315 protein-coding genes and 1 pseudogene are annotated in these 373,825 nt (G+C 62.0%); 152 read left to right on the top strand and 164 right to left on the bottom strand.

What is annotated here, in order from left to right; genetic code table 11:
- Positions 1-609: 609 nt before the first annotated feature.
- The 3 genes from glmS to glmM form a co-directional block, all read right to left on the bottom strand.
- The gene (glmS, locus tag WKV53_RS18725; protein WP_341406313.1) at positions 610-2,451 is read right to left on the bottom strand and encodes a glutamine--fructose-6-phosphate transaminase (isomerizing); all 1,842 of its coding nucleotides are present in this window, start codon (positions 2,449-2,451) and stop codon (positions 610-612) included.
- A 21-nt stretch (positions 2,452-2,472) separates the two neighbouring features.
- Positions 2,473-3,291: a DapH/DapD/GlmU-related protein gene (locus tag WKV53_RS18720; protein ID WP_341406312.1), complete on the bottom strand. Its 819-nt coding sequence runs from the start codon at positions 3,289-3,291 to the stop codon at positions 2,473-2,475.
- Positions 3,292-3,890: 599 nt separating this feature from the next.
- Complete coding sequence (gene glmM, locus WKV53_RS18715; RefSeq protein WP_341406311.1) at positions 3,891-5,246, bottom strand: phosphoglucosamine mutase; 1,356 nt, start codon at positions 5,244-5,246, stop codon at positions 3,891-3,893.
- Positions 5,247-5,521: 275 nt separating this feature from the next.
- On the opposite strand from glmM, the gene tal reads away from it, so the two are divergent.
- On the top strand, positions 5,522-6,481 hold the full coding sequence (gene tal / locus WKV53_RS18710) for a transaldolase (protein ID WP_341406310.1): 960 nt from the start codon (positions 5,522-5,524) through the stop codon (positions 6,479-6,481).
- Between the two features lie 134 nt (positions 6,482-6,615).
- Positions 6,616-7,497, top strand: coding sequence for a sugar phosphate isomerase/epimerase family protein (locus WKV53_RS18705; RefSeq protein WP_341406309.1), 882 nt, complete (start codon positions 6,616-6,618; stop codon positions 7,495-7,497).
- A 277-nt stretch (positions 7,498-7,774) separates the two neighbouring features.
- Here WKV53_RS18705 and WKV53_RS18700 read toward each other — a convergent pair whose 3' ends face one another.
- The 7 genes from WKV53_RS18700 to WKV53_RS18670 all read right to left on the bottom strand — a co-directional run bounded on the left by WKV53_RS18700 (position 7,775) and on the right by WKV53_RS18670 (position 27,952).
- Complete coding sequence (locus WKV53_RS18700; protein WP_341406308.1) at positions 7,775-8,605, bottom strand: hypothetical protein; 831 nt, start codon at positions 8,603-8,605, stop codon at positions 7,775-7,777.
- A 97-nt stretch (positions 8,606-8,702) separates the two neighbouring features.
- The gene (locus tag WKV53_RS18695; protein WP_341406307.1) at positions 8,703-9,209 is read right to left on the bottom strand and encodes a hypothetical protein; all 507 of its coding nucleotides are present in this window, start codon (positions 9,207-9,209) and stop codon (positions 8,703-8,705) included.
- A 160-nt stretch (positions 9,210-9,369) separates the two neighbouring features.
- Positions 9,370-11,505, bottom strand: coding sequence for a glycoside hydrolase family 32 protein (locus WKV53_RS18690; RefSeq protein WP_341406306.1), 2,136 nt, complete (start codon positions 11,503-11,505; stop codon positions 9,370-9,372).
- A 144-nt stretch (positions 11,506-11,649) separates the two neighbouring features.
- Positions 11,650-15,861, bottom strand: coding sequence for an alpha-amylase family glycosyl hydrolase (locus WKV53_RS18685; protein ID WP_341406305.1), 4,212 nt, complete (start codon positions 15,859-15,861; stop codon positions 11,650-11,652).
- 144 nt (positions 15,862-16,005) lie between these two features.
- Positions 16,006-21,483: a sialate O-acetylesterase gene (locus tag WKV53_RS18680; protein WP_341406304.1), complete on the bottom strand. Its 5,478-nt coding sequence runs from the start codon at positions 21,481-21,483 to the stop codon at positions 16,006-16,008.
- Between the two features lie 170 nt (positions 21,484-21,653).
- Complete coding sequence (locus tag WKV53_RS18675) at positions 21,654-25,307, bottom strand: LamG-like jellyroll fold domain-containing protein (protein ID WP_341406303.1); 3,654 nt, start codon at positions 25,305-25,307, stop codon at positions 21,654-21,656.
- 161 nt (positions 25,308-25,468) lie between these two features.
- The gene (locus tag WKV53_RS18670; protein WP_341406302.1) at positions 25,469-27,952 is read right to left on the bottom strand and encodes a glycoside hydrolase family 127 protein; all 2,484 of its coding nucleotides are present in this window, start codon (positions 27,950-27,952) and stop codon (positions 25,469-25,471) included.
- Positions 27,953-28,180: 228 nt separating this feature from the next.
- Between WKV53_RS18670 and WKV53_RS18665 the strand changes: the two genes are divergently transcribed.
- The gene (locus tag WKV53_RS18665; RefSeq protein WP_341406301.1) at positions 28,181-28,894 is read left to right on the top strand and encodes a S1 family peptidase; all 714 of its coding nucleotides are present in this window, start codon (positions 28,181-28,183) and stop codon (positions 28,892-28,894) included.
- Between the two features lie 18 nt (positions 28,895-28,912).
- Here WKV53_RS18665 and WKV53_RS18660 read toward each other — a convergent pair whose 3' ends face one another.
- Positions 28,913-29,389 (bottom strand): SixA phosphatase family protein, encoded by a 477-nt coding sequence (locus tag WKV53_RS18660; protein ID WP_341406300.1) that lies wholly within the window; start codon positions 29,387-29,389, stop codon positions 28,913-28,915.
- An 11-nt stretch (positions 29,390-29,400) separates the two neighbouring features.
- Positions 29,401-30,147, bottom strand: a complete 747-nt coding sequence (gene fabG, locus WKV53_RS18655) for a 3-oxoacyl-[acyl-carrier-protein] reductase (RefSeq protein WP_341406299.1) — start codon at positions 30,145-30,147, stop codon at positions 29,401-29,403.
- Between the two features lie 97 nt (positions 30,148-30,244).
- Here fabG and WKV53_RS18650 point away from each other — a divergent pair, with 97 nt between their 5' ends.
- Entirely contained in the window at positions 30,245-30,832 is a 588-nt protein-coding gene (locus WKV53_RS18650; RefSeq protein WP_341406298.1) for a TPM domain-containing protein, read from the top strand.
- A gap of 70 nt (positions 30,833-30,902) precedes the next feature.
- On the opposite strand, the gene WKV53_RS18645 is transcribed toward WKV53_RS18650, so the two are convergent.
- Positions 30,903-31,919, bottom strand: coding sequence for a DNA polymerase III delta subunit-related protein (locus WKV53_RS18645; RefSeq protein WP_341406297.1), 1,017 nt, complete (start codon positions 31,917-31,919; stop codon positions 30,903-30,905).
- A 149-nt stretch (positions 31,920-32,068) separates the two neighbouring features.
- Between WKV53_RS18645 and WKV53_RS18640 the strand changes: the two genes are divergently transcribed.
- The gene (locus tag WKV53_RS18640) at positions 32,069-34,102 is read left to right on the top strand and encodes a sensor histidine kinase (RefSeq protein WP_341406296.1); all 2,034 of its coding nucleotides are present in this window, start codon (positions 32,069-32,071) and stop codon (positions 34,100-34,102) included.
- Positions 34,095-34,751 (top strand): response regulator, encoded by a 657-nt coding sequence (locus tag WKV53_RS18635; protein ID WP_341406295.1) that lies wholly within the window; start codon positions 34,095-34,097, stop codon positions 34,749-34,751. The genes WKV53_RS18640 and WKV53_RS18635 overlap by 8 nt, the downstream gene beginning before the upstream one ends.
- Positions 34,752-35,868: 1,117 nt before the next feature.
- Here the strand turns inward: WKV53_RS18635 and WKV53_RS18630 are convergent.
- Positions 35,869-36,282 carry a hypothetical protein gene (locus tag WKV53_RS18630; protein ID WP_341406294.1) on the bottom strand — a complete coding sequence of 138 codons (414 nt, stop codon included), beginning with the start codon at positions 36,280-36,282 and terminating at the stop codon, positions 35,869-35,871.
- A 303-nt stretch (positions 36,283-36,585) separates the two neighbouring features.
- Here WKV53_RS18630 and WKV53_RS18625 point away from each other — a divergent pair, with 303 nt between their 5' ends.
- The gene (locus WKV53_RS18625) at positions 36,586-37,143 is read left to right on the top strand and encodes a dihydrofolate reductase family protein (protein ID WP_341406293.1); all 558 of its coding nucleotides are present in this window, start codon (positions 36,586-36,588) and stop codon (positions 37,141-37,143) included.
- A 719-nt stretch (positions 37,144-37,862) separates the two neighbouring features.
- Here the strand turns inward: WKV53_RS18625 and WKV53_RS18620 are convergent.
- The 4 genes from WKV53_RS18620 to WKV53_RS18605 all read right to left on the bottom strand — a co-directional run bounded on the left by WKV53_RS18620 (position 37,863) and on the right by WKV53_RS18605 (position 45,342).
- Positions 37,863-42,014: a PVC-type heme-binding CxxCH protein gene (locus WKV53_RS18620; protein ID WP_341406292.1), complete on the bottom strand. Its 4,152-nt coding sequence runs from the start codon at positions 42,012-42,014 to the stop codon at positions 37,863-37,865.
- Positions 42,015-42,057: 43 nt separating this feature from the next.
- Entirely contained in the window at positions 42,058-43,269 is a 1,212-nt protein-coding gene (locus WKV53_RS18615) for a Tm-1-like ATP-binding domain-containing protein (RefSeq protein WP_341406291.1), read from the bottom strand.
- Between the two features lie 15 nt (positions 43,270-43,284).
- Entirely contained in the window at positions 43,285-44,154 is an 870-nt protein-coding gene (locus WKV53_RS18610) for a phosphoenolpyruvate hydrolase family protein (RefSeq protein WP_341406290.1), read from the bottom strand.
- Positions 44,155-44,250: 96 nt separating this feature from the next.
- Positions 44,251-45,342, bottom strand: a complete 1,092-nt coding sequence (locus WKV53_RS18605; protein WP_341406289.1) for a DUF2891 domain-containing protein — start codon at positions 45,340-45,342, stop codon at positions 44,251-44,253.
- Between the two features lie 484 nt (positions 45,343-45,826).
- Between WKV53_RS18605 and WKV53_RS18600 the strand changes: the two genes are divergently transcribed.
- Both WKV53_RS18600 and WKV53_RS18595 read left to right on the top strand, forming a co-directional pair.
- Positions 45,827-49,327 (top strand): hypothetical protein, encoded by a 3,501-nt coding sequence (locus tag WKV53_RS18600; RefSeq protein WP_341406288.1) that lies wholly within the window; start codon positions 45,827-45,829, stop codon positions 49,325-49,327.
- Positions 49,317-50,075, top strand: coding sequence for a hypothetical protein (locus WKV53_RS18595; RefSeq protein ID WP_341406287.1), 759 nt, complete (start codon positions 49,317-49,319; stop codon positions 50,073-50,075). The genes WKV53_RS18600 and WKV53_RS18595 overlap by 11 nt, the downstream gene beginning before the upstream one ends.
- A gap of 74 nt (positions 50,076-50,149) precedes the next feature.
- Here WKV53_RS18595 and WKV53_RS18590 read toward each other — a convergent pair whose 3' ends face one another.
- Entirely contained in the window at positions 50,150-50,791 is a 642-nt protein-coding gene (locus WKV53_RS18590; protein WP_341406286.1) for a hypothetical protein, read from the bottom strand.
- A gap of 116 nt (positions 50,792-50,907) precedes the next feature.
- On the opposite strand from WKV53_RS18590, the gene WKV53_RS18585 reads away from it, so the two are divergent.
- From WKV53_RS18585 to WKV53_RS18575, 3 genes are all read left to right on the top strand, one after another.
- On the top strand, positions 50,908-52,272 hold the full coding sequence (locus WKV53_RS18585) for a hypothetical protein (protein ID WP_341406285.1): 1,365 nt from the start codon (positions 50,908-50,910) through the stop codon (positions 52,270-52,272).
- Between the two features lie 41 nt (positions 52,273-52,313).
- Complete coding sequence (locus WKV53_RS18580) at positions 52,314-53,066, top strand: 7-carboxy-7-deazaguanine synthase QueE (RefSeq protein ID WP_341406284.1); 753 nt, start codon at positions 52,314-52,316, stop codon at positions 53,064-53,066.
- Between the two features lie 61 nt (positions 53,067-53,127).
- Positions 53,128-53,550, top strand: coding sequence for a hypothetical protein (locus WKV53_RS18575; protein ID WP_341406283.1), 423 nt, complete (start codon positions 53,128-53,130; stop codon positions 53,548-53,550).
- Between the two features lie 85 nt (positions 53,551-53,635).
- Here the strand turns inward: WKV53_RS18575 and WKV53_RS18570 are convergent, their stop codons facing one another.
- The 5 genes from WKV53_RS18570 to aat form a co-directional block, all read right to left on the bottom strand.
- Complete coding sequence (locus WKV53_RS18570; RefSeq protein WP_341406282.1) at positions 53,636-57,514, bottom strand: FtsK/SpoIIIE domain-containing protein; 3,879 nt, start codon at positions 57,512-57,514, stop codon at positions 53,636-53,638.
- Positions 57,498-57,710, bottom strand: coding sequence for a hypothetical protein (locus WKV53_RS18565; RefSeq protein WP_341406281.1), 213 nt, complete (start codon positions 57,708-57,710; stop codon positions 57,498-57,500). The genes WKV53_RS18570 and WKV53_RS18565 overlap by 17 nt, the downstream gene beginning before the upstream one ends.
- Positions 57,707-58,240, bottom strand: coding sequence for a hypothetical protein (locus WKV53_RS18560; protein ID WP_341406280.1), 534 nt, complete (start codon positions 58,238-58,240; stop codon positions 57,707-57,709). Before WKV53_RS18560 ends, WKV53_RS18565 begins: the two co-directional genes overlap by 4 nt.
- Before the next feature lie 3 nt (positions 58,241-58,243).
- Positions 58,244-58,516, bottom strand: coding sequence for a WXG100 family type VII secretion target (locus tag WKV53_RS18555; RefSeq protein ID WP_341406279.1), 273 nt, complete (start codon positions 58,514-58,516; stop codon positions 58,244-58,246).
- A 140-nt stretch (positions 58,517-58,656) separates the two neighbouring features.
- Positions 58,657-59,304 carry a leucyl/phenylalanyl-tRNA--protein transferase gene (gene aat, locus WKV53_RS18550; protein ID WP_341406278.1) on the bottom strand — a complete coding sequence of 216 codons (648 nt, stop codon included), beginning with the start codon at positions 59,302-59,304 and terminating at the stop codon, positions 58,657-58,659.
- A gap of 106 nt (positions 59,305-59,410) precedes the next feature.
- Between aat and WKV53_RS18545 the strand changes: the two genes are divergently transcribed.
- From WKV53_RS18545 to WKV53_RS18520, 6 genes are read left to right on the top strand one after another with little or no spacing between them, the layout of a single operon-like run.
- Positions 59,411-60,187, top strand: coding sequence for an Hsp33 family molecular chaperone HslO (locus WKV53_RS18545; protein ID WP_341406277.1), 777 nt, complete (start codon positions 59,411-59,413; stop codon positions 60,185-60,187).
- Between the two features lie 59 nt (positions 60,188-60,246).
- Positions 60,247-61,077, top strand: coding sequence for a hypothetical protein (locus WKV53_RS18540; RefSeq protein WP_341406276.1), 831 nt, complete (start codon positions 60,247-60,249; stop codon positions 61,075-61,077).
- A 2-nt stretch (positions 61,078-61,079) separates the two neighbouring features.
- Positions 61,080-61,973, top strand: a complete 894-nt coding sequence (locus WKV53_RS18535) for a glucosyl-3-phosphoglycerate synthase (RefSeq protein ID WP_341406275.1) — start codon at positions 61,080-61,082, stop codon at positions 61,971-61,973.
- On the top strand, positions 61,970-62,416 hold the full coding sequence (locus WKV53_RS18530) for a GNAT family N-acetyltransferase (protein WP_341406274.1): 447 nt from the start codon (positions 61,970-61,972) through the stop codon (positions 62,414-62,416). The genes WKV53_RS18535 and WKV53_RS18530 overlap by 4 nt, the downstream gene beginning before the upstream one ends.
- Positions 62,413-63,882 (top strand): glycosyltransferase family protein, encoded by a 1,470-nt coding sequence (locus tag WKV53_RS18525; RefSeq protein WP_341406273.1) that lies wholly within the window; start codon positions 62,413-62,415, stop codon positions 63,880-63,882. The genes WKV53_RS18530 and WKV53_RS18525 overlap by 4 nt, the downstream gene beginning before the upstream one ends.
- Positions 63,879-64,553, top strand: a complete 675-nt coding sequence (locus tag WKV53_RS18520) for an HAD family hydrolase (RefSeq protein WP_341406272.1) — start codon at positions 63,879-63,881, stop codon at positions 64,551-64,553. Before WKV53_RS18525 ends, WKV53_RS18520 begins: the two co-directional genes overlap by 4 nt.
- A gap of 294 nt (positions 64,554-64,847) precedes the next feature.
- On the opposite strand, the gene WKV53_RS18515 is transcribed toward WKV53_RS18520, so the two are convergent.
- The 4 genes from WKV53_RS18515 to WKV53_RS18500 are packed head-to-tail and all read right to left on the bottom strand — an operon-like array spanning position 64,848 to position 68,808.
- Positions 64,848-66,647, bottom strand: coding sequence for a sulfurtransferase (locus WKV53_RS18515; protein WP_341406271.1), 1,800 nt, complete (start codon positions 66,645-66,647; stop codon positions 64,848-64,850).
- A 60-nt stretch (positions 66,648-66,707) separates the two neighbouring features.
- A complete protein-coding gene (locus WKV53_RS18510) occupies positions 66,708-67,991 on the bottom strand; it encodes an RNA polymerase sigma factor (protein ID WP_341406270.1) in 1,284 nt (427 codons plus the stop codon).
- Positions 67,991-68,392 carry a YciI family protein gene (locus tag WKV53_RS18505; RefSeq protein ID WP_341406269.1) on the bottom strand — a complete coding sequence of 134 codons (402 nt, stop codon included), beginning with the start codon at positions 68,390-68,392 and terminating at the stop codon, positions 67,991-67,993. The genes WKV53_RS18510 and WKV53_RS18505 overlap by 1 nt, the downstream gene beginning before the upstream one ends.
- A gap of 29 nt (positions 68,393-68,421) precedes the next feature.
- A complete protein-coding gene (locus tag WKV53_RS18500) occupies positions 68,422-68,808 on the bottom strand; it encodes a DUF1428 domain-containing protein (protein ID WP_341406268.1) in 387 nt (128 codons plus the stop codon).
- 142 nt (positions 68,809-68,950) lie between these two features.
- On the opposite strand from WKV53_RS18500, the gene WKV53_RS18495 reads away from it, so the two are divergent.
- From WKV53_RS18495 to WKV53_RS18485, 3 genes are all read left to right on the top strand, one after another.
- The gene (locus tag WKV53_RS18495; protein ID WP_341406267.1) at positions 68,951-70,300 is read left to right on the top strand and encodes an NCS2 family permease; all 1,350 of its coding nucleotides are present in this window, start codon (positions 68,951-68,953) and stop codon (positions 70,298-70,300) included.
- Between the two features lie 70 nt (positions 70,301-70,370).
- The gene (locus WKV53_RS18490) at positions 70,371-71,462 is read left to right on the top strand and encodes a class I SAM-dependent methyltransferase (protein WP_341406266.1); all 1,092 of its coding nucleotides are present in this window, start codon (positions 70,371-70,373) and stop codon (positions 71,460-71,462) included.
- Between the two features lie 19 nt (positions 71,463-71,481).
- Complete coding sequence (locus WKV53_RS18485; protein ID WP_341406265.1) at positions 71,482-71,955, top strand: hypothetical protein; 474 nt, start codon at positions 71,482-71,484, stop codon at positions 71,953-71,955.
- Positions 71,956-72,057: 102 nt separating this feature from the next.
- On the opposite strand, the gene WKV53_RS18480 is transcribed toward WKV53_RS18485, so the two are convergent.
- Positions 72,058-72,369, bottom strand: a complete 312-nt coding sequence (locus WKV53_RS18480; RefSeq protein WP_341406264.1) for an outer membrane protein assembly factor BamB family protein — start codon at positions 72,367-72,369, stop codon at positions 72,058-72,060.
- A 90-nt stretch (positions 72,370-72,459) separates the two neighbouring features.
- Here WKV53_RS18480 and WKV53_RS18475 point away from each other — a divergent pair, with 90 nt between their 5' ends.
- From WKV53_RS18475 to WKV53_RS18425, 11 genes are all read left to right on the top strand, one after another.
- A complete protein-coding gene (locus WKV53_RS18475) occupies positions 72,460-73,236 on the top strand; it encodes a hypothetical protein (RefSeq protein WP_341406263.1) in 777 nt (258 codons plus the stop codon).
- 69 nt (positions 73,237-73,305) lie between these two features.
- Complete coding sequence (locus WKV53_RS18470) at positions 73,306-74,517, top strand: efflux RND transporter periplasmic adaptor subunit (protein WP_341406262.1); 1,212 nt, start codon at positions 73,306-73,308, stop codon at positions 74,515-74,517.
- The gene (locus tag WKV53_RS18465; protein ID WP_341406261.1) at positions 74,514-75,200 is read left to right on the top strand and encodes an ABC transporter ATP-binding protein; all 687 of its coding nucleotides are present in this window, start codon (positions 74,514-74,516) and stop codon (positions 75,198-75,200) included. Before WKV53_RS18470 ends, WKV53_RS18465 begins: the two co-directional genes overlap by 4 nt.
- Positions 75,197-76,348, top strand: coding sequence for an ABC transporter permease (locus WKV53_RS18460; protein ID WP_341406260.1), 1,152 nt, complete (start codon positions 75,197-75,199; stop codon positions 76,346-76,348). The genes WKV53_RS18465 and WKV53_RS18460 overlap by 4 nt, the downstream gene beginning before the upstream one ends.
- A 20-nt stretch (positions 76,349-76,368) precedes the next feature.
- Positions 76,369-77,556, top strand: a complete 1,188-nt coding sequence (locus WKV53_RS18455) for an ABC transporter permease (RefSeq protein WP_341406259.1) — start codon at positions 76,369-76,371, stop codon at positions 77,554-77,556.
- Between the two features lie 76 nt (positions 77,557-77,632).
- Complete coding sequence (locus WKV53_RS18450; RefSeq protein ID WP_341406258.1) at positions 77,633-78,307, top strand: RNA polymerase sigma factor; 675 nt, start codon at positions 77,633-77,635, stop codon at positions 78,305-78,307.
- Complete coding sequence (locus WKV53_RS18445; protein WP_341406257.1) at positions 78,288-78,896, top strand: anti-sigma factor family protein; 609 nt, start codon at positions 78,288-78,290, stop codon at positions 78,894-78,896. Before WKV53_RS18450 ends, WKV53_RS18445 begins: the two co-directional genes overlap by 20 nt.
- Positions 78,893-79,408: a hypothetical protein gene (locus tag WKV53_RS18440; protein ID WP_341406256.1), complete on the top strand. Its 516-nt coding sequence runs from the start codon at positions 78,893-78,895 to the stop codon at positions 79,406-79,408. Before WKV53_RS18445 ends, WKV53_RS18440 begins: the two co-directional genes overlap by 4 nt.
- A 7-nt stretch (positions 79,409-79,415) precedes the next feature.
- Positions 79,416-80,120: a DUF1573 domain-containing protein gene (locus WKV53_RS18435; protein ID WP_341406255.1), complete on the top strand. Its 705-nt coding sequence runs from the start codon at positions 79,416-79,418 to the stop codon at positions 80,118-80,120.
- Between the two features lie 49 nt (positions 80,121-80,169).
- A complete protein-coding gene (locus WKV53_RS18430; protein WP_341406254.1) occupies positions 80,170-80,883 on the top strand; it encodes a DUF1573 domain-containing protein in 714 nt (237 codons plus the stop codon).
- Positions 80,880-81,350: a rhodanese-like domain-containing protein gene (locus tag WKV53_RS18425; protein WP_341406253.1), complete on the top strand. Its 471-nt coding sequence runs from the start codon at positions 80,880-80,882 to the stop codon at positions 81,348-81,350. Before WKV53_RS18430 ends, WKV53_RS18425 begins: the two co-directional genes overlap by 4 nt.
- Here the strand turns inward: WKV53_RS18425 and WKV53_RS18420 are convergent.
- The 7 genes from WKV53_RS18420 to WKV53_RS18390 all read right to left on the bottom strand — a co-directional run bounded on the left by WKV53_RS18420 (position 81,325) and on the right by WKV53_RS18390 (position 88,768).
- A complete protein-coding gene (locus WKV53_RS18420) occupies positions 81,325-82,560 on the bottom strand; it encodes a hypothetical protein (protein ID WP_341406252.1) in 1,236 nt (411 codons plus the stop codon). The genes WKV53_RS18425 and WKV53_RS18420 overlap by 26 nt on opposite strands.
- A gap of 80 nt (positions 82,561-82,640) precedes the next feature.
- The gene (locus WKV53_RS18415; protein WP_341406251.1) at positions 82,641-83,750 is read right to left on the bottom strand and encodes a type IV pilus twitching motility protein PilT; all 1,110 of its coding nucleotides are present in this window, start codon (positions 83,748-83,750) and stop codon (positions 82,641-82,643) included.
- Between the two features lie 18 nt (positions 83,751-83,768).
- Positions 83,769-84,854: a type IV pilus twitching motility protein PilT gene (locus tag WKV53_RS18410; protein WP_341406250.1), complete on the bottom strand. Its 1,086-nt coding sequence runs from the start codon at positions 84,852-84,854 to the stop codon at positions 83,769-83,771.
- Positions 84,855-84,913: 59 nt separating this feature from the next.
- Positions 84,914-85,282 (bottom strand): hypothetical protein, encoded by a 369-nt coding sequence (locus tag WKV53_RS18405; RefSeq protein ID WP_341406249.1) that lies wholly within the window; start codon positions 85,280-85,282, stop codon positions 84,914-84,916.
- Entirely contained in the window at positions 85,246-85,641 is a 396-nt protein-coding gene (locus WKV53_RS18400; protein WP_341406248.1) for a phage holin family protein, read from the bottom strand. Before WKV53_RS18400 ends, WKV53_RS18405 begins: the two co-directional genes overlap by 37 nt.
- Before the next feature lie 69 nt (positions 85,642-85,710).
- Positions 85,711-86,142: an ElaB/YgaM/YqjD family protein gene (locus tag WKV53_RS18395; RefSeq protein WP_341406247.1), complete on the bottom strand. Its 432-nt coding sequence runs from the start codon at positions 86,140-86,142 to the stop codon at positions 85,711-85,713.
- Between the two features lie 112 nt (positions 86,143-86,254).
- A complete protein-coding gene (locus WKV53_RS18390) occupies positions 86,255-88,768 on the bottom strand; it encodes an AsmA-like C-terminal region-containing protein (protein WP_341406246.1) in 2,514 nt (837 codons plus the stop codon).
- 111 nt (positions 88,769-88,879) lie between these two features.
- On the opposite strand from WKV53_RS18390, the gene WKV53_RS18385 reads away from it, so the two are divergent.
- From WKV53_RS18385 to WKV53_RS18375, 3 genes are all read left to right on the top strand, one after another.
- Positions 88,880-89,638: an MBL fold metallo-hydrolase gene (locus WKV53_RS18385; RefSeq protein WP_341406245.1), complete on the top strand. Its 759-nt coding sequence runs from the start codon at positions 88,880-88,882 to the stop codon at positions 89,636-89,638.
- A gap of 92 nt (positions 89,639-89,730) precedes the next feature.
- Positions 89,731-91,203, top strand: coding sequence for a sulfatase family protein (locus tag WKV53_RS18380; RefSeq protein WP_341406244.1), 1,473 nt, complete (start codon positions 89,731-89,733; stop codon positions 91,201-91,203).
- Positions 91,204-91,382: 179 nt separating this feature from the next.
- Positions 91,383-91,691 (top strand): zinc-ribbon domain containing protein, encoded by a 309-nt coding sequence (locus WKV53_RS18375; RefSeq protein WP_341406243.1) that lies wholly within the window; start codon positions 91,383-91,385, stop codon positions 91,689-91,691.
- A gap of 42 nt (positions 91,692-91,733) precedes the next feature.
- On the opposite strand, the gene WKV53_RS18370 is transcribed toward WKV53_RS18375, so the two are convergent.
- The 3 genes from WKV53_RS18370 to thiH all read right to left on the bottom strand — a co-directional run bounded on the left by WKV53_RS18370 (position 91,734) and on the right by thiH (position 95,024).
- Positions 91,734-93,599, bottom strand: coding sequence for a hypothetical protein (locus WKV53_RS18370; protein WP_341406242.1), 1,866 nt, complete (start codon positions 93,597-93,599; stop codon positions 91,734-91,736).
- 91 nt (positions 93,600-93,690) lie between these two features.
- Positions 93,691-93,894 (bottom strand): sulfur carrier protein ThiS, encoded by a 204-nt coding sequence (gene thiS / locus WKV53_RS18365; RefSeq protein WP_341406241.1) that lies wholly within the window; start codon positions 93,892-93,894, stop codon positions 93,691-93,693.
- Positions 93,891-95,024 (bottom strand): 2-iminoacetate synthase ThiH, encoded by a 1,134-nt coding sequence (thiH, locus tag WKV53_RS18360; protein WP_341406240.1) that lies wholly within the window; start codon positions 95,022-95,024, stop codon positions 93,891-93,893. The genes thiS and thiH overlap by 4 nt, the downstream gene beginning before the upstream one ends.
- Before the next feature lie 158 nt (positions 95,025-95,182).
- Here thiH and WKV53_RS18355 point away from each other — a divergent pair, with 158 nt between their 5' ends.
- The 5 genes from WKV53_RS18355 to WKV53_RS18335 all read left to right on the top strand — a co-directional run bounded on the left by WKV53_RS18355 (position 95,183) and on the right by WKV53_RS18335 (position 98,912).
- The gene (locus WKV53_RS18355; RefSeq protein WP_341406239.1) at positions 95,183-96,028 is read left to right on the top strand and encodes a hypothetical protein; all 846 of its coding nucleotides are present in this window, start codon (positions 95,183-95,185) and stop codon (positions 96,026-96,028) included.
- A gap of 93 nt (positions 96,029-96,121) precedes the next feature.
- Positions 96,122-96,361, top strand: coding sequence for an acyl carrier protein (locus WKV53_RS18350; protein WP_264488781.1), 240 nt, complete (start codon positions 96,122-96,124; stop codon positions 96,359-96,361).
- Between the two features lie 98 nt (positions 96,362-96,459).
- A complete protein-coding gene (locus tag WKV53_RS18345) occupies positions 96,460-96,996 on the top strand; it encodes a hypothetical protein (protein ID WP_341406238.1) in 537 nt (178 codons plus the stop codon).
- Positions 96,997-97,011: 15 nt separating this feature from the next.
- Positions 97,012-97,923 (top strand): LysM peptidoglycan-binding domain-containing protein, encoded by a 912-nt coding sequence (locus WKV53_RS18340; protein ID WP_341406237.1) that lies wholly within the window; start codon positions 97,012-97,014, stop codon positions 97,921-97,923.
- Between the two features lie 35 nt (positions 97,924-97,958).
- On the top strand, positions 97,959-98,912 hold the full coding sequence (locus WKV53_RS18335; protein ID WP_341406236.1) for an acetyl-CoA carboxylase carboxyltransferase subunit alpha: 954 nt from the start codon (positions 97,959-97,961) through the stop codon (positions 98,910-98,912).
- Positions 98,913-99,048: 136 nt separating this feature from the next.
- On the opposite strand, the gene WKV53_RS18330 is transcribed toward WKV53_RS18335, so the two are convergent.
- A complete protein-coding gene (locus WKV53_RS18330; protein WP_341406235.1) occupies positions 99,049-99,576 on the bottom strand; it encodes an NUDIX hydrolase in 528 nt (175 codons plus the stop codon).
- A gap of 58 nt (positions 99,577-99,634) precedes the next feature.
- Here WKV53_RS18330 and WKV53_RS18325 point away from each other — a divergent pair, with 58 nt between their 5' ends.
- Positions 99,635-100,828 carry a 3-dehydroquinate synthase gene (locus WKV53_RS18325; protein ID WP_341406234.1) on the top strand — a complete coding sequence of 398 codons (1,194 nt, stop codon included), beginning with the start codon at positions 99,635-99,637 and terminating at the stop codon, positions 100,826-100,828.
- A 184-nt stretch (positions 100,829-101,012) separates the two neighbouring features.
- Here WKV53_RS18325 and WKV53_RS18320 read toward each other — a convergent pair whose 3' ends face one another.
- Positions 101,013-102,203: a rhamnogalacturonan acetylesterase gene (locus WKV53_RS18320; RefSeq protein ID WP_341406233.1), complete on the bottom strand. Its 1,191-nt coding sequence runs from the start codon at positions 102,201-102,203 to the stop codon at positions 101,013-101,015.
- A gap of 88 nt (positions 102,204-102,291) precedes the next feature.
- Here WKV53_RS18320 and WKV53_RS18315 point away from each other — a divergent pair, with 88 nt between their 5' ends.
- Together WKV53_RS18315 and glnD are read left to right on the top strand one after the other, a co-directional pair.
- The gene (locus WKV53_RS18315) at positions 102,292-103,128 is read left to right on the top strand and encodes a rhamnogalacturonan acetylesterase (protein ID WP_341406232.1); all 837 of its coding nucleotides are present in this window, start codon (positions 102,292-102,294) and stop codon (positions 103,126-103,128) included.
- A 35-nt stretch (positions 103,129-103,163) separates the two neighbouring features.
- Positions 103,164-105,905, top strand: a complete 2,742-nt coding sequence (glnD, locus tag WKV53_RS18310) for a [protein-PII] uridylyltransferase (RefSeq protein WP_341406231.1) — start codon at positions 103,164-103,166, stop codon at positions 105,903-105,905.
- A 335-nt stretch (positions 105,906-106,240) separates the two neighbouring features.
- On the opposite strand, the gene WKV53_RS18305 is transcribed toward glnD, so the two are convergent.
- Positions 106,241-107,089, bottom strand: a complete 849-nt coding sequence (locus tag WKV53_RS18305; protein ID WP_341406230.1) for a hypothetical protein — start codon at positions 107,087-107,089, stop codon at positions 106,241-106,243.
- Positions 107,090-107,192: 103 nt separating this feature from the next.
- On the opposite strand from WKV53_RS18305, the gene WKV53_RS18300 reads away from it, so the two are divergent.
- The 5 genes from WKV53_RS18300 (at position 107,193) to WKV53_RS18280 (ending at position 116,038) form a co-directional block, all read left to right on the top strand.
- Positions 107,193-107,567, top strand: a complete 375-nt coding sequence (locus WKV53_RS18300; RefSeq protein ID WP_341406229.1) for a BlaI/MecI/CopY family transcriptional regulator — start codon at positions 107,193-107,195, stop codon at positions 107,565-107,567.
- Positions 107,564-107,959, top strand: coding sequence for a hypothetical protein (locus WKV53_RS18295; protein WP_341406228.1), 396 nt, complete (start codon positions 107,564-107,566; stop codon positions 107,957-107,959). The genes WKV53_RS18300 and WKV53_RS18295 overlap by 4 nt, the downstream gene beginning before the upstream one ends.
- 3 nt (positions 107,960-107,962) lie before the next feature.
- On the top strand, positions 107,963-108,868 hold the full coding sequence (locus tag WKV53_RS18290) for a M56 family metallopeptidase (RefSeq protein ID WP_341406227.1): 906 nt from the start codon (positions 107,963-107,965) through the stop codon (positions 108,866-108,868).
- A gap of 77 nt (positions 108,869-108,945) precedes the next feature.
- Positions 108,946-111,393, top strand: a complete 2,448-nt coding sequence (locus WKV53_RS18285; protein ID WP_341406226.1) for an alginate lyase family protein — start codon at positions 108,946-108,948, stop codon at positions 111,391-111,393.
- A 136-nt stretch (positions 111,394-111,529) separates the two neighbouring features.
- Complete coding sequence (locus WKV53_RS18280) at positions 111,530-116,038, top strand: beta strand repeat-containing protein (protein ID WP_341406225.1); 4,509 nt, start codon at positions 111,530-111,532, stop codon at positions 116,036-116,038.
- Between the two features lie 308 nt (positions 116,039-116,346).
- On the opposite strand, the gene WKV53_RS18275 is transcribed toward WKV53_RS18280, so the two are convergent.
- Complete coding sequence (locus WKV53_RS18275; RefSeq protein WP_341406224.1) at positions 116,347-117,189, bottom strand: hypothetical protein; 843 nt, start codon at positions 117,187-117,189, stop codon at positions 116,347-116,349.
- A gap of 141 nt (positions 117,190-117,330) precedes the next feature.
- Between WKV53_RS18275 and WKV53_RS18270 the strand changes: the two genes are divergently transcribed.
- From WKV53_RS18270 to WKV53_RS18260, 3 genes are read left to right on the top strand one after another with little or no spacing between them, the layout of a single operon-like run.
- Entirely contained in the window at positions 117,331-118,077 is a 747-nt protein-coding gene (locus WKV53_RS18270) for an AraC family transcriptional regulator (RefSeq protein WP_341406223.1), read from the top strand.
- Complete coding sequence (gene nadD, locus WKV53_RS18265) at positions 118,074-118,652, top strand: nicotinate (nicotinamide) nucleotide adenylyltransferase (protein WP_341406222.1); 579 nt, start codon at positions 118,074-118,076, stop codon at positions 118,650-118,652. Before WKV53_RS18270 ends, nadD begins: the two co-directional genes overlap by 4 nt.
- Positions 118,653-118,710: 58 nt before the next feature.
- Positions 118,711-119,478: a tetratricopeptide repeat protein gene (locus tag WKV53_RS18260; protein WP_341406221.1), complete on the top strand. Its 768-nt coding sequence runs from the start codon at positions 118,711-118,713 to the stop codon at positions 119,476-119,478.
- A 16-nt stretch (positions 119,479-119,494) separates the two neighbouring features.
- Here WKV53_RS18260 and WKV53_RS18255 read toward each other — a convergent pair whose 3' ends face one another.
- The 8 genes from WKV53_RS18255 to WKV53_RS18220 form a co-directional block, all read right to left on the bottom strand.
- Positions 119,495-119,935 (bottom strand): deoxycytidylate deaminase, encoded by a 441-nt coding sequence (locus tag WKV53_RS18255; RefSeq protein WP_341406220.1) that lies wholly within the window; start codon positions 119,933-119,935, stop codon positions 119,495-119,497.
- Between the two features lie 31 nt (positions 119,936-119,966).
- Entirely contained in the window at positions 119,967-121,166 is a 1,200-nt protein-coding gene (locus WKV53_RS18250) for a hypothetical protein (RefSeq protein WP_341406219.1), read from the bottom strand.
- A complete protein-coding gene (locus WKV53_RS18245; RefSeq protein WP_341406218.1) occupies positions 121,163-121,759 on the bottom strand; it encodes an RNA polymerase sigma factor in 597 nt (198 codons plus the stop codon). The genes WKV53_RS18250 and WKV53_RS18245 overlap by 4 nt, the downstream gene beginning before the upstream one ends.
- 24 nt (positions 121,760-121,783) lie before the next feature.
- Positions 121,784-122,404, bottom strand: a complete 621-nt coding sequence (locus tag WKV53_RS18240; protein ID WP_341406217.1) for a redox-sensing transcriptional repressor Rex — start codon at positions 122,402-122,404, stop codon at positions 121,784-121,786.
- 34 nt (positions 122,405-122,438) lie between these two features.
- A complete protein-coding gene (locus tag WKV53_RS18235; protein WP_341406216.1) occupies positions 122,439-123,431 on the bottom strand; it encodes a COX15/CtaA family protein in 993 nt (330 codons plus the stop codon).
- Between the two features lie 2 nt (positions 123,432-123,433).
- The gene (locus WKV53_RS18230) at positions 123,434-124,558 is read right to left on the bottom strand and encodes an AI-2E family transporter (RefSeq protein WP_341406215.1); all 1,125 of its coding nucleotides are present in this window, start codon (positions 124,556-124,558) and stop codon (positions 123,434-123,436) included.
- Between the two features lie 137 nt (positions 124,559-124,695).
- Positions 124,696-125,712 (bottom strand): TIGR01777 family oxidoreductase, encoded by a 1,017-nt coding sequence (locus tag WKV53_RS18225; protein ID WP_341406214.1) that lies wholly within the window; start codon positions 125,710-125,712, stop codon positions 124,696-124,698.
- Between the two features lie 82 nt (positions 125,713-125,794).
- Positions 125,795-126,316: a GbsR/MarR family transcriptional regulator gene (locus WKV53_RS18220; protein ID WP_341406213.1), complete on the bottom strand. Its 522-nt coding sequence runs from the start codon at positions 126,314-126,316 to the stop codon at positions 125,795-125,797.
- A 187-nt stretch (positions 126,317-126,503) separates the two neighbouring features.
- Here WKV53_RS18220 and WKV53_RS18215 point away from each other — a divergent pair, with 187 nt between their 5' ends.
- The 3 genes from WKV53_RS18215 to WKV53_RS18205 all read left to right on the top strand — a co-directional run bounded on the left by WKV53_RS18215 (position 126,504) and on the right by WKV53_RS18205 (position 134,339).
- Positions 126,504-129,575, top strand: a complete 3,072-nt coding sequence (locus WKV53_RS18215) for a beta strand repeat-containing protein (RefSeq protein ID WP_341406212.1) — start codon at positions 126,504-126,506, stop codon at positions 129,573-129,575.
- A gap of 226 nt (positions 129,576-129,801) precedes the next feature.
- Positions 129,802-132,825 (top strand): Ig-like domain-containing protein, encoded by a 3,024-nt coding sequence (locus tag WKV53_RS18210; protein ID WP_341406211.1) that lies wholly within the window; start codon positions 129,802-129,804, stop codon positions 132,823-132,825.
- Between the two features lie 173 nt (positions 132,826-132,998).
- Positions 132,999-134,339, top strand: coding sequence for an SGNH/GDSL hydrolase family protein (locus WKV53_RS18205; protein ID WP_341406210.1), 1,341 nt, complete (start codon positions 132,999-133,001; stop codon positions 134,337-134,339).
- A gap of 9 nt (positions 134,340-134,348) precedes the next feature.
- Here WKV53_RS18205 and WKV53_RS18200 read toward each other — a convergent pair whose 3' ends face one another.
- The 5 genes from WKV53_RS18200 to WKV53_RS18180 all read right to left on the bottom strand — a co-directional run bounded on the left by WKV53_RS18200 (position 134,349) and on the right by WKV53_RS18180 (position 139,049).
- Positions 134,349-135,272: a ThuA domain-containing protein gene (locus WKV53_RS18200; protein ID WP_341406209.1), complete on the bottom strand. Its 924-nt coding sequence runs from the start codon at positions 135,270-135,272 to the stop codon at positions 134,349-134,351.
- A gap of 125 nt (positions 135,273-135,397) precedes the next feature.
- Complete coding sequence (locus WKV53_RS18195; protein WP_341406208.1) at positions 135,398-136,558, bottom strand: Gfo/Idh/MocA family protein; 1,161 nt, start codon at positions 136,556-136,558, stop codon at positions 135,398-135,400.
- Between the two features lie 137 nt (positions 136,559-136,695).
- Positions 136,696-136,890 carry a hypothetical protein gene (locus tag WKV53_RS18190; RefSeq protein WP_341406207.1) on the bottom strand — a complete coding sequence of 65 codons (195 nt, stop codon included), beginning with the start codon at positions 136,888-136,890 and terminating at the stop codon, positions 136,696-136,698.
- Positions 136,891-136,911: 21 nt separating this feature from the next.
- Entirely contained in the window at positions 136,912-137,991 is a 1,080-nt protein-coding gene (locus tag WKV53_RS18185) for a Gfo/Idh/MocA family protein (RefSeq protein ID WP_341406206.1), read from the bottom strand.
- Positions 137,992-137,996: 5 nt separating this feature from the next.
- The gene (locus WKV53_RS18180; RefSeq protein ID WP_341406205.1) at positions 137,997-139,049 is read right to left on the bottom strand and encodes a sugar phosphate isomerase/epimerase family protein; all 1,053 of its coding nucleotides are present in this window, start codon (positions 139,047-139,049) and stop codon (positions 137,997-137,999) included.
- Positions 139,050-139,269: 220 nt separating this feature from the next.
- Between WKV53_RS18180 and WKV53_RS18175 the strand changes: the two genes are divergently transcribed.
- Both WKV53_RS18175 and rhaM read left to right on the top strand, forming a co-directional pair.
- Positions 139,270-140,472, top strand: a complete 1,203-nt coding sequence (locus tag WKV53_RS18175; protein ID WP_341406204.1) for a bifunctional 3,4-dihydroxy-2-butanone-4-phosphate synthase/GTP cyclohydrolase II — start codon at positions 139,270-139,272, stop codon at positions 140,470-140,472.
- A gap of 8 nt (positions 140,473-140,480) precedes the next feature.
- Complete coding sequence (gene rhaM / locus WKV53_RS18170) at positions 140,481-140,795, top strand: L-rhamnose mutarotase (RefSeq protein ID WP_341406203.1); 315 nt, start codon at positions 140,481-140,483, stop codon at positions 140,793-140,795.
- A 105-nt stretch (positions 140,796-140,900) separates the two neighbouring features.
- Here the strand turns inward: rhaM and WKV53_RS18165 are convergent, their stop codons facing one another.
- From WKV53_RS18165 to WKV53_RS18150, 4 genes are read right to left on the bottom strand one after another with little or no spacing between them, the layout of a single operon-like run.
- Complete coding sequence (locus WKV53_RS18165; protein WP_341406202.1) at positions 140,901-142,235, bottom strand: aspartate aminotransferase family protein; 1,335 nt, start codon at positions 142,233-142,235, stop codon at positions 140,901-140,903.
- 4 nt (positions 142,236-142,239) lie between these two features.
- Positions 142,240-143,712, bottom strand: a complete 1,473-nt coding sequence (locus tag WKV53_RS18160; protein ID WP_341406201.1) for an NCS1 family nucleobase:cation symporter-1 — start codon at positions 143,710-143,712, stop codon at positions 142,240-142,242.
- 5 nt (positions 143,713-143,717) lie between these two features.
- Positions 143,718-145,151: a dihydropyrimidinase gene (hydA, locus tag WKV53_RS18155; RefSeq protein ID WP_341406200.1), complete on the bottom strand. Its 1,434-nt coding sequence runs from the start codon at positions 145,149-145,151 to the stop codon at positions 143,718-143,720.
- Positions 145,152-145,202: 51 nt separating this feature from the next.
- Positions 145,203-146,702: a CoA-acylating methylmalonate-semialdehyde dehydrogenase gene (locus WKV53_RS18150; protein ID WP_341406199.1), complete on the bottom strand. Its 1,500-nt coding sequence runs from the start codon at positions 146,700-146,702 to the stop codon at positions 145,203-145,205.
- A 219-nt stretch (positions 146,703-146,921) separates the two neighbouring features.
- Here WKV53_RS18150 and nagB point away from each other — a divergent pair, with 219 nt between their 5' ends.
- On the top strand, positions 146,922-147,671 hold the full coding sequence (gene nagB / locus WKV53_RS18145) for a glucosamine-6-phosphate deaminase (protein ID WP_341406198.1): 750 nt from the start codon (positions 146,922-146,924) through the stop codon (positions 147,669-147,671).
- Positions 147,672-147,708: 37 nt separating this feature from the next.
- Entirely contained in the window at positions 147,709-148,020 is a 312-nt protein-coding gene (locus tag WKV53_RS18140; protein WP_341406197.1) for a hypothetical protein, read from the top strand.
- 12 nt (positions 148,021-148,032) lie between these two features.
- On the opposite strand, the gene WKV53_RS18135 is transcribed toward WKV53_RS18140, so the two are convergent.
- Positions 148,033-148,275 carry a hypothetical protein gene (locus WKV53_RS18135; protein ID WP_341406196.1) on the bottom strand — a complete coding sequence of 81 codons (243 nt, stop codon included), beginning with the start codon at positions 148,273-148,275 and terminating at the stop codon, positions 148,033-148,035.
- Between the two features lie 103 nt (positions 148,276-148,378).
- Here WKV53_RS18135 and WKV53_RS18130 point away from each other — a divergent pair, with 103 nt between their 5' ends.
- Genes WKV53_RS18130 through WKV53_RS18120 form a run of 3 tightly spaced genes read left to right on the top strand, consistent with a single transcriptional unit; the run spans position 148,379 to position 152,704 of the window.
- Entirely contained in the window at positions 148,379-151,024 is a 2,646-nt protein-coding gene (locus WKV53_RS18130) for a carbohydrate-binding protein (RefSeq protein ID WP_341406195.1), read from the top strand.
- Positions 151,025-151,079: 55 nt separating this feature from the next.
- A complete protein-coding gene (locus WKV53_RS18125; protein ID WP_341406194.1) occupies positions 151,080-152,042 on the top strand; it encodes a diacylglycerol/lipid kinase family protein in 963 nt (320 codons plus the stop codon).
- Positions 152,015-152,704, top strand: coding sequence for a SanA/YdcF family protein (locus tag WKV53_RS18120; protein WP_341406193.1), 690 nt, complete (start codon positions 152,015-152,017; stop codon positions 152,702-152,704). The genes WKV53_RS18125 and WKV53_RS18120 overlap by 28 nt, the downstream gene beginning before the upstream one ends.
- A gap of 340 nt (positions 152,705-153,044) precedes the next feature.
- Here WKV53_RS18120 and WKV53_RS18115 read toward each other — a convergent pair whose 3' ends face one another.
- Together WKV53_RS18115 and WKV53_RS18110 are read right to left on the bottom strand one after the other, a co-directional pair.
- Positions 153,045-155,303 carry a DUF6797 domain-containing protein gene (locus tag WKV53_RS18115; RefSeq protein WP_341406192.1) on the bottom strand — a complete coding sequence of 753 codons (2,259 nt, stop codon included), beginning with the start codon at positions 155,301-155,303 and terminating at the stop codon, positions 153,045-153,047.
- 291 nt (positions 155,304-155,594) lie between these two features.
- Positions 155,595-157,805, bottom strand: a complete 2,211-nt coding sequence (locus tag WKV53_RS18110; protein ID WP_341406191.1) for a hypothetical protein — start codon at positions 157,803-157,805, stop codon at positions 155,595-155,597.
- 187 nt (positions 157,806-157,992) lie between these two features.
- Here WKV53_RS18110 and WKV53_RS18105 point away from each other — a divergent pair, with 187 nt between their 5' ends.
- Both WKV53_RS18105 and WKV53_RS18100 read left to right on the top strand, forming a co-directional pair.
- Positions 157,993-159,288 (top strand): MFS transporter, encoded by a 1,296-nt coding sequence (locus WKV53_RS18105; RefSeq protein WP_341406190.1) that lies wholly within the window; start codon positions 157,993-157,995, stop codon positions 159,286-159,288.
- A gap of 4 nt (positions 159,289-159,292) precedes the next feature.
- Positions 159,293-161,134 carry an alpha-amylase family glycosyl hydrolase gene (locus tag WKV53_RS18100; RefSeq protein WP_341406189.1) on the top strand — a complete coding sequence of 614 codons (1,842 nt, stop codon included), beginning with the start codon at positions 159,293-159,295 and terminating at the stop codon, positions 161,132-161,134.
- A gap of 58 nt (positions 161,135-161,192) precedes the next feature.
- On the opposite strand, the gene WKV53_RS18095 is transcribed toward WKV53_RS18100, so the two are convergent.
- The 3 genes from WKV53_RS18095 to WKV53_RS18085 all read right to left on the bottom strand — a co-directional run bounded on the left by WKV53_RS18095 (position 161,193) and on the right by WKV53_RS18085 (position 165,344).
- Complete coding sequence (locus WKV53_RS18095) at positions 161,193-163,868, bottom strand: ATP-binding protein (RefSeq protein ID WP_341406188.1); 2,676 nt, start codon at positions 163,866-163,868, stop codon at positions 161,193-161,195.
- A 178-nt stretch (positions 163,869-164,046) separates the two neighbouring features.
- Positions 164,047-165,105 carry an endonuclease/exonuclease/phosphatase family protein gene (locus WKV53_RS18090; protein ID WP_341406187.1) on the bottom strand — a complete coding sequence of 353 codons (1,059 nt, stop codon included), beginning with the start codon at positions 165,103-165,105 and terminating at the stop codon, positions 164,047-164,049.
- Positions 165,106-165,110: 5 nt separating this feature from the next.
- Positions 165,111-165,344 (bottom strand): Sec-independent protein translocase subunit TatA/TatB, encoded by a 234-nt coding sequence (locus tag WKV53_RS18085; protein WP_341406186.1) that lies wholly within the window; start codon positions 165,342-165,344, stop codon positions 165,111-165,113.
- Positions 165,345-165,509: 165 nt separating this feature from the next.
- Between WKV53_RS18085 and hrpB the strand changes: the two genes are divergently transcribed.
- Both hrpB and WKV53_RS18075 read left to right on the top strand, forming a co-directional pair.
- Positions 165,510-168,101, top strand: a complete 2,592-nt coding sequence (gene hrpB, locus WKV53_RS18080) for an ATP-dependent helicase HrpB (RefSeq protein ID WP_341406185.1) — start codon at positions 165,510-165,512, stop codon at positions 168,099-168,101.
- 14 nt (positions 168,102-168,115) lie between these two features.
- A complete protein-coding gene (locus WKV53_RS18075) occupies positions 168,116-168,658 on the top strand; it encodes a hypothetical protein (RefSeq protein WP_341406184.1) in 543 nt (180 codons plus the stop codon).
- Between the two features lies 1 nt (position 168,659).
- Here WKV53_RS18075 and WKV53_RS18070 read toward each other — a convergent pair whose 3' ends face one another.
- The 21 genes from WKV53_RS18070 to WKV53_RS17970 form a co-directional block, all read right to left on the bottom strand.
- A complete protein-coding gene (locus tag WKV53_RS18070; RefSeq protein ID WP_341406183.1) occupies positions 168,660-170,384 on the bottom strand; it encodes an ABC transporter ATP-binding protein/permease in 1,725 nt (574 codons plus the stop codon).
- 196 nt (positions 170,385-170,580) lie between these two features.
- Positions 170,581-173,736, bottom strand: a complete 3,156-nt coding sequence (locus WKV53_RS18065; RefSeq protein ID WP_341406182.1) for an efflux RND transporter permease subunit — start codon at positions 173,734-173,736, stop codon at positions 170,581-170,583.
- A gap of 6 nt (positions 173,737-173,742) precedes the next feature.
- Positions 173,743-174,921, bottom strand: coding sequence for an efflux RND transporter periplasmic adaptor subunit (locus WKV53_RS18060; protein ID WP_341406181.1), 1,179 nt, complete (start codon positions 174,919-174,921; stop codon positions 173,743-173,745).
- 17 nt (positions 174,922-174,938) lie between these two features.
- The gene (locus WKV53_RS18055) at positions 174,939-175,871 is read right to left on the bottom strand and encodes a polyphosphate kinase 2 family protein (RefSeq protein ID WP_341406180.1); all 933 of its coding nucleotides are present in this window, start codon (positions 175,869-175,871) and stop codon (positions 174,939-174,941) included.
- Positions 175,872-175,886: 15 nt separating this feature from the next.
- Positions 175,887-176,273 carry a hypothetical protein gene (locus WKV53_RS18050; protein ID WP_341406179.1) on the bottom strand — a complete coding sequence of 129 codons (387 nt, stop codon included), beginning with the start codon at positions 176,271-176,273 and terminating at the stop codon, positions 175,887-175,889.
- 18 nt (positions 176,274-176,291) lie between these two features.
- On the bottom strand, positions 176,292-177,293 hold the full coding sequence (locus WKV53_RS18045) for a hypothetical protein (protein ID WP_341406178.1): 1,002 nt from the start codon (positions 177,291-177,293) through the stop codon (positions 176,292-176,294).
- A gap of 19 nt (positions 177,294-177,312) precedes the next feature.
- Positions 177,313-178,035 carry a DUF3313 family protein gene (locus WKV53_RS18040; protein ID WP_341406177.1) on the bottom strand — a complete coding sequence of 241 codons (723 nt, stop codon included), beginning with the start codon at positions 178,033-178,035 and terminating at the stop codon, positions 177,313-177,315.
- A 160-nt stretch (positions 178,036-178,195) separates the two neighbouring features.
- Positions 178,196-178,774: a lipid-binding SYLF domain-containing protein gene (locus tag WKV53_RS18035; protein WP_341406176.1), complete on the bottom strand. Its 579-nt coding sequence runs from the start codon at positions 178,772-178,774 to the stop codon at positions 178,196-178,198.
- Between the two features lie 51 nt (positions 178,775-178,825).
- Complete coding sequence (locus WKV53_RS18030) at positions 178,826-180,490, bottom strand: alpha/beta hydrolase (protein ID WP_341406175.1); 1,665 nt, start codon at positions 180,488-180,490, stop codon at positions 178,826-178,828.
- On the bottom strand, positions 180,487-180,882 hold the full coding sequence (locus tag WKV53_RS18025) for a response regulator transcription factor (protein ID WP_341406174.1): 396 nt from the start codon (positions 180,880-180,882) through the stop codon (positions 180,487-180,489). Before WKV53_RS18025 ends, WKV53_RS18030 begins: the two co-directional genes overlap by 4 nt.
- A 35-nt stretch (positions 180,883-180,917) precedes the next feature.
- Entirely contained in the window at positions 180,918-181,049 is a 132-nt protein-coding gene (locus WKV53_RS18020; RefSeq protein WP_341406173.1) for a hypothetical protein, read from the bottom strand.
- On the bottom strand, positions 181,046-181,681 hold the full coding sequence (locus tag WKV53_RS18015; RefSeq protein WP_341406172.1) for a response regulator transcription factor: 636 nt from the start codon (positions 181,679-181,681) through the stop codon (positions 181,046-181,048). The genes WKV53_RS18020 and WKV53_RS18015 overlap by 4 nt, the downstream gene beginning before the upstream one ends.
- Positions 181,682-181,733: 52 nt before the next feature.
- Positions 181,734-182,132, bottom strand: coding sequence for a hypothetical protein (locus WKV53_RS18010; protein WP_341406171.1), 399 nt, complete (start codon positions 182,130-182,132; stop codon positions 181,734-181,736).
- A gap of 63 nt (positions 182,133-182,195) precedes the next feature.
- Positions 182,196-184,346: a tetratricopeptide repeat protein gene (locus WKV53_RS18005; RefSeq protein ID WP_341406170.1), complete on the bottom strand. Its 2,151-nt coding sequence runs from the start codon at positions 184,344-184,346 to the stop codon at positions 182,196-182,198.
- Positions 184,347-184,367: 21 nt separating this feature from the next.
- Positions 184,368-185,279, bottom strand: coding sequence for a YybH family protein (locus WKV53_RS18000; protein ID WP_341406169.1), 912 nt, complete (start codon positions 185,277-185,279; stop codon positions 184,368-184,370).
- A 397-nt stretch (positions 185,280-185,676) separates the two neighbouring features.
- Positions 185,677-187,875 (bottom strand): PAS domain-containing sensor histidine kinase, encoded by a 2,199-nt coding sequence (locus WKV53_RS17995; protein ID WP_341406168.1) that lies wholly within the window; start codon positions 187,873-187,875, stop codon positions 185,677-185,679.
- Between the two features lie 265 nt (positions 187,876-188,140).
- Positions 188,141-188,512, bottom strand: a complete 372-nt coding sequence (locus tag WKV53_RS17990; protein ID WP_341406167.1) for a SpoIIAA family protein — start codon at positions 188,510-188,512, stop codon at positions 188,141-188,143.
- Between the two features lie 43 nt (positions 188,513-188,555).
- The gene (locus tag WKV53_RS17985; RefSeq protein ID WP_341406166.1) at positions 188,556-189,353 is read right to left on the bottom strand and encodes a bestrophin-like domain; all 798 of its coding nucleotides are present in this window, start codon (positions 189,351-189,353) and stop codon (positions 188,556-188,558) included.
- An 83-nt stretch (positions 189,354-189,436) separates the two neighbouring features.
- On the bottom strand, positions 189,437-191,290 hold the full coding sequence (locus WKV53_RS17980; protein ID WP_341406165.1) for an aspartate ammonia-lyase: 1,854 nt from the start codon (positions 191,288-191,290) through the stop codon (positions 189,437-189,439).
- A 23-nt stretch (positions 191,291-191,313) separates the two neighbouring features.
- Positions 191,314-192,630: an anaerobic C4-dicarboxylate transporter family protein gene (locus tag WKV53_RS17975; protein ID WP_341406164.1), complete on the bottom strand. Its 1,317-nt coding sequence runs from the start codon at positions 192,628-192,630 to the stop codon at positions 191,314-191,316.
- Between the two features lie 11 nt (positions 192,631-192,641).
- Entirely contained in the window at positions 192,642-194,093 is a 1,452-nt protein-coding gene (locus tag WKV53_RS17970; protein WP_341406163.1) for a DcaP family trimeric outer membrane transporter, read from the bottom strand.
- 237 nt (positions 194,094-194,330) lie between these two features.
- Here WKV53_RS17970 and WKV53_RS17965 point away from each other — a divergent pair, with 237 nt between their 5' ends.
- The 3 genes from WKV53_RS17965 to WKV53_RS17955 are packed head-to-tail and all read left to right on the top strand — an operon-like array spanning position 194,331 to position 197,728.
- Positions 194,331-195,620 carry an alpha/beta fold hydrolase gene (locus WKV53_RS17965; RefSeq protein ID WP_341406162.1) on the top strand — a complete coding sequence of 430 codons (1,290 nt, stop codon included), beginning with the start codon at positions 194,331-194,333 and terminating at the stop codon, positions 195,618-195,620.
- Complete coding sequence (locus WKV53_RS17960) at positions 195,617-197,284, top strand: SulP family inorganic anion transporter (RefSeq protein ID WP_341406161.1); 1,668 nt, start codon at positions 195,617-195,619, stop codon at positions 197,282-197,284. Before WKV53_RS17965 ends, WKV53_RS17960 begins: the two co-directional genes overlap by 4 nt.
- A gap of 3 nt (positions 197,285-197,287) precedes the next feature.
- Entirely contained in the window at positions 197,288-197,728 is a 441-nt protein-coding gene (locus WKV53_RS17955; RefSeq protein ID WP_341406160.1) for a potassium channel family protein, read from the top strand.
- Between the two features lie 202 nt (positions 197,729-197,930).
- Here WKV53_RS17955 and WKV53_RS17950 read toward each other — a convergent pair whose 3' ends face one another.
- The 4 genes from WKV53_RS17950 to WKV53_RS17935 form a co-directional block, all read right to left on the bottom strand.
- The gene (locus WKV53_RS17950; protein ID WP_341406159.1) at positions 197,931-202,520 is read right to left on the bottom strand and encodes a LamG-like jellyroll fold domain-containing protein; all 4,590 of its coding nucleotides are present in this window, start codon (positions 202,518-202,520) and stop codon (positions 197,931-197,933) included.
- Between the two features lie 115 nt (positions 202,521-202,635).
- Complete coding sequence (locus WKV53_RS17945) at positions 202,636-205,044, bottom strand: autotransporter-associated beta strand repeat-containing protein (protein ID WP_341406158.1); 2,409 nt, start codon at positions 205,042-205,044, stop codon at positions 202,636-202,638.
- Positions 205,045-205,265: 221 nt separating this feature from the next.
- Entirely contained in the window at positions 205,266-205,919 is a 654-nt protein-coding gene (locus tag WKV53_RS17940) for a response regulator (RefSeq protein WP_341406157.1), read from the bottom strand.
- Positions 205,895-209,014, bottom strand: coding sequence for a histidine kinase (locus tag WKV53_RS17935; protein WP_341406156.1), 3,120 nt, complete (start codon positions 209,012-209,014; stop codon positions 205,895-205,897). The genes WKV53_RS17940 and WKV53_RS17935 overlap by 25 nt, the downstream gene beginning before the upstream one ends.
- Positions 209,015-209,278: 264 nt before the next feature.
- Between WKV53_RS17935 and WKV53_RS17930 the strand changes: the two genes are divergently transcribed.
- From WKV53_RS17930 to WKV53_RS17920, 3 genes are read left to right on the top strand one after another with little or no spacing between them, the layout of a single operon-like run.
- Complete coding sequence (locus tag WKV53_RS17930; RefSeq protein WP_341406155.1) at positions 209,279-210,235, top strand: sugar-binding protein; 957 nt, start codon at positions 209,279-209,281, stop codon at positions 210,233-210,235.
- Positions 210,236-210,261: 26 nt separating this feature from the next.
- On the top strand, positions 210,262-211,788 hold the full coding sequence (locus tag WKV53_RS17925) for a sugar ABC transporter ATP-binding protein (RefSeq protein ID WP_341406154.1): 1,527 nt from the start codon (positions 210,262-210,264) through the stop codon (positions 211,786-211,788).
- Positions 211,785-212,729: an ABC transporter permease gene (locus WKV53_RS17920; protein ID WP_341406153.1), complete on the top strand. Its 945-nt coding sequence runs from the start codon at positions 211,785-211,787 to the stop codon at positions 212,727-212,729. The genes WKV53_RS17925 and WKV53_RS17920 overlap by 4 nt, the downstream gene beginning before the upstream one ends.
- A 157-nt stretch (positions 212,730-212,886) precedes the next feature.
- Here the strand turns inward: WKV53_RS17920 and WKV53_RS17915 are convergent, their stop codons facing one another.
- The gene (locus tag WKV53_RS17915) at positions 212,887-213,930 is read right to left on the bottom strand and encodes a LacI family DNA-binding transcriptional regulator (protein ID WP_341406152.1); all 1,044 of its coding nucleotides are present in this window, start codon (positions 213,928-213,930) and stop codon (positions 212,887-212,889) included.
- Between the two features lie 249 nt (positions 213,931-214,179).
- On the opposite strand from WKV53_RS17915, the pseudogene WKV53_RS17910 reads away from it, so the two are divergent.
- Both WKV53_RS17910 and WKV53_RS17905 read left to right on the top strand, forming a co-directional pair.
- A pseudogene (locus tag WKV53_RS17910) lies at positions 214,180-214,374 on the top strand (plasmid stabilization protein); the annotation flags it as partial.
- Positions 214,375-214,385: 11 nt separating this feature from the next.
- The gene (locus WKV53_RS17905) at positions 214,386-214,637 is read left to right on the top strand and encodes a hypothetical protein (RefSeq protein ID WP_341406150.1); all 252 of its coding nucleotides are present in this window, start codon (positions 214,386-214,388) and stop codon (positions 214,635-214,637) included.
- A gap of 85 nt (positions 214,638-214,722) precedes the next feature.
- Here the strand turns inward: WKV53_RS17905 and WKV53_RS17900 are convergent, their stop codons facing one another.
- Positions 214,723-215,160 (bottom strand): DUF2383 domain-containing protein, encoded by a 438-nt coding sequence (locus WKV53_RS17900; RefSeq protein ID WP_341406149.1) that lies wholly within the window; start codon positions 215,158-215,160, stop codon positions 214,723-214,725.
- Between the two features lie 191 nt (positions 215,161-215,351).
- On the opposite strand from WKV53_RS17900, the gene WKV53_RS17895 reads away from it, so the two are divergent.
- On the top strand, positions 215,352-216,569 hold the full coding sequence (locus WKV53_RS17895; protein ID WP_341406148.1) for a PQQ-dependent sugar dehydrogenase: 1,218 nt from the start codon (positions 215,352-215,354) through the stop codon (positions 216,567-216,569).
- Between the two features lie 3 nt (positions 216,570-216,572).
- Here WKV53_RS17895 and WKV53_RS17890 read toward each other — a convergent pair whose 3' ends face one another.
- Positions 216,573-216,836 carry a metallothionein gene (locus WKV53_RS17890; protein ID WP_341406147.1) on the bottom strand — a complete coding sequence of 88 codons (264 nt, stop codon included), beginning with the start codon at positions 216,834-216,836 and terminating at the stop codon, positions 216,573-216,575.
- Positions 216,837-216,984: 148 nt separating this feature from the next.
- Between WKV53_RS17890 and WKV53_RS17885 the strand changes: the two genes are divergently transcribed.
- The 4 genes from WKV53_RS17885 to WKV53_RS17870 are packed head-to-tail and all read left to right on the top strand — an operon-like array spanning position 216,985 to position 221,731.
- Positions 216,985-218,091, top strand: a complete 1,107-nt coding sequence (locus WKV53_RS17885; RefSeq protein ID WP_341406146.1) for a DNA topoisomerase IB — start codon at positions 216,985-216,987, stop codon at positions 218,089-218,091.
- Positions 218,092-218,138: 47 nt separating this feature from the next.
- The gene (locus WKV53_RS17880) at positions 218,139-218,375 is read left to right on the top strand and encodes a hypothetical protein (RefSeq protein WP_341406145.1); all 237 of its coding nucleotides are present in this window, start codon (positions 218,139-218,141) and stop codon (positions 218,373-218,375) included.
- The gene (locus WKV53_RS17875; protein ID WP_341406144.1) at positions 218,375-218,653 is read left to right on the top strand and encodes a DUF1737 domain-containing protein; all 279 of its coding nucleotides are present in this window, start codon (positions 218,375-218,377) and stop codon (positions 218,651-218,653) included. The genes WKV53_RS17880 and WKV53_RS17875 overlap by 1 nt, the downstream gene beginning before the upstream one ends.
- Before the next feature lie 60 nt (positions 218,654-218,713).
- Positions 218,714-221,731, top strand: coding sequence for a PAS domain S-box protein (locus WKV53_RS17870; RefSeq protein ID WP_341406143.1), 3,018 nt, complete (start codon positions 218,714-218,716; stop codon positions 221,729-221,731).
- A gap of 18 nt (positions 221,732-221,749) precedes the next feature.
- Here the strand turns inward: WKV53_RS17870 and WKV53_RS17865 are convergent, their stop codons facing one another.
- The 3 genes from WKV53_RS17865 to WKV53_RS17855 form a co-directional block, all read right to left on the bottom strand.
- Positions 221,750-222,166 carry a response regulator gene (locus tag WKV53_RS17865; RefSeq protein ID WP_341406142.1) on the bottom strand — a complete coding sequence of 139 codons (417 nt, stop codon included), beginning with the start codon at positions 222,164-222,166 and terminating at the stop codon, positions 221,750-221,752.
- A gap of 124 nt (positions 222,167-222,290) precedes the next feature.
- Positions 222,291-222,620, bottom strand: coding sequence for a hypothetical protein (locus WKV53_RS17860; protein WP_341406141.1), 330 nt, complete (start codon positions 222,618-222,620; stop codon positions 222,291-222,293).
- Positions 222,621-222,676: 56 nt separating this feature from the next.
- Entirely contained in the window at positions 222,677-223,198 is a 522-nt protein-coding gene (locus WKV53_RS17855) for a fasciclin domain-containing protein (protein WP_341406140.1), read from the bottom strand.
- 149 nt (positions 223,199-223,347) lie between these two features.
- Between WKV53_RS17855 and WKV53_RS17850 the strand changes: the two genes are divergently transcribed.
- A complete protein-coding gene (locus tag WKV53_RS17850; RefSeq protein ID WP_341406139.1) occupies positions 223,348-223,764 on the top strand; it encodes a hypothetical protein in 417 nt (138 codons plus the stop codon).
- Positions 223,765-223,771: 7 nt separating this feature from the next.
- On the opposite strand, the gene WKV53_RS17845 is transcribed toward WKV53_RS17850, so the two are convergent.
- Complete coding sequence (locus WKV53_RS17845; protein ID WP_341406138.1) at positions 223,772-224,233, bottom strand: SRPBCC family protein; 462 nt, start codon at positions 224,231-224,233, stop codon at positions 223,772-223,774.
- Positions 224,234-224,423: 190 nt separating this feature from the next.
- On the opposite strand from WKV53_RS17845, the gene WKV53_RS17840 reads away from it, so the two are divergent.
- Together WKV53_RS17840 and WKV53_RS17835 are read left to right on the top strand one after the other, a co-directional pair.
- Complete coding sequence (locus WKV53_RS17840) at positions 224,424-225,239, top strand: RDD family protein (RefSeq protein WP_341406137.1); 816 nt, start codon at positions 224,424-224,426, stop codon at positions 225,237-225,239.
- Between the two features lie 76 nt (positions 225,240-225,315).
- Positions 225,316-225,777, top strand: coding sequence for a DUF5069 domain-containing protein (locus WKV53_RS17835; RefSeq protein ID WP_341406136.1), 462 nt, complete (start codon positions 225,316-225,318; stop codon positions 225,775-225,777).
- Between the two features lie 5 nt (positions 225,778-225,782).
- Here WKV53_RS17835 and WKV53_RS17830 read toward each other — a convergent pair whose 3' ends face one another.
- On the bottom strand, positions 225,783-226,676 hold the full coding sequence (locus tag WKV53_RS17830; RefSeq protein WP_341406135.1) for a hypothetical protein: 894 nt from the start codon (positions 226,674-226,676) through the stop codon (positions 225,783-225,785).
- Between the two features lie 112 nt (positions 226,677-226,788).
- On the opposite strand from WKV53_RS17830, the gene WKV53_RS17825 reads away from it, so the two are divergent.
- The gene (locus tag WKV53_RS17825; protein ID WP_341406134.1) at positions 226,789-227,493 is read left to right on the top strand and encodes a DUF72 domain-containing protein; all 705 of its coding nucleotides are present in this window, start codon (positions 226,789-226,791) and stop codon (positions 227,491-227,493) included.
- A gap of 12 nt (positions 227,494-227,505) precedes the next feature.
- On the opposite strand, the gene WKV53_RS17820 is transcribed toward WKV53_RS17825, so the two are convergent.
- A complete protein-coding gene (locus WKV53_RS17820; protein WP_341406133.1) occupies positions 227,506-228,243 on the bottom strand; it encodes an ABC transporter ATP-binding protein in 738 nt (245 codons plus the stop codon).
- A gap of 20 nt (positions 228,244-228,263) precedes the next feature.
- On the opposite strand from WKV53_RS17820, the gene WKV53_RS17815 reads away from it, so the two are divergent.
- The gene (locus WKV53_RS17815) at positions 228,264-228,875 is read left to right on the top strand and encodes an arylesterase (RefSeq protein WP_341406132.1); all 612 of its coding nucleotides are present in this window, start codon (positions 228,264-228,266) and stop codon (positions 228,873-228,875) included.
- Positions 228,876-229,154: 279 nt separating this feature from the next.
- Here the strand turns inward: WKV53_RS17815 and rpsD are convergent, their stop codons facing one another.
- The 4 genes from rpsD to WKV53_RS17795 form a co-directional block, all read right to left on the bottom strand.
- The gene (gene rpsD / locus WKV53_RS17810; RefSeq protein ID WP_341406131.1) at positions 229,155-229,766 is read right to left on the bottom strand and encodes a 30S ribosomal protein S4; all 612 of its coding nucleotides are present in this window, start codon (positions 229,764-229,766) and stop codon (positions 229,155-229,157) included.
- A gap of 18 nt (positions 229,767-229,784) precedes the next feature.
- Complete coding sequence (gene rpsK / locus WKV53_RS17805) at positions 229,785-230,333, bottom strand: 30S ribosomal protein S11 (protein WP_345789667.1); 549 nt, start codon at positions 230,331-230,333, stop codon at positions 229,785-229,787.
- Positions 230,334-230,363: 30 nt separating this feature from the next.
- Entirely contained in the window at positions 230,364-230,732 is a 369-nt protein-coding gene (gene rpsM, locus WKV53_RS17800) for a 30S ribosomal protein S13 (protein WP_264488115.1), read from the bottom strand.
- Positions 230,733-231,011: 279 nt separating this feature from the next.
- Positions 231,012-231,659: a 3-keto-disaccharide hydrolase gene (locus WKV53_RS17795; protein ID WP_341406130.1), complete on the bottom strand. Its 648-nt coding sequence runs from the start codon at positions 231,657-231,659 to the stop codon at positions 231,012-231,014.
- 116 nt (positions 231,660-231,775) lie between these two features.
- Here WKV53_RS17795 and WKV53_RS17790 point away from each other — a divergent pair, with 116 nt between their 5' ends.
- Genes WKV53_RS17790 through WKV53_RS17755 form a run of 8 tightly spaced genes read left to right on the top strand, consistent with a single transcriptional unit; the run spans position 231,776 to position 243,713 of the window.
- A complete protein-coding gene (locus WKV53_RS17790; protein WP_341406129.1) occupies positions 231,776-232,828 on the top strand; it encodes an AAA family ATPase in 1,053 nt (350 codons plus the stop codon).
- Between the two features lie 4 nt (positions 232,829-232,832).
- The gene (locus WKV53_RS17785; RefSeq protein WP_341406128.1) at positions 232,833-233,729 is read left to right on the top strand and encodes a DUF58 domain-containing protein; all 897 of its coding nucleotides are present in this window, start codon (positions 232,833-232,835) and stop codon (positions 233,727-233,729) included.
- Positions 233,726-235,711: a BatA domain-containing protein gene (locus tag WKV53_RS17780; protein WP_341406127.1), complete on the top strand. Its 1,986-nt coding sequence runs from the start codon at positions 233,726-233,728 to the stop codon at positions 235,709-235,711. The genes WKV53_RS17785 and WKV53_RS17780 overlap by 4 nt, the downstream gene beginning before the upstream one ends.
- A 6-nt stretch (positions 235,712-235,717) precedes the next feature.
- Positions 235,718-237,946: a hypothetical protein gene (locus WKV53_RS17775; RefSeq protein WP_341406126.1), complete on the top strand. Its 2,229-nt coding sequence runs from the start codon at positions 235,718-235,720 to the stop codon at positions 237,944-237,946.
- Positions 237,947-237,957: 11 nt separating this feature from the next.
- Complete coding sequence (locus WKV53_RS17770) at positions 237,958-238,509, top strand: hypothetical protein (protein WP_341406125.1); 552 nt, start codon at positions 237,958-237,960, stop codon at positions 238,507-238,509.
- Between the two features lie 55 nt (positions 238,510-238,564).
- Positions 238,565-240,097, top strand: coding sequence for a putative Ig domain-containing protein (locus tag WKV53_RS17765; RefSeq protein WP_341406124.1), 1,533 nt, complete (start codon positions 238,565-238,567; stop codon positions 240,095-240,097).
- A 44-nt stretch (positions 240,098-240,141) separates the two neighbouring features.
- Positions 240,142-243,081 carry a sensor histidine kinase gene (locus tag WKV53_RS17760; RefSeq protein WP_341406123.1) on the top strand — a complete coding sequence of 980 codons (2,940 nt, stop codon included), beginning with the start codon at positions 240,142-240,144 and terminating at the stop codon, positions 243,079-243,081.
- Positions 243,082-243,086: 5 nt separating this feature from the next.
- Positions 243,087-243,713, top strand: coding sequence for a response regulator (locus WKV53_RS17755; protein WP_341406122.1), 627 nt, complete (start codon positions 243,087-243,089; stop codon positions 243,711-243,713).
- 123 nt (positions 243,714-243,836) lie between these two features.
- On the opposite strand, the gene WKV53_RS17750 is transcribed toward WKV53_RS17755, so the two are convergent.
- The 4 genes from WKV53_RS17750 to WKV53_RS17735 all read right to left on the bottom strand — a co-directional run bounded on the left by WKV53_RS17750 (position 243,837) and on the right by WKV53_RS17735 (position 247,310).
- The gene (locus tag WKV53_RS17750; protein ID WP_341406121.1) at positions 243,837-244,448 is read right to left on the bottom strand and encodes a redoxin family protein; all 612 of its coding nucleotides are present in this window, start codon (positions 244,446-244,448) and stop codon (positions 243,837-243,839) included.
- 70 nt (positions 244,449-244,518) lie between these two features.
- Positions 244,519-245,376 (bottom strand): protein-disulfide reductase DsbD domain-containing protein, encoded by an 858-nt coding sequence (locus tag WKV53_RS17745; protein WP_341406120.1) that lies wholly within the window; start codon positions 245,374-245,376, stop codon positions 244,519-244,521.
- Positions 245,377-245,425: 49 nt separating this feature from the next.
- A complete protein-coding gene (locus WKV53_RS17740; protein WP_341406119.1) occupies positions 245,426-246,499 on the bottom strand; it encodes a hypothetical protein in 1,074 nt (357 codons plus the stop codon).
- Between the two features lie 49 nt (positions 246,500-246,548).
- The gene (locus WKV53_RS17735) at positions 246,549-247,310 is read right to left on the bottom strand and encodes an AraC family transcriptional regulator (protein ID WP_341406118.1); all 762 of its coding nucleotides are present in this window, start codon (positions 247,308-247,310) and stop codon (positions 246,549-246,551) included.
- 124 nt (positions 247,311-247,434) lie between these two features.
- On the opposite strand from WKV53_RS17735, the gene WKV53_RS17730 reads away from it, so the two are divergent.
- A complete protein-coding gene (locus tag WKV53_RS17730) occupies positions 247,435-250,908 on the top strand; it encodes a PVC-type heme-binding CxxCH protein (RefSeq protein ID WP_341406117.1) in 3,474 nt (1,157 codons plus the stop codon).
- A 184-nt stretch (positions 250,909-251,092) separates the two neighbouring features.
- Here WKV53_RS17730 and WKV53_RS17725 read toward each other — a convergent pair whose 3' ends face one another.
- The 6 genes from WKV53_RS17725 to aqpZ all read right to left on the bottom strand — a co-directional run bounded on the left by WKV53_RS17725 (position 251,093) and on the right by aqpZ (position 256,013).
- Positions 251,093-251,494: a gamma-glutamylcyclotransferase family protein gene (locus tag WKV53_RS17725; RefSeq protein WP_341406116.1), complete on the bottom strand. Its 402-nt coding sequence runs from the start codon at positions 251,492-251,494 to the stop codon at positions 251,093-251,095.
- 78 nt (positions 251,495-251,572) lie between these two features.
- Positions 251,573-252,292 carry a gamma-glutamylcyclotransferase family protein gene (locus tag WKV53_RS17720; protein ID WP_341406115.1) on the bottom strand — a complete coding sequence of 240 codons (720 nt, stop codon included), beginning with the start codon at positions 252,290-252,292 and terminating at the stop codon, positions 251,573-251,575.
- Between the two features lie 112 nt (positions 252,293-252,404).
- A complete protein-coding gene (locus WKV53_RS17715; protein WP_341406114.1) occupies positions 252,405-252,770 on the bottom strand; it encodes a hypothetical protein in 366 nt (121 codons plus the stop codon).
- Positions 252,745-253,791 carry a GTPase ObgE gene (gene obgE, locus WKV53_RS17710; RefSeq protein ID WP_341406113.1) on the bottom strand — a complete coding sequence of 349 codons (1,047 nt, stop codon included), beginning with the start codon at positions 253,789-253,791 and terminating at the stop codon, positions 252,745-252,747. The genes WKV53_RS17715 and obgE overlap by 26 nt, the downstream gene beginning before the upstream one ends.
- Before the next feature lie 38 nt (positions 253,792-253,829).
- A complete protein-coding gene (locus WKV53_RS17705; protein WP_341406112.1) occupies positions 253,830-255,239 on the bottom strand; it encodes an MATE family efflux transporter in 1,410 nt (469 codons plus the stop codon).
- Between the two features lie 81 nt (positions 255,240-255,320).
- Positions 255,321-256,013 (bottom strand): aquaporin Z, encoded by a 693-nt coding sequence (gene aqpZ, locus WKV53_RS17700; RefSeq protein WP_341406111.1) that lies wholly within the window; start codon positions 256,011-256,013, stop codon positions 255,321-255,323.
- A gap of 367 nt (positions 256,014-256,380) precedes the next feature.
- Between aqpZ and trhA the strand changes: the two genes are divergently transcribed.
- The gene (gene trhA, locus WKV53_RS28650) at positions 256,381-257,040 is read left to right on the top strand and encodes a PAQR family membrane homeostasis protein TrhA (protein ID WP_345789666.1); all 660 of its coding nucleotides are present in this window, start codon (positions 256,381-256,383) and stop codon (positions 257,038-257,040) included.
- Position 257,041: 1 nt separating this feature from the next.
- Here the strand turns inward: trhA and WKV53_RS17690 are convergent, their stop codons facing one another.
- Positions 257,042-257,668: a response regulator gene (locus WKV53_RS17690; RefSeq protein WP_341406109.1), complete on the bottom strand. Its 627-nt coding sequence runs from the start codon at positions 257,666-257,668 to the stop codon at positions 257,042-257,044.
- Entirely contained in the window at positions 257,665-260,748 is a 3,084-nt protein-coding gene (locus WKV53_RS17685) for an ATP-binding protein (RefSeq protein WP_341406108.1), read from the bottom strand. The genes WKV53_RS17690 and WKV53_RS17685 overlap by 4 nt, the downstream gene beginning before the upstream one ends.
- Positions 260,749-261,010: 262 nt before the next feature.
- On the opposite strand from WKV53_RS17685, the gene WKV53_RS17680 reads away from it, so the two are divergent.
- Positions 261,011-263,461, top strand: coding sequence for a hypothetical protein (locus WKV53_RS17680; protein WP_341406107.1), 2,451 nt, complete (start codon positions 261,011-261,013; stop codon positions 263,459-263,461).
- A gap of 77 nt (positions 263,462-263,538) precedes the next feature.
- On the opposite strand, the gene WKV53_RS17675 is transcribed toward WKV53_RS17680, so the two are convergent.
- Positions 263,539-264,300, bottom strand: coding sequence for an SDR family NAD(P)-dependent oxidoreductase (locus WKV53_RS17675; protein WP_341406106.1), 762 nt, complete (start codon positions 264,298-264,300; stop codon positions 263,539-263,541).
- 35 nt (positions 264,301-264,335) lie between these two features.
- Positions 264,336-265,067 carry an SDR family oxidoreductase gene (locus WKV53_RS17670; RefSeq protein WP_341406105.1) on the bottom strand — a complete coding sequence of 244 codons (732 nt, stop codon included), beginning with the start codon at positions 265,065-265,067 and terminating at the stop codon, positions 264,336-264,338.
- A gap of 178 nt (positions 265,068-265,245) precedes the next feature.
- Here WKV53_RS17670 and WKV53_RS17665 point away from each other — a divergent pair, with 178 nt between their 5' ends.
- From WKV53_RS17665 to WKV53_RS17640, 6 genes are read left to right on the top strand one after another with little or no spacing between them, the layout of a single operon-like run.
- Entirely contained in the window at positions 265,246-266,178 is a 933-nt protein-coding gene (locus tag WKV53_RS17665; protein WP_341406104.1) for an AraC family transcriptional regulator, read from the top strand.
- Between the two features lie 18 nt (positions 266,179-266,196).
- Positions 266,197-266,790 carry an HD domain-containing protein gene (locus tag WKV53_RS17660; RefSeq protein ID WP_341406103.1) on the top strand — a complete coding sequence of 198 codons (594 nt, stop codon included), beginning with the start codon at positions 266,197-266,199 and terminating at the stop codon, positions 266,788-266,790.
- Between the two features lie 38 nt (positions 266,791-266,828).
- Complete coding sequence (locus WKV53_RS17655; RefSeq protein WP_341406102.1) at positions 266,829-267,212, top strand: hypothetical protein; 384 nt, start codon at positions 266,829-266,831, stop codon at positions 267,210-267,212.
- 11 nt (positions 267,213-267,223) lie between these two features.
- Positions 267,224-268,681 carry a formylglycine-generating enzyme family protein gene (locus WKV53_RS17650; protein ID WP_341406101.1) on the top strand — a complete coding sequence of 486 codons (1,458 nt, stop codon included), beginning with the start codon at positions 267,224-267,226 and terminating at the stop codon, positions 268,679-268,681.
- A gap of 6 nt (positions 268,682-268,687) precedes the next feature.
- Positions 268,688-271,321: a glycosyltransferase family 4 protein gene (locus WKV53_RS17645; protein ID WP_341406100.1), complete on the top strand. Its 2,634-nt coding sequence runs from the start codon at positions 268,688-268,690 to the stop codon at positions 271,319-271,321.
- Positions 271,311-272,180 (top strand): NAD-dependent epimerase/dehydratase family protein, encoded by an 870-nt coding sequence (locus tag WKV53_RS17640; protein ID WP_445974772.1) that lies wholly within the window; start codon positions 271,311-271,313, stop codon positions 272,178-272,180. The genes WKV53_RS17645 and WKV53_RS17640 overlap by 11 nt, the downstream gene beginning before the upstream one ends.
- Here WKV53_RS17640 and WKV53_RS17635 read toward each other — a convergent pair.
- The 5 genes from WKV53_RS17635 to WKV53_RS17615 are packed head-to-tail and all read right to left on the bottom strand — an operon-like array spanning position 272,177 to position 275,586.
- Positions 272,177-273,733, bottom strand: coding sequence for an NAD(P)/FAD-dependent oxidoreductase (locus tag WKV53_RS17635; RefSeq protein WP_341406098.1), 1,557 nt, complete (start codon positions 273,731-273,733; stop codon positions 272,177-272,179). The two genes, WKV53_RS17640 and WKV53_RS17635, sit on opposite strands and share 4 nt — an antisense overlap.
- 51 nt (positions 273,734-273,784) lie before the next feature.
- Positions 273,785-274,132 (bottom strand): acyl-CoA thioesterase, encoded by a 348-nt coding sequence (locus WKV53_RS17630; protein WP_341406097.1) that lies wholly within the window; start codon positions 274,130-274,132, stop codon positions 273,785-273,787.
- 19 nt (positions 274,133-274,151) lie between these two features.
- On the bottom strand, positions 274,152-274,625 hold the full coding sequence (locus WKV53_RS17625; RefSeq protein WP_341406096.1) for a DoxX family protein: 474 nt from the start codon (positions 274,623-274,625) through the stop codon (positions 274,152-274,154).
- Positions 274,622-275,098 carry a Jag family protein gene (locus WKV53_RS17620; RefSeq protein WP_341406095.1) on the bottom strand — a complete coding sequence of 159 codons (477 nt, stop codon included), beginning with the start codon at positions 275,096-275,098 and terminating at the stop codon, positions 274,622-274,624. Before WKV53_RS17620 ends, WKV53_RS17625 begins: the two co-directional genes overlap by 4 nt.
- A 44-nt stretch (positions 275,099-275,142) precedes the next feature.
- Positions 275,143-275,586, bottom strand: a complete 444-nt coding sequence (locus WKV53_RS17615; RefSeq protein ID WP_341406094.1) for a GAF domain-containing protein — start codon at positions 275,584-275,586, stop codon at positions 275,143-275,145.
- Between the two features lie 165 nt (positions 275,587-275,751).
- Between WKV53_RS17615 and WKV53_RS17610 the strand changes: the two genes are divergently transcribed.
- From WKV53_RS17610 to galK, 4 genes are all read left to right on the top strand, one after another.
- Positions 275,752-276,891 (top strand): aldose epimerase family protein, encoded by a 1,140-nt coding sequence (locus tag WKV53_RS17610; protein ID WP_341406093.1) that lies wholly within the window; start codon positions 275,752-275,754, stop codon positions 276,889-276,891.
- 130 nt (positions 276,892-277,021) lie between these two features.
- The gene (locus tag WKV53_RS17605; RefSeq protein WP_341406092.1) at positions 277,022-278,782 is read left to right on the top strand and encodes a sodium:solute symporter family protein; all 1,761 of its coding nucleotides are present in this window, start codon (positions 277,022-277,024) and stop codon (positions 278,780-278,782) included.
- A gap of 21 nt (positions 278,783-278,803) precedes the next feature.
- Positions 278,804-279,010: a hypothetical protein gene (locus WKV53_RS17600; RefSeq protein ID WP_341406091.1), complete on the top strand. Its 207-nt coding sequence runs from the start codon at positions 278,804-278,806 to the stop codon at positions 279,008-279,010.
- A 354-nt stretch (positions 279,011-279,364) separates the two neighbouring features.
- Positions 279,365-280,543: a galactokinase gene (gene galK, locus WKV53_RS17595; RefSeq protein WP_341406090.1), complete on the top strand. Its 1,179-nt coding sequence runs from the start codon at positions 279,365-279,367 to the stop codon at positions 280,541-280,543.
- A gap of 241 nt (positions 280,544-280,784) precedes the next feature.
- Here the strand turns inward: galK and WKV53_RS17590 are convergent, their stop codons facing one another.
- The gene (locus WKV53_RS17590) at positions 280,785-281,477 is read right to left on the bottom strand and encodes a 3-keto-disaccharide hydrolase (protein WP_341406089.1); all 693 of its coding nucleotides are present in this window, start codon (positions 281,475-281,477) and stop codon (positions 280,785-280,787) included.
- Between the two features lie 336 nt (positions 281,478-281,813).
- Here WKV53_RS17590 and WKV53_RS17585 point away from each other — a divergent pair, with 336 nt between their 5' ends.
- Complete coding sequence (locus tag WKV53_RS17585; protein ID WP_341406088.1) at positions 281,814-282,257, top strand: GNAT family N-acetyltransferase; 444 nt, start codon at positions 281,814-281,816, stop codon at positions 282,255-282,257.
- On the top strand, positions 282,254-282,709 hold the full coding sequence (locus tag WKV53_RS17580; RefSeq protein ID WP_341406087.1) for a hypothetical protein: 456 nt from the start codon (positions 282,254-282,256) through the stop codon (positions 282,707-282,709). The genes WKV53_RS17585 and WKV53_RS17580 overlap by 4 nt, the downstream gene beginning before the upstream one ends.
- Before the next feature lie 10 nt (positions 282,710-282,719).
- Here the strand turns inward: WKV53_RS17580 and WKV53_RS17575 are convergent, their stop codons facing one another.
- Both WKV53_RS17575 and WKV53_RS17570 read right to left on the bottom strand, forming a co-directional pair.
- A complete protein-coding gene (locus WKV53_RS17575) occupies positions 282,720-283,403 on the bottom strand; it encodes a 3-keto-disaccharide hydrolase (RefSeq protein WP_341406086.1) in 684 nt (227 codons plus the stop codon).
- A 165-nt stretch (positions 283,404-283,568) separates the two neighbouring features.
- Positions 283,569-287,300: a beta strand repeat-containing protein gene (locus WKV53_RS17570; protein ID WP_341406085.1), complete on the bottom strand. Its 3,732-nt coding sequence runs from the start codon at positions 287,298-287,300 to the stop codon at positions 283,569-283,571.
- 143 nt (positions 287,301-287,443) lie between these two features.
- Between WKV53_RS17570 and WKV53_RS17565 the strand changes: the two genes are divergently transcribed.
- A complete protein-coding gene (locus WKV53_RS17565; protein ID WP_341406084.1) occupies positions 287,444-289,462 on the top strand; it encodes a sensor histidine kinase in 2,019 nt (672 codons plus the stop codon).
- 10 nt (positions 289,463-289,472) lie between these two features.
- On the top strand, positions 289,473-290,108 hold the full coding sequence (locus WKV53_RS17560; RefSeq protein WP_341406083.1) for a response regulator: 636 nt from the start codon (positions 289,473-289,475) through the stop codon (positions 290,106-290,108).
- 76 nt (positions 290,109-290,184) lie between these two features.
- Here WKV53_RS17560 and WKV53_RS17555 read toward each other — a convergent pair whose 3' ends face one another.
- Positions 290,185-291,255 (bottom strand): pyridoxal-phosphate-dependent aminotransferase family protein, encoded by a 1,071-nt coding sequence (locus WKV53_RS17555; RefSeq protein ID WP_341406082.1) that lies wholly within the window; start codon positions 291,253-291,255, stop codon positions 290,185-290,187.
- 221 nt (positions 291,256-291,476) lie between these two features.
- Between WKV53_RS17555 and WKV53_RS17550 the strand changes: the two genes are divergently transcribed.
- On the top strand, positions 291,477-292,190 hold the full coding sequence (locus WKV53_RS17550; protein WP_341406081.1) for a hypothetical protein: 714 nt from the start codon (positions 291,477-291,479) through the stop codon (positions 292,188-292,190).
- A gap of 43 nt (positions 292,191-292,233) precedes the next feature.
- Here the strand turns inward: WKV53_RS17550 and WKV53_RS17545 are convergent, their stop codons facing one another.
- A complete protein-coding gene (locus tag WKV53_RS17545) occupies positions 292,234-293,343 on the bottom strand; it encodes a prenyltransferase/squalene oxidase repeat-containing protein (RefSeq protein WP_341406080.1) in 1,110 nt (369 codons plus the stop codon).
- Between the two features lie 58 nt (positions 293,344-293,401).
- The gene (locus tag WKV53_RS17540) at positions 293,402-297,508 is read right to left on the bottom strand and encodes a Calx-beta domain-containing protein (protein ID WP_341406079.1); all 4,107 of its coding nucleotides are present in this window, start codon (positions 297,506-297,508) and stop codon (positions 293,402-293,404) included.
- 110 nt (positions 297,509-297,618) lie between these two features.
- On the opposite strand from WKV53_RS17540, the gene WKV53_RS17535 reads away from it, so the two are divergent.
- Positions 297,619-298,080: an SRPBCC family protein gene (locus WKV53_RS17535; RefSeq protein WP_341406078.1), complete on the top strand. Its 462-nt coding sequence runs from the start codon at positions 297,619-297,621 to the stop codon at positions 298,078-298,080.
- On the opposite strand, the gene WKV53_RS17530 is transcribed toward WKV53_RS17535, so the two are convergent.
- Positions 298,081-298,554 carry an EF-hand domain-containing protein gene (locus tag WKV53_RS17530; protein WP_341406077.1) on the bottom strand — a complete coding sequence of 158 codons (474 nt, stop codon included), beginning with the start codon at positions 298,552-298,554 and terminating at the stop codon, positions 298,081-298,083.
- Between the two features lie 162 nt (positions 298,555-298,716).
- Here WKV53_RS17530 and WKV53_RS17525 point away from each other — a divergent pair, with 162 nt between their 5' ends.
- Both WKV53_RS17525 and WKV53_RS17520 read left to right on the top strand, forming a co-directional pair.
- A complete protein-coding gene (locus WKV53_RS17525) occupies positions 298,717-299,628 on the top strand; it encodes an outer membrane protein assembly factor BamB family protein (protein WP_341406076.1) in 912 nt (303 codons plus the stop codon).
- Between the two features lie 83 nt (positions 299,629-299,711).
- Complete coding sequence (locus WKV53_RS17520) at positions 299,712-300,335, top strand: hypothetical protein (RefSeq protein WP_341406075.1); 624 nt, start codon at positions 299,712-299,714, stop codon at positions 300,333-300,335.
- Positions 300,336-300,645: 310 nt separating this feature from the next.
- Here the strand turns inward: WKV53_RS17520 and WKV53_RS17515 are convergent, their stop codons facing one another.
- Positions 300,646-306,198: a LamG-like jellyroll fold domain-containing protein gene (locus tag WKV53_RS17515; RefSeq protein ID WP_341406074.1), complete on the bottom strand. Its 5,553-nt coding sequence runs from the start codon at positions 306,196-306,198 to the stop codon at positions 300,646-300,648.
- 189 nt (positions 306,199-306,387) lie between these two features.
- On the opposite strand from WKV53_RS17515, the gene WKV53_RS17510 reads away from it, so the two are divergent.
- Together WKV53_RS17510 and polX are read left to right on the top strand one after the other, a co-directional pair.
- A complete protein-coding gene (locus tag WKV53_RS17510) occupies positions 306,388-306,744 on the top strand; it encodes a hypothetical protein (RefSeq protein ID WP_341406073.1) in 357 nt (118 codons plus the stop codon).
- A 48-nt stretch (positions 306,745-306,792) separates the two neighbouring features.
- Positions 306,793-308,529, top strand: a complete 1,737-nt coding sequence (gene polX / locus WKV53_RS17505) for a DNA polymerase/3'-5' exonuclease PolX (protein ID WP_341406072.1) — start codon at positions 306,793-306,795, stop codon at positions 308,527-308,529.
- Positions 308,530-308,890: 361 nt separating this feature from the next.
- Here the strand turns inward: polX and trpD are convergent, their stop codons facing one another.
- From trpD to WKV53_RS17490, 3 genes are all read right to left on the bottom strand, one after another.
- Positions 308,891-309,937, bottom strand: coding sequence for an anthranilate phosphoribosyltransferase (gene trpD, locus WKV53_RS17500; protein ID WP_341406071.1), 1,047 nt, complete (start codon positions 309,935-309,937; stop codon positions 308,891-308,893).
- A 188-nt stretch (positions 309,938-310,125) separates the two neighbouring features.
- Complete coding sequence (locus tag WKV53_RS17495) at positions 310,126-312,030, bottom strand: sodium:solute symporter family protein (protein ID WP_341406070.1); 1,905 nt, start codon at positions 312,028-312,030, stop codon at positions 310,126-310,128.
- Positions 312,031-312,088: 58 nt separating this feature from the next.
- Entirely contained in the window at positions 312,089-312,670 is a 582-nt protein-coding gene (locus WKV53_RS17490) for a thioredoxin family protein (RefSeq protein ID WP_341406069.1), read from the bottom strand.
- A gap of 99 nt (positions 312,671-312,769) precedes the next feature.
- Between WKV53_RS17490 and moeB the strand changes: the two genes are divergently transcribed.
- Entirely contained in the window at positions 312,770-313,882 is a 1,113-nt protein-coding gene (gene moeB, locus WKV53_RS17485) for a molybdopterin-synthase adenylyltransferase MoeB (RefSeq protein ID WP_341406068.1), read from the top strand.
- Here the strand turns inward: moeB and WKV53_RS17480 are convergent.
- The gene (locus tag WKV53_RS17480) at positions 313,860-315,068 is read right to left on the bottom strand and encodes an FtsW/RodA/SpoVE family cell cycle protein (RefSeq protein ID WP_341406067.1); all 1,209 of its coding nucleotides are present in this window, start codon (positions 315,066-315,068) and stop codon (positions 313,860-313,862) included. The two genes, moeB and WKV53_RS17480, sit on opposite strands and share 23 nt — an antisense overlap.
- A gap of 95 nt (positions 315,069-315,163) precedes the next feature.
- Here WKV53_RS17480 and WKV53_RS17475 point away from each other — a divergent pair, with 95 nt between their 5' ends.
- From WKV53_RS17475 to WKV53_RS17445, 7 genes are all read left to right on the top strand, one after another.
- On the top strand, positions 315,164-315,664 hold the full coding sequence (locus tag WKV53_RS17475; protein ID WP_341406066.1) for a hypothetical protein: 501 nt from the start codon (positions 315,164-315,166) through the stop codon (positions 315,662-315,664).
- Between the two features lie 97 nt (positions 315,665-315,761).
- A complete protein-coding gene (gene rpsP, locus WKV53_RS17470; RefSeq protein ID WP_341406065.1) occupies positions 315,762-316,013 on the top strand; it encodes a 30S ribosomal protein S16 in 252 nt (83 codons plus the stop codon).
- Between the two features lie 93 nt (positions 316,014-316,106).
- Entirely contained in the window at positions 316,107-317,183 is a 1,077-nt protein-coding gene (gene prfA / locus WKV53_RS17465) for a peptide chain release factor 1 (RefSeq protein ID WP_341406064.1), read from the top strand.
- A gap of 58 nt (positions 317,184-317,241) precedes the next feature.
- Positions 317,242-317,859: a hypothetical protein gene (locus WKV53_RS17460; protein ID WP_341406063.1), complete on the top strand. Its 618-nt coding sequence runs from the start codon at positions 317,242-317,244 to the stop codon at positions 317,857-317,859.
- Positions 317,860-317,871: 12 nt separating this feature from the next.
- A complete protein-coding gene (locus WKV53_RS17455) occupies positions 317,872-318,534 on the top strand; it encodes a hypothetical protein (RefSeq protein WP_341406062.1) in 663 nt (220 codons plus the stop codon).
- 105 nt (positions 318,535-318,639) lie between these two features.
- Positions 318,640-321,444, top strand: coding sequence for a DUF7035 domain-containing protein (locus tag WKV53_RS17450; RefSeq protein ID WP_341406061.1), 2,805 nt, complete (start codon positions 318,640-318,642; stop codon positions 321,442-321,444).
- Positions 321,445-321,535: 91 nt separating this feature from the next.
- The gene (locus WKV53_RS17445) at positions 321,536-322,084 is read left to right on the top strand and encodes a DUF1579 domain-containing protein (RefSeq protein ID WP_341406060.1); all 549 of its coding nucleotides are present in this window, start codon (positions 321,536-321,538) and stop codon (positions 322,082-322,084) included.
- A gap of 78 nt (positions 322,085-322,162) precedes the next feature.
- Here the strand turns inward: WKV53_RS17445 and thpR are convergent, their stop codons facing one another.
- Positions 322,163-322,747, bottom strand: coding sequence for an RNA 2',3'-cyclic phosphodiesterase (gene thpR / locus WKV53_RS17440; protein ID WP_341406059.1), 585 nt, complete (start codon positions 322,745-322,747; stop codon positions 322,163-322,165).
- A gap of 15 nt (positions 322,748-322,762) precedes the next feature.
- Positions 322,763-323,263 (bottom strand): VOC family protein, encoded by a 501-nt coding sequence (locus WKV53_RS17435; protein WP_341406058.1) that lies wholly within the window; start codon positions 323,261-323,263, stop codon positions 322,763-322,765.
- Between the two features lie 207 nt (positions 323,264-323,470).
- Here WKV53_RS17435 and WKV53_RS17430 point away from each other — a divergent pair, with 207 nt between their 5' ends.
- Both WKV53_RS17430 and WKV53_RS17425 read left to right on the top strand, forming a co-directional pair.
- Positions 323,471-324,226, top strand: coding sequence for a DUF899 domain-containing protein (locus tag WKV53_RS17430; RefSeq protein WP_341406057.1), 756 nt, complete (start codon positions 323,471-323,473; stop codon positions 324,224-324,226).
- A gap of 1 nt (position 324,227) precedes the next feature.
- On the top strand, positions 324,228-324,488 hold the full coding sequence (locus WKV53_RS17425) for a hypothetical protein (RefSeq protein ID WP_341406056.1): 261 nt from the start codon (positions 324,228-324,230) through the stop codon (positions 324,486-324,488).
- A 227-nt stretch (positions 324,489-324,715) separates the two neighbouring features.
- Here WKV53_RS17425 and WKV53_RS17420 read toward each other — a convergent pair whose 3' ends face one another.
- Positions 324,716-325,339, bottom strand: coding sequence for a 2'-5' RNA ligase family protein (locus WKV53_RS17420; RefSeq protein ID WP_341406055.1), 624 nt, complete (start codon positions 325,337-325,339; stop codon positions 324,716-324,718).
- A 157-nt stretch (positions 325,340-325,496) separates the two neighbouring features.
- Here WKV53_RS17420 and WKV53_RS17415 point away from each other — a divergent pair, with 157 nt between their 5' ends.
- The 7 genes from WKV53_RS17415 (at position 325,497) to WKV53_RS17385 (ending at position 330,579) form a co-directional block, all read left to right on the top strand.
- On the top strand, positions 325,497-326,540 hold the full coding sequence (locus WKV53_RS17415; protein ID WP_341406054.1) for an arabinan endo-1,5-alpha-L-arabinosidase: 1,044 nt from the start codon (positions 325,497-325,499) through the stop codon (positions 326,538-326,540).
- A gap of 71 nt (positions 326,541-326,611) precedes the next feature.
- A complete protein-coding gene (locus WKV53_RS17410) occupies positions 326,612-327,859 on the top strand; it encodes an RNA polymerase sigma factor (protein ID WP_341406053.1) in 1,248 nt (415 codons plus the stop codon).
- Positions 327,860-327,964: 105 nt separating this feature from the next.
- Positions 327,965-328,354 (top strand): YciI family protein, encoded by a 390-nt coding sequence (locus WKV53_RS17405; protein WP_341406052.1) that lies wholly within the window; start codon positions 327,965-327,967, stop codon positions 328,352-328,354.
- 44 nt (positions 328,355-328,398) lie between these two features.
- Positions 328,399-328,791, top strand: a complete 393-nt coding sequence (locus tag WKV53_RS17400) for a YciI family protein (protein ID WP_341406051.1) — start codon at positions 328,399-328,401, stop codon at positions 328,789-328,791.
- Positions 328,792-328,819: 28 nt separating this feature from the next.
- Positions 328,820-329,464, top strand: a complete 645-nt coding sequence (locus tag WKV53_RS17395) for a dihydrofolate reductase family protein (RefSeq protein ID WP_341406050.1) — start codon at positions 328,820-328,822, stop codon at positions 329,462-329,464.
- A 108-nt stretch (positions 329,465-329,572) separates the two neighbouring features.
- Positions 329,573-329,998 (top strand): YciI family protein, encoded by a 426-nt coding sequence (locus WKV53_RS17390; protein WP_341406049.1) that lies wholly within the window; start codon positions 329,573-329,575, stop codon positions 329,996-329,998.
- 113 nt (positions 329,999-330,111) lie between these two features.
- Positions 330,112-330,579 (top strand): CYTH domain-containing protein, encoded by a 468-nt coding sequence (locus WKV53_RS17385; protein ID WP_341406048.1) that lies wholly within the window; start codon positions 330,112-330,114, stop codon positions 330,577-330,579.
- A gap of 94 nt (positions 330,580-330,673) precedes the next feature.
- Here the strand turns inward: WKV53_RS17385 and WKV53_RS17380 are convergent, their stop codons facing one another.
- Complete coding sequence (locus WKV53_RS17380; protein ID WP_341406047.1) at positions 330,674-331,597, bottom strand: LysR family transcriptional regulator; 924 nt, start codon at positions 331,595-331,597, stop codon at positions 330,674-330,676.
- Positions 331,598-331,671: 74 nt separating this feature from the next.
- Between WKV53_RS17380 and WKV53_RS17375 the strand changes: the two genes are divergently transcribed.
- Positions 331,672-332,463 (top strand): SDR family oxidoreductase, encoded by a 792-nt coding sequence (locus WKV53_RS17375; RefSeq protein WP_341406046.1) that lies wholly within the window; start codon positions 331,672-331,674, stop codon positions 332,461-332,463.
- Positions 332,464-332,727: 264 nt separating this feature from the next.
- On the opposite strand, the gene WKV53_RS17370 is transcribed toward WKV53_RS17375, so the two are convergent.
- Positions 332,728-332,985 (bottom strand): GlsB/YeaQ/YmgE family stress response membrane protein, encoded by a 258-nt coding sequence (locus WKV53_RS17370; RefSeq protein ID WP_341406045.1) that lies wholly within the window; start codon positions 332,983-332,985, stop codon positions 332,728-332,730.
- Positions 332,986-333,152: 167 nt separating this feature from the next.
- Here WKV53_RS17370 and WKV53_RS17365 point away from each other — a divergent pair, with 167 nt between their 5' ends.
- Genes WKV53_RS17365 through WKV53_RS17350 form a run of 4 tightly spaced genes read left to right on the top strand, consistent with a single transcriptional unit; the run spans position 333,153 to position 335,034 of the window.
- Positions 333,153-333,614: a cupin domain-containing protein gene (locus WKV53_RS17365; RefSeq protein ID WP_341406044.1), complete on the top strand. Its 462-nt coding sequence runs from the start codon at positions 333,153-333,155 to the stop codon at positions 333,612-333,614.
- Positions 333,611-334,336 (top strand): helix-turn-helix domain-containing protein, encoded by a 726-nt coding sequence (locus WKV53_RS17360; RefSeq protein ID WP_341406043.1) that lies wholly within the window; start codon positions 333,611-333,613, stop codon positions 334,334-334,336. Before WKV53_RS17365 ends, WKV53_RS17360 begins: the two co-directional genes overlap by 4 nt.
- A gap of 23 nt (positions 334,337-334,359) precedes the next feature.
- Positions 334,360-334,791, top strand: a complete 432-nt coding sequence (locus WKV53_RS17355) for a DoxX family protein (RefSeq protein ID WP_341406042.1) — start codon at positions 334,360-334,362, stop codon at positions 334,789-334,791.
- A gap of 12 nt (positions 334,792-334,803) precedes the next feature.
- A complete protein-coding gene (locus WKV53_RS17350; RefSeq protein ID WP_341406041.1) occupies positions 334,804-335,034 on the top strand; it encodes a DUF4287 domain-containing protein in 231 nt (76 codons plus the stop codon).
- Between the two features lie 7 nt (positions 335,035-335,041).
- Here the strand turns inward: WKV53_RS17350 and WKV53_RS17345 are convergent, their stop codons facing one another.
- From WKV53_RS17345 to WKV53_RS17325, 5 genes are all read right to left on the bottom strand, one after another.
- On the bottom strand, positions 335,042-335,899 hold the full coding sequence (locus WKV53_RS17345; protein ID WP_341406040.1) for a tRNA1(Val) (adenine(37)-N6)-methyltransferase: 858 nt from the start codon (positions 335,897-335,899) through the stop codon (positions 335,042-335,044).
- An 89-nt stretch (positions 335,900-335,988) separates the two neighbouring features.
- On the bottom strand, positions 335,989-337,446 hold the full coding sequence (locus tag WKV53_RS17340; protein WP_341406039.1) for a glycoside hydrolase family 130 protein: 1,458 nt from the start codon (positions 337,444-337,446) through the stop codon (positions 335,989-335,991).
- Positions 337,443-339,695 (bottom strand): glycosyltransferase family 4 protein, encoded by a 2,253-nt coding sequence (locus tag WKV53_RS17335; RefSeq protein WP_341406038.1) that lies wholly within the window; start codon positions 339,693-339,695, stop codon positions 337,443-337,445. The genes WKV53_RS17340 and WKV53_RS17335 overlap by 4 nt, the downstream gene beginning before the upstream one ends.
- Before the next feature lie 30 nt (positions 339,696-339,725).
- Positions 339,726-340,214, bottom strand: coding sequence for a glycine zipper domain-containing protein (locus WKV53_RS17330; protein WP_341406037.1), 489 nt, complete (start codon positions 340,212-340,214; stop codon positions 339,726-339,728).
- Positions 340,215-340,366: 152 nt separating this feature from the next.
- Positions 340,367-341,023, bottom strand: a complete 657-nt coding sequence (locus WKV53_RS17325; protein WP_341406036.1) for a response regulator — start codon at positions 341,021-341,023, stop codon at positions 340,367-340,369.
- Positions 341,024-341,285: 262 nt separating this feature from the next.
- Here WKV53_RS17325 and WKV53_RS17320 point away from each other — a divergent pair, with 262 nt between their 5' ends.
- Entirely contained in the window at positions 341,286-341,753 is a 468-nt protein-coding gene (locus tag WKV53_RS17320) for a hypothetical protein (protein WP_341406035.1), read from the top strand.
- 186 nt (positions 341,754-341,939) lie between these two features.
- Positions 341,940-342,440, top strand: a complete 501-nt coding sequence (locus tag WKV53_RS17315) for a ferritin-like domain-containing protein (protein ID WP_341406034.1) — start codon at positions 341,940-341,942, stop codon at positions 342,438-342,440.
- A gap of 71 nt (positions 342,441-342,511) precedes the next feature.
- Here the strand turns inward: WKV53_RS17315 and WKV53_RS17310 are convergent, their stop codons facing one another.
- The 4 genes from WKV53_RS17310 to WKV53_RS17295 form a co-directional block, all read right to left on the bottom strand.
- Positions 342,512-343,033: a fibronectin type III domain-containing protein gene (locus WKV53_RS17310; protein ID WP_341406033.1), complete on the bottom strand. Its 522-nt coding sequence runs from the start codon at positions 343,031-343,033 to the stop codon at positions 342,512-342,514.
- A gap of 170 nt (positions 343,034-343,203) precedes the next feature.
- Positions 343,204-343,833, bottom strand: coding sequence for a response regulator (locus WKV53_RS17305; RefSeq protein ID WP_341406032.1), 630 nt, complete (start codon positions 343,831-343,833; stop codon positions 343,204-343,206).
- Positions 343,830-344,708: a sensor histidine kinase gene (locus tag WKV53_RS17300; protein WP_341406031.1), complete on the bottom strand. Its 879-nt coding sequence runs from the start codon at positions 344,706-344,708 to the stop codon at positions 343,830-343,832. Before WKV53_RS17300 ends, WKV53_RS17305 begins: the two co-directional genes overlap by 4 nt.
- 113 nt (positions 344,709-344,821) lie before the next feature.
- Positions 344,822-345,328 (bottom strand): pyridoxamine 5'-phosphate oxidase family protein, encoded by a 507-nt coding sequence (locus WKV53_RS17295; protein WP_341406030.1) that lies wholly within the window; start codon positions 345,326-345,328, stop codon positions 344,822-344,824.
- Between the two features lie 79 nt (positions 345,329-345,407).
- Here WKV53_RS17295 and WKV53_RS17290 point away from each other — a divergent pair, with 79 nt between their 5' ends.
- Together WKV53_RS17290 and WKV53_RS17285 are read left to right on the top strand one after the other, a co-directional pair.
- Complete coding sequence (locus tag WKV53_RS17290) at positions 345,408-345,596, top strand: hypothetical protein (RefSeq protein WP_341406029.1); 189 nt, start codon at positions 345,408-345,410, stop codon at positions 345,594-345,596.
- A 243-nt stretch (positions 345,597-345,839) separates the two neighbouring features.
- Positions 345,840-345,968: a hypothetical protein gene (locus tag WKV53_RS17285; RefSeq protein WP_341406028.1), complete on the top strand. Its 129-nt coding sequence runs from the start codon at positions 345,840-345,842 to the stop codon at positions 345,966-345,968.
- A gap of 10 nt (positions 345,969-345,978) precedes the next feature.
- Here WKV53_RS17285 and WKV53_RS17280 read toward each other — a convergent pair whose 3' ends face one another.
- Entirely contained in the window at positions 345,979-346,656 is a 678-nt protein-coding gene (locus tag WKV53_RS17280; protein WP_341406027.1) for a hypothetical protein, read from the bottom strand.
- 117 nt (positions 346,657-346,773) lie between these two features.
- On the opposite strand from WKV53_RS17280, the gene WKV53_RS17275 reads away from it, so the two are divergent.
- Positions 346,774-348,489, top strand: coding sequence for a GAF domain-containing protein (locus WKV53_RS17275; protein WP_341406026.1), 1,716 nt, complete (start codon positions 346,774-346,776; stop codon positions 348,487-348,489).
- Between the two features lie 61 nt (positions 348,490-348,550).
- Here the strand turns inward: WKV53_RS17275 and WKV53_RS17270 are convergent, their stop codons facing one another.
- From WKV53_RS17270 to WKV53_RS17260, 3 genes are all read right to left on the bottom strand, one after another.
- Positions 348,551-348,721, bottom strand: coding sequence for a hypothetical protein (locus WKV53_RS17270; RefSeq protein ID WP_341406025.1), 171 nt, complete (start codon positions 348,719-348,721; stop codon positions 348,551-348,553).
- Positions 348,722-348,741: 20 nt separating this feature from the next.
- Positions 348,742-348,939 (bottom strand): hypothetical protein, encoded by a 198-nt coding sequence (locus tag WKV53_RS17265; RefSeq protein ID WP_341406024.1) that lies wholly within the window; start codon positions 348,937-348,939, stop codon positions 348,742-348,744.
- Between the two features lie 177 nt (positions 348,940-349,116).
- Positions 349,117-349,380: a histidine kinase dimerization/phospho-acceptor domain-containing protein gene (locus WKV53_RS17260; RefSeq protein WP_341406023.1), complete on the bottom strand. Its 264-nt coding sequence runs from the start codon at positions 349,378-349,380 to the stop codon at positions 349,117-349,119.
- Between the two features lie 244 nt (positions 349,381-349,624).
- On the opposite strand from WKV53_RS17260, the gene WKV53_RS17255 reads away from it, so the two are divergent.
- Genes WKV53_RS17255 through WKV53_RS17245 form a run of 3 tightly spaced genes read left to right on the top strand, consistent with a single transcriptional unit; the run spans position 349,625 to position 358,582 of the window.
- Positions 349,625-355,903, top strand: coding sequence for a HAMP domain-containing protein (locus tag WKV53_RS17255; RefSeq protein WP_341406022.1), 6,279 nt, complete (start codon positions 349,625-349,627; stop codon positions 355,901-355,903).
- Complete coding sequence (locus WKV53_RS17250; protein ID WP_341406021.1) at positions 355,900-358,071, top strand: response regulator; 2,172 nt, start codon at positions 355,900-355,902, stop codon at positions 358,069-358,071. The genes WKV53_RS17255 and WKV53_RS17250 overlap by 4 nt, the downstream gene beginning before the upstream one ends.
- A 10-nt stretch (positions 358,072-358,081) precedes the next feature.
- Entirely contained in the window at positions 358,082-358,582 is a 501-nt protein-coding gene (locus WKV53_RS17245) for a cupin domain-containing protein (protein ID WP_341406020.1), read from the top strand.
- A gap of 4 nt (positions 358,583-358,586) precedes the next feature.
- Here the strand turns inward: WKV53_RS17245 and WKV53_RS17240 are convergent, their stop codons facing one another.
- A complete protein-coding gene (locus WKV53_RS17240) occupies positions 358,587-358,922 on the bottom strand; it encodes a WYL domain-containing protein (protein WP_341406019.1) in 336 nt (111 codons plus the stop codon).
- A 206-nt stretch (positions 358,923-359,128) separates the two neighbouring features.
- Here WKV53_RS17240 and WKV53_RS17235 point away from each other — a divergent pair, with 206 nt between their 5' ends.
- Together WKV53_RS17235 and WKV53_RS17230 are read left to right on the top strand one after the other, a co-directional pair.
- Positions 359,129-360,268 carry a glycoside hydrolase family 130 protein gene (locus WKV53_RS17235; protein ID WP_341406018.1) on the top strand — a complete coding sequence of 380 codons (1,140 nt, stop codon included), beginning with the start codon at positions 359,129-359,131 and terminating at the stop codon, positions 360,266-360,268.
- Between the two features lie 293 nt (positions 360,269-360,561).
- Positions 360,562-361,068: a hypothetical protein gene (locus WKV53_RS17230; RefSeq protein ID WP_341406017.1), complete on the top strand. Its 507-nt coding sequence runs from the start codon at positions 360,562-360,564 to the stop codon at positions 361,066-361,068.
- Here WKV53_RS17230 and WKV53_RS17225 read toward each other — a convergent pair.
- The 3 genes from WKV53_RS17225 to WKV53_RS17215 form a co-directional block, all read right to left on the bottom strand.
- Positions 361,057-361,248, bottom strand: coding sequence for a hypothetical protein (locus tag WKV53_RS17225; protein WP_341406016.1), 192 nt, complete (start codon positions 361,246-361,248; stop codon positions 361,057-361,059). The genes WKV53_RS17230 and WKV53_RS17225 overlap by 12 nt on opposite strands.
- Positions 361,249-361,308: 60 nt before the next feature.
- The gene (locus WKV53_RS17220; RefSeq protein WP_264499516.1) at positions 361,309-361,467 is read right to left on the bottom strand and encodes a DUF1328 domain-containing protein; all 159 of its coding nucleotides are present in this window, start codon (positions 361,465-361,467) and stop codon (positions 361,309-361,311) included.
- A 259-nt stretch (positions 361,468-361,726) separates the two neighbouring features.
- Positions 361,727-362,290: a CAP domain-containing protein gene (locus tag WKV53_RS17215; RefSeq protein WP_341406015.1), complete on the bottom strand. Its 564-nt coding sequence runs from the start codon at positions 362,288-362,290 to the stop codon at positions 361,727-361,729.
- A 407-nt stretch (positions 362,291-362,697) separates the two neighbouring features.
- On the opposite strand from WKV53_RS17215, the gene WKV53_RS17210 reads away from it, so the two are divergent.
- Positions 362,698-363,372, top strand: coding sequence for a DUF6799 domain-containing protein (locus WKV53_RS17210; RefSeq protein ID WP_341406014.1), 675 nt, complete (start codon positions 362,698-362,700; stop codon positions 363,370-363,372).
- Positions 363,373-363,426: 54 nt separating this feature from the next.
- Here WKV53_RS17210 and WKV53_RS17205 read toward each other — a convergent pair whose 3' ends face one another.
- A complete protein-coding gene (locus WKV53_RS17205) occupies positions 363,427-364,254 on the bottom strand; it encodes a trypsin-like peptidase domain-containing protein (protein ID WP_341406013.1) in 828 nt (275 codons plus the stop codon).
- Between the two features lie 226 nt (positions 364,255-364,480).
- Positions 364,481-365,407: a hypothetical protein gene (locus tag WKV53_RS28735; protein WP_375341835.1), complete on the bottom strand. Its 927-nt coding sequence runs from the start codon at positions 365,405-365,407 to the stop codon at positions 364,481-364,483.
- Between the two features lie 349 nt (positions 365,408-365,756).
- Here WKV53_RS28735 and WKV53_RS17195 point away from each other — a divergent pair, with 349 nt between their 5' ends.
- On the top strand, positions 365,757-366,647 hold the full coding sequence (locus WKV53_RS17195) for a LysR family transcriptional regulator (protein ID WP_341406011.1): 891 nt from the start codon (positions 365,757-365,759) through the stop codon (positions 366,645-366,647).
- A gap of 167 nt (positions 366,648-366,814) precedes the next feature.
- A complete protein-coding gene (locus WKV53_RS17190) occupies positions 366,815-367,021 on the top strand; it encodes a hypothetical protein (protein WP_341406010.1) in 207 nt (68 codons plus the stop codon).
- 117 nt (positions 367,022-367,138) lie between these two features.
- On the opposite strand, the gene WKV53_RS17185 is transcribed toward WKV53_RS17190, so the two are convergent.
- Together WKV53_RS17185 and WKV53_RS17180 are read right to left on the bottom strand one after the other, a co-directional pair.
- Positions 367,139-367,543 carry a CBS domain-containing protein gene (locus WKV53_RS17185; protein ID WP_341406009.1) on the bottom strand — a complete coding sequence of 135 codons (405 nt, stop codon included), beginning with the start codon at positions 367,541-367,543 and terminating at the stop codon, positions 367,139-367,141.
- Positions 367,544-367,613: 70 nt separating this feature from the next.
- Positions 367,614-368,282, bottom strand: a complete 669-nt coding sequence (locus tag WKV53_RS17180; RefSeq protein ID WP_341406008.1) for an EF-hand domain-containing protein — start codon at positions 368,280-368,282, stop codon at positions 367,614-367,616.
- Positions 368,283-368,549: 267 nt separating this feature from the next.
- Between WKV53_RS17180 and WKV53_RS17175 the strand changes: the two genes are divergently transcribed.
- Positions 368,550-368,897, top strand: a complete 348-nt coding sequence (locus WKV53_RS17175; RefSeq protein ID WP_341406007.1) for a hypothetical protein — start codon at positions 368,550-368,552, stop codon at positions 368,895-368,897.
- 182 nt (positions 368,898-369,079) lie between these two features.
- Positions 369,080-369,343 (top strand): hypothetical protein, encoded by a 264-nt coding sequence (locus WKV53_RS17170; RefSeq protein ID WP_341406006.1) that lies wholly within the window; start codon positions 369,080-369,082, stop codon positions 369,341-369,343.
- Positions 369,344-369,362: 19 nt separating this feature from the next.
- Here the strand turns inward: WKV53_RS17170 and WKV53_RS17165 are convergent, their stop codons facing one another.
- From WKV53_RS17165 to WKV53_RS17160, 3 genes are all read right to left on the bottom strand, one after another.
- A complete protein-coding gene (locus WKV53_RS17165) occupies positions 369,363-370,538 on the bottom strand; it encodes a sensor histidine kinase (RefSeq protein ID WP_341406005.1) in 1,176 nt (391 codons plus the stop codon).
- A 103-nt stretch (positions 370,539-370,641) separates the two neighbouring features.
- A complete protein-coding gene (locus WKV53_RS28645; protein WP_345789665.1) occupies positions 370,642-370,797 on the bottom strand; it encodes a DUF3309 family protein in 156 nt (51 codons plus the stop codon).
- 437 nt (positions 370,798-371,234) lie between these two features.
- Entirely contained in the window at positions 371,235-371,807 is a 573-nt protein-coding gene (locus tag WKV53_RS17160) for a hypothetical protein (protein WP_341406004.1), read from the bottom strand.
- 369 nt (positions 371,808-372,176) lie between these two features.
- On the opposite strand from WKV53_RS17160, the gene WKV53_RS17155 reads away from it, so the two are divergent.
- A partial coding sequence (locus tag WKV53_RS17155; RefSeq protein WP_341406003.1) for a YXWGXW repeat-containing protein occupies positions 372,177-373,825 on the top strand: 1,649 nt, incomplete at its 3' end.

Genomic DNA, 373,825 nt, shown 5'->3' with positions numbered 1-373,825 from the left:
CTCATCACAGGTTCTCCAAGGCATGGCTTGCTCCTCTCCGGAGGTGTAAACCATGTCCCCGAACACCTGTTAACGATGTACCCGGTCTATACAGGGCCGCTGGCCCGCCGAAGCACCTAACAAACTCCGCGTCCTAACACACTCCGCCCCCGCAGTCGGAGACCCGGACTGCGCGCAGCCCTGCTGCCGCTCAAAGCCAGCAGCCCTGCTGCGGGGAAGCACCTGACAGCTCCGCCTCCCAAAACACTCCGCCGCAAAATATCGTGGTCCGCACACTCCGTGTGCGGTCGAAGCCGCTCTAACAGCCGCCCACACCTTACGGCAGCCTTCCGTAGCGGAACGACTGCATCGTTCCGGCTGGGCCCGGACCGCAGCTTGAAACAAAGCCGCGATCTTAACCTCGCCCGATCCCGAAGGGATCAAAGCCAGTAGCCGGTGGTCGAAGACCACCGGTTCAAAGCATCCGTGAAAGGAATCCCTGAGGGATTCTAGCCGGGTTCGAATCACACCGCGCCCGGAATCCACGTTGCGCACCACTGGGAGCGCGGAATTCATTCCGCCTGTGCACCAGCCCCGCCGCGTCACCGGCGGAGCCACCTCACGAGAACCTCACTCCACCGTCACACTCTTCGCCAAATTCCGCGGCTGATCAATCTCACACCCGCGCACATTCGCGATGTGATACGCCAGCAACTGCAACGCCACCGCCGCCGGAATCGTACTCACCAACGGATGGCAGGCCGGAATCTCAATCACATCATCCATCGCCTCCGCCGCCTCGTGATCCCCTTCGGTAATAATACCAAGAATCCTCGCCCCACGCGCCCGGCACTCTTCCACATTCCCCAGCGTCTTGTCCTTCCCGGGAATATCATTCGCCAGCGCAATCACCGGCGTCCCCTCCTGCAATAGCGCGATCGGCCCATGCTTCAACTCCGCGGCATGGTAACCCTCCGCGTGAATGTAAGAAATCTCCTTCAGCTTCAGCGCCCCCTCCAGCGCCACCGGATACATCGGACCACGCCCGATGAAAAACGCATGCTCGTTCTCAGCATAGCGCGCCGCAATCGCCTCAATCCGGTCACTCTGCTCGATCACCTTCTGCACCAGCTCCGGAATCGCCTCGATCGCCTTCGCGAACTTCATCCCCTCATCACGAGAGAAACGACGCCCACGCCCAAGCTTCAGCGCCATCATCAGCATCACCGCCACCTGGCACGTGAACGCCTTCGTCGATGCCACCGAAATCTCCGGCCCCGCATGCAGATACACACCACGACCAGTCTCACGCGCGATCGTCGAACCCACCACATTACAAAGCCCCATCACAAAGGCACCCTTCTGATTGGCTTCCCTAACAGCCGCCAAAGTATCCGCCGTCTCCCCGGACTGCGAGATCGCCACCACCAGGTCACGGCTCCCAATGATCGGATTCCGATACCGGAACTCCGCCGCCTGCTGCACCTCCGAGTGAATATCCGCCATGTCCTCGAAGGCATACTCACCCACCAGACCCGCATGCAGCGAAGTGCCACAGCCAACCAGCACCACCCGCTGGATCTCCGCCAGATCACGCGGCGAAGTCCCCATGCCCGAGAGCACCGATGACCCCAGATTGAAATCCAGCCGCCCCCGGATCGCATTCCGCAGCGAATCCGGCTGCTCATGGATCTCCTTCAGCATGAAGTGAGCGAACCCACCCTTCTCCGCCGCCGCCGCATCGAAGCCCAGCTCATTCACCTCACGCGTCACCGGCACCTGATGAAGATCGCGGATATCGACATTATCCGCTGTCACCACCGCGATGTCGTTGTCCTCCAGGTAAATCACCTGCCGCGTATGCGCGATGATCGCCGAAGCATCTGACGCGACAATCGTCTCCCCTTCCCCCACCCCGATCGCAATCGGACTACCCCGCCGCGCCGTAATGATCTTCCCCGGCTCCTTTGCCGAAATCACCGCGATCCCAAAGGTCCCCTCCACTTGACTCAAAGCATCACAGACCGCTTGGAAAAGATCCCCCTTGTAACGATCCCCGATCAAATGCGCCAGCACCTCGGTATCCGTCTCCGAATAGAAATGATGCCCCTTCCCCTCAAGCCGCGTCCGCAACGAACGGTAGTTCTCAATGATCCCATTATGAACCAGCGCGATATCCCCCGACTCATCCAGATGCGGGTGAGCATTCGCCTCCGTCGGCGGACCATGCGTCGCCCAGCGAGTGTGCGCGATGCCAGTCGACGACCTCACAAACCGCTCCGCCGGCCAATCCGCATGCGCCTTGTCATTGAGCGCCGAAACCTTCCCCGGTGCCTTGCTGACAACGATCGAGCCATCCTCCAGAATGGCCATGCCCGCGGAATCATACCCGCGGTATTCAAGCCTGCGCAGGCCACTGATGAGAACGCTGGGAGCGGAAGCTTTACCGATGTATCCGACGATGCCGCACATGAAATTGAGTAGTAAGAGTGACTATTGAAAATTGCTTTGAATATCCCGCTGCACGATCTCGCCCGGACGGGTGCTAGTGCCCGCCCACAATTTGCGACCGGGATAAATGGAAGTGTTGATCCCCGTGTGAACCCCATCGCCGACGATACATCCAAACTTCCGCCGGCCCGTATCCACAAGCACCCCATCCACCTCGGTCCGATGATTCTTCCCATCGTGCCGTAGGTTCGAAGTGATCGTACCCGCACCGAAGTTCACCTTCTCACCAAGCACAGAATCCCCAACGTAGCTCAGGTGCCCAACGTTCGTGTTGGAAAGCAGGATCGAGTTCTTGATCTCGACCGCATTGCCCACATGGCACTTGTCGCCGATCGAAGTGGACCCGCGGATGTAGCAATTCGGACCGATCTTGCAGTTCGCTCCGATCACCACATTCCCCTCGATGAAAACCCCGGGCAAAATCTTCGATCCAGCCCCAAGGTGAATCACACCTTCAATCACCGCATTCGGATGAACATCACCTTCGATCTTCGGCTCCTTGAGTGCCCCGACCAACAGCTCGTTCGCCCGCAGCAAATCCCACGGATGAATGATCAGGAAAGACGCATTCGCAACAATCGCCTTCTCCGCATTCGGCACATCCCCGAACCACGCCAGCGGCGTCCGGCGCTCATCCACCAATGTCGGCGTCGCCGGAGAAATCAAAGCCACATCCTCCGCCGCCAACCAAGCATGCGGATGCGTCCGCAAACCCTCCACCGCGAAAGCAGCATGATGATCTCGGAGCAGAATGTTCCCGATCGGAAAGTCCTCGATGTCGCGGGTGGTGAAGAGAGGCATGACGACTTGATACTTAAATCACGGAGCAATCGGAATACACGGAAGTAAGGAGGAACTGGGAAACACGATCAGCGCATAGTTCCTTGGCGAGAAGTGGATCTAGTCTTCATCTTCAAGCCATAGGATTCCCGACCGCCATGAATCGATCGCGATGACGCCTCCGTCAAAGGTTGCGTCAGTCGCTGGAGACCATTCTGGACCAAACGACGTGCTACTGTGTTTGGAGCGAATCCACCCCATTTCCCAATTGCCATTGGTAAAGAAGCGGCTCTCAGATGAAAAGGACGCGAGGAACTCGTCCACACCCGTCCTAACCACCGACTCTTCAAGCCTGGGTGACGAGAAGGCCATGTCCTTTCGAAGCAATTCCAAAAGGATGCTCTCGGCAACCGTTCTGCTCACTTCACGCCAAGCCTCGCCCAACGCCTTAATTCCAAAAGCCATACCCGCGGAATCAGGGCTGGCGTGGATCTCGGACGAAACGACCAGTCGAAACCCGAACGCGATGGGATCAGCCCTATGGAGCTCTAGGAGGTTCACTTGGTGCGCATAAGCCAATTGGAATCTTCCGTGTATTCCGTGCCTTCCGTGGTTCCTTGTCACGCCGCCACCCCAATGTCCTCCTTCACCGCCTTCGTGAACTTCTCGATCCACTCCTGCACGGTCTCGGCATCCCGATGCTCCACCAAAATGCGAATCTTGTTCTCGGTCCCCGAGTAGCGGATCAACTGACGCCCCGCATCACCGAAAGCAGCATCCGCCTCCCTCATCAGCTTCTGCAAGCCAGCCAGCTCACCCAGCGGCGGCTTCGCCGCCACCTTCAGATTCACCAACTCCTGCGGGAACTCGCGCATGCACGCAGCCAGCTCCGCAAGCGTCGCCTTCTTCTCCTTCATCACGCGCAACACCTGCAGCGCGCTCAGTATCCCATCACCCGTGGTCGCATGATCCGCAAAGATCAAATGCCCCGAATTCTCCCCACCAAACGATCCACCCTTCTCCCGCAGCGCCTCGATCACATTGCGGTCACCCACCGGCGTCGTCAGCACCTCGATCCCCGCACGACGCATCGCCTCGTGCAGCCCCAGATTGCTCATCACCGTGCAAGCCATGCGACTCCCGCGAAGCTTCCCCTGCTCATGCAACGAAAGCGCCGCAAGCGCGAGAATGCGGTCCCCTGAAACCGGCGTCCCAGTCGCATCGGTGAAGATCACGCGGTCCGCATCCCCATCAAAGGAAATGCCAAGATCAGCCCCATGCTGCCGCACCAACCCGCCAGCCGTCTCCGGATAAAGCGCCCCGCACTTATCATTGATGTTGATCCCATCCGGCTCGCACCCGTGCTTGATCACCTCCGCCCCGAGTTCCTTGAAAATCAGCGGCGCGATGAAATACGCCGCACCATGCCCGCAATCGACCACGATTTTCAGTCCATGCAGCGAGATATTGTCCGCCGTATGCTTCGCGAACTCGATATACCGCCCGCGCGCATCATCGATACGATACGCCTTCCCAATCTTCTCCGGCGACATCGGCCGCGGCTCCGGCTCATCGCCAAGGATGTGCCGCTCAATGATCTCCTCCAGCGCGTCCGAGAGCTTGTAACCATCCGGCCCGAAAATCTTCAGCCCATTGTCCTCATACGGATTGTGCGAAGCCGTCAGCATGATCCCCGCCGCCGCACCCATCGACTTCGTCAAATGAGCGATCGCCGGCGTCGGCAGCGGCCCCGGCAGCAGCACATCCATCCCCATCGAGACCAGCCCGGCCGTCAGCGCCGTCTCCAGCATGTAGCCGGAAATCCGCGTGTCCTTGCCGATCACCACCCGGTTCCGATTATGCCCGGACGAACGCAGCACCTGCGCCACCGCCTTGCCTGCACGGAGGGCCACTTCAGGGGTGATCGGGAACTCGTTCGCCTTGCCGCGAATGCCATCGGTGCCGAAAAGCTTCATGTGCGGAGAGGGTGCCCCGTTTGGCACGGAATGAAAGCTTCGGGTGCGGCAACCCGGGATTTCCGGGTAAATTCACGACACGAACCGCAGGATTTCAAAAGTTAGACCCGCTTTTGTAAAAAACCCGCGCCCCCGTCGCTCCTGTCCCGTCCATGAACCCCGTTCGATCCGCCCATGAGCGGCGTTTGACGAACCCGCCACGTCGGTATGTTTCTCCCACGCGGACACTTTTTGATCTCGCCTCCCGCACCGTTCCGACCTACCCCGCCCCCGCCATGAGCGCCACGCAACTCGATCAACTCAAGCAGTTCACCACCGTCGTCGCCGACACCGGCGATTTCGAGTCGATGAAGGCCTACAAGCCTCAGGACGCGACCACCAATCCCTCGCTGATCCTCCAGGCCGCCGCCAAGCCGGAATACAAGCCTCTCGTCGAGAAAGCCGTGGCCGAGCACAAAGGCTCCTCCCTCACCGGCGACGCCCTCATCGAGTCCATCCTCGATCGCATCCTCATCCTCTTCGGCCTCGAAATCCTCAAGATCGTCCCCGGCCGCGTCTCGACCGAAGTCGACGCCCGCCTCTCCTTCGATACCGAAGGCACCCTCGCCAAGGCCCGCCACCTCATCGACGCCTACGCCAAGGAAGGCATCGCCAAGGAGCGCATCCTCATCAAGATCGCCTCCACTTGGGAAGGCATCAAGGCCGCCGAGATCCTCGAAAAGGAAGGCATCCACTGCAATCTCACCCTCCTCTTCTCCTTCGCCCAGGCCGTCGCCTGCGCCGAAGCTGGCGTGCAACTCATCTCGCCCTTCGTCGGCCGCATCCTCGATTGGTACAAGGCCTCCACCGGCCAGACCTACGAAGGCGATACCGACCCCGGCGTCATCTCGGTGAAGCAGATCTACACCTACTACAAGAAGTTCGGCTACAAGACCGAAGTCATGGGTGCCTCCTTCCGCAATACCGGCGAAATCACCAGCCTCGCCGGTTGCGACCTGCTCACCATCAGCCCCGGCCTCCTCGCCGAGCTCGCCGCCTCCACCGCTCCGCTTGAGCGCCGCCTCTCCCCGGAAGCCTCCGCCTCCGCCGAACTCACCAAGGTCACCTTCGACGAAAAGGCCTTCCGCTTCGCCCTCAACGAAGACGCCATGGCCACCGAAAAGACCGCCCAAGGCATTCGCGCCTTCTCGGCCGACATCGTGAAGCTGGAGAAGCTCGTCCAAGAGCTGCTCTAATATCCCTTCCGATCATCTTCCAAGGCGGACTCGATACCTCGGGTCCGCCTTTTTCGCGCCCACAGCTGAGACGATTTTCGCACGAATGAATTACTTTCGTGCAATTTAGCGCCGGATTCTTAGATATCCGGTTCATGCTCCGCCGCCACTTCCTCGCCACCCTCGCTGCCGCCTCAGCTCCCCTTTCCCTCCGCGCGCAGACGACCGGCTCCCCACTCCCCATCAAGCTCGCCCTCAAATGCGGCATGGCCCAATTCGGCGCCAACCTCGAAGAGAAATTCCGCATCCTCAAGGAACTCGGCTACGACGGTGTGGAACTCGACTCCCCCGGCGTCCAGAACAAGGACGAAGCCCTCGCCGCCTCAAAGGCCACCGGCCTTCCCATCCACGGCGTCGTGGACTCGATCCACTGGAAGATCCGCCTTTCCGATCCCGATGCCTCCGTCCGCGAAGAAGGCCTCAAGGGCCTCCTCACCGCTATCCGCGAGAGCCACGCCTGCGGCGGCTCCGCCGTCCTCCTCGTCCCCGGCGTCGTCGACGCGAAAACCAATCACGACGACGCCTGCTCGCGCTCCATCGAACAAATCCACAAGGCCCTCCCTCTCGCCGCCGAACTCGGCATCCACATCCTCATCGAAAACGTCTGGAACCGCATGTTCTACACCGAGGACGGCGGCAACTCCCAGTCCGCGGAGAAACTCGTCGCCTACCTCGACCAGATCGCCTCCCCATGGGTCGGCTCCTACTTCGACATCGGCAATCACCAGCGCTTCGCCAAGCCCGCCGAATGGATCCGCACCCTCGGCAAGCGCATCGTGAAGCTCGATTGCAAGGACTGGAGCGTCAAAGGCGGCTTCGGCAAGATCGGCGAAGGCGACATCGATTGGCCCGACGTTCGCAAGGCCCTCGCCGAAATCAACTACACCGGCTGGGCCACCGCCGAAGTTCAAGGCGGCGACCCCAACGCCTGCGGCGAGATCCTCGCCCAAATGAAAAAGCACCTGTTAGGCACCTGACCTCGCAGCCTCGTCCGGCCTTACCCATTCGTCCCGGATGCCACCAACTTAAGGCAGTCGATCGTTCTTCAGCGTAAAGCGGTCATCGTTCTTCAACGCTAAGGGGGATCGTTCTCCAGCGCCAAAGGCGCCCCCCATACCAGCCCAGGCCGCAGGCCTAGGGACGACCGCCCCATCATGACGAGGGCCAAAGATCCGACCTATCCGGAACGGTTCTCAACAGCCGCATCCATCATGGTGCCGCCATCCGCCATTCGTCCCGTCAGCCCTATGGGTCCTACTCCTTCTTCCCCACCATCGAAGGAAACACCGCCTCATAGCTAATCTTCTCCTCCGCCGCCAACTTCCCCCTCACCACCCACCTCGCGGCATCGACCACCATCGACTTGTTCCCGTACTTCCACTTGAATTCCGGGTGCGCGCTAAAGAGCACATACCGCCCATCCCCAAAAGTCCCACCCAAGATCGCCGGCGTCCCCGGCATCACCCCTCCCGCATCGCCCTCCTTCTTCACATCCGTCACAAACCGCGCCAACGCCTCCGTCCTACCGAATCCCGGCACATCAGTGATCTTCCACAGCGGCCCGTTCGCATAGTGCATCTTCAGCGCAGGCAAGCCCTCAGCCTCCGGCGCAATCGAAACCGCACCACTCCCCCGCGCCCACCGACCATTCTCCGTATCGATGCACACCGCATTCGCGATCTCGATGTAACGCAGCGCCTCATTGTGCCCGCGCACGAAAGAATAGCCACCCGCACAACTCCCCATCGCCCCTCCTCCAGCCTTCACGAAAGCCTCCACCTTCGCCCCACCATCCGGCCCGAGCGACTTGTTGAACGCCGTCCCACTCCCACCCCCAATAATGAACACATCCAGCTTGTCCAACGCCCCCGCCTTCACCCTCTCCGCCGATACCGGCCCAGCCTCCATTCCCGCCTCCCTGAGGATGGCGATGTAAAGCCCCTGGCTCGTATTCCCCGCCGGCTTGTCCGACGCACTCAGCACCCCCACCCGGATCGGCCCAGTCTTAGCAGCACCCTTCTCATCCGCCCGAAGACCCGCTGGAAGAATGCCGAAAACACAAACGAAACCTGCAGCAAATCGCATGGATGGGAATCGGAATACAGCCACATGCGCCCTAACGAAGCCCTCTCCAAACTCCTTTCACAACTCGGCTGAGCCAGCGAATTGAATGCGGCTAAACTCATCCACCAAGGTGGGAGAATCCCAAAAAGAGCATCGAGCTTACCTCGATAACACCGAGGACTTTCACCTGCACCCCGGCACGCTGATAGACAGAGAAGTTCACCCCTCCGCAGCCCATGCTCACATAAGCACCTCCCATCACGTAAACCCCTCCAGCCATCAGACCCGAGTCGAACGAATAACCGTCACCGAATTCGATCGTTCCCTCTAACGTTCCAGACTCGGGAACCGGCGAAACCTTCCCAGTGAGGAGCCCTCTTCCGATGAAGGCATAAGCAGCCAGCCTAAGCGGCTTCGAAGCGAAGAGGATGGCACATGAGGATGGTTCCAGTCTCAGCGAGAACTGCCTGCTGATACTATAGAGGTTGAAGATTTTCACCTTCGTCGCCACTTCCAACTGACCGAGCGATTTCGAGGAATAAGCCCTGCCCTCCTCCGTGACCTTGGTCGCCGGATCTTCTGCGCAGCTAACCTCTCCGGGCACCAGAGCAGTAAACAGGAGCATCCCGGAACATATCCACACGGGAAGGATCGCAGCGCTGTTTCCCCTTGAAGCCACGGCTGGCAAGCCTAGCCAGCTGCCAACAGAGGGCAAGAATCCATGCTCACCCTCTCACCCTTATGCCGTCATCGAGTTGCCGTCTGGCACCAGATGCACCTTGCTCTCACTCCTTCCACGCCGACTTCAACGTGTGGACCTTCAGCGAGTCGAACTTCACCGCCCCACCATTCGCCACCAACCGCAACGGCTTCGTCCCCGGGGTCTGCCGGATATACTTGCTCACGTAGGTCCCATTCACAAAGGCCTCCATCGTCACCGTATCCACGAAGATCCGCACCTTCAGCTTCCCGTCCACCGGAGCCTGCTGCCCCTCCGCACCGCTGAAGGTCCGATCACCCGGCTTCCAGATCGCCGCATGATCGTCGAAGATCCGGAACCCAACCTCAGCGGCCGACGTGTTGGCATCCATCACCGCCTCCACCTCGAACTGCCCACCCTTGAAGTCCGCCAGCGGGTCAGTCTGGCCGGACTCATAGGTAAAGTCCTTCCACTCCTTGGTGCTCGCCCGTAGCGCTTCCGCTTCCTTCACCGGCTCCGCCCACAGGCGAATCCCATCGCCCTGACGGCGCAGCGTGAAGTCCATCGGCAGCGACATCTGCAGGTTAAAGGGCATCCCTTGCAAACCCGCCCCGCCATCACGCATCCACCCGATGTGAACACGGCGACCACCGGGAGCGTTGCCATAGGTCTGCCCCGCATAAGCCGCGCCGAAGTAGTGATGATGCGGCCCGCTCTCCGCCTTGAAGACCTTCCCGTCGAAGCTCCCGAGCATATACTTCCCCTGCGCTCCCCACGCCACCCAGCGCGTGTTCTTCGCATCGCCATCCACCGGCAGCTCATAGAGATCCGGGCACTCGCCATCCGTCGGGATCTTGTAGTCGCACGTCTTCTCCCACTTCACCATGTCCGGCGACGTGTAGATCCCGTAGTCGCTGCCATCGTAGAACAGCGGCATCACCCAGTGCTTGGAAGGCGCATGCCAGAAAACCTTCGGATCGCGGTTCTCCGCCACCACATGCGGCACCACCGGGTTACCCTTGAACTTCGTGAAGGTCTTCCCGTTGTCCTCGCTGTAAGCCACCGACTGCACCACCGTGCGGCCCGGCTCGTAGCTGTGATTGCCGTTCGCCGTGTAGATCAGCGCCAGCGCATCCCCCTTCACCGGCAAGCCCGTGCTCCCCTTCGGCGCAACGACCGCCGAGCCCGAATACATGTAGCCCTCCGCATCCGGCTGCAACCCCGGCGCCATCTCCTTCCAGTGAAAGAGATCGCTGCTCACCGCATGCCCCCACGTCATGTTGTCCCAATTGTGGTTATACGGATTGTGCTGATAGAAAAGGTGCCAGCTCCCGTCCTTCCACACCAGGCCGTTCGGATCATTCAGCCACCCACGACGGCTGCTGAAGTGGTACTGCGGGCGCAGTGCCTCCTGATAGATCGACTCTTCGCCCGGATAGCTGGCACTGATCTTCACCTTCTCCCACGCATCCCCCAGCCCACCCGGAATCGTGCCCGTCACCGTCAGCTTCCGCCCCTGGTGGTCAGCCAGATCCGTGAAAACCCAGAAGTCCGGATTGTTAGAGAGGCAGATGTCCGCATAGAGCAGCGGCTCCTTGTCGCCATCCAGCGTGAAAAAGAACCGGCGCTTCTGCGTGGTATCCCGCGTCACCGGCCAAATCAAATACCGATCACCGATCACAAACTCCTTCTTCAGCTCCAGCGTCTTCGGCGCGTCGCTCTGCACGATCTGATCCACATTGATGTGCCCCCATGTCCCCGTCCGATTGTCGGTGATCCGCAGCGAGACCGTTTTCCCCGCCAACTCCGCCACATCCCAGCTCTTCCACTCCAGCTGCTCCGTGCCACCCGGCCGATCATAGCGACCCGTCGCCGTTCGCACCACCTTGCCATCCGACAAGAGATCCATGCAGGTCTCCTCCGGAAAGCGACCTCCTCCAATCAGGAAGTTCAGATACTTCCTCTCCACCGTGAACGCCGGCGACTCCGCCTTCCCCTTCGAATCGTCCCCTCCATGGTATCCGTTCAGCAAACGCTGCCCCACAAACCCGCTCACCGGCATCTGATCCGGCAGCGATCCAGCCACCGGCCCCTTGCCAAAGGCCTCACCGCTCACCTTCCAGGCCCCGAAATCATTCCCCTCGAAATCCGCCACGATCACATCGGGCGCAGCAGAAGACAGGGCGGGAATACAAAGCAGCGGCAGCAGTGAAAAGCGCATGGGTGGGGATGGATGGGTAAGAAGTTCTGCCGAAGAAAACGCAGACTCCACCCTTCCTGCTATCACCCAATGTTGCAACTCGGGACGCAGCTGTCATGACAGATCGCCCAGCCTGTCAAAACCCAATCGGCTCTTCGCTCCTTCTCACGGCTCATCCGAAACCTGCACCCGATAGAAGCTCTTCGAGCCAGTGCCATCGTCTAACAGCTCAATCGTCCCCGGCACGGTCTGCGCTCCCGTGTCAACGACCGCTCCCAGGTTGCTCCAATCGCTGAGATTCCCCGAGCGCTGCCAGCGATAGGCACGTCCGGGAATCGTCGGGAACTGCAAGCGCCAGCGACGCTCCGGATCGGACGACCGTTCCATCGTAACCTTCGGCTTCGCCCCTGGATCGGACAGGCGGGAGTTCATCCCGAACAAATACTCATCGAGATTGCCCACCCCATCGCCATCATCATCGCCATCAGCACCATTGCGGCCCGAGGCATTGTTAGGATCCCAGCCTTGCTGTAGCTCCCACCAGTCCGGCAGGCCATCGCCATCGGCATCACCCGTGCCGCTCACCCGCATCTTCACCAGTTCGCTGTCGCCCAGCGTCAGACCACCCCGGTGATGCTCGGCCCGCACCGTGTGCAGGAAGTTGGGGATGCCATTGTAGAGATTCGGGAAGGTGAACTCCACCATGTGCTCCGTGGCCGTGACATTCTTCACCAGCCGGTAGCCGGAGCGAGGCTGAAGCACCGCACCATCCGGATCGCCGCTGGTCGTGCTGCTGATGAAGATCGAGAACTCATTCAGGAAGTCCGCATCGCTCATGCCTGAGGGGATCAACTCCTTCCGGAAGAAAACCTTCATCACGTAGTTCTGATCCACCGTCTCCCCGGAAAAGGAGGGATAGCCGATGTTGAAATTGATCGGGCTCCCGGTGTTCACCTGCCGCTCCAGCGTCGTGTAGTTTCCGGCCACATCCGTGAGGTTCATCGCATCGCTCGACGACGCCTCCTTCAAGCGCACCACGATCCGCGCGAGTCCGCTCGAAGGAATCCCCTCATACGTGAAACGCCACTCCTTCTTGAAAGCCGTGCCGCCCAGATTGGTCGGCGTTGCCACCGCAGTCGCCTTCTTCCACGCATTGAGCCCATTGCCCTTCGCCGGATCATCATTGCCCGGATCGAGGTCATCGATGTAATACCAAACCTCGGTCACGTTCGGATCGGTCGCCACCACCGCACCATAGCTCGATCCACCGAGCCCATCCCCCGCCTTCGGATAAACGATCTCTCCCTCACTACGCTTGGTATCATAATAAAAGACCTGCGTCTCCGTCCGGAAGATCGAGGCCCCATCGTTGCGATTGACGAAGGCCCGCGAGCGCAGGACATGGAAACCTTCGTCCAAGCCGGTCGCCATCGTCCCATTGTCGTTATGAATGTGGTACGGCACGCTCGTTCCATTGAAACCCGTGATCTCAAACACCGTCTCCATCCGCTCCGCCAGATCGATGTCATCGCCATTGAAGGGAAACACCGAGCCCGCACTCACCTTCGTCACTCCCACCTTGTAGCGCAGCACCGTGCCATTCGGCAGTGCCGGCAACGCAGCACGCCACCAATCGGTCAGCCCGGTCCCATCGTTATTGCCATTCGCAAAAAATGTCGCATCCACCACCTGCGTCGTCCCCTTGCCCACCCCGCCGCTGCCTTCCGGGTAAGTCACTCCATCGGTCGTGTAATAGACCCGCACCTTGTCGATGGAGTTCGCATAGCCGACCTTCACAAAAATTCCGACCGACTGTCCCGCAGCGCTCTCCGGCGCAGGGCTGAACTGCTGCACTACCGGCGTCAGCTGGTTGCCCGCAGCCGGATCATGATAAGCCCATGTCGCCGTACCCCGGTTACTGTTCACCCCATTGCCATTGTTGATCGTGAAACCCGCCGTGCCGATCACCGCCTGATAGGTCTCCGCACCCGGCGATCCGATGATGTTCCGCGTCGTGTTCTTCGCCGCAAACTTCTCCGCACCCCGGCGCACAAATTTCATCTGCTCATAGCCCAGGTAAGTATCCGTGGAGTTCTCCAACTTCCGGTCGTTGGCATCCGCCGCATTCACCTGATCTGCCGTGGCACCCGGCGGAAAATCGCGCAGATCACCCGTCTGCGGTCCCAGCGCCAGTTGTGAATTCACATCGATGCCACCATCGAGCTTGATCCGCATGTTCTGCGCCGAACCATCCGCCCGGGCCACGAAGGAAAGGTTCGCACCATCCGTCACCCGCGGAATCTTCACCCGATACGACTTGTCCGCACGATCGGCAGCAGCAACCCCATACGGATTGAAAGCGGCATCGCCATCCTTCCCATCGGTCCGCCAGTGATCCATCTCCGGCACCCGCACGCCATTCTGCAAAATCGTGATCGCCCGAATCTCCTCATCAGGACGCGCCGCCTGCCACACCCGCGGCATCCGCGGGTTGTGCCACGAGAAAGCGAACCACTCACCGGACGAAACAAGCGGCGCATTGCCACTGCCATCCACGAGCTGCGTCGAGCCATTCACCGTCACACGAAACCGTCCGCCATACGGCGAATTATTCTCCAGCGTGGCCCCCACTGGAAAGCCGGTCGAAAACAGCCGCCCCTGCCCATTCCCCTGATAGCCCCGTGCCATCATAAAAAGCATCGTCGCTCCATTCCACGATCCAGTGTCCTTGCGCTCGCGCATGTCCACCCGCTCGTAGGCCGCATAGTTCTGATCGCTCCACCGTCCGATCTGCGTACCACGTGCAAAGTCGCGATGCACCGCCACCGCCGAGATCACGCTATTGTCTCCAAACTGCCCCAAGAATGGCACATCCGAAGGCTTCGGAAAATAGTCCGGTGCCCCCGCCTCATTATAGCCATCCGTGTAAATGATCGGCAGCCCCTCGCGAGTGAGAATGTAGGCATGCGCCGCCGGCCGGTCACCCCCATAGAGGTAAGCATTGTCGTGGCTCATCACGTAGTTCACCGTCTGGCCGGAACTACCATAACCACCGTAGTTCGGTGCATCGAAACCCGTCAAATTGTTGCCGATCGAGCTCTTGACGGCATTCAGCACATTGTCATTCGCGATCCGCATCCCCGCGCTCAGATACCCACCCTCCGCCGGCGGCGAACCAAGATGTTCGCCGAAGAGCATCGCATCATCGCGCACCTCGTTCTCACCGCCGAAGAGCGTGTCGCGATGATTGTTCCAGTCAGTGTAGCCGCGGCTGATGTTGAACTGCTCCTGGATCTGCCCGCCATAGCCCCAGTTCGAGCGATCCTTGTCCGCCCCATCCTGCTTGCCGAAAAAGTACGACGGCACGTGCTTCACCGCATCCAGCCGGAAACCATCGGGCTTCGTCTCCTCGACGAACCAGCGCACCGCACGGTTCAGCATCCCGTTGACATCCTCCGCCACCGGATTGCCCATGTTGTAAATCCCATCCCCATAACCCCACGCCAACGTCCGGCGCTCCGGCACCGTCGGATCCACCCCGGTATCGGTGAAAGGCTCGCTCGGCTCGCCCACATCATGCTGCCCATTCCCATTGAGATCCTTGAAATCAAAGCGCCCATTGTTCGCCCCCACGATGCCACCATCGTTGTAGCCCACGTCTTGAAACGGCTCCTTGTTCGCGAACGGATGCACCGCCTCGCCCGTGCCATTCGTCGCCACTGTCAGATCCGTGTCCAAGTATCGCTCGGTCATCCCCGCATGACGGATACCGCTCCACTTCGCATACGTGTGCGCCTCAGCCGTTCCCGTCGGATTGAAGCTCACATTCTGCGGCGACTCCTGCGCGATGTCCCACGCGAAAGGATTCCGGTTCAGCACCTGCCACTCATCATTCCAATCCGGCCAATCCGCCGCCTTGCGCCACGTCCCGTTGCTCTCGCGCACGAGGTGGAAATCCTCCGGAACGAATCCCGGCGCTCCGGGAAACAGCTGCCCGGGGTTCACGGTCTTATCCAGCGCCCCCGCATTGTGAGCCGTCACGTTGTCGAAATACACCCGCATCCCGAAGCGGTGCGCCGTCCGCATCAGCCGCAGCAGGTCATCCTTCGTCCCATACTTCGTCCGCACCGTTCCCGACTGGTCACGATCCCCCAGATCGAACCGGTCCAGCGTATCGAAACCCACCGAATAAGTCCCCGCCCCGCCCTTGAACGGCGGCGGCAGCCACAGCGAATCATACCCACGCTCCACCAGCTCCGGCACCCGGCGCTCGATCTCATTCCAAGAGGTGCCGAAATACTGGAGAATCACTTCCGCCCGCACGGCCGGAGCAACCAAGGCGAGCAGCGAAAAGATCAGGGCGCGGGAATTAGACATCTGACAGGGTTTCCGGGCAAGCGGACCGGCACGGCAGCCGTCCACGGGTTTCAACCCCCATAATGTCACCCAAATCCCCGTGGTTTAAACCGAAATCACTGGCCCCCACTCCACCCGGTATCCAGCCAAGGGCCCCGCCGGGCGTCACCGCCGTGCTGACACCCTGAGCCGTGCAAACCGCTTAGCTGCCGTCCCCGTCTCGCCCGGAATGACCACGCGGCGCGTTTCAAAGCCGCCGGAGCTTCCCACCACCTCGGAGGTCTGCTCGGTCCACGTTGCCAGGTCGCTCGACATCTCCACCTGCACCCATGCGTCCGAACTCGCCACCGCTTTATCAAACCGGAGTTCAGGCAGCCCGCCGACATTCTCCACCCGCAGGAACCGCGGGGAACCCGCATTGTTCACCGCCGGATCCAGACCGTGGGCGTATTCGATGATCGCGGGGACTCCATCCTTCCCAGGATCGGCGGCATCGGCCACCGACCCGTGCCCTCTCAACCACAGGGCATACGGCGCGAGATATTTCTGGTCCAGGTACGTGTAAACGGAGTTCCGCTCGGTGGCAGTGAGCACGCGGCTGTAGATCAGCACCTCGGAGATATCGCCCGAGAGCGTGTTGTTGCCGCCGTTGTAGCCGCCGAGCGTGTAGTTCGTGATCGTATTGTCCCCGCCCGAGACCGCGCTGCCGCCGAGGGCATTGTCCACGTAGAGGGTACCGGTGTTCACCGTCGTATCATAGGTGGCATGGACGATCGATGGCTTGCCCAGCGGCGTGGCGATCGATGCGGTGAGGAAGGTGCCGGAGTGGTAGATCTTCGCATTCGGCGTCCCCTCGAAGAATAGCGCATGATCGCGGTTCGTCGTATCGCCAGCGGTCCCTGCCGAGACCAGGTTGTTAGAGGGCGGGTAGGCGTCCAGCGCGAAGCGGACGATCTTGGTATAGCTGCCGGTCGGCATGCCGGTGGCTCCGGACATGAAGTCATTGCCGTCGAAGTGCAGCGCAGGCCCGTTGCCGAGATGTGCCTCCAGATAGCGCGGCTTATTGCCGTTCGTCGGCTGGGTCGCGGAATCTGCCGCACCTGCCTGGTCCACCCACGCGGAAACGTAGCCGCTGGCATCCTTCGTGATGCCGCTCTCCGCCTTCAGCCAGACGACGAGTCCGCTCGTGACTCCACCGGGAGTGGTCGAGACCGCCGTGAAGATCGTGACGGAAGCGCGCCCGTAGTTTCCCGTCGCATCGTAGGCCACCACCTCCAGCAGATGCGCCCCGGCCGCCGGCACCTGCCAATTGGTCGCCAGCGTGCTCCCCGTGGTCTCTAACAATGGAACGCCATTCACCAGAAACACCATGCGGGTGGCAGCCCCGTTCTCGCCCGGCGTGGTCGTTGCATTGACCACGATGGATTCGCCCACCGTCGCCGGACGGGTCCTCACGGGCGATGACAGCATCACGGTCGGCGGCTGCTGGCCGATCCGTTGGCTGAAGGCCAGCAGGCCCACGCCCGAACCATTCGTGACGAAATCCCCGCCCCCGCTGTGGCTGCGGTACTCCAGGAAGGCACCGCTGTCGACCGGCGCGCTCAGGTTGAACAGGATCGTCGAGCCCGCTACACTGTAGCCGGTAATGGTGGCACTCGTCCCGGTCAGCGCGAAGTCGCTCAAGGCCCCCGCCGGGAAATTGATGGTCGCTCCGGCATTTCGCATCGTCACCAGGATCTTCGTATGGCTGTCATCCGTGAACCCGATGGTGCCAGGATTCAGCGCATCGATGTTCGGCCCGGTGGGTCCGTGATACAAATCGCGCGACACCTGCGCGAAGTGTTGCAGGCCTAGCAACTCGTACCCGCCGGTGAAGCGATAGTGGCAGCCATCGTGCGGTTGGTAGCCATTCGTCGTCATGACGGACGTATTTGCATACGTGTCGCCGAAGCTGCGCTGGAGTTCGCGCAGGGCCACGTTCTCCCGCGTCACGCCGCAGCCGGGTCGCACCTGGACCTCATAAATGTGTTCCAGCCCCGGGTAGTCCGTCTGCCAATCGCTATGGAGCCCCAAGAAGCCGGCACCGTGCTGCGTCGCATTGTCGTTATCCGACTCGCCCTGGTAGTAGAAGATCGCCCGTGCCGCTGCCGCGACCCCGGCGCGTGTGGCACGATAGCGCAGGCGGTTGTACGTGCGGGTGACCGCTCCGTTGTCATCGAGATTGTCCGGCTGCGCGTGATCCTTCTGAAGCTGCAGCATCGAGTAGCCTCCGCGCGCACCATTGAGGATCGCCACCGGGATCTGGTGATCGGCGACGATCTTGCCGCCGATCACCATTGCCCATTGCCCGATAGCCCCCGGATCGTTGTAGAGACTGCCTCCACCATCACCGTTGGCTTGCACCCATGAGAGGTTGTTGCGCGTGGCATCGCCCGAGTCGGAGTTCTGGCCGAAGGTTCTCACCCAGCGGCTCGCATAGCCATTCGAGGTCGTATTGTTCGCCGCGAAGCCGATCCACGCCTCGGTGTTCGACTGGCCGTAGAAGAGCAGGGCATCCCCCGCCACCACATCGGTCGCGCGCCGCACCAACCGGCGCACGCCATTCTTCTCCAGCAGCACCTCGAAGTCATAGCCCGCCAACTCAGCCGGGATTTGCGAACTGAAGGAGAACGGAGCCGCACCCGCCGTGTAGACCAGTGCCTGCACCGACTCGCTCTGGAATACGCCTTCGCGATAGCGGCGCATCACCACATTGCTGTAACCGCCCTCGCGCTCGGTGCCAGCGATCGATACCGATGCGAGATTGGTGGTCAGGTTCCGCGGTTGCAGAGAGCGGTTGCCCGGCATCGCCGTGAAGGTCACATGACTGGCCGGGCGGGTGAGGATTACCAGCTTCCGCGCGTTATAGGCAGCAGCCGTGGCACCGAAGGTGTAGTCGCGCTGGCCGGTCGCCTGGTTGCCGATGCCGACATCGTCATTCGTACCATCCGCGGTAGCCCAGTGATTGTAGGCGAAGAGCACCTGCTGCGAGAGTGGATGGTGAACCTGGAAGGAGCCATAGCCCGCATCGGTCGCGGTTGCGCCGCTGTCATCCCAATCGTAATTCCCACCATCGCCCGCATAGAAGCCGGTGCGGCCCATGTTGTAATTGCTCGGGAACATTTCCACCGAGCCACCATCGAGCGAAGTGCCGGTCACCAGGCCCTGCACGTTCGAATACACGTTCATGTTCTCCACCAGCCGCTGGTGCTTCACCGGGTTCAGCACATTGTGCGGCAGGCCGAGTTGCTTGGCCACGGTGGTGAAGGCATCCATCGAGGCATAGACCCAGCGCGAGGTGCCATCGGCATTCGTCAGCTCGAAGTAATACGCCACGCGATCGAAGGGCGCGGCGGTCAGGCTATTGTCCACGCTGTAGGCGGGTGCCACGCCATCGCGATAGCCGGAATCGAGCGGGATATTCAGCTCATAGAGCACCTGATATCCTTCCGCCGAGGCTTCCGGCACGCGCGTGAACACATTCCCACCCGCAGGTGCCGCCGGCGGTGACTGATAAGCATTTGCCCAGCGCTGGCCGATGGAAACCAACTGGTCCGCCGCGTAGTGAATCGTATCGCCGAAGCCGGAAGTAATGTCCGCGGTCGTGACGTATTCCACCAGCGGATCGGCAGTGGCCAGGGTCTGCATCCCCTGGTTCACCAGCACCACACCCGAGGCCGTCGGCTGCGTCTGGAGCGCGGGCATGTTCGGATTGATCTCCGTGAGCACCGCCTTCATCGCCGGAGCATTGAGGTCAGTGCGCAGGTCGCTCAGGAATTGCGTGATGTTCGCGCCGTAGAGCGGCGCATCGCCGGTGTTGGCGGAATCGGTCTCGCCTTGCAACCAGAAGAAGCCCTTGATGGTGGGCGTGAAGCCCTGCGCGGTCAGCTCCGCCATGCCGCTGTTCACCTGCGCCACCAGCAGTGGATAGAGATCGTTCGCGGTCTTCTTGAACTGGCCGTTCAAGCCCGCCCCCCCGGACGCGAACTTGATCACCGCCACCTTGTTGGACAGTCGTCCGGCAAGATCCGTCCCCAGCGAAAGTTCCGGCCCGAACCCTTCCCACTGTCCGGCGAATCCTGCGCCGAGCTGCGAGAGCTGGCCCATGCTGCCGCTGATATAAAGCGGCTGCCCATACGCATTCTGCTTGTAGGAAATGAAGGCATTCGGACTCGGTGCATCCACATAACGCCGGTTGGGCGTGCTGAGCGCATTGACGTTGCCCTGCCAACCCTGTGCGTTCGATTGGCCTGCCACGATCATCACATCGACAGGCGTGCCAACCGGCCTTGCAGGCGCTGCATCAGCAGTAAGGACCACATCATCGAAATCAAGATACCGGCCGCCGGCCGCCAGCGGCTGCTCGATCACGATCTGCAAGGGCTGGCCCAGCCCCGGCGGATTCGCTCCCGTCGTGAACTTGCGAGAGCTTCTCCCGAAGGTGTTGTCCGGAGTGAGTTCAGTATTCCCACCCGTCCATTCGCCCACCACAACCCCGGACGTGGTCTTGAGCGCGACATGATGCCCACCCCACGCATCCCCATTGCTACGATTGCCGAGCGCGAGCGAAAGCGTGTAGGTCGTGTTCGCCTGCAGCGTGCTTGTTAGAATCTGGCTGACGGTCGGCACTCCGCTGGTTCCCTGCGTCACATTGAAATGCGCCTTGGACCCCGCGTAGCCGGTGGTCAGGCCATTGTAGAAGGCATTCGGCTCACCGGCATCCGGCGCGATCACGCCCTGCCCCGGCGTGCCCGAGTACACCCAGCCTGTAGGCGCCGTGGTCCGCACCTCGAAGACCGGCGCATTCGCACCCGCGATCGCATCCGTCTCGAAGCTGGGATTCACGATCGGCACCAGATTCGTCGCGGGCAGCACCAGCACCTGCAGCAAGCGCGTGGTGTAAGTGGTGCCGCTATCGGAAAAGGTCCAGTCAGGCTGCCCCGCGCCTTGGTTGGGACCTGCACCGATCTCCGAGGGCGTGCCCGGGGTATTCCCACCCCAATCGCTGTAGCCGATCAGCGTCTGCGCCGCTGCGGCATTGTGGATCTGCATCGAGCCATGGCCGCTGGTGCCATTGAAGCCGTTGTCATCGTAGTCAAAAACTCCATTCACGCCCTGGGCGTAGCCGCTCGGCCAGAACTCCAGCCTCCCACCCGCCAGGCCGTTGCCATTCTGGATGCCCGGGATGTTGGAGATCACCGTCATGTTGGTGACCGTCGTGTTCGTCACCACCCGCGTGCCATTCGGTCCATTGCTGGGAACGCCGAGCTGCTTGCCATTCGCCAGTGCCGCGGGCCGGTCAAAGGAAACGAAGACGTAGCCATTCGGCCGCGTCGGATCGGTCGAGCCGGCAAGCTCCAGGTAGTAGGCCACCCGACTGAAGCTGCCCGTCGCCCAATTCGACGAGTTGTCCACGTCGTAGGGGATCGCAGTGGTATTGAATGAACCCTGGATCGCCGGGACCGGCAGGCTGTGCACGAGCTGATAACCGGCAGCCGCAGGCACATTCGTGAACACATCCGCCGACGCCACGCCGACCGGGAGGAAAAGAGCACTGCTCGCAAGCACGAGCCTGCCTTTCAAGACGAGATCCGTCACTTTCATCGGGTTTGGGGCTTTTTTGACGGGTGGTTACTCCTCCTGGCCACAATGGCCTGTCAGAATTCCCACGGGTTTTTTCCGCCAGTAATTACCCTTACCCAATGACAATGAGTTTGGATACCTAGGGATTCCCACAGGTTCCTACCAACCGGTTCTTCCTTAGCAGGAGACCATCACGGCGTCACCATCAGCCGCAGGAAGGATCGCTTCGGATCGACCTGAGCCGCCGGCACCCGCCCCGCCCGGAACTCGGTCGCCCCGTCGGATGAAATCAGCGAGTCCGTCACCCCGTCGGTCGACCAGCTGGCCAGATCATTGCTCCACTTCACCTGAAATGTAAGGTCGGATGCCGCGACGCTTTTCGTGTAGCTCAGCACCAGGAAGGCACCCTCCCTCGTGAAGGCAGGCAACTTCGTCCGGTCGCCGGCCACCACCGGATTCAGCGAGAAAGCCCGCTCTAACAGATTCTCGATCCCGTCCCCATCCGGATCAGCTGCATCCGCGGCATTCCCGCTGTTCAAGGTGCTCCCGAAGTGCTGCTGGCGCCACCCTCCACCCGGCGTGGTCGTCACCGTGAGCGTGAAGCTGCGCGTCACCGGCAGTCCTCCATCGCTCACCGAGATCGTAATCACGGCACTGCCCGATTGGTTCCCCGCCGGAGTAATAGTCACCGTTCTGTTCGCACCGCTGCCTCCCGCCACGATGCCCGACGGAGGAACGAGCGTCGCGTTGGAGGAACTTGCACCGAACACCAGCGAAGCCGCGGAACTCTCCACATCTCCCACCGTCACCGGAAGGACCGCCGTCGAAGTATTTTCAGCAATCGTTTGGTCAGACACCACCGACAAGGTCGGAGGCGCGTTCAGCGTTGAGGAAAGCGAGGCAAAGGTAGCAGTCGCGATCTTCGCCGGCGTCTGCGAACTCACGGCCAATCCACCGGGAACAGTAGCGCCCAACACCGCGACATGAGAACCGAGCGGCACCCAATCGCCATCCGTCGGAGCCCCCGGAGTCGTCGCATACGACGCGGCAAACGTATTCCCCGCACGAGCCAGCCTCAGCCAACAAGCAGCACCCTGCGCGACATCCACACCGGTCTGCGTGATCGCCCCGCCACTCGCATCCCGATGCAGGAATTGCAGCCCCTTCGTCTGCGTGTGCACCAGCGCCACGAAGGACGCATTCGCCGCCGCGGAAGAGCGGAACATCAGCCCCGCCTTCGCATCGGCCGATGTCGTGCCATCATGATTCACGGCTCCCGTCAGCAAGCGAGTGACCAGCACCCGGTCGCCCGTCTGCGACGATGATAGGAAATGAAACTGATCGCTCGTGCCAACAATCCCGCTCCCCGCTCCAGCCACCGAATACGTCGATCCATCAAAGCCAGCGTAGCCATCACTGCCCGGTGCCCCGATGTCCTGGCTCGCCCACGGCGCAGGCAGCGGTGAAGCCAGCGCCGCCGCTTGCCCTGCGTCGACCGCATAGTTGTAGATCTTCAGGTCATCGATCGTGCCGGCGAAAAACACGCCGCCAAAGGGAGAGCTGCCAACCCGCAGGAAACCCGCCGCCGTGCGCGCAGCCGCCGGACCCGCACCGGAAGCCTGCAGCACTCCATCCACATACAACTTCATCGCTCCCGCATTCGTGCGAGTGGCGGTGATGTGATGCCAGGTCCCATCGTTGATCGCGGTGGTAGAAAGGATCGTTTGATCGGGATTCCCCATCCCGAATCCCGCCTTGTTACCCACCAGGGAAATGCCCCAGTCGTTCGCCGCACCAGGCATTTCAGCATCCACCATCGACTTGCCCGCCCACCACTGCCCGGTGCCACCGGTCGCCGTGGTCTTCACCCAATAGGCCACGCTGAAATCCGTCACAGGTGCCGCAGGGATCTTCACGAAGCTGCCCGTGCCATCGAATTGCGCCGCACTCGTGCCGGTCTTCCCCGCCACATAGGTGATCCCGCTCGCAGTTCCATGATGCCCGTGCTGGCTGCTATCCTGCACCTGATTCTCGAATCCATAGCCAGCCACCTGCGTGCGGCTGACATTGGCCAGACGCGAGATCTCGGTCGCCGACAGGATGCCCCTGTAGAGCCGCACCTCATCCAGACTGCCATTAAAGAAGCCGCCCACTCCGCCGATGCTGCCAAGCCGCAGCGAGCCGGTGGCAAGCCGCGGCCCCGTTGGCCCGGTGCCCGTAGCGCGTAGCACTCCGTCCACGTTGATCCGCATCGCGCCGGTGGTCCCGTCACGCGTGGCCACCACATGATGCCACTGACCATCGTTCACCGCGTTGTTGCTGGTAATGGTGAGGTCGGTATTCCCCACGCCAAAGCCGATCTTGTTTCCCACCAGCGCGAGCCCGAAGTCCGTCGCCACTCCTGCCACTTCGCCGTCCACCAATCCCATGCCGCTATACCACTGCCCGGTGCCAGCGGTGGCCGTCGTCTTCACCCAAAAGGCGATACTGAAGGTCATGTCCACCGCCGCCGGGATCTGCACCGAGCTGTTGGTGCCATTGAAAACAGCAGCCTGCACATCCACACGACCCGCGCCATAGCTCACGTTGCTGGCAGTCCCGTGGAGCTCATTGCTGCTCGCGTCGCGCACACTGCCGTCGAGCTTGTAGAGCGCCTGCAGCAGCGCACCGGTCGGCTCGCCCGCGGTGATGTCTTCAAAGGACCACGCCTGGTTGTTCGCCCCGATGTCATCGTTGTATTGCGAGATGTTCACGAGATTGCCCAGGGCATTCGGGCCACCTTCGACATCCACCACCTTGTTGCGGCTGCCCTTGTTGATGATCTTCCAATTCGCCGCGCCCTCCGGCACCACGCGCCACTGCTGGTAGTCGTGCCCCAGATCATCCCACACCATGATGTTGGCCCCGGGATCATTGGACAGACCGCCGGTCTCAAGCGCCTTGCCACTGGCGACGTTGAGGAATTTCCAATAGCCGCCGCCCACGTGCGTGGCCGTCCATTTCTGGAAGTCCGAGCCATCGGGCGCATTCTGGCGGACATTCGCCCCGGCTCCCATGCCCGCCACTTCCATCAGCTTCTGGCTGAGGCGCGAGCGGATCAGATAGGTATGGCCATTCCGCACCGGCGCTGAGCGCAGCGGATCACCATCGGTCAGCCACTCATCGCGATTCGCGATCCCATCCCCATCGGCATCACCGGTGGCAGTCTGGGACATCCCGCCGATCTTGAAATTCTCCCACTCGTCCGACATCCCGTCGCCATCGCCATCGGAAATGAAGCCGAGATCGAAACGCATCGCCTCGATCAGCCTCGGCAATCTCCGCCTCGCTTGCGGGCTATCCTCATTGCCGTAATTGAAGCCATACGGGTAGTAGTGAACGCCCGACTGATAGATCTCCGCGCCCGGCCCGTCGTACTGCTTCACGAAGTGCTTCAGCATCGCGCCGTCCCACACATTGTCGCCGCCGAAGCGATCGTTCCACTCGTTGGTCGTCCCGCTGCCCAGATAGTGCGCGATTTCGTGAATCGCCACCTGCGTGCTGATCGAGCCCCCGAATTTCAGCTCGCCGTTGTAGTTCGACTCCGCCGTCGGCACGCCCGGGTGGTAGGCGACATTAATATCGACGTTGAAATTCGTGGACGCGTTGTAAACCGCCACCGCCTCGTTCATCACCGCCGTGATCTGATCCTTCTTCGCCTGGTCGTCATTGTAGACGTAGCCGAAGTGCCACGTCAGCGCCTGCACCGGCGTCAAACCGGACAACGCCATCGCGGCAACAAAAGGCCAATAACCGACACGTGGGCAAAGGCCGGCCACACCGGCCTTCGGGGAAATCGCGAGCATGGGTTTTGCGCTCCCTGCCGGGGTTCAGTTCCCTCCACACTTGGGCAATGTGGCAGCGGGAGGCAGGACGCTGGCGAATCAAAGCCAACTCCCCGAAAACTCAAGCGAAATTAGAAACGCGTTCGATATATAAAATCCCGGAAAAATCCACCGATCTGCCCCTACGGCCCTTCCATCTCCACTCGCAGCTCCAAGATCCCCACGCACGCATCAGCCTTCGGAGCCATCTTCACCCGGATCGCATCCACTGGGATCGGGCTCGCCGGGTGCACCACGTTGAACTGATCCTTCGCCTGCTGGTAAGCATCCGTGTTGTAGAGCTTCAGCGGTAACCACTCGCCACCGCTACGCGTTTCGACCTCCCACGAAACCGGCAACTGCACACCACCGCCATCATCATACCAATACGGCGCCACCGACCGGAGCTTGCCCGGCTTCTTGAGATCCACCTCCACCCACTGCGCCTTTCCTTTCTCCGGCCAACTCGTCCACCGCGGAATCCCCTCATCCTTCGAATCCGCCGGAGAACGCAAGTCCCCCACCGCTTCCGCCAGATCCCTCTGCCAGGTGTGCGAAGCCCGCACCGCCTTGAAGGGCGAATCCTCAGCCCGCGGAATCGTCATCGCCTGCTTCCGCGGCAGCCAGACCTCCATCTGCCCGGCACCGCGGTTGTTCCAGGCATAGTAAGGAATCAGCTTCAGCTCCGCCGCAGCCGCCTTGCCATCCACCAGCGCCTGCCCCGGCAACGAGATGGTCTTCACCTTGGCCAAGCCCGCGATGTCCTGATCGCCAACCTTGACCTCCGAAACCGCCGGTGGACTCGCAAGGAACTCATTCAGCACCCCGCCCGGATTGTCCGCCTGCTCCGCGCAATAGACCAGAGGCCCACGCGTCACCGCAATCCGGTCGACATCCGCTCTCACCCGTGGATCGCATCCCGCAAAGCGCACCGGCATCGACAACTCCAAGCTCACCTTGTCACCCGCGTTCCACTTCCGGCGAATCACCGCGAACCCCTTCTCCATCGTCGCCGCCTCCGCCTTTCCATTCACCGTCACCGCAATCGGAGACGAAGTCGCCCCATCAAGAAACCGATAAAGATTCCCCGGCACAAACCGATCACCCGTCCACGTCGGCACGCGAAGCCGCAACGCAAACTCCGCCGGAGTCTCCGGATCGAGCGATAGCTCCACCTTCCCACTGAAAGGATACCCGGTCTTCTGCGCCACCTTCACCTTCGTCCCCGCCAGATCCACCTGCGTCTCGCTGCCCGCATAGAGCCCCACATACAGATCCTTCTCGTCCGCAGAATAAATCATCCCCGCCACCTGCGGCAGCAACCTCGCAAGGTTCGTCGGACAGCACGCCGTGTGAAACCACTCCGCCCTCCCCGCAGTGCCTTGGTTGAAAGGACGATGCCCGTCACTCTCCAGCGGATTGACGTAAAAGAAGCGATTCCCCTCCAGGTTCACCCCGGCCAGCACGTTGTTGTAAAGCGCCACCTCCGCCACATCCAGATAGCGCGAATCCCGCTGGTTCAGGAACAAGCGATAGCTGAAGAACACATTGCCCACCGCAGCACACGTCTCGTTGTAGGCATCCGCATTCGGCAGCTCGTAGTCTGGCCCGAAGCCCTCGATCCCATGGATCGCACCCAGCCCACCCGTGATGTGCATCAGCTTGTTCACCATGTTCCCCCAGATCTTGTCCAAGGCCTCCCCATACTGCGGGTCACGCTCCAGGCGCCCCACATCCGCCATCGCGCTATACAGGTACGTCGCGCGCACCGCATGCCCCACCGGCGCATCCTGCTTCAGCACCGGTGCCTGCTGCTGCGCATAGCTCGGAGCCATGATCCCCTCACCATGCGGCACGTAAGTCACACCGCGGATCTCGAGGAAACGGCGTGCCATCGTCAGGTAAAGCGGATCCCCCGTTGCCTCGTGCATCTTCACCAGCGCCAGCTCGATCTCCTCGTGCCCCGGCGCTTGGTTCACCGGCTTTCCGCCGTTGTAAGCAGGATCACCTTCAAAGAACACGTGATTGATGTGCCGCGCATTCTTCTCCGCCACGTCTAACAGCTTCCGCTTCCCCGTCGCCTTGTAATACGCCACCGCCGCCTCATAGAGGTGCCCCACGTTGTAGGTTTCGTGGCTATGCACCTCGTAGCTGTAAGGCTTGTCACCCGTTTCATCACGAGGTCCGGCGTTGCCGATCACATGCGGCGGGAAAATGTAACCATCCGGCTTCTGCGACGCCGCGATTACATCCGTGATCCGATCCATCCGCGCCTCGATCTCCGGATCACGATGCGATTTCAGCAAGTAAGCCGCACCCTCCATCACCTTGTAGAGATCGGAGGTAATGTAGCGTTGGGGCTTGGGCGGATTCGCTTGCGGCTTCCCAGCCAGCACGTCAGCCGCCGCCTGCAAATGCGCCACCGCCTCCTCCGTCTTCGAAAAAGCAAACGGCACCAGCACCGTCCGCTGCCGCTCCAACCTCGGCGACCAAAACTCGTCCGTCAGCTTCACCTGATCGAAGGCGATTTCTTGAAGACTGGCTTCCTCCGCGTGCGAAACGATGCACCCGGAACTGGCAATGATAGCGAGGGAAGCGCGGCGAAGACTTGAGCGAACAATGAGCATGCGACCGGATTGGGTTCGGGAGGAATCTACTCCTACCCGCCCAATGCGCCGCCGGAAGCGAAAACCCGACATCCGCACCGCCTTCCGGGAATTTCATATTCGGAAGCTTGCCCTTCCACGACGCGCCACAAACCTTGGAGTCTGTTCATCATGCGTCCCGTCCACACCTTCATCCTGATCTCCGTGGGAGTCCTTTTGGCAACCGGATGCCGGAGGCCTGAATCCAAAGTGCCTCCCCCCGCTCCACTCAAATCGAACGCCGTCCCCGAAGCCTGGGCCACCCTTCCCACCAGCCAATGGCCGCAATTGGTCCTGACCAATTCCGCCAAATTCAAGGGCCACTCCGCGTTGCAGGGCGCCAGCTCCTTTCTCCTTCGAGCCTCCGGCGACCGGACAATCGCTGCCACCGCCCGCCACCTCCTCGGCCCGAATGGCGGCGTCACTCCTACCATTTCCCCGGATCGTCTAGACTCCGTCTTGGACTCATGGGTGATGTATCCCCGCACCAAGCCGCAGGACTTTATGACCATCGCAGCTCACGGGATCGCGCCACCATCCGGCAAGGCATCGGATTGGCTGCTTCTGGAAATCAAAAACAATTCGAAGCCTCTTCCAGCAGCCCCACTCACGCTCCGCCCCACTCCCGTCTCAGTGGGCGAAGAAGTCTTTCTCGTGGGCGTGCCCTACTCCGAAACCGACCGCATGCAAAACGTCTATCGTGCCAAGGTCACCCACCGGGCAGCTCCCGATTGGTTCCGCTATCGCTTGGAAACACCCGTCGATATCCGTGGCTTCAGCGGAGCGCCGATACTCGACAAGAACGGCTGGGTCGTCGGCGTCATGACTGTCTGGTTCGAGCCCCAAATGGATGGCGACAAATTCCTTGAAGCCGGTGGCCAGGACGCCGCCTCCGTTGCCGAAGTCGTCTCGAAGAAAAAGTGAGTCTCCGCGTGGAGCACTTCACTCCCCGATCATCGACGGCGGAATATGGAACAGCAGCCGCGCATGCCACGCCGGCGGATGAACCAGCAGCCCCGTAATCGAAGCCTTCTTCACCTCCACCGAGCTGCCACTGCAGCCCAGCAGCCACTCGATCAGTGATGACAAATCCGGCTCGTGCCCGACGATCGCCACCCGCTCGAAATCACTGAAAGCCACCAGCTCACGGATCGCCGCCTCCGGATCCATCCCACAAGCCAGCCACCCCTGCACCACCGGCCCCGGCATCTCCGCCGCCTCGCACAGCGTCTCCGCCGTCTGACGCGCACGCACCAGCGGACTCGTCAGCACCACGTCCGGCCGCCGGTCCACTCGCTTGAGCAACCGGCCCAGCTTGGCCGATTGCTCGAAGCCCTTCGTCACCAGCGCACGCGCGCCGTCCCCTCCGGGATGCCCGTGGTCTTCAGCTTTCGCGTGGCGGATGACGAGTAGCTCCATGATCTCACAACTTACATCGTCATCCCACCATCGACAGCAAGTACTTGCCCCGTGATGTAACGGGCCTCCTTGCTAGCCAGGAAAAGGACGGCTGCCGAGATGTCGCCCACATCGCCGAAGCTCGCGAGCGGAATCTTGCCCAGCACTTCATCCCGCACCTTCTCCGGCAGATCACCGGTCATGTCCGTGGTGATGAACCCCGGCGCCACCGCATTGCAAGTCACCGCACGCCCGGACAGTTCGCGCGCCACCGACTTCGTAAAGCCAATCAGCCCCGCCTTCGACGCCGCATAGTTCGCCTGCCCTGCATTGCCAATCAGCCCGATCACCGACGCGATGTTGATGATCCGCGGATCCTCCGCCTTCATCAGCGGCCGCATGAAAGCCTTCACCGTATTGAAGGCCCCCTTGAGATTCGTATCGAGCACCGTATCCCAGTCCTCTTCCTTCATCCGCATCAGCAGCCCATCGCGGGTCACCCCGGCATTGTTCACCAGAATGTTCACGCTGCCGAAATCAGCGAGGATCGTCTTGCCCAGCTCCTGCACCGCCTCGTGGTCCGCCACGTCGATCGCATAAGCCTTCGCAGCACCCGGATAGACCGCATTGATCTCCTCGGCCGACTTGCCACAGCTCGACTCGCTACGGCTCACCACCGCAACCTTCGCTCCCTCGGCGGCGAAGGCCATCGCAATGGCTCCCCCGATCCCGCGGCCACCGCCGGTGACCACCGCTGTCTTTCCTGCAAAACGCTGCATGCGGAAACCCTGCGACGCACCAGCCCCCTTTGCCAACCGCGAATCACGACGGTCTTTCCGCTTCCCGCCCACTTCCATCCGAAGTTAGAACCACCCCATGCGCTGCCCGTATTGCCGGACGCGATTGGAGGAAATGTCGCCGGAGTGTCCCTCCTGCCGGCTCACCCTCGACCGCGCCAATGCGCTCCTCGGCCCCATGCCGCGGATCTCCACCGGCATCTCCGACCTCGCGGGCGCCCTGCCAAATGGCGACGCGAAGAAAATCGCCAAGGCGATCAGCCGCCTCATGTGGACCTTCCCCCAGGTCAGCATGAATGTGCTGCTGCATGCGTTCCCCGCCGAGCATCCCTTCGAGCTCCACGTCTTCTGGATCTTCAATTCCGCCGGACTCTCACCGGACTACCAGAAGGCTGGCGAAAACCGCACCATCCTCCTCGCGCTGGATCCCGCTCAGGGAAAGTCCGCCATCATGGTCGGCTACGGGCTGGAGCCCTACCTCGGCGACGAAGCCCTCGACCACCTGCTCGAACTCTCCGAGCCCGCATGGAAAGCCGGTGAATGGACCCGCGGCATCCTTGATCTCCTCACCGGACTCGACCGCTTGCTGGAAAGCGCCGCTCTCGAAGTCGCCAACGGCTTCGGCCTCAGCGCCCTCGCCACACCCCAGCGCGGCACCGAGTTCTAGCGGCTTCAAAGGCAGGGACCGACCTCCCGCCGTCCGGCTTCTGGCGGCCCGCTTCCTCCGCGGCTCCCAATTAGGCAAACGCCTTCAAAAACCCCACCTCGAGCGCCAGCTGCTCCTGCGCGTTCGTATCCAAGTTCGCCCGCATCTCTCCCACGGCCTCCATCCGCCGCAGCAGCTGCCCCAGATCCTCCTTCTCCGCGAGCGCAGCGATACCCGTCGAGTTCGGAAACTCCAGCCCGCCAGCCCCCATCTTGCACCGCAAGACATCCGCCATCCACGACTGCAGCACCTCGAAAAGTCGCGAGCGCTCCTCGATATACTCCGATTCCGCCGCACCCTTCAGCTCCTCCTCCCGGCGCTTCAGGTAGTCGCCTTCGAAGCCCTTGTTCAGCGCCTTCTCCTCCTCCTTCAGCAAATCCTCCGCCGCGGCCACCGCCTCGGCCTTGCTGCTCTCCAGAATCCCCGCGAACACCGACTTCAGCGTCAGCGCCACCGTCGGCGTCCCGATCCCCGCCTTCGCCGCGCGATCAAGCGCCACCAGCAGGTCCGCCGCCACCCCTTCACTCAGGTCCGCCTTGCCCAGCAGCGGCATCCGCACGCAGCGCGAAAGCACCGTCGGCAGCAGGCCACCCGGATTCGCAGTCAGCAGCATCAGCAGCGTCCGCGGCGGCGGCTCCTCCAGCGTCTTGAGAAAGGCATTCTCCGAAGCAGCAGCCATCCGGTCCGCATCGCAGATCACCCCGATCTTCCACCGCTTCGGCCCGGAGGAAACATAAAGCGTCTTCTCCAGTTCACGGATCGCATCCACCACGATCCGCCGGGACTTCGATTGCGGCCTCACCACCCGCACCCATTCCCCGGCCAGGTCATCCAGCGGCGGCACTTCCTCCACCACCGGCTCGCCGAAAAGATCAAAGCCTCCTCCGCCCCCGCTCGCATTGGCCGGATCCAGCAGCTTCACGATCCGTGCCGCCAGCCGCTCCTTTCCACAACCCCGCGGCCCGCTGATCAGGAAGGCATGCGCCAGCCGACCCCGTTCATGGGCCGCTTTCACCAGTTCGAAGGCGTGATCAGGTGAGAAGGACATCGCGCGCGGATGCTGGCGGCACGACCTCACCGCTGCCACCCCGAATTTCAAAATCCCGACCCCCTTTTCTCGATTTCCCGCCCCCTGATAAAAAGTTTGCCGAGATTTTTAAATAATGTTAAAGACTTGCTCGCTGTCGCCCTTAAAACATGAAAATCCAACCCATGAGGCTTCCCGGCCTCTGTGTTGCGCTGAGCCTCCTCACCACCCTACTCCCCGATCTCATCGCTGCCGCTCCCACCGGCCAGCAGATGAACCCGATCGGCCGCGTGGCCCGGTTGTTCAATCGCAATCTCGTCGAGGTGGAAGCCCGAGCCCAATGGCTTCAGGCCAGCTTGGGCTATCTCGCCGCCTTCGAGGAAAAGCCCCTCAAGGAAGAGCTCGGCTGGCGTTGCGGTTGCTTTGACCAATCCGCCGGCAATCCCTGGGTAGCCCTCGACCTAGGTAAAGAGGTGCAGCTGGGTGAGATTTTCCTGATCCCCGCCCAGCGCCAGACCGGCGACCTGAATGACCTCTTCCCCCGCCGCTTCACCGTCGAGGCCGCCTGTCAGCCGGATTTCTCGGATGCCCGTGTCATCCACACCACCGGCAGGGTTCCCCAGGGCTCGCCATCCGGCTACCCGCTCCGCCTCGCCGGCGATGGCAAGCCAGCCCGCCACATCCGCCTCACCCTTGAGGAAGGTCACCCCCGCGGCCTGAAAAACACCGCCGCCCTCTCGGAAATCTTCGTCTTCAATTTCGAGCGCCATCCCGTCTCCTTCGGCGCCAAGGTCACCGCCAGCCAATCCGTGGACGTCCCCGGCATCTGGGACCCGAAGTATCTCGTCGATGGCCGCACCCCGCTCGGCCTCTGGGAAGGCGGCGCCAATGCTTGGACCAGCTCCCGCGGCGATTGCATGGAAGTCACCGCCGAAGATCCCCGCACCGAGTGGATCCTCGACTTCGGCAAGTCCGCCACCATCGACCGCCTCGTCCTCTTCCCCTACGCCCTCCCGGAACTCTCCGGCCCCGGCGTCGTCCCGCCTCGCCTGAGAGTCGAAGCCGCCGGCCGCCCTGACTTCAGCGATGCCGTCCTGATCGCCACCACCGGCGATGAAAACCTTCCCGCCGACCTCACCACCCCGCTGGTCCTCCCGACCAAGCCCGTGCCCGCCCGTTACCTCCGCGTCGTTTCCGACAAAGCCTGGCAACTCGGCAACCGCCACCTCCAGGCCCTCGGCGAAATCGAAGCCTGGTCCGGCAATGACAACCTCGCCTCCAAGCTTCCCATCTCCGTCCACAATGGCGGACTCGATCATCCCATCAGCGAGCTGACCGATGGCGTCGGCAGCTATCAGATCCTCCCGATCTATTCATGGCTCACCCAGCTCGTCGAACGCCGCCAGGTCGAGGAGAAGCTCGCGAAGGCGAATGGCGACCGCGCCACCATGGCCGCAGAGAGTGAGCTGAATACCACCTGGGGCGGTGCCGTTGCCCTCGGCCTCACCTTCCTCATCCCCGTCGCCATCGTCGAACGCCGCCGCCTCGTGTCGCGCACCCAGCTCGATAAGTTGCGCAAGCGCATCGCCTCCGACCTGCACGATGACATCGGCAGTAATCTCGGCAGTATCTCCATCATCGCCCGCGCCGCGAAGCGCCAGATGGAGAAGCAGCTCGGCCCCGGCGAACTCACCAATGACCTCGGCGAAGTCGAGATCATCGCCCGCGAGAGCTCCCTCGCCATGCGCGACATCGTCTGGTTGTTAGAGCGGCGCCAGGATACCATCGGTGATCTCGTCCAGCGTATGCGTGACTGCGCCGCCCGCCTTTTGCGCGATGTCGAGTATTCGCTCGTCTGCCGCTCTTCCAAGACCACCGCCAAGCTCACGCTGGATGCGAAGCGCCATCTCTTCCTTTTCTACAAGGAAGCCCTTCACAATATCGTCAAGCACTCGAAGGCCACCACCGTCGTGGTTCGCCTCTACGATGTCCGCGACAAGCTCGTCATGGAAGTCGTCGACAATGGCGTCGGCCTCCCCCGCGGCGAAGGCGACCAGATGGCCGCCGTCAAAAAAATCACCGATCGGGCCCGCGTGCTCGAAGGAGTCCTGAACGTGGAGTCGCAGCCAGGCCAAGGCACGACCCTGCGGCTTACCGTGAAGCGAACCAGCCTGATGGCCACCAAGAAAATGTCCCATGAATAACACAGCCACCACCCCGATCCGGATCTGGATCTGCGAAGATCATGCGAACTTTGCGAAACAGATCAGTCGCCTGATCGCGGCCGAGGACGACCTCGAATGCGAAAAGGCCTTCAATCACCCCGACGACCTCATGGCGGAGCTCAACTACTGCGCTCAGCCACCCGACATGCTCATGCTCGATCTCGGACTGCCCGGCAAGGACGGCCTCCAGGTCATGCGTGAAGTCAAAGCGAAGGTCCCCGACCAGCGCATCGTCATCCTCACCTCCTTCGACGACCGCGAGCGCGTCTACCGCGCCATCTGCAACGGCGCCTCCGGCTACCTCCTCAAGACCGCCGATCCCGATGACATCCTCGCCGGGATCCGCGATGTCATGAATGGCTCCGCCGCCCTCAGCAGCCCCATCGCCAGCATGATCCTCGAAGGCTTCGCCAAGCACGGCCCCGTCGAAGAAACCGAACCCCTCACCAGCCGCGAGGAAGAAGTCCTCCGCCTCCTCGTGAAAGGCTTCATCAAGAAGGAAATCGCCGAGCAACTCGACATCTCCCAACACACCGTCGACATGCACCTCCGCGCCGTCTACCGCAAGCTGCACGTCCGCACCCAGACCGAAGCCGTCTCCAAAGCCCTCCGCAAGGGCCTGGTCTAACAGCCAAGTCTAACAACATTCAGTCGCCGAAAAAAGGGGCGCGGGCAATCCCCGCGCCCATTTTCCATTTCCACCGAAACGCACCCGCAAAGCCCAGCCCCCGGGACCGCCAAGATTGGCGAAGGCTTGTAGCCAATCTGGACCGACCGCAGGTCGGGGCCGCAGGCCCGAGGGGGCTGGCGGAGCCCCCGAGTCAATCTCCAGGCCGGCCGAATGGTCCCCAACTGCCCGCCTTCACAAGCGAGCCCCTAAGGAGAGGGGACACTCCTGTCCCCTCATCATCCTCCCCACCCCGCCTCACCCGCCACGCAATCTCTTCTTCATTCCACCCGAACTGTCCCAACCACCCGCCCCTTGCGCCAGCAAAGTGGTCCGCACACTCCGTGTGCGGCAACCGAAGCACCAAGAAACACCGCTTCATCTCCCACCTCCGCCCCACCCGTAGCAGCCCCTGCCAAAGCAAGTCGCAAGGAAGGTTCCGATAAGTCGCAAGCAAGGTTCCGATGAATCTTCATCACCCCGAAGGGGTCCCGGAACTTAGCCGGTGGCGTAAGCCACCGGGAAACAGTCTCTCCCAATCATCGAAGCCCCGGCAGGGGCGACAGAATTCGCCTTTGCCCGAGCCTTACCCACCACCTCCACCCATCCGTCGCAGCCCCGGACTGCGGCAACCCTTCTGCCGCTCAAAGCCAGCAGCACTGCTGCGGGGAAGCACCTTGGTGATCTCACCCTCATCAACACCGCCCGCATCAGCAACCCGCAGCACTCAAGTTCCCCTCAAAAAAATCTCTCCAGCCCCAACGGGGCGGCCAGCCCTAAGCCCAGGGAATCCATATTTCCAAAGGGTCGGCCCCGACCGCCCGGGATCAAGCTACGCCCCCACTCACCCCAAGCCCCTCTACAGCCCCAACGGGGCGGCCAGCCCTAAGCCCAGGGCAAGCGCCAGCGCCGCCCTGGGTAATCCCCCGCCCCAAAAGGCGCCCTGAAGGGGCGCGACACCTGCCAGGCCACTAACCGCGAAGCCACCCGCAATCGCCCAAACCTGTTAGAACCAGGTGATGCTCCCCTGCTCGATCCACCGTTGGAAGAGCTTCTGCCTCGGCCTGTTCTCCTTGGGTTATTCCGTGACGCCGATTCCGATGATTGCCCTCAGTCGTTCAATGTCGATCGCGCCTCCATCAAGGAAGAATAGATCATCGGCTATCCCCGTCTCTTGGTCAGAAATTCCAATGACAAATGGCCTTGCATAGTCCCGAGCAAGCTCGTTGCACGTGATTGCAATTTCCTCAACATCGGTGAACCAGCCACTCGCCTCGCGTCCGGGATCCGGTAATTCCAGATTGATGCCGAGCTCCCAACACTTGGTGTCGCCTTCGTCCCCTCTCCGTTGGTTCACTGGCCAAGCCTCGCCCGATACCCAGTCGCGTCCACTGACGAATTGCCCCACCCGCTCAGTGATCTGACAGGCAATATCATTGAAGTCGTCACCTTCAGCATAGCCGTAGAGGACATGTCGGCGCGTCTTGCTCATTGCAGAACTTTAATTGGCCCGCACTTCGTAAAGAAGCCACCATGCATTTTCAATGTGAAACCAAGCACGCTCCGCCTTGGAAATAGATGGGATCAGTAGGCATGGAATGACTCCGCGTCTGTTCTGCTCGTGATAAGATGGGATCGGCTCCCGCATCGTAAATTTCCCCAAGTTAAATCCCTTCCTTATATAAAGAAGCAAATAAGCCACACCATCCGACAGCGATCATCCATCAAACCGAATCCACCCTTCCATCCCGCCGCGGATAGGCTCAAATGTTAGACGACACCAACAACCCACCCCATGTCCCTCCTAACCTTCAGCATCAACCTCACCCTCGACGGCTGCGTCGACCACCAGGAGGGAATCGCCGACGACGAGACCCACGCCTTCTTCACCCGCCTCATGGACGAAGCCGGGGCGATGCTCTGGGGCCGCGTCACCTACGAAATGATGGAGAGCTACTGGCCGGCCGTCGCCCGAGGCGACGTCGAAGCACCACCAGCGATCCGCGAGTGGGCAGTCAAGCTGGAGACCAAGCCAAAATACGTGGTGTCGTCGACACACACGACCTTCCCGTGGACCAACAGCCACCACCTCGCCGGCGACCTCCGCACCGGCGTGCAGAAGCTCAAGGACGCGACCCCGGACGGCATCCTTCTCGGCAGCGGCAAACTCGCCACCGAACTGGACCGCCTGGACCTAATCGACGAATACAAATTCCTCGTCCACCCCAGGATCGCCGGCCACGGCCCGACCCTCTACGAGACCGGCCTGCCCGCCACGCGACGGCTCGAACTCGTCTCGGCAAATCCTCTCCGCTGCGGAGCGGTCGCCATGCACTATCGCCGCGCGCTCTGACTCCGGGATGGCGAACCCCTGAATGCGAATGGAGCCGGTTCCCGCATTCTCGGCGCCCTAGAGGGGGCCAGTCGACATTCTTCCAACAGCAATGGGACGATGCTGGAATAAGGACGTGTCGAACGTGTCTGTTCTCGATCCCGGCAAGCTCAACGCATCCCTCCGAGCAATTCGATCCGCCACGGGTCTCTCACAGGAATGCGCACCTTTTCCCGTTTTCCCGTTTCCTATACATATGGGAAAGGAGGAATCCGTGAGTGAATCGGCCGTCCCAGTCGGGAGCCTCGATTCCTACACCCACAAGCCCGTCCAACTCCGCTACTCCGCTCTCCTAGGCATACCGGAGTAGCGGAGTTCCAGACCCCAGCCTGAGCCACCGGAAATCCACTCCAATAATTACAGGATATAGGCTTACTGGAATAGTAGAGTAGTCCCGAACGGCCCCAGATTAGGGCGGCTAATCGTTTCGCTCTTCAGCGCCAAAGGCGCGCCCCATACCAGCCTAGGCCACAGGCCTAGGGATCGCCGCCCAATCATGACAAGGGCCAAAGGTCCGACCTATCCGAGCCCGCCCCAGACGCCTCATTCCGATCATCGACCACCACTGCTCCGGTAATTCCGCTATAGAGGCATAGTGAATTACCGGAGTGCCACAGCTCCACTTCCCATCGCTGTCTTTTTCATCCGCGTCCATCCGCGCCATCCGCGGCCAAAACCTCTCACTTCAACGTCATCAAAAACGCAAACAGATCCGCCACCTGCTTCTCCCCGAACCCGTCGATCAACCCTTCCGGCATCAACGACCGCTTCGAAATCGTGTGCTCCTTCACCTGATCCACCGGGATCGCCCGCTCATCCGCACCGATCTGCCGCAGCACGATCAACTTCGGCGTTTCAGAAGCCAGGAACCCACTCACCAAACCGCCATCCTTCAGCGTGATGTCATGCCGGTAATAGCCGCTCTCCAACTGCGCATTCGGCGTCAGTACATTCCGCAACAAGCTCTCCAAACCCATCGCACCCGCACCACTCAGATTCGGCCCGACCGCGGTCCCCTCGCCTTTCGCCTGATGACAGATCATGCACGTCGCCTGGAACAACTGCTTCCCAGCCGCCGCGTCTCCGCCCTTCGAAGCCATCGCCCGAAAGCGATCAAACTTCGCCGCCAAAGCCGCCGCCTGCTCCGGCGTATGCAGCTCCGGAAAATCCACCGTCCACTCGATGCCCGCACCGCCTTCCAGCGTCAGCTTCGAAAGATCGGCTCCCGCATGAAACACCAGATGATCCTGCCCACTGGTGAAGCGCGTCCGGAAGCTCCCCAGGATCTCCGCCGGACTCCGCGCGATGTCCCACACCCGGAACTCCAGCAGCGAAGCCGCCGTGCCACCCGGCTCATTCACCTTGCCGATATCCATCATCTCCATCGCCCCATCGAACCCACCCTGCGACACACCCGCCGGCTCGCCATCCACGAACACCGCGATCTTCCCCGCGTCATCACGCGTCATCGCGCAGTGCGACCACTTCCCCGCTTTGACCGGACGCTCCGCAATCACCACATCCCGCGCACCATCCCAGAACCGCACCTTGGCATCCCAGAAATTCACACACGGCCCGCCACCACGTTTCCCTAACAACCCGTCGCGATTGTCGATGCCCTCATCCAGCTTGATCCACGATTCAACCGTGAACGGCCCCTCAAGCTTTAATCCCGTCGCCACCACCGCGCCATTCTTCCCCGGCAAGCGAATCGTCGGAACCAACAATCCTTCCACCTTCGAAAGCAGCTCCTTGAAGACGGGATGATCCGCACCCAATACCGCCGAAAGCTTCTCCACCACCGAAGGATCGAAGCCCGTGAAACCACCCGCCGTCACCGCCTTCGCAAACGCCTCCGTCGACTCCTTGTTAGACACCATCCCGCTCACCGCAAACTGCCGCAGCGCCCCGCTCAACGATCCCCAGCGCTTCCCAATCTCCGCCACCGCCTCAGCTCCACCAGCGGACGCAAACCCGATCAGCGCCTCACGCGCCACCATCTCGTTCCCATCATCCAGATGCGTCTTCGCCAGCCCGGCATCCGCAGACTGGATCTCATTCAGCGTCTTCAGAATCGAAGCCAGCACCTCCGGCGAAACCCCTTTCGACGCCTGCTCCCGGAGCAAGGGCGCGAGTTCCTTCAACTGAAACCGCCTCGCAAGATCGAATGCCAGCGGCATCGTCGTCGGATTGTCCCTGACCATCGCCTCGGTCGCTTTTCCCACGCTGGCGCGCAGCAAGGGATCCGCAGCCGCCGAAGGATCAATTTGAAGCAGCGACTTCAGCAGCATCCCGCGCCGGTTCGGATCATCCGCGAGCTCCGCGAAAGCCTTCGCCACCTCCGGCTGCGAAAGCTGGCTACCGAGCAACGCCGATTCCTCGGCATTGAGCGGACGCCCATAAAGCGGAAGCAACTGCAACAGCCTCCGGGCCGCTTCCTCAGGCGGCAGCGATAGCACCGCAAGCGCCTTCCCTTCAAATAGCAGATCCGCTCCCAGGATCTCCCGGGTGACATCCACATGAGCTTCCATCGCCCACCGGATCAGGTAGCGGAGAAACTTTCGCTCATAGGCCGCGCAATCATTTCCCTCGGAAGCGGGCGGAACATTCCATGCAAGCGATTGCAGCATCTTGGAGGTCACTGTCGGATACCGCCGCAGCATGATCGCGTGCGTGGCAAGGACGCTGAAGTCGGATTCACTGCGCCTTGTCCCCATCGGCTCCTGCTCCTTGGAAGCAAGCTGCTCGGATGCTTCCAGAGCTTCACGCCTGAGATCAGCATTCTTGTCCGCCATCAGAAACAGCACCACCGGCAGCGTCACCGCATTCATCTCGCGCAGGGCGAACAGCGCGCCGAGACGCGTTGCCACAGGCGCGCCCTCCTTTCGCGCCAATTCCTCCAGGTCCTCCACCACCGACTTGTCGTTCCGGTCTCCAAGCTCCTCCCAAGCCATCCGGGCCACCCGCGCATTCCCGTTGTCCAACTGCTCGATCAATCTGGTTGCCTTCAGCTTCGTCAAATCCGGCGGCTGCACCGGAGCCACGCCCTTCGCCTTCACCCGCCAGATCCGGCCACGCGTCTTGTCGCGATCCGGATGATTCCGCGGCACCTCGTTGTGCGAGATGATCTTGTTATACCAGTCCGCGATGTAGAGACACCCATCCGGCCCGAACTGCACCGACACCGGCCGGAACCACTCGTCCGACGAAACTAGGAAGTCCTCGCGCTTCTGGTATTTCCCATCCTCCGCACGCGTGACGATCTGGATCCGATTGGTAATCGGATTGGCAATGTAGAACATCTTCTCCTCCGGCCACTTCGCCGCAAAGGAACTGCCCTCGTCATCCGCCAGCGCCAATCCACTCAATCCCGTGCCACCCATCGGCTGTCCCGGCGTCGACTCCGGCAATTGCGGCGCATACGGCCGCAGCTTCTCCTTCGATCCCGTCGGATAGTGCGTGCCCGCGATGAACTCCGACACCGGATGTCCCAGGTCATTCGCCTCCTGCAGAAACTCCCGGCCATCACGCCCGGTCACAAAGCCCCAGATATTGTTCGGCCCGGCCGTCAGCAGCTCGAAGGCCGACCCATCCAGCTTCGCCCGCGCCAGCTTGCACTGGTTGAAGGCCACCTCCTTGCTCCCGTCGGCAAACGGAACATCACCGGGCCGCTTCACCTTCGAGTAGTTGAAAAGCCCTTGCGCCAGGTAGAGCCAACCACCCGGCGATCGCTCGAACTGGTGCGGAAACAAATGCGAATCCTGAATCCCGAAGCCGGTCAGCAGCACCTCATGGCCATCCGCCTTCCCGTCGTTATTACGATCCGCATAGTAGCGGACATCGTGCCCATACTGGACCACCGCGCCGCCTTTCCAGGGCATCATCCCCAGCGGGATCGCCAGCCCATCCGCAAACACCCGCGGCGTTTGTAGCCCTGGCTTCCACGGTTCATCGAACACCAGCACCTTGTCCTTCCCACCCTTCTGATAGAGCGCCTCCGCCTGCGCCTCGTCCTCATTGGCATCCACCGGATACTCCAGCGCTGTCATCGTCCACATCCGCCCGGCATGGTCCCACGCCATCGTGATCGGCTTGCCCACGCCTTCCTTCTCCGAGGCCACCAGTTCCACCTCAAACCCACCCGGCACCGTGAACGATGCCTTCTCATTCTCCGGCAAGCGCGGATCCGCCTTCTCCCAAGTCGGCGCACCAGGCGTCGCTGGCAGTTCCTCGATCGTGATCTCCTTGAACTGCACCAGCACTTTGCCTCCGCCATGCGTCTGCAGCCCGATCAGCCCTTCCAGCGGAATCTTCGCGTCAGCCTCCGTGTAATCCAGCGCCGCCACCCCATTCACCCACGACTGGATCCGCGGACCCTCACAAACGATCCGATACTCATTCCAATCGAAGTCATTCGCCTTCAGCTCCGCCGGCTTGACCGGCTCCCCGATCACCTTGTCCCTCCGCGACTCATCATAGAGCTTTCCCCACCATCCGGGACCAGCATCCACCTGATAGCCTTCCATCTCAAAGTTGCCCGGCACCCGGATGCTCCGGATCTGCACGCCCGAGTTCATGAAGCCCTCGCCCTTCACGAGTCGCATCTTCAGCTTCAGCTCGAAGTTCGCGTAGCGCTTCGTCGTCGCGAGGAAGGTATTGTGCGCCACCGGCTCCTCCAGCGAGCCACCGGTGATGCAGCCATCCTGCACCTTCCACCACTTCTCCTCACCCGCCCGGACCTCCCAGCCGTCGAGAGTCTTGCCGTCAAAAAGAGAAACCGGCTCACCGGAAGCCGATAAAATCAAAAATAGGAGAGGAACAAGACGCATCATGCCCACCTTACGTGGCGCATCCGCTTGTTCAATCCACATCCCCCTATTCCGAATCCACCGCCCGCATCAGCTCCAGCAGTTTCTCCGCACAAGCCCGGGCAAAGGCCGGGTCATTGATCTCCATGTCGTATTCCAAGACGGGCACCCGCGCGTCACGCTTCAGCGCCGCGAAGAGCGCCCGGTCGGCCGCCGTATCATGGAATGGCTGGCCCGGCGCACTGATCACGCTGATCGCCTTCTTCGGAATCATCACCGCACTCGGCGCGGCGAACATGTTCACCTTCGCCGCAATGATTTCTCCCAGCTCCGCGCACTCATCCGGCGTGGTCCGCATCAGCGTGACCTGCGGGTTATGGATGTAAAAATTCCGCCCCGTGAACCGCTTCGGCACGCTCTCCTGCACGCCGAAGTTCACCATGTCGAGGCACCCGGGCGCGATCACGCACGGCACCGCCGCTTCACCCGCGGCATCGAGCCGTTCAGGCCCGGCCGTCAGCACACCGCCGACCAGCTCGTCCGCCCACTCGGTGGTCGTGATGTCCAGCACGCCGGCCACCATGCCACTGCCAATCAAGGCCTCCATTGCACGACCACCAGCACCGGTGGCGGCGAAAACGAGCACCTCATAGCCGGCATCTTCGAGAATCCTTTTCGCCTCGGTCACGCACGCCGTCGTGTTGCCAAACATGCTCGCTACGATCAGCGGCTTCGCATCAGACGTCGCGATCTCCGCATCCACCATCCCGCAGATTGCACCGGCAGCGCGGGAGAAAATCACTCGCGAAAGACGGTTCAATCCCGCCACATCGGCGATGCTCGGAATCATCACGATATCCTTTTCCCCGAGATACGGCGCGGTATTCCCGCTCGCCAGGGTCGACACCATCACCTTCGGGAAACCAATCGGCAGCGCACGCATCGCCGCGGTGCCGATCGCCGTGCCACCACCACCGCCCAGCGAGATGATCCCCTCGATCCGGCCGTCGCGGAACAGCTTCTCCACCATCTTCGGCGCCGCCTTCGACATCGCGACCACGCATTCACCGCGGTCGCGACGCCCCGAAAGGGCAGCCAAATCAATTTTCCCTGCCGCAGCCACCTCCTCGCGGGTGACATCCGGCTTCACCACCGGCGGACCACCGCTGCCGACGTCGATCAAAAGCACCTCATGCCCGCGGCGGCGGATGAGGTTGGCGACGAAGGCATGCTCCTCACCTTTGGTATCGAGCGCTCCGAGAACAGCGATGGTGGCCATGTAGCTACGGGATTCCTAGTGTTTCCGCTTCACAGGAATCGCTTTGAACGTGCGGGTCAAGTTCGTCAGCGATTCCTCGACACCCATGCGCTCCAGCGACGACGCGCCGACGAAGCCGACGCAATCGGTGTGCTCATTGATGTAGGCCGCGTCTTCCGGCGTGTTGATCGGGCCACCGTGGCTGAGGAAAAGGATGTCATCGCGAACCGTGCGAGCAGCATCGATGATCAGCTGGGTGCGCTTCGCCGCTTCCGGCAGGCTCATCGTGGCATCCACCACGCCGATGGAGCCACCGACGGTGGTGCCCACGTGCGCGATGATCACATCGGCACCGGATTCCGCCATCGCCTTCGCTTCCTCGGGCGCATCCACGTAGACGATGCTGAAGAGGTCCATCCGGCGGGCCAGCGCCACCATCTCGAATTCCTTCTTCACGCTCATTCCGGTCTCCTCGAGGACCTGGCGGAACTTGCCGTCCACGATCGTGTGAGTCGGGAAATTGTTCACGCCGGAGAAGCCCATGTCCTTCACCTTGCCGAGCCAGTGCCACATGCGGCGGCGTGGGTCGGTGGCGTGGACACCGCAGATGACGGGCGTTTCCTCCACGATCGGCAGCACTTCGTACTCACCGATCTCCATGGCCACGGCATTCGCATCGCCGTAGGCCATCATGCCGGCAGTGGAGCCGTGACCGGCCATGCGGAAGCGGCCGCTATTGTAGATGATGATGAGATCGGCTCCGCCTTTCTCGATGAATTTCGCACTGATGCCCGTGCCAGCGCCGGCGGCGATGATGGGCAGGCCTTTCGAGAGCGTGTCGTGCAGGCGCTCGAGCACTTCGGTGCGCGTGTAGGGATTTCCTTTTCCGGTCCAAGGGTTGGGCATGGCGGCATTCTATGACGCCGCTTTGCCCCGCGGTCTAGCACCGGTAGGGTCACCATCGCCCACCATCGGATATCGGAAATCCTCACTCCCCGCCCCTCATTTCCCCCGGCCTGTCCCGCTTAGGAGATAGACCGCGAAGGACCCCAGCCAGTGCTCGCCCTCGTAGTGGCCCGTGGCCACCAGCGCGAGTCCGGCCTGCGCATGCCTGTCGGCGGCATCTAACAAAACCTTCCTCCGCGCATCACCCTCCGGCAGCACCGAAGCGATTCCGCGCATGGTCCAGGCCCGGTTCAAATTGAGCCCGGCCAAGTGAATCAGGTGCCCGTCGGTCGGATCGCTGACATTCACCGGAGTCAGCAGATTGCCAGCCTTGCCCGCGGCCAGCGCGGGAAAGTAGCCATCGAGCCACGTCGAAAATTCCTCCGCCGGCAGCACCCGCCGCATCAGGTCCGCGACATTCAGGCCCGGCGAAAAGAAGTCGTTGCCCGATGGCTCGTAGGTTACCGGATAGTCGCGATCCTTGCCGTAGAACTGCCGGCACTTTTCAAGCAGCAGCTTCTCAAGCTCCGCCTCACCCGTACCACGGGCATAGTCGAGCATCTGCCCGAGCGGAAATGACGTCTCGGGGTGAAATCCACATCGGACCGGCCAATCGAGCTTCGGCAGGTATTCCTTCGCCAGGCCCACGATTTCCTTCTCCAGCGGCTCCAGATCCCGAGCCCACGTCCGCGCATCCGGATCATCCCAAGTGCGCAGTTCCAGCGCCAGTCGCAGCGCCCACGCCCAGCCATACATCCGCTCGAAGCTGCGATTCTCCTTGGGCTCGAAATACGCCGCCTCAGCCGCCAGTCCTTCCGCGGTAAAGCGGCCCTTGAGCACGCTCCGCACCTCACCCGCAAAGGGCGCGTCCGGGAACTGCTTGAGCAGCTTCACCAGTGTCCAGTGCCCATGGACCGAGGAGTGCCAGTCGAAGTGCCCGTAAAACACCGGGTGCATCCCCTTCGGTGACTTCATGTCGTCCGGCCCGGTCGTCACGTGACCGGTCTTGTTCGGGTATTCGCGGTCGATTCCCGCCAGCGCCAGTTTCACGAAGCCCGCCGCCTGCTCGCTCGTCATCGGAATCTCCTGAGCGAATCCGGCGATGGGAACAAGGGCGGCGATGATCACGGGGATGAAGTGACGAAACACGACCTGAACAAAGCGACCGCGCCCGGCTCCGGAAAGGCTGAACGGCAAGCCCCGATGAACTCTTTTAATCCCGGTGCCTCGGCAGCATGAACAAATTCATCCATATACACGCCCAAGAATGGATATTTTTGATCAATTTTAGCCCCGTTGAAGAAATCGACAGGCAAACTCTTTCCTGTCGCATCTTTATGCGACTGTTTCCCCGCTTCATCCCAAAATACCTGTAAATCATCCCATAAGGAAGCGATTCGCGGCTAATCCATGCGTTCATTCTGACCTTGAGGCATGGAAGCGGCTTCAACAAAAGTGCACTCTGCCTAGATTTTCTTTCTCTTTTTAAGAGCCCAATTTCCTTGATTGATGACCTATGAGTTGTCAGAGTATCGCGCCTACTTGGTAAATACGTTGTAACGCAACCCTTACCGAGACACCGGGCGACCCGGTCGATCGACCGAGTCCTCCGGCAATAAAACCTCGCCCAATCATGACCCAAAATCCCACCCGGCTCCTGCCTGCCAGAAGCTCCCGCGGCCCGCGTGGCTTCGCCCTGGTGATCTCGCTTTCACTGATGGTTCTACTGACCGTTCTGGCGGTCGGCCTGCTCGGCCTGTCGTCGATTTCCCTGCGCGCCTCGACCCGCGGCGATGCGATGGCAGCGGCCCGCGCCAATGCCCGTCTGGCGATGATGTTCGCCTTGGGTGAGCTCCAGCAATTCACCGGTCCGGACCAGCGCGTGACTGCCACCGCGGACCTGGCCGGCACTGCCACCGGCGACCCGATTGTCAATGGTTCGGCGCCACTGAACAACAACACGGTGAACAGCACCCAGAAGGGCCTTTCCGCTGTCCAGCCGGGCACACGTCATTGGACCGGAGTCTGGAATCAAACCGCTGCCTTCACCCAGGCTTTCACCCGCACACCTTCGCCCAATCTGCTCGGCTGGCTGGTCAGTGGCAATGAGAACGCATCTCCTACCAGCCGCCTGACTCCAGCGAGTTCGGTGGCCGCCGTCGATGGCGGTGGCGACGTGAACACCCGGTCCGCCGTGGTTCTCGCAGGAAGGCACACCGTCGGCAGCGGCCAGATCGATGACTACGTCAGCGCCCCGCTGGTGGAGATTCAGGACTCCGGCAGCGGCAAGTCCCCGACCGGCCGCCAAGCCTGGTGGATCGGCGACGAAGGGGTGAAGGCGAAGCTGAATCTGGAAGCTGCGGTCGAGGGAAATGCCAAGCTCACCTACGCCGACCTCGCGGCCCCGCGGCGCGGCTGGGAAACCGTCGCGGGCTTCGGCAGCTACCCGAAACCCGGCTCGGGCGCTGAGGAGCTTCTGCCCCGTGTGGTCAGTTCCAATGAGGCCGCCCTGCTGGATTCCACCATCGGCGGCGATTCAAACTCACCTCTCCAGAACAATTTCCACTCCGCCACCGCCGACAGCTTCGGCGTGCTGTGCGATGTCTTGCAGGGCGGACTCCGGCTGGATCTCTCAGCCTATCTCAGCGCCGGACTTCCGACCACCGCCATCCCCGGCGTCGTCAACTCGCCGGTCCCGAATACCAACCTCGTCCCGGCCGTCGTGGCCAACCGCCTCAAGGGCCCGAAGTGGTCGACCGTGAAGGACTTCAGCGATCTCTCCGGCCGGATGACGGATGGTACGGTCAAAGCCGCCAGCTCCGACACCCAGGCGGCCATCGGCCCCATCATCACGGACCTGCGCCTGCTCTTCGGCGTGAAGCTGGTACCCAGTGGCACAGCCGATGGCTATCGCTGCCTGCCCTGCGCGAAGGTCGCGGTCTCGCTGGCAAATCCCTATTCCTACCCGCTGAAGTGGACCAGCCCGCTGGAGCTGGAGATCAAGAATAACACCGATCCTGCCCGCAAGCCGAGCCGGATCTGGGGAGCCTCAGGCCAGCCCGCCTATGTGCCGCAAAACGCCTCGGAACCCGCGGTGCTGAACAATGCCGTCTTCTCCATCCCTGCGACCACCCTGCCACCCGGCGAGGCTCGCGCCTTCACGATCTCCACCCCTGTCCTGCGCCCCCAGAACAGCACCTCGCGGGTGACCGTTTCCATGGGAGCGTTTTCCTCCAGCAGCCCGGCGAACTTTGCCAACTGCGTGCTCCTCGACCACAGCGCCGTCAATACCATCTCCGCCGGCTCCACGCTTAATCTGGATGTCCGCGAGGACGCCACCACCACGCAGGTCAATGTCGAGCTCCGCACCGGCAGCTCCGCCTCCACCCTGCTTCGCAAGATCGAGCGCTTCGAACTCGACAACGCACCCTTCGACGTCACCCAGCGGAAATTCACCACCGACCTCGCCAAGAAGTTCACCGAGCCGGTGCCGCTCCAGCTCTACAGCTTCCAGGTGAGCCAACCCGGAGCCGACTACGTCTCGATCCTGCCATCGGCGGACCAGCTCGGCCTGCGCAGTTCCACGCTGCGGACCTTCACTGACTTCAACTTGCAGGCGACCCGCTTCCGCAAGCCGATCATCTCCTACAATCCGCCTCCCTACTTCATGCAGATCGCCAATAGCGCGGCGACGCTGCCTTTCGTGGCACCGGGCAAGGACACCGGCAGCGACTTCACGCGGAATCTGAGCATCTCGCCCATGCCATGGGGCCGCTCGCCATTCGATACCAAGCAGACCATTCTCTTCAGTCCGCCGCAGCAGCTGGCATCGATTGCCCAACTCCAACACGCCGACCTGACCGCCGATGACTACTACGTCTCGGTCGGCCACCAGCCCGGAAACGCAGTGGGTAACTCCTATGCCACACCCTTCGTGATGCGACGGAACAGCATCCAGGCGAACCGCATGGACTTCACCATCACGAACTTCACCGTCGCCACCTCCGCCACGACCAACTACTATGACATGTCCTACCTGCTGAACACTGCGCTGTGGGACACCTACTACTTCTCCACGATCCCGCGCAGCGGTTCCTCGGTTCCGCTCAATGACCGGATGGTCGTGTGGAATCCCGACGACAAGCGCAATGACCTCACGGACGGCAAGGCGGCAGCCGCGCGTCTGCTGGTCAATGGAGCTCACAACGTGAACTCGGTCGAGAAGGACGCATGGAAGGCCTTGCTCGCCGGCAGCAAGTATCTCTCCCATCCCGCCGATGGCGCGGGAAGCAGTGAAGGCGCCCTTTACCCGCGCAGCTTGGAACAGCTCAGCGGTTCCGTGCAGCCCCCCACCGGCAGCAGCGGCGATTCGTTCTCCGGCTACCGCCGCCTGACCGATGCGCAGATCGATGCGATTTCCACCGAGATCACCCGCCAGGTGCGGATGCGCGGCCCCTTCGTTTCACTCTCGCACTTCGTCAATCGCGCCTTAGTCGCCCTTACCACGAATAAGGAACTCAGCCGCAGCGGAGCCCTTCAGAGCGCCTTGGACAATGCCGGGTCCAACATCACTCCGGATGGCACCAAGACCGTCTTCTCCGATATCAATCTCGCGGAAGACCGGGTCAACATGCAGGCCGAAGGCACGGCTCCCCGCGCCGATCTCGTCGGATCCGACACCACCTCCATCCCGAATACCGGCAGCAGCAGCAGTGGCCCCGCTGACGGCACCTGGCCTCCGACTTCGCACGACCTCAATCCCGGCTCGGTCGCCAGCATCATCGCCGACCGGCAGATGCTGAGCGACGCCCGCTACAAGCGCGAGCAGGGCTTCCGCTCCACCGGCATCCCGGGCTGGATCACCCAGGCCGATCTGCTCCAGGTCATCGGCCCCTCGCTCAGCGCCCGCTCGGACACCTTCCGCATCCGCGCCTACGGCGAATCGCTTGATCCCGAGACCGGCAACCCGGCCGCCAAGGCCTGGTGCGAGGCGGTGGTCCAGCGCTTGCCGGAATACCTCGATTCGGCCAATGTTCCCACCGATCGCGGTACCGCCCTCACGGCCATCAACCAGAAGTTCGGCCGTCGCTTCCAAGTTGTCTCCTTCCGTTGGCTTTCTCCGAATGAAATCTAAGCTTCTCACGCTCGCCTTCGTCGCCGCCGTTGCCCTCGCCTCGGCCGCCACGGCTCAGGTCTCTGTCAAAGCCGACCTCGTCTCGTGGGGCGAAGACATTCCGGGCCTTACCTTGAAGTCCGCTGGCAAGGGCGAGCCCGTCACCGCCCTCGCCTTCCGCTATTCGAAGCCCGTCCGCTATTCCGGTCCGGAGGTGATGGAGATTCATCAGGATCCCGCCACCGCGGCCAAGGCCACCGAGGGCTCTCAGAATACCGCCGCGATTCCGCCCGAGCTGGCCGAACTCCGGAAGAAGGACCCAACCCTGGTCGCCCTCGCCAAGGTGCCCGCCGGTTCGACCCGCGTCACCGTGCTCATCGCGCCGCTCAGTGCCGGGACCTACCAGACCTATGTCATTGATGATGACCCGACCAAGCTTCCGCTCGGCCAACTCCGGATCCTGAACTACAGCCCGGTGAAGATCGCCATGCGCTGCAATGGCAAGGCCGTGAAGGAAATGGGCACCAAGGATTCCTTCGTGGTGCCACCTCAGGAAGACGGCCAGGTCATTTACGAACTCGCCTACGACAACCAGGGCAAGTGGAAGATGCAGGAAAACAATCTGCTCGCGGTGAACCCGAAGGAACAGGTCCAGCTCATCGTGCTGAAGAGCAATGCCGACTTCTTCACCAATAGCGACGGCGGACGCTCCGGCTTCCTTCAAAAGGTCGTGTTGCGCCGCCCCGCAGAAGAGGCGGCTGCACCTTGAGCGGCAGTCCAGTAATCCAGTGTCATAGGCATACTGGAATACTGGACTCGCGCACCGGGATTGAGCCCCCGCGATCACGGCAAAGGCGGCGGCCCGCCGCCGATCCGCTTCATCTCCGGCTCCGGCGGCTCGATGCCTTTCTCGAACAGATCGATCGCCGTCTTCGCCACCTGAGCCGTATCGAAGTACGCGTAGCCGGCAACACCGACCGCACCCACGACTGGCACCCAGCGTGAGAACGCCTTGCCAAGCGCGCGCTGCGAGATCTTGAGGCCGATCCGCTGCGCAATGGCTTGGAACGCCTTCAGCGAGACCTCCTTGATGAGGTAGCGCTCTCCCACCCGCACCACCAGATCGCGGACGGCCATCGCCGCGCCGTGGCGGAACAGACAGTAGGTCATCTGCTCGCGCGACAGGCACGCGGTCTGGCCATACACGCCGGCAAGATCCGCCACCATCTGTGTCTGGATCTGCCAGACCTTCATCATCTCGGGAACGATGGTCAGCCAGCCAAGCGGTCCCGCAGGCAAGCCCAGCGTGCCTGCCGTCGCTGCAGCCTTGAGCGCCGCCTGGCGCGCGATGGTCCGGGCGGCCTCGTCCGGCATCGGGCTCTCCGTCATCTCCGTGGTCGGAATGCGGGAAATCGCGCCGACGATCGACTCAACGATCCTCTTGGCAAAGCTCTCGGAATCCGGCTTGGCGGGCAGTTCGCTCATTTGGGCCCATCAAACCCGCGGGCACGGGGATTCGCAAGTTGTGATCGGCCGAATGGAAAATCACGTATTTTTCACATCGCGATCCCGCCCTGTGGGGTTAGTCTAGCAACCGGATCATGCAAACTCCCTCGGAAAAGCTTCGCGACGCGTGGACTCGCCACGCCGCTGCCGTGGCCCGAAAGATCAACCTCGCCTGGTGGATCCAGACCCTCTCGACGCCGCTGGTGACGGTCGGCTTGGTAGGCGCCTGTGTGCTGCTTTTGATCCGTCGCGAGGCACCGGACTCCCAGGCCTGGGTGCTTGGCCTGTCAGCCTTCGGCACCGTCGCGCTGCTCGCCGGCATCGCGTGGCTGGTCGCACGCCGCCGCTTTGAAAAGCCGGAGCAATCGCTGGTGCGCATCGAAGCCTCGATGCGCCTCCGCAATGCCCTGTCCGCCGCGAAGGCTGGCGTCGCCCCTTGGCCGGAATTGCCACCGAAGGTGGATGCTGGCGTCGAGTGGCATTGGCAGCGGGTCCTGATCCCGCCCTTCGCCGCGCTCCTCTTCCTCGTCGCCGGACTCTTTTTCCCGGTCTCCGCCCGCACCAATCCCGTCGTCGACAAGGACGAGCCGCTCGCATGGGCCAAGCTGGAATCCGACCTCCAGCGCCTCGATGAAGATAAGACCCTCGATGAGACCTACATCGAAGAAATGAAGAAGAAGCTCGAGGAGCTTCGCGCGCAGAAGGAAGAGGATTGGTTCAGCCATTCCTCCCTCGAAGCCACCGATAGCTTGAAAAAGGAGCACACCTCTCAGGTGGACAAGCTCGAGCGCGAGCTCGAACGGGCAGACAAGGCGCTCGGAAACCTCGAAAAGAATGCCGGCGGCATGTCCGCGGCGGACAAGGAGAAGCTCCTGAACCAGTTCGACCAGGCCCTGCAAGGCCTCCAGAACGGCGCGCTCAAGCCGAACTCCAAGCTTCTCGACCAGCTCAAGCAACTCGACCCAAAGAATCTCGGCCAGATCCCGCCGGACCAGCTTCAGCAACTCCGCGACGCCATGAAAAAAGCCGGCAAGGCCTGCAAGGACTGCCAAGGCGGCGATTGCCAGGGCGACGAATGGCTCGATGAGCTGCTCGACGGTGACGGCAAAGGAAAAGGCGGCGGCAGTGGTGACGGTGACAAGGATGGCGACAAGGACGGCGAAGGCGCGGGCAAGGGCGGCGTGGACCGCGGCCCCGGCCATTCTCCCGGCATGCTCGGTGCCGAGGGCAAGAAGCTCGATACCGGCGACCTGACCGGCCTTGAGTCGAAAGATCTTTCCCGCTCCCTGCCCGGCGACCTGCTCCAGCTTCAGGATGGCGAGCACGACGTGGACAAGTCGGCCGTCGGCTCGCACGCTGGCGGTGAGGCCGGTGCCACCGGCGACGGCGGCGACCGCGTTTGGAAGGACGCGCTCGATCCCGACGAGCAGAAGGCGATGAAGAAGTTCTTCGGCCAGTGACCGGCCTTGGCGGACGCACGGGAGGCGTTCATCGTCTCCCCATGCTCCTCGCCCGCCTCAACGACGGCCCCGAAATCTTTTTTACCCTGCAGGGGGAAGGCGTCTCCGCAGGTCTCCCGGCCGTTTTCATCCGGGCCTCGCTCTGCAACCTCCACTGCCGCTGGTGCGACACCGACCACACCTGGAATTTCGAGGGGACCCCGTGGAAGCACGACAAGGACGCCGACCCGGCCTACCGGAAGCATCGCAAGGCTGACGTGACGATCGAGGTCCCCGCCGCGGAAGTCGTTTCCCGCGTGGCCGCCTTTCCCTGTCGCCGCGTGGTGCTCACCGGCGGCGAACCCTTGCTCCAGCAGGAGGCGTGGCTGGAGGTCATCCAAGGCCTGAGAGCCATCGACCCGGCCTACGTCTTCGAGGTGGAAACCAATGGCACCAAGCCGCCCACGCCCGAATTCCGCGCCGCGGTGAATCAGTTCAATGTCTCGCCCAAGCTGGCGAATTCCGGGATGGAAGCCCGCCTGCGCACCGTCCCGGCGGTCATCGACTCCTTCGCTACGGACCCCAAGGCCTGGTTCAAGTTCGTCGCCCGCGGCGAGGAGGACGTGGCGGAAATCCTCGCCTTCACCACCGGGCACAACATTCCCGCCAGCAAGGTGTTGATCATGCCAGAGGGCCGCAGTGCCGCCGAACTCGACCGGCACGGCCTCGCCCTCACCGGCCCGTGCATGACGCACGGCTGGCGCTTCTGCGACCGCCTCCACGTCCGGCTATGGGGGGACAAGCGGGGCGTCTGAAATCCCGCAGCAACTTTTGCCTCGCAAGTAGGTTACTTCCGCCAGAAACTATCTCGTCACCATGAAGCGCGACTCACACTCCTCCAGCGACTTCGAACAGGACCTCGTCAACGGCCTTGAAAAGGATCCCGTCTGGGAACTCCTCCGGGAAAGCCGCTCCGCGCGGCCCAGCCCGAATTTCGCCGACAACGTCGTCCGCGCCGCCCGCCTCGCCGGGCAGGAGAAACCATGGTGGAGCCGCATCTGGATCCCCGCCGCCATCGGCACCTCCCTCGCCGGAGCCGCCGCCCTGGTCGCAGTCGTCCTCACGCTCCAGTCCCACCCCGGGACCGGCGCTGGCAACGAGAAGATGGTCAAGGTCAACGCCCCGGACGCCTCGCTCGCCGCGCTGCAGGATGACTTCGAAAACGAAGTCCTCCTCGAAGCCTCCGACCATCTCGCCAAGTACGACGACGCGGAGCTGGTCTCGATGATCGGGTTCTGAGATCCCTTCTAGAAATTCAAACAAGAAAGCCGCGGGCCGAAAGCCCACGGCTTTTTCTTTGCCCGCTCGACGCCGGAACGGCGAATCACTTCGCCGCTCCCACCGCGCCCGCCTTCATCTGTTCAGCTGCCTTCTCCCACCAATCCCCTTCGGGTTCGGCATAAGGCCGGAAGGTCTCGGTGGTGCCATGCGCTTCATTATAGAGCAGCGCACGATGCAGCCCGAGGTTCCCCGCCGCAGGCGAGTCGATCAGGTTCGCGGAATCGTTCGCGCTCATCTGGAACAGCACGCGCATCTCGAACTCCGCCATCACCTTGCGCGGCAACCAGCGGCCGACGTTGTTCCAGGTATCGACGCCCGCGAGGAGATGGATTCCTGCGGCACCACCTTCGCTGGCGAGATCCGCCAGCACCTTCGCCGGGTTCGGACCCGAGGGACCATCGTCCATCGAGAACAAATAATCATCCTCCTGCCGCAGCTTCTTGAACCGTTGCAGGCCATGAACGACCACGAAGATCTCCGGCCCTTCAGCCTCACCCGCATTCCGCTTCGCGAGTTCCGCGGCCAGTTCGCCAAAGGCATCCGTCACGCCCGCCGGGCCGACGACCTTCACCTCATGCGGCAAAGTCGAGACCAGCCGCTTCGAAGCACCGCTCCCATCGAGAATCACGAAGCGCGCTCCATCTGCCGGCAGCCCGGCCGCCAGCGAAAGCGTTGCCACTTCCAACAGCGTTCCCACCCGCTCGTCCGACTGGCCGACCACCAGCAAATGGCTGCCGCTGCGACGACCGAAGACGGCCTCTGTGGGGCCCTTGATCGCATTCGGCTCACCCAGCCACGCCTTGACCTCGGCGGGCCGCGCTTGCGGACGCTCATGCAACAGCCCGGCCAACTCGACATTCGCTTCCAGGTCCGCCGGAGCATTGCCCTCGAACACCACCGGCGCGGCCGGCTTTCTTCCCTGCTCCGCGGCCATCTCCGTCACACGGTCGAGCAAGCGGTTCCGCTCGTCCTCCGAAAGCCACACGGTTTGGAAAGGACTGTTCGCCGCCAGCGCACCGGCATTGTCGTTGTAGATCCCTTCGCCCGGCCTCGTCAGCAGGCGCGGCGCGGGATTGTCGTCGTCCATGATCAGATACGCGTCGGCCTCATTGCACTGCAGCGCGATGCGCACGACCATCTGCCCGATCGTCGCACGCGCCAGCGTGTAGGCACCGCCAAGCGTCTGCGAGCCGAGGATCACATGGATGCCGAAGGCACGGCCCTGGCGAACGATCCGGTCTAACAAGAGGGACGCCGACTGCGCGACGGCATCGTCTTCGGTGAAGATCTCCTGGAACTCATCGATCATCAGCAAGGTCCGCGGCAAGGGCAGACCGGTCGCCTTGCGATAGCCTGCCACGTCCTGCGCACCGGCCTTGCGGAACAGTTCACCGCGACGGCGCAGCTCCTCATCCACGCGATGCAGCACGCTGAGGCCGAACTCGCGATCGCTCTCGATCGCCACCACCTTGGCATGCGGCAGGCGCTTGGAGCCGTAGCACTTGAATTCGACGCCCTTCTTGAAGTCCACCAGGTAGAACTCCACCTCGTCCGGGCTGCATTGCAGCGCGAGGTTGGTGATCATCACGTGGAACAGCGTCGATTTGCCGGAACCCGTCTTGCCCGCGATCAGCGCGTGCTGGCGGGTACCCTTGCCGAGCGCCAGCATCTGGAACTTCTTCGCCCCGCTGCGGCCAATCGGCACACGCAGTTCGTCACCGGTGCTGTTTTTCCACCATTCGCTCTCCGGCGGCGAGATGTGCGAGAACGGAACCTCCACGCGATTCGAGTCGATGCTCGCCTGACCGAGCCGGTGCACGAGCGTCGTCTCCAGCTCGCCCTTCGGCGGCGGGGCAAGCACCGCGTGATTTCCTCCGGCCGGCAAGCTCGCGACGGCAAAGGCATCTCCCTGCGGCACCAGCCGCAGGCAAGCCTTCTCCAGCGCATCAGCCAGAGCGGGCTCGACCTGTTGTCGCGGGTCGCGGTGCATCAGCAGATAGACGCCGCAGCGCGCGCCGCTGGTCGCGATGCTCAGCAGCCGCTTCGAAGCCACCTCGCTGAATCCCGCAGGGAAACCCGAAATCACCACGAAGCGATGCTTCTCCGCCACCGTGCCGGCGTGCTCGTTGTATTCGTCGAGCGTCGCATACTCGTTGCGAAGATACATCTGGATCACCTTCTCGATGTGCTCGTTGACCTCCGCCAGCCGTTCCTCGATCTGCGTCGTCTGCGTCCAGATCCGGCCGTGGATGAGCGTCTCCTCGTAGTCGCCGAGGTGCATCAGCCCGGCGAAGTCCTTCCCGAGTCCCACCGGATCGATCAACGTGAACATCGCCCGCCCTGCCGGATGGGTGGTCAGCACCCGCAGGACGATCTCATTGATCGCCGAGGCTGCGGCAGACGCATCCCCTTCTAACAAAACCGAACCCCGATCCGGGAAGCCGAGCGCCAGCGGCACCTCGAACTCAGCGGGACCATCCAGGGTAAAGCGATCGCTTTCCGGCATGCCGCCCGCCAGCTCCTTGAGCGAAACCACGAGCTTGCCGAAAGGCACCACCCGCTCGGAACTTTCCGGCGGCGTCCACGTGCCGACCCACGACTCACTCCACTCCGGGAAGCGGCTGTCAGCCTGCTCCGCCAGCACCGACAACTCGGCATAAGCCGGCTTCACCTGCTCCTCCCACTCGCCGAGCAACTGGTTCAAACCTTCCTCCCGTGTCACATCAGCTGCCCCGACAGCCGCGGCATACTCCGCGTCACGGGCAGCATCCTCCGCCTTGGACTGGGCCTCGAAGTTCGAGACCGCCTGATGCATCCGGTCGGCCACGTGGGAAAGATTCCGCCGGTGAAGCGCCTCGGCCTTCGCGGGCAAGCGGGCTACCTGCGCCTCGATCTTGCGCCGTCCCTGCTGCATCAGATCCTGCCCGATCTCTTCGCTGCCACGCAGCGTTTCGCTCAGTCCTGCACTTTGCTGGGCCACCTCCCGTTTCAGGCTTTCCCCGAGCGCGGTGACCTTCGACTCCGACACCGCAGCCGCTCCCGCACCCAGGTTCCGGGATGACTGCAGGGTGATCGCCATCCGGCGCACCGCCGGGAACAGCAGCAGCGTGGAAAGGAAATGGAGCGCGCACGGAATGAGCAGGGCCATCAGCAGCTTCGGCTTCTGCGCGGCCCATGCCGCGGCTCGATCAGGCGCGCTGTAAATCAAGTAGCCGAAGACGCCTCCAATCACCACCAGCAGCGCGGTCAACGGCACAAAGCGGAACAAGGCCGCGAGCGGATTTCTCTTCAGCGAGTCGAGCTGTCTGCCTGCCTCCGCGAGTCGCCGCTGGCTTTCACCCTGAAGCGTTTCACGGTCCTTGGAAGTGTCAGCTTCATCGCCTTTGACGAACTTGCCCTTGCGCAGCATCAGGCTGAACCACGGTTGGAAACCGCGCAGCACCTTCACCGCACCACGGGCGGTCGCGGCGGTTTCCTCAAGATCCGCCGAGATCCCCTGGGCAAACTCGCGGTGATCCTGGCGGGCTCGCTCCCACAGCTCCTTCGCCTCCTCCTTGCTGCGCATGGTCTGCGCCTGGCGCAGGCCCACGTGGCGGTCCTTCTCATTGCGCACCCGCTTGGCCAGGCCCGCATGAGCGGACTGCGCGGCGCGGTTCATCCAGCTACGACGCGCCTCGTACTTGATCACCACGGCCTCCTGCTCGGAATCCGAGTGCGCCATCAGTCTCTTTTGCCGCGCCGCCCGATCCACCTCGCCGGCTTCGCGCCGCGCGGTCGCATGGCGCCGTGCGACCAGCACGCTCGCAGCATGGGCGCGGGTGAGCGCCGCCTCGCGTCCGGAAATGGACGAAATGGCAGCTTGCAGCCGCAGCAATAGCTCGCGGACGCGCTCGGGATGCAGGGGGTCAGTCACAGTCGGCATGGAGTTTGGAAAGCACGACATCGAGTTCCTCGATCACCCGCGTGGCGGTGGCGACGGCCTGCGGTAGGCCGGCGAGATACTCTTTGTCAAAATCGAAGGATTTGGCGTCACGCCACGACGCGCGGGTCTCTTCCCAGCGCGCGAAAAGCTCGCGATTCGCCTCATTGAGGAGCGACTTGCTGGCACCCAGGCTCATGACGGTTCGGAGGTTTCTTCGGTGGTGGTTTCGCCGCCGCCCGTCACCTCGCGCGGGACGTGGACTTCGGCGTAGTCTTGGAGCAGGCGGATCGAATTGGTGAGCGATACCACCCCCTTCGGCATCTGGCGGGAAAGCGTCTCGTGGAGCGCTTCAAGCTGCTTGGCCAGCACCTCGATCCGCGCGTCAAAGGTCTGCCGCCACCGCTTCAGCACGGCGAGTTTCTCCTCGGCCTCGGCCAGCGCCCGACGGGCCTTGTTCACTGCCATCTGTTGGGCAGTCTTGTCATTGGTCAGGGAGGACATCCGCGCACTGTAAAGCTCCTGCTCCGCCTGCTCTAACATGCGCGCGCGCCGCCGGAACTCTCCCTCCCACTTCTGCCGCTGCTCCACTTCCAGCCAGCCGCGGGTGCGCTTGACCTCGCCGGTCACGTCATCCAGCGCCCGCCGGGCACGCTCGGTATAACGGATCAACGCCGCCCGGAATCCCTCCAGGGCTTCGATCGATCCCACCCGTGCCTGGCTATCCATGGATTAGCGCTGGTCGAGGTACTGCTGAATGCGGTCCGCCTTGCGAAGGAGATAGGGGCCGTGCTGGTCGGAGAGCTCGATGAAGCGCTTCATCGTCTTCATCATCTGGAGAAACTCGGCGGAAAACTTCTCGTGTTCCTGGTCCTGCCAGCTGTCGCCCAGCGCGGCGAAGCGGGACATCAGCGAGGCGGTTCGCTCCTTCACCTCGTTATTGAAACGCTTCAATTCCGTGGCGAAACGGCGGACTTCCTCGGGATCGATGATCGCTTGGGACATGACGGGATTTTCCGGTGGGGTTTCCGAGAGTCGAGGAATTCCCACGGCGACGCACGGGAAAATTCACCCGGAGCAGAAACCCCGAAACCCGGCACAGGTTTCACTCCTTCGGCACTTCCCCGACGCTCCGCACCCTTTCCTCAGGCCCCTGGCCCCAGCTTCGGCGGATGGAAGCCCTCCTCCAGCGAACCGATCGCGTCCTTCAGCCGCCGCTGATACTCGTCCCGCGGGATTTCCTGCCCGCCAAAGCGGCGCAGATGCTCGGTCAGCCATTGCGTGTCCAACAGCACGAAGCCGCGCGCCCGGAGCTCCTCCACCAGCGCCACCAGCGCCACCTTCGAGGCGTCGGTCTTCCGGGAAAACATGCTCTCTCCGAAAAAAGCCCGGCCGAGGGCCACCCCATACAAGCCGCCCTGCAAGCCCTCCTCATCGTGCGTCTCCACCGAGTGCGCGTAGCCCAGCCGGTGCAGCAGGCAGTAGCTTTCGAGAATCGTGGCGTCGATCCACGTCCTCTCGCGCGAGGCGCACCCCTGCATGGTCCCGCGGAAGTCGCTGTTCCATTTCACCTCGAAGGGTGCCTTTTTCATGGACCGCTTCAGCCCGTGAGGGACGTGAAAGCTGCCATCCAGCGGGATAATGCCGCGCATCAGCGGCGAAAACCACGTCAGCTCGCCCGCGTCGGCCATGGGGAAAACCCCTTGGGCATAGGCGCCTAGGAGCACTTGCGGCGGAATGAGCTGGGCTGGCGGAAATCCTGACACGCGGCGACGCCACGTAATCTGTCCCATGCTTCGCCCTATCTCAAACCCATTTCTCCAAAGTCCTTTCCAGCCCGTGACAGCAAAGGGAATTTCGGGTTTGGATTCCGGCCCCACCCGCCCCTACCCTTGCGCCGTGGAAGAGCCGGAGCAGGTCAGCGTCGAGGAGTATGTCAGGGTCGAATCCATCTTCGTCCGTCATCGCAACGCCTTGATCCTGCGTGCTCAATTCGTACCGATCTACACGGACTACTACCTGCACCTGATGCAGCACGGCATCCGCCACCCCGGCGAACTGGACCAGATGCTGAAGGACTTCCTCGCCGGCATCACTCTCCACGCCGTCGCCCGGCCATGGGCGGAGACGATCGCTTGGACCGTCAGCCTACGCGCCCCGCGGGTGAATGTCTTCGTGACCGCCGGTTCGACCGAGGAATCCGTCGTCGGACGCCTCTTCACCGAGGACGTCCGCGAGCCGGATCGCCACTACTTCTACTCCCAGACCATCTCCCGCAGCCTGCCCGAGCCGCGGCTTTCCACGCTGGAGGTGGACGACCGCGACCCACTCCACTGGGTCGAGCGCTACTACGAGCAATCCGAGCAGCGACCGGCCCGGATGTTCCGTCACGACGACGAAGTCTTCACGCTCGTCACCGCCCAGCCGGATTGCGACGAGGAATGGCTCTCCAAGCTCGACGCGGAGGCCGTCGAGAAGATCGAGGAAACGGAAGAAACGACTCTGCTGGAGACCCGGCGCTTCCACTTCCATTGCGGCTGCACCCTCGCCCAAATCCTCCCCGTGCTCGGCTCGTGGCGGGAGCGGAAGGACGATCTCTTTGAGGACGCCGACGTCATCACCGTCCAGTGCCCGCGCTGCGCAGCGCGATACCGGGTGACGCGGGATATGATCTAACGACGATGGATTCTCCGGCTCCAAGGCCCACAGAAATCCGCCGCCCCGAGGGCGTCCCATTGTCAGAGGAACAAAAGCGGAATTACCAGAAGGACATCGACCGCTTCGAAGAGGAGAAGTTTGCCGCGAAGCACTCCTTTCCGACGAAGCTGTTGGGATGGATGCTGGTTGCCGGCATCGCACTTCAGGCTGCCGGATCGTTCTCGCATGGTAGCTACAACTTTGGCGGGCTGGTTTTCCTCTTGGCCGGATTCAGCATCCTGAAGGGCTCTCAAAGCGCGCTCAGGTTCGCGGCCTTCTTCGCCGTTCCCGGAGCGATTCTTGGCAGCTTGCGGATTCTCTGGCACGTCGCCGCCCGCGAACCGCTTGAGATCAATGGGGAATGGCGAAGCTACGGCGACTTGGAATTCTGGACCTTGGATGTTTCGCCCTGCATGTATTTCGCGGCGGAGTCCATCGTCGCGGCATGCGCCCTTCGGCTGAGAAAGATCCCATTCTGGACCAAACCTGTCCGGCTGTGGGCATCGGTGGTGGGAATGCTCCTCCTCATCCAGTTCGGCTTCTTTGTAAGGGACTTGATCCGCCAGCGTGAAGTCCGTCGCTCCTTCCCAAAGGAACTGGCAACGGCCAAGGCACACATCCTGACCTATGGAGGAAGTGTATTCGCCACCCCTTCCTTGATCTCCTCGGTAGCAACATTCGGCGAATTTCCCAATATCCTCGAAGTGATGTGGAGTACCTCACCCAGCAGTCACTCGATGATCTATCGAAAGAACCCCAACGAAGGATCCGCGTTGGGAAAACATCTCGAACTTCAGGAATGTCTCCAGCTGCCATCCGGCGAATGGGGAAGGATTGAAATGAAACTGATTCAACCCGAGAGTCACTGAACATGGCCCGAACCTTCCACCACCGCGACTTCGCCGACCTGCCCGCCCTCGTCGCAGCGAAGGAGGCCGCTGGCCTGCGAGTCTCGCTGTGCATCCCCACGCTCAATGAGGAAGGCACCATCGCCCGCGTGGTCTCGGTGTTGAAGGCCGCGCTCTTCGACCAACATCGCCTGCTCGATGAACTCGTCGTCATCGACTCCGGCTCGACCGACCGCACCCGCGCGTTGGCGGAAGAAGCCGGAGCGGAAGTAATCCTCGCATCGGACATCCTTCCCTTCCAAGGCCAGCGCACCGGCAAGGGCGAGAACCTCTGGAAAGCCGTCTATCAGCTCACCGGCGACATCATCTGCTTCGTCGATGGCGATATCGGAAACATCCATCCGCGCTTCGTCTATGGCACCGTCGGCCCGCTGATCCGGCATGCCGAACTTGGCTACGTGAAGGGCTTCTACGAGCGCCCGCTCCTCGCCGCGGAAGGTGTCGATCCCCGCGGCGGCGGACGCGTCACGGAAATCCTCGTCCGCCCCTTGCTCCAGCGCTTTTGCCCGGATCTCGCCGGGCTTCACCAGCCACTGGCCGGCGAGTATGCCGCCCGGCGCGAGCTGCTGGAGCAGTTCGCCATGCCCACCGGCTACGGGGTGGAAATCGCCCATTTGTTAGACTGCCACCGGCTCCACGGCGCCGCCGCCATCGGCCAGACCGACCTCGATGAACGCATCCACCGGAACCGCTCGCTGGCCCAGCTCGGCCGGATGTCCGGGGAGATCCTCGATTCCTTTTTCGCCCGCCATCCCCAGCCGGTGGCCGCCCCGGGCGAGCGCCCGCCGATGATTTCTCTGCCGGAATATCGCGAACGCTTCCCTGCGGCGGCGGAGCGCGCTAGGAAGTCCGCGTGACCCCGCCGGAGATCCGCGAACTCGTCGCCGAGGACATTCCCGCCGCCCTCCGCTTGCTGGCGATTCTGAACGCCAGCACCCCGCCGGAAGTGCTGGAACAGCGCTTCAAGGCCATCCTCGCCGAGCACCCGCACTACCACGCCTTCGGCGCCTTTATCGACGGCAAGCTGGCAGGCCTCGCCAGCGCCTGGATCGCCACCAAGGTCTGGTGCGGCCGTTACCTCGAACTCGATAACATCGTGGTCGATCCCGAACTCCGTTCATCCGGAGTGGGTAGCTTCCTCATCCAACGACTCGAAGCGCTTGCCCGCGAGAAAGACTGCAATCTCGCCGTGCTCGACAGCTACACGTCGAATCACCCCTCCCACCGGCTTTATCATCGCCTCGGCTTCGAAATCTGGGGCTTCCACTTCGTCAAACCCCTCGGCCCGCTCGACCGATGACTCCGCCGTATTCCGTCGCCATCGTCCACTATCACCTCCACCGCGGCGGGGTGACCCGCGTGATCCACACCGCGTCACGCTGCCTCACCGAACTCGGCATCCGCCACGTCATCCTGAGCGGTGAGCCGGACGAAAGCGGCGCGAGCTTGCCAGTGAAGGTCGTCGAGGGCCTGCGCTACCACACCGACCCCGGTGGACCAACCGCCCGCCAATTGATGAAGGAAATGAAGGCCGCCGTGGTCGCCTCGCTCGGCAGCGATCCCATCGTCTGGCATTTCCACAATCACTCTCTGGGCCGCAATACGGTCATCGCCGATGTCGTGGCGCAGTTGGCCGAAGCGGGCGAAGCGATGGTCCTGCAATTCCACGATCTCGCCGAAGACGGCCGGCCGATGAACTACCCGCTCATCGCCGATGCGGAGCTGCTTTACCCGCATTCGCCGCGAATCAAGCAGGCCTTTCTCAACTCGCGCGACCGCCGTCACTTCCTCGCAGCCGGGCTCCCCGCCGGGCATTCCGTCTTGCTGCCGAACGCGATCACCCAGCCCGCCGCCGTGAAGCCGCTGGAGAAGAAGCCAGACGCAGCGCTGGTACTCTATCCGATTCGAGCAATCCGCCGAAAGAACCTTGGCGAATTGTTCCTCCTCTCTGTCCTCTCTCCGAAAGGCACCCGCTATGCCGTCAGCCTCGCACCGGACGCCGTACGCTGGATGCCCGTCTATGAGGAATGGCGTGCCTTTGCCGCCGACACCGGCCTGCCAGTCTTGCTCGATGTCGTCGGCCGCCTCTCGCCCTCTCCCAAGTCACCACGCACCTACGCCAGTTGGCTGCGCCACGCGACGCATTGCATCAATACGTCCGTCGCCGAAGGATTCGGCCTCGGCTTCCTGGAGCCGGTCACTCTCGGCAAGCCGCTGTTAGGGCGGAACCTGCCCGCAGTTACCAACGACTTCGCAGAGGCCGGTATCGTGCCCGGCCGTCTCTACGATCGACTGCTCGTGCCAGTCGAGTGGGTCGGCCGCGAAACCCTCCGCCAGCGCCTGATCCGCAGCATGCGAGCCACCCTGGAAAGCTACGGCGAGCCGATGTCGAACGAGCACCTCGAGCGTTCCTTCGCCGCGATGCTCCACGACGGCCACCTCGACTTCGGCAACCTTCCGGAAGACCTCCAGCGACAAGTCATCCATCGACTTCTATCCGGTGACGGACTAGATCAAGTATTGGTGGAAATCCGCGCCGAAACCCAACCCGCCCGCACCTGGCTGCGCCGCACGCTCAAGCTCACCGAGCCCACCGCCAAGCCCGGTGACCTGCTCCCCTACTCCACCGATGCCTACAGTTCGCGCCTGAAAAAGCTCTACGCCGAACTGATCGACGCCAAGCCCGAGCCGCCGGAAGAAGTGCCGAAGCACAAGATCCTCGCCGGCTACCTCAAGCCGGGCTCGTTCCATTTCTTGCTCTCGTGAATCTTCGAGCCGTCCTCTTCGACGTCTACGGCACCTTGCTGAAATCGTCAGCCGGTGAAATACATCCCGATCCCACGCTGCGAGCTCTGATCGAAAAGGCTCACGCTGCCTCGCCGCATCCGTTTCCGGAAGTCGACATCCGCGAGATCCACGCGGCCATGCATCCCGAGCTTTCCTCCAACGGAATTGAGCAGCTCGCGATGGAGCATGAACAAGCCGCCAATCCCGTGACCGCCATGCCCGGAGCAGTTGAGACGCTCCGTGAACTCTCTTCTCGCGGACTAAAACTCGGCCTTATCTCCAACGCCCAGTTCTACACCATACCCGTCTTGGAATCCTGCCTCGGCGACTCCCTGGCAAACTTGGGCATTGATCCCGACCTCCGCTTCTTCTCCTACCTCGAACGACGCGCGAAGCCGGATGTGCACCTCTTCGAGATCGCCCGTGTCCGACTGTTAGAGCGAGGCATCCAGCCCCACGAAGTGCTCTACGTCGGCAACGATGTCCGCAACGACATCGACCCAGCCAACTCCTGCGGCTTCCTGACCGCACTATTCACTGGAGACGATACCTCCCTGCGACTCCACGGCCGATCGTTGGAAGAAAGTGGGGCGAGTTTGATTCTCCCGCGCCTCCCAGATCTTCTCTTGCAATCAATCCCCCTCTTCTAGGACCTCGATAGCTCTCGGAGGCTTGCCACCGTCTTCACGGGTCCACCCTGACGAGGAAACGCTCACGGCGAGTTCCTGCTTCTGATCCAAATCCTCGGGCGGAACCATCCTCAGTTCCGCCGGTCTTTCTTCAGAAAACGGTCCGCTGCTTCCCATCATTGTGGAGCTCAGCACCCAGCAGGCGCAGCCACACACGAACAGACAAGCCACCGTCGCGCTTCCAGACCTAAAGGGTTGCCTGCCGTTCATGCTGGAAAACCAACATTTCAGAACCCGGAAGGCAAGCCCTTAATGCTATTTTTCCAGCACCACCTCTCCCATCCACTCCGGCAATGTGGCCGAGTGGTGAGCGAGAGCGCCGGAAAGCGGATGCCGGAACTCGATCTTCCACGCGTGCAACTGCATCGCCGGATCCTCCACGGACAGCGTCTGCGTGTCGCCTCGCTTCCCATCCTGCAGATAGTTCGGATCGCCCACGATCGGGTGCCCCGCGTGCCAGAGATGAATGCGGATCTGATTCGTCCGGCCAGTCAGCGGGCGCACTTCCAATAGAGCAGTCCCATCCTCATCGCGTTGAACCACACGAAAGACAGTCTTCGACTCCAATCCTTCTTCTGCAATCTCCCGAGCACCAGCAACACACGCCTCATCGGAAATCGCCGCATCCACGGTGAACTCGTCCTCCGCCGGATGCCCATGCACACGCGCGAGGTAAACCTTCTCCACCTCGCCCCGCGAGAACTGCGGTTGCAGCAGCTTGGCGAAATGCCGTGTCCGGGCGCACACGACGACCCCGCTCGTATTGGCGTCAAGACGGTGTGCCGGTCGCGGCTTCTCCGGATCCCAAGCCTCATGCAGGAAATGAGTAAGCGTATTCCGATGAAAACGGCCGCACGAATGCATCGGAAGCGGCGCGGGCTTGTTCAGCACGATGATCGCCTCGTCCTCATACAGCACTTCGATCGCCGCATTCACCTCCGGCTCCACCGTCCCGGGAAACACCCGGATCCACTCTTCACCCGCACGAACGACTTGATCCGGTGATGCGGGCCGACCTTGCGGATCAAGCACGCCGCCATTGGCCAACTTCTCCGCCCACTCAAAATCCACGTGGGCGAAAACGCTCTCCAGCACCTCCAGGATCGTCTTCCCATCCTGCTCGCCGGGAATGCGGATCGGCCGCCGATTTTCATAGGGAACACTGCCCGGCAGCGGACTCGTCACCCGCTTCAAGGCCTCATGCCGGGCCGCAATACGCTCCTGGATTTGATCGGCATCCGACTTGTAGCAATGAGGACACGACACGTTCGCCACGTGACGCGGGTCTTCCTGTTCCTCGGCCGTGAGCGGTGTCTGGCAGGCAAAGCAAACCGCTGAGCCCGTCTCACTCAAAGCAGGATCGACCCCGACCCGTTGATCGAAGACAAAGCACTCTCCATCGTAGTGATCGCCGCCGACCTCCTCGAAATATTTCAGGATGCCGCCTTCGAGTTGATACACCTCCCGGAAGCCCGCCTGCTCCATGAATGGCGCGGCCTTCTCACAACGAATCCCTCCCGTACAAAACGTGACCACCGGCGCATCCTTCATCTCCGGCGGCAGCGCGGCGACTGCGGCGGGAAAATTGCGGAAGCTATCGATGCCCGCCGGGATCGCATTCTTAAAGGTGCCAAGCCTCACCTCATAGTCATTGCGGGTGTCGTAGAGCACCACCGGTTTGCCTTCATCCAGCCACTGCTTGAGCTGCTTCGCCTCGATCCTCGGTGAGGTGTACTTCGCCGGATCGATGCTCTCCACTCCGAAGGCAATGATCTCCTTCTTCAAGCGCACCAGCATCCGTGAGAACGGCTGCTCATCGCTGAGGCTGTATTTCGGAGCCAGATCCTCAAGCCCCGGCAGCGCACGCAATTCATTCACCAGTTCCTCAACCGCCTCCGCCGGACCCGCGATGAAGAGATTAATCCCCTCCGGAGCCAGCAGGATGGTGCCCTTCAGCAAACGCTCTTTGCAGAAGCCGATCAGGCGTTCACGCAGGGCCTTGAGCCCGTCCATGCAGGCGAAGCGGTAGCAGGAAATGTTCGTGACGGCGGGCACGCCGGGACCGTGGGACGGACCGCGCGCCGGGAAAAGCGGGAATTGCCGCGAGTTGGCAGCTTATCCAGCCGCCGGCTCCCCTTCCCTGACGCAGCCGTTCAGTTTTTCCGTCAAGAACACCCGCTCCGCCTCCACCGAGGTCTGGCGGATCGCCTGCCGGAAATGGTCGGCCGCCTCGTGATCGCGCCCGAGCCGCTGGGCCAGATCGCCAAGGACCGAGTGATACAAGTGGTAGCTCTCCAGCAAGCGCCGGTCGGGAATGCCGGCAATCGCCTCCAACGCCGCTTCCGGCCCGTGGACTTTCGAGACCGCGACCGCCCGGTTTAGCGCCACCAGCGGCGAACGGCTCATCGCCACCCAATGGTCGTAATGCAGAAGGATCCGCGGCCAATCCGTTGACGCATCATTCGGCGCGGTCGCATGACAAGCAGCGATCCCCGCCTGCAAATGGTATTCAGAAAGCGTGTCGCCCTTGGTCGCCTGCGCCAGATGCATCATCCCGCGAACCACCTTCTCCCGGTCCCACTTGCCGCGATCCTGCCGCTCCAGCGTGAGCAATTCTCCTTCGGGGCTCTCGCGCGCAGGCAACCGGGAAGCATTCAACAGCATCAACGCCGTCAATGCGTGAACCCGCGGCGAATCCGTGCGCGGATGTTCGGCAAGGTGCCCGGCAAGACGGATCGCCTCCTCACACAAGTCCGCCCGCACTAGGGCGTCCCCACTGGACGCCTTGTAGCCTTCGTTGAAGAGCAAATAGATCACCTGCAGCACTGCATCCAGCCGCTCGGCAAGGTCATTCCCCGCCGGGATTTCATAAGGGATCTGCAAATCCTGGATCTTCTGCTTCGCGCGCGTCAGGCGCTTCGCCACCGCGGCCTCGCTAGCCAGGAATGCACTGGCGATTTCCGGGATGCCGAAGCCGCACAGTGTTTTCAGCGCCAGCAACGTCCGGTCATCATGCGGGATCTGCGGGTGGCAACAGGTGAAAATCAACCGTAACCGGTGATCGCGAATCTCATCGTCAAATTGCGGCCCTTCCTCGGGAAGGCGTTCGAGCGAGGCCGCTATCTCGTCCTGCTTGTCGTTGAAGAACTTCTCCCGCCGCAGCAGGTCCAGCGCGCGGTTCTTCGCCGTCTGCATCAGCCACGCCGCGGGATTCGCCGGCACTCCGTAGTAGGGCCACGTCTGCAAGGCGCGGATCAGCGATTCCTGAACCACGTCCTCGGCCAGCTGCAGCCGATGCACGCCGAAGATCCCGGTGAGCGCGGAAACCATCTTGCCCGCCTCCTGGCGGAACAAGTGCTCCGCCAGCTTCGGAATCTCCGGTGACGGCATCGCGCTCATCAAGCCATTGCGTGAGCCTTCGCCTCTTCCACCATCTTCGCGGCCGGACAAGCCGGAGCCACGGGACGCACTTCCACCTTCATCCCATACGGCAGCGCCGGACACATCCGGGCGATCGCCACCGCCTCATCCATGGTCTTGGTCTTGAGCATGAAGAAGCCGCCGATGGATTCCTTCGATTCCGCGAAGGGGCCGTCGGTAGGTGCGTCACCGGCGACGACGTAGCCTTCGTTCTCAAGCGGGCTCGCGGCGGTAATCAGGCCTTTCTTCTGGAGCCCTTCGAACCAAGAGGTCCAATCGGCCATGATGCGTTGGATTTCCTCGGGTGCCATCCCGCGGTGCCAGTTGGTGCTGCGGAAAAGCAGCAGGTGTCCGTTATCGGTCGCAGTGCTAGGATTCATGGGAGTGATGTGTTGGGTTGGAGAGAGAATCAGGCAGTCGCCATGGATTTGGACCCATGCACCAAGGTCGTGAAGCCACCGTAGGCCATGCGCTTGCAATCGAAAGGCATCGCCGATGGATCTTCCATCGTGCAGGCGAGGCGCGGGTCTTTCATCACCGCCGCATTGATCGCGTCACGCTGCTCGCGGGACGGATAGGTGATCCACGCGAAGACCACCGTTTCGTCGGGGCCGCAGCCAGCGATCGTTTTGAACGAGGTCATCTGTTCGGCATCGAGGTCGTCACCGATGCACTCGCGGTAGTCGAGCGCGCCGTGGTCCAGCCAGACCTCGCTGGCGCTCAGGGCGAGTTTCTTGTAGGCTTCGATCTTGTCCTTGTGGAGCGGGATCACGAATCCGTCGACGTATTGGCTCATGGTGTGCGAATGGTTCGGGTTTAGATGCTTTGCGCTTTCATGGAAATGACGAACGGCACCGGCCGGTCAGGACAGGAAATTTCGGGAGATTGCCGAAAAGGCAAATGGCTCTTATAGGATCAGCCCAATAGGTCCCCACCCCATGCCACTTCTGGACCGCATTTTCCGCCTCCGCGACCACGGCACCACTCCCGGCCGGGAAATGGTCGCCGGCTGCACCACCTTTGCCGCCATGGCCTATATCCTCGTGGTGAACCCGGCCATCCTCGCGGACGCCGGGATGCCGCGGGACGCCCTGATCACCGCCACGGCCGTCGGCGCAGCCCTCGCCACGCTGCTGATGGCCTTCCTCGCCAATCTCCCGCTCGCCCTCGCGCCGGGCATGGGCATCAATGCCTTCTTCGCCTACGCCGTTTGCATTGGCATGGGAGTGCCGTGGCAAAGCGCACTCGCCCTAGTCTGCGTCAATGGCGTGATCTTCCTCGCGCTCTCGCTCAGCGGCATCCGCGAGAAAATCGTCCGCGCCATCCCGGCCTTCATGAAGGCCGCCATCTGCGCCGGCATCGGACTCTTCATCGCCTTCATCGGCCTGAAAAATGGCGGCCTCGTCGTCGCTCATCCGGCCACCTTTGTCGACATGGGCGATCTCACCTCGCCGCCGGTCGCCCTGTTCGCAGCGGGCATCCTCATCGCCTGCATCCTCGTCGCCCGCCGGGTGCCATCGGCCATCCTGCTTTCCATCATCGCGATTTCCCTGATCGGCTTCGTCGTCCCGGACGGGAAAGGCGGCACCATTACCCACTGGCCGCAGTCGATTTTCTCCCTGCCCGCCTCACTCTCTCCCCTCTTCCTCAAGCTCGACTTCGGCTTCATCCTCCACGAGCCGCTCAAGGCCCTGCCGGTCATCCTCACGCTCCTGCTCGTCGACATGTTCGACAACCTCGGCACCCTCATCGGCGTCACCAAGCGCGCCGGGCTGATGGACGCCAATGGCAATGTTCCGGGCCTCTCGCGAGCCCTGCTCGCCGATTCCCTCGCCGCGATCCTCTCCTCCCTGTTAGGCACCTCGACCGTGGTCAGCTACATCGAAAGCGCCACTGGCGTGCAGGCAGGCGGACGCACCGGCCTCACCTGCGTCGTCGTCGCCGCGCTCTTCCTGCTCTCGCTGTTCCTCACCCCGCTCATCCTGAGCATCCCCACGGTAGCCGTCGCGCCAGCCTTGGTGGTCGTCGGCATCCTCATGTTCGAGAGCGTTGTCGAAATCGACATCAGCCGCTTCGAAATCGCGGCGCCCGCCGTGCTTACCCTGATCGCCATGCCGATGACCTTCAGCATCAGCACCGGCATCGGGATCGGCATCATCTCACTCGTCGCGATCTCGCTCGGCAGCGGAAAATCACGGGAAAATCTCACGCCCTTCACATGCAGTCTCGCGGCCGTGTTCATCCTGCATTTCCTCGAGCCGCTGCTCTTCCGTTGGATGGGAAAATGAGTCGCCTTTCCGCCTGTCATTCCCCGGAAAACGGCGCTATCACCCTTGGCTGGAAATCCCCGAATCCACCATGAAAACCGCTCCCCTTTTCCGCCCCGCCAATCCCGCGCCCCCGCAGCCCGATGCCCTCAACGCGATGATGGGCAAAGTCATCACCGACCTCGGTGCCGCCGCCAATGGCGCGCTGGTCATCCTCGGCGACCGCCTCGGCCTCTACCGAGCCCTCGCCGAAGCCGGACCTTCGACCTCAGCCGAGCTCGCCTCCCGCTCCGGCCTCGACGAACGCTACGTCCGCGAATGGCTCGCGACCCAAGCCGCATCCGGCTACGTGGAATATGACGCCACCGGCGAAAAGTTCTCCATGACTTCTGAGCAATCCGCCGTCTTCGCGGACCCCGATAGCCCTGTCGCCATGGCCGGCGGCTTCTACAGTGTCTCCGCCCTCTATCATGACGAGCCGCTGGTCACCGATGCCTTCCGAACGGGCGCCGGCGTCCCGTGGAGCGACCACCACAACTGCCTCTTCTGCGGCACCGAGCGCTTCTTCCGCCCCGGCTATGTCGCCAACCTCGTCGACCACTGGATCCCCGCACTCGATGGCGTGCAGGAAAAACTCCGCGCCGGGGCCAAGGTCGCCGACATTGGCTGCGGGCACGGCGTCTCCACCATCGTGATGGCAAAGGCATTTCCAAACTCACAATTCACCGGCTTCGACATGCACGGGGCCTCGATCGATGCCGCCCGCCAGCACGCCGCCGACGAAGGCGTGAGCAACGTCCGCTTCGAAGTCGCCGCCGCGAAAACCTTCCCCGGCAAGGACTACGATTTCGTCACCGTCTTCGATGCCCTGCACGACATGGGCGATCCCGCCGGCATGGCCGCCCACGTCCTCGAATGCCTCAAGCCCGACGGCACTTGGATGATCGTCGAGCCCATGGCTGGCGACACATTGGCGGAAAATCTCAATCCCGTCGGCCGCGCCTTCTACGCCTTCTCCACGATGATTTGCACGCCCGGTTCGAAGAGCCAGGAAGTCGGCCTCGCCCTCGGTGCCCAAGCCGGCGAAAGACGCCTCGGCGAAGTCGTCAAACAAGGTGGCTTCACTCGCTTCCGCCGCGCCACCGAAACGCCGGTAAACTTGATCCTCGAAGCACGACCCTGAGATCAAACTGACCCGCACGATGAAGTCTCCAAACCCGATTCTGCTCCCCTTGTTGGTTCTCAACCTGATCGTTTCATCCGCGGCACTGTATCTTGCCGTCACACGCCATTCGGCCAACCTGGCGACGCCCCCTGCCGCCATTCCTCAATCTATCAGCGGACTCGCCCGCGTGCCGGTGGATGGTCTTTCACTCCGCTTCCGCCATCCTGAGCTTTTCGAGTCCGCTCACGATATGCCGCGACCGGCCGCGCTCGGAGAGCTTGTCCGGCGGGGAGCCCTGCGTCCCGGCATCTCTGACCGTGAAGCAGCATTCCTTCTCGGCGATGTCGAGGACATGGCCGTTGAGGAGGCTGACGACCAAGGCTTCACCTGGAACTACGGTTTGCCCGGCGGCAACCTCGTGTTGGAGTTTTCACCGCAGCGGACTCTCCTGCGGGCCCTTCACACTCACGACGGCGGCCCGGGCTATGCTCACTCCGAATCGTTGTTCTGATCCCGGGCAACACGACCGCCTTCTCGTTACCCCCACGGAACTCGACACCTTGAAATCACGATTTCGCGACTCCAGCTACAAAGTCACCAACAGCAACGAAATCTAGGACGACCTCCGCACCACCTTCTCCAAATACTGCACCGACACCCCTTCCAGCGCCAATGACACATCATTGTGCCCGAAGCCCTTGAGCTCGTTGTGCCAGAAGATCTCGCCGGTGCCCGCGTCGAGGCAAAACAAATGCCCGCTACAGCCCGCATAGACCCGGCCATCCCGCAGGATCACCGACACATCCTCGCCCCGCGTGGAGGAAAGAATCCCGCCAGTGCGCAACTCCGTGGCCCAGAGGATTTCGCCGGTGGTCGAGTCGAGCGCGGCGACGCTGCCATTGGTGCCGATGAGGAGTGGGGTCACAGGCGGGATCCAAACGCAGCCACGGGTGGTCCCGCAAGCTTCCCGGACTGATTCTTTCTTTCCTCCCGGAGACCGCTAGGCTGATCCCCAATGATGGGAGGAGGAAAACCCCGGCTGTTGGTGCTATTTGGCTGCCTGCTCCTCGGCATTGCGCTGGTGGCGATGTTGCGTCGCGAGCTTCCGGCGGATCGCGTGGTGCCTATTCCCCCTCGTGAAGACAGACCTGCAGCCGCATCCAAGGCAACCACCGTCAGCGACCGTAAGGTGTCTCAAGCCAGTGCCTTCCCGGTGAAAGACTGGGAGACTCGACTCCGAAGCTACAAAAACCGGAATCGGCAGGAACTCGAGCAGCGGCTCGCACTGCTCGAGGAACGCGTCGGCATGACGGAAATCCAGTCGCTCAATATCCGCCGTCACATGGAAGGCTGGTACGCCTCTTGGGAAAAGGAAGTTGAGACGAACCGGCGTTGGAGCTGGCCGGATCATCGCGAGATCATCTGGGCCCGGATCTGCGGATCGCTCTTCGCATCGGAAGAGCAAAAAATTGCCTACCGCGAGCTGAATTCAGAAATCGGCGTTCAACGCGGCCTGAATCGAGACTTGGCCAGCGAGCTGTTGGGGCGGCTCAAACAGCAGACCGAACTCCCATCCTATCTGGAGAACCTCGTGCTGCCCTTCTTGGAAGCCTGGCGAACTTCAGTGCAGGGCTTGGCCCAGGGCCATCCCGGCACGGACGGAGTATCCTGGCGGGACGGCCTTCACAGCGGGGATTTCGATCCCTTGTCCGAAATTCTGAACGCCGAACAACTTGCGGTACTCTGGGCGTTGATCGAGGAGGGCACCGGGCCCGCCTCCCCAACGCATTAACTCCGTGGAGACTTTTCGACTCGCCTTGCCGCGCACTTGGGGCAGGTTTCGGGCGTTAGACCGGCCCGCATGAGTTCGAAGCCTTCTCTCGACGCCCTCCGCATCGAACGCCCGTCCCACCACGAAAGCCGGGGCGGCTTGCTGTGGTTGTGGCTCTTGCTACTCCTCGCTGCCGGTGGCGCAGCTTGGTTCTTCCTGTCCAAGCGGACTGACATCCCCGTGGTGCAGACCGCCCAGGTGACGGAACACAAGAGCGACGGAGCCACCCGCGCCACCCTTTTGAATGCCTCCGGCTACGTCACCGCCCGCCGCTCGGCCACCGTTTCCTCCAAGGTCACCGGCAAGGTCACCGAGGTAATGGTCGACGAGGGAATGGAGGTGAAGGAAGGCCAACTCCTTGCGAAACTGGATTCGTCGAACGTCGACGCCGCCCTGAAACTCGCCGAAGCGCAACTCGAGGCCACTCGCACCGCGCTCGAAGAAACCCGCTCTAACTTCGACCTCGCCGAAAAAGAACTCGACCGGGTCAACAAGCTTTCCACCAGCGGAGCCTCCAGCCAGTCCGACGTCGATCGCGCCAATTTCCTCTCCAAGTCGCTATCCGGCCGCCTGCGCAAGCAAACTGCCGACATCGTTGTCGCAGAGGCCGACGTCGCCCAGTGGAAGCAGCAGGTCCAGGATAATACCATCCTCGCTCCCTTCGGTGGCATCGTCACCTCGAAGAACGCCCAGCCCGGCGAAATGATCTCCCCCATGTCGGTCGGCGGATTCACCCGCACCGGCATCTGCACCATCGTCGATATGGCCTCGCTCGAGATCGAAGTGGACGTGAACGAGAGCTTCATCAATCGCGTGAAGCCCGGCCAACGGGTAGAGGCCACGCTCGACGCCTATCCCGAGTGGAAGATCCCCGCCAAGGTCATCGCCATCATCCCCACCGCCGATCGTCAGAAAGCCACGGTAAAAGTTCGCGTCGGCTTCGAAAAGATCGACCCGCGCATCCTTCCCGACATGGCCGTGAAGGTCGCCTTCCAGAGCGATGAATCCGTCCCCGCCGGCAAGTCCCTGACCATCCCCAAGGCCGCGGTTTTCGATGACAATGGCACCAGCATCGTCTGGGTGCTCTCCGGCGAGAAGGTCGAGCGCCGCGCCGTCTCCATCTCTCTAACATCAGGCGACCAGTCCACCATTTCCGCCGGGGTATCTCCCGGCGAAACGATTGTCACCTCCACCAGCGGCAAGCTCCAGGACGGCAGCCGCGTCAAACTTACCAAACGATGAGCGCCCTCGTTCGCATCCAGCAAGTCAGCAAGAACTTCCGCCGTGGCTCGGAGGACATCCACGTTCTCGACCGGCTCGACCTCGAAGTGCAGGAAGGCGAATTCCTCGCGCTCATGGGACCGTCCGGCTCTGGCAAGTCCACGCTGCTCAATCTCATCGGCGGCCTCGACCGCCCCAGCTCCGGCTCGGTGGTGATCGGCGATCAACCCATCGACCGGCTGTCCGATCGCCAGCTCGCGGCTTGGCGCGCGCGGCACATCGGCTTCGTCTTCCAGTTCTACAACCTGATGCCGACGCTGAATGCCGAACGCAACGTCGAGCTGCCACTGCTCCTCACCCACCTCTCCAAGTCCAAGCGCAAGGATCACGTGAAAGTCGCGCTCGACGTCGTCGGCCTCTCGCACCGCACGAAACACTACCCGCGCACGCTCTCGGGCGGTGAACAGCAACGCGTCGGTATCGCCCGCGGCATCGTCACCGACCCCACCATCCTGCTCTGCGATGAGCCGACCGGTGACCTCGACCGCAAGTCCGGCGATGAGATCCTTTCCCTGCTCCAGGCACTCAACAAGGACCACGGCAAGACCATCATCATGGTCACCCACGATCCCCACGCCTCGGCTCGCGCGACCCGGACCGTCCACCTCGACAAAGGCCAACTTTCCACTGAAGCGCCGGCATGAAATTCCTCTCGCTGGTCATCGCGAGCTTGAAGCGGAAGAAACTGAGGACAGTGCTCACCATCCTCTCCGCCTTCATCGCCTTCCTGCTCTTCGGGCTGCTGTGCGCGCTCAGGGAAGGCCTGATGGGCGGCGTGAACATCGCCGATGCCGACCGCTTGATCGTCCGGAACAAGGTCACCTTGATCCAGCCATTGCCGGAGAGCTATGAGGCACGCATCAGCCGGATTCCCGGCGTCGATGCCGTGGCCGTCAGCTCATGGTTTGGCGGCATCTATCAGGACCCGAAGAACTTCTTCGCGACCATCCCGGTGAAGCCGGAAACCTTCCTCGACGTCTATCGCGAGTTCAAGGTGCCGGAAGACCAGAAGCAGGCATGGCTGCACACCCGCAATGGTGCCCTTGTCGGCCCCGCCACCATGAAGCGCTTCGGCTGGAAGATCGGCGACACCGTGCCGCTTACCTCGCCCATCTGGGGCCAGCCGAAGGACCAGTCGGCATGGGATTTCCAGATCGTCGGCAGCTATGAAGTGACCAAGAAGGGCGGCGACAATTCCACCTTCTACTTCCGCCACGACTATTTCGATGAAGGCAAGGTCAAGAGAAAGGGCCTCATTGGCTGGACCACCGTGCGCGTGAAAAACCCGGACCAGGCCGCCGCCATCGCCAAGGCCATCGACACCGAATTCGAAAACTCTCCCTACGAAACCAAGGCCGAGCCTGAAGGTGCATTCGCTGCCTCCTTCGCCCAACAGATCGGCGACGTCGGGAAGATCATCACCGGGGTGGTGAGCGCGGTGTTCTTCACGATCCTGTTAGTTGCCGGCAATACCATGAGCCAGGCCGTGCGCGAGCGCACCGAGGAGATCGGCGTGCTGAAGGCCATGGGCTTCACCAATGGCCTGGTCCTGGTCCTGGTGCTGATGGAGTCCCTCTTCATCGCCCTGGTTGGCGGATTCCTCGGCCTCGGCCTTGCTTGGCTGTTCGTCGCAAAGGCCCCGATGCCCAGCACCATCCCGCCCCTGAATCTGCTGAACCGTGACCTCATCACCGGTGCCCTGATCGCCGTGGCGCTCGGCCTCATCGCAGGAGCCATGCCCGCCATCCAGGCGATGCGCCTGCAGATCGCCACGGCACTCCGGAAGAACTGATCCCCTCACCCATCTTTCGCATGAACTGGCTCTCCCAGATCTTCGCCATCGTTTCCTTCAGCCTCCGCTCCATCCCGCAGCGACTGGGCTCGTCCATCACCGCTGCGATCGGCATCGCCGGCGTGGTGCTGGTGCTCACCGGCGTGTTGGCCATCGCCGAGGGGATCAAGAAAACCCTCACCGCCACCGGCGCACCTGATATCGCCGTGGTCCTGCGCAGCGGCTCCGACTCGGAGATGAACAGCGGCCTCTCCCGCGAGGAAACCCGCCTGATCGCCGACTCCCAAGGCATCGCCCGCAATGACCACGGTCCCCTCGCCTCCGCCGAACTCTTCGTCATCGTCGATCTCAACAAGCGCTCCACCGATACCCCGGCCAATGTGCCGTTGCGCGGCGTGGGTGCAGCTTCCTTCGACGTCCGCGGCAATATTGAAATGGTCGAAGGCCGCCGCTTCGAGTCCGGCAAAAACGAGGTCATCGTCGGAGCCGGTGCCGCCCGAGCCTTCGGCGGCACCGAGGTCGGCAAGTCGATCAAGATCGGCCAAAACACTTGGCAAATCGTCGGCATCTTCACCGCCGGTGGTGGCATCGCCGAATCCGAAATCTGGACGGACGCCGCGGTGCTCCAGCCTGCCTACAATCGTGGCGACACCTTCCAGTCCGTCTACGCCAAGCTCAACAGCTCCGGCTCCTTCAACCAGTTCAAGGACGCCCTCACCACCAATCCCCAGCTCAACACGCTGGTGAAACCTCTCAGCGAGTTCTACGCCGACCAATCCACCCAGGTCACCGAGTTCATCACGACCATCGGCGTTTTCATCTCCGTCCTGATGGCCTGCGGTGCCCTCTTCGGCGCGCTCAATACGATGTATGGCGCCGTTTCCTCCCGCACCCGGGAAATCTCCACCCTCCGCGCCCTCGGCTTCGGCACCCTCCCGGTCATCATCTCCGTGCTCGCGGAATCCGTCGTCCTCGCCCTGATCGGCGGAGTGATCGGAGCGGGAGTCGCGTGGTTCGCCTTCGATGGCTTCCAGGCCTCCACGCTGAACTGGGCCACCTTCAGCCAGATCACCTTCGCCTTCGCCGTCACACCGAAGCTTCTCGTTCAAGCGATCGTTTGGTCCGCCGTCCTCGGCCTCCTCGGCGGCCTTTTCCCCGCCATCCGCGCCGCCCGCCTGCCAATCGCTACGGCGCTCAGGGACTCCTGATCCGGCTACTCCACCCCGGGAATCCTATTGCCAGCCCTAGCAGCTCCGGCCATCGTGGGTCTGCGGCATTTTTCCGATGAATTTCTTCCAGCGCCTTACGTCGAACCGCTTGCTGGGACCAGCCGAGTCCGGCGGGGCGGCTTCCGGGATGCCGGGGGAAGTCACGACGGAACCGGAGGACGAAGCCCTCGTGGCGCGCGCGAAAGCGGGCGACATGAAGGCCTACGACCTGCTGGTCACCCGGCACCGGGGAAGAATTTACGCCATGATCCGCAATATGGTCAAAAACGAGACTGACGCTTGGGACCTCTCCCAAGACGTCTTTATCAAGGCGTGGCAGGCATTGCCACGCTTCGAGGCGAAGGCGCGTTTCACTACCTGGCTCTATCGGATCGCCCACAACGCGGTCTACGATTTCACCCGTCGCCGCAGGCCGGAAGGCGGGGATGAAATCAATGACGAGATTTTTGCCCGCGACCGGATCGACCCGGCGGCGGTTGCTACCCCGACGGAATCCCGCAGCCCGGACGATGCCTTGGCCGGGGACGAACTCCGTGTTAAGATCGAATCCGCCCTCGCCAAGCTTTCTCCTGAGCACCGCGAGGCCGTGATTCTGAAAGACGTGCAAGGACTTGCGTATAAGGAAATCGCCGACGTCATGGAGTGCTCATTGGGCACCGTGATGAGCCGGCTCTTCTACGCGCGCCAAAAACTCCAGACGCTCCTGAAGGATGAATACGACTCCCGATGAAGAACGCCTCGCCCTCTGGGTGGAGGACGAACTCGACGCGACCTCGCAGGCCGCCGTTGACGCTTGGGCTGCCACGCAGCCGGAGTGGCAGGAGCGGCGTGAAGTGGCGCGGCAGATGAAATCCTTCCTACGGGGTAGCCTGCCGGCCGCTGAAGAGCCGCCCTATGCCGAGTTTTTCAATGCCCGCATCGCCCGCGAAATCCAGCGCGAGGCCGCGGTGTTAGAACCAGTCGCGCCCGCAGCCCGGGTCGCGCCGCTGGCCGAGGCACCCGGTAGGATCTGGCGCTGGTTCCTGCCCGCAACCGCGGTGGCAGGCATGGTCCTCTGCTTCTGGGCCGGTACCCGGATTTCGTCGTCTCCTTCCCACGTGGCGGGGCCGACGCTGCCGACTCCCGCTTCGACCCCGGTCCTCTACACGCCGGAACAGGGCGTGCAGGCCGACTACTTCGCCTCCGCACCCGCCGGGGGCATGGTCATCGTCCTCGATGGCGTCGCCGCGATCCCGGACAGCTTCGAAGTACCGGATACCGCTTCCACCGGCGCCACTCCGGGCGAGTCCACCGCCGATCTCGATCCGCCGACCCGATGAATCGCCGCGATCTGATAAGTCTCTTTTTTCTGGCGGGTTGCGGCCTGTCCACGGCGCAGACGACGACGACGGATCCCGGCAAGGACGTGATCGGCATGGTCACGGTCACGGTCTATCACGCCACCAATGGTGACGCAGGCGCGGCCGGACAGCGGGCGAAGGCCGCGAGCGATGAAGTCGTCAAGCGACTCACCGGCGAGCAGAAGCTGAAATTCGCCCACTACCGGGAACTAGGAAAGGACACCAAGCCGCTCTTCCGCAGCTACGAGAATTGGGCCCAGCCGCTGCCACCCAGCGACGAGATCCTGCTGCGCTTTGAGGCCCAGAGCAAACTTTCCAAGGAGAAGGGCCGCCGCCTCGATATCGAGCTGTGGCTGAGCCGCAAGAAGATCCTCAAGACCGACGCCGCCATGGAACGCGGCAAGCCGCTGTTCGTGCTCGGCCCGGAATGGCGCGGCGGTCGCCTGATCATCTCCGCGGAGCTTGGACCTATCCCGGCCACCGACCCGTAGCCGACCCATGAGAGCCCCGCTGATCTGTTGGATGATCGCCGGCTGCCTTCCCCTCGCCGCCGGCACCCTCAAGTTCGAGGACTCCAGGAAGGAGGTGACCATCGCCGGGGACCAGAAGTCCGTCACGGTCGATTACCCCTTCAAGAACGAGAGCGACACCGATGTCGTGATCGAAACCTCCGCCGCGGATTGCCCCTGCGCGGCCGTGGGAGTGAAGGACTCGAAGCTCGCTTACAAGACGGGCGAAAGCGGCACCATCCGCATCGTCTTCGATTTGGGAAAGGTTCCTGAGACCGCCGACAAGATCGTTTCCGTCCATCTCAAGGGCGATCCAACGGACCGACCCTCCATCAAGCTCACCACCCGGATCATCGTTCCCTTGCTGGTGGACGTGCAGCCCAGGTCGCTGATTTGGGAGATGGGAGAAAAACCGGAGCCGAAGACGGTCACCGTGACCATGCACGACAGCGAGCCCATCAAGGTTCTTCCCCTGTCTGGCACCGATCCCCGTTTCACACAGGAGTTGAAAACGATCGAGGAGGGCAAGAAGTATGAAGTCGTGGTCACTCCCGCCTCGACCGAAAAACCCTCCATGAGCACCCTCAAGGTGGAGACCGACGCCAAGTCCGACCGACTCAAGGCCCACTCCGTTTTCCTGCTCGTCCGACAGCCCGCGCCAAAGCCCGCCCCGGACGCTCCCTCGGCCAAATGAACTATGGCCGGACTTGCGCCGCCCCCTGCCACGGTCCAATAGTCCCGCCATGAAGGTTCCGCTGATCTGCTGGCTCACCGCCTGCCTGCCCCTCGCCGCCGGCACGCTGAAATTCGACCAGACCCGCAAGGAAGTCACCGTCGGAAATGACGACAAGACCGCCTCGGTCGACTACCAGTTCAAGAACGAAAGCGACAGCGACGTCCTGATCGAAAAGTACGACGCGGGCTGCCCTTGCGCCACCGTCGGGGTCAAGGATTCCAAGATGGCCTACAAGCCGGGCGAAACCGGCACCATCCGGATTTCCTTCGATCTCGGGATGGTTCCCGGCACCATGGACAAGGCCGTCGCCATCTTTCTCAAGGGCGATCCCGCCAATCATCCGTCGACCACTCTCAATACCCACATCGTGGTTCCCAGCCTGGTGGAAGTGGAACCCAAGTCGTTGATGTGGGACCTCAACGGTAAGCCCGAGCCGAAGACCGTCACCATCACGATGAAGCACAGCGAGCCGATCAAGATCGTCTCGATGTCCGGCGCTGACCCTCGCTTCACCCAGGAGCTCAAGACCATCGAAGAAGGCAAGAAATACGAGGTCGTGATCACCCCCGCATCCACCGAAAAGGTCGGCATGGGCGTGGTCCACCTGGAGACTGACTGCAAGTTCGAGCGCGCCCGTTCGCAGAGGGTGTTCATGGTGATCCGCCAGCCCCTGCCAAAGACGGGCACTCCCGCGGCAGCGGCCCCGGAGAAGAACCAATGAAAACGGTGACCGAACTGGCCCTCGTGCTCGCCTGCGCCTCGCTCGGCGCGTTGGGCACGTGGAAAATTGCCGGTCCCCCGTCACGTGCGGTGGTCTGCGATCCCGCCACTCTCTCGCCGGACGAAATCTGCCTCGCCACCGTCCAGGCAGAGTGGCCGGCTGGCTCCTTCCTGTGGATCGATGCCCGGCCCGCGGCAGAGTGGAAGCTCAATGGCATTCAGGGATCCATCCCGATCACGGTCGTGGGCGACACCTCGTTCGATGAACAGGTCGAGGCCTCGCTCGAAAAGCTCGGCAGCGCCCAACGTGCACTCGTCTACTGCGGCAGCACCGGCTGCGGGATCAGCAAGGAAGTGGCGAAGCGCCTGAAAGCCCTTGGCTTCATCCCGGAAGTCCGCGCTCTCCACGGCGGTTGGGATGCGCTGAGGCAGGCCGGCTTGGTCAAGGATTCCAGTCCGGCGAATTGATATCGATCAGCTCGAGATAGGGCATGGTCGGGTCCTCCTTGTGATTCCACTGGATCGTGACAGTGGCAGGCACCCGGATTCCCCAGCGGATCGGATAGTCCGGCTTCTCCACCATCTCGCGGAAGCGCGAGTTGTTAGAGCAATAGGCACGGGCCGTTTCCTTGCCAAAATTGCTGGAGAGCAGCTTGAGAGTGAACTTGCGGTCGGCATTCGGAATGCCGTCCTCGTGGCAGCCGATCACCGGTTCCAGGATCGCGTGGAAGCGAGCCGGCTCCTCGTTGTTCGGTTGCCGGGTGAAAGCAGACAGGCGCCCGCCAACGAGATCGAGGAAGGCAGGCAGGAAGACCCGTGGCGGCTGCTTGCCGCGCTGGCGGACCAGCACGGCGAAGTCCGTGTTCGGCCGCCCTTGAACAAAGAAGGACACGCGGTAGGGATAGTCCGTGAAGCCCTCCACCGAATTCTGCCGCGGTAGGTCGGAAAAGACCTGGGCCACCTCGGCCAAGGGCCCTTTCAATAAGGTCTGCTCCAAATCCTGCGCGCTCGTTGCGGGCTCCACCATCTCCACCCTCTCGGTCGCGTTCTTCGCCTTTAGGAACGCATCCAACACATTGTTTGCAGCAACGGCAGGTGAGATCTCATCCACCGGCTGTTCCGGCGCAGGTGCCGGTGGCAATTCCTCGACCGGGGCAACAGCTCCTCCTCTCGAATGAGGCGCTGGCGATGGTGCCACCGGGTTTTGGGTGACTCGCGGCGACACCGCCAGCGGCCCCTGTGCCTCCCTGAGCTTGCGGCCGGGACCATCCGGATAGTAGAAGTAGAGCAGCAGGTAAACCAGCACACCGGCAGCAGCGATGAACGAAGCTGGTAGCAGCGAATGAAACATCCGGCTCGGACGTGAGCCGCGCGAAAGATAGGCGACCGGACGCGGCCTCAGCAGATCATCCTCCGTGCTGCGCCGCGGTGAAATCGGTGCCGCATGACCACGCTCCGGCAATTGACGGGGCTCCGGCCGGATCTTCGGTCCCTCCGGGACAGGCACGGCTGCCGGGACTTCAGGAAGCGACTCGGGAATCGCTTCCGACTCCATGGGAGCCGTGATCGCCTCCCGGCACTTCGGACAAGGCCCCGTCACTCCCGCCAACCGTGCCGGCACGTTCAAACGTACCTGGCAATGGGGACAGTGGAAGATGATCGACGTGGCAGGAACCATCAGGGAGGTGAGTGTCCGACGTGCGGACGCTATCGGAAGCACCCGATAGCGTCAACGGTCCGCTGCCCTTCCAAGGCAGGTCAATGTTCCATCGGGCTCTCACCCGAGGCATCTCCGAGATGAGCCGACTTCTCGGGCAGGAATCTCTTGAAGCGCGATTTGTCGATCGCCTTCATATAGGCTTCTTCCGGCGAAATCATGTTGGCCTGGAGCTTCTGCCAGATCGACTCGTCCATGAACTGCATCCCCTCGCCCTTGCCGCCGGTGATGACGTCATAGAGCTTCTGGGTGGCACCTTCACGAATGATCGCGGAGACGGCCGGCGTTGCGAACATGATCTCGTGCACGGCCACGCGGCCCGGCTTGTCGGACCGCTTGCAGAGAAGCTGGGCAAGCACGCCGCGCAGCGAAGCCGCGAGCATGGTGCGCACCTGCGACTGCTGGTCGGCGGGAAACACGTCGATGATACGGTCAACCGTCTTGCGCGCGTTGTTCGTGTGCAGCGTGCCGAAGACAAGCAGACCGGTTTCCGCCGCTGTCAGCGCCAGCGAGATCGTTTCCAGGTCTCGCATTTCGCCCACGAGCACGATGTCCGCATCTTCACGAAGTGCCGCGCGCAGGCCATCGGAGAAGGACGGCGTCTGGATCGGCACCTCGCGCTGCGTGATGATCGACTTCTTGTTCCGGTGCACGAACTCGATCGGCTCCTCCACCGTGATGATGTGCCGGTTGAAGTTGATGTTGATGTAGTCGAGCAGCGCCGCGAGCGTCGTGGACTTGCCGGAACCGGTCGGACCGGTGACCAGCACCAGACCGGAGCGGATGTGGCCGAATTGCTTCACCACTTCCGGCACGCCCAGCGACTCGAGCGACATGATCTCGGTCGGGATCAACCGGAAGACGGCGCCGAGGCCGTTGTTCTGCTTGAGATAGTTGCAGCGGAACCGCGAGTCCTCATCCATCGCATAAGCGAAGTCGAGGTCACCGGTTTCGAGATACTTCGCGAAAGCCTTCGGTTCACAGATCTCCTCGAGCATCTGCCGGATGGCCGGACCATCCATCACGGGCTGGTCGGGAATCGGAGTGACCGAACCGTGGACACGGGTTTTCGGAGGCTGGCCTTCGGCCAGGTGAAGATCGGAACCCCGGTTGGCGACGAGGTATTGGAAGAGGGCGTCGATGCGAGCCATGGGATTTTACCGGTGAAATCAGGATTGGAAGAAATTGCGCATCTGGATCTTGTCCTCACTGCGGAAGAGGGCCTCTTCCTGCGTGATCAAACCCTTGATGTAGAGTTTGCGGAGGGACTCATCCATCGTGATCATGCCGACGTTTTTACCGGTCTGCATGATGCCGGGGAGCATGAAGGTCTTGCCGTCACGGATGGTCGCGGACACGGCGGGAGTATTGACCAGGAGTTCCAGCGCCATCACCCGGCCATTGCCGTCGGCGCGCGGGACGAGCTGCTGGGAAAGGACACCGCGCAGCGATTCCGACACCATGATGCGGATCTGTTCGCGCTGGTCCACGGGGAACACGTCGAGCACACGGTCGAGCGTGCGGGGCGCGTTACCGGTGTGGAGGGTGCCAAGCACCAAGTGACCCGTTTCCGCGGCGGTGAGCGCCAGCGAGATGGTTTCCAAGTCGCGCATTTCACCGACCATGATCACGTCCGGGTCTTCCCGCAGCGCGCCGCGCAGTGCCTTCGCGAAGGACTCGGTGTGGGTGTGAACCTCGCGCTGGTTCACGTGGCAACCCTTCGACTCGAAGACATATTCGATCGGGTCTTCGAGCGTGAGGATATGATCCTCGCGGTCCTTGTTGATGAAGTCGATGAGCGCCGCGAGCGTGGTCGACTTGCCGGAGCCAACCGCGCCGGTCACGAGGATCAGGCCGTTGTGATAGCGGGTCAGCGGCGTGAGGTGCTCCACGGGGAGGTTGATCTCCTCCATCGTCTTGAGCTGGGAATTGATGATCCGGAACACCATGTCGTAGCCAAGCCGCTGCTTGACCACGGATGCACGGAAGCGGCCTTCCGGATTCGAATAGGCGAAGTCGACATCACCCTTCTCTTGAAGGCGCTTCCACTCGCGGTCTCCGAGGAAGGACCGGGCGAGGCGCTCCGTATCCTCCGCGGTCAGCGGATCGTGGTCGTGCCAGATCGGCAGGAGCTGGCCGAAACGACGCCACGCCGGCGGGAAAGCGGTTGGAAGGTGAACGTCGGAACAATCGTATTGCCGGCCAAGCCGGAGATATTCATCGACGTGATCTAGGACGCGGTGTTCGGACGACATGCGGGCTTGGGTTAGAGCGGGAAGACCGGGGGTTGGGAAGGGGGAATTTTGACTGCGAATTAACGAGACCGGACGTTGTCATTACCGGGTATCACAAAGCGCTTCTGGAGTTCATTTGTGGCCCATGTTTGAAGGGCGGGACGGGCCAAAGTGAAGGCTCCGCTGAGGGCCAGCCCCCACAGGCTGCGGCGCACCACCTTCTCCTGTTTCGGCGCGGATTTCCGGCCTCTCAGGAGGAAACTCGCCACCAATCCGGCCCCGAGCGAACCGCCAAACCACGCCAGCGGCTTGGACATCACGGATTCCTTGACCCGCGCCGGCACGTCCAGGCGATGACGCAAGATTGCCACATCACGCCCCAGATCGGAGCGCGAGGCGGCGAGCCGGGCGATCAGCGCTTCGGTTTGTCTTTCAGATTCAGAAGCCATTCGCGGTCCTTGAGGAGTTCAGCTTTGGAAATGGAAAACATCGGCGGCGAGGGGCGGCGCAGCATGGCCACGATGATTCCCGCCACGATCAAGTGCAGCACCGCTGCCCCGAGCGCGGCGAAGTGCCACGGGATCTTCCCCGCGGCGGCCACCCAGCCGATCAGGCCGGCCACGCCCGCCAGCCAGGCGGTCATCGCACAGCCCGCGATGATCGCGACCATCACGCCGCTCCGGGCCGCGTGCTTGCCCGCCTCGCGAGCTTCCAAGGCGGCAAGCTCCACGCGCGCGGAAACGAACTCCACCGCGGAGTGCCGCAAGGATGAGGCCGGCCGGGCCTCGGATTCGGGGGCATCACTCATGAGATCAAAGGGCCGCGGCCACGCCTGCCATCAGGCGCGCACCGCGGCAAAAAGAAAAGCACCGGGATTTCAGCGACGGGCGATCAGGCCGATCAGGAAACCGACACCCAGGGCTCCGAGCACGCACCGCGTCGGGTGCTGGCGGATGTAGTCCTCGGTGGTGATGTGGAACTCCTTGGCCTTCACCCGCGTTTCGCGCCACTGGTCGTCGGCGACGCTGCGGAATTCGCGAGCCTTCTCGGAAGCGGCGGTCTTGAGGGTTTCAGCCTTCTCGGTAGCCGCGGATTTGAACGCCTGGGCTTTCTCGCCGGCGACATCGCGGAAGTGCTGCACGGTCTCCACCGCGCGCTCCTTGAGGGCCTTGGCCTGATCGCTCGCCTGATGGGCGAGTTCCTTGGCCTTTTCACCCGCGGCGGCGCGGAGGTCGTTGGCCGCTTGGCCTACGTTGGAAAAACCCGCTTCAGGATCGAGGGAACCGGCGTTGGCAAATGGGTCGGACATGACAGGAATGGATTGGTGTTGGATGAAAAATCGTAGCGTCTGGCGCTTGGGAAAAAGGCTGGCACTGTTACCACCACCGCGCAAGGAAGGATCTACCCGAAAATGCCTACAATCAAGGGCTCTCCATACCCTTGACATCGCGTGCCCGCGGCGGCGCCAGCAGCCGCTCGTTCTGGCTTTCCGGCGGCGAGGTGAACATCACATTGTCCCACTTCGGCTCCTTGATCGGGCCGGTGCCCCGGAACTGGAACAACCCGTAAAACGGCTTCAGCGGCAAGGTGATGATCCCGAACAGGCCACGCGCGTTCATCCGGATCGTCATGTCCAGGGTGGAGCGGTTCAGGTCGGCCGTCGCATCCCCGGTGAACACCAGGGACGGCGTGGTCGTCAGGAAGTCGTCGGTCCGCAGCACACCCTCCTTCACGTTGAAGGTACAGAACGCGTCCTTCGCCTCCTGGAAGCCCGCCTTCCGGTTGGCCAGTACCGCCGACAGCACCGGTGACAAGGGCCCGAAAATCGGCACCGAGAACATCTCGCCATCCTCCAAGGCGATCAAGCCGTCGCCACTCAAGCCGGCAGCAGCGGCCTCGCCCTGATGCTCGAACTCGATCCGCCCCGTCACGAAACCCTTGGCCTTCTTTTCAAACCCGCACGCCCCCGAAAGCTCCGGCAAGCTCAGCCGCGTCCAGTCCAGCTCCCCCTTCACTTTCGTGTGATCTCCTTCGGTCGGCAGAATGTCGAACTTCCCCCGCATCGGTCCATCGAAGAGATCGAAGCTCAAGTCCCTGATCTCCGTCGAGTGCGGCTTCACCTGAACCTTCGTCTTCAGCCCTGAAAGCAGCAGGTCTTTCCCAACAAACTCATAGGTCACCTGTCCCTGGGTGCTGCCGTTCACACGGAAATCCGTCTTCCCCGCACCGCGCTCGAAGAGACCGATCACCCCTCCCCCGCTCAACTTCGGCGGGGTGTGAAACCGATACTGCTCCAAGTGATCCGCCACCTTCGGCAGGAAGCACCGCAATACCGGAGCGGGCCAGAAATCCCCCTCGATTCCCTTCAAGGTGAGCGTCCCCGGCGCACTGTCCCAACGCACGCTCTCGGCCTTCGCCCGGCCCGTCATCGGTCCGCCAAACTCCTTCCGCATCGCGTAGTTGGCGTAGTCGAATTCCACCTTGCCGTCGTAGAAGTCGAGATAGTCGTGGTTGAGGTCCAGCTTCACCTCCGCCTCCCGGAAAGGCGTGCCCTTGTAGGCCATGTGGGTCACCCGCACCTCACCCTTGGTGCTCCAGTCATGAGGATCTGCCGGATCGAAGCGACCGAATACATGAGCATTCACCGTGGTGTCGTCGCGATCGGTGAAATCATCGAGTATCTTTCCCAGCGGATGCTGGTCGAAAAAGCCCCGCCACACGCCCTTGCGCAGGTTGGTCGCGAGGTCGTAGCGCACGTTCCCCGGCTTCGCCAGCAGCTTCCCTCGCAGGGTGCCATCCGGCCGCGTCACCACCAGGTTGTCGAGGAACGCGTTCTCGCCGTTCCATGAAACATCGGTTTCCACCTTCGAGGCCGAGTGCCCTTGGAAACGCAAGTTCTCCGCCATCAAATGACCCATCACGTGGATCGAGGGCTTGGCATTCTCCGGCCACTTGAATTCACCCTGAGTCGATACCACCGGACGCGCCTGGAAACTCACCTGATCGAGCCAGCCCGGCGCATCGAATTCCTTCAGCAGCACCGGCAGTTCGAGATTCGAATTCGCCTCGAAACGTCCCGACCGGTCGTTCATGTCGTACTCCATCCGGCCGGACAAGGCCCCTCCCTCATCTTCCAGATGCAGCGAGTCCAGCACCAGCAAGCGACCGCGCATCTCACCTTTCGCTTCGATCTTCTTCAGCAAAACGCCGCCGTGCTCCAAAGGACCGCTCTTCACGAAAACATCCGCCCGCACCGTCTTCGGATCATCCAGGTCACCTTCCACCCGCAACCGGATCACCGGCGGCGCGGCAGCATCGAATTGCCATGGCTCTAACAGATCGATCACTCGCGTGAGCTGCTTTCTCCGGTTGGCTCGCGCCTGCTCGTTCTCAAGGTCCGTGCCAGAGGGCCGCTGGCGATAACCCAGGATCAGCGCCTCGAATTCCAGTTGGATCCCGTTCACCTCGCCCTTCGCGCCGATCACTTCGAAGCGCCGTCCCCCTGGCATCAACAGTCGGCCGCTGGCGTTCTTCACTTCCAGCACCTTCGATTGCGGATCGAGGGGATCCGCCGGCAGCGATAGAGAACCGCCTTTCAAGTCCAACCGCTCCACCCGCACCTGACCGCGGGCCAGCTTCGTTCGGTCGATGTCCATCACCACCTCTTTCACCCGAGCCAGCACCCGCTGCCGCGTCTCGTCACCATAAATCACCACCTCATCGGCCTGCACCCCCTTGAAAGGCCAATATCTCAGCCCTTGGATGTCCGCATGGAGGCCTCGCCCGGCCAGCGCCTTCTCGATTTCCGTGCGCCACGAATCCGGCAAACCGGTCTGATTGGCCCACCACAGCGAGTAACCCGCCGCCAGCATTCCGGCGAACACCAGCAGCGCCACCAGTGTCCGGAGCTTGTGGATGATGCGGATGTGCCTCACGACCCCGGGAGGATGGCTCTCGACGGAAGGATTTCCAAGCGCCAACACGGAGAACTACGACCGTTCATTTTGGCACTTGCACTCCCCGCCCGGAGCTTTTTCCTCCCCCTCGTGCGGTTCATCGTTCTGGGCAGCGGAAGTGCGGGAAATGCGGCGGTCGTCGAGGCCGGCGGCATTCGCGTGCTCATCGATGCCGGGCTCTCGGCGAAGCAACTGACCGACCGCATGAAGGCCAGTGGCATCGACCCCGCCAGCCTCAACGCCGTGCTCCTGACTCACGAGCACGGCGACCACATCCGCGGCTTGCGGGTGATGATGAAAAACCTGCCGGTGCCGGTCTACGCGACCCCGTCCACCGCCATGGTCGTCCGCGGCGGAGGCGTCGACACCGCCTCCTGGAAGATCTTCGAATCCGGCGCACAGTTCAGCTTCAATGGCTTGTCCGTGCAGTCGTTCGCCGTGCCCCACGATGCCGTGGAGCCGGTCGGTTACGTGTTCCGCCACGAGGAACGGGCCTTCGGCCTGCTGAGCGATACCGGTCACGTCACCAAGCTCATCGCGGAACGCCTGCGCGGCGTTCACGCGCTGTTCGTGGAAGCGAACTACGACGATGCCCTGCTGGAGGCGGATACCAAGCGCCCCTGGTCCACCAAGCAGCGGATTTCCTCGCGCCACGGCCACCTTTCCAACGCCCAGACCGCGGCGCTCGTCGCCGAACTCGCCCCCGCCGGCCTCCGTCGCGTGGTGCTCGGCCACCTCAGCCGCGACTGCAATTGCCCCATCACCGCCGCCTCAGCGGTGAGAGGAGCCTTGGCGAGCGTGGAAATCGTCTGCGCCGAGCAGGACCGGACCTGCGGCTGGTGGGAGTAGCGACGCCGGAATCGCGAGCGATTTCGCGTCACACCCTCGCGGCTGGGCACATTTGCTGATGGAAAACCGTCATCAATCCGTATTTTCAGCCCGTGAAATTGATCACCTCACTCATCCTGCTGCCGTTCACGCTGATTGCAGCAGAGAAGCCGAACATCGTTCTCATCTACGCCGACGATCTAGGCTTCGGCGATGTCTCGTGCAACGGCGCGACTGCGGTGCAGACCCCGAACATCGACCGTATCGCCAAGGAGGGCCTCAATTTCACCGCCGGCTACGCCACCTCCGCGACCTGCACCCCCTCGCGGTTTTCGCTGCTCACGGGAAAATACGCGTGGCGTCAGAAAGGCACCGGGATTCTCCCGGGCGATGCCGCGATGATCATCGACCCCGCTCAGCCGACGCTACCCGCGACCTTGCATAAGGCCGGCTATCGCACCGGAGTCGTCGGCAAGTGGCACCTCGGCCTCGGAGGCAAGGAAGGCGTCAATTGGAACCAGCCGATCAAGCTCTCGCCGAACGCCGTCGGCTTCGACTTTTCCCACATCATGGCCGCCACCGGCGACCGCGTCCCCTGCGTCTATGTCGAGGATGGCAAGGTGGTGAACCTCGATTCCGCCGACCCCATCGAGGTCTCCTACGAGAAGCCCTTCCCCGGCCTGCCCACCGGCGTGAGCGATCGAGAGGAACTGAAGCTCGACTGGAGCCACGGCCACAACATGGCGGTCGTCAATGGCATCGGCCGTATCGGCTACATGAAGGGCGGCGCCAAGGCCTTATGGAAGGATGAGGACATGGCCGACCACTTCTGCGCGCAAGCCGTGCGCTTCATTCACGAATCCAAGGACAAGCCCTTCTTCCTCTACTACGCCATGCACGATATCCACGTGCCGCGGGTCCCCAATCCCCGCTTCATCGGCAAGACCACCATGGGCCCGCGTGGTGATTCGATCGTCCAGGCCGATTGGCAGGTCGGCGAAGTGCTCAAGGCACTCGATGACCTGAAGCTCGCCGAGAACACATTGGTCATCCTCTCCAGCGACAACGGCCCGGTGATCGATGACGGCTACAAGGATGAAGCCGTCAAAAAACTCGGCGACCACAAGCCCGCCGGACCTTTCCGCGGCGGAAAGTACAGCATCTTCGAAGGCGGCACCCGCGTGCCGACCATCGTCCGCTGGCCCGCCAAAGTGAAAGCAGGCACCACCAGCAACGCCATGCTCAGCCAGATCGACTTCGCGAAAACCTTCGCCGCCATCGCCGGTGCTGAGGCGACCTTCCCCGACAGCCGCGATGCATCAGCAACCCTGTTAGGCGAGTCGAATCAAGGACGTGCCGAAGTCATCGAGCACGCCAGCCAGCTCGCCATCCGAGCCGGCGATTGGAAGTTCATCCCGCCGGGCCAAGGAGCCAAGCGCAGCGAGGCCACCAACACGGAACTCGGCAACGAACCCACGGGACAACTCTACGATCTTTCCACGGATCCCGGAGAAAAGACCAACCTCGCATCAGAGCATCCCGATAAGGTCACTGAATTGAAAGCGAAGCTGGAGGCGGTCCGGTGATAGCCCTTGGCTCGCACGAATCTTGTCGTGGGCATGGGAACGTCGCCATGCTAAAACGCCCTTGAATGGCGAGTTCACGAAAGAAGCGCGAGGAAAGGGTCGCGAGGAAATTCCGTAAATACTGGAAACGACGCCAGACAGAGGCAACCGAGGAAGACTTGGCCATCAAAAGAGAGGCGATGGCTCGGGAACTCCCGCCAATTGATTACACGAAGATCAATTTGTGTGGCGTGATGCCCTTCCGGGACGCCCCTACGCTGGCTGGCAAATACTACCTCAACTATCCCTTTACCTGCATCGATTGCGGGAGCCGCCAAATCTGGACCGGAGCCCAACAGAAATGGTGGCATGAGGAACTCGGCGCGGTCTGGGAACGCATCGCCATCCGCTGTCGTGAATGCCGGAGAAAGGAACGCGCACGCCGCGACGAAGCGCGGAAGGACTATCAGGAAGGCATGCTTCGAAAGAAGCAGGGAAAACAGGTCTGACCTGTGAAGAAGAGCGGGAGCCGGGAGCAGCCGGACAAAGTATCACTGATAAACGGCCGACCACTCCAAGACCAACTCCGAGGACTTCGCGGGGAAACCGTGCTTGCGGTAGAACTTCTCCGCCAGGGAGCTGGAAGTCGTATAGTTCGGAAACACTGCCGCCGCCCCGGTAACGCCCACCATCTTCACTTTTCCGATACGCCAGACTTTATGCTCATAGCTGAGCTTGGTGATTCTCCCGTCGGGCTGACTGAACACGAGGTCACCCGTCCCGCTGAGATTTCCGAGCTCTTCCGGAGAGAGGTGGACAAACGAAGGAACTGCAATTCCATCAAACACCCAAGCCTTGCGATCACCCTTCTTGATCTTCCCGGAAAATACCGGGACCATGCCGATCCTCCCTTGGATCATGTTGCAAGCCAGCCCGCCAACGTAGTCCTGGACACCAGCAGCCTGAAGCGAGGCGGGAGTTTTTCCCCACGTGCCATTGCAGACGCCGAAGCTTTCGAGCCCCGGCTGGATTTGGACGCGTGAAGCGGAACGGGCGAAGGCTTCCGTAAACTTCCTTTCCGCGGCAGCTTTCGCGGCCTCGTCATGGGCCTCTTTGACCGCAGCTTCGTGCTGCATGTCCGCCTCTCGCTGAAGCTTCGCCTCCGCCTGATCATGATCGTACGCGTCGAAGGGATCGTAGTTGTAGCGCTTCTGGATCTCCGTCGACAGACGCTCGAAGTCGACCTTCGTCGCTCCGGCATCATGCAGGATCGACAGCCCGTCCGGCTCGACCTTCCTCACCGAGTAGTTGTGGTAAACCTCACCATCCAAGGTGACCAGGTCCTTCTCCGGATCGTGAGGAGGGATGACGGGATCCATCCCATCTTTCTCCTCAGCGAGTCCCTTGCCATCCTTGGCACCGGGTTGCCAATCCCTCAAATCCTCCGGCAGGTTTTTGAAGAGAATCATGGCGGCTCCACCTTCGTGTTGGATGGCCAGCCCCGTGGAAGTCCTGCCGGTGATGATATACTTGCGGTAGAGTTTCCCATCCAAGGTGAGCAGGTCGACGTCGGGATCCGGGTTGGACAGCGCCTTCAGACCGGGAGGGAGTTCGGCGAATGGCACCGTGACACCGCCTCTCTCGTGACGGATGCTCAGCCCTCGCGTAGTCGTCGCCACGATCGAGTAGTTCCGATAGATGATCCCTTCCGTGGTCATCAGATGGCGGCACTCGTAGCCGTATCGGGTCCTGATCTCCTCGGGTAGAAGTCCCCACGCGAGTTTGATCTTCCCTTGGTCGTGGACAACCAATGCGCCATCCGCCGTGGCCTCCACCACCTCCGCATTCCGGTATTCCTTCCCATCCATCGTGGGCAGCACCTGGTGCTTGCCGGAGCCGTAGAGCAGGCCGACCTCCGCCGGAATTAGGTCGAGGGAGATGGTGGTCACGCCCTGGTCATGACGAATGGTAAGTCCCTCCGGAGTCTTTCTCGTAACCACGTAGTTGCGGTAGACCTTGCCATCCGTGGTGACCATCGTGGTGAGTCCGAAGCCGTGGTGCTTCTTCGCGCTCTCCGGCAGAGAGGTCCACGCGAGCTGGACCATGCCGCCATCGTGAATGACAAGCAGCCCGTCGCTGTTCGATTTCACGACCACATAATCGCGGTAAACGGTCCCGTCATTCGCGGTCAAGGTACAGCCCTTGAAATAACCATACCGCAGCCTGAGCTCGTCGGGGATACCCTCGTACGGAACCTTCGCGGAGCCTCCGTCATGGAGAATGGACAGGCCATCGGCCTCAAGGCTCGTCACCCTGTAATTCTGGTAAACCTTCCCATCCACCGTGGTGAGTTCTTCCGCTAGGGCGGAAGAACTCAAAACCAACAACAGCAGCCGGAGGGAGAGCGCGACTTTCACGATCCCTGATATAAATTCCCGGCCCAAACCGGTCGAGAGGCTTTTGCCCCCATGACTCATGCTTGGTTAGAGCAATGCCACGAGACTGGTCCTATCCGCCCGCCGCGATGGTCACGATCTCGACGTTCGCGCCATCGCGCACCGCGGTGGCGGCGTAGTCCGCGGGAAACACCGGCTCGCGATCAAGCTCCACCACCACGGGCTTGCCTCCCAGATCGAGCGCTTCGAGAAGCGTTGAGACGGTGAAAGCCGACGCGGCAAACGAGCGGGCTTGTCCGTTGAGTTGAAGAGTCATGGTGTCAGAATCGCTTCGTCCCAATCCTTCCACACCGGATCGAGCTGCTTGCCGCGGAGCATCGCGGCGACTTCCGCGGCGCTGCGGATATCATCGATCTTGAATTGCTCGGTTGCCTTCTCGCAGCCCGTGGTCTTCTCCAGCTCCACGCGGCGGCCCTTCACCGTGAGGTGAAGATCATCGCTGCCAGCACCCGTGTAGCCACCGGGCTCGGTACGAGCACCGGCCGACATGTGCGTCACCCCCAGCGGCGCGAGCGCATCGCGCAGCGATGCAGGCTCACGCGTGGAGAGGACCACGCCTGCTTGCGGGAAACACACGCGGAAGGCAGCCACCAGTTGAACGAGCGCACGGTCCGAAAGGTAAAAATCCGGGTCCGGCTGATACTGATAGTTGCCCGCATACGGCTTCATCCGCGGGAAGGCCACGGTGAACTGCGCCTTCCAGCAGTGCTTGTAGAGATACTCCAGATGCGCGGCCAGCGAGAGCGCCTCATGCCGCCAATCGGCCAGGCCGAACAACGCGCCGATGCCGATCCGACGGAAGCCACCCGCATACGCCCGCTCCGGACAATCCAGCCGCCAGTCGAAATTCTTCTTCGGCCCCGCGGTGTGCAGGCGCTGGTAAGTCTCGCGGTGGTAGGTTTCCTGATAGACCACCAGCCCCTCCGCCCCATGACGGACGATCTCGGCATACTGGTCATCCTCCATCGGTCCGATCTCGAGACCTACGGTCGGAAACATCCCCTTGATCGCGTCGATGCACTCCTGGACATAGCCATCGGAGACGAACTTCGGGTGCTCGCCGGCGACCAGCAGGATATTTCGGAAGCCGAGATCATGGAGGAACTTCGCCTCACGGACCACCTGCTCCACGGTCAGGGTCACCCGCAGGATCCCATTGTCGCGGGAAAAGCCGCAGTAAGAGCAGTTATTCACACACTCGTTCGAGAGATACAGCGGCGCGAACAGCCGCATGGTGCGGCCGAAATGATGGCGCGTCAGCTTCTGGCTCTCCCGCGCCAGCGCTTCCAGATCGCGGTCGGAAACGGGGGCGATGAGCCGCTCGAAACGGCGGAGCAGCGGCGATTTCTGCTCAAGGGCGGTGGCAAAATGGGCGGAAAAACTCACGGACCGCGGAAGCATGGGACCGGGAGCCGGTCTCGTCAAAGCGGGATACCGCCCCTTCCCCATTCCCTCCGTCAGCCGATTTCGTCACCCGGCGCGCCAGCCACCCGGGCTTGCCAAGCTCCCCCCCGACCGCTTTCCTCACCCGGACTTCCGCCTCCATGAGCGATCGCATCGTCTGCAAACCCACCCCCTGGTTCCTGCTCCGTGCGGCTGCGATGCTGCTGATGTTCGGCATCTTCTCGGTCCTGTTTTTCCGCGATGCCAAATGGGGTTACCGCGAGGAAAACCTCGCCTTCCACCTCTCCAAGGCCTTCGAGCGGGCGACCAGCGAATTCAAGGCCAAGCAAGCCGAGCTGACGCCGGAGAGCTGGCGGGCCTACGCCTCCCAGCAGTCGGTGGATTTCCTTCCCCATGCCTCCAAGGACCAGAAGGATGTCGCCCCGGTCCCGGTTCCCGAGGGGACGCCAGTGCCCATGCCATGGCCGGAAAAGCTTCATGACTATGAAGCGATGAAGGCCTCCCTCGACCAGGAGCAGGGCAAGCTTTTCAACGAATATCGCCTGGAGGCAGATATCAAAAAGGACGTGCCGGATCACGACTACCCGCAGCGCAAGATCACCGAACAATGGGTGGTCTTCGGGATCTGCCTCGTGCTGGCCGTGGGGGCGCTCTTCGTGCTGCTGCGCACGCTGGGCCGCAGCCTGGCCATCGATGGCGAGGCCTTTTACCCGGCTTCCGGGGGCAAGATTCCCTTTGCCGATCTCTCCAGTCTGGACCTGCGGAGATGGGATACCAAGGGACTGGCCTTCGCATGGGCCAGGACTCCGGGCGGCAGCGATCGCAAGCTGCGGATCGACGGACTGACCTATGGCGGCTTCAAGAAAGAGGACGATGAGCCCGCCGAGCGGCTTATGCGACGCCTTAGGGAAAACTTTTCCGGCGAACTCATCGAGTACGTAACCGAGTCGGAAGAGCCCGCAAAGCCCGCCGAACCAGCCTCCTGAGCCGTTCGCAGCACATTACTTTTCGGGGTTGCCAAGGTCCAAAGGGATCGTTAAGCCCTCCCGCACAGCTTCAACTACCAAGCACACCCCAAAATGTCTGAAAAGAGCATCGAAGACCGCGTGAAGGACATCATCGTCGACCAGCTCGGCGTCAACGCCGACCAGGTGACCCTGGAGGCCAAGTTCATCGAAGACCTCGGTGCTGACTCCCTTGACACGGTCGAACTGGTGATGGCCTTCGAAGAAGAGTTCGAAATCGAAGTGCCGGATGAAGAAGCCGAGAAGCTCCAGTCCGTGGGCGATGTGGTGACCTACATCAAGTCCCAGAGCTGAGCGCCACCGCTCGCGCTTTTTCCCGAAAGGGCGGACTCCCCCGTGAGTCTGCCTTTTTTTTGCACTTCTCCGGAAATCGCGGACGATGCCGCCGCCCGATGCACTCGACTGACAACATCCAATACGCGCTGGAGACGACCCGCGTCCTGCTCGAGCCGGACCGTCGGATCGATACCTTCGGCGATACCCGGTTCGAGTTTCTCCTGCTCAGCGAGCTGATGGACCGGACCGGCGAGATCCGGGTGCGCACAGGCGAGGTGGAGGCCATGCGTCCGCGAATCCTCCGGCCGGAGTCGATGCAGGAGATCGAGCTGGAAGGCTTCGGCGACAAGGCCCGCGAGCGGATGGAAGCCTTGCTCGAAAAGCTCAAGGCCGAGGGCAAGGACCTCGCCTTCCTCCGCTACGGCTTCCGTTTCCGCAGCGGCAAGGTCCACGAGGAAATCGTCCACGATACGCTCGATGCCGTGCGCGAACGCGTGCTGGAAGAGGCCCGTCGCACCGGCAATCCCGCCCAAGCGATCATCGAAGGCGTCGATGACGCGTGGGAAGTATCCATTTTCAAGTTCGCCTTCGAGATGATCCGGCAATCGCTGCCGATCAACCGCTTCGATCTCCACAGGCGCGGATTGCTCTGATACACCCCGTCCCGAATGCGTCTCTGGACCTTGATCAAACTGGTGGCTGGCGCGGTGGTCCTTGCGGTCACCGTTTTCACCGGCCTGCTGGTCTGGCACGTCGTGAATGAGCCTCTCGGAGGACCTTTCTCCGAGTTGGTCCCGGTGAAAAACGATCCCAAACCGGTCGTTTCCCTGCCCAAGGCAAATGCCAATCTGCCGGACATTGACCCCGGTGCGAAGATCTTCGAGAAAGCGAGCGAGATGATCGCCGTGGGCGATCTCCCGGGTGCCCGCGAGCGACTCCAGAATGTCGTCAGCACCTACCCGCGCTCGAAAGCCGCCCCCGAGGCCCGCCGCATCGTCGGCGAGATGAATATGGATGACCTGCTATCCGCCGTTCACATGGAGGGCAAGGAGGTCCACATCGTGCGGCCCGGTGAAAATTTCTCCGGCATCGCCTCCAAGCACAATACCTCGCTCGACTGCATCATGCACCTCAACGGCCTGATGGACCTCAAGGGTCTCCAGCCGGCCGAGGAACTGGTGGTGATGCCGCTGGATCTCAGGGTGCTCATCGAGCCCGGCCGCAAGGCGCTCTCGCTGTGGAAGGCCGGCCAATTCATCAAGGAATATTCCCTCCTCTCTGCAGACCTGGGGTCGCACAAGGCGGGCATGGTGACCAAGATTTCCTCCCAGTCCGGCATCATCGGCGACCGGCGGTTCACTCCCGGCACGAAGGAATACCGCGAGTCCGAAAAGGTTTTCGCCCTCGAAAAGACCTCGCTGCAGATCCGCTCCGCCCGTCCCGATGACGACAGCGACAAGGATGCCCATCCCGCCGCTGGACCCGGTCCCGGCTTCCAGCTCTCGATCGAAGACGCTGAGGAACTCGCGCTACTCCTCCGTAGAGGGAATGAGGTGGAAATCCGCACCGCCGCTCCCTAGCCTCTTCCCGCCGCCACTTTCACTGTCACCGACGCATGCAATTGCTGGAATTCGAAAAGCCGATCGCCGAACTCGAACGCGAGCTGGAAAAGCTCCGCGTCAAGGCGGCCTCACAGAATATCGACATGTCTGCCGATATCGCCAGCATGGAGGCCAAGCTGGCTGAAACCCGCCAGGCGATTTACGAAAACCTGACTCCTTGGCAACGCGTGCAGATCGCCCGTCATACCCAGCGGCCCTTCATGCTCGATTACATCGCTCATGCCTTCTCCGATTTCTGCGAACTGCACGGGGACCGGCACATCGGCGATGATCATTCCATGCCCGGTGGTTTTGCCCGCATCGGCGGTCGCCGCGTGGTCGTGATCGGCCACCAGAAAGGCCGCAATACCAAGGAAAACCTCCACCGCAACTTCGGCAGCGCCCACCCGGAAGGCTACCGCAAGGCGATGCGCCTGATGAAGCTCGCCGAGAAATTCAGCCTGCCCGTCATCGCAATGATCGACACCCCGGGCGCCTACCCTGGCATCGGCGCCGAAGAGCGGAATATCGCCGAAGCGATCGCCTTCAATCTCCGCGAGATGATGCTGCTGAAAGTGCCGGTCGTCGCCGTCGTGCTCGGTGAAGGCGGCTCCGGCGGAGCCCTCGGCATCGGCGTGGCCGACCGGGTGCTGATGTTGGAAAACGCCTACTACTCGGTGATCAGCCCGGAAGGCTGTGCCGCGATTCTCTGGAAGCATCGCAAGCACGCTCCCGAAGCCGCCGAGGCGATGAAACTCGCCGCCCCCGATCTCCTGAAGCTCGGCCTCGTCGATGGCGTCATTGCCGAGCCGACCGGCGGTGCTCACCACGACCACGCCGCCACCGCCGCAGCCCTGAGCGAGGCGATCCTTTCGAATCTCGACGAACTCGCAAAGCTGAACACCCAGCAGCTCCTCGACGCGCGCTACGCCAAGTTCCGCGCCTTCGGCGACTGGGAAGGCAAGTGAGCCTGTAGCGGGGCGCTTCTGGTAGCGGAACGACTGCGTCGTTCCGGCGGGGTGCGGACCAAACCCAGCAAACCGCTAGCGATTTCCCTTCAAGCCCCGCCCAACCGGAAGCTCGCAGAGCTTCCGCTACGCTACGTCAGATCCCTGCCGCCCAAAGCGCGGCATGGATCTTCAGGTCTAGCAGATAGCCCTCCGCTTCCTTCGCCTTCAGCCACGCCCGCAGCTCGCCCCGCGGCACCAGGTGGACCTTGATGTCCTCGTGCTCGGTGCCGCCGCCCTCGGTCTCCTTCACCAGGTCCGTGGCGTAAAAAAGGTGGCTGAGCTCCGAAGTCATCCCGGCAGACGTCGGCGAAGCTAACAGCAGCTCGATCTTGCCCGCCCGGTAGCCGGTCTCCTCCAGCAGCTCCCGGCCCGCCGTCGCGGCCAAATCCTCACCCCGGAATTCATCCTCGTCCCCCACCAGACCGGCCGGGATTTCGATGACCTTGCGCTGCACCGGCACCCGGAATTGCTCGATCATCACCACCTCGTCGTCCGGCGTCACCGCCAGGATCCCCACGGCGGCGTCCGCATTCGGCCGTTTGGCGAAGTCCCACTTGCCGATCCGGTACAATCCCAGCCAGCGGGTTTCAAACAAAGTCTCCGGTTCCTGACGCTCCATCATGGGATAAGAATGGTTGGCTTGCGATCGTATCAAGGGCACTTTTCGCCCGTCACAAACGATGTCCCGCCACGATTTCCAGATTCCCGTCACCTTCAAGCACCGCGTTTGTTTCACGCGCGATGCCTTCTCGGCAGGCAATACCTTGTTAGGAGAAATCCTGACCGAAGGGGAAGGCCGGCGCGTGCTGGTGACCGTCGAGGAAAGCGTCGCCAAGGCCTGGCCGGAGCTCTCCCGGCGGATCGAGACCTACTTCGCCGACCTCGGTTTCGACTGGCGCGGGATTCACATTCTGCCCGGCGGCGAGGCCGTGAAGGCGGATGACGATTTGGTCCGGCGCGTCTGGGGCCTGATCGACCGCGAGCACGTCGACCGCCACTCCTACGTGATCGTCATCGGTGGCGGAGCGTTCCTCGACGCCGTCGGCTACGCCGTGGCCACCGCCCATCGCGGCGTGCGCCTGGTGCGCTTCCCCACCACCACGCTCTCGCAGGATGACAGCGGCGTGGGCGTGAAGTGCGCCATCAATGGCTTCGGCAAGAAGAACTGGATCGGCGCCTTTGCCGTTCCCTTCGCGGTCATCAATGACTTCACTTTTCTCGTCAGCCAGGACGAAGAGACCTGCCGCGCCGGCTTGATCGAGGCTGTGAAAGTAGCCCTCGTGAAGGACGGCAGCTTCTTCGAGTGGATCGAGAAGCAGGTCGAAAACCTTGCAGCTCTTGTTCCCGCGGCACTGGAAGAATGCGTCGAGAAATCCGCACTGCTCCATGCCCGCCACATCGCCCAAGGCGGCGATCCTTTCGAAACCGGCAGCAGCCGCCCGCTCGACTTCGGCCACTGGTCCGCTCACAAGCTGGAACAGCTCAGCGGCTTCACTCTCAGCCATGCTCATGCCGTGGCGATCGGCGCTGCGCTCGATACGCTTTACTCGGCACGCTGTGGCCTCTTGCGCGAGTGCGTGGCAGAGCGAGTCATCGACGTCATCTCCGGCCTCAAGCTTCCCCTGTGGCACGAGGCGCTCGACCTCCGCGACACCAACGGCCGCCGCCTGGTGCACCTCGGCCTGGAAGAATTCCGCGAGCACCTCGGCGGTGAACTTACCGTCCTCCTGCTGCGTGACGCCGGCATCGGCCAGGACGTGCACGCGCTCGATGAAGGTCTCGTCGACGCCTGCCTGGATTCGCTGCGCGACCAGCAAGCCGTCCTCGATGCCGCAAAAGCAAAGGCCATCAAGGAATGCAGCGGCGGCCTCTGAAAATGTAGCGGCGCGTCTATGACCGTCGCTGACTAGCGGCCACAGCTCTTCGTCTCAACCGACGCCTCCACTCTTCGTCCCAACGGGACGGCTCATAAAAGCCCGGCACGAAGTGCCGGGTAAGGCGAGCAAGGGCTTCGTCTCCCAACGGGAGACCTCACGCGTCTAACGGCTGCCATCTCCCTCAGTTCCCATCCGGCTTGGTGAGATCCATCATCGGACTCGCCGGATAGTGGAAATCCTCCAATTTGTCCGGTTTCGCCGGATCAAAGCGCGTCACCTCCGGCCGCAGTTGTTTCGCCAACTCCGGCACCTTCGCGCGAATGCCTTCCACTACACACTTCGCGAGCTCGTAGCTGCCGTAGTTGTTGTGATGCGTCCCATCCTGAAACGCCCCGCCGATCTTGTCGCCCAGCGCCTGATAGAACGTCCGGCTCATCGCATGCAGATCGATCAGCGCCACATCCAGCTCCTTCGCCACCGAGCGGACCGCATCCGGATAGCCTCCCAGCGTGTCGTTGGTCACCCCGCCCTTGCGCTCCATTGAAGTGATCAGCACCGGCGTCCCGCCCAACTCCCGAACCTGCTTCACGATCGCCATCAGATCCGAGCGATACGTCGCAAGCGCATCCGGCTTCTTGTCCTTCATGTCATTGTGGCCGAACTGGACCATCACGTAGTCGCCCTTCTTCAACGATCGATAGACCTTCTCGAAACGCTTCGCGCCAAGCGAGCTGCGGATCGACTCACCCGACTCCGCGTGATTCGCCACCGCCACCGCCGGACCGAAGAAACGTGGCAACATCTGCCCCCACGAATTCCACGGCTCGTTGGTCTGGTCCGTCACCGTCGAGTCACCGAGGATATGAATGACCGGCACCTCCACCGCGCGAATCTCGATGCGATCCACATCAGGCTTCGGTCCGTTGAATTCGAGCGTGAGCTTGTTATCCCAGTGAAGGTAAGGCTTCTCGCGATCCTTCAGCTTCACCGAGCCCCCCGGATAAGCGGGCTGCCGCACATGCACCGTGAACTTCGCGGCCTCATGGACATCCTCTAACATCAATCGCCGCGACTCCGCCTTCACCGTCAGGTCAGCCCCTTTCGCAGGCACCACGGTCACCTCGTAGCAACCTTCCGGCACCGCGAGCGAAAAGAAATAACCACCCGCACCCGTGACGTGGTCGCCCTCCTCTGTCGGCTTGCCGACCAGATCGAAGCCAAGCCCCTTCGCCTCGTCATAGCGCTCGCCCACATGCACCGCAGTGAAACCCAGCGCGGGCTTGCCACTGCCGAAGTCGAATTTCCAAGGGCCGGTTCCAGCATGAAGCGGCGTGACGAGAAGCGGAACAGCGAAAAGGAAGTGCGGGCGCATGGCCAGAGCATGGATCGGTCCCTGCCAGCTTGTCAGATTACCCGTTCGGGGCAATGGGTAGGATCACCGATCCGGGTATCTTGTCACCATGACCCAACGCTCCTTCCGCCGCTTGCTAGTGCTCCTCGCCGCCGCACCGCTGCTGCTCTCCGCCCAGGATGAACGGCCGGTCGTGGACGACTCGCAGGTGAAGAAAGAGGTCCCGGCATCCGCACTGCCCACGCTCTGGATCGCCGGAGATTCGACGGTAAAGAATCAGGGCACGATGCGTGGCTGGGGTCAGGACATCCCCGGTCTCGTCGACACCACGAAAATCCAGGTCGTGAACCGCGCCATCGGCGGTCGCTCGGCACGGACCTTTTTCAATGAAGGCCGCTGGGACGACATGCTGAAGACCATGAAGCCCGGCGATATCGTGCTGATTCAATTCGGCCACAACGACGTCGGCCCCCTCGACGAGCGCGGCAAATTCCGCGGCTCGGTGAAGGGCATCGACGACGAAACCGAGCAGGTGAAAAAGCCCGACGGCACCACGGAAACCGTCCACAGCTTCGGCTGGTATCTCAAGCACTACGCCCACACTGCCAAGGCGAAGGGAGCCACCGTGGTCCTGTGCTCGCCGGTCCCGCACAAGAAATTCGACCGCGAGGGCAAGTTCGTCCCCGATTGGGACCAGTGGCGCGGCTGGGTGAAGGACTGCGCCGCCGCAGAGGGCGCGCTCTACCTCGACCTCGCTGACCTTGTCGGCACCCGCTACGCCGCCATGAAGCCCGCGGAAGTGGAGGCCCTCTTTGCCGACAAGGGCACCCACACCAACGCCGAGGGCTCCAAGCTCAATGCCCAAGCCGTGATCGACGGCCTCAAGGCGCTACCCGACAATCCCTTGGCCAAGTTCCTGCCGCAAACCGCAGGCACGCCGCCTTGACCGGGGCTGAAATCGGCGCAGTCTGCACCTAGCGGATGTCCACCCATTTGAAGACCCTTCAGGCCCACGCGAAGACGGCCCTCAAGCCGGCCGTGCAAGGCCACCTCTCTCCTGCCGAAAGAATCGCCCTCTACAAGCGCTTCCTGAAGATCGAGGAGCACCGCATCAAGCTCCGCCACGGCGCCGGAGCCGGTGGCATCGAAATCGCCAGCGCCCGGGCCGAGCTGCTTGATGTGGTACTGCGCTCCCTCTTCGACCTCGCCCTGTCGAAACGCAAGGAAGCTCCGGTGCTCGCGCTGGTCGCCGTCGGCGGCTACGGCCGCGGCACGCTCAATCCGTGCTCGGACATCGACCTGCTGTTCCTCCTTCCCCGCGCATCGAACAAGCTCCCGGAGGACCTCACCTCGCTGATCCAGGAAATCCTCTACCTGATGTGGGATGTCGGCTTCAAGGTCGGCCACGCCTGCCGCTCGGTGGCCGAATGCTTGGAACAGGCCAAAGCGGACCAGGAGAACAAGACCGCACTGATCGAGGCTCGCATGATCGCCGGCGACAAGAAGCTCTTCGCCGAGTTCCAGAGCCGATTCGACAAGGAATGTTTGGCAAAAGGCCAGGAGGCATTCTTCGAACTCCGCCGCCAGGACCTCCGCAGCCGCCACCAGAAGTATTCCAAGACCGTCTTCCTCCAGGAGCCGAACGTGAAGGAGGGCTGCGGCGGCATGCGCGACTATCACAATATCCGCTGGGTTGCCCGCGTGAAACGCGGCAGCGCCGATCTGCGCGACCTCGTCGACGACCGCCTGCTCACCGCCCGCGCCCACCGCAAGATCGAGTCCGCCTACGATTTCCTCAATCGAGTCCGCAACGAACTCCACTATCAGGCGGGGAAAGCCAGCGAACAACTCACGCTGCGCCTCCAAGGCGTCGTCGCCACGAACTTCAACTACCCCCAGCGCAGCATCCTCCGCCGCACGGAGGCCTTCATGCGAGACTACTATCTCCACACCCGGTCGCTCTATCAGCACACCGGCTCGCTGATGGAGGCCTTTGAGATCGAGCAGGAAGAGGTTCCCGTGACCGGGCTGAAATCCTTCCTGATGCTCCGGCCGAAGAAGCGTGAGGAGTTCGACGGCTTCGTCGCGCGCGATGGCCGCATCTACCCGACGAACAACGAAATCTTCACCGACGATCCCAATCGGATGATGAGGATGTTCCAGCATTGCCAGCTGCGTGGCCTCAAGCTCAGCCCGCCGATACGCAAGCTGGTCAAGGCACACCGCGACGCGATCGACCGCCCCTTCCGCTACGCCAAGATCAATCGCGACACCTTCCAAGGCATTCTTGAGCGCAAGGGCGACGTCGCCCGCACCCTCCGCCTGATGCACCGCGTCGGCGTTCTCGGCCGCTACCTGCCCGAGTTCGGCGCGCTCGATTGCCTCGTGCAGCATGAGTTCTTCCACCGCTACACCGCGGACGAGCACACCCTGCGCTGCATCGAGGAACTCGACGCATTGGTGGGCAGCGACGACCCGAAGAAGGAAATCTACCGCCGCCTCTTCCACGAAGCCGAGGACCCCTACGCGCTCTACCTCGCACTGATCCTGCACGATACCGGCCGCGCCGAGAATGTCCGCGAGCACATCGACGGCTCCGCGATGCTCGCGGTCCGCCTTTGCAATCGCCTGCAGGTCCACGGGCCGCGCCGCGCGCTGATCATGTATCTGGTGGACCACCACCTGACCTTCTGGCGCTTCGCCACCACCCGGAATATCGAAGATCCGGACGTGGTCTCCGAGTTTGCCCGCATCGTCAAAACACCGGCTCGCCTCGATCTGCTGTTGCTCTTCACCTACGCGGACTCGAACGGCACCAACTCCGAAGGGTGGACGAGCTGGAAGGAAACCCTGATGCTCCAGCTTCACTCCAGTACCCGGCTCTTTCTCAAGGAGGGCAAGGAACGCTACGCCGCCTCCATCCGCACCGAGAAGAAGGCCCTCAAGGACGAGGTCAAAGCCCAGCTCAAGGAGGAGGCGGAAGACGCCATCGAAGAGCACTTCCGCCGCATGCCGGAAGCCTACTTCCGTTTCCGCGAGGCCGACGCCGTGGCCGCCCATGTGAAGGCCGTGATGAAACTCGGCCCGAAGGCCGAGGAGGACAACTTCGAGTGCTCGCTCCAGTGGCTCGATAGCCCGGAGAAAGGCTACACCGAGCTGGTCATCGCAACCCATGACCGGCCGCTCCTGTTAGAGAAGATCTGCTGCGCGCTCGCGTCGGAGGAACTCAACATTCTCTCCGCCGACTTCTTCACCCGGGCCGATGGCATCGTGCTGGATATCTTCCGCGTCTGCACCACGAACTTCGAGCCGGTCTCTGACCTGGCCCTCCGCAAGCGCCTGTCCTCCACCCTCCGCGAGGTCGGCCTGCTGGAGAAGTACGAGCATGCCCGCTACTTCCGCCGCAAGCCGAACCTGCTGCGTCCGAAGGACGACCACGGCATGCAATTCCCCGTTCGCGCCTACATTTCGAACAACCTGCACCCGTCCTTCACCGCGATCGAAATCCAGGCAGTCGACCGCATCGGATTGCTCCACGATCTCTTCCACGCCATCAACACCTACGGTCTCAACACCGCCAACGCGCGGATCTCGACCGAAAAGGGTGCGGCGATGGACACGATCTACATCACCACCCGTGACGGCAAGAAAGTGTCCGATGAAGCACTTTTGAGCCGCCTGCAGGACAGCATCGAGGACTTGATTGGTAAAAAAGACCAATAAAGCATCGTTTCAATCGAACGCATGAGGCGGATTGTGAATGGATGTGAGTAAGTTTCTCCCCCGTTCCCACTTTCTTTCTCGCCAATACCCATTTATCGGGCATTTTTCACCAACCTGTCCGGCAGCCTCTGGCTACCGTCCAGCCAGCGGGAAACCCAAGCGCTGCTTCCTATCGCCATGAGTTCCGGGGGGACTTCAGACGACCGGATCGCCTTCGGGTGCCCCGTGAAAAACCAGAAAAGGCGTGAGTCGAAATTCCGGGGGGGATGACGGCTCACGCCTTTCTTCATTTGATGTAGCGGCGTCTATGACCGCCGCACTTCGGCCGCCTGAGTTCAATACGGAGCCTTCGCGAACGGATTCGCATCCAGCCGATCATTCACCTCGCGCGGCATCCAGGTCCAAGGATCCACACCCTTCTCTGCAAACACCGCCATTCCGATCACGCCAACGTTCCGATGATCGCCATGGGCGAGGTTCGCATAGGATCCACCCACCGAGGAGAACCTGAATCGAGCGACCGTGTCCGGACTCGTCCGCCAGCCTTTCACTTCCAGCGTCTCATTCGGCGCGATGACATACCCTTGCTTCGAGAATGACGCCGCCTTGCCGTCGAAAACGTCGAGTCCATCGACGCTGAGCACCACCTCGAGCCGGCTCTTGCATCGGTTCTTCAGAAGGATCGAGTAGCTGTCCCCGAGACTGCCGACCACAAAGCGCCGCTCGCGCGGGTAGTAGGTGTTGTAGGTCGGCAGGTAGCCGAAGCCCCCCCTGATCCCCCACTCGATCATGTCCCCTGCCGCGGTTTGCGAACCGGCCACCTTGTCCTTGCCACCGGTCATCGCGTCGATGCCTTCCCTGTTGTTGTAGTAAATCACACCCATTCCCGCAGGCTTGGATGGCGTCGCTCGCACAAAGGACTGGCGATTCCACACCGAGCGCGTCGAATCTCCGAAGGTAGTGGCGAGCCCCGGGCGCTCCTCGGCGGCCTTCTCGCGGGGCTGATCGGCTTTGACCTTGTAAGGGCTGGACTCTCCAAACGATCCACCCACCCGAGGCGCGGCCTCCTTGTTCACGCCACCTGGAACCGAGCAGCCCGCCAACCACATCGCCGCCAGCGCCGAAGCCAGCGCAAGCACTCCGCCCCGCTCACGGGACCCCGTCCAAATCATGTTGCGTTTCATGGTGCTGGAAAAACAGCACTTCAACTCTCGCCCGTCAATTCCATTGTGCTGTTTTTCCAACATTTTAATTGCAGCTTTTCCAGCACGATCGTATTTCAAGTCCATGAGCAACGCGGAAAGTCTGGCAAAACGGGAGCGGCAAGTCATGGACATCCTCTATCGCAGGGGTGAAGCCACGGCCCAGGAGGTGATGGAGGACATGCCGGAACCGCCAACCTACTCCGCCGTCCGCGCGCTCCTTGCGACCATGATGGAAAAAGGCCTTGTCGAGTTCCGCAAGGACTCCCGCCGCTACGTCTATCGCCCCGCGGTCTCCGAAAGAAAGGCGAAGCGCTCCGCCCTCAAGCAGCTCCTCTCCACCTTCTTCGAAGGCAAGCCGGAGAACCTCGTCGCAGCCCTGTTGGACCCGAAGGACCAGCAGCTCAGCAACGAAGAGATCGAACGGATCCGCAAATTGATCGACACGGACGAGCCATGAAATCCAGCGCCTTCACCTTCGCGCTCATAACAATCGCGAGCTTTTGCTTCGCCTCATGCGGGCTCGTGAAGCCGGAAGGTGCAAGACTGAACGGCAAGTCCGTTGCTGGAATGGCTCGCGAAACCGCCCGGTCGGAAGGTTTCGAGATCCGTCATTACAAGAATCGCGCTCCCATTTACCTCCCCGCGAACAGGACCTGGTACACCTGCTTCGAAGAACGCGGCATGCTCCTCGCCGCTGGAGAGCAATTCACCGTCTTCCTCGACGACCCCACCGGACGCACGCGCTTGCATCGCGACACCGGCAAGCGCGACTGGCTCTCCCGCGAGCGGCTTGAAAAACTCCTGGCCCATCCGGAAGCAGCTACCCGCCGCTCCAAACCCACCCGTTGATCCATGCTTCCCACCGCCATCGCCTTTTCACTGATCGCCACCGCAGCCGTCTGGTTCGCCGGCCGGCGCGATGAGGCGCGCGATCCACGGCTGACCCTCCTCGTACTGGGACTGCTCGCGGTCTTTCCCCTACTGTTCTTCTTGCCCGAATGGGAAGTCCTTCCCGCCGCCGCGCCGAGTGAAAGCGTGGCACCGTCATGGACCCGATGGCTCCCATGGATCTGGGGAGCAGGCGTTGCGATCGCCTCGTTGCGATTGATCGCCGCACTCACCGTCTTGCATCAATGGCGGAAAAACTCCCGCCGCATCGAAGCCCGCGAAGCCGGAGACGCACTGGTCGACATCCGCTTGTTAGAGAGCATCACCAGCCCCATTGCCGCAGGCATTCTCAAGCCGGTGGTCTTCGTCCCCGTCGTGTGGCAGGAGTGGCCTCAAGAAACCCGCGAGGCCGTCCTGGCCCACGAAATCAAACATCACCAACGCCGCGATCCCCTGCTCCGTGCGATCGGTGCCGTGGCCTGCACCCTCCACTGGTTCAATCCTCTCGTGTGGTGGATGGCCCGTCGCCTGGGCGACCAATGCGAATTCGCCTGTGACGAGCAAGTGCTCGCCGATGGCATGGGCGCGGAGCGCTACGCGAACGTCCTCTGCGATCTCGCAGCCTCGACCCGCTCACCCGCAACCGCACTGGCCATGGCTCACGAGAGCGGACTCGAAGCACGCGTGAAGCGGATGTTTTCCAAGGTGCCGAAAGGCTCGCGGGTCGCGCTCTTCATGCTCGTGGTCTTGACCATCCTCACCGCCCTGGGTCTGGCCGTGATCCGCCGCGCCGATCCCCCCGCAAAGCCGGCGATCCCGGTCGAGGAAATCCAGACCCGGCTCAATGCCGACCCGTTTCCCGGGAACTGACGATATATCTGTTAGCCCGCGGCTACTCACACGAGTAGCTGTTCCGTGAATGGCTTCTTGCCGGATGGTGGGCCGTCATGTTTCGACGGCTTCTTCCGGTCCTGCTCTGCCTCACCTTCGCCCGTGCGGCCGAGCACCGCGTTTCCTCGGCCGCGGAGCTGGCAGGACTATCATTGTCCCCGGGTGACACCGTGGTGATGGCGGACGGCTCGTGGAAACACCAGCAGATCCGTTTCCAGGCCAAGGGCACGGAAGATCACCCGATCACCCTTCGCGCCGCCACCTCCGGCACGACGTTCCTTGAAGAGGATTCATCGCTTGAGATCGATGGCGACCATCTCGTGGTCTCCGGCCTGTGGGTGAAGGATGGCAACATCGAGATCAAAGGCCGCGACAACCGCCTCACCAGCTGCGCCATCACCGGCGGCAAGCAGAAGAACTACCTGCACCTCTCCGGCCAGCGCCACCGCGTGGACCAGTGCCTCTTCTCCGGCAAGACCACCGAGGGCCCGACCGTGCAAGTCGAGGTCGAGGAAAGCCCGAACCAGCATCGCTTCGATCACAATCATTTCGGCGAACGACCACCGCTCGGGCGCAATGGCGGCGAGACGATCCGCATCGGCTACAGCCATCAGGCCATGCTCTCGTCCGCCACTAATGTCGAACACAACCTGTTCGAGCGCTGCGATGGCGAGATCGAGGTGATCTCTAACAAGTCCTGCGACAACATCTACCGCGCGAACACCTTCCGAGACTGCGCCGGCTTCCTCACGCTGCGTCACGGGAATCGCTGCCGCGTGGAGGGAAACTTCTTCTTCGGCCACCTCAAGCGCGGCTCCGGCGGCATCCGCGTGATCGGCCAGGACCATGTCGTCGCGAACAACTACATCGACTCCGTCGCCGATGGTGCGATCCGCCTCACCGCTGGAATTCCCGATGGCCCGGCCACCGGCTACGTCGAGGCGCGCAATGTCGCCGTGGTGTTCAACACGATCATCGATTCACCCGGCGCTGCCATCGAGCTCGATGCCGGCTTCGGCAGTGCCGGCCGTACCCTGAGGCCGGAGAGCATCGTCATCGCGAACAATGTCTTCTCGCTCCCCCAGCAAGCAGAGCTGACGCGAGGCACCCAAGGCGCGGGGTTTCACTGGACCGGCAATTTCACCAACCGCGTCGACGAGCACGCCCGCAAGGTCGACCTGATGCTCACCCGCGACTCCTGTGAGGTAGGGCGGCCTTCCCCCGGCAGCCCCTTGCAATCGGTGGCGGACCCCTTTCCCGGAATCACCACCGATCTCGATGGCCAGCCCCGCATCGGCCGCTTCGATGCCGGCTGCGACCAAATTTCCCAAGCCCCCGCCACCGCACGACCGCTCACCGCCGCCGACACCGGCCCGCCGTGGATGCAGGCCTCGAGGGCGAACTTGCGCGAAGTCCTCGCCCATGATCGCGAGCGCATCCTCATCGCCGCTGAAGCTGCGTTGAAGCAGCAACCCCTCACCATCACCAGCCACCGCGCCAAGCTCAGTGAAGGCGGACCAAACGACTTCTACTCCAACGGCGACTACTGGTGGCCCGATCCAAAGAAGCCGGACGGCCTGCCCTACATCAAGCGCGACGGCGAAACCAATCCCGAGAACTTCACCGCTCACCGGGACACCATGCGCGAGTTGCGAGACGCCGTGGCCGCACTCGCCGCAGCATGGCTGGCCACCGGAGACCCGAAGTATCCGGCAAAGGCGGCCGCCCTGTTAGAGACCTTCTTTCTCGATCCTTCCACGCGGATGAATCCCAACCTCGAGTATGCCCAGGCCATCCCGGGCGTCACCCGCGGGCGCGGCATTGGCATCATCGACACGCTTCACCTCATCGAAATCCCCAAGGCCGTGGAGGCGATGGAGAATTCGCCGGCCTTCACCCCGGAACTGCGCAAAGGCCTCCGCTTGTGGTTCAGCGATTACGCGAAATGGATGACCCAAAGCAAGAACGGCAAGGAAGAGGCAGCGACGAAGAACAATCACGCCGTCGCCTATTTCCTGCAGCTCGCAGTCTTCGCCGGGTTCACCAGCGACGAAGCACAACTCGCCAAATGCCGCCAGCGCTTCAAGGACGCCTTCGTGCCCACACAGATGGCGGAGGACGGCAGCTTCCCCCAGGAACTCGCCCGCACCAAGCCCTACGGCTACTCGATCTTCCAGCTCGATAACATGGCCACCCTTTGCCAAGTACTATCCACATCGGAGGACAGCCTGTGGGACTTCGAGCTCGCCGATGGCCGCGGCATCAAGCGAGCCGTGGCATTCCTCCATCCCTATCTCGCGGACAAGGCCACCTGGCCTCACCCGCACGATGTCCAGGCGTGGGACGGCTGGCCCGCACGCCAGCCATGCCTGCTCTTTGCCGGCCTTGCCTGCCGTGAATCCCGCTACGTGGACCTCTGGAAAACCTTGGACGCCGATCCGAAGGACGCCGAAGTGCGACGCAATATCGCCATCACCCAACCCGCTTTGTGGCTGGCCCGTTGATGCATCCGGCCACACGGGAACCATCGCCCACTCAATCGAGTAGCTGTCCGACAGATTCCCTCGGGATCATCGTGGCAGAGTAGGAAAAGGCCTTTTCCCAAGAGAGGCCGCCTGCGTTCCGAAACCCAAAACCTCCATGACACATCTTCGCATCCCATCCTGCCGTATCGCGCTTTTGACCGCAGCCACCTCGCTCACCGTCATCACCGCACCTGCCGCCACCGTGACATGGGATGGCGGAGCCGCCCTCTGGCAAACCCCAACCTCGTGGGCCAATGACATCGCGCCCGCCGCAGGCGATGCGCTGGTCTTCGCGGGCGCTAACAACCTAGCCTCGCAAAACGATTTCCCCGCGGGAACCAATTTCCTCGGCCTCACCATCAACACGGGCTCGGGTGCCTTCAACATCAGCGGCAATGGCATTGTCCTCGACCGCTCGGCCGCCGCCGGCAACGGGCTCACCGGAGGAAACATCACCAACAACGACGACAGCATCCAGACCGTGGGCATTCCGCTCACCCTGTCGTCCGGCAATCATACGTTCGCCACGCCGGCCGCCGGCGGTCAGATCAACCTTTCAGGCACCTTCGCGCGCAGCACCGGATCCACTCTCGTCTTCAGCCGCGTCGGCGGGAACATCAACTTCACCGGTTCAAGCCTGGCCAATGACGCGTCCGGCATCCTCGGTGGCTGGGCGGTCATCGGCAACAACTGGGCCGCGCTCGATGGCAGCGGCAACACCGTCCCCTACACCGCCTACACCAACATCGCCGCCGGTGCCGTCACCACCGGCGCCAACCTCAACTACCACTACTTCGGCGATACCGGGAACCTCACCGCCGCCACTGGCACCACGGTCAATACGCTGACCGCCACCCTCGGCACCGGCCGCTCGCTCACGGTGACCGGCACCATGAAATTCGGCAACCGCGGCGGCATTTATCGAACCGGTGCTTCCACGGCCAATAGCATCATGACCGTCACCGGCGGCACCATCACTGCGAATGGCGGCGGCGAGCTCAACTTGTTAGACGCGACCACCAGTCCCGCCAATTTCGCCGCGACCAACAACAACCTCGTCATCTCCTCGGCCATCGCCGACGACGGCGCCAATCCAGTCTCCGTCAATATCCTCGGCTACCTGAGCACCACCGTGGCGAATACCTACTCCGGCGGCACCTACATCAATCAAGGCCGCCTCCAAACCGGCAATCTCGCCGCCTTCGGCACGGGGCCGGTCTACATCTATCCCGGCGGCCATGCCTTCCTCAATACCGCCGGCAATTTCTCTAACAACTTCTTCATCTCCGGCCAGGGTTCGTCCGAAGCCTCCGGTGGCGGCACCGGTCCCGGCGCAATCCGCCTGAGCACCACCTCGGGCATTTCCGGCACGGTGACCCTTCAGGGCAACTCCCGCATCGCCTCATCAAGCACTGGCGGCCCGTCGATCACCGGTCGGATCACCGGCACCGGCAATCTGGAGACCTCCAGTTTCTCAGCCACCGGCATGTGCCTCCTCCGCCTCGGGAACACCAGCGTCACGCCCAACGACTGGACAGGGAACCTCAATATCAATGCCCTCTCCTCCGGACGCCAGTTCACCTTGCGGCTGTTAGCCAGTGGACAGATTCCGGACGCGAGCACCGTGACCATCGGCGGCAGCGATCTATCCCGTCTCGACCTGAACGGCTTCAATGAAACCATCGCCGGTCTCAACTGCGGCATCAACGCCAACTACGTGGTGACCAATCTGGCCGCTGCCCCGGCCAACTCCACCCTCACGATCGGCACCGGAAACGCCAATGGCGACTTCGGCGGCAAGATCGAAGAAGTCGTCGGTAGTGGCACCATCAGCCTGGTGAAAAACGGCAGCGGCAAGCAGATCCTGCGTGGAACCACCACCTATAGCGGCACCACCACCGTCAACGGCGGCACCCTAGAGGCCGTGGGAAATCTGGATGCCCTCGGTGCCATCAGCGTGAACTCCGGAGCCACCCTCGCGGGAAATGGCAATGTCGGAGGCAACGTTAGCGTCGCCACCGGCGGCACGCTGCGCGCCACGGGCATTGATTTCGGCGGATTGAATCTGGGCGGCTCGCTCGATCTTGCGGCGGGCACCACGCTCAATATCGACATGACCCCACTGCCGGTCGCTCCCATCACGGTGGCCGGAGCCATCACCCCGGCTGGTGGAGCAGGCAGCGTCACGGTGAACCTCAGCGGCGTTCAGCCGGTAGTCGGCTCGCACCCGCTGATCTCCTATTCGCCGGTCGGCTCGCTTGCAGGCACCGGCATCACCGCCTTCACGATCATCAACGTGCCACCGCGCTTCGCCGCCACCCTCTCCAATGATCCCGGCAACAAGGCGATCATGCTCAATGTCACCGCCAGCAACGAGTATCCGGTATGGAGTGGCAAGCTTGGCAGCGAGTGGAGCACCGCCACCCTGACCGCTCCGAAGAACTGGACCCTGAACACCAATCCCCTGACCGCGACCGACTACGTCCTCGGCGATCACGTGCTCTTCAATGACAACGCCACCGGAACCAACGTCGACATCAGTGTCGCGGACGTCGCTCCTGCATCCGTTGGATTCGAGAATGAGACGAAGAACTACACGGTCACCGGCAGTCGCGCCATCACCGGCAACATCACGCTGAACAAAACCGGCGCAGGCATCACCGCCATCGCCAATACGAATACTTACACCGGCGGCACCATCATCACCTTCGGCACCATCCAGGTCGGAAATGGCGGTACCAGCGGCAGCCTCGGCAACGGCGAAGTCAAAAACGATGGCACGCTTGCCTTCAACCGCTCCGACGACTTCACCTTCGCCAATCTCATCAGCGGCGGCGGCGAGGTCCGCCATACGGGCAGTGGCACCACCACGCTCAGCGCCACGAATACCTATGGCGGTGCCACCACCGTGACTTCCGGTACTCTCCGCACGACCAACAACGGCTCCCTCGGATCCCTTCCCGGCGGAGCAGTGACAGTCCAGTCCGGTGGCGCACTCGACATCTCCGGCAACCCGACCCTCAACAACGCGAACTACGGAGCCAAGCAGATCAACATCACCGGCAATGGACCCACGGGAGGTGGAGCCTTGGTCAACGCCGGCACCGTGAACCAACAGAATGCCTTCCAGAAACTCTCGTTGGATGCCGATGCAAGCGTCGGTGGCACCGCCCGCTTTGACCTTCGCGGCGGCACCCCGGTGCTGACCTTGAACAATCACACCTTGCGTAAGCGCGGCACCAATCAGTTCACCGTCGTCTCCGGCACGATCCAGGGTCCGGGTGCCATCGTCATCGAGGGAGGCACTCTAGCAGCCGAGGTCAATACCCTCACTTCCTTTGCTCCGGGCGAGCAGGGAACCATCACCGTGGAGCCCGGTGCCAACATGCAGTTCTATCAGAACAACCCCGCCGCGGGCGGTATCAATTGGCCGATCACCCTTCGCGAGAACGCCGCCTTCGGCAACGCCGGAGCCGTCGTCGCCAGTGTCCCGGCTAATATCATCCTCGAAGGCAATGCACTGCAGGTCAGCCTGAACTCCGGCGTCCGCTCCCCGATCAGCAACTTCCCGCTGACCCTCACCGGAATCATCACCGAGAACGGCGGCTCATATGGCTTCACCAAGGACGGCGTGCACACCCTCACGCTCGAGGGGATCGGGAGCAGCTACACCGGCGCCACGCAGGTCAATGCCGGCACGCTGGTGGTCAATGGTTCACTCACCGCCTCACCGGTCATCGTCGCCAGCGGTGCCACGCTGGGCGGCGGCGGAACGCTGGGCGGCTCACTGACCAGCAGTGGCATCGTCTCACCCTCGCTAGCCGCCATCGGCACGCTGTCCACCGGCGCGACCAGCTTCTCTGCCACCGGCAGCTACGTCGCCCAGATCAACTCCGCGACCTTGACCGCAGACAAGCTCGCCGTGACTGGCAGCTTGCAACTCGGAGGCACCCTCACCGTCACCGACCTGGGCGCAGCCACGCTGAACATCGGCGACAAGCTCGTCCTCGCCAGCTACACCGGCGCGCTCAGCGGAGCCTTCAACAATGCTCCGGACGGCGGCACACTGACTCTCGGCTCCAATACCTTCGCCGTCGACTACGACGATGTCGTGGCCGGCCAGACCTCCATCACCCTGACCGCGGCTGCCGGTTCCGCCTACGACACCTGGGCATCCTCCAAGGGCCTCAATGCCACCAACAACGGCAAGCTTCAGGATCCCGACAAGGACGGCATCCAGAACATCATCGAATTCGGCCTCGATGGAAATCCGCTCGGCGGTGGCAACGACGGCAAGACCCGGCTCGCGGTTGCCGATGTCGATCCCGGCGCGGGCGTGGAGAATGCTCTCACCCTCACCTTGCCGGTCCGCACCGGCGCAGCGTTCAATGGTCCCGGCGATCTGGTCTCGGATGTGATCGATCACGTCATCTACAAGATCCAGGGATCCCTTTCCCTTGGCGACTTCACTTTGCTCAATGTCACCGAGGTCACCCCCGCTCTCTCCTCCGGGATGCCCGGCCTGTCCACCGGCTGGAGCTACCGCAGCTTCCGCCTGCCCGGCACGCCCGGAAGCCCGAATCCCAAGGCATTCCTCCGCGCCGACGTGAGCGACGCCCCCTGATTTCCTGGGTCCATCAACAACGGGTACGAAAGGCCGGGCCGCGCGAGTGGTCCGGCCTTTCCTCATCTCCCGGCAGGAATTCCCGAGTTACGCGATTCCGTACTAGCCATCCGGGGAAAAATCAGACAGGCTCTTCTCCGTAAGGGATAGTTGCACAGCCCCCCATGCAATTGGGACAACGGCCCTCGGACACTGGAACGGTTCCCCCCTCTAGTGTCCGGGGGCTTCCAATTTCTACCCGGAGCCTGCGGAGCGACGCAATCGAGTCACATCTCACGCAAGCGCGAGTGCGCCCCCTGCCCTCCGGCTCACCCCGTGATCTTTTTCTTCACCATGAAGATTACCCCCAGCAGCCCCCCGACAATCGCCCCGATCAAACCGGAGCGGCCCACCCCGTCAAAAAGTCCAGGTCGTGCCGGCGGCCCCTTGACCTGGGGATTCGCGGCAAAAACGGCATCGGCCCACGCCTTGACCGAAGTCTCCGCCTCCTTCCTGTCGTTCTCACTCAGATAGGGCATCGTCGCGTAGAACAGGAGCAGCCGTCCATTCACAGGCTGCATCATGGCGGCCACCACCGACTTCGAGTCTTCCGTTCCCTTCGGGGTCGAGACCTTCAGCTTCAGCGCCATGGTGAATCCAAACGATTGCGCATCCTCCTGGAAGACCCCCAGCATGGCGGTATCCGAGATACTGAGTGCGGTATCCACGCCCAGCTGGTCTGAAATCTTGCGGCTGCCCTCGGCCATGGTCTTGTTCACCTCCTTCTCGACCTTGGCCACCGCGGACTTCACCTCCTCGGATGTCTGGTCCCTGATCCCCGCGAAAGTGTCGGTGCCAATCTCCTTCGCCTCCAGCTGGCTGATCACCTGGATGTTGAAGTTCTTGGAATAGTCGGCGGGAGTTCCCGCGCGGATAGCTTCCTGGTCGGTGTGGCTCCCGTAGGTGACCAGCATCCGGTTCGCCGGCGCCTGCATCGACGCCATCACCTTGTCCCACTCGGCGTTCACCCCGTCGCACCTCACGAATCCTCCGGGTGCCGGAATCCTCAACACGCGGCCGCCGACTTCGATCGAGTCAGTTATCTCCTCAGCCAGCGCACTTGACGGGAGAACGAAGAACGAGATGAGAGGTAACAGGAAAAGCCGGATCATGATCGAAACATGAGGATCGCACGAAAGCCTGGATAGAAGAATCTGAACCACCCGCCAGCCCCCGGCATGATCGTCACATGGCAACGAGCCACTTCGGGTTCCCCCTTGCGTGCCGGTGCACGGCGGAAATAATCCCCGCCCATGGCGATCGATACGGGTTTCATCGGGAAAGTGGACTCCCCGCGCTTCTGCGAGCGGCTGTTTGCGGTGCTGCCCGACGTGATGTTTTGCCTGAAGGACACCGACCGCTGCTACCGCGCCGTGAACCAAGGATTCGCCGACCGCACGGGAATCAAGGACACCCGGCGGCTGATCGGGCGGAGAGCAGAGGATTTCTTCCCGCGGGCCTTGGCCGAAGTCTATCGCGAGCAGGATGAAGAAGTCCTGGTCGGAGGACGCGAAATCGTCGATCAGCTGGAGCTTTCGCTGAATCGCGACGGCAGCCAGGGCTGGTATCTCGCCACCAAGGTCCCGCTGCACGACCGGGACGGAAAAATCATCGGGCTGGCCTCCGTGTCCCGCGACCTCCGCGCCCCACGCGAAGGAGACGCCGAATTGGCAGGCATCGCCAAGGTGGTGGAGCACGTTCGCGATCACTTGGACGATCCCCTGCGGGCCGCCGAACTGGCGGCCATCGCCAAGCTGACGCCCACCCAACTCGAACGGCGGATGCGCCGCGTATTCCAGCTCAGCACCACCCAGTTTGTCAGAAAGGCCCGCATCGGCCACGCGGCGAAGCTGCTGGCGGAAACTCCGATGGCGATTGCCGACGTGGCGCTCGAGTGCGGCTATGGTGACCAGACCGCTCTAACAAGACAGTTCCGCAGCATGGTCGGCATGCCCCCGGCCGCCTATCGCGACCACATGAAAAAACGCGGCACGCCATGAGCGGGCCGCACCGCATCGCGCTCTTCGGCGGGACCTTCGATCCGATCCATCTCGGCCACGTGGAAATCGCACGGCTGGCGAAGGAGTTGTTAGAGCTGGATCAGGTCCGCTTCCTGCCCTGCCATACCTCGCCCCACAAGGTCGGGGTGACCAGCGCTCCCGCCGCCGATCGACTGGAGATGGCGCGGCTGGCGACCCGGGACTTGCCTTGGGCCGTGGTGGATGACTTCGACCTGAGCCGCCCCCCTCCCTCGTATTCGTACGAGACCGCGGAGGAGATGGCCCGGCGCTTTCCCGGCGCACGGCTTTTCTGGCTGATGGGTGCCGACCAGTGGCGCGCACTGCCACGGTGGAAAAACCCGGAGCGTCTGGCGGGACTGGTGGAGTTCATCGTCTTCGCCCGCGACGGCGCACCGGAGCCCCATGCCGGATGGACGATGCACTTTCTCAAGGGAACCCACCCGGCGTCCGCGACAGCTATCCGCCAAGCCTTGGCGAGTGAAGAATCCGACACCCCGTGGCTGGATCCCGAGGTGAAGAATTTCATCCGGCTACGGCATCTCTATGCCACCTAAAAACCACGGCTTGCACGGCTTCGCCCGGCTGCCTACCCTGCGAGCGAAATCCCCTGTCATGAAACCGATCGCGATGCTCCTCTGCTGCCTCCTGCCTGTCGCCGCCGTTAGCGGTCAAGAGAAGGAGAAGCCCAAGACTGAAATCCGTGCCTTCGAGCAGGAGTTCTCCAATCTGCCCAAGGAGCAGCGCGAGGAATTCATGAAGAAGCTGGGGGAGGGACAGCGACTGTTCGGCCAAAAGCGCGTGTTCGAAGCCATCAACAAGGCCAACGAGGCGGCTGCGATCTTCAAGGCGCACCCCGATCTTCAGGTCCTGCTCGGCGCGTGCCAGGTGGAGTTCCGGAATTTCGACAAGGCGATGGAGCACTTCAAGGAAGCGGACAAGCTCGCCCCTGGCATCTCCTCCATCCTCTTCAACATGGCGGAACTCAACTTCGTCACCAAGGACTGGAAGGCCGCCGAAACGAATCTCGAAAAGGTTCTCCTCGTATCGAAAAAGTCCACCCTGTCCGGCGATCTCCAGCTTTCGCGGTTGGTCGAGTTCAAGCTGTTGCTCTGCAAGCTGAAGCTCGGCAAGAAGGACGAGGCGGCCAAGCTGGCCAAGAAGTACGACTATCTGGACGACTCTCCGTTCCCCTACTATGCCGAGGCGGCGATGGCCTTCTCGGAGGGCCGTGACGTCGAGGCCGAAGGGGCCATGGCGCGCGGAGGACGGATTTTCGCGAATCCCGAAATGATCGCCCCGTGGCAGGACACGATGGTCGAGTTTGGCTATATCAAGGGCTTCTTCGGCGGCGATCTCGAGAAGGGCGCGGAAGGCGAGTAATCACCGGACAAGGGTCCTAGACCGGCTCGGCCATGCCTTCGAATGGCGTGAACTCGACCCGCTCGAGCTTCACGCCGTAGAGACGTGCGATCTCCGGCGCGTCGGAGGCCTGATAGATGTCCCGGTAGTAGATCTCCTTGATGCCGTAGGCGCAGAGCGTCTGCATGCATGCCGTGCACGGCATGGTGGTGGTCGCCACGATCTTGGCCTCGCCCCGGCGGAAGAGGCTGCAGAGGTTGACCTCGGCGTGCAGCATGAATTTCTGCCGCCCCTCGCGATCATCCCAGAAGTCCGCCGGCGCATTGAAGCCCGGGGCGAGCCCGTTGTAAGCGGTGCCGATCACCCGGTTGTCGAAGTCGAGCGCCGCAGCCCCTACCTTCCGGTAGGGATCTTCCGAGCGCATGCTGGCCACGTGGGCCAACGCCATCGCGTATTCGGGAATGCTGAGGCGGGACACGCCGCGACTCAAGGCGGACGGCGCGTGACCGTCAACGTCCGGCTGCGGCGATGTCGAGGGCGCGGCCGACCAACTGCCGGACTTCCTTGGCGCGGGGATCGGGATTCTCGCCAGCGGCGACGAGGATCTCTCGCAGACGGGCATCGTTGATCCCCTCCCCGCGCAGCCAGATGCCGAAAGCGGCGACGAGTGCGGCTTGCTTGAGCCCGGGAGCTTTCGTCTCCACGGCAGGAATACGCCGGGTCAGGCCATCAGCGGAAACCACCAGGTCGCCAGCCTCGCCCGCAGCGGAGCCGAGCTCGATCAGGACCAGCGTCCGGTCACCAGCAGGAAGGGTTGAGGGCACGGAAGCATTCCCACCCGTCGAGGCGAGCACACGCACGCCGCCATCTCGTGAACCCGGAGCCGGACGGAAGGCCCACGACACGCGCAGCGCCTTGTCGGATTCATTGGCGATCTGGACACCGACCAAGCGTCCCGGCCCCGACCACAGCGAAGCCATCGAAACACAGGCAACCCGCAGCCCGCCAAAGGACCGGGTTTCCTCTTCCGGAGGAAGCGGGAAAGCATTGGCAAGCTCCTCGATACGAACGACCTCCTTCGGCGGAAGCTGGTTCTTCTCCTCAATCCAGCCGCGCACCCAGCCGTAGCTGGAGCGACCCACCACCAGTGGCAGCTCGAGTCCAGTCGCTCCCTGTCCCGGTGTGATGGCTGGCATCTTGGCTGCCTCGGGAAGCTTCACGTTCGAGAAGTCGGCCAAGGCCGAATCCGGCCCGCCGTCCGTGCCATGAACATGGCGGGAGTTGGTAGTGCCATCCCCACTTCCGGGAGCGTGAGGACGAACGGTCGGAGGAGTTGCGGGCGCAAGCTGTGGGCGCTGCACCACTTCGGAATCCGTGCCCTTATCGGGACGGGAGAAAACGAAGACGCCAAAAGCGATCGCCGCGGCAGCCGCGAACAGCGCCGGCCACGGCCGGGCCGCCTTCTTGCGAACCGGGAACTGGACCACGGTGGTCCGGCCGGCCCGTCGAACCGCCTCGCGCTGCTCTGGTCGCAGGGCGGGAGCGGAGAAGGTGCCATTGAGGAAATCGCTGACCCCTCGCAGTTCATCGGCAGCCGCTTGCAATGCCGGATCGGCGGCTACGGCGCGGGAGACTTCTTCGGCCTCGTCGGCAGGAAGTTCGCCGAGCACCCAGGCGCTCAGCCGCGGATCATCGGGATGAAGATTCATCGTTCGAGGAATTCAGAGGGAAGGAGTTCGCGCAGCCGCTTGAGGCCCGCGTGGATCAGGAAGCCAACATTGCCGCTGCTGAGACCGGTGGTCTCGCAGATTTCATTGTAACTGAGCCCGTCACGGAATTTCATCAGGATGACGGTGCGCTGGTTTTCGGAAAGTCGGTCGAGGTAGCGCATCACCGCGGCGATCCGCTCGGAGTGTTCGAGTGACTCATCCGGTGAAAAAGCTTCCGCGGGACGGCGCTTGAGCTGGTCATCGTCTAAGGGAGAGACGCGGGACTCCTTGCGGAGGACATCGAGCGCCCGATTCCGGCAGACGGTGAATAGCCAAGTCTTGAGACCATCCTTCACCTTGGCCACGTCCTGCTGGCAGAGGCGGATGAAAGTGTCCTGGACGATATCGCGCGCGCGTTCGAGGTCATGGACGAACCCGTAGGCATAGCCGACCAGCGGCGACTCATACTCGGCCAGCGCGCGTTCGACGAATTCTTCCCGGGTTTCCACCATGCCCTCTGCGGCATCGCGCGACGGCGTGCCACAGGTAGGAACGAGCGGCTCCGGATTATCTTGGGAAAAAGTCGGCTTCATCCCTCGGCCGAAGGTTAGCGCCGCTCAACGCACGAAGAAGCTGAGGTGCTCCAGCTCAAGTGCGAGGTCCACGTTGTTGACCACGACTTCCTCCGGCACCTCGAGGACCACCGGGGAGAAATTCAGGATCCCTTGGATGCCCGCCGCGACCAGGCGATTGGCGACCGCTTGGGCGAAGCCTGCCGGGACGCAGAGGATGGCGAGTTTCACGCCCTCCGAGTGAACGAAACTCTCGATTTCCTGATCCGATTTCACCGGGATGGCGACGCCACGCCGCACGGCACCTTCCGGATCGGCATCGAAAGCACAGACCACTTCGAAACCCTCCTTCTGGAAGCCTTGGTAGTGGAGAAGCGCGGAACCGAGATTACCCGCACCGACCAGCACCACCGGCTGGAGACGCTCGCGACCGAGCAGGTCGCGGATCATGGACGCCAGGGTATCGACCGGATAACCGAGCCCGCGGGTGCCGAATTGCCCGAAGTAGGCGAGATCCTTGCGGAGCTGGGCCGGCTTCACACCGGCGGCCTTGGCAAGCGCGGTGGAGCTCACCGTTTCCTGGCCGTTGTCATGCAGACGCTGGAGGCACCGGTGATAGATCGAAAGCCGGTAGATGGCCTTTTTGGGGATATCGATCTTTTCCACGCGCGGCGGAGGAAACGCGGGGAAACTCCCCGGGTCAAGCCCGGGCACTCGGACGGAAGGTCCCGCAGAACCACAACATTGTCAGCGCCAACAGGATCGCCGAGAGCCCCAGATGGGCGACTTGGATCACCGGATGAATCTCGACCCGGGCCATGATCAGCCCGAGCACCATCTGCCCGAGCACCACGATCAATGCCCCGGTAGCCGTCCGCCCCGCCGAACCAGTCTGCCGCGACCGCCACCAGGCGAACGCCGCAGTTGCAAGGATCAGCCAGGAAAAGCTGCGGTGGATCAGGTAAATCCAGGAGTGCTCCAGAATCCCGATCCACTCCGCCCGGCCCATCCCGGTATGAGTCCTCGCCAGCTGGCTGTTCAGCTCCCGGATGCGGGTGCCCAACACGCCCTCGAAGAAAATCAGCAGCAGCAGCAAACCGGTGACCCAGCGCATGCGGCTCCGGAATGCATCGTCCCCCGCGATGGTCCACGGCCGGTCACTACCGCGCCAGGCCGCGAAGGTCATAGGAATCACCACCAGCATCGCCAACGCCATGTGGACGGTCAGCACGCCCGGCTTCAGATCGCTGGATACCACCTGCGCCCCCATCCACGCATTCACCCCGACGAGGATGACGGAGATGAAAGCCGCCACCGGCACCAGAGGACGCCTCCTCTCGCGCAGCAAGGCCAGCACCAGCGTCGCCATCGAAAAGAAGCCGACGGGCAGCGAGGTCAGCCGGTTGAAATACTCGGTCCAGGTGTGGACCGGATTGAAGTTCTCCAGGATGTGTTCAGGTGTGACCGTGGACGGATCACGGCCATAGCGAGCTGCCGCTTTCTGGAACTTCTTGAAGTCCAGCTTCGAAAGATCCACCTGCTCCACCTTGGTCGGAGGAATCAGCCTGCCCCAGCAGCGCGGCCAATCCGGACATCCCATCCCCGCCCCGGTGACCCGCACGATCGCACCCACGCAGATCAGCACGATCACGGCGACCAGCGCGGCAGTGGCAGACTTCTGGAACAGCGACATGATCAATTCCCGCCCGTCGCCTTCGCCGCTTCTCCGGCAGCAGCCACACTGTCGTTCACCTTTTCCGGTGGCGGCTCCTCTTTACGCGGTTCTTGGCCGATCGCCACGGCGACCCACCGGAACTCGTCGCTGTTATCCAGCACCACCTTCAAGATCATCGTCAGCGGCACCGCTAGCACGATCCCGATCAGGCCCCAAAGCCAGCCCCAGAACAGTACGCACAGCACGACCACCAGGATCGACAGGCCGAATCGCTTCCCGAGCAGCGTCGGCTGCACGAAGTTGTCGAGGAACATGTTGATCAGGCCGTAGCCGCAGCCGACCACGATCGCATTCGTCGTACCACCGTCCTTGGCGATCAAGGCCAGCAGGATCGGCGGAATCGAGGCGATCAGCGAACCGACCGCCGGGATGAAATTCATCACAAATGCAAGAATCCCCCACAACAGGAAGAAATCGATCCCCGCCACCCAGCACAGCACCCCGGCGAGGACGCCGGTTGCCAAGCTGATGATCGTCTTGATTCCCAAGTAGCGCTGGGTGTCCTGCATCGCCCCGACGAGCCGCTGGAAATTGGGCCCGCGGGCGGCTTGGATTGCGCCAAAGCGCCGGCTGAATCCCTGCGCCTCGGACAGCATGAAAATGGTCAGTACGATCACCACGCCTGCCGTCGCGAAAAAGGTCAGCACCCGTCCGACCACCCCGGTACCGAGCGACCAGATCTGGCCGAACTTGATGTTCCGCAGCTCGGCGAGGTTCTCGTTGGTGAAGGCATTCAGCTTCTCAACGGCGTCTTCCACGCCCCACTCGTCCAGCTTCCCGGCGATCGCGCCGTTCGCTTCGAGAATCTTGGCGCGGGCCAGATCGTAGTACTCCGCGTCCCACTTTTCCTGAAGATCGCCCACGATAGTCACTCCAAGCACCACCACGGCGGCGAGGAAGGCGAAATCGACTAGGACGGTGAACAGCACCGCCACCGCCGGTGGCACTTTATGGCGCTGGAGCCACCCGGTGATCGGATAGCTGACCGTGGCGATGAAGAACGCCAGAAACACCGGCACAAAGAACGCCTGGGCCGCCTTGAGCCCGGCCACGCCGATCACCAGCGCCGCAAATAGCAGGACCATTTGCGAGGCCCGCGGCTTTCTGGGGGTATTTCCGATTTCCGACATCCGGCTTGGGGCCTCAGATTACAAGACGCCTCGCAGATTCACAAAGCATTCCTCTGTGAAAAATCAGGGACTCCATGGGATCTTTCCCCATCTCACCGGCTTCCAGCCGCAGCCTTCTTTCCCGGCGTCCAGACCCGCACCCCGGCCGAGCGGTGGTCGGGTTGATAGAAGAATCCCTCCAGGCCATGCCGCGCCTCCAGATCTGCAAGCGCGGTCTCCAGCTTCGGCCAGCGCCAGCGGAAGCCCTCCTCCCGCAAGCGTCGCGGGTCCGCCCAACGGCTCTTCGTCACGAGTTCGGTCTCGGTCTTCATCACCTGCGCTCCGATCTCCAGCATCCAACGGGTCGCGGGCAGACCGAAGGGCGCCCCCTGCTGCTCGCGGAAAGTCTGCATCAGCTCGCGGTTGGTGGGGTGTTCCGGAGCGGTCAGGTTATAGACCCCATCCCGCCACGGCTCCGCGGCGATGAATTCGATGGCCGCGATGAAGTCTTCCATGTGAATCCAGCTCACCCGCTGGTCCCCCTTCCCCATCCGTCCGCCCAGTCCGCGCCGGGTCAGGTGCCGCAGCACTTCGAACACTGTGCCGTCCTCGTAAGCCAGCACCATCCCGGTGCGCAGCGCCACCTTGCGGGTCGCGCCCGGCACCGCAGCAGCAAAAAACGCCTCCTCCCACGCGCGCGCCACGTCGACCGAAAACCCCTCGCCCGGCTCTCCCTCCCACTCGTCTTGCGGGCGATCCTCCGCGTGACGATAAAAGGTCGCCGTGCTCGAGTTCATCCACAGCTTCGGCGGCACCTTGCAAGCAGCGATTGCTTTCCCGATCACCCGGGTCGAGTCGACGCGCGACTCCATGATCTGCCTGCGGTTGCGGGCATCGTAGCGGCAGTTCACGCTGCGCCCGGCAAGATTGATCACCCGTTCCGCACCTTCCAGTGCCAGCGCCCAGGGGCCCATGGTCCGGCCATCCCATTCCAGGAACATCCCGTCTCCACTCCACCCCTCGCGATGGCGGGCCACGCACACCACTTCCCGGCCTTGTCCCTGATAGTGGCGCGCAAAATAGCGACCCAGGAAACCATTCGCCCCGAATATCACAATCTGAGGATTCATTTCAGCCTCCCTTTCCTTTCGTAAATCTTAAATTCCGTTCCTTTCGGAAAACTCTGAAAACTCGTCCCAACCGCCATTCCCATCATCCCAACAATTTCGCGGCAAGTTGGATCGCGAAGCCGTGCTTCATCCCCCCCACCTTATCCGCCACCTTGGAGGCAAAGCCCACGAATTCCTCCAGCTGCCGGATCTGGGTATGAAATGCCTTTCCCTCAGGTGAGGATAGCTCGCGGGTCGCCTCGGAACATTGATTGAGCATCCCCAGCGCGGGTTCGATCTCCCGCTTCTTCCGCTCCCGGGTCACGATCGTGAAAATCTGCCAAACATCCTTCTCCGCTTCGAAAAACTCACGCCGTTCGCCCTTTTTCACGATAATCCGGACCAGTCCCCACGTCACCAGTTCCTTGAGATTGGTGTGGGCGTTGCCGCGGCTGATCTGGAGTTCGACCATCACCTCGTCGGTGCTCACCGGCTCCGGTGCCGTCATCAGCAGGGCGTGAATCTGGGCCATCGTCCGGTTGATCCCCCACTGCGATCCCATCGCTCCCCACTGGGCCACGAATTCGTCGCGCGCTTGCTTCAAGATCATCGCGTCCTTGCTCATCTCGTTTTCACTATTTCCTGAAAATTCAAACTCTCAAGGAAAATCGCCTAACTGACGATCTCTCTTCAAACCAGTGACGGATTGGCCACATTCAAACTGCTGAAAGCCACAAAACGGTACCTATTCTGCTTTTACCGAGATCCCTCCCGGCTCGAGCCCACTCGACACCTCCAAACCCCATGAACTCATGAACCGGACCAGTCCCCACATGCCTCATCTCTCGCGCCGGAGCGCCCTCCTCGCCTTGGCCTCCCTCCAAGCCGTCTTTCTCGCCACCGCCTCCGCTGACACGGTCGCCTACTGGAATTTCAGCAATATTCCCGCAATTACCACAGCTGGCCTTCCAGGCACTAACGGCATTCCCACCACCATCGCAGCCAGCAGCGGAACCGGTAATGTTGTCCTGACCAATTGGCTCGGCAATGTGGATGACTTTGGCGGCTCTACCGTCAATGCTCAGAATGGCGATGTCGCTGGCGTGTCCCTGAGCCTGATCGCCGGAGCTTCTCCCTTTCCCGGCAACAACAGCTTCATCGACTTGACCTTGAGCATGACGGGCAAGGCAGACCCGATCATCACTTACGCGACCCAGCGCACCACCACCGGCTTCACGACCGGGGTTTGGTCCTACAGCACCGACGGGACCACCTTCACTGCTGTCCCTTCCGGATCCGTCTCGCCGCCCGCCTCCTACGGGTTGCAGACCATCGATATGAGCAGCGTCAACGCCTTGGACGGAGCTGCCAATGTCACTCTCCGCTACACGCTCTCGGGAGCGTCCGCTGCCGCCGGCAACAACCGGATCGACAATCTTCTGGTCTCCGCCACGGCCGTCGGCGGCGACACCACTCCTCCGGGAATCGCCTCGCGGACTCCCGCAGACGACGCGACGAACGTCTCTCTCGATTCCGTCGCCACCGAACTCACGATCGCCTTCGACGAGAACATCAACCTCACGACTGGCATCATCGAGCTGCGCAGGGTCTCCGACAACGTTCTGGTTAACAGCTTTGACGTCACCAACTTCGACGATGTGGACCTCAACGGAGGCATCCTCAAGCTGAAGATGGACACGCCTCTGGCCTACTCCACCGCTTACTGGGTGAAAATCCCGGCGGGTGCCATCACCGACCAGGCCACGCCCACCGCGAATGCTTTCGCGGGTATCACCACCAATACCGGCTGGAATTTCACCACCGCCGCCGCGCCAACCGCGCCGACCGTGGTCGTGAACAAGTATTCGAACGGCACGCCTGACACCGTCGAACTCCTGGTGATCGGCAACGGAACTCCCGGCAGCACCGTGGACCTCCGCGGCATGATCGTGAAGGACTTCTCCGGAAACACGGTGGGCGAAGGCGACGGCGGCGGCAGCTACACCTTTTCCACCGACACCACGTGGTCGGCAGTGAAGGCCGGCACGCTGATCACGCTTCCACAGACCAATACCGCTGCCGATACGGACGCCACCGACTTCGCGCTGAACGTGGGCTTGGATAACACCACCTACTTCGCCGCTGCTGGCTCGTTCAACATCTCGAACCAGGACATGGTCATGATCAAGGCTGCCGGCAGCCCCACGAGCGGAACCACCGGCGGGATTCATATCCTCGGCGGTGGCCCTGCCGGCCCGCAGTATACCAACTTCACCGGTGCCAAGTTGCTCGCGAGCGCAGGCGGGCCCGGCGTGGTCGTCGACAACGCCACTTCTGCCCTGGCCGACTACATGTCCGGCACGGGTGCCACGGGTAACACCACGCTCACCCCGGCGAACTTCGGAACCGCGAACAATGGAACGAATGCCTCCTACGTTTCTGCCCTCCGCGGCGTCAATCCGGCCAATGGCGACGGCGTGGTGGTGCTTGCCAACGCCACGGGTGCCAGCCCTTACGTTGGTTCGGGCATCTTCGCCCGCGGCCAGACCGGCCAGTCCGTGAGCCTGACTCTCACCGCCGAGGTCCCCTCCGCGACCCTTTCGAGCGTGACGATCGTCGTCCCCGCCGCACTTGGAGCGCCGTCTTCGGTTTCGCTCTCGGGTGCAGGGGCCGGCTCGGCCACCAACTCCATCAACCTGCAAACCGTCACGATCTCGAATGCGCAGGTCACCACGAGTGCCCCATTGGTCGTGACCATCAATGGCCTCTCGACGCCTAGCCCGTCCGCCTTGACGGACACCGGCGCCTACGGCTTCACCGTCTCGACCACGGGCGGCGGCGGCACCCTCACTCCGATCGGTCTCCAGCCGAGCGCTCACGTCCTTGTCCCCATCAACGTGTTGCGTGACGTCGATGCCACCGGCATCGCCCTCGACGCCGGTGCCGTGGTGGCCGTGGAAGGTGTCAGTTCTTCGGCCAACTTCAGCGTCTCCAACACCCAAGCCTACATTCAGGACACGACCGCGGGTATCAACCTCTTCAAGTCCACGCTGCTGAATACGCCTCTGGTCCGCGGCAACCGCTACGCCGTGCTCGGAACCATCCAGCAGTTCAGCGGCCTGACCGAGATCGTGCCGGCCTCTGAAAGCGACATCGTCAACCTCGGTGCCTCCACTGAGCAAGCATCCCAGACCTTCACGGTTCCGGGAGTCCTCGCAGTTGCGGAAGCGAAGGAAGGAAGCCTCGTGACCCTGCAGAACCTCTTCAAGGTCTCCGGCGCTTGGCCTTCGGGCACCCCGACCGGGAACAACATCGTCATGCGCGATGCCGCGAACAACGAAATCACCATCCGCCTCAGCCCGACGATGGCAGGCATGGCCGAACCGTCCTATCCGGTGACCATCACCGGCGTGCTGACCCAGTTCGACGGCTCGAATCCGTTCAACTCCGGCTACCAGCTCCTGCCTCGCGACTCGGCGGATTTCACCGCGGGATCGCTCTCCGACTATGACGCTTGGGCGAGCGGCCCGAGTGGTGCTGCCGGCGGTTCGGCAGCTGATCCTGATGGCGACGGCAAGGACAATGCCTTCGAATACGCCTTCGGCCTGAACGCAAGTTCGGGTGGATCGGTGAATCCCTATGTGACCACGTTGAGCAAGACCACGGCGAAGTTCACCTACACCCGCCGCACCCAGTCGCTGACCGGTCTCACCTACAAGGTCTTCACCTCCACGACCCTGCTAGCGCCTAGCTGGGTCCAGGACACGACCGCGACCCAGACCGTCGTCGGCACGACCGGCGAGGTCCAGACCGTGGAAGTCACCCTGAGCGCACCGGCTCCCCTAACCGCACCAAGGCTCTTCGTCCGCGTCGTTGCGGAGTAAGAAGATCCTCTGATCACGTTTCATCCTGAGGGCGGCCCGGCAACGGGCCGCCCTTTTCGTGTCTTTCGAGACTGCCACATGTGCGGCCTTGTCAAGGGGAGTTCTTAACTGTTAGCCTTTCGCGACATTACGGAAACCGGTGCCTCCCTCGGCCCGGTTGAGCTCCCCATCACGCGCCGGGCGGCGCCCTCCACGCCTTGGCTTTTGTTCCAAGATCCATCGCGTCATGACCACGTCCCGAATCGTCGCCCTCCTCGGCGCCTGCACCCTCGTCCACTCCGCCCACGCCACGCTCATCGCTGGCTGGGAAACCACCGGCCAAAACAACTGGGGTACCCAGGGATTGGCCGCCACCCAGAAACACTCCAATGTCACTGTCGGCGGATTGACCCGCGGCAGCGGCGTCGACACCGGTGCCGGCTCCTCCCTCAATGGCTGGGGCGGCGAACACTGGAATGCCGAATCCTACGATGACGGCATCGCCGCCAACCGCTTCATCACCTTCACCATCACCCCGGGCTCGGGCTCGGAGGTTTCGATCGAAACCTTCACCCTCCACTACCGGCGCTCCACCAATGGCCCGCTCGTGGCCGCCCTCCAGTTCAAGATCGGCAATGGAGCCTACATCGACGTCGAGGAAATGTTGCTCGATGCCGAGGCAAACACCGCCGGCATCGCCAACGACATCGACCTGTCGTCGATCCAGGAGCTCCAAGATCACAGCGGCAGCCCCATCACCTTCCGCCTGATCCCCTACCTTGCAAACGATGACGAGGGAGACTTCTACGTCTGGGGCGAGTCTCCCGGCTTGGATCTCACGGTCCAAGGCACCGTCACCGGCTCCAGCGGTGGCGATACCACTCCTCCCACCCTTTCCGGCGTCACCCCGAACGACAACGCCACCAACGTTCCCGCACCGGCTACACTCACCGCCGTGTTCAACGAGAACATTGCCCGCGGCACCGGCTCCATTCTCGTCAAGGAAGCGGCCACCGGCACAGTCGTCAACACGCTCAATGTCACCAACCCCGCGCAAGTCGGGCTGACGGTCAACCAGATCAACCTGGTGATGGCCAATCCACTCACCCCCGGTACCGACTACTATGTGGTGATTCCGGAGGGAGCCATCGTGGACCTTGCCGGGAATCCCTTCGCCGGCTTCACCGACAGCGAATCTTGGAACTTCACCACCCTGCAGGTCATCGATCCGCCGGAGGTGGTGGTAAACAAGTTCTTCAATGGCTCGCCTGACCGGGTCGAACTCCTCGTCACCGGTAATGGCGAGCCCGGCTCCACCGTCGACCTGCGCGGGATGATCCTGAAGGAATTCAGCGGGAACATCGACACCGACCTCGGCAGCAAGCTGGTCTTCAGCTCTTCTCCGCTGTGGTCGGCAGTCCCGGTCGGAACCTTGGTCACGCTCACCAACTGGGCCAGCAGCCCGGACGTCTCGGCCTCGGACTTCACGCTGTCCGTGGGCCTTACGGACCCCACTTACTTCACACCCGTCGCCGGCTCCCCGGAATTCGATCTGAACGCCACGGAGATGATCATGATCAAGCATGCTGGCAGCGATCCGGCGGGCACCAGCGGCGGCATCCATGCCTTGGCCGCAGGAAGCCCGTCAGGCCTGTCGTTCTTCGCCACCTATCCCGGTGCCAAGGTGATCACCGACGCCACCACCGGCGCCAACCTCGGAGCGAAGGTCGGCAACGCTACCGCCACGCTGGCCGACTACATGTCCGGCACCGACGCAAGTGGCGGATTGCTCCTGAGCCTCGACGACTTCGGCTCACCGAACAATGGCACCAATGCCGCGTTCATCGCCGCCCTGCGCGGACGAACCGCAGGTCAGGGAGATGGCGTTGCCACCGTCACCAATGGCACGCTCGATAGCGCCCTGCTCGGGCTACCGGCCTTCGATGCGGGACAGACCGGTCGCCTGGTCAAGGTGAGCCTGCTTGCACAAGCCAGCACCGCTCCTCTCACCCAAGTCAGGATCGTCGTTCCCGCGGCGCTAGGAACTCCAACCGGAGCCGTGCTTTCCGGCCCTGCCTCCGCAGGTGCCAGCGTGTCCCGCAATGGACAGACGATCCAGGTGAATTCGGCAGCCATCACCAAGCTCAATGCCTTGGAAATCACTATCAGCGGCCTCTCCACCCCCGCTTCCTCACAAGTCTCCAACAATGGAATCTATCCACTGGCGATCTCCACGACGGGCGCAGGCGGCACGCTGACACCCATCCCGGCTCAAGCAGCGGTAAGGGTGGTCACCCCGATCGGGGCCCTGCATGACACCGATGCCGACGGACTCGCCTTGGATTCCGGTCTGGTCGTCGCGGTTTCCGGCACGGTCAGCGAAGAAGACTTCGGAGGGGGCGCGGCGAACTTCAGCGGCTTCCTTCAGGACGCCAGCGGCGGCATCAATATCTCCTCGCCGACCTTGAACCTCGGCTTGCTTCGCGGCTACCGCTTCACCGTCCTCGGCACTGTCGTCCAGACCAATGGCCAGACCTCGATCGTTCCGACCTCGGCAACTCACATCGTGGATCGCGGCCCGGTTCCCGAGGTCTTGGGAGCCCGGACCACCTTGCCCAATCTCTTCTCCAATCCCGAGCTGAAGGAAGGCTCCCTCATCACCCTCAGCAATCTCGTCCTCGACTCCGGAACGTGGGGACCGGGCACCACCGCAACGCTTCGCGATCCGCTGGGAAACACCATCGACGTCCGTATCCAACCCGGCTCCACGGCCACTTCGATGCCCTCCACTCCCATCGTCATCACCGGCATCGTCGGCCAATCGGACGGCACGTCTCCCTTCACCGGCAGCTATTTCCTCATGCCTCGTGATCCCGGCGATGCGGTGAGCATGACCGATGTTGCCCTCTGGAGGGCCGATCACGGCGTCACCAACCCTAACAGTGCCGCCGACGATGATGGCGATGGCCGCGACAACGCTTACGAATACGCCTTCGGCCTCGACCCGCGCTCGGCGGCCTCTTCAAGCGCCATCGTCGGCAACCTCGATCCTGCCACGGGCAAGTTCAGCTTCACCCGCCGCCCGCCCGCCATGACCGGCCTCAGCTATCGCGTCTTCACCTCGAGCAATCTGACGAGTTGGACACAGGACGGCGCGGCCACCCTGAATGTCACCAGCCTCACCAACGACGTCGAAACGGTGGAAGTCACGCTCGGCACACCTGCGCCGCTGCCTTCGTCGTCGTTCTTCATCCGCGTGGAGACGCCGTGAGCCGCATCCGGCTCTAACAACACTCCACCTCCTTGGGCGGTCGTTCGCATGCGCGGACGGCCGCTTTTTACCTTTGCAGGAGGGGCGAAAAACTTCGCTGGCACGGCAGGCGAACTAAGTCGAAATTGGAACGTCCGGCCTCCTCGACTGCCGATCAAACACGACCACTGCCAATGAACCTGAAGTTTTTGCGCTCCGCCTCCCTCCTCCTCGGAATGGCGTTCGCAGCGAAGGCAGCGCCGCTGAGGATTCTCGCGATCGGCGACAGCATGACGGAGGAGTATGCCTACGAGCTGACCTTCTCCGCGCCCGATTCGGATCAATTCAATGCCAACGTCCGGAATTGGCCCGAGCTCTTGCGGCTCTTCCGCCCTGCCGAAGCCACCTTGGGACCTTTCGAATCCACCGGTGGCAGTTACCTCGACCTGCGGGATGCGGGACACGAGTGGAACTTCGGGATCCCCGGCATGACCATGGTCTTCTGGAAGAACCTGCTATACAACACGCCTTCCAATGATGACGACGAAAAGGTGGTGAAATATGCCTACGGAGTCACCCGGAACGCGCTCGAAAACCAACTGCCTTCCGCCCAAGTCGTCGTGATCCTTCTAGGAGCCAACGATCTGAAGAAGGAATACAATGACCTCTTCAACAACACGGAGGATCCCAACTTCCTCAATGACCTGGTCCACACCTACCTGAACCAGATCTACGCTTGGGTGAGATTCCTCCGTCCGAATGTCCCCATCGTGGTCTGCACGGTCCCGGACGTCGGTGCCACGCCGCAGATCTCCGGAACCTACAACATTCCAGCGAAGCAAGCCTCGACCCGCGCCAAGATCGCCGCCTTCAACCAATCGATCATCACGTGGGCCGCGGGAAAGACCACCAATCCCCCGGCGATTGCACGCATCGATCTCCTCACCGACCGGCTTTTCGACGAGCACCCGTTCCAGCTCAACGCCACCGTCTTCACCCTTCCCGGACATCCCGAGAATCTTCCAACGAGAGTCTTCTGCAAGGACGGCTTCCACATCGCCACGATGGCCCAGGCACTCGTCGCCAATGAAATCATGGCGACCATCAACACGAAGCTCGGCACCAACCTCACGCTCTTCTCCAACCGCGAGATCCTTCAGAACCTGCTCGGTCTGAATCCCGACCAGCCCTACCTGACGTGGATCTCCGCAGCCGGACTGACAGGCTCACCCATGGATGCCGATCCTGACCGCGACGGCATCCCCAACGTCGCGGAGTATGCCTTGGGCACCCCACCCAATTCCTTCAGCCGCCCATTCACCGGCAGCTTCGCCCCGGGCCGGTCGTTCTCGTGGCATCCTGATCCCATCGGCCTCCGCTTCGCGTCGCTGACCGCGGAAGAGTCCGCCAACCTCACCACATGGGCGCCGGTGCCAGCCGCAAGAACAAGCACGGCGGGCGACGGAACGGTGTCCGTCACGCCCGCCGTGGGGTCGAGAAGCTTTGTTAGAGTGCAGGCTCTTGCGAAGCCGTAGCGGCCAAGGTCACTTGTCCACCTTCACCTTGAAGTCGCCGATCGCCCACTGGATGCCGGCGAGGTAATGGCGAAGGATCACGGGATTCCAATACATCTCGTTATTGTGGCCGATCGAGCAGTAGAAGACGCGGCCCTTGCCATACGAGTGCGCCCACGCCACGCCGAAGTCGCCATCGGTCCGCTTGATGCCTCCGAGCTTCATATCAGTCTTCTCCGTGTCGAGACGCAGCAGCATGTGATACTTCTTCGAGTCGTAGGGTGCCTTGAACTGATAGATCTCCTCCTTGAAGTCCTGGTTCTTGCCCTCGAACATCGCGACCAGCGGATGCTTTTCCTGGCCGGGTTCCACCTTGATGGAAACCTCTTGGCCCGCCCCCCAAGGATGGCCATCGAAGTAAGCGCCCACCATCTCGCCATACTCGGCCCAGTTGTAGAAGGTATCGGTGGCCGCGTGGATGCCCACGAAGCCCTTGCCGCCCTTCACGAAGTCCAGGAGGCTTTTCTGGAGACGCTCCACGTGCTTCTCGGCGTCCTTCTTGGCCTTGTCGTCCATCCCCTTCAGCTCGTCCTGCGAAGGCGAGAAGGGATCCATGGTGGTGCTGAGGAAGACGATCGCATCGAACTGATCGATCGTCTTCGGCTCGAAGTTCGCGAGGTCGTCGCTGACCACGGTCTCAAAGGCACCGGTCTTCTTGCCGAGTTCCGTCAGCGCGAGCTTGCCGGTCGGGATCGACTGGTGGCGAAAGCCCGCGGTCTTCGCGAAAACGAGCACCTTGCGTGCCTTGAGCGGCTTGGCGAAGGGCTTGTCCGGGAGCGCCTTGGCAATCGCCTCGGCGGCCCCCGGAGGAGCCTGTTCATTGTCCGGAGCAGCGGCCACGAGGAAGAACGCCGCAGCGGCACCGGCGAGAGGAAGAAGAAGGGTTGGTTTCATGGTGAGGAATGGAAAGGAACCACGGAAGACACGGATCAGATCAGAAATCGGATAGGCGTTACGCTAGCTCTGAGCCAAACCTTCCCATCCCTTCCGTGTCTTCTGTGTATTCCGTGGTTTTTAATTCAATGACCAGGCTTCGTCCAAGCCGCGTTGTTTTTTGAAGAAGTGACCGCCGCCTCAATGAAGGCCATCCCGGCGATGCCATCGTCCACGGTCGGGAAATCATAGCCTTCCGGACGCGGAAACTTGCCCTGCACCTCGTCGCGGATCGCCTCACCTGCGGCGAGGTAGACATTCGCGAAAGCCTCGATGAACGCCTCCGGATGGCCGAAGGGCAGGCGAGTGACACCGGAAGCCTCGGCACCATTGTAAGTATTGCCGCGCCGCCAGGTCTCGCGCGGCTTGTCGAGCCACTTCACGATCAGCTCGTTCGGGTGCTCCTGATGCCACTCGATCGACCCTTCCGTGCCGTAGACGCGGATGTTGAGGTTGTTCTCATCACCGCTGGAAACCTGCGAGGCATAAATGATCCCCTTCACGCCCTGCTCGTAGCGGACGAGAATGTTGCCATCATCGTCCAACTGGCGACCGGGAATAAAGGTCGTCAACTCCGCGGCAAGCTCCTCGATCTCAAGACCGGTGATGTAGCGGGCCAGATTCTCGGCATGCGTGCCAATGTCGCCGATGCAATTTGAGACACCCGAGGTATTCGGATCCATACGCCAGTTGGAGATCGCCCCATCCGCCGCATCCTTGAAGGCGCTGGCAGCATACCCCTGCGGATACTCCGCCACGATCTTGAGCAAACGGCCCAGCTTGCCCGACTTCACGATCGCGCGCGCTTCCTTGACCATCGGATAGCCCGTGTAGTTGTGGGTCAGCGCGAACACCTTCCCGGACTTCTTCACCACCTCAGCGAACTCCTTCGCTTCGGCGAGCGAGAACGCCAGCGGCTTGTCACAGATCACATTGATCCCGGCCTTCAAGAAGGCCTTGGCCACCGGCACGTGGAGGTTGTTACGGACCACGACCGAAACAAAGTCGATGCGCTCCCCGACCGGCAAGGCGGCCTCCTTCTGCGCCATCTCCTCGTAGGAAGTGTAAACGCGAGCCGGATCGAGGAAGAAGTCCTCGCCGGAAAGCCGACTCTTCTCGGGATCGGAAGAGAAGCAGCCGGCGACAAGCTCGATCTTGCCATCCAGGTTCGCAGCCATGCGGTGGACGCCACCAATAAAGGCACCACGGCCGCCGCCAACCATGCCCATGCGGAGTTTTCGATTCATGAGGTAAAGAGGATCTGGGTTCGGGAGTTTTCTAAATCAAATCGCCAAGATGCCAAGGGCGCCAAGCGCGAATAATTAAATGTTCTATTAGAGGATCAGCAGCCAACCTGTCACCTCTGTAGTTCGCTACATCGGATTCAGGTTGGAGTCTCAGTCATTTCCTTCACGAAGACACACAGGACGACATTTCCGTCACCTTGCCAAACAGGGATGGCAGTGGTGGAAAAAAGCGACCACCCAACCTTCTGCATGTCGTTCAGGTATTTGTCGAACGTGTCCGTGTTGACCTGCCCGTTTTTGATCGGCCATTGGGAGGTCTTGTATTCTTTCATGAAGGAAAACCTGGTATCAAATCAAACGGCCACCGGCGCGCCCGAGGCAGCGGAAGCGTAGATCGCGTCGATGATCTTCATCAGCTTGAGCGCTTGGTCCGGCGTATTGAATGCCTCGGCCTTGCCCTCGATCGCGTGGATGAAGTTCGCGGCGGAAGCGCTGCGGCCCATGTCCTCACAAGCTTCGGTGACGATGCTGCGGTTCACGGAACAGCCATTCTCCTGCACGTAAAGCTCGCAGGTGTCGATCGCGGTCTCATCCAGGCCATCACGGCCGAACAGACGCTCCACCTTGCCACCGGCCTTCGAGCCTTGGAACACGACGGAGACTTCCTCGCGCTTGATCATCTCAGCCCAGGAAACCTGAAGCGTCAGGACCTGGCCGGTCTTAAAGGTGACGAAGCCGTGGGCAGCTGCCTCCACGTCGTTGACGCCATCGGCACGGTCAGGAATACCCCATGGCCCCTTGAAGCCCTTGTCGGTGATGTGATCGTTGAAGGTCTGAGCGAGCACGTGCGCCGGCTCAGGGTAGTCCATGAAGTAGAGTGCGAGGTCGATCATGTGCAGCAGGTCGATCACCGGACCACCACCGGACAGCGCCTTGGTGGTGAACCAACCGCCAAAGCCCGGGATGCCGGTGCGGCGGATCCACTTGGCCTGTGCCGAATTGATCTTACCCACGGTGCCATCGGCCGCATACTTCTTCATCGCGATCGACTCGGGCCGGGCGCGATTGTTGAAGTTGAACATCAGCTTCTTGCCCGCGGCATTGGCCGCATCGATCATCTCCTGCACTTCCGCGGCATTCAGCGCCGGCGGCTTTTCGGAGAAGACGTGCTTGCCCGCATTGAGGCACTGGATCGCCAGCGGCTTGTGGAACTTGTTAGGGACGATGATCGACACAGCATCGATGTCGGCCTTCGCCAGCATGTCTTCGACGCTCTCGTAGGCGCCTTCGATATCCCACTGCTTCGCTGCACGCTCCGCAGCACCCGGTGCCGGGTCGGCCACGGCGGTGACGGTGGCTCCGGCCTTGCGGAAACCGTCCGCGTGATAGCGCAGCATGCCGCCCGCTCCGATAACTCCTACTTTGGTAGACATGATCTTTATTGGTTGGATTTGTCGAACGCGGCGTCGAAGGCGACGGTATTGCGCGGGAAATCGAGGTTCTTGACGAAGGCGCAGCTCTCGGTGGCACCATGGAAGCGGTCCATCCGGCCGTCTTCCCACTCGATCGAAAGCGGTCCGTTGTAGCGCGTGTCATTGAGCGCGACGATGACTTCCTCGAAGTTGATGTCGCCGCGGCCCACGCTGCGGAAATCCCAGTAGCGGCGCGCGTCGCAGAAATCGGTGTGGCCACCGAAAACGCCGACCTCGCCGGTGCCGTGGCCCCACCACACGTCCTTCATGTGGGCATGATGGATGCGCTCGGCGAACTGATAGATGAACTTCACGTAGTCTACCCCTTGATAGCCGAGGTGGCTCGGGTCGTAGTTGAAGCCGAAACGCTTGTGGCCACCCACAGCTTCAATCGCACGCTGTGCGGACACGATGTCGAAAGCGATTTCGGTCGGGTGAACCTCAAGCGCGAAGTAAACGTCCTCCTTGTCGAAGGCATCCAGGATCGGCTTGAAGCGGCGACCGAAGTCATCGAAGCCCTTTTGCAAATACTCCTGGCTGGTCGGGGGGAAGGCATAGAGCGCGCCCCAGATCGAGGACCCGGTGAAACCATTCACCACGGTCTTGCCGGAGCCAGCTGGCTTGGTCGCCATGTATTCCTTCCCCGCATCGAAGAACTTCCGCGCGGCCTTTGCCGTGTCGATCATCTCCTGAGCGGCACGCTGGCGGACGCCTTCCGGATCACCATTGCCCCAGACGTGCTCGGGCAGGATCGACTTGTGGCGATCGTCGATGGGATCGCAGATCGCCTGGCCGACGAGGTGGGCGGAAATCGCGTAGCAGGCGAGGCCGTGCTTCTTCAGCAATTCCCAGCGGGCAGGAATATAAGCCGGATCATTGAGCGCGGCTTGGACATCGAAGTGGTCACCCCAGCACGCCAGCTCGACGCCGTCGAAGCCCATGGCCTTGACCTTGGGGAAAAGTTCTTCCGCGGGGATGTCGGCCCACTGGCCGGTGAAAAGGGTTACAGGTCTGGACATAGCGTGGGTAGAATGGTGCGCGGAGATTGGCGAAGGCCTTTCACCGGGGGAAAGGGAAAATCCCCAAGATCCGTGAAAATTGCGACATCATCCGGTATCCTTCCGGCCGCCCCCGGCCGTCAAACCTGTCTGACAACCCTACCCTTTTGGGAAACCTCGCGACCGCACATCCTGCCCTCCCCCTTGACCTGCGGCGCACCACGGATGACGCTGCCCGCGCATGGCCACCCCGCTTGAATTCAGCCCCGTTGAGGAAATCATCGCCGAGATCGCCGCCGGCCGCATCGTCATCGTGGCAGATGATCCGGACCGCGAGAACGAGGCCGACCTGATCGCCGCGGCCTCGCTGTGCACACAGGAAACGATTTCCTTCATGGCCGTCCACGGCCGCGGCCTGATCTGTGCTCCCATCACCCAGGAGCGCGCCGAGGAACTCGAACTCCAACAAATGACCCGCCGCAATCGCGAGGTCCTGCGCACCGCCTTCACCGTCTCGGTCGATGCGGCCAAAGGCGTGACCACCGGCATTTCCGCCGCCGACCGTGCCCGCACCGTCCAATTGCTCGCCGACTCGACCGCCAAGGCCGATGACTTCGTCCAGCCCGGCCACATTTTCCCGATCCAAGCCCGCGCCGGCGGCGTCCTCCGTCGCGCCGGTCACACTGAGGCCGCCGTCGATCTCGCCCGCCTCGCCGGCCTGCCCTCCGCAGGCGTGATCTGCGAAATCATGCACGTCGACGGCACCATGGCCCGCGTCGGCGACCTCGGCGATTACCAGCAGACCCACGGACTGAAAGCCTGCACCATCGCCCAGATCATCCAGTGGCGCCGCCGCTCCGAGAAGCTCGTGGTGCGGGAGGAAACCATCAAGCTGCCCACCGACCACGGCGAGTTCGATTGCCATCTTTATCGCGTCGAGACCGATGGCTCACATCACCTCGCCCTCAGCCGCGGCAAGATCGATCCCGACACCCCGACCCTGGTCCGCGTCCACTCGGAATGCCTCACCGGCGACGTCTTCCTTTCCCAACGCTGCGACTGCGGCGGCCAACTCGACGCCGCCATGGAGCACATTTCAAAGGAAGGCGGCGTGCTCCTCTACCTCCGCCAGGAAGGCCGCGGCATCGGCCTCGCCGCGAAAATTCACGCTTACAAGCTGCAGGAGCAGGGCTTCGACACCATCGAAGCCAACGAAAAGCTCGGCTTCCCCTCCGACCTCCGCGACTACGGCATGGGTGCCCAGATCCTCTGCGACCTCGGCGTCCGGAAGATCCGCCTGCTGACGAACAACCCCAAGAAAGTCGTCGGCCTCGAAGGCTACGGCTTGGAGATCGTCGAACAGCTCCCCATCCGCCTGCCGGAAAATGTTCACAACGCCCGCTACCTCGCCACCAAGCGCGAGCGCATGGGCCACCACCTCTAACAGCAGCCATGATCCGCAAGGCCTTCGTCATGTCGGTCAACGCCGGCGCGGAAGAGGAATACGAGCGTCGCCACCAGCCAATCTGGGACGAGTTGGCGGCGGTGCTAAAGGCACACGGCGTCCACAACTACTCCATCTTCCTGCATCCGGAGACACGCCAGCTTTTCGGCTATGCCGAAATCGAAAGCGAAGAACGCTGGGCCGCCATCGCCTCCACCGAAGTCTGCCAGCGCTGGTGGAAACACATGGCCGAAGTAATGCCATCGAATCCCGACTCCTCACCCGTCTCGGCACCGCTTCGCGAAGTCTTCCATTTGGACTGACGAAAGCGCAGATGTCACGACGCCGTGGGCTGAAAGCCCGCGGCCATAAGGGGTGTCGACATTCCGCCGACGCGGCATGGACAGCAAGTCCACGCCACCATCAAATCACACGGTCGCCAACGCCTCATCGATCACCTCGATCATGAACTCCGCATCCGCCTCGGTGATACACATCGGCGGCTTGATCCGGAGCACATTCCCGAACAGCCCGCCCTTTCCAATCAGCAGCCCGAGCTCCTTGCACTTCTCGAACACCGCCGCGCATTCATCCCGCGCTGGCTCCTTGGTCGCACGATCCTTCACCAACTCTACACCCAGCATCAGCCCCGGCCCGCGGACCTGACCGATCAACGAATGCTTCTCCGCCAGCCGGTTGAAGCCCGCGGTCAACTGAGCCCCTATCTTCAACGAGTTCGCCTGCAATCCCTCCTTCTCGATCACCTTCAACACCGCGCGCCCCTGCGCCATCGACACCGGATTGCCCCCGAACGTATTGAAGTGAATCCGAGTCGCCAGAGTCTTCGCGATCTCCGGCGTGGTCACCACCGCCGCAAGCGGGCAACCATTCCCGATCCCCTTCGCCATCGTGACAATGTCGGGAATCACACCCTGCGTCTCAAAGCCCCAGAAGTGCGTGCCCGTGCGTCCGAAGCCAGCCTGCACTTCATCCGCAATGCACAGCCCACCCGCAGCGCGCGCGTGCTCATACGCATGCTTCAAGTAACCATCCGGAAACACCACCGTGCCGCCAACACCTTGGATCGACTCGGCGATGAATGCCGCGATTTTTCCCGAGCTACCGAAGCGGACAAGATCCGCCACATCCGCTGCGTATTTCTTGCCCGCATCCGGATCATCGCTGCCGAAGGGACCGCGATAGATGTCCGGCATCTGCGCATGCTGAACACCGAAGGAATGCGGCACATTGAACTTCCACGTGTGATGCGAGGTCAGCGCCATCGCCGACGGACTGCCGCCGTGGTAGGCATTGCGTAGAGCGATCGCGTCGTAGTTCCCGGTGTAGGCGCGGGCCATCAACAAGGCCAAATCGTTCGCCTCCGAGCCGGAATTCACAAAGTAGCACACCTTCAGATCCCCCGGCATCTTTGCCGCAAGCTCCTTCGCATACAGCGCGATGTTCGGATTCAGGTAGATCGTCGTGGTGTGGGAGATCGTCTCGTTCTGGAGATTCGCCGCAGCCACCACCTCGGGATGGCAATGCCCCACACTCACCGTGACGATTCCACCGAAGCCATCGAGATAACGCCGTCCCTTGTCATCGAAAAGATACTGCCTCTTCCCCTCCACGATCGCGATCGGCTTCTTGTAGTAGTGAAAAATGCCGGGACTCACATAAGCCTGTCGCAGCGCGAGGATCTCCTCCGGCGAAGGACCATCGTAAGGCATCGGAGTGTAGTCGAAAGGTGGAAGCGTGGCCATGGGATTAGGGATGGATTTTGACCGGAGCGATTTTGCGAAAGACGAGGTAAAGGACGAAGGCAATGGCGAAGCCGACAAACCACGCCTGTTTGTAGAGAACTTCCAGGAAGTCAGGCACTCCAACGGCATCCAGCACTTTGATCTCCACGAGGAAGCCGGGAAGATTCGGCAGCACCGCCACAGCAAAGGCCCCGAGTGCTGCGTAGCTAAAGCCGCTGGAATATCGATACCGGCCGTTCATCCGGTAGAGATCATCCACGTCCAGCTTCCGGTGACGGATCACGAAGTAATCCGCAATCATGATACCGGCGATAGGTCCTAACAAGGCGCTGTAGCCGAGCAACCACGTGAAGATGTAGCCAGTGGGATCCGTCACCAGCTTCCAAGGCATCATCAATACCCCGATGATCCCGGTGATGAAGCCGCCGGTGCGAAAGGAGATCTTGCTGGGTGCCAGGTTGGCAAAGTCATTGGCAGGACTGACAACATTCGCCGCGATGTTCGTGGCCAGGGTGGCGACGCAGAGAGCGAGCATCGCAATAACCAGCACCACCGGATTCGTGAAACGCGTGAGCACCTTGACCGGATCCCAGATCCCGTCACCTCCATAGATCACCGCAGTGGCTGAAGTCACCGCCACTCCGATGAAGGCGTAGAGACCCATCGTCGGTGCCAATCCGATAGACTGCCCGAGAATCTGGTCCTTCTGCGAGCGAGCATAGCGCGTGAAGTCCGGAATATTGAGCGAGAGCGTGGCCCAGAAGCCGACCATACCGGTGAGCGCACCGATGAAGAAAAGCGGAAACTGCCCTTCCTTTGGCTGACCGGGACCGAAATCGGAGGGCTTCGACAGCATCGGCCCAAAACCACCTGCCGCGCTATATGCCCAACACAAGAGAGCCAAACCGAGAATGATCAGCAACGGAGCCTTGATCGAAAGCAGCACGCGGATCGTGTGGATGCCACGATAGATCACCCACATGTTAATGCTCCAAAAGAAGAGGAAGCAGACAAGTTGGCTCGCGTTGATACCGAGACCGGAAATGGCTGCTCCTGCCGCCATCGAAGGAAAGAACACAGCAAGGATCTGATGGATGGCATCGCCACCGATCCACGCCTGGATGCCGAACCACCCGCACGCGACCAAGGCCCGGAGCACCGCGGGCACATTCGCGCCAAGAGTGCCGAAGGAGGCGCGGCAAAAAACTGGAAAAGGAATGCCATAGGCCGCCCCCGCATGGGCATTCAGGATCATCGGCACCAGCACGATGGCATTGCCGAGGAAAACAGTGAGCACCGCCTGCCACCAATTCATCCCCTTCTCCACCAAGCCCGAGGCCAGCATGTAGGTGGGAATGCAGGCCGCCATCGACACCCACAGCGCGGCGAAATTCCAGTAGGTCCACGTGCGCCGCTCCGGCGGGACCGGAGCAAGGTCCTCGTTGGTCAGGCGTTCGTCGTGGAGAGGTTGGTGCATGTCGTCTAGCCCTTCGACTTGCGGGGAAGGAAGTTCCCCCACCCCTTCTCGCCACACCAGATGCCATCACGCACCATCACCTTGCCGCGAACGGTCACCAGCTCCGGACGACCTTCCACCGGCCAGCCTTCCCATGCGGAGTAATCTGTCGCCATCGAGTGCGTGGCAGCGGAAATGGTGCCGCGCCACGCCGGATCCCAAATCACCAGATCCGCATCACTGCCGATGGCAATCTCCCCCTTTTGCGGATACAGCCCAAAAATCTCCGCCGCACGAGTGCTCGCCACTTTGACGAAGGTGTGAAGATCAATCCGACCGGTGGCAACACCATGGGTGTAGAGCAGCTTCACCCGCTCCTCCACACTCGGGATCCCATTCGGAATGAGCGTAAAATTCGCCGCCTTTCCTGTTGCCTGGAACGAAGCATCCACAGCCTTACCAGCTTCCGGATGCCCCATGTGCTTCTGAGGAATGAAATCAAACGGCGCATGGTCCGTAGCCACCGTGTCGACGGTTCCATCCGCAATGCATTGCCACAGGAAATCCTGATGCTCCTTCGCACGGATCGGCGGGCTCATTACCCACTTCGCCCCCTCGAAGTCCGGCTTCTCCGCATAGCTGCTATCGAGCGTGAGATAGGGAGCCACCGTCTCGATCCCGGCCTTCACCCCACGAGCCCGCGCCTCCGTGATCGCCTCCACCGCCGGCTTGCAACTCGTATGGACCACATACACCTCCGTGCCCGTCATCCCCGCGAAGGTCATCAAGTGATGGCAACCTTCCGCTTCGACTGAAATCGGCCGCGACGGCTCATGCCACTCCGGCCCCGTCTTTCCCTCCGCGACCAACTTCTTCTGCGTCTCCGCAACCAGTTCCGCATTCTCACAATGCGCAGTGAGCACCGCACCCAGTTCTTTCACCGCGACCAGCGTCCGATAGAGCTCCGTATCGTCGATCCCGAAGGCACCCTTGTAAGCAAGGAAGACCTTGAACGACAGGATCTCCTCCTCCGCCACGATCGCCTTCATCGCCTCCGCCGTGGAGTCATCGAACTTCGTGATTCCCGCGTGAAACGTATAGTCGCAGGAAGCGAGTCCCGCCGCCTTGCTCTTCCACAGCCGGATCGCCTCCAGCGGATCCTCCGCCCGCGACGGGCAGCACATCTCAATCAGCGTCGTGGTGCCACCCATCAGCGCCGCCTTGCTTCCACTCGCCCAGTCGTCCTTCGAAAACGTACCCATGAAGGGCAGGTAGATGTGCACGTGCGGATCGATGAAACCCGGAAACACATACTTGCCCGAGGCATCGATCACCTCCACACCCGGCGGCACCGGCAAATTGGGCCCTATGGCCGTAATCACGCCATTCTCGCTCAGGACGTCGGCGGTGAAGCGCGCCGTGGAAGTGACGATCTCGCCGTTGCGAATCAGCAAACTCATATTCTGTTAGAAAATCACGAAGTGCACTTCGATTGATGATTGGAGATTTCCTCACTTCGCCCACACCTCGCCGTCGCCGAAGGAGAACCAACGCGTCGTCGTGGTCTTGCGCTTGGTGAAGAACTCAACGCCCTCTTTCCCCTGGATATGGAGATCGCCGAAGAAAGAGTCATTCCACCCGGTGAACGGAAAGTAGGCCAGCGGCGCAGGCACGCCCACATTGATACCCACCATGCCGGCACTGACATTGCGGCGAAACTCCCGCGCAGCCTTCCCGGAATTCGTAAAGATCGACGCCCCGTTGCCGAAAGCCTGCTGGTTCGCGAGGGTGATAGCGTCTTCCAGCGACTTCGCGCGCAGCACCGCCAGCACCGGACCGAAGACCTCCGTCTCCATCAACGGATTGTCCGGAGTCACGTGGTCAATGACCGTAGGCCCAAGGAAGAAGCCATCGGGCGCATCGTCGATCTTGGTCTTGCGTCCATCCGTCAGGACCTTCGCCCCGGCATGTTCTCCGGCATCCACCAGCCCAGCGACACGCGCCCTATGCTCGGCCGAAATGACCGCACCCATGTCAGGCTGGGATTCACGCTTGTCAGTCGGCCCGACCTTCATCGCCCCGACCAGATCCGCCAACGCAGGCAAAAGCTTGTCACCCGCCTCACCCACCGCCACCGCGGTGGAGCCCGCCATACAGCGTTCCCCCGCGCAGCCAAAGGCCCCATCCTTCACCGCCTCCACCGTCCGATCGACATCCGCATCCGGCATCAGGATCACGAAGTTCTTCGCACCACCCGCAGCCTGGACCCGCTTGCCATGCGACGTCCCCTTGCGATGAATCTCGCGTGCCACCGGCGTCGAGCCGACAAAGGAAATCGCCGCCACATCCGGATGCTCCAGCAACGCATCCACACAATCACGTCCACCATGCACGATGTTCAGCACGCCCGGCGGCAGCCCAGCCTTCTCTAACAAAGCCACCACCCGCTGCATCGTGAGCGGCACCTTCTCGCTCGGCTTCAGGATGAAAGTATTCCCACAGGCGATCGCGATCGGCCACATCCACATCGGCACCAGCGCCGGGAAATTAAACGGACAGATCCCCGCCACCACTCCCAGCGGATGCCGGTCCGTATGACAATCGATGCCACGCGCGATGTTCTCCAGCGACTCCCCCATCAGCAGCGTCGGGATGCCACACGCGAACTCCACCACTTCGATCCCGCGCCGAAGATCACCACGCGCCTCGGAGAGCGTCTTCCCGTGCTCGGTGGAAATCCCAAGGCACAGCTCCTCAAAGGCATCCTCTAACAAAATCTTCACCCGGAACAGCACCTGCGCGCGCTCGTTCGGCGGCGTGTCCCGCCACATCGGAAAGGCAGCCTTGGCCGCAGCCACCACCTCATTCACCTCGGCCGCACCACACATCGGGACGGTGGCGATGACGGAACCGCGGGAGGGATTGAAAACCTGGCTGCTCCCCTTCCCTGTCACCTCCTTCCATTTTCCACCGACATACAAGGGGCAAGTCTGATCAGCAGTAAGGCTCATGATAGGGCTCTCCTGCGGAAGAGCAGGATCATCCCGTCTCTAGCGGAAACCATGCCGTTCCGGCAAGACTGCTTGTTGTTTTCCCGGGCGTTTCCGGAAAACGGGAGGTAGGATGTCCGGGAGAAGCACGCCCCAAGCCATCGCTTTTTCGCAAATTCCCTGCGCTTTTGCGACCCGTTTGATTTTGACAATCCTCGCTCCCAACTTCACCTCCGCCTCATGACCGAGTCCGCTCCCGCCCGCGTCTTCGCAGATCGCACCGAAGCCTGCCGTACCCTTGCAGTCGGGCTCGCGGAACTGGTCTCGTCGATCAATGCATCCGGGCGTCCCGCGGTCCTCGGTCTCGCCACCGGCCGCACCCCTCTCCCCTTCTACGCCGAGCTCATCCGCCTCCATCGCGAGGGCCAGTTGTCCTTCGCCAACGTCATCACCTTCAATCTCGACGAATACCTCGGTCTGCCAGGAGGCCACCCGGAAAGCTACCGCGCCTTCATGCAGCGCGAGCTGTTCGCCCACGTCGACATCCCCTTGGGAAACGTCCACATCCCGGACGGCAGCGTGACCGATATACCCGCCCACTGCACCGCCTACGAAAAGGCAATCCGCGATGCCGGCGGCATCGATTTCCAGCTCCTTGGCATCGGCCGCACCGGTCACATCGGCTTCAATGAACCCGGCTCACCGCGCGACAGCCGCACCCGCCAAGTCCACCTCGACCCGATCACCCGTGAGGACGCCGCCCCATCCTTCGGCGGGCTGGAGCACGTCCCGACCCACGCCATCTCCATGGGCTGCGGCACCATCCTCGAAGCCCGCAAGATCGCCCTCCTCGCCTGGGGCAAGGCGAAGGCATTCATCGTGAAGGAAGCACTCACCGGCCCGGTCACCGATCAGGTGAGCGCGTCCTTCCTGCAAAATCATCCCGACGCGACCTTCTACCTCGATGCCGAGGCAGGCGCTGAACTTTGATTGACGCGAGGGAGACCGGATTCAGTCTCTAACGGTCATGAATCCATTCCAGTCGCTTGCCGTCGTCGTCGGTGCGGTCGCTCTTTCCTCCTGCATCCCACCAGCCCCCGGCGGCTACTATCCGCCACCAGTGCCGGGGCCACCGCCAATGCCCGGTCCACCCGTCCCCGGCGGCGCACTCCAGGCCCAGCGCGACCAAGCCTACCAGCAAGGCTGGGGCTTCGGCCGCAAGGACGCCATGCAGCATCGGCAGGCAAACTACCTGCTCTACAACAACTACTACACCTCCGCGACCAAGCAGGCTTTCGCGAACGGCTACATGAATGCCTATCGCCGCTTCCGCCACTGAACCGGCCGCCGTTCAAAACGGCCCTATCGGAGGAGACCAGCCTGCGTGCTGATTACGTCGGCGCTGCTCCTCGCGCTCCCGCTCTTCCTTCTCCTTCGCGATCGCACGGCGCTCGTCGATCTCGCGGATCTCCGCCTTCATCTCCGCGACCTCGTGATCGGCGAGGCGCACATCTTCCGGCAGAAGCCCACCGCAGTAGCCGCAGCGGGCATGCTGGCGGCTGTAGAGCAGGCGCTGGCAGTGGGGGCAGTTCATCGCACCCGGAATACGTCCAAAATTGGCGCTCCATATCAAATCCCCCACGGACGTGGGGGCGATGCAATCTTGAAGGCGGTGACACGGCAGTTCAGCCTGCGGTGTGTTCGATAAATCCGCCCGTCTCGCAGCTCGCTTCCTGCTCGGTCACATCGCCGCAGCTAGCCCTGTCTTCTCACAGGAGAACACGAGTATGCCTGCCGATCTACCCGACTTCCACTGGCACCTCACCGCGCGGCCTTGGCAACCGGTCACCACCCCCGACTCGGAGTGGCTCAGCTCGATGGAAAAAGCCGTCCGCGCGATGGCCCCAATGCAGCAGTGGGACCCGGCGGACCCCGCAAACGTGATGAACGGCGCGATCATCGATCCCATCGACAAGAAGGAGATCCAGTACGCCACCCCGCTGTTCGCCTTCAATATCGCCGTACTCTACCAGAAAGGCCACGTAATCGATCTCCTGCCGCAAGCCGCACGCGCGCTCGACCGCTGCACGCTCGATATCTCCGACGGCCCCGCCAACGACTGGCACGGCGAGTTCTTCTGCGCCGCGATGGTGAAAGCGCTGCGGATCTTCTCCCCCTTGGAAGGCAAGTTTCCCGACTTCACCCCGGAGCGCATGAAGAAATGGCGCGAGCGGATGAGCTCCGATCGCACGCACTTCATGAACATGAAGGTGAAGCAGAACTGGCGCACCTTCGCGATGAAGGGCGAGTGGCTGCGGCAGCAGGACGGCTACATCACCGATGGCGTGAAGTGGAACGAGGCGAATTGGACCGAGAAATCCGAAGGCGGCCAGCGCGACCGCTTCCGCCGTGACCCGCACTTCTTCCTCTATCACGACGAGACCGCCAATCCTGAGACCTTCGCCTACAATGGCGCGACCACCGCGAACCTGCTCGATATGTTAGAGAACGGCTACGACGGCGCGTCGGCAGCTGACATGCGGGAAACCATCCGCCGCAACCTGCAAGCATCGCTGCTCATGATGAGCGGCTCCGGCGAAGCTCCGGGCGGCGGACGCACCGGCGAACACATCTGGGACGACACCGTCTATGCAAACGCCTTCGAACTCATCGCCCAAGCAAGCAAGCGCGAGGGCAAGGAACAGCTGGCCGGACAATTCCGCCACGCCTCGCAGCTCCTGTTGGAGAGCCACTCCCGCTTCCAACAGGAAAGCGGCCTCTTCTCCATCACCAAGAACGCCTTCCCTCCGGCGATGAAGAACCGCTACGCCACCTGGAGCGGCATCGCCAACTACGAGGGCTTCACGCTCACCTGCCTCGGAGAAACACTGCTCGCACGGAAATCGGACATCCCCCAGCAACCGACTCCCTCCGAAATCGGCGGCTATGTCGCGACACTCGATCCAACCTTCGCCAATACCTTCCTCAATGCCGGCGGCATGCAAGCCCAGCTCTGCACCCGCGGCGAGACGGATGCCTACGGCGGCGTGCAGTGGCACGTGCTGGGCATCACCCGCTTCAGCCGCACCGGCTGGGATGGCCGCCTCGGCCCGGGCGCAGGCCATGTGAATCCGGATTTCAGCGACGGCGTGAGCTTCGCCCCATGCTTTCTGGAAGACGGAAAATGGAAGCGCGTCTGCTTGGAACCGAAGCGCTTCGAAGGCCGCTTCGAGCCGGAGTTCGTGCACCCGCTGCTGACCCGCGGCACCTTCACCATCGCGCCCGTATCAGGACAAAGCGGACCGTCATTCGCGATGCGCCTCACCCTCACCCCCGATGGCGCGCGAGTCGAAACCGCACGCACCAGCGGCACGAATGAATTCGGCGTGACCTGGCCGCTGTTCGAATTCGACGGCAAGACGATGCTCGACACCCGCATCACCGACAAGAGCGCCACCACATCCTATCCGCCGGCCTCCACCATGTTCGCCACCACCCAGGCAGAGCAGGCGGCCATCTCCGGCGGCGCGGTCGTCACCGATCGACCAGGGCTCTACGGCACCGGCGCGGTGAAATTCCCCGCCAGCGGCGGCTCGCTCGAGTGGAAAGGAATCGACGGCGCCAAGGGCGGCCAGACGCGGCTTGGCTTCCGCTACTCACTCGGCATCGACCCAAAGACCTCACGCCACGGCAAGCTGACCGTCAACGGCGGTTCCCCCCGCGACGTGCTATTCCCAAGCACCGGCGGCCGCGAGTTCTGGCATCAGGTCGAGCTACCCGTGACACTGGCACCTGGCACGGCGAACACCGCCAAGCTCGAGTTCACCGACGAAGGCGCGGTGATCGATGAACTCCGCTTCCATCTCATCTCGGCCCCCATGACCGAGCCCGACCAGCAGAACTTCATCGCACTGGACGACGACCACCATCTAGACACGAGCGAGCCATCGGTCCGCGGCGGCTATGGCGACTTCAAGCCCGTGCGGGTCACCAGCCTGGCGGGGAAAGTCGTCGACACCTTCGTCTACCCCCGCAGCGCCGGTGACCCGGACGCGGAAAGCGTGCGCGCCAGCTTCAAGCGGGACGGGAAGGACTTCACGTCCGTTCTCGGCCGGGTAAAAGGCACCCTCTACGTCGGCCGCACCTCCGCCGGCGGCGTGGGAAATGCCATCGATCTGGACGGGGATGGCACCGACGACGCCAGCTTCAGCGAATCCTGTGGCTTCATTCTCCAGCTCAAAGACGGCAAGATCCTCCGGCTGGAAGCCGACCGGGCCGTCAAAGCCCGGATTGCTGGCAAGGAAGTCGCGCTCACCGCGTATACGCCGGTGAGCTTTGAATGAGGTCCTGCACCATTTCGGGTTTGGCATTTCCCCTCGCCCGGCTTCCATTCGGGGCGTGAAGGGACCTCACCGGTATCCGCTGCTTTTCAACCCCAAGGCACGCAGCCAGAAAGGCCGCCGCGCCCTCGGCTTTTTGATGGATCACGCGACCCGTTTCGCGCTCTACGCCACCAATAGCGCCGAGGAAGCCCGCGAGCTCGCCGCCATGTTTGCCCGCAGTGGCGAGCCGGTCGTCATCGCCGCCGGGGGAGACGGCACGCTGAATGCCGTGGTCCAAGGCCTAGCCGGTTCGCAGACCGCGCTCGGTGTCCTGCCCGCCGGCACCATGAATGTCTTCGCCCGCGAGCTGGGCATCCCCTTCGACAATCTCGCCCGCGCCTTCGAGGTCATCGAAGAAGGCCGGGTCCAGGAAATCGATCTTTTCGAGGCCAATGGCATGCCCTTCGTGCAAATGGCCGGCGTCGGCTTCGACGCCATGGTCATCGAGGAAACGACCTGGGAGAGCAAGAAGGTCCTCGGTCCCCTCGCCTACCTGCTGGCAGCGGTCAAGGTCCTCGGTGAATCGCCACCGAAGATGCTGGTGACCTGCGACGATGGCACCCAGGAGGAAGGCGTCGCCGTCCTGGCCGGAAATGGCTCGCTCTACGGCGGCCAGTTCAAGCTCTTCCACAAGGCCGACAACAGCGACAGCATGCTCGACGTGCTCGTCTTCAAGGAAGCCGGCTACAAGCTGGTGCTAGATTCGCTGCGCGGGCTCGCCCTCGGTGACTTGGAGCACGCAGGATCCACCGTCAGCTACCTGCAGGCCCACTCGCTCCGCGTCACCGCAGATCGCGAGGTGCCCGTGCAGGTCGATGGCGAACTCGCCGGGCGCTGCAAGGAAGTGGCATTCAGCAATCAGGACCCCGGCCGCCTGCGGGTCCTTGCACCCGAGGAGCCAATCGGCAGCCGCTTCGCCGAGGCGGTGAAAGCGATGGTCTCGTGGACCAAATGGAAACCGGTCGAGCAGAAGGTGTGACGTGGAAGCCGGCTTGGAAGCGCTGGCTGAAGCGGATCTTCATCACGGCAGGAGTCCTTGGCCTCCTTGGGGTCGGCTTTATCGCATGGGCCAATTTCGCCGCCGTGCACGCCGGCAGTGGCAAGCTATTCGACGATGTCTCGAAGGTCCCCGCGGGAAAGGTCGCCTTGCTCTTCGGCACCGATGATCGCTTCCAGGGCCGCGAGAACCTCTACTTCCGCTACCGCATCGACGCCGCCGAAGCCCTCTGGAAAGCCGGCAAAATCCGCCTGATCCTCGTTTCCGGCGACAACAGCGAGAAATACTACAACGAACCGGAGAAGATGAAGAAGGCGCTCATCGAGCGCGGCATCCCGAAGGACCGGATCGTCTGTGACTACGCAGGCCTGCGGACCTTGGACTCCGTGGTCCGCGCCAAGGAGGTCTTCGGACTCACCGACGTGCTCTTCATCTCACAACGCTTCCACAACGAGCGCGCCGCCTACCTCGCCATGGCAAACGGCATGACCTGCGTCGGTTTCAATGCCCGCGACGTGGCCGGCCAAGGCGGCCTGAAAACCAAGCTCCGCGAAGTCGGTGCACGCGTGAAGATGTGGCTGGACGTTCGAATCCTGGGCACCAAGCCGAAGCACCTAGGCGAAAAAATTCCGCTGCCGGAGTAGGAGCCGCAAAGGCGCCCCGATCGCGCCGCGCAAGCAACGTTCGTCTTGCGATCAACGGCCGTCTTCCAGCGCCAACGGCGCGCAAGCCCTTAGCCCAGCCCATCGGACTGGGTCACCGGGGCAACTGACTTGAAGGGCTGAAGGCCCGCCAGACGGTGAAACGATGAAACCGGCTCGAGGGTGATAACCGATAGCAATCTGCCGTATCTCTACCCCATCTCGCGCCCTTCACTCCGCCATCACCACCACGCGAAAAACCCCGGCTGTTAACCGGGGCTTGGAAATCGCGCGCCGTTGGCGCTGATGAAGACACCTGTTCGATCTTCCGATCGCGGGTGCCTTACTTCGACGGCTTACGATAGGTCCCGTAGTAGTCCCCCTTGATCACCTTCTTGTCCTTGTCTTCCAAGTCCCAGGAGACCTTCAACTGATCGGACGGCTTGTGCCCGTCCAAATCGATCTCCACCGACTTGCCATCCTTCGCGACGCGCACCGCCTTGATCTTGATCTTGTCGTGGTTGTTCGGGCGAATCTCCTTCTCCTGCGCCTGCTTCTCGAGCTCGCGGTCCGGCTTGTCCACGGAGAACTCACCCGAGCCATACTGCGAACTGCGCACGTAGTTCCAGCGCTCGGCGCTGTAGCTCTCGACATCAGCTGCCAGCTCCGCATCCACGGGGACGTCGAAGTGGATCCGCACGCCGGTCTTGATCAGCTCCACTTGGTTCGGAAGCGTCACCTCCACCCCCTTGTTATAGCGGATGCGCTGGAAGGCCGTTTCGGACGCCGCATTCGTCTGCCAGCCACGCAGGCCGCAGAGATAGAGCGAGCCGTCCTTGTGGAAACGCACGCGCTGCGCCGAGGAGCCAAGGCTCACCGGAATCTTCACCACGCCGCCCTGCATCGTCCCATCCGCGGCAGGCGAAGGCAGGACGCGGTAGATCGAGGACTGCCCGTAGGAGCAGTGGATGAGTTCGCCTGGCTTCAGGCCGAAGTCTACGCCTTCCGGCACCCAGACCTGGGAAGCACCCGAGTTGTCGACCTCCATCGGGAGGAAACAGAGGGGCTCCAGGTAAGGCTTGTTGACGTCGTGCTTGCTCGGCTCGGTGCCCAGGAAGACCGGGGCCTGCTTCGGCGTGAAGTAGTTGATCTTGCAGCGCGGCTGCCAGCTGCCCTCGTTCTCTCCGGTGGTGATCTCACCATTCGGTCCCACCGCCATGCCGCCCGGTGCCCGCAGGCCGGTCGCGATCACCTGATAATTCTTACCGTCCGGGGAAATCTTCAGGATCGTGCCGTGGTGCGGGTAGATCGTGTCAAAGCCGCGGCCGCCCCCACGCACTGGCGAGGCCTTGCACGTGTAGAAGTTCCCCGCCTTGTCCGTCTGCAGCTCGAAGGCGAACTCGTGGAAGTTCGGCGAAACGGCGTTGTCCCGGAAGAAAGCCTCATACCGGTCCGCCTCACCATCCTTGTTCAGGTCGTAGAGCCGCGTGATCTGGTCGCGGCCATGAACCATCACCACACCATTGACCACCTTCACCCCCAGCGGTTCGAAGAGACCGGAAGCGAAGCGCTTCCACGTCAGCTTGCTCCAGTCGCCCTTCAGGCCGCTCACCGTCCACACGTCACCATTCCACGTCGAAATCGCGGCGGTGTCCTCGTCGATGAAATCGAATCCGCTGAAGCGGATGTTCGATTTCCACGGATTGTTGTCCGGCACACCAAGCGAATCCACCACCCAGGGAGAGTCCTTGTCGGTGGAAACCTTGCCAGTGGTCGTGAGAGTCTCTTTCCAGATTCCATCCCCGCCCTTCGTGCGGGCAGCCAGATCGACCGGTGCGGCCGGGGCCGCCTTGCCACCCTTGGCATAGGTGACCGTGAAGCTGAGCGGAGCACTCGCAGCCGCAATCTTCGCGACCAAACCCTCCTTGTCCTTCGAAAGCGTCGGCCCCTTGCCGCCCACAGCCACGGTCACGCCACCCTTCAGGGCAGCCGCAGGACCGCTGGCGCTCTCGACGGCATCCGCGCCGCCCAGGATCACACTCAGCGCACCTTTGTGCGGGGCGATCTGGAATTGCCGCGTCACGCTATCCCCGGAAGCCTCCAGCGATTCAAGGACCGCCGCACCATTCACCTCATAGGAAAAGATGATCTTCTTCCCGTCCCGGAAGAACCCCTTGAACTTCGCATAGTCCAGATTTCCCCAGCCATGCAGGTCCTTCGAACGCTTGTCGGTGAAGTTCCCTGAAGCATCGCCCCAGCCCGGCCCGGCCGGTGTCGTGATGAAGGCGTTGTCACCCTCATTGGCGATCCGGATCAGCTTGCCGTGCTCACCGGTCCAAGGCGTGCCGCCCCAGTGCACGAAGCCCTTGTAGATCGAAACCACCCGCAGGGTCTCGGTGTCGAACAATGCGTGAACCCCGTCGCCGAGATCCACGAGGATGCCCTTCACGGCAGCCGGGGTTTCCTTGCCGTCGATGGTCGCGGCAAAGGTATTGCTCCATGCCGGCCCGATCTGCATGTCCTCATACCACGCGGCGAAGACCGGCGTGACGGTGGATAGCGCCAGGGCGGCAAAAATGGACGGTGCGAGAGCGGACTTCATGCTTAGGTCGGTTGCGGTGTTGGAGGATAGGGTACGGGTGGGTCCTCCCGGCTATCGGTGAGTCGTCATGTTCGGAATCCGTCAGGCACGGACCTCGTGCTGGATCCCAAATGCAGGACAGGGACGCAACAACGGAGGACCGGGGCTGGGAATTTCAGTAGTAACGTCAAAAGGCCAGCCGCTCGTTTAGCGACAAGTGCATTTAAGCGGCCTTAAACGCGTCATCGGGCACAAAAAAGGCCTCCCTTGCGGGAGGCCTTCCGTTTGAAACCTTTGGGACACCGGATGAACTCAGCGCACCTTGAAGTGCACCGTGTTGCGGAGCTTTCCACCTTCCCGGCGCTCGTAAACGCTCAGCTGGTCGAATTCCTCGAAGGCCGCGAGGCCCTTCTTGATCCGCGGGAGGTCCTCCTTGAACTTCTCGAATTTATCGCCAAGCACGGCCTCACCGTTCTTTTCCAGCTGGTTAACCCAGTCGCCGGTGAACTTGCGCAGCGTGTCGAAGTCCAGCTCCATCCAGGCGCCCTTGCGATCGCCCGCCGCCTTCTCCGCCGAGGCCGCGAGGTCCAGCGCCTGGGCTTTGGAAGTCGAAGCCACGAACCACTTGTCGCTGACCGTCACCGAAGGAACGAAGTCACCGAACACCGCCGTCGGCACGAACCAGGTCGTGAAGTCGCCTTCCTTCGAGGACATCGGCGTTTGCTTCGGAATGTCTTCTCCCGCCAGCTCGCTCACGGTCTTGAAGACGTTCTTCAGAGAGCCATCCACCTTAGTCCACGAGTCCTTCAGCTTCGCGCGATCCGTGACCGGCGAAATCATCGAGGCGCGGACAAAGCGGCCACCATCGACCAGCTCCTGAGGCACGCCGGGGAACGGCGGCACCGAACCCTTGAGGTCGATCACGATCGCGGTCTCATTGCCGAGACCCGTGCCCGCGACCGAAAGCGCATCCCACATGGCGATCGTGTCGGCGCGGAACTTCTCATTGAAGAGCGCGAAGCCCTGCTGGAATTGGGCGAACTCCTCCGAGTCCTCCACCTTCACTCCCGCGACCTTTTCAGCGATGGCATAGGCGGTTTCCACCAGCGCCTCGCCGCACTCGCCGGCACGCTTGGCGTATTCCTTGTCAGCCACCCAGTTGCCGAACAGCAGCACATCGTCGGTCGATCCCAGGTTCGCCAGCTTGTGGGCGGCCGTGGAGTCCATCGCGCCGTGGTCGACACCACCGAAGAGCTCGAACTTCACCCCATCCTCCAGCACAACCAGCCCGCCAACAGTATCGGCCTTGGCCAGGGCGACCAGCGCGTCCTCCTTCTCGCCCACCAGCTCCAGCAGCGAAGCCAGCTCGCGGGTATCGCCGAGGCCTTCAGCACCGGCCAGGCCGTCGCGAATGCCCAGCGCCATGTCCTTGAAATTGCCGACCACACCTGCCTTCACGATCCCCTGGTCGCCGTAAAGGAAACCGGCCAGCTTCTTGCCCTTGTAGCCATCCACGAAGGAGATCGCGTCGTTGGCAGCCAGCGAGTCCTCGACCTTGTCCGCCAGAGGACAGGCTTCCTCATTGTCGCCCACGAAAAGCATCAGGTAGTCGCCGAGCGCCCCTTGCGCGATTGCCAGGTTCTTGGTCTTCACCGCCTTGATCAGGCGATCCACGTCGGCAGGCTCCAGCGTCTGTTCCATCTCCTGCCGTCCGGCTTCCATCTGCTCCGCCAGGAAGCTTCCGGCGAGCTTGTAGCCCTTGAAAGCGACGCCGCCCTTGGTGAATTCCAGCGGCTTGGCCGCCTCGCCGAGCATCTGCATCAGGCCGTCCAGGCCATTGGAAAGTTCCTGCTGGGCCATCGCCAGTGCCTCGGCATCCTGCGCCTTCACGCCGATCAGCGTCGGCGGCATGGCGGCAGTTTCCACGATGCCCATCTCCTTGCCGATCTCCTTGGCCATCGACATCATCACCTGCTCGCTGGCGCTATCCATGCCGGAAAAATCGCCGCTCTTGGCACCGGCCGCGAAGGCCTGGGCCATCACCCGCATCTGGTAGTAATTGCTACGCTGGCCGAGCTTCACCAGGTTCGCGACCTGCGGGACTGTGCCCTTGCCGGTCGCGAGGAAAATTTCCTGACCCAGGAACTTGCCGGCTTCCTCGGCGCCTTCCGCCATATCCGCCTCGATGTCCGTGCCATCTTCCTCCTTGGCCAGCTCCTTGATGAATTCCCAGCTCTTCAGGGACTTCAGGCGCTTCACGATGTCCTTGCCGTCATAGAGCGCCATCGCGCTCTCGGTATCCTTGGAGAGATGACCCACGATACCGAGCATCGACGCCCGCTCGCCGGGAGTCAGGGCCTTCACCACCGGAGCGGCAGGAGGAGCTTCGGCGGGCGCCGCTACCGGAGCCTTCGCGGCCTCAGCCGGGGCTGGCGGGACGGCAGCCTGCTCCTTCTTCTCGCAGGAACCGAGGACGAGGGCCGTGACGGGAAGAACGGTGAACCAGGGGCGGAATGCTTTCATTACCCGCGAACGCTACGGAAATCCACGGACCCGGGGCAATTCCAAACCGGAACGTGTTTGGGAATTAAACCGGACCGTTAGATCCAACATTCCGAGATTGGGGAGGATTCACACCGGGCTTTTCGCGCGACCTGGAATCCGCCACTCTCCAGTCCAAGCTGGGGATCCCCCTTTTTTCTGCAAACCCATGTCTGAAAAACCCCGCCTCTCGTTCTGGCAGATCTGGAACATGTCCTTCGGCTTCTTCGGCATCCAGTTCGGCTGGGGCCTGCAGATGGGCAATATGTCTTCGATCTATGAATACCTGGGCGCCTCGGAGGACAAGCTGGCCCTCCTCTGGCTGGCCGCTCCGCTCACCGGGCTGCTGGTCCAGCCCATCATCGGAGCAATGTCCGACCGTACCTGGCACCCTTTCTGGGGCCGCCGGCGCCCCTATTTCCTCGTCGGAGCCATCCTCTCCTCCCTCGCCCTGTTCCTCATGCCCCATTCCGGCTCCCTCTGGATGGCGGCCGGCCTGCTGTGGATCCTGGATGCCTCGGTGAATGTCAGCATGGAGCCATTCCGCGCCTTCGTCGCCGATCTCCTGCCGGAGCGGCAGCGCACGGTCGGCTTCGCGATGCAGTCGGTTTTCATCGGGGCGGGTGCGGTCATCGCCTCGAAGCTCCCCGGCTGGTTGCGGGACCATGGGGTCAGCACCCTCACCGGTGCCGGACAACCCATTCCCAAGACCGTCCACGTCGCCTTCTCCGTCGGCGCGGTGGTTTTCATCCTGGCCGTGCTGTGGACCGTCTTCACCACGAAGGAGCACCCTCCCTCGCCCGATGAAAAGCCGCCAGAGCATTCCGGCGTGAGCGAAGTCATCGCCGCCCTCAAGGCCATGCCATCCCGCATGAAACAGCTCGCGGTGGTTCAATTCTTCACTTGGATGGGCCTCTTCTGCATGTGGATCTACTTCAGCGTGGCCGTCGCCCGGAATATCCTCGGTGCCACGGACACGAATTCGCAACTCTACAAGGACGGCATCGACCTCGCGAACAACTGCTTCGCCAACTACAACTTCGTCGCCTTCCTCGCCGCCATGGCCCTCCTCTTCGTCGGTCACAAGGTCCCGGCGAAGCGCATCCACTTCGTCTCCCTGCTCCTCGGAGGCCTCGGTCTCGCCGCCACCGGCTTCGTGAAAAATCCGCAGGTTCTCCAGTTCGCCTGCTTCAGTGGCGTCGGCATCGCCTGGGCCTCCATCCTCTCCATGCCCTACGCCATGCTCTCGTCCGCCCTGCCCGCGAACCGCATGGGCGTCTACATGGGCATCTTCAATTTCTTCATCGTCATCCCGCAGATCCTCGTCGCCATCATCCTCAGCCGGGTGATGGCGAACTTCGAGGGCTTCAACCGCCTCTCCGCCGTCGTCTTCGGCGGCATCTGCCTGCTCATCGCCGCCGCCGCCACCCTGCTGGTGAAAGACGACCCACCCGCCACCTCCTGAAGCAATGAAGTTTGTCGCCAGCCTCCTGCTCTGTTTGACTGCTTCCGTGATGAATGCCGCCGAGCGTCCCGTGATCTATCAGCTCCTCCCGCGGCTGTTCGGAAACACCAACGAGACCCGCAAGGTCAACGGCACGCTCGCGGAAAACGGCTGCGGGAAATTCCGCGACATCAATGACGCCGCCCTGCACTCCATCAAGGAGATGGGCTTCACCCACGTTTGGCTCACCGGCGTGTTAGAGCAAGCCAGCGGCACCACTTACCCCGGTCGCCCCGCCGATGCCCCGGACATCCTCAAGGGCATCGCCGGCAGCCCCTACGCCATCAAGGACTACTTCGATGTCTGCCCCGACTACGCCGTCGACCCGGCGAAGCGCCTGGATGAATTCAAGTCTCTCCTCACCCGCTGCCGCACCCAGGGGCTGAAGGTCATCATCGACTTCGTCCCGAACCACGTCGCCCGTTCCTACGACTCCGACGTGAAGCCGGAGCATTCCTTCGGCAAGGGCGACGACACCGCCACCTTCTTCTCCCGCGACAACCACTTCTACTACCTCCGTAGTAGTGACGCCGGCGGCGGCCCACCGCTCAAGCTCCCCACCGCGGATCTGCCCGGCTGCACCGGCCACTTCGCCCCCGAAACCACCTTCGGCCGTGTCACCGGCAACAACGTCATCTCGTGGTCCCCTTCCATCAACGACTGGTACGAGACCGTGAAGCTGAATTATGGCCACGACTTCACCACCGGCCGCCACACCTCCCATCTCCCCGGCCCCGACGCCGCACCTGCCGACGTTCCAAAGACCTGGCGCACCATGGACGCCATCCTCGCCTACTGGCAGGACATGGGCGTCGATGGCTTCCGCGCCGACATGGCGCACATGATCCCCATGGAATTCTGGCGCTGGTCCATCAAGCGCGCCCGCGACCGCAAGCCCGGCGTCTTCTTCTCCGCCGAAGCCTACGACAACGACCCCGCCAAACTCACCGACGGCCACGTCCTCGATGACCTTATCAAGGCCGGCTTCGACGCCGTCTACGATGACCCCGTCTACGACGTCCTCGAAGGCCTCTACGACTCCGGCAAGTGGGCCAATGACCTCGACGCCCTCACCTTCACCGGCGACCGCTTCCACCACTCTCTCCGCTACGCCGAGAACCACGACGAAGTCCGCATCGCCAGCCCCAAGGAATGGGGCGGCCTCGGCATGAACGTCGGACGACCTGTCAGTGCCGTCCTCTTCGGCATGGGCCGCGGCCCCCTCATGCTCTACTCCGGCCAGGAAGTCGGCGAACCCGCCGCAGGAAGAGAAGGCTTCGGCGGCGACGACGCCCGCACCACCATCTTCGACTACTGGTCCATGCCCGAGTTCACCAAGTGGACCAACAACGGCAAATACGACGGCGCCAAACTAAGCGACGACCAAAAAGCCCTCCGCGCCTGGTACGCCAAACTCATCCACCTCATGCACGAGCCCGCCTTCACCAGCGGCGAGTTCTACGGCCTCAACCACGCCAACAACGACAACCCCGACTACGGCCGCCTCGACAACGAAACCGCCAGCGGCCACTGGCTCTACAGCTACCTCCGCCAAGACAAAACCACCGGCCAAGCCTTCCTAGTCGTCGCCAACTTCAACGGCACCCACGCCATCGAAAACGCCAAACTCCGCCTCCCCGAAAACGCCCTCGAATGGCTCGGCAAGAAAGACACCGCTTCTCTCTCCTTCACTACCCGCCTCGGTCCCCAGTGGACCGCCAACAGCAATGCCGCCGCCCTCCCCGACCAAGGCATTGCCCTTCCCACCATCTCATTGCTGAATGCAGTTGTGGTCGAGGTGAAATGAGATGCAACTCGAGCGGTTCTCCCCATCGCCGCTTCGCCTCCGCCGGAAAGCCACAGCCTCAACCTGCCTCGCCCCGCCACTCGGCGAGATAGGCCTGAACCAAGGGTGCCTTGGGGTTTTCGATTGCTGTTAGAATTCCCAGCGCCTGTTCCGCCCGAAAGATGGCTTCGGCGTGATTGCCCTCTTTGTAATACTCCTCCGCGGAGTTCCAAAGTGCGCCACCCTCGCCGAACCGGTCGCCGATCTCCCGGGCGATCTCCAGGTGCTGCTCGTAGTACCCGATGGCCGCCCGTGTGTCTCCCAAGTCGGAATGCGCGTTGCCGAGGTTGCCTAGCGCGTCGCCCTCGCCGCGCCGGTCGCCTATCTCCCGAGCGATCTTCAATCGTTGCTTCTGGAATCCTATGGCCATTGTTGTGCTGCCTACGTTCCTGTGCGCCGCACCGAGATTACCCAGCGCGATGCCCTCGCCACGTCGGTCGTCACTCTCACGAGCGATCGCCAAATGTTGTTCATAATATCCGATGGCGGTCCGATCGTCGCCCAACGCAGAGTGCGCGGTACCAAGGTTGCCCAAAGCTTCTCCCTCTCCGTGCCGATCGCCTAATTCGCGGACGATCTTCAACAGCTGCTCATAGCATTCGATGGCCCTGTTTACATCACCCAACACGGAGTGCGCGTTGCCAAGATTGCCCCACGCGTAGGCCTCCGCTTCACGATGTCCGATCCGACCAGCAGCGCGAAGCTGAGCCTCTAGCCAATTAATCCTCTGCCGGGGGTGGAAACGTAAAGACTGCCCGACGTAGACAATCGCGTTGGCGATCCCGATCACCAATCCCGCTGCAGCTCCGTCCTGCCGGACCTCCATCGCAGCAAAGGCAGCCTCGATTTGAGCACGCTCTCTATCGAAGAGGGCGAGTCCTTCAAGATGCAGGCCTTTCTCCTTATACAACCGATCCGCCTCATACCCGACGGTCTCGTAATGCCGCGCGTGAGCCAACGCGAGATAGTCTTTTTGCTCTTTTGAGAGTTGGGCGCGGGCGTAGTCCGCCGCGAAATCGTGAAGCCTGTAGCGATCAGCGCCATCCGCCTCCAGCAAGCTACGGCGCAGGAAAGAATCAAGCATCTCCTGACTCGCCCCGGCGATGACCTCCGCCGCTTTGGCGCAGAAGCTGGACGTAAAGATCGCGAGACGGCGCCACGCCTGTTTCTCGTCCTCAAGCAAGGGTTCGACGCTCAGGCGCAGGGTTTCAGAGATGGTGACCTCCCCGGCATCCTCGGCGTCAGCATTGAGGTGAGCCAAACGCCCGCCGCCAAGCTTCCGTAAATACCCAGCCACATCCGCAGCGCCCCCGCGGTCAGCAGCATCCAACGCCAGATGGGAAGCCGCCAATTTCAAAGCCAGTGGCAGACCGGCACAGAGCCGAATGAGCTCGTTCACCTGCTCGTCCGTCAGCCCGGAATACGCACCACGCAGGAGCGCTTCTGCCTCTCCATCCTTCATCCGGCCCACCGCATAAGGCGCACAGCCATCAATGGCGAAGCCAGAACGGGACGTGACGATGACCGCGCAGCCGTCGGGCGGCAGCAGCGGCTTCGCCTGCGCCGCATCCTTCGCGTTGTCCAAAAGGATCATTACCTTCCTCCCATGCAGCACGCTCTGATAGATGCCGGCGATGGCACTGGGATCGTCCGGCAACTTCGCCTCCGGATGGAACGCGAGGATAACCTGCTCCATCAGCTTGGCCGCGGAAGGAGCAGCATTCCCGGCTAGCCCCTTGCCATCCAACATCAGCGCGGCATCCGGGAAGCGAGATGCCCATTCCCTGGCGAGCACCAGCGCAAGCGCCGTCTTCCCGATGCCGCCCATGCCCTTGAGCCCTGTAATGACAGCACCACCCCGCCCGGCCCGCTGGCGCAGGTTTTCCAACTCCTCCTCACGGCCGGTGAATCCCAGCGGCGGCGGCGGGATGGTGTGGAGTGCGTCGAAGGTCGGAGCCTTGGGAGCAGTAACGGCCGCGAGAATCTTCAGGAGCAGCTCCGTGTGAACTGACTGCGTCTTGTTTACCGCAAGGAGGTCGCTCAGGATTTCCTTGAAGTAGAAGACCTGCTGCTGCTTCACCTCCTTGAAGAGCAAGTCGATCCGGCCCACCAAACCGGAGAGATCCAAAGAAGACGAACCGGGAATGGCTTGGACGGCCTGAAGGATGCGGGACAGGTAGAGCAATTCGATGGCGGCAAAGGCCTGCCGGTCCGTCGCAGCATCGTGCTTGAAGAGGCCCCACAGCGCCTCGCCGAATCCCTCATGTACCCCGCCGATCAAGTCGGCACGCTCGATCTCGGAAAGGCTTTGGAGTTCGGGCGTTTCCGCGACCAAGTCCGACCAGAGATCCAAGGTGAGGACATTGATCTTCCCTTTGTTGGCGACGAAGTTGTCGAGAATCGCAGTGACCTCAAACTCTTGGAACTTGGCAAAAGCACCGGAAGGCTCGTCTACCAATTCACCAAGCCGGGCAGCTAGGATTTCCCCGGCATCACGGAAGAGATCGGAGGCATTGCCTCGCTCTTCCCGAACCCAGACGGCTTTCTTTTCAACCGAGACGACAACAGCACGCCGGAGCAGCGCCCGGATGTGATGATTCCGGAAGACCTCCTCGGCTCCAGGAGGCGGCTCCTTGATCTTGGAGCCGAACCACGACTGGAATTGGTTCCCCGCAACGCCTCCCAGCCAAGCCAAGATACCAGCCGTAGCGGCAGCACCATTCGCATCGACGACTCCCGAAATACCCGCCAGTGCAAGGCCAGCGAGAAGCCCGATGGAAGCACATCTTTCCGGCGTAGCTATTGGGGGCGCCATGTCGACCCTCTAACTGGCACATCCCACCGGACATGCCAAGTCCCGCCGATCAAGCCTGCTACTTCAAAATCACGAACAGCGGCCGGTGATCGCTCGCGTCGTCCACACCTTCGCTATCGATGATCTTGCAGTTATCCCATTCGACGGACTTCTTCAGCGCGCTGCTCAGCATCACGTAGTCAATCCGCGAGTAGACGTCCTGAAAGTCCCAAAACTGCGTCCAGTATTCGCCCTTCGAATCCTTCAGCGCGATCATGTTCAGCGTCTCCGGTCCTTTCCCGGAACCGTGGATCGCTTTGATCGCCGGGCTGTTGCGGGTGTCATTGAAATCCCCGTAAACCACCAGGCGTGCGTTAGGATCTTCCTTCAGGATGGTATCGAGCTCCCGGCGCAGCAAATGGGCTTCCTGAAGGCGCATCTCCTCCTGATCGCCCTCGGTCACATCACGCTTCGACTTCAGGTGCAGGCCGATGAAACGATAGGCTCCGACAGGCGTCTGGATCGTCGCGTCGAGAATGCCACGCTGCATGCCATATTCCTTACCCTCGATCCGGTAGGTGAGGTTCTCGTGAACCACCGTCTTGCCGATCGGAAAACGGGACAAGATCACCAGACTGCGCGTCGGATCCACACCGTGGTTCAGGTAGGAATGCGGCATCGGATGACCCGCTTTTTCCAAATAAGCTTGGAGATCCTTCACGTCCTCTTCGTGGCCGATTTCAGCAACGCCGAGAATATCGGGCTTCGCCTCCGCAATCACCTTCGCCACCGCGAGACGCTCCTTCTCCGGCTTCGGCGCACCCTTCAGGCTCTTGCCATCGACGTAGCGGTCCATGGTCAGCCAGTTCTCGACGTTGTAGCCGACGAACCGGACCGTGCCTTCCGTGACAGGAGCCACCTCCGCGGCAGGCGTCGCGGGCGTGGCAGCCACCGGCGTCGTGGCCGGTGCCGCAGGCGCTGGGGCCGCGGCAGTCTTCGCCGGAGCCTGCGCGGGCGGCGGCGGTGCCTGGCCTGCCCAATCCCCCGCCTGGTCCTTCTTGTCGCAACCGGTGAGGAGCAAGAAAAACGCCCCGAGCAAACCCGGGGCGATCTGGAAAAAGCGAGGGAGGAATTTCATGCCGCTCAGGCCTTGTCGTGAGCTTCCTTGCCAGAGGCTTCCTTGACCCGGACTTCGTCTTCCGATCGGGTGATCTCGCGTTCGAACTCGTCGCGAGCCTTTTTGAATTCACCCATGCTCTTGCCGAGGCCACGAGCGAGTTCAGGAATTTTCTTCGCTCCGAAGAGCAGCAGGATGATCACGAAAATGACCATCATTTCTTGTCCGCCTAGATTCATAATGGCGAGTGGGGTGTTCATGTGATTGAGCCTAGGCCCCCCGGGGCCGGCTTGCAATGGGAATAACGGCACTCCGCACCGGGCTTGTTCAACGAATTCATGAGTCGCAGTGATTGTGCCAAACCCCAATTCGCGGTTCTTAAATTGGCGGTTCTCAATTTCCCTTCCCGCCGCTATCGCCGGGGCGTGCGATTGCCGGTTCATGAAATCGAGGCCGACCTGAAAGCCGCCGTGGCCCGCGGCGAGCGCGACCGCGTGCTGCTGAAAGCCCCCACCGGCTCCGGCAAATCGACCGCCGTCCCCGGCATGCTCATGGATGCCGGGATTTCCGGAAAAATCCTCGTCATCGAGCCCCGCCGCATGGCCGCGCGCCTCCTCGCCGGCTGGGTGGCGAAGCTCCGCGGCTCCCGCCTCGGCGGCGAGGTCGGCTACGCCGTCCGTTTCGACACGAATTACGGCCGCGACACCCGCCTGATCTACATGACCGACGGCGTCTTCCAGCGCTGGCTGCAGGAGGATCCCGAGCTGAAGGACGTCGGCGCAGTCGTTTTCGACGAATTCCACGAACGCCGCCTCGCCGTCGACGTCGCCCTCGGCCGCTGCCTCGATCTCCAGGAAGCCGCCCGCCCCGACCTCCGGGTGCTGGTCATGTCCGCCACCCTCGAAACCCGCGGCTTGGCCGAGTATCTCGCTCCGGCTCAGATGCTTGAAGCCGGTGGCCGCACCTTCCCCATCGAAACCGCCTACCGCCCGGAGCGACCGAAGGTCAATGACCGCCGCGGCGGCCCGCCCGTCGAAACCCCGGTTTGGGAACGCATCGCCACCGTCTGCAAGGAAGCCCTCGCCCTCCCCGATGCCGGTGACGTGCTCTGCTTCCTCCCCGGCATGCACGAGATCCGGAAAACCGTCGAAACCCTCGAAAACGCCTCCTTCGCACGCGGCCACGACATTTTCCCGCTCCACGGCGGCCTCCCGCCCGCAGCCCAGGAAGCAGCGGTTTCCCCGGGCAAGCGGCCGAAAATCATCGTCTCCACCAACGTCGCCGAAACCTCCCTCACCATCGAGGGCGTCCGCACCGTCATCGACGCCGGCTTCGCCCGCGAAGCCAGCTTCGATCCCCGCCGCGGCATCGATACCCTGTTGGTCCGCAAAATCTCCCGCGCCTCCGCCGAGCAGCGCGCCGGTCGTGCCGGCCGCACCGGCCCCGGCCGCGCCTTCCGCCTCTGGAGCGAGAGCGAGCACGCCCGCCGCGAAGCCTTCGATGCCCCGGAAGTCCGCCGCGTTGATCTCGCGGAAACCGTGCTCCTGCTCAAGGCAGCCGGTGTCCGCGACGTCCGCGAGTTCCGCTGGCTGGACGCGCCCTTGGAAGAAAGCCTCCAGCGCTCGGAATCGCTCCTCCACGACCTTGGCGCCATCGATTCCCACGGCAATCTCACCGACGAAGGCCGCGCCATGGCCGCTCTCCCGCTGGAGCCCCGCTACTCACGCCTCATGCTCGCCGGAGTGGAGCAAGGCTGCGTCGCCGAAATGGCCTTCATCGCCGCCGCGGTGCAAGGCGAAGGCATCTTCGTGAACAAGCGCGGCGGCATCGGCCGCAAGGACTTCGTCTTCAAGGAAGACGCCAGCGACTTCGAAGCCGAGTGGCGAGCCTTCGATTCCGCCGCCGGGATGGATTTCAATCCCCAGCGCTGCGCCCCCCTCGGCATCCATGGCCGCGGCGCCCGCGAAGTGGCACAGGGCTTCGATCGCCTGCGAAAGCTCGCCCTCCAACGCGGCTGGCCATGGGAACCCATCGACTTCGCCGCTCACCGCGAACCCGTCGGCCGCGCCATGCTCGCCTCGTTCAGTGATCGGCTCGCCGTGCGCTTCGGCGAAGCCACCCTCGCCTGCCGCGTCGTCCACAAGCGCAAGGGCAAGCTCGATGACGACAGCGCCGCAAAGAATGCCGCCGCCTTCGTCGCCGCCGAAATCACCGAGGTCGAAGGCCGCGACGTCACCGTCCAGCTCCGCCGCGCGACAGCCGTCGATCCCGCCTGGCTGAAGGAACTCTTCCCCGGCGACTTCACCCTTACCGACGGAGCCGCCTACGATGAACCTCGTAGAAGAGTCGTCTCGCGGAAAGAGACCCGCTTCCGCGACCTCGTCCTGGAGTCGAAGGAAAGCGACCACGGCATCAATCTCGATGCCGCCGCCGAGATCCTCGCCGCGCGAGTGCTCTCCGGCGAACTGGTGCTGAAGAACTGGGACGCCGCCGTCGATCAATGGTGCACCCGCCTCGACTACCTCGGCAAATGGATGCCCGATCTGAAACTCCCCGGTTGGTCAGACGAAGACCGCGCCGCCGCCGTCGCGCAGATCTGCCACGGCGCCGTCAGCTACAAGGACATCAAGGAGCGCCAAGTCTGGCCCGTCCTCCGCGAGTGGCTCAGCCACACGCAACGCGCCGCCCTCGACTCCTATGCCCCCGAGCGCATCTCCCTGCCGAATGGCCAGAGCGCCAAGATCACCTACGAACCCGGCAAGGACCCATGGATCGCCCTACGGGTCCGCGATCTCTTCGGCGTCTGGCAAACTCCCACCATCGCCAGTGGCCGCGTCCCCTTGCTCGTCCACATCTGTGCACCCAACCACCGGCCATGGCAAATGACCAAGGACCTCGCCAGCTTCTGGGCTGGCGGCTACACCCAGATGAAGAAGGACCTCGCCGGACGCTATCCAAAGCAGCCTTGGCCGGACGATCCGAAGGCATGGCTTGCCGCCGGCGGCCAGAAACGCTGACTTTCTAACAAGCCGTGATCTGGAAGCTCATCCTTGTCCTCTCCCTCGTCTCGCTGGTCGGCGCCTGGCTGGGCCGTCACTGGTTCTGGACCAAGGCACGGATGGAGGGAATCCGGCATGATTGCGGCATCAGCGTCCGTGAACTCCGCCAGCACCTCGGCCTCCCCGTCGCACGCGGTGGCACCGAAACCCACGCCGCCGCCCTCGGCAACGCAGTCCGGGAATGCGGGCTGCTCCTCCTGGAAAAAGAGGGCAACACCCTCGCCAAGTCCCGCATCAAGGGCGCTTACCTCACAAAAGCACTGCCCGCACTCTTGTGCATCTTCGCCTTCTTTGCCTGCTTTCGCATGCGCCCCCTGTTAGCCTTCGCCGCCGCCCTCGGCGTCTTGGCCATGTGGACCCTCTTCCGCGCCACCGGCATGACCATCGAATGGCGCGCCGTCGCGAGAGGAACGGAAGCCCTGAAAGCAAGCCGCGCCCTCAAGCGTGTGTCGGATGAGGAAGAAGTCATCCGCTGCGCCAAAGCCAGCGTCTGGAGCACCATCTGGCCGTTCTGATTCAGGCCGTTCCCTTGCCTTCCGCCGATGGGATATTCCTATCCCTCCACTTCCAACTCCCGTCGGCAGCTACCTCGAGCACCGCGTCGTAGCCGCTATCGGAAGTCTTCCCATTGCCAAAGACAATCGCCGCTACCCCGCGACGCGCAATCACGTCACGAACCCTGCGGAACTCCTCCCCGTCGAGCGCCGCATCAAGGTGATCCAGAAAGATGAAGTCGGGCTTGCCTAGCAATGCCCGCGCAACGGCGAGCAGCTGCCCCTCGGTGAGACTAAGCTCATCATCCCAGCGCTGCGGCGTGTCGAAGTCACCATTGCGAGCTCCCTCCAGATCGAGCCCCAGCTCATTGAATAGCGACAGGATCTCCTGATCCGCCAGTGCCGGCGCACCGGGCGGAGTGAGCAGCTCCCGCAGCGACCCGGGCGGCAAGTACGGCTGCTCCAGTACAAAGGCCAGCTTCTCCGGTGGAGGCCGCCGGATGCTACCGCTCCCCGCCTCGTGCAATCCAGCCGTCGCATGAAACAGCGAGGTCTTCGCCGCCGGATTAGGACCAGTGATCAGCACATTCCGCTTCGGCTCAAGGGTAGCGTCGAGATCCCGCAAAAGCAGCCGTTCATCCTTCTCCGATGCCTTCAGGCAAAGCTTCGAATAAACCACCTGGTCTCCATCGATGCTGCAATCAAGGCACGACCGCGAATTGCGAAGCGCCGCATTTTCCGAAGCATCCACCAGCTCGCTCAAACGAGTGACCACCGAGGCATAAGACGAAATCGACTGGAACTGCGTAACCACCAGCGAGAACGCCCCCACCAGCGTGGCAAACGCCATCGTTGACTGCCCGATCACCCCGAATTCAACCCCGCCGGCAATGAACATCGGTGCCACAAACAGCGCCGGAATCAGCTGGATCATGTAGTTGTAGCCGCCCGTGAAGAAGTTCAGGTTGCGGTTCACCGCCACGATCTTGCGGTAATTGAAAACCAGCTGGTCGATTCGAGCCCCCAACCGCTCCTTCATCCGCGCCTCGTCCCGCGTAAAGGCGAGCCCCTCGGCATTCTGATGCACGTAGATCAACTCGGACCGGAAGTCCGCCTCACGATCGGACTGCTGGTAATTCAGCCGGATCAGCGGTCGTCCCAGCCAAAAGGTCAGGCCCGACCCGACGGCGGCGTAAAGCACGGCCACTCCAAAAAGCACCGGACTGATCGACCACAGCACTCCCGAGAACGAGATCGCGGTAAAGGTCCCGTTGAGGATCATCAGTAGGAACGACAACGAAGTGGTGGTCAGCGCGCGAATGTCATCGGTCATCCGCTGGTCCGGATTGGAGATCGATCCAGTCTGCTTGATGTGAAGATAGATGTGCTGGTTCAGGTAGCCCCGCACCACCCGCTGCGTTTGCCACTCGCGCCACAGCAAACCCAGCCTCTCCTCACAAAAGCGGAACAGCGTCGCCACCAGGGTCGATGCGGCGAAGACAGCGACATAGCGCCACGCATAGCGGACGAAGCCTGCACTGTCCCGCCGCTCGATCGACGAGAAGAAATCGCGGCCCACATAGCTGTTCAGCACGTTCATGCCGCTGATCACCAGCATCAGGATCAGCAGCCCCGCCAATAGCAGCCACGCCCTCGCCCGCACCCTCTTGGAACGGAGAAACGCCCACACAACGCGCCTCAGGCGGCGCAGGATCTCACGGGTCACGGCGGGCTTCTTGTCGGGCATGGCTTGGGTCGGCCGGCGGGCTCATTCTAACCACCCGCGGCCTTTGTTACTACGATTAAGCCACGCGCCGTCGGATCGGCAAAGCCAATCCACTGGCCCCCTCGGAACACACGCGGCGATCCCGCGGACGAAAGCTCCCGCTTACAGCCCCTGCTTCACCCGGGAAATGGCGCCAAGGATGCCGGAAAGGCTCCGTTCACGCATGCGCAGGCGGCGGCGGAGCTTCGGGAGCATCATGGGAGGCCTTCTTTTTGCCAGTGATCCGCTCCACCATGTAGTAGAGCACGGGGATCAGGAAGATCGCGACGAAGCTGGCGAAGATCATCCCGCCGATGATGACGAAGCCCATGATCTGGCGCGACAGGGCACCCGCGCCAGTGGCGGTGGCCAGCGGCACGCACCCGAGCATAAAGGCAAAGCTGGTCATCAGGATCGGCCGCAGGCGCAGCTTCGCCCCTTCGAGCGCGGCCTCGATGAGCTCCATCCCCTCCTCATGTTTCATCTTGGCGAATTCGACGATGAGGATCGCATTCTTCGCCGACAGGCCGATGAGCACCACTAGCCCGATCTGGGCGTAGATGTTGTTCTCATACTTGCCGACCATCAGGGCACCGAAGGCACCGCAGACCGCGACCGGCACGCTAAGCAACACGCTAAAGGGCAGCGTCCAGCTTTCATACTGCGCGGCCAGAATCAGGAAGACGAAGAGCAATGACATCGCGAAGATAACGGAAGAGGAGACCCCCTCCTGTGCCCGCTTCTCCTGATAGCTCATCCCCAGATAGCCAAAGCCAAGGTCGCTCGACATCGTCTGCGCGAAGACTTCCTCCATCGCCTTCATCGCCTGCCCGGACGAGTATCCGGGGGCGGCCGCCGCATTGATCTGTGCGCTGCGGTAGAGATTGTTGCGCATCGTGAACTCCGGGCCGCTGACCGATCTCGAGTTAGTGAGCGCGCTGAGCGGAACCATACCACCCTCCTTGTTCTTCACGAAGAACTGCCCGACTTGCTCTACGTTCGTGCGGTAGTCGCCGTCCGCTTGGACGAAGACCTGCCACTGCCGGCCAAACCGGTTGAAGTAGTTCACAAAGTAGCCGCCCATGAAAGTCTGCAGCGTTTTGTAAACATCGGCGAGATCCACGCTTTGCTTCAGCACCTTCTCACGGTCCACGTCCATGAAGACCTGCGGGACGGATGGCGAAAACATGGGCGTGACGCCGGCGAGTTCCTTGCGCTCGCGGGCAGCAGCGGTGAACTTCATCACGTTCTCGGCTAGGAACTGGACATCCTTTCCAGAGCGATCCTGCAGCAGGAAGGTCACGCCGCCGCTGGTGCCGATGCCGGGAATCGCCGGCGGCGAGAAGGCAAACGCGCGCGCCGCGGAAATCTTGGCGAACTCGGTGTTCACATGCTTTAGAATCGCGGGATATTGCTCCTCAGGCGCCTTCCGTTCGCCCCAGCCCTTGAGCGAGATGAAGAAGATGCCGCTGTAGCTGGTGTTGACCCCGGTAAGGAAGTTGTAGCCGGTGACCGTGCTGTAGTATTCGACGCCGGGAGTCGATTTCAGGATCTCTTCGCACTGCTTCATCACCTCGTCGGTGCGCTGCATCGAGGCAGCATCGGGCAGGATGATCTGGGCGAAGAAATAGCCTTGGTCTTCTTCAGGCAGGAAACTGGTCGGGATCGACTTGCCGAGCCTCGCGGTCAGCACCACGAAGCCACCCAGCACGATCAGCGCGATGATCCATTTCCGGACGAAGAAATTGCACCCCGTGACGAAGCCGTTCGTCGCGACCCCGAAGACCCGGTTGAACCAGTCGAAGAACTTCTGCAGCAATCCGCCGCTCTTCGACTTCGGCTTCAGCAGCAGCGCCGCCAACGCCGGTGAAAGCGTGAGCGCATTGAAAGCCGAGATCAGCATCGAGATCGCGATTGTCACCGCGAACTGTTGATAGAGGCGGCCCGTGATCCCGGGAATGAAGGCCGTCGGTATGAACACCGCCGCGAGGATCAGCGCGATCGCCACCACCGGACCGCTCACCTCGGCCATCGCCTTGCGGGTTGCCTCCTTCGGCGACAGCCCGTGCTCGATGTGATGTTCCACCGCCTCCACCACGATGATGGCGTCATCGACCACCAGGCCGATCGCCAGCACCAGCCCGAAGAGCGATAGCGTATTCACCGTGAATCCGAACGCCGGGAACAACACGAAGGTACTGATCAGCGAGACAGGCGCGGCCAGCAACGGGATCAGCGTCGCACGCCAGCCTTGCAGGAAGATGAAAACCACCAGAATGACCAGCACCAGCGCCTCAATCAGCGTGTGCTGGATCTCCACCATCCCCTCGGTCACTGCGAGCGTGGTATCGAGACAAGTGACGTACTCCAGATCCTGCGGAAATTTCTCCGAAAGCCGCTTCATCGTATCCTTCGCACCTTGGGCGGCAGCGATCGCATTCGACCCCGGAAGCTGATAGAGCGAGACAATGGCAGCAGGCTTGCCATTGAGGCGTCCGTTGATCGCGTAGTTCTGCGCGCCGAGTTCGATGCGCGCTACATCCTTCACCCGCAGCATCGAGCCATCCGTATTGGCCCGCACGATGATCTCGCCGAATTGCTCAGGAGTCTCGAGGCGCCCCTGCGCACGCACCGCATAGGTGAACTCCTGCCCCTTCGGGATCGGTTCGCCACCGATGGTGCCCGCGGGATTCACCGCGTTCTGGGTCTGCACCGCAGTGAGAATTTCCGGAATGGTCACGCCCAGCTTCGCGAGCTGGTCTGGCTTCACCCAGATCCGCATCGCATACTGGCCCGCGCCAAAGACGGTCACGCTCGCGATACCCTTCACTCGGGTGAACTCGTCATTCAGGTTGATGTTGGCGTAGTTCGCCAGGAAGACGTTGTCGTAGCTCCCCTTCGGCGAGAACAGCGCGAACATGATCAGCGGCGAGGACGTCGACTTCTGCACCGTCACGCCGAACTTGTTGACGTCCTGCGGAAGCTGCGAGGACGCCTGGTTCGAGCGCATCTGTGAGAGGATCTGGTCCTGGTTGACGTCAGTACCGACCTCGAAATTGACCGTGAGCTTGAGCGTGCCGTCGTTTCCGTTGACGGACTGCATGTAGTTCATGTTGTCCACCCCGCTCATCTGCTGCTCGATCGGCGTGGCCACCGATTGCTCCACGGTCAGGGCGTCGGCACCGGTATAGGTGGTCTTCACCTGGATTTCCGGCGGCACGATGTCCGGGAACTGCGCAACCGGCAGACGGAAATAGGTAACGATCCCGATGATCGTCATCAGGATGGAGATGACCATCGCGACGATCGGGCGATTGATGAAAAAGGAGGCCATGCGCGCTTATTTCCCTTCTGGTTTGGGCTGGTCTCCGGTGGCTGGCGGCGTCCATGGGCTGGCCACCACCGGCATGCCGCTGCGCACTTTCGAGACGCCTTCCACGATGACCGTCTCGCCGGCCTTCAAGCCGGACTCGATGACCCATTCGCTGCCTTCGCGCTGTCCGACCTTCACCGGCCGGATCTCCACCTTGCCATCGGTGACCACCGCAATCTGATAAGAGCCTTGAACCTCCATCACCGCCCGCTGCGGGACGAGCACGGCATCGATGGTGCCGAGGATCGCATCGACACGGGCGAACTGGCCGGGGCGCAGGACATTCCCCGGATTGGGGAAATGAGCGGTGATCTCAAAGGTGCCCGTCTGGTTGTTCACCTCGCGGCTGATGCTGAACATCTTCCCGGGCTGCGAATGCCGGTGCCCATCGGCCAAGGTAAGGCCAACCGGAACATCCGGCACATCCACGGCAGGTTTGCCGTCTTGCTCCCGCTTGCGCTTCGCCGCCAGGTATTCTTGCTCACTCACTTGGAAGCTGACCTTGATCGGATCCACCGTCGAAACGGTGGTCAGCGCCTTCGAATCAAGCGGCCCGACCAAGTCACCGATCTCACGATTGGCGAAGCCTGCCACCCCGTCGATCTCGCTGACAATTTTCGTGAACCCGAGATTCAGCTTCGCCTGTGCGATCACCGCCAGCGCCGCCGCGACCTTGGCATTGGCCGCTTCCTGGGATTGGATCGCGTGTTCGAGATCCTCACGGCTGATCGCGTTTTTCTCAGCCAGCGGGCGATAGCGAGCGACGTCCTGCTCGGCCTTCGTCTGTTGGGCCACGGCCATCAAATGATCCGCTTCCACCTGTTGCAGCTCTGCCTCGAGTGGACGGGGATCGATGGTAAACAGGACATCCCCCTTCTTCACCGTCTTGCCCTCCTCGTAGCCCCGCGAGAGCAGGTAACCGGAAACCCGCGGCCGGATATCGACGTTCTTCGAACCATCGAGCGCACCGGTCCAGGTCCGGACAATGTTCACGCTGCGACTGGTCGCAGGTGCTGTAAGAACGGCGGGTGGCGGCGCTGCAGAGGCTGCGGCTTCATCCTTCTTGCAGGAAGAGAGAGGCATCACCGCGGCGAGAAGCAAGAGGCTTCCCAAAAGACCGGGACGACTGGAGGTAGGGCGATCCATTGGAGTGAAAATTTGAATCAGTCTTTCAGCAGCTCTTCGCGGATCCGCTGGAGTTCGGCGCGGCGCTCATCGCCGATGTCCGGGAACTTGAGCTTGAGGCGTTCCAGCACGGTGCAAATCGACTCGGAGATCGCGAGCCGCGCGAACCACTTGTTATCGGAGGGGATCACGAACCACGGCGCTTGCTCGGTGCTGGTATGGTTCAGCATGTCCTCGAAGGCCTGTTGGTAATCATCCCACCGCTCCCGCTCTTTGAAATCCGCCACGGAGAATTTCCAATTCTTCTTCGGCTCATCGATCCGGGCGAGAAATCGCTTCTTCTGCTCCTTCCTCGAAAGATTGAGGAAGAACTTGATCGGGATGATGCCGTTGCTGGTGAGATATTTCTCGAAGCGGTTGATCTCCTTGTAGCGGCGTTCCCAGAAGGCCTTGCCACCGGGCTTGCCGGGCAGGTTCTGCTTGGCGAGAAACTCGGGATGCACCTTCACCGCGAGCACTTCCTCGTAGTAGGAGCGATTGAAGATCCCGATCATCCCGCGGGCCGGCAGTGCCTTCGTGGCGCGCCACAGGTAGTCGTGGTCCAGATCCTCGGACGAGGGTGCCTTGAAGCTGGTGACACTGCATCCCTGCGGATTCACCCCCGACATCACATGGCGGATCGCCCCGTCCTTCCCCGCCGCATCGATCGCCTGGAAGATGATCAGGATGCCATAGACGTCCTGCGCGTAGAGCTTCTCTTGAAGTTCGGAAAGGCGCTGCACGTTTGAGGCGACGCGCTCCAGCGCGCCGGCCTTGTCCTCAAAACCTCCCGTAAAATCCGGATCATAATCCTTCTTCAACGAGATCTTCGTGTCGGGCGGGACCAGGATATCGCGGAGCTTGAATTCCACGGTATCCTTGTCGTTCACGTCGAGGCAGATCTTCCGGTCGGGGTCCAGGTTGTATTTCATCGCAGACAGGGTAATTCAGGATTCGGTGAGCGCCTTCTGCATTTCCTCGTCCGCCGGAGCATCCCCGGAAACATTGTCAGGCTTGTCGCGGATCACCTCCACCTTGCTGGTAAGGTTCTCCATCATCTCCATCACCTCCGCCACCGTGCTGAAAAGGAATTCCTTCCGGCGCTCCGGCACCGGCATGCGAATGAACCAGTGAGTGCCCAGCCACGCCCCGGAGCGGCCGAGGATGTAGTCGGCCCCCGTCATCGTCGCGTCGCCCGGCTCGTAGCCGTGCTGCATGATGACGTAGGGCCCGCGGGAATCGCGATTGGGAAACTCCGATGCCCCCTTGACCTTCGCCAGGCTGACGAGTCGGCAGGCGCTGAAGTGATTCGAAAGCCGGTTGGCAAGGCTCATGGCAGCAGCAATGTTAGGTTATTCGCTCTTCTCCTTCTTCTTCGCTTCGGGATCGTTCTCCTGGAGCCACTTCTCGCGTGCGGCCAAGTTCTCCTTCACCTCGTGAATCTTTTCCCGCTCGGCGGCCGCGGAGTGATACAGGCGCACGGTCTTGGCAAAGTCCTCGGCGATGTCCTTCCGCGCATCCTGGAATAGCTGCGTCAGGTCGTCCGCCTCTCCTTTCGACGCGGCATTCGTGCCCGCGGCGGAAGGCGCCGCCACCGCCAGCAGCTGCGACTTGCGGACATCCACCAGCGAGCTCACATGACCGAGTTCCTGCTCATAGAGTTCTTTCTCCGTCTCGTTCAGCTTCCCGTCGGCAAGCTGGGACTTGAGGGTTGCCTGCCGACGTTCAAGATCATCGATGGCCTTCTTGAGTGCCTCCTGGGCCTCGTTGCGCTGCTTCTCGGTCTCCACCTTGTCGCGGCGGTTTTGCCGCCACTCCTCGCTGATGCGGCTGTTCTCGTAGGCCACGCCGTTGTACTCGTAGCTGCCGTCCCGCTCATACTTCGAGATGTCTTCGCCACCGGGCATCGACTTCACCAGATCCACGATCTGACCCACCCGCTTCTCGGAGAGCTTGTCGATCGCCTCCATGTCCTTCATCAGCGCCTCCGCGGGTGCGGAGTTGTCGCTCCTGATCTTCTGGACGATCGCATTCCGCTCGCGTTTGTACACATCCAGCATCCGCTTGAGCCCGGCGATCGCCTCTCCCTTCACGTCGGCCACGCGCCGCTTGGACGACTGCGAATCCTTCAGGCTCGTGAGCATGTCCACGATCCGCCCGATCTTCTTGTCCGTCGCCTCCCCGCGCTGGCGGATCTCCGCGGCCACCTCGGCGAGGCGTTCTTCGCGCATGGCAAGGTGTTGTTTGAGGGTCACCACCGATTGCCGGCGCTCTTCAAGGTCGGCGGTAGCGGTATCCTGGGCTACCGCAAATCCGGCGGCCATGAGGTAGAGGAAGACGAAAGTCCGTTTCATGGGTTCACTGAATGGATTGTTATAGGGGATTGAGCGTCACAGAAGACGCACGCTTGACGGTCGATCCTGGCGGAGCATGAAGGAATTCGGATCCCTTCTTCGCCCAGATCTCGATGTTCTTCTCCGCGCCGCCGTACCACTGGTAGCCTCTCATGTTGATCGGCGAGAGTGGATCGCTGCGGCGGTCGGAAAAGGTCGCCACCGTGCCGTTGCTATCCTTGGCCCGGCCCGCGACCGCGATGCTGCCACTGCCGGCAGCGCTGAGCAGGCCCGCCCCGGGGACGACGAAACCGGCAGCAGTCGCCCCGGCATTCCAATAAGCCTTGGACGGCACCAGTTCGGTGATCGCGGTTTCGATCGTCAGCGTCTTCGGCCCCGGGTGCGAGGCAATGCTCAGCCGGTTGCCCGGATAAGCGAGAATTTCGCGCTTGAGCGAGTCCTCCAGCTTCTTGCCGAGCTTCCGCGCGTCCTTCGCCAGCACGTCCGACTTCATCCGTGCGTTCTGGTTCTGCCACCAATCCTGCTTCGCCAGCCGCGAGATATCGACCGGCGCGACATAGACCGAGGAGTATCGCTGTTGGACATCGGTTCTCTGGAACTCCGGCGTCGCTGTGGTTTTATCGAGGAAGGCACCGCGCCCGCTGCTGTTGCCACCGGAACTGCCGCAGGAAGCGAGCAAGCCGAAGGAAGCACAGGCACCGGCGATCAGCGTGCCACGAAGAATGGATCGGGATGAGGTCATGAAAGGATCTGTTGTCATTAAGTAAAAATCTCCGTCGTCGACGCTGCCAAAGCCCGCAGCGCAGGGCCATTGCACCTTGGTGCAATGAGGGAAGCTTGCTTGCAGGACTCGACGCATGCCGGGCTTCCCGTTCCGGCATGCGTCGCCCGCATCCGGGCCGTTAGCGGCCGGGATGGATGCGGGTGATCTTGGAGCCCTGCAGGCCCAGGCCGCCCATCAGGCCGGTCTGATTGAAGAAGAAGGCATAGGTGCCCTTGTCGATGGTCGTCGTGGAAAGCGAACTGGCCATCCCCTTGTCGACCACCGTCAGGCTCGGGCTGCTGCCGACTTCCCAGCCGTCCGCCCGGTTGATGTTCGCGAAGGCCTCGCGATCCATCAGGAAGAGGGCATAGCCATACTTCTGCACCCCCGCCTGCAGGCCATAGGAAAGGCCGCCGGTCTGGTAGTAGTCCTGAATGCTACCGTCGGGACGGATCAACGCACCATTGCCACCCATGCCGCCAACGATAAAGCCGCCCTTGGCAATGCTCGGGAAGACAAGGATCCCCTTGGCATGCGATCCGAGCTGCCGCGCCTTCGGATTCGAGGCATACAGCTGCCTCAAGGCAACGCGCGAATCGGACGAGATCTGCGAAGCACTGGCCCCCGAGGAGGTCGGCCCGGTGGCACACTGGCTCAGCGTCATGCTCGCGAGAATGAGGCCGGCGGCGGCCTTCAGCGAATGGAGGATGCGTTTCATGGTTCTGTTCTATTGGGGTTGGAGATGGTATAGTGGATGAATGCGCCCCACTCAGAGGCCGCGGTGGAGCAGCAGGATGCGGCGGACCTCCGCGATCGCCTCGTCGTTCTGGTGGGCGCTGTGACCGGATGGGACGATCTTTTCCGAGACACCTCCGTCCATGTGCGAGCTCCAGTAGGGAACCACGCCATCGCTGGAGTTGGGACTGTCCCCTTTTCCGCGGTCGCCGATGATCGTGTGGTAGGGGATGCCCGGCGTGATCGGCACCCGGTTGATCGCCTTCACGAAGCGGTTGTTAGGCGTGAGCGTATCGACGCTGCTGGGAATGCGCGTCAACTTCAAATCCCCTTCGTCGAAGGTCGTGGACTGGAGCGCCTCGCTACCCGCTTTCAAAAGCGTCACGGGCGACTTGATGAGCCCGGATGCCCAGCGAACCAGACGACCGCTGGCCAGATTGCTCCCCTTGAGCGGCGCGGCCACGAAGATGACCCGGCCCACTTCCAGGCGGTGCTTGAAAATCACTGCGTCGCTGAAGAGCTTCCTGCTTTCCTCCGAGAGATGGGTGTCTGCCGGTGCCTTCTTGAACAAGTCCTTCCAGAGCTGGTCTCCGGTATCCGTGATCAGAAGTCGGCTGATGCACCCGCCCATGCTGTGGCCGATCAAGACCATCTTCTTCTTGAGCGGGTAGCGCTGTTGGATCGCATCCAGTTCCTTCCGCAGCAGTACCGCAGAGTAGGGATAGGGATAGCCGCTCGGATAGCTGTAGAACCAGAATTGGAAGTTCTTCCGGATCTCTGGGTCGCCACGGAGGGTATTGATCATCGGAGTCCAGGTCGCCTCCGAGTCCATCAGCCCGTGAATGACCAGCACCACGGTCTTGTCCGGGTCATAGGGCTGAAGCCGCGCGATCCGGGCCGTCTCGGCATACTCTGCCGGCTTCAGCATCCGCATGATCTCGAACTTCCGCGGCTTGGTGCTGGCAAGCATCACCGCGAGCGGCACGGTGAAATCCGCCGCCAGGGTCTGCTCGTGCCCGGCGAAATTGACCTTTTCCACCGCCAGCGGATCCTCAAAGGAAACCACGGCCTTTTTGCCCTCGAAACGAACAACAGCCGTCACCCCGTAATAAATGCGCGGAATGGTGAAGTCCTGCTTCATCCGCTCGTTCACGCCTTTCCCTCTTGCCACCAGCGGCGCACCGATGCCCGGGCGCGTGGTACGATTCTTCACGTAGCTCCCCTTCAGGTCGATACGATCCGCCGGAGTGAAGTCAAAGAGTTCCGGCTTCCAGCCCGGCCGGGGGTCGGGCTTGTGGGTCAGCACGATCTCGCCCTCCGGCGTGGGAACGGTGAGCGGCCTCGTCCATGGATCGAGCGATGACTCCTTGAGCACCTCGAAGACGCGGGAAACCGCATAGTTGTACGTCGTCTGCGCCTCCGTGTCGCCGGGAACCTTCTGGAGCTGTTCCGCCGCGTGACGCGCCGCCACCAGCAGGTCGCCGACTGCCGCCGCCGGGTTCTTCTTCTCGGCCTTCAGCGCCACGCTGATCTTCCGTCCCGCCTCAGCCAAGGGCCCCGAGGTCGACCGGATCGAAAGCAACTCAGGATCACGCTCCGATACGTCGGCATAGCCGGTGCAACCGGTATTCAGCAGCGACAGCGAACCTAACAGCAAATGGGCACAAACAAGGGAAGCAACAGCGAAACGTCCTTTCATGGGTGAGAATTCCAAGGGGTAGAGCGGGTTCCAATCGCATCGCCGATGGCAGCGAGCAGCGCCGATTCATCGACCGGCTTGTTGAGATAAGAGGCGGCACCCATCGTCATCACGCGCTCGGCGGTGTCGGGTTCGCCGTGACCGGTGATGACTATCACCGGGGTGGTCAGCCCGCGGTCGGCCATGGCCTCCAACACGTCGAAGCCATTCGTCGCTTCCATGTGGAGATCCAGGAGCAGGCAATCCAGCGGCTGTGCCGTCAGAGCAGCAACCACATCCTCGCCCCGCTCGAAAGTGACCACCGCGAATCCATGCGCGACCAGCAGCCGGCGCAATGCCTTCCGCAGCTTCGGCTCGTCATCGAGGACGGCGATCACAGGAAGGCGGTTCACACGGACATACCATCGCAATTCAGCGCACGGTTCCATTAGACCATGGTACTATTCCCCTCACTATCCCCCGCCCCACCGGCACTGCCACGCGAGGCCAAGCCATTCAAATCCCGCCCCATCGCCGCTCCACCGGCGGCGATGGTCAGGGCATACACGCAAAACTTCATCCCGCCTTGCAGACCGCCAGCTTCTTCAGGGCACCGATCCGGTCAGCCGCGCGCACCAGGTCCGCCAGCGACTCCGCCCCCATTTTCTCCATCACACGGCCCCGGTGGACCTTCACCGTCTGCTCGCAGGTTCCGAGTTCGGCGGCGATAATCTTGTTCGGCTTGCCGGCGACCACCCCTTCCAGCACCTCGCGCTCCCGCGGCGTGAGCCGGCTGAAGCGGCCGGCAATCCGGGAAGTCTCTTCACGGTCGTTGCGGTCCACGCCCGATTGGACAAGCGCCGCCCTGACCGCTTCCAGCAGCTCGTATCCGTCCACCGGTTTGGTGAGAAAGTCCACCGCCCCCGCCTTCACCGCACGCACCGACATCGGGATGTCGCCGTGCCCGGTGAGAAATACGATCGGCACCGTAGCTCCGGAGCGCACGAGCCGGCGCTGGAGCTCGAGACCATCGAGATCCGGCATCGATACATCTAACAGCAAGCATTCGATCTCCCCCGTGTGACAAGCGTCGAGGAATTCGGCGGCGCTGGCAAAGGCCCGTACATCGTATCCTTCCGCCCATAAGAGGCGGGAGATGGCCTTGCGCAGGCCGGCATCGTCATCGACGAGGTGAATGGTGGTTCCGTTCATGGCGACATGGGGAAGGGATTCTCGGAGCTCTCGATCTCGGCAGATTGATTGATTAATAGTAGCGCCCGTAATACCCCGGATAGGCACCGTACCAGCGATAGGACAGCGACTGGTTCATTTGCGCCGCCTCATACTGGTGGCGGGCGATGCTCCGCTCCACGGCAAGCTTCTGGTATTTCTGGTATTCCGCCTCGCCGCCCACATAGGCCACGCCTTCTTTCTCGTTCTTGTAAGCGTAGAAGACTTTCCCCTGATGGGTTCCCCGCTGCACCTTGTACGGCGGGAGTTCGGCGTAGATGGCCTTCTGGGCCGAGGTCTCCGGAGTCTTCACGTGGAAGCCCGCAGCGGACAAAAGTGGCTCAGTGCTGGAAGCACCCATCGAGGCACAGCTTGTCAGCAATCCTGAAAGCGGGATCAGAGCTGTTAGAATAATGGCGAGGAACGATTTCATAGGTAGGAGGGGAAAATGCAGGCCGGGGCGGCAACATCACCGCCCCGGCCCGATGGGAATGGATTAGCCTTTGTTGAAGGTGAGGCCCTGGTCACCCGTCGGACCACCGACGATGACGAACTTCATGGACTTCTCGCCCTCGAGGGAGACGGCGGTGACCATCTGCGAGCCCTCGGCGTTCATCACCAGCAGGCCCTTGTCGTTGAGACCCCAGGTCCCCTTCATCTCGGAGTTCTGTTCCTTGCCGGCGAAGCTCCAGACGAAGTTGCCGTCATCCTGCAGCTTGAAGGTGATCTTGCCGCCGGACGCGTCCGAGGTCCACGTGCCGGTCAGCTTTTCCTTCGGAATCGGATCCGGCTTCGGCGGACGGGCCGCGTCCGACTCGCCGTCGTCAGGCAGCGAGTTCTTCGTCAGGTCGCGGAGCTGGCGGGCGATGCCATCGGCCGGCTGCAGCTTCGCGGTCTGGTCGAATTGCTCGTAGGACTTCTCCATGTGCCCGCACACGAGGTAGTGGTAGCCGAGCAGGAAGTGACCTTCCGCCTTGTCGGGGCTGGCCTTCACCCATGCTTCCAGCTTGCGCAGCTGCTGTTCGTAGCTACTGGAGCTACCGTAGAAGCCCACCATCGTGTCCCAGCTCCAGCCCGGACCGGAGGCCAGCACCGGATTCAGCACGCCGGCGGCGTCCGCATATTTCCCGAGCGCGAAGAAGCACAGCGCGCGATACTCGTGGAGGCTCACATCGCTCGGCGTGGCCGCGATCGCCTCATCGGCGGATCTCAGCGCGGCGGTGTAGTCGCCGTTCTTGAAGGCGGCACGGGAGACATCCATGTCATCTTCCGCCTTGGTGTCGGCAGCAGCCACCGTCTTCTCATCGCCCGGCGGATTGGCCGCGGCCGTGACCGACATCGGCTGGGTATAGACCACCGTCGAGTTCTGCACCGGCGGGGCAGGATACGGGTTGCTGTACGATTGGTAGCCCGTGTTGTAGATCATGCTGCCCAGGCTCCAGGCCGCGATGCCCCACATGAAGCCCTGGCCGAAGTCGTCATCATCATCCCACCACCAGTTGCTGTGCCAGTAGCCACTGTTCCAGCCACAGCCCCAGTGGCCGTGATGCCAGCCGTGGCAATGACCGGCGCCCCACCACGGGTGACCGCCCCAATGCCCCGGACCACCGGCGAAATTATTGTTATGCCGGAAGTTATTATCGATGTTGATATTGGTGAAATTGTTGCCATTTCCCCAAATACCACTGTTACCCCCCCACTTGTTACCATCCCAGCCGCCGCCGATTCCACCGACGCCGCCAACTCCGCCGATACCACCAGGTCGACCAATTCCACCAACCCCGCCGAGGCCTCCAATGCCACCGGCAACCCCGACGCCGCCGAGACCACCAATGCCACCGGGACGGCCCACGCCACCGATGCCGCCGGGGCGTCCCACGCCACCGGGTCCACCGGGACGTCCGACACCTCCAGGTCCGCCTGGACCTCCGGGTCGGCCAACGCCCCCCGGTCCTCCGGGACCACCCGGCCCACCGGGACGGCCCGCTCCTCCAGGACCACCTGGACCTCCGGGACGACCGGCATCGCCAATGCCCCCAGGCCCACCCGGTCCACCGGGGCGACCAGCCCCTCCCGGACCGCCGGGCCCACCCGGTCCACCAGGACGACCGGCTCCTCCGATCCCGCCAGCACCACCCGGTCCGCCGGGCTTGCTCGGATAACCCACCATGCCGGGCAAGGTGGAAGGCTTCGTTGCCCCTCCCGGCCGGCTGGCATTCGGTCCACCCGGACGGGAACCAGCTCCACCACCGGCATCAGGGCGTCCCGCGCCACCAGCACCTCCACCACCCGGCGAAGGACGGGTAGACGGACGCGTGGAAGCCGACGGCCGCGACGCTGAAGGACGGCTGGAACCTGACGGCTTAGAGGAAGGCCGCGACTGGACCTTCGAGCCCGTCGCCGGACTGCGCCGCGCGGAACTGGTACTCCGCGAGCCGCCGCCGCTATAGCTGCGAGACGGGCTGCGGGATGCGCCGCCACTAAACCCGCCGCCACCACCTCCGCGCGACATGCTGCGGCCACCGCCGCCACCACCACGGGCACCACCGCCACCCCCGCGTCCGCCGCCACGCGCCTCGACATCAGCGGCGATGAAGGACATGCCGATGATTGCGACTACGATCCAATTGAAGATTGAAGCTTTCATGGTCTGAGGAGGTTGAAGGTTTTATTGGGCGCCAGGTTCCGGAGTCTGCCGGACGACTCGCATTTCCACGTCCGGCTGCTTCTCGCCATCCACAAGCCGTTCGCCGGCGTCCCACACGAAGGCATCCGGCCCATCAAAGGTAAGCGTCTGGTTGGCGCTCGTGACTTCGCCATCCTCCGTGACACCCTCGGTGCGGATCAGCCACTTGCCGTCATCCACCGGCGTCCAGTCGCCTTTCGAAAATCCGCCGCCGTCATCGAAGTTCCACCACGTGATCGTCTTCCGCGACGGGTCCCAGCCGATGCGAATGGTCGTCTTCACCGGCTTGGCGTCCGCCGCGGTCGCGAGCATCTCGCCAACCAGGAAATTCCCGGAGTCATCCCAGCCGAAGGCGATGTCGAGCCGCAGGCCCTCGCGGGTCGCCGTCCAGTCGCCCTTCAGTGCCTTGGCCAGTTCCGCCAGCTGACCAGCGGCATCGGAAGAGTCCTCGCGATCGCGCGTGCTGGCGATCCGCCACGCACCGTCTTCACCTTTCTGAAGCACCGCGGTGTAGTCCATCGACGTCGCCACATCGTCGTCGCCCGGTGGAGTGGCGTGAACCGTGCCGTCCTCGATGGCGAGGTCCTTGCCAACGAGCCGCACGGAATCCACATCGATCGAAATCTGGGGAGCATCAGGTGCTTCGAAGATGGCTTGATAGCGGGCTTGGATGTCCTCTCGGCCGGTGGTGATGTCGGTGGCGTCGAGATCGGTGATTTCGCCTGTCTCAGTGAAGAGCGCAGCCAGGGCCGCAGCGTCCTTCTTGTTATAGGCGGCCACGAAATCCTTGGCGGTCTTCTCCAGACCGGCGATCTCGGGAGACGCTTCCTCGGCGCATAGGCCGGAAGCAAGGGTGAGTGCCAGCACCAGGCCGGCGGTCAGGTTCGTTTTCATGCGCGGAATGCGACAGTGGTGACGGGCAACGGCGCGATCTCGGAAGGCTACAACCTTTCGCTGCCTTATTACTTCTATGATAGCTTGGCAGGATTTTGGAAGTACGACTTTGGTGCTATTCGTGACATCTCTGACTCAGACGTTGCGAATTGCATCTATTAAGATTTCGAGAACGTATCCGAACGATTAGCAAAATGCTGCGGAGCATTCCTTCACGTGTTCCGGAGAAAGGATTGGGGAAGGAAAACCGCTCCCAAAGCGCCCCCTTCCCTGTCGGTGAAACAGCCTCCGCCCGCCACGATTCCCCGTCGCAAAATGGCGTTCGCCCCGGTCTTCTCCCGCGCCTTCATCCTACCGCCCGAATCCCGGGCGCTCCTGATATCGCCTCACGCCTCGGTCAGGACCAGGCGGCTTGCTGGGGACAGACCGGGATCTCCAGATGGAAGACCGCGCCGCATTCCGAATGGGGTTGCGCCCGCAGACGCCCGCCATGCGCCGCCACGATCGACCGGCAGATCGCCAGCCCCATGCCGAGCCCATGCTGCTTGGTGGTGAAAAAGGGCTCGAAGAGTCTCTCCACATCCTCGGGCAAGCCACAGCCCGCATCTCGGACAGATAGCCGTGCGACATCCCCTTCCAGCGAGGTCACCACCTGGATCTGGCGGAAACCCACGGGATTGCCTGCCATCGCGTCGGCGGCATTGAGCACCAGGTTCAGCAGCACTTGTTGGAGCTGCACGCGATCACCCGCCACCAGCGGCAGCTCCGGAGACAGCTCCCGTGAAACGGTCACCCCTCGCCCGATCAGGTCGGCGTGGGTAAGGTGCAGCACCTCGGTGGCGATCTCGTTGAAGGACACCGGCAGCATCTTCGTCTCGCCGCGCTTTAACAGGGCCCTCAACCGCTGGATCACCTCCCCGGCGCGCCGGTCTTCATCGACGATGTCGGTGAGAATGTCCTTCACCTCTGCCAAGTCCGGAGGCGACTGCGCCATCAGCCTCTGCGCCGCCTGCGCATTTGCCAGAATGATTGCCAGCGGTTGATTCAACTCATGAGCAAGCGAGCCGGACAATTCGCTCAACGTCGTCACCCGGGTGACATGGGCCAGCTCATCACGATGACGTCTCGCCTCCTCCTCAGCCTCCCGGCGAGCGCTGATATCGACGATCACGCTGAGGACCAGCGTGCCTTCGGGACTTTCCACCGGGCTGATCCCGATCTCCACGGGAAACTCGCTGCCGTCCTTGCGCAGCGCATGAAGCTCGTGACCCGCCTCCATCGTCCGGGACTCCGGCATCCGGTGAAGGCCCTCGCGAGGGGCCGCATGCTCGCATCGATGGCGCTCGGGCAGCAGGTTCCCCACCGGTTGGCCTAACAACTCCCCCGGCGCATAGCCTAACATCTCGTCGGCTCGCCGGTTCGTCAGCAGGATCAAGCCCGCCGCATTCGCCAGCACCACTCCATTCGGCGACGCATCCACGCTCAGGCGAAAGCGCTCCTGCATGTGGTGCCGCTCGGTCACATCGATCGAGACCCCGCGCATCCGGAGCGGTTTGCCGCCGCCGTTGAAATCCACCTTTCCGCGCGCCTCCACCCAATGCTCCATCCCGGCGCTATCCTTGACCCGGTAGTCGGTGCGAAGCTCCCCGTTTCCCGTGAGCGCGCCCTCAATGCCGCGCCGCACCCGCTCGCGGTCTTCGGAATGTAGCGAAGTCAGGTAGCGCTCGAAAGTGATCGGCGTGTTTGCCGGCACGCCGTAGAGCGCACGCCCCTGTGGATTCACCCAGATTCGGTCCTGGGGAATTTCCCAGCGCCAAAAGGCCAGCCCCGCGGCACCGGCAGCTAGATGCATGCTCTCGGCTACCTCCCGCAATTCTTCCGCGTTTCGCGCCGAGCGTAGCAAGTCGCGGCTCAGCTCATAGCTCATCGCCGCCACCACCACCAGAAACGGCAAGCTGATCAAATAGGGCATCGCCACCACGCCGGAGTGAATGAGCACTCCTTGGGCGAAGCCGATCACCACGAACGCCGTCACACTGCCCCCGATCACCACCGCCTGTCGGCGCGCGTCGGCTTCTCCCTTCCGCCACAGTCGCAACGAGGCATCCACCACAAACGCCAGCAACAGCAAGGTGCTCACCTCGGCGATCCTCGTCCGTTGGCTGAAAACCGCATCCGCCGTCATCACCGTGGAACCAAGAAATCGGATCGGCCGCAACCGCAGGATCGCATCGTGATTGAGGTTCAGGCCGACCGCGAAGTTCAGCACCAGCGCGAACGCCCGGACCCCGATCACGGTCCAGCCCAGCCAACCCCGCGCGGTGCCAAAGCAACGCGTCACGAATCTAACAATAGCGACGAAAGTGATGAAGATCGGCACGTGAATCCACCGCGTGGCGGTGGCAAAGTCCTCCGTGGAGCCCGCCAGCATCAGCGCAAGCTCTGCGGCCGCAATCCCCGTGATCGCCAGAGAAAGAAGCGCCAGCCACAAGTTGGCCTGCGCATTCTTGTCGTGCAGCCGCACCAGCAATTGGACTGCCGCCAGCACCAGGCAGGCACCCGCAATCATCGGCCACAAAATGGAAACCGCATTCATCGTTCTCGCCCCCTCACACAACCCGCCCCGCAGGAATCCGCATCCCCTCGCTCCCTTCCTCCCCGCCTCGGCCAGCCACGTCCCGTAGTTATGCCGTGCATTTCGCTCCTTCTATCAGGTCTCACCGGCCGGAGCAAGTCCCCGATTTTACAACGACTGGCCCCCACCCTATTGCGTAGCGTCCACGTTCCGTCGCCACCAATTCTCACGCAGCCTCGCAAATCGCCAGAGTCCCTTGGCCGATAGCCACGGGTCACCGCCCGGCTCACTCCCCATCCCCTAGGATCCACAGCCGCGCAGCCTCCACTTCCCCTGCGGGAAACGGCTTGATCTCCGCCGCCACGAAATGCGACGCCACATGCTCGGCCAGATTCCCCAACGGCGAATCCGTCACCACCGCCACCTTCCGGATGTGCCGATGGTGATCGCGGACAAAACGCAGGTGCGCGATCATCGACGCCACCGAAGACCACCCCGGAAAGCCCGGCGTCTCCACAATCAGCCCCGCAAGTTCTCCGCCGTCCGCAATGAACGGGTCCACCTCGCCGGCCAGCGCCTCGAAGTCAGCTTCCTCCAGTGATCCCTTGGGTTGCACGTGAAGGATCGCATGGCTCTCGTCAAAGTGATGTTCGATCATGGCGCAGACGGTTTTGAGTCGATTCCTGGAACCTAGCACATCGTCACTCGGCCGCATGCAGCCTCTCGTTCAGTTCGTCCATCGGCTGCTGGCTGACGTTCACCCACCCCTTCCCGGGCTGGTCGAGGTCGAAAATCAGCGAAATCACCAGCGCGAAGGTCAGCGCCAGCATGAGATTGGCGGTCAAGCTACGGCTGCCCGCCAGCCCGAAATGGAATCCCACTCCGAGCATCGTGATGATCGTCACAATGAACAGCACCACCCACACCAGAAAGGGAATGCGATGCTGGGATCCCATGATGATCCGCTTGTTGTAAAGCTGATCCACCTCATTGAGGCTCGCGGTGAAGAGCGCATAGATTTCGGAGCTGCGATCCACCCGCGCCAACTCCTCAGCATGGGACCACAGCGATCGTTGCAGCTTCCTGACCTGAGCGTCCAGCGCCCGCAGGTGATCGGGGTCGCCAAACAACGCAGGCATCTGGATGCGGACCGCCGTGTAGTCCCGCAGCAGTTGGCGGCACTCGCTCCGGTGCGGCTCCGGCAACAGGGCCGAATTCCGGTAGGCCGTCTCGATCGCATTCACGCCATCGATGATGGCCTCCTTGCGCGCATCAAATCGAGCCGTGGTCGATCCCACCGTCAGCGCCACCATGAAGCCGAGCAGCCCGAGAGTGGCTCCCACCACACTGCTGACCGGCCCCTCCGATTCATGGTCTTCTTTCCGTCGGCGTCGCGCCCCCAAGCGCTGCCCCACCTCGATCGGAACGATGGCAATCAACGCCACGAAGATGAAGAAAACCCAGACCGGGACGACATCGAGAATGCCTGCGTGGGACATGGCGGGATCGGGTTTTCAGCAAGCCATCAGAACCTCTTTGCCCCGCGATCCGCATCGCCCATGCCCCGCGGATCTTTCATCTGCTAGAGCGACCGCGGCCTGGTCATCTTCTCCGGCGAAAGCAAATCATCGAGCTGCTCCTTGGCGAGCCAGCCCTTCGCAAGCACCAGGTCATACACGCTGCCGCCGGTCGCCAGCGCTTCCTTCGCGATCGCGGCACTGCGTTCGTAGCCCAGCACCGGGTTGAGCGCGGTCACGAGGCCGATCGAGTTCCGCACGTATTCCATGCAGCGCTCCTTGTTCGCCTGGATTCCGGAAATGCAGCGCGCATTCAGGATCACCGCCGCATTGCGCAGCAGCGTCAGGCCGAAGAGCAGGTTGAACGCAATGATCGGCTCGGCCATGTTCAACTCGAGCTCGCTGGCTTCTGAAGCCATCGAAACCGTCACGTCCGCGCCAATGATCTGGAAACAGACCTGGCTAACCACTTCCGGAATCACCGGATTCACCTTGCCCGGCATGATCGAAGAACCGGGCTGCATTGAGGGCAGGCGAATCTCATAGAGCCCGCAACGAGGTCCGGAGGAAAGCCAGCGCAGGTCGTTGCAGATCTTCGAAAGTTGGACCGCCGCGGTCTTCATCGCGCTGCTCATCAGCGCAAAGCCGCCGCTGTCCTGCGTCGCCTCCACCAGATTGGCGGCAAGCGTCACCGGCACCCCGCTGATTTCCGCGAGCCGCCGCGTGCACAGCTCCGCATAGCCCGGCGGGCTATTGATGCCGGTACCGATCGCAGTGGCACCCATGTTCATTTCGTGAAGCTCTTCCCCAGCCCTCTCAAGGTAGCGAATGCCGTCTCCAATCATCACCGCATAGGCACCGAATTCCTGCCCGAGCGTCATCGGCACTGCGTCCTGGTTCTCGGTGCGGCCCATCTTGAGCACCTCGGCAAACTCCGCCGCCTTCGCCTCCAGCGCCTCACGCAACTCGCGGAGTGCCGACACCGCGTCGCGCAGCGTCAGGATCACCCCCAGCTTGATCGCCGTCGGGTAGGCGTCGTTGGTCGATTGCGAGCAGTTGACGTCGTCGTTCGGATGCAAGTGCTCATACTGCCCCTTGCGATACCCCATGATCTCAAGCGCGCGGTTGGCGATCACCTCGTTCGCGTTCATGTTGGTCGAGGTGCCCGCGCCACCCTGGATCATGTCCACCGTGAAATGAGCATGGAGGCTCCCGGCAATGACTTCGTCACAAGCAGCCATGATCGCCGCAGCGCGATCGGGCTTGAGCACGCCAAGCTCCTGGTTCGCGCTCGCCGCCGCCTTCTTGACGTAAGCTAGGCTTCGCACGAAGTGGCTGAAGTGGCTGAGCGGAATCCCGGACAACGGGAAGTTCTCCATCCCGCGCAGCGTCTGCACGCCGTAGTAATAGCCGTCCGAAATCTCGCGCTCGCCGAGCGAGTCGTGCTCGCGTCGCCACGTCGCCGCCACCGCCGGCCCCGCTCCCGCGAGGTGCCGGTTCGCATCGCGCAGCCGCGTGCTGAGCCGTCGCGCCACATGCCCCACCATCCGGTAAAACACCTCCGGCTTCGTTGCACGGAGCTCATCGAAAGCCTCCCGCGGGATCAGCAGGACCTTGGCCGCAGTAAGCGCAACTGCCGATGAAGCATGCGGCAAATCATCCAGCATCACCCCTTCCCCGAATGCCGTCCCTCGCGTCAGCGTGGCAAGCCGCGTCGTACTGCCGTGCACCCCCGCCACGATTTCAATCTCCCCCTCCTCCACGATGCCCATCCACTGCCGTGGCGTGGACTCATGGAAGAGATAGTCGCCTGCCTTGTACTCCCGCGAATGGCCACGGGTGAATAGGTCCAGCAAATCGCCGGATTCAATGCCTACGGCACCGGCGATGTCATGGACACGCTTGTCGGAGAAGCTCATGGAGATGGTTTGTTAGAAGATGGTCAGAAGAAAAGTTTCCCGATCAGCATGCCACAGCCAACCGCACCGACAGTACAAATCATTCCCGGCAGCATGAAAGAATGGTTCAGCAAATACTTGCCGATCCGCGTCGTCCCCGAGCGGTCGAACTGGATCGCGGCAATGATCGTTCCGTAGTTGGGAATGAAGAAGTATCCGTTCACCGCCGGGAACATCCCGATCAGCAGCGGTGCCGGGATCCCCAGCGAAAGCCCTAGCGGCATCAGCGTCTTGGCCGTCGCCGCCTGGCTGAAGAGCAGCATTGAGGCAACGAAGAGCCCGATAGAGAAAGTCCACGGCGCAGCTTCCGCCATGTGCTTCAGGCCGCCGATGATCACCTCGCTGTTCGCGTCCATGAAGGTGTCGCCGAGCCACGCCAGTCCGAGAATGCCGACGATCGCCGAGACGCCGGATTGGCACGTCTTGCACTTCGGCACCTCGCTGGCAGGAATCTTGGTCACCGTCATGATCACCGCCGCCACGGTGAGCATCACGATCGCAATCGAGTTGGCCATCGGCACCTCCACGCCGCCGATGGTCCGGAGCTGCTTGAAAATCCCAGCGAGCACCACCAGTCCCACCCCGCTCAAAAAGATTAACGCGCTGGCCCGGGCACCCTTCTTGATCGGAGGCAGCTCCGCGCCCGTCGACTTCTCCGGCGGCTGCAGTTCGCCCGAGGCGAGCAGGCGTTGATACTCCGGATCATCCTTCAGTTCCTTCCCGACCCGCAGCTGCACGATCGCGGCAATCACGACCCCGAGCAGCGTCGACGGCACGCAGATCAAAAGGATCTGGACCAGCCCGTAGCCATGCGACGCGAGGATCGTGATCATCGCCGCCGTCGCGGCCGAAACGGGGCTCGCTGTGATCGCCTGCTGCGACGCGATCGTGGCAATCGCCATCGGCCGCTCCGGCCGGATGCCATTCTCATGCGCCACCTCGAAAATCACCGGTAGTAGCGGATACACGATATGCCCCGTGCCCGCGGCAAAGGTGAACGCATAGGTCACCAGCGGAGCCACGATCGTCACCTGCTTCGGATTCTTCCGGATGATCTTTTCCGCCACCCGGACCAGGAAATCGATCCCACCCGCAACCTCCATCGCCGACGCCGCCATGATGACGGTGAGGACAATCAAAAGGACATCACCGGGAATGCTGCCCGGCGGGAGCTGAAAACCCACCACAAGCACCAGCAGCCCCACCGCGCCCCACAGGCCCAGCCCGACGCCACCCGTCCGTGCCCCCATCGCCAGCGCGCCGAGGATCACGAGGATTTCGAGGATGATCTTAATGTCCATGGCTACTCCGGTTATTTGACGAGGTCGTAGCGGATCACGAAGTTCAGGCGCTGGGCATCGCCGTCGGTACCGTCATACGTCTCCTTCGTGCCGAAGAGATACTCGAGACCCAGGCGGAAGGACTTGGTCGGCTGCCACACCAGATTGGCGCTGAAGCTCGCGGTATTCTCCGGCGTCAGTGCCGACACCGTCGAAGGCAAGTCCGCCATCACCCAGCTCGCCGTGAGCGTCGAGCGGAAGTGCTCGTTCCAGCGATGCGTATACCCGACCATCGGCGCGAAGATCGGGATCGCCTCCAGATCATCGCCAACCCACGCGGCATCGAGATTGTTGCCGTTGAAATCGTTCACATAGCGAGCGATGCCTTCGCCATACGCGACCTGCGCTGAAAGATCGTCGTCCTCGGTCATGTGCCACTGGCCGGACAAGCTCACGCCCCAGCCAACGGTGTCCCCCTGCGGCCCAGCGTCGCTTTCAAAGCCGATACTGCGGCCGATACCTGCGAGTTGGATGTTCCCATAGTCACCTTCCCATCGTCCCCCGATGATCAAGTCCGGCGTGCTGCTCCGCTCCTTGGAGCTGGCGGGCAGGGTTGAATCCAGGATGTCGCTCTCGGGATACTCGACGCTGATGTAGGCATGGCCTTCCCCACAGTCATCCCACAACGGCTGGGTATAGCGGATCTGCGCCTGGCGACGGTTGAGAATTCCCGCTGGACCCTGGTAGTCGAGCACGTCCGGCCAAGCGTCCGGATTCATGAAACCGGAAAAAGTCTGGCCGATCAGGAAGTTCCACGCTTGCCCGTAGAAGTGGCGGACTCGGAACGTCATCGCATTTGATGTCGAGTCGCCGAAGAAGTCGTTCTCGTTGTAGATTCTCAGGTTCCCGAACTGCTCGGTCGGACGACGGATTTCCAAGCTGATACGGGTCCCCTTGCCGTGAATGGTCGAACGTTCGTCACCACCGAATCCCGTCTGGTTTCCCACCGGAATGGTCGAGGGGATGAACTGGTTCGGATTGCCGTTGTTGGCGAAGTCAGTGATCGCATCGACCCGGGCTGAACCGCCCAGTTTGACCATGGTATCGGTGCCGGGGATGAGAATGAACCCCTTCAGTTCTGGATCCAGCGGCTTATTCTCCGGACGCGGCGCGGCCTGTTGGAGATCCTGGAAACCATCGTAATCGCGCACCGTGCTCGCCGATCCCGCGCTTCCCGGCTGGGGCGCCACGACCACGGCGTTCGTGATCGCCGGTGTCGACGCCGGCGCGGCTGGTGCTGGCTCCGCCGCGGGTTCAGGTGCGGAAGCGTGGTGGTGAGCATGTGCCGGCTCCGGCTTCTCCTTGTCCGCCGCCTTCTCCTCCTCAAGCACCGCGATTCGCGTCTTCAGCTCGGCAATGGTTTGCTCCATCGTGGCGAGCGACTTCTTCATGTCTTCCACATCGTCGCCCCGGGCAGCAGGCATGAATCCCAATAGCAATGCTGCACCTACGGCCCCGGAGGAAACGCGCAAAGGTCCATCTTGCAACTCACGACGACTGGGAACGACCCGAGACATTATCCCCTGATAAAAGATTCCATGTCTCTCGGGCAAAGGGTTTCCCGTACAACCAAAGTAGCATGCCCGCTTCCCATCGCGGGCTCGACTTGATGGCCCGCGCCGGTGGCAACATTGCCAAGCTGGCTCCGAAACATAGTCTCCATGAAATCGCCTGTCCTCTTGTTCGCCCTGGCGCTCCCTCTGTTGACCGGCTGCGGAAACTTCCGTCGCCTCTCCGCCGACTTGGAGATTCTCGATCAAGGATACCACATCCACGGCCGCATCACGAACGCCGATGACTTCAAGGTCCCTGTGCGCGCCGTGGTGTTCGAATGGGACCGCCCCGCGAACCGGATCGACTCCGGCGACCGCGTCGAACTCGCCACCGGCGGCGCTTTCATCTTCTCGGTGAAGAATCCCGCCCGCCAATTCGTCGCCGCCTTCGCCGACTCTAACAAGAATGGCCGCTACGACTCCGGCGAGCCGCTGTGGTTCCACGCCGGCCGGGACGGCCAGCCGCAAGCTGTCGAATTCGACTCATCCCGCCGGGCGGAAGTCCGGGGCGACCTCCGCCCCGGCTCCATGCCATCCGGCCTGCGCCAAGCGATCGACAATGCCCTGGCCGGTCGCACGGTGGACCAATTCGTCACCGGCCACGGCGTCCGCCTCAGCCTCGGCGAAATCGCAAAGCTTGATGACCCGCGCTTCGCCGCCACCCGCGGCTCGGACGGCCTGTGGGCACCCGCGACCACCGCTGCCACCACCGGCTTCGGACTCTATTTCCTGGAGCCCTACGATCCCGCGCGCATACCCGTGCTCTTCGTCCACGGCGCAGCCGGATCGCCCCAGGACTGGCGCTACGCCATGGAACGCATCGACCGCAAGCGCTACCAGCCATGGTTCGCCTTCTACCCCTCCGGCCTCCGTCTCGAGGAATGCGCCAGTGCCCTCAATGACGGCGTCAAAGCCCTTCAGCACCGCTACGGATTCCAGCGCCTTCATGTCGTCGCCCACAGCATGGGCGGACTCGTCTCGCGCCGCTTCATCGAGAAAAACGTCATCGAGGACGGCAATCGCTACATCAATACCTTCATCACCTTCTCCTCCCCATGGGGCGGCCACGAAGCCGCAGCCGCCGGCGTGAAACGCGCCCCCTCCGTAGTACCCTCATGGCGCGACATGGAAAACGGCTCCGCCTTCCTCAACCGCCTCTTCGACGAACGCCTGAAAGGCAAAGTAAGCCACCACCTCTTCTACAGCCACCACGCCAAGCGCTCCCTCCTGCTGCCGGAGGAGAACGACGGAACCGTCAGCGTCGCCAGCCAACTCCGCCCCGAGGCGAAAGCCGATGCCGCCAGCGTCCAAGGCTATGATGAGGACCACGTCTCGATCCTCTCTGCCCGAGGTCCGCTCACCCGTGCGAAGGAGATCCTCGATGCCGCCCCGCGATGAACTTCCCCGCCCTCTCCTGGCTCCGCAGCTACCCGCGTGAATGGCTGCGCGCCGACGTCGTCGCCGGCATCACCCTCGCGGCCTATCTGCTTCCCGCCGGGATCGGCGATGCCTCGCTCGCCGGCCTCCCTCCCGAAGCTGGCCTCTACGCCTGCCTATTCGGCGGCCTCGTCTTCTGGCTCTTCTGCGGCTCCCGTCACACCGTCATCACGGTCACCTCCGCCATCTCCCTGCTCATTGGAGCCTCGCTCGCTCCCATGTCAGATGGCGATCCCGCCCGCCACGCTGCCCTGGCGGCATGTACGGCACTTCTCGTAGCAATCATCGCCTTCATCGCTTGGCTGGTGAAGGCAGGCACCATCGTCAATTTCATCTCAGAGCCGGTCATGATCGGCTTCAAGTGCGGCGTCGCCCTCTTCCTCGCCAGCTCACAGCTGCCAAAGCTCTTCGGCTACAAGGGCGGCCACGGCGACTTCTGGGAGCGCAGCGGACACTTCCTCTCCCACCTCGACCAGACCAACATGGCCGCGCTGCTCACCGGCATCGCCGCACTGGCCGTCCTAATTCTCGGCAAGATCTTCCTGAAAAACAAACCCGTCGGCCTCTTCGTCGTCATCGGCGGCATTATCGCGGCGACCCTGTTAGGTTTGGAGAAGCAGGGCGTGAAGATGCTCGGCGAAGTCCCCCGGGGCCTCCCCATGCCCGGCCTGCCCGGCATCAAAGCCAGCGACCTCAATGACCTGCTCCCCCTCGCCCTCGCCTGCTTCATGCTCGGCGCCGTGGAGACCGCCGCCATCGGCCGCATGTTCGCCGCGAAACACGGCGGCCGCTTCGATAGCAACCGCGAGTTCCTCGCCCTTTCGCTCTCCAATCTCGCCGCCGGCCTAGGCCGCAGCTTCCCCATCAGCGGCGGCATGTCCCAGTCGCTCGTCAATGAAAGCGGCGGTGCCAAGACCCCTCTCTCCGGCCTGATCGCCTCCCTTATCATCCTCATCGTCGCGCTCTTCCTCTCCAGCCTCCTCCACAACCTCCCACAGCCCGCACTGGCAGCCATCGTGCTCGTTGCTATCGCTGGCCTCTTCAAGGTGAAAGCCCTCAAGCGCCTGTGGAAATACGACCGCCCCGAATTCATCGTCGCGATGGCAGCCCTCGCAGGAGTGCTTTGCTCCGGCCTCCTGCGAGGCGTGATGCTCGGCGCCGTCATCTCCATGTTCCAACTCATCCGCAGTGCGTCAAAGCCGCACGTCGCCGTCCTCGGTCGCATCCCCGGCACCCGGCGCTTTTCAGACAGCGCCCGCCATGAGGACAACGAATCCATTCCCGGCGTCCTGATCGTCCGGCCCGAGTCCGGCCTGGTCTATTTCAATATCGACCACGTCCGCGACCGCATCACGGCCGCAGCGGAGACCACCAAGCCCAAGCTCGTGCTGTTAGACCTCTCCGCCGCCCCGCGCGTGGACCTTCAGGCCGCAGCCACCCTCGGTGCCCTGCACTCCGAACTCGCCACCACCGGCATCCGCCTCCAGATCGTCGAAGCCCACGCCTCCGTCCGCGACAAGCTCCGGCAGGAAGAGATCGACGAAAAAACCGGCACCATCAATCGCCACACCAGCGTCGCCGATGCCGTCGACGCCTTCCTCCGCGGCGAACCGCACCCCGCCTGACCCATGCTCGCGGAATTGTTCGCCTCCTTCATCCTGCTCGGGCTCTGCGTGCTCATCCACTCCACGGGCATCGCGCTGATCCTTCGCCAGATCCACCACCATCCTCCGGTGCCAACCGACCGCCCTTGGAAGGTCGCACTCGTGATAGTGCAGGTCGCTTGGAAGCTCACCTCCCTCCACCTCTTCCAGATCGTCCTGTGGGCCGTCTATTTCCAGATTCAAGGCTGCCTCCCGAACTTCGAAACCGCCCTCTATTTCTCCGGCGTCAGCTACTCGACGCTCGGCTACGGCGACGTGGTCCTGCCGCAGGGCTGGCGCACTCTCGGCCCAGCCGAGGGCCTGACCGGCATCCTCATGTGCGGTCTTTCCACCGGCCTCTTCTTTGCCATCGCCCATCGCCTCTTGGAGGCGCGACTCCATCATCGCCCAACGGCGACAAAGTGAATGAGTCAGAAAATCACGCCCGCCAGGTTGCCTCGGCTGTCGGACCTGTTCCAACAGCCGACTGGCGGGCGCTTGAAATCGTTCACATGGCTCTACTGGGCCAAAGGCGACAGAATGATCGCCGTGGAGAAACCCGTACCCCACGGCGATCATGTGTGTCTCTCTGCAGGAGAAGTTCTTCAGACAGCATCGGCACTTTGACTCAGGGCTGAATGACCAACCGGTAAAAGCGTCGCTTGATCTGCGATGGCACCGGCACCTCAAAGGACAACCCGGCTCCGGTGCCCGCTTGCGGCGCTCCGAGATTTATCCAGGAGCCAGCCAAAAGACTGTCGCTATACTGGAGCTGATAGGAATGACCAGCCACCGATTTCGCAGCGGTAATATTGGCAACACCTCCGCCAATGACCAACCGGGGAGAACCCAGTTCTTCCTCGGTGATGGGAGGAATGACGAGCTCCGTTTGGGTGGTCAGGGCGGCAATCGCTGAGGCACTGAGCGCCGAGCCATAGATCCGGAAATCGTCGACCAAGCCATCCAGATAAGGATCGGCCCACTGGGACTTCCCGATGAAGTTGGCCGCCGTGTTCCCCAGGTCCGATGGATCGAGGGTAATGTTCGCATTCGAGCCAACAGCCGCACCATTCACATACAGCGTACCGGTCGTTCCTGAAAGCGTGACCGCAAGGTGGGTCCACGTGCCCACGGACAGCGGTCCCGACCCGTCGATGATCTGCTCCCCCACGGACGGCGTGCGAATGGCAAAGCGAGGAGCCCCTCCCGGCGCGGAAGGAGTCAGGAACATGTAGTTGTTCGTTCCGCTGCCAAAGTCGAATACCCGTGACCAGTTACCGATGGCATCGAGCTTCACCCACGCGGAAATCGTAACGTCCGTCAGACCGGAGACAATCCCAGCCGGCAGCGAAACGTAGTCATTGAAACCGTCAAGACTCACCGCATTGCCGAAGTGGCCGGATCCCCACAAAGGACCGTTCACCAAGGATCCATTCCAACCATTCCCCGATGAATCGGACGCGGTGGCACCACTGTTCTCATCGAATCTCAACCAGGCACGAAAGCGCGGCGCGGCGGCTTCCGCACTATCCGGTCCCTCGACCTGGCCAACCAAGGCACTCACTACATAGTAGTAGTCGGTCTCCGCAAGCGCGGTCGTGTCCGTGAACGTCGTCACCCCGACTCCACTGGCCATGATTGTGTAGGATCCGCCGCTGGTGACGGATCGCTTGACCACATAGCCCGTCGCTCCCTCCACCGGATTCCACGCCAGCGCGATGCCACCACTGGTGTTGAAGCTGGCCCGAAGCGCCGTGGGAATCCCCGGCGCAGACAAGGCCTGCACCGCCCATTGCTGCTTCGCTGAGCCGTCGTAGCCAGCAATGCCGGTGTTTACGACAAATGCACCCGCATTCGACGAACCGCTCTGAGGCTCGAACTCACGGCCAAAGCTAGCGGTGACGATCCGCTGGAACCCTCCTTCGGTCGGGCGGAACAGGAAGCGCTGCCATGGCGCATCTGTTCCCCACCACCAGACCTGCCCGATCTTGTCATTCGGCAATCCGCCATTGGTCCAGCGGTCGTTGTCCGCGACCGACGAGATCCTGTAGTTGCCTCCACCGACGTGTTCGAGCCGCCACTGCTGTGAGGTTGCTCCAGTATAGGACTGCTGGACCACTTCGTTCCCCGCACCATCCATCGCGAGTCCGCTACCACGATTGACGAGCTTGTAGATGCCATCCGCGATCGGCCCCGTGGCCGATGGCGAAAGCTCGATCCAGTTCAAGTTGGGAGCGCCACCGGTGACATTCAGCCGGAGCTTCTGGCGACCTGCTTCCAGAAAAACCTGCCGCGTCGCCGTCACCCACGTCTGCCAGCCTCCAGTGCTGGCCAAGGACCAATCACCGGTCTTGTCGGAGCCATTGCACTCAATCCGGACCTTTCCCGCCGACATGCTGGCAATCCTCAAGCGAAGGTCATACGTGCCCGCCTCTGCCACCCAGATCGAGTAGTCCATCCATTCGCCGGAGTTGGTCCAGCCGATGTCATAGCCGCCTCCAGCGTCCAAGGTTGATTCGATGTCGACCCCTTCACCTAACCGATACTGTCCACCAAGGTTGGCCGTATCCAGATCGCTGAAACCCACCCCTTGTCCTCCGAGATCGAAGTCCTCCGCTTCGATTCGCAGGGTGCCATGGAGAAATCCCCCGCTCCAATCTTCAGGAGTCTTGCGAGGCTGGCTGCCATTGCCATAGGCGCTTCGGGAAACCGGCCACGTCCCGAAATCGGGCGTCCAACTCATCCCCGCATCATCGACCAGGTCCTTGAAATGCTCGTTCTTCGTAACGTCGGGTGAAACCCCATAGGGAGGAATCGTGAGAAAGCAGTTCCACGAGACACCCATCCGTTCGAGTTCCGAGGTCAGCTCGATGTCCTGGCCCTCACCATTCCCCCAATCCAAGCTCATGAACTCCGTCATCATGCAGGGATAGCCCGCTCCAAGCAATCCTGCCACCGCTTGGGCCGTTCCCTTCCATCCGGCGTAGCCATGGAATCCGACCGCCTCATTGGTCCACACCGCGTTGGGGTTTCCGTGGACCCGTTGGTTGAACTCATGGATGTCGGCAAGCGCCGCAGCAGCACCGCCCGCTTCCCCGAAGACAGCGTAGGTGAAAAGCAGGACCGGAGTGGCAGGCGCCTGCTGGCGGATCAGGTTGTAAGCTTCCACCTCCATGTCCATCGCTCCGGCCGGAGTGGTTCCAGTAAGATAGGGCGGCCCCCACGCTACCGGCTCGTTGTGGATCTCGTAGAGCACGTGGGTCTCATCTTTGTAGCGAGGAGCATAGTAGTTCCAGAATGCGGCCGCCCACTGGCGGTTGTGGTTCCCGTTGTTCGCACCATTCCCGATCGTGATGACCAGATAGAGCCCGAGGTCACGCGTCATCTGGACGAACTTGTCCACCTCCGCCACCGCGTAGCCGGGTGCCGTGCTGCCACTGGCTGGATACGCCGGATCGAAGGACTCGGCATAGAGATGAACCGTGTTAAAGCCGAGCTCCTTGATGCGGGCCACCTCGCCGATCGGTGCAGCCGTCGTCCACTCGGTGGATTCATACGGTCCACGCAGCAGCTGTCCGTTGTCCGCGACGAAGGTGGTCCGGGAGGCATTCAGTTTGGCGCGGCCACGCTGCGGCTTCACGAGATCGGCATTGTCGCCGAGTGCGGTGAACGCAAATGAATCCACATCCACGTAGCCGGCGCTCGTCGCGGTGCCTGCGTTGTAACAAAAAATCGCAAACTGCTCGCCCTGCCAGGTAGACCCGTAGCCGAACATCAGCGGAAAATTCCCACCCAGCGTCGTCCAGGTGCTGCCATCGGTGCTGTAGGCGCAAATACCGAGATCCCTCGTGAAATCAAGATCAGTGCGCAGGTAAAGCGTATTGCCAGCGATCGGCACGCCAGACGCGCCGGCATAGCTACCGACCTTGTCATTGCGCATCTTCATGCCAAGCGTCTTGCCGCCGCCGGCATCCACAGTCACCGCGAGGTGGGCACTGATCTTCCCGAGCGTCCCGAATCCGGCAACATCGCCAGGCTGCAAGTTGGTGAGATCGAGCTTCACCACCCCTTGGCTGCGCGGCCCCTGCGCTTTTTGCGTCAGGGTATTGCGAGCCTTCCAGAATTCCGTCGCTTGCCCCACCCGCAAGCGCAGGTAGCCCGGACGCTCATTCAACGACCACTTCGCCGGATCGGGATTGTGGTTCCACTGCCACTGGAGCCCGAGGCTGGAACTACTAAAGTCATCGGAAGTCGCCGGGGTCTTCAAGGGCTGACCCGCCACTGGCTTCGGATAGCTGGCCGCCATGTTGTCGCGGTTCGACGCAGTGCCAAACACCGGCCAGTTGTTCTCCCAAAACACCGGCCCAATCCTCGGCATGCGCCCGATCGATCCGCTGTCCTGATGGACGAAGCCGAACCACTGCCCGCTGTCATTGACATCCACGATCGCGCCCTGGTGACCGCCCGTCGTGGAGGTAAGGCAGACATGGCCGGTCTCCCAAGGACCATTGATCAGGTTCTGCGTGCGCGAGCAGCGGAGCTGGAAGGGCCACACACCTGGGTTGGCATTGAAGGCGTAGTACCAACTGCCACGTTTGACGAGGTGCGTTCCCTCGCCACCGGAGTTCACCAGATTGTCGTATTGGGCGACCACTGCCGAGCAAGTGGCATTGAGCACCATCAGCGTCTGCGAACCGTGCCCGCTGAGAATATAGCCGGTCCCGTCCGTATCGAAGAAAAGGCCGGGATCGTAGATGCCGCGGTCGAGCTGATAAAAATTCCACGGCCCGGCCGGATTGGAGGCATAGTAGATGCGCCCGTTGGAAAACGTCGGCTGCACCGCGATGTAGAAGATGCCATTGCGATGGCGGATGCTTGGCGCCCAGATACCGCCTTCGTAGGCAGTCTGTCCGTTGACCAAATTGTGCGCATCCGTGGTGCCGACCGGATCCGCCGCGTGGCCCGCAAACTCCCAATTCACCATGTCCTTCGACTTCAGCACCGTCAGCCCCGGCGAGCTGACAAAGCTCGACGACACCATGTAGAAATCCGAACCCACGCGCGTGATGTCGGGATCGGAGTAGTCGCCATACAGAACCGGATTGGTGTAGGTGCCATCGCCGTTGTCGGACTGCCACGCGTATGCACTTCCCAAACAAGAAATCACGCCGCAGAAAACAGCGGCCAATGCCACGCGAAGGCGGGAGAGAATCTTCATGAACAAGCTGAAATAACTTTTGACGAATCTTCCTCCGGCAGCCGCGCCCCGCCCGTGGCTGATGCAGGCGTCGGGGCCGGGCATGACTGCCGGAGATCGAAACACCTCCCCGGGATCAGTTCGGAGTGACCTTGAGACGAACGAACCGCGGCCCTTGGCCGGTCAGATAATAGGTCAGCGTCGTGTTGGTGTTCACCGCGAGACTTCCAATCGGAACATTCGTCCAATTCACCAGGTCAATCGAGGTCTGGACCACGAACTCGGTTCCGTAGGCAGAAGCGGGAATGTTGCCGCCGTTGCTCCACGTGATCGAGTGATCTCCGCCCAACTGGGGATTCAGGGTGATGCCGGCTGGAGCGTTCATGAAGTATTCGATGCCGTTGAAAACACCGTCGCCATCCGAATCCAAATCGGCGGAAGCACCGCCGGCATGGGCATTCGCCCAAGTCTGGTAGCCGCTGACCGGTGGCGTCACCACCAGCAGCTTGCCGTTGCCCAGAAGCTGCGGAAGCACGGTGCCATCACCACTTCCCCCATTGACATTGGACGCGCGATAGAGCCCGGGAGCCATCGGCGTGTTGTTCACGATGAGCGCCCCGATGGTATCGTCCGCCGAGGTATCGAGTTCGAGGGTGGCACCGCTAGCGATACGGACCGTCGATACGTCCGGCAGAAAGCTCCAGAACATGTAGACACTACCGGCGTTGATGGTCGTGTCACCCGTGTAGGTGTTGTAGCCCTCGAAGCGGAGCGTTCCGGCCCCGGTCTTGACGACTGAGCTCTTCCCTCCGATCACCGCGTCATCAATGGTGCCAAATGGGGTGAAGGTCAGCGTCTTGCCGGCGGCCACGTTGATGGTTGCTCCATTGGCAAACTTCACGTTGGTAGCCGACACCGTCGAATCCTGCGACGCCACCAGCGAGTCACCCGCGTTGTCGAAACGCCAGGTGCCATAGTTACTGCTGCCACCGCTGCTCGCCAATTCGCCTCCGGCGAGCGTTACCACTCCGACCCCCACGTCCACACCCAGGCCACTGGTGATGAGCAAGCCGCCCGCATTCACCGTGATGGGATGCTCCTGCGTTCCATCCCATCCGAACAGGCCGTTGGAGGAAGCCCTCAACAACGCGCCGTCGTTGATCGTGATCGAACTCGCGTGGCTGAACGCACGCTCGTTCGGCGCGTTGCCGGGATTCACGAACAACTCTCCTGCACTGGCCACCACCGGCCCTGTGAAGGTGTTTTGGCCTGCCAGCTCGAGGCGGCCGGCACCGGTCTTGGTAAAGCCACCACCCGTGGAAACGGGGTCGGCCAGCAAAGGCTGCGTGACCAGAATGTTGACGCCGTTCGAGTCAATCACTGCGCCGCCCGCTTGCACATAGGCGGCGGTGAGATACGGCTCGCGGGGATTCCCCAGCGCGCCGGGGCCGCCGCCGAGAAAGGGCGCCCACGGCACATCGCGGTTGTGCTGGGCTTGGAGCGTCCCGCCATTGAAGTAGAAGGTCGAAGTACCCTTGGCATACACGACGTCGTCCGCAGTATTGTCCGGCGTTCCCTTGTCGTCGATGCGGGCTTCGCTGAAAACGTACATGGTCGAGAGCACGCCACCGTCGAGGTGAAAGGTCGCCGTGCCACCGGAGCCGCCTTGCCCACTGCCGGTGACGCCATTCCAGGTGGCCGAAGCCATGCTCACGCCCGCCGCCCAGTAGGCATCATGCAGATCGTCCGTTCTCAAGGTTCCGCCACTGAGAGTCGCAGTGCCGATGTTCGAACCGGTGGCCACCACATTGTCTCCCAATCCCAGATAGAGCCGGTCTCGCAAGGTGACGGTTCCACCAGACATTTTGAAGTTACCCTTCCCCGCCGTTGCGTTGCCGTTCGCGGTCTTTCCCACAAACAGATTGCCCGCAGTCACCGCTCCCGCATCCAGGTTCATGTTGCCGGTCCAGCCGCTGACGCCGAGGTGGATGTCGAAGGCGACCGAGAGGTTGCCGGTCGTGTTCATGTTCAAGGTCCCGACTCCGACGCCATCATTCGAGCCGCCGGGTTCACCGACGAACAGTGCGTCCACGATGTTGGTTGAACCGGTGCCCGTGCCGAAGCCGGTGAACGTTCCTCCGGTGGTGCTGGTATTCGCCAGATTGTAGGTGGCATTCCCTTGGGGACCGAAGCCGATAAGGAACCACCCCGGCGGCCACCCCACATTCTGGGTCGTCAGCGTGCCAGCCGTATGATTCAAGCGGCCGGTGGCAAACCAGCCGCCGATGATCACCTCGCACGGATTGAATGCGCTGTTAGAAGAAATGGTGGCAATGTTGCCGGCCACAGATTGGACGCCGGCCGCCGCGCCAGCCGGCAACACATCGCCCGGCCAGTTGAGAGGATCATTCCAATTCGTGCTCTGGCTGCCGTCCCAGTCCACCGCGAGCGCGGCACCTGTAGCGAGCAGCGAGACAATGCTGGTGGTAAGGAGTGTCCCCGCGGATCGCGGGAAGACGGGAAGAATGTTGGATTTTTCGATCATGGGTTAGCGACGGGGTAATTTGAGCGGTGAAGATGTCTTCCCATCGAAGGCGGCTGCTTGCTTCGCCACGGGTCAACGGCGAGAGTTCAAGAAAGCGACCACCTTAAACGGTTAATCAGACTTCGAATCATGCCCCGCGACTTCTCAGTCCGCAGGGTTCCGGAGGCTAGTTCCACGAACTACTCCCAGCAATGGGCGGAAACACCCATCCCACCCACCCGTCAAAGATACGACTTATGATCGAAGGCGAACTTCAGCAGGCTGTGAGAGCCGTAGATGTCCAGCTTCTTGCAAATGTTGTGCCGGTGGTTCTCGACGGTCTTCGCGCTGATGCCTAACAACCCGGCGATCTCCTTGCTGGTATGGTCCTCCGCGATCAGCCTGAGCACCCGCCGCTCTGCTGGAGTCAGCGATTCCAGCGTCGGCTTGCTAAGCAGCAGCGATTTGACCCGGTCCTCGCGACGACGACCGATCGATCCCAGCGCCGGACTAAAGAAGGTTCCACCTTCCGCGATCGTGAGCAGCGCGCTGACCACCTCACCACCGGCATTCTCCTTGAGGACATAGCCCCTCACTCCGATGTCGAGGGCCGCATTGAACAAGTCCTCATCGCTATACATCGTGAGGAAGACGATCTGCGCCGGACTTTGGTCCTTCCGGAGCGAGCGAGCCATCTGCAGGCCATTGAGATGCGGCATGTCCACATCCAGCACAATGATGTCAGGCTCCAATTCACGGACCAGATGCAGCCCGACCATCCCGTCCGCCGCCTCGCCGACGACCTCGAATTTCTTCTGTTCCTCAATGATCTCCTTCAGCCCCCGGCGGAACACCGGATGATCATCCACGATCAGGACTTTGATGCGGTTGCGCATGTCGTTGGGAGAGGTACTAGCACCTGGAGATTGACGCCTTGGCCTGGCGCGGAATCCATGCGGGCACTGCCGCCCATGATCTCGGCACGCTCCTTGATTCCGCTCAAGCCGAAGCCAGAGTCCGGTGCGGAGCCATTGTCGGAAAAGCCGCGGCCATTGTCACGGATCGAAATGGAGAGCCCCGCCGCGTTCGCCTTCACCACCACCGCAGCCTCCGTCGCCCCGGAGTGCTTGAGAACGTTGTGGATGCCTTCCTGGACGATCCGGTAGATGTGGATCTCGGAGTCATTGTCGAACAAGCCGTCGATCTCATTCACGTGGGACGCGAACTCGACGGAGCAGTTTTCCGACACCTTGCGAGTCAGGGCACGGATGGATTGCGTGAGGCCCAGCCGGTCGAGCTGATAGGGTCTCAGGTTCCGGGTGATCTCACGGACCTCGTTGATCGCCTGCAGCGTGGTATCCGAGATTTCCTCCAGCCGCTGGCGCAGAGCCTCGGGTGCGGATTGCAGGGCAAGATGAGCTTGATTCCGGATAACCAGCAATTCTTGTCCCAGGCTATCGTGCAAGCTCGCTGCAATACGCCGGCGTTCGCTTTCCTGGCTTTCCAGCATCGCGCGCGTGAATGCCAGCCGCGCCGCCTGTTGTCGCGCAAACCGCCGGTTCAGGAAAAAGATACGCATCAGCGCTCCGGCGAGAACCACGAGTAACACCCCGACCAGCGCCATCGTCCGTTGCCAAGTCCACCACGGCGGCCCTTTCAGTAGCACGAGGTCCTGCGAGCCTCGCGCCAGGATCTGTAATCGCGAGCTGCTCCCGGGCGAAGGCATCAGGAGACCGATGCCAGTAACCTCTAACAGACTACCCGGCTCGAAGACCGGCACCGCCGAAGTCCCTCCCGCAACCACCACTTCGAAAACCTGGCCATCCTCCTGCAGTTCGAGCATTAGGTCATCTCCCCGATGCGCCTGCGAAAAGAGATGCGCTTGAAGCTTCACCAGCTCCCCGTGGCGGGACTGATCGGCCTGCCTTGCATTCAAACTCGCGGCTGCCACGGGACGGCTGTCCGGGAGCAGCGTCCAGCTTGCCGCACTCATGCAAACCCCACTCCCCTTTCGTTCGGGAAACCCCGTTACCGAAACCACCGATCCAAGCTTCAAGGGCGAAGCATCATTCGCGAGCACCCTCACCGCACCGGTATCGTCCTGAATGAAGAAAAAGCCGTCTCGCTGGTAGGTCACTGATCCCTCGACCCTCGTGCGGTGAAGCCACCCGTCCTTGGCAGCGGCATCCCCGAGTCCGCCAATCGGCGTTGGCTTCACCGGTAAGGTCGGGGCTGCGTCCCGAATCTCAAGAAAGTCCCGGGACGGAACCAACAGCATCGGAACTTCGAACGTCTCCAACGACATCACCCCGCGCACACAGAGCGCCGAATCCACAAGACTCTCCAATGCTCCACGGTCCGTGTGGCCCAGCCACACCCGAATCGCAGATTGCTTGCCCACCAATTCCATCGTGCCGTCGGCATTCACCCGACGCACCACCCCTTCCAACTCACTCCACAAGCCATCACGATAGTCGCTTTCGTTGGCTGGCTTCGCCGGCGTCGGCAGGTTCAGCCAGCCGAGGATATTGAGCGACAAGGGAAGAATCGCCGGTGAAAACCTGCGCTGCCGCAGATTGCCCCCGATCTCGACGGAATGTCCTACGAACAAGGGCGGATGAGGTTTCCGCTCGTCCTGCGAAACGAAGATGCCGCCCAGCGTTTCCTGCACGACGAGACACTGCTTGCCGAGCACCTCGTCACTGAACGTCACCACGCCCCGGGTGAAGTAGCCACCGCCCATCACCGACTCCGTGGAAGCAGGCGCCGTGACGTCCACCGAAGAAGGCGCGCTTTCCGGAGCCGCTTCGGAGATGGACACCTCGCTCTCCGATGGAGTCCAAATCGAGCTCACGATCAGCCGCCCTCCCGAGTCCCGCCCGGCCTCACAAACACCGCGGAACCGGGCACGCTTTCCAACTGCCGGCAAGCCCCCGGACCAACTCGCCACCCGCAGCAAGAAGCGCCGAGCCCCGGATGCGATCTCCAGTGTCGCGGCCTCGCCATCCGACGCCGCAAAATAAATCACCCCTTCGCCACTTACCCACCGGAAGCTATCATCCGCTTGAAGATCGGCAGCCGGATCGATGGGCTTTGCAGCCGGCCAAGCTCCCTCCCCAAGCACCGCCATTTCCAAACCCCGCACCGAGAGTTCCCCCTCAGACATGCTGCCGGAAGTGAGAGGTCCGACCTTCGCCACCGAATAATTCGTCCAGAACTCCCGCAGGATGCCTGTGCCCGAAGCACTCTCCTCCTGCTCCGCCTTCCAAGGGATGAGATCGTTTCCCTCAATCACCTCAGGTTGGCCCCCGGATATTTCCCAAGCCACGGCCAGATGGCTTCCCGCCAGAGCCTGCTCTTGATACGCCTCGATGTAATATCGCTCTCCCGCCCTCAGATGAATCCGCTCCGAGCGTTGCGAAGGAAAGCGCAGCCATTCGCGCGGTAGTGTCCACTGGCCCGGCGGCACGAACGCCACCCGTTTCACGGAACCTGGATTCTGGTTCTCGCTCAGCCACAGTTCCGAGGAATCATCGCTGGCGATCCAGAACGTGTAGTCACCCGTCACCGGCGGCCGCAGCCAGCCACGCATCCGGGTCAACCGATACTCTCCCTCGTTCGCGGGAATCTCGAAGCGATCCAAGACTCCCTTCCCCGAGGGAGCAAAAGGAAAGCCCGGACAATTCGCCACAAACGGCGAGCTTCCCGCAGCTTTCAGCGAAACCCGCTGGCCCAGCTTCACCGGGATGCCGGGCGAATCCGGATGAATCCCCACCGCACCGGTATCATCCTGCACCACCAGCAGGTTCCGCCCGGGATGCACCCAGGTGACCACACCCGTTAGAGAAAGCGGATGCTCGGTATTGAAGGTCGCCTCTCGAAGCGCCCGGACCTCCGCCACGGTCCCCAGCTCGCGCACCTCTTCCCCCCGGCACGGGAGCAACAAGGCCGCAAGCATCGCGGTCGCGGAAAGCAGGTGAATCCACTTCATGATCGCCGGGAAGAATACGTTCCGGGGCTAGCAAGAATCCGTCAACCCGCCGTATCTGCGATATCCCCGTCGACAGCCATGGGTGGAAACACCCAGATCCCCGGCACCTCCGGTTCCACCGACCTCCAGCATCACCTCTCGCAGCCGTGGCTGAAAAATCCCTTGCCCCCCGCCCTCCCGCTCATGAAAGCATTTCTTTCGCAAACAGGGTGTAAATGCTTACTACGGCCAGCCGTAGTAGCGCCCGCCAAACCCGATCTACCCATGAAACGCCCTGCCTTCCGCCTCCTTTCTGCCGTCCTCCTTCTCGCGCTCGCCGGTTGCGGCGGCAAGGAAGCAGCTGGCAAGAAGCTCAAGCTCGCCTTCGTCACCAATAACGGCACCACCTTCTGGACCATCGCCCGCTCCGGCTGTGAGGATGCCGAGAAGGCCCTCGGAAACGTCGAGGTCGATTTCCGCATTCCCTCCGCCGGCACTGCCGCCGAGCAACAGCAGATCCTCGACGACCTCGTGGCAAAGGGCGTGGACGGCATCGCCGTCAGCCCCATCGACCCGGCAAATCAGACCGCCTTCCTCGACCGCATCGCCGGCCAGACCCTGCTGATCTGCCACGATAGTGATGCCCCGGCCAGCAAGCGCGTCGCCTACATCGGCACCGACAATTTCGCCGCCGGCGAGGAAGCCGGCAAGCTGCTCAAGGAAGCGCTCCCCAACGGCGGCAAGGTCATGGCCTTCGTCGGCAATGCCGATGCGGAAAATGCCAAGCAACGCTTCGGCGGTATCAAGAAGGCCATCGAAGGCACCAAGATCGAGATCCTCGATCTCCGCAGCGATGACATCGACAACGTCCGCGCCCAGAAGAATGCGGAGGACACCCTGGTGAAATACCCGGACATCGCCGGCATGGTCGGCCTTTATGCCTACAATGGCCCCGCCATCCTCAATGCCGTCCGCGCCGCCAACCAGACCGACAAGGTGAAGATCGTCTGCTTCGACGAGAATGACGAAACGCTCGAAGGCGTCTCCTCCGGCGACATCTACGGCACCGTGGTCCAACAGCCCTACGAATTCGGCAAGCAAGCCATCACCCGGATGGCCAAGCACCTCGGCGGCGACAAAGAAGCCCTCGCCGGCGGCAAGCAGATCGTGCCGACCCGCAGCCTCAGGAAGGACGACGTGGCAGGCTTCAAGGCCGAACTCAAGAAGGCCCTCGGCAAGTAATTCCGGTCTCGCCCTTCTCCTTCGCGATGGACCCGGCACCCTTGCTCGAGATGCGCGGCATCTCCAAGCGCTTCCCCGGCGTGGTGGCGCTGGATCAGGTCAGCCTGTCCGTGGCCAAGGGCGAAGTGCTCGCGCTCTGCGGGGAAAATGGCGCGGGCAAGTCCACGCTGATGAAGATCCTCGGCGGCGTCTATCAGCCGGACGATGGCGAGCTCTTCGTCGACGGCCAGCCGGTGAAGATCTCCGCCGTCACCGACTCGATGGCGCTCGGCATCGCCTTCATCCATCAGGAGCTCAACGTCCTCGATAACCTCGACATCGCCGCCAATATCTTCCTCGGCCGCGAACCGCTGAACGCGCTCAAGCTCATCGACCGCAAGAAGATCCACGCCGACGCCGCGCCATTGCTCAAGCGGCTCGGCCTCGATATCCCGAGCACCACGCCGCTGCGCAATCTCTCCATCGCCCAACAGCAGATGGTCGAAATCGCCAAGGCACTCTCGTTGAATGCCCGCGTGATCATCATGGACGAGCCCACGTCCAGCCTGACTCTAACCGAGACGGCGCGCCTGTTAGAAGTCGTCGCCGAACTTCGCTCCCACGGCGTCAGCATCATCTACATCTCCCACCGCCTTGGCGAAGTCAGCCAATGCGCCGACCGCGTCGAGGTGCTGCGCGATGGGAAGAATGCCGGCAGCTTGAGCCGCACGGAAATTCACCACGACGCCATCGTCGCAAAGATGGTCGGCCGGGAGATCCAGCACGTGCGCGTCCCCTCTCAAGCCCAACAAACACCCGGCTACCTGAAGGTCCGGAATGCCCGCTCCAGCCGCTTTCCCGGCCACAGCGTTTCCTTCGATGCAGCCCGCGGCGAGATCCTCGGCTTCGCCGGCCTCGTCGGAGCCGGCCGTTCGGAAATCATGAAGGCCATCGTCGGCCTTGATCCCCATGGCACGGCAGAAGTCGCCCTCGGCACCGGGACCCTGACCATCCGTCACGCCCGCGACGCGATCTCGCACGGCATCTTCCTCGTTCCCGAAGACCGGCGCCAGGAAGGCCTCATTACCGGCATGACGGTGCGGGAAAACATCACGCTTCCCGATCTCGGCAACTATTCGAGCACCGGCCTCATTAGCAAGACCCGTGAGACCGCCGTCGCCGTCGGGCAAATCGATTCACTCAAGATCAAGACACCCGGCCCCGAAGCTCTCATCCGGAACCTCAGCGGCGGCAACCAGCAAAAGGTCGCCATCGGCAAGTGGCTCGCCATGAATCCGAAGGTGCTGATTCTCGACGAGCCCACCCGCGGCATCGACGTCGGCGCCAAGGCCGAGATCTACAAGCTGATGCGAACCCTCGCCGAAAATGGCGCCGTCATCCTCGTCATCAGCAGCGACATGGAGGAAGTCCTCCACGTTAGCGACCGCATCGCCGTCATGCACGAGGGCCGCATCACCGGCGTCCTCGATGCCGCCGACTGCAATGAGCAGAACGTCATGCAGCTCGCCGTCGGCCGCACCGTCCCCTGCGCCAAGCCCGCTTCCCTTCCATGAAAAAAGAACTCGGCATCTTCATCCTGCTGGTCGTCCTCTGCGCGGTCACCGCGACGATCAACCCGCGGTTCCTTTCCTCCGCCAACCTCACGAACATGGCCAATGTGATCGGCCTGTTCGGCGTCTTCAGCCTTGGCCTCGGGCTGGTGATCATCACCAGTGGCATCGATCTGTCGGTGGGCTCGATGTGCGCTCTAACCGGCATCGTCCTCTCGATGGCCCTCACCGAGTGGAAATGGGCGTGGCCGCTGGCCGTCATCGTCGTTGCCTTGATTCCCATGGTCCTCGGCTGGGCACACGGCGCGCTCATCACGCGGATGAAAATGCAGCCATTCATCGTCACCCTGTGCGGCCTGCTGCTCTACCGCGGCATCGCCCGTTTCATCGCGGGCGACAGCACCAAGGGCTTCGGCGATCCCACCAACTTCGCCACCCTGCGACAGCTCGCCAGCGGCAAGTTCCTCGGCCTCCCAATGCCCTTCGTCGCTCTCATCGTGGTCGGCACCATCCTGTGGGTGCTGCTGCACCGCTCGGTCTATGGCCGCTACTTGCTCGCAGTGGGACGAAACGAGGAAGCAGCCCGCTTCTCCGGCATCAATACCAACCTCGTCATCACCGCCGCCTACGTCATCGCCGGGCTGCTCACCGGCATCTCCGGCATCATGATCGCCTTCTACACGAACTCGGTCTCGCCCTCCAACCACGGCAACTTCTACGAACTCTACGGCATCGCCGCCGCAGTCCTCGGCGGCTGCAGCCTGCGCGGCGGCGAAGGATCGATCATCGGCATCATCATCGGCACCGCCCTGCTTCAGGTTCTTCAAAACCTCGTCAACCTCCTCGGCATCCCCAGCTCCCTCAACTTCGCCGTCATGGGTGCCGTAGTCCTCCTCGGCGTCCTCGCCGACCAACTCCTCCGGCAACGCGCCCGGACCGTATAGCACCTCTTTCTTCCGTCGCCACGGCGTAGCCCAAAGCCCCCCTGCCTTCCGTCCCAACGGGATGACTCATAAAAGCCCGGCACGAAGTGCCGGGTAAAGCCCCCACCAGCTTCGTCTCCCAACGGGAGACCTCATGCTGGGCACGGCCCTTTCCCCCTCACGTCGTCTGCCCAATCAACAACGTCGGCTTGTAAGCCACCGACGGCAACTTCGTCTCAGGGCCACTCTTGAACAACTCAAAGGCCATCTCCGCCGCCTTCTTCCCCATCGCGTAAGCCGGGATCTGCATCGTCGTCAGCCGCTGCCACGCACACAGCGACGCGTAGTCCCCATTGAAGCTCGCAATCGCCAGCTTGTCCGGAACCCGCACCCCACGATCATAAGCAGCCCGCCCCACGAGGTTCGCCAAATCATCATCGTACGCGACCACCGCATCAAACTGCGAAATCGCATCCCAATCCGACTGCGCCATCTCAACGTCAAAGCCGACAATCGCCTTGAGCGTGACCGTATGGCAACTCACCGGCAGCTTCGCCTTCTTCATCGCCTTGCGGTAACCATTCTCTCGATCCACCGCACTGTGATGCATCAGCTTCACCGGAGCCCCGCCTTCCACGAGCCGATGAAGGAAACCGATGCGCTTGTAACCCTTCTCGATGAGGTGTCCGGTCAGCTCACTCGCCGCCCATTCGTCGTCCACATACACCGAGTTCTCCTCATGCCGGTCATTGAGGAAAATCACCGGCAGCTGTGATGCCTGCGTCCGCTCGTAAATCTGTCTAGCCAGCTCGCTGTAGCTCTCGATCACCAGCACATCCAGGTTCCGCTCACTGAACACCCCCGGCATCGCCTTCGAAATATCGGCAATGTCAACCGGCAGCCGGATCAAGGTGATGCGAGACCCCTCGCCTTCCGCCACATCGTGCACACCCGCGAGGTAGCCCGCGGGCGAGTTGATGAAGAGGCCCGTCTTGGCCGCGAAGTAGCCGATCGTGTCGAAGCTGTTGGACCGGATCGAACGCGCCCCCGCATGCGGCTGATAGTTTAACTCCGCCGCCACCCGCTTGATCCGCTCGATCGTCTCCTGCTGGAGCTTGATATTCGACTTCGGATGCGGCCGGAGCGCCTGGGATACCGCCGCCGTGCTCAGGCCGGCGGCCTTGGCAATATCCTTGATGGTCGATCTGCGGGAAGGGGTCATGGGCCGGAAATCAACAGCGCGGGCCGTCACCCGTTCATGCGTTCCGGCGCTAGCCATTGCAAGCAACAAAACCCCCACATCTGTTGGATACCAAAGCCAAACCGCTCCTCGTGGCTCGCCGAAGCCGTCCCGCCAACCTCGAAACTCCCCATTCCGGTAGCCACTGGGAACGATCCCTGCCCTCGCCCAGTCCCACGGAACCACCGGAATGTGATCTGCTGGATGAAAGGCGAACAACCCCATCAAGACATGCCACGAGGAGACAAATCCAGCTATACCGACAAACAGAAGCGCCAGGCCGAGCATATCGAGGAAGGCTACGAGGCCCGTGGCGTTTCCAAGAAGGAAGCCGAGAGCCGCGCCTGGGCCACCGTCAACAAGATGGACCACGGTGGCAAAAAGTCCGGCTCCGGCCGCAGCAAAACCACCAACAAAGCCGCTCACCCCAAACACGCATGACCCCCAACCCACAAACCGTCGGCCAACACCGCATCGCTCGCGAGGACTGCGAAGTGGGCGATTGGGTGGATGCCCTCACCGCTCCCGAGTGGTCGGCCCAACGGGCATCGCACGTCTTCCGCCGTGCCGAAATCTCCATCTCCCCTGTGGATGGCGGCATCGGTGGAATCCTGCCCGATCAGTCCGAAGAATGGACGTTCATTCCCGGGCACCGCGAAACCGGACTCGTCTGGATCCGCGAGAGCTAAATACTTCGAACCCAAAAAAGAGGCCGGGCCGTGATTCACACGGCCCGGCGTTTGTTTGTGTGCTGTCCTGGGAAAGTCACACGCCTCACCTCGACCTCAAGCGCTCGAGGGCGGCCACGTGTTCGGAAAGCGGCGGAAGCAGCTGCTGGCGGATCACCGTCTTGATCTCATCCATGACATCCTTGTTGCGGAGCGCCTCCTCATACTCGTCGACGCCGTGTTCCTCGCCCTGTTGGAGGGCGGCAAGAGCAGGCGACTCGCCGAGCATCTTGGCGGTCCCTTCCACCGCCTTGGCAAAGGCTCCCCAAGCACCGGAATCGGTAGCCGGTTCGGCTCCCATGTCGACCAAGTGCTCGCGCAGGCGGGCCGCGCTATGCTGGTGATCATTCTGGATGGCGCGCAGCGTGGAGCGCTCCGTATCGTTCTCAAATTTCTCCAAGGCTTGGCCGTAGGTCTCGATGGCCGAGAGCTCGCCTCTCAGAAGGCTGTTGCAGACATCGATGCATTCGTGGGTCGCATTCATGATTTCGATTGAAGTGATGTCCGGCCTCAATGCCGGATCACTCCTTCCAGCAGGGACGATGCCCCGCTGAATCCATTGCGGCTTCGATCCAGTGGCCCACGCACCGGTGCAAGCTGCCCATCGGTGCACGCATTCTGCATAGGAATCCCGGCTGGTCCGGGATCTGCGAAAACCCTTGGAAGAACTCTTCCATGAAAATCCCACTCTCCATGCTCGTCCTTCTGCTGCCCGTTTCGGCGCAGGACACAAAGGACCCGGTGACCACCATCACCGGCAATGTATTCCGGCCACCCTTGGTTCCCGCCAGCGAGGAACGGATCGCCGCGTTGAAGGTAGCCGACGGTTTCACGGTCACCGTCTTCGCCAAGGACCTGGGCAAGCCTCGCATGATGGCCGTATCACCCGAGGGCCGCGTTTACGTCACCCGCCGCGGCGAAGACGGCGACGTGCTCATGCTTCAGGACAAGGACGGCGACGGCATCGCCGAGGAACCCACAAAGGTTCTCTCGCTTCCAAACGTTCACGGCATCGCGATCCGCGATGGGATCGCCTATCTCGCCGCCATCCGCGAAGTTTACACCGCACAGATTCGCGAGGACGGGAGCTTCGGCCCCTTGCAGAAGCTCTACAGTGATCTTCCCGACGCTGGCCAGCACCCGAACCGTACCTTGGCCTTCGGACCCAGTGGGACGCTCTACCTCTCCGTCGGCAGCACCTGCAACGCCGCACCCGAACCCAATCCCGAAAGCGCCACTCTCATCGAACTGGAAACCAATGGCAAAGGGCGGCGCATCCACGCCACCGGCCTGCGCAATACCATCGGCTTCGCTTGGCAACCTGAGACCCTCAAGCTCTACGGAATGGACCACGGCATCGACTGGCTCGGCGATGAAGCCCAACGCGAAGAACTCAACGAGATCAAATCCGGCAAAAACTACGGCTGGCCCTACGTCTTCGAAGACGGCAAGCCCAACCCCGCCCGCGATCCACAGGAAGATACCGGCAAGAGTTGGGAAGCCTACGCGAAGGAATGCGAACCGAGCTTGCTCACCCTGGATGCCCACAGCGCGCCCATGGCCATGCTCTTCCCCTCCACCAAGCAATTCCCGAAGGAGTTTCACGGCGACGCCTTGGTAACGCTACACGGCTCATGGAACCGCGCCAAGGCCAGCGGCTACAAGGTGGTGCGTCTACACTTCAAGAACGGCGAGCCCGAGGCTTTTGAAGACTTCATCACCGGCTTCTACTTGGAAGGCGACAAGAGCCACTTCGGCCGCCCCTGCGGACTCGCCGAATGGAAGGACGGCACCGTGCTCATGAGCGATGACAGCGGCGGCGTGATCTACCGCATCTGGTATTCAAAGAAGGCCCTTGAGAATCGCCCGAAGACAGCGCCTGAGAATGAATGACCCTCAAGCGGGCACCCTCTCCTCCTCAGCATGATCGGCATTGTCCACGATTCCCTCGGCACCCTGCTGCCGCGAGCAGTGGCCACAGCAGTAGATCGCACCGTCCACTTCCACTCCGTGTCCGATGATGCGGCAATCGCAGTGAGGGCAGGTTGGCGCGAGCATTTGAATGGCGCACTCGAAGCAATCGAAGGTATACGTCTCACCATCGATCGTGACGTCGATGCACTTGTCGTATTGGTTTCCGCAGCATTCGCAAGTTTTCATGACCGCACATAAGTCGCAGGGCACGTGCCGCTCGCCTCTACCTTAGCATCACGAAAAAGGAGCCATCCCGACTCTTCGATCTGCACGACTGAACCGCGCTTTGCACGATGCGAGAAATTGGCCTCCGTCATGCGATGGAAAATCACCCATGCAAGGAGGACTGGTTTTTACACACGACGGGATGCCGGGCTATCGGCGGCTTCGAGCAGGTAGCGGCTTCTCCTACCGCTTGCCAGATGGAGCACTTCTGCGGAACAAAACAGAACGCACCCGGATTTCCTCCTTGGCGGTCCCGCCCGCCTATGAAGCCGTCTGGATCTGCATGCGGGAGAATGGTCACTTGCAGGCGACCGGCCTCGATCAGCGCGGCCGCAAGCAGTACCGCTATCACCCGGAGTGGCACCGCTTGGCAGGCGATCGCAAGTTTCTCCATCTCTCGGAATTCGCCAAGGCCCTGCCTTCGATTCGTCGCAAGGTTCGCACGGCATTGAACGAGTATGGGCTTGAACGAAGCCGCATCATTGCGGGCATCGTGACCCTGTTAGATCAGACCGGCTACCGCATCGGCAACCATCGCTACGTCCAGCAGAATCACAGCTTCGGGCTCGCCTCACTACTGACGCGACACGCCCGCGAGACCGAGGACGGACTGCTGCTGCGCTTCAAGGGCAAGGCAGGCAAGGAGCACCGCACCACCATCAGCGACGCCCAAGTGATCGCCCTCGTCGATGAACTTCAGGATCTGCCAGGCCAATATCTTTTCTGCCATCGCGACGGCCGTCGCTGGAAGCCGGTCGAATCCGGCGACGTGAATGCCTGGCTGAAGGAGATCAGCGGCGGGGACATCACTGCGAAGCAATTCCGGACCTGGCGCGCCACCGTCATGTGCGCTCGCGAACTCGGCCGTGAACCGCCACCCGACACAAAAACCGCAATGAAACGGGCGGAGACCGTCGCAATTCGCACCACCGCCGAGCGCCTCCACCACACTCCCGCCACCTGCCGGAGCTACTACATCCATCCCGCCATCTTCCGCGCTTACCGCAGCGGCGACCTCCACCGCCGCATGAATTCCCCTGCTCCTCGGCTGCGAAAGTCCGATGGCAGCGCCTTCTTGCACGCCGATGAACGTCGCACGCTCGCGGTGATTGAGGCCAACCCTCCACCACGCAAACGATCCCCCGCCACCGCCCCGAGGAATCTGGAACGCGTCCTGCAAAAGAGCCTGGAGAAACAACCACGCCCACCCCGATGACTTCCATTGATCCAACCACGCCAATCCCATCTACCTCGCGCAGCCCGATGGCCCCGCCCTACGTCGACGAGGACGCCAACGAAGCCATGGTCGAACAAGGCCTCGAAGCCGCCGAAGACGAAATGCGCGACGCCGTCGCCGATACCTACGAAGAAGGCGCACGTGAATCCACCGATCCTCAGGAAATGATGGATGACATCGACTACGGCGAAGCGGAAGAAGATGAAGGCACGCCGGAAATCAAAGCCATCCACGGCGAACGACTCCCCGAAGAGGAGGACTAATGGGATTTGAGCAATACACGGTCGTCACCTCCGACGACCTCGGGAAGTTTGAGGATCGGATCAATGACCTCCTCAGCGAGGGCTGGGTGTTGCAGGGAGGCGTTGCGATGTGCCCGATGAAACAGGACTCCGCCTCCTGCGTCCGGATGCAGTGGAGCCAGGCAATGGCACTGCCATCCCGGCAGGTTCCGGTCGTGGACCTTGAGGAGGAGGCACTTCCGCTTCCGCGCTCCGCGGGAAAGAGCCGGAAGCTCGACCCGCCTCCAGCAGAACTGTAAACAGAAAAGTCCCGCTTGGACACCGCCGGTCGCGGTGTCTATAACATCGGCGGAACTCGCATGCAGTATCCCCGTGAAGTCATTGTCGCGATCTACTCCTGCGGACCCGCAGGAAAGATCCAGTCTTACAACGAGGCAGCTCGTCGCCTCTGGGGCGGAATTCCCGGCGACACACCTTGGAGCGGAGCCATGCGCTTCCTGCGAATGGATGGATCGCCCGTCCCGATCGATGACCTCCCTCCCTGCCGCGCGTGGCAAACTCAAGCCGTGGTCACCGGCGTCTTCATGATCGAGACCTCCAGCGGCACTCGCTTCCCGATGACCGTCCATGCTGAATTGCAGTGCGGTGCAGACGGACACCCGGCCGGAGTCACCGTGTTGATCACGGAATCCCGCACCATCCAGCCCGATCCTTCCTCTGCCACTCCGCTGCCCTTTGAAAATCCGTCTCCGGTGATCCGCGTGGTCGGGATCGATCGCATCGGCTTCGCCAATCCCGCGGCCGAAGCGCTACTTCAACAGTGGAACGTCAGTAGCGGAGCCCCCGCCCCGGCACTGATCCAGCGAATGGTCTCCGACGCCACTGCACACGGCGCGCCGCTTGATGTGGAAAAGACCATCGGCGACCGCACCTATTTCATCAAGGTGGTGCCAGTCGCGGACGGCGTGCACGCCAATCTCTACTTCACCGACATCACCGAGCTGAAGAAGCTCGAGCATCACCTGCGCTGCAGCCAGGAACGGTTCGATGCGCTGGCACTTCACTCCCCGGTCGCCACCTACATCAAGGATGCCGATGGACGCTACACCCAGGCGAACCCGGTCGCCTGCCGCTACCTTGGCGCAGTCGGTGACGTCGTTGGCCTCACGGATGAAGACCTGCTCCCACCGGAGATGGCCGCTCTTCTCCACGAGAATGACCAGGAAGTCATCCGGCTCGGCCAAACCATCGTCTCAGAAGAACAAGTAGGGCGTTGGCGCTTCCTCACCTCCAAGTTCCCCCTGCCGGACGAGAACGGCAATCTCACCCAGGTCGGCGGAGTCTCGGTGGAAATCACCGAGCGCGCCGAGATCGAGCGCAAGCTCCGCGAGAGCGAGGAACGCTTCCGTATTCTAACAGACAATGCCCCCGTCGGCATCTTCCTCTCCTCGGCCGATGGCCAGGCGCTCTTCGTGAACCGCGCCTGGTGCACCATGGCAGGCATGACGACGGAGAAAGCCCTCGGCACCGGTTGGACAGGGGCGCTCCACCCTGAGGACCGTGAACGGGTGACCCAAGGCTGGGACCATGCCGTCGACCAGCACATGGCATCCTACAGCGAATTCCGCTTCCTTCACGCGGATGGCTCCGTGGTGTGGGTGCATGGCTGCGCGCTTCAGCTCACGGGTCCGGACGGCGAACTCACCGGCTACATCGGCAGCTGCGTCGATGTCACCGAGCGAATGAGCGCCGACCTCCTCTTGCAGCGGCAATCCGCGCGCCTGCGCCTCCTTTGGGAAGCCGCGGGCGTCATCCTCAGCACCGAGCGCCCGGACGTGATGCTCCAGAAGCTCTTCGAAAAAATCAGCCCGCATCTGGAGCTCGATGCCTTCTTCAGCTTCATGGTCGATCCGTCCGGGGATGACCTCGCCCTCTTCTCCTGCTCCGGCATCACCGAAGAACAGAAGTCGCAGCTGGGCCGCCTCTCCTTCGGTCAGGCCATCTGCGGCACAGTCGCACTGCGCCGCGAGCCGATGGTCGTCAGCTGTATCCAGCAATCCGATGATGAGATGGCCTCCCTGGTCAGGGGCTACGGGGTCTCCGTCTATGCCTGCAATCCGCTGATGGCGGGCGGCGAGCTGTTAGGCACGCTCTCCTTTGCCAGCCGCACCCGCACCCACTTCGATGCCGACGAGATCGAGTTCTTGGAAACGATCACCCACTCGTTCACCGGTGCCTACGTGCGGTGGCGCTTGCTAGAAGACCTGCGCTCGGCGGACCGCAAGAAGGACGAATTCCTCGCCACCCTCGCCCACGAGCTTCGCAATCCTCTCGCGCCCATCCGCACCGGCCTTGAGGTGATGAAGATGGCCGGCGGCCTTTCCGCGCCGCTGGAGAAAGTCAGGGCCACCATGGAGCGCCAGATGGATCAGTTGGTCACGCTCGTGAACGATTTGATCGATGTCTCGCGCATCACCCGCGGCAAACTGCAGCTCCGGCTCACGCAATGCCGCTTCGCCGACATCGTGCGGAGCGCCACCGAGGCCTCGCTTCCCGGAATCATCGAGGCAGGCCACTACCTCGATGTCTCGGTGCCGGATGCCGAGATCCACCTCAACGCGGATCCTCATCGTTTGGCCCAGGTCATTTCCAACCTTCTGAACAACGCGGCGAAGTACACGCCACGCGGTGGCACCATCCGCCTCGCGGCAGAGGTCGGGCAGGGCACCCTTTCAGTGCGCGTTCAAGACACGGGCAAAGGCATCCCCTCGGGCATGCTCGACCGCATCTTTGAAATGTTCGCCCAGATCGAATCGCCGACGCAGGACCACGGTGGCTTGGGCATCGGCCTCACGCTGGTGAAGTCGCTGATCCAGATGCATGGCGGCAGCGTCCGCGCCGAAAGCGCCGGCCCGGGGAAAGGCAGCACCTTCCATCTCCAGCTCCCGGCCATCATCAGGGAGCCCGCACCCGCGCCATCACTCGCCGTGGCGGGCAATGGTCACCACGCCTCCGGAAAGCGCGTGCTGATTGTGGACGATAACACCGATGCCGCCCAGGTCCTGGCCATGGCCGTGACCCTCATGGGGCATGAAGTGGCCACTGCCGAAAATGGTCAGGTGGCGCTCGACCTCGTCCCCGGCTTTCGCCCCCACGTCGTCTTCATGGACCTCGGCATGCCGGTGATGGACGGTTGGGAGGCAGCCAAGCGATTGCGCGCCCAGCCCGGCAGCGAAACGATCCATCTCGTGGCCCTCACCGGTTGGGGCCAAGATGGCGACCGCGAACGAACACGGGCCGCCGGCTTTGACCAGCACCTCGTGAAGCCCGCCGATCCTGAGACCCTCCGCCGTGTCCTGCTGGAGTCGGCCCCGTGATCTCAGCAAGCGCCCTCTTCAAGCACCCTCTTGGAAGTCGCGGATCACCGTCCGCAAATCATCGGGCCGCACCGGCTTCGCCATGTGATGGTTGATTCCGGCCTCCGCACATGAGCGCTTGTCGTCGTCCTGATCGAGACCGCTCAGCGCGATGATAATGATCTCCTTCCCTTCGGCTTGGCGCCGGATCCTCCGCGAGGCCTCCAGGCCATCCATCTGCGGCATTCCGATGTCCATCACGATCAGCTGGGGGCGAAAGCGCTCCGCAAGCTCCACTGCCACGGAGCCATCATAGGCGACTTGGACCACATGGCCTTCCATCTCGAAAAACATCGCAAGGATGTCCGCGGCGTTCTTTCCGTCATCCACCACCAGGATCCGCAAGCTGCCTTGAGGTAGGGTGACTGGCTTTTGCTCCGCTTGGACGATCATCATGGCGTTCCGGTTCGTTCGAAAATCAACGTGAACTAAAACGTAATCTTGAGGCAGTTTTCAAGTTTTCCCTGCACCCTGTGCAAATTGCTCGCACTTTGAGGACATCACCGGGCGATTTGCCCTGTCAATCCGAAGCCCGGATCATCAAAATCTGATTCACCGGAATCCAGTTTTCCGCCGTGCCGTCCTTCAGCACGCACCAGCCTTCCGATAGCCGCACTAGCTGCCCCTTGACGGTGCCATCCGCCTCGAAGCCTGAAGCTTGGTTTTCCGTGACCGGCCGCTCCGAGCGGGAAGCTTGGGGATCCAGCGAAACAATGCACTTTTTCCCCAAGGGCGCATCCGCTTTGACGGGCACAGCGCCAGGGGTCACCGGAGTTTGTCCCTGCAAGCCCATTAGGGCGAATCCGCTGAGCGCGACGGCGGATGCAACAAATAGAGAAGTGGATTTCATGGAGTCTGTTGGAGTTGGTTCGTCGCCTCTCCAACAGAAACCACGCCATCGCCCGCTCACTCGCCACCGTTGGACTCCAGCACCATGTTGATCACGTGCACCACGCCGTTGGTCCCTTCCAAGTCGCCGACGAGCACTTCACCGCGGCCCACCCACACCGCTCCCGCCGCCTTTTTCAAGACGATTGGGCTGCCTTGCAGGGTCACAAACTCCGAAGTGCCGATCTCTGACGTCGGCATTTTCCCACGGATGATGTGATACTCCACCAGATCGGTGAGCGCACCCCGGTTCTCCGGCTTGGACAATTCGGTCATCGTGCCTTCCGGCAGCGCGCGGAATGCATCGTTGGTCGGAGCCATCACGGTCCACGACCCGCTCCTCCGCAGCGTGCTCTCCACGCCCGAGGCCTTGATCGCCTCGGCGAAGAGCGACAAGTCCGGCCGGGCCGCAATCACTTCCAGCACATCCTTTGGATGCTCCTTGGGGGCCACCGGACGAACCGGGGCGTCTTGCGCCAGCCCTGCACCGAAAATCAATGCGGCGGCGATCGATGAAATGGATTTTGCAATCGTTGTCATAGGCACCTCCTTTGAGATTACGGTCCATCCAGCAGATCCCGGGCACATCGGCGTGCGGTCCAACGATCGCTTGCGCACCCCGCTCCCGCGTCGATGGTGACCTCGGCCCGGATTGACGACATCTGCCCGGCGGCCCCATGATAGCGAAGATGAAAACGCTGCGCTTCCTGCTCCTCTTCGTCGTCTCACTCGTCACGGCACTCCCGTCATTCGCCGCCGACGCCCCTGCCGATGGCCCCGAAAAGGTCGCGGAAAAATTCTACGCCGGTTACGTCGCCCAGGTCGAAGCGAACAAGGACACCAAGGTCTGGGTCGCCGCCTCGAAGCTGGTCACTCCCAAGTTCAAGAAAGACTACGCCAAGGCCATGAGTGCTGAGGAAGTCGATGCTGATCCGGTGCTCAATGCCCAAGACGTCCCGACAAAACCCTTCAAGGCCGACAAGCCCGAGATCAAAGACGCCGCTGCCACCGTCGTGCTCACCACCTCCTTCGGCAGCGAAAAGCACAAGGTCACCGCCACGCTCCGGAAAGTGGACGGAGCGTGGCTGTTAGATGCCGTCAAGTGATCGACCCTCACATCTGGTCCGGAATCTCCGGCTCGACCAGCAGGGCGAGCAGCGTCAGCGATTCCTGCCAGCCCATGTAGCAGGCCTCGGCCGGGATCATCGCAGGAATACCTTCCTGCACGATGTTGATCTCCGTGCCGCAGAAGACCTCGCGCAGGTCCACCGTGGTGATCATCGTTCCGGGAAGCTTGGGATCCTCGAACTGGTCATCATAGCGCAGCCGCTCGTTCGGCTTGAGTTCCAGATACCGTCCACCGAAGGCGTGGCTGCTGCCCGTGTTGAAGTTGGTGAAGGACATCCGGTAGGTGCCGCCGACCTTCGCCTCCATGTGATGCACCTTGCCGGTGAAGCCATGCGGCGGCAGCCACTTCGCCATCGCATCGGGATCGATAAAGGCGCGGTAAACGCGCTCGGGCTTGGCACGGAGCACACGATGGAAACGGACGGTGTTGGTGGTGTCGGTGGACATGGCGGTTTCGTGGATAGGGTATTCATCTCTACGACGAACCGTCGCGGAGCTGCAGGACAATTTTCGTATCGATGCCGCCAATCGCTACCCAAATGATGGTCGCGAGCCGATTTCCTCGCTCCTCCCGAGAACCGCAACCAGCAGACGTTAGGCTTGGTCTATCCCCGGATACGCCCCAAAGATAAGGGGCATGCACCCATGGTACTACGCCCAGGCCGGACAACAGCATGGCCCGATCTCCAAGGAGGACCTCCAGTCCAAATTCGGCGCCGGCACCCTTGAGCCGGATGCCTTGGTCTGGTCGCAGGGCATGACCGAATGGAAACCCGCGAATTCGGTCGCGGGCCTGTGGGTCTCTGCCCCGCCACCGGCTCCCCCGTCCCAAGCGCCTTCCTCTTCTCCAGTTTCGTTATCACCCTATGCGCCTCCCGCCGCCGCACCGTTGAGCGAGGTGGACTGGAACGGCCACACGGCCTCGGGATACGTCCCCGAGGGATCTCAGATCCGGCCGTGGATCCGCTATTGGGCCAGAACGTTCGACAGCCTGGGATTCCTCGTGTTTTTCGGCACGGTGACCTCCTTGGTCGCCCCGGAACTCAGCGATATGGGCAACCTCCTCGACGCGATCGTTTTCTTCTTCGCCTATAGCGTCTATGAAACCGTCCTGCTGACGCTCTTCGGCACCACCCCATTCAAGAGTCTCCTGAGGGTCCGGTTAAGAAACCAGGACGGCACCAGATTGAGCTTCGGCCAGGCGCTACGCCGTACGCTGTCGGTGTTGCTTTTCGGACAAGGACTCGGGATTCCGCTCATTGCTCTTATCGCCACCATCTACTCCTATAACCGCCTGACCAATCAGGGAATCACTTCCTGGGATCAGGCCGGTAATCTCGCCGTCAGCCATCGGCCGGTCCAGTGGTGGAGGTGGCTGATCCTCACCGGATTCTTCGCCTTCATTGTCGGCCTGATCGTCCTCAATACCCTCTTGGAACAAGAGGCCGTCTGACAATCACGCTCCAGCAAGCGAAGGAAGCCCGCGTCCGGTCACTTGCAGCGCGAGTCTCCACCTGCTTGATTCGGCCATGCCTCTTCCCTACCCCACCATCATCCCCGGCCTCCGTGCCCCGTCCGAAACCGTCAGCGGCATCGTCTACTTCGGCCGCATGCTCGATAAGATCCGCCTCGCAGCGGCCGGCAACTTGCCTGAAGGCTGGGAAGCCGCTCGCGGCGCCGCGGTGAAGAAAAGCTTCGACGACCGCTGCTGCCAATTCCTCCACATCGACTACCTCGCCCTGGAGGCCGAAACGCTGAAGAGCGGCAAGTCCGACGAGGAGCTGTTAGAGTGGGCCTTCGCCAACGGTCACCGCCCCACCGAGGACGAGCTCGAAGTCTGGAACGCATTCATGCTGAAGCGCGGCTGGCGCGATTCCGGGACCGAGCGAGTGCACTCACGCCTCGCCGAGATCGGCCTGCCACCCGGCACGGTCGAGACCATGTTCGAATTCATCGATCTCGATGAAGGCCGCATCACCGCGCCGCAGTAAGCCGGTCACTCCTTCAGAAACTCATCCGAGAGCTTCTCCTCCACCGGAGGGGCCTCGGGATGATCAGTGTCCATCGTGAGGAAATACGTGCCGGTATTGCACCAGGCGCGAAAGCGAACCTTCGTGTCTGAAAGCCATTCGATTTTGAAAATCGAACACCGGAACAACTGGTGAACGTCGGGATCCGACTCCCGGAACTCCTTTTCCAATTTGCCGAAGGGCTCGATCACGCGGGTCTTCCATTCCCACACGTCGGGCGACTCATGAGTGACCAGCCACGTCCGCGGACCACCATTGTCCGGAGCGTCCGCAATGATGCACCGCGACGACCCAGGATTCCATCCCGCCTTCGTGTCACGCGGTGAACTCACCACCGAGAAAAGCGTATCCTGGTCATTCGCGTAGCGCAGGAAGATCGAGCGAATCTCGCCAAAGGGCGGCCCGAGTTGCTGATCGGCCCAGGCCACGAACATCTTCCCATCCGGCGAGCGCCGGATTTCCCGCGTCGGTGCGGCGACCGGCTGATAGCCGTCAAACTTCAGCACGATCGGCCGCTTGCGATCTCCCTCCACATCACGGCTCAGCGTCCCGTGGCAAATCACCGAGGACTTGAGGCCCGCCACTTCGGCAAGGTCCCACTTGCCAGCATCAATCCGCACCTCGCTGACATCCGTCTCGAGGATCTGGTCCGCGCTGCCCTCCTTGGGATTCACCGTCACCGGCTGCGGCAGACGCAGGATCCATGAAGCCTTCTTGTCTCCAGCGGGAGTCGCCTCCCCTTCCGGCTCTGATTTGACGATCACGCCGGTGAGTCGCACCCAAGTCGGAGCGTAGAAGAATTGTGTTTCGTCCGCCTTCAAGACGACCGAAAGAAGCAAGGCAAGGAACAAGGGTTTCATGGCGAGGTCCAACCGGCTCGATACGACGGCACGAATTGCCAAATTACCACCTTTTCAAAGGCCACGCGTTCGGGAGTTGCGATGACCGGACGGACCTCCGAGGGTAAGGGACATGAACCACTGGATCGGCACCTCGGGCTTCCAATACAAGGAATGGAAAGGCTCATTCTATCCCGAGAAGCTGTCCCTGCCGAAGATGCTCGCGTTCTATGCCGGAGTCTTCAACAGCACCGAGATCAACTACACCTTCCGCAGCCTTCCGAGCGACAAGACCATCGCCCGCTGGGATGACGAAACCCCGGCGGACTTCCGCTTCAGCCTGAAGGCCCCCCAGCGTGTGACCCACTTCGCGAAGCTGCGGAAGTGCGGCGACGCGATGAATGAGTTCCGGCAAGCAGTGAAGGGCCTCGGCAAGAAACTCGGCCCGGTGTTGTTCCAGCTTCCCGAGACCTTCAAGGCAGACGCCGTCCTCTTGAGCGAGTTCCTCGCCTCACTTCCCAAGGGCCTCCATGCCGCCTTCGAGTTTCGCCACGAGTCGTGGTTCACGGATGAAGTCTTCGAAGCGCTCGCAGCAAAGAACGCCGCCCTCTGCCTCGCCGAGTCCGAAGAACTGACCACACCCCGCATAGCCACCGCCGACTTCGGCTACCTTCGCCTCCGGCGCGACAACTACACCGAAAAGGAGATCCGCGATTGGGCCAGCTTCATCCAAGCCCAGTCAGAAAAGTGGAAGGAAACCTTCGCCTATCTCAAGCACGAGGACACAGCCGCCGGCACCGGCTTCGCCAGAAAGCTGATGGCGAAGCTCGAAGGCTGACCCAGCCGTCCTTCAGTGCCCATGCTGGGGATGCACCTCCTCCGCCACGATCCTTCCCCCGCTCATCTTCACCACCCGGCGCGCCTTGGCAGCCAGCGCCGGATCGTGAGTCACCAGCACCAACGCCGTGCCAGCCTCGCGATTGAGGCGGAACAGCATCTCCACGATCGGCCCCGCAGTATCGGCATCCAGATTCCCCGTCGGCTCATCAGCGAAGAGAATCTTCGGCCGATGGATGAAAGCACGAGCCAAGGCAACCCGCTGCTGTTCGCCACCCGAAAGCTGGAGCGGATAGTGATCGAGCCGGTCACCAAGACCGACCTCTCTGAGCAATTCCTCCGCCTCCTTCTCACGTCCCGTCTCCCCGCGAAGCTCAAGCGGCACCAGCACGTTCTCGATCGCTGTTAGAGTCGGGATCAGCTGGAAGCTCTGGAACACAAACCCGACCAAGCGATTGCGCAGCGCAGCCCGCGCATCCTGATTGAGATCCTCGAACGCCTGCCCCGCCAGCTTCACCGAACCACTCGTCGCGTTGTCGAGCCCGGCACAGAGCCCCAGCAGCGTCGTCTTGCCGCTGCCCGAAGGCCCGATGATCGCCAGCGAGTCTCCTTCCTCCAAAGTCAGCGAGACCTCGCGCAGCACCGTCAGCTCATGGCTGGCCGTGCGATGGACCTTGGTCAGTTCATGGATCTCAAGGAGGGGTCGTTTGACAGCATCTGCGACGGATCCTAGGCTGGTGGTCGATGACATTGCGGGGATTTCTCGGACTGATGCTGGCGTTGTTCGCAGGCGGCGCACTATGGGCACAGGATGCACCGGATGCAATTGGCGGGAAGAAACGCATCGTCGTGCTCGGCGACAGCATCACCGCCGGCTACGGCCTCGATCCTCAGGAGGCTTACCCTGCCCTGCTGCAAAAGAAGGTCGATGCCGCCAGCCTGCCCTACACCGTGACCAATGCCGGCGTCAGCGGTGATACCACCGCCGGCGGCCTCCGCCGTGTCGCCTGGGCACTCGCAAAGGGAGCCGACGTCCTCGTCGTGGCGCTCGGCGGCAACGACGGCCTCCGCGGAATCCCCCCGGAGCAGACGGAAAAGAACCTCTCCGGCATCATCGACAAGGCCCGCGAGAAAAACCCCGCAATCAAGATCGTCATCGCCGCCATGCAGATGCCGGACAACATGGGCGAGGAGTTCACCACCAAGTTCAAAGGCCTCTTCGCCAAGGTCGCCACCGAGAAAAAGGCGGCCCTCGTCCCCTTCCTGTTGGAAGGCGTCGGCGGCATCGAATCGCTCAACCAGCAGGACCGCATCCACCCCAACGTCGAGGGCCAAACAAAGGTCGCCGAGAACGTGTGGAAGGTCCTGAAGCCCGAGCTCTAGAGCAACTCCTTCTCTCACTTCATACCGGCTCAATTTGCCAGCGCCACCAGCGCGAACAAACTTGCTTCCCCAGCGCCAAAGGCGCGCCCCATACCAGCCTAGGCCGCAAGGCCTAGGACCTCCGGTTCCTCAAATATCCGAGGGCCAAAGGCCCGCTCCATTCGAGAGATTGCGGATGGATCAACCCTTTGATCCCCGTCAAATCCCCCGCCATCCAAACACAAAAAACGCCCGGAGTTCCCTCCGGGCGTCTTTTGAAATCGTTCGATCCGGATCGGATCAGCGCGAGTAAAGTTCGACGATCAGCTGCTCGTTGACGAGCGGGTCGATGTCGGAACGTTCCGGCGTGCGGGAGACGGTGCCTTCAAGGCCTTCCTTGTCGATCGTCAGCCAGTCAACCAGAGGGCTGGACTGGGTAAGATCGAGCGCGCGGAGAGCGAGCTGTTGCGAGGAAGGCTTGCCGCCGACCTTGATCTTGTCACCGGCCTTCACCTGATAGCTCGGGATGTCGACGCGCTTGCCATTCACGAGCACGTGGCCGTGGTTGACGAGCTGGCGTGCAGCTTGGCGGCTGTTGCCGAAGCCAAGGCGGTAGCACACATTGTCGAGGCGGAGCTCAAGGAGCTGGAGAAGAATCTCACCGGTCACACCACGACGGCGGGCAGCCTCTTCGTAGTAACCGCGGAATTGCTTCTCAAGCACACCGTATTGGAAACGGAGCTTCTGTTTTTCGCCGAGGGCGACCGAGTAGTCGCTCTTCTTCTTGCGGCCGGCGCGCAGGCCGTGCTGGCCCGGCGGGAAATTGCGGCGCTCGAGCGCTTTCGAGGAACCGAAGAGAGCCACGCCAAAGCGGCGGCTGATCTTGGTGCGGGGTCCGGTATAACGAGCCATGATCTGGTAGAATTCGAATTAGACGCGGCGCGCCTTCTTCGGACGGCAACCGTTGTGCGGGATCGGGGTGACGTCCTTGATCGAGATCAGCTCGATGCCGAGGGCTTGGACGGCGCGGACAGCGGACTCGCGGCCGGAACCCGGGCCCTTCACGCGGACTTCAGCTTCCTTCAGGCCGTGGCCCATCGCTTGGCGGCAGGCGTCTTGGGAGACGACCTGGGCGGCGTAGGCGGTGGACTTGCGGGAGCCCTTGAAGCCCATCTTGCCAGCGCTGGACCAGCCGAGCGTGTTGCCGTTCGAGTCGGTGACGCTGACGATGGTGTTGTTGAAGGTGGCGGTCACGTGGACGATGCCGCGCGAGATGTTCTTGGAACCCTTCGCCTTGTGGATCTTGATCTGGGTCTCTTCAGCACCAGCGATCTCGGCAAAGATGTCGCGCTTCTTGTCGTCCTTCTTCGGAGCGACAGCTTCTTCCGCGGCAGGAGCAGCTGCCGGCGCCGGAGTGGCAGCAGCGGCAGGAGCCGGGGCGGCTTCGGCAGCCGCGGGGATGGTTTCTTCGTCAGCCATTTGAGAAAAGCGTTCTAAATTTCAGGGCAATTACTTCTTCACGCCGACGGTGCGGCGCTTGCCCTTGCGAGTGCGGGCATTGGTGCGGGTGCGCTGGCCGCGAACAGGAAGACCACGCTTGTGGCGCAGACCGCGGTAGCAGTTGATCGAGGTGAGGCGCTTGAGCTGCGCCTGCTTTTCGCGGCGAAGGTCGCCTTCGATGATGATGCCCTGGCTCTGGATCACGGTCGCGATCTTCACGAGCTGGTCTTCGGTCAGCTGACCGGTGCGGATGTCCGGGTCGATGCCCGCTTGCTCGAGGATGCGTGAAGCGGTGGTCGCGCCGACGCCATACATGTAGCGGAGCGACGCTTCGATGCGCTTCTCGTTGGGGATTTCGATACCGAAAATACGTGCCATTTGATGCTGTGGTGAGCGGGAATCCGGAACGGAGGCGGACGTGAATACAAGTCCGGCCCTCCGAAGCGGGCGGGCTGTTTAGCAGACGCGACCCCTCTGGCAAGTGGGAAATCGATTTTTTCCGGTGAAGAATTTCACGAGCCTTCAGGATTGCGGGGAGATCGGCAGACTGGCGCAAGGATCGGCAACGAAACGAGCGAAATTAACAAAAGAAAGGCAGCAGGAATGCCCCACTGCCTTTGATTTTTACTCGTTTCGCCAATTTCGTCGCTCCAGTTCTCAAAGTTCGCGAATCCGCAGATTCCGGAACCACACCTCGTCACCATGGTCCTGCAGCAGCAGGTGCCCGGCGGCCGGACCGGCGAAATCGGCCATCTTGGAGAACTTGCTGTCTTCCTTCAGCTTCTTCCACTCCTCGCTGGTCGTGTCGATTTTCACCGACAGCTTCCCGTTCAGCCAGTGTTCCAGCACGGTTCCCTTGGCCACGATCTTGGAAACATTCCACTCGCCCACCGGCTTCAGGTCCTTGTCTTTGGCCGCCGGAGCGATCTCATAGATCGAACTGGCCGTGGTGTCGGGAACCTTGCCGTTCGGGTGCCCCTTGTCATCCAGCACTTGATATTCAGGCCCCAGCCACCCGCCGGGCGACTTGTGGACGCGGTATTTCACGCCGCTGTTGCCCTTGGCCGAGATCTTCCATTCGAACTCGAATTCGAAGTCCTTGTATTCCTTGGCGCTGATCATGTCGCCGGCCTTTGCCGCCCGATGGATGGCACCATCCTCGACCTTCCAGCCGTCACTCGGCTTGCCGCCGTCGGCCGAGGTCCAACCGGCGAGGGATTTGCCGTCAAAAAGAGGCGTCCAGTCGGCGTCTTTCGCGGAAGCGGCACCGGCGATGAATGAGGCGAGCAGTAGGTTTCGTAGCATGATGTCTGACAACTTGAACCCCCTATACGCTAGAGCAAGCCGTATTCGTTTCATCACCCTCGACAAACTGTGGCACCTCTCTAGCTTTCCTGAAATTCCGCAAACCGCCCGTTTACATGGAAGACACCCTCTCCGTTCCGCCCGTCACCCCCACTTCCACCCGCTCGGACCACGAACTTCCCCCTGACGATGTGGCGGCCATCGACCAGCTCGGGAAAACCTACGCCGCCCTGAAGGCGGAGCTCGGAAAGGCCATCATCGGTCAGGACCGCGTCATCGAGCAGCTCGCCATCTGCCTCTTCGCAAAAGGCCACGCCCTCCTGATGGGCGTCCCCGGCTTGGCGAAAACGCTGCTGGTTTCCTCGGTCGCCAAGACTTTCGACCTCACTTTCAACCGCATCCAGTTCACGCCCGACCTGATGCCTGCCGACATCACCGGCACCGATATCATCCAGGAGTCCGGCGTCGGCGGCCGTCGCGAGTTCGAATTCGTCCGCGGCCCGGTCTTTGCCAATATCGTCCTGGCCGACGAAATCAACCGCGCCCCGGCCAAAACCCAGTCCGCCATGCTGGAGGCCATGCAGGAGCTCAAGGTCACCGTCCTCGGCCGCAGCTACGATCTCCAGCCGCCGTTCTTCGTCCTCGCGACCCAGAACCCCGTCGAGCAGGAAGGCACCTATCCCCTGCCCGAGGCCCAGCTCGACCGCTTCATGTTCCTCATCGAGGTCGACTACCCCAGCGCGGAAGAGGAAAAGCGCATCGCCCGCGAAACCACCGGCACCGCCCGCGCCACTCTCAATCACCTGCTCGATGGCCACTCGGTCCTGGCCTACCAGCAACTCGTCCGCCGCGTCCCGGTTCCGGAGCACCTTTACGACTACGCCGTCTCCATCGTCCGCAAAACCCGCCCCGGCACCCCCGAGGCACCCGCGTGGATCAAGGACTACGTCGCCTGGGGTGCCGGCCCGCGCGCCGTCCAATACCTCATCCTCGGCTCGAAGGCCCGTGCCGCCCTCCGCGGCAGCTACATGGCCAGCCTCGAAGACCTCGAAGCCGTCGCCGTCCCCGTCCTCGGCCACCGCGTCATCACCAACTTCGCCGCCGAGTCCCAAGGGATGACATCCAAGAAAGTCGTCGAGCGACTCATCGCAGAAATGCGCGAAGATTGATTGGATGAAGTACGACTTCCTCGACAGTGGTCTGCTTGCCCGGCTCGGCTCGATTCCGGTTGAGACGCGGGTGCCGATGCTCGGCAATGTGGCTGGCAAACACCGCTCGCCGCATCGCGGATCCTCGGTCGAGTTTGCCGAATATCGCAAGTATGTTCCCGGCGACGACACCCGCCGCCTCGACTGGAAGGCCTTCGCTCGCTCCGACCGGTTTTACATCAAGGAATTCGAAGCCGACACCAACCTCCGCGCCTACTTCGTCGTCGATGCCTCGGGCTCGATGAAGTTCCAAGGCCAAGGCGAGTCGAAGATCACCTACGCCAACCGCATCGCCGCCTCGCTCTCCTACCTGCTCGTCAACCAAGGCGACGCCGCGGGACTGTCCGTCTGCACGGACAAGCTCCACCTCGAAGTCCCGCCCAGCCGCCGCCCGGCGCACTTGCAGTATATCTTCGACACCATCGGCAAGCTGGAGCCATCCGGAGAAACCGGCCTCGTCCCAGCCCTCCACACCATCGCGGAGAAGATCGGCCAACGCGCATTCGTCGTCATCCTCTCGGACCTCTTCACCGATCCGCAGGCCTTCTCGGATGCCCTCCAGCACCTGCGCTATCGGAAGCACGATATCTGCGTCTTCCACCTGATGGACCCGCAGGAACTCGGCTTCGAGTTCGATCGACCCCATCGCTTCGTCGACATGGAGGACGGCACCTCGCTGGTCGTGGAACCCACCCTCATTGCCGACGAGTATCACCGCGCCCTCCGTGAGTTCCTCACCACGGTGAAAGCCAAGTGTCACGACGCCGCGGCCGATTACCAGCTCGTCCCGACCAATACGCCGTTGGAGCCGCTCTTGCGTGAGTTCCTCACCGCCCGCCTGCCGAAGAAAGGCCACTCATGAGCTTCCTCCAGCCACTGCTGCTCTGGGGCCTGCTCGCCGCGGCGATCCCGATCATCATCCACCTGCTCAATCGCAGGCGGCACAAGACCGTCATGTGGGCGGCCATGCAGTTCCTGCTCAAGGCCACCCGCGAATCGCGCGGCAAGAAGCGCCTGCGCCACATCCTTATCCTCACCTGCCGCGCACTCGGCGTTGCCGCCCTTGCCGCCGCCGCCGCGCGTCCCTTGCTCAGCAATGTGATTGGCTGGAGCAGCGGCAAGCCGGACCTGGTGGTGCTGCTGTTAGACCGCTCCGCGAGTATGGAGGCCACGCCGAAGAACGGCACCGTCCCCCGTCGCGAGCTCGCCTTGGAACGAGTGAAGAGCGCCCTCGCCGATCTTGAAGGCACGCGGCTCGTGCTGATCGATAGCGCCTCCTCCCAGCCGCAGGATGTCCCCAGCCCGGATGTCCTCACCTCGATCTCCTCGACCGCCGCCACCGATACCGCTGCCGACCTCTCCACCCTCGCCTCGCGCGCTGCGGAGTTCCTTTCAGAAACACCGGGCCGCGCCGAAGTCTGGATCGCCTCCGACATGCAGGCCACCAGTTGGCAACCGCAGAACGACCGCTGGGCAACGGTCCGCGCAGCTCTCTCCTCGCTTCCGGAGAAGCCGAAGCTTCGCGTCCTCTCCCTCGGCGGTGAAGCCTCGCCCAATCAATCGATCCGCCTTCTCTCCTCCCGCCGCGCCGGTGCACAGCTCGTGCTCGATATCGAGATCACCCGCAACGACGACGCCGCGACTCCCGTCAATCTGCCCCTGACCGCAACCCTCAACGGCGTTCGTAGTACTTCCAACGTCACCCTCGCCGGCCAAGTCTTCCGCTTCCGCAAGACCCTGCCGATCCCGGCCAATGAAGACTCCGGCTACGGCTGGCTCTCCATCCCCGGCGACGGCAATCTCCGCGACAATGTCGCCTTCTTCGCCTATGGCCCGGCACGCCCGGTGAAGAGCCTGCTGGTCGCGCCTCCGGGCGAAGCGGCCGACTACCTCGCCATCGCCGCCGCTCCCGGCGGCCACCATGGGCAGCTCGTCGAGCGTCTCGATCCCGCCCAGCTTGCCCGCCTCGATACCGAAGGCGTCGCCGCCATCTTCTGGGTTGCCCCGCTGCCCACCGGCCAGGTCGCCGAGTCGCTCGTCCGCTTCCTGACAGAAGGCGGCCAAGTCCTCTTCTTCGCCCCGCAGGCGGACAGCGATGCCACCTTCGCCGCGATGAAGTGGTCTCCCGTCACTCAGTCGGAGGACGGCAAATACTTCATCATCGACTCGTGGGATCACGACGATGGCCTGCTGCGTGACGGCCTCGATGGCACCCAAGTACCTGCCGATCATCTCAAGGCGGTGAAGCGCCGGCTGCCCGATGGCGAAGGCACCACGCTCGCCCGTTGGGATGATGGCCGCCCGTTCCTCTCGCGCCGGGTCTTCGACCGCGGCACCGCATGGTTCATCAGCTCCGTGCCGGACTACACCTGGTCGAATCTCGCCGATGCTGACGTCCTGCTGCCGGTCAGCCAACGCCTCGTCATCGAAGGCGCCCAGCGTTTCGACACCGGCTACCTCGCCACCATCGGCAGCCGCGCGGCTCAGCCACGTCCCGGCGAAGGCCGCCTGCGGCTCGACGACTACGGTGCGCCCGTCCCTTCAAACGAGGCCTATGAGGCGGGCATCCACCGCTTCGGCGAGCGCACCATGGCTCTCAATCGCCCCGCCGCGGAAGACGACTTGGAATTGCTGGAAAACGGCGAGGCCAAGAGCCTCTTCGAGGGCCTCGATACCACCTTCTTCGAGGACCATAGCACCACCACCCGCGCGAATGGCAGCCAGCCGCTGTGGCAGGCCTTCCTCGTCGCCATGCTGGTCCTGCTGCTCGCGGAGGCCATCCTCTGCCTCCCGAAGAAAAGCAGCAACGCATCCCCCCTCCCGGGTCGCCCGACCAACGCCTGATCTCCCTTGTCCTTCCACCTCTACAACCTGCACTTCTCCCCCACCCCGGCCACCCTGGCGATCGGACTGATCGTGCTCGTGGCGGTAGGTGTTCTGTGCGTGCTGTCGTGGAAACGCAGCCCGCATCCGAGGCGCACTGCCGCGCTGGAGTCACTGCGCTTCTTTTGTGCGCTGCTCGTCGTGCTTCTGCTGTGGAAGCCCGAGTGGCTGACCGTCCTTCATCCGGAGACCAAGCCTCGCATCGCCATCCTTTGGGACGCATCGCGCTCCATGCAGACGCTCGATGCCGAAATGCCGGACATCCTTTCCCCGCAGCGCGGTGTCGTCTCGCGCGCCGAGTGGACCAAGGCCGCACGCGATAGCCCGCTCTGGGATGCGCTCGAAGAAGGCGGGAAGAATGAGCTGGTGGACCGTTCCTTCGGCGAACCGCCCACCGATCCCGCCGCCGCGGCAATCTCCGGCACCGACCTCTCCACGCCGATCGAAGACCTGTTGGAGAACGAAACCAATCTCCGCGCGGCAGTTCTTCTCTCCGATGGCGACTACAATACCGGCCAGCCGCCGGTCGTCGCCGCGCAAAAGATGCTCCAGCGCGGCGTGCCGCTCTTCACCATCCCGGTCGGCAGCAAGAAGCGCCTTCCCGACCTCGATATGCTCGCGGTGACCGCACCCGCATACGGCATCGTCGGCGAGAACGTCCAGATCCCCTTCACCATCCGTTCCTCGCTGGATCGCGAGGTCCGCACCATCGTCCGCCTCCGCGACGATGCCGGCCGCGAGAAGACCAAGGAAATCGTCCTCCCTCCCGGCGAACCGACCTACGATGCCATCCTCTGGCGGATCGAGAAGGAAGGCTCGGCCACGCTCGAACTCTCCGTCCCGGTCGCCGATGGCGAGCGCATCGAAGCGAACAACTCGAAAAAGTTCACCCTCGCCGGCCGCCCCGAGTCGATCAAGGTGCTGGTCATCGATACCCTGCCGCGCTGGGAATACCGCTACCTGCGGAATGCCCTCTCGCGCGACCCCGGCGTCGAGCTTTCCTGCCTGCTCTTCCACCCGCAGCTCGGCAAGGGCGCCGGACCGGATTACATTCAGGATTTCCCCTCGAAGCCCGAGGAGCTTTCCAAATACGACGTCATCTTCATCGGCGACGTCGGCGTCGCTCCCGACCAGCTTACCAAGGAGCAATGCGAGCTGCTGCGCGGCCTGGTGGAAAACCAGGCCAGCGGCATCGTCTTCATGCCCGGCCCGCAGGGGAACCAGTTCAGCCTGTTAGACACGGCCCTCGGCGACCTCATCCCCGTCGTCTACGACGAGACGACCAAGGGCGGCTTGAATGACCCCGTCGCCTCGCCACTCGCACTGACCGGCGAAGGCCGCAGTTCGCTCCTCACCATGTTGGCCGATTCGGAGGAAGCGAATCCGGACGTCTGGCGCAGTCTTCCCGGCTTCCACTGGCATGCTCCCGTGCTGAAGTCGAAGGGCGGCACCGAAGTGCTCGCCGTGCATGCCAACCGCCGCGGTCGCTTCGGCCCCATCCCGCTCATCGTCACGAAGTCCGCCGGCAACGGCAAGGTGCTCTTCATGGGCATCGACTCCGCCTGGCGCTGGCGCCGCGGCGTCGAGGACAAGTATCACTACCGTTTCTGGGGCCAGGTCGCACGCTGGATGTCCTACCAACGGAACATGGCCGCCGGCCAACGCGTGCGCCTCTACTTCACCCCCGAGCGCCCGATCCCCGGCGACACGGTCACCTTCAATGCAAACGCCTTCGACAAGAACGGCGCGCCGCTTCAGGAGGGCAACGTCTACGTCGATGCCATTGCCCCCGACGGCACCAAGGAGCGCGTGGTGCTTGAAAAGAACGATACCGCCTGGGGAGCCTACTCCGGCCGCATGCGCATCAGCCTGCCCGGCGAATGGAACCTCAAGGCATCCATCGACGAAGCCGGTGCCGAAGCGGTGGAAACCAAGCTACTCGCCCAAGGCGTGGAACTCGAGCAAACCGGCCAACCCGCCCGGCCCGATGTCCTCCAGGAAATGGCCCGCATCGCCCGCGGCCGCATGATTTCCCCCGAGCAGCTTCCGGACCTCATCAAGGAGATCACCACCCTCCCCGAGCCACGTCCCATCGAAAACCGTATCTCCCTCTGGTCACACTGGGCCACCGTCGCGGTGCTGGTCCTGCTGCTCGCGATCTTCTGGACCGGCCGGAAGCTGAACGGCGCGTTCTAAGCGAACCGGTCATGTCCTCCGTTTGGCAGGTGGGAACAAATCACTCGCGACGAGCGGGGCTCACCTGCCTGCTCTTGGCACTGCTTCTTTTTGGAGTCTTCCAGTTTCGGACCGCGGGCAGCACGATTTCGCTCACCTTCACGCCTTTTACAGTGGCGTCATATTCACGAGATGGCAGCGCCAATAACGTGGAAGTCCGCCCGTTCAAAGGATACGAGATCTGGCAGGAGATGCTCAATCGCTTCTCCAAGCGTCGCCCGCGTCCCCTAGGCGAGTCCGTTGTCGCTTCATGCTTGGCCACCGGCACCCTCCTGGTGATCGCCAGCCCCTTTCTGTTAGGAGTATTTGGTCGTTCGCGCATCCTGTGGTGGCTCGTGTTTGCGATTTCCGTGCTGGTGGCCGCGGGAATCACCGGATCGGTGAGCTGGTGTCGCTTGTTCGACGAGGCCAGTCCCATTCCATGGAATAATCCAACGGGACTCACTCCACTCCTTCTGTTCCCTCTGTCGCATCTCTGCGGGATGCTCCTCATTCGGCCGGCGAAAGGCGCCCAACTCTCATAGCTACTCATCGTGGTAGCTGGCTGCCGCAATAGCTCCGCCTATCGTGGCGACTGCCATGAAACCCAGCCGGCTCCTTTCCCTGACGCTTGCCGTCGCTCCGCTCTCCCCCGCTCCGCTGACGGCGCAAGCCACGGCGGAGATCCTCACTCCCAAGCCGTCGGCCGAGCCTCGGATCAACGGCCCCAAGATCTTCGGCGTGCGACCCGGCTCGCCCTTCCTCTTCACCATCCCCGCCACCGGCGAGCGTCCGATGAGCTTCGCGGCGAAGGGCTTGCCCGCCGGCCTCCAGCTCGACCCTGCCACCGGCCGGATCACCGGCACCCTGAAGGAACGCGGCACCCACGATGTCATCCTTTCCGCGAAGAACTCACGCGGCACCGCCGAGAAGCCCTTCCGCATCGTCGTTGGCGACACCATCGCCCTGACCCCGCCGATGGGTTGGAACAGCTGGAACTGCTGGGGCGGCCAAATCGACCAGCAGAAGACGCTCGCCGCAGCCCAAGCCATCGTGCGCCACGGCCTCGACCAACACGGCTGGACCTACATCAACATCGACGACGCATGGCAAGGCAAGCGCGGCGGCCCGCACCAAGCCATCCAGCCGGATCCCAAGCGCTTCCCCGACATGAAGGAGCTGTGCGACGAGATCCACGGCATGGGCCTCAAGGTCGGCATCTACTCGACACCTTGGGTCACCACCTACGCCCGGCGCATTGGTGGCTCCTCCGAGAACGAGAACGGCGACTGGACCTCTCCCGGCAATGGCCCGAAGACCGTGAACAAAAAGATCCTCCCGTGGGCCATCGGTAGATACTCGTTCGCCAGGAACGATGCCAAGCAGTGGGCCGAGTGGGGCATCGATTACCTGAAATACGACTGGAACCCCATCGAAGTCCCCGAGACCGCTGAAATGGAAAAGGCCCTGCGTGAGTCAGGCCGTGACGTGGCGCTCAGTCTTTCTAACAGCACCCCGTTCCAGAGCATCGGCGACCTCAGCAAGCTCGCCAACTGCTGGCGCACCACCGGCGACATCAAGGACACCTGGGACAGCATGTCGAAGAAGGGCTTCACCCAGGACAAGTGGGTTTCCTTCCAGCAGCCCGGCCACTACAACGACCCGGACATGCTGGTGGTCGGCCACGTCGGTTGGGGCAAGCCACATCCGACCAATCTAACAGCCGACGAGCAATACACTCACATCAGCATCTGGGCTCTCCTTTCCGCGCCGCTGCTACTCGGCTGCGACTTGGAGAAGCTGGACGATTTCACCCTCGGCCTGCTCACCAATGACGAAGTGATCGCCGTGAATCAGGACATCCTCTGCAAGCAAGCAGTCAAGGTAGCCGGAAATGACAAGCGGGTCGTCTTCGCCAAGCCGCTTGAAGATGGCTCGCGCGCGGTCGGCTTGTTCAATCTCGGCGACCAGCAGGAATCCGTGGAGGTGAAGTGGAGTGACCTCGGCATCCACGGCACCCAGACCGTACGCGACCTCTGGCGGCAGAAGGATCTCGGAACGTTCGCGGATGGATTCTCCGCACCCATCGCTCCCCATGGCGTGGTGCTGGTGCGGGTGATGCCGTCGAAATGAATTCCGCACTCCCCTTGAATCATCTCTGCTGCTAGAACCAATCGATGCCCCGTTTCCCACGACTTGTCGTGTTAGCCATCGCGATGCTCTGCGCTACCGCGATGGCGCAGGACACCGGGGACCTCCGCTTCGCCACACGCTCGTGGGAGACCGACCAAGGCATGCCGCACAATGGAGTGAATGCCATTCACCAGCGGCCGGATGGCTTCCTCTGGGTCGCCACGCAAGGTGGCCTTGTCCGCTTCGATGGCATCGAATTCGTCCAGCGCCGTTCGCCGTTGCTCAAAAGCGCACGGACCTCCCGCGTGATGGAGCTCATCGACGAGAATCCGGAGACCCTTCTCATCGCCTGCGACCAAAGCGGGCTCGTCAGGCTCACGGACTCAGGCTTCTCCATTCATCCGCTGAGCGAACAGCTGGGAGACTCCCTCCGCATCATCGCGCTCTTTCAAGAGGCGTCCGATGTCTTCTGGGTGCTCTCGGAGAACCGTCAGGTCTGGCGGTGGGATCACGGCAAGGTGCTGCATTTCCCGCGCGAACCATCGACGCAAATCCAGACACCCGGTTCGCTCGCGATGGATCGCTCCGGAACGGTTTTCCTTGCCCGGGGAAACGGCTTGGAACGGTTCGATGGCAAGTCATTGCTGCCCGTGCCCGAGATCCCCGCGAAAGCGGTAACCATCGCCTCCTCCGGCACCGGCGGCCTCTGGATCGCCTCGGGTGATGCACTGTGGCGTTGGGACGGAGGCTCACTGGCACAGGTGGCCGCCACCACCCCATGGGCCACCGCTCCACCCGCCGCCTTGTTAGAAGATGGCGAAGGCGCGGTTTGGATCGCTACGAAGTCGAACGGCTTGTTCCGCTGCACGGGGACTTCGTTCCAGCCGATCCAGACGTCTCACCCGCGGATGGCATCGCTCTGCCGGGATGCCGAAGGCAACATCTGGGCCGGCACCACCGGCGGCGGCCTGAATCTCGTCCAGCCGGCCCGCTTCCAGCTGCTCGATGCCAGCGCCGGCTGGACCCCCGACATCGAAGGCGGTGTCTGCGAGAGCTCACCCGGCCGCATCTGGTTCGCCAATAGCGGCGTCGGACTGCGCCGTGTTAGCGAAGGAAAACTCCACCCGCCACCTGACTTGGCGGGCTGGCCGGCAAAGGCAGTCGCCGTTTTTCCAGATGCCACAGGACGGATCTGGTTCGGCTCACTCAACCGTGTCGGCCACGTGACCGGCGATTTGAGCCAGCCACCCGAGTTTATCGACCTGCCTCCATTGGGCAGGGTTCATGTCCTCCACGCTACCCGCGATGGCACCATCTGGGCCGGCGGCGAAGGCAAGCTGCTGGCCAGCGTGCAGGATGAAAAAGTCACTCTCTACAACGAGTCCCATGGCTACACCGGCACGCAGGCTCAGGCCATTTGTGAAGATTCCTCCGGAGCGCTGTGGGTGGGCACCGAGGCAGGCGCGCTATTCCGCGGCAAAGACGGACGCTTCACTCGCCAGACACTTCCCGCTGAACTCGAAGGCACGGGCATCCGCGCCCTGGTCGCCGATGCCGATGGTACCCTTTGGGTCGGCACCGGCGGTGGCGGCCTGCTCGTCGGACGCGGCGGGAAATTCACGACCATCGATCAGGAGCAGGGCCTGCCGGACGAGGTGATCTCGCAGCTATCATCAGACGACCATGGCGCGCTTTGGTTCGGCACCAGCAACTCCTTGTTCAAGGTGGACAAGAAAGAGCTGATCCAGTGCGCGGAGGGAAAGATCGCCACCGTGACTCCGGTGAAATTCGCCGGCGCAGATGGCTTGCCGGGCTTTTCCGCCGCAGCCAACTACCAACCGTCGTCGTGGAAGACTCACGATGGACGTTTGCTTTTCGTCTCGCGCAAGGGTCTCGTCATCGCCGATCCTTCACCCCAGGCCCAGACGCGACAGGGCCCTCACGTCCACATCGAGAAACTGCTGGCCGACAACAAGGCGACGGCACTCGACGCTGCGCGACTTCCCTCCTCCACGCGCAAGCTGGAGTTCCTCTTCACCGCGCCCACCTTCGTCTCGCCGGAGAAAGTCCGTTATCGCTATCGCCTCGCTCCATTTGAAAGCGAGTGGAACGACGCTGGGATCCAACGCAGCGCCACCTACTCGCAGCTCAAGCCCGGTCGCTATCGCTTTGAATTGATGGCAGCCAATAGCGACCTCGTCTGGAGCCCTCGCGCAGCGGTGATGCCGATCGAGGTTGTCCCCGCATGGTGGGAAACCTGGTGGGCCCGCACGCTCGGACTTCTCACCGGCGCCACGCTTCTCGCTCTTGCTGTGCGCTACTGGTCTCACCAGCGGCTGAAGGCACGCCTGTTAGAGTTGGAGGCCACCCGGAGAGTCGATCTCGAACGCTCCCGCATCGCCCGGGATCTTCACGATGGCCTCGGTGCCAGCCTCACCCAGATCGGCATGATGGCCGAGGAACTCGCGGAAGACGTCACCGAACCGGACGAGATGAAAGACTACTCCGTGCGCCTCGCCGGCCGTGTGCGCGAGATCGCCCGCGACCTCGATGCCGCCGTGTGGACGGTCAGCCCGCAGAATGACACCCTGGCCGCCCTCTCTTCCTACATCTGCCAATACGCCATCGAATACTTCCGCGATTCCCCCCTGCGTTGCCGCGTGAATGTCGAGCCGGAGATTCCCGAGCAATCGCTGTCACCGGACGCCCGTCACCACCTCTTCCTCACCGCCAAGGAGATCATGAACAATGCACTGAAGCACTCCGGCGCGAGCCACCTCGATCTCGATATCCGCGTCACGGATGGCAGCTTCCACCTCGGCTTCCGCGACGACGGCCATGGCTTCTCCGAAAGCGCGGAAACCAGCGGTCGTCACGGATTGCAGAACATCCGCGAACGTGTCATGGAATTGGGTGGCTCGGTCGAAATCCAAAGCTCCGCCCAAGGCACCTTTATCACCGTCCTCGTCCCGCTTTCCACGTAATCCCCATGCCCATCACCGTCGCTATCGTCGAAGACAACGTCGAGATCCGCGAGATGCTCACGCGGACCGTCGAGCGCGCGGCCAGTCTCACCTTCCTCCAGAGCTACCCCAGCGGTGAGGAAGCCCTGGAGCACTTGCCGACGCTCAAGCCAGACGTCGTCATCATGGACATCCAGCTGCCCGGCATCACCGGAGTGGAGTGCACCGCGCGCCTGAAGTCCATCGCACCCTCCATCCAAGTGCTCGTCTTCACCGTCTTCGGCGACGCCGATCTCGTCTTCCAGGCGCTGGAAGCCGGAGCCAGCGGCTACATGCTGAAGCGCACGCCAAGGCAGGAAATCGTCGATGCCGTGAAGGACGTCTGGTTCGGCGGAGCACCCATGAGCGGCGAGATCGCGCGGAAGGTCGTCGAATCCTTCCGCAAGCCGGTCAAGGTGAAGGATCCCGAACTCGAGCAACTCACCAACCGCGAGGAAGAAGTGCTGGCCCTCCTCGCCAAGGGCTACATCACCAAGGAAATCGCCGACCAGATGAACATCAGCTTCGATACCGTGCGCTTCCACCTGAAGCACATCTACCAGAAGCTCCACGTCCGCTCCCGCAGCGAGGCCCTGATCAAATACCTCAAGTGACCGCCCATAAGGGGTGTCGACATCCTGTCGACGCGACGTGGACGGCAGGTCCACTCTCCGCACAAAAAAAGGCCCCGGAGACTCACATCCCCGGGGCCAATCGTAAACTTGCCGAAGTCCGGCTTAGTTCGCCGCGTACTTCACACCGCAGCCGTAGGGCTGGGTCTTCGCCTTCGCCACGGCCTTCCCCGCGAGCACCGCATCCAGCGCATCCGAGATGTAGCTGTCCGCCGTCTCAAGGTCCTTCACATCCGTGGTCGCCTTGGAATCGATCGCGCCGTTGTAGGCGACCTTGCCTTCCTTATCGATCACGAACAGGTGCGGCGTGGTCTTGGCACCGTAGGCCTTGCCGACCTTACCGTCGCCATCGAGGACGACTTGGCTGGCCTTGTTGCCATCCTTCTTGGCGCGCTCGCCGAGTTCGGTCGCAGCGAGGCTGCCCTCCGCTCCACTGGCCGAGGAATTGATGGTGATCCACACCACATCCTTGCCGGTGTATTTCTCCTGCAGCTTCGGGATGTTCCCGCTGCTGTAGTGCTTCTTCACAAACGGGCAGTCGAAATTGACCCATTCAAGCACCACCACCTTGCCCTTCTGGGCGGCGAGAGTGACTTCTTCGCCCTTCGTGTTTTTCACGGTGAAGGCGGGAGCGGCATCGCCCGGCTCAACGGCCCAAGCGGTGGCGGAGCAAATCATGGCACCGAGCACGGCGCCGAGGAACGTGTGTTGTTTCATGGTTTCGATGGGGTAGGGTTCGAGTTTGAGACGGTGTCGAGGAGTGGCGGGCTGTCCAATGGAAATCCCGTCACTTCTTCTCTCGCCATGACACGATCAGCGGGCGCTCAAGCTTCCCACCAGCCAGGACGATATCGAGTAGAGTCGCCGGGCCCTCGGCATATTCACTCTTTTTTGCGAAGGTGAACCACGACTCTTCTCCCAAGCCAATCGTTTCCTTAATATCCACCGGATTTTTGAAGTCGATCCGGCTGAAAGTAAGTTCGTCAGCCGCATCGACCACGTTCTTGCTCGCTGGAAAAACCTTCACTCCGGTGAGATCGAGATCGGGATTCGAGGTATTGCTCAGGGCCAAAAACAAGCGCCCACCCTCCCTCTCCAGGACAAACAAGCTCGGCGATTTGTCGGAAACTTGAGGGATCTTCTTCTCTGCCTCCACCAGCACCGCCGCGTCCTTGCCAGCAGCGCCATCTCCGACCGTAAGCTTCACCGAAAGCTCCACATCACCGGGCACGCAGGCGCTTTCGTTGCACGTCAGCCACGAAAGCTTCACCTTCAGCTCGGCCTCACCCTTCGCACTCGCGGGCGGAGTCAAATCCACGCGATAAATCGCCTCGCCCTCATAACCAAATCCGGGCAGGTCGCCGGTCTTGAAGCGCTTCGGCACTGGGGCCTTGAGCTCCCCTGCCTTCCAGCCCGCGGGTAGCGTCCACTTGGCCGACATCGGCATCCCGCCCTCACCGGGATTCACCCAGTAGCTGTGCCAGCCGGGCTCGATCTTCAGCTTGATCCCGACCGGCACCGTCTTGCCGGGCTGATACGAGGCCACACCGGCGATCAACTCGGCGTCGGCATGGCCGGATTTCTCGGCAGCAAGCGCGGTCATCGCGAACGGCAAGCTGGCAGCAATGAGGGCTGAAATTTTCATCCCTGCCATCCAAGCGCGGATTTCCCCGCCCTGCCACCCGTTTGTTTCGTCACTCCACCGCGACCTTCTCGAAACCCTTCTCGCCGCCGACCCAGCGATTCAGCTCCAGCTTCCCCGTCTGCTTCCCGTCCTTGGTCCCATTAACAGCCAGATAAAACAACCCATCCCCCAAGGACACGATCCCCACATCCGCCTTTTGGAACCATCCCCTCACCCTGCTGGCATCATCACGCAATCCCTCCGGAGCCAGCGGCAACAGCAGCCCGCTCTCCCCGCTACCGGCGAGCTTCTCAGAAACCGGCTTCGCCCCAGCTTCCACCGCGAACATCGTGTAGTTCGGAAACGACGGCTTCTTCCCCGCATACACACCCATTAGCCAGCGCTTGCCCGCCTCGTCATACTCTAGGTTCTGCACCCCGTAGGTCGTGTTCCCGGTGTAGAGGAAATACTTCCCATCCACCTTCTCCGGCCCGCTGCGATGCGGCGCAGCCTCCACCAACGGACGCGCATACCGCGCCACCCAATCACTCGCATCGTACTGAAGCAGCACCTGATGATCGTTATCCGCCCGCTTGGTATTCCCATAAATCCCATAAGCCACCGTCAGCAATGACGTCCCTCCAGTCTCACCAAAGCGTGGCCCGAAGCTCACGCCATCGATCCCACTGCACCCATAGCGATGATCCGCCGTGTCGCCCGTATTCCCATCAAACACGCCGTCACCATTCATGTCGGCCGTGTAGTCGTTCACAACCTCGGCGAGATGTACCGTCTGGAAGATGTCCGAGCCCTGCGCCTGCATCTCCGTCCGGTCGATTTTCTCTCCATCGATGACCGCGATATAGAACGCCTTCTGCTCCTTGTACTCCAGCGAACCATATACCCGCCCATCCGCCTCGTTGAAATCCAGATCACCGAGATGGCCGGTGAATCCACCGAGAGTCCCGAGCACCTCTCCCTTCAAGTTCGTCTTCACCAGCAACGTGGTGAACGAGAAATAAACATACCCCCGCTGCCGATCCACCGCGACGCCCTGGACATGCGACGTCTTCCAGGCACCGCCATCCACCGACAATGGATAACGCGCCGACGACCTGTTAGACGGCTCCGCATGGGCCGGCATCCCGCCCATGACCAGCGCCGCGGAAAGCGCGGCGAGCAGCTTCGATTTCTCAGCGTGGCAGCGTCTTCCCCGCGCCTCTCTTCTCGCGGCGATACGCCGTAGGCGCTTGGCCCATGTGCTTGCGGAATTGGCGGGAGAAATCACTGTGGTCATAGAAGCCGGCCTCGAGTGCGACCTCGGTGATCGGCAGGTTGGTGGTGGCGAGCAGTTCACAGGCTTTGATCACCCGCATCCGCATCAGGTAACTACGCGGCGTGGTCTGGAACGTCTTGCGGAACTTGCGTTCGAACTGCCTCACCGAGAGACCCGCGATCTGTGCCAGTTCTGACACCTCCAGCCGTTCGCGGAAGTTCGTCTTCAGGTGCTCCGCCACCTCGGCGAGTTCCAGGTAGGGCTGGATCGCCGCGCGCTGTTCTTCATAGCTTCGCACCGTGCCGCACAGGCCGCACACCTCACCCGTCTTGTCGAACAGCGGCAGCTTGTCGGTGATGAACCACTCCGGCTTCCCCTGCGAATTCGGGAACAGCTCGATCAAGCCAAGCAGCGGCTGCTTGGTCTGGATCACCTTCTCATCGTCGCGGTGGTACTTCTCCGAAAGCCGCGGTGGAAAGATCTGTTTGTCCGTCAGCCCCACGATCTGGTCCTCACGCAGGAAACCGCATCGTTTCACGAAAGCGGGGTTTCCTGCCATCAGGCGCCCCGCCCGGTCCTTGGCGAAAAACAGGGTGCCGGGAAGGTGGTCGAAGAGGTGCCGGAATTGCCCCGGGGGGAGATCCTCCAGCCATTTGCGGCGGTCGTTGGGTGTGTCCACTGGCAAAAACATACAAGTCCTTCCCGCAATCCTACAAGCTATCTTAGCGTTTCTGCACCAGCTTGAAATTCCACCCGGTTGCGTCACGTTGCCTGCCGCGATCGAACCCATTGCCACCAAGTTCATGCAAGCCATCCGCCTGACGCTCCTACTGCCACTCGCCGCCCTCGGGGCGGTTTTGGCCAAGCCGCTAGTCGCTCCGAAACCGGAAGCGCGGCGCCTTGAAGTCCTGTTCTTCGGTGCCCCGACCTCAAACGGCGCGCACCACGATCCCATCACCCGCTACCGCGTCATCAAGCGCACGCTCGGCGTCGAGGGCATCGACTTCACCTACACCCAGGACCCCGCCGAGGCACTCAATGCCGAGACGCTTTCCCACTACGATGCCCTGATGATGTACGGCAACTGGGAGCAAAACAATCCCATGCCCGCCGACCAGCTCAAGGCGCTGAAGGACTACGTCGAGGGCGGCGGTGCCTTCCTCCCCATCCACTGCGCCTCCGCCTGCTACGGCGGCTCGCCGGATTTCATCAAGCTCGTCGGCGGCCACTTCAAGAGCCACGAGACCGACACCTTCAAGGTCACCAACGTCAACAAGACCCACCCGATCATGGGGGGCTACAATGGCTTCTCCGCGTGGGATGAAACCTACGTCCACGACCAGCTGTCCGATGACCGCGTGATCCTCGAGAAGCGCGACCAGGAGCCATGGACCTGGGTCCGCGAGCAGGGCAAGGGCCGCATCTTCTACACCGCCGCCGGCCACGACCATCGCGTCTGGGACCTGCCGGAATACCAGGACCTCCTCAAGCGCGCCATCTACTGGAGCGTCGGACCGGAGAAATACAAGAAGCTGCAGGCGCTCAAGCTGCCCAAGCTGGAGCAGGAAAAGGTCGAGCTTCCCGGCTACGTGAAGCACCAGCTCATCACCGAGGCGCAGAAGCCGCTTTCCCCCGAGGAGTCGATGAAGCTCGCACAGGTCCCCGCGGGATTTGAGCTTTCGCTGTTCGCCGCCGAGCCGGACATCGTGAACCCGATCTTCGTGAATTGGGATCAGAAGGGCCGCGCCTTCGTCATCCAGACCGTCGACTACCCGAACAACCTGCACGCGGGTAACATCGGCAACGACAAGATCATCATCTGCGAGGACACCGACAAGGATGGCCGCGCCGACAAGTTCACCACCTTCGCCGACAAGCTCTCCATCCCGACCTCGCTGGTCTTCGCCAATGGCGGCGTGATCTGCACCAATGGCAGCGAAATGCTCTTCCTCCAGGACACCAACGGCGACGACAAGGCCGACGTCCGCAAGGTGCTCTTCACCGGCTTCAACATGGGCGACACCCACGCCGGTGTCTCGAATCTCCGCTACTGCCCGGATGGCTGGATCTACGCCACCATCGGCTACTCCGGTTTCAGGGGGAACGTCGGAGGCAAGGATTTCAATTTCAACCAGGGCGTCTTCCGCTTCAAACCGGATGCCTCCCAACTCGAATACCTCCAGCCGACCACCAATAACACCTGGGGCTTCGGCATCACCTCGGACTTCGACAAGATGGGCTCCACGGCGAACGCCAACCCGTCTTTCTACCTGACCTTCCCCGACGCTGCCTACCAGTCCGCCGGCATGAAGGCCCCGCGCACCCCGCGTGCGGATGACAATCCGATCTTCAACCCCAGCTCGGCGGACATCCGCCAGGTGGACCAGTTTGAAAGATACACCGCAGGTGCAGGCCACGCCTTCTACACCTCGGAGCGCTTCCCGGCAGAGTGGCGCGAGCGCACCGCCTTCGTCAGCGAAGGCACCGGCAAGCTCGTCGGCACCTTCGAAGTCACCCGGCAGGGCGCTGGCTACAAGTCCGTCCAGCGCTTCAATAACCTCTACAACAGCGCCGATGCCTGGTCCGGCCCGGTCTGCGCCGAAGTCGGCCCCGATGGCGCCATGTGGGTCTGCGATTGGTACAACCTGATCATCCAGCACAACCCGACGCCGAACAAGGCGGGCTCCGGCCTCGACGCCAAGACCGGCAAGGGCAACGCCTACGAAACCCCGCTGCGCGATACCCAGTACGGCCGCGTTTACCGCATCTACCCGACCGGCTCCAAGGACGACACCAACCCGAACCTGGATCCGGCCAAGCCGGACAGCCTGATTGCCGGACTCGATTCCACGAACCTGTTCTGGCGCATGCACGCCCAGCGCCTGATCGTGGAAGGTGGCATGAAGAACCTCGCGCCGAAGCTGACCTCGCTCGCCGCCGCCGGCACCAAGGGCTCAGCCCACGCCGTCTATGCCCTCGCCCAGCTCGGCGTTTTGGATGAGTCCACCGCAGTCAACGCGCTCAAGTCGAATGTCCGCGCCGTCCAACGCGCCGGGATCACCGTGGCGACTCCGCAGCAGGTCAAGGAAGCCTACATCAGCGGCGGCAAGATCGACGTGAAGGGTGACCGCGAACTCGCCGATGCGCTCGTTTCCCTGTCCCGTCTCGAAAACGACGCCGACCTTGGCAAGGCGCTCTTCACCCTGATCACCACGGACGAACAGCGCATCACCGCTGACCAGACCCTGAAAGATGCCTGGCAGATCGCTGCGAACCGGAACGCCGCCAGTGTCACCGCCGCCGCCAAGGCCGCCGGTTACACCGCCGATACCGAGCAGAAGCAATCGCCGAACCTGCTGCCGAACCCCGACTTCTCGGAAGTCTCCAATGGCCAGCCCGCAGGCTGGACCGACCTCCGCACTTACGGTGGCAGGGGCACGCCAAAGCTGACCAGCTCGCCTCAGGGCCGCAATGGCTCGCTGGGCCTGTCCATCTCCTCCAGCGATCCGATTGATGCGGGTGCGGCAGTCACCGTGCCCGTCAAGAAGGGCACCCACTATCGCCTCTCCGCTTGGGTCAAGACCATCGACCACAAGCCCGTCGGCGACGGCCCCGGCGCCCTCCTCAATGTCCACGGCGGCGAGCGCACCAACAGCGTGAAAGGCACCAAGGACTGGACCGAGGTCTCCACCGAGATCGATTCCGGTGACCGCACCGAGTTCCTCATCCACTGCCTCTTCGGCGGCTACGGCGGCGCCACCGGCACCGTCATCTATGACGATGTCTCGCTCACGGAAGTCGCTGGCGGCAGCGGAGCCAAGGGCCTCATCGCCGCACTCGCCTCGAAGGCCGCTGGTGCCCCGGATCCGAATGTCGTCGTGAAGAAGTTCAAGCCCGACGCCGAAGTCCACAAGCGCGGTGCCGATGTCTACGGCATGACCTGCATCGCCTGCCACCAGCCCACCGGTGCCGGCCTCGAAGGAGCCTTCCCTCCACTCGACAAGTCCGAGTGGCTCACCGGCGACCCGACCGTGCCGATCCGCATCGTCATCAATGGCCTCGAAGGACCCGTCAAGGTCGCCGGCCACGACTATGCCAACGTCATGGCCGCCCTCGGCCCGGCCCTGAATGACCAGCAGATCTCCGACGTCCTCACTTACGTCCGCCAGAGCTGGGCAAACGACGCCGAAGCCGTCACCCCCGCCCAAGTGAAGGAAATCCGCGACAAGTACAAGGGCCGCACCACCTCCTGGACCGCCAAGGAGCTCGGCCACTGAAGCCAGCGGAGATCACACGTCTCAATTCCCAAGAGCCGGTCGCAAGACCGGCTCTTTTTCTTTCTAGTATCCTCGCCTGCCGTCTCTTCGACCGCGTAGCGGTCACGGACAAGATTCCGGACAGATGCCTGTCGCATCGCGACAAAGGAACCCGCGCCCTTGCCGCCCTAACAAAACCTCTCGCCTACCCTATCGCCCCCACCTGCAACCAATCCCCAGACGAAACCCGTTTAGCCTCCTCCACCGGCCCCTTCCATTCATAAGCCCAGGCAAGCATCACCTCTCCATCCCCCGTCGTCACCTCCGCCTTCACCCGCCGATACTCGGCACCCTCAATCTCATTCGCCGAGATCCCCTCAAACTCATCCAACGCCGCAAGCTGCCCTGCGCCAACCCGGAAAACATCCCCCTTCACCGTCTCCAATCCCCGCTCTAACACCAGCCCGGGATACCACGAAATCACATACAGCCTCCCCTCAACCTGCCCCGCCGCCACGAACTCCGCGCCATTCATGCGGAACGAATTCGAGCCACCACGGCGCAACGTCCCATAAACAAACACCAACTCCCCCACTTCCTCTGACATGCGGGCATTGTAGCAAGATCGAAGCCACGGTCCACGCCCGACCGCGATTCGAAAAAACCCGGGCCTCGCGTCTACAGCCTACCTTCGGATCGTCTGCACCAGCCACGCCAGCAGCCCGAAGATCGCCAGAACACTCTCCGCCATCGCCACAACGAAAAAGCATCCGAGCAGCCCGTCCCTCTCTCCACGACGCCTCGCCAGCCACAGCGAAAACACCGCCGCAAACGGCGACAGCGCGGCACCAACGACCAACGCGTCCCGCACCAGCCCGGCCATTGGAGTCTTGTAATAGCCCGTGATCGGCGCCGCCAACATCCACAGCGGCGAGGAACTCACACAGATCATGCCGATCAAGGTGAACCAAGGATATCGCCGCAGCCGCTCGGAGAAATCGGGTCGATACTCCTTCATCCAATCACCGGATTGGATCCACCGCGCCGGGTCCACGGGACCGAGCCAGACCCAAGTCCAAGCCTCCAACGCATACCCGTCGTCCAAAAGGGAATGCACCATCACACGTCTCCTCCGCCGATCGCTGCGCTCCCTCTCTTCCGCATCCAGCCCGTCGAGTTCGTCCAGCCGTTGCAACTTGTCGGCACTCATTTGATAGAGTTCGCCCCTCACACTGGGAGAACCCATCTCTCCATCGACCAAACCGGGACCTTCCGGCAAATGATAAAGCGCTCCTGCCACCCTCCCTTCGGCAACGAACTCTGCACTCTTCATGCAATAGGCCTCCGATCCGCCGCGCCTCAGCGGGCCATAGACGAAAACGAGTTCAGAAGAACTTCCAGACACCCCGCTAGCCTAGCAATCCAAAGCAGGTGGTCCACGGCGGACATCAAAGCTACCCGCAAATAGAATCCGCCACCACAAGCCCCTCCACCATCCACGGCCGAGGTCCACCGATCTACCAATTTCTCCCAGGTGAGAGAAGCATGCCAAACCCCAGCCATACCGCCGCAAGCGCCCACAATATGTTAACAACCGTAACAAGCCGCCGCCACCCTTCCCATCGTTCCTTGCGACGGTTCCCTTCCCGGACAAAAAGAGCGCCGATAGTCGGCGCCAACATGATGGAAGCCATCATTAAAAACGAGAAGAACTGACTAACCTCCGAAGGCCGTGAATGATCGGCCAGGAAAATACCCAGGCTGAGACCAAAGCAGCAAATCGGGGCGACCGCAAAAACCAACGCAAAAGCAGTCGCCTGCGGCGTCGCGCCCTCCGGCTCGGGCTCACCCTCCGGCTCAGACTTTGTATCCCACTTCGTCATCGAGGTAGAGCTTCAGCGCATCCAGCCCCTCCTCCAGCTCCGCCGAAATCGGAATCACCTTCACCTTCGGAAAGCGCTTCTCCAACAGGTCTAGATTCTCCGCCGCCCCATCCATGTCCATCTTGTTGGCGATGATCATCCACGGGAACCGGCCGAGCTCTTCATCATACTCGCTGATCTCCTTGCGCAGGATCTGGATGTCGGAAATCGGATCGCGTCCTTCACTGCCCGCGATGTCTACCACGAACAACAGCACCCGGCAGCGCGTGATGTGACGCAGGAACTCATGGCCCAGACCACGATTCTCATGCGCGCCCTCGATCAGCCCCGGAATGTCCGCCACCGTGCAACGGCGGAAGCCACCGAACTCGACGACGCCCACCGACGGCTGCAGCGTCGTGAACGGATACGCCGCCACCTTTGGGTGCGCGTGCGAAAGCTTTCCTAACAGCGTCGACTTCCCCGCGTTCGGGAAACCGACCAACCCGGCATCCGCAATGCGCCGGAGCTCCAGGTAATAAACACCGGACTCACCCTCTTCACCGGGCGTCGACTCGGTCGGCGTGCGGTGCGTCGGCGTCGCGAAGTTCGAGTTGCCCAGACCACCCTTGCCGCCCTTGCAGAGCACGAATTTCTGCCCGTACTCGGTCAGGTCGGCCACCGGTTCCAGATCGATGCCCTCGTCGCCCCGCTCGAACTCCACGGCCTCCTGCACGGTGGCCGCATTGCTCTTATAAACGACAGTGCCCGGCGGGACCTTCGCGATGATCGTGTCACCGCCCTTGCCCGTCTTCCGCACCCCGCCGCCATTCACGCCCTTTTTGGCGATCAGCTTCGGGTCGTAGTGGAATTGGCGCAGGTTATCGGTCGAAGGGTCCACGATCAGGACCACATCCCCACCCTTCCCGCCATCGCCACCATCCGGCCCGCCTCGAGGCACGAACTTCTCCCGGCGGAACGAAACGGCTCCGTTCCCGCCGTCGCCGGCCTTGGCGTAGATGCGGATATGGTCAATGAACATGGCAGGATAGAATCGCGGGGACGGGTCAATGCGCCAGCTTACACCCTCGCGTCCAGCCATTTCCCACGAAAATGGACCCAGGCGAAGACCAGCGCCTGGGTCGTCAGATCCAGCGAGAAGATTACCCACACCGCCCGCAGGTCGAACCACGGCTGCGTGTGGAGCAGCGACAGCATGCCCAGACGATAGAAAATCATGCTGCCAAAGGACCACCGCATCACCGTCGTCGTCGCCCCGGCCCCCCGCATCGAGGTCTTCAGCACGATGCACGTCGCGAAGAACGGCTGCGCCGCCGCGCAAATCAGCACCAGCGGCGAGGCCAGGTGCTTGTGAAGCTCACTTTTCGGAGCCATCAGCTCGATCAGGGCGTCGCGCCCGAAGATGAAAAAGATCCCCACGGTTCCCATCAGGACCACGGCAATCCCCCAACAGAGCCGCACCGCCCGGACCGCCATCTCCTTCGAGCCCGCCCCCAGATACTGCCCCGCCAGCGCCGCGCCGGCCGTGCCGATCGCCCAGCCCGGCAGGAAACTCATCGACTCCACGCCGATCGCCAGGATGTGCGCCCCCAGATTTCCCGTCCCCGGTAGCTTGGCGATCGTATGGATCCCGTAGGCGTGGATTCCCCACATGCAGCCGATCTCCAGCGACTGCGGCGCCCCGATCCGGAGAATGCGGAGCAGCGTCTCGCGATGCGGCCTCAGCCCCGCGAGGCTCCAGCAGAGCATGCCATTCCTCCGCAGCAGCACCACCGAGACCACCGCCAGACCACAGCACCAGCCGGTGACCGTGCCCCCGGCAATCCCCGCCACCCCACGGCCATGGACCATCGCGAGATACCAGCTCACCCCCATGTTCACGATGTTCACCACCAGCATCGCGATGAAGGGCGTCCTCGTGTCCCCCGCTCCGCGCAGCGCCGCATTGATCGCAAACATCGCGCCGCTCACCGGCCCCGACCAGGCGAGCACCCGCAGGAAAGCCTCCGCATGCACCGCCGCCTCCGGCGTCAGCCCCACCACCTCGATCAGCGACGGGATCCCGAATTGCAGCGCCAGCAGCGAAAGCACCCCGGCCGCAATCCCCAGCCACAGCCCCTGGCCCAGGCCACGCATCGCCAGATTCCGGTCACCCGCGCCGATCGACCGTGAAACCAGCGCCATCACCCCAGTCGCCACCGCGCCCTGGAGGATATTGAAAAACCATCCCACATAGCCGCCGAGCCCCATCGCATCGAGAATCGCCACCTGCTCGGGCCCCGTCGCGAGGCGCCCCGAGATCAGCCGGTCGGTGAAACCCACGCAAAACGCGAGGACGTTCTCAAGCAGCGGCCAGATCGCCAGAACCGCCACCTGCCACGGCAGCGACATGCCACCGAGCTTTCCCGCCAGCCTGATTTCCGGCACCGCGCGTTCAGCGGCATCGATACTCGCACCGGGTTTCGACATGACAGCCGGGAAGGCCTAGCGATGGCACTCCCGGCTGGCAACTGGCATCCATGGCCTTGGCCGCAATCGACACTCCGGCCGCTACTTTCGGTCATCCCCGCCAATGAACTTGTAAATCACCGCACCGAGCACCCCGCCTAGGATCGGAGCCACCCAGAACAGCCACAACTGCGTGAGCGCCCAGCCACCGCAAAAAACCGCCACCGCCGTGCTCCGCGCCGGATTCACCGAGGTATTCGTGACCGGAATGCTGATCAGGTGAATGAGCGTCAGCCCTAGGCCGATCGCGATCGGCGCCATCCCGGCGGGCGCACGCTTGTCCGTGGACCCCAGGATGATCAGCAGGAACATCATCGTCATCACCACCTCCGTCACGAATGCCGCCGCAAGCGAATAGCCTCCGGGAGAATGGATTCCGTAGCCGTTCGAGGCGAAGCCCTTCGTCACGTCAAACCCCGCCTTCCCCGAAGCAATGATGTAAAGAATCAGCGCCCCGGCGACACCACCCGCCACCTGCGCCCCGATGTACGGCATCACCTTCGACGCCGGAAACCGTCCTCCCATCCACAGCCCGACCGAAACCGCGGGATTCAGGTGGCACCCGGAAATGTGCCCGATGGAATACGCCATCGTCAGCACCGTGAGGCCAAAAGCGAACGACACCCCCAGCAGCCCGATCCCCACGTCCGGGAACGCCGCCGCCAGTACCGCACTGCCGCACCCGCCAAGAACCAGCCAAAAGGTGCCGAAGAACTCTGCTACATACGATTTCATGTCTCTCAAGTTGTGGTTAGGGATGAGTGAACCAGCAGCAGCAAAGGGCGGGAGGCCGTTAGAAAAACCTTTCGCCACCATCCGCCGTATAGCCAGACGCACCCTCTCCAACAAGGAGAATCATGGTTACAAAATCGGCCCTCCCACCCGCGAATCATTGACGCTGAATTGCCACCCCAAAAAGCCGACGGAAAGCTGCACGCATTCCCGCCTTCAGGCGGACGAAGCAACTCACAACGACCGCCTCACCGGCAGACCACCCGTAAAGTTCCCAAAAGCTCGACCACCCACAACTCCTTCCCAGCCCCTCCAATGCTTTCTCCACCCCCTTCTCGACAGCTCCCCCATTCGCAGCGACACTCTCCCCATGCACCGGCAGCCGCCGAGGCCCCGCTCGCCACTATGTGAAAGCCACGCCGAGGAAATGGCGAGCATGGCCACGCACGCGCTTGGCACCGCCCTCGCCATCGCCGCACTGGTGGTCATGGTGATGCTCGCGAAGGACGATATTTTCCAGACCATCTCTGCCACCGTCTTCGGCGTCACTCTGGTGCTGCTCTACGGATCATCCACCATCTACCACGCGACCTCGTGCCCGCGGAGAAAGCCGTGGCTTCAGGCGCTCGATCACGCCTGCATCTACCTCTTGATCGCCGGCTCCTACACTCCGCTGACCTTGGTCGCGTTGCGGGGACCATGGGGATGGACCTTGTTCGGCATCGTCTGGTTCATGGCGGTGGCCGGAGTGCTCTTGAAGACGATCGGGCGCGGCAAGCGTGATACCTGGTGGTCCACTGCGCTCTACATCGTCATGGGCTGGCTGGCCGTCTTCGCCCTCGGTCCCATGCTGCGCGTGCTGTCACCCGCGGGCGTCGCTTGGATGGTGGCAGGCGGACTCTGCTACACGCTCGGAGTGATCTTCTTCGCGTGGAAGCGCCTGCGCTTCAACCACGCCATCTGGCACCTCTTCGTTCTCGCCGGCAGCGCCTGCCACGTCGCGGCCACCGCGCTGTATATCCTGCGCTGATTTACTTCGGCCCGCGGAATTTCAGCGCCGCCTCGGTCCGCGAGCGCACATGCAGCTTCACGTAAATGTGCTTCAGGTGCCAGCGCACCGCCTCGGTAGAGACACCAAGCCGATCACCGATTTCCTTGTTGATGAATCCTTGGGCCACCAGCTCGAGCACCTCCCGCTCCCGCGTGGTGAGTTTCTCCACTTCCTCCGCCGTGGTCGATTGCTCGCGGAAATGGTGGATCACCTTCCGGGCGATTTCCCCGCTCATCGGCGCGCCGCCTTGCAGCACGTCGCGGATCGCCGTGATCACCTGGTCCGGTGCCGAGCGCTTGAGCAAGTAACCGGACGCACCATTGCGCAGCGCGCTGAAGATGCGGTCCGGATCTTCATACACGGTCACCATGATGATCAGCACGTCCGGCAGCAGCTTCTTGAGCCGCCCCGCGCATTCGATGCCGGACATCCCCGGAAGCTGGATGTCCATCAGCACCACCTCCGGCGCATGCTTGGGAAGCTGGACCAGCGCCTTCTCCGCCGTGTCGCAGACGCACACGCAGGTGTAGCCCGGTGACAAGTCGATGATGGTGGCCAGCCCGTCGCGGGTGGTCTTGCTGTCTTCCACGATGCCAATCTTGATCATGCAATACTCCTTTCCAACGGTAGCCTGAACTCGACGGTGGTCTCTCCGGGGCTACTTGCAACCCGGCATTCCCCTCCAAGCTTTTCCATTCTTCCCTTCATTCCTGCAAGCCCGTCGCTGCCAGGCACCGGGTTCCCCGGCTCCAGGCCGCGGCCATTGTCCGCCAGTTCGACGGTCAAGGTCCGGTCTGCCACGCCGATCGCCAGCTTGACCTCGCTCGCTCCCGAGTGCCGCACGATGTTGTTCAGGGCCTCCTTGAAAGCGAGAAATAGATGGTGTCGGACGTGGGAAGCCAGCGGATGTTCCGGCACCGCATCCGCGATCTGCAGCCGGCATTGGATACCCGCGAGATCCAGGAAACGCTGCGCGAAAAGCGAGAAGTATCCGGCCAGGTCACCCACCGAATCGTAGCGTGGATTCACCGCCCACACGATCTCATCGAGCCCGGTCACCAGCCCCCGGCAAACTTCCGCAAGCTGTTCGAGATAGCCGTCTTTCTTCTCCGCGGGCACGGCGGGATTCTTCACCAGCGATGTGAGAATGCCTGCCTCGGTGAGACCCGCGCCCAGCTCGTCGTGGAGATCATGCGCCACCCGCGTGCGCTCTTCCTGGACTTCCCGGTTGCGCTCGGCCACTTGCCGCTCCTCCATCTCCAGCGCGAGTTCGCGGGTGCGCTGGACCACCGTCCGGCGCAGCAGGAAATTCGAGACCATCACCAGCAGGAGCACGCCGGACAGGATCGAGATCAGGATGATCGTGTGCTTCAGCGTCCACCACGGGCCGCGTTCCAAGATCTGAATATCCTCGGGATGATTGAGCAGCAGCTCGAAGGGCTCGGCATTCGTCCCGGCGCGAGCGACGGCAGCACTCGCATAGATTCCGGTCAGGCGCAGCAAGCTTCCCCGTTCGATCGGCTTCACGTCGCCGGTGACCGCCAGCCTCGCGACAAAGCGCTGCTTTCCCGATCTCATCTCAAGCACTCGCTCGCTTTGGCGCAGGCTATCACTGAGCAGGCTCCCTTCCACCGTCACCCGCATCGAATCGAGCCGCGCATTCGGCAGATTCGCCGAATCCACGGACACCGCGTCCGGCAGCGAACCCGTCCCCGTCTTGCGAACGAAGGTTTCCATCAAGACCGGCGAAGGTCCCCCGAGGCGGGGAAAGCCGGAAGCCTCGACCTGATCCCCGGGACTCAGCACCGGAGCCTCGCGACTCAGGATCCGGAACCCGCGCGCGCCATCGGAAAGAAAGAGCTCGGGTGGATGGGCGTGCAGCACGGTCCCGGTGACCTTCACCCGCTTGAAGACCCCGGGGTGCGAGGTGAAACGCAGCAGGTCCGTGGCTTGCATCGGCTCCGCCGAAAACGGATCGGCCGGCATCAGCTGATCGACCGAAAGGCTCGCGTTGCCCATTTGGCAAAGTCCCGCATTCACCCGGCCTTCACCATCCCAGTTCGCGGTGAAGACGCCACGAAGGCGCACCACACTCCCGGGAAGGGCTGCGATTTCCTTCTCGCTCATCGAGACGGTGGGCAGCGGATAGGAGAGGTCATTGCGGATCTGCACCTTCCCATCGCGGGTGAGGATCACGAGCATCGTGGTGGAAGCCGACGCCACCACGCCTTCGATCTCGACCCACTCGGCATCCATGCTTCCGCTTGCGATCTGTTCCCAGGTCGGCCGTGCGGCATTCGGCATCGAGGCACTTCCCAGATACCGGGATCGATCCCCATCCAGCATCGGTGAGAAATCGCCGGGATTCGTCTTGCCTTCGATCTGCCAGAATTCTCCGGGCCTCGGCTGGGCATCTCCCTTCGGCGCGGAATAGCGGACGAAGACACCTCCGCTCGAATCTTGGATCACAAGCACCGTCTGTGATGCCATCGTCACCACTCCCCGGATCTGCGCGCGGTAGGGCTTGCGCGCCTCGTCCGGTTGCAACCGTCGCACCTGCCCCGCACGGGTCAGCAGCCCGGAAGGCACCGCATCATCCCCCACCACCTGCAAATCCCGGCGGTGGATCACCACGAGTCCTTCCGCCCCGCCAACGCCGCGGACCTTAATGTAGCGCCCCAGCAGCGCAGGCCGCTCCGTGGGATCCTGATCCAGGATCGAGACATGAAAGGAACCATCCTGGCCGCTCACATCCAGACCCAGCACGCCGCTCTTGCGATCCACGAAGCTCACGCTTCCTTCCGCGGTCATCCATCGCTCATCATCCGGCGCCATGGCTGGCGTCCACGGTGCCGTTTCCGGCACCACGGTCTCTCCGGATAAAACGGAAATGGTCGAGAGCGGCTTGCCGAGATACACCCGGGCTCCATCGTCCGACCCGAGGAAGAAGGTATAGTTCCCGGTCTCCGGGATCTTCATCAGGCCCGAGAAAATGATCCCCACCTGATTCGGCCGCGACCGCACCCCGATGTCGAGATCGGGTGTCACGCCCTCCTTGACCGGTGAATTCCCGGCGAAGTCCGAGAGGTCCCCCCACCAGTCCTTGACGTAAACCTGATAGCGAAGCCCCGGGTGCAGCCCTTGGTCACCCGCATCATGCATGAAGCAGTCCGCAGGCACCTTGCGATGACTGATGCCCGGCCCCTCGTACTCCAACTTCAGCTCCGCCAGGTTGAGACCGTTGAACCATTCCAGCCGCAGCGGCTGCAGCCCTTGCTCCAGATAGACAGGCCGGCTGCGGGTAATGATGCCATGGTGATCATCCACCTCGATCAATGGGCCGGTATCGACCTCGATCGCATGCCGGCTGCGTCGCAGCGTGCTGCCTTTCGCCTCCAGCGCGATCCGGCTTCCAGCCGAAACCTCAGGCGGCACCGACGCACACTCTAACAGCACCGTGGCGCTCCCATCCTGAAGTGCCAGCAAGCGCCGGTTCTCCGAAAGACCGCAAACCCGGCCCTCCACCCGGAAGCGCGCATCCCCGCGCCCGCCTTCCGACACCGAATCGCGCAGCTGTGCCAAGGTCATCTCCGGCTCGCCCACGGCCTGCGCCGGGATCACACCCGCGACCAACACCGCGCACATGAGGGCACGATGCAGCAGAGACCGGTGATACGGACGAGCCATGGGTTTGGTGCGGGACGGCACGGCCTTACGGACGGCCGCCCCCCGGCGTTCCAACATACGCGGCCCCGCGATGAAAAGAAAATCGGCGATCCATCCGCGGGGAGGGCGATTTCTACCGCCTCAGGTAGTAGCCGGAAATTCGGGGAGTCCCTACCTTCGCCGCCCTATCCCGGGAAATCACGACCCTGATTCCCCGGGGGAACCCGACCCACGCCAAGGCCCTTTCGCCTTCGCAAAACCGACCCCTAGGCCCGTACCGACCATGAATCGAACCCGACCCAAGAATAATTCCCCGAGGCGACTGACCATCGCCATTTCCCATGTCCTCGCGCTTTCCGGAGGACTCGCTGGCGCCACTGATTTCCCGATCGGCGTCAGTTTCGCGGAAAATGCCGCCTACCTTCTCGGCGCCGCCGAAAGCGCCGGTGCCCCCGGCTACGAACAAGTCAACTGGAACAACCGTGGCCGCTGGGGAAACCCGGTCGCCCTCAACGACAACACCGGAGCCACCACGGCCGTGACCCTCAAGTGGGACGCCACCGGCATCTGGGCGAACAACGCCAACGAAACCCTCGGCGGTAACAACAAGCTGATGAAAGGCTACCTCGACTCGAACGGGGCGGCCATCACCAACGCTTTCAATGGTGTCTTCGGCACCGACGATGACAAGCCGACCATCCTCGTGACGGGACTCGATGCTTGGATGACCGCCAAGGGACTCACCTCCTTCAGCGTGGTGATCTATGCGGATGGCGATTCCGCAGCAGGTGATCGCGCGACAAAGGTGTGGCTCGCAAACGCCGATACCGCCAACCCCGTGAACGGAGACCCTGGCCTCGGATCCGATCTCACCAGCCGGATCGACATCGTCGACAACTCCAACTGGGGCACCAATCCCACCTTCACCCGCGTCACGGGTGCCAGTGGCGCTGGCAACTACACCATCTTCAGCGGACTGACCGCCGGCTCCTTCTACATCCGTCTGGACGAAGCGGGAACCAATCCCTTTCGCTGCCCGATCAATGGCTTCCAGATCATCGGCACCAACGCGCCATTGATTGCTGACAGCGATGGCGACGGCATGCCCGACTCTTGGGAGATCAACCACGGCCTCAACCCGAACGACAATGGCAGCATCGTCTTCAACAACGGCGCCAGCGGTGATCCCGATGGCGACGGCCGGACCAACGTCCAGGAATACAACGGCGGCATCAACAGCACCGACCCGCAGGACGCCGATAGCGACGACGACAAGCTCAACGACGGCGGCGAAGCCGCCGCGGGAACCAACCCGCTGGACCCGGACTCTGACGACGACTCGCTGCCGGATGGCTGGGAAGTGACCTACTCGCTCAATCCCTTGGACGACGGCACCGTGAATGCCAACAACGGTCCGAACGGCGACCCGGACGGCGAAGGCCTGCTCAACTATGACGAATTCATCCGCGGCACCAATCCGCGCGATGCGAATACCGATCACGACGGCTATGACGACTTCGTCGAAGACAAGGCGGGCACGTGGGGTGGCATCACCGCCACCGGCACCGACCCCACCAAGGCGGACACCGACAACGACGGCATCATCGACGGCAACGAGAACCCCGACGTAGCCTACGTCGCGGGTGTCACTTCCGGCACCGACCCCAACCTGGCAGACACCGATGGCGACGGCACCACCGACCGCTGGGAGTTCCTGCTTGGAACGAATCCCAAGCTCGACAGCTCGAACCTGCCGACCGTGGCCGTGAACAATCCGAGCTTCGAAGTTCCTGAAGCGCCCGGCACCTTCTTCAACGGGGTCGCCACCGGTTGGACCTTCGTCAATGGACCGGCTGCCAATGACACCTTCGTGGAAAGCCTCACTTCCATCGGAGTGACCGGGGGCCAGGGCGCCCAGTATGCCGGCATCCAGGAAATCGGGGCCTACCTCTATCAGGATACCGGCGTGGCCTTCGCGCCAAACACCACCTACTTGATCGACCTCGCCGGCGGCTATCGCAATGGCTACCCGACCGGAGTCGTCGAGTTCGGCTTCTTCTCGAGCAATGCCATCGGCACCGCGATCCCCGGCTACACCGGCCGGATCGATGAGAACGGCGCACTGACCGCATCCGGAAATCCCGATGCCGACAATGTGATCAACAAGTTGCGGGATGCCAGCTGCCTGGCCACGATCGGCACCGGCTCCTTGGCCCGTCCCGCTTCGCTGGTCACCGGCAGCACGCCTCCTCCCGGCAATCTCGTCGTCTTCATCCGTCACGCCAGTGGGGATCGCGTGATGTTCGACAATGTCCGCATCCTTGCCGTGCCGAACTCGCTTGATAGCGATGGCGACTCATTGCCCGATGCATGGGAAGTGGCCAATCGCCTCGACCCGCGTAGCAGCACCGGCGTGAATGGCAGTGCAGGCGACCCGGATGGTGACGGCTTCAGCAATGCCGCCGAACTTGCCGCCGGAAGCAATCCGAAGGACGCGACCAGCACTCCGGTAGTCGCGGCTCCGGTCGTGATCTCATCTGGTTTCAATGGCGCAGCCTTTGAACTCACCGTGACGAACCTCACCCTCTCGAAGAGCTACGTCCTTGCCCGCGGGACGAATCTCACCGGTTTCTCGCCAGTCGGCAGTCCGGTCACGGGAGCCACCATCCATACCTTCAGCGATCCGACACCTCCCGCCGTGAAGGCGTTCTATCGGATCGAAGAAGCTCCTTAAAAGCACCTTCCAGGGCACAATGTATGAGCGGCCATCCCATTGGGGGGATGGCCGCTTTTTTCGTTCGAAGATCCAGCTTACAGGAACATCCCGCCTGAGGCTTCGAGCCGTTGGGCATTCACCCAGCGTCCTTCTTCGGAGCACAGGAAGGCGACCACGCCGCCGATGTCATCCGGCACGCCGACACGTCCAAGCGCCGTCTGCGCGGAGATCATCTCACGCACCCCGGCATGTCCCAGGTGACCCGCGGTGAAATCGGTCTCGATCGCACCCGGTGCCACCACATTCACGCCGATCCGCCGCGGCCCGAGCTCCTTGGCCAGATAGCGCGACATCACTTCGACAGCGCCCTTCATCGCTGCATAGGCCGAGTAGCCCGGGATGGAGAACCGCGCGAGTCCGGTGGAAGTGCAAACGATGCGCCCGCCATCAGCGATCAGTGGCAGCAGCCGCTGCGTGAGGAAATAAACTCCCTTCAGGTGGACGTTGTAGAGGCGGTCGAAGTTCTCCTCCGTCATCTCGGCAAAGGGAGCCGACGAATCAATGCCCGCGTTGTTCACGAGGAAATCGAAACTCTCGCGCTGCCACTTCTCTGCCAATGTCGCACGGACGCCGTAGGCGAAAACGGGAAAGCCATTCGTCGAAGAAACATCCAGCGGTAGCGCCACCGCCTTGCGACCAAGCGCCTCGATCTCGGCGGCCACGGCTTCGCCCTCCGCCTTCTTTTCACGATACGTGAGGATGATATCCGCACCGCGTGCAGCGAGCGCGAGGGCGATGTTGCGACCGAGGCCACGGCTGCCACCGGTGACGATGGCGATCCTGTTAGAGAGATTCATGGGATTTGTGAGGTTGAGTTCGGAGAGAGGAAACTTCAGTTCGGGCTCGCCGTCGGACGAACGATGATTTCGTTCACGTCCACGTCGTCAGGTTGATCGATTGCGAAGCCGATTGCCTTGGCGATCGCCTCGGCCGGGATCGCCACTTCGCGGAACTTGTCGATGAAGCCTGCGGTCTCATCGTGCGTGATCGTGTGTGCCAGTTCCGAAGTGGTCACCCCCGGCGAGATCACCGTCACGCGGATGTCCGTGTTCTCTTGGCGCAGGCCATCGGAAATCGCGATCACCGCATACTTGGTCGCACTGTAAACGGCACACGTTGGCCAGACCGCGTGACCCGCGATCGACGAAACGTTGATCACCTGACCGCTACCCTGCTTCTTCATCACCGGCAGCACCGCAGCGATGCCATGCAGCACGCCGCGGATGTTCACGTCGATCATCTGGTTCCACTCGTCGATCTTGAGCGCTTCCAGCGGCGACAGCGGCATCACGCCGGCGTTGTTGATGATCACATCGATGCGTCCGTGCTTTTCGAGCGCGAGCCCGGCAAAGGCGCGCACATCTTCGAGGTCGGTCACATCGAGCGAGGCGAATTCAACCGAGCCACCCGCGGCATTGAGTTCAGCGGCCAGCTTCTCCAGCCGGTCGGTGCGGCGCGCGCCGATCACCAAGTGGTGGCCCTTGGCGGCGAGGTGGCGAGCCGTCGCTTCGCCGATGCCGCTGCTTGCTCCGGTGACGAGGATAACCTTGCGATTCGTATTCATGGTCGTGTTCCTGTTGGGGTTGGGATGGAGGGAGAGCGTTCACCGCTTCCACATGCCCACACCGTAGCGACCAGCCGGATTCCCCGATATACCTGATGGCCCGGAATAATTGCCCGATTCTCTGACCCCGAAGATCCCACTTGCACAATCACCGCCCCTGATTGCCTATTTCTCCATCATGAGCGCGAAACCACGAGCCATCGAGGACACTATCGAAGCCCCCCGCACCGGCCGGCTGGCAGAGATGCTCGGCGGGCTCGCGCACGGTGAAGGCTATTCCGCATCCCGTCTTCCCGGCGTGAAATTCATGCGCTCCTCCTGCGCCATGGTGAAGGGCCCGGTGTCGTATGACCCCAGCATCGTCATCATCGCCCAAGGCCGGAAACGAGGCTACCTCGGCGACGAAGTCTTCACCTACGACGCCAACCACTTCCTCGTCCTCTCCGTACCCCTCCCCTTCGAGTGCGAAACCCTCGCCTCCCCCGATGGCCCCATGCTCGGCATCTCCGTCGCCGTGAAACCCGCCACCGTCGCCGAGCTGATGATGGCCATGGAACGCCCCGCCCCCATCCCGATGGGTCGCCCCCTCGCGATCCGCTCGAACCCGCTCGATGACTCTCTCTACAATGCCACCGTCCGCCTCGTGGAAGCGCTCCAATCCACCGACGATGCCCGCATCCTCGGCCCCCAGATTGTTAGAGAAATAACCTACCGCGTTCTTTGCAGCGATGAAGGCGGCCCGCTCCGTGCCCTCGCAGCACCCCACAGCCACTTCGGCCAGATCAGCCGAGCCCTCCAGCGCATCCACGGCGACTACGCAGCCCCGGTGGACATGAATACCCTCGCCTCCGAAGCAGGCATGAGCGTCTCCACCTTCCACGCCCACTTCAAGGCGGTGACAGGTTCGCCACCTCTCCAGTATCTGAAAACCATCCGCCTCCACAAATCGCGCCTCCTCATGGTCCAGGAAGGCGAGACCGCCGCCAGCGCCGCCCGCTTGGTTGGCTACGAAAGCGCCTCGCAATTCAGCCGCGAATTCAAGCGCTTCTTCGGCGCAACCCCAGCCGCCGAAACCGAGAAGCTCAAGGCAAGCTTGATGCAGTTCGCCTGAACCTCCAGCGTCATGGCCATGATCGACTCAGCCCTCCGTTTCGTCCTCGAGTGCGAAAAGCTCAAGGGCATCGAACGTCGCTCCCGCCCCATCGGCCTTCCCCGTCGAGAAAACTCCGCGGAACATTCCTGGAGTCTGGCGCTGCTGGCGATGACCCTGATCCCCGCCATCGATCCATCGCTCGATACCCTCCACATCCTGAAGATGGTGATCCTTCACGACATCGTCGAGATCGATGCCGGAGACACCTTCTGCTACGGCGACCAGGGCAATAAGGCCGAGAAAGAACAAGCGGCCGCGAAGCGGATCTTCGGCATGCTCCACGAAAGCCTCGCCTCCGAATTCATCTCGCTCTGGGAAGAGTTCGAACAAGGCGCCACGCCCGAAGCGAAATTCGCCAACGCGATCGATCGCCTGCTACCCATCATGCAAAACCACGCGAATGGCGGCGGTGCCTGGCCCGAGCACGGGATTTCCATCGACCAGGTCCTGACCCGCAATCGGAACATCGAAGCCGTCTCTCCGGAACTCTGGCAACACGTCACCGCCCTTGCCAACGAAGCCGTGGCCGCAGGCTGGCTGAAGCCCGCGAAAACCGTTCCTAACTTGTAATCGCCGCAGCGCCCCCGCCTTCACATGATCACCTCGCCATGAGTTTTTTCGACTTCTTCTTTCCCGAGGTGGCCCAAGCGAGCCACCTCCGCCGGATCGCCGACCAGCAGCAATCCCAGGCACATCAGGAAGGCATGCAGCGCTTTCACGACGAACGGGAGCGCCGTTGGGAAACCTCCCGCAACCAGGTCTTGGAACATCGCGTGGAGGCACTGGAAAGGGATCTCGGACAGGCCGGCTTGGTGATCGAGGCTCTCTTGCAAATGCTTGAGTCCACCGGAACCGTGAAGCGCGAGGAAATCGCAGCACGGGCCATCGCCATCGACGCCGCCGATGGCGTCACCGACGGTCGCGTCACCCCGAATTCCGCCCAGCCTTTCCTTCCCCGGCGCACATGGGAAGATGCAGCAAAACCCGGCTGAACCTCTCCCCCATGAAACCCATCCTGCTCCTCCTTCTCTCCCTCTCCGGCATCGTCGCCGCCGCGGAGCCAACTCTGAAACTCGACCTCGGCGGAGGCACCACGATGGACCTCGTCCTCGTCCCCGCAGGCCAATTCACCCAAGGTTCTCCCGCCAGCGAAAACAGCCGCGCCGGTGATGAAACCCAGCGGAACGTCCGGATTAGCCACGACTACTACATCGGCCGTACTTCCGTGACCCGCGGCCAATGGGAGCGCTTCATCGCCGAAACCCATTATCGTACCGAAGCCGAGAACGGCACCAGCGGCGGCTATGGCTGGGACGGCAATACCCTCAGCCAAAGAAAGGACTTCACGTGGAAAAGCCCCGGATTCCCCCAAACTGCGGATCACCCCGTTTGCCTCCTCACCTTTCCCGACGCACAAGCCTTCTGCACCTGGCTTGAACGAAAGTCCGGCCGCAAGATCACCCTCCCCACCGAAGCCCAGTGGGAATACGCCTGTCGCGCCGGCACCACCACCGCATGGCACGGCCCCGACGCCGACATCGCCTGGCACAAGGGCAACGCTGGCAACACCACCCATCCCGTCGACTCCAAGCCCGCCAATCCCTGGGGCATCTTCATCGCCGGCAACGTCTCCGAATGGTGCCTCGATTGGTATGCCCCCTATCCCGCCGGCGACGCAATGGATCCACGCCAGGACAATCAAAACCTCAGCGATAAGCCCCGCCGGGTCCTTCGCGGTGGCTCCTGGAACCGCGGCGCCAGCAATACCCGCAGCGCCGCCCGCTACCGCGCCGACCCGCGCAGCCGGAATGCCGACACCGGCTTCCGCATCCTCTGTAGCACCGAAGTCGCCGCAGCAACTCCTCCACCATCACCACCCAAGCCTCCCGCAGCCACGGAGCTCCCACCAGTGGAAGCCGAAGCACCAGCAGAGCCCACCACTCCCGACGCCACACCCACCTACGACGAGCTACGGCATCGCTCGACGCCCTCTTCCCCACCGCTGATTGCCGTTCTCTTCAAGGGCCTGTTTTGCCTGCTCATCCCCGTCGCCGTGGTGATCTCGCTCTTCAAGTTGATCACCCGCGGTCGGAACCCGGCACCGCCGATGCCCAGCACCGGCTACCGACCTCAACCACAACCTGCCTATCAGCCACCCATCCGCAGGACCAACGACGGCTTCTGGATCAATGGCGACTACCCGGAAGGCACCTTGTTGAAAATCCGCTACATGGTCGCCGGTGCCGCGATGGTTCAGGAGCTCATCTATCGCCCGGGAGACGACGGCCAATTCGTCTTCACCGGCAGCGAACCGAATTCCGTCAGCGTCATCGCGGGCGATGATCCACAGAACGACATCTCCCCCGCCATCTTCAGCACTCCACCCGCATTTCCCCACCGTCGCCAGGACGACGATGATGACGATCGCCGCCGTCCTCCCATCTTCCCTTCGGCCTACTGACGAGCGATGTCCCATTCGCGCTCCCTTTCCGATCCCGAGCCCGCCAAGCAAGCGAGCATCGCGGGCTTTGCCCTCGTCTTTGGCACCGACCCGCGCCGGCCATGGCTGAAAGCCCGCAGCCGCCGCAGCCTGGAAGCAGCAGGCTTCGCACTCTCGCAAGAGATTGCAGGCCCTGGACTTCTGCTCCGCGCCGGCTGCGTGCTGCGATCACCCGACTCATTCAAAATCCCTCCTCTGTTAGAAGGCCGCCCATTGGTAGCCATCGGCCTCCCCCCTAGCGGCGAGTGGTCGGACTTCCACCGGAAACACGGCGGTGACTACTCGGGCGAACTCCCGCCGCCGCTTTGCGAATGGCACTCGTCTCCCGAGACCTTGCAGGCGCGTTTGAAGGGAGAAGCTCTGCCCTCCTCAGCGCGTATCGTCCACTGGTCCGCCCTCGACTTGGCCCCAACCGACGATCGCCTCGCCATCTATCAGATCGTCACCAGTCTCCAGCACGGCGGTGCGGAGAAAATCGCACGGGATCTCGCGGAAGAGCTCCCTCGCCACGACGTCGCAGCGCGGCTCGTCGTACTGGGTAAGCCTCATCGCACATCCCTCGATATCCCACCGGGCACACTCGACCTCTCCCATCTCCGGCGCGGCGAACGTGCAGGCATGCTCGCCAAGCACGCCATCGCCCAAGGTGCGGACATCCTTCACGTCCACCTCACCGATGCCGAGGAAACCCGCACCCTCTCAAAGTCCGGCATCCCCGTCATCACCACCGTCCACAACAGCCGCGAAGGCTGGCCGCGCGACTGGGAAACGCTTCAGCCAAACGACGTCACAATCTTGCTCGCCTGCTCTCAAGCAGCGGAATCGGAACTGCGCAGTGCATTGCCGAACCTACCTGTGCGCACGGTATGGAATGGCATCCGCCCGAACGAATTTCCCGAGACCCCACTACCTCCGAATGACTCGGGCTTCATCCTGGCTTGCGTCGCAAATCCGCGCCCGCAAAAACGCCTCGAATTGCTTCCCGCCATCACCGCCGCAATCCGCGATGAACTCGCAGCACGCGGAATCAACAAGCCGGTAGAGCTGCTGATCGCCGGAGAAACATCCCCAAACCTCGCCGATGCCACGGCTTCCCGCGAACTCGTCGATCGCGAAGCAGCAAAGCACGGCATCGACCTAACATGGACCGAAGGAAAAGTCCCCGTCCGTGAAGTGCTCGCAAAAGCCCACGCACTCGTCTCCTGCAGCGCCCACGAAGGCCTCAGCCTCGCTCACCTAGAAGCACTCTCATCCGGTCGTCCGGTAATCGCATGCGACACCGGCGGCACCCGTGAACTGGCATGGAGCAATCCCTCGATGAGCTTGTTAGGGGCCAAGGCTACGCCACAACAGTTCGCCAAAGCCATCGCCGACGCATTTCTCGCCCCCCCACCCTCAGCCCACAAGCTCGTATGGCGCGACTTCACCACCCCTCGCATGGCCGAGCGTGTCGCTCGCTTCGCCCGTCAAGCAGCCTGCCGCGTCGAGAAAGGCGCCACCCTCTGGTTCGTCACCAACAACCTCTCCATGGGCGGCGCGCAATCTTCCCTCCGCCGACTCGCAAAATCATTTCACGCGAAAGGTCACAAGGTCTGCGTCGCCCTGCTCCAGGAATATCCCGAGCACCCCACCGCAGGACGCACGGATTTGTTAGACCACGGCATCGAAGTCTTCGTCCCACCACCAGCCGGCATCATCGGGCCACAGGAAGCGGTGGATCTGATCCTCACCGAAATGACCGCCGATCCACCCGCCGCGGTCGTCTTCTGGAACGCCATCACCACCCACAAGCTGCTGCTCGCCGACTCCCTCCCATTCACCCCCGTCCACGATATCTCCCCCGGCGAGATGTGGTTCTCCTCCTTCGAGCGCACGATGGAGAATCCCCCACCCGGCCTCCCATGCCGCGAGCCGCGGGACTACGGACGCCTGTTGAAGAGCTTCGTCGTGAAATACGGAAGAGAGGCCGAACGAGCCGAAGCCATTGGCGCTTCCGTAAAGGTGATCCCGAATGGCGTGACTCTTCCCGATCAACCTCGCAGACGCACGCAGATAGAAGGAGCACTGGTCTTCGGCACTGCGGCACGCATCAGCCCGCAGAAGCGCTTGGACGAACTCATCGAAGCCTTCCGACTCGCGCTCCCTGACCTCCCAGCCTGCGTGCTGAAAATCGCCGGTGGAGTCGAAACCGGAGCCGAGGAATGCGCGAAGGAACTGCAAGAGCTCTCCAACGGCCTGCCCGTCGAGTGGCTCGGCGAAACCCATGACATCGGAAGCTTCCATGCCACCTGCGACGTCTTCGTGATGATCTCCGATCCCGCCGGTTGCCCGAATGCTTCGCTCGAAGCCCTAGCCTCCGGATTGCCAGTCATCGCCAGCGATGTCGGCGGCGCTTCCGAGCAAGTCATCGATGAACTCAATGGACGCCTCGTGCCCGCCCGTGACGTACCCGCCTTCGCCAAGGCAATGGTCGATCTGGCTCACGACACATCAAAGCGCGACGCCATGAGCACCGCCGCCCGCGAGCACATCCGCCAGCATTTCACATTGGAGCGAATGACGAACGACTACCTGCGACTCTTCCTCCCGGATGCCATCTAACAAATCAACCGTTCTGGTGACCGGAGCCTCCGGATTCATCGGCCACCATGTTGCCCGCCATCTCGCAGAATCGGGGCATGGTGTGATCGCATTGGACAATCGGGAGCCAAGTCCGCCGCATCCGGATGAGATTCAGACCATCCTCTGCGATATCCGCAACGGAGATCTTCCGGGCAAAAACTGCGACGCCATCGTCCACCTCGCCGCCTTGGGCGGAGTCCGGCCATCGATGGAGCGGCCTTCAGATTACATTGAGACCAATGTCGGAGGTACCGTTCGCCTCTTGGAATGGGCCAAACAGCACGGCGTGAAGCGCTTCATCTTCGCCTCCTCATCCAGCGTGTATGGAGCAACCAACGGAACGCCGAGCGCTGAAGACAATCCACTCTCCCCCTGCAGCCCCTACGCCCTGACAAAGGTTCAAGGAGAGCAATGGGGCAAGCTCTACTCAGAAAGTCACGGCATCGACTTCATCGCCCTACGACTGTTCGCCGTCTGGGGCGATGGCCAGCGCCCGGATCTAGCCCTGGAATCATTCCGCAGAAAAATCCTCGCCGCCGAAACCATCACCATCCACGGCGACGGCAGCCAGCGGCGTGACCTCACGCATGTCTCCGATGTCGCCCGTGCGGTCGAGCAAGCGCTCGCATGGAAAGGCCGCGGCTTCGAGACCTTCAATATCGGCACCGGCCGAAACCACTCCGTAAACGACATGCTCCGCGCCGCCGAGGCATGGACTGGCATGACCACCGAGGTGAAATACGGCCCACCGCATCCGGCCGATGTTCTCGGCACGCTGGCAGATGTCAGGAAAGCTCGCGAGATCCTCGGCTGGGAAGCACGAGTGGCTTTTCCCTAGAGCGCCTCCGCCACCCGCATCCCATCGAGCGCCGCACTTACGATCCCCCCGGCATACCCCGCCCCTTCCCCACACGGATACAGGCCATGCACTTCCGGATGCTCCAGCGTATCGTCCCGCCGAGGAATACGAACCGGCGAACTCGTGCGCGTCTCAAAGCCTAACAACAACGCCTCCTTCCCCGCATACCCCCGGATCTTCCGGTCAAACAACTTCAGTCCCGTCTGCATCCGCCTGACGATTCCCTTCGGCAAAATCTCATGCAGCGGCGAGGACTTGCCTCCAGGAAAGTAGCTCGTCTTCGGCAGATCGGCCGAAACCTTGCCGACAAGGAAATCAGCCACCCGCTGCCCCGGCGCCACCTGTCCCCCGCCACCCGCCTGCTTCGCCGCAACCTCCAGCGCCTTCTGATAGGCAATCCCGGAAAGCACGCCGTGCTCCTTCGCAAACGAGTCCGTATCCTCCGGCTCCACCGTCACCACCAGCCCCGAGTTCGCAAACGGCGAATCGCGGCGAGCGAGGCTCATCCCATTCACCACCACCTCATCATTCTCGGTCGATGCCGGCACGATGAAACCACCAGGGCACATGCAGAACGAATGCACCCCGCGGTCATCGATCTTCGTCGCCACCGCATAACGCGCAGCAGGCAACAGATCCGGCCGCGCCTCATCTTTCTTCAGGTGATACTGCTCGGCATCAATGAACGGCTGCGGGTGCTCAATCCGCACCCCCACCGCAAACGGCTTCCGCTCTAACAAGATCTTCTTCTCCGCAAGCAGCCGGTAAATATCCCGCGCGCTGTGCCCGGTCGCCAGAATCACCGCATCCCCCGTGATCTCCTCACCATCCGCAGTGACCACGCCACGCAGCCGGTCACCATCGAGGATGAAATCCACCACCTTGGCCTGAAAGCGGACTTCCCCACCCGCTTCGAGAATGGAAGCCCGCATCGCCTTCACCACATTCGGCAGCAGGTTCGAGCCGATGTGCGGATGCGCATCTGTTAGAATCCGCTGCGGCGCACCATGCGCGACCAGGATCTCGTAAACACGAGCGACAGGGCCACGCTTCGTCGCACGCGTGTAGAGCTTGCCATCGGAGAAAGTCCCCGCCCCCCCCTCACCGAAACAATAGTTAGAATCCTCGATCACCACCCCCTGCCGCAAGATCGGAGCTAAGTCGAATCGCCGCGCGGACGCATCCTTCCCCCGCTCCAGCACGATCGGCTTGATCCCCCGCTCCAGGCACCGCAGCGCCGCAAACATCCCCGCCGGTCCGCACCCCACAATCACCGCCGTCTTCGCATCCCGCGGCAGCGCCGGAGCCGACCAGGCCGGATTCACCTCCTCCGGCAGCGGCTCATCCACCGCCACCTCCAGCCGGAGCTGCACCTTCACCGCACGCTGCCGGGCATCCAGCGAGTGCTTCAGCAGCCGCACTCCGGTCACCCGCGAGGCGGGCACGCCGAGCTTCTTCGCCGCAGCAGCTTTCCACGCGGCTTCGTCCTCGGAGGCTTCGAGGGGCAAAATGAGGTCGAGCGTCTCGATCATCGGCCCGCCGTGATGGCAGGCCCAGGAGCCGCGGGCAAGCCCGGCGCACGCTTAACGGATCGGTCGCTTCCGCCCGCTGTCGTCCACGCTCACGTAAGTGATGCCGGTCGAAAAGATCGGCGGCGCGATCGAGTTCCGCCGGTCGAAGACCTCCACCCGGTAGCTCACCGAGGTATTGCCCTCGTGCTCCTTGATGCAGCGGATATTGAGAATAGTCCCCTGCCGCACCGAAAACCGGAACTCCACCTTGTCCATCCCGATGGTCACGAACTGGCAGTGCGGGAAATCCAGCGACGCCGCGATCCAGCACGCCTCATCCACCCACGCCAGCAAGCGCCCGCCAAAAAGGAATCCGAAATGATTCAGATCCTCCGGCAGGACGAGGCGGTGCGTTTCCATGGCTTGGCTCTAGCTCAGCTCACTTCTTCCAGCGACGGCGGCGCTTGTCCGTATCAAATCCGGCATCAATCGACCACTGGCCGGCCCCGGTGATGATGAAGACGAAGCAGGGAATCAGATAAAGCACCGCCATCTCCTTGGAAGGCCCGCTGCCGGTCGAGAAAAACGGCGCTTGGGCGTTCACTTGGAACGCGGCAATCGTCATCGCAAATCCGAGCACGAATGACGCCGGCCGGGTCATGAAGCCTAGCATCAGCAAGGCCGACGCACCCACCTCCGCGCCGATCGTCGCCATCAGGCTGACCGGGCTGCTCATCAAGTTCAGCGGAAAGATACCGGCAACCGGCCACCCTGCCTTCATCTGCTCGAAGTTCTGGATCTTCATGATCCCGTGCCCGTAGAGCATCATCCAGCCGTACGCCAGCCGCAGCAGCACCAGCCCGGTCGAAGCCAGCGGGTCACGCGTCCCGCAGTCGAAAAAGAACTTCTTCATTCCGCGCTCGGGGTTCCCTCGCTGCCACGCGGACGAATGATGATGCGCTTGAGCCGCTCCTCGCCGCCGGGCGAAACGCTCTCCACCGTCTCGTCATCGACCAGCACATTGTGGACGAGCCGGCGGTAGTAGGCATTCAGCGGCCGCATCTTGAAGGCCTTGCCGCTGGTTTTCACCCCCTCGGCCGCAGCGCGGACCTCGGCGGACAGCTTGTCTTCCTGGATCGCGCGGTAGTGCTCGCAGTCGATCCGCACGCGCGGGGCCTTCGGGAAATGCTTCCGCAGCACCCGGTTCACCAGGTACTGCAAATCATCCAGTCGCTCTCCGTCCTTGCCGATCAGCAACTCGCTGCGTGGCGTGTGAATCTGCAGGCACGGCTCCTCCTCGCTTTCGATGATCTCGATCTCCACATGGAAGCCGAGATGGCCCAGCATGGTATCGAGGATCTTCTTCGCTGCCCCAACGGGTGTCATGGCCGTCATCTAACGATCCTTGCGCCCGCCGGTCAATGGCGCGGTCAGCTTCCAGCCCATGTCTTTCCGATCTCCGTAGCAATTCCGGACAGTCGCGCCTTCTCATCTTCCGTGAAATCATGCGGCTCCTGCATGCCAACTCCCAAGGTACCCAGCACCGTCGCACCATCGGGCGAGAGCACCGGCACCGCCAGCGAGCCGGAGACCTTCGTCTCCCGCGCATCCGGCCGGGCCACCCCGCCCAGATCCTGCTGGAGATTGCACAGCTCCACCGGCTCCCGCCGCTCCGCCGCCACCCCGGCGATCCCCTTGCCAAAGGGAATCCGGGCGATCTTCGGCAGCAGGAATTCCGGCACCCCGACCTGCGCCACCAGGTCCAGCCACTCGCCATCCGCCTTGTGCAGGGTCCCTGTCTGGCAGGCGAAACTCTCGAGCACTCCGGCCAGCCACGTCCCCACACTTTCCTGATTCGCGAAATCCACGTTCATGCGGTTTGTTCTTCCGCGCACATGACGGCCCGGCAACAAGGAAATCTTGCCGGTACCCTCCTGAGCATGAGATGCATCGGAAAACCCAGCATCTGAGGACAGGATTTCGGATTTACACCCTGAATCCATGATTTGAAGTTTCGACTACGTTTGACCTACTAACCCATGAAAACAGCCACCTTGATGACGCTGATGGCAACCGCTTGCCTTGCCGCCGGAAAAGATTCCGCCTCCGCTACCTCGAAAATTCCTGTGGAAACCTTTGGAAAGCTCCCTGACGGCCGTGAAGCCAAGATCTTCACCCTGACCAACAAGAACGGCCTCCGCGCCAAGATCACCGACCTCGGAGCGACCATCGTCTCCATGGAAGTCCCGGACAAGGCCGGCAAGAACGCCGATGTCACCTACGGCTTCGATTCCGCGGAAGGCTACCTTTCCAAGGGCAATCCCTACTTCGGCGCCACCGTCGGCCGCTTCGGCAACCGCATCAAGGACGGCAAGTTCTCCCTGAACGGCAAGGACTACACGCTCGCCACCAACAACGAGCCCGGCGGCATCCCCTGCCACCTCCACGGCGGCAATGTCGGCTTCAACAAGGTCCTCTGGACCGCCAAGGCCGATGACGCCTCCAACTCCCTCGACCTCACCTACGTCTCGAAGGACGGCGAGGAAGGCTACCCGGGCACCCTGACCACCAAGGTCAAGTACACCCTGACCGAGGCCAACGAGCTGAAGTGGGAAGTCACCGCCACCACCGACGCCCCGACAGTTCTCAATATCGTCCAGCACGCCTACTGGAACCTCAGCGGCGTGCCGAATGAGACCATCAACGATCACATCCTCACCCTGGATGCCGACAAGTATCTGCCGACCGACAAGGGCCTGATCCCGACCGGCAAGCTGGATTCCGTCACCGGCACCCCGATGGATTTCACCAAGCCGACCCCGATCGGCGAGCGCGTCGGCGCGGAATTCGAGGCCCTCAAGCTCGGCGGTGGCTACGACCACGCCTGGATCCTGACCAAGAAGGAAGGCATCCGCCACGCCGCCACCCTGAAGGACCCGAAGAGCGGTCGCCGGCTCGACATCTCGACCGATAAGCCCGCCATCCAGTTCTACGGCGGCAATTTCCTCGACGGCACCGTGGCCGGCAAGGGCGGCGTGAAGTACGCCTACCGCACCGCCTGCGCCCTCGAGACCGAAAACTTCCCGGACGCGCCGAACCAGCCGTCCTTCCCGACCGCGGTCCTCAAGCCCGGCGAGACCTACAAGCACACCATGGTGCTGAAGTTCTCGGCCGAATAATCCGCAGGCCTGCCTCCCTTCCGTGCGCCCCCACAATCGTGGGGGCGCACGCACTGACCACTTGCTAGACGGGCAGCCCGTCGCTTCAAATCGCGCTCCTGCTTCCCGAATCCTTGTTTTCCTGAACCCAATGTTCCTCGACCTCGTCCCGATCCTCGCGTCCGCCGGTGGCGGCGCCGTTTCCTCCGGCGTCAATGCGCCGAAAATCGACCTCCATTTCGTCGATTACACCATCCTCGCGGCCTACATCGCGGTCGTCATCGGCATCGGCTTCATGCTGAAGCGGCAGGTGAAGAGTGCGAACGACTTCTTCCTCTCCGGCAAGTCGATCCCGGCATGGATCACCGGCCTCGCCTTCCTTTCCGCCAACCTCGGCGCGCAGGAAGTCATCGGCATGGCCGCCTCCGGTGCCAAATACGGCATCATGACCTCGCACTTCTATTGGGTGGGTGCGATTCCGGCCATGATCTTCCTGGCGATCTTCATGATGCCGTTCTACTACGGCTCGAAGGCACGGTCGGTGCCGGAATACCTCAAGCTGCGCTTCGATGAAAAGACCCGCGGTCTGAACTCCATCGCCTTCGCGGCCATGACGGTCGCCTCGTCCGGCGCCTCCCTGCACGCGCTGGCCGCCCTGCTCAAGCTCCTGCTCGGCTGGGACTACAATATCTCGCTGCTGGTTTCATCCGTCGTCGTTCTGGCCTACGTGCTCAAGGGCGGTCTGACCTCCGCCATCTACACGGAAGTCCTCCAGTTCTTCCTCATCGTCCTCGGCTTCGCGCCGCTGGTCATTCTCGGCCTTGAGAACATGGGCGGCTGGGAAAACATGAAGAAGGGTCTCGATGACACCTTCGTCCACTCCTGGAAATACATGGGCACCACCGACAACCCGATGGGTGTGGAGTGGTTCGCCATGGTCTTCGGCCTCGGCTTCGTGCTCTCCTTCGGTTACTGGTGCACGGACTTCCTCGTCGTCCAGCGCGCCATGGCCGCCAAGTCCATGAACGACGCCCGCCGCACGCCCATCATCGGCGCCGTGCCAAAGATGCTCTTCCCCGTGATCGTGATCCTTCCCGGCATCATCGCCCTGGCGCTGATGAAGTCCGGCACCGGCTACTCGATCCCCGGCATGGAAACCGGCAATCCGGACTACAACCTGGTGATCCCCTCGCTGATCGCCCACTACCTGCCGACCGGCCTCCTCGGCCTCGCCCTCACCGCGCTGATGGCCTCCTTCATGTCCGGCATGGCGGGCAACGTGACCGCCTTCAACACCGTCTGGACCTACGACATCTACCAGTCCTACATCGCGCCGAACAAGTCCGACTCCCACTACATGTGGATGGGTAAGGTCGCCACCGTCGCCGGCATCCTGATCTCCATCGCCTTCGCCTATGTCGCGAAGAACGTGGACAACATCATGGACTTCCTCCAGCTGGTGTTCGGCTTCGTGAACGCTCCGGTCTTCGCAACCTTCCTTCTCGGCATGTTCTGGAAGCGGGCCACCGGCCACGGTGCCTTCTTCGGCCTGCTCGGTGGCACCCTCGCCGCCGCCGCCTTCCACGGCCTCAGCACCCCGAAGATCATGGCAGCCGGCGAAGCCGCCCTGCCTTGGATCAAGGGCGGCTACCTCGGCGCCCACTACCAGTTCACCTCCAGCATGGCCCAGAACTTCTGGCTCGCCATCGTCGCCTGGAGCTCCTGCTTCATCCTCACCATCGTCATCTCGCTGGCGACGGCCCGGACCAAGGAGGACAAGGAACTCGTTGGCCTCGTCTACTCCCTCACGCCCAAGCAGAACGACGAAGCCGAGCCGCTCTGGAAGCGCCCGGCCGTGGTCGGCACCGCGGTGCTGGTCTTCGCTCTGATCCTCAACATCATCTTCTGGTAAACCCCAGCCGACATCCTACCTATGAACTTCGACCTGCGGCTGCCTATCGGTGTCCTCTTCACGCTCTTCGGAGCCATCCTCGTCGGCTACGGCGCGGTGACCAAGGGCAGCGAAATCTACCAGAAATCGCTCGGCCATAACATCAACCTGAGCTGGGGCGCCGTCCTGCTCGTGTTCGGCCTGGTGATGCTGGCGCTCGCCAAATTCAACAAGACCTCCGGGGACTAAGGCCTCGCGCCCGTTCCCGGTCCCGCTTCACCTCCGGGGCCAATTCCGCCAACTGGCTGGATTGGCCCCGTTTTCTTGCCCGTTCGCCTCAACCACGGCCTCGGGTGTTTTTCCGCTTTTCCGCTTTCCTATACATATCGGAAAGGAGGAATTCACCAATCGAACCCGTTTCGCGGGATGACTTGGTTCAATCCTCGCCATTCGATCGTTTCACCCAAACAGGTTTTCTGCGGACAGCTTTCACCTTTGCCAAATCCGCGGATTTCTTCACCCTTCGGCCGGCACCGGCCGCTTCCACGGGGTGCCACCGCCCGATCGCCGCTGAGAGCCCCGGCAGCGATCCTCTCCTCGTCCATGTCCCTCGACCTCGCCACGACCCTGACTGATCTCGCCGCCGACGCTGCCGCCGGCCTCAAGGAACAATTCGGCTGCGACGCCACCGTCACCGCCGCCGCTCCCGGCCGCGTCAATCTGATCGGTGAACACATCGACTACTGCGATGGCTTCGTGCTGCCCTTCGCGATCGACCGCTACATCGTGATGGCTGCCGCGCTGAATGGCACCAATGAAGCCCGCGTCGCCACCGCCCTCGGCGGCGAACCGGCGATCCTGCCGCTCAACACCAAGCAGGAGATCACCGCGCCGAAGTGGGCGAACTACCTCCGCGGCGTATTCCAGGGCTTCCAGGACCGCGGTCATCACCTTCCCGGCTTCGACGCCTACATCCTCTCTTCCGTGCCCGGCGGTGCCGGCCTCTCCTCCTCCGCCGCCCTCGAGTGCTGCGTCGCCACCCTGCTGGAAGGCCTGCTCGATACCGTCCTCGATACCAAGGAAAAGGCCCTCCTCTGCCAAAAGGCCGAGCACGATTTCGCCGGCGTCCCCTGCGGCATCATGGACCAGTTCGCCTCCGCCTTCGGCAAGGCGAACCGCCTCATCCTCATCGACTGCCAGACCGGCGAGCCCGAGCTGGTGCCTTTCGAAAACCCGGACCTCACCGTGCTCATCGCCAACACGATGGTGCACCACGAACTCTCCGACGGTGGCTACGCCGCCCGCCGCAAGAACACCGAAGATGGCCTCGCCGTCATCGGCAAGAAGTCCTGGCGCGACGCCACCCTCGCCGACGTGGAGTCCAATTGGGACGCAATGGGCGACCCGGTCAATCGCCGCGCCCGCCACGTGGTCGGCGAAATCGCCCGCACCGTCGCCGCCGCGGAAGCCCTCGCCAAAAACGATTTCGAAGCCCTCGGCCCACTCATGGCCGCCAGCCACGACTCCCTCCGTGACGACTTCGAGGTCAGCTGCAAGGAACTCGACCTCATGGTCGACATCGCCCGCGCCATCGGCCGCAACGGCGGCATCATCGGTGCCCGCATGACCGGCGGCGGCTTCGGCGGCTCCACCGTCACCCTCTGCGAATCCCGCAAGGCCTCCGAAATCGCCGCGACCCTCGCCGCAAAGTACCACGAAGCCACCGGCATCACCGCCCAGATCTTCGCCTCCCGCCCATCCCAAGGAGCCCACGTCCTCTGAGGATCTTTTCCGCAATCCTCTTCAGCCCCAACGGGGCGCAATCCCTCAGCCCCGGCCATCGGCCGGGGTTTTTGGCGCCAGAACCATGGCGGCCTGAAGGGCCGCGAGATGGGTCAAGCCGGTCTTCACCGTGCCTCCTCATCGACCGACCGTTTCCCAAAAAGAGAGCCCTGCAAATCCTGCCGGGCTCTCTGTTTAAGGGATTTTCCCAATGACCAATGACTGGTGACCGCTGACTAGTTCACAGCTGCTTGATCCGCACCGACCGGAACTCGACCTTGTCCCCGTGGTCCTGGAACACGATGTGGCCCTTCTTCGCCTTGTTGAAGAACTCCCAGCCCTTGAACTTGGACTTGTCCAGCATCGCCTTGAAGTCGTCGCTCTCCGTGTCCACATCGGCGGTCACGTTGCCATTCAGATAGAGCGTCACCTTCGTGCCCTTGATCACCAGCCTCGCCTCGTTCCACTCGCCAACCGGCTTTGACCACTCCGGCTTGGCCGGGATGATGTCGTAGAACCCGCCGGCCACATTGGCCTTCTTGGTCTCATGGGCATACTTGTGGCCCGGCTTGTCGAAGGAATCGAGGATCTGGTACTCCGGGCCGCTCATCCACGGGTACTGATGATCCTCGGTGGAGCGCCAGATGATGCCGGAGTTCCCCTGGTCCGCGATCTTCCACTCGCAGCGGAAATCGAAGTCCGCATATTCGTCATCCGTGATCAAATCGCCACCACCACCGGCGGTCAGTACGATCGCCCCGTCCTGAACCTTCCACTGCTCCTTCGCCTCCTTCTCCTTGTAAGTGCGCCAGCCCTTCAGCGTCTTGCCGTCGAAGAGCAGCTTGAAGCCGTCTTTCTTCTCTTCAGGCGAGAGTTCATTCGGGGCGGAAAATGCAGGTATGGCCATGGCGAGCAGCAGCAGGATGGATTTCATCAGTCCAACTAACGGCGGCAGCACTCTCCGGGTTTAGGGTGAATTCGTCATCTCACCCAATGAGAGCCGGTTGAGATCACATCCGTTGGACGCCAGCGAAGTATCGCTTGAAGCGAGATGGAAAACATTCGCTCAAAAAGAACTCCCTGCGAGAACAAACCTTTGATCCAAACAATTGAAGATCAGCAATTTGTTTGTGAATAAATCTGATCAATTTCCTGCTAATTTCTGAATTCCAAACTGAAAATCATGTTCATAACTTGTGAATAATTTTTCAAAACGTCCGCTTAAACCAAAAGCTGGTTCGCCGTTTGAATCTCTGGCAACGATTTCGCGATGAGTTCTTACCGCCTCCATTCTCCCCCGGATGGCTCCGACTTGGCCGCTCTGGTTCGCAAAGGCATTCGCGAAGCCGACCCCGCCGACGTAGGCCCACGAGATTGGTTACCCATAAATCTGGCTTTGGAGGCCGACGACGGCACCACCATCGGCGGCCTCTACGGAGCGACCATGTGGCGATGGCTCATGATCGACGGCCTTTGGGTCTCACCCGAGCACCGCAGCAAAGGCCTCGGCCGACAACTGCTAGAGGCCGCGGAAGAGCAGGCCGTCGAGCGAGGCTGCACCGGCTCCTGGCACGGCACCTTCGATTTCCAAGCGCGCGACTTCTACGAAGCACACGGCTACCAGGTCTTCGCCGAGCTGCCCGGGTTTCCGCCGGGGCGGACCCACTACCACTTGCGAAAGCACTTCTCGCCGACAGAAACTCATCCCGGATGATCACCTCCGGATCCATCTCTCGCGAAGTCGCGGCCGACCGTTTTGATTTCCTCGCCGAGAAGGTCCGGGGCCGCCGCGCCGCGCTCAACGACTTTACCCACACCGATCCCGACTTCGTCTTCTGGATCTACCCGGATGGCCGCCTCTTCGATGCCAAGGATGCGCACATCCGCAACTACCCGAAAGGCCACGCCCACATCCTCAAGGACAAGCCCGAGTATGGCGGCTTTCTCCGCGGCCGCGTCGCCACCCGGCTCGGGCACCAGTTGATCGTCGTCTATTGCCGGGAAGATGCGCTCTTCAGCGATGCCAGCCGAATGACCCAGTTCCTGAAGGGAATCACTCACCTCCCTGTGCCTCTGGACCCGGCCGCCCTCGTCGTCAGCGACAATGCCGATCTCTACGGCACGCTCGACGATATTGAAGAGCGCCTGGCTTCCTTGTTAGGCTGACCCAAGCCCGTCACTTCACTGTGATCAGCTTGTCCTCCTTCGGATCGGCTTCCACGTAGATCTCCTTGTATTCCGAAGCGCCGCCGCCGTGGCGGAACATGCCGATGGGGCCGGCGATGATCCGCGTCTCCGGATCCTTGCGTTCGGCCGGGGTCGGGTGCTGGTAGCGGACGATCTCCACGCCATCCACCGCAGCGCGCAGGGTGCCTTTCTCCAGATTGCAGAGCATCTCGGTGACGTGCCACTTCTCGGAATCGCGCGGGCCTTTCGCGAGATCCTGATGCAGGAGATTGCAGTGCTGCGGCGGATGGTAGTTCCACATCCCACCGAAGGGCGGCATGAACTGGAGCCAGCCTGCATTGTCGATCTTCGGCTTGGCCGGGTCCTCTGGTCGATCACCCCAGAAAAGGATGCCGGGGTGATCGTTGTTCACCGGATCCATCCGCGAGGTGAAGATCAGACGGAAGCTGCCGTAGTCGGCCTTGGTGTAAGCAAGTCGCGAGGTACCTCCCACGCCACGCATCGCGCCATCGACGATGCTCCAGGTGGATGGTTCCGCGACCCAGCCGTCGAAGTCCTTGCCATTGAAGATCCTCGTACAGCCGGGATAGGGATTGGCGGGATCGGCACTGAGTGATGGGGTGGCGACGAACGAGACCAAGGCGACGAGCGGCATCAAAGAGGCGGGCTTCATGACCCTACCATGACGGATCGAACTGGATCGGAAAGTACCCGAATGAGTAGGGCCGCCCATGGATCCCAATTGTCCCGAGTGACTGCTTGTCTCCTTTTTTGCTGCTTCGCTACACCATTTGGCTGAATCAGAAGCCTTGTCTCCCCTCACCTGAAATGGGGCCTCTCAGTTTTCCACTCCTTGGATGCGGAAGAATTTTCGTCCGCCGACCAAAGGTGCGACCGCCTGCTTACGGGTGTAATCCTGTGGAACCCCGCTCTGATCGCCATTGATGACAGGCAGCGCGCTCGTGGGCCAGGGATTGGACAAGTCGCTGCTCTCCTGGAGCTGATAGCTAGCCCCGGAGCTTCGCTGCAGCCAACGGAGGAGAAGGCCTTCCGCAGTCACCTCGCTGCTGCAGAGGGATCCATTCGCGAGGATCGGCGAGGTTCCGAAGAGATACTCCATCAGGTTGCTGAAGCCATCGCCATCTGGATCCGCCGTGCGGCTACGCTGGGCGGGATCCTGGATGCTGAGGCTCCAGGCCTCGTAGGGATCCGTGGGGATCACGCTGAGTTGAATCAGGGAGCCCGTGACCACGAAGGAGTAGTTGTAGCCGGGAAGCGTGGTTCCGAGGATGAAGGAGTTCGCAGTGAGATTCGACAGGGTCGCACCGCTGGCATCGATGAGCGTGTAGGTTCCCCCGGAGAAGCCACCGGCATTCAAGAGGTTCACCGTGATCTTGCCGGAAGCCGGGCCGGTGAGGGCTCCGGCGGAAACGCGGACGAGATCCGTGGCGGGTGAGCCAAGCTGCAAGTCCAGAACCGAGCCGCCATTCAGCGTGAGGCCATTTGTGAACTTCAAGGTCCCGGTCGGGTTGCCCGGCGCGAGATGCGCACCGCCTTGGAGCGTGGTGGCTCCGCCAATGCTGCCATAGCCGCCGAGCGTGGCACCGCTGCTCACGGAGACCGCGCCGCTGCCCAGCGCGGAGCCGCTGCTGTTAGACGCCAGCAGCTTGCCGCTGGAGATCGTGGTGCCGCCGCTGTAGACGTTGGCTCCCGAAAGCGTGAGCGTGCCGCTGCCGGTCTTCTCCAGCGAGCCGGTGCCATCGGTGATGCCCGAGAAGACATCGTCCAGCCCCAGCGCACCGAGCGTCACCTTGGAGCTGCCCGTCTGCAAAGTGCCACTCCCGTTGAGCGAGCCGATGGACAGCGGAGCGAAGGCACGGACATCGCCTCCCGCTTGGCTGATCACCTTCGCGCCGCTGGCGGTGGGACCGGCCGTGGCGAAGGAATCGAAGTCTCCGCCCGCAAGCAGGGTGATGGTGGCGCTGCCGGCATTGGCACTGGCTTGCAAGCCCAGGCTCGAGCCATTGCCGACCGTGAAGTTTGCCGAGCCGGCGGTGGATGAATTCTCGAAGCTCGTGCCGGTGAGTGGCCCCAGGCTATAGTTGGCTGCTCCGGCGGAGGCGTTGTCGTAGAAATAGATGTAGCTGAAATTATCCAGGAAGAGGTTCTGGGGAGTCCCGGTGCCGTTGCTCATCACGCTGTTGCCACGGAGATGCAGGTGGGAAGCATCGGCCAAGCTGTTGCCGTGGAGGTAGTAGGTGGGGCTGTGGGGATAACTCACTTCCAAGGTGCCGTGGTTGATCCGGGTCGCACCCTTGTAGGTGTTTTGGGCGGGGAGGTTCAGTGTTCCCCAGCCGTCCTTCACGACTTCCACCACATCATCACCGGAGGTGACGGTGGCCGTGACGTTGAGGGTGGCGAGAGTGTTCACATCGAAGGCAGCTCCATTCTGAAGCTCCAGCCTTCCCGCGATCGTCGAGGTCTTGGCGCCGCCACTTGCCCCGATCGTCCTTCTGGAAATGAAGCGGGAAGCTGCGGTGGGGCTGGTGGTCCCGCCGTTCGAGCTGAGGGTGCCACCGGCAAGCGTCGTATAGTACGGGAGCATGATGGCGCTGCCACTGGTGTTGGTCATGGTGGCACCATAGAGCGAAACGTTATCGGTCCCGATGCTCTGCCCGAGTGCACCGGCATCGGAGAGTTCGATGACGCTGCCTTGGTTAGCCACGAGATTGCCGCGGATCGCTCCAGTCCCACCCGAGGAGGTGGCCAAGAGAAGCTTGCCATCCTGAACCGTGGTGGTGCCGGTGTAGGTCTGGATCGAGTTGATCTTGAGCACCCCGGCCCCGGTCTTCTGGAGTGAGCCGGTGCCGGAGATGATGCTATTCAGCGTGAGCGTGCCGGAGGAAGGAGTGAGCGTGCCCGTGCCAGTGATGCTGAGGGGGCGCGTGAGTGTCAGGTCTGCGGTGGTCGCAAGGCCGCCGCCAGCCAGGGTGAGAGGGATATTGTCCGCGCCGAGATTCGCGTTCGACGCGATCGAGATCCAGCCGCTCTCGATCGTGGTGCCGCCGGTGTAGGTGTTCGTTCCCGTTAACACCACCGTGTCACCGCCGGTCTTCTTGACCGTGCCGGGGCCGGAGATCGCGCCGGGACTAGTGCCCCCGGATTGGAAGATGAGCTGGGTATTGTTCACCGTGCTGCCGGAAATGCTGGAGCCGCCCGCCACTACGACACCTTCCGTAATAGTTAGAGTGCCGGTGAAGGTGTTCGCGGCGTTGAATGTGAGCGTGCCCGGGCCGAACTTCCTGATCCCGCCGCTGTTGGTGACCGCGGCATCCACGATCAGGTTGCCATTCGCTCCCACCGTGATGTCGGTGTTGGGATTCAGCAGGTCGCGCAAGTCCATGCGCCCGCTGATGTGCGGCGCGGCACCGGCCGGGACGGTGAAGGTGGTATAATTGCCGCAGGCGAACTTGCCCGGGGCATTCGGATCGGCCACACCATTGTTGGTGCGGATCTCTCCGCCATTCAGCGTGTAAGCCACGCCCCAACCCTGGTCACCCGCCGCCGTGGAGTTGATCAGTCCTGCATTCAAAGTAACGCTATCCACCTTCTCGCCGGGGAGGTATCCCATCGCGTTCACCGCGTTCAGGTCCATGCGCCCGGCATTGATCACGAGCGGCGAGCGGATGCCGCCGGTGCCTCCCGGGCCGGACTTGTTCACGGTGATGACCCCTTGGTTCAGCGTAGTCACTCCAGTGTGCGTATTGGTCCCATACAGATTCAGGGTCCCTGCGCCGGTCTTGGTGAGGCCCGCGGTTCCGGTGAGGCACGCATAGCAATCCAGCCATGCGGGGGTGTTGTTGCTGGCGAAGAGCCCTATATTGAAGGTGGCCGCAGTATTGCCATTGTCCGAGCGCAGGTCGATCCGGCCATAGGCCCTCGCGACCGATCCCGCAGTGCCGCCGCTCACCGTCAGGCTGCTATTACCGCCGGCAGGTCCACCGAAGGAGAAGCGGGACGGAGCGGTGGGAACATTGGCGTTGGGGTCGTTGTGGCCGTTGTTCGAGCTGATCATGCTGTTGCCCTCCATCGTGTAGGTGACTCCCCAGCCTTGGTCGCCGCTGGCGGTGTTGATCACGGTCCCGTTGACCAGATCGATCCTGTCGACCTTCTGCCCGGTGATCCAACCGAGCGCATTCGGGGCTCCCGTCTGGAGAATCCCGGCGGAAGCATTCACGAGCACATTGCCACGGATCGTGCCGATGCCGCCGTTGCTGGGGTTGTCGAGGGAGAGGATTCCATAGATGACTCTCGTGCCTCCGGTGAAGGTATTCTGCGCGGTGAGATGCAGGGTGCCCGCCTGCGACTTGAGAATACCGCCACTGCCGTAGATCACCCCGCTCTGGGTGGCCTCAGCGCCAGCGCCAGGTGCGTCCAGCGTGAGGGTGGTGCCGGTGGTATCGTAGGAGTTCGTGTTGTTCTGGTTCGCGCTGTAGACGATCGCATGCAGCGGAGCGGCGGGGCTGGCCAAGGCAGCAAGGGCCAGCAGGTGGGTGCGGGTGACAGTCATGGTTGGAGAGGGAGTGAGGAGCTAAAGAGGCCCTATCATTCAATAACTCCGAAGCCTCGCGACAACCCGGCAAACCCCGTACTACTACGGGGTCCGTTCCACGGAGGCTTGCCTCACCCGGGCCGCTCTAACGAAATGCCGCCGTGCCCTTCCCGCGCTCACTCGACTGGCAACCTTCGGCCGCCCTGCTGGCGCTTGCAGCGACCTTGTTAGGCTGGCTCTTGCTCGGCTTCTCGGGACACCCCAAGGGCATGCTGCCGCTGGCCGGCTCTCCACAAGCGGAGGTGGTAGTGCTGGAAGACACAGTGGCCGCTGCAAACCCAGACCCAGCCGCGATCGCTGCTCTACCAGACAGCGCATGGAAACCGTGGAAAAAGCCCGGCTTCATCCGCGAGCGGGGTCCTAGCAGCGCTTGGGTGAGAATCATCCTGCACAATCCCGATCCATCACCGCAGGCCGGAGTGCTCGCGGACCTCGTTCGCTACGCCGACCGCGTCGACCTCTTCTCGCCCGCGGACAAGGAGCGCGATCCTAAAGCGGGCACACCCGGTGGATGGCTGCACCAGGTCTCCGGTGAATGGACATCGCCCGCAAGCAAGGCAATCCAAGGACGCGAAACCGCCTTTCCCCTCACCTTGCCACCGCAGGGATCACGGGTGATCTACCTGCACTATCAGGATTCCGTTGCCCTCTGGTTGGAACCCGGCTGGTGGCCGGACGCGATAGACTTCCACACGGCGATGCAGCGCGATCTCATCGCGGAAAGCTTCTACTTCGGCACGCTGTTAGCCTTGCTGCTCTACCACTCCATCGTGTGGCTGCGGCTGCGTTTTCCCACCACGGGCTACTACCTTCTCTACCTCGCCTTTTACATCCTCTACATCTTCGGAGTCCGCAGCGGGGTATCGGTGCTCGGGCTTCCTCTGGGTTCACCGTGGATGGAGACCATCGGCGCCATGGCCTTGCCTCTGAGCGGCGCATTCCTTGCGACTTTCGCGCGCCATCTTCTCGAACTACCGGAGCAAGCACCACGCGCGGATCGCACCGTGCGCGGTGCTGCCACCTTGCTTGGCGTGCTTCCCGTGGCAGCACTGCTGGCCGTGACCACCGGCCATGCCGATTGGCTACAGGCCATCGTGGCGATCGGGGCGCTTGCCCATATCGCGCTCCTGGGAGCCGCCGTCGTCGTGTGGCGCTCGGTCGGCTGGCAGTCACGGAACTTCGTGCTGCTCTCCGGCTTGCTCCTCGCGGGTCTGGTGCCGCTGGTCGTGCTGCTGAGGAATGCACCGATCGAAACCATCTGCCGCGCGGTGATGCTGGGCTCCGCCCTGGAAATCATGCTGCTCTCGATGGCCCTCGGCGAACGCTTCGCACGCCTCCAGCGCGACAAGCTCGCAGCTCAGGCCCTCGCGATGGAAGAAGCCGAGCGCCGCCACCAGATCCAGGAAGCCTATGCCGATGAACTGGAGCATGAAGTCCGCTCGCGCACTCACGAACTGGTGGCCGCCGATGCCGACAAGAACCGCATGATCACCGTGTTGGGACACGACCTGCGCAGTCCCCTGACAGCACTGACCCTCTCCGCGGAACAAGCCGCAGGAAATGGTGCCGCCACACGGCCCGACTTCGCGACAGAGGTGGCACAGACCGGAAAAGCGATCCTGCTCCTGCTGGAAGACGTGCTGCTCTGGACCCGCCTCCGCGCCGGAACCGTGAGGCTCGCGGAGCATGCCGCCGGAAGCGTGGTGCGGCCGATGGTGGACCTTCACCGCGGCAACGCTTCGGGACGCAGCGTGGAACTCTTGTTAGATGAAGACGGGCATGCACCACGCGTCCATACCGATCTAGTGCTGGCCCAGACCTTGGTGCGAAATCTGGTCTCGAACGCCGTGAAATCGGCACGCAGCAGGATCACTGTCAGCGTCTCCGCGTCGGACCTGGTCCGCATCAGCGTGAGAGACGATGGTCCCGGCCTGCCCGAATCCGTGATCGCCAGCCTAAGGGATCCGGCCGTGCCACTGCCCCTCGGGAATTCCCGCAGCGGGCTGGGCCTGCGGCTATGCCTGGAGATTGCCCAGGCGCTCGGCACCAGATTGGAAGCCGAAGACCCGGCTGGCGGCGGCACCGGGATTTCGTTTACTTTGCCACGCGCGGAAAACTAGGGTCCGGGCCGTGAACCCTCCCCGAACGCGCACTCTTTTGGTCGAAGACCAAGGGATCTTCCGCGCATTCATGGAGACTTGGCTGGCACCATATCCCCGCTTCCAACTCGTCGGATCCGTGGCCTCAGCGGAGGACGCCTTGCCGCTGCTCGACACCACTCGCCCCGAGTTAATGATCGTGGATCTGCAACTGCCGGGCATGGATGGGCTGGAGTTCGCGCGCGTCGCGCGTCAGGCCCGCCCCCAAGCGCGGGTGCTCATTCTTTCCTCGCTGATGGATCCCCTCACCCTGACTCGCGTGCGTGAAAGCGGCGTGGAAGGCTATTTGGAAAAAGACACCCAGCCCGAGTTGTTGGAGAAGGCGATGACCACAGTGGCCGATGGCCGTCCCTTCTTCTCGGCGCGCTTTGCCGAGGTGATCAGCCGTGAAGGAGCCAAGGCGGAAGCGCTGGGAAAGATCCTCTCACGCCGCGAACAGGAAGTGCTCAGCCAGATCATCACCGGCAAGACCAGCCGCGAGATCGCCGACTTCTACGGCATCGGCCTGCGCACCGTGGAATTCCACCGCGCGAATGTGATGGCGAAGTTCGGTGCGTCCAATACCGCCGAACTGCTATCACTTGCCCGGGCACGCGGCGTCGCTTGAACCTCCGCTCGAAAAAAGGGGCGCGGCGCATGGAATGCACCGGCCCCTCGATAAGTCTCAAAATCTGCGGGAATCCTCAGCCGAGCACATCCTCCATCGCATCGATCAGCTCCTGCATGGTGGCTTCGGTTTCGTTGCCCATGTTGGAGATGCGGAAGGTGGTCCCCTTGATTTTGCCGTAGCCGCCGTTGATCAGGAAGTTGTGCTTCGTTTTCAGCGCCTTGATGAAGCCGGAAAGGTCGAAGCCCTCGGGCGTCTTGAAGCAAGTCAGAGCGGTGGAGCGGAAGCCTTCCGGCGCGAAGTGCTCGAAGCCGCGCTTGGCACCCCACGCGTGGATCATCGCGTTGGTCTTCGCGTGGCGGGCGATGCGGTTGGCAAAGCCTTCCTTCTCGATCTCGCCGAGGATGTACTGAAGCCCGTAAAGGATCGAGATCGCTGGCGTGGACGGCGTGTTGTTCGCGGCGGCGTTCTTGGCGAACTCCACGAAGTCGAAGTAGTAGCCGCGGTTCGGCGTGCCCTTGACGCGCTCCATGCCAGCTTCGGACACGGCGAAAACGCAAAGGCCGGGCGGCAGGGCGAGCGCCTTCTGGACGCCGGCGAGCATCACGTCGATGCCGTTCGCATCCATGTCCACCGGCACGGTGGAGAGCGACGAAACGGTGTCCACGATCAGCATCGTGTCCGGGAAGGACTTCACCACCTTCGAGATCGCGGCTAGGTCATTGAGCACGCCGGTCGAGGTCTCGCTGTGAATGAAGGTGACGGTGTCGAAGCCGCCTTCGGAAAGCTTGGCGCGGACGACCTCGGGGTCGATCTGCTGGCCCCACTCGACCTGCACGGAATCGGCCTCGTAGCCGCACTTCTTGGCGACATCGAGCCACTTGTCCGAGAAGGCACCGCAGCAGAGGCTGAGGACCTTCTTGCGAGCCAGGTTGCGCAGGGCACCTTCCATCACGCCCCAGGCGGAGGAGGTGGAGAGGAAAACCGGGCGGGAGGTGCCGAAGATGGCCTGGAGGCCGGGCTGGAGCGAGGCGTAGAGGGCTTCGAACTCGGAGCCGCGGTGACCGATCATGGTCTGGGACATCGCCGCGAAGGTCGCAGGCGAAACGTCGATCGGGCCGGGGCTGAACAATTTAGGCGAAGGCATGGCGGCGGGGAAAGTAGGCACGGACAGCCGCTCGCCAAGGGCGAAGCGTGTTCCTTTCAGCCTCTCCCGCGTTTGCTTGAAGCGCCTTTGTTGAAATTTTTGAGTTTTTAACGATCAAATGGCATCCCAGCTGCGATGAAATCGCCAAGCCCAAGGTAAGAATTGCCACGAAAATGAGTAAAATCACACATTTAATGACCTGCTGGGCTGCTATTGCGGGAATGACCGCTTACGCCGACCCCAGTGCCCCTGAAGCGCCCGTGAACGGCAGCACCTCTACCGCCGCTACGGCGGCAATGGAAGGTCCCGCATCGTCGGCAGAGCCAAGCGATCCGTTCGCCGTGGCGCTGGCGATTCTGAACGGAGAAGCAGCACCCGCCGAAGCGGGTCGGGAAATCCTGCCCCCGTTGGCGGATTGCTTGCATCCCGAGGAGCAAAGCTCCGTCTCTTCGGCGCAGTTGGCGGAAGGCAAAGTGTCCTCCTTCCGCATCGGCGCGGAAGGCGTCGACCAAGTCACCGTGAGCGAGGACGGCGGCCTTCAGGTGGGCCTCACCGCGGTGGATACCCACGTCATCGAGATCGCCGGGAATGGCGGGATCAAAGCAGGCACCTATACACTGATCGACTACAAGGGCGCGATCGGAGGCGCTGGCTTCAGTGGACTGGTGCTCCACAGCACTCCGGATTTGCACGCGGAATTGGTGAACAACACCGCCGAAACCAAGATCGAACTCGTGGTCTCCGAAGCCGGAGCGCCGCAGCCTTCCGAGGCAGCCAGCGGTATCGGCAACCTCCTCGGTGGCTCCAGCCTCTGGTCACTCTTTGACGAGACGGGCACGTATCTCCTCGACGATGAGACCGTCAGCGAGAACCCCGGGATCCTGGGACTCCTGGGGTCCGCAGCCAAAGTTTCAGATCAAGACGCACTCCAGTGATCAGCCAAACGTAGGCTCGGGGCTGCCCACCTTCAGGAACCACCTACTCCTTCGCCAACATGCTCAGCGCGATCACCGCATAGCTGGTCGCCAGCACTGGATCCTGCTCCATCCAGCGGCCATTCTCGTTCGCCCACGAGCCATCCGCGCGCTGCAGCGAAATCAGCTTCGCCGCGAGTTCGGTGCGCCAATCCACCTCCTTCTCGCCCGCCTTCAGCTTGTCGATCTTCGCGGTGGTCAGCGTCTTCGCCATCACGAAGTAGTAGTAATAAAGCCCCTGCTTCCCCTGCCCCGGGTTCTCCTCGACGCTGTAGCGCCGGGAAAGCCAGTCGATCGCCGCCTTCACCCGCTTGTCATCCGCACCGACCTTCGCGTGGATCAGGCTCAGCAGCCCCGAATAGGTCATCGTTCCATAGCTGTGGGAGCCATTCTCGCCGCTGCCATCCGGCGTATAGGTGAAGCCTCCCTTCTCCGCCGGCTCGTCACTCGCCCACGTGGCGGAATTCGTTTCGGTCAGGTTCTGGCAACGGCTCACGAAATCAATCGCGGCCTGCCAGTCGAGGTCCTCCTTGCCGATCGGCTCCTCGCCCTTGTGCTTGTCGCGGTAAAGCGCCAGCGACTCTACGGCGAAAACCGTATTGTCCAAGTCCGGCCGGCTCCGGCGCCCCTCCGGCTCGTAGCCGAACCCACCGTCATTGGCCTTCTTGTCCTTGTCGGGCTCGTGCTTCTGGGCACCCACGAGAAACTTCCGCGCCGCCTCGATCCGGGCAAGGTCCGCATCGTCATCCGCATGCAGCAGCGTCGAAAGCGCGATCGACGTATTGTAGTTCGCCATCCCCTTGTCGTAGATGCCACCATCCGGCTTGGCGCTGGCCCGGAGAAAGCCGAGCCCCTTCTTCACCGTCTCCGGATGATCCTTGGCCGCCTCCGGCGCGAGCAGGAAGCCCTGCAATGCCAGCGCGGTCATCCCCGGAAACTCCGCCGTGGACCAGCAGCCATTCTCCTTCTGCTCCTTCCCGAGATACTCCAGCCCTCGATCAATCGCAGCCACCGCCTTGGCATCCGGCGCAGCGATGGCAGGACTCCCCATGAAAACAACCACCGCGGCAGCCAACGGCCGCCCCACCCAAGAAAGACGACGGGACTTCATCATCCGGTGAAAACGCACCGGCGCGCGGAATTCTTGGAAAATTCCGCGCGCTCCAGCCCATTCACCGGCTCGTCGCGCGCGTCCGGAAGAAGACCTTGCCCGAAGTAGCGCGAATCTCCGACTCCGTCAGGGAATCCGGCCCCGCGGTGAGTTTCTCACCCGCCGCATCCCGCCAACCGCGATCGTCGTGCCGCCATTCGAGGACAGGTTCCCATCGGCTGAGATCGGTCGAGACCTCGAACCACAGGTCCAGGTTCGCGGGAATCTTGTCGTCGGCCACGATACGAAAGACCGGACCGCTTGCTCCCCTTTGTTCCAGTGTCGCACGGGCTGGCAGGCTGGTATCCCCACGATGGAAGATCAGCATGTCGATCTCGTTGACCACGCCGTCGCCGTTCGCATCCGGCGATACCGGCTCCGTGACCGCCGGAGCCCGGCCAGCGGCCGCCACCGATGGCGCAGCGGGCTTCTCAGGCATCTCCAGCATCTTGGGCGCATAGTCAGCCCAGTAGAGAGCGTCACCGTAGGCAGCCAGATTGGAGCGGGAAAAGTAGGGAAACGGCAAGGTGAGTCCACCGGGATCGACAATCCCGCGGCTGGCAATCGGTCGCGGATTGTCCGCGAGGAAAAAGCGCATGGCCTGTTCGGAACCGATGATCCAGTCACCGTGAGCTTTGACGATCGAGTAAGCGAATGGGTCACCGGGCATGGAATAATAGCCGAGGAAGCCCAGGCTCGCCGATGAGTGAACTTGCAAGGCAGCCGAGAGGCTCACCGGATCGTGGACACCGCCGATCACCAGCACCGAATCGCTCGCATCGAGATACGCACCGAAGCTTTCCAGCGCCTTCGGCTGCCGCGCCATGATCGTGCCAAGTTGCTTGCCCTTCGGCAGCGAATAGGCGCGGATCAAACCGACGCTGTACATCTTCTGGTATTTCGCACCCGGCGCGGAAACGAACAGCCGGTCATGACTCAACCCGATCGCGTAGCCGAAGCCTTCACCCTTGGTCGACTTCGTGAAGACCGGCTTCAACGAGACCGCATCAAAGACCATCACGATCCCCGTCGACTTCTGGCTGGAGCCTGCGAATGAACCCGAAGCCGTGACGGCAATCCACTTGTCGTTCGCCTTGATCTCACCACCGAACTCCGCGGCTTTGCCCCTGAGGATCAGTTCGCTGATCAGCGTCCCGGTGGTGCCATCGTAAGCAAAGGTCCGGCCCACGCCCTTCTCGCTGGGAGCTCCCACGATCACCTTGTTACCCGAAACCCCGAGCGCGTGGCCGAAGCGTTTCCCTTCCGCACCTGCGGGAGCCCCGATGGTTCTGAGAAACGTCCCACCTTCGCGGTCGTAAATATCCACCAGTCCGGCGCGAATCCCGTCCGGCATCAATTCAAGGGGATAGCCGACAGCGAGCAGGCCCTCACCCGCCGCCACCGCACGCGCGCGGGTGATCCGGAGCGGCCCGCCGGTGGTGAAGGCGCTCGAGGGGATCGTGATGACGTGGGAATTCACGACCACGCCGCGCGCACCGGAGAACAAGGTTTCGCGCCCCGGAGCCGCCGCGCGCAGGAATGTGGTCTCGGATCCCTTCGCCGAACGCGTGGCGGCTACCGTGAAGTCAACGCCATCGGCATCCACGTTCAAGTCGACCGGCACCAGACCGAGCAAGCGATCCTTCACCGGGCGGTCCTCGGTGATCTCTGCATATTCGGAAATTCGCACCGGATACGTGCCTGCAAATCCTTCGCGCGGCACGACGCGCAGGGTCGTGACCTCGTTGTCGGCGATTGCCGGGGCGACGATCTTCACATTCGGCCGGTCCGGTGTCTTCACCACGCGGAAGCTCCTGTTGCGCGAAACAAGCACCCAACCGCCGTCATAGGCCAGGGCGTTCGCACCGATCCATTGTCCCTCCGGGCTGAGGTCCAGTGGCCCGAATCTCTCGATGTCGCAGCCGGTTTCCAGGTCCACGAAATAGGTCGTCTGCGAGGATTCCACGGTGCCCGTGAACAGATTCGTCAGAGCCACCGCATTGCCACTGATCACGCATCCGAAGTCATCGAGACCACTGGTGGCCGTGTAGCGGGACCACACGGGCTTGCCCGTGGTGCGATTCACGACGGACAGGCCGTGAGGCACGCTGAGAAAGACCTTGTCCTCCCACACGTTGAGGATCTTGGCATAGTCGCCACCGTCCTGATCGGAGGAGCGCCAGACGGCGCGCTCGGTTGCGGCCAGCGTGTTGCGATCAAACTCGATGATGCGGTTGTATTTCACGCGCTCCAGGATTCCACCGCCATAAGCGTAGGCATGGATCGATGACGGCGACCCATCGCGTGCATCCTGCGAGACCGCCACCGTGGCATCGCTCGGCAGCGACGCGGACGCGAGCAAGGCCCCGTCGGAGATCCGGCGGAGTTCAATGCCATTCGAAAAGCTCGCCCTGACCAGCACCTTGGTCGTGTCCACCATGCCGATGAAGCTGTTGGACGATAGATACCACGACCCTACGGAGGCGCCGGTGTCGGTGCGGTAGGCCACCAGACCACTATCGGCCACCACCACGACGAGATTCTCCCGGAAGGCGATCTTATAGAAGTTGGGCGGCCACGAGCTGCCACTGGGATTGGCGATGATGTTCCCCGTCTCCATGTCCACGATCGCCATCCCCGGCGACACGCCGGTGGTGAGGGGCTCCGGCTGGATCATGCCAACGAGAACACGGCCATTTGAACCTAGGACTCCCGTCCACTTCGCCTTGCCGCCTGCGATCTTCTGCGGATTGGCCTCGAGGTTGTAGCCATTGCCGGCGATCACCAGTGGCGCGCTGTCATTCTGGGCAAGGGCACCGCTGACCTGTTGGATGGAGACTTCGAAAAATTCGTTCGGCTCCAGTACCGTATCGGCGAGAACCGGCACGTCGACCAAGGCGGAAGTCTCGCCTGCGGGAATCGTGACCGTCTGCATCCACGGTGCGAAATCCGAGCCTTCCATCGCAGAGCCGCTGCGGGCCTTGAGCGTCACCTGCACCGGCCAGCTCACCGGATCGCTGATCGTCAGGCGGGCTTGGGCGGACCCTCCCTCGTGACCTTCTTGCGATGCTTCCAAATCGAGCAGCGGTTGATAGCTGGTATTCGCCACATTGCGATTCCACACCCACAGCGTTTCCGCATCGTCGATCATGCCGAGGTAGTCCTCCGCCGCCACCCAGCGCACGCTCTTGGTCCAATAGGGCAGCATCACTCCGGGAGGCGTGACACGCTCGCGCAGGCGCACCGCCGGCAGGTTCGAGAGATCGTAGTGGAGGAAGACGGAGCCCTCCTGGGTCTGAAGCTCCTGATGGACCCACAAGCCGTTTTCGACCAGGCGGAAGTCGACCGCTCCATACTGGGTCGGCGATAGCACCGGCACCCCGGAAATCGGAGTCAGGTCGGGAAGCCGGAACAGGGACACGACCAATCCTGACTTCCAGGCGAGCAGGTTGCCCCGCATCGCCACCGCCGTTCCGCCGCGAACGTAGTTTCCCATCACCTGCAAGGTTGCACGATTGAGAATCACCACCCTGTAGTTCGAGGGGGCGCGGTAGGAGATCGCCAGCCAGTTCTCGCAGCCCGTGACGTCGATCTCGCCGGCGCTCACCCCGAGCGATGCAAGCGTCGCCTGCCGCGGATTCGGCCCCATCGAATCGGTCACATACAGGATCTGGCCATTGATCGAGGCCATGCCGTGGGCATCGAAATAGCCGGGATACACGTTCGTCGGCAGCGTCAACTCTCCGAGCTTCTCCCCGCTGGTCCAGTCGCGGACGAAGTAGGGTCCGGTCGTGGGTGTCCCGGACGGGCGCGTCCAGAAGACCCCACTGTCTGCATCACAGGCGATCGACTCCTGGGCCTGTGGAAATGCCGGCCGCGACGCGAGATCGGAAACACCCGTCTTGCGATTCAATGCCAACCACTGGGTTCTGCCGACGCGGATCACATCGCCGTGCTTGAGGATGCTCTGCAGGTTGGAGTTCAGATTCTCATCCACCGGCTCGTACCCGGCCCACTTGCCGCCACGTGTTTCAAGCGGGAAACGCACCCCCAGGTCGTCGGCACGCAGGGACAAGAACGAAAGACAAAGGATCGCAGCGACGCGAAGGAACATGCGGCAGCGATTCATGGATCCAGAAGTTCTGTCAATGATGGCGCGGGAGATAACGACGCCTTGGCCGGAAATCCCGCCGCTCCGGCATTTCCACGGCCTCTCCGGCATGCCATCCTGTGCTGCCGATGCTCCACTCGTTGTTTCAGGAACAAAATCTCCCCATCACTCCCGCCGAGGCGTGGGAGTTCTTCTCTACATCCCACAATCTCGACGCCATCACCCCGCCGGATCTCGGCTTCCGCATCATCCACTGCCCGTCGGAAAAAATCCACGAAGGGCAAATCATCGAATACCGCATCAAGATCGTCCCCGGCGTGTGGCTACCGTGGGTGACCGAGATCAAGGGCGTCGACGAAGGCCGCTGCTTTATCGATGAGCAGCGCTTCGGCCCCTACAAGTTCTGGCACCACCGGCACATCTTCGAGCCCGTGGAAAACGGGGTGAAGATCATCGATCAGGTCCACTACGCCCTGCCTTTCGGGCCGCTGGGCCGCATCGTTCATGCGCTCTTCGTCCGGCGGAAGATGGAATGGATCTTCCGCTTCCGCCGGGAGGAACTTGAGAGGCGCTTCGGCCGTCGGGCCTGATCAGAATGGGGTGACGATGCCGCCGCCGAACTCCTGGAAACTGAGCTGAGAGTCGTCATTGTGATCCTTCCGGCCGAAGTCACGCAGCACCTTCCGCCACGGCTTGCTCTGGGCGAGCGTGCGGGCGAATTCCTCCGGATCGAGGAAGCCGTCCTCATCCGCGTCGGCCAGGGCGAACTTCTGCGACCTGCTCGGCTTCCCACCTTCCTTGCCGCCATTTGATGCGCGGAACTCGGTCAGCGAGAGGCCGCCGTTGTGATCGATGTCAGCCAGATTGAAGCGGTAGATCGCCTCCACCCACGACTTGCTCCGCGGCTCGAGCGCGAGAAACTCTGTCGAATCCACCTCTCCGTTGTCATTGATATCGGCCTTGTCGAAGCGGCGATCGAGCGCGCCGTTTCCAGCGGCAGGAGCGGTTGGAACAAAGGCGAGGGTCGCGAAAACGGCAAACGGCAGGAGTTTCGGCACGTGCATGGGGTCGTGTGGGGTGATTTAGTTTAGGTCTGTTAAATAAGCACAGCCCGCTTCCCCGTCAAGGCACCGGGTCTAACGGGATTTACGGAGCAATCGCCCGCAAGATTTGATTTGGCAACCGCGTTTGAGTCCGACTCCCTCTCCGGGAAACCCCGCCAACCCATGATTCTCCGCTCTGCTCTCGCCGCCGTCCTCCTCGCCGCTCCCGCCGCCGATGCCCGCGATGTCCTGATCCAGGGCAGGGGCAAGCTCGCCCTCTGGAGCGATGGCAAAATCGCTTGGGAAATGCCGTGGGGCGCCATCCACGACATCCACCGCGGCGATGACGGCAAGATCTACGTCCAGAAGGACATGCACGAGGTCTGCGCGATCGACCCGGAGAAAAAGGAGGTCGTCTGGAGCTACGATTCCACCAAATCCAACGGCAACGAAGGCAAGCGCCTCGAAGTCCACGCCTTCCAGCCCCTCAAGGACGGAAACATGATGATCGCCGAGAGCGGCGTCGGCCGCATCATCGAGGTCGATCACGATGGCAAACTGCTGAAGGAAGTCCCCCTGAAACGCGACCATCCCGAGCCGCACCGCGACACTCGCCTCGCCCGCAAGCTGGATAACGGCCACTACCTCGTCTGCCAGGAAGGCGACGGCACCGTCCGCGAGTACGATGCCGACGGCAAAGTCTTCTGGGAGTATGCGGTGCCCATGTTTGGCAAGCAAGCCAAGGACGGCCACGGCCCCGAGGCATTCGGCAACTGCACCTTCAGCTCGCTGCGACTCAAGAACGGCAACACACTGCTCACCACCGGCAATGGCCACTCGGTGCTCGAAGTGACCCCGGAAAAGGAGATCGTCTGGAAGATCGAGCAGAACGACCTGCCCGGCATCACTCTCGCTTGGGTCACCACCTTGCAGATCCTACCGAACGGCAACTACATCATCGGCAACTGCCACGCCGGCCCCGGCCAGCCGAACCTGATCGAGCTCGAACCGAAGACGAAGAAGGTCGTGTGGCAGCTCGATGGCTTCGAGCAGTTTGGCAATGACGTGTCGAACACACTGGTGGTGAAGCCCTGATCCGGCGCTTCATTCGCTAGCCGGCCAGCTTGCATTCCGGTGAACTTCGGGATTGGCTCGGATAAATAAAGGAGTCCATTGCCATGAAGTTCGCCGTTCTCTCTCTTTCCATCCTGGGCATTGCCTCCGGCCTCGCCCAACAGATCGAGGTCTCTCCCCATCACAAGCCCTACACGCGGGACGCGACGGTCGACTACGTCGCCACGACTGAGGAAGCGAAGTTCGACTCAAAGAAGCCTGACTCGGATGTCGGCGGCGACCCGGACGCCGACGCCAAGAAGCCCGGCTCCCTGCTCGGGAAAACCGGCAAGTTGATCTCGTGGTTCGGAATCGTTCGCGAATTGCCAGCCAAACCGAGCGAGCCCTTCCTGATCGAGCACAAGCACTACGACGGCTTGAATGACGATCACATCCAGCTGGCGTCCCTCTACGGCGTCGGAGATTTCAAGGTCACCGCTTCGGATCCGAGAGGCAACCTCAAGCGGCTCTCGCTGGTCCGGGTCATCGGCACGGTCACCGGCGAAAAGGACAAGATTCCCACCGTCAAGGCCGACTATATCCGCGTATGGCACCTGGGTGATTTCACCTTCATGGACTACGGCGCCGACGCCACCAATGAGAAGTGGAAGAAGCTGCGCCAAAAGGTCGATCTGATCTACAGCCCGCAGCCGGACGCTAAATACTACGAGAAGCTGCTCGGGAAGTAACCGCCGAACGAGTCGTCTTGGTATCCTTCATCGCCTACGTGAGGATTAGTGCGGTCATGGGCCATCCGATCATACCGCCACCCACCCTGCTCGAGATCGGAGTAAATGCCGGACTCTTGGCCGCCGCCGGCCTCTGGACGGCCCGCGGCATCCTTTCGGCAAGGCGAGGCCCGAACGCAAACTAGAGATGCCGTCTTCCGTGGTACGTAGTCCCGGCTTCAGCCGGACTCGCCACAGCTGAGAAGCCGTTTCCTTCAAGTCCATCCGAAGCCGGGACACCTGCACTTGGATCGCAATCCCCGGCAAGCCGTCACGGCCTCGTGATCTCCAGCTTCAGGAACTGCTTCGGCTGCCCCCCGACCGGCAAGGCCGTGCGGATCTTCACCGTTTCAGTGCCGTTGCCATTGTCGACCGGATAGCCGCTAACCATCACCGCGAGATCCCAGTCTCCCAGCGTCATCGACCTACGATGAACATAGGAGATCCCCGCCAGCGCCGGCTTCGGCCTGACATAGGTTGAGGTGAGGTAAAGCTGTCCATCCACCAGCTCCACTTCCTCCACCGGCAAACGTCCGGCATCGGATGCCGTTGGACTGCCGCCAAGCGCTGCCTCTAGCAAGGTATCGAGACCATCGCCGTCCGCGTCCGCACTATCGGCCGCGCCCGCAGCCTGCGCCCCGGCAAGACCACCGAAAGCCGCGATCTTCCAGTCATTGAGCGGCGAGTCCTGGATCGTCACGGTGGAGCTGGCATTTCCCTGCAGATAGCCCGGCACGTTGCCAAGCGCGAGCGTCACCGTCGTCGGTCCCGTGACCGAGGCGGAGTCGATCGGCTGGACGAGCAGATTCGCCGAGCTCTGCCCTGCAGGAATCGCGAAACCCTCCAACGCGGGATTGAGCGAGAAGTCCAGGCCTGTCATCGCGCTGCCACTGAGGAAGAACGGAACACTCAATGCCGCAGTGGTCGGGCCCGTGCGGCTCACGGTGAAAAGACCCGTGTCGCCAGTACCCTTCCGGGCCGTGGCATCGCCAACCGCGATCGAAACGGTATTCCCTTCGAGGGCGAGCTGCGTCACTTCTGCCGCACTCAATGCGCGCCCATAGAGCCGGACCTGATCCAGCTTGCCGTTCAGGTGATTCACGGCGCCCGAAGCCGGAGTCTTCGTCGAGAAATAGAGTGGATTGGCGGTTACCGGCACCGCGGCCGTCGCGGCAATCGAACCAACCTCCACGCCATCGAAGTAAAGCACCATGCGGTCGCCATCATACGTGCTCGCCACATGCACCCACTGATTGACCGGCGGCAGCGCCGTCTCCAGGCGGCCTACGCCCGAAATATCCCAAACGAACTTACTGTTCTCGGCGAGCAGGCGATATTGATTGTCGGTATTTCCCTTTTGCAGGATGCGGTTGTTGCCGCTCCAGGCCGTGGCATTCACCCAGGCACTGACGGAAATCGCTGTCGTTGGATTGAGCGAGGCGGTATTCGCAACCGTCACGCTCTGTCCGGACTGCCCCGTGAAAAGAAGCGCCCCGCCCAAGCGACCACCGCTCGCCTGCCATTGCGGCAGCGGCGTGGTCAGCGTGCCCGAGAGCCCCGCCCCGCTGGAGTCCGCGGCGTTGGTGCCGCTCGTTTCATCGAGCTTCCACCAGCCGATCAGATTGTCTGATAGATCCAGTCCGGCGAGGACGCCGATCTCAGTGACCTTCAGTGCGCGATTGTAAACACGCACGTCATCCAGCGAGCCGTTGAGATGATCGCCCGCCGTCGCCGCAGGCGTCTTGGTGCCAAGATACATGGCATCGGCAGTCACCGGAATCGCACCGGTCGCGGCGAGCACGCCGGTCTGCACTCCATTGACAAAGACGCGCATCCGCGCGCCGTCGTAGGTCGCGGCGAGATGGAACCACTGGTTCAACGGCGGCAGCGGAGCCTGGATCTCGCCGACGTTCGCAATCTCCCAGACCAGCTTGCCGCCCTCGATGAGCAGGCGGTACTGGTTGTCAGCATCGCCCTTCTGGAGCACGCGCCGGTTGCTCGCCCAGTCAGACGAATACACCCATGCCGAAATCGAGATCGCCGCGGTGGGATTCAGCGAAGCGTGGTTCGCCACCGTCACGCTCTGGTTGACCTCGCCGGTGAAACGCAGCGAACCGCCGATCTGCCCGCTCGCCTGCCACTGTGGCAAGGGCGCGGTCAGCGTGCCGGTGCGACCGAAACCCGTGGCATCCGCCGCAGTCCCACCACTGGCATCATCGAAGCGCCACCACGCGACAATCCCATCATCAAGCCCGACGCCGGTGACCGCAAATGTCGTGACCGGCTCGCTCGCATCATTGGAAGCGATCACCACCGTGGCATTCTTGGCGCCATAGCCCTGCGGCGCGAAAACGATCTGGATATTCGTGCTGCCCGGACCCGTCAGGCTGGCCGGAGGCTGCGCCGAAACGCTGAACGACGAAGCATCCGTCCCTTGGATGCGGACCCGTGGCGATCCCGTTAGATTGAGCGGCAAATTGCCCAGATTCTGGATCGTGAAGGTCCGCGTCACGTTGCCGGTGCCCGGCGTGGAAACGCCGAAGTCCGTCCCATCCGCGGCACTGGGCGTGAGGTCGTTGTTGGAGATGTCGATCCCATTTCCCGTGAGCCGGATCTCCGGCGCTGGCGGTCCGACATTCGCCGTCGCTGACGCGATGTTCGACGGCGTGGAATAAACATACTCGCCGAATGCCATCACCCGGTACGAGTTCGTCTGAAACGGCTCCGCGGTAATGTCGCTATATGAGGTCACGCCCGGCCCCACGATCGCCAGCGAGGTGAAGCTCACGCCATCGAGCGACCGCTCGATCGAAAAGCCGGCCTCGTTGCTGGAAAGATCCTGCCACGTCAGATTCACCTGCGTGTTCGACACGGCGGTCGCCACGAGCGTTGCCGGCGGCGTCACGTTCTCTTCCGGCAGCGAATTGATCCACGCCTCCAGCATGGCCACGCCATCCTTGTCGACCATGTTCCGTCCCAGCGGCGGCATCTGGTTCTCGCCCGTGATGCTGATGCGATGATGCAGGATCGAGTCGTTCAAGCTTTGCGGCACCACGACGCGGGCATTGGGATTCCCGAGCGAATTGAGAACCGGGCCGTAATAAATCCCCTGGTCTTGGAAAGGCGTCAAATAGCGCGCATCCCACAAGGCATGCACGCCATTCGGCCGGTGGCAATAGGAGCAATTCGCATCCAGATACGAGCGGGCCCTCTCTTGCAGTGAGGCGCTGGTGTCGTTGTGATGGGAGAGCTTTTGCAATCCCGGCAGCTCCGCATCCTCGGGGCCATGGTCGAAGAGACCCACATGGCTCCACGCGCTGAGCTGCTGGTCGGTGACACCATTGGGGAACAGCATCTCGCGATTGAACTGCCGCGTGCTCGGCCCGAGCACACCGCCCGACTGCGGATTGTGGCAACGCAGGCAGTCCTGCCGGCTCGGGAAGTACCACGGCTGCCGGCGGGTATCGACGTGGAACTTCGCCACCGTCGTCGGCGAGGCCGTGTGCGCCGTGACTGCCAGGCCGAAGTAAACCTGATCCGGCAAATCAAGCGTGGTCCGCTGGTACTCGGCCCACGTGAAGCCATCCGAACTCCAGTAAGCGATGAAGGTGTCACCCTCACGTCGCATCCGCAGCCAGGTATCCGGATAGTTCACCTTCGGCTGCGGAGCCGCAGGATAGAGCGCAGTGGCACTCCCGCCGGTGGTCGCACGATACTGGAACTCGTAGCCGCCGGTATTGTTGTTACGCGCCGCATTGCTCGGGAAAACCAGCGCCATCACGTGACGGGCATTCGCCGCGAGCGAGTCGCGGACCATCAGGCCCGTTTTCGTGTAAAGATCGGACTGCACCACGCTCTCGATCCGCACCGCGACATCGAAGTCTCCAGTGCGCTGCTGGTGCGCGTAGTGGAATTGATCGCTCGTTCCCCAGATATCCGTGCCACCTGCGGTGATCGTGATCGCATTGCCGTTTCTAACAGTCGATCCCGCCAAGGCCGGACCACCGATGTCCTGGCTGGTAAAGGAGCCGATCGGCGCGGTGGCGATCGAGATGTTTTCAGTCAGGCTGCCATCCAGCAAATCCGCATCGCTCTGGTCGGCGCGCCACTTGTAAGTCGCCCCATACACCTCGCCATCATCCTGCTTCACGATCACGCGCGTTTCGAGCCTGCGCTTCGCATTCGGATCGACGTCGCTGACCGGCAGATCGAAGTGCTTCACCAAGACGGAACCATGGGGAAAGCTCCACTCGCCCGTGGGCTGGAAGCCCACCGTGGTTCCATTCGGAATCGCCGCGAACCGCGACTTGATCGCGCCGTCCGACCAGAAGGGTTCATTGAGCTGATACGGGATCAACCGAGCATCAGGCGTCAGGGCCGCGAGATTGCTGAACAAGCCGGTCGCACCCAGAGTCGCCGGCAAAGGCGATCCCGGCGGCGGCCCACCCCGCTGGAGCTTGTAGATCCGCCCTTCCGTGCTGCTCAGCCGGCACATGTAGAGTTCGCGATTCGCATCGAGACCGAAGGAGCCGAGACCACGGTAGTCGTTGCCCGAGTTCGGCCCCGGACCATCCGGCAGCACCGCGAGTGTCACCTTCGCCGCCGGGCTGACCGACTCATCGAGGTACCAGATGATGCCGCTCATGTTGTCGCCGAAAATGTATTTCCCGTAGAGCTCGGGAAACTCAGTGCCCCGGTAAACATAGCCGCCCACCACACAGCTCCCGTCCTGCGACGAATGCGCGTAGTCGATGATGGGCCCCTTGCTGGTCCCGATGTATGATCCAGTGAGATCCCCACCCTTCCCTTCAATCGTGGCCCACTGGAAGTTCAGCCCCGGCGGATCATTCGGCTCGATCACGCTGACTTCCTCCCGCGCACCATTCCCGACATCACCGATGAAAATCCGCCCGGTCACCGGGTCGATGGTCATGCGGTGCGGGCTGCGCAAACCGATCGCGAACATTTCCTCCAGCGCATTCGGTTGACCGACGAAGGGATTGTCATTCGGCACATAGTAGCGCGGCCAAGTCGGACTGACTTCATTCACCGGACGCTTGGTCGGCGCATGGCTGATCGCACCGCCGCGTTGGTCCACATCGATGCGGATCACGCAGGAGAAGAGCGCACGATCATTGCGCTGCGTATTGAGCGCGGAGTCTTGGTCGTCGCCATTGGTGATGTAGAGGAAGCCATTCTGCGGATGGAAGAACATCCCGCCGCCATTGTGCCAGACGCTCGCATCCTGCTGATCGATCACCACGTACTCGCTGGCCTTGGTGGTCTGCAGGTTCGCATCGAGCACGAAGCGAGAGAGCCGGTCGCGGGTCGGCGTCGCGGTCGGCGGACGGGTATTGGCATCGCCAATCACCGGACCGAGGTCACCAGCGCCACCGGTGATGCCGCCACGCCAATTGTACCAGATGTACATCTGGTGGTTGTTCTGAAAGTCCGGGTGAAGCGCCAACCCCAGCAAACCGGAGTCATCCCAGCCTTGGACGTTTGAGGAAAGATCGACGACGAGCGTCTTCGTCGTGGTCGCCGCGTTGTTGTCGAAGGTCCAGATCTTCCCATCGCGCTCCCACACGATCAATTTGTTCGTCCCCGGGACCGGCGCGAGGCCCACGGGGTTGAGGAAGGTTAGGTTCGGAAACGCGATCACCGTGGACCAATTCCCCGGCACCGCCGGCGGCGTGGTCGGAAAAGTGCCGTCGTAATAGGCATCCACATCCGGCCGGGAGGTAAGCCCGTGCTGCTGGGCGAAAAGAGGCAGCGTTGCTGCCCACAACAACGCGGCGCAACGGTAGACGGTGGATTTTTTCATGCAGAAAGGCGGCTGGGGCAAACGGCCGGAGGTAAAACGAAGCCGAAGGCCCGGCATTAGATACGCCCGGCAGAGGACAAGAGGTTTAGCCTAAAATCGTTTCACCCCGGTGACAGACTCGTCACACGCGGATTCATCAAGCGCGAAATCCCCTTTCCTCCGCCACGGCCACCACGGATGCTGACGCCGATGGACATCCGGGAATACGCGGTGCAGGGAGCTTTGGCGGCGGCGCAATGCGCTGTCATTCAGGTAGGCAGCATCGTTTCCGTCGTGCTGCTGCGCTCGGCTGGCTACCCCGATCCGGAACGTAGCTGGCCCGTCCTGCCCTCGCTGATCCGCGAATGGGGTCCCCTTGCCTTCGCGATTCCAGCGGCCTGGGTGATAGCGACGATCATTTTGGAACAGCGGCGGTCCCATTGGTTCTCGAAACGGGAAACCTTCGTCACCGGCCTGCTGGTCGCCGCCCTTCTGGTAGTGATCTACGTGGTCGCCTCGCTGCAGGCATGGCATCTGATGCCGCATTCCCAAGCCGCCCAAGGGTAAGGCGGAATTTTGGCTGTCCCGCCCGCCTTGCCCTTTTAGCCTCACGGCATGTCCGTCACCCGCGAGCGCCTGGTCGAAGTCCTGGAAGAAATCGCCCTGCTGCTAGAGATCCAAGGTGAGAACCCCTTCAAGATCCGCGCCTATCGCCAGGGAGCCGAGGTCGTGTCCGGCTACGACGGCGACATCGTGGCGCTTGCCCGCGACAACAAGCTCGAAGGAATCAAAGGCCTCGGCGATGCCCTGCGCGACAAGCTCCACGAGCTCGCCACCACCGGTGAGCTGGAGTTCCATAAGAAACTGCGGGTCGGCTATCCGGACTCGTTCTTCGACCTCTTCGACCTCGATGGGCTCGGCCCAAAGAAGATCGCAGTCCTGAATCGCGAGCTGAAAGTCGATTCGATCCCCTCTCTGAAGGCCGCTTGCGAAGCCGGCACCGTAGCCGGACTCCCCGGATTCGGAGCCAAGACCCAGACCAAGATCCTCGAATCACTCGCGCGCCGTGAGCAATCGGCCGAGGCTTTCCGCCTCGATATCGCCATTCAGGCGGCAGAAGACATCCTGGAAGTGCTGCGCCTGCATCCGGAAGTGCTACGCGCCTCGGTCGCCGGCTCGACCCGGCGGTCGAAGGAGATCGTGCACGACCTCGACTTCATCGTCGCCACGCCCAAGCCAGCGGAATTGACAGCATTCTTCGCCAAGCAAGGCTTCGCCAAGGAAGTCATCGCCCAAGGCGACACCAAGTGCTCGATCCGCTTGGAAAGCGGCATGCAGTGCGACCTCCGCGCGGTCTCAAATGACCAGTATCCTTTTGCGCTGTTCTATTTCACCGGTAGCAAGGAGCACAACGTGGCCATCCGCTCCCGCGCCTTGAAGAAAGGCTGGTCGCTCAACGAATACGCCTTCTCCGGCGAAAACGTACCCACCAACATCCACGACGAGGCGGACATCTATCGCGCACTCGGCCTCGATTTCGTTCCACCCGAACTACGCGAGAACCGCGGCGAGATCGAAGCAGCAGACGACGGCAAGCTGCCGCGCCTGTTAGAATGGGAAAACCTGCGCGGCACCTTCCACAACCACACCACCGAGTCCGACGGCAAGGCTTCGCTCAACGCGATGGCCGAAGGCGCCCGGGAGCTGGGCTTGCAATACCTCGGCATCGCCGATCACTCGAAGTCCTCGCCGCAGGCCAATGGCCTCAGCCCCGAACGCTTGGCCACGCAGATCCAAACCATCGTCGCGTGGAACAAGGAGCACGGCAGCGATCAATTCCGGCTCTTCTCCGGCTCCGAAGTCGACATCCTCAAGAGCGGCGACCTCGACTTCGAGGACGATCTGTTAGCCTCACTCGACTACGCAGTGGCATCCGTCCACAACGCCCTCACGCTCGATGAGGAAGAGATGACCAAGCGGATCATCAAGGCGATGGAGAATCCCTACATCACCATGCTCGGCCACCTCACCGGGCGCTTGCTGCTTCGCCGCGATGGCTACGCGGTGAACCACGAGAAGATCATCGACTGCGCCGCCGAAACCCGCACCGTCATCGAACTCAACTGCAACCCGAAGCGCTTCGACATGGACTGGCGCTGGTGGCACCGCGCCCGCGACAAGGGCGTGCTGTGCTCCATCAATCCCGACGCCCACTCGGTCAACCAACTCCAATACCTCCGCTTCGGCGCAAGCGTCGCCAGGAAGGGCTGGCTGCGACGCGAGGACGTGGTGACCACCAAGCCGCTGAAGGAAATGGAAGAGTGGCTGAAGTTGCCGAAGCCGAAGCGGTGACCCTGCTCCATTCAATCGCACTCTGTTGAGAGCATGAAGAGAATGCCGCTAGAGTATTTGCCTGTGAACCGATGGTTCTGGAGACCGGAAGACCCAGACCGCTGGGTAAAGTTGGGCGGGAGTTACAGCATTCTGTCAAAGGCAGGTTTACCGGACTACGTCCCGAAGCCTGACGAGATGGTCCTGCTCGATCCGAACTATTGTTCAGAATGCTACGCACTGCTTCTTTGGCCTCCCACCGGTCCCTGCTCGGAATGTGGAGCTACAGACGAAGAGAGGAGTTCCATGAACCGAATCAAGGAGGTCGTGGGAAATTGGACCGGATTCGACGATCCTCACATCTAGCAGCTAGAAGGCCCCATCAGCGCTTCGCCACATCCTGCAGCAGCCGCAGCCGATCCAGCGCACTCCCATCATCAATCAACCGCCTCGCGATCTCGATCCCATCGCCGATGTCGTCGGCGAGGCCGCAGCAAGCAATCGCAGCACCCGCATTGAGCACGACCATGTCGCGCTTCGCCCCGGTGTCCTTGCCGCTGAGAATGGCTTCCAGAATGGCGGCGTTCACTTCCGCATCGCCGCCTTGCAGCTCCTCCACCTCGGCATGCTTCATGCCGAAGTCACGCGGGCGAATCTCTTCGTCCTGGAGATCCTGATAGAGCCCCGCCTTGCAGATGCGGGTGGAGCCCATGAGACTGACTTCATCCACACAACGGCCGTCGCCGGTAGTGCCATGGACAGCCCAGGCGCTTTCACGACCGAGGCGCTGGAGGATCTCCGCAAAGGCCGGGCACATCTCCCGATCAAAGACGCCGACCAGCTGGCACTGCGGCTTGGCCGGATTCATCAGTGGTCCGATGAGATTGAAGATGGTGCGCACGCCCTTTTCAGCGAGCTGCTTGCGGGCATTCGCCACCGCCTTGAAGGCGGGATGATAGTTCGGCGCAAAAAGGAAGCCAACCCCTGCCTTCTCCAGACAATCGCGGAAACCATCCGCGTCTAGATCAATGCGGATGCCGAGGTATTCCAGCACATCGGCACCACCGCTCTTCGAGGTAATGCCGCGGTTGCCGTGCTTCATCACCACCGCACCGGTCGCAGCCACCACGAACATCGCCGTGGTGGAAACATTGAAAAGGTTCAGCTTGTCGCCACCGGTGCCGCAGACGTCGATCGTCGGCCCCTCAAGATCCAGCAGACCGACATGCGGGTCGACGGCATGCTCCAGGAAAGCCTCCACAAACCCGGCAAGCTCCGCCGGCGTTTCCCCTTTCTTGGAAAGGTTCTCCAGCACGGCCACCTTCTTCTCATCCGGCGCATGCGGATCGAGCAGCAGCTCGGCAGCCACGGTGATTTCACGGGGCGAGAGCTCCTCTTTCCGTTCCAGATGATGAATCAGTGCGTCCACGAGCGGAGGATAGTAGCACGCATCGCACCGATTTTGCCAAGGGATTCTCTTCCCGGGACCAACAAAGCTCCCGGATCGGCGCCAAAGATCGACTAACCCGCAAAGAGCACAAAGCTCGCAAAGGAAAGACGATCAGAGCCTTTTCTCTGCGATCTTTGCGTTCTTTGCGGTTAAAAACTCCCCGGTGCCTAGCTCCAGAGCTTGCGGATCACCTGAAGCAGGACGAGGCCGCTCACGACGAGAACGCCGGTGAGGATCCACGCCATGGTCATCTCGCCGTAGAGGAATTTGCCGATGGCGAAAAGAGACGACCAGATGAGCGCGCAGCCGGAAACCCAGCCGAGAGTGGCGAGACCCATGTGGTCTCCGGAGGCTTTCACAGTGCTTTCGGGCACTCCGGCTTCGCGGCGGACGGAATTCCAACCCGGACCGGCCGGCTGCACTTTCCTGAAGAAAGAGATCAGCGTCTTGCGGTCCGTCTGAGGAGCCAGGAAGGCCATCGAAAGCCAGCAAACCGTGGTAAAGGCGACTGAGCAAATGACGCCGGGTGCAAAAGGAATCTCGTGACCGGTCTTTTTCAGTGCGAAGAGAGTTACCGAGGTCACTACCGCCGCAGCCATGGCAACGATTTCGCACCATGCATTCACCCGCCACCAGAACCAGCGGACGATGTAAAGGAGTCCGGTGCCCGCACCGATGTTGATCAAAGCTTCAAATGCTTCCTGGGCCGAGGTGAGCGCATAGCTGAGGGAAGCCGCAACCACATACAGGAGAAGAGTGCAGACTCGGCCAACCGACACGTAGTGTTTTTCGGTCCCATCCGTTTTAATGAAACGGCGATAGAAGTCGTGGACGAGATAGGAGGCACCCCAGTTCAGGTGGGTTAGGATAGTGGACGAGTTCGCTGCGATCAACCCACCGACCATAAGACCCATGAACCCGACCGGCAGGAATTTGAGCATCGCCGGGAAAGCGCTGTCGTGGCCGATCAGATTTGGATTGGCATCGGGGAAGGCTTCCTTGATCGAAGCGAGGTCGGGATAGACGATGATCGAGCAGAGAGCGGTGATGATCCACGGCCACGGGCGGAGAACGTAATGGGCGATATTGAAGAACAGGGTGCCGCCGAGCGAGTCCTTCTCTGACTTCGAGGCGAGCATGCGCTGAGCGATGTAGCTGCCACCGCCAGGCTCGGCACCAGGATACCAGTTCGCCCACCAGCCGATGGCGATAGGAACGAGGAAGATCATCAGCGCGAGATCCCACATGCCAAAGTTCGGCAGCACGTCGAGGATCGGCTGGCCGGTGCCATCCGCCACTGACATTACGGGCTGCGCACCCTTCGGCGTCACGACCTGCTGGGTGCCCAAGACTTCCACCAGCTTGTGTAGGCCGGCGAATGCCGTCTCCCCCACACCCGTGCGACGAGCCACTTCCTTCAGCGCGAAATAGGCCGCGGCAAAGACAGCGGTCATTTTGATGAAGAACTGCACCATGTCGATGATCAGCACGCCCCACAGGCCGGAGTGCGCGGCGAAGACGACGTTGAGCACACCGCAGATCAGGATCGTCTGCCAGTTGTCGAGGCCGAAGAGAATGTTGGCGATCTTGCACGCGGCGAGCGTCACCATGCCCATGATGAAGCAGTTGAAGAACAGGCCGAGGTAAACGGCTCGGAAGCCGCGGACGACGGACGCGGCCTTGCCGGAATAGCGCAACTCGTAAAATTCGAGATCCGTCATCACCCCGGAGCGGCGCCACAGGCGGGCGAAGAAGAAGACGGTCGCCACGCCCGTCAGGACGAAGGCCCACCACTGCCAGTTTCCAGCGACACCGAACTTGCGGACCTGCTCGGTGACCCAGTTCGGGGTATCGGACGAGAAGGTCGTCGCCACCATCGACAGGCCGGCCAGCCACCACGGCACCGATTGGCCGGAGGCGAAGAACTCGGAGGTGCTTTCGCCCGACTTCTTTCCATAGAACAGCGCCGGAACGAAGCAGACTAGAATCGAGCCTACGATGATCACCCAGTCGAGCGTGCTAAGCTGGATCACGCCGAGCAGGGCTGGGTTCAAGAAGATGGAAAGCGCCATGTGGATGGGTTGTTAGCTGCCATAGGGGCAGGGCGACAATGGCGAAATGCGAAACGTTTCAGGCAAAATAGGGCGGTTCGCTGCCATGTTTCCACTTGATGTTGCAGCCGCTGCTAGGGAATGGCCGCTCCGGGCCCTCCTCGCCCGCGAGCATCGATTTCACCGCAGCACGCAGGTCTGCACCAGTCGCGACCTGCCCGGACTTCGGACGCGAGTCGTCGAATTGGCCCGCGTAGTAGAGCCGCAGCTCGCGGTCGAAGAGGAAGAAATCCGGCGTGCAAGCAGCTCCGTAGGCCTTCGCCACTTCCTGCGTTTCATCGAAGAGATACGGGAAGTTCCAGCCATGCTGCTCGGCGAAGGTCGCCATGTGCTCCGGCGCGTCCTGCGGGTACTTCTCGATATCGTTCGAGGAGATCGCCACCGTGTTCACCCCCTCGGTCTCGATCTCCGAAGCAAGCCCGCCAACCTGATCGGCGAGGTGGATCACGTAGGGGCAGTGATTGCAGGCAAACACAACCAGCAGACCCTCATTGCCGCGGATATCGTGAATATCATGCACCGTCTCATCGGGAGCCGGCAATTGGAACGGCGGAGCAGCATCGCCGGGACGCAGGGAAAAGGTGGAACGGACTTCAGCCATGACATTGCCTTTCCGGAATGGAGCGGTGGGTCAAGAACGCAATGAGGCGGCTACATGGGCTGTTGCCAGTCGGATACCTCCCGCTACCTTCCCCCCGCGATGCCCGACCTGACCCCGGAAGAACGCCAGCGCTACGCCCGCCACCTCTCGATCCCGAACGTGGGCGAGGAAGGCCAGCTCAAGCTGAAGGCGTCCTCCGTCCTCATGATCGGCACCGGCGGTCTCGGCTCACCCGCAGCACTTTACCTCGCGGCGGCAGGTGTCGGCCGGATCGGCCTGATCGACCCTGACACCGTGGACCGCTCCAATCTCCAGCGGCAAATCCTCCATGGCGAATCCTGGGTCGGAAAACCGAAGCTGGAGAGTGCGGCCGACCGCCTGCGCGAGATCAATCCCCACATCGAACTCGAGCTTCTCCCCATCCGCTTCACCCCGGACAACGCCCTCGACCTCGTCTCCCGCTACGACGTGGTGCTGGATGGCTGCGACAACTTCCCCACCCGCTTCCTCTCCAATGACGCCTGCTTCTTCCTGAAAAAGCCCTGCGTCTATGGCTCCATCTTCCGTTTCGAGGGCCAGGTCACCGTCTTCGCACCCCACCTCGGCGGCCCCTGCTACCGCTGCATGCTGCCCACCATGCCACCACCTGGCGCCGCACCGTCCTGCGAGGAAGCCGGCGTGCTCGGCGTGCTGCCCGGCGTGATCGGCTCGCTCCAAGCGATGGAAACCATCAAGCTCCTCCTCGGCATCGGCGAGCCACCGCTGGGCAAGCTGACCTGCTATGACGCGCTGAATACCAGCTTCCGCAACCTCCGCCTGCGCCGCGATCCCTCCTGCCGCCTGTGCGGCGACCATCCCTCGATCTCCTCCGTCAAAAACGACGAAACCACCGCCTCAGACTCCTGCTCCATTCCCGGCATGTCCACCATCACCGTTGAAGAACTCGCCGCTCGCCTCGCCGCAGGCGAAACGCCCTACATCCTCGATGTCCGCCAGCCTGAGGAAGAGGCGGAAGGCACCATTCCCGGTGCCATTTTGATCCCGCTCGCCACCTTGCCCGAGCGGCTCGGCGAACTCCCCGCCGACCGGGAAATCCTGGTCCACTGCCGGTCCGGCGGTCGCTCGGCCCGCGCGGTCAATTTCCTCCACGAAGCCGGATTCCCTCAGGCAGTGAACGTGGAAGGCGGCATCAACGCGTGGAAATCGCTTTGAGCGCCGCGGCGGCCTCTTCTTCCTCGGCACGCAGGCGGTCCACGTCGCGGTGGAGCCACACGCTCTGCACCATACCCAGCAGGAACATGCTGATCACCGCGAAGGTGCCGGAGTAGCTGATGAATGGCAGCGGAATGCCGGTGATCGGCGTCAGAAGTACGCACATCCCTATATTCTCGAAAATGTGCGCGAAGAAAATCGACACCACCCCTCCGACGACCAGCCGCCCCATCGGATCGCGGGCATAGGCCCCGATGAATAGACACAGCACCATCAGCAGCGCGAAGGAGGTGATCAGCAGCAGGCTCCCGCGGAAGCCCTGTTCCTCAGCAATGACGGCGAAGATGTAGTCATTGTGCGCCGTGGCCTTGGGAATGAAGCCGCTGGCGTGAAGCGAGTCGCCCTTGTAGGCATCCGCATACCACCCCGTGCCCATCCAGCCTGACTTCCCGACGGCCACCGACACGCGGTGCGCGGCGTAGGCTTCGTCGAGAATGTCCACCTCCTTGTGGTGCAGCATCCGCCAGTAGGTATCCAGGCGCTGCGGGCCGCGATCGGACACAGCCGGCAGGATCACGTAGAAGGCAATCGGCAGGATCGCGACCCCGAGCAATCCCATCGCGGAAAGGTAGCGGAACGGAATCCCGGCGATCAACAGCAGCACGCCCGCGAGCGGCAGCCAGACGAGCGCCGAGCCCATGTCGCCCTTCTTCATCACCAGCAGGAACGATCCCCCGGCAATGATCCCGATGATCGCGATCTTTAAAAACGGCTCATTCAGCAGCCAGCCTATCTTCGGAATCCTGTTCCCCAGCCGCGGCAGGTCTTGCAACAGGCAGGCGATCAGCACCAGCCCGCCCGCGAGAACGATCTGAGCCGGCTGGAATTCAACCCCGCCGACATTCACCTGACCGACCTTGGAGGACATCGCCATCAGCCCCATGCCGGCGATCCAGAGCGGCAGGCCGAGCCAGCGGTACCAGCGGTAGTCGATCAGGGCGGTGCTGAAATAGACCACCGTGCCGAGCAAAACCCACATCTTCTGGCGGTCCGCATAATACGCCCCGCCATGCGGCAGGTGGCGGGCGGCGCTTTCGATCGAAAACACGCCAAACGCCAGCAGCCCGTACATCGTGAGGATGAGCGGCCAGTTCAGACCGAGCAGTTTCCGGAGCAGCGGCGTCATCGAGAGCCCGGCGACCATACCGTCCCCACCCCGCGTGACAAGAGGAGTCCCTCACAGACTTGCGAATCTCCGCAGACCTCGCAATGGTCCCGGTCATGCGCCGTCTGCTCGTTCCCCTTCTCCTGCTTCTCGTCCTCGCTGGTGGCTTCGGCTGGTGGTGGTATCAGCCCGAGCGCGTCATCGGCCGGCGCATCGTCGCCTTCTTCGAAGCGGCGGATGTCGAGGAGACCGCCAGCGACATCTCCCGCACCACCCGCGGCGGCTCCCTCGCGAAATTCTTCGCTCCGAACGTCACCATCAACGGCCCGGAGGACACCCGGGAATACGCGGACGGCCCCCAGTCCCGGGACAGCCTCGTGTCGAATTACACGATCGCCGCGAAAAACTGCCGCCGGATTTCCTTTGAAACACCGGAAATCGACGAGGTGACCGTCTCCGGCGACACCGCCCAGGCCAAGGCCCGGGTCGACGCCATCGTCGAGGTGAGCAGCACCGAGCGCCCGGCCGATGGAATCCTCCATCTGGACATGGAGTGGAAGAAAATCGAGGGCGACTGGGTGCTCTCCTCCGTGTCGTGGGAGGAAAAAAGCCGGTGAATTTCCCCGAGATTCTGCTTGGCAAGCCTTCGCCCGTCATGCAGCTTCCCCGCCCCTGCCACCCGGCAGGTGACTTTTCAGAACGTATTTCACGCACATGGCCGTCGCACTCCGCCTCAACCGCCAGGGAACCAAGGACCGTCCCTACTACAAGATCGTTGCTGTCGACAGCCGCAAGCGCCGTGACGGTCGCTACATCGAGCAAGTCGGCACCTACGACCCGCTCAAGGAAGGCGTGAACTACACCATCGACCTCGAAAAGGCCGACAAGTGGATCGGCGTCGGCGCCCAGGTCTCCGAGACCGTGAACAGCATTGTTCGCAAGGCCCGCACCGCTGCGAAGGCTTAGTCCTTCCCCGGTATTGATTTTCCGAGCCGCAGCTCTCCGGAGTTGCGGCTTTTTCGTGCCCTCATCCTGCCTACGTTTCCCAAGGACCGCCCCATGGACTACTCCGCCCTCATCCACCAGCGCCGCCGCCGTCTCGGCGAGATCGACGACATGATGGCGGACCCGTCGTTCTTCAGCGACCCGAAGAAGGCTGGCGATGTCGTCCGCGAGCACCGCAAGACCAAGCAGATGCTCGACCTCTGGGAGCGCTTGGAAACCGCCAAGCGCCAGCTTGAGGAAAACGACGAGCTCTCCCGCGGCGACGATGCGGAAATGGCCGAAATGGCCCGCGAGGAAATCCCCGGCCTGCAAACCGAAATCGCCCAGCTTTCCGAGGACCTCCAGTACGCCCTGCTCCCCGCCGATCCGAACGAGGACCGCGACGCCATCGTGGAAATTCGCGCTGGTGCCGGCGGCGACGAGGCCTCGCTCTTCGCCGGGGAATTGCTCCGCGTTTACCAGCGCTACGCCGAGACCCGCGGCTGGAAGACCGAACACCTCTCCAGCAGCCCCTCCGAAGTCGGCGGCTTCAAGGAAGTCTTCCTCCGCGTCACCGGCGACGAGGTTTTCCGCATCCTGAAATACGAGTCCGGCGTCCATCGCGTCCAACGCGTTCCCGCCACCGAAACCCAAGGCCGCATTCACACCTCCACCGTCACCGTAGCCGTCATGCCGGAGGCCGAGGAAGTCGACGTCGAGCTGAAACCGGACGACCTCCGCATCGAAGTCTGCCGCGCCGGTGGCGCCGGTGGCCAGCACGTCAACCGGACCGAATCCGCCGTGCAGGTCTTCCACCTTCCCACCGGCCTCTACGTCCGCTGCGAAGACGGCCGCTCGCAGGGCCAGAACAAGGAGCGCGCGCTGCAGATCATGCGCACGCGCCTCTATGAAATGAAGCTCCGCGAAGAGCAGGAGAAGCACAGCGCCCACCGCCGCGCCCAGATCGGCTCCGGTGATCGCTCGGAAAAGATCCGCACCTACAATTTCCCGCAAAGCCGCGTGACCGACCACCGGATCGGCCACACCTCGCACAATCTGAACGGCATCATGGCCGGCGACCTCAGCGAATTCACCGCCGAGCTGCAAAAGGCCGAAATGGCCGAGCGGATGACCGAGGCCGGGATCCGTTGACACCCGTTGTGCCTCTCTTGACTTGGCACGTCCGACCCGGCTCTCCAGCCTTCCCCGCATGTCCAAGTATGCCGGTGAGCAAGTCCTCGTGGTCCCCCGCCCTCTCTTCGATGCCATCGGCTCGTTCCACGGCATTCGCACCCACGGCTTGGATGAAGCCCTCGCGAAGCTGCTCGATCCCGAGAATCACTTCTTCATGGACCGCGCAGAGGCCGAAGCGGACCCCACGCACAAGCAGCTCATCCCCTACTGCCTGATCCGCTGCGGCACCTCCATCCTCAACTACACCCGCGGCAAGTCCGGCGGTGAAGATCGCCTCCACGCCAAACTCTCCGTCGGCGTAGGCGGCCACATCAATCCCGTCGATACCGGCGGCGGCCGCACCGGTCGTGATGCCTACTTCGCTGCCGTCGAGCGCGAGCTGAATGAAGAGCTCATCTTCGATACCGCCCACACCAACCGCATCGCCGCGCTGCTCAATGACGACAGCAACGAAGTCGGCCAAGTCCACCTCGGCATCGTCCACGTGATCGACTTGGACAACACCCAGGTCGCAGCCCGCGAAGACGCCTTGGCCAATCTCTGCTTCAGCGAACTCGCCGAACTCCAAGGTCCGCTGCTCGGGAACCTGGAGAGCTGGTCGAAGTTCGTGATCGAGGACATCGCCAATTTATAGGAAATAGCACCGATGGAGGAGGCCCCCGCCAGCGCCACAAGGAAACAACGCACTCTCCAGTCCGTCTGCCGACTGTTCCTCTTTGCGGCCATCGCCACCACGGTGGCGTGGGTCTTAAAACCACCTTCGAACCCCGAGCCACTGACGTTGTTCCTCGATCACGACGGCACGTTCTCTTATGATCGCCAGGGTGGAGAGAAGCTGTCGTCCTCCGAGATCAAGCATTGGCGCACGGCCGATCATCAAGCAGCATCCGGTCACCTCATACTCGACTGCTTCGAGAGCACCAAAGTCTGCGAATGGGATGTGGTCATCTCCGAGCTGGAGAAACGCGGATACGTTGACTTTCAGCTCCGAATTCCCAACGAAACGATGAACTTCCACTTGCCAGTGTTTTACGGCCGAACCTATCGCACCGGAGCGACGCAACAGCTAATTAAGCTCGGCGAATCCCGGATTCCTGGGATCAATCAGGAAGCCGACGTTTATGTGGAGATTGGTAAGACTACAACCTGCGGGGAATTGATTTCAGCAACCCGCAAATACAGGGCTGCCGGAACCTCGATGTTTATTGTTGGGAATTCGGTCTGGGCACGATCTTCATCCGAGGATCAGGACCATCAGCCTCCCAAGCGAAGCTTGGCCGACAAGCTCCGTGGCATTTTGCCCCGCTGACTGCCAAGAGATCCGCTTGCCCATGAGGTAGGGACTCCTTAGCGTCCTTCTATCTGCCGGGAAATCGTCCCTCCTTTTCCGGCTCTTTTCCTCCCCTATCCCCCGATGAAAGCGTTCGCCTTCTTCTTGGCTACGATCCTCGCGTCCATTTGCCCGGTTCTCGCCGTTGATACGGCGTATCCCGTGGTCACTTCCATCTCGGTCTCCCCGGAGACCGTGAATGTCACCTCCGGCGACGACTCCGTCACCATCTCGGTGCACATCACCGATAACGAGAGCGGCTTTAGCTTCGGCAATTTCCTCTTCTACAATGGAAGCGGAGGCTACATCAAATCCTTCTACTTCGGCCCGGACACCCTGCAACCCGGCGGCACCGAGTTGGACGGCACCTATCAGCTCACGCTGAATGAAGTGCCGAAGTATGGCGAACCGGGTGACTGGCGGGTGGACGTGCTGGTCTTCGACCACGCGGGCAATGCAAAGACCTACGGCCCGCTTGAAAACGACGTCGACCTGCCCGTGCCGGACGATGCCAAGTTCACGGTCGTGAACACCGGCGAGGTCGACAGCTCGGCACCGGAGTTCGTGTCGGTGAATGTCACTCCCGATCCCACCAGCACCATCAGCGACGATGCCACTGTGACCTTGAGCATCCATGCCACCGACGCGCTGAGCGGCATCGACCGCGGCTTCCTGTGGGTCCACAAGCCGAATGGCGATGAGATCTACGACATGTTCCGATCGTTCGGTGCCGGCAACCTGGCACCCGGCGGCACCATCAACGACGGCACCTATGAAGTCGAAGTCACCCTGCCCCAAGGCAGCGATTTCGGTGAATGGGAGTTCCGCGTGTTGCTATCGGATCGCACTGGCAACAGCGCCTACCGCGAGGGCATTCACTTCTTCAATGTGCAAGAAATCGCGCACGATGCCAGCTTCCTCGCCCAGGCGGTCGACGCGGTGCAACTGCCATGGACCACTTCGGGCGGCCGCTGGATTTTCCAGACGGAGGAAAATTGGGACGAGCGGGATGCTGCCGCCAGCGCCGACATCGACGATGGCGAAGAGTGCGTGATGCAGACCACAGTAACCGGTCCCGGCACCTTGTCCTTCATGTGGCGGGTAAGCTCTGAGGAATTCGCCGACGTGCTGTCGGTGGAAGTCGTCGATGGCGACTCGCAGGAAATCAGCGGAGACGTCGGCTGGGAGCAGGTGAGCCTTTATATCCCGCCCGGCGAGCAGACAGTGATCTGGCGCTACACCAAGGACGGCAGCACTTCATCCGGTGAGGACCGCGGCTATGTGGATCAGGTGAAATTCACCAGAGATGACGAAGACACCGCGCTGCCACAAGTCCAGGACATCTACCCGTCCGAGCGCAAGGTGGACATCTCCGGAGGCGAACAACTGGTAGACTTCACCATCGAGATCACCGACGACTTCAACGGCTTCGAGTCCGGCCGCATCGAACTCTACAATCCTAACGGCGATCCACAGGTCAGCACCTCCTTTGACTCCTCGAACCGGGTCAAGGGCGACGAGTTCTCCGGTACCTATGTCGTGTCGCTTCCCTTCAATCCCACGCCGGATCTCGGCCTGTGGCACGTGCGGGTCGAGACGATGGAGTATTCCAATCCCACCCCGCGCATCTACGGCCCGGGCGGCGAGCGCTTCCCGGTGACAGATTCAAATGCGGTGCTGGTCACCGATGGCATGCTGGAAGACACCGCACCACCGGAGTTCCGCCAGATGTCCATCGATCCGCCGACCGTGGATGTCACCACCGGCGCAGCCACCGCACTGGTGACCGTACGAATCACCGATCCCATCTCCGGCTTCAATTCCGGCAACCTCGACATGTATAACCCGGACGGCGAATGGACTGGCTCGACCTATTTCGAGGCCTACCGCCGCATCCAAGGCGATGAATATGACGGCATCTATCAGGTGGAGGTTCCCGTGCCTCAATATGCTGAACCCGGCACCTGGCGGGTCGGAGCCGGCCTCTTCGACTTCGACCTCAACGAGGGCAACCACGACAACGGCGAAGGCTTCGATGTCGCCATCGATGAACGCATCACCGTCATCAATACCGGCCCGGTCGACCAGACCGCGCCTATAGTAACCTCGATCGACATCACGCCAAACGTCATCGATGTTTCCGCAGGCCCGCAGGACATCCACATCACCGTCTCGCTCCAGGACGACATCGCAGGCAAGCGCGATGCCTACCTCTTTTTCTACGATCCCACCGATGTCTATCAGGGTGGCTTCTTCGCCGACCTCAATGAGTCCAATCGCCTCCCAGGAGGCGACGACGTGAGCGCTACCTATCAGGTGACGCGCACAATCCCGCAGGGAGCCATGCCAGGCAATTGGATCATCCGGGTGTACCTCCGCGACAAGGTCGGCCACACGAGATTCTATGGCTTTGACTACAGTCCCTACCCCGAGGTCGGCGATGGCATCTTCACCGTGAGCGGCCTGGCTCCGTCACTCTTCCAGGCATTTGTTTCGAGCCACTCGCTCACCGGAAACAATGCTCTGCCGAATGCCGATCCGGATCACGATGGCCGGAGCAATGTCATCGAACTGCTGACCGGCACCGATCCCACCAATCCCGCGGACGGAGGCACCGGAGCCTTCGCGCTGAGTCGCAACGCCACGCATCTCAACTACGATTTCACCGTCGATCCGTCACTCATCCTGACCTTGAACGGCACCTTCATGGAACTCCGCGACAGCCACGGCGGCGCACCCTTGAGATTGACCGGACAGACTCAATCAGGCCTCGCCGGAGTGTGGACAAATCAGCAGCCTGTGCATCAGACCGGCAACACTTGGCGGATCAGCGCTCCCTTCGCCGGTAGTTCAAAACGCTTCATGCGGATCTTCTTCGAGGATCCCTGAACACACCTGCCGGAATGACTTCTTTTTGCGCATCGGCGGTCCCGATGCGAGGGGTTCCTTCGTCTCATCATCGAACCAACCCACCGACATTATGAAACTCAAAGCCTTCATTGCCTCCGCACTCTTGCTCCTGCCGCTTTCTGTCCAAGCCCAGGACATGCCGGAAATGCCCAAACCCGTGAAAGAGCACGAGTGGCTCGCCCAACTCGCCGGCGAATGGGAATCCACCATGAAATGCGAGGCCGAACCTGGCAAAACGATCGAGGGCAAGAGCAGCGAAAAGGCCCGCATGCTCGGCGGCTTCTGGATCGTCTCCGATGGCCAGGGTGAAATGATGGGCGGCAAGTTCTCCAGCATCCTCACCCTCGGCTACGATCCGGAGAAAAAGAAGTTCATCGGCACCTGGGTGGACTCGATGACCAGCACCATGTGGCAATACACCGGCACCCTCGACGAGGCGACGAATACGCTAACGCTCGAAACCGAGGGCCCCAGCCCGATGGAGCCCGGCAAGACCTGCAAGTTCAAGGAAGTCATCGTGCTTAAGGACAAGGATCACAAAACCTTCACGAGCAATATCCAGGGCGAAGACGGCAAGTGGAAGGAAATGATGACCGCCACCTCCGTAAGGAAGAAGTGATCCATCGGGAGCGCGGGATTCATCCCGCTTGGACGATAGATTCGCCAGTGAAGCTGGATGAATTCCGCGCTCCCGATCTTAAGCCGGCGGCGCCGAAAAGCTCCTCCGGTATTCCTTATGATAATCCGGTCCGTCCGACCTCAACACGCTGGAGTAAAGCGTGACGCCGGAGACCGTGAACTCGCCGAACTCCTCACCCGCGTGGGCGTCCAGGAACTCGCGGACCATCGCTGGCTTCCCATGACGTGCCCGTGCGATGGTAAGGTGCGGCTGAATCCGTGACGGCCCCGGATCGAGACCCGCAGCCTTGACCGCCCTCGCAACTCTCCGGTGCAACAAGGGCAGAGCCTCCGCGGGATCATCCACTCCAGCCCACAATACGAGCCCACCGTGTTTCGCGAAGCACCCGCAGCCTTTCACGCGCAGTGCAAATGGCCCGCAGGCAACTTCCGCCAGTGACTCGACAAGTTTAGCGTGCGCTTGCTCATCGACATCGCCGAGGAAACACAGGGTCACATGAAGCCGCTCCGCCGGCGTCCACCGGAGCCCTTCCATTCCCGGATCAAGCTCCACCAAGCGACCAGCCAGATTCTCCGGCAGGTCGAGCGCGACAAACAAACGCTTCACCATGCTACAACATAGCACGGCGAAGCGGATCTGCATTTCGAGTTATGCCATTCAGGCGCCGCCACAAGCGGTTTTCGCCGCTTCCTTGAGCTGCTCGGGCGAAACATCCTCGATGTGGGTCGCCACCGACCATTGGTGGCCAAAGGGATCTTGCAGCACGCAATAGCGATCGCCCCAGAACATATTGGCCGGCGGCATCTTGGCCGTGGCTCCCGCGGCCACAGCTTGCGCAAACACCGCATCGACATCCTCCACCTGCAGGTGAATGACCACCGGCGATCCCTTCAAGCCAATCGGGGACACCGCGCCGCATTCCTGCATTTCATCGAACAGCATCAGGATCGAATCACCGATCTGGACCCTGCCGTGCATCAAGCGGCCATCCGGCGCTTCCAGCTTCATCAGCTCGGTGGCTCCGAAGGCCTTCTTGTAAAACTCCATCGCCTTCACCGCCCCGGCGCAAACCAGGTGCGGGGTAATCGTATGCATGCCCTCCGGCACCGCCTGCACGGCAGGCTTCTTCGCAGCGGGCTTCTCGGTAGTGGTACTCATGGTGGTTGGTAGTATGAGGTTAACCGGCCCCCAACAACGGGGCCTCTACAACAACCGACGAACGGGCCGTACGATTCAGGACAGGGCAAATGCTTTTTCCGCTTCTCTCGGAAAACTCCTTCCGGCACCGAGCTCCAAAAAAATTTCCCGTCCTTGTCCCGGGATCATATCCGCGTTCGTTGTTTGGCTGAACCTCATCGCACTATCATGAGTATCCCTGCCATTCCCGACCCCACGAATCATCCCGTCGTCTCCCGCGAAGCATGGACTGCCGCGCGGAAGGAATTCCTCGCCCGCGAGAAAGAACTCACCCGCCAGCGCGATGCCCTGAATGCCGCGCGCCGCGAACTGCCGTGGGTGAAAGTCGAAGAGAACTACATCTTCGAAGGCCCCGATGGTCCTGTCACGTTGTCCGAGCTCTTCGACGGCCGGAAGCAGCTCATCGTGTATCACTTCATGTTCGGCCCCGGCTGGAAGGAAGGTTGCCCCGGCTGCTCTTTCCTCTGCGACCACGTCGATGGCGCACGCCAGCACTTCGAGCATGGCGGTGCTTCCTTCGTCGCGGTCTCCCGGGCACCGCTCGCCGAGTTCACGCCCTTCAAGAAGCGCATGGGCTGGAAGTTCAACTGGGTGTCCTCCGCCACCAACGACTTCAACTTCGACTACCACGTCTCCTTCACGCCCGAGCAAGTCGCTTCCGGCAAGGTCGAATACAACTACACCGAAGGCGAGCCCTGGGGCGAGGAAGCGCACGGCACCAGCGTCTTTTACAAGAACGATGCTGGTGAAATCTTCCACACCTACTCGTGCTACGCACGCGGCTGCGAGCAGACCGTCGGCGCGCTGATCTACCTCGACCTCGTCCCGCTCGGCCGAAACGAAGAGAGCACCATGAGCTGGGTGCGCCATCACGATCGCTACGAAGAAGCGAGGGCCGCCTGCTGCTGCTCCAACGACAAATGAAATGAAATCCTGCTGTCAGAGGCTGAAATCCCGCAGCCTTGCCGGGTGGCTTTTGCCCGGCGGGCTGCTGGTGCTGATGCCGAAGTGCCCGTTCTGCCTCGCGGGCTACGTCACCATCTTCACCGGTGCCGGGCTGTCCTTAGCCGTGGCCCGCGGGTTGCAGGCTACGGTGATTGCGTGCTTCATCATTTCGCTGCTCGTATTCTCTCGAGCATTGCTCGCCCGAAAAGATGGCCACACGAGATCGTCTCGCAACCCCTGAGGAAAGCCAAGAACCGCCCTCCCAACAGAGACCGGGGCCATCTCCGAGATCAAGGCCCGGCCGCACCGGCAAATAACAGCAATCCATAGCCACTGACTCCCCCATTGGTGCTATCGGCCAACAGGATTGAGCAACGGACAAGGACGGTCTGCCGGTCAAGACCAGCATCACCGTTGCCGCCTTGGAATCGCGAATTTCGTGCGTATTTTGGCTCTGCATGCTGTAGGTCAGACCATTGGCGTCGGAGCTTGCGACTGAGTTCCAAGATTCCAGCGACCAAGCTTGATGTATTTGGTCTGCCCCATCAAGCTGTGGATCAAAACAATCTCCTCCGCCATCCACGAGATTGGCTCGATGGTTTCGGTGCTGAAGCTATCCTTGAGGTAGGCCAAAGTGACGTGCGGATTGAACTTCGATTTCTTGGTACTTCTGAGGCCCCTTATCGAGCACTGGATGGTCGCGCGCTGATGGAGTTGATCCAAAGAGGAATTCCGCCCACGAACCGAAACGACGAGGGGAATGTTTCCTCCTTCTTTCCCCCAACACGCCGCTTGGTCCATCCGAACAACAAATGGCTGACTTGCTACTGCCGTAGCGGCGCAAGCTTGCATTGCGGTGGCCACAATGTCGGCCGGCAAGCCGGCAAAGTTACCGAAATGAAAAAGCGTCACGTGAAGGTGATCTGTAGGACGCAGACTGCCCCAAGGCGAATGATGCGAGCGCATTGTCTCCCCCAGCAAGCGGAGCTTCTCGGCGATCTCGCGAGGCGGAAGCAGCAACAAAACGAGATTGTCGGAGCCTCGCCGTGGTTGAGGACTGGAAAGCGGCGAATTCAAATCGAGTAGTTTCATAGCTGTTCAAATGAACATTATCGATGTCTGATCGCCAATCGAATTTTGAAAAAACCCGAAAATTTTTAGAAGACATCAAATATTGTCATGCATCGTTGCCGATGAAACTACCGGGTTTTCCATTGTTCGCACTGTGGTCGTGGTTTGAGTTCATCCCATGCACAAGATCAGCAGCGCCCTTGATCAAGTTTACTCTGTTCACCCCGTCATGCTACTCGCGGTGGTTTCACTGATGGGTCTCGCGCAAGCGCAAGAACCCATCAAATCCGCTCCCGGCGGTCCGCTCGAAGTCACCGCCAGCCGCGGCGTCACCGCTCGCGACCCTTCCACCATCATCCACGAAGGCGAGACCTTTTGGTGCTTCTACACCGGCCGCGGCGTGCCGACGCTGCACTCCAAAGACCTCGTCACCTGGGAACGCGGCCCACGCGTCTTCGACAAGGCCCCGGAATGGATCGCCAAGGAAGTGCCAAAGAACGACGGCGTATACTGGGCGCCCGACCTCATGAAAGTCGGCAGCCAGTATTTCCTCTACTACTCGGTCTCCAGCTTCGGCGCCATGCATTCGGCGATCGGCCTCGCAACGAATCCCACGCTCGATCCCAAGAACCCCGCCTTCAAATGGACCGATCAAGGACCCGTCGTCCAGTCCCGCGACGGCGGCGACTTCAACACCATCGATCCCGCCGTCTTTCTCGATGACGATGGCAAGCTCTGGTTAGCCTTCGGCTCGCAATGGAGCGGCCTGAAGCTCGTCGAACTCGACCCCAAAACCGGCAAGCGCCTCAAACCCGACGAGCCAATGGTTCCGCTCGCCGCCGTCTCTCCGATCGAGGCGGTCTACATCTACAAGCGCAAGAACCACTACTACCTATTCGTGAACCGCGGCACTTGCTGCTCTGGCAACAAGAGTACCTATCACATTGTCGTCGGCCGCAGCGAAAGCATTAAGGGACCCTACCTCGCCAAAGACGGCGCGCTCCTGACTGACGGCGGCGGGACACTGGTGGTCGACCAGAAAATTGGACCGCTCACCGGAGTGGGCCATGCCGGCATCGTCGAAAAGGACGGCAAGAGCTGGTTCAGTTGCCACTTCGAAGCGGACGACCGCATGGACGGCAGAGCCACCCTCGGCGTGATGCCGATCCAGTGGACCGAAGACGGCTGGCCGGAAGTCCTGCCGCCGGACAAAGCAAAGTAGAGACCAAGGCCCATTCCAGGGCTGGATTTCGTGTTGCGCTCTAGCAGGGACCGGCGAGTAGCTTTCGTCCCATGCCAGAATGCGCCATCGAGCAGGTGAAGGAACGTCTCGATACCCTCTATCGCGAGGAATCCGGCCGCATCCTCGCGACACTCATCCGCCTGCTCGGCGACTTCGACCTGGCCGAGGACGTCATGCAGGACGCCTTCGCCGCCGCGCTCCAACGCTGGCCTCAGGACGGCGTCCCGGAAAATCCACGCGCCTGGCTCGTTTCCACCGGACGCTTCAAGGCCATCGATACCATCCGCCGCCGCGAGCGCTTCGATGCCGCCCAAGACAAGATCGTCGAAGAGTTCGGACTCGAACCCAACAACACCACGCCCGAAACAGACGAGAACCTGGAAGACGACCGCCTTCGACTGATCTTCACCTGCTGCCATCCCACGCTCGCTCCGGAAGGCCGCGTCGCATTGACCCTGCGCGAAGTCTGCGGCCTGACAACCGAGGAAATCGCCCGCGCCTTCCTAACAACCCCGGCAACCCTCGCCCAACGCATCGTCCGCGCGAAAGCCAAAATCCGCGACGCGAAAATCCCCTATCAGGTCCCGTCGGCAGAAGAATTACCCGAGCGCCTGGCCACGGTGCTGCAAGTCGTCTATCTGGTCTTCAATGAAGGCTACTACGCCTCCTCCGGAAGCTCGCTGACGCGAGCGGATTTATCAGCGGAGGCAATCCGCCTCGGCCGCTTGCTGTTGGAACTCCTGCCCGAGCCCGAAGTGATGGGCCTGCTCGCATTGATGCTCCTGCAAGAATCCCGCCGCGCCGCCCGGGCCACTTCCACCGGTGAACTGATCTTGTTAGAAGACCAGGATCGCTCTCTCTGGAATCGCGGACAAATCGCGGAAGGCGTGGCACTCGTCGAGCGCGCCCTCGTGTCACGATGCTTCGGCCCCTACACACTACAGGCAGCAATCGCCGCCGTTCACGCCGAGGCTCCCGACGCCGCCTCCACCGACTGGCCCCAGATCGTCGCCCTCTACAACCTGCTGGCACGGACAGAACCCTCCGCCATCATCGAACTCAATCGCGCCGTCGCCGTAGCCATGCGCGATGGCCCCGAAGCCGGCCTCGCCTTGATCGATGCCATCTTCGCCCGCGGCGAATTAACCGACTACCACCTCGCCCACGCCGCCCGCGCGGACCTTTGCCGCCGTTTGGGACGCACCAATGAAGCCCGCGATTCCTACCAGAAAGCCCTGGCTCTCACGCGGCAGGAGCCGGAGAAACGCTTCCTCGAAAAGCGTCTCCACGAATTGTGAGAAAAAATTTGAGCCCCCTGTCGAAATCCGGATGCCCCGTTCGACCATGTAGTGAACCGTCCATTCTGAGACGGCGTCAAACCAACCACCAACACGCACCGAACGATGAAATTCCTCATGCTCATGATTCCCCACGGCTACCAGCCCGGCACCCCGCCAGCCGAACGCATCGACGAAAAGACCGACCTTCAACTCGAAGACCTCGATAAAATGGGGAAATTCAACGACGAGTTCGCGAAGGCCGCCAAGATCCTCGACATCGATGGCCTGCGTCCCCCTTCCGAAAGCGCCCGCGTCACCTTCGACACCGGCAAGCCGGTCCTGACCGACGGCCCCTTCATCGAATCGAAGGAAGTTATCGGCGGCTACTGGATCTTCGAAATCGAATCGCGTGAAGAAGCCCTCAAGTGGGCCCAGCGCGTCCCCGCCGAGCCCGGCGACGTCATCGAGCTTCGCCCCATCTGGGACATCTCGGACCTCGAAGCCCAGAAGTAATCCCATCCTTCCCACCTACACTCCAACCTCTTCCCTTTCCCGCCATGAAATACATCTGTCTTGGCTACATCGATCCTAACAAACTCCCCAACTTCTCGGAAACCGAGCTCCATTCCATGATGGACGAGTGTTTCACCTACGACGACGAGCTCCGGGAGAAAGGCCACTTCGCCGGCGGCGAAGCCCTCCAGCCGCCGCAAACCGCCGCGACCCTGCGCTGGGAAAACGGCAAGGTCGCCATCACCGACGGTCCCTACGCCGAGACGAAGGAGCAGATCGGTGGCATCCTCATCCTGGAAGCCCGCGACCTGAATCACGCCATCCAGATCATGTCAAAGCACCCGGGCGTGAAGGCCGGCCCCTTTGAAATCCGCCCCGCCGCCGACCTCAGCGAAATGATCCGCCAGAGCGAACAACGCCGCTCCAGCACCAAGTAAAAGCGCCCAACCAACAACGAACACGACCATGTCCAAAGTACGCGTGAATTGTTTCAGCATCTCTTTCGACGGTTTCGGCGCAGGCCCGGACCAAAGCCTCGATCAGCCCTTGGGAGCCGGCGGCATGGACCTTCACAAGTGGTTCATCCCCACGAATGCTTTCCAGAAGACACATGGCAGCGGCGACGGCACCACCGGCGTCGACGACGACTTCGCCGAACGCGGAATGGACGGCCTCGGCGCATGGATCCTCGGCCGTAACATGTTCGGGCCCATCCGCGGCGACTGGCCCGACGATGAGTGGAAAGGCTGGTGGGGTGAGAATCCGCCATATCACGTGCCAGTCTTCGTCCTCACCCACCACCCGCGCGAATCGATCCAGATGGAAGGCGGCACCGTCTTCCACTTCGTCACGGATGGCATCCACGCCGCCCTTGAGCGGGCCAGGGAAGCGGCCGGCGGGCGGGACATCCGCATCGGAGGCGGCGCGGCGACCATCCGGCAGTATCTTCAGGCCGGCTTGATTGACGAATTGCACATCGCCATTTCCCCGGTCGTCCTCGGCAGCGGCGAAAGCCTCTTCGCCGGGATCGATCTCCTGAAACTGGGCTACAAATGCACCGATCATGCTTCCACCCCGGGTGCAATGCACCTGGTCCTGATGAAGGAGTGACCCTCCGGCCCGGCCGGACGGATCGCGAAATTTTTTCTGCAATCCTGTCCTCGCTGTATCCGCCCGTTCGTTATTGTATCGAAACAAACCTCATTCCCCATCCCAACCATGAGCCTCGAACTCACCGCCGAACCTAAAGTCACTGGCCACCTGCTGCTTTTCCGCAAAACCGATTGGGCAGAGCAGGGCCTTTCCGAAGACGAACTCCGCAATGTCATGGACCGCGTCAACGCGTGGTTCGATAAGCTGACCTCCGAAGGCAAGATGCTCGGCGCGCAGCCGCTGATGGAAGAGTCCGTCGTCATCACCGGCCATGGTGGCAGCACCGTCACCGACGGACCCTTTGTGGAGGCCAAGGAAGCGGTCGGCGGCTACGTGCTGCTCTCGGTGACCGACCTCGCGGAAGCGGTAGCCATCGCCAAATCCAATCCGATGCACGACTACGGCCTGACCACCGAAGTCCGCCCGACCTCCAGCTCTTGCCCGCACCTTCACCGCATCCTGGGTAGATCCCTCGCGGCAGCGGCTGTGTAAGACGCAAATCCTGCTCTCGTCGGCCGACCACGCTTTCATTTCTTGCGGGCATCGTCTCGCTGGTGTCCTTGTTCGCCGCAAGTCCACCAGCGCCCGATCCACCGCAACATTCCATGGCCGACGAAATCGAACGCAAATTCCTGGTCAGCTCTGACGCATGGCGCAATGGCCCGCCCGGCGTGCGCATCTGCCAAGGCTACCTGTGCCGCGATAAAGAGCGCACCGTCCGCGTCCGTCTCGCCGGCGAGAAAGCCTTCCTCACCATCAAGGGAGCCACCTCGGGCATCTCGCGAAAGGAATTCGAGTACGCCATCCCTCCAGAGGAGGCGCAGGCATTGCTCGATCTCTGCCTGCCTCTACCGGTCGACAAAATCCGGCACGAACGCAAGCACGGCGGCCACTTGTGGGAAGTGGATGAATTCCTAGGCCCCAATGCCGGACTCATTGTCGCCGAAATCGAACTCTCGGATGCAAACGAATCCTTCGAGCGACCCGATTGGCTCGGTCGCGAGGTCTCGGACGAACCGCGCTACTTCAATGCCAATCTTGCCGAGCATCCGTGGACTGAGTGGAAAACGTGAGTCTCATCGCTGTCCCTCGCAGCCCGGAGCCCACGAGGCAGTCTACCTCCGGAAAGCGCCCGACGCGCACTTTCCCGAGTTTCCTTATCAGGGATCAACCGGCAGTGCCTTCGAGCTCCCGCTTCATGAAATCGACGGCGAAGTCGACGAAAGCCCGGGCGCGAGTCGGTAGCAGACGATGACCGGCATACACCACGTGGACCGGCAAGTTCGCTGGCCGCCACGATGGCAGAATGCGAACCAAGCGCCCTTCAGCGAGGTCTTCGAGGATCAGCCAATGTGGCTGGACCGTGACGCCCAGCCCCGTGCGCGCAGCCTCTCGCATGCTGGTCACGCCTTCGGAGACCAAGACCGGCGAAAGCCTCAGCACATGCTCCGCTCCGCGCCGACCAAACAAAGGGATCTCCGATGCATTCCAGAAATGCGAACCGGCGAGACCGATCCACGGCCAAGCTTCCAGATCCGATGGCTTTTTCACAGCCGGTCGGCTGGCCACGAGCAAGGGTGCCGCCACGAGTTCCAGCTCGATCGACCCGGCGGGGCGCGCAATCACGCTTTCATCCGTGATCTTGCCCGGCACCACACCGACGTCGCAGCCCTCTTGGATCATCTGGAGCGGCCGGTTCGTCAGTGACAGCGAAGCGGTAACCTCCGGATGCTTCATCAGGAACTCGCTGACGAGCCTCGTCACGATGGATTGGCCAAGGTCGATGGTCGCGAAAATCCGCAGGTGGCCACTCAACGACGTCTGATCCTCGCGAATGCGCTGCTGGGCACCATCGGCCAGCGCCAGAATCCGCTGCGCATCCTCTAACAAAATCCGCCCGGTGGGCGTCAGGCTCATACGGTGTGTGTCCCGCAGCAGCAACACTGCCCCGGCGCGCTCTTCAAGACTCTGCAGGGAGCGGCTGAGCGTCGGCTGCGGAATCTTCAGTCGCCGCGCCCCGGCGGAAATACTACCGGCCTCCACGATCGCCACGAACGCGCGCAGCAGGGAGAGATCGTCGAAGGCGCTCATACGCTCCATGCATAGCCGTAATACAAAGCCGGTGGCTACCGCAAACCGACCACTGGTGGAATGCTGCTGCCGTTATGAATGCCAACACCTCCACAATCAACGGATCCCCTCTCAAAATCACCCTCATCGGCGGCAGCGGCCTAATCGGTCGCAAGCTCGCACCACTGCTCGAAGAACAAGGCCACGAGATCGTCATCGCCTCACCGTCCCGCGGCGTGAACACCCTCACCGGCGAGGGCCTCGCGGACACAGTCAAAGGTTCGCAAGTCGTGGTTGATGTGACCAATTCGCCCTCCTTCGAGGAAAACGCGGTGCGTGAGTTCTTCGACACTTCAACCCGCAATATCCTGGCCGCATGCAGTGAAGCAGGCGTGAAGCACTTCATCGCGCTGTCAGTGGTCGGCACCGACCGCACCGCCACGAATGGCTACTTCCGCGCCAAGCTCATCCAGGAAAGCCTGATCAAAGCGTCAGCGGTCCCCTTCACCATCGTGCGCGCCACCCAGTTCTTCGAGTTCGTCGGAGCCATCGCCGCCCTTTCGCCGGACGGCGGGCCCGTGCGGGTTTCGTCATCCCGCTTTCAGCCGATGGCTGCGGACGATGTGGCGGCAGCCCTCGCGGACGTCGCCGTGTCCGGCCCGCTTCGCGGCATCGTAGAAATCGCCGGGCCGGAAGCTGCGCCGATGGATGAAATCGTTCGTCGCTTCTTCGAGGCAAAGGGTGACCCGCGGAAAGTCATCGGTGACCGCAGCGAGCCCTACTTTGGCACGCCCATCGATGACCAGAGCCTCACTCCCGGACCCGGTGCCCGCCTCGGCCGCATCTGGTTCGCCGATTGGCTGCGCTTGCCCACCACCAAAGCCTGAATCCCGGCTTGGGACCCGCCCCGAAACATTTTTGCAATTGGCCGGCCCGATACCGAACCATCACACGAGGCTCCCGCGATGCCCGGGGTCACGCGGGAACCTGCATCTGAAACATGTGTGTGTTGTAGACCGGGCAGCCGTCGCAAAGTTGCAACGGCTGCCGGTGACGAGCCTTCGGGCGCAGTGCCGGAAATCTTGTCTATGATTTCGGCAAGGAGCCCGGGGGCTCCGATGGGGGGAATGGACAGTTCGGATTTAGTCCGGCTAGGCCTGCTTCTTCCGGAACATGCGATACCCAACGAGCAGCAGGATGGCTCCCACGGTGGCAATGAAGATGCCACCGAGATCGAATGATTCGACTTTCCCCATTCCCATGAAGGATGCGAGAAAGCCGCCGAGGATCGCACCGACGATCCCGAGGATGATCGTTACAAGGATACCGCCGGGGTCCTTGCCCGGCATAATGAACTTGGCAAGCGCCCCTGCAACGAGCCCGAGAAAAACCCAAGAGATAATCCCCATAAGACCAGCCGTGATATCTCGTTGGTAAATATGCAGCAAGTGGATTCCTCGCCACTTTGCCGCATATTTTATAATTCCGACACCCGCTTATTTCCCAAGTCCGAAGCGACTATGGATCAAAGCGATTGCCGGACGGGACGGCACGGATTACCCCATGGTCATCCGCCATGAAAACCTTCTCCGGCTTCCAGCTCATCACCCCCGGCGACCTCCACTGGCGGCCGTCGAACCTGATGAAGATTCCCAATGCCGACTTCCTTGAACGGACCGGCAGCGAGAACATGGGCGCACGGCTCTGGAGGATGCCGCCGAAGAGCGCGAACACCCTCCACAAGCACATCCGCGCGGAGGAATTCTACTTCGTCCTCGAAGGCACCGGCCGCATCCGCATCGGCGCGGAAACCGTGACCGTGCCGAAGCATGGCGGCGTGCTCGTCGGCCCCGACCAGCTCCGGCAAGTCTTCAACGACACCGACGAGGAAGTATTGTGGCTGATCATCGGCGCGCCGGAGGAGATGGAATTCCTCAAAGGCTCCCTTTCCGACATGGACCTCTCCCTGATCTATCCGGAGGACCCGAAGCAATTGCCGAAGGAACTTGCTGGATTGACGTGGCCGCCGAAGGAATGAGTGCCTCTTTGTCAGCGCTGATCACCTTCGAGGATCGTCCTTCCGACTCTCCCTTCATCGAGAGAGTGTGGCGGAGCCGCAGTGATCAGGCAGGGGTTTTCCGTTCCATCGCGTCCTGCTACTGGGACCTCGTCTTCGCCAAGGTGGAGGGCAAGACCATGATCGTCGTGCACGGCCCGGAAACCGTGGCTTCCATGGCCGATCTACCACCGGACGGCGATTGGTTTGGCCTGCGCTTCAAGGTCGGCACCTTCATCCCCCAGTTTCGCAGCAGTGAATTCCGGGACCGCAACGACATCATCCTTCCGAACGCCACGAGCCGGTCATTCTGGCTGAATGGATCAGTATGGGAAATTCCGACTTTTGAGAACGCGGAAACATTCGTGAACCGTTTGGTGCGCCGCGGAGTGATCCAGGAAGACCGCGTCGCAAAGGCCGCCATTCATGGAGAACCTCAAGACGTCACCACCCGCACCGAACAGCGGCGTGTAGTCCAGATCACCGGCCTCACTTGCGGAACCATCCACCAGATCGAGCGCGCGCGGCAGGCCACCCTCCGCCTGCGGCAAGGCGCGTCCATCCTCGACGTAGTCCATGAAGCGGGCTACTACGACCAAGCCCATCTCACCCGCTCACTGCAACGTTTCATCGGACTGAGCCCGGCCAAGATCATGCGTGAGCAGGAGCAGCTGTCGCTTTTATACAATAGGGAGCAGGCCTGATCCGCTACAGGTTGATTGTGATCATGAACCAAGACACAATCCTCCAACCCTCCGGCCATTGCGCCCCGTCCTGCAAGGCCATGCCGAAGACCGCGGCTGTGATTAAATCAATGGTCGTCCTGTTCCTAGCCTTCGACGGAATCACCAAGGTCATCCGGCTGGCGCCCGTAATGGAGGCCTGCCAAAAGATGGGCATCAGCCCGGACATGGCCGTCGGCATCGGCCTGCTACTACTCCTCTGCACGGCGCTCTACGTCATCCCCAGAACCGCCATTCTCGGCGCGGTTCTGTTGACCGGCTATCTGGGCGGAGCAGTGGCAACGCACGTGCTCCAGCACAGCGGGACATTCCCCATCATCTTCGCCTTCGGCTTCGGGGTGCTGGTCTGGCTCGGACTGGCGCTTCGTGATCCAAGGATCGCCTGCTGGATGTTCAAGCGCCCTGCCTCAGTCTAACAACCCACTGCCATGTCCTTCCAAGCCTACCTCCGGAACATCGAGACCAACACCGGCAAATCACCCGCCGACTTCCGCAAACTGGCGGAAGCCAAAGGATTCACTCGCGCCGGCCAACTCGCCGCCAGCATCAAGGCAGGCGACATCGTCAAGTGGCTCAAGGACGATTTCGAGATGGGGCACGGGCACGCGATGGCCATCTATGCCCTGCTGAAGGGCGCGAAGAACGAAGACAGCGCCTGAGAAGAGTTCAGTGCCCGCCATGGGCGATGCCATCGGAGAAACCGAACCCGCGCCTTACCGCGGCCATCTCCGCCGTGAGACGACCGCTTTCCTCGCGCACGATCAGCGGCTCCTCTACCAGCATCGGCTGATTGACTTCATCCCGATGGCGGCAGGCGAAAAGCGTGAACAGCGCAGGCAAAGTCTCCCGCGGAATCACATCGCGCAGCCTCACCACGGCAAGCCCGGCAGCGGCGATTCCATCCAGGGCCCGCTGCTTCTGCGGTGAAGGAAAGCACAGCACAAACCAACCGCCCGGCGCCAAATGTTTCACCGCCGCCTTGGCATAGTCCGAGACATCTCCACGCAACTCAAAGCGGGCATGCGCCTTCTGCGAGTCCTGAGGCACCACCCCGGCACTCGTCGGGAAATACGGCGGACTCCCCGTGATCAGCGGGAACTTCCTTACCAAGGCCAGATCCCTCAAGTCACCGTGGGAACACTCCACGCGATGGCGAAGGCCATTCGCATCCAGATTCGACTGAAGCAGCCGGTAGCTGATCTCCTGTGCTTCCACACAGGTCAGCCGCGCCTGAGGCCCCATGCCCCACAGGGTCAACAGCCCGACCGTCCCGATGCCGGTGCCCAGATCCAGATGTTCGGTCACCTTTGGAGAAACCTGCAGCGCATACCAAGCGGTCAGAACGTCGTCCGCGGAGTGCCGGTGGCCTTTCTTCCGCTGCGCGATCAACCAGCCCGCTTCCCCACCCGCGTCGTCCCGCCTCGGCCCGCGATCGAGACCATTCGGCCCCGTGAGTGCATCGAGGGTGATGCGCTCGCCGAGCTCCTTCTCCAGACGCTGCCGTTCTTCCTGCCAATGATCCATGGCCGACGAACAAGACCCGGCCGGAGAGAACCATACAAGCGCCGATTGCCTCACCGTGGCTGGACCATCGTCTTGCAGTCAGCCTACGTTCACTCTTTCAGAGCTGCCAGAAGTTCATCGAGATCCACCGTCGCGATCGCCGACGCCTTGTCACTCATCGCGTAGGGCAGCACCAGGCGCCGGCCATGGATGAGCGCTCCGCAGCTATAGACCACGTTCGGCACATAGCCCTCGCGTTCGTTTCCTTCCGGCGAAAGAAGCGGCCGCTTGAGACGGCCGAGAACCTTCGTCGGATCGTTCAAATCTAACAAAGCCGCACCGATGCAGTATTTCCGCATCGGTCCCACGCCGTGGGTGATGACCAGCCAGCCTTCCTCGGTCTCGATCGGTGAGCCACAGTTTCCGATCTTCACGCCCTCCCACATTTCGGCAGGGCGGAGCAATACCTGCGGATCGTTCCAAAAGTGAGGATCCGGCGAGAACATGATCAGCAGGTTCTCGTCGTCCTGTCGCGACAGCATGGCGTACTGGCCATCGATGCGTCTGGGAAAGAGCGCCATTCCCTTGTTCTGAACCGCCGACCCGTTCAATGTTAGAATGCGGAAGTGAAGGAAGTCCTTCGTCTCGATGAGCTGCGGCAGGATCGCCCGGCCATTGTAGGCGGTATAGGTCGCGTAATAGATGAAGGAACCGTCATCGCAGGTGAAGCGGACGAACCGTGCATCCTCAATGCCGTTGCTTTCATTCGCCGAGACCGGGAAGATGATGCGCTCGCTCACCGCCAGCTTCTCTGAGAAGCGCAGCTCGTAGTTCGAATCCGCAAGCCACTGGATGCATTCCAGCGTGCGGGAAAGATCGCGGGACCCGTTCCGGTTACGCGACCTCATGAGGCGGACGCTCTTCCTCAAGTCCTCGCGGCTGAACTCTTCTCCCAATTCCTCCATCACTCCCGGCGTCCACTCGTTGTCGAAGCCCATCTCGTGGAGCTTCATGACAAAGCTCTCCTTCCGATAGGTTGGATTTGTCAGCACCTCCGGCACCGTTACGAATCGCGACACCGGGTCCAGATGAATGCCTCCATCCGCCAGGATCAGGCCGCTACGGAATTCAATCGAGGAAATGTGCCCTTCACCCGTGGCCCGCAGGCTCATGATGAAGCGCAGCGCTCCCTCGGGAACACCCTCCTGGTCGGGATGAGGAACAATCGAGGGATTGAAGAGCGCCGCCGACTCCAAGGCATACTCCCCGGAGAACAGTGCCCCGATCAACAACTGCCTCGAACGCGATAGCGGCCGCTGGGTAAAGAGCTTTGGCGAGACCTTCTCGAAATGGGCTTGCAGCACCGAGTCGATGTCGAAGTGACGCCCTTGGAACTCCTCCTTCACGCCCGCCAGCTCCTGTTCCACCTCCTCCTCGGTAAGGGCTAGCGCCCGGGCAATGATGGTCGTCACCTTTTGTCCGTCCGACGGAATGAAAGGCCGTACGATCACCCGGTTGCTCTCTGGCAAAAGGGTCGCTTCATGACGCTGGCACTTCACTTTCTTCATGCGATTTGTTTCACAGTCTCCGCCGAGCTGGCTTCAGCCGCCAGCATTTCCGCCAGGGAAAGCGAAAAGGCCAGTGAGGACTCGGCCCCTTGGTTCGCATTCAGGCGGGTGGGCTGGAGTCCATCGCAACAACCGCCGGTGGCGGCATCAAACAAAGGCAGTCCGAGATCATTGCCTCCGAGAAACCAATCGAAAGCGCGTCTTGCTTCCTTGAGCCACATCGGACGGGACGTTACCCGCCAGGCTTCGAGGCAGGCGGACACCATCGCCTGCGCCTCTACGGGCTGCTGGTCATATTCGGCCCGTTCGCCTTTCCGCGGATAGAAGCCATCGCTTCCGATCGGGCGGAAATGCCCCGCACTCGCAGTCTGGATCTCCGCCAGCCACGCCAGCGATTCCAGCCCCACCTTCAGGCTTTCGCTCCCCGGCATGCGGCTGCCGCTCGCGATGAGAGCCTGCGCGATGCGGGCATTGTCGTAGGAGAGGATGTCCTCGAACCAACGCCAGTCGCGGCGGGAACTTCTCTTCCACAGCACCATCAGCCGCTGCCCTAACGACTGGAGCAAACGATGCAGCCCCAGGTCGCCCGGAAACGCCTTCAGATACTCGTGGATGCCGAGCATCGCGAAGGACCAGGCACGCGGCGAGGTGAAGCCCTCCACCGCACCGATCGCCTGTTGGAAAACGTGCATGCATAGCATGCGATGCCCGTCATTCCGTGTGCGACTACATCCGGTACCGAGTGCCCACAGGGCGCGACCATGGCTATCCTCGCTGCCGGTCTCTTCCAACCATGCCCTTCCATGGGTCATGAAGTTCCGGAATCGGCCATTGGCCGGATTGAAGGCAGCGGCAAGGAAGGCGAGGTAAGTCGTCGCCAACCGCTCCACGTTCTCCGGTGCGGGAACGCCATGGCTGTCGAGTTGCAGGCAAAGCAGGAAGGACCGGGCATTGTCGTCCGTACAATAACCCTCGTGAAAATTCGGCACATTGTAGGTCGCGTGTTGGAAGATGCCGGTCCCGTCGCTCATCCGCTCCACATGCTCGAGCCGCACCACCGGCGGCAAGGGCATGCGAGAGGAATATCCCACCGCGGGAGCGACCTTTGACTCCGCTTTCGCGAATGACTCTAGATAGCGCTCGGCCACCGCGGGCCAGATCATCGCCCTTCCGTCTTGATGAGCCTTGCGACACATGGCTTCCATCCGTTCCGGGTCTCCCATGAGTTGGCAGACTTCGCGGGAAATCGCGTCCGCATCACCCGCCGGCACTAGCACTCCTGCTCCGTCGGCCAACAATTCCTGGGCATGCCAGTAAGGCGTGGATACCACTGCCTTGCCGGCACCAAACGCCCGCGCCAGCGTGCCCGAGGTGATCTGAGCCTCATTCGGATACGGAGTGAGGTAAATGTCCGCCGCGGCCATGAATCGATCGAGGTCTTCCGGAGAGACGAAGCGATTATCAAAGATTACGTGGTCGGAGACTCCGCATTCCTCTGCCAAGGCCTCCAGACCGAGCCGGTATCGCTCACCTTCCCGCGCCACCAGATGAGGATGGGTCGCGCCGAGGATCACATAGACGGCATTGGGTTCCTGCTCGACGATGGCGGGCATGGCGCGAATCGCGTGTTCGATTCCCTTCCCAGGACCGAGCAGACCGAAGGTAAGCAGCAGGCGATTCCCCTCGTAGCCCAGCTCCTTCTTCGCCTCTTTGCCGCCTCCGAAGGGCACATCCGGGATGCCGTGCGGAATGACATCGATCTTTTGCGAATCCACTCCGTAGACCTCTTGGAGGATCTTAGCCCCACGGCCGGCCATCACCACCAGTCGAGAGCTGCGGCGTATGAGTTCGTCCATGACCCGGCGCTGGTCGATGTCCGGCTTTGCCAGAATCGTGTGAAGCGTGGTTACCACCGGTGCGTTGACCTCCTTCAACAAGGCCAGCAAATGGCTGCCCGCGGGACCGCCATAGATGCCGAACTCATGCTGGACGCAGAGCACGTCTGGACGGCTGAAATTCAGATGACGGGCGACGCGTCGGTAGGAATCAGGGTCTCCCTCATCCAACTTCAGACGAACCTCCGGCGGATAGTTGTAGCCATCGGCTTGATCGGTCACGGCAGCCACCCATGCCTCGGATCCAGGGGAGCCGGCATTGACTGCACTGAAAAGATCGTGGGTGAAAGTGGCGATGCCGCACTTGCGGGGAACGTAACCACCGAGAAATGCGATTCGAGAAAGTGTCTTCATGGGCGGGGAAGCGGTAAAACTCCGGGTGGATCAATCGTTGGAAGTTTGTTCACGTCCGGTCTGCTCCCAAGCGGCGCGAGCCGCCAGCTTGGCCTGCTCCCATTTCAGACGAGAGATACCCCTCGTCTGCTCCCACCGCTCGCGCAAGTGGTCCTCGCTTTCCTCAAAGCTCCTCCCCTCTGAAGCGCGCCAACCCTCTGCTCCGAGCCGCAATGCGGTTGCAAAGTCCTCGTAGTTGTAGGTGCGGTCGTAGAAAGGCTGGTGCTCCAGATTCTTCCTCCAATAGCTCTCGTCATTGTTCGCTCCAGCTCCCACCACGTGGCCGATGGCTGCTCCCGCTCCGGCGCCGATCATGGCTCCAACGACTGTTCCACCGGGTCCCACCAGTGAACCGATCACCCCTCCGGCAATCGCACCGTGTGCCGCGCCAAAGGTCGTTCCGAAGTCCTTGCCCTCGGGATCTGCTCTTAGTCCATCTTCCTCCTGCTTCTCCTTATCCAACTTCTGGTCCGCATTCATGGACCCGCTTCCCAGCGTGTCACGTGCCGCGGGGAGGCCCGTTGCCTAACACCTTGAACTACGGACGTTTTACTCCCCAGCCGCCGCATCGCCCCCTCATGCTCGGGTGCAAAAGACCGCAACACCCTTGCATATCGCGTCGCCAAAAATTCCTAGGACACCACCCGTTTCGCCGCTCCCCCCATCTCCACCCAAACAACCGCTTCACGCATCACCGCTGCCGCGTCGGGAAGGCCCAGCTTCAAGCGAATGTTCGTTCTATGGGCATCCACCGTTCTTGGGCTGATATGAAGGGTTTCTCCAATCTGGGGAATGGGCACGCCCCGGCCAATCAGCTCGAAGACTTCCAATTCGCGATCCGTGAGACTGGAAAGGCCCGAGCGGGAATTCCCACGGCCAAGACGATTGAGGATCTGTCCGGCAACGCGCTCGCTGAGAAACAGCGAGCCACGCAGCACTTCCGTCATCGCCTTGAGAAATTGATCCGTGGACGATCCCTTCATCAGGTATCCCCGGCCGCCCGCCCGGATCACGCGCTCGGCGTAGAGCATTTCGTCGTGCATTGAAAACACCAGCACCGGGATCTGCGGACAAAGCGCCTGCAGATCCTTGATCAGCTCCAAGCCGCTCTTGTCGGGCAGCGTGATGTCCATGATCACCAAATCGGGCTGAACATGCGGGATCGAGGCGAGGGCATCCGCCGCATTGGCTGCTTCTCCACACACCGTCCACTCGGCTTCCGCACCGATCGAGTGCCGCAATCCTCCCCGCAACATGGGGTGATCATCGACGACGAAAATCCTATGCATTCTGGGAAGGGTTTATGGGGAACCTCCGAGCCGGTCAAATCCGTTTCGGATATTCCCATTCTGCACGACTTGCAGGGCGTGCGCCACCTTCTTTACCTACGGCGCGGACCGCATTGCCCGCTGCAATCCGCATCGTGCAATTGAGGGATGTGGACACCGACAGGCGGCCGGGCAGTGAGCCGCTATTTAAGGAAACACAAGGGCTCTTGCGTTCCGTGCAAGCGGCATGAAGCTTGCAAGAGAGGGGCTCGACCCTTTGGTAATGAAACACCCCCTACATCCCCACTACGGGCTGCAACTCGCCGCGCTTCAAGCCACCGAGACCCAGTTTCTGTCCTTGCTGAACGAGCTCCAGCTCTTCCTTCCATCGCTGCAGAGCTACTTGGGAGGAATTGAAAGCGACTCGCGGCACCGTGAGGATTGCCTGCGGTTGCTGCTGACTTCTGTCCCACCGGCCACGGCTGCGTCCACTCTTGGGGACGGAGAGTTGGCGGAAGTGCGCCACGCCCGCGGAAATACCGAGCGGCGGGTCCTTGCCTTGGGAATGTGCGCGCGCGTGCATCACCACCTCATCAATGGATACCGCATCGCCCGCGAACTGGCGCACCGCCTGGGACATCCCCTTCACGCCGAGCGGATCGATCTGCTTTTGTCCCGGATGTCCGACAGCTTTCCATGCTGCAGGACGCCCGAAGAAAGTCGCCTCGATTTGGAAACGATCGCCGGCTGATTCTAACAGCCTAAGCCATCAGCTTGGGCTGTGCATTTCGCGAGCCCGAAACGCACGCTGCAACCACCGGGGAAAGGCAATCTGGCCACCATGGCGTATTCCCCAATCGCCGCCATGCGGCACGCGGGTTGCGAGACCGCTGGCACGGACGGCAGGAGCCGCCCTCAACCCGAACCAGACACGACCATGATCAGCAATCTTGAAGACCTGTACTATGATCAAATCCGCGACCTCTACAGCGCGGAGACCCAACTGATCGACGCCCTGCCCGGGCTCTGCAATGCTGCCAGCAACGACGACCTGAAGAAGGCTCTCACCGGCCACCTCGCCGAAACCCGCAAACAACGCGAGCGGCTCGCCAGCATCTGCAGCCGCCATGACATCGCTCCCGAGGGAACCACCTGCGAAGCGATGCGCGGCCTCGTCAAGGAAGCCTCCAGCCACGCCCTCTCGGTGGATCCCGGCGAGGTGCGGGATGCCGCCATCATCGCCTGCGGCAACCGCGTGGAACACTATGAAATCGCCGGCTACGGCGCTGCGAAGGCCTTCGCCGAGGTGCTCGGCTTCAGTGAGGACGTGGACTTGCTCGACCAATCGATCGAGGAAGAAGGCGCGGCCGACAAGAAGCTCACCAAGATCGCTACCGGCGGGCTCTTTGCCGCTGGCGTGAACAAGGCCGCCGTTTGACTGCTGCCGCAGGTATCCCCCGGAGATCGGGTTGCCGCGATCTCCGGGGGCACACACTACCTTGCTAGCCGTTACTGGTATTCCCCGAAGGCGTTCGAGGCACCCACCCTGAAAAACATTCGTTTCTTGTCTGCCGAGTAGGGGAACTTGAAGTAGGTCCAGTTCGCATCGGAACTCGACGAAGCTGAAGCCGCCACGGTGCCCGCTGAGGACCACGTCTTGAGATCTTCGCTAGCGTAAATGGTGAACTTGTCTGCGACCGGGACATTCGCCTTCGGGTAGCGCCACTGCAATTGCGCTTGGCCGGGCGCACTGAAACTCATGGAAGTGTTCGCAGCGGGTGCCGGCACGTCCGCCGTGACCTTCAGTTCCGCCGAGCGAGGGCTCTCATCGCCCTTCGCGTTGTAGGCGCTCACTGCAAGGTAGTAGGTCGAACCGAGGCTGACCGCAGGCAGTTGGGTTTTCGTGGCACCCACCACATCAATCACCGCGGTGTAGTTCTGGCTCGTGGTGCCGAAGTAGACCTTGTAGCCGACCACATCGGACTCGGGATTGGCGTTCCACTCCAGGGAAACTCCGTTGGAAGGGATCACCGCGGCCGATGCCACGAACGGAGATGCTGCGATGGCAAGGAAAGGTAAACGTCCAAGCCAAGTGAGAATTTGGGTTCTGATAAAAGGCATGTCGAACCATGCCGAGAGACTGCGTACCCAACAGTGGTGGTCTTGCTGATTCGTTTGTCGGTAATTTTACCGACAAGAACCTAACCGGCCAAATGATGCAGCAGCGCGTAACGGGTGATCTCGACGTTGCTCGAAAGCTGGAGCTTCTCCGAAATCCGGCTGCGATAGGTGGCAATGGTTTTCTCGCTCAGGGCCAATTCGGAGGCGATCTCCTTGATCGAACGCCCGTCCGCGATCTTCTTCAGAACCTGAAGTTCCCGATGAGATAGCGTCTCATGAGGTTCCCCCGCCCAGCCCTCCGCCGCAGCCCGTGCCAGTCGCTCGGCCACCACCGAACTGATGTGCCGGCCACCGGCCAGCACTTTCCTTACCGCCGCTACCAGAACATCGGCGGCACTCTGTTTCGAAACATAGCCGGCCGCGCCCAGCTTCAGCGCGCGGATCGCGAACTCCTCCTCGGTGTGCGCGCTCACCATCAGCACCGGCAGCGAGGGATACAGGCGCTTCAGGTCGCGCAAAAGTTCGAGACCGTCCCGTCCCGGGAGGTTGATGTCGACCAGGGCAAGATGGCAGTCCATTCGCTCGGCGATCTCAAGCGCCTCACGGGCCGATCCCGCTTCGACGATCCGCGCCGTCGGAAACTCGTCGAGCAAGAGCCCGCGCAGGCCGCGACGAACCAGTTCATGGTCGTCGGTGATCAGGATGTTCATGCCTGTTTCCATGGCATCATGGCGGAAACTTCGGTGCCTTCTCCTTCAGAAGAACAAACACGAAAACTGCCGCCGCACAATTCCGTCCGTTCACGCATGCCGAGCAGGCCGATCGCCTGCCTCCCCCGCTCCGCTTCGGCCGGCATCCCCTTTCCATCGTCAGCCACCGTCAGCCTGAGCGCAGAGCCGTCAGCCGTGCACCGCACGGCCACGTGCGCGGCACCGGCGTGGCGGACCACATTCGTCATGGCTTCCTGGAAAATCCGGTACGCCGCGGTGGCGACCGCCGGCGGGATGTCGCCAGGCAATTCCCCGGCATTCACCGTCACTTCGATCCCGGTCCGCTCCTGAAAGCGACCCGCTTCCTGCATCAGCGCCTCCTGGAGACCCAGCCGGTCGAGAGCATCGGGCCGCAAGTCCGCGGCGATCGACTGCACTCCCGTGAGCAATTGCGCCACCTGTTCCTCAGCCTCGACCAGACGGTCGATCAGTGGATTCACATTTTGATCCTCCATTCGCTCCAAGCGCCCCTCCACCCAGCGAAGTTCCATGGTCAAACTGGTGAGCGCCTGGCCGAACTGGTCATGCAACTCGCGGGAAAGCCGCGTTCGCTCCTCCTCGCGCAACCGCTCTGAACGAGCGGAGAGCAGACGGAAGCCATCGCTCATCTCCATGATGAGTTCCCGGTTGAGACGTTCCGCGCTCCGCCATCCGCGATACGCGCGGCGCAGCACAAAGAACAGCAGCAGCGATGTGGTCAGGACGAAATTCAGCCCCTTCAGCGTCTGCACGGAAGCAGAGGAATTCGGCAGGACCACGCGGACCACCTGATCCGACAGCACTACCCACAATCCGGCAGCCAATAGGTATCCCACCGTGATCCTGAGCTCAGGCCGGGGCATCACATCCGGCCACCGGGCCTCCACCTGCGCCTCACTCCTTGTCGACATCATCCCTGATACTAACATCGACGGCCTGCGGGAAAAGCTCACGGACGCAGGTCGCCTTCCACCCCGGCCTCCAGGGCACGCCCCGTCACCGCGCTGAGTAGGATCTTGCCGAGTGCCACCAGCTTGTTCTCACGAGTGTCCCAATAGTGAACCTTCTCCGGCGCCACCCGGATCAAGGTGAGGTTGGGATCATCCTTCCCGCCGGGAAACCACGCCTTGACCATCGCCCCCCACAGATCGTCGACCTTGTCGATGTCACGGCTGATCTCCGCGCGACCGTAGACCGCCAGATACTCGTGCTTGCTGTCATTGGAAAACATCAGCTCTACCCGTGCATCCTTTTCGAGAAGCTCATTGTGAACGCTGTCAGCCCCGCTGAAGAACCAGATGCAACCTTCCCGATCCACGTCTTGGGCATACATCGGGCACAGGTGAAATGGCACCTGCCCGAGCCCCGATGCAAAGAAGCAGGTGGGAGCCGCAAGGATGATCTCGCGCATCTTTGCAACCGCGCGCGAGGCATCAAGGTCTTCGATGGTAGACATGGCTTTGCTTTTGCAGACCTCGTGCCGCCGCCCGGCTTCATTTCGTTGCGTTGCCATCCGAACGCGGCGACTGTGAAAGATGGCAGAAAAACCACGATTTACCGCAGGGAAAAAGAAGGCCGCCAACCGGCAGCCGCTTCCCGACCCGGCGACCGACGCATTTCCCGCCGAAAAGGACGTCGCCATTCCACCGCCGGGCAGCGATCAGACCGTAGGCTCGCCGGATGCCAAGGCCGGGCAAAAGGGCCGTCCGCACAAACCTGATTGAGCGCCTCTGCCGTTTGCCCTCTCACGTTTGCGCGTTGCAACGGCTTTAAAGGACACTGGAAAAAGAAGAAGCGTTCCCCGGCGAATCGGCCATGGGAACGCTCGTTGTTTCGAGGAGGGGAAATCCCGCCCAATGGCTAACAGTCTCGGCTGCTTCATCCCTTTTGCAAGAGGCGCATTCGAATTGTTAGATCAGCGCTCCGACTCCATGAATCCGGCACGGGGAGTGCGAGGAAGAACGGGTATGAAAACCCATCGACCCAAAGCGCGGCTGAACACAGCCCCGGGCAAGCTCGGCTGGATCTTCCTCTGGTTGGTCGGCATTCCGATCCCGATCCTGCTCATCCTCTTCCTGATGCGCGGCTGCACCTGATCCTGGAACTTCACACGAGCCCGGCATCGCCAAGCGCGCGCGCGAGCTTGGCCTTGCCCTCCGTTTCGATCACACATCCATGCCCCGGAATGATGCGATCGAAGTCCCAGCTCATCAGTTCGGCGACGGATTCCCGGAATGCCGCTTGGTGCGCGATGCACCAGCGGAAGATGCGGCTCATGCCGGGATATCGCTTTAAGCCCGCGACATGCCGGTGGAAGAGGTGGTTCCATGGCCCCTCGTCCGGCGGAAAATTGAAGACAAGGTCCGCCACAATGAGCGTGCGGGAAGGCACGTGGAGGAAGGCGTGTTCCTCCAGCTTCGGCGCGCCTTTGAGCCGGATCACCTTCAGCTCTTGGTCCCACTCCGGCGGAGTCGGCAGAAGGGACGAGGTATGGAAACCCACCACCTTGTCAAAACCCGGCGGACCCAAAAAAGGCAGCTGGGGAAAGAGCTCCCGTCCGCTTTTTGCAAACGTATCGTGAAGGAGCATCGCCTCCACCAGCCATCCCGGCTCACCCACCCGGCGGATCGCATCCAGATCGTCAGGGGAAAATGGCGCCATCGAGTGGATCACCAGCTTGCCGGAAGAGAGGCGGATCACGGTCACCGTGCGTCCGTGTGAAGTGCCGAGAATCTTCAGCGGGTAGCGCATGACCCAAAGGTCGCCTGACAGTTCCTTCATCATGCTTCAGCCCGATTGATTCTTGATTCGGGGCCGGGAAGGCGCGATCTCCTTGTCGTGGGAAAAGCCGCGACCTCGCCTTCCAGCGCGGCCGAGGGGACCATTCCACTGCTCCGAGCCATGTCCAGCGCCCCGAAATCACCTGAGCTGACCCCATCGGCCCTCGTCACGTCGCGACGGTCGATCGCGGCCGATCTCGAGGATACCCGCCTGCTGCAGGAACTGGGTGCCCGTCTCGTGGATGAGGACAACATTGACGCGATCTATCAGGAGATCCTGGCGGCTGCAATCACGCTCACCCGCGCAGCCGCCGGAGTGGTGCAGATTCTCGACCCCAGGAGTGGCGGCCTCTCCGTGCTTTCCGCCAAAGGCTTCGATGAAGCCCTCGTGATCCGTTTCCGGCGAGTGGATGCCAATTCGCCAACCTCCTGTGGCCTCGCCCTGACCTCGAACAAGCGTGCGTTCGTCGACTTCGATGGACCCGGCGAACCCAATCCCGCACTCAAGCTGCTCCTTGAAGCGGGCTTCAGGTCGGCACAATCAACGCCGCTTGTCAGCCGGGCCGGCAACTTGATCGGCATGATCACCACCCATTGGACCAAGCATCACCGGCCCGCCGACCGTGAACTTCGGTTCCTTGATCTGCTGGCAAGACAAGCGGCTGATCTCATCGAGCGCCGGTCGTCCGAAGAAGCACTACAAACTTCAGAGCGGCGCTACCGGACCTTGTTCGATTCCATCGACGAAGGCTTCTGCACGATCGAAGTGATCTTCAACGAAGCCGGCCATCCTATCGACTATCGGTTCCTTCAGGTAAACCCTTCGTTCGTTCGACTCACCGGCATTAATGATGCCGTGGGACGAACCATGCGGGAGATCACCACAGATCACGAACCCCATTGGTTTGAAACTTACGGCCGTATCGTAAAGACCGGAGAACCCGAGCGCTTTGTGGCACGGGCGCAGCAACTGCAGCGCTGGTACGACGTGTATGCATCCCGGGTGGATGAGCCGGAACTGCATCACGTCGCAGTGCTCTTCAATGATGTCACCCACCGCGTTCATACAGAAGAGGAACTCCGCCATGCCCGCGATGCCCTCGAGTCGAGGGTCAAGGAACGGACGCTGGAATTGGCCTCGGCGCTGAAGCGGGTCCAAGACGAAGTCGACGAGCGAAAGAAAATTGAACGTGAGCGACGCGAGCTCCTCCAACGCATCGTCCATTTGCAAGAGGCGGAACGTACTCGGGTCGCCCGCGAGCTTCATGACAATCTGGGACAGCACATGGTGGCCGTCCTGATGCATGTGGAGGGCTTCCAGCGGAAGCTCTTGCAAGCCGGCAACAAGGAAGCCAGCAACGACCTCGAAGAGTTCCGAAAGGTCGTGGATGGATTAATCAGGGCCACTCACCGCCAATCGTGGGAACTTCGCCCGGCCGAACTGGACGAACTGGGTCTCGAAGTCGCCCTTGAGAACTATGTCCACCAGTGGAGCGAAAAAACCAGCACCCCCGTCGACTTCCATGCCACGGATCGGGAGACACGGGACATGCATCCTGAACAAGTCATCGCTCTCTACCGGGTCACTCAGGAGGCTCTCACAAATGTCGCGAGGCACGCCCACGCGACTCACGTCTCCGTGGAATTGGAAGTCGGAAGGTCGGTCTGCGTCTCGATCCGGGACAACGGCGTTGGATTCGACCCAGCCACTGTCAAACGGAGGTTGGGATTGTTGGGCATGCAGGAGCGCCTGGACATCGTCGGTGGCACCTTGGTCATCGACGCCAGTCCGAACCACGGCACCCGCATTCAGGCCTGTGTCCCTCACGTCGGGTAGCGAGCCCCAAAAAAACGGCGCACCGCAGCAAACTGCGGAACGCCGGTTCACGCCGATAAGCTCAGCGATAGGTGGTGGACTCCTCCGTTGTCACGGTGTTTCCCCAACCATCGCGTTCGGTGGTCGTAGTCGTCGACGACGAGCTTTCGCCACTGGTCGGTTGCACATAGGTGCAGTTGCCGAAGGCGAGAGCTGCAAGAGACAGGCAGGCGAGTTTGAGTATGGTTTTCATGGTGGTTTCAGGGTTGGCGTTCAATCGACTTTGTTGATGACTGTTCCTCCGCCGCCGGAACGGGATACGCCCGTGCGGGCGGCACCCATGATGCCAAGAGCGAGGATAACCGCTCCCATCACACCGACCCACACGGAAGGAATTCCGATCAGGGTGGCGGCGTAACAGAGCGCTCCCAACAGAATCAGGGAGCCGAGGATATAGAGCATGATTCTCATGGTGGCTCTCCAGGAGCAGGCGCGGTGCCCCGTCTCACGCACACCATTCCCCCGCCTCTTTCTAAGAGAGTTACAAGAACCTCTCGAATGAGGCGCTCATACCCTGCTCCCTCAACCCGCGCAACTTGCACAGGCCCGCAGGGGACTCCTGCAATTTCCTCTCCCCCTCTCCTCCTTCTACGCGCTCTCCTCCACCTTGAGGTAGCTTTCAGGAGACTCGTGAAGCTGGACCAATTGCGCTGAAAGCGTCTGCACCTGGCGCTCTAACAAATCAATCATCCGCTCCCACTGTGGCGGGGCCGCCGCGTTTCCCTGAAGTTGGCGAAGTACCGCCACCGTGGTGAGCATCGACGACAGGGGCGTTCGCATGTCATGCACGGCCTGCCGGACAATCTTCTCCCACGGTATGGTAACTGGATCGGTATCGGAGGGCTGGCTCACCAACCGCTGATGTCGTCGAAGATCCGTTCATTTCAAGAGAAACTGCGTGCAAAGAGGCAGCGCGGAACCGTGCGAAATGCGCACCGCCAGTGCGGTTTGCACATTTTGCTCAGGATTTCTCATCTGCTAGAGCGGAGGCAATGCTTGGCAATCAAGCAAGGCCGGAGGCATGGGCGATGGGAACGCCTCCTGCGAAGAGCTTCGGTTCGCTTCGCCTTTCCCTTCGATTTCTGCGCCCATGCCCATGAAAAAGCCCCGCTCCTCCCCATCGTCCACCCACACTGCCGAATATCCCGTCGCCGATGCCGCCACGGCAACCGTGAATGGCGAGGACAGCCCCCACCAACTCAAGGAACTTCTATTTGCGCTCAATGCCTTCAAGCGTGGCGATTTCTCCGCCCGGCTGCCCGACGACTGGATCGGCATCGCAGGCAAGGTGGCGGACTCGTTCAATGATGTCATTCGTCGGAACCAAGAGCTTGCCGGAGAGCTTGCGAGGATCCGGGACGTCGTCGGTGTTGAAGGGCGCATCGGCCAACGCGCGATCCTCGGCGACATGCAGGGCTCCTGGAGCGAGGCGATCGGCTCGGTGAATAGCCTGGTGGAAAATCTTGTTCAGCCGACGAGCGACATGGCGCGCGTGATCGGCGCCGTGGCGAAGGGCGATCTTTCGCAAACGATGTCCACGGACATCGAGGGCCGCCAACTGAAGGGGGAATTCCTGCGCACCGCTCGCACGGTGAACACGATGGTGGAGCAGCTCGGTGGTTTCGCCTCGGAAGTGACCCGCGTCGCCCGCGAAGTGGGCACCGAAGGAAAGCTCGGCGGCCAAGCGAAGGTGAAGGGCGTCGCCGGCACGTGGAAGGATCTTACCGACAACGTGAACCTGATGGCCGGTAACCTCACCGCTCAGGTCCGAAACATCGCCACCGTCACCACCGCGGTGGCGAATGGCGACCTCACCAAGAAGATCACCGTCGATGTCAAAGGCGAGTTCTTGGAACTGAAGGACACGGTCAACACCATGGTGGGCCAGCTCCGCTCCTTCGCCTCGGAAGTGACCCGCGTGGCCCGCGAGGTGGGCTCGGAAGGATCGCTCGGTGGTCAGGCGCGAGTGGAAGGCGTCTCGGGCACGTGGAAGGACCTCACCGACTCCGTGAACTTCATGGCGTCGAACCTCACCACCCAGGTTCGCAACATCGCTGCGGTTACCACTGCCGTGGCGAATGGCGACCTCTCCAAAAAAATCACCGTCGATGTCAAAGGCGAGATCCTCGAGCTGAAAAACACGATCAATACGATGGTGGACCAGCTCAGTTCCTTTGCCTCGGAAGTGACCCGCGTGGCCCGCGAAGTGGGCTCGGAAGGAAAGCTCGGCGGCCAGGCAAACGTGTCCGGCGTCGCCGGGACCTGGAAGGACCTCACCGATTCCGTGAACTCGATGGCCGGCAACCTCACCGCCCAGGTGCGTAACATCGCCGAGGTCACCACCGCGGTAGCGAACGGCGACCTTTCCAAAACCATCACGGTGGATGTGAAGGGCGAAATCCTGGAGCTGAAAGACACCATCAACACCATGGTCGGCCAGCTCCGGTCCTTCGCCTCGGAAGTGACTCGCGTGGCCCGCGAGGTGGGCACCGAAGGAAAGCTCGGCGGCCAGGCCGAGGTGACCGGCGTCGCCGGCACGTGGAAGGACCTCACCGACAACGTGAACATGATGGCCGGCAACCTCACCGACCAGGTCCGCAACATCGCCGACGTGACGACTGCCATCGCGAACGGTGACCTTTCCCGCAAGATCACGGTGGATGTGAAGGGCGAGATCCTTGAGATGAAAAACACCATCAATACGATGGTGGACCAGCTCAGCTCCTTCGCCGATCAGGTCACCCGCGTGGCCCGCGAGGTGGGCACCGAAGGAAAGCTCGGCGGCCAGGCCGAGGTGCGCGGCGTGGCCGGCACCTGGAAGGACCTCACCGATTCTGTGAACTCGATGGCCGGCAACCTGACCAATCAGGTGCGCAATATCGCCGAGGTGACCACCGCTGTGGCCAATGGAGACCTCGGCAAGAAGATCACGGTGGATGTGAAAGGCGAGATCCTGGAGCTGAAGAACACCATCAACACCATGGTGGACCAGCTCGGTTCATTTGCCTCGGAAGTGACCCGCGTGGCCCGCGAAGTGGGCACCGAAGGAAAGCTCGGCGGCCAGGCAGACGTGAAGGGCGTCGCAGGCACGTGGAAAGACCTCACCGACTCGGTGAACTCAATGGCCGGCAACCTCACCGACCAGGTCCGTAACATCGCCGACGTGACCACCGCGGTGGCGAATGGCGACCTCTCCCGAAAGGTTACCGTGGCGGTGCGTGGAGAAATTCTCCAGCTGAAGGACACGGTCAACACCATGGTGGACCAGCTCAACTCTTTCGCCTCGGAAGTGACCCGCGTGGCCCGCGAAGTGGGCACGGAAGGAAAGCTCGGCGGTCAGGCGGATGTGAAAGGCGTCGCCGGCACTTGGAAGGACCTCACCGATTCGGTGAACTCCATGGCGGGCAACCTGACCAATCAGGTCCGAAACATCGCCGACGTCACCACCGCCGTGGCACGAGGTGACCTTTCCAAGAAGATCACCGTGGATGTGAAGGGTGAAATCCTGGAACTGAAGAACACCATTAACACGATGGTGGACCAGCTCGGATCGTTCGCGGCGGAAGTGACTCGCGTGGCCCGTGAAGTGGGCTCCGAAGGCAAGCTCGGCGGCCAGGCAAAGGTCTCCGGCGTGGCCGGCACGTGGAAGGACCTCACCGACTCGGTGAACCTCATGGCCGGCAACCTCACCGACCAGGTCCGCAACATCGCCGACGTGACCAAGGCGGTCGCCGCCGGCAATCTATCGAAGAAGATCACCGTTGATGTCCGCGGAGAAATTCTCGAACTGAAGGACACCATCAACGTCATGGTGGACCAGCTCCGCTCCTTCGCTTCGGAAGTGACCCGCGTGGCCCGCGAGGTGGGCTCGGAAGGATCGCTCGGTGGCCAGGCACGCGTCGAAGGCGTCTCGGGCACGTGGAAGGACCTCACCGACTCGGTGAACTTCATGGCATCCAACCTCACGACCCAGGTGCGTAACATCGCCGCGGTCACCACCGCGGTGGCGAATGGCGACCTTTCCCGCAAGATCACGGTCGATGTCAAAGGCGAGATCCTCGAGCTGAAGAACACCGTGAATACCATGGTGGACCAGCTCAACTCCTTCGCCTCGGAAGTGACCCGCGTGGCCCGCGAAGTGGGCACGGAAGGATCGCTCGGTGGCCAAGCCGAAGTGAAAGGCGTCGCCGGCACGTGGAAGGACCTCACCGACTCCGTGAATTCCATGGCGGGCAACCTCACCAACCAGGTGCGAGGCATTGCCAAGGTCGTGACCGCAGTCGCCAAAGGCGACCTCAACCAGAAGCTGATGGTGGAAGCGAAAGGCGAAGTCGCCGAGCTCGCCGACACCATCAATAGCATGACCGACACGCTCGCCACCTTCGCCGAACAGGTGACCGGGGTGGCGCGCGAGGTGGGTGTCGAAGGACAGCTCGGTGGTCAGGCCCACGTGCCCGGCGCCTCCGGCACGTGGCTCGACCTCACCGACAACGTGAACCAGCTCGCTGCCAATCTCACCACCCAGCTCCGCGCGATCGCCGACGTGGCCACCGCCGTGACCAAGGGCGACCTCACCCAGAGCATTCAGGTCTCCGCCCGCGGTGAGGTTGCCTTCGTGAAGGACAACATCAACGAGATGATCCGCAACCTGCGCGACACCACCTCGCGCAATGAGGAGCAGGACTGGTTGAAGACGAACCTCGCGAAATTCACCCGCATGCTGCAGGGCCAGAAGGACCTGCTCACCGTCGGCAAGCTGATCCTTTCCGAGCTTGCGCCAGTGGTCTCTGCGCAGACCGGAATCTTCTACATCATGGACAGCGATGCACCGGAGCCCGAGCTCCGCTTGCTCGCCAGCTACGCCTTCACCGAGCGCAAACATCTCAGCAATCGCTACCGACTCGGCGAGGGGCTGGTCGGCCAGTGCGCCTTGGAAAGACAGCCAATCCTGCTCACCAACGTTCCCAGCGACTACATCCAGATCAGCTCCGGCCTCGGCAAAGCGGTGCCAACCAGCATCATCGTCCTGCCCATCCTCTTTGAAGGCAAGGTCAAGGCGGTCATCGAACTCGCATCCTTCCAAGGCTTCAATCCGACCCACGAGACCTTCCTCGTTCAGCTCGCAGAATCGATCGGCATCGTCTTGAACACCATCAAGGCGAACACCCTCACGGAGGATCTTCTCAAACAGTCCCAGTCACTCGCGAGCGAACTCCAGAATCGCCAGGACGAGCTGGAAAAAACCAACAAGGAACTCGGCGACAAGGCGGCCCAGCTCGCCGAGCAAAACGAGGAAGTGGAGCGGAAGAACAGCGAGGTGGAGCAAGCGCGCACCGCGCTGGAAGGCAAGGCCCAGCAGCTTGCCCTCACTTCGAAATACAAATCCGAGTTCCTCGCGAACATGTCGCACGAGCTCCGCACGCCGCTCAACAGCCTGCTCATCCTCGCCGACCAGCTTGGCTCGAACTACGAAGGCAACCTCACAACCAAGCAGGTCGAGTTCGCCCGCACCATCCACGGATCCGGCCGTGATCTGTTGCGCTTGATCAATGACATCCTCGACCTGTCGAAGATCGAGTCCGGCAACTTCACCGTCTCCGTGACAGAGGTCCGCATTGCTGACCTGATGGACAATGTCGAGCGCACCTTCCGCCACGTGGCACAGGACAAGGGCATCAACTTCGCCTTCGAACTCGCTGCCGATCTGCCATCGCGAATCCTCACCGATGAGCAACGCCTCGACCAAGTATTGAAGAACCTCGTCTCGAACGCATTGAAATTCACCGCCGACGGCAAGGTCACCGTGAGGGTCCAGGCAGTCGAGGGCCAACGCCTGCGCGGCAACTCCGTGCTAAGCGGCGCTGGAAAAGTCCTCGCCTTCAGCGTTGAAGATACCGGCATCGGCATCCCGCCGGAAAAGCAGATGGTCATCTTCGAGGCCTTCCAGCAGGCCGACGGCAGCACCAGCCGGCGTTACGGTGGCACCGGCCTCGGCCTTGCCATCAGCCGCGAGTTGGCCCGCCTGCTCGGCGGCGAGATCAGCGTGCAGAGCGAGGAAGGAGTGGGCAGCACCTTCACCTTGTTCCTGCCGCTGCAGGCACCGGCAACGGAACGCGAATACATCGAGACCACCGACGCCGGGATTGAAATTGAGGAGATGGACTTCACCCAGGACGTCATTGCCGACGACCGCTCCAATATCTCGCCCCTCGATCACGTGACATTGATCGTGGAAGACAATCGCGACACGGCCGGGATGCTTTTGGCCAGGGCACGAGCCAAAGGATTCAAGGGTGTGGTCGCCATGCGCGGCTACGCAGCCCTGACCATGGCCCGCGAGTTCCAGCCCGAAGGCATCACGCTCGATGTCAGCTTGCCGGATCTGGACGGCTGGAAGGTCCTGAGCCGCCTCAAGTCCGATCTCTCCACGAGGCACATCCCGGTCTTTATGGTCTCCGCAGACTCCGAACCGGAGAATGCCCTGAAAAACGGCGCGATCCGCTTCCTCGGCAAGCCCCTCGATCCGGAATCGGTGGACAGCGTTTTCGAGCGGATGCGTCAGATGCGAGACGAGCCGGGCGGCACGGTGCTGTTGGTCGAGGACGACGAAACCCAACGCAACAGCGTGGGCGAGTTGCTTTCAGATACCCCGAACCTCATCACCGCCGGCAACGCCGACGAAGCCTTCAAGATTCTGGAAAGCACGGCATGCGATTGCGTCATCGTGGACCTCATGCTGCCGGGAACCTCGGGCTTTGAAGTCATCGAGCACATTCGCGGGGACTTCCCCCAGATGCCCATCATTGTCTACACCGGCAAGAACCTCTCCACAGACGAGGAAGCACAGCTCAATCGCCTGACCCAGACCGTCATCGTCAAGGACGTGCGCAGTCCCGAGCGGCTCTACGATCAGGTCGCCCTGTGGCTTCACCGCAAGGTCTCCGAACTCCCCCAGCCCGGCCGCGAGACCATCCAGCGCCTCAATGATCCGAATACCCTGCTCGCCGGCAAGCGAGTGCTGATCGTGGATGACGATGTGCGCAATATCTTCGCGATGACCAGCCTCCTCGAACGCCACCACATGGACGTGATGTCCGCCGAGCAGGGCGAAACAGCTCTGCAACTTCTCAAAAGCGGCACCATCTTCGACATCGTGCTCATGGACATCATGATGCCGGAGATGGACGGCTACGAGGTGATGAAGGCGATCCGTGGCATGTATGGCTTCCAGGAGCTGCCGATCATCGCGCTGACAGCCAAGGCGATGAAGGGCGACCGCGAGAAATGCATCGATGCCGGCGCCTCCGACTACATTTCCAAGCCGGTCGACACCGACCGCCTGCTCACCATGCTCCGCACCTGGCTGTACCGATGACCCACTTCGTCCGCAACGACCGCCCCATGCAGGAGACCTCCCAGACTGCAAGCATCCTTCTTGTCGATGACCGGCCGGACAAGCTGCTTGCGCTGGAAGCGACCCTTGAAGGGCTTCACCAGAATCTGGTGAAGGTGCGTTCGGGCGATGAGGCCCTGCGCCAACTGCTCTTGCAGGACTTCGCGGTCATTCTGCTGGATGTGAACATGCCGGGGTTGGACGGCTTCGAAACGGCTGCGCTAATCCGCAAACGCAGACGCTCCGAAACCACTCCCATCATCTTCATCAGCGCCATCAATGACACGGAGAACCACGTTTCCCGCGGCTATTCGCTCGGTGCCGTCGACTACATCCTTAGCCCGGTCATTCCCGAAATCCTCCGCGCCAAGGTGGCGGTCTTCGTGGACCTCCACCTCAAGACCGAGCAGGTGAAGCGTCAGGCGGAAGAACACTCCCAGCTTCTCCAGGAGCAGGCGGCACGCGCCCGGGCAGAAGAGGAAAAGGAACGCATGGCCTTCCTCGCGGACGCCAGCAATGTTCTCGCCGGCTCGCTCGACTATGAGCAGACCTTCTCCAATCTAGCCCGCTTGATCGTACCTCGGCTCGCCGAGTTCTGCATCATCGACCGTCTCGACGACGCCGGCCATCTCCACCAGGTCGCCGTCGCCCATCGCGATCCGCGCCAGGAGGCAGTTCTGAGGCAAATCCGCTACCCCGAATCAGGAGAGACTTCTCACGGCGCTCTTCGTGTCTTCCAGACCGGCACTCCCTTCGTGAGAAACCGGGTCGATGACAGCATCCTCGACGAAATCGCTCCGGAAGCAGACCGGCCGGTGCTCCGGCTCCTGAAACCCGCCGCCTTCGCCGCCGTGCCACTTACTGCTCGCGGCCGGGTCATTGGCTCGATCACCATGGTAAGGACCGATCCACAGGATGAGTTCGACGACGATGATCTCTGGCTTGCCGACGAACTTGCCCACCGGTCCGCCCTCGCTCTCGACAACGTGGAACTCTACCGCCGCGCCAACCGCGCAAGGGAAGAAGCCGAAACCGCCAACCGCGCGAAGGATCGCTTCCTCGCGATGCTCAGCCATGAGCTGCGCACGCCGCTGACTCCTGTCATCACCCACCTCTTCAATCTTTCCGGGGACGAGCGGATGCCTCGGGAGCTCCATCATTCGCTCGATGTCATCCGCCGCAATGTCGAGCTTGAGGCCCGGCTGATCGACGACCTGTTAGACCTTACCCGTGTCGGCAGCGGCAAGTTCCACCTGGAACCCACGGTGGTGGATATCCACGAACTGCTGAAAAACGCCTTGGAGATCTGCCAGCCGGACATCGCTGCAAAGCAGCTCCAACTTCGCTTGGACCTTTCCGCCGAGGATGCCCACGTGAATGCCGACCCGGCACGCCTTCAGCAGGTCTTCTGGAACATCGTGAAAAACGCGGTGAAGTTCACTTCAAAGGGCTCCATCCAAGTGAGCACCTCCGCCTCGGACGGGGACTCCATCACGATCACCGTCCGCGATACCGGCGTCGGCATCGAGCCCGCCCTTCTCTCCCGGGTCTTTCATCCATTCGAGCAGGCCGAGCGTGGTGTGCAGGGAGGCCTCGGCCTCGGACTTGCCATTACCAAGGCATTGGTCGAACTCCACTCCGGTCATATCAGCGTGGAAAGCCGCGGGCATGGCCACGGTGCCACGGTCACGGTGTCACTTCCGCTTGCCCACGAAGTGCCGGTACCTGCCCCGGAACGCCGGCCGGCCACGATCGAACAGGGCAAGAAGCTCCGCGTGCTACTCTTGGAAGATCACGCCGACACCAATGAGGCTCTGACCATGTTGCTGGAACTCCGCGGCTATATCGTGTCCTCTGCGCTCAACGTCTCATCCGCCCTAGAGATCGCCGCACGCGAGGACTTCGATTTGCTGCTCAGCGACCTTGGTCTTCCCGACGGCAGCCCCGGCGAAGTGATGAAGGTCGTGGCGGCTCGCAACAATACGATCGGGATTGCCCTCAGCGGCTTGGGCATGGAAAAGGATTTCGAACGAAGCCGTTCCCTCGGCTTCCGCCACCACCTCGTGAAACCCGTGGACGTCGGACGCTTGGAAGAAGTGCTTCAGGAATGCGGCAAGTCGGCTGGCAAGCCGGAGGCCGCAACTGTATAGCCCCCACTCCATGCAGATCGAAACCCGCCTCTTCGCAGACGACGGCGAAACGCCGAACAATCCCACGCTCCCCCTGGTTCTGATGCGTGGATCCGGCGTCGTCGCGAAAGACGATCCCGCCGGCTGGTTCGAGGAGCGCTTCGCCTCTCACGGATGGACCTCGGCCTGGCGCTGGGGAGTGTATGCCTACCACCACTTCCACACCACCAATCACGAGGTGCTCGGCGTGGTCATCGGCCAAGCGAGGCTGATGCTCGGCGGAGAGCATGGTGAAGAGTTCATCGTGCGTCCCGGCGATGTCATCGTGATCCCTGCGGGAGTCGGCCACAAATGCCTTGAAGCCTCCGGGAATTTCATGGTCGTCGGTGCTTACCCCAGGGGCGAACACCCGGACTTGATGAAGTCCTCCAGCAGCGCTTCGGATCGCGAACGCATCGCTTCCGTGCCCTTGCCAGACGCAGACCCCGTGCACGGTGCAGGCGGTCCTCTCTTCGATTACTGGCGAACCTGAGCCGTTACTGCACCGCCGCAGCGCGCCTTCCGATCACCTTGGCAGCCACGTCCACCTTCTTGATCCGCGGGTCCTTAGGATCGTAGTCCTCGCGGGACTTTTCATAGCGATCATCGAGCACTTGCAGGCGGCGGATCCGCATGCAGCTGTATTCCTTCCACCCATTCGTGGCGTCCCACGCCAAGAGAACCGGAGCTTGGTATCGCTTCCCCATCCCATGGATGTAAGGCTCCACGGTGAGGAGTTCGCCAATGTAATAGAACTCCACGAGACGATGTTCGCGGATCGCCCTGCGGATCTCTTCTGAATCGGGTTGGGTTGAATAGTGGGGAATGTCCATGGCTTGTATCGCCCGGCTGGAAAGGAAACCGGGGCCAGACGAATCTCGCAGATTGTGTGCCCTGCTCGGACCTGATAAAAACCCCGGTTTTCCGTGAGGGATCGCCTCTTTTACACTGCAAGGCGCTCCCCTGAGCCGCAATCTGCAATGTGCCGTCTACCTACCGGCCGCATGCTTGGCACGCCTCACGCAAAGCCCCTATCGCCATGACTTGGGATCCCGACGCCATCGTCTTCTCTCCGCTTGATGTCGACCTGAGTTGCTCACCACTGCGCGCAGGCATCGACAGCGAAACCTATGTTCTCGGCGCCTTCAATCCCGGCTTCACCCGACTCCCGAACGGAAACCTGCTGATGATGGTCCGCATCGCCGAAGCCCTGAAGGAACCGGTGACCGGAAATGAGATCCACGCGATTCGCTGGGACCCTCAACGCGGCTATCTCACCGATCCCCACGAGCTCGCGCTGGTCGACGCCTCCGATCCACGAAAGTTCCGCATCCGCAGCCATTCGTCGAAGGTCATGGCCCTCACCTCGCTCTCATGGCTGCTTCCGGTGGAGCTCCATCCCGACAGTCTCGAAATCGTCGGCATCCACTACGACAAGTCCATCGGTCCCGCCGCCAGCTTCCAGGAATACGGCGTCGAAGACGCCCGCATCTCAAAGGTGGAGAACACCTGGTACATGACCACTTGCTCCGTCAGCGCCGAACGCCAATGCACGACGCTCTACACCTCTCGGGACGGCCTGAACTATGAGCTACAGGGAATCGTCTTGGATCACCAGAACAAGGACATGCTGATCTTCGAAGGGAAGCCCGGCGGAAAGTTTCATGCACTCACTCGACCCACCGGGGATCTTTACTTCGCCTATCCGCCCTCTAGCGAGTTCGAAGCTGGCCCCTCCATCAATCTCGCCTCCTCACCGGATGCCCTCCATTGGAAGCCTGCCGATACTCCCCTCATTCGCCCACGCCGCGGCTCCAGCTCTGTCATGCGCATCGGAGGCGGCACAGCGCCGATCCTCACTTCTCGCGGTTGGCTCATGCTTTATCACGGCGTACAGCCCGGCACCGTCGTCGGCACTTATCGCACGTTCCACGCCTTCCTTGGTGCCGATGATCCCGCACGCGTTCTCTCCGTTCACGATGAACGTCCTCTGTTAGAGTCCCGGCCGGATCTCACCTCGCATCTTCGTGACCTCCGCTACCTGGAAAATGTCGTCTTCACTACCGGCCTGGTGGATGGCGGAGACCACTTCATCGTGGCGTCCGGGGAAGACGACCTGGCCTGCCGCATCACGCGGATCCCGAAGCGGGACCTCGGGCTCGAAGCGAACCTCATCTGACCGCCTCTCGCGGATGGTCGCTCTGCATTCTGAGATCTGGCATTGCAGGACGCTCACGCTCATCCCAGCGCCGCCGCCGGAGTCTTGCGCGGCAGAGCAGCGACGAGGAGCTCTCGCCTGCAAACAAAAAGCCGGGCAGGTGCCCCCACCTGCCCGGCTTGTTTGTTCTACGCTTCCCCATGCCGGCCGTACCCGAATCCGTCGGCGACCGGCATTGAGGATTCCTTCTTTCGCAGCTGCCTTGCCAACCTCGCCAAATGATTTCCCGGCACGGCAGCCGCTAGATCAACCGCATGAAAAATCAGCCCAGCCCGGACGACAAAGCCCTTCAGGATCCCTTGAGCGGCGAGCCGGATTATCACCCTGTGGCCACCGGAGTGGGCGCCGCCAGCGGAGCGGCGGTTGGGGCCGGCATCGGCGCGGTTGGAGGCGGCCCCATCGGCGCCGTGGTGGGAGGTGCCGTCGGAGCCCTCGTCGGAGGATTTGCGGGGAAGGCATTTGCCGGCGACGGGGATTTCCCTGACGAGGCTGTCCACTGGGAACAGCACTTCCGGCGAGAACCTTACTTCCACAGCGGCTTCACCTTCGCCGACTATTGGCCAGCATATCTCTTTGGATTGGACTATTACCGCCGCGACGTCGACTTCGAGCAAGCGGAAGCGGAAGCGGAAGCGGACATGGAACACGCGTGGGAACAACGCCGGGGCGAATCCCGCCTGTCTTGGACCCAAGCTCGCGATGCCGCTCGTGCCAGTTGGCACAGGCTGGATGGCGCATCGGGATTCACTTCATCGTCCTGAGTCCAGCGCAGGCTCCCATGCCTGCACCCGCCAATCACTGAATCGCCAATGGATCTTTTCAAAGTGAGAAATGGAAGCCAGCGCCAACTCCGCCGACTCGTACACACCAAAAATTTTGACGCTGTCATCCAAGTCCAGCGCCATCACCAGAAAGCGTCCGTTCCTTTTCGCTTCCTTCATCTGAGATCGGCGAGGCCTGCCCGCCGCGAGCGGCGGGCAGGATCACTCGATGTAACGTCCCTAGGCGCGACGCGTGGTCAGCATCGAGACCAACCAGACGATCAGGAACAGAACGAAGCACACCTTCGCGATAGTAGCCGCAGCACCGGCAAGGGCGCCGAAGCCGAGGACCGCTGCGATGATGGCGACAACAAGGAATACCAATGACCAGTGAAGCATAATGTTGATGGGGTTAATTTCACCCACCACTTGGATTGCAACAGTGGTGCCAAGCCTTCTTGAGCAGACTGACGATAAGAACTCATCTCCGACAATCGCCTGATATCCCGACACTTACGCCATACTCAAACTAACCGGCCTGCGCGTAGGAAACGTCATCCCCACGATCGGGCGAAATGCAAAACGCTGGGGTGGCAACGCACTCTGCACGCTACCGGTTAGATCGGGAACCGAAGCGACTGCCGAAACAGGAAACAAATCAAAACGACCGCATCCGGTTCGTCAGGCTCAGGTGCGAGTGATCGACATTGCCGAAAAGCTGGGTCGCAAAAACGGCACCGTCATTATCCACCGCCACGCCGATGCCGGTCTGGGTCCAGCCTCCCTTCAAATTCATCTGGTGGCCCTTCGATTTCTTCCACGCCTCTACGAGCATGTCCGCAGGACGGGCTGCCCCGCGACAGGTGCCCACGTTCTCTCCCACGTCGCTAATTCCCATTCCTCGCTGGGCCATCAGCGTTCGCTCCTCGAATCCATAGTGCGTGCTCTTGTCGCCGAATTTGCCGCGATTCCGGAGCATGAATTCCGCGTGTTGTTGAGCGAGACGATCGAGGCCTGCATGACGTTGCAATGCCGGCTTGCCGAGTGACTGGCGATACGCGTTGACCTGCGCATGGATGTTTCCCGCCAGCCGGCCGTGAACTGCGGACGACGTCGCAGCAGGAAGCACCGTGTTGTTTTTGTATTCAAGCCCGGGCGCGCATGGTGCCAGAAGCCCCCCCAATGCCGGGAGGGCGAACCAAAGACGGATATGTTTTTTCATGTATGGGTGATTGCCAGCCGGCTTTGAAAAACATCGCGAACCATCGCGACGGGGTGTGCCGGTTTTGGCGCCCGCACTTTTCCTTAAAACGAATCACCTGCAATCTAACCGGGCCGGGGGTTTCTACGTGGCTCCCCTCAAGCAAAGACGCCGGTGGCATCCTTGGGATGCTTTCCTTGCACGTTGCGCCCGCTTTGATGCACTCCGCCCACGCTTCGTCGCTCCGTTGCCACCGCACGGTTTTGATCACCTTTGCTACTGCGTCACTTACTCGCGCTCTCCGCTACGGCACGGTGCCTGCGAACAAGCCCGTCACTCCGGCTTGATTCTGGAAGCGCCGTGCGCATCGCAGCGATGGGCTACGTGCTCTCTGGCCAAGCCACCGCAATGAACACGATTGAAACGACATGAAAGCAATCCAATGCATCCTCGCCGCAGCACTTCTCGCGGCCATCACTCCACTCGCAGCCGCCGACAAGGACGGCGTCGTCATGAAAGACGGCAAGCTGATGTCCCACAAGGACGGCGAGAACACCGAAGCCATGGATGAGGTCACCCTCAAGGACGGGACCAAGGTTACTCGTGCCGGCGACGTCACCTCCACCGATGGCACCACGTGGAAGCTTCAAGAGGGCGACAGAATATCCGATGACGGCACCTTCCAAGCGCACGTCATCACCGACGGCATCGTGAAAAAGGACGGCAAGATCATGACCATCCACAACGGCGAAAAAGCCGAGCTCACGAGCGAAACCACCCTGAAAGATGGGACCAAGGTCATGACCGATGGAACCGTCATCTCGAAGGAGGGCAAGAAGTGGAGCCTCAAGGACGAGGACGCTATTCTGAGCGACGGCCGCGTGCTGCTCGAGGGCTCCGTAATCGTGAAGGACGGCAAGCCTCTTCTGGTGAAGGAATGTATGGGCGAACCGATCAAGAAAGAGGTCTCTCTCGACGGATCCAAGGTCCGCCCAGATCTCGCCGTCACCAAGAAGGACGGCGGCGGTGAAACCGCGCTCAAAGAAGGCGACATCGTCAAGACCGACGGCACCATCCTCCGCGCTGACGGCGGCACCGAGTGACCCTCCTGCCACATTTCGAAAAAGGCGCGCCGGTTCCGCCGGCGCGTCTTTTCGTCATCCGCGAGTTGCTTGATCCTTAGCAATGATCTCTTCCAAAAATTCGACGTCCGGACGAGTCGTATGAGAGCCGGAGCGCATCCAGGCGCGGCCGAAAGCCTGCACCCAGCGGTAGTCGGCACGGGTCACGATACCGACCAGCTTGCCATCGGCTGTCACCACCGGACCTCCACTATCACCTGCCACCACGGGCGCGGTGAGCTTCAGATCGAAGTGGCGATCTTCCTCGCCCGTGGACCGGCGACCGAGAATCTGGCCCTCACTGGGCTTCCACTCGCCGCCTCCGAAGCCAAAGGTGAAAACGCTCGCGCCATTGGCGAGGGCATTCTCCGAAGCCCACCTCACAGCCGGGACATCCACATCCGCGTGAAGCAAGGCGAGGTCCGCAGACTTCTCCTTCCACACGACCCGATAGGGACGAACCACCGGAGTTCCATCACGCTCCAAGCAAAAGAGTCCGCCATGACCCTTCACCGGCACATGCGCGGCGGTAAGGAAGTAACCATCACCCAGCGAAACCGCCGAGCCATACCCTTCGGTCGCAGGCATGATCAGACGCGTTTCTCGACTGGCTTTCGAAAGCTCCGGCATGCCGCCATCAGACAGGATCGCGCTGTGACGTTGGAAGAACTGCTCGATCGTGCGACCGCCAATGTGATCGCCGGCAATCCTCATCGAGGCTTCCGATTTCCGCTTCATCGAATCCCGGGAAACCCAGGATGAGACCGGCTCGTCCCTCCGGACTTCGATGCTGGTGCAGGAGACGCCTGCCAGAAGCAGCGCGCCGCCAAAGAGGTGGTGGATCAGGCGGTGGAATTTTTTCACGTGCGGGAAAAAAACGGTTGCCGTGGGAGACCCATCCTCCCCGGAATCCGCGTGCTAAATGCCGGAATCCGCGCGAAAGGCAAACCGAAATCGCTCTAACATTCTAACAACTCACGGCCCGGCTCAACGCCACTTGGGCCATCCAGAGCCCGACCGAATCAAGACGCCCGCGGCTTCATCGGGTGTTTTTTTCAGCCGCGGGCATCAGCAACCAACACTAATACCCTCAGAAAATGGTGGTGCCCGCGGCCCCTCCCCGAACCGCAGGCACCCGTGCGTTTCCGCACTCGCCGCTACCGATCCGCCGGAATCGGAAAAATGCAACTGCCCGGCAGGTGTGGGATCTACGAGTCCCCTTGAGGAACTCTACCCGGCTGCCCGGGAACCTCATCGGCGACAGATACCGAGAAGTAGAACGTGGCCCCCTCCCCCGGCACCGACTCCACCCCAGGGGACAAAGCGGCGGCACTAGCATTACCGGCGATGTCGCGGCATCGTAAAAATGGCGATGCTGCCCCGCCGGAAAATGCTCGGGCGAGATCGCGGGTAGCGAAGAACCCCGCAAGTGAAGGCCCAGGAACGACTCGATGCCGGCCACATGCTCATCCGCCACGATTTCGCCGCGGTCGTCCTCGTCCAGCCGCTCCACCATCACCCGGTGGAAGCCGGTGAAGCGCTGGATCTCACGGGCAAGCACACGGACGATTTCATCTGGACACGTGAGGTCAGCCACGGCAGCGAGCGAACGACTCACGAGACGGAGGCTGGAGTCGGAACCCGGCGAGGGAGAGGCCCCACCTTGGTGGAGCACCGGGTCCCGCTCCATTTCCACCACCCTGATACCGCCCGGCAAGAGGTGGACGATGCCCTCGAACGACATCACCCCTCCGCCCTGCCCTTGGGTGCGGACGGTCACATGGAAGGAATCGCCATCTGCTCTCCACCCGCCTCGCAGGGCCGCTTCCACGGAAGCGCGTGTGGAGGGCTCCACCAGATCAAGGAAGGGCTTGCCTACAAGCTCCTGCGAATCCCGACCAATCACCCGGGCAACGTTCGCGCTCACCTGGCCGATCAGAAAATCGTCCCCGTGCAGCGCGAATAGTAATCCGTGTGGCTGAATGCCGGTGGCCTGTTCAGAAAATTCCTCCCTCATGGACGGCCGCTATGTCTTCCGGTGGAGGGAACAGCAGTGCCCGAGGATTCAGGCTGCGGCCGGGGAGCGGCAAACACGGCGCATTCCGGCAAGCAACGACAAACCTCGTAGGTTGCGGTGAGCAAGACGCGGGGAATGATCATGATCCGGATTGCTGAAGTCGCGCGGCGGATGGCTGCGCGGAAAAAAGAGAGACCGCGAGGATAGCCACTTCGGCGAAAAGCTCGCAACAAGAGCCTTCCGAAGGGCCCGTTCGGTTTTTCCGATGGCTTTCCATGCCCCAGAATCGGATTGCAGGCGCCTCCCTCTTGTTAGATCCTGTCTTGTCCCGGACAGGGGACTACCTCCCATGAACTTCAACCATCTCCACTATTTCCACGTGGTGGCTCAGGAGGGCACACTGGCCCGCGCGGCCAAGCGGCTGAACATCACCCAGCCAACCCTGAGCGGACAGCTGAAGCAGCTTGAAGAGCATTTCGGCCACAAGCTCTTCGACCGTGCTAGCGGTGCCCTCCGCCTGAATTCGAACGGCCGCAAGGCCTTCGAGGTGACTCAGGAGATGTTCCGGCTCTCTGCTCGATTCGAGGAACTCTTTCCCGCTCGCCAATCCGAACCGCGGACGCGTCTGGAGGTCGGCATCGCCACCACGGTCGGGCGCTCCTTTGCCGTGGAGCGCTTCATCACGCTCTTCAAGAGCCAGCGGATTCTCACCCGGGTGCGACAGGGCGATCACGAGTATCTCTTCCATGAGCTTCTCGCCACCGGTCTCGACTTGCTGATCACTGACAGCCTGCCGCACCGCCGAAAGGAACGCGGCACCGACTGCCGCAAGCTCAGCTCCCCCGAATTCGTGATCGCTGCCGGTCGCAAGTTCATGGCCAGCCTCAAGGAGCCCACGGTGGAGGGACTGCATGGCCGCGGTTTCATCCACTACACCAGCCACAGCGCGTATCGCTTCGAGATCGACCAATACTTCCGGGAGCAAAGGATCGAACCACGCGTGGTGGCCGAGGCGGACGACGTCTACGTGATCCGAGATGCGATCGCAGCTGACATCGGAGCCGGTGTGTTACCCCGCTCGGTGATCGAAGAATCGCGTGATCGGAAGCGCTTCCACGTGCTGGCAACCTTGAGCCGCAAGTTCGAAATCTACGCGCTCTTCAACAAGCGAGATCCCTCCGAGGAGGTGATGACCGCGCTCGAGATACTGGCAGGCGAGGACAAGCCGGGACACTGCTAGCAAATGGACTACACTGGCTACTTCGCGAATCTTTAAGGTTCGCTTGGCCACTAAGACTTTGGCGTACCGAAGCAATGGTACATCTGACAAAAGACAGGCAGCCCAGACTTCACTAGAGTCCGGAATCCAAACATTTCCCGGATTCATCTTCTCGCCTTCTGGTCGCCATGCAGAAAAGTCATCGCCCGCATTATACCGTCTCACTTCCCCGCCCCGAGCGCGCCCAACTGGTCGCTGAGATCAAGCGCAAGCTTCCCCAGTCCTCCAACGCGGAAATCGCCGGTGCCTTGCGCCTCGCGTCCGTGCTGATCGCCCCCATGGTCAACCGGCCGCGACTGGTGGCTGTCGCGGAAGGGCTGCTTCACGCCCACTGACTTGGATTTCCCCTCGGCCCCCCAAAGGACAGCCAAACCCGAGCAAAGCGGGTGCCCTCCCCCAAGGGCACCCGCATTTTTGTCGGTAACCTACGCTCCTCCAGTCGACTTCACGCGTCAGTGAAATGCCGGCTCCGAGATCGCCTTCACCGCTTCTGCCACGGTCGCTCGCTCTTCGGTCCTTGTCGCGAGATCACCAAGCGAGAGGATGCCGATCAGACTCTTGTCTCGAGTGAGCACCACCAAGCGCCGGACCTGCGCATCCTCCATCAGCTTGGCAGCCTTCTCGATCGGATCATCCTCAAAGCAATAGAGGACATTCTTGGTCATCACTTCCTCGACGCCGGATGCCGGATCGAGTTGGGAAGCGACTCCACGGATGGCGATGTCACGATCAGTGATCATTCCCAGCAGCGTGTTGCCATCGCAGACGGGAATCATGCCAACATCGAGATCACGCATCAGCTGCGCGGTTTCACCAAGGGTGGTTCCGGGTGCGACCACAATCGGTTCCCGGCTCATGATTTCTGAGACTTTCATTGGATTGGATTTCCCCGGAGGACATTTGTCCGGGATGATGATTCACTTTAGCCTACATCGAAACCCGACCGCGCACACCGGGATTCCATTCAAGACGCGTCAGCACGCCATCGTCGTTCTGGTCCTTGGCTTGAAAACGCGCGATGATCTTCGCCTCAGACGTTCCTCGCGGATAGGAGTAGCCGAACTCGATCGGATCGATCTCATCGTCCTCATTCACGTCGGCGAGAGTGAAGATCGAAATCGGGGTGTGATCATACGCCCCGCTCTTGAACGAAAGATATTCTGCCAAGGTTATCGAGCCGTCCGCATTCGCATCAGCGCGCAAGAAATCCCTGCGAATCTTCACGATCGAGAACTTCGGCTTCGAGTTGTCGGTGAACTCCTCGAAGGTCACCGACCCATTGGCGTTGTCGTCGATGATCTCGAACTCTGTTTCCGCCTTGCTGGGCGCCGGGATGGTTCCCGTGAAGATGAGAAACTCGTTCAATTGGACCGATCCGTTTAGGTTCCGGTCCGCGGCACGGAACTTTTTCAGCGCGGCCGCCGCACCGATACCGGTCTTCAGGGTCGTGGTGAACTCGCCCAAGCTCAGACTGCCTGACACGTCAATATCCGCAGCCACGAAGATCGCATTGTTGTCCACTTGCCCATGGGCGGGCAGGCACGCAAGCGACGAGGCGAAGGCCAACAGGGCGGGAAGGCGAAGGCGAAGCGGCATGGTATTCAGATAGCAGTTTTTCATAGTGCCATCTCACCAAGCAACGCCCATGCCCTGGCGTTCCAAGCCCCGAATCTCGGGATTCCGTCACTCTCTGCTCTTAGCCCCATGCCAAAATGCCACGCCAACTTCTGCAATCTGCGCGGATGTTTTGGTTCAAAGTGTCTAACACCCATTTCTCCCGAGCCAAACCGCAACCATGCATGATGCACTCATCTAACATGATTCTTGCTATCCTTCTGAGCACTCACCTAAGAACGCTAAGTAATGAACAAGAAATCGAAGAGTGCCGCGAAGTCCATGAGAGGTCGGCGATATACCTTGCAGGAAAAAGCGGAGGTCTTGGATTTTGTGGATCGCTACAATGCGGAGAACGGGCGCGGCGGCCAGACAGCAGCCACCAAGAAGTTCCAGCTGTCTCCCCTGAGCATTTCCTCTTGGCGCAAGCTGGCCATCCGGAACGGCTCGATCTCCTCATACCGGCCTGCCTCAGGTGCCCTGCCCGTAGGTCGGGCGCTCGCGCAAATGCAGGAACTTCATGACCGTATCGTGGAGCAAGAACGGACCGTTGTGCGGCTGAAAGCCCAGTTCGATGCGCTGAAGGCCAGCCTTTGAGAAACCCGTGCAAGTTGCCCGGAACGGAATGCCAGACGCGCCGGATCGGGACATTCTAGCTCCGCGAGCTCGGGCATTCACGCCCCTGTATTCCGTTGGAATCCAAGGCAATCCACCAGCTCCCTCAGCGCAGGATTGGCCTCGATCAAGCAGATGGCACGGTGGCTGCATCCCGGGTTCCCATGAAGATCCGAAAGAACATCATTACGCGGATCGAGTTCGTCGGCGGACCGGAAGACGGTCGCATTCTCGAACTCAGCGAGTGTCCCGCCATGGTCACCGCTGAGGAAGCTGAAGACGTCGGCAAGGTGCCGATGTTCCTCGCCATGGATAACTTGGAAAGCTTCAAGGAAGGAGACGAGCTCGAGTTGGTTATTCTCGGTCACTACGTCTCTCATCGTAGCGTCGGAGACTGCGCGAAATTCGACTGGATTCCCATGCACTAGGAGAGGGCCCCACTCGCTCTCAGGCTCCCGTGTTTTGGATGGAGTCCGGAGAGACAGAACTTTCCGAGGGGAACGAAGGGAATTTCAATTCGAACGCTGCTCCCTCCGAAACGGAGAGTGCCGAGATGGTTCCGTCGTGAGCTTGCATGATCCGTCGAGCAAATGCCAGACCCAGACCACTCCCCGGCAAATGGTGGGCATTATCCCCACGGACGCCGGATTCGAAGATGGCCTCCAAGGCATGCGGTGGCACCCCCACCCCTTGGTCGGACACACGAACCACGACATGTCCATTTTTCCTCTCTAATTCTTCGACGAGGATGTTCGGCACCGTGTCGCCGGCATACTTGATGGCATTCTCGAAGAGATTGATGAACAGCTGCACCAGCATCGTGTAGCTTCCTTGGATCTGTGGGAGGGCTTTCACCTCAATGTTCGCCTCACGGTCGGCGATGAGGGGGGCCAGATTCAGGCGAGCCGAGGTCACGACGTCATCTAGCATCACGTTCTTCATTTCTCCGGTATTGCTTCGGAGCAAAGCATCGCCATGCAGCTCTCGGATCAGCGCCTCCATCTGCCGCAGCGATTGGACTGCTTGGGCAAGCTGACCTGTTAGAGCGGGATACATCCCCTTGTTGGCAGCCTCACGTGCGAGTTCGGTGGCGAATAACGCACTCGTCAGCGGATTCCTCAGGTCATGCGTCACCAATCCCGTAAAGGCCTGCAGATCACGGTTGCTTCGCTCCAGCGCCAACTCCGCCGAGCGGGTCCTTTGGAGCTGTTCTTCCAAGCGTGCGTTCGCCCGCTGCAGACCTGGAAGATGGATCGCCTGCGGCGCGATTCGCAAAAGCGCGATCACTGTCGCCCATGAAGCAATCGCGGTGATCACCTTCATCACCGCGGAAATCCGATAAATGGGATGATAGAAGATCACCGCCTCAATCACGTGCGTGCTTCCACAACTGAAAATGAAAGCCGCAAACAACCAGAACAGGCGGGGGAAAGCGAGTTCGCTCCGCTTCAGCCACCAGTAGCCTGCAAGCGCCACCGGAATGACCGAATAGGCGGCCGCAATCGCCAAGTCCGAGATAATATGAAACCAGCCATGCACCGGGGTCCAATGACCGCAATGCCAACGCGCGGGGAAGTCGGAGGTATCGAAAAGAATCCCGAGGCTCGCCAATGCCGAATGCATGGCAGGTTTGCTACCAGATCCGGCATTCTCCACAAGACCTAGAGCAGTCCTCGCGAGGACAAGTCAGGGGGAAAATCGGCAAAAACACGCTTCTTGTCGGTGCTCAAATGATCCGCATCAGCACAAGCACGATCACAATCACAAGGACCAGTCCAAGCCCCCCGCTCGGCGCATATCCCCACGACTTGCTGTGACCCCAGGTTGGCAGCGCTCCGACGAGCATTAATAAGAGAATAATAAGCAATATGGTTCCTAACATGGCTTTATTGGGTTGTTGAAAAATTTAGCGACGTGGCTGCTGGGGAGGGAGATCCACGCGTCCGCCAATCGGGGCAGACTCACCTCCGGCAGGCTCCCCGGTGGCAAGGGCCTGCGCGCCGGGTGCCGACCGCAACTCCGCGGATTGCGACCCCACGCAGGAGGTGAAGCACGATAAGCCAAGAACGATTCCAAAGCACCGGATGACGACATTTGCTTTCATGGCTTTCCAGTAGCAGAGCGTGTTCCGTCCACTCGGAGCAGGCATTCCCCTACTGTCATCAAGGGCTCCGCGCCTTCGTCGCCCTTGAAAGGCATTCGGCGCGTTGCATTTCTCCCCACCCTGGGACGAAGTGTGCATTCTTCATCGACCTGCGATCTTCAGAATTGCGGCAACTACGATGAATGCCGTAATTGGCAGAATGGTCTCCAGGGAAGCTAGCGACTGGGAAGCTGCTGCCACACCTGGCGGATCGCGTCCTGAGCGAGCTCCGCACCGTCAGGAGCCGGAACCGGAGCATCTTCTGCCAGCTCGGCGGCAATGATGAGTGGCAACACGTGATCGAGCCGGGTCACCAGCGGAGGGCAACCAAGCAAGGCCAGCTGGGCGAATGCAATGCTCTCCTTCTGGTCGAGACAGCGAGCCAAGGTCAGCAGCATTCCGTATCCGGTGACCGCCACATCAAGTGCGATAATGTCATCCCGGACCATGCGCGAAACCGGGTGTTCGCGGAGCCTGCCATAGATTCCCGCCAGTGTTCCCGCCACCGCCATCACGGTTCCCTTCACCGCGGCACCCAACACGCCCCCCTCGCTCTGCGAAATCTTCCGTAGGATGTCGGTGCGACCTTCGCTGCCTGCTACGACATCAAGCAAGAGGTCTCGCAGCCCCTCATGGCGGTCGATGCGTTCATCCTCCAGCTGACCGCGAACTGCCTGCGAAAGGTCTCGTTCTACGGCCAGCATGTCATTCATGTAGGCTGCCAGGTGCTTGCGGTGTGCGTCGTTCATCGGGAGCTCTTCGCAGCGAGCGTGCCCGGATCGACATGGAGCGAGAGCTGCTGGAACGCCCTCGCCATGTTTACCCTGCAAACCCAAAGGTTCTTCCTCATCCTACTCGCCTGCGGGGTTTTCGCGGGCTGCGAGCGAAAACCTTGGCGGGAGGAGCCACACCCACCGGTGCCCGAGAGGGTGAAGCCGGAGAATATCCCCGACCACGGGGGCGCCGCTTGAAAATGCAAAGCGTGCAACCTGCGCGAATTACTTGCGAATCGCGCTCCCCGGAGCGATCTATCCGGGCGGAATCTCTTGTTTGGCAGGGATTACCGGCCCGGAACGCAAAACGCTCCGAACACGCCGACAAGAACCCAACAGAATACCATGAGCACACCACGAATCATTACCACGGCACTCGCCGCCGGACTCCTCACGACCGGCTTGGCTCCCCTGCCGTGCCGGGCACAGGAAGACCGGCCGGCGCGGTCGGACCAGGCAAAGTCGAATGAGGAAGAAGTCCTGACGCGCGGCCCCGTGCACGAAGCTTTCGCGACCGCGGTCACCTTTGACCCTCAGCCAGGCCTCACCATTTCGACCAAGCCGCCCGAATTGATCGATGAGCTGCCGCCCGAGCAGCAACTTGAAGGCGACAATGTCGCATGGATTCCGGGCTACTGGGCTTGGGATGAGGAACGCTCGGATTTCCTTTGGATCAGCGGCATTTGGCGAAACCTTCCACCCGACCGCGAGTGGGTCCCGGGCTACTGGGATGATCTCGGTGGCTCCCGCTATCAGTGGGTCTCCGGCTACTGGGCCGACTCCACCGCCAGTGAGGTATCCTACCTGCCCGAGCCACCCAAGCCTCTGGAGTCTCGGCCGAATGTGGACGCTCCGTCCTCCTCTCACACTTGGATTCCCGGAAACTGGGTCTGGAGCGATACCCGCTATCGCTGGCGCGCCGGCTACTGGGAACCCTTGCGCGAAAACTGGACCTACGTGCCCGACCAGTATCGCTGGACCCCGCGCGGGTACATCTATGTCGATGGCTATTGGGACTACGCTCCGGTCCGCCGCGGCATCGTCTTCGCGCCCGTTTATTTCTCTCACGACTACTACGGCCGCTCCGGCTTCAATTACACGCCCTCAATCGTGATCAGCGTGACTACCGTCGTGGATCACCTCTTCATCCGGCCGGGCTATGGTCACTACTACTTCGGTGACTACTATGAACCTCGTTATCGCCAGGAAGGCTTCGTCGCTTCGTTCTCCTACGGTGCCGGAAGCGTGGGAGGCTACGATCCGATCTACGCCTATTCGCGTTGGAGTCACCGCGATGACCACGACTGGGATCGCCGCCAGCGGGAAGACTTCGACTATTTCCGCGACAATCGCGATGCCCGTCCGCCGCGCACTTGGGGTGAGCTTCGCGACCTCGGCGATGGCCGTCGTGGAGCACGCGTCCGTGACCGCGATCTCATGGTCGCAACCCCGCTAGCCCAACTCGCGAAGGCCCCGGAAAAGGGCGAGCAATTCCGGAAATTGGATGGTCAGGCTCGCGAGCAAGCGATCACCCGGCGCAAGGAGATGCAGGATTTCCGCCAGGAACGACGCCAGCAGGAAACCGCCGCAAAGTCTGAAGGCAAGCCTGAGAAAGCCGAAAAGGTGAAACAGGGACGTTCCCCGTTCCTCGGCCGCCGTGCCGCCGAAATGAAGAAGGAAGACGCCCCGCCGGCGCGGAAAGAGAAGCCAGCACTGGTGGATCGTGATACCACCAAGGAAACGCCGAAGACCGCAGACGAGCGTCAGCGACCAGGCAATAAGGGCGATAAGGGTGAAAACCAGCCGATGCCGCCGAATCGCCAAGGCGAGCGTGAGGCCAAGCCCGAGCGCGAAGCCAAGCCCGAGCGCGAAGCCAAGCCGGAGCGTGAAGCCAAGCCGGAGCGTGAAGCCAAGCCCGAGCGTGAAGCCAAGCCCGAGCGTGAAGCCAAGCCCGAGCGTGAAGCCAAGCCCGAGCGTGAAGCCAAGCCCGAGCG

This window comes from Luteolibacter sp. Y139 (assembly GCF_038066715.1).
GTDB lineage: Bacteria > Verrucomicrobiota > Verrucomicrobiia > Verrucomicrobiales > Akkermansiaceae > Haloferula > Haloferula soli.
This window is presented reverse-complemented; position numbering and strand designations above follow the sequence as displayed.

Bases quoted from the DNA above. Each gene is read 5' to 3' on its own strand.
- WKV53_RS18585 (WP_341406285.1), top strand. From the start codon at position 50,908: ATGCAAACTCCCTCGGAAAAGCTTCGCGACGCGTGGACTCGCCACGCC.
- WKV53_RS17730 (WP_341406117.1), top strand. From the start codon at position 247,435: ATGCAAGCCATCCGCCTGACGCTCCTACTGCCACTCGCCGCCCTCGGG.
- WKV53_RS18610 (WP_341406290.1), bottom strand. From the start codon at position 44,154: ATGCCCAACCCTTGGACCGGAAAAGGAAATCCCTACACGCGCACCGAA.
- rpsK (WP_345789667.1), bottom strand. From the start codon at position 230,333: ATGGCTGACGAAGAAACCATCCCCGCGGCTGCCGAAGCCGCCCCGGCT.
- WKV53_RS17315 (WP_341406034.1), top strand. From the start codon at position 341,940: ATGATCAGCAATCTTGAAGACCTGTACTATGATCAAATCCGCGACCTC.
- WKV53_RS18695 (WP_341406307.1), bottom strand. From the start codon at position 9,209: ATGCTCCTGTTTACTGCTCTGGTGCCCGGAGAGGTTAGCTGCGCAGAA.
- WKV53_RS17360 (WP_341406043.1), top strand. From the start codon at position 333,611: ATGAGTGCCTCTTTGTCAGCGCTGATCACCTTCGAGGATCGTCCTTCC.
- WKV53_RS17490 (WP_341406069.1), bottom strand. From the start codon at position 312,670: ATGGCTGAAGTCCGTTCCACCTTTTCCCTGCGTCCCGGCGATGCTGCT.
- WKV53_RS17330 (WP_341406037.1), bottom strand. From the start codon at position 340,214: ATGAATGCGGACCAGAAGTTGGATAAGGAGAAGCAGGAGGAAGATGGA.
- WKV53_RS18700 (WP_341406308.1), bottom strand. From the start codon at position 8,605: ATGCGATTTGCTGCAGGTTTCGTTTGTGTTTTCGGCATTCTTCCAGCG.
- glmM (WP_341406311.1), bottom strand. From the start codon at position 5,246: ATGAAGCTTTTCGGCACCGATGGCATTCGCGGCAAGGCGAACGAGTTC.
- WKV53_RS17590 (WP_341406089.1), bottom strand. From the start codon at position 281,477: ATGAAATCCATCCTGCTGCTGCTCGCCATGGCCATACCTGCATTTTCC.
- WKV53_RS18670 (WP_341406302.1), bottom strand. From the start codon at position 27,952: ATGCTCATTGTTCGCTCAAGTCTTCGCCGCGCTTCCCTCGCTATCATT.
- WKV53_RS17895 (WP_341406148.1), top strand. From the start codon at position 215,352: ATGAAAATCCCACTCTCCATGCTCGTCCTTCTGCTGCCCGTTTCGGCG.
- WKV53_RS18100 (WP_341406189.1), top strand. From the start codon at position 159,293: ATGAAGTTTGTCGCCAGCCTCCTGCTCTGTTTGACTGCTTCCGTGATG.
- WKV53_RS18420 (WP_341406252.1), bottom strand. From the start codon at position 82,560: ATGGTTCCTGCCACGTCGATCATCTTCCACTGTCCCCATTGCCAGGTA.
- WKV53_RS17335 (WP_341406038.1), bottom strand. From the start codon at position 339,695: ATGAAGACACTTTCTCGAATCGCATTTCTCGGTGGTTACGTTCCCCGC.
- WKV53_RS17405 (WP_341406052.1), top strand. From the start codon at position 327,965: ATGAAATTCCTCATGCTCATGATTCCCCACGGCTACCAGCCCGGCACC.
- WKV53_RS17475 (WP_341406066.1), top strand. From the start codon at position 315,164: ATGCGCCGTCTGCTCGTTCCCCTTCTCCTGCTTCTCGTCCTCGCTGGT.
- WKV53_RS17770 (WP_341406125.1), top strand. From the start codon at position 237,958: ATGTCCTCCGTTTGGCAGGTGGGAACAAATCACTCGCGACGAGCGGGG.
- WKV53_RS17385 (WP_341406048.1), top strand. From the start codon at position 330,112: ATGGCCGACGAAATCGAACGCAAATTCCTGGTCAGCTCTGACGCATGG.
- WKV53_RS17270 (WP_341406025.1), bottom strand. From the start codon at position 348,721: ATGAAAACCATACTCAAACTCGCCTGCCTGTCTCTTGCAGCTCTCGCC.
- WKV53_RS18020 (WP_341406173.1), bottom strand. From the start codon at position 181,049: ATGAAGTTTTGCGTGTATGCCCTGACCATCGCCGCCGGTGGAGCGGCG.
- glmS (WP_341406313.1), bottom strand. From the start codon at position 2,451: ATGTGCGGCATCGTCGGATACATCGGTAAAGCTTCCGCTCCCAGCGTT.
- WKV53_RS17455 (WP_341406062.1), top strand. From the start codon at position 317,872: ATGGAGGAGGCCCCCGCCAGCGCCACAAGGAAACAACGCACTCTCCAG.
- WKV53_RS17655 (WP_341406102.1), top strand. From the start codon at position 266,829: ATGAGTTTTTTCGACTTCTTCTTTCCCGAGGTGGCCCAAGCGAGCCAC.
- WKV53_RS17955 (WP_341406160.1), top strand. From the start codon at position 197,288: ATGCTCGCGGAATTGTTCGCCTCCTTCATCCTGCTCGGGCTCTGCGTG.
- WKV53_RS17980 (WP_341406165.1), bottom strand. From the start codon at position 191,290: ATGAGCTTCTCCGACAAGCGTGTCCATGACATCGCCGGTGCCGTAGGC.
- WKV53_RS17635 (WP_341406098.1), bottom strand. From the start codon at position 273,733: ATGATCGAGACGCTCGACCTCATTTTGCCCCTCGAAGCCTCCGAGGAC.
- WKV53_RS18505 (WP_341406269.1), bottom strand. From the start codon at position 68,392: ATGAATCCTAGCACTGCGACCGATAACGGACACCTGCTGCTTTTCCGC.
- WKV53_RS18120 (WP_341406193.1), top strand. From the start codon at position 152,015: ATGGAAACCGGTCGAGCAGAAGGTGTGACGTGGAAGCCGGCTTGGAAG.
- WKV53_RS18645 (WP_341406297.1), bottom strand. From the start codon at position 31,919: ATGTCCTTCTCACCTGATCACGCCTTCGAACTGGTGAAAGCGGCCCAT.
- WKV53_RS17295 (WP_341406030.1), bottom strand. From the start codon at position 345,328: ATGTCTACCATCGAAGACCTTGATGCCTCGCGCGCGGTTGCAAAGATG.
- WKV53_RS17755 (WP_341406122.1), top strand. From the start codon at position 243,087: ATGCCCATCACCGTCGCTATCGTCGAAGACAACGTCGAGATCCGCGAG.
- WKV53_RS17610 (WP_341406093.1), top strand. From the start codon at position 275,752: ATGAAAACAGCCACCTTGATGACGCTGATGGCAACCGCTTGCCTTGCC.
- WKV53_RS18320 (WP_341406233.1), bottom strand. From the start codon at position 102,203: ATGCGCCCGCACTTCCTTTTCGCTGTTCCGCTTCTCGTCACGCCGCTT.
- thiS (WP_341406241.1), bottom strand. From the start codon at position 93,894: ATGACTCTTCAACTCAACGGACAAGCCCGCTCGTTTGCCGCGTCGGCT.
- WKV53_RS18395 (WP_341406247.1), bottom strand. From the start codon at position 86,142: ATGTCCGACCCATTTGCCAACGCCGGTTCCCTCGATCCTGAAGCGGGT.
- WKV53_RS17835 (WP_341406136.1), top strand. From the start codon at position 225,316: ATGCCTCTTCCCTACCCCACCATCATCCCCGGCCTCCGTGCCCCGTCC.
- WKV53_RS17510 (WP_341406073.1), top strand. From the start codon at position 306,388: ATGGACATCCGGGAATACGCGGTGCAGGGAGCTTTGGCGGCGGCGCAA.
- WKV53_RS17350 (WP_341406041.1), top strand. From the start codon at position 334,804: ATGTCCTTCCAAGCCTACCTCCGGAACATCGAGACCAACACCGGCAAA.
- WKV53_RS18400 (WP_341406248.1), bottom strand. From the start codon at position 85,641: ATGAGTGATGCCCCCGAATCCGAGGCCCGGCCGGCCTCATCCTTGCGG.
- WKV53_RS18485 (WP_341406265.1), top strand. From the start codon at position 71,482: ATGAAGTCTCCAAACCCGATTCTGCTCCCCTTGTTGGTTCTCAACCTG.
- WKV53_RS18300 (WP_341406229.1), top strand. From the start codon at position 107,193: ATGAGCAACGCGGAAAGTCTGGCAAAACGGGAGCGGCAAGTCATGGAC.
- WKV53_RS17540 (WP_341406079.1), bottom strand. From the start codon at position 297,508: ATGAATCGCTGCCGCATGTTCCTTCGCGTCGCTGCGATCCTTTGTCTT.
- WKV53_RS17320 (WP_341406035.1), top strand. From the start codon at position 341,286: ATGAAACACCCCCTACATCCCCACTACGGGCTGCAACTCGCCGCGCTT.
- aat (WP_341406278.1), bottom strand. From the start codon at position 59,304: ATGGGACAGATTACGTGGCGTCGCCGCGTGTCAGGATTTCCGCCAGCC.
- WKV53_RS18510 (WP_341406270.1), bottom strand. From the start codon at position 67,991: ATGAGCGCGATGCCGTCACCGGAGATTCCGAAGCTGGCGGAGCACTTG.
- WKV53_RS17575 (WP_341406086.1), bottom strand. From the start codon at position 283,403: ATGAAGCCCGCCTCTTTGATGCCGCTCGTCGCCTTGGTCTCGTTCGTC.
- WKV53_RS18275 (WP_341406224.1), bottom strand. From the start codon at position 117,189: ATGATCCGGCTTTTCCTGTTACCTCTCATCTCGTTCTTCGTTCTCCCG.
- thpR (WP_341406059.1), bottom strand. From the start codon at position 322,747: ATGCAGATCCGCTTCGCCGTGCTATGTTGTAGCATGGTGAAGCGTTTG.
- WKV53_RS17445 (WP_341406060.1), top strand. From the start codon at position 321,536: ATGAAACTCAAAGCCTTCATTGCCTCCGCACTCTTGCTCCTGCCGCTT.
- WKV53_RS17860 (WP_341406141.1), bottom strand. From the start codon at position 222,620: ATGAAATCCACTTCTCTATTTGTTGCATCCGCCGTCGCGCTCAGCGGA.
- WKV53_RS18600 (WP_341406288.1), top strand. From the start codon at position 45,827: ATGACCCAAAATCCCACCCGGCTCCTGCCTGCCAGAAGCTCCCGCGGC.
- obgE (WP_341406113.1), bottom strand. From the start codon at position 253,791: ATGTTCATTGACCATATCCGCATCTACGCCAAGGCCGGCGACGGCGGG.
- WKV53_RS17265 (WP_341406024.1), bottom strand. From the start codon at position 348,939: ATGAGAATCATGCTCTATATCCTCGGCTCCCTGATTCTGTTGGGAGCG.
- WKV53_RS18110 (WP_341406191.1), bottom strand. From the start codon at position 157,805: ATGAAAGCATTCCGCCCCTGGTTCACCGTTCTTCCCGTCACGGCCCTC.
- WKV53_RS18055 (WP_341406180.1), bottom strand. From the start codon at position 175,871: ATGAAATACAACCTGGACCCCGACCGGAAGATCTGCCTCGACGTGAAC.
- WKV53_RS28645 (WP_345789665.1), bottom strand. From the start codon at position 370,797: ATGTTAGGAACCATATTGCTTATTATTCTCTTATTAATGCTCGTCGGA.
- WKV53_RS17885 (WP_341406146.1), top strand. From the start codon at position 216,985: ATGCAAGGAGGACTGGTTTTTACACACGACGGGATGCCGGGCTATCGG.
- WKV53_RS18640 (WP_341406296.1), top strand. From the start codon at position 32,069: ATGAAAATCCAACCCATGAGGCTTCCCGGCCTCTGTGTTGCGCTGAGC.
- WKV53_RS17580 (WP_341406087.1), top strand. From the start codon at position 282,254: ATGATCACCTCCGGATCCATCTCTCGCGAAGTCGCGGCCGACCGTTTT.
- WKV53_RS17830 (WP_341406135.1), bottom strand. From the start codon at position 226,676: ATGAAACCCTTGTTCCTTGCCTTGCTTCTTTCGGTCGTCTTGAAGGCG.
- WKV53_RS18225 (WP_341406214.1), bottom strand. From the start codon at position 125,712: ATGAATCCTCAGATTGTGATATTCGGGGCGAATGGTTTCCTGGGTCGC.
- galK (WP_341406090.1), top strand. From the start codon at position 279,365: ATGTCCCTCGACCTCGCCACGACCCTGACTGATCTCGCCGCCGACGCT.
- WKV53_RS18565 (WP_341406281.1), bottom strand. From the start codon at position 57,710: ATGAGCCTGGGTGCCAGCAAGTCGCTCCTCAATGAGGCGAATCGCGAG.
- WKV53_RS17550 (WP_341406081.1), top strand. From the start codon at position 291,477: ATGACCGCTTACGCCGACCCCAGTGCCCCTGAAGCGCCCGTGAACGGC.
- hydA (WP_341406200.1), bottom strand. From the start codon at position 145,151: ATGAGTTTGCTGATTCGCAACGGCGAGATCGTCACTTCCACGGCGCGC.
- WKV53_RS18660 (WP_341406300.1), bottom strand. From the start codon at position 29,389: ATGGAGCTACTCGTCATCCGCCACGCGAAAGCTGAAGACCACGGGCAT.
- WKV53_RS18065 (WP_341406182.1), bottom strand. From the start codon at position 173,736: ATGGCCTCCTTTTTCATCAATCGCCCGATCGTCGCGATGGTCATCTCC.
- WKV53_RS18325 (WP_341406234.1), top strand. From the start codon at position 99,635: ATGTCCCGCCACGATTTCCAGATTCCCGTCACCTTCAAGCACCGCGTT.
- WKV53_RS17660 (WP_341406103.1), top strand. From the start codon at position 266,197: ATGATCGACTCAGCCCTCCGTTTCGTCCTCGAGTGCGAAAAGCTCAAG.
- WKV53_RS17845 (WP_341406138.1), bottom strand. From the start codon at position 224,233: ATGTCCACCGACACCACCAACACCGTCCGTTTCCATCGTGTGCTCCGT.
- WKV53_RS17230 (WP_341406017.1), top strand. From the start codon at position 360,562: ATGAAAAATCAGCCCAGCCCGGACGACAAAGCCCTTCAGGATCCCTTG.
- WKV53_RS18460 (WP_341406260.1), top strand. From the start codon at position 75,197: ATGAAATTCCTCTCGCTGGTCATCGCGAGCTTGAAGCGGAAGAAACTG.
- WKV53_RS18000 (WP_341406169.1), bottom strand. From the start codon at position 185,279: ATGAAAACGAACCTGACCGCCGGCCTGGTGCTGGCACTCACCCTTGCT.
- WKV53_RS17960 (WP_341406161.1), top strand. From the start codon at position 195,617: ATGAACTTCCCCGCCCTCTCCTGGCTCCGCAGCTACCCGCGTGAATGG.
- WKV53_RS17520 (WP_341406075.1), top strand. From the start codon at position 299,712: ATGAAGTTCGCCGTTCTCTCTCTTTCCATCCTGGGCATTGCCTCCGGC.
- WKV53_RS18250 (WP_341406219.1), bottom strand. From the start codon at position 121,166: ATGAATCTTCATCCCGATGATCCGCGGCTGAGCGCCTGGGTGCTCGGC.
- WKV53_RS18335 (WP_341406236.1), top strand. From the start codon at position 97,959: ATGCAATTGCTGGAATTCGAAAAGCCGATCGCCGAACTCGAACGCGAG.
- fabG (WP_341406299.1), bottom strand. From the start codon at position 30,147: ATGCAGCGTTTTGCAGGAAAGACAGCGGTGGTCACCGGCGGTGGCCGC.
- WKV53_RS17690 (WP_341406109.1), bottom strand. From the start codon at position 257,668: ATGATCAAGATTGGCATCGTGGAAGACAGCAAGACCACCCGCGACGGG.
- WKV53_RS18680 (WP_341406304.1), bottom strand. From the start codon at position 21,483: ATGAAAGTGACGGATCTCGTCTTGAAAGGCAGGCTCGTGCTTGCGAGC.
- prfA (WP_341406064.1), top strand. From the start codon at position 316,107: ATGGACTACTCCGCCCTCATCCACCAGCGCCGCCGCCGTCTCGGCGAG.
- WKV53_RS18005 (WP_341406170.1), bottom strand. From the start codon at position 184,346: ATGAAAGCTTCAATCTTCAATTGGATCGTAGTCGCAATCATCGGCATG.
- WKV53_RS17370 (WP_341406045.1), bottom strand. From the start codon at position 332,985: ATGGGGATTATCTCTTGGGTTTTTCTCGGGCTCGTTGCAGGGGCGCTT.
- WKV53_RS18435 (WP_341406255.1), top strand. From the start codon at position 79,416: ATGAGAGCCCCGCTGATCTGTTGGATGATCGCCGGCTGCCTTCCCCTC.
- WKV53_RS17715 (WP_341406114.1), bottom strand. From the start codon at position 252,770: ATGACGAAGTGGGATACAAAGTCTGAGCCGGAGGGTGAGCCCGAGCCG.
- WKV53_RS18455 (WP_341406259.1), top strand. From the start codon at position 76,369: ATGAACTGGCTCTCCCAGATCTTCGCCATCGTTTCCTTCAGCCTCCGC.
- WKV53_RS17375 (WP_341406046.1), top strand. From the start codon at position 331,672: ATGAATGCCAACACCTCCACAATCAACGGATCCCCTCTCAAAATCACC.
- WKV53_RS18135 (WP_341406196.1), bottom strand. From the start codon at position 148,275: ATGAACTGCCCCCACTGCCAGCGCCTGCTCTACAGCCGCCAGCATGCC.
- WKV53_RS17245 (WP_341406020.1), top strand. From the start codon at position 358,082: ATGCAGATCGAAACCCGCCTCTTCGCAGACGACGGCGAAACGCCGAAC.
- WKV53_RS17190 (WP_341406010.1), top strand. From the start codon at position 366,815: ATGCAGAAAAGTCATCGCCCGCATTATACCGTCTCACTTCCCCGCCCC.
- WKV53_RS17410 (WP_341406053.1), top strand. From the start codon at position 326,612: ATGCCAGAATGCGCCATCGAGCAGGTGAAGGAACGTCTCGATACCCTC.
- WKV53_RS18015 (WP_341406172.1), bottom strand. From the start codon at position 181,681: ATGAACGGAACCACCATTCACCTCGTCGATGACGATGCCGGCCTGCGC.
- WKV53_RS17210 (WP_341406014.1), top strand. From the start codon at position 362,698: ATGAAAGCAATCCAATGCATCCTCGCCGCAGCACTTCTCGCGGCCATC.
- WKV53_RS18450 (WP_341406258.1), top strand. From the start codon at position 77,633: ATGAATTTCTTCCAGCGCCTTACGTCGAACCGCTTGCTGGGACCAGCC.
- WKV53_RS17890 (WP_341406147.1), bottom strand. From the start codon at position 216,836: ATGAAAACTTGCGAATGCTGCGGAAACCAATACGACAAGTGCATCGAC.
- WKV53_RS17785 (WP_341406128.1), top strand. From the start codon at position 232,833: ATGAAGTACGACTTCCTCGACAGTGGTCTGCTTGCCCGGCTCGGCTCG.
- WKV53_RS17645 (WP_341406100.1), top strand. From the start codon at position 268,688: ATGTCCCATTCGCGCTCCCTTTCCGATCCCGAGCCCGCCAAGCAAGCG.
- WKV53_RS17255 (WP_341406022.1), top strand. From the start codon at position 349,625: ATGAAAAAGCCCCGCTCCTCCCCATCGTCCACCCACACTGCCGAATAT.
- WKV53_RS17630 (WP_341406097.1), bottom strand. From the start codon at position 274,132: ATGGAAACGCACCGCCTCGTCCTGCCGGAGGATCTGAATCATTTCGGA.
- WKV53_RS17235 (WP_341406018.1), top strand. From the start codon at position 359,129: ATGACTTGGGATCCCGACGCCATCGTCTTCTCTCCGCTTGATGTCGAC.
- WKV53_RS17460 (WP_341406063.1), top strand. From the start codon at position 317,242: ATGTCCAAGTATGCCGGTGAGCAAGTCCTCGTGGTCCCCCGCCCTCTC.
- WKV53_RS17945 (WP_341406158.1), bottom strand. From the start codon at position 205,044: ATGATCGAAAAATCCAACATTCTTCCCGTCTTCCCGCGATCCGCGGGG.
- WKV53_RS18185 (WP_341406206.1), bottom strand. From the start codon at position 137,991: ATGTCTACCAAAGTAGGAGTTATCGGAGCGGGCGGCATGCTGCGCTAT.
- WKV53_RS17525 (WP_341406076.1), top strand. From the start codon at position 298,717: ATGATTCTCCGCTCTGCTCTCGCCGCCGTCCTCCTCGCCGCTCCCGCC.
- WKV53_RS17815 (WP_341406132.1), top strand. From the start codon at position 228,264: ATGCTGGCGTTGTTCGCAGGCGGCGCACTATGGGCACAGGATGCACCG.
- WKV53_RS18030 (WP_341406175.1), bottom strand. From the start codon at position 180,490: ATGAAAGGACGTTTCGCTGTTGCTTCCCTTGTTTGTGCCCATTTGCTG.
- rpsM (WP_264488115.1), bottom strand. From the start codon at position 230,732: ATGGCACGTATTTTCGGTATCGAAATCCCCAACGAGAAGCGCATCGAA.
- WKV53_RS17990 (WP_341406167.1), bottom strand. From the start codon at position 188,512: ATGATCGAACATCACTTTGACGAGAGCCATGCGATCCTTCACGTGCAA.
- WKV53_RS17345 (WP_341406040.1), bottom strand. From the start codon at position 335,899: ATGGATCATTGGCAGGAAGAACGGCAGCGTCTGGAGAAGGAGCTCGGC.
- WKV53_RS17620 (WP_341406095.1), bottom strand. From the start codon at position 275,098: ATGACACCCGTTGGGGCAGCGAAGAAGATCCTCGATACCATGCTGGGC.
- WKV53_RS17365 (WP_341406044.1), top strand. From the start codon at position 333,153: ATGAAAACCTTCTCCGGCTTCCAGCTCATCACCCCCGGCGACCTCCAC.
- WKV53_RS18620 (WP_341406292.1), bottom strand. From the start codon at position 42,014: ATGATGCGTCTTGTTCCTCTCCTATTTTTGATTTTATCGGCTTCCGGT.
- WKV53_RS17175 (WP_341406007.1), top strand. From the start codon at position 368,550: ATGAACAAGAAATCGAAGAGTGCCGCGAAGTCCATGAGAGGTCGGCGA.
- WKV53_RS17555 (WP_341406082.1), bottom strand. From the start codon at position 291,255: ATGCCTTCGCCTAAATTGTTCAGCCCCGGCCCGATCGACGTTTCGCCT.
- WKV53_RS18295 (WP_341406228.1), top strand. From the start codon at position 107,564: ATGAAATCCAGCGCCTTCACCTTCGCGCTCATAACAATCGCGAGCTTT.
- WKV53_RS17180 (WP_341406008.1), bottom strand. From the start codon at position 368,282: ATGCCGCTTCGCCTTCGCCTTCCCGCCCTGTTGGCCTTCGCCTCGTCG.
- WKV53_RS17420 (WP_341406055.1), bottom strand. From the start codon at position 325,339: ATGAAACTACTCGATTTGAATTCGCCGCTTTCCAGTCCTCAACCACGG.
- WKV53_RS28735 (WP_375341835.1), bottom strand. From the start codon at position 365,407: ATGAGGGAGGAATTTTCTGAACAGGCCACCGGCATTCAGCCACACGGA.
- WKV53_RS18070 (WP_341406183.1), bottom strand. From the start codon at position 170,384: ATGCCCGACAAGAAGCCCGCCGTGACCCGTGAGATCCTGCGCCGCCTG.
- WKV53_RS18350 (WP_264488781.1), top strand. From the start codon at position 96,122: ATGTCTGAAAAGAGCATCGAAGACCGCGTGAAGGACATCATCGTCGAC.
- WKV53_RS17650 (WP_341406101.1), top strand. From the start codon at position 267,224: ATGAAACCCATCCTGCTCCTCCTTCTCTCCCTCTCCGGCATCGTCGCC.
- WKV53_RS17915 (WP_341406152.1), bottom strand. From the start codon at position 213,930: ATGACCCCTTCCCGCAGATCGACCATCAAGGATATTGCCAAGGCCGCC.
- polX (WP_341406072.1), top strand. From the start codon at position 306,793: ATGTCCGTCACCCGCGAGCGCCTGGTCGAAGTCCTGGAAGAAATCGCC.
- WKV53_RS17795 (WP_341406130.1), bottom strand. From the start codon at position 231,659: ATGCTACGAAACCTACTGCTCGCCTCATTCATCGCCGGTGCCGCTTCC.
- WKV53_RS18270 (WP_341406223.1), top strand. From the start codon at position 117,331: ATGGCGATCGATACGGGTTTCATCGGGAAAGTGGACTCCCCGCGCTTC.
- WKV53_RS17435 (WP_341406058.1), bottom strand. From the start codon at position 323,263: ATGAGTACCACTACCGAGAAGCCCGCTGCGAAGAAGCCTGCCGTGCAG.
- WKV53_RS17380 (WP_341406047.1), bottom strand. From the start codon at position 331,597: ATGAGCGCCTTCGACGATCTCTCCCTGCTGCGCGCGTTCGTGGCGATC.
- WKV53_RS17900 (WP_341406149.1), bottom strand. From the start codon at position 215,160: ATGAATGCGACCCACGAATGCATCGATGTCTGCAACAGCCTTCTGAGA.
- trhA (WP_345789666.1), top strand. From the start codon at position 256,381: ATGCACCGGCAGCCGCCGAGGCCCCGCTCGCCACTATGTGAAAGCCAC.
- WKV53_RS18260 (WP_341406221.1), top strand. From the start codon at position 118,711: ATGAAACCGATCGCGATGCTCCTCTGCTGCCTCCTGCCTGTCGCCGCC.
- WKV53_RS18085 (WP_341406186.1), bottom strand. From the start codon at position 165,344: ATGAACACCCCACTCGCCATTATGAATCTAGGCGGACAAGAAATGATG.
- WKV53_RS18180 (WP_341406205.1), bottom strand. From the start codon at position 139,049: ATGTCCAGACCTGTAACCCTTTTCACCGGCCAGTGGGCCGACATCCCC.
- WKV53_RS18720 (WP_341406312.1), bottom strand. From the start codon at position 3,291: ATGCCTCTCTTCACCACCCGCGACATCGAGGACTTTCCGATCGGGAAC.
- WKV53_RS17935 (WP_341406156.1), bottom strand. From the start codon at position 209,014: ATGAAGTGGATTCACCTGCTTTCCGCGACCGCGATGCTTGCGGCCTTG.
- WKV53_RS17880 (WP_341406145.1), top strand. From the start codon at position 218,139: ATGGCCCCGCCCTACGTCGACGAGGACGCCAACGAAGCCATGGTCGAA.
- WKV53_RS17780 (WP_341406127.1), top strand. From the start codon at position 233,726: ATGAGCTTCCTCCAGCCACTGCTGCTCTGGGGCCTGCTCGCCGCGGCG.
- WKV53_RS18495 (WP_341406267.1), top strand. From the start codon at position 68,951: ATGCCACTTCTGGACCGCATTTTCCGCCTCCGCGACCACGGCACCACT.
- WKV53_RS18235 (WP_341406216.1), bottom strand. From the start codon at position 123,431: ATGTCGCTGTTCCAGAAGTCTGCCACTGCCGCGCTGGTCGCCGTGATC.
- WKV53_RS17925 (WP_341406154.1), top strand. From the start codon at position 210,262: ATGGACCCGGCACCCTTGCTCGAGATGCGCGGCATCTCCAAGCGCTTC.
- WKV53_RS18685 (WP_341406305.1), bottom strand. From the start codon at position 15,861: ATGTCTAATTCCCGCGCCCTGATCTTTTCGCTGCTCGCCTTGGTTGCT.
- WKV53_RS17680 (WP_341406107.1), top strand. From the start codon at position 261,011: ATGAATCGAACCCGACCCAAGAATAATTCCCCGAGGCGACTGACCATC.
- WKV53_RS17225 (WP_341406016.1), bottom strand. From the start codon at position 361,248: ATGAAGGAAGCGAAAAGGAACGGACGCTTTCTGGTGATGGCGCTGGAC.
- WKV53_RS17985 (WP_341406166.1), bottom strand. From the start codon at position 189,353: ATGTCCCACGCAGGCATTCTCGATGTCGTCCCGGTCTGGGTTTTCTTC.
- WKV53_RS18330 (WP_341406235.1), bottom strand. From the start codon at position 99,576: ATGATGGAGCGTCAGGAACCGGAGACTTTGTTTGAAACCCGCTGGCTG.
- WKV53_RS18500 (WP_341406268.1), bottom strand. From the start codon at position 68,808: ATGAGCCAATACGTCGACGGATTCGTGATCCCGCTCCACAAGGACAAG.
- WKV53_RS18140 (WP_341406197.1), top strand. From the start codon at position 147,709: ATGAATCCATTCCAGTCGCTTGCCGTCGTCGTCGGTGCGGTCGCTCTT.
- WKV53_RS17600 (WP_341406091.1), top strand. From the start codon at position 278,804: ATGAACTTCGACCTGCGGCTGCCTATCGGTGTCCTCTTCACGCTCTTC.
- WKV53_RS18210 (WP_341406211.1), top strand. From the start codon at position 129,802: ATGACCACGTCCCGAATCGTCGCCCTCCTCGGCGCCTGCACCCTCGTC.
- WKV53_RS17850 (WP_341406139.1), top strand. From the start codon at position 223,348: ATGAAAACGCTGCGCTTCCTGCTCCTCTTCGTCGTCTCACTCGTCACG.
- WKV53_RS18220 (WP_341406213.1), bottom strand. From the start codon at position 126,316: ATGAGCAAGGACGCGATGATCTTGAAGCAAGCGCGCGACGAATTCGTG.
- WKV53_RS17625 (WP_341406096.1), bottom strand. From the start codon at position 274,625: ATGAAGAAGTTCTTTTTCGACTGCGGGACGCGTGACCCGCTGGCTTCG.
- WKV53_RS18690 (WP_341406306.1), bottom strand. From the start codon at position 11,505: ATGCGCTTTTCACTGCTGCCGCTGCTTTGTATTCCCGCCCTGTCTTCT.
- WKV53_RS17250 (WP_341406021.1), top strand. From the start codon at position 355,900: ATGACCCACTTCGTCCGCAACGACCGCCCCATGCAGGAGACCTCCCAG.
- WKV53_RS17515 (WP_341406074.1), bottom strand. From the start codon at position 306,198: ATGAAAAAATCCACCGTCTACCGTTGCGCCGCGTTGTTGTGGGCAGCA.
- WKV53_RS17765 (WP_341406124.1), top strand. From the start codon at position 238,565: ATGAAACCCAGCCGGCTCCTTTCCCTGACGCTTGCCGTCGCTCCGCTC.
- WKV53_RS18200 (WP_341406209.1), bottom strand. From the start codon at position 135,272: ATGAAACCAACCCTTCTTCTTCCTCTCGCCGGTGCCGCTGCGGCGTTC.
- WKV53_RS17820 (WP_341406133.1), bottom strand. From the start codon at position 228,243: ATGTCATCGACCACCAGCCTAGGATCCGTCGCAGATGCTGTCAAACGA.
- WKV53_RS17865 (WP_341406142.1), bottom strand. From the start codon at position 222,166: ATGATGATCGTCCAAGCGGAGCAAAAGCCAGTCACCCTACCTCAAGGC.
- WKV53_RS18190 (WP_341406207.1), bottom strand. From the start codon at position 136,890: ATGAAAGAATACAAGACCTCCCAATGGCCGATCAAAAACGGGCAGGTC.
- WKV53_RS17545 (WP_341406080.1), bottom strand. From the start codon at position 293,343: ATGATGAAGTCCCGTCGTCTTTCTTGGGTGGGGCGGCCGTTGGCTGCC.
- WKV53_RS17675 (WP_341406106.1), bottom strand. From the start codon at position 264,300: ATGAATCTCTCTAACAGGATCGCCATCGTCACCGGTGGCAGCCGTGGC.
- WKV53_RS18590 (WP_341406286.1), bottom strand. From the start codon at position 50,791: ATGAGCGAACTGCCCGCCAAGCCGGATTCCGAGAGCTTTGCCAAGAGG.
- WKV53_RS18430 (WP_341406254.1), top strand. From the start codon at position 80,170: ATGAAGGTTCCGCTGATCTGCTGGCTCACCGCCTGCCTGCCCCTCGCC.
- WKV53_RS17275 (WP_341406026.1), top strand. From the start codon at position 346,774: ATGTCCAGCGCCCCGAAATCACCTGAGCTGACCCCATCGGCCCTCGTC.
- WKV53_RS17415 (WP_341406054.1), top strand. From the start codon at position 325,497: ATGCACAAGATCAGCAGCGCCCTTGATCAAGTTTACTCTGTTCACCCC.
- WKV53_RS17670 (WP_341406105.1), bottom strand. From the start codon at position 265,067: ATGAATACGAATCGCAAGGTTATCCTCGTCACCGGAGCAAGCAGCGGC.
- WKV53_RS17240 (WP_341406019.1), bottom strand. From the start codon at position 358,922: ATGGACATTCCCCACTATTCAACCCAACCCGATTCAGAAGAGATCCGC.
- WKV53_RS17825 (WP_341406134.1), top strand. From the start codon at position 226,789: ATGAACCACTGGATCGGCACCTCGGGCTTCCAATACAAGGAATGGAAA.
- WKV53_RS18440 (WP_341406256.1), top strand. From the start codon at position 78,893: ATGAATCGCCGCGATCTGATAAGTCTCTTTTTTCTGGCGGGTTGCGGC.
- WKV53_RS17495 (WP_341406070.1), bottom strand. From the start codon at position 312,030: ATGGCGCTTTCCATCTTCTTGAACCCAGCCCTGCTCGGCGTGATCCAG.
- WKV53_RS18165 (WP_341406202.1), bottom strand. From the start codon at position 142,235: ATGGCCACGCTTCCACCTTTCGACTACACTCCGATGCCTTACGATGGT.
- WKV53_RS18405 (WP_341406249.1), bottom strand. From the start codon at position 85,282: ATGGCTTCTGAATCTGAAAGACAAACCGAAGCGCTGATCGCCCGGCTC.
- WKV53_RS18245 (WP_341406218.1), bottom strand. From the start codon at position 121,759: ATGAAGCCGACTTTTTCCCAAGATAATCCGGAGCCGCTCGTTCCTACC.
- WKV53_RS17840 (WP_341406137.1), top strand. From the start codon at position 224,424: ATGCACCCATGGTACTACGCCCAGGCCGGACAACAGCATGGCCCGATC.
- WKV53_RS18060 (WP_341406181.1), bottom strand. From the start codon at position 174,921: ATGGATCGCCCTACCTCCAGTCGTCCCGGTCTTTTGGGAAGCCTCTTG.
- WKV53_RS17605 (WP_341406092.1), top strand. From the start codon at position 277,022: ATGTTCCTCGACCTCGTCCCGATCCTCGCGTCCGCCGGTGGCGGCGCC.
- WKV53_RS18285 (WP_341406226.1), top strand. From the start codon at position 108,946: ATGTTTCGACGGCTTCTTCCGGTCCTGCTCTGCCTCACCTTCGCCCGT.
- WKV53_RS18175 (WP_341406204.1), top strand. From the start codon at position 139,270: ATGGCCACCCCGCTTGAATTCAGCCCCGTTGAGGAAATCATCGCCGAG.
- WKV53_RS18010 (WP_341406171.1), bottom strand. From the start codon at position 182,132: ATGAAATCGTTCCTCGCCATTATTCTAACAGCTCTGATCCCGCTTTCA.
- WKV53_RS18090 (WP_341406187.1), bottom strand. From the start codon at position 165,105: ATGAAATTCCTCCCTCGCTTTTTCCAGATCGCCCCGGGTTTGCTCGGG.
- WKV53_RS18675 (WP_341406303.1), bottom strand. From the start codon at position 25,307: ATGCTCGCGATTTCCCCGAAGGCCGGTGTGGCCGGCCTTTGCCCACGT.
- WKV53_RS17280 (WP_341406027.1), bottom strand. From the start codon at position 346,656: ATGATGAAGGAACTGTCAGGCGACCTTTGGGTCATGCGCTACCCGCTG.
- WKV53_RS18355 (WP_341406239.1), top strand. From the start codon at position 95,183: ATGAGCGATCGCATCGTCTGCAAACCCACCCCCTGGTTCCTGCTCCGT.
- WKV53_RS17340 (WP_341406039.1), bottom strand. From the start codon at position 337,446: ATGAAGAAAGTGAAGTGCCAGCGTCATGAAGCGACCCTTTTGCCAGAG.
- WKV53_RS18205 (WP_341406210.1), top strand. From the start codon at position 132,999: ATGAACCTGAAGTTTTTGCGCTCCGCCTCCCTCCTCCTCGGAATGGCG.
- WKV53_RS18340 (WP_341406237.1), top strand. From the start codon at position 97,012: ATGCGTCTCTGGACCTTGATCAAACTGGTGGCTGGCGCGGTGGTCCTT.
- WKV53_RS17480 (WP_341406067.1), bottom strand. From the start codon at position 315,068: ATGACGCCGCTGCTCCGGAAACTGCTCGGTCTGAACTGGCCGCTCATC.
- WKV53_RS18595 (WP_341406287.1), top strand. From the start codon at position 49,317: ATGAAATCTAAGCTTCTCACGCTCGCCTTCGTCGCCGCCGTTGCCCTC.
- WKV53_RS17290 (WP_341406029.1), top strand. From the start codon at position 345,408: ATGGCAGAAAAACCACGATTTACCGCAGGGAAAAAGAAGGCCGCCAAC.
- moeB (WP_341406068.1), top strand. From the start codon at position 312,770: ATGCCCGACCTGACCCCGGAAGAACGCCAGCGCTACGCCCGCCACCTC.
- WKV53_RS17950 (WP_341406159.1), bottom strand. From the start codon at position 202,520: ATGAAGATTCTCTCCCGCCTTCGCGTGGCATTGGCCGCTGTTTTCTGC.
- WKV53_RS17285 (WP_341406028.1), top strand. From the start codon at position 345,840: ATGAAAACCCATCGACCCAAAGCGCGGCTGAACACAGCCCCGGGCAAG.
- WKV53_RS18345 (WP_341406238.1), top strand. From the start codon at position 96,460: ATGCACTCGACTGACAACATCCAATACGCGCTGGAGACGACCCGCGTC.
- WKV53_RS17965 (WP_341406162.1), top strand. From the start codon at position 194,331: ATGAAATCGCCTGTCCTCTTGTTCGCCCTGGCGCTCCCTCTGTTGACC.
- WKV53_RS17930 (WP_341406155.1), top strand. From the start codon at position 209,279: ATGAAACGCCCTGCCTTCCGCCTCCTTTCTGCCGTCCTCCTTCTCGCG.
- WKV53_RS17975 (WP_341406164.1), bottom strand. From the start codon at position 192,630: ATGGACATTAAGATCATCCTCGAAATCCTCGTGATCCTCGGCGCGCTG.
- WKV53_RS17165 (WP_341406005.1), bottom strand. From the start codon at position 370,538: ATGCATTCGGCATTGGCGAGCCTCGGGATTCTTTTCGATACCTCCGAC.
- WKV53_RS17585 (WP_341406088.1), top strand. From the start codon at position 281,814: ATGAGTTCTTACCGCCTCCATTCTCCCCCGGATGGCTCCGACTTGGCC.
- WKV53_RS18470 (WP_341406262.1), top strand. From the start codon at position 73,306: ATGAGTTCGAAGCCTTCTCTCGACGCCCTCCGCATCGAACGCCCGTCC.
- WKV53_RS17530 (WP_341406077.1), bottom strand. From the start codon at position 298,554: ATGCACGTGCCGAAACTCCTGCCGTTTGCCGTTTTCGCGACCCTCGCC.
- WKV53_RS18570 (WP_341406282.1), bottom strand. From the start codon at position 57,514: ATGCCGACTGTGACTGACCCCCTGCATCCCGAGCGCGTCCGCGAGCTA.
- rhaM (WP_341406203.1), top strand. From the start codon at position 140,481: ATGATCCGCAAGGCCTTCGTCATGTCGGTCAACGCCGGCGCGGAAGAG.
- WKV53_RS18630 (WP_341406294.1), bottom strand. From the start codon at position 36,282: ATGAGCAAGACGCGCCGACATGTCCTCTACGGCTATGCTGAAGGTGAC.
- WKV53_RS18105 (WP_341406190.1), top strand. From the start codon at position 157,993: ATGTCTGAAAAACCCCGCCTCTCGTTCTGGCAGATCTGGAACATGTCC.
- WKV53_RS18230 (WP_341406215.1), bottom strand. From the start codon at position 124,558: ATGGTCCTGCTATTTGCGGCGCTGGTGATCGGCGTGGCCGGGCTCAAG.
- WKV53_RS18375 (WP_341406243.1), top strand. From the start codon at position 91,383: ATGGCTCGGGAACTCCCGCCAATTGATTACACGAAGATCAATTTGTGT.
- WKV53_RS18635 (WP_341406295.1), top strand. From the start codon at position 34,095: ATGAATAACACAGCCACCACCCCGATCCGGATCTGGATCTGCGAAGAT.
- WKV53_RS18040 (WP_341406177.1), bottom strand. From the start codon at position 178,035: ATGACCTCATCCCGATCCATTCTTCGTGGCACGCTGATCGCCGGTGCC.
- WKV53_RS18535 (WP_341406275.1), top strand. From the start codon at position 61,080: ATGGCCCGAACCTTCCACCACCGCGACTTCGCCGACCTGCCCGCCCTC.
- WKV53_RS18410 (WP_341406250.1), bottom strand. From the start codon at position 84,854: ATGTCGTCCGAACACCGCGTCCTAGATCACGTCGATGAATATCTCCGG.
- WKV53_RS17535 (WP_341406078.1), top strand. From the start codon at position 297,619: ATGCTCCACTCGTTGTTTCAGGAACAAAATCTCCCCATCACTCCCGCC.
- WKV53_RS17665 (WP_341406104.1), top strand. From the start codon at position 265,246: ATGAGCGCGAAACCACGAGCCATCGAGGACACTATCGAAGCCCCCCGC.
- WKV53_RS18115 (WP_341406192.1), bottom strand. From the start codon at position 155,303: ATGAAGTCCGCTCTCGCACCGTCCATTTTTGCCGCCCTGGCGCTATCC.
- WKV53_RS17170 (WP_341406006.1), top strand. From the start codon at position 369,080: ATGAAGATCCGAAAGAACATCATTACGCGGATCGAGTTCGTCGGCGGA.
- WKV53_RS18045 (WP_341406178.1), bottom strand. From the start codon at position 177,293: ATGAAACGGACTTTCGTCTTCCTCTACCTCATGGCCGCCGGATTTGCG.
- WKV53_RS17430 (WP_341406057.1), top strand. From the start codon at position 323,471: ATGAGTATCCCTGCCATTCCCGACCCCACGAATCATCCCGTCGTCTCC.
- WKV53_RS17790 (WP_341406129.1), top strand. From the start codon at position 231,776: ATGGAAGACACCCTCTCCGTTCCGCCCGTCACCCCCACTTCCACCCGC.
- WKV53_RS17355 (WP_341406042.1), top strand. From the start codon at position 334,360: ATGAACCAAGACACAATCCTCCAACCCTCCGGCCATTGCGCCCCGTCC.
- WKV53_RS17745 (WP_341406120.1), bottom strand. From the start codon at position 245,376: ATGAAAATTTCAGCCCTCATTGCTGCCAGCTTGCCGTTCGCGATGACC.
- WKV53_RS17390 (WP_341406049.1), top strand. From the start codon at position 329,573: ATGAGCCTCGAACTCACCGCCGAACCTAAAGTCACTGGCCACCTGCTG.
- WKV53_RS18465 (WP_341406261.1), top strand. From the start codon at position 74,514: ATGAGCGCCCTCGTTCGCATCCAGCAAGTCAGCAAGAACTTCCGCCGT.
- WKV53_RS17995 (WP_341406168.1), bottom strand. From the start codon at position 187,875: ATGAATGCGGTTTCCATTTTGTGGCCGATGATTGCGGGTGCCTGCCTG.
- WKV53_RS17760 (WP_341406123.1), top strand. From the start codon at position 240,142: ATGCCCCGTTTCCCACGACTTGTCGTGTTAGCCATCGCGATGCTCTGC.
- WKV53_RS17905 (WP_341406150.1), top strand. From the start codon at position 214,386: ATGACCCCCAACCCACAAACCGTCGGCCAACACCGCATCGCTCGCGAG.
- WKV53_RS18195 (WP_341406208.1), bottom strand. From the start codon at position 136,558: ATGAATCGAAAACTCCGCATGGGCATGGTTGGCGGCGGCCGTGGTGCC.
- WKV53_RS18290 (WP_341406227.1), top strand. From the start codon at position 107,963: ATGCTTCCCACCGCCATCGCCTTTTCACTGATCGCCACCGCAGCCGTC.
- WKV53_RS17570 (WP_341406085.1), bottom strand. From the start codon at position 287,300: ATGACTGTCACCCGCACCCACCTGCTGGCCCTTGCTGCCTTGGCCAGC.
- WKV53_RS17615 (WP_341406094.1), bottom strand. From the start codon at position 275,586: ATGAACGTGGATTTCGCGAATCAGGAAAGTGTGGGGACGTGGCTGGCC.
- WKV53_RS18305 (WP_341406230.1), bottom strand. From the start codon at position 107,089: ATGAAACGCAACATGATTTGGACGGGGTCCCGTGAGCGGGGCGGAGTG.
- WKV53_RS18575 (WP_341406283.1), top strand. From the start codon at position 53,128: ATGAAGCGCGACTCACACTCCTCCAGCGACTTCGAACAGGACCTCGTC.
- WKV53_RS18490 (WP_341406266.1), top strand. From the start codon at position 70,371: ATGAAAACCGCTCCCCTTTTCCGCCCCGCCAATCCCGCGCCCCCGCAG.
- WKV53_RS18415 (WP_341406251.1), bottom strand. From the start codon at position 83,750: ATGGCTCGCATCGACGCCCTCTTCCAATACCTCGTCGCCAACCGGGGT.
- WKV53_RS17725 (WP_341406116.1), bottom strand. From the start codon at position 251,494: ATGTCAGAGGAAGTGGGGGAGTTGGTGTTTGTTTATGGGACGTTGCGC.
- nagB (WP_341406198.1), top strand. From the start codon at position 146,922: ATGACCGAGTCCGCTCCCGCCCGCGTCTTCGCAGATCGCACCGAAGCC.
- WKV53_RS18705 (WP_341406309.1), top strand. From the start codon at position 6,616: ATGCTCCGCCGCCACTTCCTCGCCACCCTCGCTGCCGCCTCAGCTCCC.
- WKV53_RS17855 (WP_341406140.1), bottom strand. From the start codon at position 223,198: ATGACAACGATTGCAAAATCCATTTCATCGATCGCCGCCGCATTGATT.
- WKV53_RS18445 (WP_341406257.1), top strand. From the start codon at position 78,288: ATGAATACGACTCCCGATGAAGAACGCCTCGCCCTCTGGGTGGAGGAC.
- WKV53_RS17185 (WP_341406009.1), bottom strand. From the start codon at position 367,543: ATGAGCCGGGAACCGATTGTGGTCGCACCCGGAACCACCCTTGGTGAA.
- WKV53_RS18615 (WP_341406291.1), bottom strand. From the start codon at position 43,269: ATGGCCACCATCGCTGTTCTCGGAGCGCTCGATACCAAAGGTGAGGAG.
- WKV53_RS18650 (WP_341406298.1), top strand. From the start codon at position 30,245: ATGCGCTGCCCGTATTGCCGGACGCGATTGGAGGAAATGTCGCCGGAG.
- glnD (WP_341406231.1), top strand. From the start codon at position 103,164: ATGTCCACCCATTTGAAGACCCTTCAGGCCCACGCGAAGACGGCCCTC.
- rpsP (WP_341406065.1), top strand. From the start codon at position 315,762: ATGGCCGTCGCACTCCGCCTCAACCGCCAGGGAACCAAGGACCGTCCC.
- WKV53_RS18525 (WP_341406273.1), top strand. From the start codon at position 62,413: ATGACTCCGCCGTATTCCGTCGCCATCGTCCACTATCACCTCCACCGC.
- WKV53_RS17705 (WP_341406112.1), bottom strand. From the start codon at position 255,239: ATGTCGAAACCCGGTGCGAGTATCGATGCCGCTGAACGCGCGGTGCCG.
- WKV53_RS17195 (WP_341406011.1), top strand. From the start codon at position 365,757: ATGAACTTCAACCATCTCCACTATTTCCACGTGGTGGCTCAGGAGGGC.
- WKV53_RS18425 (WP_341406253.1), top strand. From the start codon at position 80,880: ATGAAAACGGTGACCGAACTGGCCCTCGTGCTCGCCTGCGCCTCGCTC.
- tal (WP_341406310.1), top strand. From the start codon at position 5,522: ATGAGCGCCACGCAACTCGATCAACTCAAGCAGTTCACCACCGTCGTC.
- WKV53_RS18560 (WP_341406280.1), bottom strand. From the start codon at position 58,240: ATGGATAGCCAGGCACGGGTGGGATCGATCGAAGCCCTGGAGGGATTC.
- WKV53_RS17640 (WP_445974772.1), top strand. From the start codon at position 271,311: ATGCCATCTAACAAATCAACCGTTCTGGTGACCGGAGCCTCCGGATTC.
- WKV53_RS17750 (WP_341406121.1), bottom strand. From the start codon at position 244,448: ATGAAACAACACACGTTCCTCGGCGCCGTGCTCGGTGCCATGATTTGC.
- WKV53_RS17425 (WP_341406056.1), top strand. From the start codon at position 324,228: ATGAAATCCTGCTGTCAGAGGCTGAAATCCCGCAGCCTTGCCGGGTGG.
- nadD (WP_341406222.1), top strand. From the start codon at position 118,074: ATGAGCGGGCCGCACCGCATCGCGCTCTTCGGCGGGACCTTCGATCCG.
- WKV53_RS17305 (WP_341406032.1), bottom strand. From the start codon at position 343,833: ATGAACATCCTGATCACCGACGACCATGAACTGGTTCGTCGCGGCCTG.
- WKV53_RS18475 (WP_341406263.1), top strand. From the start codon at position 72,460: ATGATGGGAGGAGGAAAACCCCGGCTGTTGGTGCTATTTGGCTGCCTG.
- WKV53_RS18580 (WP_341406284.1), top strand. From the start codon at position 52,314: ATGCTCCTCGCCCGCCTCAACGACGGCCCCGAAATCTTTTTTACCCTG.
- WKV53_RS17220 (WP_264499516.1), bottom strand. From the start codon at position 361,467: ATGCTTCACTGGTCATTGGTATTCCTTGTTGTCGCCATCATCGCAGCG.
- WKV53_RS18050 (WP_341406179.1), bottom strand. From the start codon at position 176,273: ATGAGCCTTGCCAACCGGCTTTCGAATCACTTCAGCGCCTGCCGACTC.
- WKV53_RS17875 (WP_341406144.1), top strand. From the start codon at position 218,375: ATGGGATTTGAGCAATACACGGTCGTCACCTCCGACGACCTCGGGAAG.
- aqpZ (WP_341406111.1), bottom strand. From the start codon at position 256,013: ATGAAATCGTATGTAGCAGAGTTCTTCGGCACCTTTTGGCTGGTTCTT.
- WKV53_RS17325 (WP_341406036.1), bottom strand. From the start codon at position 341,023: ATGCATAGGATTTTCGTCGTCGATGATCACCCCATGTTGCGGGGAGGA.
- WKV53_RS18150 (WP_341406199.1), bottom strand. From the start codon at position 146,702: ATGAGCCTTACTGCTGATCAGACTTGCCCCTTGTATGTCGGTGGAAAA.
- WKV53_RS17870 (WP_341406143.1), top strand. From the start codon at position 218,714: ATGCAGTATCCCCGTGAAGTCATTGTCGCGATCTACTCCTGCGGACCC.
- WKV53_RS17160 (WP_341406004.1), bottom strand. From the start codon at position 371,807: ATGAACGACGCACACCGCAAGCACCTGGCAGCCTACATGAATGACATG.
- WKV53_RS17920 (WP_341406153.1), top strand. From the start codon at position 211,785: ATGAAAAAAGAACTCGGCATCTTCATCCTGCTGGTCGTCCTCTGCGCG.
- WKV53_RS17685 (WP_341406108.1), bottom strand. From the start codon at position 260,748: ATGGCTCGTCCGTATCACCGGTCTCTGCTGCATCGTGCCCTCATGTGC.
- WKV53_RS17740 (WP_341406119.1), bottom strand. From the start codon at position 246,499: ATGCCGGCCCATGCGGAGCCGTCTAACAGGTCGTCGGCGCGTTATCCA.
- WKV53_RS17395 (WP_341406050.1), top strand. From the start codon at position 328,820: ATGTCCAAAGTACGCGTGAATTGTTTCAGCATCTCTTTCGACGGTTTC.
- WKV53_RS17940 (WP_341406157.1), bottom strand. From the start codon at position 205,919: ATGCGCAACCGCATCAAAGTCCTGATCGTGGATGATCATCCGGTGTTC.
- WKV53_RS17450 (WP_341406061.1), top strand. From the start codon at position 318,640: ATGAAAGCGTTCGCCTTCTTCTTGGCTACGATCCTCGCGTCCATTTGC.
- WKV53_RS18315 (WP_341406232.1), top strand. From the start codon at position 102,292: ATGACCCAACGCTCCTTCCGCCGCTTGCTAGTGCTCCTCGCCGCCGCA.
- WKV53_RS18160 (WP_341406201.1), bottom strand. From the start codon at position 143,712: ATGCACCAACCTCTCCACGACGAACGCCTGACCAACGAGGACCTTGCT.
- WKV53_RS18280 (WP_341406225.1), top strand. From the start codon at position 111,530: ATGACACATCTTCGCATCCCATCCTGCCGTATCGCGCTTTTGACCGCA.
- WKV53_RS17970 (WP_341406163.1), bottom strand. From the start codon at position 194,093: ATGCCTGCTGCCCGGGGCGACGATGTGGAAGACATGAAGAAGTCGCTC.
- WKV53_RS18625 (WP_341406293.1), top strand. From the start codon at position 36,586: ATGTCCCTCCTAACCTTCAGCATCAACCTCACCCTCGACGGCTGCGTC.
- WKV53_RS18035 (WP_341406176.1), bottom strand. From the start codon at position 178,774: ATGAAACGCATCCTCCATTCGCTGAAGGCCGCCGCCGGCCTCATTCTC.
- WKV53_RS18555 (WP_341406279.1), bottom strand. From the start codon at position 58,516: ATGTCCCAAGCGATCATCGATCCCGAGGAAGTCCGCCGTTTCGCCACG.
- rpsD (WP_341406131.1), bottom strand. From the start codon at position 229,766: ATGGCTCGTTATACCGGACCCCGCACCAAGATCAGCCGCCGCTTTGGC.
- WKV53_RS17215 (WP_341406015.1), bottom strand. From the start codon at position 362,290: ATGAAAAAACATATCCGTCTTTGGTTCGCCCTCCCGGCATTGGGGGGG.
- WKV53_RS17400 (WP_341406051.1), top strand. From the start codon at position 328,399: ATGAAATACATCTGTCTTGGCTACATCGATCCTAACAAACTCCCCAAC.
- WKV53_RS18215 (WP_341406212.1), top strand. From the start codon at position 126,504: ATGAACCGGACCAGTCCCCACATGCCTCATCTCTCGCGCCGGAGCGCC.